Genomic DNA, 461373 nt, shown 5'->3' on the forward strand with positions numbered 1-461373 from the left:
AACATCGGGTCGCGTTGCGCCAGAACCCCGTAGTTAGCCGCACCGCCGGGGCCGCCTGCGCTACACGCGGGGTCGAAGCTGGGCCGGGCGGCTGGGCGCGTAGGCACGAAGGAATGCGCGCACCCCCTCGACGAGGATCTCTCGCCTGCGCGCGTCACTCGTGGCGATCGCCGGTCCGAACGCGTTGACGGCGAGCAAGAACGTCAGCGCGATGAAATGATCGGCCGCCAGCCGCGGGTTCGGCGCGTCGAGCAGCCCTGCACGCGCAAATTCCGCGAACCGCTCCGCGATCGCCTCCTCCGGAGCGTTCATCATCCAGTGGTCGCGATCGCGCAGCTGGGACAGCTGAACGGACTCCATCGTGACCAGTCGCATGAGGGCAAGGTAGTCCACCGAGCCGAGCATCTCGGTCACGATCCGCGCCGAGAAGGTGATCAAGGCGTGCTCCAGGTCCGTGACGTGCGTCAAGGTGTCGTCGATAGCCCGCCGGATCGCCGCCATGAGCAGGTCACCTGCGGACTCGACGACGGCCAGCAAGAGAGCCTGCTTGTCGCCGAAGTAGTCATACACCGTCCTCTTGGAGACGCCGGCGCGCGCGGCGACGGCATCGACGCTCGAGCGGTCGAACCCGTCGGCCAGGAACAACTCCCGGGCCGCCATGAGGATGGCGGATCGCTTTTGCGCGGACCCTTCACGAAGAGCCTTTTGTGCGCCAGTGGAGGACATGCACCTCCAGGTATAGCCCATTTCGGCCTCATTTTGCCCTGGCCTTTGTACACTACACGGTGTAGTGTAGTCGACGTCAGAGCTCCCCGGGCCGAGTGGACCGCGGTCGGCAGCTGCTAGCCCTGCCTCATGGCAGCGGGCGGGTCGCGCCGATCTCTCGAGGATGGGCCCTCCGCCGCTGCGAGCTCACACCGAAGGAAGGCGGACACATGGCGACTTCGCGGAACAAGAAGATCCTGATCTCCGGCGCGAGCATCGCCGGCCCCGTGCTCGCGTACTGGCTTCACAGGTACGGCTTCCAGGTCACGGTGGTGGAGAAGGCTGGCGCTGTGCGAAGCGGCGGCTACCCCATCGACATCCGGGGCACCGCGATCGACGTCGTGAAGCGCATGGGCGTGTTGTCGCGCATCGCAGCCGCGCACATCGACTCACGCAAAATCACGTTCGTCGATGGCGACGGCGCGCTTATCGGGTCGATCCGGCCCGAGGCGCTCACCGGCGGCAAGGAAGGCCGGGATCTGGAGCTGCCTCGCGGAGAGCTCACGACGGTGCTCTACGACGCCGTCCGAGATGACGTCGAGTTCCGCTTCGGTGACTCCATCGCCACCTTGAACGACCACGGCGGCGGCGTCGATGTGCACTTCCAGAGCGGCCTGCAACGCCCCTTCGACATGGTCATCGGCGCTGACGGATTGCATTCGAACACTCGCCGGCTCACCTTCGGGCCCGAGGCGCAGTACCACCGTTACCTCGGCTACTGCTTTGCAGGTTTCACCATCCCCAACACCCTCGGGCTCTCTCACGAGGCGTTCATCAGCAACACGCCCGGGAAGGCGGCCGTTCTGTTCGCGGCCGGCGACAGCGATCGCCTGCACGCCTTCCTGACCTTCGCCCGTCCCCAGCCTCCCTTCTCGGAGTTCGCCGACATCGAGGCGCAGCGGAGGTTGACCGCCAGCGTCTTCGCCGGCGCCCGCTGGGAAGTGCCGCGGATGCTCGCCGCTCTGCAGGAGGCCACCGATGTCTTCTTCGACGTCGTCAGCCAGATCCACATGCCTCGATGGTCGAAGGGAAGGGTCGCCCTGGCGGGAGACGCGGCCCACGCTCCGTCGTTCTTGTCGGGCCAAGGGACGAGCACCGCCATGGTCGGCGCGTATGTCCTGGCGGGGGAGCTGGCGACCCATTCCGACCCCGGCGCCGCCTTCGCCTCGTACGAGCGCGTCATGAGGCCGTTCGTCGAGGTGAACCAGTCGCTCGCCGGCGGCGGCGCGGCCAGCCTGATCCCCGCCACATCGCGAGCGCTGTGGATCCGGAATCAGGCGCTCCGGGTGACACCATGGCTGGCGCGCACGGGGCTCGCCGGTCGCAAGGGCCGGAGGGCCTCGACGGCGCTCGCCCTCCCCCTCTATGGCGTCCAGGCCAGCGGATAGCCCGCGAGTCGCCGGGCGGATCGCACGTGCTAAGAAATTAGCACGCGATGCTTGCTAAATTCTTAGCACCTGGCTACGGATGGACGTCATGCCGAAGCCGCCGCTCACGCGCCGAGAGCGCGAGATCATGGACATTTTGTACCGCCTGCGGCGCGCGACCGCGCACGAGGTGAAGGACAACCTCGAGGATCCGCCGAGCTACTCGGCGGTCCGCGCGCTGCTGCGCCTGCTGGAGGAGCGCGGGCACGTCAAGCACGTGGAGGAAGGGCAACGCTACGTCTACACGCCTGTCGCGGCCCCGAGCGAGGCGCGCAGGAGCGCGCTGGCGCAGGTCGTGCGGACGTTCTTTGGAGGCTCGGTCGAGCAAGCGGTCACCGCGCTTGTCGACACGTCGAAGTCCAAGCTATCGCGGGAAGAGCTGGATCGCATCGCCCAGGTGATCGAGCGCGCCAAGAAAGAAGGGGGTTGAGATGAGCCCGATCGAGATGAGCCCGCTGCCGTTCCTCGTCGATGCCGCGCGGGGCGCCGTGCTCCTCGGGCTCGCCCTCGCCGTGATGCCGCTGCTCCGCCGCGCGCCGGCCTCCACACGCCGGCTCGTGCTGGTGCTCGGGCTCGCGGCCGCGGCGCTGGTGCCGGTCGCCTCCCGGCTCGCTCCGGCGTGGCGCGTGCTGCCGGTCGCCGAGCTTGGCGTCGCGGACGCGGGTAGACCCTTCGCCGAGCCCATCGGGGATGCCATTGCCCCGCCCTCGGTCGGACCTGTTTCCCACGCCGTGGCGCAGGCTCCGTCCACGCCCGTCGCCCCGGCAAAGCAGTCCTTTCCGTGGGGCTCGGTGCTCCTTGCCGTGTGGGCGCTCGGGGCATTTGCGGTGCTCGCTCGCCTGTCCCATGGCCTCGCCAAGGCGCGTGGGATCGCCCGGCGCGCAACCCCGCTCTCGCTTCCCGGGATCACGGCGACCCTCGGCGAAGCGCGCATGAACGCCCGCGTGTGCGTCAGCTCCGAGATCGATGTACCGGCGGTGACCGGGGTCTTTTCGGCGGTGGTGCTGGTGCCGCGGGAGGCGCTCGAGTGGAGCCAGGCGCGCTGGCGGGCCGTGCTGTTGCACGAGCTGGCGCACGTCCGGCAGCGCGATTGTCTTGCCCAGATCGTTGGGCAGCTCGCCTGTGCAATGCACTGGTTCAACCCGCTGGTGTGGCTCGCGGCGCGCAGGCTTCGCATGGAGCGCGAGCTCTCGGCGGACGAGCGGGTCCTGGCGAGCGGGGCGCTGCCGACCGAATATGCCGAGCACCTGCTGGCCATTGCGACGAGCGCAACGCGGCTCCGTGAGGTGCCGGGCGGAGCGCTCGGGATGGCGGAGCCCTCGCAGCTCCTGGCGCGGGTCGAGGCCATCGTGCGACCGCGGGCGGGGTCTCTGCGCACGTCGGCGGCGCGGGGCGTTGCGATCACCGCGTCGGCGGCGGCGCTGCTCGGGGTGGTGGCGTGCGTCACCGCCGGCAAGGAAGGACCTGTCGCGGCTGTGGCGGCCAATCCGGCCAATCCGTCCGGGAAGTCGGAGCCGGTCGCTCCTGCACCGGCGGGATCGTCCGTTCCGACCTCCACCTCCGCCGTTGCTGGCTCCACGCCGGCCTCTCTGGCCCACCTGACCGCGGAGGTCGCCTCCGTGCTGGGCGCCCCGGCCGATCGCCTGGAGCTCACGATCGATGGCGACATCCAGGCGATCGTCGATGAAGAGATGAAGCGGATGGCGGACGAATGGCGCCCTGTCGCCGCCACGGCGATCGTGCTCGATCCAAGGACCGGCGAGGTGCTGGCCATCCATGATCCGAGCACCGCCGCGGCGCCGCGCATCAGCGGCTCGACCATCAAGTCGCTCACCGTCGCGGCCGCGCTCGACGAGGGGGCCATTGCGGTGACCGACCGGTTCTTCTGCGACAAGGGAGCGCGGAGCTATGGCAAGGAGATCCTGCGCGACGCGAGCCCGAACGAGTGGCTCGACGTGCCGCAGATCCTCGCGCGCTCGTCGAACATCGGGGCCTCGCGGATCTTCGACAAGCTGGGCGGCGAGGCGCTCGGGCGCTGGCTCCGGCGCTTTCATTTCGGCGAGGCGATGCGCATCCAGCTCCGCGGCGCGCCGGTCGGCGAGGTCCCTCCGGTCATCGCGGACGGCTCGCTCCGCGGCGTGGCCCTGGCATCGGGCCATGGCGGCGCGATGGCCAGCCCGCTTCAGATGGCCGCCGCTTATGCCGCGATCGCCAATGACGGCGTGTTCAATGCGCCGACGCTCGCCCGGCGCGCCCGGGGCGCGGACGGCAGCGTCCGCTTCGAGCACCACGTGGAGAACGAGCGCGTGCTCCGCCCGGAGACGGCGCGGGCGGTGATGGGCATGCTGGAGCGCGCCGTGAGCGACGAGCAGGCGACGGGCAAAGCGGCGCGTGTGCAAGGCGTGCGGGTCGCCGGGAAGACCGGCACCACGGACGAGCAATCGGCGGCGGGCGAGCCGCGTAATTACGCGAGCTTCATCGGGGTCGCGCCGGCCGAGCAGCCGCGTTTCGTCATCCTCGTCGGCGCGGTGGTCGCCGCGGAGGACGCGACGGGCGGCAAGGTGGCGGGGCCGGTGTTCGCGCGCATCACCGCGCGGGCGCTCGGGCGCTGATCCTGGCAGCTCGTCCTGTCGGCGGCCTCGACGGGGAGGTAGCGCCGAGGGCGGCCGGATACGAGCCTCATTTGCGTCGCGCGACGATCCCGATCACCCGGGGCGCCCCCTGCTCTTCCCAGAGCGCCTCGCAGCGCTCGACCGTGAAACCGGCCTCCGGGAGCAGCTGCTTGAGGGCGGCGATGGAGAAATAGACCCGCTGGGAGAGCCGCCGAAGCACGGGGATCCGCTGCCAGTCCGCGTAGAGCAGGGCCGCGCCGCCCAGGCGCTCGCGCATCAGGTGAATGCGACGAAGGGGATCGCTCAGCCTCCATTTGTGGCGCCAGTACCCCTCGCCCTCCACGCTGGCGATGAGCTGACCGCCGGGCTGGATGACGCGCGCGAGTTCCCGGAGCGACGCGCGCACCGGCAGGTAATTCAGGGTGGCGAAGGAGAGCCCGTGCGTGAACTCGCCATCGCCGAAGGGCAGGCGTACAGCGTCCGCGCACCACCACTCCGGCTCCCGCGCCAACAGCGGCCCGCGCCAGCGGAGCGCTGCGACGTGAAGCGCGAACAGATCATGGTCGACGCCGACCGCGCGGAACGGCCGCCGCGCCGCGAGGCTCCGCAGGATGTGCCCCATAGAGCAGCCCACGTCGAGCACGCGGCTGCTCGAGTCGATGGTGGCGTTCAGGTGGAGGAACCGCACCGTCTCGCTGGTCCTGTCCGCGCCGATCGTTCGGGTCAGCACCTCGAGCGCCTTGCGCCCATCCCAGGTCAGCCGCGGACGATCACTGGCCGTGATCCAGCCGTGCGCGCGCAGATCGTCATGGAAGCAGATCTCCGCGCTCCGCGTCTGCCCGGGGTGCTTCTTGAGCCAGCTGAGCGTGGCCTGGACCCCGACCGCGTCGCGCATCGCCCAGCCCGCGGCGGCGGCCACTGCGGCGTCATCGCCAACCACACCCCTCAGCTCGCGCGTGGCGTTCGGCTTGTGAACGTACCTGACAGGATGGACGTCCGCCTGCTCAACCCGTCTCGCGCAATTCTCATTGCCCATGATGTGCCCCCGGCGCGCCCTGTGCGGCCTGTATCGCGCTGCGACGCGCACCCCCGGCAGATTGCCCCTCTACCCGACAAGTCCGCGTCCGACGCTCCGGGGAGCCTCTGTCACACGCAATGGCCTGACGCAAATCACCCTCAAAAGGCTTGATATGGACGCCCGCGGCGGTCGGAAATTGTTACGATGTGGCCGTCGGTAACGCTCGGTAGCGCTCGGTAGCACGTCCCTCACGCATCTCGCGCGGTTTGAGGAGCGTCCCGTGTTCGACGGCGACGGCCGGTTGTCCTGCGGGGCGAGGGCGCGCCGCGCGGGCGCCCTCGGCGTTCCGGCGCCTCACGCGCTCGCAGGGCGCGGGCCGCACAGCGGGCGCAGCGCGTCGCGCTCGGCCTGGGACAGCACCGCTATCGGGTGCTTCGGATCACCGCTCGCGCGATCGAGCGGCGTCTTCAACGGCTCGCGTACCAGCGATAGCGGCCCTTCGGCGCGAGGCGCACGGCGGCGATTGGCTCGCTGCCGTGGTCGAGCGAGATCGACGAAGGAGCGACCCGCACGATGTGACGAGAGTTCCAGGACGCCGTGCTCCTCGTCGCTCTCTTGGCCCCTGAAACGCACGATCCGCACGTGATCGAGCGCGTCGAGGGCGCCCACGTCGAGGGGTACGCGCCGCCGCCCTCTCCCCGGCTACGCGATCCGCTCCTCCCAGTCGATCCGGTACGCGTGCGCGCGCTCCTGCGCGGCGGCGCCGATCCGCAAGAACAGCGGCAGCGCCCTGTCGCGGAGCCATCCGGCGACAGGCCCCGAGACCGCCTTACGGCTGCCGTTGCGGCGCGCCTGGCGCACGATCGCCTCGACCCGCGGCCGCCGCAGCCGCTCGAACACCGCGAACGCTCGCTCCGGCTCGGGCTCGTCCCGCAGGCACCTCGCGAGGAGCATCCCGTCCTCCATGGCCAGCGAGGCGCCCTGGCCGGCGTGCGGCGTCGCCGCGTGCGCCGCGTCCCCGATCAGGCAGACCCGGCCGGCGTGCCAGCGCGGCATCGTCACGATGTCGTGCAGCAGCCACGGACCGAGCACCTCGGGCGTCGCGCGCACCACGTCGGCGATCCAGCCTGGATCGCCCTCGTGGAGCGCGAGGATGCGCTCGCGGAGCGGCCCCTGCGCGGCGGCGCCCTCCGGCGCGGGCTCCCCGCTGTTGTGGAACCACCAGACCTCGCCTTCCGGCGCCGCGAACGCGCCGAAGAACGCGCGGCGGCCAAAGACCATCACGCTCCAGCCAGGCGGAAGCGGCGCACCGGGGCAGCGCGCGAATCCGCCGAAATCGATGAGGCCGGTGTATCCCGGCGACGGCGCGCCGGGCAGCGCCGCCGCTCGCGTGCGCGATCGGACGCCGTCGCACCCGATGAGCACGTCGCCGCGCGCCTCGCCGCCGCCCTCGAAGCGCGCCACGACCTCGCGCGGATCCGAGCAGTCCACCCCCTCGAGCCGCATGCCGTACCGGATCGCGACGCCCCGCCGGGCCGCCTCCTCCGCGAGCGCCGCGTGCAGCGCGCCGCGCCGGATCATCACGAGGCCCGCGCCGAACCGGCGCGCCGCGTCGCGCTGATCGATCACGCCGATGCGCCGCCCGCGGGCGTTCTCGAACCGGATCCCGTCGCACACAGCGCCCCGCGCCTGCACCGCGCGCGCGATGCCCAGATCCGCGAGCACGTTCATCCCGTTCGGCGCGACGCCCAGGAACGCGCCCTCCTGCTCCAGAGGGGCCGCGCGCGCCTCGAAGATCGTCGCCTCCACGCCGATCCGCTGAAGGAACATCCCGAGCACCGGGCCCGCGATGCCCCCGCCGACGACCACCACCCGCCGCACACCTCGCTGTGTCATCTCACCACCTCCAGCCTCGATTCCGGGCCAGCATGGGTGGGACTGACGCTCATTGCCAGTGATGATTCGTGATGGTAATCGTCACCGTTCGTGAACTTGTCGACGCTCGATCTCAACCTGCTGCTCGTCCTGCACGCGGTGCTCGAGGAGCGGAGCGCGGCGCGGGCGGCGCGGCGGCTCCGCGTCACGCCGTCGGCCGTGAGCAACTCGCTCGCGCGGCTGCGCGCGCAGCTCGGCGACCCGCTCGTCGTGCGCAGCGGGCGCGGCCTCGTCCCCACGCCCCGCGCGCAGCAGATCGCGCCGCGGCTCCGGGCCGCGTTCGGCGAGATCACCGGCGCGATCGAGGGGGATCGCGCGTTCGACCCGCGGGCGACCACGCGCGCGTTCACGCTCGCGCTCTCGGACCTCGACCAGATCTGCAGCCTGCCGGCGATCGCGCGCGCGGCCGCGGCCGAGATGCCGCGCGCGACCCTCCGCGTCGTGAGCGTCGACCACCTCGAGGCGACCGGGGGGCTCGGCGGCGGCGACGTCGACGCGACCATCGCGCCCGCGCACCCGCTCCCGCCGGGCCACCACGCCGCGGACCTCTTCGAGCAGGACAGCGTGTTCGTGGTCCGCCGCGGTCACCCGTGCGCCCGCCGCCGGCTCACGCGCGAGGCGTTCAACTCGCTGCGCCACATCGACATCCACATCGCGCTCGGGCGCGGCGGCATCGGCAACCGCGCCGCCGTGGAGCTGCTCGCGGCCCAGGGGCTGCGCCGCGAGATCGCCGCCGCCGTCCCGACCTTCTCCGCCGCGGCGGTCATCGCCGCGAACACCGACCTCGTCGCCGCCATGCCGCGCCGCATCGCCGAGGCGCTCGCGCGCCTCGCGCCGCTCACCCTCCTCGAACCGCCCGTGGCCGCGCTCGTCTTCCGCATGCAGCTCGTCTGGCACGAGCGGACCCACGAGGACGAGGGCGCCCGCTGCTTCCGGGAGCTCGTCATCGCCGCGCTCCGCGACGGCCCCCGCGCGCGCGCCCGCGCGGCGGGGGGCGCGAGGAAGAGGTCCAGTGGACCTCGGGATTCGAGGCCTACGTCCCGCTCACCGACGAGGCGATGATGCGGGCGCTCGGAAGGCCGCGGGTCACCGGCAGGGCCACCGGCCGCCGTCGAGGTCGAGCGGCATCTCCATGCTGTTGAAGCCCCAGGCGTTCGCCTGTTCGCAGAAGAGCGACCTGTCGGTCATGTGACCGGAGAACGGATCGTCGTACTCCACCTCGAACACGGCCTTGCCGTTCGCCAGGAAGGAATCGACGAGGATCTCGCACTCTTCATACTCGAAGCACTGCTCGTTCAGCGTCCAGTCGAAGTACGGCCACAGGTCCTCCGCCTGCTCGATGTCGCCCTTGAGCCCCACGGACATGCCCAGCGAGTGGGCGAGATCCGCGATGAACACGTTGTAGGCGAGCTGGTCTCCGTAGCTGAGGGGGAACCCGGAGTCGTTGGCATAACCGTCGACCTCGTCGGGCTCGATGGCGTCGAAGCCCTTGTCCTTGCAGACCTGGAACCGGGCCTGCATGATCGGCCTGAGGACATCGATCTGCCGGATGTCGAGCCAGAACGAGCCCTCCCAGTGGTAGTCCGGGTTGCCTTTGACCGACTCCGGGAAGTCGCCGGCGTCTGGCCGATAGTCCTCGAACGCGCCGACGTCGACGTAGCAGATGACCTTGGCGCCCATCGCGTGCAGCGCGGCCACCGTCTCGGCCGGCGTGAACTCCCAGTCGAGGTCGTAGACCGTGGGAGGCGGCGACTCGATGGGCGCTCCCGTGGGATCGACAAGGCCCATGTCCCTCGGGTCGTCCAGGTCCAGGGGGTGGTCGATCATCCAGTGCCACGACGTATCGAGCGCCGGGATCCAGACGCCGGGGCCCCCGCCGGCGGATGTCGATGAGGCGGACGCCGATGAGGTGGACGTCGACGCCGGCGTGCCCGAGCTCTGGGGCGACTCCGGGCGCGAGCCCCCTGCCCCGCCCGGATCCACGCCGGCGTCGCCGCACGCGGCGTGCGCTGCCGCGAGGACGAAGATCAACGACTTGACCACCGCGGGCCACGATCGATTCATGATGGCGCTCCTCCGTCGCTCCGGAGCTCGCGGCACCTCGCGCGCGCGCGCTGGTACTCCGGCCGCGCGGCGATCCGCTCCTGGTAGGTGACGAGCTCGTCGGGCAGCGTCTTGCCGAGCGCGCCGCGATAGATTCCGATCGCGGTGCTCACGGAGATGTCGGCGAGCGTGAGGCCCTCGCCGGCAAGAAAAGGCATGTTGCCGAGCATGTCGGCCGTGAAGCGCAAGGCCTTCTCGACGCTCGCCTCCTGCGCGCGGACCGACCAGTTGCGCTTGTCCGCCTCCGGCGCGCCGAAATGTGCTGTCAGCAGGGCATTGACGGCTGCCCCGATGGTCGCTTCGCCGAACACGGCCATTTGCAGCACGCGCGCGAGCGCCGGATCGCCCTTGCCGGGCAGGAGGGGCGTGGGCCCGTAGTGCTGCGCCACGTAGAGCATCATCGCGACGGACTCGTGGATCGCCACGCCGCCCTCATCCTCGAGGAACGGCACGGTGCCGAGCGGGTGCAGCGCGAGGTAGGCTTGGCTCGGCGGAAACGAGACCATCTCGACCTGGTAGGGCAAACCCATCTCTTCGCACTGCCACATCACGCGCAGGCCGCGGGCCCCGCGCGCGAAGTTGTAGACCTTGATCATCGGTGGTCTCCTTGCTCGTGATCCATGGTTCGAGAGGCGGGCTGGCCGCGGCCCGATCTGACCATGAAGACGGGGAGGCGGGAAGCCCATGTGAAGCTCATCGGTCGAGCGACGCCGGGCTCGCGAGCAGCGCGCGCGCGCGGCGGTCGCGCAGCCAGAGCCCCGCCCAGAGGAGCGCGGCGATGTAGATCGGAAAGAGCGTGTGGCTGAAGAGCGGGCTCCCGACCCGCACGTGGATCGCGATCGCGCCGCCCAGGTAACCGGTCCACAGAACCGCGCCGAGCACCGCGGTGCGCGGGACCAGGTACGTGACCAGACAAGCGATCTGAAGGTAGCCGAGGGTGGGGACGAGGCTGACCGGGAATCCGAGCTGGGCCGTGGCTGCATCCGCAGGGAACAGCTGCAGCACCTTCACCGCGGCATCGAACGTCAGGAACAGCACGCCCAGCCCGCTCAGGACGCGCCCCGCCCACAGCGCTCGCCTGGACGGCGCCGCGCCGGGCGCTGCGACGCTGGCCGGCGCCTCGGCCCGGGGCGCGGTGGTGAGAGCTTGGTCACGATGATGGATGCTGGTGACGATCACGGTCATGGGTGCCTCCGTGCTGGGATTCACCCCGTAGACCCCCGGCCCCGCCAGGAATCATCGGTCGCCGGAAAAAAATCGCCGCGCCGCCCCTGACCGTGCGCCCGGCCCGGCGGACGCCCTCCGGCGCGGGGCGATGCTGCGCGAACGCGGGCGCGCCGCTCGCCGCCGTCGGCACGAGCCGCGCCTTCGTCCGGTGTAGAGCCCGCGCGGTCCGGCGCTGGTCTGCTTGACAAGGTGGGGCAGCCGCCGGATACGCTAATTTTCCACGACGCGAGAGGGCGGCACGAGGGGGTGGAGTCCCCTCCACGGATACGTGGCGACTCGTTCACGGAGGGCTCCCAGGACAGCGAGGCAATCCATGAGCATGTATTATTCTCATCTGCTCGTCCCGCTCGATCCGAGCTTGGCCTTCAAGGCGGAGGCGATGACGGCGTTTCTCGAAGCCGCGATGAGTGCTGGGTTCGTCGGGAAGAACCCCGAGCGGTTTGTGCGGACGGACCCCGAGCCCGCTGGGTCCTTCGTGTTCACCATGTCGCGCGGGATGCCCAAGGTCGGCAAGGACCGCGGGCGCAATCCGGGATCGTGGCTGCGTCCCGACTCGGCGGAGGAGCTCTGCCATTCCCTGGAGAATGATGACAACGTTCAAGCCACGATCTGGAGCGAGCTCCGACCGAAGCGGCCGCCTCTGCTTGCGCTCGAAGCGCTCCAAGACGGGGCGCGGATCGACATGACGCAAGCGCAGTTCGACGACGTCTACTACGTCGCGATCACATGCCATCGCACCCAGGTGCCCGTGTCGATGTCCGAAGGCCGCGACTCCGAGGACGCGGCGCTCGAATTCGGAGCGCGCATGGATCTCGTGGACGTCCCGCCGTATGCTATCGCCAATTACCCCTACAAGGCCGGGCACATGGAGATCGCCGGAATCGCTGCCGCTCGTTCATGGGTGAGCATCACCTTCGGCAACTACGTTTTTCCGCCTGCCCGGCTCTTCGAAGACCTGTTCTCGCGCGAGGGAGGTCTTCCATTTTCTGTGCCCGACTTCACGGCGCTGGCCGAGCGATGCCTCGGCTGCGCTCTTCGCCAGACGTGCCATTTTTGCTGACGTGCCTCCCCGTGTCCAGAGATCCGGCTCCACGGCTGAGCCGCAGGTCGTTGGGCAGGCAGATGAGGCGACATCGGAGAACCCAATGAGCCCCGACGAGCTTGCCATGTGCAGCTGGCCCGACCTCCCGCCGAGGTATGCAACAGCGCTCCGCGCGGTCGTCGCGTTTGTATTCGAGACCTTCGAGCCGCGGGCGATCGTCGCCGCGGGATCGGTCGTCCGCGGCGCAGGTGATCGAAGCAGTGATCTCGACATCTTCGTCGTACAGGAGCGTCCGTACAAGCAGCGTCTACAGCGGTGGTTCGGCGACGTTCCGGTCGAGATCTTCGTCAACCCGGCACGCGCAATTCGAGCGTACTTCGCCAGCGAGCATGAGCGCGGTCGCCCCTCCGCGGCGCACATGATTGCCACCGGCTTCCCTGTGTTCGGCGGCCAGGCGATCGATGGCCTGCGGGACGAGGCCGCCGAGTGGCTGAAGAAGCGCGCCGCGCTCACTCCGGATGAGGACGCGTTCGCTCGTTATTCAGCGGCGACACTCCTGGAAGACGGCGAGGACATCGTGGAGCGCGATCCCGCCATGGCCAGCGCGTTGCTCGGTGAGGCGGTCATGGAGATGCTCCGGTACCACCTCCGCGCCGAGCGCGGGACGGTGCCAGGGAACAAGCACCTGCTACTTGAGGTCGAACGCAGCGACCGTGAAGTCGCCGAGGTGGCGCGTCGCTTCTTCGGGGTCTCCACGATCGAGGAGCGCCAGCTCGCAGCGCGAGCCCTGGCTGACCGCACCATCCGTGCACGGGGCTTCTTCGAGTGGGACTCCGAAAAGGTCCCCGTGCCGGACGACTGACACGGAGCGCCGCCCGACGAGGGCTTGCTGGCCGACGCGCGGGTGCGCTGCGCCCCTCCACACGCGGCAGAAGCCGCGTCCGCTCTCCAATGCGTCGCAGCATGGATTTCCATGGTACTCTTTCCTATCCCCTGAACGCAGCCTCCACCCTCCACAGGAGCATCGCAATGTCGAAGGTCGTCGCAATCATGTCCATGTCGCTCGACGGCTACGTCGCCGACCTCAACGATGGCGTGGCCGAGGTGTTCGACTGGTACGCCAATTCGGGGGACGTCGAGATCCACACCGGAGGGTCGGATCCCATGACGTTCAAGGTGTCCGGGCCGAGCGCCGAGCACCTTCGCGGTCTCACGTCTGAACTCGGTGCCATGCTCACCGGTCGGCGCACGTTCAACTTCGCCCAGGGCTGGGGCGGAAATCACGCTTGGGGACCAGCGTTCGTGCTCACCCACCACATCCCCGCCGGATGGCCGCGACCCAACTCGACCGTCCACTTCGTGACCGACGGCATCGAGAGCGCCGTGAACCAGGCCAAGGCCGCCGCCGCCGGGAAGTCCGTCGGGGTCCACGGCGCCGACACCATCCAGCAGTGCCTGAATTCTGGGCTCCTCGACGAAATCCACGTCGACATCGCGGCGGTTCTTCTTGGCTCCGGGGTTCGACTCTTTGACCACCTCGCCCGCACGCCAGCCGTCCTTGGCAACCCGACGGTGATCCCGGGCGTTGGCGTCACACACCTGCGCTACCCGGTACGCAAGGCGTAGTCCTGCTGGCGAGGGCTGTCGAATGGGCGACGGGAGACATCCCACGTGCGAAGCTGCGGCAGGCAGGGACAGTTCCATGACGACCTGGATCAGTGGAGTCTGCGAAACGAACGGCATCACCATCCACTACCTCCGGACGGGAGGCGCCAAGGTTCCCGTCGTCCTGCTCCATGGATTGATGGGGAGCGGCGCCTGCTGGACTCCCCTGGCGCGGGCGCTCGAAGGTGAGTTCGACGTCGTCATGCCCGACGCCCGAGGGCACGGCGGCTCGAGCGCGCCGCACCACGGATACCGGTACGACGATCACGCGAGCGACGTCGTGGGGCTCATCCGCGGCCTTTCGCTCTCTCGTCCGGTCCTGCTTGGCCACTCGATGGGCGGCATGACCGCCGCGGTGGTGGCGAGCCGAGGGGCGGGGATCCTCCGCGGCCTCATCCTTGTCGACCCGACGTTCTTGAGCCCCGAGCGCCAGCGCGAGGTGCACGCCAGCGACGTCGCCGATCAACACCGCCAGGCCCTCGCCTTGCAGAAGTCTGACCTCGTTGCGAAGGCCCGAGCCCGAGACCCGCGTCGCTCGCTCGAGATCATCGAGCTGCAAGCCGAGGCGAGGCTGAAGACCCGGATCGACGCGTTCGACGTTCTCACGCCGCCCAACCCCGCGTACCGCGACGTGGTGAGCGCGATTGACGTCCCGAGCCTGCTCGTCATCGGTGACGACAGCCCCGTCGTCACGCTCGAGATGGCAACGGAGCTGCGGAGCCTCAACCCACGCGTACGGATCGAACAGGTACAGGACGCCGGCCACGGCCTTCCGTTTCAACAACCCGAGCGCCTGGGAGAGGTGGTCCTGTCGTTCTTGCGTGAGATGGCGTAGCTGCTGCGGTCACTCGGGCTCGCCCTCGGCGAGCACGACGGGCTGAGCGTTCTCGGTCAGAACGCCGCGCCCGTGCCACACCATCAGCACCGCATAGAGCGCCGCGAGCACGCGAAAGCCGCTGAACAGGCCGAAGCGCTGGCCGAGCGAGCCGCCCGCCACCGCGCCGATCAGGCCCCCGGCCGGTCCCGAGAGGGAGAACAGGCCGCCCACCCGGCCGCGGCCGAGCTCGGCGGTGAGCGCCGCGAAGCGATTGACGCTCGTGAGGTGCTGCACGCCCAGCCCGAGCCCGAGCAAGACCGCCCCGATCCACAGCGACGCGACGCCGAGGGGGAAAGCGAGCAGCAGCTCGGTCGCGAGCAGCAGCGAGAAGGCGATCGCGTAGCGGGCAGCGTCGCGCAGCGGCGACAGGGCGCCCCCGGCGAGGAGCAAGGTCAGCACGAACACGGCGCCCTGGAGGGTCACGAGGCTCGCGGCCTGGGGCACCGAGAGGTGAAACTCGCGGATCCCGATCAACACCACGAACACGGCGAAGTAGGACATCGCCATCTGACCACACAGCTCGATGAGCATGCTCTGGCGCAGCTCGCGGCGAGACAGGATGATCCCGACCTGCCCGCGCAGGCGCTCGAGGAGCGGCGTGGCCGAGCGCCCGCGGCCGGGAGGAGCCCCGGAGAGCACGCGATCGCCGACGAAGACCGTCGCCAGCAGCCCGAGTCCGGTCACCACGAACACGCCGGTGTAGCCGAGCAGGCCGAGGAGCTGCGCGCCGAGCATCGGGCCCACGAAGAACATGCCGAGCGAGTGGGACGCGCGCTGCCAGCCTGCCTTGCGCGGGCCGAGGCGAGGAAGCAGGTGAAGAAACTCGGTCTGGGTCGCGACCATGCGAAACGGGTTGAGCAGCCCGAAGAGGACCACGCCCGCGATGAGCTGCCAGGGCCGATCCATGTGGGTGAAGCCGACCAGGTACAGCGCCGCGCCCGCGAGGCCGCCGAAGCGGAACAGCGGCCGGCTGCCGTGGCGGTCGATCAAGCCTCCGACCGGCATCGAGAGCAGCAGCATGCCGGTGAACTGCAGGCCGCCGACCAGGCCGATCTGCCAGGGGGAGGCGTGGAGCGAGGCGGCATACAGCGGCAGGACCACCTTGGCCACGCCGTTGCTCGAGCCCGCGAGCAGGCCGAGCACCATGAAGCCAAGGAGATAACGCTGGGGGAGAGGCGGCGAAGGTGTCATCACGCGGACCGAGGCGAGCGGCCGGTCGATCGGCGCGTTCGTCCGCCGTGCCGAGTCGGGTGGTGCTGCCGCGCGGGCGCCCTGCAAGCCACGCTCCCGCGCCGGAGCAGGCCCATAATGACCGCCTCGTCGCCGCGCCGCCCGCTGCCTGCTGCTCCAGCAGCACACGCGCAGCACGCGCCTGGTGCTGGCGCAGCAGGGGAGCATCCGGTATTCCGGATACACGTCGTCCGGAGCGGACGTTCGCGCAGCCTGGCGAGCAGCCAGCAGCTCATCCAGTCGGCCTGGGCGTTGGGGTGGCCGCCGCCGCGGCTGGCGCTCATGAAGCTCATGAGATAGCCGCCAGCGCGGCTGGGCGGCCAGGGCGAGACGTCAGCCCGGCCTGACGCGCTTGGCCGCAGGCCGGCTCGTGCAGCGGGCGATCCACGCGTTCACGTTCGCGAAAGGCGAGAGGTCCACGCCGAAGCGGGCCAGGAACGGCAGCGCCGTCACGAGCGACACGTCGGCGAGCGAGAACTGGTTGCCCACGAGGTACTCCTTGCCCTCGAGCGCGCGGTCGAGGATCCCGATCCCGTTCGCGAGGTCCAGCTTCGCGCCCTCGGCTACCTTGGGGTTGCGCTCGTCGGCGGGGAAGCGATCGAGGGTGTTGCGCAGGAGCCGCGTCGTCGCCTCGAACAGCGTGACGTTGCCCCAGGCCATCCACTTGAACGCCTCGGCGCGATCGGCGCTTTGCGGCGGGAAGAGGCCCCTGTCCACGCCGAAGCGCTCGCCGAGGTAGAGCAGGATCGCGAGCCCCTCGAAGATCGGCTTCCCCTCCGCGACCAGCAGCGGGACCTTGCCGTTCGGGTTGAGCGCGAGGTACTCGGGCTTGCGCTGATCTCCCGCCGCGAGGTCGAGCTTGACCTTCTCGTAGGGGACGCCGAGCTCCTCGAGCGCCCAGTGCACCCGGTCTGCGCTCGTCATGGGGGCGTAATAGAACTTGAGGTCGGACATGCGGCGAGCAGAACCCCGCCGCGCGCGAGCCGCAAGGGGGCTTCGTTCGTCGCGCATGAGCTCGATCTCGGTGGACGGCGCTCCACGACATCCGTCGAGATGCTCATGACGTCACGTGGCGTCGGCCGGCACGTGACCGAACAGCCGGCGCGCGCAGTCGTGCCCGTACAGCCTCACCGCAAGGCGGACGCGAAGCTCCTGGCCGTCCGCCCCTGGGTGGCGAGCACGGATGCTCGCGAGGGCGAGCTCACGGACCGCCTGGCTCAGCCGCATCGCAGCCTCGATCCGCTTTTCCGGAGGCATGCACCGGAGCCGATCGTGGTAGCGTGCGTCCGCTTGCGGCGAGGTGTCGACGATCGACATGCAATATAACGCTAGCAGAATCGCTCTCGCGGGAAGCGCTCGCCGCCGGTCCCTCGCGAGGCGGGGTGTCGTTCCGGCGGAGTGCCCTCCATCGCCCGACGCTCGCTCCTGGTTGCGTCGACGCTCCACGTGAAGTGCTCGCTCCAGCGATGGAGGCGCGGGTTGAAGACCGGCACGACGTCTCCCGTCAGCGGGTCGACCGACTCCGTGGCGCCTGCCTTGAACTCATTACAGGGGCGGCATGCGAGGCATACGTTCTCGAACGAGGTCGGCCCGCCCTTCGAGACCGGCGTGATGTGATCGCAGGTCAGGGGAATCCCGCTATTGGCCTCGCTCGTCAGGCAGGTTTGACATCGGCGCCGATCGGCCTCCTCGATACGAGAACGGAGCAGCTCGGAAACGTAGGTTGACACCGCAGTCCGTCTTCTATCTCGTGGAGGGCGCGCGCTACGGAGAAGCGACCGCGTGCCCGCGCCATCGCAGGAGCGCCGCAGCGTGCGCCTTGCGGAGCATGAACAGGTCGCTCTCGTGGCGAAGACGCTCGAGCTCGATGCGCTCCGCCGGCGTGAGGAGCCCCTGGGCGTTCCGGTCGAGCAGCTCGTCGTGGCGCGCGAGCTCTGCCTCGGACCTGTGGCTCTTTGCGATTTGCCAGAGCGCCAGGTCGTCCATCTGTCGAGGCAGGCGAGGTCGACCTGGAACTCCGGGGGCGCGTCGTCCCAGGCGGGAGGGCTGCCGAGGCTCAGCGCCCGCAGCATCACGGCTTCGAGCGGCTGTCGGGTCCGCGAGCGCGGTCCCCCTCAGCCGCTGGTAGAGCACCTCGGGGAGAGCGAGGCTGACGGTGGTGGCCGGCATCGCGCTGGGGTGGACGCGGGAGGCAAGCCCGCTTCGCCGTCGAGCCTAGCACGAGGAGCACCCCCGCTCCTCCCCTCCCCGGCCAACCGCGATGACGAAAGCGAACGCGCGGCGGGCTGCTGGCCGGGGCGGTGCGCTACTCCCCCCGTTCCCCAGCGAGCGACAGGATTCTCTGGCGGACCTCGCCAGACAGCCACATGCCCGCATCAGCGAGCTTGTCGACCCACGGCCCGAAGGGGTGAGGTATTGCTGATGGCCTCAACCAACTGCAGCCTCCAGCGCGCGGAGCTCGGCGTCGAGAGGGAAAACCTTGTAGCGACCCAGACTCAGCAGAAATTCGACCCGCGCCATGCCGGCTAGCTCCGCAGCGCGGCCGGACGAGAGCCGCCCCAGCTCGTACAGCTTGACCGCGGCGAGGGTGCGGAGCTCTCGCGCGAACTCAGCTTCGTCCATCTTCTCCGCAAGGAGCACCTTCTCGGGCACATCCACCACAATCTGTCGAGTTGCCATGTTCCGTCCTTGGTTGCTCGAAGAGGCGGGCAAGTCTGTTTTTAGCACGTTTTAGCACGAAAGGTGCCGGGCGAGCACACGGAGGAGCTCAGCGAGATTTGTCGGCGTGGACATGCGGTTCTCGCGCGCGCCTGCTCTCACGGGCGAGCGTGGCGAAGTCGATGTGGGCCTGTAGGCCTGGCGTGGGTGCGGCGGCCGAGCTCGAAGGCGGCAGCGAGCCGGGTCGCGTCGAACAGCGCGATCTGGGTGCGCTCGGCGAGCGCCGCGGGCGATAGGCGACCGAGCGAGGGGAGAGCGGCCGTGCCGAGGAGGCGCGGACCGACGTCGGGCAGGCCGAGCACCATCTCGAGGAGGGCGGCCTCGGTCGCGGTCGGCAGCTCGGCCGCCGTCTCGGCGGGGGCGTCGACGGGGGCGCGGCTCATCGGGCTCATCGGGCCACCTCCGCGAGCGGGCGAGGGCGCGGGCGAAGTGGAGTCTGCGAAACGAACGGCATCAACATCCACTACCTCCGAGCTGGAGGCGCCAAGGTTCCCCTCGTTCTGCTCCATGGATTGATGGGGAGGTCCGCGGATGCGGTCGCTCCGACTCGCCCTCGGCGAGCGCCACCGGGGCAGCCATCACGACCTCGAATCGACGGGAGAGGACGCGCCGCGCTTGGCTGCCCATCGAAGCAGCGTGTCCAGCGCCGGGCAGAGCGCTTGTCCCCACGCGGTGAGCCCGTACTCGACCCGGGGCGGCACCTCGGGGTGCGTGACGCGCCAGATCATCCCGTCGCGCTCCATCTGCCGGAGCTGCTGGATCAGCATCTTCTGCGAGATGCCAGGGATGGCGCGCTCGAGCTCCGAGAAGCGCTGCACCTTCCCTCCGAAGAGGCGGAAGAGGATCACCAGCTTCCAGCGCCCCTTGAGGAGCTCGAGGGCCTGCTCGACACGCTCGGCGGCGATCTCGGGAGTCGCCGGCTCGTCGTACTCACCTTCAGGTGCGTACCCCACCTTTTCGTGCGTTCTTGCCACCCGATGAGCCTAGCCCAACTTTGCGCGCGAGGGGGCCCACGCGCCGGGCCGCGAGTCATCGTCCCTCAGGAGGAATCACCGCCCATGCAAGTACCTGAACCGCTCGCAGGGGACGTCGCCGCGCAGAACGCGCGGAGCGTCGATGCCATGCTCGATCGAGCTCGGATCGCCCGCCCGGAGATCGACGGATGAACACGCCCCGAAGATTCTCGATCGATCCCGAGGAGTTCGCCGGCAAGCGCGTGCTCGTCACAGGCGGCACCAAGGGGGCGGGCGAGGCCATCGTCCGCCGCCTCGGCGCGGCGGGCGCCGTGACGGCGACCACGGCGCGCTCTGCGCTCCCGGCAGGCCAGTCGCCGAACGTCTTCGTACAGGCCGACCTCGCCACGGTGGCAGGGGTGGACGCCGTCGTCCGCGCGGTCCTGGGCGAGCTTGGCGGCATCGACATCCTGGTCCACACCGTCGGCGGCTCCTCTGCGCCGGGCGGCGGCTTCGCGTCGCTCACCGAGGACATCTGGCACGACGAGCTGTCGCTCAACCTCATGGCCGCCGTGCGCCTCGATCGCGCGCTCCTCCCGCACATGATCGCGCGAGGCGCGGGGGTCGTCCTCCACGTTTCGTCCATCCAGCGCCGGCTCCCTCTCCACGACGCGACGATCGCGTACGCGTCGGCGAAAGCCGCGTTGTCCACGTACAGCAAGGCGCTCTCGAAGGAGCTGGGACCGAAGGGCGTCCGCGTGAACTCGATCGCCCCGGGATGGATCCGCACGACGGCAGCCGACGCCCTGGTGAAGCGCCTTGCCGACGGCGCCGGTACGGACGAGGACACGGCCCGGCAGGGCATCATGAACGCGCTCGGTGGTATCCCCATCGGGCGTCCCGCGTGGCCCGAAGAGGTCGCGGAGCTCGTCGCATTCCTTGCCTCCGACAGGGCGGCGTCCATCCATGGGAGCGAGTACCTGATCGACGGGGGCACTGTGCCCACCGTTTGACGGCAAACACCGGACCCACTCGGCACAACGCCCGCCCGCCGAACAGCCGCTGAGCACCCGTTCGATATTGTCCGGCGTGCGAGCGTGTACGACGTCCAGATCAAACGTGTTGACGGGGCTCCCTGGATCACGGCGGCGACGCCACCGACGACAATGGAGTCGACTCGATAAATCTGCCGAGTGCTGAGCGAGGCAATCGGCCTGTACCGCGCCGCGGGCTACCGCGAGGTCGAGCCGTTCAACGGGGAGCCGTACGCGCACCACGAGCTGGCCACTGCGCGCACGTAACGATTTCCGCTCCCCTGCTGGGAAAGACGGTGTTGACGAGGAGCTCGTGCACCGCCGGGTCCGGGTCGGCGCACCCGTCGCGGAGCACCGTCAGCTCGTAGCCCCGGTCCGACGCATCGTACAGCGTGGCCGCGACCATGGCGCTCGTCGCGACACCAGTGAGCGCGAGCGAGTCCACGCCGCGGGCGCGGAGCACCAGATCGAGATCCGTTCCTGCGAACGCGCTCGTGCGCCGCTTGAGCACGACGACGTCGTCCGCGGTGACCTCCAGCGCGACCTCCGTACCCGGCGAACCCTCGTGGAACAGGTTGCCGGCCCGGTGGAAGGCCGCGAAGACCTCACCCGCCAAGTCCGCGCCGTTGGCCCGAAACGCGGTACGCACGAACACGACCAGCACCCCGGCAGCGCGGGCTCGCGGCAGCAGCTCGGTCACCGGCGGCACCACGGCCTTCGTGAACGGGTAGTTGTCGAGAATCCCGACCTGGAGGTCACCGACGATCAGCGCGCAGCTCATGGTGCGAGCTTCTCCATCCGGCGGCCCACCGTCAATAGAACACCGACGCCGAGACGGTCGTCGAGGTTCGCGGGGCAGTCTTCTGCCCTCCCTCGGCGATCATGCCTTGCCTCAGGCACGACGCTCGATGGCCCCTCGACCGGCACACGTACCAACTACATACTCGCCTGCGTCATCGATCGCGTCCAGCGGCGCGCCACGCGTGCGCCTCTCATCGGCATGCCCGTGCGCTCGACGCGCGGCGCGCGACCATCAATGGCCCGACGCGCGGCGCACGCGCCACGTGCTCGTCTGCGTTGTCGTCGGGAGCTCGGCCGCCGTCTCGACGGGGGCGCCGACGGGACGCGGCCCACCGGGCTCATCGGGGCCACCTCCGAGAGCGGGTGAGGGCGCGGGCCGCGCCGTTGCAGGGGCACTTCTTCGCTTCGGAGGGATGGGGCATCGAGGGCCCGCTCGCGCCTTCGTCCGGTGTAGATACCGCACGGTCCTGCGTTGGTCTGCTTGACAAGGTGGGGCAGCCGTCGGATACGCTGCCTTTGCACGATGCGTTGGGGCGGCACGTGGGAGTGGGTCGGAGTTCAAGGCGGACCGACCATTCAGGGAGCGATCGCCCGTCTGCGTCAGGCGATGCACCTGGACCGCCGGCGTCCGCGCTCGATCGCGGGCGGCTCGGCTCGAAGGAGTGACGAATGCAGATCGGAATCATCGGCGCCGGCTCGATCGGCGGGTCGCTGGCGAAGCTGTTGGGTAAGCTCGGTCACCAGGTCGTGATCGCGAACTCGCGCGGGCCGGACACGCTCCGCGAGCTTGCCGCCGAGACCGGGGCCACCCCCGTCACGGCCGCCGAGGCCGCGCGCGGCGGCGAGATCGTGGTCGTTACGATCCCCCAGCGCGCGGTCGTGGACCTGCCGAACGATCTCTTCGCCGGCGTGCCCGCCGATGTGGTCGTGATCGACACCAACAACTACTACCCGGTCCGCGACGGCAGCATCCCGGCCATCGAGGCGGGGCAGGTCGAGAGCGCGTGGGTCGCCGAGCAGATCGGGCGGCCAGTGGTCAAGGCGTTCAACAACATCTACTTCGAGAGCCTGCTCGCGAAGGGCAAGCCGAAGGGCACGCCGGGGCGCGTCGCGCTCCCGATCGCGGGGGATCCGCCGGAAGCGCGGGCGAAGGTCATGCGCCTCGTCGACGAGCTCGGCTTCGATGCGGTCGACGCGGGCGGCCTCGAGGACTCGTGGCGGCAGCAGCCGGGTACCCCCGGCTACATCCACGACCTCGACGCGCCTCGGCTGAAGGAGGCGCTCGCCGCGGCCGAGCGGAGCCGCATCCCCGAGTACCGCAAGGCCTCGGACGACTGGCTGCGATCGCTCATCGCGTCACAGAGCCCGAGCTGATCCGAGCGCAAGCGGAATCGTCGGCCGCAGCGGCGGCCTCGAGGACGCAGTATCCTCAGAAGGAGCGCGCCCCGGCGCGCGCGGGCGGCGTGGTAGCGGCGGCCGAGCTCGAAGGCGGCGGCGAGCCGGGTCGCGTCGAACAGCGCAATCTGGGTGCGCTCGGCCAGCGCCGCGGGCGAGAGGCGGCCGAGGGAGAGGAGAGCGGCCGTGCCGAGGATGCGCGGCGTGACGCCGGGGGTGACCCGACCCAGGTTGCGGTAGCCGGCTTGCGGTAGCCGGCGTCGCTTCGTTCTCGCAGGTCGACGTCGGTCAGTATCAGGGGGATCGGCGCGCACGGATCGCAGCGATCTCACCGAGATCGAGCAGATCTTTGGCACGACCGGCCGCGCGCTTGGCGCGTTCCAGGGCGTCCAGCCCCAGGATTCGAACCGTGGAGCCGTAGAGCTGGATTTCCTCCGACCCTTTCACAACGTCGTCGAAGCAACCCACTCCGGGCACCTCGCCCAGCAAGTCTATGGCGCCAATATCCGTGCTCAGCGTGAAGTTGAGCCCGCTCCATAACGTCTGGTCATCCCAGAAAAAGGGCAACTCGGGAGGAAACCCGCGAAGCGTAGGATGGAACGGAGCCAGGGCGCGTGCGAGGCGCCGCAAGTTCTCGCGATCGCGCGAGTAGCACATATCGATGTCGTTCGTCGTGCGGCTCGAGCCTTGAATTACCAGCGCGAGCCCGCCGATGATCACGAAATCGACACGCTCACCGACGAGCGCTTCAACGACGCGCCGAAAGTCGGTGACCATGGGCTGCCTTCGCCTCCTCGATGAACTCCAGTGCCTTCCGCATCCGCTCGACTCTCTCGGTGGGAGTCAAGCGCAGGTTCTCGGCGATGAGCGATGCATCAACGCCAGAGGGGACCCTTTCGAGTATCCGCTGATCCCAGCTCTTCTCGGCGTCGGAGGGTTCAGCCGCTGTTCGTTCGGCTTGGCGATCATGCATCGGCGTCGGGCTCCTGACCCACTGTACCACGGTGGTGATCCCCGACGATAGCGAGCGAGCATGGCTCCCGAGGCCGGCCGGCTGTCGTCTCCCTGAGCGCGTACGCCCGTCGCAGTCCTCCCGCCTTGGACGTCGCAGCGGTCAGGTGGGTCCCACCGCCCGACCTCGCGAGCGCCTTTCTCGCGCGCCATCCAGGTCGAGGTCGCGCCTCGGGCGCACGATCGTTCAGCTCGACCTCAGCCCGGTCGTGAACGATGACCGGGAGCGTCACCGGAGCCGCGCGCGGGCGTCACGAAAGACCTCCTCGGCCGGTCTCCCCCGGGACGGAGCCGTGTCAAGCTCTGCGTCCCGACGCGTCGCTTCCTCGGTCCAGAGGCGCCTGTGCTCCTCCTCGGAGAGCTCATCTAGGCTTTCCAGAAGCGTTTCTGCGAGACGTGCGCGCTCCGCGACGGGCAGCTTCAGGGCTTCGGCTTCCAGCTCGGGAAGGTTCACGGGGGGATTGTACCGCGCGGCTCGGAGGCTGCCCAGGCGCGCTTCCCCATCGGCGAGGAGATGCCGCGACGACGGCGATGGCCGACGTCGACTGGCGTGGCGCAGGCACGGAGCGACCTGACCGAGCTCGGGCTAGCCAAGCCACGGTCGGTTGCTCCACGGGCTCCAGCGCCTCTGCCGCTGCCCGGGCTCGCGGAGCTCCCGGCCGGGGCGGTGCGCGGGAGGCTTTCGGCTGGATGCGCAGGGGCACAGCGCGCCGGCGGCGGGGTGCTGCGCGTGGCGAGGGCCTACTCGTGGACGGCGGCGTAGCGGCCGCTGGGCGTGACGATGACGTGGGCCGTGAGCGGGACGAGCAACTCCGCGGAGAGGTGGCGCAGCTCCAGGGTCATCGCTTCGTCCTCGCGGGTCGGCGTCGGGTCGCCGCTCGGGTGGTTATGGGCCAGGACGAAGCTGTGGGCGGCCATGTCCAGCGCCGTGCGCAGGACGGTTGAGCGGCCGACGTGGAGGGCGTCGTCGGAGCCGCGGGCGAGCAGGCGCGTCTCGCGGACGCGGCCGTGGGTGTCGAGCGCCGCGATCCAGAGCTCCTCGTGGACCAGGGACGCCAGCCTCGGGCCGAAGTACCGCGCCACGCGGGCGGCGTCGGTGAGGAGCGCGCCCCGGCGTGCGCGGGCGGCGTGGTAGCGGCGGCCGAGCTCGAAGGCGGCGGCGAGCCGGGTCGCGTCGAACAGCGCGATCTGGATGCGCTCGGCGAGCGCCGCGGGTGAGAGGCGACCGAGGGAGGGAAGAGCGGCCGTGCCGAGGATGCGCGGGCCGACGCCGGGCAGGCCGAGCACCATCTCGAGGAAGGCGGCCTCGGTCGCGGCTGGCAGCTCGGCCGCCGTCTCGGCGGGGGCGTCGACGGGGCGCGGCTCATCTGGGCCACCGCCGAGAGCGGGTGAGCGCGCGGGCGAAGAGGAGATCAAGCGCGGCCGGCCGCGCAAGCGCCCCGCCGCCTAACCTCGCGCTGCAGGTCGCTGCTGAGCGCGTGGGGGTTGGGCTGGCGCGCACGTCACACTTCTGGTGATGAGCCTTGCCTGCGCGCACCTGTCCCCGGTAAGGTTCACGACCGGACTGGACGTGGCACAGGAGCTTGTAGATGGACGCTATGACGCTTGAGGCTCAGGAAGCGGCGCTGTTGCAGCAGGTGCCAGAGGACGGGACACCAGTTGGGAACATGGCGCTAATGCGTACTCTGCGGTGGACTCCGCTTGAGTACTGGCCGGTGCGCAACCGGTTGGTTGAGCGCGGCGTTCTCGAGCGTGGTCGTGGCAAAGGCGGCAGCGTCTATCGAGTGCTTGATGCGACCGCGGGAGCGCCAGCGGCGGCTGCAGGGGTTCCCGAGGTCAGCGTCACGCCTCCGCAAGAGGACTGGGAACGCGAGAAGAGCCTCTACGCACCAATGGCTAAGGTGATTGGCGAAAGCTGGGTTGCGGCTGCCGGCTTCGACAACCACGTCATTCAAGTTACGGCGCAGCAAGGTAGTAGATATACGGGCGGTAAGTGGTCGCGGCCCGACTTGGCCGTTGCGACGCTCTCGACCTACCCGTACATCCCGGGACGCCATTTTGATGTCATTACTTTTGAAATCAAGACCTCGGACGGTCTTGATGTCACGTCTGTGTATGAAGCTCTCGCACACCTCCGGTCTGCGACGCGTTCATACGTTCTCGCTCATGTTCCTGCTGAGCGCGCGAAGCAACTCGAGAGCCACTTGGACGAGATCTTTGCCGAAGCAAAAAAGCATGGCGTAGGCGTCATCATTGCTGGAAAGCCGGACGACTACGATACCTGGGAAGAGGTCGTTGACCCGGTTCGTGCAGACCCGGACCCGCGTCGCCTCAATGAGTTTCTGGCAAAGCAATTTACTAAAGACCAGCTCGAGCAGTTGGCAAAGTGGTTCAAATAGCATCTTCAACAATATAGACCGCTCAATTCTGTGCGACCTCGGGACACCTTGCCTGACGCCGAGGTGTTCAAGGAGGTGCCGCCGCCTCCCGCCGGCGCGCCCCGCTGACGGGGCGTCCCCGGGTGGTGGGGGGAGCTTGGGGTGCTCGACCGATCACCCCCATGGCCGCCGCTGCACCCGGGCCTGTGGACGCACCGGCTTCCACCGACGCGGTTCGCTGGGCGAGCTCCAACCCAGCTATTCAGGAAACCGCAGCGTTTCCACGGCGACGCCGTCCTCGCCCGAGATCATCTTGCCCTGGTCGTCCCAGCTGATGCCGCCCTTGCCCGGCGGCCCCAGCGTGAACGTGACGCCCTCGATCGTGAGCCGGTCCTCGTCGAGGTAGGCGATGCCGATCAAGTCGCCGCCGCGCCCCGGGCCGCCGTAGCCGCCCTCGCCGCCGTCGCCGCCGGGGCCCCCGTTGCAGGAATAGGCCGAGTGGTCCTCCAGCACGCCGCCCGGTGCGCCCCGGCCGCCTCGTCCGCCTCGCTGGGGCTCGCCGCCGTCGCCGCCCTGGCCGCCGTCGGACGTCTCGATCTCGCTGTCGCGCACGGTCACTCTGGCGTGCAGCGCGACGATGCCGATGCTCGGGTAGCCGTTCTCGCCCCCCTTGCCGCCTCGTCCACCCAGCCGCCGGCCCCGCCCGATCCTCCCCCGGCGCCCCCCTTGGACACCGCGCCGCACACGCCGAGCCCGCCCCTGCGGCCGCCGCCTCCGCCGCCGCCCTGGCCCGGCGTGCCCCAGCCGCCGTCGCCGGCCCAGTCCGCTTCCCAGCCGGCCTCGCCGATGCGCCCGATGCCCTGGCCAGGGACGCCGGCGGTGCCTCGCGCGCCGTAGATCCCGTAGTTCCCGTCCGTGCAGCCCACGTCGGCCACGTCCCCGCGTCCTCGCCGTCCGTAGTTGCTGAGGTGCCGCGTCGGGGTCGGCGACTTCAGGCGGTCGCCAGGCCTGCCCTCGACGACTTGCCCAGCAGATGCCGCCTTCGCGCTGCAGCCTGCAGGCGGGTCTAGACGCGGAAGGCTCCCACCTGTACGTCGCGTTCGGGAGGGGCGCATGAATTCGTAGATCCTGGGGCGGCGCTGGAACGATCGCGCTTGATGCCGCGCTGCCGACGCCGGTGCCGTCCGGCTGCTTCGCGCTTCGCGCGTGCGAGTCAGGAGCGATCCGGGAACGCCGAGGTGATCGGCCACCTCGGCGAGGAGACGACGACTGGCCGTGACGCCTCGGGAGAAGCTTGCGTCCGTTCTGAACTGGAGGAGGCCATGTCGAAGAAGCTCTTCTCGCACATCGCAGCACTGTCATTCGTTGGCACTCTCGGCGGGCTGGTGGTCCCCGCATGCACGATCCACATCGGACCAGGGAGCGGTGATGGGATCGACGATACGCAGGCCGATCCTGGTAGCGGTGAGGAGGTCGCTGGCGACCAGGACGACAACGGCGAAGACTCCGAAGTCCCGGCCGTGGAGGATGAAGAGGCGACCACCGCGCTGGAGGAGGCGCTGGCGATCGCCGATCCCTACGAGCTCGCTCTCGTGGATCTCAAGACGCAGTACTCCAGCTACGCGCTCGCCGCGATGATCGAGTCGCAAGGCAGCGATCCTGCAACAATCGCCCCGACGCTCTTGCAACAGATGATCGATGAGTACGCGCCCATCGTCTGGGAGCAAGCGCAGCAGTGGGTCGAGGGGCTCGATCCGTCGGCGGTCGAGCTGGCGAAGATCAACATCAAGGAAGAATGCGTCGACAAGTGGGACTTCGGCTGCAGGCGCAAGCAGTACTGTGACTTCGAGGACGGCAAGGGTTATGGGAGCTGCGCGGTCACGGGATGCGGCAAGGGAAGGTGCTCGCTGTGCCCGAGCTTTATTGATATATCAGCATTCATCAACAAGGGCTGGTGCACTTACACCTGTGTTCGCGACAAACAAATCGTGGGCATCAAGATGATCTGGTACGTTTTCATAGACAAGAAAATCGAAGAATGTATGCTGCTCGCGCATCCGGTCCCCTTCGAATGAGGGTTCCATGGCACACGATGACGACATCGTTGATACCGACATGATCCTCCAGATGGCATTCGAGCATGCCGCGAAGCGCAGGCCCGATGGAAGCTCTGCGCTCTCCGACTTCGAGCAAGCCGCTGCGGCCATCCTGTGGGTGCACGCCCTCGCCGTTCCGCGGCTTTTCCTCGGGATGAGCCGCATGCCTCCGCGCGAGCACCTGCTTCGGATAGTGGACTGGTACCTCGCGTACGTTCGTCGCGGTAAGCGCCACGTGTCCCCGGAATTCAGCCCCGTGCCCTACGAAGAGCGCGAGCCTCTGGCCATGCGGCTCCGTGCGCTCATCGAAGCGTGGTCGCCTCCTGGACTGCCGGCGGAGATCACGGAGGTCGCGCGCGCCCTCCTTCACGCCGAGGGAATGTTGGCGCCGCCGGGCGGGTGGGACAACTCGCCTGAGCCGGAGATGCCACCGGAGGAGTTCCTCTACTGGCCGGAAGGCGTACCTGCGCTGCTGAAATCCAAGAGGCAAGGCCCTGGAGACCGCGAGCGCGGGGACTCCTGACCCGGTGGACAAGAATCCTTTGGCGAGCCCGGCCGATCGAGGAACCCGGAGCGTCTCCACAGCGACGCCGTCCTCGCCCGAGATCATCTTGCCCTGGTCGTCCCAGCGGATGCCGCCCTTGCCCGGCAGCCCCTGCGTGTAAGGTGACGGGCAGCGGGCCACGGAGCTGGCGGAGGGGGCGCACGAGGGAGGAAGAATTGCGCAGCAACCACAAAAGGCGCGCGGGACGACGCCGAGGCTGCGCAGGAGACCCACCGGGCCTGCGCAGGAGCCGGACGATCGTGACGAAGGACACCAACGGGGGTGCACAGGAGGGGCGCGGAGGCCGCGCAGGACAGGGGCGAATGTTGCGCAGGACACCAACGGGGGTGCGCAGGAAGGCGCCCAGGCCGCGCAGGAGACCCCCCGGGCTGCGCAGGAGGGTCGACGGGGCCGCACAGGAGGGCGCCGGGTCTTGTGCAGGAAGGCCAATGGGCTGCGCAGGACGGCCGGCGGCGCTGCGCAGGAGGCCGCCGCGCTGCCGCTCCGCCTGGTCCCCCCGCTCCGCGATCACCTCACTGCCGTGCGCGCCCAGCACGCCGCCTCCGCCGCCGCCCTGGCCCGGCGTGCCCCAGCCGCCGTCGCCGGCCCAGTCCGCTTCCCAGCCGGCCTCGCTGATGCGCCCGATGCCCTGGCCGGGTGCGCCGACGGTGCCTCGCGCGCCGTAGATGCCATAGTCGCCGTCCGTGCAGCCCACGTCGGCCACGTCCCCGCGTCCTCGCCCGCCGTAGTTGCTGGGGTTCGGCGTCGGGGTTGGCTCGCCGTCGCGCCCGTCCACCGCGCCGCCGGGCAATCCGTCACCGCCCGTGCCGCCGACGCTCGGGAGCCCCGCCCTCGCACGGGTTCACCACGGCAGCCCCGCCGGCCAAGGTCTCCGCCGAGCACGTATTCCCGCCAACCATCCCATTGGCACCGTCGGGTGCACGGCTCGGCCCGGGCAAGTCCTCGCCTTGATGCCCCCCACCCGGCGGAGGGGCAAAGCCAGCCTCGGAGGATCTCGATCGCGGTGTTCGACTGGACGAGCATCGCGATCGGCTCCGATGAAGTTATGCCCATGTCGCCGATTCTCGATACCCTGTCTGGAGCACCGCGATCGGGTGCACGGCGTGCGCGCGGCGGATCGGCTGCTCGCCGACCTCCGACAGGCGGAGGAAGCGGCCCTCCTTGCGCACGAGGTCGTGCCATGGCGCCGCCGACCTCCTCGGTGGGCACGGCGGGGTCCGCGCGGTGCTGGTCGAGTAGATCGATGTGGCGGTGGCGAGGCAGGCGCACATTGTCTGTACGCGTCCGGTGACCTGCATGCTGTCTTGGAGCCTCTGCGCTGCGTAGAGATTCGCGCCGGAGGTGCGGATGGACGAGAGCACACCCTGACTACAAATGACGCCGTTGTTGCTGTCTTCCTCGGCTTCGCGGAGATCTTCCGACGGCTGCCGAACGGCGCCGGGTTCCCGCGCCAGGTGTAGCCCCGTCCTCAGACCACAAGCGGTGATCGACACCCGCGGTCCAGCCCCCTCTCGGAGCATGGTGCCCCGGGAGGGGGGTCAGCCGGGCGCCCCCTTCTTCTTCGCCTCCACGGCCTTCTCGATCTCATCCTCGATCACACGCTCCATCCTGTCCTCGAAAGCGCGGCCAAAGATGTACGGCACGGCCATGGGGAAACCCGTCTCTCCGGGCTCTCCGTCGCACCAGGTGACGGGAAGCCCAGCCTTCTTGAGGGACTGACGAGCCGTCTCGAACGCGAGCTGTAACGCCTGGACCGCGTCCACACCGTAGGCCGAGTCTCGGACGGGATCTGGAATTCCCTGAATATCTACCGGACAGGCCCAGTCACCGGACGCCTTCTGCACCGGCTTGCCGATGGTCACGGTCACCATCCGGCCGGGCTCGCCTACGACCGAGAGGCGGCGTTCTGCAATGGGTTCGAGCGGGGTGTCGTCCTGCATAGGACGCACCTTGCGGCCCCTTCCCGCAGGGTGTCAAGCGGACGCCCTCTTCACGTACCGTAGTGCCAGTAACACCAGCCGAGGCACGCGACCAATCCACCCTTCGCTGCCGCCCAGCAACCGGCCCTCAAGCGAGGATCCGGTGGTAGCTGGGAGCAAAATTGCTCCATCGCCTGCTGTCCGTTCCGACATGCCCGGTTGCACTCGTCCAGGGAGTCATGCAGTTCGACCTCGCCGCTGGCCGCTTCGGGTTCGTCCACCTCTGGCGATGCTCCACATCCCATCGTGGCCGCCAGACCTGTGGCTCCGAGAAGACCCAGCACGCACGGCAGCCGTCTCATGTGCTTCCCCCGAGGAGCACGTGGAGCCCGGCCCCTGACTACGTCAAGGACGACCTTGCCGGGTCGCTCCCTATACGATTTGCATTTGAATCGACAATTGGATAGGCTGTAATGCTTGTCAAGTGAACATCCGACGTCATATTTTCTGACGTTAGATGGCTTGTGTCATTTGCTTTCATCCGGCGAAGCGTCTCATCGAGGAGTGGATCCTCCGGGGGAATTCTCTTCGCCGGACGGCGAAGAAGTACGGCCTGCTCACCGCGACTGGCGAACTCAACTTTCACCGCACGGCAAGCCTATGTCCCTGGCCTGCTCGGCGTCAGGATGGGCTCTACCGAACGGATACACCCGGACCCGCGCCCGCCGCCGACCGCCGACCGCCGCGCGACTACAAGGGCTGGCACATCGACATCACCTTCGTCGCCAACCCGAACAGGTACTCCATCCTGCGCGGCGTGGAGATCCCGCCGTACGGCGGCGACACGCTCTGGAGCAACCTCGAGTGCGCCTACGACGGCCTGTCGCCCACGATCAAGGCGCTCGTCGACGGGCTCCAGGCCGTCCACCGCACGAGCAGCTACGATAGCGGAGAGCCCAGGCCGGGCCGCAAGGCCGTAGGCCCGTTCGCCGCGCTTCACCCGCTCGTTCGCGTGCACCCGCGGACCGGCCGCAAATCGCTGTTCGTCAACCCGGGGACGACGAGCCACATCGTGGGCCTGCGAGAGCGCGAGAGCCAGGCGCTGCTCGATATGCTCGCCGACGAGGTGACGCGGCCCGAGTACGCGGTGCGCTTCCGCTGGACGCCCAACGCGATCGCCGTATGGGACAACCAGGCCACCGCCCACGCCGGCCCCATCGACTACGCCCACTTCGACCTGCCGCGCGTCGTTCGCCGCATCACCGTCGCAGGCGAGCTGCCCCAGGGGCCCGACGGGTTCCGCTCGCGGCCGCTCGAAGGCGAGCTGTTCGGCGTGCTCGGTTGACGTCGCGCCCCCACGCCGTCTCCGCCACCGCCTCCGCCGCCGCCCTGGCCCGGCGTGCCCCAGCCGCCGTCCTCGGCCCGGTCCGCTTCCCAGCCGGCGTCGCTGGCCGCCCCCGTCCGCCATGGCGCCGCCACCCCTGAGCTGGAGCTCTGCTCGCATTTTCCCGGTGTTTCGTGCCGGCATGGGGTGTGCTCGAGGCCGGGCGTCATGCCGACGCTCGAGCACAACGCCCTCGTCGAGATGTTCCGCGAGCACCCGGAGCTCGCGCCCCGCTTGCTCGCGACGCTCTTCCACGTCGAGGTGCCGCCGCACGCCTCGGTCGCGGTGGTCGAGTCGTCGCTCGACCAGCTCATCCCGGTGGAGTTCCGCGCCGATCTGGTGCTCGAGCTTCGAGACGACAGCGACGCGCTCGTGCTGGCGATCGTCATCGAGGTGCAGCGCGACGTGGACCCGGACAAGAAGTTCTCGTGGCCGGCGTACGTCGCGGTCGTGCGCGCCAGGAAGCGCTGCGGCACGATCGTCCTCGTGGTCGCGCCGGACGCCGGCGTGGCCGCCTGGGCCGCGGAGAACATCGACCTCGGCCTGGGCCGCGGCAACGTGGAGCCGCTGGTGCTCGGTCCGGCGGTCGTCCCCGAGATCATCGACCCGGCCGACGCGGAGAAGGAGACGGAGCTCGCCGTGCTCTCGGCGGTGGCGCACGGCAACGGGCCGAGCGGGCTCACCGTGGTCCAGGCGGCGCTCGCGGGCCTCGGCCGGCTCGACCAGGCGCACGCGATGGTCTATTTTCAGCTCATCTGGAACGGGTTGCGTGAGCCCATGAGGCAGGCTCTGGAGGCAGTGGTCATGGAACGGCAGATCGAAGGCGAGGCGACGTTTCCCCCGTTCGTGCAGAAGCTCATCGATCGCGGCAAGCTCGAGGGCATCCGTGAGGGCGAGCTCAAGGGCATCCGTGAGGGCGAGCTCAAGGGCAAGAGGGACACGCTGCTGCGGCTGCTTGCGCGTGCAGGGATCGTGCTCACCGAGGACGAGAGCGCGCGCATCCAGGCATGCACGGAGGTCGCGACCCTCGACCGCTGGATCGATAACGTCCTCGGAGCGAAGACTGCCACCGAAGTGCTTTCCTGACGATGGACGGATGCGGCCCAACAAGGCGATGAGTCAGACGGGCTTTGCCGGCTGATTATCGGCGGGGCGTTGCTGCCGCGGCCTGTACGATCCACGAGCTTCAAAACCACCGACAAAACTCCGTCCTCGTCGCCGCGCGATTTCCCTTCCAAGTGGGGTCGGCAGAAGGAGGCCCGCCCGCGCGGCATGCGATCGTGTCGCTTCGTCCGTTGCTACCACCGCCCCCGCCGCCCCCTTGGCCGACGCCGCCCCTCTTGCCTTCCTCGCCCCGGACGCCGACCCAGCCCGCGGGCAGCGGGCCACGGAGCTGGCGGAGGGGGCGCACGAGGGAGGAAGAATTGCGCGGCAACCACAGAAGGCGCGCGAGACGACGCCGAGGCTGCGCAGGAGACCCACCGGGCTGCGCAGGAGTCGGACGATCGTGACGAAGGACACCAACGGGGGTGCACAGGAGAGGCGCGGAGGCCGCGCTGGACAGGAGCGAATGTTGCGCAGGACACCAACGGGGGCGCACAGGAAGGCGCCCAGGCCCGCAGGAGACCCCCCCGGAGCTGAGCAGGAGGGTCGACGGAGCCGCACAGGAGCGCGCCGGGTCCTGTGCAGGAAGGCCAATGGGCTGCGCAGGACGGCCGACCGCGCTGCGCAGGAGGCCGCCGCGCTGCCGCTCCGCCTGGTCCCCCCGCCCCGCGATCACCTCACTGCCGTGCGCGCCGCGCGCCGCCTCCGCCGCCGCCCTGGCCCGGCGTGCCCCAGCCGCCGTCGCCGGCCCAGTCGGATGGCGCATCACGCGCCTCGAACTGCGCCGCACGATCCTCGATGATACCAGCCCATAGAGTTTGCCGGACGAGTGGCCTCGAGGATCGCGACGCTCGCTCCATCACGAGAAATACGTGCTGTGGGAGACGTCCTTCCAGGCCTCGTACTCGGCGCGCTGCGCATTCAGCTTCGCCATGATGCCTGTCCAGCTGTCCGCGCCGAGGCTGAGGCGCTGGGGCATCTCTCCAGAATCCGCAAGTTGGACGAGGATGTCCGCCATCCGAACGGGATCACCTGGCGCAAGTGAACCGTCCTTGTCGTTCACCAGCAGGTCCATGACCGCATGGGCGGTGGCGCCATAGGCGTCGATCCTCGGGCTCCGGAGATTCCGTTCGACGATGCCCGTCCGGAAGCCGCCCGGTTCGACCGACATCACCTTGATGCCAAGCGGCGCGACCTCCTGCGACAGTGCCTCCGTGAGGCCTTCGAGCGCGAACTTGGAAGCGCTGTAGTACCCGAGAGCGGGCATGGCGACGACGCCGTTCATCGAAGAGATGTTGATGATCGTGCCGCGCCCCCGAGCGCGCATGCCGGCCAGAGCTGCCCGTAGGGTGCTCGCGACGCCGAAGAAATTCGTCTCGAAGACCGTCCGGATCTTCTGATCTTCTCCTTCTTCAACTGCGGCGAGATAGCCGAGCGCTGCGTTGTTCACGAGCACGTCGATGCCGCCGCGCCACGCCTCGGCGGCGGCCACCGCGGTCTCGATCTCGGATGGCTTGGTGAGATCCATCGAGAGTGGAAGCACAGCGTCGGGGTACGCCTCCACGAGCCCTCCGAGGCGGGCGCTGTCCCGCGCCGTGGCGGCAACGTGATGGCCGGCGCGAAGGGCAGCGTTTGCGATCGCGGCCCCGAGTCCGCTCGACGCTCCGGTGATGAACCAGGTCTGGGCACTCATCTTCTGTTCCTCCTGATGGCCGCATTGTGCGGCCTGCCATGCGGTCTGCAGCGCTGTTCCTCCGCGGCCAGGCTCGCGAGCCTGCGCCGAGGTCGTCCCGTGATGGATCGTTCGCCTAGGCTTGGACGCGCACGACGACCTTGCCGACGGCGCCCCCCTGGAGATGGGCGACGGCCGCCGGGAGATCGACCAGATCATAGGTCGCGGCCACGACGGGGCGGATCCCGAGACCGTCGATGGCCCGGATCATGTCCTCCAGCGCTCGCCGGGGTCCGACGCCGATCGCGTTGATCGTCGCGCGACGCAGGAGCAGCGGGCCAACCGGGGTCGAGATGCGGTCGCTGTCCAGAAGGCCGACGAGCAGGATCCTTCCGCCGTAGGCCAGGGCTTCGACGGAGGTAGCGAGGTTCTCGCCCGCGGCCATCTCGATCACGGCGTCCGCGCCGCGGCCGCTCGTGAACGCCATGACCTCGCGGTCCCAATGGGGACGGGTGCGATAGTTGATACCCGCGCGTGCGCCCAGGCCCAATCCGAACGCCAGCTTCTCATCGCTGCTGGAGGTCAAGATCACCTTCGCCCCGTGCGCCGCTGCGAACTGCAGCGCGAAGAGCGAAACGCCGCCCGTACCCTGCACGACCCAGGTCTGCCCCGCCCTGACCCGCCCGGTCTCCACGACAGCCATCCAGGCGGTCAGACCCGCAGTCGAGAGCGTGCTCGCCTCCTCGGGGCCGAGGGTCTGGGGCGCTGCGACCAGCATGTCTTCGCTGACCGCCGCGAACTCGGCCAGGCGGCCCGAGACCGCGATGGTATTCGTGTGAAGGCCCGGGGCCGCCCCGTCGATCCAGTCCTCGATGTCGACGCCGACCACCCGATCGCCGATGAAAAACCGCGTCGCGAGCGGTCCGAGCTCCACGACCTGCCCGGCGAAGTCGCTCCCGGGCACATAGGGGTGTGCCAGCTCGCCCATGCGGCCTTCCCACATCAGAAGATCGCGGTAGTTCAGCGAGACCGCCTGGATCCTCACCAGGACCTCACGAGGCCCAGGCTCGGGCCTTCGAGCATCGCGGAGCGTCAGGTTCCGGACGCCTGGGGCATCGAGCTCCCAGCGCCGCATGCGCGGCCTCTGCAGAGCTCGTCCGGCGTCGGAGCGCTTCGGTGTCGTGATACCTGAACTGATCATCTCGTGCCTCCCGTGCATCGACGGCGATTCGTCCTTGCGGAGACTTAGCCGTCGCACCGGCGGCGTTGCAGTGGATCAGATCGTGAGGCTCCCTCTCGGAAAACGAGAGGCTGCCGTCGCCTCGGCGGGCCGCTAGGCGCCTGGTCTCGGTTGCCCCGCCGGCGCCCCGACGCCTTCGGCCGCAAGCCGGGCCTGCAGCCGGGGCGCCATCCAGTCCAGGAAGGCGCGCACCTTCAGCGGTAGGCGGCCCTGACCGGAGAAGACGAGGTGGATCGGAAGAGCAGGCACCTCGAAGGCCTCGAGGAGCGGCGTGAGGGCTCCGCTTCGCAGCTCCGATGCGATCTGGTAGTCCAGGGCTCTCGTGATCCCCAGGCCTGCCTTGGCCGCCACCACCGCCGCAGCGGGCGAATTGACCGCGACCCGCGCGCGCGGCTCCGCGATCACGTGGGAGGCGTCCCGGACGTACCGCCAGGGCGAGGACACGAACCCACGATAGGTCACGCCGTCCCGTTCCGTCAGGTCCTCTGGCGCCCGAGGGCCGCCGAAGGCCCGCAGGTAGCCCGGGCTCGCACAGGTGATGGAGCGTGTCGACCCGACACGCCTGGCCATCAACGAGCTGTCCTCCAGCTCTCCGATCCGGACCGCCACGTGCACATGCTCCTCCACGACGTTCACCATCACGTCCGTCAGGAAGAGGCGCAGATCGATCTTCGGATGCGCGGCAAGGAACTCGCTGGCGATCGGAAGTACGTGCAGCTCGCCGAACAGAGTCGGCGCCGTGACGGTCAGCTCCCCCCGAGGCTCCTGATATTCGCCCGCGACGGCCTGCTCGGCTTCCTGCAGCTGCTCGAGGATGTGCCGCGCGGCAATCGCGTACTCCCGCGCCGCCTCGGTCAGTTCGACCCGGCGACTGGTGCGGATCAGAAGCTGCGTGCCGAGATGACGTTCGAGCTCCGCGACCTTGCGGCTGATGGTAGGCAGCGGCGCCTGCAGCCGCCGGCCCGCCGCGGACAGGCTGCCGGTGTCGACCACGGCCAGAAAAACGAGCATGGCGTCGAGCCGGTCCATCGGCCTCTCCTATCACGGAAGGGCGATGGCGAGCCTCGCGATGGCCTCCTCCAGGCAGATGCTGAACACGGCGCACGGCCCGCCAGGCCCGGTCGCGGTGGCTCGATCAAGAACTTCGGAACGACGCAGCTCATCCGCGGCGGCTCTGTGCCGCCCTCGACCCAATCGCGCTCATGAACGCACACGTACAGATCTCGGGTATACCTCCCCCATGAGCAACCTGTCCGCGATCGGCTTCGCTGCTGCCTCCGAGGACGACTTGCGGCGTACGGTCGGCGCCGCGCTCGAGCGCGCCGCTCCGCCGCCGGACCTCGGCGCGTCCGCGGCGCACTACCTCTGGTTCCGCGACGCGAGCGGCGCCGCGCTCGCTGCCCGGCTTGACGCCCGAAAGGCGATCGATTGCATCACCCCCTTCTTCGCCGCGCCCGACGGCGGCACGCGCTGGCGAGTGCACACGAGCGCGCCGCACCTCGATCGCGAGTGCCTGCATTGTAGCGGCGCGGACTGCGACGTGCTCGACCCTTCGTCCGGCGTGATGTGCACGCGGACCGCGCTGCAATTCCTGTTCTTCGAGCCCTATCAGGCCTGGCTCGCGGAGGAGCGGACGTTCGAGGTCGTGATCGTCGGCTTCGCCTCGTCCCTTTCACTCTGCACCACGCCCGACGACCTCGAGCGCGCGCAGGCGGCGCTCTTCGGCGATGCCGAGCCCGGCGTCCCGCGCGAGCCCGGCAAGCCCATGCGCCTCGCGGACCAGGCATTCCTGCCGCACGGCATGTTCGGCGCCGAGGGCGAGCTCGGCGCGCGCGCCCGCGCCCTCCTCACGGGGAACGTCGAGTCGGTCACCCTTGCACGCAACGAGATCACCGGGAGCAGGTTCGTACACACGCGCGTCCGTACCCTCGGCGGTCCCATCGACATCGTCGCGCCGGCGGACGCCGTGGAGGTCCCGGAGCGCGCGACGCTCGTGGTCGCCGACTGCTGGCTGGTCGGACGACCTGTCGAGGCGCCGCCCTCGAAGACCGGTTTCTTCCGCCGCATCCTCGGCCGGGCCTGAGAGCGGCGGGCGGAGATGAATGCATGACTACCCGATGGGACATCGAAGGCACTCTGGTGCGCTGGTTCGCCGTCGATGCGGACTCCCAACTTGGTGTCTTCACGGGACCGTACGCGGCGTGGCCTCGGTGGTTGAGCCTGTGCCCATCCCGGCGGATTTCTCGCGGCACAGTGCCGCCTGACCCGGCGGCTGCTGCCGGCGGTGCACCTGCGCCGGGCTTCGCGGCCCAGGTGCCCGACGGCAGAACCGCAGTCGTTCGGCGGGCCGGCATCATGCCAAGGCGGCCAGGCGGGAAGCGCGCCCCCCGAGCAGTCCGCGGGATGCAAGGATGCACCGAGCCCACGACGAGCAGAAGGCGTAGGATGCATCTCCATGGCGGCCGACCGCGTTTCGCGCACCAAGACGATCGACGGCATTGTCACGCCCGCGTTCATCCATAACGGGCCGACGTTCTTCTTCGTCGACCTTCCCGTCTTCGCGGACGGCCTCGTCGACTGCTGGGAGCTCCTTGACCTCGCGCTCTTTCGTGACCGGCTCCGCTCCGGCTGGGTCACGCCGCACACCTCGGACCCCGCCGAGGTGTCGGTACACGGCCTTGCGGCGTGGACCACCACGGGCGGCCGGTGGGAGATCGACGCCGATGGCCTGTTCGAGCGGGTTCTCGCGCTGGTGCGTCAGCTCAACCCGCGGATGGAGAACCTCCACGACTGCCACGGGCGCACGGTCGAGATGGTCGGCGGTGTGCGCGTTTCCATCCTCGGCACGTCGCAAGAGCGGCCCGTACGCGTCGTTGATCCCACGTGCGCGTTCTCCGAGCGCGTCCCGGGGGACCGGATCTCGGTCCTCGTTCACGACGGCGAGTACCACCTCGCGAGCCTCCGCGTCTTCGCCGATGGTGTCGTCGAGCTGGGGCGCCTTCCGTCTCCCGACGCGCTGGACGTCGCTGCCCTCCGCAGCATGGTCGAGGCCGGCAGGATCGTCGGCTCGGTGCCGGAGGGCGCCCGCGTCCACATCCATGGCCTCGGGTCGTTCGTCGTCCAGGCGGAGCATTACGGCACGGATCCCCGCGAGCAGCTCCGCGAGGTCTCGGACCTGCTCGACAAACTGAACGGCCGCCCAGGCTCCATCGCGCGCTGCCGCACCGCCTACGAAACGTACCTCGCCGATCCGACCGTCGCGCACCGTGAAGCGCTTCGCGCGGCGTACGAGGCTGTGCCCGAACACAACCGCCGCTACGTCGGCGACATGGACACGAGGGACGTCGGCGTACGCATGATCCTCTACGGGGAAAAGGAGATCGAAGGTTGGAGCCACCGTGTGGTCGCACGCGCGTCGGGCGAGAAGAACCTCCCGGAGATCCGAGTCCCGAAGCCGAAGGATGAGTAATGCTACAGCGGGGAGCAGGTTCGTGTGATACGGGGCTCAGCCGCTAGGCACGCGAGTGAGGCGTACGAAAGTACGCCGCAGGGAGCCGAACGACGCGGATGAGCCCGAAGCACACGAACCTGCTCCCCCCTGTAGGCCGGGCGAGCCGCGACGTCCCGGTCCCCTGAGCCGCACCCTGCGGCTCGCAGTCGCAGGAGCCGAGGTTGAAATCCTGGTCGCGGCCGATCTGCCGGACACAGCGGTTCGCGATCATCTGCTTGATATCGCCGACTTTCGAGGCTCCCCGAGCTTCCGCAGATCAGTCCGATACTCAACCGGTTCGTATCCCTGCTGAAATGACGACCGGAACCGGGCTCGGCGAACAAGCGGCTGGAGCCGACGAAGCCTGCGGCGTGGATGACCGAAGCCTTGCGACAGGCCGGACGGGCGTGGCACGATGGGACGTCGGCCTCGGCGGGCTTCGCGGCTCACCCGCAAGCCGTCAGGCAGCGCAGGGCAGGTGAAATAGGCCGCTTGAAGGGGGAGACAGTGGCCGGTGCGCGAAGGGCGTGTCACCTTCTGCCGGGCGGCCCGTCAGACGATTGAAGGCATCGAAGGAACCAGGTGTGATGAGAAAACCGGAGCTGGTGAGGTTCGAGATTGAAGGTGCCGAAATGGCGGTCCGCCTGGCGGGCGATCGGGAGAAGCCGGCCATTCTCCTGATCCACGGCTTTCCAAGCTCCTCGGAATCGTTCCGGAACGTAATCGACACCCTCGCGCGGGACTGCTTCGTGATCACCCCGGACCTTCCGGGGTTCGGCGGCTCCGAGCCGGTCGAGCGCCCCTCATTCTCGCGTTTCGCGGACATGATCGACGGACTGCTCGCGCGGCTCGGAGCCGGGTCCTTCCACCTCTACCTCCACGATTATGGAACGGCGGTAGGACTTCATCTCGCCACGCGCGCGCCGCGCAGGATAAGCAGCCTCATCGTCCAGAATGCCAATGCCCATGAGAGCGGGATGGGGCCGCAATGGTCGGCGACCAGGGCCTATTGGGACGATCCCACGCCGGAGCGGCAAGCCGAGGCGACCGCGCACCTGACCTTCGAGGGGACGCGCGACCAATATCTGGGCGGCGTGCCCCGGGACATCGCCGAGCGCATCGATCCCAGGCTGTGGGAGGAGGACTGGCGGATCATGTCGCTCCCCGGCCGGCTCGAGACGCAGCGTGCGCTGGTGCTCGACTATCGCAGCCATGTCGCGCGGTTCGGGGAGATCGCCGATTATCTCGCTCGCTGGCAACCCCCGGCGCTGATGCTGTGGGGGCGGCACGATATCTTCTTCGATCTCGAGGAGACCCTCTCCTGGATGAAGGCGCTCCCGCGCATGGAGGCGCACATCCTCGACGGCCCGCATTTCCTGCTGGAGACCCATCCGGCCGAATGCGCCGCGTTGATGAGCGCCTTCGTCAGGCGCGTGGAGGGGCTGCGTTAGGACGCGCACACCGTGAGCCCGACGGTCGGCAGCTGGATTCCGGGCGCGTGACGCGGACGCCGGCCCGTCGACGAGCCGGGAGCATCTTGCGTCGACGTACCCCGCTCTGGAGGAGCTTTGCCGGTCAGCAAGAGGCGCCTGACCGGCGCTCGCATCCCACGGCGCTCACGCGCCCCAGCTGAAGCACAACACGCTAGCCATCATCAGGTGCATTCGTGTCGAAAGTTGATCTCAAGAGGGAACTCAAACATCTCTACCAGGCATCCGCGAAGGAGGTGGTTCAGGTTGAAGTGCCGACATTTCGGTTCCTCATGATCGACGGCAAGGGCGATCCCAACACATCACGGGAGTATGCCGAGGCCGTGGAAACGCTATTCTCCGTTGCCTACACGACGAAATTCATGGTGAAGAAGGGGGCGCAAGGGATCGACTACGCGGTCATGCCTCTTGAAGGCCTCTGGTGGTCGGATGACATGTCCGCCTTCACCTCCAACGACAGGTCACGGTGGAAATGGACGATGATGATCATGCAGCCTCATTTCGTTGCGGAGGCGGTGATTCAGGCGGCCATGGTGGAAGTGAGGCGGAAGAAGGCGCTCCCCGCGCTGGACGCGCTCAGGCTGGAGAGCTTCACCGAAGGGTCATGCGCTCAGATACTTCACATTGGCCCCTTCACCGAAGAAGGGCCGACCATTCAGCGAGTCCATGATTTTATCGTTGCGCGCTCGGCGCTTGCAGGAAAGCACCACGAGGTGTATCTGAGCGACATACGTCGCGCCGATCCGGCCAAGTGGAAGACCATCATCCGCCAACCCATGGCGTGATGGTCAACAGATCGCTCGAGCCGACGCCGCTCCGCGGCACGGATCAACTCAGGCGTCAGGTCGCAGAAAACACGCTCTCCCTCACCACCACCCGTCCTCGGAGGTTCTATGAAGCGAGTCACTGGCATTGGCGGCATCTTCTTCAAAGCCAAAGACGCTCCGGCGCTACAGGCTTGGTACAAGCGGCACCTCGGGATCGATGTCCAGGAATGGGGCGACACGGCTTTTACCTGGACCGACGGCGAAGGGAAGCCGGTCGCCGGAACAACCGTCTGGTCCATTGCTTCTGCGCAAGGCGACCAGTTTGCGCCCAGCGCTGCGACGTTCATGGTCAACTACCGGGTCGAGGATCTCCACGCCCTCGTCAAGGTCTTACGCGAAGAAGGCTGCAACGTTCTCGAGAAGATCGACGATTCCGAGTACGGGAAGTTTGCCTGGGTCATCGATCCGGAAGGAAACAAGGTAGAGCTCTGGCAGCCGCCTGCCGGCCAATGACCAGCGCAAGCGGCCTCAGCACGAAGATGGTCGCTCGCTGCCGTGGTCTCCTCAGATCGCGACGAAGCCACCGTCGACGGTGAGCGTGTGGCCGGTCATGTACGGGTTGGTCATCAGGAACTCGATGGCGTGGGCGATGTCCTCGGGCTGGCCGAAGCGCCGGACGGGCAGGTCCTTCTCGGCCCAGGCCTTCATCTGCTCCCGCCGCCCGGCGTGAATGGCCGTGTCGACGACGCCCGCCATCAGCACATTGACGCGGATCGGCGCGAGCTCCAGCGCCAGCGCCTTTCCGAAGCTCAGGATCGACCCGCTCGCGGCGGCGAGGACCGAGAACCCCTCTCGCGGCGGCCTCTCCGCCGAGGCGCCGGCCACGAGCGTGACCGAGCCGCGCTCGCGGAGGAGCGGCGCGGCCGCGCGCAGGACGTTCACGAACCCGCGCAGCTTGTCGAAGCTGCGCTCGACCTGCTCGGCGGTCAGCGCCCTTATCGGCGCGCGACTGGCCAGCTCGTCCGCGACCGCGGTGAGCACCAGATGATCGATGCCCCCGATCGACGCGATCACCGCCATCGCGCGATCCACGGCGGCGGCGTCCAGCATGTCCATGGCGACCGCGCGTGTCGTCCCCCCGGTGACGCTCGCCGCGGCCTCGTCGAGCCTCGCCTGCGAGCGGCTGAGCAGGATCACGCGGGCGCCCCGCGCCGCCGCCGCACGCGCCGTGGCGAGCCCGATCCCCGAGCTCGCGCCGACGACGGCCACGGTCTGACTCGATAGCTCGCTCATCGCCCTTCCCTCCGGAGATCCAGCACCGCCTTGCCCGCCACCCGCCGATCGAGCAGCGCCTGGGCCGCCTCCGCCGCGCGCTCGAAGCCGCCGCGAAACCCGATCTGCGGGTCGAGCTCTCGCCGCTCGAGCAGCGAGGCCAGGTAGGTGATGTCCGGCCCGAAGCCGGCGCCCACGACGAAGACCTCGACGCGCCGGCTCCCCCCGCGCCGCCGCTCCTGCTCGAAGTCGATGGTGCTCGGCTCGCCCGACGCCATACCGATGCTCTGCACCGAGCCGCCGCGCTCCACGAGGCTCAGCGCCCGGGCGAGCTGCGCGCCGCCGACGTTGTCGAGCACGCCGAAGACAGGCTCCTTCACCGCGTCCAGGCCGACGACCACCTCGTCGGCGCCGACCTCGCGCAGCCCCTCGCCGCGCGCGGCGCTCCCGACAGCGGCCACGACGTGCGCGCCGGCGCGGCGCGCGAGCTGGACGGCGTAGCGGCCGACGCCGCCCGAGGCGCCCGTGACGAGGACACGGCGCCCCACCACCGGCCCGAGGGCGCGCAGCGCACGCAGCGCCGTCACGCCCGCCACCGGGATCGTGCTGGCCGCGCCGAGATCGACCGAGTCCGGCACGACGCCGAGGTCGGACGTGTCGACCGCGCGCAGCTCGGCCCACGCGCCGCCGTTCCAGGCGAACGACGCGACGCGCGCCCCCTCCTTCGGCCCGAACCCGTCGGCGGCCGCGCGGACCACGACGCCGGCGGCGTCCCACCCCGGCACCTCGCCGGGCTTGCGCAGGTCGGACAGGAACGCGACCTCGCCGAAGTTCAGCGAGACAGCGTGGACCTCGATGAGCGCCTGCGACGGCGCCGGGGCCGGGGGCGGCACCTCCGCAAAGCGAAGGCCTCGTGGCTGGCTGGGATCATAAACAAGCGCACGCATGGTGTTCTTCACGCCTCCTGCGCCGCAACGTGCGCCCGGCGCGGCGGACGTTCCATGCTAGTTTGTCTCCAATGCTTGCCCGTTCGTCCGACCCGGAGGCGCTCTCGCCCGACGCGCTGAGCGAGGTGCTCCAGGACCTCCGGCTCTCGGAGGGCTCCTATGGTCGCTGCGAGCTGACGCGCCCCTGGGGCATCGACCTCCCCCCGGTGCCGCAGGCGCGGTTCCATTTCGTCGTCTCGGGCGGCTGCTGGCTGCGCGCGCCGAAGCGCGGGTGGCTGGAGCTCCACGCGGGCGACGTCGCGCTCCTGCCGCGCGGGACGGGCCACGCGCTCGCGGACAGGGCACGCGGGCGCGTGAAGCCGCTCGAGGAGATGCCGCTCGAGGAGATCGGCGACCGGGTGTTCGACATGCGCGCCGGCGGCGCGGGCGCGCGGACGATCCTCGTTTGCTGCAGCGTGGGGTTCGCCCAGCCCGCCGTGAATCCGCTCCTCGAGCTGATGCCTCCGCTGCTCCTCGTGCGGGGCGGCGGCGCCGAGGACGCGGTGCTGCCGGCGCTCCTCGACGCCATGGCAGACGAGGTGCTCAGGCGCCGCGTCGGCGCCGCGACGGTGATGACACGCCTCGCGGACGTGGTGATCACGAGGGTAGTCCGCGCGTGGGTCGAGTCGCGCACGGAGGAGACGGAGGGCTGGCTCGCCGCCATACGAGACCCGCAGATCGGCCGCGCGCTCGCCGCGATCCACCGGCGCCCGGGCGAGCCGTGGTCGGTGGAGTCGCTCGCCGACGTGGCGGGGATGTCGCGCTCCATCTTCTCGGAGCGCTTCGCGGCGGTGGTCGGCGTGCCGCCGGCGCGCTATCTCGCGCGCTGGCGCATGCACGTCGCGAGCGGCTGGCTGCGCGACGACCGCGTGACCGTCGCCGAGGCGGCCGCGCGGCTCGGCTATGACTCCGAGGCGGCCTTCAGCCGTGCGTTCAAGCGATTCTCGGGCGTGCCGCCGAGCGCCTTGCGGCGGCAGGGTCGCGACGAGGGCTCCCGGGTCCCGCGCGCCACGGATCCCTGACGGGAATGGCACGGACGGAGAGAGAGGGATAGCACCTCGCGCGACGACCCAGGCGCCTCACCCCCTCTCCGCCTGGCGGCGGCAGCGATGGCGATCCGCTACTTTGCGAGCTTGCCGATCACCTTGAAGCCGATGTTCGCGCCGTACTTCGTCGTGCCGTAGCCCAGCTGGATGTTGAGAAAGCCCAGCGCTTCCAGGTAGCGGGCATTCGCCAGCGGGCCTGCATCGACGCTCTCGAAGCCGAGCGCCTTGCCGAGCTCGAGCACCTGCTTCTTGGCATCGTCGTGGTCACCCGCGACGAGCAGGCTCAAGGACTCGCCGTCGACCTTCCCGCTGGCCATGTTCTGCGCGAACACGGTGTTGAAGGCCTTGACGACGCGCGCACCCCGGGCCCACTCCTGGACCTGCTCGGCGCCGCTCTTGTTCAGGTCGCCCGCGTAGCTCCAGTCGGCATTCAGCAGGTTGGTCGGGTCGACGAGGGTCTTGCCCTCGACGTTGCCGAGCTTCTCGATCGCGTCGGCGCGCGCCGGGGCCGGGATGGCCAGGACGATGATGTCGCCCCAGCTGCCGGCGGCCCGGACCTCGCCGGGATCGGAGCCGGTGGTGCGAACCTCGTAGCCCGCCTTCGCGGCGCCGCTCTGGATGGCACTTCCGACGTTTCCCTTGCCGATGATGGCGATCTTGCGCGTACCCATGTTCCGCTCCTTGGTTGCGTGAGGTGTCGAGAGCCAGCCTAGTATCGTTCCGGAGTGGTCGGCAGGGTGCAGAAAGTGGTAGGAGCGTTCCATGCCTGGAACGCCGGATTGGAACCTCCTGCCCTTCTTCGTGGCGGTCGCCGAGAACGGCAGCATTTCTGCAGCCGCCCGCAAGCTGGGCGCTCCCAAGTCTTCCGTCAGCCGCTCGGTCACGGCCCTCGAGCAGGCGCTCGGCGTGCAGCTCTTCCATCGGACCGCACGCGATGTGCAGCTCACCACGGCCGGCATCGCCTTTTACGAGCAGGCGCGCCCCGTCCTGGCCGCCTTCCGGCAGCTCACGGGCAGCCTGCCGGAGCAGGAGCCCGAGCCGTCCGGAACGCTGCGCATCACCGCCCCCAGGGACATGGCGCTGACCTTTCTCGTGGCGACGTTCGCCCAGTTCCTGATCCGCTACCCGGGCGTGAATCTCGACGTGCGCCCCTCGAACCAGGTGACCGATCTCGCCGCGGAGGGCTTCGACGCCGCCCTGCGCCTCGCTCCCAAGCTCAAGGACTCGAGCCTGGTTGCGCGTCGACTCGGCGCCGTGGATCTGGGGATCTTTGCTGCGCCCAACTACGTCGCGCAATTCGGTGCGCCGCGCTCGCTGGCCGACTGCGCCAAGCACCGCTGGGTGTCCTTCTCCGACTTGCGCCGCCTTCCGAAGGAGCTGCAAGACCCGCCATCGCCGCGCGTCTCCACCGATGATCTGCTGCTTGCCCACGGCATGGTGCGGATGGCCGCGGGGCTCGCCGTGCTGCCCGGCTACCTGGCACACGAGGACGTGCTCGCAGGGCGGCTGGTACGGCTGGTTCCGAGCTGGAAGCAGACCGTCGGAACTCTCTTCTTCGTCTACCCGCCGGCCCAGCACGTGCCGCGCAAAGTGACGGCCCTGCGCGACTACCTGGTGGACGTCATCGCCCAGCGACCTCTCGCGCTCGCAGATGGATGAGCGCCGTCCATGCCGCTCAGGCGACCACGAGCCCGGCGCGCGCCGGCCGCTCGGTCAGGGCGGCGAGTCCGCCTTCGTACTCTCAGGACAGCACTCGGCCGTGGGACGAGGTCACCAGCACGTACCTCACGGAGTCCGAAACGCCTATCTGTTCAGGTTTGCCGACACGCTCTAACAGGATGGAGATGTCTTGCGGCTCGATCCCGTCCTTCGAGGCTCGAGCTCAAGGTGGGTTTCCCTGGCGTGGCGCCGATGCCAGCGCTCGAGCACGTTGACGAGGGCCGCGAGGATCCTGCCCAACGCTGCCCCGAGGCCAGGCGAAGGCTCGTCGCACAGCGTCGGTGCGACCGAGAGCCGCAGCCGGTCCTTGATGATCTCCTGGGCGCGGCGAATGGATCGTGGATCCTGGCGGTCGAACCAGATGGCTTCGCCAAACGACTCGCTGGCCTCGGGGCCTTCGTCCTCCGCGGGCCCGAGGTACAGGGTCACGGTGTGTCGTCCCAGTGCGGCTGGTGGATCGATCCGCATGTTCCTGGGAAACAGCGTGATCCGCGCTCGTGACAGATCGGTGGCGCAAGCGAAGACTCTCCGTTGCAGCGCGGCGCTCACCCCGCAGGCTGTGGAGTGAACGCGGCCCCGTCGATGCATCGATAAGTTACTGATACAGCGTCACTTTTCCCGGAGGAATGCGGATCGCTCGAGGTTCTCCATGCCAACCAGCGCGTGCAGCGTGGCTGTACGGTGGGACCGGTGATGCCGCGAGCCCTTCACCGCGGGCGACGCGGCGGCAGAGGGCGCCGCCGTTGGGCCATACCGGAGCCGCCCTGGGCGGCGAAACGGGCGGAACCATCAAAATTGCTGCTGTTTCCTGCGACCGCTCGTCATCGACCGGCTTTTCTGATAGTTCGGCGGGCGGGCGCTGTGCCAAAGAACCAGCAGCGCGCCGTCGAGGCCGACATGGTGGCGCCCGTCCTCGCGCGCATCGACGCGGCGGCGGCGTCGATGCGGGCGCTTCCTCGATCACTGGTTCGCGCCGGAGGCGCGGGCGCGCATCGGCAAGCTCAGCGACGCACTGGCTGCAAAGAGCAAGCCCGCGTCCTGAGCGCGGAGACAGCGCCGCGACGGCTATGGGCGCTTCTTCGATGACGACGTGCAGGGCCGCCGGGATGTCATCGTCTATCTGGTCGGTACCGTCGTTCTCGATCATCCACAGAAACATGATCTCGATCCGGTGGTGAACGACAACGTGGCCCCCTGATCCGCTACGGGTCGCGAGGGGTTTGCCATGGTTACCTGATCCAGTCCGGCCCCAACGCCATGGACGACACGGTTCATGTCCGCCATCCCGAGGCGAGCACGGACTGCGGAGGGAGGGACTGGACTGGGACCGTCGTCCCTTACGAGATCGATCTGGGTCAGGGGTTCGTCAAGCTGGCGAGCGTCGATGTCATCGAAGCAGATCTGAGCGCCGGCCTCCTGGAGATCTTGCGCCGACGTTCGGGCCGACCGCCTCGGCCCACGCGACCACCCGCTCCGGCGGCCACTTGCCCTAATCGCGATGAGCCCTGGGACGGTGCTCATCGGCAATCACCGCCGTCCCCTTCGGCCCGTAGCTGCGGGCGTGCGACGCGCGCGCACGCCGCCGTGCAACAGCTCCACGACCGATGCCGTCGCCCGGATCTCCACGCGGGCGCCCACCAGCGCGTACGATGCGCTGTAGAGGCGGTCGTCGTAGGCGACGCAGTAATCGATGTTGACCTTGGCGTGCTTCCAGTCGGCTAGCTCGTACCGCCGCGCCGGCGGCGGCCGCATCACGGGCTTGCCGATGCTCTCGAACGCCGTGCGCCGGCAGCCGTCCAGCTTCTGGTGTCGGTGATCATCGCGTCCCGCGTCGGGCCGGTGAAGATCGCGGCCACGCGATCGCCGGCGTTTACGGCTCACCCCGGCCCCCACGCCGATCAGGGCCGCGATCGCGTCGTCGAGCGAGCCGGGTCCGATGCAGCGTGACATGTCACGGCCAGAGCTGTGACATGTCACGTGACATGTCACGTGACATGTCACGGCCAGAGCTGTGACATGTCACGGCCAGCGCCGTGACGTGCTCCCCCTGCTCCTCGGTGTCCCGGGCAAGAGCACGTTCCGAGGCCCAGGGCTTGGCACGAACTCTGTAATACGCAAACCGCGGCGCGTGCATGGTCCCCGTAGAGGTCCATCGGCGCGACTGCAAAACCATCCGTTCGTCGAGGAACATACGAGAACATGAGAAAGCTTCTACTTGCCGTTACGGTCCTGTCTGCTAGCGCCATCGGTTGCGTCGAAGGTGGTTCGTACAATCCGGAGGCGCTCGGCGGTGATGGCGACGACGACCTTGGCACCGCTCAACAGGCACTCGGAGAGCCAGATTGCGGAACTGTCGCTATGTCGGGTCTATTCTGGCAATCTGCCGACGGGATCAGCCGCTCGACCCTTGGCACACAAACGAGCCCAGACTGGACTTACACCTCGGGTGCCTGCCCTTATCAGTACATCGTCGAATACACGAACCTCCCCGCAGGGGATGGCACGCGCAATCTCTACATCAACACAACGTTCCAGGGAGGAAACGTCTGGAGCGACATAACGAACGAAACGGACTGCGAACGCATGCACCTCCTTGTCGGAACCTACATCTGGAACAGCAACACCACCGATCCGTCTTCCACCGAGACTGCCGTGACTGATGGACTCTGGACTGGCACTTCTTGCGTAGGCGTCTGGAGTAACAGTTCAATTGGCGTTGGCGCCGACTACGGAAATCTAAGCTCAACGCCTCTCGATGGAAAGTACAAAGTTCGGGTCGCTGCACGAGCATACCAATGCGCGCATGCCGACAATTGCGACGACTGGCTGCGGACGAGTCTCCGGGTCGAGACCACTCCGATCTGGCTCAATGTCATCAACTGATCACGCCGCTTTCGCCACCTGATCGAATGCGCCGTGGGCGTGCCCAGGTAGAGCTCCACGGCGCGCAGGAAAGCGCCTGTTCACCGCACCGGAGCTCTATCTGAAGCACGAGCGGCTCAGCCAGCCGACGAAGCTCAAGCCCCCTGCCCTGAATGATCTGAGACGACATCGTCATGCATCTGGGCAACGACGACCACGACTGAGCCGGCACGGCCGGCGGGCTGCCGCAGCGAGATCTCCTGGTCTTCCTCCGGCGTGCCGCCCTCCTCTGCGCCGAACCGATCGGCTTCCTCCACGAGCAACCCGTCCACGAGCTCGCCCGGCGCATCCTCGGGCAGCGCCCGCGAGGCGAGCCAGCCGCCAGGTTCCGGCCCGCCCCGCGCCCGGTCGAGGCGGGCCTCCCGGCCATGGCCAGCGCCGTCTCCGGCGGCCTCGTTCCCGCCGGAACGGCGCTCCTGCGCCCTCCGCTGACCAAGGCCGAGTTTCAGGAGGCGGCAGCCTGCTACATTGGCCGCGGACCTGTCCGGCGTCTGGGGTTGTACCCGTGCTGCCGAGGCGCCGGCCAGGACGAGCAGCAACGCTGCGCCGGCGCCCGTGGACGAGGCCGAGCGTCTGAAGCGCGGGGTAGAGGTCGAGTCGCGGATGTTCCGCGCCGTGGACCGCGACGAGCGCATGAGCCTGTCGGCGCTCCTGTCGGAAAGATGCCAGTTCCCTAGGTGCCATCCCGTCCACCGTACGCGGCGCATGGTCTCGCGAGATCCTTGCCGCTCCGGGGAGGTCTTGACATCGGCCCCCCCGGTTCGCCTTTCTGTACCATGCGACATCCCCACGCTCGCCGCTTCGAGCCAGACGACCTGCTGTCGTTCAAGCTTGTTGCCGAGATGGTCCTCTCGCCCGACGGCCGCTGGATCGTTTATGTCCTCGAGGAGATCGACGCCGAGGCAGACACCTACGTCTCCAACCTGTGGCTGATCCCCGCGAGCGGAGGCGCTCCCCGGCAGATCACGTTCGGCTCGGACACGAACGAGAGCCCCCGCTTCTCTCCCGACTCCTCTCGGATCGCCTTCCTCTCGGATCGGGACGGCGGCCCGGCGCAGCTCTATGTGATCCGGATCGACGGCGGCGAGGCGAGGCGGCTGACCGACCTCAAGTCGGGCGCCGGTCTCCCGGCCTGGTCGCCTGACGGCGCTGTCCTGGTCCTCTCGGCGAAGGTCGCCTCCGATGCGCCGCCGGGGGCTCCGCGGGTGGTGACGAGGGCCTTGTACAAGAGCGATGGGGTGGGGTTCGTGCTGGACCGCCGGACGCACCTCTTCATCGTTCCTGCCGACGGGGGCGAGGCGCGGCAGATCACGCGCGGTGACGCGAACGAGAGCGACCCGGCGTGGTCGCCCGACGGGCGCCTCATCGCGTTCAGCCGGACGCGGGAGGGCCCCCGCGACGCCCACTGCAGCGACCTCTGGGTGATGACGCCCTCGGGCGAAGGGCTCCGGCAGGTGACGCGCAGCTGCCCGCTCGCCACGATGCCCTCCTGGTCGCCGGACGGGCGCACCCTCGCCTTCTACGGCCCGCGCGAGGACGGCGCCTCGCGGCTGCACGTCTGGGTCGTCGACGCGCGCGGCGAGGCCGAGCCGCGCATGGTCACCTCGGAGGACACGGAGGTCGCGAGCTTCCCGCTCGGCAAGCTGATGCCCCCGGCGTGGTCCGCGGACGGGCGCGAGATCGCGGTGGTGCTCGCGACCGAAAACACCTCGGAGGTCGCGCTGGTCTCGGTCGAGCAGCGCGCGCTCCGCAAGGCCATCTCGGATGATCGTCAGATCACGCAGATCAGCGCGGCGCCCAGCGCCGGAGCCATCGCGTTCCTGTGGAGCACCATGCGCCTCTGCGGCCTGCTCGGGAGCGCGCGCTGGGACGGCTCGGACGCGCGGCTCCTCATCGACGTCAACGAGGCATGGGGCGAGGATCGCGCGTGGCCCGACGTCTCGCTGCGGGAGTTCGCTGGCGCGTCGGGGATGAAGAACGTCGGCCTCCTGATGCTGCCGCCGGGAGGCGGAGGGGGCCCCTTACCGCTGCTCGTCCATGTGCACGGGGGCCCGCACGCCTCTGTCGAGTTCGGCTTCACGTACCGGCCGTACTGGTATGTGCTGGTGTCCCGCGGGTGGGCCGTCCTGTCCTTGAACCCGGTCGGCTCGGCCGGACAAGGAAAGGAGTTCGCCGATCGTCTGCGGGGGCGCTGGGGCGAGCGCGATTTACCGGAGCACCTCGCCACCATCGACGAGCTGGTCGCCGAGGGCACGGTCGACGGCGATCGCGTCGCCATCGCGGGCAAGTCGTACGGCGGCTTCATGGCCGCGTGGGCGATCGGCAAGACGAAGCGCTTCCGCGCCGCCGTCTCGGGCGCGCCGGTGGCGAACCTCGAGTCCCATTTCGGGACGTCCGACACCGGCTACTACGTCGATCCCCACGATATGCGAGGAGAGCCGTTCGACAAGCGAGAGCTCTACCGCAAGCTCTCGCCGGTGTCCTTGGCCGGCGAGGCCACGACGCCCACCCTGATCCTGTGCGGCGAGGAGGACCACCGCTGCCCCATCGGCCAGTCGGAGGAGCTCTTCGCGGCGCTCGCGCGTTCGGGCAAGGCGCCCGTCGAGTTCATCCGCTTTCCTGGCGGCGACCACCACCTCGCCGAGCACGGCAAGCCGAGCCACCGCGTGTTCTATAGCCGCCGCATCGCCGAGTGGATCGAGCGCTACTGCGCGAGAGACCGCGCTCCGGACGCGGCCTGACCGCGACGCGCGCGGCCGCCAAGCGGAGGCGCGCGGCCTCTGGACGCGGTATGGACACCTGGATACGCTCGTCGAATGAACGACTTGTTCGACAGTGACTCGAACGATCTGTTCCCGCCCGCCGACCGGGCGAAGATCGAGGCGCTCACGGAGGATCCGGACGCGAGGGTCGGCTACGAGCTGACCAAGGGGATGCTGACCTGGTCGGATGAAAAGCCGCGCGACATCGAGCTGTCCACGTTCACGAAGATCATGATGCTCCAGTCCTATCGATCCATGATGTACCGGCCGGAAGAGTTCCGAGATAGCCAGGACGAGTTCATTCGTGAATGGTTCGCGGCATGCCGCGCGACATGGGAGAGGGCGAGGGCCAGCGGCCTCCGGTGGATCGGCTTCACGCCGTCGCGCACCGATCCCGCGAACCTCGCGCTGCTCCTCGAGCTCGAGAAGATCGAGTTCTCGGACATGTAGCCTGCGGGAGATCCCGAGGGCCTCCCGCTCGACGACCTCGAGGACCAGATGGGGAGGAGACGACCAGCTGCTCGGATCGGGCATGGTGCTGGACGCCAGGGACGTGCTGTCCTCGAGCGACGGCGAGGTCATCGTGGTAAGGAACTGTGGACCGCTCGGCGAGCTCGTTTCAATGCTCGGCGGCCGCGATGATGACCCTCCGCGGCCGCCGTGCCGGCGATCGGTGGCGGCTTCAACGAGGGGCGGCGTCAAGCCGCATGTCTACGGGAGGACTTATGCAAGTGATCGTCGCGGGCGGTGGGATCGGCGGCCTGGCCGCGGCTCTGTCGCTGCACGGCTCGGGTCATGAGGTGACGGTGTTCGAGGCGGCGCCCACCATCCTGCCGCTCGGGGTCGGCATCAACCTCCTGCCCCACGCCGCCGAGGTGCTGGGCGAGCTGGGTCTTTTCGAGGCCCTGTTGGCCCAGAGCGTGGCGACCCGCGAGCTCATCTATTTCAACCGCTTCGGCCAGCGCATCTGGGGCGAGCCCCGCGGCCGCTTCGCGGGTCATGCCACGCCCCAGCTCTCCCTCCACCGCGGCGCCCTCCAAGGCGTGCTGTTCGACGCCGCCGTCGAGCGGCTGGGCACAGGCCGGGTGCTCTGCGATCGGCGCCTCGCGGGCCACGAGCAGGGCGGGGGCCGCGTCGAGGCGCTCTTCCTCGATCGCGCGGGCGCGGCGTGGAAGGTTTCCGCCGACCTCCTGATCTGCGCCGACGGCATCCACTCGGCGGCGCGCGCCGGCCTCTACCCGGACGAGGGGCCGCCGATCTACGGCGGTCACATCCTCTGGCGGGGGACCAGCCTGGCGATGCCCTTCCTCACCGGCGCCAGCATGATCATTGCCGGGCATCAGGACCAGAAGTTCGTCGTCTATCCGATTTCCCCACCGGGGCCGGACGGCCGCCAGAGGATCAACTGGGCCGCCGATCTCGCGTTCGCCAGGAGCCTGCGACGGGAGGACTGGAACCGGCGGGGCGACCCCGCCGACTTCCTGCCCAGGTTCGAGGACTGGCGCTTCGGCTGGCTGGATGTGCCCGACCTGATCCGGAGCGCCGAGGCGATCTACGAGTTCCCGCTGGTCGACCGCGATCCGCTGCCGCGCTGGAGCCATGGGCGCATGACGCTGCTGGGCGACGCCGCCCATCCCATGTATCCGAACGGCTCCAACGGGGCGAGCCAGGCCATCCTGGACGCCCGCGCCCTGGTCCGCGCGCTCGCCGCCCATGCCGATCCGGTGGAAGCGCTGGCCGCCTACGAGGCCGAGCGCCTGCCCCCTACCGCCGCCATCGTCGCGGCCAATCGCCGCAACGGTCCGGAGCAGTGCTTGCAGATCGCCTATGAGCGCGCGCCCGACGGCTTCGACCGCATCGAGGACGTCTTCGCCCCCGGCGAGCTGGAGGCCATCGCCGCCCGTTACAGGGTGCTGACCGGCCTGAAGCACGCCTCGGAGCCCGTCGTTCGCTGACGAGAGCCCCCGGCGCGCCCGAGATCCCCGAGAAGCCGGCATATCGTGCCACCCCCTTGTCAGCGGCAACTCATCTGCCCCAATGAAGGCGCACGCTCCCACCGAATCAACCTACCTCGACGCAACGCGGCTGCGGAGGTGGTAGCGGTAACGGAAGCGGGAACGGGCGCGGGAATGCTTGGGCCCTGAAGACATCGGGGCTCTGCGTGTGGCTGCGTCTTGCCTGCCGACCTTGCAAAACCAATTGACGCGCGGTGAGCTCGGGAGTATGGCAAGCACGCCATGCCGTCTGTCCACCTGACGCGCCACCTCTACACCTTCTTCCCGCACCTCGAAGGTCAACACCTCATCGTCGAGGCGTCGACAGCAGGTGAGGTCGTAGCGGCCCTGGAGAGGCTCGCGCCCGGCATCGGCTTCTACATCTGCGACGAGCGCGGCCGCTTGCGGACGCACGTCAACATTTTCGTCGGCAAGCAGATGATCCGCGACCGCAAGGGACTCACAGACGCAGTCGCTGCCGACGACGAGGTCCATATTCTGCAGGCGTTGAGCGGAGGGTGAAATGGCAAGCCGTATGCTGGTAGGCACGCGAAAAGGCACGTTTATCGTCGAGAAAAAGAACGGCTCGTGGAAGCCGCGCCTCGCGGGCCATGCCGGCGGCGGCGTCAACTATGTCGCGCGCGATCCCTACACGGGCAAGCTCTGGGCGCTGCTCGGCTTCGGCCATTGGGGGGCCAAGCTGTCCGTCTCGACGGATGAAGGCGAGACCTGGAACGACAACCCCGCCCAGATCAAATATCCCGAGGGCGCTCGCTACATCGGCCAGGACATGTACGAAGACGCCGGCAGCGACTTCGGCGTCGGCATCAAGATCGTCACGCGCCCGGCCACGGTGCAAAAGCTCTGGATCATCGGCTTCGGCCCGGGCGGCGCGGTCTACGTGGGCACCATTCCGGGTGGCTTGTTCGTCAGCCGCGACGGCGGCGGCTCCTTCGAGCTCAACCGGCCGCTCTGGAACCACGAGTCACGCGGCGGCGACCTGTTCACAGGCGAGGGCAAAGGCGAGACGAAATGGTTTGGTACGCCGGCCTCCGAGGGTGGTGAGTTCGCCCCGGGCATTCACTCCATCGTGGTGGACCCGCGTGACCCGAAGCGAATGCTCGTCGCCGTGTCCACGGCGGGAGTCATCGAAACAGCGGACGGTGGAGAGACCTGGCAACCGCGAAACAACGGCATGCGGCTCGATCACACGCCCGAACCAGACGCCGAGTGGGGCCACGACACGCATTACATCGAGCAATGCGAGGGCGATCCCGACCATGTCTGGCAGCAGAATCACGTTGGGATCTACTACAGCAGCGACGGCGCAAAGAGCTGGCGCAAGGTGAGCCGCCCAGAGCAAGGCGTGCATTTCGGCTTCCCCATCACAGCGGACGCGAGGGACGGACGCACGGCGTGGGTCGTCCCCGGTAAGTCGGACATGCAGCGAATCACCGTCGACGGCGCGCTCTTCGTGGCTCGCACGAAGGACGGCGGTGAGACCTGGGAGCAGCTCCGCAGGGGTTTGCCCCAGGAGCAAGCCTACGACGTCATCTACCGCCACGCGCTCGCCAACAAGGACGGCACCGTGGCCTTCGGCACCACCACGGGCAATCTCTACGTGAGCGATGACGGCGGAGAGGGCTGGACGACCGTGGCCAATAACCTGCCGCCGATCTATTCAGTACGCATGGCGTGATAGGTTGCATGGAGGTCACGGGGCGCAAGCGAGCGGCGCCCCGGCCCGCGCCCGCACCGGCCGATCGACGCGACCGGCGCCGCCGCCGCGAGGGGCGGGGCACCGCTCCAGGTGGGGCAAGAAAGTTGCACCTTGTGCATTCAACGGTCAGAAAATAAACTCGAGTTCAATCGGCGCACATGAGCTGATCGATGATCTCGAAGGTGTCGACGATCGTGGCGTAACTGGCCTCGATGTCGTTGGTCGACGTCGACAGCGACATCACGACGACGCGCGAGCCGTCGTCGCTCGCGGCGTTCCGGGTCGAGTACCCGAGCGTGTCGCCGGCGTGGCTCCAGTATCCTCCACCGCAGCTGGTCGGGATCCACAGGATCCCGAGACCATAGCCGGAGCCAGGCGCGATCGAGTCGAAGGCCGGCGCCGGGACCGTGTCGCGGAGCTCCGTCATCTGCTCCGGATCGAGCAGCGAGCCTTCGCTCAGCGCCCGCCAGAATTTCGCGAGATCCGCGGTGGTCGTGACGAGGGAGCCGGCGGCGTCGGCGAAGCTCTGGTTCGCGATCGTGACGTCGATGAGCGGCCCGCCGACCTCGTATTGCTGGTATGCCACGGCGTGCGGGGCAGGCAGATCCGTCTCGTCGCCGGGCTCGAACGTGCGGTCCAGGCCGAGCGGATCGAGGATGCGCGCCTCGACCTCCTCGCTCCAGTGATTTCCGGTGGCACGCTCGATGATCATGCCGGCGAGCACGTAGTTCGTGTTGGAGTAGGCCCACTGCGTCTCCGGATCGAAATTCGGCTTGTGTTCCATGGCGAGCGCAACGAGTTCTTCCGGTTCCATGTGGTCGAGCCGATGCTGCATGTACTCGTCGGCGGAGCGCAGCGCGGCCAGGCTCGGCTCGCCCTGACCGGTGTAGTTGTAGAGGCCGGTCGTGTGCCGGAGCAGCTGGCGGATCGTGATCAGCGAGCCGTCATTGCCGTTGCCCGACACGACGCCGGGGAGCCACTGCTCGACCGTGTCGTCCAGCGACAACGCTCCTTCTCCGGCGAGCTGCAGCGCCACGACGGCGACGAACGTCTTGGTGTTGCTCCCCATCCGGAAGTAGCTGTCGAAGTCGATCGGCTGCTCGCCGCCGAGCTGCGCCACGCCGCTGCGGGCGAGGATCCGTCGATCGCCGTCGAGCACCTCCGCATGCACGGCGACGATCCCGCCGGCGCGAATCTTGTCCACCCCTTGCTGGAGCAGCTCGTCGTAGGTGGTGTCGCCCTCCTCGGGAGCGCTGCTCGGGCAACCCAGGAGGAGCGACGCCATGCAGAAGAGCGGAATCGAGGGCTTGCTGAGTGTCATGCTCGTGCGTTCCCTCTCGAGGTATTTCCGTTCAATGGTTCTTGCGATTTCGTCGATGCCGCACGATCGCACAGATTTGCGGCCCGCTTCCTCCCGCTGCAGGTGCCTGTGGCGGTGTGCACTACGAGCCGGTCAATTTGCAGTCAATTTGCGGGGGACGCGGCGCACGCGTCCTCCGGCGAGAGGGCGCGCGCCCGCGCCGGCAGGGCAGCCTGCTTCACGGCTCTTCCCACGAGGGCTCGACGGCGGGCCGCTCCCGCTCGACGCGCCCGCTCCCCTCCTCCTGCCGGTCGCGGAACGGCGTCGATGCCGGCGGGAAGTCGCGGAGGCCGCGGCGGGCGGTGTAGTCGTAGCGGAGGAAGACCAACCCCGAGACGCGCGGCGAGGCGCGCGGCGAGGCCTCGGCCGGGCTCGGGACGTCGAACAGGAACGTCCCTTCCGCGCCGAGCGAGACGCGGTGCCCGCGCGCGAGCCAGCTCCAGAACGTGAGGCCCGCGGTGAACGCGTCGCGCAGGAAGGCCTCGTCGCGCGTCTCGTTCACCGGCCGGTAGCTCGCGAGCCAGCCGAGCTGGATCCACGGCCACAGCCCCCGGCCGGGGAGCAGGTCGAGGTCGAGCGTCGCGTCGATGCGGTCGAGCGCCGACGGCACCGGGCTCAGGCGCAGCGACGTGCCCGCCGTGACGAGCGCGTCGACGAACGGCCGGTACCGCAGGCGCGCCCCGAGCGAGGCCTGCGTGTCGTGCTCGGCGCCGTACGGCGTGTAGACGTCCTTGTCGGCGCCTACGAAGCCCCGCAGCGACTCGTCGACCGCGAGCCACGTGAAGCCCGCCCACGGCGAGAGCGTGAGCCCGCCGAGCGGGATGGACCAGAACGCGTTCGCGCTCGCCCTGGCGCCCATGGCGTCGCTGGCGTCCGGCTGGAACACGACGCGGCCGCTCAGCGAACCGCCGGGGACCCAGCCGCTCGAGCTCAGGTCGAAGCGCGCCTCCGCGCCGAAGCTCTCCGGCCCGTCGCGCAGGCGGCCGAACCCCGCGGCCGCGATCCAGGCGCGCCGCTCGATCAGCTCGCGGTGCACGTCGAGGCCGAGCTCGAGGAAGCGGACCGGAAGACGGGAGTCCTCCTCGGCGAGCTCGCTGTCGACGAGGCGCGCGTAGCCGCCGACGGAGAGCGGCCCCGGGTCCGGGTCCTCTCCCACCGGGGGCGCCGGACGAAGCAGCTCGTCCGCGGGCGTGATCGGCGCGGGCAGCGGCGGCGGCGCGGGCGGCGGCACGCGGGGGCGGGGCGCGCCGTTCGCGACGGCGAGCTCGACGCGGAGCAGCGCCCGGCCGCCGGGCGAGGCGACGCGCAGCACATGCGGGCCCTCGGGGAGGACGGCGACGCGGGACTCGACCTCACCGCCGAGCCAGAAGAACGGCTCGCGCGTGACGCCCAGGCGGCGCGCGGCGCGGTCCTCGGAGGCGTCGAGCGCGAGGGTCCCCTCCTCCACCGCGCCGCCGCCGGCCTCGCCGCCGACACCGTCGAGCGGCGCCACCGAGAAGCGCAGCTGGCCGGAACGCGCGGCCGCGGCGACCTCGGGATGGCAAGCCGGATCCCCGCCGTCCGCGGGCGCGGCGCGCGCGCGGGGCGACGCGCACTCGTAGGCGGCGCGGGCGCGGATGCGCACCACGGTCGGGCCGACGAACGCGAGCTCGAGGGGGCGCGCGGGGTCGATGTCGTTCCAGGTCGACAGGACGCGGCCCGAGAAGGGCTGCGCCGCGCCGGCCGCGGTCGCGCGGATCCAGCCGAGGACGCTCCGGTCCGCCGGAGGCCGCGCCTCGATGCGGTGGCTGCCCCGCGGCACCTGCACGACGCAGCGGTCGGCCATCGGCGCGGACGCCGCGGAGCACGCGACCGGCTCGCCGTCGAGCGCGATCGAGAACGCGCAGGGGGTCTCCTCGCGGTCGAGCGCCCGGCAGACGCCGTCGAGCACGATCGCGCCCGGCGCGGCGCGGTCGAGCCGGAACTCGGCGCGCGCGCCGTCGGTGATGAGGAGCGACGCCTCCGGCGCATCGACGAGCGCGCGCCGCACCCGCACGCGGAGCGGCAGATCGCGATCGGCCCTGGCCCGGATCTCGAGCGTGGCCGTGCCGGCCGTGGCGTCGGCGCGCGGCGGCACGGCCCAGCCGGTCACCGGGGCCAGCCGCGCGAGGGCGGCCGGCGGGAGCTGGACAGGCGGCGGCGCGACGCCGGCGGGAGGAGCCACGGCCGGGCCCTGCGCGGCGCTCCCCGAGGCCGCGGGCGCGGCGCCTTGCTGGCCGGCGGAGGCCTCGCGGGCGGCCTCCTGGACGGCGAACTCGGCGAGCACGAGGGCGCGCAGCGTGAGCCGTCGATCGGGCGCCGGGGCGGCGGAAGCCACGTCGGTGGCCAGGTTCGCGGCCCGGGCGAGCGCCGCGGCGGACCGGTGGGCGAGCCCGATCCGGGTGAAGGCGTCGGCGGCGAGCTGCACCTCGCTGGAGCGCTCGGCGAGGAGGCCGAGCAGCAGCGCGTCCGCGCCCGAGCTGTCGCCCGCGGGTCCCGCGAGCAGCGCGACGCCGCGCCGCGGGTCGCCGCTGGCGCGCGCGCCGCGCGCGGCCGCGAGGGGCGCGCGGTCGTCGGGCAGCGGGAGCGGCGGTACGCGCGCGGGCAGGCCGAGCGGGACCGCCACCGGGCTGCCCGGCGGCAGGGAGAAGACGGTGCTCGGCGGCGCGCCCGCGGTCGACGCGCCGGGCAGATGCGCCGCGTCCCAGGGATCCTCCTCGGCGGGGCGGTCGAGCGCGGCGAGCGCCGGGAAGCCGAGGGCTTCGAGCGCCGCGGCGCGCTGCGCGTGGAGCGCGCCGCGGGCAGGTGAGGGCGCGGCGCGGAGGGCGCGCGTGGCGCCCCGGATCTGCTCGAGCGTACCGTCGACGGGCGCGCCGTCCGGCGGGCGCACCGGCCTGACGGCGCGCGGGGCGCCGGGCGCGGCGGGGTGCAGGCGCACCGAGGCGCGGAGCAGCGTCGGCGCATCGGTCTCGACGCGCAGCTCGTGCGCGCCGGCGGGGACCGGGACCTCGATCGAGCCCGTGGCGCCGGCGCGCACCCAGGCCTCGTGGACGGCGGCGCCAGCGCGCACGCGGAGCACGCGCGCGGGGCCGTCCGCCGGGGGCGGGGCGCCTCGCGCTCCGGGCGCCAGCGCCGCTGCTCCGGGCGCCGGCGCAGCGGCGCCTTGCGCTCCGGACGCCGGCGCAGCGGCGCCCTGCGCTCCGGACGCCAGCGCCGCCTCGCCCGCCACGGCGGGCGGCGCGATGACGACGCGGGCCAGCGTGGCGCGCTCCGGGTCGGGGAGCGCGAAGGTCGCGGAGCCGTCGACCCAGGCCCACTGCACGATCTCGCGCAGCGACGCGCACGGCGCGCGCCCGCTGCGCGGGATGCGCGCGAGCACCGGCGGAGCGCCCGCCGGCCGCTGGAACGTGCGCGCCCCGGGCGCCACGGCGACGACCGACGTGAGCCCGGCGCCGCCGTGCACCGCGGCCGGCGCGCCGTCGATGAGCACCGGCGACTCGGGGACCACCTGGCTCGAGGCGCTCCGCAGGAGCACCCGCGCGTGGGCCCCCGGCGGCGCTTCGACGTCGATCTGCGCGCGCGCGGCGTCGAGGAGCGTCCAGCGGAGCCCGGACTCCGCGTCCACCTCGCAGAGGCCGTCCGCGGCGGCGCGCCCCGGTGTGCCGCCTCCCGCCGGCGGCAGCGCGTCGCGAGGCGTCGCGATCGCGCTCCACGCGGCCACGCCCTCGGGGATGTCGAGCGCGTCCCACGGGGCCTCGCGCGCCCAGGCGGTGCGCGCGAGCGGCGCCGCGCTCTCGACGTCGCCATGGCCGAGCGCGTAACGTTCCGCGAGCGGCGCCCCCGCTGGCCGGCGGCCATCGCGCGGCGGCGACATCGCCGCGCCCAGCGCGGACACGGCCGCGACGTCGTCCGGGTGCGCGCGGCCTCCGGCGGGCTCGCGCGGCGCCGCGGCCCCGGGCCGAGCGGGCCCGGACCAGGGCGCGTCCGCGGGGCCCGGCTCCGCGTGCGCGGCGGCGAGCCGCGCGAGGATGGCGCGCTGGAGCGACGTGGCGCCCGCCGCCGCGCGGCCCTGCGCCGCCGCATCACCTTGCGCCGCGACCGACGCCTGCGCCGCCGTGTAGGCTTGCGCCGCGCGCGCGAACGCCGCGCCGGAGGAGGGCGCCCACCGCACCGACTCGGCGAGGAGGAGCGCCCGGAGCGGCGGCGGCACGGCCGGCCGCGCGGCGAGGTCGAGCGCGGCCTTCGCGGCGTCCGGCGCGGCGGCCCGGTCTGCGGCGGCGAGGAGCCGCGGCGCCTCGGCGTGGACCGGCGCGCGATCGCCGTCGCCGGCCTGATCGCGCCGCGCCGCGCGATCGAGCAGGGCGGCGCGGTCTCGCTGCGGCGCGAGGAGCTCGGCGACGCCGGCGCGTTGCTGGTAGCCGCCGGCGGCGACGGCGAGCTCCCCCTCGACGACGTCGACGGTCACCGCGCGCGCATCGACCGGCAGCGGCACCCGGATCCACCGCGGCTCGCTCCAGCGCGCGGCGTCCGCGAGGCGCGACCCGGTGCGAACGACGAGCTCCCGGACGACGGCGCCGCCAGCGCGCACCACGACGCGCGTGGTCCCGTAGGTGCGCGCCCGGAGGGCGATGCGCAGCACGTCCGCGCCGGGCGCGCGGAGCTCGAGCCGCGCCCCGGCGCCGAGCGAGCGCCATGGCGTGGCGCGCTCGGCGGCCGGGAGATCGGGGCTTTCGCGGCCTCCGCGCAGCTCGACGCCGCGCGCCACGAAGTACGGCTCGACGAGCGGCCGGAGGAGCAGCGACTCCTCGAGATAGCGCGCGGTGAGCCATGCGGCCGCGGCCGGGGCGAGGCGCGCGGCCGCCGGGTCGAGGCGCGCGGAGTGCGCGCCCGCCGCGGCCGGGGCGGAGAGCGCCGCGCGCGCGGCGTCGACCCAGCGGAGCAGCGCGCCCGCCTCGCCTGGCGCGGTGGCCGGCGCGGGCGCGCGGCCGCCGAGCCATGCGGCGACGTCCTCGTCGAGGCGGTACCAGGCCAGCGGCGCGCGCTCCCGTGCGGCGACCCGCACGGCGACCGGCGTGCCCCCGGCGCCGCGCGTGGCGGCCGCGCGCACAACGACGAAGCGCGCGCTCGACCACGTCGGCGCCGCGAAATCGCGCGCGCCGGCCCTGGCGGGAGGCAGCGGCATCCAGGTGATCACGTCGGGCACGCTCCCGACGCCGGAGCCGAGGCCGATCCCCGCGACGTCGCCGCGCACTTCCAGCCGGTCGCCTGGCTCCACGGGCACGAGGAGCAGCTGCCCCGCGGCGAGCGCGACGGGCCCGGCGGGGTCGGCTGCGACGGGCGCGGCGCGCGCCGCGTCCGGAGCGGGAGCGCCCTGCTGCGGGCCGTTGCTCCATGGCACGACGCGGACGCTCTCGGGCGCCACCCAGGCGAGCGGCTCAGCGGCGGCTTCGCGTGCCCCCGGGACGCCGTGGACGACGCCGAAGGCGAGCACGAGCGCCGCGGCGAGCAGCGCGCGGCGGGCGGCGGCCCCGGGGAAGGCGTCGAGATCCACGGCGATTACCCTTGCACCATGCCCACTTACGCCCCGCGCCGTGACCTACCGGGCTACCCGATTTCCGGGTTCGAGCGCAAGCACGCGATCGGCGAGGGGGCCTGCGTTCCCGGGCACCCGTCCGGCCGCCCGCAGGACCCCGGAAACGCTCCCGGCCGACCGGTCCTACCGCTCCGGCGCACCGGAAACGGTTCCTGAAAGCCATCGAGTCGACGGCACCACAGGCCTCGACGCCACCGTCGTGTCGCCGCCCCTACTCGTCCCGCGCGCAGCGGAACCCGTAGAAAGACAGCGTCCTCTCGGGCAGCTCGCCGATACGGTACGTCGGACTGAGCGTCTCTTCGGTGTGGGAGAACGCCCCTCCGCGGGAGCCCCTTCCGAAGCCTCCGTCGGTCAGTGTCGCGCAGTTGGTGCACGTCCTCGTCAGGTCGGCGTGGTAATCGAGGACCCACTCGAACAAGCTCCCCGCCAGGTCGGCTTGTCCCCATCTCCCGTCGCCCGCCGGGGATTTCGACCCGACGGACGGGATCGGGCACACCGTCGTCGTGGAGTCACAGCCGAACACCGCCAGATCCTGGCTCGGGGCCTCGTCTCCCCACGGATAGGCGCGGTGCTCGTTCCCCCCGACCGCGGCGTAGTTCCACTCCGCCTCCGTGGGCAGCCGGCCCTCGTCCCATGCACAGAACGCGAACGCGAGATACCAGCTCACGCAGTTGATCGGCGCCGCCTCATTGCCGGCGGGCTCATCGGTCCACGTCCGGAAGTTGGCGTCGCATTGCAGCGAGGCCCGCAGCTCGTCCTGCCCCGCGGGCAAGCTCGCATCCCACGCCGCGTCCCAGCCGCTGCCCTCGATGAGCGGATGGGCGCCCGCTCCCGCCTTCGGCCTGGTCGCCGGGTAGCCCGCGACGAACTGCCGGAACCGGCCCACCGTCGCCTCGAAGCGATCGAGCTGGAAGTCGGCCACGGTGGCCGGATAACGCGCGTCGTTCAGGCGGTTGAACTGGCCGCCGACCACCACGCCCGCCGTGGGCTCCACGTCAGGGATGCACGCGCCCGCCGCGACCAGCGGGATCGCCATCGCTGAGAGAGCCCTGAAGAACACCACGCGTCTTGTCCCGCCCGTTCGCATCAGAAGCTCCCGGAGATGCTGGCGCCAGCGCCGGACGGCGCGATCCACGGGAGCGCGACGGCCGCCGGCGCCTCTTCGCCGCCCGACCGGACGATCCCATAAACCGCCGCCCCCACCGCGACGAGGCCCGTGGCGCCGAGGCCGACGAAGAGGCCGAAATCGCGGTTCTTGCGCGCATTGTCGGCCGCGAAATCATAGCCGGGGTCGCAGTACGTCCCGCCGGCGACATCGCGGCAGTTCTCGCGCAATGCGCTGATCGCGGAGAGGTCGTCGATCAGGAACCCGACCGACGCGCCGGCCAGGGCGATCCCGGCGGCTCCGGAGATCCAGGCCCAGGTCGGGGTGCCCCCGCCTCGCGCTTCGTTCGCCTTGGTGGGCGGCGTCGCGGCGCTGGCCGCGGCCGCGGGTCGCAGCGTGAGCTCGACCGTCGTCGTCTCGCCCTCCACGAGCGTGATCGAGCGGGTCTCTGCCTGGTGCCCGGGGGCGCTCGCGCGGATCTCGTGCGGGCCAGGATCGACCGGCAGGGGCTCTCCGAGCGCGGCCGCCGGGAGCGCCGTGCCGTCGCGCAGCACCTCCATGCCGGCGGGCGCGCCCTTGACCACGATCACGAGCTTCGGCACGCGCGGCTCGAGGGCCGCGATCCCCTTGTTCGCGACCTCCTCCAGGCTTCGTCGCCGCTGCTCCCCGGCCGTCTCGCGGTTCAGGACGAGGGCCCGGTGGTAATCGTGCCAGGCCGTCGCGAGCTTGCCCTCGCGCTCGCGGCAACGCGCGATGTTGATCTGGGTGCTCGCCGAGGGGTTGAGCGCGAGGCTCGCCTCGAACTTCGGGCACCCCGCCGCGTCGTCCCCCTTGTCGACGAGCGCGCGCGCGGCCTTGAAGAGCGCCTCCGCGGCCACCGGGTCGCGCGCCGGCTCCTGCGCGTGCGCCGCCGCGCCGCCGAGCGCGACCGCGACAGCCGACGCGAGGCAGACGAAGGCGCGCGCGCCTCGCGCGCGGCTGGCACCACGACGGGTGTCGGGGAGGCGAAGGATAGGCACCGCAACAAGGCATTTCCCGAGCGGGCTCGTCGTCGTTTCCGCCATGTGTGCTCGTTCCGCTGCAGCGAGCCGCGGGGGCGCGCGGGGGGACCCTACAACAAAAAGGGCGACTCGACCAACTCGTCAATGAGTCGACACCGGCACGGGCCGCTGGCGCCGCCCGCTCCTCATCGCCGGCTCAACCCCGAGAACCGCTGGCCCGCGGGACTCATGTGCTGTAGGCTCTGCCACAAGGGCGCCGGAAATGATCACCCGCATCGAGATAGATGGGTTCAAGTCCTTTCAGGGCTTCGCCCTCGATCTCGAGCCGTTCTCTGTTCTGATCGGCCCGAACGGAGCAGGAAAGTCGAACCTGCTCGACGCGCTCTCGCTGCTTGCGCGGCTCGCCGGTAGCCCGCTCGCCGCAGCCGTCGGAGAGGGGAGAGGGCGCATCCGCGAGCAGTTCCGTCGCCGGGACGAAGAGCCGGCTACGACGGTCGAGCGCGGCTTCGGTGCCCTCGCCAGCATGGCGCTCGCGATCGAGGTGATCCTGCCGCATTCCACGGTGAGGGTCGGCCTGCGCGACGTTCCGCTCCAGATGACGCGGCTCCGTTATGAGGTGAACATCGAGCTTCAGCAGCTCAGCTCCATGAGAGAGCGGCTGACGGTCGTCCGCGAGGTGCTGCGGTCGATGACGTCGGACGAGGACACATGGCTGAAGCGCCATCCGACCTTTGTGTCGCGCATACGCCATGGCGACGGCAGCGCGCTCATGGAATACGAGCGAACTCTGACCGTGGCGGATCCGAGCGCGTCCCAGTTCTCGATGGCAGCGACCGTGCAGTACGTTCCTGAGGTAACGTTTCTCTCGGAGCCGGAGATGCAGGCTCGCTCGCCGCACCTGCGCGCCGTCGCCGAGGAGCTCAGCGGCCTGCGCGTCCTGCACCTGGAAGCCCAGCGGATCCGTGAGCCGAGCGAGCCAGGCGCACCACCGGGGCTCTCGGCAGACGGCGCCAACCTGGCGGCTACGCTGGCGGCGCAGAGCCCCGGCGCGATCGCCGAGATCCGGGCGGACGTTGCGAGCCTCGTACCTGGAGTCCGCACCTTCGAGGTCGTCGTCGAGGGCGACACGCTCGTCGTGCAGATGGAAACGTCCGATGGCCAGCGCCTCCCCTCGCGTGTCCTCTCCGACGGGACGCTGCGCGTCCTGGCGCTCTCGACGGCGCTCCGCGCAGATGCCTCGAGCGCGTTGATCGCGATCGAAGAGCCGGAGAACGGGCTCCACCCTGCGCGCGTACGGACGCTCATCGAGCGGATCCTGGAGGCGACGCAGCGCCCCGTCGCCAGCGACACCGAATCGGCTGCCGCTGGCGCTGCGCAGGTGCTGATCACCAGCCACTCTCCAGTCGTCCTCGCAGCCCTGATGGATCACCCGGAGTGCATCATGGCGCTCGACCTGGTACGGCTGGGCAGCGGGCTCCGGCATACACGGGTACGCGGGGTTGCGCCTGCCGGTGTCATCGATCGCGAAAGGTACATCTCCACAGCAGAGCTCCGGCGCATCCTGGAGACGGCCAGCCCCGCGGAGCTCGCGGAGGCATGACGTATCTGTGTGCAGGGCTCTTCGCCGAGGGGAAAACGGACTATGCGTTGCTGCTGCCGCTCCTCGATCAGCTGATTCCCGCGCTTGCCGCCAAGGTGCTTCCCGAGGTGCCCATGATCGGCCCGAGCGTGGGCATCGACGCCCCGGCGCGCACGTCACGGCGGCGCGACGTCCGGATCGCAGCCGCTATCCGGGCGTATTGGGAGCAATGTACGCTCTTCGTCATCCACGCGGATGGATCGGGCGATTCCGAGCGGACACAGCGCGAGCAGATCGAGCCGGGGCTGGAGCTGGCCCGGGCAGAGTTTGCCGATCTGGCGGCCGCAGCGTGCGTTCCTGTGCGCGAGATCGAGGCGTGGCTCCTCGTCGACGCGCTGCCGTTCCAGAAGCTTCTGCCGCCGGTGTCGCCGCTTCTGTTGCCGGCCGATCCAGAGGGCGTGCTCGATCCAAAACGTGCGCTCGACGAGGTCCTCACGGCGAGCGGCGGCGGTCGCCTCTGCGGCGCCGATCTCTACGATTTCTTCGGCGCCAACATCGACCCTCGGACGCTCCGCCGACTGCCTGCGTTCCGCCGGTCCGAGGAGCAGCTCGCCGAAGCGATTCTCGCGGCAGCGCGGCCCCGAGCCACGCACGCCTGATCGAGCCACGAGCGGCACGACAGCGCCACGGCCAAGGTCCCTGGAAGACTCACTCTTCCAGGTCGCCTTGAACGTGACGCCCAGTGCGCGACGCCTCACGGGTGCGGCAGCCAAGCGCTACGGCGCGCCCCGCTCCTCCTCACGGATCATCCTCCACCCACAGCCTCGGCCCGTCGTCCCGCCCCGGCGCCTTCTGCCCGACCAGCACCGCCCCGACCCAGACCGCCTTCGCCGGCTCCCCCGTATCGCCCGGCTGCGCCCCCAGCAGCGACAGCCGCACCACGCGCTCCCCCGGCGCCAGGTCGTCGCCCAGCCGGATCACCGCGCGCCCCACCCCGTCCGTGCCGCGCTTCTCCGTCGCCGCTTCCCACAGCGTCGCGCGCGTCAGGTCGCCGCCGCGGCCCGCCAGCACGCCGTCCGGGATCGTCACCCGCCGGAAGAACGCCGCCTCCCGCGACGCCGGCTTCGCGCCCTCGAGCCGGTACCGGATCCGGTAGTCCGCGTTCTCCCCGGGCGTCACCACGAACAGCACCAGGTGCAGCGTCTCGCCCGCCTCCTGCTCGAACTCGTACGTCATCGGCCGGCCGCGCGTCAGCTCGAACACGTCGCGCCGGCGCACGATCGCCCCGCCGTTCGCCGGCGGCGCGTCCGTGTACGCCACCCCCGTCTCGCCCAGCCCCTCGACCTCGACCCGCCGCGCGCCCGCCGGCGCCGCCACCCGCAGCGACCCCGACAGCGCCACGATCGGCTCCTTCAGCGCCACCTCGCCGTCCACGCGCACCGCCACCTCCTTGCCCAGCGACGCGCGCGCGGCCCGGTAGATCACCGACAGCCGCCCGGCCCGCGCCCCCGCCCCGTCCACCCGCACGTCCTTCGCCACGAGCAGCGGCGTCCACGCGTCGCCCGGCGACGGCTCCCCCGCCGACTGCCACGCCGGCATCAGCAGCCGCCGGCGCACCGGCGCGTGCTCCGGGACGAGCACCCGCTCCGGCCGATCCGCGTTCGACCTCGCGCCCTCCCCCGCCCGCTCGATCCGCACCTGCTCGCGCAGATCCGAGAAGCGCTCCTTCCGCTCCAGATCGTCGAGGTTGAACGCCCGGACGTCCGTCCACGTGCTCACGTCGAACGGCGCGTAGCGCCACGTCTCGTCCTCGGCCAGCGTGACCCGGTACGGCAGCCGGTACAGCGTCTCGTTCACGCCCGGCTCGATCGCGCGCAGCCGCAGGCGCGTCCTCGCGTCGCCCGTGATCTCGATCCGCTCCACCCCCACAGGCGGCCGGAGGATCGCGAGCCGCGGCTCGGACGCGTCGAACCCCTCGTTCCACCACTCGAACCGCGATCGCGGGAGCGTCACCTTGAGCTCGGCCCGCTCGGACGGCCCAGGACCCCACCGCGCCACCACCGTCGCGTCGCCCTGGTTCGCGCCTCCGATCGCGTCGATCTCGGTCCGGATCAGCAGCCCGAGGAGCTCTTGCCCGGGCGCCATCCGCGCGATCACCGGGTCGCTCGGATCCAGCGCCAGGTAGCGCACGATCCGCACGTCCGGCGGCGTCTGCAGCCGCGCCGGAGCCGCCTCCGCTCGCGCCACGGACGGCTCCGCGGCGGCCCCCGGCGCGAGCGCCCCCGGCGCGGCGCCGGGGCCGCCCGCGCCCGCGGGCGACGGCATCGCCGGGTGGACGATCTCGCCGATCTGCTGCATCGCCTGCGCCTCCGGCGCGCCGAACCGCACGCCGAAATCCGGGCCGACGCCGTCGATCACCACCGTCCGGATGTCCTCCCGCAGGAGCCGCACCGTGGCCCTCCCGAGCGGGCCGAGCTCGACGCTCGCGGACCCGCTCGCGCCGTCGGCGACCCGCACCGTGCGGCCCGGCGGGCCCTCGATGTCGAGCGACAGCGGGCCGCGGAAGTTCAGCGCGGCCGCGCGGCGCTCGCCGATCACGAACTCGGACGCGCCGCGCCCCTCGGCGCGCGGGTACGGCATCCGGAACCGCCGCAAGAGCAGGCGCGACATCTCGTAGTCGATCCCCTCGCGGCCCCCCGCCTCGAGCCGCCGCGCCCAGCCCCGGAGCAGCTCCTTCCGCGCCGGCTCCGGCAGGTCGGCGAAGCCGAGCGCCGACGCCCGGAGCCCGAGCTGCCGCCGCTCCTCCGCGTCGAGGCTCTGCTCGTAGACGGCGCGCGACGCCTCGCTGCGCTGGTAGCGCCCCTCCAGCCGGGACAGGATCGTCAGCTCGCTCGGCACGCGCGCGCCGTCGCCGCCGTCGCTCCCCACCGCGGGCTTCGCCCGGAGCCGCACCTGCCCGCCCTGCGGGAGCACGTCGTGCGTGATGAGCAGCGTCGAGCGCGGGTCCGTCACCGCGCCCCCGCCGCTCGCGAGCCGCGCCGCGTACTCGCCCTCGCCGAGCGGACGATCCGGATCGCAGCTGACCCGGCTCTCCAGATCGATCGCGTGCCGCGCGACCTCCTCCCCGCGCTCGTTCACGAACGCCGCGACGAACCCGTACGGGTAGCGCCGCGCCGAGTCGCAGGCGTCGACCCTCACGCTCCCCCAGGTCGTCACCTCCACCGCGTCGATCTCGGCCGGGACCTTGATCACGAGGTCCCGCTCCGGCTCGATGTGGTAGGCGAGGATCTCGTCCTCGGCCGGCAGCGCGCTGCCCAGCGGCGGCGCGCTCGACAGCTGCGAGAGCGCGAACGCCGTCACCCCGAGCAGCGCCATCGCGATCAGCCACCGCGGGTTCAGCGCCCTGCGCGGCGCGCCGTCGCGGGCGCGGAACCCCGCCGTCGCCAGGCGCGCCCGCGACGGCGGCCGCGCCGCGTGGGAGCGCGGCGGCGCGGGCGCCGCGCGACCCGCCGGCTCGCGGCGCTTCGCCGGGGCGGTCACGGGGCCCCCCGCTGCGGCGCCGCCCCGGGCCCGGCCGCATCGACCCGGAGCGCGCTCGTGCCGACGGTGACCGCGCGCCGCAGCCGCGAACCGCCGGGCACGGCCGCGCCCGGCACCGCGACGAGCGCGCCGTCGATCGGCAGCAGCTGCGCCTCCCCCGGCCGCGCCGCGATGACCCACGGGCGCCCCGTGATCACGTCGCGCCCGATCTCCACATGGCACTGCGCCTCGCGCCGCGGCGCGGCCGGCGCGCTCCCACGCAGCGCGGCCGCCGCCGCGGCGCGCGCCGCGGCCGCCAGCCCTGCCCGAGGCACGACCGCCACCGCTGCCCGCGACGCGTCCGACCCGGCACGCGTCGCGTCCGCCACCGCTGCCCGCGGCGCGTCCGCCTTCGCCGGCCCGGCCGTCGGCGTCGCCTGCGTCGCGAAGTGCGCCCTCAGGTAATACGGGTTCCGCTCGGTCGTGTAGCGCCGGAAGGGCTCTATCGCAGCGGAGAGATCGCACGCTGCGGTCACACCCCGGGTCGGGCAGAGCTCGTCCCCGCTCGCTCCTGCGCCGGCGCTCCCCGCGCAGGACGCGAGCGCCTGAGCCCGCGCGGCCACGTCGATCGGCTCGGGCGTCACGCCGAGCCGCGCGAGCCGCGCCTCGAGGCGCGTCTCCCCCTGCCCCGGCTCGACGAAGCGCCGGAGCTCGAAGAAGCGCCGGATCGCGCTGCCCAGGTACACGATCGCGAACCGCCCCTCGGCGAACCGCTTCGCGTAGGCCATCGCCATGTCCGTCGCGCCGCTGAACGGCACCTGCTCGCGCGTGCCGTCGAAGATCCCCACGCGCAGCTCGAGATCGCGCAGCGTCTCCAGCAGCGGCCCCGCGAACATCGGCACGTGCCCCGGCCGCACGACCTCGTACCCGAACGAGATCACCGCGTCCCGCTCGTAGGTCCGATCCGCCTCGATCGCCTGCACCGACAGCGCGTTGCCGCCGTCCCCGACCCAGACCTCGTGCGCCCGCTGGAAGTAGCTGCGCAGCCCCTCGGCGCGCCGCACGTCGGCGGCCCCGCTCGGCTCCGCCGTGGGCACCGCCCCGGCGAGCAGCAGCGACTGCGCCGAGAGCGCATCGGCGAGCGCGAGCCCCGCGCCGAACGCCCCGATCTGCCACCGCGGCGCGGGCACCTCGACGAGCATCGCGCCCGTCAGCGGCGACCTGACCGCCTCCGTCGAGGGCGCCGCGGGCAAGATGACGCTCGTCGACGCCGCTTGCGGCAACGCCGACGCATGAGCCAGCACGAGCCACGCCGGGTTCCCGCGCCGCTCCGGGCCGCCCTCGGCCGGCCCCGGCTCCGCGATGCCCCACGCCGCCGGCGCCGCGTCGGTGCCGCCGATGCGCACCTCCCGGAAGCCGAGGCGCCCGAGGATCGCCCGCTCCCACGCGGTCGGCGGCGCCGCGCCGGACGCGCCGCCGGGGCGCGTCGCCGCCGCGATCAGCCGCGGCGCCACCACGGCGTCGAACAGCCTGAGCTCCTCGAGCGACGGCGGGCGGAAGCGGCCCGGCTGGACCTCCGTCAACGACACCATCCGCTTCGCGAGCTCCTCCTCCAGCGTCCCGGTCCAGCGCACGGCCTCCGGCGCGCCGAGAGAGCGCGCGCCGACCGCCTCGGCGACCTCGCGCGGCACGTGCAAGCGCGGCGCGTCGCCGAGGGGCGTGGACGGCTCCGCCGCCGGGCGGAACGTCATCGCCGTCTCGGCGCCGAGCCCCAGGCCGATCGACACCACGGGCAGCCCCGCCGGCGAGCCGACCACGCTGAGCTCCGGCCCGTCGCCGCCGCCCGGCTCGACGAGGAGCACCTGGGGGTTCTCCATGGCGTCGATCATCGCGGCCACGAACGCCTCGTCGTGGCGCCGGAGCGCCCCGTGGCGCGACAGGAGCACGACCCCCGCCGCGTCGAGCAGCTCCGCGACCCGGAGCGCCACCGCCGGCAGCGCCGAGCCGAGCTCGGTGGGCGCCGCCAGCACCAGCCACTCGGGCGCGGACGTCGGGCTCCGGCCGACGCGCTTGCGGATCGCCGCCCGCGGCGCGCTCGGCGTGTCGTCCGGATCGTCGAACCGCGGGCTCAGCACGTACCACGGCCGCTCGCCGTCGCCCTCCCGCGCCACCGACACCCGCGCGCGCTCCGCCGCGCCGAGCAGCTCGTCCGCCGGCCGCCCGTCGCGCAGCACGCTGCGCGCGAGCCGGTGGGCGATCCGCCGCGACTCGATGTCGGCGGCGATCGCGGCCGCCCTCGGGCGCGGGCCGGGCCGCGGCGCCGTGTCCGCCAGCACGAGCGACAGCGCGGCGCTCTCGATGCGCGGCAGCGGCCTCGCCGCGGCCGCGGGCGGCGGCGGCGCGCCGCCCCAGCCGAGCGCCACGAGCGCGTAGCCGACGCCGTTGCCGACGAGGAACGCGGTGAGCGACACCTGGATCGTCGGCATGATCACGATGCCGACGTGCTCCTTGTTCCACATCTTCACGGCGAGCAGACTCGGGAGCAGGTAACCGAAGCCGAAGTAGTCGACCATCTGCAGCCCCGGCGCGTACCGCACCATGGCGAAACCGATCGCCATCTTCACGAAGAAGCCGAGCACGTACACGAAGATCATCCGCCGCGGCCCCACGAGCAGCATCCGCGAGAACGGGCGGACCGAGGTGATCCAGCGCGAGAGGTAGAAGACGACCAGCGCCTCGATCGTCGTCGTGAGCAGCTTCGTCGGCTCGTACCACGCCACGGCGAGCAGGCCGGGCACGAGGATGCCGTTGTAGTCCCACCCGTAGCGGACGTTGTTGCGCGCGCCGAGCAGCGCGCCGATGACCAGGATGATGTGGGCCTTCGGCAGCTCGAGGAACTCGAGCGACAGGCTCTCGTTGAGCACCTGGAAGCGCGAGACCGAGAGGTTCGTCGTCCGGAGCAGCACGCCGAGCACGAGCGCCGTCAGCGCCGTGACGAGCGCGAGCCGCGGCGCCGCGCGCAGGAGGCCGCTGTTCCAGAAGGCGTTCGCGATGAGCGGCACCAGCACGAGCCCGATGCTGTAGAGCTCCCGCGAGTGCACGAAGTCGTAGCGCGCCGAGACCTCGGGCACGACGAAGCCCTCGACGAAGAGCCGCACGATCACCGCGCCGACGATGAACAGGTAGAACCGCTCGCGCCCGAACGCCGTGGACCACGCGCCCGTCCGGGTGATCCAGCGGCCGATCAGCGCGACGAACAGGTACGTCACGATCGACTCCGCGACGATGAACACCGCGGTGACCGGGGCCGCGAAGAACACCGTCGCGAGGTAGCCGGGCACGACGAGCCCCGCGTACGTCCAGCCGAGCGTCTCGGTGAAGAACGTCCCGAAGACGAGGCCGATCAGGACCGCGGTGTGGAGGCTCCGATCGAGCCCGTTCGGTGGAAAGAGCGGCAGGTTCTCGAGCATGCGGCGGGACGGCGGCGGCGGGGCGGGTCGGCGCGCGCCGCCGCCCGGCGCGGTTGCCGGCGGGGGCGCGCTACGGCAGCGTGGTGGCCAGGCCGATCGCGCTCGGAGCGCCCCAGCCCGTCGGGTAGTCCCACCCGGGCCCCGCGGCAAAGAACTCCGTCTCGCCGCGCACGACGTCGCGGAACGTCGCCTGCACCGCGGGGGTCGTGTAGAGGATCGAGTTGAGGAACCCGGCGCGCGGCAGGCCCTGCGCGGCGCGGTAGCTGTTCACCACGGCGATGAGCCCCGCGAACGCGGGCGCCGAGAACGACGTCCCCCCGTACGTCCGCCACTCGCCGAGGTAGTAGACCCAGTACGGCCTCGGCGAGGTCGCGGCGTGCATGGCGACGTCCGCGACCGCCCGCTTGCCGCCGGATCCCTCGACGACCCCGACCTGCCAGGAGGGGATCGGGAACGAAAGCGTCGGGCCGGAGCCGGAGCCGGACCAGGCGCGCTCGTCCTCGACCTCGCCGTCCTCGTCGAGCGAGAGCGACGTCCCGCCGACCCCGGTCACGTACGGGCTCGCCGAGGGCGTGTCGGTCTGCGCCGAGTCGCCGGTCGCCGCGACCACGGTGATCCCGAGCGCCGCGGCCATCTGCGCCGAGCGGTGGTACTGGAGCCGCACGGCCGGCGGCTCGGAGTCCTCGCGGTGGGCGAACGAGTCCGTGATGACCGACACCTCGCCGCGGCCGATGGCCTCGTTGAACGTGTAGACCATCGACGTGTTGCGCGCGTCGGGGCCCTGGTACACCACGAGGTCCGCGCCCGGCGCGAGGCCGCCCGACCACGCCACGTCGAGCGTCGACTCCACATAGCGCGTCGAGACCGGCTCCATGGTCTGGACGACCAGCGGGTTCGCCCGCTCCACGCCGAGCGCCCGCCAGAACGACTGCAGGTCCTTGTACTTGAAGGTCGCGCCGATCGTGACCCCGAGCTTCACGCCCTCGCCGGTGAACCCGAGCTCGTAGAGATCGTCGACGTCGTACGCGCCCGCGATCTGCGCCGGGGTCAGCCCCCCCTCGACGCCGGCCGGCGGATCCGGCTCGATCTCCCCGGCCTCGCCCGGGAGCGGCCGGGTGCTCGCCGCGAGATCCGCGGTGATGATGCCGGTCGTGCGATCGGACACCCACGTCGGCACGGTGAGCTGGCCGAGGGCGCCGAAGACGTCGAAGGGCGGATTCCCCGCCTGAGGGTTCTCCCGCTCGAAGACCCGGAGCTCCGTGTCGAAGGTCTCGTTGAACTGGCTCACCGTGCCGGTGAACTGGATCAGCAGCCGGTTCGTGGCCGTGAAGTTCACCTGCATCCCCTGCTCCTCGAGCCAGAGCTTCACGAGGTGCACGTCGCGCTCCCGCGGCGCGTACGCCGCGATCCACTCGTCCCGGGTGAGGTACTGGCGGAACCGCGGGCCCGCCGGGTCGTAGATCTCGGCGATCCGCTGCTCGAGCAGCCCCGAGTTGCGGATGGGGAAGCCCATCAGCGCGCGGACCACCTCGTCGCCCCCGGCCACGCCCTTGTCGGTGTACACGCCCGGCAGCGGGCTCGGGATGCCGTCGGTGGCCTCGGTGGGCTCACGCTCCTCCTCGGTGAAGTCGGGCAGCTCGTCCGGCAGCTCCTCCCCACCGGCGCCGCCGGCCCCACCGCCGCCGCCCCCGGCCGCGCCGCCGCCGCCGCCCCCGGCCGCGCCGCCGCCGCCGCTCCCGGCCGCGCCGCTGCTGGCGCCGCCGCCTGCGCCCCCGCTGCCCGAAGAATCTGCGATCTGCACACCCGACTCGCAGCCACAGCCAGAGGCCGAGAAGGCCACGCTGCTGACCAAGCTGAGCAGACCAAGGACGGGCGCGGCACGAAGCACAGGTGAAGCACGGCGCATACGCACCAAGGATTCAAACCCCTTCCGACAGGCCGATCCAGCCGAATCGTCACAGCGCGCTGACGTCGCATCACACGTGCGCCGCCCGCAACACAACGCGCGTCGGCGGAGCGTTGGGAGCATCACGTCGCACCCTGTCGCGAACCGCTTCGCCGCGGCGCCGCGGCCCGGGATTCACCGCGGCGCCACGGCCAGGTCGGAGATCGCGGCGCACCGGAGGACGATAGAGGCGGGCGCAACGGCTGCGCCTGGGGCCCTAGGGAGCGACCTTCTCGTCGCACAGCCGATGTTTTTGGCGCGGCGGACCCGGGTGGACAATTGTATTGATTCGACCACGATGCGACGCTCAGGCTGCCCCGGGCGTCCCGCGCCCCCCTCGAGGGCCGCGGCCTTCAGCGATTATGGCGAAGACTTACCGTCCGCGGATCCCCAAGCCCTTTCGCATCCCGCGCCCGATGGCCGCGCAGGCGGAGGCGACGCGCTTCGGGTGGCTCACGCCTGACGTGCTCTCGATCGTCGCGGGGGCGCTGATCGCCGCCGTGGCGCCGCTCGATCGGCTCGACTACGTGGCGCGCGGCCTCACCGCGTCCGCGCTCGCCGACGCCGCGCCTTCCGCGCAGGTGCTGCTCGTCACGGCCTCGCCCGAGGCGCTGCGCGAAGGGCTCTGCGAGCGCTCGCTCCCCGGGCTGCTCGAGCGCGGGCGCGCGCGCGGCGCGCTGCTGATCCCCCCGGCCGACGCGTTCTGCGGCGGCGCCGCGAGCCGCGCGGGCGCCGCGAACGCCACGAGCGCCGCGGGCGCCGCGCCGGTCGTCCGGATGCCGCCCGAGCTGCTCCGCCTGAGCGCCGGCGATGTCGTCGGCTTCTTCCCGCTCGCGGCGGGGGAGCGCGCGCCGGAGCTCGGCGCGCTCGGCGTCTCGGCGGCGCCCTGGGTGCTCAAGAAGGCGCCGCAGAGCGTCCCGGCGGTCAGCCTGCGCGATCTGGCGGACGGCCAGGTCCCCGCGAGCGCGCTCGAGGGCCGCGTCGCCGTGGTCGCGGTGGGCGCCGGCGGCGTTGCGCCCCAGGCGGTCGCGACGTCGGCCCTGCCGCCGGCGAGGGGCGTCGCCGCGGTGCTCGGCGGGCTGCTCGACGGCGGCAGGCGCGCCTCGGCGCCGGCGTGGGTGCCGGCGCTGTTCGTGCTGCTCGCGGGCGGGCTCGTGTGGATCGCGCGCCGCCGCTACGGGAGCCTGGTCGCCACGGCCGCGCTGTTCCTCGGCGTGTTCGCGCTCGCGGCGGGGCAGGGCGTGCTCGCCGCGCGGGCCGAGGCGAGCCTCATCGCGCTGCCGAGCGCGCTGTTCGGCCTCGCGGTCGCGTTCGCGGGGGTCATGATCGTGCGCGGGCTCGTCGTCCAGCGCTCCGTCGATCGCGCGGCCGAGCTCATCCACCGCGCCGCGCTGTTCCGCATGCAGGGCGTCCACACGCTGCCGGACGAGGAGTTCTGGCCGCGCGTGGCGCGCCTCGCGGAGCAGGCGCACCCGGCCGATCTCGTGCTCGTCGCGGAGCTGCCCGCGGGGAGCTGGCACCTCCGGTTCTGGAACGATCGGCAGGGCGGCGGCGAGAGCCTCGTCGCCGAGCGCCGCAACGACGTCCGCCGCCCCCCGTACAGCAGCGAGCAGGGCGTGCCGGCGATCCGCCTCTCGCGCCGGTTCCTGACGAAGCAGGACATGCCGGCGGTCGTGGTCCCGCTCATCGCGTTCGGCGAGATCGAGGGGTACGTGTTCTTCTGCGGCCCGGTCGCCGAGCAGACGTTCTCGCGCGAGCCGGAGCGGGCCGAGCACGTCGGCCGCGAGCTCGCGCTGCTCCTGCGCAGGAAGCGCCTCGCGCGCACGGCGCAGGCCGGCGCGGGCGAGGCGCGCGGCGGCCGCTCGCCGGAGGACGACCTGGTCGAGGGCGCGCGCGTCGCGCTCGACGACCTCCAGCTCTTCGGGTCGCTGCTGCGCAGCGCGCCGGTCGGGCTGCTGTACGCCGACGCCTTCGGCGACGTCCGCTTCGTCGCGCCCGAGTTCGCGAAGTGGCTGCGGGCGCGCGACGTCACGGTGCCTGCGGAGAGCGCGAGCGCGGCGCTCCCGCCCGGCTCGCTCACGCTGGGCGACGTCCTCGGCGCCACGTCCGCGAGCGACGCTGCCGTGTCGCTCTCCAGCGTGATGGCGAGCGACGACGGCATCGAGCTGAGCGTCAGCGCGCCCGAGCCGGCCGTGCTCTCGGTGCGCCCGCTGCGGCGCGAGTCCGACGGCTCCTCGTGGATCGCGGGCTACGTCGCCGCGCTGATCCCCGTCCAGCAGGCGGCCCCGGTGTCCGACAACGTGCGGCCGCTCGCGGTGCGCGACGCCGCCGATCCGCTCTGCGCCTTCCAGCTCGGCGACGTCGTGGCCGATGCCGTCGCGAGCGCCGCCCGCGCGACGGGCCGGGCCGTGCGGCTCGAGCCCATCCGCAGCGCCACCCACGCCCTCGGCCACCGCGGCGAGCTCGGGCAGGTGCTCGAGGCGTTCCTCACCGACGTCGCGGGCCGCGGGCTCCCTGGCCACGGCCCCGTGGTGTCGGTGCGCGAGGCGCCCCAGGGCGTGCAGCTCTCGATCCTCGACGTCGGCTTCGGCCTGGGGCTGCCGGAGTCCGCGCTCCAGCGCGTGCTCACCGCCCCCGGCTCCGCGCCGGCCGGCCTCGAGCCGCTCGGCCGGCTGATCCTGGCGGTCGAGGACAGCCACGGTCACGCCGAGCTCAAGACCAACGACGGCTGGGGCATCACCCTCACCGTCACGCTCCTCAGGGCGCACCCGCGCGCGTTCGTTTCCGCGAACGAGGGCGGCAAGCCGGCCGCGCAGCAGAACGTCATCGCTATCGGAAGGGCGGGGCCGAAGTAGGCGCGGGCGCCGGGGCGTGGCGTGATCAGGTCGCGGGCACGACGGTGATCTCGCCGGTGGTGTAGAGCGCCGAGGTGTCCCAGGCGAGGCCTGGGGCGAGCGGCACGGCGATGTTCACGGCGGCGAACGTCCCCGCGAGGTCACCGCCCCAGCCCAGCAGGGCGATGGTGTCCCCGACCTGAAACGACACGGAGCTGTCGGCCGGCACGACCTCCAGCGCCCCATCGACGAGGAGGTCCCCGTCGACCTCGAGAAGCGGCGAGGGGCTCGATCCCCCGACGACGATCCTCAGGGTGGCCCCCGGCCCCTGGCTGTAGTTGCCGACGATGGCCGTCGCCGGGTGAGCCTCTCCGACCGAGAGCTCGCCCGACTGCGTGTTGGCGAGATCGCCCACGAAGCTGCCGGTCTCGAGGCGCCCGCCGGCGAAGTCGAGGTCGCCCTCCTCGACCTCCATGGCGCCCGCGACGAGGTCGCCGTCCTCGAGGCGCACGGAGGGCCCCAGGTAGGGATAGACGCCGACGACCTTCGGCGCGGTCCGGAGGAGGCCGCCGATGCTCACGAAGGCGTCCTTGCCGACCACGATCGACGGAGACCGATTGCCGCTGGCAAAGACGGTGACGTCGCCGCTGTTGAGCCATGACGCGTAGACGTCATTCACCTTGATGAAGGCCCCGCCGAGCTCGGAATGGATCTCGGTATCTTCCGTCACGAGGGTCCCGTACGCCCCGATGGCGAGCTCGCCATTTCCCTGCACCGTCCCCACGCGAAAGAGCCCCTGGTTGGTCCACGTACCACCCCAACCGCGCACGCTGGCCGCGGGGCTCATCAGAGCGTCTCGGTAGCCGATCCTGGCATTGATCGTGGAGACCTCGGCCCGGTCGATGTCCAGCGTGCCCAGGCTGTACATCCCCACGACGAACTCTCCTGTGCTCACCCACTTCGTCCCGGAGCCTGCCGCGGTCACGTGGCCGTTGCAGCTCGAGCAGCCCGACGCACCGCCGATGTAGACATTGTTCGAGAAGAAGCTCGCCCCTTGCTTGAGCTCGACGCTGCCCTGCGCCCTGAGGCCGACGTACGTATCCCCCAGGCTCGTCACGGTGGCGTCATACCCTTCGACGCGCAGGACCCCATGGTTCTGCGAGGATCGATCGCCCACCACGAGATCTTCGGTGAGCACCTCGGCGCCGCTCTGGACGATGAGCAGCCCATGACAATCATCGCCGCTGACGCAGATCTGGATGGATCCGCTGTTGGTCCACTTCGAGCCGTACCCGATGACCTGAACCGTGCCGTTGCGATCATTCCCCACCAATGCGCCCGCGCTGAACAGCTGCCCGCCGCTCGCGACGATCACCTCCCCGCTGGTGAAGGTGGGCTCCCAGGGGTTGCTCGCGCCGCCCACGCGGAGGGTGCCCGGCCCCAGATCCCACGGGTCGCTTGGGTTTTGGGGCGACACATCCCCCGTGATTGTCACGTATGCATGGGCTGTTCCCGCGGTGCCCAGCGACGCAGCCGCGAGCAGTGTCGATAGAGCATATCGAATATGCTTGTCCATAGATCGTACCCTCCGCCAATGGTCCAATGGTCATGAGAGCCCACCATCGCCCTGATGCCCCCGTGACCCGGGAGCGCCATGCGCGCGCAGTCCCCCACGATTAACTCTATAGGTGGGTCAGTCGACCATGGCAACACAATTTAGTAATTTAGTTGCATTTGGTCATTTGGTCATTTGGTCATTTGGTCATTTGGTCATTTGGTCATTTGGTCATTTGGTCATTTGTGCATTTGTGCATTTGTGCATTTTGATCCGGACGAGATGGTCCAGGCCGCAGAGAGCAGGCCGCGAGACTCCGCGGCTCCCACTGCCGGGAACCGCAGAATCAAGCACGGCTGGACTCCGAGCGACTGGCTCAATGGTCATGAGAGCCCGCCGTCGCCCTGACACCCCCGCGACGCGGGAGCGTCATGCACGCGCGGTCTCCCACGGTTGACTCTATAGATGGGCCAGTCGACTATGGCAACACAATTTAGTAAGCCGTCTCATCTTCACGCTTGGGGCGCTTGGGGCATTTGGGTCCGGACGGGACGGTCCAGGCCGCAGAGAGCAGGCCGGGGGCTCCCGCGGTTCCCCTGGCCGGGCACCGCGGGATCGCCGGAATGAGGGGACCGCCGAGGCGCCATAAGACGCCAAGATTCTTGTGTTTTTCTTGGCATTTTTGGCTCGCTTGGCGCGCTTGGCGGCTCCAAGGACCCCACCTTCGGCCAAAGTACCCCACCACCCATCGCCTCGCAGCCGGGGCGAAGCCCCCCGGACGTGTCCCACCGGGCGCCACGCGCGCCCCGCCCTGCTCCCGTCTAGCAACGGCGCTTCCAGCGCGAACCGGCTCGCCCGATCGATCTCACCCCCAGCGGAATCGGCTGCGGCTCATCCCGCTCTCCTCGAACGCAGGTGATGCCCGATGGTCCCCGCCGGTCACCGCGAACCCATACGGCGTGCGCCCCTCCGATGCCGCGCGCGGCCGAGACATTCACGCCGAGAATCGACGACGCGCCCTCCAGAGGAGGATCGCCGCGCGGCAGCGACCGACGCGGGACCCGTCAGCCGCTCCCTGCAGACGCGCTCTCTGCTCTGCGCGCGGGACGCGATGATGCCGAGACATGGAGCGCCGCATCACCAGAGGATGGCGGGCGATCCCTGCCCGGGGAGCCCTCCGGGCTTGCCGGACGGGTCACGCACCATTCGGCGATCTCCGGACGCAGGCCGCCCCGGTGTCCGACAACGTGCGGCCGCTCGCGGTGCGCGACGCCGCCGATCCGCTCTGCGCCTTCCAGCTCGGCGACGTCGTGGCCGACGCCGTCGCGAGCGCCGCCCGCGCGACGGGCCGGGCCGTGCGGCTCGAGCCCATCCGCGGCGCCACCCACGCCCTCGGCCACCGCGGCGAGCTCGGACAGGTGCTCGAGGCGTTCCTCACCGACGTCGCGGGCCGCGGGCTCCCTGGCCACGGCCCCGTGGTGTCGGTGCGCGAGGCGCCCCAGGGCGTGCAGCTCTCGATCCTCGACGTCGGCTTCGGCCTGGGGCTGCCGGAGTCCGCGCTCCAGCGCGTGCTCACCGCCCCTGGCTCCGCGCCGGCCGGCCTCGAGCCGCTCGGCCGGCTGATCCTGGCGGTCGAGGACAGCCACGGTCACGCCGAGCTCAAGACCAACGACGGCTGGGGCATCACCCGCGCGCGTTCGTTTCCGCGAACGAGGGCGGCAAGCCGGCCGCGCAGCAGAACGTCATCGCAATCGGCAAGGCGGGGCCGAAGTAGCGCCGACGAGCGGGGGACGAGCGCGCAGGTGATTGTTGTTGATGTCGTCCGCCGACCCGCACCTGGCTCTGGGGAGCTCGTTCCGCCGCTCGTACTCGTCATCGAACAGGATCTGGCTCCGCGCGTCGGGCTCGGAGCGGTTGGCCGGGTGCCGCCTCGCCTGCGGGGACTCCCGGTTGGTCACCCCGCTCGGCGGCTACACCTGAACCTGGTTCGCTATGATGTTGGCGGGCCGGGGGGCGTGGGCAGCGCCAACCCCCTGGCGGCACAGCTCGGTGCCACACCTCCCCCTCGCAGATATAACTGGTTGAATGCGCCACCTTTCACAGGCAGGCGAGCAAGGTTGCCGATGATCGTCGAAAGAGGGTATGCGCTCCTCGAGAAGATCGAGGAACACGCTGATTTCAGCTTGTTCCGCGCGTGCCGCGAGGGCGACGGTGTCCCGGTCTTGCTGAAAGTCCTGCGCGCGGAGAGAGCGACTCGCGCCGAGATCGCGCGCTTCAAGCACCAGTGCGAGCGCATCGCGCAGCTCGCCTCACCCCGCCTCGCCGCCCTGCGCGGCGTCGAGGAGCTCGCCGGCGCCCTGATTGTCGTTCTCGAGGACTTCCCGGGCCGCGATCTCGCGCGGGTCCTCGCCGCGCGCCCGTCGCGCAGAATGCCGCTCTGCGAGTCGCTCGATCTCACGGCCGCGCTCGCCGAAGGCCTCGCCGCCGTGCACGCGGCGGGGCTCATCCACCGCGATCTGCGCCCTCACAACGTGCTCGTCGGCGCATGCGGCGCGGTCAAGATGACGAGCTTCGGCGTCGACGCCGAGATCACCCGCGCGCACGAACGGCTCTACGCGTCGGCGGTGATCGCCGACGTGCTGCCCTACGTCTCCCCCGAGCAGACAGGCCGCATGAACCGCGGTGTCGACCACCGGACGGACCTCTACGCGCTCGGCGTCATCCTGTACCAGATGCTCACGGGCCAGCGCCCCTTCGAGGCCCTGGACCCGATGGAGCTCATCCACGCGCACCTCGCCCTCGCTCCCGCGCCGCCGTCCCGCGTCGACCCGACGATCCCCGAGGCCATCTCCGGCGTCGTGCTCAAGCTGCTCGCGAAGAACGCCGAGGACCGCTACCAGAGCGCCGAGGGCCTGCTCGCCGACCTCGATCGCTGCCGCGAGGCCCTGCCCCGCACGGGGACGATCGAGCCCTTCGCCGCGGGCCAGCGCGATCGCCAGGACCTGTTCCGGATCCACCAGAAGCTCTACGGCCGCGAGCACGATATCGAGGCGCTGACCGCCGCGTTCAAGCGCGCGCTCGAGGGCCGCCGCGAGAGCGTCCTCGTCTCCGGCTACTCCGGCATCGGCAAGTCCTCGCTCGTGCAGGAGATCTTGAAGCCGCTCGCGCGGCAGAAGGGCTATTTCACGAGCGGCAAGTACGACCAGTACAACCGTGACGCGCCCTACAGCGCGGTGATCCAGGCGTTCGACGGCCTGGTGCGGCAGCTCCTCACCGAGAGCGAGGCGCGCATCGAGCGCTGGCGGAGCGCGATCCTCGACGCGCTCGGGCCGAACGCGCAGGTCGTCTGCGACGTCATCCCCTCGCTCGGCCATGTGATCGGCGCGCAGCCGCCCGTGCCGGCGCTCGGCCCGCTCGAGGCGCAGAACCGCATGAGCCGGTGCTTCTTGCTGTTCGTCTCGGTGTTCGCGCGCAGCGCGCACCCGCTCGTCCTGTTCCTCGACGATCTCCAGTGGATCGACGCCGCGAGCCTCGGGCTGCTCCGCACGCTCGTCGCCGACGACTCGCTCGAGGCGCTCTTCTTCTGCGGCGCTTACCGCGACAACGAGGTGTCGCCCGGGCACCCGTTCGTCCGGGCCATCGAGGAGCTCAAGCACACAGGGATCGTCGTGCGCGACATCGTCCTCGCCCCGCTCGCGCGCTCGCACCTCCTCGAGATGCTCTCGGACAGCCTCAAGCGCGACGACTGCGGGCCGCTCGTCGATGCGGTGCAGAAGAAGACGGGCGGCAACCCGTTCTTCGTCAAGGAGTTCGTCCGGTCGCTGCACGTTCACGACGTGCTCACGTTCGCTGCCGGGTCAGGCTGGCGCTGGGATCTCGCCAGGATCGATGCGCTCGCGTACACGGACAATGTCGTCGACCTCATGGTGCGCGCCATCGCGCGCCTGCCGCCGGAGGCGGTGGAGGCGCTCAAGCTCGCCGCGGCGATCGGCAGCCGGTTCGAGCTCGACATGCTCGCCACGGTGAGCGAGTGCTCGCCGGAAGAGGTGTACGGCCGCCTCGATCCCGCCGTCGGCGAGGGGCTCGTGCTGGCCGTGCGCGACGGCTACCGCTTCGCCCATGACAAGGTCCAGGAGGGCGCCTACGCCATGATCCCGGAGGCGGACCGGCCCGCCTTCCACCTCCGGATCGGCCGGCTGCTCGCGGGCAAGCTGGACCTCTCCGAGAGCCAGAGCCTCTTCGACGTCGTCAGCCACCTGAACAGCGCAGGCGACCTCGTGTCGGACCCCGCGGAGCGCCTTTCCCTCGCCCGCATGAGCCTCGAGGCCGCCCGCCGCGCCGAGGACGCGTCCGCCTTCGGCGCGGCCCTGCGCTACCTGAAGCTCGGTTTTCTGCGCCTTCCGGAGGACGCCTGGACGTCGCAGTACCCGCTTCGCCTCGAGTACGGGATGAAGACGGGCCTCATGCTCTCGCTATCGGGCCAGCACGACGATGCCCTCGCGGTCCTCTCCGACTGCCTGGAGCGGGCCGCGAGCCGGCTCGATCGCACTGAGGTGTTGCGGCTCAAGATGAACGTGCAGGTGCTCAAGAATGATCTGCCCGCTGCGCTCGCGGAGGGACTCGCGGCCCTGCGCCCGTTCGGGCTCGACCTACCCCTGTTCCCCGACGAAGCCATGGTCGACGCCCAGATCCGGGCGACGATGGCGCTCGTCCGGGAAAAGACCCTGGAAGCGCTGCCAGACCTGCCGCCGCTCGCGGACCCGGAGATCCGCGCCATGCAGGATGTGCTCGAGGCGCTCTTCCTCCCCTGCGGGTTCTTGAGCCCCAACAACCGCGGCATCACGGTCGCGAAGCTCGTCGAGAACACGCTCCGCCACGGGCTATCGAAGCACGCGATGTTCGGCTGCATCAACTTCGGAACGTTCCTCTGCGGCCGCGGCGACATCGAGCTCGGCTACCACTTCGGCCGCGCCGCCATCAACCTTTCGGAGCGCTACCCGGACAAGAAGTCCGAAGCGATACTCCGCAACATGTGGGGCTCCTACGTGCAGCACTGGAGGGAGGGTTACCCCGCCTGCCAGAAGTCGCTGCTCGCGGGGATGCACGTCGGGCTCGAGACGGGCCAGTACATCTGGGCGTTCTACACCGCGGTCAACGCCGTGATGAACAGCCTCCTGCGCGGCCTCCCGCTCTCCGACCTCCTCGCCGAGGCGCAGAGCTACCAGCCGATATGCAAGCTCGACAGGGGCAACGCCATCTCCTGGATGGTCGATGCGGTCGTACAGATAGCGCACCAGCTCTCGGTCGAGACCGCGCACCCGGCCAAGCTCAAGGGCGCGTGGGTCGACATCGACGAGGTGCTCGAGGAGGCCCGCCGGATGGGCAACGTGGTCTCGCCTCCCTCCGCCCAGACGTACATCGTGATCCTCGGCGTCTTCCAGGGCGCGTTCGAGGAAGCGGCGCGCATTGCGCTCTCGATGGACGTCGAGATCCCGACCGTGGCGGGCTGGCTCGGCATCCCCGCGTGCCATTTCTACGCCGGCGTCGCGCTCACGCGGGCGGCGGACGTGGTCTCCCCGGACGAGCGCGCGCTCTTCCTCGCCCGCGCGGAGCTCTTTGCTGAAAAACTCTCGCGCTGGGCGGACCTCTGCCCGGAGAACATGGCGCACCGCAGCGCCCTGCTCGGCGCCGAGCTCGAGCGCGTCCGCGGCGACGCGCGCGCGGCGTGGGAGCGCTACGACGAGGCGATCGCCCTCGCGCAGCGCGGCGGCTATCTCCACGACGAGGCGCTCGCCAACGAGCTCGCCGGCCTTTCCTTCCGCGCGCTCGGCAAGACCACCATCGCCCGCGCCTACCTCACCGAGGCGCACAGGGCCTACGGCCGATGGGGCGCGACCGAGGCGATGCGGCGCCTCGAGCGCGCGTACCCCGACCTCGTCCCCGGCGAGATCCTCCGCGGCGCGACGCGTCCGGAGGCTGCCGCGGCCGCCACCACCGCGCTCGACCTCGGCTCGGTGCTCAAGGCCTCTCAGGCCATCTCGGGTGAGATCGTCCTCGACCGCCTGCTCGACGCGCTCATGCGCATCCTGGTAAAGAACGCCGGCGCGCAGCGGGGCTGCCTGCTCCTGGCCCGCGCCGAGACCCTGCTCCTGGCTGCCGAGGCGAGAGCGGAGGGGCCCCGGATCGAGGTGCGTATTCCCCACGAGCCCGAGGCCTCCCCTTCGGACCTGCCGGCACCCCTCCTCAACTACGTCCGGCGCAGTCGGGAGAAGGTGATCCTGGACGACGGGACGGCACGGAATCCCATCGTCGCCAGCAACCACCTCTATCGGTACCCCAAGTCCGCCCTCTGCCTGCCCATCCTGCGGCAGGCGGAGCTCGTGGGGCTGCTCTACATGGAAAACGACCTCATCGCAGGCGCGTTCACCCCGGAGCGGCTCTCGGTGCTGGAGCTGCTCTCCGCCCAGGCCGCCATCTCGATCGCCAATGCCACGCTCTACGCCGACCTGCTCCAGGAGAACAGCGAACGCCGGCGAGCGGAGCAGGCCGTGCGGGACAGCAAAGAGCTCCTCCAGTCGATCGTCGACAACTCGACAGCCGTCATCTACCTCAAGGATCTCGAGGGTCGCTACCTGATGATCAACCGGCGCTACGCCGAGCTGTTCCACGTCAGTGAACAAGCGATCGTCGGCCGGACCGACTACGATGTCTTTCCCAGGGAGAGGGCCGATGCCTACCGCGCCGTCGACCAGGAGGTGCTGGCCACCGGAACCGCGCTTCAGGCCGAGGAAGAGGCCCTCCAGGACGATGGGCTGCACACCTACATCTCGCTCAAGTATCCCCTGTGCAACGCGGCGGGGCAGCCTTATGCCATCTGCGGCATTTCCACCGACATCACCGAGCGCAAGCAGGCCGAGGCCGAGCGCCAGGCCCGCAAGACGGCCGAAGCCGCGAGCCGAGCGAAGACCGAGTTCCTGAGGAACATGAGCCACGAGCTGCGCACGCCGCTCAACGCCATCCTCGGCTACGCCCAGATCCTCAAGCACCCCCCGGATCTCGAAGACCGCCGGGCGGTGGGACTGAATACCATTCAGCAGAGCGGTCAGCACCTCTTGACCCTCATCAACGACCTTCTGGACCTGGCCAAGATCGAGGCGGGCAAGATCGAGCTCTACCCAGAGCCGATCCATCTCTTGACCTTCCTGACGGTCGTCGCCGACATCATCCGCGTCAGGGCGGAGCAGAAGAGCCTTTACTTCGTCTACGAGGTCACGCCCCACCTGCCGCAGGCGGTGCTGGCCGACAAGAAGCGCCTGCGCCAGGTGCTGCTCAACCTCCTGGGCAACGCGGTGAAATTCGCCGATCGGGGGCGGGTGCGCTTCGGGGTGCAGGTGCTGGCCCAGGACGAGACCGGGGCGCGCCTGCGCTTCGAGGTCGAGGATACCGGCGTCGGAATGACACCGGAGCAGCTGGCCAAGCTCTTCCAGCCTTTCGGGCGGGTAGGTGATGTGCGGCGCCGTCCGGGTACCGGCCTCGGGCTGATGATAAGCCGCCAGCTGGTGCACCTCATGGGCAGCGAGATCCACGTGGAAAGCCGGCCCGATGCAGGCAGCCGGTTCTGGTTTGACGCGGTCCTGCCGGTGGCCGAGATCGCAGCGCCCCTCCGGCCTTCCGAGCGGGTCGCCATCGGCTACGAGGGGCCGCGCCGGAAGGTGCTGGTCGCCGACGACGTGGTGGGCAATCGGGCGGTGCTCTCGGACCTGCTGAGCAGCCGGGGCTTCGAGGTCTACGAGGCGGCCAATGGCCAGGAGGCCATCGAGCAGGCGATGGCGGCGTCGCCGGATCTGGTGGTGATGGATCTGGCCATGCCGGTGATGGGCGGCCTGGAAGCCATCCATTGCATTCGTCGCGATCGCCAGGCTCGGGGGCTCGCGCGGCTGCCGTTCATCGTCGTCTCCGCGATCGCCAACGAGGAAGACCAGGCCGAGAGCGTCGCCGCCGGCGCCGACGCCTTCCTCAGCAAGCCGATCGACCAGGAAAGCCTGCTGCGGATCATCGGCGCCCAGCTCGGGCTCACCTGGGTCTATGCCAGACCGGCCGAGGATCAAGCCGGGGACGGGGGCGCCGCGGAGCTCGTGGCGCCTCCCCGGGAGGAGATGGAAGTCCTGCATGCCCTGGCCCTGGAGGGCAACATGCGCGACATCCGAAAGCGGGCGGCCTACCTGAGCACCCTGGGCGAGCGCTACCGCCCCTTCGCCGACCACCTGGATCGCCTCGCGCAGGACTACCAGTCCCAGGCGATCCTCCACCTGGTCGAGGAGCGCCTGCAGGGGGTCGAGCCGAAGCTGACGGTGGGGCTGGAGCTGCCGCGGCGCATGGAGGGCGGTCAGCGACCATGAGCAGCGCCACGGCACCCGGTCCGCGCACCCGCGTTATCCTGATCGTGGATGACGTGCCCGCCAATCTCGGCGTGCTGGTGGATAGTCTGGAATGCATAGGTCATCGCGTGCTCGTCGCTCAGGGCGGTGAAGAGGCTTTGAAGCGGGCCAGCCTCACGAGACCCGACCTGATCCTGCTGGACGTGGTGATGCCTGGCATCGACGGCTTCGAGACGTGCCGGCGCCTGAAAGAGGCGGAAAGAACTCGAGATATCCCGGTGCTCTTCATGACCTGTCTGACCGACGCGGCCGACAAGCTCGTGGGGTTCAGGGCGGGGGGCGTCGATTACATCACCAGGCCATTCGAGATCGGAGAGGTGATAGCACGGATCACGACCCACCTGAGCCTGCGCGAGGCGCAAAAGGAGCTCGAAGAGAAGAACGCGGAGCTGCAGCGTATCCATCAAGAGCTGGAGCAGCGGGTGCGAGAACGCACGGCCGAGCTGGCCAGCTCGAACGCCGCTCTCCGCGAGAGCCAGCATCTGCTCCAGGCCATCGTCGACAACACGGCCGCCGTCGTCTTCGCGAAGGACATCGAGGGCCGCTACATGCTCGTCAACCGCGGGTTCGAAGAGCTCTTCCAGATGCGCCGCGAGCAGGTCATCGGCAAGACCGACCACGACCTCTTCCCGCGCGAGCAGGCCGAGGAGTATCGCGCCAACGACTTGCTCGTCCTGCAGCAGGATCGGACCATGGAGCTCGACGAGGTGGCCCCCGAGCGCGACGGCGTACGCACGTACATATCTCTCAAGTTCCCACTCCGCGACCCCGCCGGCGAACCTGATGGCGTCTGCGGTATCTCGACCGAGATCACGAGCCGCAAGCACGCCGAGGACGTGCTGCGCCATTCCTACTCGCTCCTCGAGGCCACGCTCGAATCGACGGCGGACGGCATCCTGGTCGTCGACGGCGCGAGGCGCGTCGTGCGCCATAACCACAGGCTCGCGCAGATGTGGCGCATTCCCGCCGATGTCCTCGCCGGCGGATCGGCCGATGTGCTCCTCGCGTTCGTCGGCGGCCAGCTCCGCGAGCCCGAGCTGTTCCTGCAAAGCGTCCGTGACCTCTATGCCGATCCCGAGGCGAGCGCCTTCGATACGTTCCCGCTTCGGAACGAGCAGATCTTCGAGTGGTATACGCAGCCCCAGCGCCTCGGAGATCGCGTGGCCGGGCGGGTCTGGAGCTTCCGCGACATCACCGCGCGCGTACACGCCGAACAGCAGCGCGATCGGCTCCTCCTGGACGAGCGCCACGCGCGCACGGCGGCGGAGGAGGCCATCCGCCTGCGGGACGAGTTCCTCCTCATCGCCTCGCACGAGCTCCGCACGCCGGTCACCTCCCTGCAGCTCTCCATCCAATCGCTGGGGCAAAGGCTCGCGCGGGGCATGGACGCCGAGCGCGTGCGATCGGCGGTCGCCCTCTCCGGCCGCCAGATCAAACGCCTCTCCAACCTCGTCGACATGCTCCTCGATGTCTCCCGGATCCAGGCGGGGAGGCTCGAGCTGGACCGGGCGCCCGTCGATCTGCGCGAGCTGGTCGCCGAGATCGTCGCCCAGCTCGGCGACCAGCTCGCGCAGTCGGGCAGCGCGCTCGCCGTGCGCGCGGAGCAGCCGATCACCGGCTGGTGGGACCGGTACCGCCTGGAACAGGTCGTGACCAACCTCCTGACCAACGCCATCAAGTTCGGGGAACGCGCGCCGATCGAGATCACCATCACCGCGGAAGGCGGGGTCGCGCGGCTCTCGGTGGCCGACCACGGGCTCGGGATCCCGGCCGAGGTGCGGACGCAGCTCTTCGAGCGATTTCGCCGCGGCGTCTCGTCGCGGAATTATGGGGGGCTCGGGCTCGGCCTCTACATCACGCGCACCATCGTCGAGGCGCACGGCGGACGAATTCGCCTGTCGAGCGAGGTCGGCCAGGGCTCGACCTTCTGCGTCGAGCTGCCGCTCTCGACCGAGAGCGCAGCGAGCCACTCCACATAGCCGGAGCCGGTCACCGGTGGGGCCCTCCGCGCCGGCCTTGGGCTCTATTCGATCGACAGGGTGACGGCGTCTTCCGTGACGTCCGCCACCTCGATACTTCCGGTGAAGAGCTCCTCGAACGTGAAGTTGCGGAGGACGATCGAATAACTCCCCTCGTCGATCGCCGCCGCCGCGGTCGAGAACGAGTGCTCCAGGCCGTCGATATCGATGTCCCCTTCGAACTCACCCGACGTGATCCAGTAGGGAGTCCCCTCGACCCGCACGGGCACCAGGGCGCAATCGTCGTTCGTGGGCTCACCGTCGATGAAGTCGGTCTCCCCGACCCCCCAGGCCCCGTCCACGAACGTCGCGCAGCCCGCCGTGGCGGCTTCGTCGGAAGCGATCGCGAGCTCCGTCGTATCGAGGCTGCTGCCGCCCGCGCCGCCGCCGCCTTCCGCATTGCCGCCCGTGCCCGCGCCGCCGCCGCCTTCGGCGCTGCCGCCCGTGCCCGCGCCACCTCCGCCTTCGGCGCTGCCGCCCGTGCCTGCGCCGCCACCGCCTTCGGCGCTGCCGCCCGTGCCCGCGCCGCCGCCGCCTTCGGCGCTGCCGCCCGTGCCTGCGCCGCCGCCGCCTTCCTCATGGCCGCCCGTGCCCGCGCCGCCGCCACCTTCGGCAGTCCCGCCCGCGCCGCCGCTACCAAAGCTGATCTCATCATCCCCGCAGGCAACCAGCAAGCACCCAAGAAAGACGATCGAACTCCACTTCATGCGCACCTCGGCTCTCTGTGACGCGCGGTAGCGTAACATGAGCTACAGGTACGCCAAAAATATCGGCCCGCACGGCCGAACCCGCACTCTCGCGACGCGCCCGCGGCGGTCACTCCGAAATGCGGGAGGTCGCCCCCACCGCTCCGTCATGGAGCCTTCGTCACTGCCGAAGGAAGAATGCTCGCCGACGCGGAATGACGCTCGATGCCACGCCGGCGCCGCCGCGGCGCGTCCGGCGGGACAGCCGCGGCTCCCCGCCCTCCCGCCGCTCTTCTCAGCCCCTCAGGACCCGATCCGGATCCGCTTCTTCAGCGCGGCGAGCTCGTCGTCGACCGCCGACCCGCCCGGCTTGTCCGCGCTGCCGGCGCCGGCGCTGCCGCGGCCGTGCTCGAGCTGGGCGAACTTCGCCTCCAGCTCGGCCGCCGACAGCCCGCCGCCGGAGATCGCCTCCTCGATCTCGCGCGACGCCGCGACCTGCGCCACCTGCCCCTCGACCTGCTCCTCCATGCGCCGGAACTCGGAGAAGGCGCTCTGGCCGCCCCGCGCCCCGAGCCCCTCGGCGCCGCCGCCGGCGCGCTGCTGCTGGATCTGCGCCGCGAGCGTGCCCTTCCGCGCCTGGAACTCCTCCTGCTTGGCCTCCATGCGCTCGAGCTCGGTCTTCATCGAGAGCACCGCGGAGCGCTGCTCCGCGCGCATCGCCTCGGCGCGGTCGCGCTCGCCCACCACCCGCTTCTTCTGCACGAGCGCCTCGCGCGCGAGCTTCTCGTCGTTCGCCTTCAGCGCGAGCTCGGCGCGCTTCTCCCACTTCTCCGCCTCGGCGTCGAGCTCGTCGACCTTCTTGCGCAGCACCTTCTCGGCCGCCACCGCGTCGACCAGCTCCTTCCGCGCCGCGCGGACCTGGTCCTTCATCTCCTCGACGATGAGATCCAGCGACTTTTTCGGATCTTCCGCCTTGTCGAGGAGCGCGTTGACGTTGCTCGAGATGACCTTTCCCATCCGGTCGAAGATGCCCATGCCGCTAGCGTGCACCGCCCCGCCGCCCCTGTAAAGCGCCCGCGCGCGGGGCCGCGGGGCCCCCGCGGCCCCGGGGAGACCGGCGATCAGGGCGGCGGCGGGTACGCCGGACCGAAGCTCGACTCCACCGACGACCGCGTCGTCAGCAGCGGCGTCTTCAGCGTCTCGTCCTCGTACAGCGGCCTCACCACGCAGGTGTCCTCCCCGCACTCCCCCCCCTCGACGAACGCGACGTCGGCGACCAGCCAGTACCGGGTGCTCCCGTCGGCCGGCGCGAACGTGACGGGCGCCTCCGGGTCGTAGAACCCGGTCGGGCCGAGATCCGCCCCCAGGGAGCCATTGCAGAAGATCTTGATCCGCGGGTGAACCGCGTAGTTCCGGCCATGCGCCGAGTAGTAATGGACGCCGATCCGCGTCCACTGCCCGAACGGCGGAAAATCCACGTTGATGTTCTCGGGCGCGCAAAAATCATCGCTGTCCGGGTTCGTGACGTCGGGGTCGCACGTGATGTTGTCGATATCGAGCCGCGGGTTGTAGCAACCCTGGCCGAGATCGCGCCACGCCTGCCCGGCGCCGCGAGGGGCGTAATAACACGTGTTCTTGGCCTCCTCCGGGTCCGCATACCAGCTCACCGGCTCCGGCGGCGACGCGCCGTCGCTGAACCACCGGAGCTCCGGATCCGACCCCAGCGTGTCCACGGTGCAGTTGTTGTAACCGCAGTCGTCCGGCGAGCCGGCGACGGCCCACGGCCGCGTGTCGCCCGGCTTGTGCAGGTGCAGATCGAGATCCACCCCTTCGCCGCCGAGGTCGTGCTCCCACTCGAGCTCGACCCGTAGGCCGGGCGCGCCGACGTAAAGGGCATACTCGCACGAGTCGGTCGCGCCGTCGGCGAGGCGCTTCGTGTAGATGACCTTGTACTCCCCCGACTGGAGCGGCTTGTAATCATCCGCCGGGCTCGCCCCGGAGACCGCCGGACACGGGTCGATGCCCGCGGGGCAAACGACGCTCCAGGTCTCCGAGCCAGGCTCGGCGTCCACGCTGAACGTGCCTGTCCCCTCCTTCAGATCCACGTTCGCGAACGGAGGCACCCTCAGCGCGTGGCACCCCGCGGGGTTCTCGCTGAAGCACGCCTCGGTCGCGTGGCTGCCGCCGACGCAGGGCCCCCAGACGCCCACCTCGTTGCAAAGCTCGGTGCCCGGAAAACACCCCTCCGCCCCGCGGTACGACGGATCGCCCATGAAGCACGCGTGCGCCTGCCCCGCGACGCAGGAGCACGTCTCGTCGACCTGACCGTCGCAGTCGTCGTCGAGGCCGAGGTGGTTGAGATCGCAGAGCTCCTCGGGACCGCACTGGGTCCCGCACGGGTTCACGGCAGCATCGCCGGCGCCGGCGTCGTCGTCGCCAGGGGCAGCCCCGCCAAGGCCGTTATCCGGAACGAAATCACCGCTGCCGCTGCCGACCTCGGGCGCGCCGCCGCCGCCCGCGCCGCCTCCGCCGTCGCCGGGCGCGCCGCCGCTCGCGCCGATCTCGACGTGCGGACCCGAGGCGTGGCAGCCGACCGCGACGAACACACCCGATGTCGCGGCCCCGAGAAATGCGAGGAGCGCAGAGGAGACGCCGAGATGACGCATGAAACCTCCATGTCTCGCCAGCGCGCGGTGGAGCGGCTCGGGCAGGCAGGCGCGCCCGGCGAGACACCGGCGATGAACAGCGAGGTTCCTGGTTTAGCAGACTTGGCGCGATACCAAAGCTCGCACGAGCGTAATCAAAGCACGCTCGTGAGAACGGATGTCCCGACGCCCTGTCCGGGCATATGTCGCCGGAGGATGGGTGTCAGTCCGTCGCGCGCGGACCCCTCGCGGCCTCGGCCGCGAGCGCCGCCTGCGCCGCGGCGAGGCGGGCGATGGGGACGCGGAACGGGGAGCAAGACACGTAATCGAGCCCCGCCCGCTCGAAGAACGCAATCGAGCTCGGATCGCCGCCGTGCTCGCCGCAGACACCGAGCTTCAGCCCGGGCCGCGCCGCGCGCCCACGATCCCGGCCGATCTCCACGAGCTCTCCGACGCCCGGCACGTCCAGCGACTGGAACGGATCCTTCGCGAAGATGCCGGCCTCGACGTACGCGCCGAGGAACCGGCCCGCGTCGTCGCGCGAGATGCCCAGCGTCGTCTGCGTGAGATCGTTCGTGCCGAAGCTGAAGAACTCGGCCTCCTCGGCCAGCTCGCCGGCCCTGAGCGCGGCGCGCGGGAGCTCGATCATCGTCCCGAACCGGACGTCGACCCGCCGCCCCTTCTCGGCGAAGACCTTCTCGGCGACCCCCTCGACGAGCTCGCGCGTGAGGGCGAGCTCGCGCCGGGTCATGCTGAGCGGGATCATGATCTCCGGCTCCACCTCGATGCCCGCCGCCGCGACCTCGCACGCCGCCTCGAGGATGGCGCGCGCCTGCATCTCGTAGATCTCCGGCGACGTGATCGCCAGCCGGCAGCCGCGGTGGCCGAGCATGGGGTTGTACTCGGCGAGCTCCTCGCTCTTGCGCTGGAGATCCTCCGCGGAGACGCCCGTCGCCCTCGAGAGCTGCTGGAGCTGCGCCTCGTCCTGCGGCAAGAACTCGTGCAGCGGCGGATCGAGCAGCCGGATCGTCACCGGCAGGCCGGCCATCTCCCGGAAGACGCCCACGAAATCGCTGCGCTGGAACGGGAGCAGCTTCGCGAGCGCGCGCCGCCGCCCGAGCTCGCCGTCCGCGAGGATCATCTCGCGCACCGCCTGGATGCGCTCCTCGTCGAAGAACATGTGCTCGGTGCGGCAGAGCCCGATGCCCTCGGCGCCGAAGTTGCGCGCCGTCCTCGCGTCGTGCGGCGTGTCGGCGTTCGACCGCACCCGGAGGCGCCGGACCGCGTCGGCCCAGGCCATGAGCTCCTCGAACTCGCCGCTCAGCGCCGCCGGGATGGTCGGCACCGCCCCGAGGTAGACCGTGCCGGTGCCGCCGTCGAGCGTGATGAGATCGCCGTCCTTCACCGTGATCGTGCCGGTCGCGCGCCCGTGGTCGTCGTAGATCGTCACCGCCATCCGCCCCTGGCTCACGCTGATGGCCGAGCAGCCGGCGACGCAGCTCTTGCCCATCCCCCGCGCCACCACGGCCGCGTGGCTCGTCATGCCGCCGCGGGCCGTCAGGATGCCGCGCGCCGCCTTCATGCCGTGGATGTCCTCCGGCGACGTCTCGGACCGCACGAGGATGACCGCCCTGCCCTGGCCCGCGCGCCGCTCCGCCTCGTCCGCGCTGAACACCACCTGCCCCGTCGCCGCCCCGGGGCTCGCCGGCAGGCCGCGCGCGAGCAGCGACTTCGGCGCGCTCGGGTCGATGCTCGGGTGCAGCAGCTGATCGATCGAGCCCGGATCCACCCGCAGGATGGCCTCCCGCTGGCTGATCAGGCCCTCCTTGGCCATCTCGACCGCGATGCGCACGGCCGCGCGGCCCGTGCGCTTGGCGGTGCGGCACTGGAGCAGGAAGAGCTCGTTCTGCTGGATCGTGAACTCCAGGTCCTGCACGTCGCGGAAGTGCTGCTCGAGCTTGCCCTGCACCTCGACGAGCGCCGCGTACGCCGCGGGCATCCGCGCCTCGAGCGAGCTCTCGTCGTCCACGCCGCCGCCGCCGCCCTCGCCGGCGCCGATCCTCGACAGCGGGTGCGGCGTGCGCACCCCCGCGACGACGTCCTCGCCCTGCGCGTTGGGGAGCCACTCGCCATAGAAGCGCCGCTCTCCGGTCGACGGATCGCGCGTGAACGCGACCCCCGTGCCGGAGTCGTCGCCCAGGTTGCCGAACACCATCCCCTGGACGGTGCAAGCTGTCCCCCAGGCCTCCGGGATGTCGTGCATCTTCCGGTACACCTGGGCCCGGTGGTTCTTCCAGCTATCGAATACGGCGCCGATCGCCCCCCAGAGCTGCGCGTAGGGATCGTCGGGGAACGGGCGGCCCGTCGCCCCGAGGACGATATCCTTCTGGCGCTGGATCAAGGCCGCGAGCGACTCCGGATCGAGCTGGGAGTCGGGCACCTTGCGCTCGAGCTCGGCGGAGTTCAGGCGCGTCGCGTCGACGCCGAGCTTCGCGGCGGCCTGCCTGCGCGCGCGGCCGAGCGCCTCCTCGAAGCGGTCGCGGGGCACGCCGAGCACGATATCGGCATACGCCAGGATGAACCGCCGATAGGCGTCGAGCGCGAATCGCTCGCTGCCCGTGCGCCGCGCGAGCCCCCGCGCGATCTCGTCGTTCAGGCCGAGGTTCAGGATGGTATCCATCATTCCCGGCATGGACGCGCGCGCGCCCGAGCGGACCGACACGAGCAGCGGCGCCTCGGGGCTGCCGAACTCCGCGCCGCGCAGCGACTCCAGCCGGCCGATCGCCGCCTTGATCTCGTCCTCGACGCCGGCGGGGAGCGCCTTGCCCGAGGCGTAATAGGCGTTGCAGACCTCGGTGGTGACCGTGAAGCCCGGCGGCACCGGGATGCCGAGGCGGGTCATCTCGGCGAGCCCCGCGCCCTTTCCGCCGAGCAGATCCTTCTGCTGTGCGTCCCCGTCCGCCTGCCCTGCGCCGAAGAAATATATCGATCTCCCCATGGCGGGCGCACGCTAGACCGTCCTCGCAGTCAGGTCGAGAGCCCTCGAACGGCGGAATGGAGGTACGACGGACGGCCGACCGCCGACGTCCCCTATCGGATCCAGAGCCGTCGGAACCGCGGCGTGCACCTCACGCGTGCACCTCACAAAAATACCGGCTCTCGACGGCGGACGAGCTATGAAGCCGCGCATGAAGCGCTTCTCTCTCGTCCTCGTTGCGATGTTCGCCGTCCCCCTCACCGCGTGCGATCAGAAGCCCGCCTCACAGGCGATCGCCGACGCGCCGGTGAGCGCCTCGGTCAAGCCGGCCCCGCCGCCGGCGCCCACCCCCGAGCCCGCCGCCTCGCCGCAGCCGCCGCCCGAGCCCGCCGGCCTGCCCGCGCCGCCGGACGTCGCGGCGCCGCCCGCCGACGCGCAGAAGACGGCATCGGGCCTCGCGTCCAAGGTGCTGGCGCCGGGCAAGGACACGGCGCATCCCGGCCCGGACGACAAGGTGACGGTCCACTACACGGGGTGGACCACGGACGGGAAGATGTTCGACAGCTCCATCGTCCGCAACGAGCCGGCCACCTTCCCGGTGGGCGGCGTGATCAAGGGGTGGACGGAAGCGCTCCAGCTCATGAGCAAGGGCGAGAAGCGCCGCCTCTGGATCCCCGGGGCTCTCGCCTATGGCGACACGCCGGCCCAGCCGGGCGCCCCGGCCGGAATGCTGGTGTTCGACGTCGAGCTGCTCGACTTCGCCCCCGCGCCGAAGCCGCCGCCCGCGCCGAAGGACGTGAAGGCGGCGCCGAAGACCGCGAAGAAGACCGCCTCCGGGCTCGCCTACCAGGTCCTGCAGAAGGGCACGGGCACCGAGCACCCGAAGCCGACGAGCCGCGCCGTCGTCCACTACACGGGCTGGACGACCGACGGGAAGATGTTCGACAGCTCCATCGTCCGCGACGAGCCGGCCACCTTCCCGGTGGGTGGCGTGATCAAGGGGTGGACCGAGGGCTTACAGCTGATGGTGAAAGGCGAGAAGGCGCGATTCTGGATACCGGCCGACCTCGCCTACGGCGACAAGCCCACACGGCCCGGCGCGCCCGCCGGCATGCTGGTGTTCGACGTCGAGCTCATCGACTTTCGCTGAACCGTCGGCCGGCGCTTTACATCCGGCCGACTGCCTGGTCACATGATGGCTGCGAGCGGCCAGGCATGCTGACATCCATCCGACTCAGGAACTTCAAGAGCTTCGCCGATCAAACGGTGGAGCTGTCCCCCTTCACGCTGCTGCTCGGGGCCAACGGCTCCGGGAAGAGCAACTTCCTCGACGCCCTGCGCTTCCTGCAGGGCGTCGGGCTGGATCTACCCCTGTGCGACATCTTCCGCGGCCGCGTCGACGGCAGGCGCGAGGTGTGGCCGGGCCTGCGCGGCGGCACGCAAGGGGCCACGCACAGGGGCGCCAAATCGTTCACCATCGAGAGCCGATGGGCGATCGGGAAGGAGGAGCTCACACACAAGATCACGTGTCAGGTCGAGCCTGACGTGATCGTGGAGCACGAGTCGCTCGAGGCGAAGTCGGCCGGGGGCCCGCTCTTCGACACGCCGGCGTCGGCGCTGAAGGGGCTGGAGGGGTTCGCCTCGGGCGGAGCGATGAAGGCGGCGTCGAAGAAGGGCCGCTCGATGCGGATCGCATCCATGGATCGCAACCCCGCCCGGCGCAGCCTGCTCGGCCAGATAGAGCACCACCGCGGGCGCGGCGAGGACGTGAGCCTCGCGGACGTCATCGCGCTCTGCAACGCGCTCCAGGTCGCGATGCGGAGCACGCTGTCGCTCGACATCGATCCTTCGCGGATGAGGGGTTATGTGCCGCACGAGATAGAGAACCTCGGCGCCGGCGGGCAGAACCTCTCCGCCGTGCTCCGCTGGCTCTGCCAGGAGGCCGAGCACAAGGCCGATGTGCTCGGCTGGGTGCGCTCGATCTTCGCGCCCGAGATCGAAGATATCGAGTTCGCCGAGACGGGCCTCGGCGACGTCATGATGGTGCTCGTCGAGAAGGGCGGCGCCCGCGTGCCGGCGCCGAGCCTCCCGGACGGCGCGCTGCGCGCGCTCGGCAAGATCGCCGGCGTGCTCACCGCGCCGGAGGGGTCGCTCCTCCTCGTGGAGGACCCGGACGCCGGCTTGCACCCCGAGCGCGCCGCCGTGCTCGCGCAGCTCCTCGAGGGGGCGGCGCGGCCCTCCGTCTGCCAGATCGTGGCGGCGACGCACTCGCCCGCGCTGCTCAGGGGGGTGTCGAAGCAGGGCCTCAGCCGCGCGATCGCGTTCCAGCGCGACCCCGAGACCTCCGCCACGACGACGCGCCGCCTCGCCGACCTCCCGCGCTTCGAGGACCTGGCCGAGCGCGATCCCGGAGAGCTGCTCTCCTCGAAGGCGCTCTCCGCGTAGACGCGGCGAACCAACCCCTGTACAGCTCTATCATTGCATTGCAGTGTCGCGGGCTCGCGATAACGATAACCAATTTCATTTTCTTGAAATGCGTTGTGGCTGCGCACAATGCCATCTAGGGTCCTCCGCGAATCGACAGCGCGGCGCTCGCCGCGCGAACACAGCGTCAAAGAGGTCCTCACATGCTTTCTCAGAAAACTGCACTTCAACTGGTCCTCTGTCTGACCATCGGGTTCTCGGCGGCTGCCTGCTCTGACGACGGTGGCGAGACCGACACCAGCACCAGCACCAGCACCAGCAGCTCGACCAGCAGCAGCAGCAGCAGCAGCAGCGCGGGCCAGGGCGGCGGCACCGGCGGGACCGACGGCCAGGGCGGCGGCACCGGCGGCTCGGATGTCGGTACCGGCGGCCAAGGCGGCACCGGCGGCGCGGATGTCGGCACGGGCGGCCAGGGCGGCGGCACCGGCGGCGCTGGCACCGGCGGCGAAGGCGGCTCCGCTCCCAGCGACCCCCTCTGCGGCGCGGACACCGCGACCTTCGCTGATGTACGGCCGATCCTGACGACGAACTGCGCGGGGTGCCACGGCAACGCCGGCCCCGCGGCCGCCGGCCTCGATCTCCGCGCGAACGCGGCCCATGGCGAGCTCGTCGACGGGGATAGCACGGAATGCGCCGGCAAGATGCTCGTCGTGCCGGGCAAGCCGAGCGAGAGCTACATCATCAACAAGGTGCGCGGCACCGGCCTCTGCGGCGACGACACGCGCATGCCGCCCCCGGCCTCGGGCATGGCCCTTCCCGAGGCCAGCATCAAGAAGATCAACGACTGGATCTGCGCCGGCGCTCCCCAGTGAGCCCCTCGGCCCGGCTCAGCGCCTGTCCCTGCAGCGCAGGCGCTCAGTAGACCTTGCAGCGCGCGCCGCCCGCGGCGCGCGCATACGGGATCTTCGCGCTGCGCCCCTTCACGTAGATCGCCCCGCCCGGAGCGGGCCTCGGGATCACGGCGCCCGTCGCGAGCGGCCGTCCTGTGGGCAGCTCCTCGACCTCGATGACGATATCGTTCCCCTCCTGATCGACCGCCGAGATCGAGGGTCGCCGGCTCTCCTCGTCGGGAGCGCCGCCCGGGCAGGGCACCCCGCGCGCGCTCAGCGCGATGGCCAGCGTATTGGCCGAGGTCTCCGGCGCGCCGGCCGCCCACTGGAACCTGGGATCGCGCGCTTCCCCCACCTCCACGGCCAGGCAGCTGCAGCGCTCCTTGCGCGAGTCGGCGCGCGCGAGCGAGAGATCGTGCCGCACGCCCACCCACGACGAGGGCGCCCGCTCCTCGGGCGTCGACGGGGCGCCGCCGAAATCGTCGGACGCGCCGAAAGCCCTGCGCGGCGCCTTCTTCTTCGCGCCCGCCTGTTCCGCCGGCGCGGCGGGATCGACGGTGTCGCCCTCCCAGAACGCCGCGGCGCCAGCGTGCTGGTTGCCGCCGCAGGCGGCGAGGAAGACTCCGGAGAGGAGCGCAGCGAAGCGCGCAATCTGGACGCCCGAGAGGAGCATGCAGCGCGATCTTCGCACCGGCGCCGCCGGCGGCCAAGGTTTGTGCTGAGTCGGAGAGAAAAGAGAGAGAAACGCTGCTAGGCGAGAACACACACGCTGCGCGCCGGACGCCCGGCGCGCAGCGCAGGAGCCGTCACTTCGGCTTGATCTCGGTCAGGACGAGCAGGTAATCCGGCGAGTTGTTCGGCGACAGCTTCGCGTACGGGTTCTCCTTGCTGGGCCACCCGACGAAGCGCTTCGTGCTGTACTCGCCCCAGGACGGGTTCTTGAACAGCGGGATGACCGGCACCTGCGTGGCGTAGATCATCTGCAGCTCCTCGACGATGCTCTTCTGCTCCGCCGGATCCGTCGCGGCCGCGAACTTCTTGAACAGCGGCTCGGCCTCCTTGGCGGAGAAGCGGTGCCAGTTGCGGTTCGAGACCTCGCCGACGGCCTTCACGAACTCCGGGGCCATGAGATCGCGGTAGTAGTTGAACGGCGTGGGCTCGGTGTTGGTCCAGCCCATCGACATGTCGAACGTGCCCTTCTGGAGCGCCTCGAAGAACGCGCTGAAGTCGTACGTCTTCAGCGTGGCCTCGATGCCGACGGCCTTCAGGCTCTGCGTGGTGATCTGGACCGCGCGCACCCAGTCGGACCAGCCGGTCACGACGTTGATGTCGAACTTCAGCGGCTTGCCGTCCTTCGCGCGGATGCCGTCGGCGCCCTTGGCGTAGCCGGCCTCGTCGAGGAGGGCGTTCGCCTTGGCCACGTCGAAGGTCGTCCAGTCGCCGGCCGCGGCGGCCTTGTCGCTGCGCCAGCGCCCGTAGGCGTCGTCGAGCCCGGTCCCGTCCGCGCCGACCGTGTAGCCGTTGACCGCGACCTTCGCGATCTGGGCGCGGTCGATGGCCATGCTGATGGCCTTGCGCAGCTTGATGTCGTTGAACGGCTTCTTCGTGGCGTTCGGGTAGAGCGTCACGGTGCCGCCGACGAGCGGGAACCAGTAGTGGTTGTTCTCCGGGTCCTTGGCGACGTAGGTCTTGTCGATGTCGGGCACGAAGTTGCCGGCCCAGTCGACCTCGCCGTTGATGAGCGCCAGGTTCGCCTGGTCGTTGCCCGGGTACGCCGGGAAGCGGAGCCCCTCGACCGCCGGCTTGCCCTTCTGCCAGTAGTTCGGGTTCTTGCCGAGCTCGTAGATCTGGTTCTGGAAGGTCTTCACCTCGGTGAAGGGCCCCGTCGCGACCGGGTTCTCGTTCGTGAACGTGACCGGGTCGGCCACGTCCTTCCACTTGTGCTCCGGCACGATCGGCTGATGGCCGATGTAGGTGAGGCCGGGGACGAACGCCTCCTTGAAGATGAACTCGACCGTGCTGTCGCTCTTGGCCTCGACCGACTCGACGAGCTTCCACACGCCCGTGAGATCGAGCGCCGGGAACTTCTTGAGGAGCCCGAACGTGAACGCGACGTCCTTCGCCGAGAAGGGTTGTCCGTCAGACCACTTGACTTCGGGGCGGGTCGTGAAGGTGAGCTTCTTGTTCGCGTCGCTCCACTCGTACTTCGTGGCGAGCCACGGGACGTACTCGCCCTTCATCGTGTTGTACACGATCATGGGCTCGTAGATGCCTGCGACGGTGGGGAAGCGCGTGGCCCCCTCGCCGAGAAGGGGGTTGAAGTTGCGCACCCAGGACGCCTGCTGCTCCCTGGAGATGGTGACGAACTTCGCGCCGCCCTTCGCATCGCCCTTCGCAGCGGGACCGGCTGCAGCCCCGGCCGAGCCCGCGGGCGCCGTGCCACCGGACTCGGACCCCTTGTTGTCGCAGGCCGCCGTGGCGCCGACGGATAGGACGAGCGCCGAAAGGGCAAAAATGCGGCGCGACATGGATCGACTCTTCATAAGCTTGCTCCCTACGCGGCGACCTCGGTCGCCCACGACGATCCTCTCACTCGACCGACAGCTCGCAGCGCCGCAGCGCAGCGACAACAGCAGACCGTACGGCGGCGCCACGGATGAGCCGCGACTGCGGCGACCTGACGCCGGCGCACTCTACCGGCCGAGGTAGAGAAGTGTCAACCTGACGAATCGAGGGATTCCCCGGCCACCGCGCCGCCCGCGACCTGATCGGATGCGCACGCCGGGGCCGCGGCGCACCGCAGCAAGCCGCGCGCGCGCTCGCTTTCATCCCGCGCGTTCCCGCGCGCTCAGAACTCGGCCGGATCGCTGTAGGTCCCCAGGACGTCGCGCAGCACGTCGCAGATCTCCTGCTCGGTCGCGTACGCGCTGGCCGCCGCGATGAGGGGCGGCATCAGGTTGTCACGGCCGCGCGCGGCGCTCCTCACGTCGGCCAGGGCGCGCCGCACCCGGTCCTGATCGCGCTGGGCCTTGACCCGGGCCAGGTTCTCGCACTGAACGCGCTGCACCCCCTCGTCGATCCGGAGGAGGGGGATCGTCTTCTCGCCCACGGCGGCGTAGCGGTTGACGCCCACGGTGATCCGCTCGTTCGATTCCAGCTCTCGCTGAAACCTGTAGGCCGATGCGGCGATCTCGCGCTGCGGATACCCCTTCTCGATGGCGGCCACCATCCCGCCCATCTCGTCGATCCGCTGGATGTACTCGAGGGCCTCCTTCTCCAGGCGGTCCGTGAGCCACTCCACATAATAGCTCCCGCCGAGCGGATCGATGGTGTTCGCGACCCCGCTCTCGTGGGCGATGATCTGCTGGGTCCGGAGGGCGATGGTCACGCTCTCCTCGGTCGGGAGCGCGTACGTCTCGTCGAGCGAGTTCGTGTGGAGCGACTGGGTGCCGCCGAGCACGGCGGCGAGCGCCTGGAGCGAGACGCGGACCACGTTGTTGTACGGCTGCTGCGCCGTCAGCGACACGCCGGCCGTCTGCGCGTGCGTCCGGAGCTTCATGCTCTCGGCCTTCTTCGCCCCGTACCGCACCTTGAGGAACCGCGCCCACATGCGGCGCGCGGCGCGGAACTTCGCGATCTCCTCGAAGAAGTCGCTGTGGACGTCGAAGAAGAACGACAGGCGTGGCGCGAAGGCGTCGACGTCGAGGCCGCGCGCGACGCAGCTCTCGACGTAGGCGAGCCCGTCCGCGAGCGTGAACGCGAGCTCCTGCGCGGCGGTCGAGCCCGCCTCCCGGATGTGGTAGCCGCTGATCGACACCGAGTTCCACCGCGGCACCTCGCGCGCGCAGAACTCGATCATGTCGGTCACGACGCGCATCGCCGGGCGCGGCGGGACGAGCCAGGCGTGCTGGGCGATGAACTCCTTGAGGCAGTCGTTCTGCACGGTGCCGCCGATGCGGCTCCGCGGGATCCCGCGCTTGTCGGCGAGCGCGATATAGAACGCGAGCAGCACGGCGGCGGGGCCGTTGATGGTCATCGACGTCGTCACCTGGTCGAGCGGGATGCCGTCGAAGAGCACCTCCATGTCGCGGAGCGTGTCGACCGCGACACCGCACATCCCCACCTCGCCGAGCGACCGCGGAGAGTCGGAGTCGTAGCCCATGAGGGTCGGGAAATCGAAGGCGGTCGACAGGCCCGTCTGGCCCTCTGCGAGAAGGTATTTGAACCGCGCGTTCGTCTGCTCCGGCGTGCCGAAGCCCGCGAACATCCGCATGGTCCAGAGCCTGCCGCGGTACATCGTCGGCTGGACGCCCCGCGTGAACGGGTACTCCCCGGGCAGCCCGAGATCCGCCGCGTGGTCGACCGGCGCGTCGGCCGGGGTCGCGAGGTCGGGGACGTCGATGCCGCTCCACGTGGTGAAGCGCTCGCTCCGCGGCGGGAAGCGCGCCGACGCCTCGGCGACCGGGCCCGCGCGCCACGCGGCCACCGCGCGCCGGAGCGCCGCGAGCCCTGCCTCGTCGAGCGCGAGCCCCTCTCCGCCCCCGCCGTTCGTGGAACGGACCGCGTCGCCGCCGTTCGCGTCGGCGTTTTCCGGGGACCCGACCGCGCGGTCCGCTGCGGTCTCCGGAGGGGGGGTGATCTCTCGGGGCGCCATGGCCGGCATTTTAGCGCGGCGCGCGCGCGGCGACGCCAGGCAATGCCGGCGAACGCGCCGGGGCGGCGGGCGTGCGCCGCATCACGGGCAGTCCGCGTGGAACACCGCGGAAGCGACCGGCGTCGCCCCGTCTTCCAGCGAGTCCTCGATCGCACCCGTGATGCGGATCCCCTCCGCGGCGCAGAGCGCCGCCGCGGCGTCGGCCGGGAGCGTCCCGCCCTGAGCGCCGGTATCGACGGTGAACGCCACGGTGACGTCGCTGTCCGGAGCGACCTCGACCGGCAGCGCCGCCGTGGTCTCGACGGGGAGCGGCTCGACGATCGAGGTCTTCTGGTCGGCGCTCGAGATCGCGAAGGTGCGCACCGCGACGCGGCTGGGCCCGCTGGCCCGCGCGCCCAGGTGCAGTTCCAGCGCGAAGCTCGCGATCAGGCCGGTCCCGAGCGCATTCGACGAGACGGTCGCCTCGGGCGCCGCGATGGACGGCTCGACGAACACGGCCGCGTCGGTGTTGATGCAGCCGCTCGCCGCCACGGCGAGCACCGCAACGGCGAGCGTGGTGGCGGCGGAACGCCTGGCGCGGGCCTTCATGGGCTCACTCTCTCCCGGCCCGACCGGTCCTGTCCAGATCGGCGGCGCCGCAGTTCCGCTCAGGGCGGCGGCGGGTTGACGCCCTTGGAGCGGGCCAGGGCGCAGCCGAGCTCCACGTTGGTCGGCCCCTTGTCGGTCCGCACGACCTTGAACTCGACGCGCCGGTTCTTCTCCCAGGCGGCCGCGTTGTGGGCCGGATCGATCGGGCAGTACTCGCCGTAGCCCATCGAGCGAACGCTGTTCTTGTTGACCCCGCGCTGCGCGAGCGCCGCGGCGACCGCGTCCGCGCGGGCCTGGGTCAGCTTGAGGTTGTACGCGTCGGCCGAGCGCTCGTCGGCGTGCCCCTGCACCTCGATCATCGTGAACTCCGGGTGGTGCTTCAGCGTCTCGGCCACCGCCTGCACGATGCCGAACGACTCCGGGAGGATCTCGGCGCTGCCGGTCGCGAACTGGATCTTCTCGAGGATGACGATGTTGTTCTCCTCGATCACGACGCTGCCCTTGTCCGGGCACCCGTCCTCGTCCTCGAGGCCGTTGAACGTCTCCGGATCGTTCGGGCACTTGTCGGCCACGTCCGGGATGCCGTCCCTGTCGTTGTCGGGCTCCGGGCACCCGTCCTCGTCCTCGAAGTCGTCCTTGTCCTCGGGGTCATTCGGGCACTGATCGGACTTGTCGGGGATGCCGTCCTTGTCGTTGTCCGGATCCGGGCAGCCGTCCTTGTCCTGGAAGCCGTCGCGGTCCTCCGGGTCGTCCGGGCACTTGTCGCGCGAGTCGAGGATGCCGTCGCCGTCGCGATCGCCGTCGCTCCCCTCCGGGCAGCCGTCGTCGTCCTCGTCGCCGTCGCGGTCCTCCGGGTTGTTCGGGCAGCGATCGTCGACGTCGAGGATGCCGTCCTCGTCGTTGTCCGGATCCGGGCAGCCGTACTTCCCGGGGGGCGAGTCCGCCTTCGTGTCCTGGAAGCCGTCGTAGTCCTCGGGCTCGTCGGGGCAGTCGTCCTGATCGTCCTTGATGCCGTCGCCGTCCCGATCGCCGATGGACGGCTCGAAGACGAACCCGATGGTCCCGCGCTGCGCCGCGGCCTGGAACCCGGGCGTGTACCCGACCCCGAAGCCGAGCATGAGGAAGCTGTTCCGCTCGATGAAGAGCTTGATGCCCCCGATCGCCTCGGCCGACAGCTTCTGCTCGGCGCTGTCGCCGCCGCCGACCTGCTGGGTCAGGTAGGTCTCGACCACGAGGTCGAGCGGCGTGAGGACGCGGTAGCTCATGCCGGCCCCGGCGGTGATCAGGTCGGAGTACTCGAGGTCCCCGTGCTCGAGCTGGAAGGTCGCGCCGTCCTGGCGCAGGCCGAACACCGGGTTCTTCCCGGCGTGGCCGCGGTAGCCGACGTTCGCCGCGATCCGGAACGGGTTGGTCGTGCCGAGCCGCTTCTCAAGGACGAGCTGCGGCCAGAAGAAGAACCCCGGATCCGACGCGAAGTCCTGGCTCCCGCCGACGCCGATCCCGGCCTGGGCGATCACCGCGAGCCCGATCACGTCCTGATCGGGGCGGAGAATGCGCGCCTTCGCGTGGACGGCCAGGTTGCCGAGCGCCTGCGCGTCGAGCGAGTCGTCGTTGTAGTTGGCGCTGCCGCCCGGGCCGATGTCGTCGACCGGCTTGCCCCCGTTGAGCACCACCGGGACCGAGAGCCCGACGACCAGGAAGTTGGCGATGCCGTAATCGAACTGGAACGTCCCCTGGAACGCGTGATTGAGCATCACCTCCGTTCCCCGGTCGTTCTCGGTGAGCGGCAGGATGTTGTGCCCGTAATCGAGCACGAGCCCCAGGCTGATGTCGTTCGCGCCGAGGATGTCCGCCCCGTTGACGGAGAAGAGCCCCTTGGAGTCGACCGCCGGCCGGAACAGGTGCAGGTCCATGCCGTCGCCGTTGGCGCCGTCTCCCGTGCGCGTCTGGGCCGCGGCGTCGCCCGCGGTGGCGGCGGTCATCGCGGCGCCGAGGACGAAGGAGAGCAGCCCGGCGCCCAGGCGGGAGGCTCGGCCGGGGCGCGCCTGGGCCGGGAGCCGGGCGTCGTTCGCCCCAGGAGCGCCTGGGAGCGGTTCGGCGGGGAGCAACGGGGAACGAGGCGTCATGGGAGGGTCCTCGGGGTCGTGTGAGGTCGCTATCGGGCGAGCGCGTGGGGCGCCCGGCGCCACGTACCACCGCGCGAATTCCGGTGTCAAACAGACGACGCGGCCAGCTCGCGGCGCGAGCGATCGCGGCGCCCGTTTGGACGTGCCACGCGACCTGCCACGCGACCCGCCGCGCGCCCGGCGCCGGGCGCTCAGCCCGGGAGCGGCGCGCGCCCGGCGCTCCCGCGCGAGGGCCCGTGATCTGCCGGAATCATGAGTTGATGCGCGCTGATGCGCGCCGGCGGGCCGCGCGGCCGAACACCGGGACGTCCGGGTAGGGCGAAGTTGTCCGGACGATCGGAGCGGAGTATTCCGTGGAAGGTTGGGGCAACAGGTGCTCGACGCGCGCTCGAGGGTCGAGGGGAGGCCCCCGTCGCTCGCGGACCTCGCTCCTTGAGGAACACATGCTGTTGACGAGATGGACTGGGCGGCCGTGGTGATCGCGGCCACGGCGCTGCTCGCGTGCGAACGGGAAGGCGCGAGCGACGGCGACGGCGGTGGCGGCGGGTCCGGATCGAGCACGAGCGGGTCGAGCGCCGCGTCGACGATGTGCGGCGACCGCCTGGTGCGGGGCGCCGAGGCCTGCGACGACGGCAACGTCCGGAACGAGGACGGCTGCAACGCCGTCTGCGTGATCGAGGCGGGCTACGAGTGCAACGGCGAGCCCAGCGCCTGCGGCCCGCTCTGCGGCGACGGCCTGCTCATCGGCAACGAGGGCTGCGACGACGGCAACACCGTCGACGGCGACGGCTGCAGCCCCGATTGCGACGTCGATCACGGCTACCAGTGCACCGGCGAGCCCAGCGCCTGCGCCCCCATCTGCGGCGACAGCATCGAGGCGGGCCCGGAGGAGTGCGACGACGGCAACACCGCCGACGGCGACGGCTGCAGCAGCACCTGCCACGACGAGGGCGACCGACGCCCCGCCCCCCACCGCTGATCCACGCCCTGAGCGGGGGCGCCCCCGCTCAGGGTGTCCGGGTTTTTAGGCTGTCGATCGCGTGGACGGGCGCCTGGTCGCCGGCCATGAGGTGGGCGATCGCCCCGTAGACCAGCCGCTGGCTCTCCAGCATGCTCTTGCCGGCGAACACCGGCGAGGTCACGACCAGGTTGAAGTGGCCCCCGCCGCCGGTCACCTCGGCGGTGGAGCCTTCGATCTTCTCTTCGATGGCCCGCTTCAGGGCCTCGGGGATCGACCCCTGAAAGGTCGTCAAGTGGCTCGGCATGGGCGCTCTATAGGCCATCGCCCCGCCGCGGGAAAGCCGGAGCGCGAGGCTCGGGCCGCGGCGGGGCGCGATGTCGACGGGATCGACGCGACGGGACGGGAGAGGCGGGATCGGCGCGGTGGGGTCAGGCGCGCGCGGTCGCGCCGGCCAGCTCGATGAGCCCGGCCGCGCCCATGCCGCCGCCGATGCACATCGTCACGACGGCGTACCGGCCGCCGCGCCGGCGCAGCTCGTAGAGCGCGGTCGCGGTGAGCTTCGCGCCGGTGCACCCGAGCGGGTGGCCGAGCGCGATCGCGCCGCCGTTCACGTTGAGCTTCTCCTCGGGGATCTCGAGCGTCCGCTGCACGTAGACGGCCTGCGAGGCGAACGCCTCGTTGACCTCGAAGAGGTCGATGTCGGCCATCTTCAGCCCCGTCCTCGCGAGCAGCTTGCGCACCGCGGGCACCGGGCCGATGCCCATGATGGCGGGGTCGACGCCGACGGTCACGAACGCCCGGAAGTACCCGAGCGGCTTCACCCCGAGCGCGTCCGCCTTCGCCTTGCTCATCACGAGCGCCGCGGCGGCGCCGTCCGACAGCGGCGAGCTGTTGCCCGGCGTGACGCTCCCCTTCGCGGAGAACGCCGGCTTCAGCCCCGCGAGCGCCTCCGCCGTCGTCTCCTTGCGGATCAGCTCATCGGTGCGGAAGTCGAAGGTCGCGCGCTTGCCGTTCTCGAAGCGCACCCCCTTCACGGTGACGATCTCGTCCTCGAAGCGCCCGGCCGCGCGCGCCGCCGCCGCCTTCTGGTGGCTCTTCAGCGCGAACGCGTCCTGGTCGGCGCGGCTCACCTGGAAGCGGTTCGCCACGTTCTCCGCGGTGATGCCCATCGGCGTGTACACCGTCGGACACCGCTCCATCGCCTCCGGCGACGCGCTCAGCTTGTTGCCGGTCATCGGCACCATCGTCATCGACTCGACGCCGCCGGCGACGGCGATGTCGAGCGATCCCATCGCGATGCTGCCCGCCGCGCTCGCGATCGCCTGGAGCCCGCTCGAGCAGAAGCGGTTGATGGTGATCGCAGACCCTTCCTGCGCCATCCCGCCGAGGAGCGAGACGACGCGCGCGATGTTGAGCCCCTGCTCGCCTTCCGGCATGGCGCAGCCGAGGACGAGGTCCTCGACGTCCTCCGGCTTCACCTGGGGGACGCGCTGGAGCAGCGCGGCGACGACCTCGCCGGCGAGCTCGTCGGGGCGCTTCAGCGCGAGCGACCCTTTGTGGGCCCGGCCAACGGCCGAGCGGACGGCCTCTGCAATTACGACGTCGACCATGGCGTTCACCTAGTTCCGGAGGGGCTTGTTGTTCATCAGCATGTACTGCATTCGCTCGGCGCTCTTGGGCTCGCCGCACAGGCTGACGAACGCCTCGCGCTCGAGCTCGAGGATCTCGTCCTCGGTCACCTCGCGCGCCCCGCCGCCAGCGCCGCCGCAGAGCACCTCGGCGAGCTTGCGCGCGATCTTCGCGTCGTGCTCGCTGGCGTGGCCACCGGCGACGAGCGTGTCGATCATCATCTGCAGCGTCGCGATCCCGCTCTCGCCCGGCAGCTTGTAGGCGCGCGGCACGGGCGCGTGGTACCCGGCCTCGGCCAGCCCGATCGCGCGCGCCTTCGCCTCGTACAGCTGGCGGGCCCTGTCGAACGAGACGCCGTCCGTCTTGCGGAAGAAGCCGAGCGCCTTCGCCTCGTCCGCGCTGGTCGCCACCTTGGCGAGGGCGATGTTCTTGAAGACCTGCGTCACGATGTCGTACGTCGGCACCGTCACGCCCTCGGGGATCCCCTCCAGCGCGCGCCAGAGCATGTTGAGCGTCCCCGCGCCGCCCGGGATCAGGCCGACGCCGACCTCGACGAGCCCCGCGTACGTCTCGGCCGCGGCCTGCACCGCGTCGCAGGCGAAGCAGAGCTCGAGGCCGCCGCCGAGGGTCATCCCGTAGGGCGCGGCCACGACCGGCACGCTCGCGTACTTCAGCCGCTGGGTCGCGTCCTGGTACGCCCTCACCATCTTGCGGATCGCGTCCCAATCCTTGTTGCCCGCGGCCATGGCCACGAGGAACAGGTTGGCGCCGACGCAGAAGTGCTCGCCCTGGTTCACGACCACGAGCGCGCGGAAGTCCTGCTCGGCCTTCTCGGCGGCGAGCGAGAGCATCCCGATCGAGTCCGGATCGAGGCTGTTCGCCTTGGTCTTGAAGGTGACGCCGAGCACGCCGTCGCCGAGGTCCCAGGCCTCTGCGCCGTCATTGGCGAGCACGGCCTTCGCGCCCCTCGCGGTCGCGCGCGCGCCGGCCAGCGTCACGTTGCGCGGATCGACCTTCTGGGCGACGTACTCCCCCTTGAGCAGATCGAACACCGCCCCGTCGGCGCGGTAGAACGACGTCGCGCCGCTCTGCTTCATGCGGAGGATCGACTCGGGCAGCTTGATGCCGTCCTTCTGCATGCGCTCCACGGTCTCGGCGAACCCGAGCGCGTCCCAGGTCTGGAACGGCCCGAGCTCCCAGTTGTACCCCCAGCGCATGGCGTCATCGATCGCCACGATGCTGTCGGCGATCTCGCCGACGCGCCGCGCCGTGTACGCCAGCGAGCGGGAGAGAACCTTCCAGGCGAACTGCCCCGCCTTGCCGGGGTCGCTGGCGAGCTTCTTCACGCGCGCGGTGGGATCCTCGATCTTCTCGCACGACCTCGTGGCCTTCTTGATGGCCTCGTCGCCGCCGTGCGGGCGGTACTCGAGCTTCACCGGGTCGAACGTCTCCAGGCCTTCCTTGCCCTTGCGGTAGGAGCCGCCCTTGGTCTTGTCTCCGAGCAGCTTCGCCTCGATCATCTTCCTGACGTAGGCGGGCATCTTGAAGACCTCGCGGTCCTCGTCGCGCTCGAGCGCCGAGTAACAGTTGTCGGCGACGTGGGCGAAGGTGTCGAGCCCGACGATATCGCCGGTCCTGAAGCTCGCGCTCTTCGGGTGGGCCATGGCGACGCCGGTGATGGCGTCGACGTCCTCCGGCGCGAGGCCGTCCTCGATCATGAGGTGGATGGCGGTCAGCATCGCGTGGGTGCCGATGCGATTGCCGACGAAGTTCGGGGTGTCCTTGCCGAAGACGAGGCCCTTTCCGAGCACGTCCTCGCCGAGCCTCCGCACGCGCGCGACGACGGCGGGATCGGTGTCGGGCCCGAGGACGAGCTCGAGGAGCTTCATGTACCGGACCGGGTTGAAGAAGTGCATGACGAGGAATCGCTTGCGGAAGTCCGCGGAGCGCCCTTGCATCATCTCCTCGATGCGCAGCCCGGACGTATTCGACGCCACGATCGCGTCAGGCCGCAAGACCTCTTCGAGCCGCGCGAAGAGGGCGCGCTTCGGCTCCATCTTCTCGATGATGGCCTCGATAACGAGGTCGCATTGGGCGAGCTCGGCGAAGTGGTCTTCGGTGTTGCCGGTGCGCACGAGGCGGGCGTTCGACGGGTGGAAGAACGCGGCGGGCCTGGCCTTGAGGGCCTTCTCGAGCCCGCCTGCGGCGAACCTGCTGCGGGCGGCCGGGTCCTTCTTTTCGGCGTCGGTGAGGTTCGGGGGCACGATATCGAGGAGCAGGACCTCGATGCCGGCGTTCGCGAAGTGGGCGGCGATGCCGCTGCCCATGACGCCCGCGCCGATGACGCCCGCGCGGCGGATTGGTTTCGTCATGCAGATCCTCCGAGAGAGATGAATGGGGCGCAAACCATTGACGGAAAGGGCCCCGAGCGCAAGCGTATCCGGGGTGGACGGCCGCGCGGGAGAGCGAGCAAGGTTACGCGTCGCCGTCGAGGGCGCGCGCTGATCAGCGAGGCGTCGCGGGACGCCGGGCGGACCAGCGCGGGTGTGCGACACCGAGCGACAGCTGCAATGAGAGGCGGCGCACGTGGGACACCGCACGGGCCAGCGCGTGTGTGTGTGGTGTGAGCGGCAGCTGCGATGAGGGGCGGCGCACCGGAATGAGGGGTGGCGCATCCGGATGAGGGACGGCGCATCCGGAGCGGACGCGGCAGCGTCCTCTGGACTACCGACGACCCGTGCGTTCCAGCGATTGGCCGTCCTCGGTGCGTTTCCGTTTCCGGGAGAGCGGGGGAGATGGGGAGTTGGTTTCTGGGACGACCTGTCCAGGGCGCCCGCCTGCGATGCGGGCGTGCTCAGGCGAGGCCGTCCGGGCGTGCTCAGGTTGGGCCGCTCAGGCGTGCTCAGGTGAGGCCGCGCAGGCGCGTCGGCTGGTGTCGGTCGCTCAGTGCCATGCCTGAGCGGACTGAACTGGCTGTCCGGTGCGGTCGTGCTCGGCGAGGAGGCGCTTCGAGATCTCGACGCACTCGATGCAGGTGGCGAAGCGCGACTTGTGCAGGCACTGGATCCAGGTCGCCGACCCTTGCGCCAGGAACTCCTCCGGATCGAGGTGCTTGCCGCAGGCGACGCAGTGGATGTGCTTGTGCTCGTGGGGCTGCGCCGGGCGCGCGGGCGCGAGCGCCTTCCGCTCGCGCTTGGTCAGTCGCTTCTCTCGCTTCATGGTCTCCTCGATGACGGGTGGCCGCACGGCCTCGTGCGGGCGCGGGTGAAGCTACCACGCGCCGCTTGGCGGAGGTCCCGGCGGGCGGCGACGCGGCAGCGTGGGACGGACCTGCGCGACGCCGCCTGCGAACGGCGGCGCCGTGGGGGCGTGTGGGTTGACTTCCCTCAGGTGGTGTGCGTACCGAGCGAGGCGACCCCGCCTCCCCGGGCCCACGCTGCCGTCCGGCCAGCGCTGCGAGGAAGCGGCGTGAGTGCTGGGCAGGCGCTTGCGAGGCGCCGCGCGCATCGACGGCGCGAAGAACAGCGGTGAGCGCAGCATGGCTTGAGGAGGGAGTGCGACGCGGAGTGCCCAGGCCGAGCGTCAAGACCATGGGAGGTAGCGGTCGCAGCGATCACTTCCAGAACTCCCACCATCGCCTGGCGGCTGCCGCCATACGAGCGGCCTCCGCGAAGATGACGGAGGGGACACGCTCGACATCTGGGCCCTCCTCGAAGACCAGCTGTTCGTCGTCCAGACGGTACAGCTGAAATACGTTGTACGACTCCCCCGACACGAGCTCGACCACGACCTGAATCGCGTCGACGTCCTCCAGTGCGCCGCGGGGCCGCACGCGCACGTCACGGTAGACGGCGGCCGCTCGGAGGTGTTCTGCCACAACCTTTTGCCTCAGCCGGGTGATGAGCAGGTTCGATCCATCGGCGCCGCCCTGCGCCGCGACCCCGATGTCGTACATCCCGTTGGGCTGGACAGCGATGAAGCCGGGAAGAAACGAGCCATCTTGAAGGAGCGCGCGCCTCGCCAAATCGAGCGACCGCTCGACGAGCCGCTGGATCTCGAATCGCTTCGCGTGAGGATCTTTGCTCATTGATCCTGTCTCCGATGATGGGTCCACCTGCCTGCGGGTCCGATGGCGCCGCGAGTGAGACGGGCAGGTCGTTACATCATCATGGGATACTCAGCAAGAAGAGGACGCCGGCTCGGAGCGGCGAGAGCACACGGTGCGTCTAGATTGCCGACGCGTGTCCCCGCATGAGCCCCCAGAAAAACATCGACACAGGGAGAAAGATCGACGCGGCGAAGCAATGAAACCTAGCGCTGACCAGGGGAGCCTCAGGGCTCCTCGCGGAGCGCTTCCTGGCGGGCCTTGACCTGAGCAACCAGCGCGCCGACCCTCGCCAGGGTCGCCTTGTACGACTCGGCGTTCTTCTGTGTATCGCGCACGTACGACAGGACTTTGTCGGTATCCGCGAACCACGCCTTCAGCCGGGCGGGGCTCTTGACGAGCTCGTCGATCGTCACGCCGCTCGGCCACTTGGCCCACATCGCGATGGGCAGCTCGCCGCCGGCCGCTGCCCGGTTCCAAGCGTCGGCCGGGCTCCGGTCCGAGCTGACGCAGTGCTCCTCGCCATTGACCGGTGCCGCGCAAAAGCTGCCGAGCGAGTCCGCGTGGGCCGGGGGCACGAAGCGCTCTGGAGCGAACGCGCCGAGCAGCCCTGCGATGACAGCGATCGAGAGGATCTTGAGAGATTTCGTCATACGGCGTGGATTCTTGCCGAGCGCGTGCTCCGAACGGAAGCAAAAAGGAGCGCGCAGGATTGAGATTCCGGGGCAAGGAGGCCCTGGCACCACTCACGACATCGTGCCGAGCACAAAGAGCACATCCGTCCAGAGCGGCCAGAGGGTGCGGAAGGGGTGGGTGGCCAGCAGGAGGCCACCGTTCGGCAGGCGCCGCACGTGGTACGGCGAATGGCGCTCGATGAACCGGATATGCCTGCCCGTGGCGACCTTCACCTCGTTTGAGGGCTCGCCCTCCCTGGGCTCTTCGATGATCTCCTGGACGAGCTCACGCGCGCGAGGCTCGACGGAGCGCCATGTTTCGTCCGGCACTGCCGAGGCTTCGAGCGCACCGCAAGGCGGCGCCTCGCGTCTCCTGCTTCAAGGCGACTCTGCGAAGATGACCGAGGTGGCCTGCTCGATCTCCGGTTTGTCGTAGACGATCTGTCCCGTGTCGTTCCTGCGATAGAGCTGGAACGCCTGGACCGCTTCGCCCGAGGCGAGCTCCACGACGGCATGGATGGCGTCCACGTCCTCCGATGCGCCTCGTTCGCGGACCCGCACGTCTCGATAGAGCGCGACCGCTCGGAGCTCCTCGGCCGCCGCGCGCTGCCGGAACGCGGTCGTGAGGAGTGTCCAGCCGTCAACACCGCCGTGCGGTGCGACGCCGATGGCGTACTTCCCGCTGGCGTCGACCGCGATGGAACCGGGGAGAAATGTTCCCTGTTCCTCCAGAGCACTCCTTGCGACGTCGAGCGCCAGCTCAACGAGACGCGAGAGCTCGCCCATCCTTTCGCCATGTTCATTGTTCATAGACGATGTATCCCGATTCTGATGTTTTATGGAGGTCTCGGTGAATACAGCGAGCCGCGAGGCAGAGCGAACAGGTCCTCCTGTCATGACGTGATGCCGAGCAAGAAGAGAGCATCCGCCCAGAGCGGCCAGAGCGTGCGGTAGGGGTGGGTTGCCAGCACGACGCCGCCGCGTGGAAGGCGCCGCACGTGGTAGGGGGCGTGGCGCTCGATGAACTGGACGTGCTTGCGCGAGGTGACGTCCGCCTCGTAGGTGGGCGCGCCGGCTTTCGTGGCTGCGATGGTCTCAAGGACGGCCGATTCGACGGTGCGCCATTCCTCATCCGCCACCGCAGACGCTTCGAGTGCGTCGAGCAACGCAGTCGGTGACTCCGTGAGCGCCTTGAGGACCGCTTCACGCGACAGCTCAGCGCCGTCCTCAACAGCTACGCGCGCTCCGGGCGGCGCGGCGTCAACGCGCGCGTGCAACACGTCCGTTGCCATTCTCGCGGCATGTGGGACTTTGTCGCCATCCTTCAGATTTACCCACGTAAGAGCGAGATCGTGTGCAACCGACGCCGCGTTGGTGTGATAGGTCGCGCATGCCTTGATTGGCGGCCCCCAAGCCGCAAATTCCGTCCAGGCACCGGCCGTCACGCGCGCACGCGCATCCGGCGCGCAGAGGCGGACCATAAGATCTTCGAGATCCTGCTGGACCTGCATCGCCAGGATCGCCGCCTCGGCCTCGACAGAGCGCGCACCGCCGAGGGCGATGCGGAGGTTCCAGGGAAGTAGATCGCTGCGATCGCCGGGGCGTGCGCATAGCGGACCGGAGGGATACCTGCGCTCCCACTCTTCGCCGTTGCATTCGATAGCGATCTCGATTACGCCTCCGGAGCTCAGCGTCGCGCCGAAGGATGCGAAGACGTGCGTCCCTGCGGTGAATCCTGCGCGCACCGCCGCGACCGTCTCGCTGAGGGTGACCGTATCGCGCCATCGCCAGGTGCTATCGGGATGGTCGATGGACTCGATGTGGAAGCCGCACGTTCCCCCCGGGATGACGAGAGCAGACAGAGCCGCCGCGAGCGCGTCGACCCTGTCCGTCTCGTCACACCATGCATAGAGCCAGGGACCTGATACGCTCATAGCTGGATCACCATGACCAGGTTCCTAAAGCCTTCAAGCTTGATGCGCTTACTCGTGAGCGCGTCGACTAGATAGCCGTCTCTGACGATCTTGTTCTCATTCTTGAGCGGCGCACCCTTGGGGATGATGAACTCGATCCGCTCGACGTCGCTGGCAAGTCCGTTTTTGCTCAGTTTCTTCATCGCATTCTCCAGTTGCGTGAGTGCGTGGTCGATGTCGACCTTCCCCGTGGCACGGTCAATATCCTTCACCTCGGTCAGGGCCAGCTTGTTTCCCTTGGTCACGGTGAGGAAGTCGGGAGCCCTTCCCAAGGTCGTATTTGGCGGAGACTCCTTCGGTATGTCCAGCACCCGGCGCACTCCATCGTCGCCGACGCCGATCAGCGCCCGCCCGTCGTCCAGCATGAACTTGGCCGCCTTCTTCTCCATCGCGTCGAGCGGCTTGCTCGTGACTGCCCCGCGCAGCGTCTTGTACCAGGTGCGCCGCGGTGCGCGCAGGGCCGTGGCAAGCTCCTCGCCAAACTGCGCGATCTCCTCGGCAACCCGAATCGCATCCGGCGTCAGCCCGCCGGCGCGACTGACCGCGCGCCACATCGGCCCGACCGCCCCGAGCCCGAAGCCCATCCCCGAGAAGATCCGCTCCTCGGTGCTGAGCTCCTGCCCCGACGGCAAGCACCACGCCTTCCCCGTCACCGCCTCGCACAGGTCGAGCGCCGGCCCGACCACCGGCACGAACCCCACCCCGATGCGCGTCGTCGCGTGGACGAGCGTCTGCATCACCTCCGCGTACGCCCCGAACCCCTCGGCGACCGTCGACATCGCCCCCGCGAAAGCGCTGATCGTCTGGTAGAGCTGCGTCTGCTCCAGGTCGAGCCCGTCCCCCGTCCACTGGTTCAGGCTGTCCTTCATCTGGTCGGCGAGCGCGTCGAATCTCGGCTTGAGCACCGTGTCCACCTGCGCCCGCAGGTCCGCCGGCACCGGCGTGTCCACGAACCAGTCCGACGCATTCATGAACCGCCGCACGACCCCGGTGATCCGGTTCTGCGCCTTCAGGAACGCGTTCGTCTCCGCCAGCGACACCCCCATCCGGTCGCGCAGCGCGATCTCCAGCGCCGCGCTGTTCGCCCGCCACGCCCGCACGTTCGCCACGAAGTCCGCCCGCGCGACCACCACGTCGCCGCTCACGTCCTTCTCCAGCGCCGCGATCACGCCGTCCGCATACGCCGCGTACGGGTCCCTCCCCTCCTCGAACGCTCCCTCCACTTCGGCGATGTCCGGCACCTCGACCCATGGCACCTCGCTCTCCCCGAGCGCGTACGCCCAGGGATCGTCCGGGTTCCATCCCTCGGCGCGCGCATCCTGCGTCGCGAGGTCCGCCACCTCGTCCGCCTGCGCGCCGAACTCGTCGATCAGCCGCCCGAGCTCGTCCTCCAGGTCGCTGACGCTCTTCTTCAGGTCGTCGACGAGCTGCTCCATCGCCGCCCGCGTCGCCGGGTCGACCACGTCCTCGTACCGGTCGAGGATCGCGTCGAGGTCGGTCCGCGAGATCTCGTCCAGCGGCCGGCTCACCAGGTCGTGCAGCTCGGTGTCGAGCTGCCGCAGCAGATCCATCCGCGCCCGGAGGTCCGCCACCTTGGCGGCATTCCGGAGGATCGCCTCCATCAGCTTGCCGATCGCGATCTCCAGATCCGCGATGTCGCGCGCAAGCGCGGGGTTGATCTCCGCGAGGCTGAGGTTGGCGACGGTGCTGCCATTGAAGCCGGTGCTATCGCGGCGGATGTCGAAGAGCGGCTTGTTCAGCCCGAGCGGCTCCGAGACGAGGTGCACCACGTCGTGCGCGTGGGTACACCAGTTGCCCCCGTTGACGGTGTGGACCCCGAAGTCGAACTGGTTGGCCCCCGTGAGGAGCAGCACCGAGTCGAACCCCGCCTCGAGCGTGTTGCTCCGAGAGCCGTCGCCTTCGACCTGCAGCGCACCCGGGATCCCGAACGTGGGCAGGGGCGTCTGGTTCACCTCGAAGAGGGCGTCCCCCTCCGTCTCCAGCTCGCCGCTCGCGCACGAGTCGACGTCCTGGCGGTTGCTCCAGAGGATGGTGTACGGCGTGCCGGCCCACGCGAACGACGGCGCCAGCACCGCCAGCGCCGTGACAAGCGCGACGAGCTTCTGGATCACCACGGAGCTCCGGCCGCGCAGCGCGACGTCCTTCGAGCTTCTCATGTCCCCTCCGCACCGCGCACGGCGGCGTCATACGCCATCGCGGCGCCCTTCACGTCGCCCGCGTCGAGCCTCGCCTGCGCTGCGTCGAGCTCCGCTGCAGCCATCCCCTGCTCCCGCAGCGCCGCGAGGCCCGCCGCGATCTTCCGCGGCAAGCCCGTCCTGAGCTCGACCTCCGCGGCGTCGAACCGCTCTCGGAGCGCCGCGCACCCTGCCTCTCGCCACGAGGACGACGTCGCCTCGCAGAGCGGCCGCATCTGCACCAGCGCCAAGAGCTCCCCGCACCGCTCGGCCAGCAGCGGCAGCCCGAGCTTCTCGCTCATCGGCGGCGCCGCCGACAGCGCCGCCGCCCGCGCGCGCGCTCCCTCGCTGAACGCCTCCGAGGCCCGGCGGATCCGCGACCGCGCGCTCGCCTCGCGCGCTCGGTCGTCTGCCTCCAGCGCGACGAGCGCCTGCCGGCGCAGCGCGATGCCGCCGAGCAGCGCCGTCGCGGTCGCGTCGCTCCGGGCGACCCGCCGCTGCGCGTAGCCCAGCATCGCGCTCAGCGAGCGCAGCGCCCCCGACGTCATGTCCGGCACCGCCGCGCCGTGCGTCGCAAGGACGTCCTTGTGCAGCGCGATCGCCTCGTCGAACGACACCGCGAACGCCTGGAGCTCCGCCGACAGCGTCATCACCTCCGCGGCGAGCTCGTTCGGCGCCCGGCTCGCCTCGCGCGCCGCCGCGAGCACCGCCTGCTCCACGCCGTCGAGCTCGTCGATCGCCGAACGCGACGCCTGCGCCGAGAGCGCCGCGTACGCCGCCGTCTCCGCCGCCTCGGTTGCGCGGTAGGCGGCGAAGCGCGCCGCCGCGCCCGCGTACCTGGATTGCAGCGGCGCGACCTCGTCCCTGGCTCGATCGAGGATGGCCTGCACGGCGGCCATCGCCTGCTTGTCCGCCGCGATCGCGGCGACGAGGGGCTCCCTCTCGGCGCTCGCCTTGCCGGTGATCGCCTCGTTGAAGTTGTCGGCCGCATGGATCGGCTCTGCCTGGAGGGCCTCCTCCTGGCTATCCCTGATCAGCCGGAGCAGCTTACCGAGCTCGCCGTGGAGCGTCGCCCGGAGCGACTCGGCGTGCTTCTTCTCGTCGCGCACATAGGACACGACCCGATCGATGGTATCGAACCAGGCCGTGAGCTCCGTCTCGCTCGCGATGAGCTCGTCGGGCGTCACGCGACCCGACCACCTCGCCCACATGAATATCGGCAGCTCGCCGTCCGCCTCGGCCTTGCTCCACGCGCTGGCGGGGCCCTCGCTCGCGTCGACGCAGTGCTCGACAACGCCGGTATTCGGTATCGCGCAGATCCTCCCGCTCAGGGGCTCGTCGTCGCGATCCCACAAGCACCCGGACGCCATCGCGCCGAGCACCAAGGCGGCAAGGGCCACCGCAACGATCGTCGCCAATCGCACCGTTCTCATCGCATTGCCTCCACCCCGCGAATTTTCTCGCCCAAACACGCTCGCCCGCACGTGCTCCAAGCGCAAGCGCCCTCACGAAAGCGGTAGGACATTGCTCGGCCGAGGAGCACGCTGGCTGGCCACGCAGATCCATAGGAATCCACGGGAAATGGATGCGAGCTGGCCGCCGGCGAGGGTCCGCCCCTAAAGTCACCGACAAAGGTGTGACAAAAAGAAGAGGGCCTAGGTTGCAGCCTGAGCCCTCGGTCGACGCTTCGCTCCGATCAGGGCGCTCTTGGCTCAGGCCGGCGCGTCGTCGCCTTCGACCGGATCCTCCTCGTCCGGCGGCGCGCCGCCGGCGCTGCCGCTGCCAGCCGCGCCGCCTCCTCCGCCGGACGTCTCGGTCGCCTTCTTCCTGGTGCTCCGGCTGAAGAGCCGCCGCGTCGCGATGGGCACGAGGCGCGGGATGGTCGGATCCTGCTCGTTGGCGCGCTCGAACACCCGCACGATCTGCTCGAGGAGGATCAGGTTGATGCCGTCGGCCCGGTCGAGGTCGCCGCTCGTGACCTTCTGACCTGCGGGGCGCGCCGCCGCGGTCTTCGCCGCCTGGGTGAGCTCCTCGGCGGCCTCTTCGAGGCGCGCGACGTAGTCCTGGTCGAGGCGCATCAGCTTGGCGCGCACGGCAACAGGGCCCTTCTTCTGCGCGAGGTAGCGCTTGCCGAGCGCGGCGAGCTGGGTGAGCCCGCGCGCGAGCGCGCCCGGATCTTCCGCGGTACCGACGGCCTGCGCGAGCTCTTCGCGCGCCTCCTTGCCCGAACCGGCGACGCCGCGCAGGACCTCGTAGGCCTGGTCGCGCAGGAGCAGCGCGCGCGAGTGCCGCTCCCGCAGCGCCGCGTCCGTCGTGGCGCGCGCCGCGTCCTTCTTCTGCCCGGCGCTCTCGTGCGCCTCGAGCAGCCGCTCGAGCGCGAGCGCCTGCTCGACCGCGAGCGCGAGCAGCTCCGGCGAGAAGCCGCGCAGCTTCTCCCGCTTCTCCTTCGACACGCCCGACCAGCACGCGTGCGCCGTCGCGTAGAGGCGGCGCAGGTCGGTCAAGACACGCGAGGAGGCGATCTGCCGCCCTCGCTCGACGAGCTGGGATTCGGTCGTGCCGTCGAGCAATGCCTCGATGATGCCTGGCTCCGGCTTGCCGAGCCGCTCTGCCAGGGATTCGAGCGTAGGATCGCTGTCATAGGTCTCTTCGGAAGAAGAGATAGGTTTGGCCATCAGCGCAGGCTAAGGGGGTGCGCAGCGGCATGTCGACGGGGTGGCAAGTTTTGGCCATGGCGCCAGGCCAGCCAGCGCCGGGGAGCGTGCCCGTGGATGGCGACGCGCGACGCGCGACGCGCGAGCGCGCGGCGCGGGATCGCCGGCACCGCGGCGGAGGGCGTCGTCATTCCGGGAGGGGGCCATCGTCATCCGAGGTAGACGTCGTCGTCATCCGCCCGGGAGCCATCTGCACCCGACCCGGAGACATCGACATCGGGGCTGGTGCCCGCCGGCATGCGACCGGAGCCCATCAGCATCCGGCCGGAGCCCATCGGCATTGGGCGGCGAGCCATCGTCATCCGGCCCGGAGACGTCGTCATCGAGGCGGGTACCCGCCGTCATCCGACGGGGGGTTCATCGTCATCCGAGGTGGAACCTGTCGTCATCCGGCGCAGACCCGTCGGCATCCGCTCGCCGGACAGGCGCAGCTACCGTTTCCGCCCGTCGGCTGCCGTATCCCGAACGAGCCCGACGGGCGCGACGCCGGCCGGGCTCACGGCGTGAAGCGGTATGTCTCGACGGCGAAGCCGTCGTCGCCCTTGTCGCCGTCGGGCTTATCGGTTGGCCCGCCCCTGCCCGGCGGGCCGATCGTGAAGGTGACGTCCTCCAGGGCGAGCCGATCCTCGTCCATGTAGGCGATGCCGATCGATGGCCCCCCGTCCCACCGCCGGCGTATCCCCCGGGGCCGCCCTGGCCCCCTCCACTGCCGTCGCAGCCCCAGGAACTGCTCCCCGGCTGTCCCTCTCCGCCGATTCCACCACGCCCGCCGAGCCCGCCGTACTGTCCGCGACCACCCAGGCCGCCGTTGCCGCCGCCGAGGGTTTCGATCGCGACGTCGCGCAGCGCCACCTTGGCGCCAGCGAAGGCGATAATGCCGATGGTGCCGCCCCCATAGCCGCCCCCGCGGCCCCCCTTCCCGCCGCAACCGCCGGAGCCGCCGGACCCGCCGGACCCACGGCCGTTCAGCGACCCTCCGCACCCGCCTGAGCGATAGTTGGAGCCCCCGCCCCCGCCGCCCATTCCGTGCACGCCGTCCTTTCCGTCGGCGCCGCTCTCGCCCACCCAGCCCGCTCGGGTCAGCTGCCCCGGGCCGCGCCCGCTTCGACCGTCCGCGCCGGGCTGCCCATGCTGCCCCCATGCCCCGTGCCCGCACGCATGCCCCTCCGTCCCCGCGGCGCCTCCGAGGCCCGCTCCATCTGGGTTCGGGCTGGGAAGCGGCGTCCCGTCGCTCCCGGCGTCGCCGCGATCTGTGCGGCCATCGCCCCCTTTGCCGCCCGTGGACCCGGAGCCGTCCTCGCAGACGGTGGTGACCGGAGCGCCGCCAGGCACGATGTCGGCCGAGCAGGCATCGCCCCCCGGATTCCCGTCCACTCCGTCGCGCGCACGCTCCTCCGGGATCGTGCTGGGCGGGATCGTGCTATCCGGGCCTCCATCGAGCCCCGATCCGCCCTCCGTGACCATGAGGCTGCTCCGGATCAGCTCCACCGCGGCGTTGGACTCGACGAAGATCCCGAACGTCGTCTGGCTGGGCGCCGGGATGCCGAACAGCTGGAAGTCCACATCCGTGAACGTCGTGACGCCGTCGTCGAGTCCCTGGCGCTCGCCCTCGTCCGGCACGATGGCATGCGGGCCTTGTTTGTGCCTGGTGACGATCCTCGTCCGCTCCTCGTCCCCCTCGTACCGCCAGCGGTCATAGCAATTGAACCCACCGTGGATATCGATCCCTGAGGGAACGGTCAGGCTCTCTGACATGTCCGCTTGGTTGCACACGAACACGCGGCGCCGGCCCGCGCGCGCGAGTTCGATCGCGCGCACTAGCGATCTCACCGGGTTGGACCAGGTGCCATTCCCCCCCTCGACCGCTCCGGAGGCAGCGAAGACGCCGCAGCCGTCGACCGCCCTGTGCGCGGCGAGCGCCTCGATACAGTCGGCCTCCGTCGGCGCTGCCCCACCACACCACACCCCACCGTCGCAGCGGTCGGCGGTTCCACACGCCGCGGAGGCGAGCGCCAACAGCACCGCCGCCCCCGCCACTACCCTCTGTTGCATCGTTCTCCCTCGCGAATCGGCGATTCGGCATGGGCACGCCGCGGTTCACCGCGGTGCCTCGATCAGCTGCTCCAACGACCAGATCTCCTGGGCGAGGCCGTCCTCTCCTTGGCCGAGCCGTGGGTCGGAGCCGCCAGTCGCCCCTCCGTGGCCCACCTTGGCCAGCGCAACGACCGTGCTCTCCTTGAGATCGATGCCGCCGTGCACTCGGGCGACGCCGAGGGAGTATCCCCCGAGCCCGCCGCCGCCGCCGCCGCCGGGGCCGCCCCGCCCTCCGTGGCCGCCCTCGCAGGCGAACACGGGCTCTCCCTGGTTCATCGCGGCCAATCCGCCGACGCCGCCCGGCCAGCCGTACCCACCAGCCTGCCCGCGTCCGCCGCGCCCGCCGTCGCCCCCCATCCCCACGTCGATGCTCGAGTGCTCGACGACCACCTTCGCCCCCACGGTGAGGATGCCAATGCTCGATCCGCCCGCCTGCCCGGCGCCGCCCCCGCGACCACCGCAGCCGCCGCCCCCGCCCGAGCCGCCGGACGCGCCGCCCTGGGGCTCCGTGCTCGCGCAGACGCCGCTCCCTCGCGTTCCGCCGCCGCCGCCGCCGCCCCGGCCGATCGTGCCAGGCGTCCCCGCTTCGCCCCAGGCGCCGTGCCACCCTTCGGCGCTGGCGCGCGCGGCCATCTGCTCGCCGCCCTCGCGCGACGCGCCCGCTGCGCCGTCCTGTCCGGTCTCGCCCGCGTCACACGCGTCGGTCCCGGCTACCCCCTTTCCGCCGTGGCCGCCGACCAGCGGAGCCAGCGCGGGATCACGCTCTATCACCGCGCCGTTCTCGCCGTCGCCGCCGCGACCGCGATCGCCGAAGCCGCCGCGACCGCCGATCGACGTGCTGCCGTCGGGGCACAGCGTCACCGTGGGCAAGGCGCCATCGACGAGATCGTCCGAGCAGACCGCAGCGCCGTGATTCCCAGGCGCGCCGTCCTCCGCGACGTCGAGCGGCGCGTCCTCCCCGGGTGCGCCGGGCGCGCCGTTGCCCGCGAAGATTTCGCTCCACCTCACCTCCACCTCGGCGTCGTCCGTCACGACCAGCGCGATGGACGAGCCACCCGGCTCGATCGCATCCGCCGCCACGAGCCGCACGCCGAACAGGAGCGAGCGCGGGTCGCTGGAAAAGAGGTCCGAGAGGACGGCGCCATGGGCATGCACCCGGATCGGCACGCGGCCGGCGGGCGGCGCCACGACGGTCGGGTGGTCCGCGCCCAGGAAGGCCCAGTCCTCACGCTCGCAGGCGCGGCCTCCCCAGATCTCGACGCCCGACGGAAGGCGCACCGCCTCGTGGAAGTCCTCGGCGCACGCGTAGACGTGCGGCTTGCCCTCCAGCAGCGCCTTCTGGACAGCGTGCTGCAACGTCTTCACCGGCTCTTGCTTCGTCCCCGCGCGGGCGTCGTCTCCGTGGCCCGCGACGAAGACGCCGCACTCCTCTTTCGCCCGCGCCGTGGCGGGGTCGCCGGCACACGGCGGCGGGGAGGACGGCGGCGGCTCGCAGCTGAAGATCTCGGCGCAGTCGTCGGAATTAACCGACGGCGGCGCCGCACGAGATCATCGCCCAGCTCAGCGCGAGACCGGAGATCGTGGCTCCCGACGCGCCCGCGAAACGGCGTTTCATGGCGCCCGAGATTACGCGGCCGAAGTACGAGCCTGCAATGACGCTGGGGTTGGGGGCGACAGGGAGGCGGAGAGTGGGGAGAAGCCCTCAAGGCATGAGAAAACACGTCGAGAAGAGGCAATGGACACCTGGTGGCATCGCCTGGACGGACGGCACCACCATGGGCGACACCGCATCGCCGTTGACGACCACGACCACGACCACGACCACGACGGCGACTGCTGGGGGGCGAGCGCGGGGCCCTGAACGCACTTGGTTAAGGCCGAGGGCTCTCCCCTCAGCGCCCCGCCGCCGACTCGAACCTGGGCGCCGCGTCGAACGTCTCCGCCAGCGTCCTCCGGTACTCGTCGGCCATCTGCACGAGCCCATCGATGAGCAGCGCCACGTCGTGGTCCGCGCAGCCCTCCAGCGACGCCACGCACGACGCCGACACCTCGTCGCCCGTGAGCGACACGCGGAACTCCCCCGTCGTCTGGTCGTTCATCGTGAGCAGGAACCGGTAGAACGGCTCGTGGTTCGCCGCAGGCAGCCCCACGACCGGCGCGCGCAGCGTCAGCAGGCGCCCCGCCTCGTCGATCTCGATGTCCACCTGCGTCGCCGCCTCCGCCGTGGGGTACGGCCGCTGCGCGATGCGCCACGCCCTCGGACCGACACGCACCCGGTTGGCGATGAGCCCGAGCGCCGACAGGCCCTGCCGGATCACCCGCTCGACGCCCGCGCGCGCCGGGCACGGCGGGTACGCGTGCGGCAGCAGGCGGCCGCAGCCCAGGCACCGGTCGCACTCGACGTCGAACGGCTCCTCGCACGCCGGGCAGCGGTACACAGGCGCCCGATCCCTGAGCTCCGAGAGCGGCCGATCCCCCAGGGCGAGCAGCGGCTGGAACGCGCCCGCCGGGACCACCACGCAGTGACCCGCGAGCTCCCCGGCCGCGCCGGACAGCGCCGCGACCACGCCGATCACCCGCCCCTCGGGATCGAGCACCGGCGCGCCGAGGGGCGCCGCCACGTCGAGCTCGAACGCCGGGAGCTGCCCGTCGACCTTGCGCGCCACGTGGCAGACCCGCGCGACCGCGAGGCGCAGGCTCTGCCCCGGGAGGCAGCTCAGCACCGCGGCGCGCTCGCCGAGCCGCGGCTCGGCCGCCGCGCGGGCGGCGAGCGCCGCGACGCCGGGCGGATCGGCCGGCGCGACGAGCGCCACGTCGCGGCCCACGTCCGCAGCGATCACCCGCCCCGCCATGCCCCGCCCGTCCTCGAACGTCAGCGCGACCTCCGTCGGGTAGCCGAGCCCGCGCCGGCTCGCCACCACGACGCCGTTGCCGAGCGCCACCCAGCCGGTCGTCACGAGCGCGCCGGCGCGGATCGCCACCACCGAGCGGCGGGCGCGGGCGACGCGCTCGTGGAGCAGCGCGAGATCGCCGTCGCCGTGCGCCGCCAGCTGCGACGTCATTGCGCGACGATCCTCGAGAGCGCCGTCATCAGCAGCTCGATCGTGCCGGGTTTGGCGCCGTCCCGCTGCGCGTAGGCGACGATGTCGCGCAGCCGCTGCTCGGTCTTGGCGGGCAGCTTCGTGCGCACCAGCAGCTCGGACAGGGCCCCGATCGCGAGGAAGTGCCGGAGCATCGGGTCGGCCGGCGCGCGCTCGATCTCGCGCAGGTAGCGGCCGAGGTGCTCGCGCGCGAGCGCCGCCGTGGTGAGCGGATCGATGTGGAGCGGCTTCTCCTCGGGCACCTGGCCGCGCACCGCCACGAGCCGCTCCATCGCGAGGAGCGCCGGCTCCGCGACGCCCGCGGTGTTCCCGCGGCGCGCGCCGCCCTCGGCCTGGATGAGCTCGCGGGTCGCGGCCGCCGTGCAGCGGTAGAGGTGCGCCACCGCGTCGGGCATCGCCTCGCCGTGCTCGTAGATCGCGCGGAAGACCGTGCAGCGGATGAGGAGCACCATGACGCCCGGCCGCTCCTGGAAGCTGAGCGCCGCGCCGAGCACCTGCGCGTCCCGGAGCAGCTGGCAGAACCGATCGGCCGCCGCGTTCGCCGACTCCGGGCGGGACGGGATGCTCCGGCGCGACGGAGGCTCGATCTCCACCTCCGGCAGCGCGGGCGGGCGCACCGACAGCGGCGTCGCCGCCATGATGGAGGACGAGCGACGAAAGGGCACGGTGCGCGCGCTGCGGCGATCGCTGACCTGCGCCGGCGTCTCCGCGGCCGCCGCCTGCTCACCCGACAGCGGCGCTGCGGCCGCCGCGCTCCCCGGAGCCGGCTTCGCTGCGCCGCCCTCGGACCCCGGGCTCGCGACGCCGCCGATCGCCTTCGACGCCCCGCCGGCGTCGTGCGCCGGCGGGAGGATGCCGGCCTTGGGCGCGGGCGCGCCGCCGTTCTTCGACGACGCGGCGCTCGGCGCCGGCATCGGCGCCGGCGCCGACGCCAGGAACGGGGACAGGATGTCGGGGATCGCGTCCGCGTCGCGGATGGGGCGCGCGACCGACTCGGGCAGGCGCGGCAAGGGGGGCGCCGCCCACGCCGCCAGCTCCTCGAGCGGCGTCCGCGCCCCCGAGACCGGCGTCGCCGGCGCGCCGGCCCGCACCGACGGAGCGCTCTGCGGGCGGGCAGGCGAGGGCGGGAGCGTGAAGCTCTTGAGCGGCCGGGCGCGGCCGGCGGAGGCCCACGTGAGGCTCGCCCGCTGCTCCTCGGAGAACGGCGGCCGCGCGTCGAACCACGCGCCCATCGTCTCCCCGAGCCGCTGCGCCGCCTCGCCGCTCTCGCGCAGCGCCTGGCGCAGCGCCTCCGGCGTGAAGGCGGCGACGCGGCCGACGCGGCGGAGCAGCAGCAGATCCTCCCGCATGCACAGCCGGAACGGCTCGGGGCCGCTCGACAGCTCCAGCGCCGTCCTGAGCAGCGGCACCCGGTGCCGCTCCGCGACGCGCACGACGGGGACGTCGATCGACACCCGCTCGTTCGCCGCGTCGAGCGAGACGAAGAGCGTCATCGCCCCGAGCGGAACGATCCACCCCACGCCCTCCTGCAGCGTCGTCGCCTGGAGGCTCGCCCCGGCCTCCGCGGAGGCGCAGTGCGCGACGAAGCGCACCGGGTCGCGCGTGCGCCAGGCGTCGATCGAGCTCCCGTCCCAGTCCGCGTCCGCGGGCGGCTTGCGCGAGGCGGAGAGCACAGGCGACCGATCCACCCCGCACGCCTCACACCGCGGCCCACGCAGCGGGAACCCGCACGCGGAGCAGAAGTCGGAGGCCGGGCTCGAGGGGACCGCCACGCCGACAGCATACCTCAGCGCAAGGCCGAGGTGGCACCGCGGTTTGCGCTCAGAGGAACGGATTCAGGCGGAGCGCAACCTTGGCCTCCCGCAGGTTGTGCTGGACCCTGCGGATGAAGTGGATGAACAGGTACGCCCAGGCGGCGAAGGTGACGACGCTGATGACGAGCTGGACCGTCTTGCTGACGCCGATCACCATCCAGAGCGCCGTCAGAAGGAAGGCCGCGAACGACAGCGGGACGAACCACTTCCAGCAGAGGTTCATCATCTGGTCGATGCGGACGCGCGGCAGCGTCCAGCGGATCCAGATGACCACGAAGACGAGGGCCCAGCTCTTCAGCAGGAAGAGGAAGACGCCGACGAGCTGGAGCCCGAAGCTCGCCTCCTGCTGGGCCGGCGAGACGCCGGGGATCTGCCAGCCCCCGAGGAAGAGCGCGCTCGCGATGCCGCACATCACGAAGACGTTCGCCCACTCGGCGAAGAAGAAGAAGAGGTACCGCATGCCGGAGTACTCGGTCGAGTAGCCGGCCACGAGCTCGCTCTCCGCCTCGGGCAGGTCGAACGGCGCGCGGTTGCCCTCCGCGAGCGCCGTCGTGAAATAGAGGAAGAACAGCGCGAACGTGATCGGGTTGCGGAAGACGAACCAGTGCCAGGGCCAGCCGCCCACGTCGAGGAGCGAGGGCCCGGCGCCGCCCTGGGCGCCGATGATGTCCTGGAGCCGCAGCGAGCCCGTCATCATCACGATGCACACGATCGCGACCGCGCCGGGGATCTCGTAGCTGATGATCTGCGCCGCCGAGCGGATCCCGCCGAGGAGCGACCACTTGTTGTTCGACGCCCAGCCGCCGGTCATGAGGCCGATGGTGACCAGCGACGTCACGGCGATCACGAAGAGGATCCCGATGTCGAGGTCGGCCGCGATGAGGTACTGGCCGAACGGCATGACGACGAACGTGGCCGACACGCCGACGAACACGAGGTAGGGCGCGAGCCGGAAGAGCGCCTTGTCGCTCTCGGCCGGGATGATGTCCTCCTTCATGATCGACTTGATCCCGTCGGCGACCCACACGAGGAAGCCCTGCGGCCCGGCGCGGTTCGGCCCGATGCGGGACTGCATGCGCGCCGAGACGCGGCGCTCGACCCAGGTGATGATCCCCGCGGTCGGCGCCATGAAGAGCAGGATGATCGCGGCGGCCACGCCGAGGAGGATCCCGGCGCCGAGCAGATCGGCGGGCGCGCTCGCGTGGAACCCCTCGGTCGAGAGCTCGATCTCGGACGGGGTCGCGCCGCCCCGGCGGATCCCGACCGCCGACCGCCGCTCGTGGCCGCTCGGGATCACGTCGCCCTTCGAGAGGACCTTCACGCCCTCGAAGCGCGTGATGACGTCGCCGGGCTGGAGCCCTGCCTGACCCGCCGGGCTCCCGTCGCGCACGCCCGTCACGACGAGCCCGCCGGCGGGCGGCGACTCGGCCGCGACCTCGACGCCGAAGAACGCGAGCGCGCGCGCCCCCTCCTTCACGCGCGCCTCGATGACGGCGCGGCGCGGGGTCGGCGGGAGGAAGTCCATCGTGACGCCCCTCACCGTGCCGTTCACGGGGAGCGCCCCCTGCGCGGTCGCGGGGATCTCGACGACGACGTCGCCGTGGAAGGTCGTGTGCACCGCGTCGTCGCCGCGGCCGGCGAAGCGGGATTGCAGGCCCTCGGAGAAGACCAGCGAGATCTTCGTGCTGCTGACCTGCGCGCCCTCGATCTCGATGCTCTGGCCGGTGAGCGGCGCCTGGCCGGGGCGGCGGAGGGTGCCGCGGAACGTGACGACCGCCTCCTTCGCCTCGGCGGTGGGCAGGTTGGTCCCGAGGATCTCGATGCGGTCGCCGAGGTCGACCTCGCGCGGCACGACGTCGACGACGCTCAGGAGCTCGGGCGCCGTCCTGCGCTCGGCGCAGCCGGCCGCGCCGAGCAGCGCGAGGAGGGCCAGGAGGCACGGCAAGAAGCCTCGAGAGAGAGCTCTCCAGGGAGGAGATCCGCGCATGGTGCCGCTTATAAACCGCGCCGCTCGCGCGGTCGAGAATGCGGAGAAAAGCGCTCCTGCTCGCGCTGTCTACCTACTACTTACCGACTTACCTACCGGCCTCGGACGGGGAGGAAGTACCGGCTGCCGTCGAGCTCGTTCACGCCCACGTAGAGCTCTGCCTCGAACACGTCCTTGAGCCGGCGGTAGGTCATCACCTCCTCGACGGTGCCGTGGGCGACCAGCCGCCCGGCCTTGAGGAGCGCCACGCGGTCGGCGTACTGGGCGGCCGCGTTGAGATCGTGCAGCACCGCGACGCAGGCGAGGCGCCGCTCGGCCACCTCCCTGCGCACGACCTCGTGGACCTCGATCGAGTGGCGGATGTCGAGGTGCGCCCCGGGCTCGTCGAGGATCAGCACCTGCGCCTCCTGCGCGAGCGCGCGGGCGATGGCCACCCGCTTCTGCTCGCCGCCGGAGAGCTCGGCCACCGGCCTCGCCGCGAGCCCCACGAGATCGCAGGCGTCGAGGGCGCGGGCGACCGCCTCTTCGTCCCGGCCGGCGGCGAGCATCCACGCGCCCTGGTGGGGCGCGCGGCCCATCATGACGACCTCGCGCACCGTGAAGCCGGGCGCCGAGGCGATCCCCTGCGGCACGACCGCCACGCACCGCGCGATCGCCCGCCGGTCCATGCCGGCGAGCGGCCTCCCCAGCAGGGTCGCCTCGCCCCGCGCCGGCCGCAGGGCCCCGGAGAGGACCCGGACCAGCGTCGATTTTCCCGCGCCGTTCGGCCCCAGGACGGCGCAGAGCTCGCCCGCGCGCACATCCAGGCTGATCCCCTCCAGCGCCAGCCTCCCGGTGGGATAGCTCGCGGCCACGTCACGCAGATCGATCGCCGGCCCCTGCACGCGGTCTCTTTTGTCGAATGATTTGAGTGATATCGAGTGATCTTCCCTTGCGCGAGGTTTCTTGCGGTGGTCCAATCGACTCGAGGCGTAGAGGAGATGGAAACGGCGAAGGAGACTCTGGGAGGCGGCGAGGTACCGCGTCGCGTTATTAAGCGCTACTCCAATCGGAAGCTCTACGACACGAAGGACAGTCGTTACGTCACCCTGCAGCAGATAGGGGAGATGGTCCGGGCTGGCGAAGAGGTCCAGATCATCGACAACGCGACCAAGGAGGACAAGACCGAGGTCACGCTGGCGCTGATCATCTCGGAAGATCTCAAATCGCAGCCGCGCTCGGTCCCGCTCGGCACGCTGAGAGATCTGATCCAGGAGCGTGGCGAGCGGCTGCTCTCGCAGCTGCGCGAGGGCCCGATCGGCCGGCTCATCCCCGGCGCGGTCCCTGGCGAGGGCGGCGTGGCGGCGCCAGGAACGGCGCCCGCCCCGGGGACGGAGCAGGCGGCGCCCGCGTCGCCCTCGTCCCATCCGCCCCCGCCGCTCGACACGGACAGGTCGAGCCACGCGAAGGGGCGCCTGAGCGGGATCGTCGAGAGCTCGAAGCAGACGCTCGATCAGTGGCAGCAGGCCGTCGACGAGCGCATCCGGGCCATCCTCCCGGGCCTCGGGCTGGTCCGCGATCTCCAGTCCGATGTCAAGCGCCTGTCGCAGCGCATTGACGAGCTGGAGGCGAAGCTCCAGGGACGCGCGGGTGAACCCATCGAGGGCGCGGCTCCGCACCAGGAGAGCTCCGGCGCGGACGAACCCGCGGGCGAGGGTCCGGGGGGCGAGAGCAGGCTGGAATAGCCCTGGGCGCTCCTCTGTTCCCCCGGGCGAGCCCATGCCGTTCTTCTTCAGCAAGAAACCTGCGTCCGTAGCGCAGGACCTGTCGTTGGCCAGCACCGATGGTGGCCGAGCCGACGCCTTCGAGATCGAGCTGCTGGGTCATCTGGACACGCTTTACGGCGTGAGCTGCCGGATGACGAAGAGCTCGACGGAGGCGGAGGATCTGGTCCAGGACACCATCGTCAAGGCGATGCGAGCCCGGGATCAGTTCGAGCCGGGCACCAACCTCAAGGCCTGGCTGCTTCGGATCCTGACGAACACGTTCATCAACCGGTACCGTCGCGGGGGCCTCGAGCGAGGCATCTTCGACGGCCCCGACGCCGAGCCGCTCACCGATGCGTGGGTCGGCGCGACGACGATGCGCGCGATGCGCGATCCGGAGACCCAGGCGCTCACGCCGCTCGTGGAGGCGGAGGTGCAGCGCGCCCTCGACGCCCTGCCCGAGGAGTTCCGGCTGGCCGTGGTGCTCTCGGACATCGAGGAGCTCTCCTACAAGGAGATCGCCGAGGCGATGGGCTGCCCCATCGGCACGGTGATGTCGCGCCTGCACAGGGGCCGCAAGCTCCTCCAGAAGACGCTGCGCGAGCACGCGGTCCTGATGGGCATCGTCAGCGAAGACGCTGCGAAGGACGCGCCCGCCGACCTGGACGCGTACCGCAAGCGGAAGCGGGGTGCCGCATGAGCGCTGCGAAATCGATCGAGAGCTGTTCGCGGTTCGACCACGCGCTGTCCGCCTACGTCGACAGCGAGCTGGATCCGGACCACGCCATCGATCTCGAGTCCCACCTCGTCCAGTGCCCTCCGTGCTTCGAGCAGGTGAGGCTCTTGCGCTCGCTGCGGGCGAGCCTGAAGCGGGCGCGGCCGTCGGGGTGCCCGGACGCGCTGCGGGCGCGCGTCGCCGCGGCGGTGGCGCACGAGCAGGCGCGCGACGCGGCGCAGTCGGCCGAGGCGAGGCCGCGCCTCGTGCACAGGGGGTACGCGATCGCGCTCGCCGCGGCGGCGGGCGTCGTCTTCGTCGTGGGCGTGGCGCGGCGGCCGGACGCGCCGGCGGAGGCCGCGAAGGCGGACGCCGCGAGGGCGGCGGCCGATCTCACGCGCGCCGAGAGCGTCGAGGTCCTGCTCGACGATCTCGTCACCCAGCACGCGCAGCCGCTGCCGCCGGAGACGACCAACCCGGAGGACCTCCCGCGCTTCGATCCGTTCGTCGGCGTCCCGGTCCGCAGGCCGCAGTTCCAGTCGATACCGGCGAACTTCATGGGCGCCCGCGTGCACACGATGCGCGATCGGCGCGCCGCGCTGCTCCAGTTCGTGGTGCGGGGCAACCACCGCGTGACGGTCTACATGTTCAACTCGCGCGCGGTCCCGGTGCAGAAGGCGCAGCCGATCCTGCAGCCGCGCGTCGTGCGCGAGCGCCCCGTCTACGTGGGCAACATCAACGGCTACTCGGTCGCCGCCGCCGAGCGCAGCGGCGTCGGCTACGCGCTCGCCTCGGATCTCGGCGACGACGTCAGCACGCAGCTCGTCCTCGCTGCGATGCAGTGAGCGCACCGGCGCTCGCTCTACAGCGGGCGCCGTCCCCTCCCTCCCTCGATAACCCCGACCAACCCTACCGCGAGAGACCGCATGCGCTTCGTCTTCGTCATGGATCCGCTGAGCCGCGTGACGCACGACAAGGACACGTCGTTCGCCTTCATCCGAGCGGCGCAGGCGCGCGGCCACGAGAGCTACCACTGCTTGCCGCGCGACCTCTCGATCGAGGGCGGCGAGGCGCACGCCTCGGCCTCGCCGGTGCTCATCGGCGACGCGCCCCCGTTCATCTCGCTGGCGGGGGGCGCGCAGCGGCTCCGGCTCGCGGACGTGGACGCCATCTTCATCCGCAAGGACCCGCCGTTCGATCGCAGCTACCTGTACGCGACGCTGATCCTGGAGCGCGCGCGGCGCTGCCCGCTCATCGTGAACGACCCCCGCGGGCTGCGCGACGCCAACGAGAAGCTCTACGCGCTGAACTTCCCCGAGTGGACGCCGAGGACGCTGGTCACCGCGGACCGCGAGCAGATCCACGCGTTCGTGCGCGCCCTCGGCGGCACGGCGGTGATCAAGCCGCTCGACGGCGCGGGCGGCCTCGGCGTGCTGCAGATCAACGAGCGCGACAAGAACGCGCGCGCCATCGCGGACATGATGACGAACGAGGGGCACCGCCTCGCCATGGTCCAGGAGTACCTGCCCGCCGTCGTCCACGGCGACAAGCGCGTCCTCTTGCTCGACGGCGAGCTGCTCGGCGCCATCCTCCGGGTGCCCCGCGACGACGATCACCGCTCGAACATCCACGTCGGCGGGCGCGTGGTCTCGACGGAGCTCTCGCCGCGCGAGCTCGATCTCGTCCGCGCGGTCGCGCCTCGCCTCCGCGCCGACGGCCTCTTCTTCGTGGGCCTCGACGTCATCGGCGAGCGCCTGACCGAGGTGAACGTCACGAGCCCGACGGGCATCCAGGAGCTCGGGCGCTTCACCGGCGCGGATCCGGCGGCGAGGGTGATCGCCTGGGCCGAGGAGCGGGCGCGCGGCCAGGCCGCGCGCGCGTGAGCCACCCCGCTCCGGAAAGTTGGCCCGGAGCGCCCGCCTCTGCGAAGGCTCCCCCATGGGCGACTCATTCGAGCGGTGTGCCGTCTGCAGCGACGGCGAGCAGGGCGATCGGGACGGCGGCGCGCCCGGGGATCCTCGCGCGAGGACGCGGATGGCGCGCGTGGTCATCCAGGGGCGCTCGCTCAGCCTGTGCCGGACGCACGCGGCGACCGTGGCCGTCGCCATGCCGGAGACGTTCGAGGAGATGCGCGCGCTGTTCGTGGGGCTCCAGCGCAGCGCGCAGCCGGCGCAGCGCGATCCGTCCGTCGAGCGCCGCTCCCCCATCGCGCGCCGCAGCCCCGAGGATCGGCGCGTCTTCCCCCCGCGGCCGGAGGGCCGGCGGATCGGCGCAGGACGCCGCGCCAGCGATCCGGGGGAGTGATCGCGACCGTCACGCCGGCGCCCTCCTCGCGCCGATCTCCGGAGCGGCGCCCGCTCTCCGCGCGGAGCGCCGCGGGCCGCCGGATGCGCGCGGCCCGTGGTAGGTTCTCGCCATGAGATCCCGCCGGCATGTCGTCATCGGGCTCGGGTCGAGCCTGGGCGATCGCCTGACGACCCTCCGCGCCGCCATCGCGGCCCTCGGCGCTGATCCCGATCTCGACGTCATCCTCGAGTCGTCGCGCTACGAGTCCCCGCCCGCAGGCGGCCCTCCGCAGGGCGACTACGTGAACGCCGCGGTGCTCGTCGCCACGTCGCTGCCCGCGCGCCAGATCCTCGAGCGCACCCTCGCCGTGGAGCGCTCGCTCGGGCGGACGCGCCCCGATCCGGTGCGATGGGGGCCGCGCACGATCGATCTGGACCTGCTCTGGATCGAGGGCGAGGTCGTCGCGGAGCCGGATCTCGAGGTGCCTCACCCGCGGCTCTGCGACCGTGTGTTCGCGCTCAGGCCGCTGCTCGACGTCGCCCCCGACGCGCGCGACCCTCGCACGGCCGTCGCGTACGCCGCGCTCCCCGAGGCGAGCGCGCCCATTCGCAAGCTCGATCCGATCTGATCGACGCGGCGCGCAGGCGCGGCGCTCAGCGCGAGCGCGGCGGGCCGGATGCGGCGCGGGATCGGAGGCCGGCGCGGCCGCCGGCGTACGACGCCGCGCTGCCGATCATGACCACCACGATCAGCAGCAGCGCCCACCCCAGCGCGCCCGCCGGCGCGCCCTCGGCGAGGGCGAGCGCCCAGGCGAGCGCCGCGACTACGGCGCCGCTTGCGGCGGCCTCGCGCCGCCCGGCGCGCCCGCCGAACCGCCCCACGAGGTAGCCGCCGGCGACCCCGGCGAGCGCGAACGCGATCGCGTTGAGCCCCACCATCGCGAGCCGCACCGAGCCCTCTGCCCCGGCGTCCCCCGCCCGCTCGATCATCCGACGCAGCAGCGTGTTGACGAGGCCCGCGAGCGGCAGCCACGCGATGAAGATCGCCACCGTCCCGAGCGCGATCCAGTGCCACGGCGGCCGGTCCTCGACCTCGTCGTCGCCGCTGCTCTGCAGTACGGGGAGCTTGCGCTTCTCCGGCGCTGCCGCGCCGCCCCGAGGAGGCGCCGCGCCTGCCGCGCCGCCCCGAGGAGGCGCCGCGCCTGCCGCGCTGCTGCCGACGACCGGGAGGCGTCGCTTCGGCGCGTCCCCCATGACGTCAGCTGGGCTTCGAGGTCGGGGGCGGCGCCGCGGCGGGAGCCTTCCGCCAGAACTTCCGCGCTTCGTCCTGCAGACGGACCAGCCGCCGCTGCTCCTGAATCAGGCCGCCATAGGCGCGAGGCACACGCGGATCCTTCGCGAGCGCGTACAGGACCTGGAGCGCCGCCTCGGCGTCGTCCGTCGCGCGGTGCGCCTTCTCGAGCGAGATCCCGAGCCGAGCGGCCATGTCGCCGAGGGCGCGGCTCTCCTCGTTCTTGTAGAGCTCGCGGGCGAACGTGAGCGGATCGACCCAGTCGACCTCGCGCCGCATGGCGGGCGGCGGCTCGCGCGGGCGCATGCCCACGCGCTCGAGCTCGGCGAGCAGGAACGAGCGATCGAAGGTGGCGTTGTACGCCGCGGGGATCGCCCCCTTGAAGCAGCCGAGGATCTCCTCGGCGACCTCGGCGAACGACGGCTTGCCCTCGACGTCCGCGTCCTTGATCCCGTGGATGGCGGTGCTCTCCGCGGGGATGGGCCGCCCCGGGTGGATGAGCCAGTTGTAGCGCGTCAGGATCTCCCCGGAGCGGCCGATGACGATGCCGAGCTCGATGATCCGATCGCCCGCCGGATCGCGCCCCGTGGTCTCGACGTCGACGAAGGCGATGGGCTGGTCGATCCAGGCGCTGCCCGCGTCGATCTCCGACGCGACACCGACGGCGCGCACCTTGAGGAGGTGCGCGATCCCAGGGTAGTGCCGGCCCGTCGGGAAGCAGCCGCACGGGTCGGCGACCTTCACGGCGTCCTCGGCTTGGCGGGCTGGGCGGGTGCAGCCGAGGTCGCGGGGCGCGCCGCGCCGCCCGCCGGCGCGCTGGTCCCGGCGGCGGGGGTCGCGCTGGCCGCTGGGGTCGCGCTGCCTGCTGGGGTCGCGCTGGCCGCGGGGATCGCGCTGCCGGAGGGCGACGCGTCGCCTGGCTTCGGGGGCGCTGGCCGCGGCGTCTTGCCGAGGAGCTCCAGCTCGAGCTTGACCCACGCCTCGAGGTCCTCGCCGGGGCTCGAGAGGAGCTGGAGGTTGACCTCGCGGCCGTTGATGAAGACGAGGGGCGTCCCCTCGAGCCCGACCCCGTCGGCCTGCAGCTTGTCCTTGTCGATGCGCGCCTTGGTGTCGGTCGAGACGAGATCGGCGCGGAACTTCACCATATCGAGCTTGAGCCGCTGCGCGTAACGCTCGAGGTCGGCCTGCTCCAGCTTGTCCTGGTTCTCGAAGAGGAGGTGGTGCATCTCCCAGAACTTGCCCTGGTTGAGCGCGGCGGTCGCCGCGCGCGCGGCGGGCTCGCCGTGGACATGCGCCGAGAGCGGGTAGAACTTGAAGACGAGGCGCACCTGCCCGTCGAAGCGCTTCACGAGCCCCTCGAGCAGCGGCGCCATCAGCCTGCAGAACGGGCACTCGAAGTCGGCCCACTCGACGATCGTGATCGGCGCGTCGGGCGGCCCCATCTCCGGCGAGCCGTCGGTGGCGAGCGTCTTCACCTTGTTCGCGTCGAAGCGCATGTGGAACGCGTCGTCGCGCTCTTTCTTCGATCGGCCGTCCTTGACCAGATCGAGCAGGAGCTGCGCGGCGGGGAGGCACGCCTTGCACGGGCGCTGCTCCTTCACGCACTGCGCGATGCTCACGGGCGTGTCCGGGCAAGGGGAGAGCAGCTCGGAGACCTGTGCTCCCCACTCCCGGCGCTCGCGGGGGGTCAGCGAGGAGGTGTCCACGCCCGGCAGCGAGACCGCCACCTCCGGGCTCGCGGCCGGTTTGGGCTCGTTCGAGCTCGGGTTCCCAGGACAGCCCGTAGCGCCGATCGCGAGCAACGGCAACGCGAGGAGCGGCGGCATCCAGCGCAGGAATGACATCGCGGCGCGAGCTTAGTCGGACCCCTTGCGAGATGCTAGCGCGGGTGTAGCGTCAAGAGGTGCGGAGCGTCCTCTACCGCTTCCCGGATCTGCAGCAGTTCGAGCAAATCGTGTGCGATCCGGAGGAGCGTGACCTCGAGCTCGGACTGCCCGCGGGGGAGGTCGTGGCCGATGGCGAGTGGGTGCTCGCCATCTTCGAGCTGGGCGAAAACCGCCGCGCGACGTCGGCCGCGGCGTGCGCGTCGGTCTCACCGGAGGGGGCGCGGCTCACGTTCGAGCCGCGCGACTGGCATCGCCTCGCCCACTTCGCGCGGACGGAGGCGCCCCGCCCCGGATCCGTGCCCGACACCGACGCCGCGGCGCTCCTCCGCGCCGCGGACGGGGCCGGGCCCGCCGCGTCATCCGGCGTCCAGAGCGCCGGCCCGGCGGGCCGGGCGCTGCCGCCTCCTGCGCCGCCTCGGCTGAAGGGCAAAGGCTCACGGGTCCTCGTGGTCGACGACGACCCCCACATCCGCGAGCTCCTGTCGGCGATGCTCGAGGCGGTCGAGCTCGCCGTCGTCGCCGTCGCCAGCGCGGAAGAGGCGCTGGCGCGGGTCCGCGGCTCACCGTTTCACCTCGTGGTCCTCGACTGGAACCTCCCGAAGATGACCGGCATCGACCTGTGCCGGACGCTGCGGCAGGAGCCCGGGCTCCGCGATCTTCCGGTCCTCTTCCTGACGGCGCACGCCTCCTCGCAGGACATGGTCGAGGCCTTCGCCAGCGGCGCCGACGACTACATGGTGAAGCCCTTCCGCGCCCCCGAGCTGGGGGCTCGCATCTTCAGCCTGCTCCGCCGGACCCGGCGAGGCACCTCCTGAGGCGCCTCGCCGCGGCGCAGCGGCCCCGGCGCGGGCTCGCGCTCGGGCGCCGCGCTCAGGTTCCTCGCTCAGGTTCCTCGCTCAGAAGGCGACATCGACGTTGAGGTTGATCACGCCGATGCTCTGCGCGTAGTGCCCGCCGGAGTCGGGAGCCCTCGAGTTGGGGTGCAGGCCGGCGGTGATGCTGTCCCCCGTGGTGTCCCGGCTGACGTAGAACAGGTGGGTATACGACGCGGCGAGGTGGAGCTGCTTCGCGACATGGAAGCGCCCGCCGAGAGCGAACGAGACATCATGGAAATCGACGCCCGATGGATCGAGGGTCTCGTCCGGAACTGCGTTGGAGTCGTACCCGGCGCCGCCGAAGACCTCGATCGCAGGCCGCGGCCAGTGGCTCCAGCCCGCGCGAACGCCGAACGTGTCGTTCCAGCGGCGGGGGATGTTCTGCACCACGCGGGCGCCCTCTCCGGCGAAGCCGTCGCGGTCGATCGCGCACGCCGCGCCGACCTGGGTGAGGCACTGGTTTTCCATCGAGCTCCACCGCGTCCAGTCGCCGAAGAGCCGGATCTCGAAGCGCTCCGCCGGGACGAAGCGGGCGCCGAGCCGCACGATATCCGGCAGACCCTGGTGCAGCTCCACGTCGCTCGGGGAGTTCGACACGCCGCTGAAGCGGTTGGTGAGCGTGCCCTCGAGCGACTCTCCCCCCGTGACGTTCGGCCGCGACTGGTACGACGCGCCGATCCAGAGCTGCTTCGGCACCGCCTCGACCAGCGCGCCGACGCCGAAGCTCGCGTGGAAGCCGCTCACCTCGAGCAGCGAGCGCCCCTCGGTCGCAAGGAGGTTGTCGCCGGAGGCGTTGCGGGCGCGCACGGTGTTCACCTGGGTTCGAATCAGGTTGCCGGAGAGGCCGAGGCTGAGGCGGAGCGCCGGGATCTCGTAGGCGGCAGCGAGCGTGAAGAACATCGCCTGGAGCGAAGACTCGATGGAGTGCCAGCGCTGCACGCCGTCCACCGGCCCGGCGAGCTCGCGATTGCCCTCGAACGTCGCGTTCGTGTCCCAGGACGCGGCGCCGCCGAAGGGCACATAGACGCCTGCGCCCAGCGCCAGATCGCCGAGCCTGGCCGACGCGCCGAGCATCGGCGAGGCAGCCACGTTGAACAGGCTCGCCTCCCCCGTGTTCGCCCGCGGCACCGTCACGTCATCGGTCGCCGCCGCCGAGTGCGTGTAGGACGCGGCGCGCAGCGCGATATTTCCGTCCAGGAACAGATGAATCCCCTCGCTCTCGGCGAGGCCTGCGGGGTTGTAGTAGACCGCGGTCGGATTGCTCGTGATCGGGTTGCCGTGCTCGCCGCCAAACCGCGCGGTCGCGAACCCACCGGCGAGCGCGGATCCGGTCCAGGCGAGACCGCCGAGGAGGCCGACGGAGATCGCGAAACAGGGGCGGTTGATGGACATATCCGGTGTTCTCGGTTCTGAGGGCGGAGGAATGCGGCGCCTGCGGCGGACCCTGCATGGTAGGGTTGCAACACCTGCCACGTCGGAAGGTTCTACCCGATCAAGTCAAATGTCACCTTTCGCACGGTGTCAAATGCTTTTCTCCCGCACCATCCGGACAACGCTCGCCTCAGCTGCCCTCACCACCACGGCGCTCCTCATCGGCTGCGCCGACCCGGCAGGCAGATACGATGACTTCGAAGCTCGCGATACCACGATCCGCGAAGACCAGAGCAGCGGCGAGGGTGGTGGTGGCAGCGACGGAAATGGCGGCGCTGGAGGCGGCGGGGACAACTGCCTGCCGGAAGCGGGCGCCGTCGACGGCGATTTCCTCTTCAGCCTCTCGGCTTATCTCAACCCGCGGGCCCCTATCCTCTTCGTGGCCAGCCTGACCACCCAGGCCAGCGACGGCGGCCTGAGCTTCTCGCTCACCTTCCAGCCGCTCGTGGCCGCCGATCGCAAGACGCCCACGGGCGAGCCGTTCGACGTGGGTCCCTTCGAGCTGTCCGCCGATGGGACGTTCACCGCGCAGCTGCCCACGCTCGTCGTGCCGGGCGACGCCAACCCCATCTCCGGTAGCGAGCTCGAGGCCACCATCACGCTGACCGGCGGCTCCCTCTGCGCGCCCGCCGACTTCATCTGTGGCGTTGTCACTGGCACCACGGCGAGGCCGCTCCCCCTGAATCTCAAGGGCTCTACCTTCGCCATGGAGCGAATCGCCGATCCGAGCAGCTACCCGGCGCCGGTCATCAACTGCAAGAGAGACCCGGCGAACCCGCTTCCGTGAGCGCCCGGTCGGGTCACGCCACGGCCTCCGCCGCGGCGGCGCCTTCGAGCTCGATCAGCGAGATCTCGGACGGCGCGCCGACGCGCATCGGCGGCCCCCAGTAGCCCGTGCCGCGGCTCACGTAGATCTGGCTGTCGCCGTGCGAGGACAGCCCGGCCACGTAGGGCTGGTCGAGCCGCACGAAGAAGTTCCACGGGAAGATCTGGCCACCGTGGGTGTGGCCGCTGAGCTGCAGGCCCACGCCCCGCTCCGCGGCCTCCAGGATCTGCTTGGGCTGGTGCGCGAGCAGCACGAGCTCGCGAGAAGGGTCCCGCCCCGCGAGCGCGCGTGCGAGGTCGGGGCCATGGCCGCGGCCCATGCCGCGGGAGCTCCAGTCGTCCACGCCGGCCAGGTCGAAGCCGTGCTCGCCGTCGCCGATCGAGACACGCTCGTTGCGCAGCACCGTCACGCCGAGCCGGCGGAGCTCCGCGATCCACGCCTCGGCGCCGGAGTAGTACTCATGGTTGCCCGTCACGAAGAAGACCCCGTGCCTGGCGCGCAGATCGGCGAGCGGCGCGGTGTGCTCGCGGAGCTCTTCCACGGAGCCGTCGACGAGATCGCCCGTGATCGCGATGAGATCCGGCTCGAGCGCGTTCACGCGCGCGACGACGCGCTCGAGCCAGGCCCGGCCGATCGTCGGGCCGATGTGGAGGTCGGTCAGCTGAACCACGCGAAAGCCCGACATGGCCGCGGGGAGGCGGCGCAAGCGGACGCGCACCGGGCGGACGGCGACCTCGCCGAGGGCGCTCGCGGCGCCGGCGACGCCGAAGCCCATGGCGAGCGCTCCGGCCGCGCCCGCGAGGGCGCGCGAGAGGAAGGTGCGGCGCTCGCCGTCGAGCGGCTGGTGCAGCAGCGCGGTGACGCCGTGGGCGCCGAGGCGGACGAACTCGGAGGTGAGCAGGAGGAAGAAGAGCAGGACGGCGAGCCCGACCCACGTGTAGACGACGCCGGCGACGACGCCAGCGATGTGCCGGGGCAGCGCGCGGGTGAGCAAGAGGCCGAGGGGCACCAGCGACGCGAGCACCACCAGGGCCACGCTGCCGACGCGGTGCCAGAGCGGGCCGAGCTCGGGCGCGCGGATCAGGCGCTGCCAGAGGTAGTAGTGGACGCCTGCCACGATGGCGCTGAAGACAGCGATGAAGACGACGAAGGAGAGAAGAGGCCGCTGCACGCGTCCAGCATGACCACGGCGGCGCGCGCCCGCCGCTCCGATCCACGCCGGAGCCAGGCTCGACAACATTTCTTAACGGAGCGACGGGCGGACGGCGGCTACGACGTGCTCACGCACACGCCGAACCCGGCGGGGTAGATCGCGCTGCCGCCCTGGCACTTGGCGCCTGCGCCGCATTCCGGCGCCCTGCTGTCGATCCGGCAGAGCTGCTTGCACTGGTTCGTCAGCATCGAACACACGAAGCCGGGCGCGCACGGGCAACGCTCGTCGGCCCGCCCCTCGCCGGGCACCACGCAGCTCGTCGTCCCATCCTCGCGGACGATCGTGCAGGTGAGGCCCGTCGGGCACACGCTGTCGTTCAAGAGCTCGCAGTTCATCGCGGGAACACAGACGGGTATCGGGACCGGAGCGCTCGCCTCGACGGCCGACTCGGCCATCGGTCGCTCGTCGCAGTACGTCCCCGCCGCGCAGCTCTCGACGTGACCACAGCAGTACTGCCGGCACACGCCGCCCTCCCCGTCGGCTGCCACGCACCCCAGACCAGCCGCGCAATCGGCGCCGCTGTGACAAGGGCCGCCTGCGTCGAAGCGGCCCGCCGGCTGGCAGCTCGGGATCGCATCGCCGTCGTCGAGCACGAGCTGGCAGTGCAGCGTCTGCGCGGCAGGGAGCCCCGTCCCTGTGCCCGCGCCGCCGTCCGACGAGCACTCGGTCGGCTCGCCGCCTGGGGTGCAGCCATCGCCGCACAGGTAAGCGAAGCGGGTGTAGGGATCCTGCGCCTCCGGAGCCGCCGGGATGTTGACGTCCTCGTTCACGACGCCGCCGGCACCACCGTTGCCGCTGGCGCTGCCGCTCGCGGGCGGAGGGCTGCCACCCGATTGGGTCGACGCGCCCTCGCCTCCCCCACTCCCGAACGCCGCCCCGCCGTCTTCGTACCCACCCGCCGAGGCGTCATCCATCGAGCACGCGGAGAGCGCGAAAACCCAGGCCGCCACGAGGCCAGAAAGCAGACGGGCGTGGTGTGAGCTCATTCCAGGACCACCAGAAAAGCACAAGCGGAATGAGCGTATCATGTCGCCTCCTGCATTCACAGAATGTGCCGATTCGGTGTGTCGTCGCCTGGATGCCGACCGCAACCTGGGTCGGGACGCCGCCGTGCTGCGCGCCGCGGACACGGGCGCGCCTCGCCTGCGGGCGCCCCTGGCCCAAGCATGACGCCCATGTCGCGCTGAGCGCCGGGCCCCGCGGGACGGTGAGTGATGGCGCCTACCGCGCCTCGATGTCGCGGGTGACCACGTTGCCCGCGCTGTCATAGGCGCGCACCGCGAGCAGGTGCGCGCCCGGCGGCACGATCGCGCCGAGATCCGCCTCAAACGGCTCGGCGGCCTCGTCGAAGACGCCGTCGCTCGGGAAGATGGGCCGCCACTCCTCCAGGCCCGCGATCGAGACCTCGATGCGCGCGACCGGACCGAGGCCGTCCGCGACCTCGCCCGTGAGCCGGCGCCCCTGCAGCGCGAGCGCCCGGAACACCGGCGGCGTGTTGTCGACAAGGACGGTTCCCGACTCGAGGCTGTGGCGCAGCGTGCGCTCGGGCGGGTTCGCCAGCTCGTCGCTCGCCTCGACGAGGATGCGGTACTCGCCTTCGGGAAGCGCGGTCGTGTCCCATACGTGCTCGGCGCGCGTCACCCTCTCGCCCGGCTTCAGCAGGCTGCGCCAGGTCGACTGCCCCTCCATCCGGTAGGAGAGGCGGTAGCGGAGGTCGTCCTGGTCTGGATTGTCGACCTTCCATGTCAGCTGGAGCGCGCTCACGGGCTTCGGCGCCTCCCCGCCCGATGGCGGGAGGCTCGATCGAGAGGGCTTCGTCTGCCCCTTCGGCGCGGCCTCGATCGACGTGACCACGGCGCGCGCGTTGTCGGTGACGAACGAGAGCTTCACCTCGCGGAGCACCGCGCCCGGATCGCGGCGCCAGCGCGCGCGGATCTGCGCGAAGCGCGCCGGCGGGCTCTTCACGTCGCCCGGCGCGGCGAGCGCTGTGGACCACGGGCTCCAGGTGCCGTCCGGCGCGTCGGTGTTTCCGCTCCGGGTCTCGAGCTCCAGCGCGCCGTCGGAGCGCCACGAAAGGCGCCCGAACGTGGCCCGCAGCCCGGCGTCGAGCACCTTGCTCGTCCACACCGCCTCGGCGCCGCCGACGCCCTTCACCTCGTGGAAGACCGCGGGGTCGGTGGTCGCGACGAACCTGCGCCGCCCCGCCATCAGGAAGGCGCCGACCTGGCGCTCGTCGGTGTCGGCGACGAGCCGCGCGACGTGGTTGTCGCTCACGGTGTAGAGCTGGCCTTCCGCGCCGGTCCCGACGTACGGCGTCAGGTCGTCGCCGAGGCCGAGCGAGACGTAGTGGGTGTCGTCGTCGCTCATCATCTTCTCGGCGACGCCGCTCCGATCGAAGCGCATGAGCACGCCCTTGCCGGGCTTCTGCGCGCGCGCCGGCTGCGGCGACGGCGGCCCGCTCCGGTTGCGCTTCGGGGGGGCGAACGCCTCGGCGTACTTGTTGGCGATCGCGTAGATCGCGCCGCCCTTCGCGCCCGGCGCGACGGCGATGGCCTTCACGTCGTCGGCGTCGAAGTCGTAGAGCACGGTCGCGCGCCCGGGCGCCGTGAGCTTGTAGAGGAGCGCCTTGCCGTTCGAGCCGGCGTAGACGGCGCCGTCGTCCCCGACGGCGACGCACATGAGGTGCGGCTCGTCGCTGTCGAAGTACACCTGGGCCTTGCCCGCGGCGTCGACGCGGAACAGCTTCCCCTCCGAGCCGGTCGCCGCGTAGAGCGCCTTCGCCCTGGGATCGTACGCGAGGCCCCACACGTCCTCGGTGTCGGGGAGCTCGGCGAAGACCTTCGCCGGACCGCCGTTGCCCGCGCCGCGCGGCAGGCGGAAGAGCTTGCCCTCGGGGAAGGTCCCCGCGATGACGTCGCCATCGAACGCGAGCGCGAGCGCGCTGACCGCCATCTGCCCGGTCGTGGCCACGAGCGCGACCCGGCCGCCCGAGACGCTGTAGATCTTCCCCTCGTTGCCCGTGCCGAGCAGCACCGTCCCGTCCGGCAGCACCACGGAGCTCCAGATGGACGTCGCGTCGGGCAGCGGTGTTGCGCCGAGCGTCAGCCCGGCGCGCACGGCGCCGTTCGAGTCCACGCTGACGCCGGTGAGATCCCCGCCCTTCAGGTCCTCGAGCGATCGGAGCTCGAAGCTGCGCGTGCCCACCGCGTGGGCCGGCAGCGCCACGAGCCCCACGGCGGCGACGGCGGCGGCGAGGAGCCTGCGCGGAGAGGGGACGGCGTGAGGGTGAGGCGATCGGGAATGGGCAGAAGAGCGCTCTGTGCTCATGGGTCGCAAGATGGAGGGGGTCAGGGAAGAGAGGGAGGCGGGAGACCGGCGGGCTCAGCGGAGGATAGGCCGGACCGTGACGCTCACGGAGTCTTTCCCGACCAGGAAGCGCTTGAGGGACACCGGCACCTGCACCTGCGCGCCGAAGGTCTCGGGCGCGTCGGATGCGGAGCTCGGGCGCAGCGTGTCCATCGCGCCCGGGGGGAGCCGCGAGGCGACCTTGCCGCGGTACGCCGCGCCGTTCTCCCGGAGCCGGAACGTCGCGACGACGCTCTCCGCGTCGTGGGTCTGGCTCGGCAGCATCGCCACGAGCTCGGCGACGTTGTTCGGGGTCGCCATCGGGCGCTCCACCTCGTAGCCGGGCGCGAGATCGATGTCCACCTGGCTGCCGGCGAGCTCGCGCGGCACCGGCACCTCGATGACGCGCGACTCGATGGGGCCCTGATGAGGCTGGAGATCCAGGCGGATCCGCGCGGGCGCGCCCGCCTCGATCTCCGGCTCGAGCACCTTCGCGCCGCGCAGCAGCACGACCTCGCGATCGAAGGTGACCTTCACGCGGGTGTCGACGCGCTCGATCGAGACGTCCTCCCAGGGGTTGTTGAGCAGGGCCCCCATCGCCCGGACGAGCCGGCTGCGGACGAAATCGTCGCTGCTGAGCGGGGTGCCGTTGCCGGCGCCGAAGTCGACCAGCGAGATGGCGCCGTAGCGCCCGATCTTCACCTGGCTCACCGCCCGCCAGGTCATGTCCCGCCGCTCGGCCGTCGTCGCCTCGACGGCGTTGCCGACGGCCATCGAGACGAAGGCGGGCGCGAGGAACTGATCGTGCGCGACCTCGACGTTCCACGTCGGGTGCGGCGCGCCCTCCACGCCGTCGATCTGGACGCGCATCGGGAAGACCGGCGCCTTCGCCGAGCTGTCGACGACGATCGCGGCCTGCCGATCGTTCACCAGCGTGCCCAGAGGCCGCACCGCCTCGCCGATCTTGAAGCTCCGGTTCTGGCTCGCGAGGATCCAGTGGACCCGCGCGATCGCGGCGGGGAGGTTCGTGACGCCGCCGTTCATCATCGGGTGGCCGAACGCGACCAGCTTGTCGCCCGACACGCGCGTGACCGTGCCGATGCCCATCGCGGAGATGTCGCCGCGCACGAGCTCGACGCCGATCGCCCCCCCGTCGACGTACTTGGTCGGCGCGCCCGGCTCCGGGCTCGCGGACGAGCCGCCGCCGGCCTGCATCGGATCGAGCCCCATGGGGCCGAGCAGATCGCTCGCGATGCGCAGCGACGTCCCGCCGAGCCCGCCGAGCATCACCGGCGTCGAGGCGCGCGCGAGGCCCGTCGACTCGGGCGGGGAGAGCGACGGCGCGACGCGCGCGGCGATCTGGCTGGCGTGGCCGGCGAGGTCGTAGGCGTCGACGGCCCCCAGGAAGCCGCGGCTCCCGTGCAGGCGGGCCGGCGCGGCGGCGCGCGGCGGCGGCGCTCCGCCGGCGCGGCTCACCGGGGCGGGCAGCGGGCCGCCGACCTTCGGGGCGATCCCGCGCGGGAGCGGCCGCGCGAGCTCGTCGAGCATCGACTTGATCGGGGTGACGCCGGCGATCGCCTCCGCGCCGAAGAGCCAGCCGTACGCGTAGGCGCCGATCATCTTGCCGTTCAGGTAGATCGGGCTGCCGCTCATCCCCGCCACGGTGCGGGCGACCTCGAGGCGCGGGTGCTGCGTCTTGACGAGGACGAGGTCCTGGTTCGGCCGGAAATTGCGGAGCGTCGAGATGACCTCGACGTCGAACTTCTCGGGCGTGGTGCCGGAGAAGACGGTGAGGCCATACCCCTTCATGCCCGGCTTCACCTCGGAGAGCGGCAACGTATCGGGCGGAGCGGAGATCGCCTGGGCCGCGCCGACGCCGACGGCGACGCTGCACGCCGCGCCGGCGAGCAGGCTCAGGGGGATGAGGCGGCCGTCGCGGTCGACGAGGGCGCGGGCGGCGCCCGCGATCGCCCTCGCGCTGCGGGTCGCGAGCGGGGCGGCGCGCGCTGTGAGGAAGGAATCCGGACGAAACCACGGCATGTTGCGCAGAGGCACGGGCCAAGCTTAGCCCGGATTTGGTAGCGCGACAGAGCGGGGGCTCGGGCCGCGCCGGGAGGTCGCCGCGCTGCCCAGGGTCGCCGTTTTCCAGAGGCGGGGCGCGCCGGCGACGCTAGGCTTCGCCCCGTGAAGGATATCGCGGCGACCGCGACGCTCGTCCTTTCGTTCGCCGCCTGGGTGACCACCCACGTCGCGCTGGCCGCGCGGCTCGCGCTCCGGAGCCAGCCCCGCTGGCGCGGGCTCGTCGCGCTGGTGGTGCCGCCGCTCGCGCCGATGTACGGCTTCCGGCTGGGGTGGCGGCGGACGAGCACCCTGTGGCTTGTATGGCTGATCGTGTACGTGCTCGCGCTCCTCGTCGCGCGGGCGTGAGGAGCAGGGCGTGGCGCCTGACGTGAAGGCTGACGACGTGAGGGCGGAAATGACGGCGAAGCGGCGCCCGGGCGCGCCGCCCGCGATCCTCGTCGGCACGATGAACTTCGGCGGCCGCACGCCGCCCGAGGAGGCCGAGCGCATCACCCTGCGCGCGCTCGAGCGAGGGATCACCGCGTTCGACACGGCGAACCTCTACCAGGACGGCGCGTCCGAGCGGATCCTCGGCCGGGCGCTCCGGGGCCGCCGGGCCGAGGCGCAGATCGCCACCAAGGTCGGCCTGCGCCGCGTCCGGGGCAGGCCCGAGGGCCTCGGGCGCGAGCGCGTGATCCGCGCCGTCGAAGAGAGCCTCGCGCGCCTCGGCACCGACCGGGTCGACGTCTGCTATCTCCACGCGCCGGACCCGGAGACGCCCATCGAGGAGACGCTGTCGGCGATCGACGCCCTGCTCGAGCAGGGGAAGATCCTGCAGTACGGGATCAGCAACTTCGCGTCGTGGCAGATCCTGGAGATCATCGCGCGCCGCGACGCCGTCGGGAAGCCGCGCCCCGCCGTCTCTCAGGTGCTCTACAACGCGCTGATCCGCCAGCTCGACGTCGAGTACGCCGCCTTCGCGCGGCGGTACGCGCTGGCCACCGCGGTGTACAACCCGCTCGCCGGCGGGCTCTTGACGGGGCGGCACGCGGGGCCGGAGGCGACGCAGGCGGGCTCGCGCTTCGAGCGCAACGGCGTCTACCAGCGCCGGTACTGGAGCAGGCGCATGTTCGAGCTCGCGGCCGGCTACGCCGCGGTGGCGGCGGACGAAGGAATGAGCCTGCTCTCGCTGTCGTACGCCTGGCTCGCGGGGCGGGACGTCGTCGATTCCATCCTGGTCGGCCCGGTCCGGGCAGAGCACCTCGACGCGGCGGCCGACGCCGTCGGGCGCCCGCTCTCGGAGGAGGCGGCGCGACGCATGGACGCGCTCTACCGCGATCACCTGGGCACCGACGCGAGCTACGCGCGATGATCGAGCTCCTGCTGCCCGGGGCCAGGGACCTCGATCTCGCGGGCCCCCTGGCCGACTACGCCGCCCGCGGCCACGCCCGCCTCGGGCGCGTGATGACCGACGCGGGGCTCGCGGCGCTGCGCGCGCGCTCGGATGACCTGATGCTCGGGCGCGTCACGTACCCCGGGCTCTTCTTCCAGCACGACGCGGCGTCGGGCCGCTACGAGGATCTGCCGTACGGCAAGGGCTACCAGGGGCCGAGCACGTCGTACCGGAAGCTCGAGAAGCTCGAGAAGGACCCGCTGTTCCTCGCCTGGATCGAGAACCCGCTCTTCGAGAGGATCGCGCGCGCGCTCATCGACGGAGAGGTCTCCATCTACCGGGCCGTGCTCTTCAACAAGGCCGCGTCCGGAGGGACGCCGCTGCCCTGGCACCAGGACGGCGGCAGCTACTGGGGGCTCGATCGCGACCCCGAGCTGCAGATCTGGACCGCGCTCGACGACGCGCCCGCCGGCGGCGGCTGCGTGGAGGTGCTGGAAGGCAGCCACATCGACGGGCTCGCGACGCCGCTCGGCGGCGTCATTCCGAGCGACCGCGTGCACGCGGCCGACGCGGACGCCCGCAAGATCGCGCTGCCGGCGCGCGCGGGCGAGGCCCTGCTGATCCACAACTACCTCTGGCACTGCTCCGCCGTGAACCGGAGCGGCCAGCCGAGGCGAGCGTTCACCGTCTGCTACATCAGCAGGGCGACCCGCTGCCTCAGGAAAAAGAAGGCACCACGCACGTTCACGCCGGTGTTCTGAGCTCCCCGGGCAGGCGGCCTCGGCACGGTCGGCGGCCCCTCGCTCGTCCCCTGGCTTCCCCGGAACGTTCCTCGGCCGGCGTCGACGTTTCGAGAATTTTTCGATCCGGTGTCGCATCCAGTTCGCCACCGTGTCGTAAGGACGGACGCTTGCACCCGCGGCAACTTGCCGCGCCCCCGCGGCGACCTGCCGCGGCGTGGAGCCTCAATTACCCACAGCGGCAATCTGCCGCAGTCACGCGGCACTTTGCCGTCTTGTCGCACCCCGCCAGCAAGCCATAACTGCGCCCGCGCGTCCCTCCGACGCCCACCACAACCCTATGGCTCGGTTCCTGTTCCCACGATGGGCCAACAAAGTGGTTCCGCTGGGGCTGCTCTTCGGAGTCCTGCCCCTCGGCGCCGCTGTGATCGGCGGATTCTGGTACTACGGTACCAACAAACACCTCGAGGTCGGGTATCAGCCGGATCAACCGGTTGACTATTCCCACAAGCTGCACGCCGGCGACCTCGGCATCGACTGCCGCTACTGTCACAGCACAGTAGAGGTATCCAGCTTCGCCGCGGTTCCCCCCACCGAGACGTGCATGAACTGTCATGCCAAGGTGCGGCGGGACAGCGAAAAGCTCCTCCTCGTGCAGGAGAGCTGGGCGACGGATCAACCCATCCCCTGGGTGCGCGTCCACAACCTTCCCGACTACGCCTATTTCGACCACTCGGCCCACCTGGCCGCAGGGGTCGGCTGCGTGAGCTGCCACGGCCGCGTGGACCAGATGCACAAGGTCCGGCAGGTCCAGCCGCTCTCGATGGGATGGTGTCTGGACTGCCACCGCAATCCGGGGCCCAACCTCCGCAATCCCGCCGACGTCACCAAGATGGATATGGCACCCGCGACGGCCGCCATGGCGGGCGCCGGCATCCCCGCGAGCCACGAGCCTTACAACGATCGCGTGCCAGCGGTCACTTCCTCCGGGCGGCAGGTGCAGGCGCCGCTTCATTGCTCGGGGTGCCACCGATGAGTAAACGAACTCCACTCCCCCTCGCCCAGGACCTCTCTGGAAAGACCTACTGGCGCAGCTTGGACGAGCTCTCCGGCTCGCCCGACTTCGTCGACGCGCTCGGGCGCGAGTTCCCGCCGGCCGCGTTCGAGCCGCCGGAGGGCGTGGGGCGGCGCACGTTCCTGAGCCTCATGGGCGCGTCGCTCGCGCTCGGTGGCCTCGTGGGCTGCCGCCGGCCTGTCGAGCAGATCCTGCCGTACTCGCGGACCCCGGAGGAGGTCATCCCGGGCAAGCCGCTGTTCTTCGCGACGGCGCTCCCGATGATGGGCACGGCCTTCGGCGTCATCGTCGAGAGCCACGAGGGACGGCCCACCAAGATTGAGGGCAACCCGAAGCACCCCGAGAGCGTCGGCGGGACCACGCTCTACATCCAGGCCACGATCCTCGACCTCTACGATCCCGATCGCAGCAAGTCGCCGCGCGAGGGCGCGACCGAAAAGTCGTGGGACGACGCCGCGGCGTTCCTCCGCACCGAGGGCGACAAGCTCCGCGGCCGCGGCGGCAAGGGGCTCACGATCCTGACCGAGGCGCACCGGTCGCCGACGCTGGCCGCGCGCCTCGCCGATCTCCGCAAGACGCTGCCGGAGGCGCGCGTCGTCCGGTACGAGCCCTTCTCGCGCGACGCCGCGCGTGAGGGCGCGCGGCTCGCGTTCGGCAAGCCGCTCGAGACCACGCTCGACCTGACGAAGGCGCGCGTGATCGTCGCGATCGACGCCGACCTGTTCGCCTCCGACGGCAGCCCGCTCAAGCAGGGGCGCGCGTTCACGGCGGGCCGCGCGGTCGACAAGGACCCGAAGGCGATGAACCGCCTCTACTCCGTCGAGAGCACCTTCACGATCACCGGCGCGGCCGCGGATCACCGGCTCCGCATCCAGAGCCGCAAGATCCCCGCCTTCACCTTCGCCCTCGCGACCGAGCTCGGCAAGCGCGGGGTCGCGCTCGACCCGCAGCTGCTCAACGCGCTCGAGGGCAAATCGGAAGGGCTCGACGCCAAGGCGACCCGGCACGTCGCCGCCATCGCCGCCGACCTCGTCGCCAACCGGGGTCAGGGCGCGGTCGTGGCCGGGCGCTCGCTGCCGAAGGAGGTCCACGGGCTCGTGCACCTCATCAACCTCGCGCTCGACAACACGGGCAAGGCGGTCCGGCTCGTCGCGCCCTTCGACGACTCGCGCGAGGGCCCCGAGGCGCTCGTCGAGCTCGCGCGCTCCATCGAGAAGGGCGAGGTCGAGACGCTGATCATCCTGGGCGGCAACCCGGCCTTCGACGCGCCCGCGGACGCGCGCTTCGCCGACGCGCTCGCCAAGGTGCCCGTGAGCGTGCACGTCTCGACGCACGTCGACGAGACGAGCGAGCGCACCCGCTGGCACCTGAACCGCGCCCACCCGCTGGAGTCGTGGAGCGACGTGCGGGCGGAGGACGGGACGGCCAGCATCGCGCAGCCGCTCATCGCGCCGCTCTTCGGCGGCAGGACCGACGCCGAGGTCATCGAGCTCCTGCTCGGCGGCTCGCGGACGGCGTACGACCTGGTGCGGGCGACCTGGCTGACCGCCGAGGGCGCGAAGCGCACCGAGGACGACTTCCGCCGCGCGCTGCACGACGGCCTCGTCGCGGGGACCCAGCTCGCGGACGAGCAGGTGGCCGCCGCGGCGCAGAGCGCGATCGAGGCGCTGCGCGCGTTCGCGCCCGCCGTGGGCGAGGGCCTGGAGGTGACCTTCCGGCCCGACGTGCACGCGTGGGACGGCCGGTTCGCGAACAACGGGTGGCTCCAGGAGCTGCCCCACCCGATGACGAAGCTCACCTGGGGCAGCGCCGCGAACCTCTCGCCCTCGACGGCGGCGCGGCTCGGCCTGAAGGACGGCGACGTCGTGACGCTGACGGGCAGCGGCGCGTCGGTGCGGATCCCCGTCCTCGTCGCGCCGGGGCAGGCGGACGACTCGGTGGGCATCACCGTCGGCCAGGGGCGGCGCGCGAAGCTCCGGGTCGGCCATGGCGTCGGCGTCGACACGACCCCGCTGCGCAAGAGCGACGCCTTCGAGCTCGCCGGCGGCTTCTCGCTGGAGAAGACCGGCGAGGTCGTCGAGCTCGCGCGCACCCAGGAGCACTTCGTGATGGAGGGCCGCCCGCTCGCGCGCGAGGGGACGCTCGCCGAGTTCCAGAAGGACGCGGAGTTCGCCCAGAAGCAGGTCCACGTACCGCCGCTCCTCAGCCTGTTCAAGGAGCCGAACCGGCGGCAGGGGCACGCCTGGGGCATGACCATCGATCTCAACGCCTGCCTCGGCTGCAACGCGTGCGTCGTCGCCTGCCAGGCCGAGAACAACATCCCGGTCGTCGGCGCCGACGGCGTGCGGCAGACCCGCGAGATGCACTGGCTCCGGATCGACCGCTACTTCCAGGGCACGGACCCGAACGAGCCGGAGAGCATCTCGCAGCCGCTCCCCTGCCAGCACTGCGAGAACGCGCCGTGCGAGCAGGTCTGCCCGGTCGCCGCCACGACGCACAGCCCCGAGGGGCTGAACGACATGGCGTACAACCGGTGCGTCGGCACGAAGTACTGCGCCAACAACTGCCCTTACAAGGTCCGTCGCTTCAACTTCCTCGAGTACAACCAGCCGGACTCGGAGGAGCGGAAGATGCAGTTCAACCCCAACGTCACCGTCCGATCGCGGGGCGTCATGGAGAAGTGCACCTTCTGCGTGCAGCGGATCAACCACGCCAAGATCGACGCCAAGCGAGAGGGGCGGGAGCACATCAAGGACGGCGAGGTCGTGACCGCGTGCCAGGGCGCTTGCCCGACGCAGGCCATCGTCTTCGGCGACCTCGACGACCCCAAGAGCCAGGTGGCCGCGACGGCCGCTAGCCCGCGCGGTTACAGATTGCTGGACGAGATCAACACCAAGCCGCGGGTCACCTACCTCGCCAAGATCCGCAACAAGAACCCGGAGCTCGCCGACGCATGAGCGCCACAGCACCCCTCCAGGTCGACCACCCCCGGCTCTCGGACCGCGCCGCCCTCTTGGACGAGGCGCCCCTCGTGCAGGGGAAGGACGACTTCCGTTCCCTCACCGACAAGATCTCGGGCATCGTCCTCAGCAAGCGCCCCCCCGGGTGGCTCGTCCTGCTGTGCCTTGCCATCAGCATCCTCTTCATCCTCGCCGGCTCGCTCGTTCACCTCGTCGGTACCGGTATCGGTATCTGGGGGCTGAACACCACGGTCAACTGGGCGTGGGACATCACCGGCTTCGTGTTCTGGGTCGGTATCGGCCACGCCGGCACGCTGATCAGCGCCATCCTCTTCCTCTTCCGCCAGAAGTGGAGGACGAGCATCAACCGCGCCGCGGAGGCGATGACGATCTTCGCGGTCGCGTGCGCCGCCATCTACCCGGTGGCCCACCTGGGCCGGATCTGGTTCGCCCACTGGCTGTTCCCGATCCCGAACCAGATGAGCATCTGGCCGAACTTCAAGAGCCCGCTGCTCTGGGACGTGTTCGCCGTCTCGACGTACGCGACGGTCTCGACCCTCTTCTGGTTCGTCGGGCTCATCCCCGATCTCGCCACGATCCGCGACCGGGCCACGACCCGGACGAAGCAGATCGTCTTCGGGATCCTCTGCCTCGGCTGGCGCGGCTCGCACCGCCACTGGCTCCACTACGAGAAGGCCTACCTGATCTTCGCCGGGCTCTCGACGCCGCTCGTGCTCAGCGTGCACACGATCGTGTCGTTCGACTTCGCCGTCTCGATCGTCCCCGGATGGCACACGACGATCTTCCCGCCGTACTTCGTCGCGGGCGCCATCTTCAGCGGGTTCGCGATGGTCGTCACGCTGATGGTGTTCGCGCGCAAGGCGTTCGGTCTCGAGGGGCTCATCACGATGCGGCACCTCGAGAACATGAACAAGGTCATCGTCGCGACCGGCACCATGGTCGGGTACGCGTACGGGATGGAGCTCTTCATCGCCTGGTACAGCGGCAACGGCTACGAGCAGTTCGCCTTCCGGAACCGCATCCTGGGCCCGTACGCCTGGGCCTACTGGACCATGGTGAGCTGCAACGTGATCTTCCCGCAGCTCTTCTGGTTCAAGAAGGTGCGCACCAGCATCCCCGCGATGTTCATCATCTCGATCCTGGTCAACATCGGGATGTGGTTCGAGCGCTTCGTCATCATCGTGACGAGCCTCCACCGCGACTTCCTCCCCTCGAGCTGGACCTACTTCCGCCCGACCATCTGGGACATCTCGACGTTCTTCGGTTCGTTCGGCCTCTTCTTCACGCTCTTCCTGCTGTTCGTCCGCTACCTGCCGATGGTCGCGATCAGCGAGGTGAAGGGGGTCACGGCGGCGGCCGATCCTCACGGCTCGCACAGCAACGACGAGGCTCATCATGCAGCGTAACAGCGATGCTCGACGCCAGAAGCGCTCCGGGAAGCCCGCCTCGGCCGAGGAGGCACGAGCGCTCAAGGACTCCGCGCGCGATAGCCAGCCCGACATCAAGCCGCAGGGCCACGTGCCCGAGGACGACGCGGAGTACGACGAGCCCCGCGAGAGCGGGCCGCACGGTCAGGCCGCGCTCGCGATCGAGCGCAAGCTGGAGCGCAAGGCCGAGCAGGAGGCGGACGGGGAGTCGGCCCTGTTCGGGATGATGGGCTTCTTCACGACCCCGAAGGACATCTTCCACGCGTGCGAGGCGCTCCGGGACGCCGGGTACAGCCGCTTCGACGCGCACACGCCGTTCCCCGTGCACGGGCTGGAGAAGGCGATGGGGCTCAAGCCGTCTCCGCTGCCGTGGCTCGTGCTCGGCGGCGGGGCGGCGGGGCTCGCCAGCGCCATCGCGCTCGCCTGGTACACGCAGTACTACGACTATCCGCTCATCATCAGCGGCAAGCCGTCGTTCTCGTACCAGGCCTTCATCCCCATCTTCTTCGAGCTCACGGTCCTCTTCGCGGCGCTCACGTGCTTCTTCGGGCTCTTCGCGCTCGGGCGCCTGCCCACCTTGTTCCACCCCACCATGACGCACCCCTCGTTCCCGCGGGCGACCGACGACGCCTTCTTCATCAGCGTCGAGGCGAGCGACCCGAAGTTCGACTCCACGGAGACGCGCAACCTCCTCCAGCGCCTCGGCGCCCAGGGCATCCGGGAGGTCTCCTCGTGAAGCGCTGGTGCATTCCCCTCCTCGTCGTCCTGGCAGGCTGCCGCGGACAGGCGAGCAGCGATCCGCCGATCCACCTCTTCGGAGACATGGACTGGCAGCCCAAGTTCCAGCCCGAAGAGGGCACCCGTCTGTTCCCCGACGGGCGGGCGATGCGGCCGATCGTCGAAGGCACGGTGCCGCAGGGAGCGCTCGACGAGAGCGAGGCCTACCGCACCGGCAAGGACGGCGAGACGTTCCTGGCGTTCGCGCCCATCACCGTCGATGAGGCGGTGATCCGGCGCGGCCAGGATCGCTTCAACATCTACTGTGCGCCGTGCCACGACCAGAGCGGGAGCGGCCAGGGCATGGTGGTGAAGCGCGGGTACCCGCCCCCCATCGACCTCGCGTCTGACCGGGCCCTCGGCCTGCCCGACGGCGAGATCTTCAACGTCATCACGAACGGCGTGCGCAACATGCCGTCCTATCGGAAGCAGATCCCGGTCAAGGACCGGTGGGCGATCGTCACGTGGGTGCGCGCGCTGCAGCACAGCCAGCACGCGCGCGTCGACGACGTGCCCGAGGCCCAGCGGGGCAACATCGCGAAGGAGAGCGGAACTCCATGAAGTCCCACGGAAGTGCTCTGGCCGAGGACGCGAAGGTCCTCGATCCGGCGGTCGCGAAGCGTCTCGTCTCGGGGAGCATGGTGCTGGCGATCGTCGGCGTGGTGCTCTCGGCGGCGGCGGCGGTCTCCGACGCGAAGCGCTTTGCGTTCTCGTACCTCACCGGCTTCACGTGGCTCGTGACGATCGGGCTCGGCGCGCTGTTCTTCGTGATCATTCAGCACCTGACCCGCGCGCGCTGGTCGGCGGCCGCGCGCCGCCACATGGAGTGGATGAGCGGCATCCTGCCCGCCTGCATCGTGCTCTTCCTCCCGGTCGCGGTGCTCGCACACGACATCTATCATCACTGGATGGGGCCCGACGCGGCGAACGATCATGTGCTCCACCAGAAGGCGCCCTACCTGAACCCGACGTTCTTCTACATCCGCGCCGTGGTGTTCCTCGCGGCGTGGGCGGGCCTCGCGCTCTGGTTCATCAAGACCTCCCGCGCGCAGGACAAGAGCGCCGATTTCCGGCCCACCGCGAGGATGCGCGCCGGGGCCGCCCCGGCCGTCATCGTCTTCGCCCTGACCATCTCGTTCGCGGCGTTCGACTGGCTGATGAGCATCGACCCGCACTGGTACTCGACGATCTTCGGCGTCTATGTGTTCGCCGGCTCGGCCACGAGCTCCCTCTCGGCGCTCGCGCTGATCACGATCGCGCTCCACAAGGCGGGGCTCCTGCGCAAGGTGAGCAACGTCGAGCGCCAGCACGACATCGGCAAGCTGCTCTTCGGTTTCACGATCTTCTGGGCCTACATCGCGTTCTCGCAGTTCATCCTGATCTGGTACGCGAACATCCCGGAGGAGACGATCTTCTACCAGCACCGCTGGGAGGGTTCGTGGAAGGTCGTGAGCCTGGCCCTGCTGTTCGGGCACTTCGTCGTTCCGTTCCTCGTCCTCCTGTCGCGGCACGCGAAGCGGAGCCCGCTCGTGCTCGGCGCGGCGTCGGTGCTCCTCCTCGTGATGCACTACGTCGACCTCTACTGGCTCGTCATGCCGAACGTGGATCACCACGGCGCGCACCTGAGCTGGATCGACCTCGCCGGCTTGCTCGGCCCGCTGGGCGTGGGAGCCTGGATGCTCGCGCTCCAGGCGGCCAAGAGCCCGCTGTATCCCCTGAACGACCCTCACCTTGCCGAAGCGGCTCGGATCGACAACCCGTAAGGAGCCGGCCATGAGCGAAGCGACCGACAACACAGCGACCGATCACGCCGAGGCCCAGGCCGAGGTGGATCGACCGAACAACTCGCTCATCTTCGTGATCGTGATCGCCACGCTGTTCTCCATCGTGGTGGTCGTGCTCTTCGTCAACGAGATCTTCAAGGCGACGATGGAGCGCGAGATCTCGACCAAGGTGCTGGAGCCGCCGAGCAGCGGGGTCCGCGCCCTGCGGGCCCTGGAGAAGGAGCGGCTCAGCCGCTACCAGTGGGCTGACGAGAAGAAGGGCGTCGTCCGCATCCCGATCGATCAGGCCGTCGCGCTCACCCTGAAGGACTACCAGGAGAAGCGCGTGAGGACCGCGGCCGCTCCCGCCGCGACGACCGAGGGCGCGCAGCCGGCGGACGGCGCGGCGAAGCCCGCCGAGGGCGCCGCCGGCGAGCCGTCGAAGGGTGAAGACGCAGCGAAGCCGGGCGACAAGGACGCGGCGAAGCCCTCGGACGCCGCCAAGCCTGCCGAGACGGCCAAGCCCGCCGACGCCGTGAAGCCCGCCGAGACGGCCAAGCCCGCCGACGCCGTGAAGCCCGCCAAGCCCGCGGACGCCAAGCCCGCCGCGCCTGCAGGCGCGGCGCCCAAGCCCGCGGCCCCGGCGACCCCCGCTCCGGAGCAGTGATGTCCCGCCCGCTGTCTGCCCTGCTCGCCGTTCTCGCGCTCGTGGTGGCCACGGTCACCCCGGCGCGGAGCGCGCGAGCTGCGGACACGACCATTCCGACGGAGCTCGCCGGCATCGACATCGAGGAGCGGCCGGGAGCCCTGCTCCCGCAGAAGCTCCGGCTCCGCGACCAGTCGGGGCAAGAGGTCGAGCTCGCCAGATATGCGGCGGGCGACAAGCCCCTCGTCCTGGTGCTCGGTTATTTCGAGTGCCCGATGCTGTGCTCGCTGGTCCTGAACGGCGTGCTCCAGGCCATGAAGGAGAGCGCCTGGACCGCGGGCGAGGAGTACCGCGCCCTCGTCGTCAGCTTCGACCCCCGTGATACGCCCGAAGCCGCGCGCAAGAAGCGGGCGAACTACATCGAGGCGTACGGCAAGCCGGTCACCGGCGACGGCTTCGACTTCCTCGTCGGAGACGAGGCGTCGGTGCGCGCGCTCGCCGACGCGGTGGGCTTCCACTACCGGTGGGACGAGACGACCAAGCAGTACGCACACGCGGCGGGCGCGTTCGTCTTCACGCCCGACGGGCGCCTGTCGCGCACGCTGTACGGCATCTCCTTCCCACAGAAGAACTTCGGCCTCGCGCTGCGCGAAGCGGGCAGCGGGCAGGTCGGGAGCGCCTGGGATCGGGTGCTCTTGTTCTGTTTCCATTACGATCCCAACGCCCGAGGGTACGTCCTGGCGACGAGGCGGCTGATGATGGCGTCAGGCGTCGTCACCGTCGTGCTCATCGGGCTCTGGCTCATTCGCTTCTGGCGGACTGAACGCTCCCGCACGAGGGCGCGTGTAAACGAGGCTTCCTAGATACAAGGTGGCGGAGCCACAACTATGGTGATGAAAAACCCGATCGAACTCGGCTCCTTCTGGCTGCCCCGCCAGGGCTCGACGCTCGCTGAGCACATCGACGCCGGCTGGGACGCGGCCTACTGGGTCTCCGTCCTCTTCTTCATCCTGGTGGCGGGGGCGACGGTGCTCTTCGCCATCAAGTACAAGCGGCGGAGCGAGCGCGACAAGACGAGCCCCATCGACCACAGCACGACGGTCGAGGTCGTGTGGACGCTGATCCCGCTCGCCATCGTGATCGCGCTCTTCTTCGTGGGCATGCGCGGCTACGTGCACGCCTCCGTCGCGCCGGCCGAGTCCTACGAGATCAACGTCACGGGCGAGATGTACCTGTGGACGTTCACCTACCCCGACGGGACGACGACCGTGAACGAGCTCGCCGTGCCGCGGGGGCGCCCGGTGCGGCTCATCATGAGCTCGAAGGACATCCTCCACAGCTTCTACATCCCGGAGTTCCGCGTGAAGCAGGACGTGGTCCCGGGGTCGTACACGTCGCTGTGGTTCGAGGCGACGGAGACGCGAGAGACGGTGCTCCTGTGCACCGAGTACTGCGGCTCCGGTCACTCGGACATGCTCGCCACGGTCAAGGTGCTGGAGCAGTCGGACTTCGAGAAGTGGCTCGAGGGCAACAACAACAGCGACCTGCCGCCCGAGGAGCTCGGCAAGCTGCTCTTCGCCAAGCGGAGCTGCGCGACCTGCCACTCGCTCGACGGGACGCGCATCCAGGGCCCGTCGCTCAAGGGGCTCTTCGGCCGCGAGGAGGAGCTCGCGGACGGATCCAAGCTCATCGCGGACGAGAACTACTTCCGCGAGAGCGTGTTCAACCCCGGCGGCCAGGTCGTGCGCGGCTACCCGCCGGTGATGCCGTCGTTCAAGGGGCTCCTCAAGGACAAAGAAGTGGACGCGCTCATCGCTTATCTGAAGTCGGTGAAGTGAGCGCCGGGGAGAAGCAGTCATGTCGCAGACCGTAACAACCCTCGACGTCAATACGACACCCGACGCCGGCCACGGAACGGACTACATCCGGGCCCAGAGCGGGATCATGTCGTGGCTCACCACGGTCGATCACAAGCGGATCGGCCTCATGTACCTCATCAGCACGTTCATCGCGTTCGCGATGGGCGGGGTGTTCGCGCTCGTCCTCCGGCTCGAGCTGCTGACGCCGAAGGAGACGCTGATGAGCGCGAACACCTATAACCAGATGTTCACGCTCCACGGCGCGGTGATGACGTTCCTGTTCATCATCCCGAGCATCCCCGGCGCGCTCGGCAACTTCCTCCTGCCGATCATGATCGGCGCGAAGGACGTCGCCTTCCCCAAGCTGAACCTCCTCAGCCTGTACCTCTACTGGATCGGCGCGCTCTTCACGCTGTCGTCGCTCATCACGGGCGGCATCGACACCGGCTGGACGTTCTACGTGCCGTACTCGAGCACGGTGACCACGACGTCGGTCCTGAGCGTCACGTTCGGCGTGTTCATCCTGGGCTTCTCCAGCGTGCTCACGGGGCTGAACTTCATCGTCACGATGCACAAGCTCCGGGCCCCCGGGATGGGCTGGTACAAGATGCCGCTCATGCTCTGGGCGATCTACGCGACAAGCATCGTCCAGATCCTCGCCACGCCGGTCCTCGGCATCACGCTCCTCCTGCTCATCGCGGAGCGCGCGTTCCACATCGGCATCTTCGACCCGGCGCTCGGCGGCGACCCGGTGCTCTACCAGCACTTCTTCTGGTTCTACAGCCACCCGGCCGTATACATCATGATCCTGCCGGGCATGGGCATCATCAGCGAGCTCATCTCGGTCCACGCGCGGCGCAGGGTCTTCGGCTACAAGGCGATCGCGTTCTCCAGCGTCGCCATCGCCCTGGTCGGCTTCCTCGTGTGGGGCCACCACATGTTCACCTCCGGCCAGAGCGAGTTCGCGGCGATCATGTTCTCGTTCCTGACCTTCCTCGTCGCCATCCCCAGCGGCGTGAAGGTCTTCAACTGGATCGCGACGCTGTGGCGCGGATCCATCAGCTACAGCGCGCCGATGCTGTACGCGCTGTCGTTCCTCATCCTCTTCTCGATCGGCGGGCTCACCGGCGTCTTCCTCGGGATGCTCAGCGTCGATCTGCACCTGCACGACACGTACTTCGTGGTCGCGCACTTCCACTACGTGATGGTCGGCGGCACCGTCATCGCCTACATCGGCGGGCTCCACCACTGGTGGCCCAAGATCACGGGCAAGATGTACTCGGAGCGGCTCGCGTCGATCTCCTGCGTGCTGGTCTTCATCGGCTTCAACGTCACGTTCTTCTCGCAGTTCGTCCTCGGTAGCCGCGGGATGCCGCGCCGCTATTACAACTACCTGGACCAGTTCCAGCCGCTGCACGCCTTCTCGACCGTGGGCTCGTGGATCCTGGGCCTCGGCTTCCTCGTGATGATCATCTGCTTCATCAAATCGCTGCGCTCCGGCGCTCCGGCGCCGGCGAACCCCTGGGGTGGGCTCAGCCTCGAGTGGACCACCGCCTCCCCGCCCATCACCGAGAACTTCGTCCGCACCCCGGTCGTGACCAAGGGCGCCTACGACTTCGACACGGAGAACGCATGAGCGCGCACGCCGAGGCCGCCGACCGGCCGAACAAGGCAGGCACCGCCCTGTCTGCCGACTTCCACGTCGCCCATCATTTCGATTCCGCCGACACGCAGTTCGACGCCGGCAGGATGGGCATCTGGCTCTTCCTGGTCACGGAGATCCTGCTCTTCGGCGGGCTGTTCTGCGCGTTCGCCATCTTCCGGGGCTGGTTCTTCGACTCGTTCGTGGAAGCCCACCATCACCTCGACAAGGTGATGGGCGGCATCAACACGATCGTGCTCATCTGTTCCAGCCTGACGATGGCGCTCGCCGTCCGGTCTGCGCAGAGGAGCGATCAGAAGACCACCACCCGGCTGCTCGTGGTGACCCTGCTCTGCGCGGCCGTGTTCCTTGTGATCAAGTACTTCGAGTACCAGCACAAGTTCCACGACGGCCTCCTGCCCGGGAAGTACTTCACCGCCCAGGGCTTCACCACGGCCCACGCGGGGACGTTCTTCGCCATCTACTTCATGATGACGGGCATCCACGGGCTGCACGTCGTCATCGGGATGGGGCTCATCACCTGGATCCTCATCCGCAACCTGCGCGGTGAGTTCTCGAGCCGTTACTACTCGCCGGTCGAAGGGGTGGGGCTGTACTGGCACCTCGTCGACCTCATCTGGATCTATCTCTTCCCCCTGCTCTACTTGGTGGGCTGAGGCCTAGAGGACAGCATGTCGACACACGCAGAAGCAGCTGGCGCGCACGGGCACGGGCACGGCCATGGCCACGGCGCAGACCACGTGCCTCACGTCCTGCCGCTCAAGGTCTACATCGCCACGTGGCTCGCGCTGCTCGTGCTCACGGTCGTCACCGTGGGCGCGAGCTACGTCGACCTCGGCGCGGCCAACCTGGCGATCGCGGTCCTCATCGCGACGATGAAGGCGGGCGTCGTGGCGCTCATCTTCATGCACCTCAAGTGGGACCATAAGTTCCACACCCTGATCTTCGCGTCGTCGCTCATCTTCCTGGCGATCTTCATCGGCTTCACCATGTTCGACACGGCCAACCGCGGCCGGGCCGAGGGGATCGAGGCCGAGCGGCCGGCGGACATCAAGGCGCCGTTCGACGGCAAGCGCGCCGCCGACGACTGGAGGATGAAGAGGGCGCACAAGGCGCCGCCGCCGCCCGCGCACGGCGCGCACGGCAACGGAGCCGAAGAGGCCAAGTGACCGGCCCGGGGCCGAGCGCCCCACCGGCGCGAGGCAGAACGTAACCCAGCCAACAATTCCAAGTCACGGTATTCGCTGGGGTTTTTCCTGACACCCCCCGGATGTGGGCCGGGGCGCACCTCGCGCGTGCTCGCGGCTTTCGTGCGCGGTACAAGGGAGCGGATGCAAGGCAACGTCGGAAGGTTGCTCCGGGATGGACGCCGGACGCCTCGACCGCGCCCTGGAAAGCCCCCCTGTCCGCGCGCGGATGCACTCCTCCTTCCAGCCATGGTCGCTTGACGCAGGGCACGACCCCGCCAAGAGCGGCGCGCCCCCTGCGGCGCGCCGGCGGCTCGCGGTCCTGCTCTCCGGGCCGAAGCCCCCGTCCTGGGACACCGCCGACAGGTGGCTGATCCAGCTGCGGTGGGGGGCGATCGCGGGGATGATCGCGACCACGGTCGCGGGCAGGAAGCTCGTCCCCGACCTCGGGCTCGCTCCGCTGATCGTCGGCATCGCCGCGATCGCGGCGGCCAACGTCGCCTGGACCTTCCGGGTCCGGCGCGCGCGCCGGCCGGACGGGGGCGAACCCTCGGCGCGCGAGCCCGCGCAGGATCACGCGCGCGCCCAGCTCGTGGGCGACGTGATCGCGAACGCCTGGATGCTCTGGTTCTCGGGCGGGCTGGCGAACCCCTTCGCCGTCTTCCTCGCCTTCCACATCGCGCTCTCCGGCCTCCTCTGCCCGCGGCGCACGACCGTGCTCGTGGGCCTGTTGACGCTGGCCGCCATCGCCGTGCTCACGTACGCGACGCCGCTGCCGCTCGACGCGGCGCCGCTCGGCGGCGAGCGCATCCGGCGGCTCGGCGACCTCGTGTCGCTCACGTCGCTGACGCTGTTCCTCGGCTTCTTCGTCGTCGTCTACGCGCACAGGCTCGAGGAGCTCCGGCAGCAGAGCCAGCGGAACGAGCGGCTGGCGATGCTCGGGCGCATGGTCGGCGGGATGTCGCACGAGCTCAGCACGCCGCTCGCGACGATCCTCCTCGCGAGCAAGGACCTCGTCGACGTGGCCCGCGAGACGGGCTCCGAGGACGCCGCGCGCATGGCCGAGACCGTGGCCGGCGAGGCGCGGCGCGCGAGCGACATCATCGGGCTGATGCGCGGCCAGATCCGGCTCGATCAGCGGATGGAGCCGCTGGAGCTCACCCGCTTCGTCCGCGACCTGGCGAAGGTCGAGCTCGCGCGACTCGGCTACCGCGGCGAGCTCGCGTTCGACACGCCGCGGCCGGTGCAGGCGGACGTGCTGCGGCCGGCGCTCTGCCAGGTGCTCGTCAACCTGCTCGCCAACGCCGCCGAGGCGACGGCCGACTCGACCGAGCAGCGGATCGAGGTGAGCGTCGTCGAGCGCGGCGACCTCTGCGAGATCGGGGTCTCCGACAACGGGCCGGGGCTCAACCCCGACATCGCCGGGCGGCTCGGTGAGCCGTTCCAGACGACGAAGATGTCGCAGGGAGGGATGGGGCTCGGGCTCTACATCAGCTCGATGATGGCCTCCCGCATGAACGCGGTGCTGCGTATGGAGAGCGTCGAGACCGGCGGCGCGAAGGCGACCTTGCGCCTCCGCCTCGACGGGGGCACGGGCCCCATGGACGCGGATCTGCCCGGCGCGCTGAAGCGCTCCGGGGCCGCCTGAGGTGAAGATGACGCGACGGATCGAGACGGCGCTCCTCGTGGACGACGACGACGCGTTCCGCACCACCCTGCAGGGCGCGCTGCGCCGCCGCGGGGTCGTGGCGAGGACGGCGGCGACGATCGACGAGGGGCTCGTGGCGCTCGAGTACGAGCCGGTGGACCTCGTGGTCATCGACTACCGCATGCCGCGCGGCGACGGGCTCAGCGCGCTCGCCCAGTACCGCAAGCTGCAGCCCGAGGCGGCGATCGTGATGCTGACCGGGTTCGGGGACATCCCGCTCGCGGTGGCGGCGATGCGCGAGGGCGCCGACACGCTGCTCAGCAAGCCCGTCGACGCGGACAAGCTGCTGCGCGAGGCCGCGAGCCTCCGGGAGCGCCAGCGGCCCCCGCCCTCGGCCTCTGCGGCGCCGACGCCGCCGCCGGGGAGCCTGAAGCTCGACGATCTCGAGCGCGAGGCGATCCGCGCCGCGCTGAGGGAGTCGGGCGGCGTGGTGGCCACCGCGGCGAAGCTGCTCGGGATCGACCGGCGGACGCTGCAGCGGAAGCTGAAGAAGCTCGGGGGCTAGCTCCACCCGCCAGGGAGGGTCGGACTTCCGCGCCGCTTCGCGGCGGATTCGCGTGGGCGGCGCGCTCGCTCGCGGGGCTAGGCCTCGCCGAGCGCGTCGAGCGCGCCGAGGACGTCCCTCACGACGTCCTCGGTCTCCTCGATGCCGACCGACAGGCGAATCAGCGCGGGGGAGATGCCGATCGCCGCGAGCTGCTCGTCGCTGAGCTCGTGGAAGCTCATGATGCAGGGCTGCTCGATGAGCGTCTCCACGCCGCCGAAGCTCGGGGCGATCGCGGCGATGCGCGCGCCGTCCACGACGCGCGACGCCGCCTCTCGCCCGCCGCGCACGGTGAAGCTCACGACGCCGCCGAAGCCGCGCATCTGCTCCGCCGCGACCCTGTGATCCGGGTGCGACGGGAGCCCCGGGTAGAACACCCGCTCCACCGCGGGGTGCGCCTCGAGGGCGCGCGCCACGGCGAGCCCGGTCGCGTTCTGCCGCTCGATACGGAGCGCGAGCGTCTTCATCCCGCGCCCGATCAGCGCCGCGGCGTGGGGATCCATGATGCCCCCAAGGACGCTCCGCATGTCGCGGATCAGCGAGATCAGCGCGCTCGATCCGGAGACCGCGCCGCCCAGGACGTCGTTGTGGCCGGACAGGTACTTGCTGGCGCTGTGGACCACGAGGTCGATGCCGCGGCCGATCGGGTCGGAGTTGCAGGGGGTCGCGAACGTCGCGTCGACGACCGTCTTCACCCGCGCCTTCTTGCAGATCTCGGCGAAGCGGGACAGGTCGATACAGTGGAGGTAGGGGTTCGTCGGCGACTCGCTGAGCGCGAAGCGGGTGCGCGGCCGGATGGCCGCCTCGAGCTGATCGAACGCGCCCGGGTCGATCAGCGTGTGCTCGACGCCGAGCCGCGACAGCACGTTGATCACGAACTGCCGCGTGCGGCGGTACACGTCGCGGAACAGGATGACGTGATCGCCCGCCTTGAGGAGCGCGAACGCCGTGGTCGTCACCGCCGCCATCCCGCTCGCGAAGAGCAGCGCATCCTCCGCGCGGTCGAGCGCCGCGATGCGCTGCTCGACCTCGCGCACCGTGGGATTGCCGTAGCGGCCGTACTCCTGCCGCTCGGGATCCGCGTCGCCTCCGGCGAAATAGCGCTCGAGGTCCGCCGTGTTCGCAAAGGTGTACGTCGCCGTCTGCGCGATCGCAGGCGCGAGGGTGTGGGAGGGGCGCTGGCGGAGTACGCCCGCGTGCACGGCTTCGGTCGAGTTCGGCAGAGCGGTCTTCATGATGCTGGGGGCTGGATACCTCGTGGAACCGGCAGTGATAATTGTCGCACTTGACGCGTCGGAAATATAGGGAATACCATCGGATATGTCGCAACGAGTCGAGCGCCTTGCGGCGGCCATCGACGTACACGCCGAGAACGTCGCCAAATTCAAACGTGGTGAGCTGACCCCCGACCAGTTCCGTCCGCTGCGGCTGGCGATGGGTGTCTACGCGCAGCTCGCGCACGTGAAGCACATGCAGCGGATCAAGATTCCTGGAGGGCAGCTGACGGCAGCGCAGCTGGAAGCGCTCGCGGAAGTGACCGAGCGGTGGGGTCGCGGGCTAGCGCACGTCACAACACGCCAGGACATCCAGCTGCACTACCTGGAGATCGAGGAGACGATCGATCTGCAGCACGCGCTGGCGCGCGCTGGCGTGACGACGGTCGGCGCGTGCGCCGATACGCTCCGCAACGTGACCGCGTCGCACCTCGCGGGCGTGGTCGAAGACGAGGTGTTCGACGTGACGCCCTACGCGCACGCGGTCACCGAGCATTTCCTCTTCCACGAGCACAACCGGCGGCTGCCGCGGAAGTTCAAGGTGGGCCTGTCGGGCAGCGCGCGCGATCACGCGCAGATCATGATCAACGACGTCGGCCTCCTGGCCAAGGTCGGCGATCTCGGCCAGGGCTTCGCCGTCTACGTGGCGGGCGGGCTCGGCTCGACGCCCGAGGTCGCCCACCTCTGGCGGGAGTTCATCCCGATCGCCGATCTGCTTCCGGCGTGCGAGGCGGTGGTCAGCGTGTTCTTCCGGGACGGCGAGCGAAAGAACCGGAAGAAGGCGCGGCTCAAGTTCCTGCTCCGCAAGGTCGGCGAGGCCGAGTTCCTGCGCAGGCTGGACGAGGAGTTCGATCGCATCAAGGCGGAGCGGGGCGCCGCGCTCGCGGCCGACGTGGTGCGGTACGTGTCCGAGTACCGGGAGAGCGACCCGCCCCCGCTCGAGCCGTCGCGGGAGACGCTCGGCGACGGCGCCTTCGCGCGCTGGAAGCGGACCAACACGATCCCGCAGAAGCAGCCCGGCTACCGGGTGGCCACCGTCAAGCTGCCGCTCGGCGACATCACGGGCGAGCAGCTGAAGCGCCTGGCCGACATCTCCCGGCGCTTCGGCAACGGCGAGGTGCGGGCGACGAACACGCAGAACTTCGTGCTGCGCTGGGTGCCGGAGGCGAAGATCCTCGGCCTGCACCGCGAGCTCTCGCAGATCGGCCTCGCCGAGGCGGACGCGGGGCACATCACGGACGTGGTGACCTGCCCCGGCGGCGATTACTGCACGCTCGCGATCACGAAGAGCATGGAGGTCGGCACGCGCATCCGGGAGCACCTGGTGCCGAACGGCAGCCGCCAGGAGACCGAGGACTTCGTCAGCGCGCTCGGCGAGTTCGACATCAAGATCTCGGGGTGCCCGAACTCGTGCGGTCAGCACCACGTCGCGGACATCGGGATGACGGGCCTGATGGTGAAGGGCAAGGACGGCGTCGAGCGCCCGCACTACTCGCTCCGCGTGGGCGGCTGCTGCGGCCCGAGCGCGCGCATCGGCGAGCGCCTCGACGGCCGCATCCCCGAGGAGGAGACGCCCAAGGTCATCGCCGCGATCGCGCGCTTCTACATGGCCGGCCGCGCCGAGGGCGAGAGCTTCCGCGACTTCGTCACGCGCAAGGGCGTGCAGGAGATCACCCGCGCCGGCTTCGCCGCCGCCGAGGGCGCCGTCTGACCGAACCCCCGCCGTCCCGCGCCCCGCTCAGGTGCGGCGGCGCGGGATGAGGGGGGGATCTCCAGCGAACGGGTTCATCGACAGCGCGGCCAGCACGCCGGCCGCGCCTGCCTTCACCTTCTCCATCCCCGGAGCGACCGGCGCGAGCTCCTCGCGCTCCTCGAGGAGCTCGGGGGGGATCTCGAGCATGAACCGGCTCGGCGTCCTCGGCACCATCTTGCCGCGCGAGCCGCGGTGCTTCGCCCGCGTGAGGTAGAGCCGATCGCGGGCCCGCGTGACCGCGACGTAGAAGAGCCGCCGCTCCTCCTCGATGCTGTGGCCGCCCGTGTCGCCGCCCTCCGCGCCGCTCGGCGCGGCGTCCGTGGCGCGCTCGTCGAGGCTGCGCTGGTGGGGCATCAGCCCCTCCTCCAGGCCGATCACGAACACGTACGGGAACTCGAGCCCCTTCGCGCCGTGCATCGTGGTGAGCGTCACCCGGTCGGTGGCCTCCTCTTCCTCGGAGTCCTGCCGCAGGGCGAGCAGCCGCAGGAACTCGGCGAAGCTCGCGCGGTCCCCCTTCCCCTTCTCGTCGCGGCGCGCGAAGACGTTGAGCAGGCCCTCGATGTTGCCCCAGCGGCGCGCCGCGGCGTTGGCCGTGGACGAGCCGGCCATGATGTCTTCCTTGAAGCCGGCGTCGGCGAGGAGCGCGCGGGCGACCTCCGCGGAGGGCTCGCCGCGCTCGAACCGCGCGCGCGTGGCCTCGATGATCCGGAGCAGCTGGCGGCAGCCCTCGATCGCGGCGGCGGTCAGCTCGTGGACGGCGTGCGGCCGCGACACCGCCGTCCAGAGCGACGCGTCGTGCGCCGTCGCGTAGGCGCCGAGCTTGGCCACCGCGACGTCGCCGATGCCCCGCGCCGGGTAGTTCAGGATGCGCCGCAGGCACATCTCGTCGCCCGGGTTGAGCGCGACGCGGAGATAGGCGATGAGGTCCTTGACCTCCTTGCGCTCGAAGAACTGCTGGCCGCCGATCATCCGGATCGGGATCTGCCGCTCCTTGAGGGCCGACTCGATCGCGGCCGCCTGGAGGTTCGAGCGGTACAGCACGGCGATGTCCTTCGGCCGCGCGGCCTCCCGCTCCAGGAGGCGCTGCGCCTCCGTGGCCACGAAGCTCGCCTCGACGTCCGGGTCCACGCAGATGATGGACCGCACCTTGTCGCCCTCCACCCGGGTGGCGATGAGCGACTTCTTGTGCCGCCGGGCGCCGGACTTGGCGAGCACCGCGTTCGCGACGTCGAGGATCGGCTTGCGGGAGCGGTAGTTGTGCTCGAGCTTGACGACCTTCGCGCCGGAGAAGTGCTCCTCGAAATCGAGGATGTTGCGCACGTCGGCGCCGCGCCAGGCGTAGATCGACTGGTCGTCGTCGCCGACGACCACCACGTTGCGGTGCTCGCCGCAGAGCAGGCGCAGGAGCTCCAGCTGGGCGCGGTTCGTGTCCTGGTACTCGTCGACGATCACGAAGCGGTAGCGCATCCGCCAGCGCTCGAGGACGTCGGCGCGCGCCTGCCAGAGGCGGACCACCTCGCAGATGAGATCGTCGAAGTCGAACGCCTGGAACGAGCGCAGCGCCGCCATGTAGCGCGGGTACACGAGCATCGAGATCTCGTCGTACTCGTCGATTCCCTTGCCCTGCCGCTGCGCCTCGGCCCAGGTCTCGGCGTCGAGGAACGCGTTCTTGGCGTTCGAGATGCGCGAGAGGATCGCGCTGACGTCGTAGCTCTTGCCGGCGCGGAGCTCGCGGAGGATCTCGCGGATGACCCCCAGGGCGTCGGACTGGTCGAAGATGGCGAAGGAGCCGCCGCGCAGGCCGAGGGCGCGGGTCTCCGCGCCGAGGACGTCGAGCCCGAAGCGGTGGAAGGTGCAGACCTTGAGCTCGCGCGCGACCTTGGAGCCGACGAGCTTGCCGACGCGCTCGTGCATCTCGGCGGCGGCCTTGTTGGTGAAGGTCATCGCCAACATGGAGCGCGCCGGGATGCCGCGATCGAGAAGGCGGGCGATCCGCGTGGTCACCACACGCGTCTTGCCGGAACCTGCGCCGGCGAGCACCAGCATTGGCCCGAGCTCGTGCTCGACGGCCGCACGTTGAGACGGGTTCAATAAGTCCGACACCGTACCGTGGCCTAGCCCGGCGCGCGGCGGAGCGGGAGCTTGATTTTACCGGAGCGCGGCGCGGACGCGGGATGGGCGCTGAAAAGGCTCAGATACCGGGCGGCGTGGCGAACTGCCCAGGGAACGGGTTCGCCTCGCGGCGGCGCTGGACCTCGTCGAACGTCCAGGGCGTCGTCCCGCGCTCGTTGAAGAGGGCCACGCCGATCACGCCGACGTTCCTCGTGTCGCCGTGCTTCTGGTTCGCGTAGGAGCCGCGGACCGAGCCGAAGCGGAATGCGGCGACCGTGTCGACGGACTGGCGGAAGCCGTCGATCTCGAGCTCGCCGTGGGGATCGATCAGGTAACCGCGCTTGCTGAACGTGGCGGCCTGGCCGTCCATGACGTCGAGGCCGTCGACGGAGACGACGCACTCGATCCGGGTCGGCGTGAGGTTGCGCAGCACGATGCTGTAGCGCTGGCCGGCCTCGCCGATGACGTGGCTCTTCTCGCCGGCGACGAAGCCGCTCAGGAAGCCGCCGCCCTCGCCGCGGAGCCCGACCGCGACGGCGCCGCCCGCCAAGGTGAACGCCTGAGGCGACGTGCGGCGGAAGCCGGACGCGCTCGCCATGGCGCGGGCGCCCTCGGCGTCGTTGTAGAAAAGGCTCGCGACCACGAAGGGGCGGTTGACATCGGCCCGGACGAACGGCGCGGTCGAGATGCGCGACACGCGCGTCTCGCCCCACTCGGTGCCGAGGCCCGGGCGATCGATGGGCTCCGGCGCGACCTGGCTGCTCGGCGCCTTGCGCGCCGCTCCCTCGGCGCGCGAGGCGCCGCCCGTGGCGGAGGGCCGCTCGATCTCGGTCGAAGGCGCCGCAGGCGAGGCGTCGAGCGACGGCGGCGCGGCGGGCGCGCCCGGCTCGTCGAACGCGGCGCCGTCCTGGAACCCCTGTGCGCTGGAGGGCTCGGGAGCGCCCGTGATCGCGCGTCCCCCCTTTGCCGTGGAATCCGCCGGCCGGGCCGCTGTGCTGCCGCCGCAGCCGGCGGTGCCCGCGAGGAGCGATATCGCCAAACAAGCCAGCCCGATTCGTCGCATCCGGTTCATGGTCCCTCCACTCCGCATTTGCGGTGTCGACCAGAGAACGGGCGCGACGAGGCTACCTTACAGCCGAGCGCGCCTGCGCCCCGGCGTGCGCGGACGGCGGCGCGGGCGCGGGGGGTTCACTCGCCGCGATCCAGCGCTGAGCCAGCGCGAGCCCGAGCGCGGCCGACGCGACGGCGAGCGCGCAGACGGCGAGCGCGGAGGCGCGCGACGCTGCACGGGCGACGGGCCGCGCCGGAGGTGCGCGCCGCGTCGAGCGCGCCCTCGGGCGGCGCGAGAGGCGCGCGGCGCCGGCCGACGCGGCGAGCAGCGGTCGGCGCTGCGCCTCCGCGGATGCCTCGCCGCGCGCAGGCGTGCAGGCCGCGACGGCGTCGGCCGCGGTCGGGGTGAGCGCGGTCGCGCTGACCACCGGCCAGGCGCTCGAGGACGATCCGTCGTGGAACCGGACGTGCACTCGGCGCACAGCGGCTTCCATGTCGGCGGCCGTCTGGAAGCGATGCTCGGGCGCCTTCGCGATCGCGCGCAGGATCAGCCGCTCGAGCGCCGCCGGGATCGGCTGCGGCGCGAAGCGCGAGGGAGGAGGAGCCTCCTGCTCGCAGTGAGCGAAGCGGAGCGCGTCGCCCCGGCCGCGCAGCTCGTCGAAGGGGCCTCGCCCGGCGACGAGCTCGTAGAGGACGAGCCCCATCGCATAGATATCCGCGCGCGGATCGATCGGCTGGGCGGCGCACTGCTCGGGCGCCATCGTCCTGGGTGTGCCGATGACGGCGTCCGGGGCGGTCAGCGAGGCGCTGGCGTGGAGGAGCTTCGCGACGCCGAAGTCGAGGACCTTGAGCGTGCCGTCGTCACAGAGGAACAGGTTCTCGAGCTTGAGATCGCGGTGGACGATGCCCGCCGCGTGCGCGAGCGACAGCGCGGACAGGGCCTGCAGGACCAGGTCGAGCGCGGTCGGGACCGCGACCACGCCGAGGCGCGCGAGCTCGGTCCGGAGATCGCGCCCCTCGAGGAGCTCCATGGCGAAGTAGGGGCGGCCACCGTCGGTCACGCCGAGATCGAACACGTCGGGGAGACCCGGGTGGCGCAGGCGAGCGATCGAGCGCGCCTCGGCGCGCAGGCGCGCCGAGAGATCGCTGCGGCCGGCGTGGCTGCGGTGCAGCACCTTCACCGCGAACCGTCGACCGAGCGCCCGGTGCTCGACCTCGTACACCTCGCCCATGCCGCCCTGGCCGAGCAGGCGCAGCACGACATACGGCGTGCCGGGGAGCGGCTCCCCCTCACCCGGCGCGCGGAGCGGCCACGCGCCTTCGGACGGCTCGCCCTCGCCCGGCGCGCGGAGCGACCGCGCGAAAGGCGCCCTCGGCGCGAGCGACACCCCGCGCGCGTAGAGCAGCGTGCGCGCCCCGGAGCACTCGGCGGACGCGCCGCTCATCGCGCCTCTCCGGCCGCGAGGTGCGCCCGCGCGCTGCGCTCGCCGTCCGGCGGCGCGGCGCGCCCCGCTCCGCCGTGAGCCGGCGTCTCCCTGCCCCCGCCTTCGCCCAGCGCCTCCGCGAGCGCGGCGGCCATCGCGTCCGCCGTCTGCCAGCGGAGCCCCGGATCCTTCTCGAGCGCGCGCGCGACGGCATGATCGAGCGCCGGAGGCACCCAGAGGAGCGAACGGAGCCGCGGCGCCGGTGTGCTGAGGTGCGCCCGCATCACCGCCATCGAGTCGACCACCGGAAACGGACCGCGCCCGGTGATCGCCTCGAAGAGCAGGAGGCCCACCGCGTACACGTCCGTGCGAGCGTCGACCTCCTCGCCGCGGATCTGCTCGGGCGACAGGTAGCGCGGCGTGCCGAGGACGTTCGAGCCCGTCGACGGCTCCAGCCCCTCGCGGCTCACCTTCGCGATGCCGAAGTCGATGAGCACGGCGTGCTCGGCCTCGGGCACACCGGGCGCGCTCTCCAGATCGGCAACGCCTTGCTCGGCGCAGCTCGCTTGCGCGAGGAAGACGTTCGCCGGCTTGATGTCGCGGTGGACGATGCCAGCGCGGTGCGTCGCCGCGAGCCCGCCGAGCACCTGGATGGCGATGCGCACGGCGGCGGGCGTCGCGAGCGGCCCGCGCGCGTCGAGCCGCTCGCGCATCGTCTCGCCGAAGAGGCGCGGCATGACGAGGAAGGGCCGGCCGTCGCTCGTCACGCCGACCTCCTCGACCTTCACGATGTGGGGATGGCTCAGCGCCGAGAGAGCGCGCCCCTCCTGGACCAGGCGCGCTCCGATCTCGCTCGACCCCTCGTGCATGGCGCGGAGCAGCTTGAGCGCCCGCAGCTGGCCGCGGCGCCCGGTCACCTCGAAGACCTCCGAGCACGAGCCTGCCCCGATCCGACGGAGCACACGGTAGGAAGTCCCCGGCAGCGGCTGTCCGTCTTTCTTTTGCACCATGTCCGTCGACCTCCCTCGCGGGGGCGCGCGGCGGAGCGCCGGCGCCTTCGTTCGGGAAGGGAATCGTCGCTCTCGTGGCAGAAGTTGCGCGAACAAACCGCTCAGATCATCAAAAAACGCGCAATCAACGGATGTGCAGTGGGACGCGCTGCGAGCCGTTCAGGGCTGCACAAGGGGCGCGCGGCCTTCGCTCAGTGATAGAGGAACCACCGGACGCCCGGCTTGATCTCCATATGGTAATGGTCGACGTGCGCCGCATTGAAATTGGGCGTCAGCACGTATGTAAAAATCCCGAGGTCCGCCGCTTCGCACACGATGGACCGGAGCTCGCGCGCCTCGGGGAGCTCGGGCTGGGGCGCCCCCTCACCGCAGGTCTTGTCCCCGATGCGGCCGTGGAAGTGGCGCGCGACGCTGATCCAGGTGCCGTCGCGCTTCTTGAGGGCACCGACGTCGATGGCCAGGCCGGCGGGGTGCCGCGTGCCCGGCGGAGCCCACGTGCCGCGGGGCTTCTGCGCTGCATCGCTGCGCAGCGCGACGTCGCCACGGTGCTTGACCGGAGACGTTGTCGCCCGGGTCGGCCCCGCGGCTTTGCGCCGAGCAGCGCGGCGCGCTCCGACCTTGCCGGCGGCCTTCTTGGCCGGCCCGCTACGCGCAGCGATCGTCCGCGTCCGCTGGCCAGGAGCCTTGGAAGCGGCGCCTGGATCGGCTTCCAAGGCGCCCTTCTCCTTCGACGCGGCCTCCGCTGCGCCCTTCTCCTTCGGCGCGGCCCCCGCTGCGCCCTTCTCCTTCGGCGCAGCCCCCGCGGCGGCCCTCGCCTTCGGCCCGGTCTCTGCCGCACCCTTCTGCTTCGGCGCGGCCTCCGCTGCGCCCTTCTCCTTCGACGCGGCCTCCGCCGCCCCCTTCTCCTTCAGGCGTCGCGGCCGCTCCTCAGGTGCCTTGGACGTCCCATCGAGCGCGCCCTTCTTGCCGAGCTCCACCGGCAGCGCAGGCTCGACCGGCGAGGCCTGCCTCGCCGATTCCTCGCGGGCAGCGCCGTCCGCGGCCTCTGCCTGTTGCACCGCGCTGTCAGCGGCCTTGGCATGAGCGATCGGGTGCCCGTGCTCTCCGTCACCGTCCACGCCCTCGCGGCCGCGCATCGGCACGTTGGGTCGATACATCGTGTAATGGACGACCTCGTCGATATCGTGCCTCGAGAGCACGGCCGCGAAATCGTCGAGGGCGAGCGCGAGGCGCGCGTCCAGGATCTCGAACATGCTCGTCACGCGCTGCTCGGGCGGGAGCACCGAATGAAAGTTCACGCCGTTCAGCCGACCCGTGAGCCGGATCGGAGCGCGCACCCCAGGCGCGTGGTCGACCTTGAGGTGCAGGATCTTCCGGCGATCCAGCTCCGCCAGCGCCTCCTCGTTCGTCATGTTGGCGTAGCGGTACGCCGGAGACGCCTCGGCGACGCTCGCCTCCGGCGTCGTGAGGAACGGCGACGCGGCCGACGCGGGCGCCGGACCGAGCGTCGCGACGGACGCAAGCAGCGCGCAGGCCAACGGCTTCATCAGACAGCGAAGTCGGGAAAACGCCACAGCGGCCGCACTCTAACGTGGCCGGGCTGGAAGGCTAGAAAATGGGCGGTGGCTGGACCCGTGTGCAGCACCTGAATCGCGCCGCCCCGAGCGCTGACCATCGCGGAGGGACATCGTGGCGGCTAGGCTGAGCGCGCGCGGCCGCGACCCCTGGTCGCCGCGATCCCCGCGTAAGCCCCCGCACCGCGCGCCCCCCCCGCGACGAACACGCCTTGCAGCCGCCCACACCCATCGAACCGAGCCGAGACGCCCGCGCACCTGCGGGCGACGAGACACCTGGCGCGCCGGCAGACGCGAACGCCGCGCATGCGGGCGCCGACGAGCGCGAGCGCCCGCGGCCGCCCGAGCCGACCGCGGCGCGCGCGCTCCTCGCCGCTGGCATCACGACCGCCGCCGTGACGGCGGTGTCTTACGCCGCGCCGAAGAGCTACGCCGGCACGCTCGTCGGCCTCACGTTCTTCGCGGCGACGTCCTGGCTCGTGCTGAGGTACGACGAGTCGACGATCCGCGCCCACGGCCTGTCCCTCGGAGGGCTCCTGGAGCCCGTGCCGCTGTCGGCGAGGCGCCTCGCCCGCGCCGCGCTCCGCGCCGTCGGCTGGGCGACGCTGGTCGCCGCGATCGTCTTCCCGCTCTTCTGGCTGGGCTACCGGCTGTACTGGGGCGCGACCTCGCCGTTCGTGCTGCGCCCGCCGCCCTCGCTCGCCGACGAGATCGCCGCGCAGCTGCTCGTGGTCGCGCTGCCCGAGGAGGCGTTCTTCCGGGGCTACCTCCAGAGCGCCCTCGACCGCGTCTTCCCGCCGCGCTTCCGCGTCGCCGGCGCGACGCTCGGCCCGGCGTGGCTCCTCTCGTCGGCGATCTTCGCGATCGGCCACGTGCTCACGATCCAGCACCCGGCCCGGCTCGCCGTCTTCTTCCCCGCGCTCCTCTTCGGATGGCTGCGGGCGCGCACAGGCGGAATCGGGGCGCCGCTCGTGTTCCACGCGGCGTGCAACCTCCTCTCCCTCACCCTCGCCCGCGGCTACGGCCTGTCGCCGTGAGCGCCTCGCCCGAGGGCGCGGAGCGCGCCTTTCGCGGCGCTCCGGCGCGCCGCCGCGTCACGCCGGCGGTCGCGAGGCCGGCGGCGGTCGCGAGGCCGGCGGCGGTCGCGATGTCGGCGACGTCAGCGAGGGCGGCGGCTGCGACGTGTACGGGCCCAGCGGGAGGCCCGAACTGGAGATGCCCGCGCGCGTGTCGACCGCCCAGAGGACGATCGCGGCGACGACCGGGCCGATGAAGATCCCCGCCGCGCCGAACAGCTCGAGCCCGCCGAAGATGGCGAGGAGCGCGATGAGCGGGTGCATCCCGCCGTGCGAGCTCTGGACCCACGGCCGGATCACGTTGTCCGAGAGCCCGATGAGGACCGCCGCGGCGCACATGCCGATCCCCGCCCCGATGCGCCCGACGACGAACAGGTAGATGGCCGCACCCAGCGTGACCGGCGTGGTGCCGATCATGGGGACGAGCGAGAGCAGCGTGGCCAGCAGGCCGAGCAGGAACGCGCCCGGCACGTTGCACACAAACAGCGCGATCGTCGTCAGCGTCCCCTGGACGGCCGCCGTCGCGAGCAGGCCGAGGACGGCGCCGTGCACCGTGTCCTGGATCGACGCGAAGAGGACGTCCGTCTCCTCGTTCCTGAACGGCGACTGCGTGAGCAGCCAGCGCAGCAGCAGGCCCCCGTCGCGGAGCAGGTAGTAGAGCGCGACGACGAACAGGAACGCGTCGACGATCGTCTGCGGCACCGCGGCGACCATGCCGCCCGCGAAGCCGGCGATCGAGCTCCCCACCCGCTCGAACAGGTTGCTCACGTACGTGCGGACATCGTCCCCGGACAGACCAGCCCTGTTGAGGAGCGCCGTTATCCTCCCGTCGTTCAGGAGGCCTTGGACCCGCTCGATCGTGTTCGACCAATCGCGCGCGAAAAAGCGGCTTATCGAGGCGGAGGCCTCGATGATGATCACCGCGAGCGGGATGCACACGAGGATGATCACGCCCACCGTCGAGATCGCGGGCGCGAACTGGCGGAAGCGGCCGAGTCGAGGCGCGAGGCGGCGCTGGAGCGGGGAGACGAGGAGCGCGACCAGACCGCCGAGCAGGACGGGGACGAGCAGCCCCTTCACCATCCAGAAGAACAGAGCGATGAGCCCCGCCCGGAGGGCGAACGACAGCCATCGATCGGACTGAAAATCTTGCTGCATCGCCGGGTGCGCTCGCTCCTGCGCCGCGCTCAGCGGCCCATCGTGGGCCAAGGTAGGGTGAGCCTCCGGCAACCACCAGCGATTTCCGCGTTGCGCAAGCGCGGCGCCGCGGTTCCAGGATACAGTCAGGCTCGGCTGACGACCGCGGGGCGCACGGCCCGCCTCCACAGCCGCATCAGCTGGAGGGAACGAGGATGAGCACGAGCGGAGGCGGAGTTCCGCCCGGAGGCGAAGGCTGGGGCAACGCAGGCGGCGGCTGGGGGTCGAGCCCGCCCGGCGGCCAGGGCGTGGCGCCGGGCGGCGGCGGCTGGGGGTCGGGCCCGCTCGGCGGCCAGGGCGTGGCGCCGGGCGGCGGTGGCGGCGCGTCCTCGTCGGGCGGATACCCGCCGCCAGGCGGGTACCCACCGCCGGGCGGAGGATACCCGCCGCCTGGCGCGGGATGGGGTGCGCCCCCCGGCGGCTACGGCGCGCCGCCTGGAGGCGGCTGGGGCCCGCCGCCGGCTCACGGCGGCGGACCGCCTCACGGCGCCCCGGCGCAGGCCTATTCCGACAAGGACCAGGCGACAGCCTTCATGCTCGCCGTGTTTCTCGGGACCTTCGGCGTCGATCGCTTCTACCTGGGCCAGACGGGGCTCGGGCTCCTCAAGCTGTTCACGTGTGGTGGCCTCGGCTTCTGGAGCCTGATCGACACGATCCTGATCGGCACCGGATCGATGCGAGACGCCCAGGGGCTCGTGCTCAGGCGCGACGCGCCCGTCGGCCACCCGACCAAGAGCCAGTCCACGCTGTTCTTGCTCTCCTATTTCCTCGGCTACTTTGGCGCAGATCGCTTTTATCTGGGACAGACAGGGCTCGGCATAGCGAAGCTCTTGACGTGCGGCGGGCTCGGCATCTGGTCGCTGATCGACATCCTCATGATCGGCATGGGCCGCTTCCGCGACGCAGAGGGCAACTCGCTGCGGTTCGAGCGCTGATCGAGGGGCACACCGGGTCAGGAGGGGAGCGAGCGGAGATACCGAGCCTCGCTGGCCGTCGCCGCGCAGCGCGCGGCGACGGGGCTACTCCAGCGCGAGCATCCGCACGGAGCGAGGCACGAGCCGCACCTCGAGCGCCCCGCGCCGCGCCTCGAAGTGCGCGTCGTCCAGCACATCGCGCGCGCGCTGGGCGCTCACGGTGACGCGCGCCACCACGTCCGCGTCTCCGGGGTTCAGCAAGAAGAGCACCCGCGGCGTGCCCGACGCATCCTCGTGCAGCGTCGCAAAGACACTGTCGGGATCACACGCGAAGGCCGGCAGGCCGAGCGCGTCGATGGCGCGAGACACCGCGGCGTCGGCCGCGGCGGGGTCGTCCTGGAGGAGCGCCGGCAGGTTCTGTCCGGGGGCGAGGAGCCGCTTCAGATCGTAGGGCCGCGGCAGCTGGCGGAAGGCGCCATCGAAGGTGGGCTCGCGGGGGCCGAGCGTGATCAGCGTCCCCTGCCGGGACGTCGCCTCCAGCCACGCGAACAGCTCCGGGCTCAGGCCGCCCGAGGTGGCGCAGATGACCCAGCGCGCCCCGACGAGCGAGATGTCGCGATCCTCGCCGCCGACGTGGGCGTAGGGGACGCCGCGCGCGTCGAGCGCCTCCTCGAACGCACGCACGAACGTGTCGGACTCCACCGCGAGCGGGTAACCGAGCCCGAGGTCGTCCTCGAGGCAGCGATCGCGGGCGCCGAAGTTCATGATCGAGAAGAACGCCCCGGTGAGCGGGCCGAACGCATGCATCACGCGGGAGAGCCGGCGCTCCGTGCGCGGCGTGACGATGCGCACCGGCGCCGGGCGGCGGAGCTCGTGGAACCTCGTCGCCTCGAGGGCCGCGGAGAGCTTCCGCCAGAAGGCGGCGAAGGGGCGAGGGCGGCCGCGCGGATCGATCGGCGCGCCGATCCAGCGGTCGCGCTCGACCGCCATGTAGATGTTGTACCCGCGCAGCCCGTACGCGAGCGCGGCCATCATCACGAACACGCTGTCGCGCTCCTCGAGCGGCGGGAAGAACGGCGGGAAGCCGGCGCCCATCTCGCACGCGAAGGGCGGCAGCGAGAGCGCCTCGCAGCGCACGGCGAGCTCGCTCGTCCGGCGGGCGATGATCTGCCGGCTGCTCGGGCTCGCGATGCTGTAGTAGTCGAGGCCGACGAGGTCGACGACGCGCGAGATGCGCGCCGGGTTGAGCGGCGTCGCGTCCTGTCCCATCGGAAAATTGTGCATCGTGGGCAGGCCGTCGACGCCCGCCGCGGAGAGCGCCCTCGCGAAGCGCCCCATGGCGGTCTCGAGGAGGTGCTCGTGGAACTCGCTCCAGTCGAGGTGGCGCGCGAGATCGGCCGGCATCTCGGCGTCGAACGCGACCGGCGGCGTGATCGTGGCGAACCGCAGATCGCCCTCCTCGGCCTGCGCGCGCTCGCGGGCGATCGCGCGCACGAGCGCCGCGCCGACGTCCTCGGTCGCGTCGCCCTCCGGCGCGGGCTCCACCCTCCTCGTCGCATACGCGCGCTGGAGCGCCTCGATCGTCCGGTACTTCTCGCGCAAGAAGTCGCGGTACAGGGAGATCGCGTCCGGGTGGTAATCCTGGTCGTACGCCCCGTCGCGGAAGTAGAGCGCGCCCTCGTTGTCGATCTGCAAGAGCACGATGGGCCCGTCCGGGTAGAGGTGCGGCTTCAGGACCGGGGCGAGCGCGTTGAAATAGCGGGCGACCTCGTCGTGGAATGCGTTGCTCGCGTAGCTCGGGACCGGGAACCCGTACGGCAGCATCGGGAGCACGACCGGGTTGTTCCGCGCCGAGCGGGCCTGGCAGCTCGGGTCCCAGATGACGCGCTCGGGGATGCCGAAGCAGGTGAGCTCCGCGTTGATGTGCGGGCCCGGGCGGGCGATGACGTAAAAGCCGAGCTCGTGCGCGAGGCGGAGAAAGGCGCCGACGTCGCGGCGCGGATCGAGCCGGCCGAAATCGAACTGCCCCGGGCCGGTCTCGTGAACGGCCCACGGCACATAGATGTCGATCAGGTGAACGCCGAGCGAGCGCGTGGCCTCGAGGCAGGCGCGCCAGTGCTGCGGGTCGAGCCGCCAGTAGTGCACGCTGCCGGCGTACAGCGGGACCAGCTTGCCGCCGATGTCCAGGCCGCCCGGGACAAGGCGTACCCCCCGCGCGAAACGTTCCTCTGGAGAAATCGCGTCCTGGGTCGTGGCCACGCGCGCGCACACTAGCAAGGATCGCGGGGAGATCGATACCGCCGCGTTCGGCCCGGCGCGCGCCGGATGAGGCGACGTCGGCGCCGTGGCACAGCGCTCAGCGCAGGATCGCCACCGAGCGCGCCACGAAGTCGTAAACTGGCCCCCAGTAGACCCCGAGCAGCACGGTCGGAATCGCGAGCGCGCACGTCGTCGCGCCGAGCAGCGGCCGCACCGATGTGGGCTCGGTGCGATCGCTCTTGTCGAGATACATCGTGCGGAGCAGGCGCGCGTAATAGAAGAGCGAGATCACGCTGTTCAGCACGCCGACGATCGCGATAACCCAGCTCCACGCGCCCCCGGCGGCGAGCAGCGCCGAGAAGAGGTAGAATTTGCCGATGAAGCCCGCCATCGGGGGCAGGCCGGTGAGCGAGACGAGGAACACGGCCATCGCCGCGGCGACGAGCGGGGCGCGGCGCCCGAGCCCCCGGAAGGCGGCGAACGTCTCGTCTCCGCCGCTCTCCTCGGCCACGGCCATCACCACCATGAACGCGCCGAGGTTCATGAAGCAGTAGGTGACGATGTAGAAGGCGATCGCGGCGACGCCGGCGCCGCTGAACACCGAGAAGCCGAGCAGCATGTACCCCGCGTGCGCGATGCTCGAGTAGGCGAGCATGCGCTTCACGTTCTCCTGCTCGAGCGCCGACAGGTTGCCGACGGTCATGGTCGCCATCGCGAGGCACCCGAAGAGCACCGGCCACGGCGTCGCGACGCCGGGCGGCGCGCTCCCGGCGCCGAGCGCGTCCGAGAAGAAGCGGATCAGCACCGCGAAGCCGGCCGCCTTCGGCCCCACCGAGAGGAACGCGGTCACCGGGGTCGGCGCGCCCTCGTACACGTCGGGCGTCCACATGTGGAACGGGGCGGCGCTGATCTTGTAGCCGAAGCCCGCGAGCATGAAGGCCGTGCCGACGAACACGACCTCCGGCAGCTTGCCCTGCTGCGCCGTGAGCGCGGCGATCCGCGCCGCGCACTCGTCGAGCCGCATCGACGCGGTGATGCCGAAGATCCAGCTCATCCCGTAGAGCATGATCCCCGACGCGACGCCGCCGAAGATGACGTACTTCAGCGCCGCCTCACTCGATTTCGCGTCGTTGATCTTGAAACCCGCCAGCACGAAGCTGATGACGCTGACGAGCTCGAGCGACAGGTAAATGAGCAGCAGGTGGCGGCTCGCCGCCATCAGGTTCATGCCCAGCGAGAGCACGAGGATCAGCGTGAAGAACTCGCCCGAGTCGCGGCGGAGCTCGGGCTCGATCCCGGGGGCCCGCGGGGGCACCGAGAAGAGGACGATCGCCCCGGTCACGAGCGCGAAGATCACGCGGAAGAGGTTCGAGAAGCGATCGAACGCGAGCAGCCCGTGGAAGAGCGCGCGAGGGGCGGCGTCCGTCGCCAGGAAGTACGCGCCCAGCCCGCCCGAGCAGGCGAGCGCCGCGAGGCTGAGGATCACGAGGCCGGCGAGCTTGAGGCGCGCCGGGGACGCGAGGTCCCACACGACGAGCAGCAGGGCCGCCGCGATGAGGACGAGCTCCGGCGCGAAGTAGGCGAGGCTCGCCACGTTGTCGAGGGTGCGGGGTTCCACGGCTTACCTGGCGCTGGCGAGGGCGCCCTGGCCCGGCGAGGCGCCCTCCTCCGGGGCGCCCGCGCGGGCGTACGCGGCGCCGCCCACGCTGTCCGCGCTCGGCGCGCCGGCGATCTGGGACTGCCCGGGCCTGTCGACGAGGCGGTGCACGTCGAGGGCCCCGCGATCGATGAGGCTGAGCAGCGGGCGCGGCCAGAAGCCGAGGACGAGGACCAGCGCCGCGAGCGGCGCGATCGACGCGAGCTCTCGCCCGCTGATCTCCGGGAACTTCCCGCCGAACGGCTCGAGGTACTTGCTCTGCCGCCACGACGCGCGGAACGTGCCGAGGAACATCCGCTGGAGGGCCCAGAGGTGGTAGGCCGCGGTGATGATGACGCCGACGGCGGCGAGGATCGTGAGGGCGCGGTAGCGCGGGAAGGCGCCGATGAACGTCATCGCCTCCCCCCAGAAGCCGGACAGGCCGGGCAGGCCGAGCGACGCCATGAACGCGAAGCCGACGAGCGCGGTGTAGAGCGGCATCTCCGAGGCGAGGCCGCCGAACCTGTCGATGTCGCGCGTGTGCACGCGGTCGTAGACCACGCCGACCAGGGTGAAGAGCATCCCGGTGATCAGGCCGTGGTTGAACATCTGGACGAGGCAGGCCTGGATGCCCTGCGGCGTCATCGCGCCGAGCGCCAGCAGCGTGAAGCCCATGTGGCTGACGGAGGAGTAGGCCACCAGCTTCTTCAGGTCGCTCTGCGCCATGGCGCAGAAGGCGCCATAGAGGATGTTGACCACCCCGAACACCGCCATGGCCGGCGCGGCCCACTGCGTCGCCTCGGGCAGCAGGGTGAAGTTGATGCGGAGGATGCCGTAGGTGCCCATCTTGAGGAGCACCCCAGCGAGGATCACGCTGATCGCGGTCGGCGCCTCCACGTGGGCGTCCGGCAGCCAGGTGTGGAACGGGAACATCGGGATCTTGATGGCGAACCCGACGAAGAGCCAGATCCAGACCACCTTCACCGCGGCGACGCCGAGGATCGTGAGCCCCTGCGCCGCCCAGGCGACCCGCGAGAGCTCCGGGATCGAGAAGATGCGCTCGGTGGCCTGGCCGTCGACCAGGTAGGTATGGCCGGCGTTCAGGTAGAACCAGATGAACGCGAGCAGCATGAAGACGCTGCCGGCCAGCGTGTAGAGGAAGAACTTGATCGCCGCGTACTCGCGCCGCGGTCCGCCCCAGATGCCGATGAGGAAGTACATCGGCAGGAGCATCACCTCCCAGAAGACGAAGAAGAGGAACAGGTCGAGCGCGATGAAGACGCCGAACATCCCCGTGACGAGGAGGTTGTACATCGCGAAGTAGCCCTTGAGCTGGTCGTGGACGCTGTAGCTCGCGAGGGCGCCCACGAACGAGATCAGCGCCGTGAGCAGGACCATCGAGATCGACACGCCGTCGACGCCGACGAAGTACTCGACGTTCAGCGAGCGGATCCACACGCCGTGCTCGATGAACTGGTAGCCGTCGTTCCCGTCGGCCCTGGTGAAGCCCCGATCGAACTGCGCGTAGAGCCACGCCGCGAGCACGAGGTTCACGCCCATCAGCACGACGGTCATCAGACGGAGCTTCCTGTCGTCCTGGTAACGCAAGAGGTGCGCGAGGAAGACCGCGACCACGCCGAGCAGCGGCAGGAACGTCAGGATCGAGAGGATGTGGTCGCCGACGAAGCCAAGGCTGCTCCCGCGTTCCGCGTGGATGCCCATCGCGACGGTCCGCGCTACACCCAGCACGCCGGCCGCGCCGGCCGCCACCGCGTCGGACTCGACGACGACGTGCCCGTAGAGCTCCCGCGCGCGCACGCCCGCGGTCTTCCACCGGACCACGACCTTCCGGCTCGCGCCCGGCGGGAGGGTCGCCGCGGCGCCGCCGCCCTCGAGCTCCACGCTGACGCCCGGCGGGACGCGCGGGTCCTCGGGGGACGTCCGCACGATCACCCGCGTCACCTTCAAGGGGCCGTCGCCCTGGTTCTCGATCGTGAACGAGCCGACGTGATCCGGCCCGCTCGCGGCGAGCTCGACCGGCGCGCCGGGCGGCTCCGCGCGCAGCGCGATCTGGCCGCGCGGCCCGGGCGCCCTCGGCGCATCGAGCGCCAGCGCCGGCGGCGCGGCCCCGAGCACGACGGAGAGCGCGATCAGGAGGGGGATCAGGAGCTTCATCGAGGTGGACCTGGCCGATCTCGCGAGGGCGAATCCACGGCGCATGCTGACGAGGGAGAGGTTCGACATCGGCCGTTCACCGCAGGAAGTAATGAACGATGCTGAACAAGGCGACGCCGCCCAGGAGGAAATAGACGTAGCTCTGGATGCGCCCGGTCTGCAGAGAGCGGAGCTTCGCCCCGGCGCTCAGCGTGCCCTCGGCGACGAGGTTCACGACGCCGTCGACGAGGTACCGATCGATGGCGCCCGTGACCCAGGCGGCGGCCCGGGCCAGGACCGCGACCCCGTTGACGATGCCGTCGACGATCCAGCGGTCCATCTCGGCGAAGAAGAGGCGCAGCGAGAGGGCGGCGCGCACCACCGTCGCGTCGTAGATCTCGTCGACGTAGTACTTGTTCGAGAGGAGCTGGAAGCCCGGGAGCCGCCGCTCTTCCTCGGCCCAGCGCACGGAGCGACGCGCGCCGTAGCGGGCGCGCGCGAGCGAGAAGGCGACGACCGCGCCGCCGACGGAGAGCGCCATGAGCGCGAGCTCGAGCCCCAGCCCGTGGCGCCGGAACGAGACCTCCGTGTGAGCGAACACCGGATGGAGCCACGCCTCCAGCAGGGGCTCGCCGTGGCCGCCGACGAAGTGGCTGGAGAAGCCGAACACCGCGCCCGCGCACGCCGACAGGACCGCCAGGGCCGCGAGCACCCAGGTGATCGCCGGCGGCGACTCGTGGACCTGGGTCTCGATCTCCTTGCGGGCGTGGGGTCCCTCGAACGTCAGGAAGTAGCTCCGCCACATGTAGAACGACGTGCCGAGCGCCGCCGCGAGGCCCATCCCGTAGAGGAGCAGCCCCGGGATCGGGCCGGTGTTCTCGGTGCCGAACGCCTTCCAGAGGATCTCGTCCTTGGACCAGAAGCCTGCGAAGAACGGGATGGGCGCGGCGGTGATGGCGAGGCACGCCGCCTGGTACGTCCGCGCCGTGAGCGGCATGACGCGGCGGAGGCCGCCCATGTTGCGCATGTCCTGGGCCGCGGCCTCGTCGTGCTCCACCGCGTGCATCCCGTGGATCACCGAGCCGGAGCCGAGGAACAGGCACGCCTTGAAGAAGGCGTGCGTCATCAGGTGGAACACGGCGGCCCAGTACGCCCCGACGCCGACCCCGATGAACATGAAGCCGAGCTGGCTCACCGTGCTGTAGGCGAGCACCTTCTTGATGTCGTACTGGAAGAAGCCGATCGTCGCCGCGAGGAGCGCCGTCGAGGCCCCGATCAGCGCGATGACGCCGCCCGCGACCGGGCTCAGCGAGAACAGAAAGCTGAGGCGCGCGACCATGTAGACGCCGGCCGTGACCATGGTGGCGGCGTGGATCAGCGCGGAGACGGGGGTCGGGCCGGCCATCGCGTCCGGCAGCCAGACGTGGAGCGGGATCTGGGCGCTCTTGCCGGCGGCGCCGACGAAGAGGAAGAGGCAAGCCAGCGTGATCAGCGCGACGCCGCCCCACACCGTCTTCGACTCGAGGGCATCCTTGAGGAACGCCTTGCCGCTCGCGTCCTTGATGACGAGCTGATCGTGGATCTCGCGGAACGTGACCGTCGAGCCCACGGTCGCCACCACGATCTCCTTGCCCGGCTCGACGCGCATCCGCTCGATCGCGGCGATCTCGACGCCGTCGCCCCCGATCACGGCGCCGTCGCCGGGCACGATCACCACGGAGTGCGCCCCGGCGTCGATCTCCTTGCGGATGAAGGGGGACACGCCGAACGGCCGCGGGCTCGAGGCGAGCTGAGCGGCGTCGGCGATACCGAGGTACACGCGCGCGCCGGGATGACCGGTGAAGGTGAGGTATCCCTTCGCCCCGGCGAGCGGCTTCGCCCTGCGCTCGCCCGCCTTGCCCCCGGCGCCGTCCTGCGCCCTGGCGGAGGCGCCGTGATCGCCGCGCGCCTCCGCGGCCACCGCGATGAAGCGCGCGCGGTAATCGGAGAGGAACCGGCCGTCGTCGAGCCACCTGGCGCCGAGGCCCCAGAAGAGGAGCGCCAGGCCGCACACGAAGCCCCAGTCGCCGATCCGGTTCACGACGAAGGCCTTCATGCCGGCGGAGGCCTTCTTGTAGTCGCTGTACCAGAACCCGATGAGCAGATAGCTGCAGAGGCCGACGCCCTCCCAGCCGAAGAACATCACGATGAAGTTGTCCCCGAGGACGAGGAGCAACATCGAGAAGACGAAGAGGTTCAGGTAGGTAAAGAATCGCCAGTACGCCGGCTCTGCCTCCATGTACGAGGCGGCGTAAACATGGATGAGCGTGCCGACGCCGGTGATGATCAGCGTCATGAGGCAGCTCAGCGGATCCATCACGAACGCGAAGTTCGCGTCGAGCGATCCGATGCGGACCATCTGCCAGGCGAAGCTGTAGAGCGCGCGTTCCCCCGGAGGGAGCCCGACGAGCTGGACGAAGCTCGCGAGCCCGAGAGCGAAGGCGCCCAGCATGGCGCCCACGGCGACGAGCGTGACGCCGAAGCTCCCGATGTGGAGCCGCCTCGACACATCGCGACCGAACACGCTCCGCTGCAACGTGCGGCCGAACAGCGCGTTGATCACCGCGCCGAGCATCGGCAGGAGCGGAATCCACCAGAGCGGCGTCAGCGCCGTGTGGACGTGCGTGACCTGGCCGGAGTAGTCGGGCATCGTTGGGGCAGCCGGTGAGAACATGGGCCGGCACGCGCGTCGTTGCTCTGCAACGACCCCGCGACGTGTCAGTCGGCTCTGGTGACTCCCCCGCGGAACCGGAGGAGCCGCACGTTAATGGAGGGTCACAGGGCGGGTCAATACTTCCATCGGCCCTGTTCCGCGGCGAGACGCGCTGTTTCTGCGCGTATCTCGCACCTCTGCGAGGTCAGCCGTCGGTCGTCCGCTGGTCATCGTCCTCGCGCGCGGTGCCGCCGCTCGATGACGGCGCCGCGCCGCCGAGCTGCGTCACGCGCCGGATCGCGAGCCAGAGATCCCGCCTGCCCTCGCCGGTGATCGACGAGAAGCCGATCGCGCGGCGGAGAGCGCCGCCCGCCATGCGCGGGGCCTCCGCGGACAGCTGGTCCAGCGCGCGCCGGACCGACGAGCGCTGCACCTTGTCGACCTTCGTCGCGACGAGCAGCAGCTCCACCGGCCGTCGCGCGACGTCGCGGGACGCCTCGATGAAGCGGATGAGCTCGAGATCGTCCTCCTCGAGGCCCCGCCGCGCATCGACCAGGAGCAGCACCGCGGCGAGCGTGACGCGCCCGCGCAGGTACCCCTCGATCAGCGACGCCCACGCCGCTTTCTCGGACTTCGAGCGCCGGTTGAAGCCGTACCCCGGCAAATCCACGAGCTGGAACACCGCGCCGTCGCGGGCCCGCGCCTCGTAGAGGTTGATCTGCCGCGTCGAGCCGGGGTTCGAGCTCGTCCGGACGAGCCCTTTGCGCTCGACGAGCGTGTTGATGAGGCTCGACTTGCCGACGTTCGAGCGCCCGGCGAACGCCACCTCCGCGCTGACGGGCGGAGGGAGCGACGCGAGCGAGCCCGCGCCGGCGACGAAGGACGAGTCGACGATCTGGAACGGATCGAGCTGCCGCTCGGCGCGTGCCGTCGGAGCAGCTTGAGGCTTGGGGGCGCGGCGGGATGTGGTCACTTCGAGCGGGGCGGCTGGAACTGTGGCTTGCACTCGTCGCACTGGCAGAGCGAGCGCAGGTACCGGAAGGTGTAGATGCCCGAGTCGTGCCGATCGCCCCACGTGAACTGGAGCGCGTAGTTGCCGACCTGCTCGATCTCGCGGACGTTCAGGTCGCCGCCGGGCACGAAGTTGATCGTGCCGCCGTGCCCCTGGCAGTTCGCGCACGGGCAGTACCCGCGCAGGAGCTCGTGCGGAAGGACGCTGCGGTGGCCGTCGGCCCAGTGGATCTCCATCACCCGCGCGCCGTGCGGCGCCTTGACCTGAGTGGGAGTCAGCTTCGGATCCTGCGGCATCGTGCCCTTCCAGGCGACGGCAGTACCACGCCGATCCGGCGCTGCAAAGCGCCGCGGCGCGTCCACCGGGCGCCGCTCCGCTTTTCTCGGATCCCGCGGTGTCTCCGAGGTTTCCAGGGCTCCGTCAGGGCTCGACCGCCCCGGCGCTCTCCGCGCCCTCCCGGGCGCCTCGGGCTAGCCGGAGCGGGAGCGGACCGCGGCTGCGCACGTCACGCACGTCACCCTGCGGCGACCACCCGCGCATCGACGGGGGCGAGCGTCGCCTCGACGCGCTCGAGGATCCGCACGACCGCGGCGCCCTCGTCGAGCGGCGTCAGCGGCGGCGCGCGGTCCTCGACGCAGCGGAGGAAGTGCTCGATCTCCACGGAGAGCGGCTCGCGCCACGGCACCTCGAGCTCGCGCCCGGCCGGCGCGAGCTCGAGGTGCGCGGCGCGCTCGCTGGACGGCGCGCCCGCCGCGGCGCCGCGCGCGTCCAGGAACACGATGCGGTCGGGCGCGCGCACGTCGTCGAAGACCGCGACGCCCACGCTGCCGACGAGCCGCAGCCGCCGCTCCTTCGTCGGGCTCGACGAGCAGAGCTCGATCCGCGCCGCGAGGCCGCTCTCGAGGCGCGCCTCGAGCGTGACGAGCTCGCCGCACGGCGCGAGGTGGGCTCGCGCCTCGGCGAGCGGGCTCGAGTCGAGCGCCGAGAGCAACGAGAGATCGTGCGGCCCGAGCGTCCAGAGCGCCGACCGGGCCCCGCCGCCGGCGCCGGCGGCGCCGGCGCTCATCGACAGGCGCGCCGCGCTGAAGCTCACGAGATCGCCGAGGCGCCGCTCGCGCGCGAGCGCGACGAGGTGCACCACGGAGGGGTGGTAGCGGAGCAGGTGGCCGACCATGCCGATCCGGCCGAGCGCCGCAGCGCGGGAAGCGCAGCGATCGGCCTGCGCGGCGGAGAGGGCCAGCGGCTTCTCCACGAAGACGTCGGCGCCGGCCTCGAGGGCCCGCAGCGCGAGCTCGGCGTGGCTCGCCGCGGGGGTCGCGACGATCACGGCGTCCACGCGCGCGGCCAGCGCCTCGTCGATCGTGCGCACGAGCCGCGCGCGCGGGGCGAGCGCGCGCGCCCGCGAGAGGCGGCCGCGGTCGACGTCCGCCACGGCGACCACGCGCGCCCGCGCGTTCTCCGACAGCGCGCGGAGGAGCTTCTCCCCCCACCGCCCGCAGCCCACCAGCGCGACCCGGACGTTCGCGGCGCTCACGGCGCCCCCGGCGCCGCGGCGGACTCGGCCGGCCGGAGCGTGAGCTCGCCGAGGATCGCCTCGCCCTCGGCGTTGCCCGGGTGGATCGAGGGCCCGTTGATGTCGACGAGGAAGTCGTACCGCGCGCGCGCCTCGCCCTCGATCGTCGCGCGCACGCGGACGTGCTGGAAGCAGGCCGACTCGGTGGTGGCGCTCCAGGCGGGCGCCTTTCCCGGGTGCCGCGCGCCGATCGCCTCCGGCACGCTCCGGCCGCCCTCGGGGCGGTACTGCTGCACGATGCCGAGCGCCGCCCTGCGGTCCGAGGCGTTGAACCTCGATTGCGTCCAGAGGACCGCGCCGCCGGCGGCGGCGCTGGTGCCCACGAGCAGCAGCATCCGCGTCGCCTTGCCGTAGTCCATCCGCGAGCCGTATAGCCCCGGCGCTCGAGGAGAGCCAGCCGAGGCGGCGCGCCGCCTAACCCACGAACGACCCGAGCCCGCGGAACCTGCGGTACCGATCGTCGACGAGCTCCTCCGGCCCGAGCCCGTCCATCGACGTGAGCGTCGCCCAGAGCGCCTTGTCGAGCCGCACCGCGGCGTCGTCGTGATCCTGGTGCGCGCCGCCGGTCGGCTCCTCGACGATCGTGTCCACGACGCCGAGCTGCAGCAGATCCGGCGCGGTGATCTTGAGCCGGGCCGCGGCCTCATCGGCGCGGGAGCCGTCCTTCCAGAGGATGGCCGCGCAGCCTTCCGGCGAGATGACCGAGTAGCAGCTGAACTCGAGCACCAGCACCCGGTTGGCGACGCCGAGCGCCAGCGCGCCGCCCGAGCCCCCCTCGCCGATGACGGTCGCCACGATCGGCACCCCGACCCGCGCCATCGCGGCGAGCGCGGCGCCGATCGCCTCGCTCTGGCCGCGCTCCTCGGCGCCGATGCCCGGGTAGGCGCCCATCGTGTCGATGAACGTCAGGATCGGCAGCCCGAACCTGTCGGCCATCTCGTAGAGCCGGATGGCCTTCCGGTAGCCCTCCGGGTGCGGCATCCCGAAGTTGCGCTTCACGTTCTCCTTGGCGCCGCGCCCCTTCTGATGGCCCACCACCACCACGCTCCGCCCGTGGTACGTCGCGAGCCCGCCGACGATGGAGCAGTCGTCGGCGAAGCGCCGATCGCCCTTCAGCTCGACCCAGTCGGTGAACAGCCGCTTGATGTAATCGAGCGTGTACGGCCGGTTCGCGTGGCGCGAGAGCAGCACCTTCTGCATCGGCGTGAGGCCCGCGAAGATCTCGCGCGCCAGACGGCCCGTGTTGTCCTCGAGCTGGGCGAGCTCCGGCTCGAACCGCGGGTCCGCCGCGGCGAGCGCGCGCAGCTCCCGCACCTTCTCGATGAGCTCTGCGACAGGTTTCTCAAAGGGTAGGATCGAAGCAGCCACGGCCCGGACCCTAACGCTGCAGCGGGCGGACGGCTACGGCGCTGTGCTGCCGCGCTGCATCGTCCACGGGATGACGCGCGCGCACGCCCCGGCCGATCGGCCGAGGCGCCGCGTCGCCTCGGTCATTCGGGGAGGGCGTTGGTCGGCTCGGCGTGGATGAAGGCGTTCGCCGGGACCTGCGACATCGGCCGGCTCCGGATGACGTTGTAGATCGTGACCGGCTTGTCCTTGCCCTTCACCTTGGCGGGCTGGAGCTCCTCGGTCTCGAACCTTCCCCCGAGCTGCGCGTACGTGCTCTCGCTGATGACGATCTGTCCGGCCAGCGCGATGGAGCAGAGCCGCGCCGACGTGTTCGCCACGTCGCCGATCACCGTGTAGCTGAGCGCCTTCGAGCTCCCGATGTACCCGGCGACGAGCGGGCCGGTGTGGATCCCGATGCCGACCGCGAGCGGAAGCTCGCCCTTCTCGAGCCGCTCGCGGTTGAACTCGCCGAGCACCTCGCCCATCTTCAGGGCGCACTCCACGCTGCGGACCGCATCGTCCCGGTGGGCGACCGGCGCGCCCCAGAGCGCCATGATCCCGTCGCCCATGAACTTGTCGAGCGTGCCTTCGAACTGGAAGATCGTGTCGACCATCCGCTCGAAGTACAGGTTCAGCATCTCGACGAGCTCCTCGGGCCGCTTGCTCTCGGCCATGCGCGTGAAGCCGCGGATGTCGCTGTTGAAGACGGTGCACTCCTCGACGTGCTGGCCGCCCTGCTTCACGGCGAGCTGGCCGCTCAGCACGCGCTCGGCGATGTTCGGCGAGAGCAGCCGGCGCAGCTGCTCGCGCGTGACGATCTCGTTCTCGATCTTCTTCCCGAGGATGTTGATCTCGATGAACATCGCCGCCTGGTAGGCGATGGCCGTCACCAGCTCGAGGTCCTTGGGCTGGAACTGCGCGAGCGTCTCCGAGTCGAGCCAGAGCACGCCGAGCACCTCGCTGTTGTGCTGCAGCGGGGCGACGATCGCCGAGCTGATCCGGTTCAAGATCATGCTCTTGCCCTTCGACGCCGCGAAGTCCATCGCCGCGTCGTGGGTCAGCACCGCGGCCCGCTCGTGGACGACGTGGTTCAGGATCGTCGACGACACGCTGATCGGGGCCGTCGTCCCGTCGCGCCGCTGCATGGCCTGCGGGGTGAGCTCGCCGTTCTCGTTGCGCAGGAAGATCACCCCGCGGTCGGCGCGGATGAACTTGAACACGCTCGTGAGGATCTTCTCGAGCAGCTTCGTCGTGTCGCGCTCGGCGGCGATCTCGCGGGACAGCTCGTGCGACAGGCGCAGCCGCTCGTAGTCGGCGCGCAGCTGGTTCATGTCGTTGGCGATCCGATCGAACGCCAGGAACCCCTTGTCGACCGCGGCGATCTGCGTCCCGATCTGCCGGGCCTGATCGTTCACGTCGATGCGGGTGCCCTGCGCGACGAACGAGCCTCCGTGCGCCCCCGAGCGCCCCGGCAGCGGCGCGGTCCCGCCCGGCCCGGCGCCCAGCGGCGGCGGCGGCACGTACGGCTGCCGCGTCACCGGCGGCGCCACCGGCGTGCCCGGGAGCGGCGGCTGCGGCGGCTGGCGCTGGTACTGCGGCTGCTGCGGCGGATACCCGTGGCCCGGCGGCTGCGCCGGCGCCGCGCCCTGGTGGTTGACCACGGGCGGCCAGCCTGGGACGAGGGGCGGCGCGACCGGGGCGGCCGGATCGTCGAAGCGGCCACGCGTGGACCCCAGGGCGATCTCGTCCCCGTGCTTCAGCGGCGCTTCGCCCCGGACACGCTCGCTGTTGATGAACGTGCCGTTCAGGCTCCCCAGATCGCGCAGGACGAAGTGATCGCCCCGCTGCTCGATGATGCAGTGCTCCTTGGAGACGATCTTGTCGAGCAACTGGATGGAGTTGTTCGGGTGGCGCCCCAGCGAGTTCACGGGTCGCAGATCGATCGCCTGCTGGCCCTCGGCGGTCTGCAGGATGAGGCGGGCCATCGGTTCTGGCAGATTACCCAGCCGGGCACGGACCGACAATCTTTCCGGCCGAAGTCCAGCGCCGGCCGCGGGAGGCGACCGTGCCGGGCCGCGCAAAATGCGCCTTCGGCCCGCTGGAAACACCTGCGCCGAGCCCGACCGCCCGGGGCGGCTGTCGTCGGCTGTCGCATGGATACCTGACCGGATGATTAGCTTACCGGGCCCTGCATCTCAGGGAGGCGTCGCCTGGAACGGCTATGCGCCCACATGCCGCCGCGTTAGTCGGCCGCATGGATTCCGCGTACCTCCTCGCGATCGATCAGGGCACCACCGGAACGACCTCTCTCCTCATGGACACGTCGGGGGCGACGCTGGGCCGCGCGACGCGCGAATTTCGCCAGCACTTCCCGGAGCCGGGCCTCGTCGAGCACGACCCGGAGGAGATCTGGCAGAGCGTTCAGGATGCCGTGGGCGAGACGCTCAGGACGGCGGGCGTGGCCGGCAGCGCGATCAAGGCCATCGGCATCACGAACCAGCGCGAGACGACGCTCGTCTGGGAGCGCGCGACCGGGCGCCCGATCCACCGCGCGATCGTGTGGCAGGACCGCCGCACGGCGGCGCGCTGCGCCGAGCTCCGCGCCGCGGGCCACGAGCAGGCGGTCGAGGAGACCACCGGCCTCGTGCTCGATCCGTACTTCAGCGGCACGAAGCTCGCGTGGCTCCTGGACAACGTGCCCGGCGCGCGCGCGCGCGCCGAGCGCGGCGAGCTCTGCTTCGGCACCATCGACAGCTTCCTCGTCTGGAGGCTCTCGGGCGACGCGGCCGGCGGCTCGCCGGTGCACGCGACCGACGTCACCAACGCGTCGCGCACCCTGCTCATGGGCCTCGCGTCGCTGCGCTGGGACGACGCGATGCTCGCGATGCTCCAGATCCCGCGCTCGCTCTTGCCGCAGATCGTGGGCTCGGCGGGCCGCATCGCGGCGACTCGCGGCTTCCCGCACCTGCCCGACGGCATCCCGATCGCCGGCATCGCGGGCGACCAGCAGGCGGCCCTCTTCGGCCAGGCCTGCTTCGCGACGGGCGACGCGAAGTGCACCTATGGCACCGGCGCGTTCGTGCTGGCCAACATCGGCGATCGCCCGCTCAGGAGCCGCTTCGGCCTGCTCACCTCCGTCGGGTGGAAGATCGGCTCCGAGGTGGTCTTTGCGCTCGAGGGAAGCGCCTTTATCGCCGGTGCGGCGGTGCAGTGGCTCCGCGACGGCCTGGGCCTCATCAAGAGCGCGGCGGAGATCGAGGCGCTCGCCCGCAGCGTGCCCTCGAGCGAGGGCGTCACGTTCGTCCCGGCGCTCTCGGGCCTCGGCGCGCCCTACTGGGATCCGGACGCTCGCGGGATCATCTCCGGGGTGACGCGCGGCACGACCGCGGCGCACCTCGCCCGCGCGACGCTCGAGGGAATCGCGCTCTCCGTGACGGATCTCGTGCGGGCCATGGCCGACGACCTGGGCCACCCGCTGCGCCGGATGCGCGTGGACGGCGGCGCTGCCGCGAACGACCTGCTCATGCAGTTCCAGGCGGACGTGGCGAACGTCGCTATCGAGCGCCCCACCGACCTGGAGACGACGGCGCGAGGCGCGGCAATGCTCGCCGGGGTCGGCGCCGGCCTCTTCCTCACGAAGGAGGACGCGGCCCGCATGTCCCGTGTGGGGCAGAGCTTCCAGGTCGAGATGAGCGAGGCGGCTCGATCCGCCCACCTCCACCGCTGGGCCGACGCCGTCGCCCGCACGCGCTCGAAGCGCAGCTGAGCACTCGCCGATTCCCCTGAATTTCCACGCTGTTTTCCGCTTGAACCAGGTCTTCCGAAGCTCTCTCCCGAGCCGTCATCGCGCCGCGGCTCGGCGGCCGAACGGGCTTCCGGATCAAGGAATCAACCCTAGGTTGCGAGAGTTAGGCCCAGAAGCCCCCAACCAGCGTAGAGTGCTATGACGACGGCGCATTTCCGTTCAAACTTGGTGCACTTGAACCGAGGCGCGCGGCCAGCCCACCGCCGCCTCGCTGCTTTCGATGGAGACGAGGAGGACATGCCGACTACCGAGAATGCTTCAGCCGGCGGGACGGCCGTTCGCGACATCCCGATCGACTGGGAGGCGCTGGAGGACGCCTTCGAGAACAACGCCCCAGAGGTGCACTCGTACCTGCACCTCGGCACGGGCGACGTGCTGCGGGTGGTCGACGGCGTGGCGGATCCGCAGATGCACGCGCGCATCGCGGCAGACGCGAACTACCTCCGGATCGATCCCGTGAGCTCGCGCGAGCAGTACCGGTGGATGGAGCGCTACATCCCGATGGTGGAAGACATGGATCTCCAGGCGAAGCTCAGCCAGGCGATCGATGGCAAGGGCGCGTTCCGTCGCTTCAAGGATGTGTTGATGTCCTACGGTCCGGAGCGGGAGCGCTGGTTCGCGTTCCGTAGCGAGCGGCTGCGGATCTTCATGGAGGCGTGGTTGAGCGCCCACGCGCTGAACCCGGTCCCTCGCCCGCTCTGGGTGCCGGAGGTGCCGTCTCGTCCGGAGCCGGTCGTCCCGGCGGTCCCTGCGGTGGAGCCGCCGGCGCGCGAGCGCGAGGAGACGCGAGAGCCCCGCCGCGGCAAGAGCGTGGAGAGCCTGCGCAAGAACCTCCGCGAAATCGCCGAGGCGCTCGGTCCGCGGGATCTCGACACGCTGACGGCGTTCGCGGAGTTCCTGAAGGCGCGCCGCGCGGCGCGCTCGTTCGCGCACCACTACCACGAGGCCCAGGGGCCGGTAGACGACGACGCCGGGCCTGCTTCGCAGGAGATCGCGAGCGAGTCGCGCAGCGACACGGCGTGAGGGCGCGCCGCCGGCGCCGCGATCGCGGCGCCGGGGCGCTGGCCTGAGGGTGGGTGAGGGAACGGAAGGGAGCGGCGGCTTCGAGCGCCGAGCGGTCTAGAAGTACCAGTCGGTGCGGGCGCCGATGTACTGGCCGAGCTTCGAGCCGACGCCCGGACCGGCGCCCGTCCTCTGCAGGTAGCCGGACATCGCCTGATCCCTCGCCGCGTCGTTGTAGATCGCCAGCGAGTAGATGAGCTTGAAGTGCGGCCGCGCGCCGGCGCTCAGCTCGCCGGTCGGCACGAGGGTCGGGACGACCGACACCTTGACCGCGGTGCCCAGCTCGCCGTCGCCGTCCTTACGGCCCTGGAACGAGGCCTCGACGACGGGGTGGAAGTTCTTGTGCGCGAAGATCGTGGCGTTCGCCTGGACCGAGAAGTCCATCTGCTTCTCGAGGGCCGTGGGGGGCGCGGCGCCCTCGGCCTCGTACGCCGCCTTCGTGTAGTGGAAGGTGGCGAGACCTTCCAGGGCGGCGGCGTCGCCGAGCCGGAAGCCGAGGTGCTCGACCGCCTCGATGGCGAAGGAGCCCGCGAAGGTGCCCTCGTCGTTCGCGGTGCCCCAGGTCTGGTACGTCTTCGCGCCGCCGGCGGCGCCGTTGGCGATGCCGGTGCCGAAGCGCACCGCCGTGTCGCTGAAGTTGCCTTGGCCGAGGCCGAGGTGCAGCTTCGCGCCGATGACGCCGCCGAAGTCCGCCGGCGCGTTGTCGGGCACCGCGTAGCCCTCGCCCAGCTTCGCGGCCGGCAGGACATGGAACTCGCCGTGGACCTTGACGTGGTGCTTGGCCTCGCCGCCGAACTCCGCCTTGTAGTTGCCGGCGAAGATGGTGCGGAAGCGCTCGAGGCCCCCGCCCGGCGCGTCCCCGTTCACGTCGACGTTGTAGGGGGGGGTGGTGGCTCCAAAGCCCCGATACCCGAGGATCGCGAGCTGCAGGCCGCCGTACTTGATACCGCCGCCCTGGCCGCTGAGATCGTCGAGGTAGAAGTAGTCGCCGATGGGCGCGTACTGCTCGCGGAAGAACTTCGCGCCGCCCCAGACGCTGAGGCCCGGGACGAGGAAGTTGCCGGCCTCGATGTACGCCTGGTTGAACTGCACCGTGATCGACTGGCCACCGTTCGAGGACGGCTGCATGAACGGCCCGCCGTACTGGTTCCAGATGGCGAACGTCATCTCGGACTTGACGTAGAAGTCATCCGGCGTCGCGCCCTTCACCACGTGCGCGACGAACGACGGCTCGGAGTAATCGCCCTCTTCGTAGCGGCCGCCGATGCCGAACCCGAGCAGGTTCAGGGACGCGCCCTGGACGTTCTGCCCGTAGACCGGGGACCACGCCATGCCGAGGCGTGAGTACCAGTGCCACTCAAAATTCTCGCTCCCCACCGCGTGAGCCGACCGCGGCGCCGCCGTGAGGCAAAGGGCGGAGACGGAAAGCAGCCCGAGGGCTCGGACAGCGGCGCGCCGACCCGCGATTCGCTTGCTGGGGACCGACGACCTGTCTCTCATAAGTGATGTCATCGAACGACGCTCCTATCCATTCTCTGGGAGTGTGCTTGGGGTGATGGGAGGTGATTCGGCCAGATGGCCAAGCGCGGCAGAGGTAGTGGCCTGTCAAGAGAATCTAAGTTGACTCTGTGGGAAAGAGCCACCCGCTGCCACACATGCGGGGCCCGCGGGGGGCACAGTTAACAGGAACGTTCTGTTCATGTCAAAGGTCTCGGAACACCCTTCGGCAGTTTGTCATCTTCTGCGGCGCGTTATTATTAAGTAATCGAAATCACTTGGTTAAGCAGGACCCGCTCTCTTCCTCGGGCCAGGAACGGGGGCCTGGAATGACGCGTCGCACCAAAAACAGGATCGCGCTGGCTCTCGCGCTGCCTGAAGTGTTGCCAGAAGAATTCACGGGTGCCCCCTGGTGCGTTACCGGGTGCGCGCCGCGCACGTGACACGGACAAGAAGGCTGCATTGGCGAGCCCCGGCCAGCTGCGCTTTCGCAGCTTTCGCAGCGTGATGGCGCCGCCGCGCACGACGGTGTGCCGCGTGTTTCGGGACCACGAACCTGGCTTTTCATGTCGACACCCGGCCGGGGCGTCGCCGCGGTGCTCGTCTCTCTCCTGGGTTGAACCCAGGGCGAGCCGTCGGCCGCGCTGAGCGTCATTGACGCTCGCCGGCGCACCGAACGCGCCGCGCCAGCGAGCGGATCCTGCGCGCGCGCGCAGGACCATGCCGCGGAGCACAGGCCGCGCAGGCAGATCGCCCTTGGTCGACAGGATAACGCATCGCGTTGTAACGGCGCAACGACCGACGCAGATCCAGAGCGGGTCAGTCTCGATTGCAGTGCAGCGTGGGTGGACATGTTCTTGTCCAGGAAGGGCGTTGCGCTGTCGCCCCGAGACATCCCATCTGCTTCGGCGAGGCCGGCTGGTGCCTGGCGGGCCTCCGGGCGCGGTAGCGGCGCGCGCCGCGATGCCACCGGCTCGCCGCACCGAACGCCTGAGTTGTTGAAAGAGAGGCCTCCATCCTCTGCATGAGCAACGGCTCGTGAGCCCTCTTCACGATGTCTGGTGCTATCCTTCGCTATCGATAGGTGGAATCGACCCGCGAGATGGACTTCTGCTCTCCTGCCGCCCGGGCGTGCAGCTCGACGTGGCGAGCAGCTGGCCGGTCGCTCGGCGCGGCTCAACGAGCGGGCGTGATGCTCAAGGAGACCCGGGCCCGCGCGTTCTGGTAGTACGCGTCGAGCGCCTGGGCGAGCCGCTGCCCGACATACCAGCGCTTCAGCGCCGGGGCGACCTCCTCGTAGCGTTGATCCTTGAACGGCGTGGCGCCGGAGCGCAGGACGATCTTGAGCTCGAAATCGGTGGGCTCGAGCATCGGCGCGACCATGCGATCCAGGTACAAGCTCGCGCGCGCCTGGCGGCGCAGCAGCGCGTCGAGCTCGTCGGAGCTCATCCCCTCGGCGGCCGCCGCGGCGAGGAGGCGCGCGCGGCCGCGAGCGCGCTGCTCCAGCGCGATCCGGGCGGCCTCGGCCCGCTGCGCCACCTCCGCCGAGGTCGGCGCCGGCGAGATCGGCAGGCTGGCGAGCAGCGTCTCCGCGATGTGCCTGTCGAGCGCGGCGCGCACATGCCTGTCCCGGTACAGCCCGGGCTCCGCGTCAGGATCGGCGAGCGCCTCGAGGCGGGCCTCGAAGGCGAGCTCCCGCTCGAAGATGAACTGAGGCCGGCGCACGCCGCCCGTCTCCGGCGCATGCCAGCGCACGACGACGCGGTCGAGCGGCACCGGCGCCGCGGCCGACGGCGCGACCTGGCCGTGGGCGCTCGGCGTCAGCGACGCGAGCGTGAGCAACGCGAGCAGCGTCGTGAGGAGCCCGGAGCGGCGCACATCGGCAGGCTAGCGCAACCGCGCCGCGCATCCCATTCCGGGCAGCGCCGCGCTCGCGGAGCGCCCGGGGCGCGGGCAGCGGGTATAGACTGGAGCCACCATGTACAGGCAGTTCGCGCTCGAGGGCGAGGTCCACACCTTGCTCGACTGTGTGCCGCTCTCGGTGCGGCGGAAGCTGGACCTCGCCGAGATCAAGATCTCTCTCGCAGGGTGGCAGGCGCTGTCGCGCGCGGAGCGGCTCGCCCTGTGTCACCTGCCGGCCGACACGGACGAGGACGTCGCCGTCTACGCCGAGGTGCTCCGCGGCTTTGCGGAGCGCGCCGGGGTCGCGCTCGCCCCCCTGGCGGGCGCGCCGGTGCGCCGCGCGGCCTGGGATCGGGACAGCGTCAGCGCGCGGCTGCGCGAACGGCTCGGCCCGGACGGCGCGCTCGACGAGGGCGCGCTCGGCCGCCTGGCGGAGCTGACCGAGGAGGAGCGCTACGCCATCGTCAAGCTGGCCGATCCGAAGCGCGGGCCCGAGAAGCTGCGCGCGCTGCTCGGCGAGCTCGGGCTGTCCCGGGACGCCGGCGCTGCCCGCTCGCCGTGAGCCAGGCCGCGGCGAGGATCCCGGGCGCGACGAAGGCGCGGGTGAGCGCGCTGTCCGCGCGGCTCGCGCGGGGCGAGCTCGTGGTCCCCTCGCGCTAACGTCCGCGGCGGCGGAGCGTCAGCGCGCCGCGCTCACCACCTCACCATGACCTTCGACGGGTTGACCTCCGCGGTGACGCGCGGAACGTCGACGAGCACGTCGAGGAAGTCGCTGCCCGGCTGGCTCAGATCGAGGCTCGCCGCCTTGGGCTCCACGCGCGCCACGATCGCGTCGGCGTTGACGGCGCCCACGTCCTCCGGCGTCCCCGTGATCCTCACCTGCACCACGGCCGGCGCGACCGTCGCGCGCGGGATGCCGATCACCTCGACCTTGCGCTCGAACGTCCGCGTGGCGAGCTCGCGCCCGATCTCGAGCGTCGCCATCACGCTCTCGAAGCTGTACGTCACGAGCTTCGGCGGCCGATCGAGCGCCAGCTGCCGCTGGTAGGTGCCCTCCGTGAGCCCGCTGATGTCGAACGGCGCGGTGCGCGCGAGCTGCATCACGTCGACGACCGAGCGCGGGCCGCGGGCGTTGACCATCGGCGGCTCGACCGAGACCATCCCCTTCACGAGGAACCCCTGCGCGGCATCCCCGGTGCGGGGGACGTGCACCGGGATGGCCCGGGTGACGACGTCGTCCCAGCCGAGCTCGATCGTCGACGGGTACATCTGCTCGACCATCAGCCCGGCCGGCACGTGGAACATCGACGCGTCGAGGTCGATGTGCGTCACCGTGCCGTTGCGGAGATCGAGCCGCAGCGTCCCGAGGCTCTCGGCGCGCAGGTCGTCGAGCTGCGTCCGGGAGCCGCGCACCGTGACCGCCACCTCGTTCGGGATCTGGGTCATGAGCTGCCGGTTGCTCGACTCGGGCGGGAGGATCGAGACGACGCTGAGCATCAGCGTGCGCTGCGCGTTCTCCGCGCCGTGAATGAAGGCGTAGAGGCACAGCGCGAAGGTGATCGAGAGCAGCTTGAGGCTGAGGTTGTCGAGCAGCGCCGAGCGGAGCGCCTCGCGGATGCCGGCAAGCGTCATGGCTCATCTCGCGGGGGCATCCCCTCCGCGCTCCCCTTGGATGCGGCGGTCGCCGCGACCTGCCCGGTCGGGACGAAGGTGCGCTGTGACGGGACGGGGGAGTCGGTCGCGGCCGCCGCGGGGACGTCGACCATGGCCGGCCGGCCGCGCTCGGACGGGCGATCCGCGTCCTGCGGCGAGGCCGTCCCCCCGGCGCCGGCCCCGGCCGCGGCGCGCAGGTCGGCGCTGGATCCCGTCGCGGCGCGCGCCTCGGCGCCCGAGCGCATCGGCGTGGACGTCGACATCCGCGCCATCGGCCGTGCGTCGGGGTCCACGGCCGCCTTGATCATCGAGGACGTCTTCGAGACCGGCGCTGCAGGCTTGGCCTCGATCGGCGCGGGCTTCGCGGCGGCGGGCTTGGCGGGCTCGTGCGCCTGCCCGGCGCCTTGCGTCGCGCCCACGGCGGGGCCGCGCGCCGCCGGCGTGGGGAGGCTCGCGCGGCCGACCTGGGCGACCTTCTTGGCGAAGCGCCGCCTGCGCGACGAGCGGCCGAAGAGCCCGAGCAGCGCGTGCCGCAGCGACTGGCCGTCGAGGTTCGAGACGATGTTGCCGCTGAAGCAGAAGCTGATCGTGCCGCGCTCCTCGCTGACGACGACGACGACCGCGTCGGTCTCCTCGGTGATCCCGAGCGCGGCGCGGTGGCGGGAGCCGAGGCTGGCGTCGAGGATCTTGGTCTCCGGCATCGGGAAGAAGACGCCGGCGCGCGCGATCTTGAGATCGCGGATCAGCACCGCGCCGTCGTGCAGCTTGTTCACCGACTCGGGGACGAACAGCGAGACGAGCAGCTCTCGGGTGACGACCGAGTCGATGTGGATCCCCTCGCTCTTGACGAACTCCAGCACGTTGGCGTCCTGCTCGAAGGCGATGATCGCGCCCATGCGGTGGCGGGCGAGCTCGGTCGCGGCGGCCACCACCTCGTCGATGACGCGCGACTGCTGCTCGCGGCCGCTCGTGAACCAGTTGCTGCCGCCCACGCGGATGAGGGCGCGGCGGATGTCGTTCTGGAAGACGACGACCACGATGAGGATGATCGAGGAGAGGAGCCAGGAGAGGAGGTTGAGGAGCGTGGTCAGGCCGAAGATCTTCGCCCCGAGATAGATGAGGAAGACGATGCCGAGCCCGAGGCCCATCTGCATCGCGCGGGTGCCGCGCAGCACGAGGAGCGCGCGATAGACGACGTAGGCGACGATGAAGATGTCGAAGAAGTCCCGGATGACCTGCGTCGCCGGCCTCACCGAGAAGAGTCGGAGAAACCCTTCAACCATCGCCGCGCGCCCCCTGGGCGACGGGGCCGTCCGGGCGCCGACGGTCGCCGGCGCCCGCGCGCTCGATCGCGCGCATCACGTCGAGGGCCTGGCGCACGGGGCGGACGTCGTGGACACGGACGGCCGCGGCGCCGCGCGCGGCGCACGCGATCGCGGCGGCGACGGTGCCGCCGAGGCGGTCCGGGGGCGGCGCGAGCGGCGCTTCCCCGCCGTCGCCTCGCCCCGCGGCCTCCGAGGCCGCGGCGCGCGCCAGGAACGACTTGCGGCTCGGCCCGACGAGCACGGGAAAGCCGAGGGCGCACAGCTCGTGCAGCCTGGCGCACAGCTCGAGCGACTGCCGCGCGTTCTTCGCGAAGCCGAGGCCCGGATCGAGGACGAGCTCGCCCTCCGGCAAGCCTGCCTCGAGCGCCCGCGCGGCGGCGCTCGACCACTCGCGGGCCACGTCGGCCACGACGTCGTCGTAGGCGTCCTCGGGGTACGCGGAGAAGCCGGCCATCGCCGACATCGGGCCGCGGCTGTGCATGAGCACGAGCGACGCCCCGCGCCGAGCGCAGAGCGCGCCGAGCTCCGCCGCGCTGTCGAGCGAGATCGAGTTGACCACGGCCGCGCCATCGTCGAGCGCGCGCGCCGCGACGGCGGGAGAGGTCGTGTCGATGGAGACCACCGCTCCCCTCTTCACCGCGTCGCGCACGCTCCCGCCGATGCGCGCGATCTGCTCGTCATCCGGCACGGGCCGCGCGCCCGGCCGCGTCGACTCCGCGCCGATGTCGATCATGTCTGCCCCCTCGGAGAGCATCGCATCGATCTGCGCGAGAGCCGTATCTTCATCCGCAAAGCGACCGCCGTCGGAGAACGAGTCCGGCGTGCGGTTCAGGACCCCCATGATCACCACGCTCCTGCGGCGTTCGAGCAGCATGCGCAGCGGGGACATTTCCTGTGGGTAGCAACTTTTGCGCCGAACGGCAATTGTCTGCTCGAATCGATGTTTTCCAGGAGCAATTGGAACATCGCGAGGGGGTCCGGCGCGTCGCGCTCTGCCAACCGCCGGCTGGGCCGGCGGGCGCGCGCCGGCGTTGGACGGCGCACCGGCGTCCACATTCGCTTCGGGCGCCGGCTTCCCGGCGGCCGTCCCACGCTCGGGCGGGGACTCAGCGCGAACCATGGGGAAGAAACAGTACGGAGGGTACGGAGGGTACGCAGAGAGCGGAGGCAATCAGGCAAGGGGAAGCAAGGGGAAGCAGAGGGGCGCGGCGCCGGGTTCCCCCCCCACGCTCCGCGCGCCGCTGACTCGGCCTTGCTTCTTTGCTAGGGTCCCGCCTACACATTGACATCGGCGGCCCCTCGCGGTCGTCCGGTGCGGGCGGGGACACGCGCGAGCGTGCCCCGTCAACCGTTTCTCAGGCTGCACCAGCGGACGAGACCGAGCGGTTCCATGCTGCGCACGCGTATCCGGGCAGGTCCCCTCGCCGGCTTCGTCTTGAGCGCCCTCTTCGCGGCGTGCTTCGCCGTGCTCGGCGTGGGCGAGCTCTTCATCCCTGCGCTCAGCCCCGAGATGGGCATGCCTGCGCCCGTGACGCTGCGCGTCCCGTACGGTCCGCGGATCGTGCGCGACACGCACGACGGGAGCTTCACGCTTTCGTACGAGCACAGGCGCGTGATCGTGCCGCGCGGCACGGTCCTCTCGGAGCACAACGAGGATCACAACGCCGCGATGGCGTACGAGACGGTGCGGCGGATGCGGCGGCCCGGGCTCGGCGCGCGCCTCGCGAGCATGTACGCCATCTACCTCATCGTCTGCCTGATGCTGACGGTCTACCTGCGTCGCTTCGGGCAGAACCGGGTGCGGCTGCTCCGCACGCAGGTGGGCATGTTCGTCCTGATGACGGGCTCGCTCATCGTCGCGAAGCTCCTCCTGCTCTTCACGGCGCTGCCCGAGTTCTGGATGCCGGTCGCGGCGCTCCCGCTCTGGGTGGCGATCGCGTTCGATCGGCGGACCGCGTTCCTCGTCGAGGTCGGAGTCGCGTTCATCGCGTCGTCGCTGCTCCGGTTCGACGTCGTGCTCCTGTCGGTGCTGCTCGTGCGCGGCATCGCCGCGACGATGTTCTTCTTCAAGCGCAAGGGCTCGCGGCAGCTGTTCGTCGCGGGCAGCCTGGCGGGCATCGCCGGCGCGATCGGGTTCATCGCGCTGACCGTGCTGTTCGAGGGGAGCTTCGATCTCGGCGCCGATCTGAAGCGCTGGCTCGGCTCCAACGTGCTGGCCTGCATCGGCGGGGGGCTGCTCGTCGGCGTGCTCGGTCGGAGCCTGAGGGAGCCGGCCGAGCGGGCGATGGGGCACGTGCCCCGCGACAAGCTGCTCGACCTCACCGACCTGGAGCAGCCACTGCTCAAGAAGATGGCGGCGGAGGCGCCGGGCAGCTGGGAGCACGCGCGCGCGATGGCGAACCTCGCCGAGGCCTCGGCCGCGGCGATCGGCGCCGACGCGCTGCTGACGCGCGTGGGCGCCTACTACCACGACCTCGGCAAGACGGTGCAGCCCAAGTACTTCATCGAGAACCTCCCGCCCGGCGAGCGATCGCCGCACGAGGAGCTCGATCCGGAGGTGAGCGCCGACGCGATCATGGCGCACGTCGTGATGGGCACGAAGATCCTGCGTGAGGGCAACATCCCCGAGCCGGTGGTCGAGTTCGCGTACACCCACCACGGCACGCAGGTCGTCGAGTATTTCTGGCACAAGTGCGTCGAGCAAGGGAACCCGAAGGACCTGACGCAGGAGCACTTCCGCTACCCCGGCATGAAGCCGCAGACGAAGGAGACGGCCATCCTGATGCTCGTCGACTCCATCGAGGCGGCGTCGCGGACCATCTGGCCGCCCGAGCACAAGAAGTTCGAGGAGATGATCCAGCGGGTGATGTTCTCGAAGCTCGCGTCTGGCCAGCTCGATCAATCCGGGCTGACGATCGAGGACCTGCGCATCATGACGAGCCGGATGGCGTCGACGCTGGTCAACATGTACCACGGGCGCATCAAGTACCCGTGGCAGCGCGAGAGCGATCGCGCCGGGCACACGCCTGCGCCGCCGACGGTCACGCCGCACCCCACGCGCCCCGGCACGCCCACGCCCGTCCCCGCGTCCAGCGCGCCGGGTCGGGACGGGAGCGCCGCCCCGCCGCCGTCCTCGAGCGCGCGAGGCGCTGCCCCGCCGCCCCCCGCGAGCACTCGGGGCGCTGTGCCGCCGTCCTCCTCGAGCGCGCGGGGCGCGGTCGCGCCCGTCGTCGTGGACGAAGCCGGTGGGCCCGTGAAGGACGAGAGCCCAGCGGAGTCCGTGCGGACGCCGAGGAAGACGCACTGAGCAGGCCGGGCGCGCCGCGCGCTCCCGCGGAGGCCGAGCGGCCTGCTCCAGGAAAGGACGGTCCGATGCCTCCCACGATAGAGCAGAGCTTCATGAAGGCCCTCTTCCACGGCATCATCGCCGAGGACATCATCTTCCCGTATCCCGAGATGCCCGCCGAGGACCGGGAGACGACGTCGATGATGCTCGACAGCGTGCGGCGGTTCTTCGCGTCGAGCGTCGACAGCAGCCGGATCGACCGGGAGCACGCCATCGATCCGGGCGTCCTGGCCGAGATGAAGAGGCTCGGCCTGATGGGCCTGCAGATCCCTGCCGAGCACGGCGGCGTCAACCTCAGCAACATGGCGTATGCGCGCGTGATGCAGGAGATCGGCGGGCTCGACGCGTCGATCGCCGTCACCCTCGGCGCGCACCAGTCGATCGGCTTCAAGGCGATCCAGCTCTTCGGGACGGAGGAGCAGAAGCAGCGCTATCTCCCGAAGCTCGCGACCGGCGAGTGGATGGCGGCCTTCGCCCTGACGGAGCCGGGCGCCGGCTCCGACGCCGCGGCGATCAGGACGCGCGCCGAGATGTCGGCCGACGGCTCGTACTACACCCTGAACGGGTCGAAGATCTGGATCACGAACGGCGGCTTCGCCGACGTCTTCACGGTGTTCGCCCGGACCTCGGCGCTCGAGGAGGGCAAGAAGCCGAAGCTCACCGCCTTCATCGTGGAGCGGAGCATGGGCGTGAAGAGCGGGCCGAACGAGCAGAAGCTCGGGATCCGCGGCTCCTCGACGACGGAGCTCTTCTTCGACGACGTGAAGGTCCCGCGCGAGAACGTGCTGGGCGAGGTAGGCAAGGGCTTCAAGGTCGCCGTCGAGGTGCTCAACAACGGGCGCCTCGGGCTCTCGGCGGGGTGCGTGGGCGCGTGCAACACGCTGATCCGGATGGCGCTCGACCGGGTCCAGGAGCGGCGCGCGTTCGGCCGGAGCATCGGCGACTTCGGGCTCATCAAGGACAAGATCGCGACGATGCTGGCGCACACGTACGCGCTCGAGTCCATCACGTACCTGACGGCGAGCCTCGCCGACGCCAAGGTCCCCGACTTCTCTATCGAGAGCGCGATCTGCAAGGTCATGGGGAGCGAGACCCTGTGGTTCGTGGTCAACGAGACGCTCCAGATCGCCGCCGGCATCGGCTACATGGAGGAGTACCCCTACGAGCGGCACCTGCGCGACGCGCGGATCAACATGATCTTCGAGGGGACGAACGAGATCCTGCGCTGTTTCATGGCGCTCTCCGGGATGAGCGGCCCGGGCAAGTCGCTCGCGGACGTCGCGAAGGCGATGCGAGAGCCCATCAAGGGCTTCGGGCTGCTCAGCGATTTCGCGCTCCGCAAGGCGCGGTCGGTGCTCGGGCGCGAGCGGATGTCGAAGGCGCACCCGCTGCTCAGCCGGGAGGCGGTGATCTTCGAGGACTGCACCTCCGAGCTCGCCACCCACAGCGAGGACATGCTCCGGAAGCACGGGCGGGAGATCGCGGAGATGCAGTACGCGCAGCGCCGCATCGCGGAGATGGCCATCGACCTGTACTGCATGGCCGCGTGCATCTCGCGCACGACCCGGGCCATCGAGCGGCGCGGGGAGGACGGGGCGCGGCGGGAGATCGATCTCACGACCGTGTTCACCGGCATCGCGCAGAAGCGGCTGAGGCAGCACGTCGCTGACTTCCAGAAGAACGACGACGAGCTGCGCAAGGCCATCGCGGTGCGAGCTTATGCGGATCGCGCCTACCCCTTCGACATCCTGTAATCGCAGTCTGCCGCACCTCGACGGACATCGATTCACTTCAAGTCACATCGAGTCGCATAGAGTCACACACGCGCCACGTGCGCTTCGGCGCAGTATGCTCATTCATTGTGAGCTGCGCTCTGTTTCGGGACGTTTTCAGCTCACCGCCCGGACGGATTGCTCTATAGTTTGATCAGGCGTAGTATTGGGGGTGGGCCCTTCGACAGGAATCAGGTGATCACTTGTCCCAGGCTAGAGCATTGGGTGGCAGGTGCGGAGCCATGAAGGAGACTGCTGAAGGTCGTGCCGTCATGGACAAGTACCGTCTCGAGCGCAGGCTCGGAGGCGGTGGGATGGGTGATCTGTGGCTGGGCTTCGATATCAAGCTCAGGCGGCGGGTCGTCATCAAGTTCATCCGGAGCTTCGCGGCGACGGAGCCGGAGCTCATCGCCCGCTTCGAGCGCGAGGCCCGCGCGTCCGCGCGTGTCCGGAGCCCCTATGTCATCGAGACCTACGATTACGGCGTCGATCGCGGCTGCGCGTTCATCGTCATGGAGTACCTCGAGGGAGAGGACCTGAATCGCCGCCTCGAGCGCGAGGAGCGGATCCCGCTCGCGCAGGCGACGGCCTTGTTCACGCAGCTCGGCAAGGCGCTCGACGCGATCCACGCCGCGGGGGTGATCCACCGGGATCTGAAGCCGGGGAACATCTTCATCACCTCTTCGGCGGGCGACGATCTGGTCAAGGTCGTCGATTTCGGCGTCGCGAAGTCGTCCTGCTCGCGCGATCGGATCACGAAGACGGGCATGGTCCTCGGGACGCCCAGGTACATGAGCCCCGAGCAGACCATGGCGCCCAGGCAGGTCGATTACAGGAGCGATCTCTGGTCGATGGCGGTGATCCTCTACCGCGCGATCACCGGCCAGTGTCCCTTCGCGGGCGCCAACATCAATGAGCTGGTCAGGCACATCTGTCAGACGTCGTTCCCGAAGGCGTCCGAGCTCGCGCCGGAGCTCCCGCCCGGGGTCGACGCGTTCTTCGCCCGAACGTTCGAGTTCGATCCGGAGGCGCGGTTCCAGTCGGGCAAGGAGATGATGGAAGCGTTCTCCGCGATCGTGCAGGTGCCGGCCTCCCTGCCGTCGTCGGAGTCGCTGCGGGCGATCCCCGTCCCACCGCCGTCCGAGCGGAGCGCCATCGTGAAGCGGAGCGCGATAGGCGCGGTCGCGGCCCCGCTTCGCAGCGCGATGGATGATCAGACGACCATGGCCGCCATGCTGGCGGCGCCGGCGAACGATCTCGGCGGCCCCACGGCGACGGACGCCGCCGTCGAGCCCGCCTCCGCCTCGTGCGACCGGCACAGCGAGGTCGTTCTGGACAGCCGCGTCCTGCCGCCGCTCCGGGTCCCCTGGATGGTCGCCGTCGGCCTGCTCATCGCGGCCGCTTGCGTTGTTTTCCACAGCGTGGCTCAGGGCGCGCCGTGGTCGCTCGAGGCCGCGGAGAGCCCGGCGCCCGGAGGACCGTGATCTCGCGGGGCGCCGCGACGCCGCCCTGGCGCTCGTATCGCCGGCCATCGCCAGGGCGCGGCGGCGCCGTTACCGCGCGCTGGTCGTGGGCGCGTCGGTGATGCCGGACGTCCACTTGAGCTTCGGGGCGCCCTCGTCGATCCAGCGGTCGCGCACCCGGCGCGCGAGCTCGGGGTGCTGGGTCGACTTCACGGCCATCGCGGCCACGAGGCATGTCCCCGGCCACGACTCGTAGACGGCGATCGCGCCGACGTACTCGTCGCTCGCAAGCACCGAGTCGACGCTGCCCTGGAGGACCTTGAACACGAGCGGCCGCACCTCACCGTCGATCTCCTGCGTCGTGCGGATGATCTGCGCCTCCCCGAGCCGCACGCCATAACCGTCGGCGAGCGGCGCGTTCTTCGCCCAGAACTCGTCGAGGCAGCTGTCGGGGTCGCTCGGCCCCGTGGTGGTCGTGTAGACGACCGACAGGGCGGCGTAGTGCTCGTCGCCGTACCGGAAGGTCGCGCGCGTCGGGTAGGTCAAGATCCGCACCCTGCGCCAGCTCTTCCAGTCGACCAGGGGTACGTCGAGCGTGTTGAACCGGTCCTGCCGCCTCCCCCACGGCTCGGCCAGCAGCCGCTCTAGCGCGGCCCGCTCGGGGTCTGCCGCGTCGCCACCCGGGTTTTCGCGGGTGACCGACGTCGGCGTCGGAGGCAACCCTGGCGGCCTCGTCGGGGGGGTGCTGCTGCAGGCGACGAGCGCGAGGGACGCGAGGACCGGGACCACCGGCGCGGCCCTCCGGCGTGTGGACGAGCGCGCAGTCGACCTGGAGCAGGACATGAGCAACACGAGCCTCGGCGAGCGGCCTCATCGACGGCGGTCACGCGGGCGGATCCCGCGGCGCCGCTACAATCCGACCTCGCGCATCGCGATTTTATTCTTGTCGAAGACGCCCAGACCGAGCTCGCCCGCGATGCGAATGTACGAAGGTTCACGGCTCGCCTCTTTCAGCGTGGGCAACCCGTTCTCCTTGCGCCACGTCTCGACCACGCCCCAGCCGATCACGTCCATCGCGACCGGATCGGTCGTGGCGTAGACCGACTCGTGGAGGACGCGCCGCTTCGGGTTCTTGTCGAGCGGGCCCTGGTCGTAGATGAGCTTGAAGCCGTCCGTGATGTGCAGGCGGACACGGCTCTTCACGATGTCCTGCCCGTAGAGCTCCGCGATCTGCGGGCTCGCGGTGTGCTCGTGGAAGGAGTGCGGGTTGATGGTCGCGCCGTGGGTGATGTTCTTGAGGCAGCCGGTATAGCCGCAGATCGAGTGGTCCTTGATCAGCGAGACGTTGATCACCGCCGTCGCCTGGGTGAACGGGCGCACGAACTTGGTGGGGATGCCGCAGACCGAGATGCTCGGCATCACCGCGTCCTTGTTCTCGTGAACCGCGGCGCGGATCCCGGCCGGGAACTCGGCCGCGGGCTTGGCGCTGCGGTCGGCGCAGCGGGTGCCGGCGAGGAAGGACGGGTACTGCTCGAAGATCTCCACGTTCTCCGCGGGGACGCCCGCCGCGATCACCCCGCGCACGATCTCGAGCACGAGCTCCTTGTTGGTGGCCATGGTCGCCCCCTTCTGGCCGGCGATCCCGTTGGTCTTGATCGCCACACGGTCGTCCTTGTGGACGAACCGCGCGAAGGCGGCCCCGAGGTCGGCCTTCCCGGTGAGCTCGGCCATCGCCCGTTCGAGCATCACCTTCGCCGCGGACGCGTCGGGCCAGAGGCCGTTCGGCTGCATCGAGTTCGACTTCGTAACCTTCACGATCTTCCCCGGAATGGAGAGCGGCGTGAAGCCGGGGGGCGGCGCGGCCGCGAGGCTCAGGGGCGCCTCCGCGAACGCCGCGCGCGGGCCGAGGAGCGCGGCGCCCGCGGCGCCGGCGACGAGCCCGCCGAGGAAGCCTCGGCGCGAGCGCCCCGCGGGGCCGGGATCAACGAAGCGACGGGGATCGTGGGGCATAAGACCTCGTGGTGAGCGCCTCGCGGCGGTGGCGGATGCCGCCGGTCGCGGGGCGCCCGGGGCGCTGATGGTAGCCGAGCTTCTCGCTCGAGACACGGCGCTCGGCCGCCCGGCGGCGAGGTCGACCGCGCCGCGCGCCTCCGCCATGGCGGCGCCAGGCCCCGGAGCGCCTCCCACCCGGGATTTGCTCGGGTTTCCTGGCAAGCGCGCGCCGGCACGCCGCTCGCTTGGCGGTGGCGGCGACGCCGACGCGACGAACGCCGCTCACGGGTGCGCGGAGGGCGACGTCCTTGGCACGAGACGGGAAGACCGGAAGGAGACGCGGCACGATGCAAGCGACATCGAAGGAGACAGGCTCGCCCGCCGGGCCGGCCGATGCAGTGCAGGACAACGAGGTGATTCGCCCCTGGCGAGAGCGGGCGCTGGCAGCGCTGAGGGACTCGGCCTGGACCGCGCTGGGCGGCAAGGTCGCGGCCTATATTGCGGGGTTCTTCGCGCTGGCGCTCGTGGGCTCCGGGCACGCGCTGAGCCTGCTCCCGGCCCGCCCGGCAAACCCGGCCCGCCCGACAGACCCGGCCGCGGAGCTGGCGATGGTCGCCGGCGATCCAGCGCCGCTCGGCTCCACCGGAAGCCCGCCGCCCCAGGCCGGAAGCCCGCCGCCCCAGGCCACCTCCGAGCCCGGCGCCGACGCGGGAGCTGCAGCGGTAGAGCCGCCGCCCAGCGATGGCGGGGCCGGCGCTCCTGCGGGCGGCGGCGTGACCGCAGACGGAAAGGTCGTGCTGAACCTCGCGACCGAGGCGGACCTCCGGCGCCTTCCCGGCGTCGGCCCGGCGAAGGCGGCCGCGATCCTGGCGCTGCGAGCCAAGCTCAAGCGCTTCCGGAAGGTCGATGACCTGCTCCGGGTCAAGGGGCTGGGCCGGCGGTCGCTGAAGCGGCTGAGGCCGCTCGTGCTCGTCGATCCGCCTTGACGCTGGACGCGAGCCGCAGCGCAGCTCGCCGCCTCGGTCGAGCCGTCCAGACAGGGAGTCTGCCAGGACCGGTAAACGCGCGGAGCGCGAGATGTCGAGTCAAGGCGCGCTCGTTCTCTTCGGTATCCCCGCAACGAGATCGCGCGCGCGACTCCAGACGTCGCGGACGCGGCGCGCGGCGACTCCCTGGGACCGGCGCGGTCTGGCGAGCTCTCGCGCGGATGCCCCCTTGCCCCCCCGGGGCGCTCGGGCACACTGCGCCGCGATGCACGTCCACTTCGTCGCCGTCGCGGGCACCGGCATGGGTGCGCTGGCGGGGCTCTTCAAGGCCGCGGGGCACGACGTCTCGGGCTCCGACGCCTCGTTCTACCCGCCCATGGGGCCGGCCCTCGAGCGGTGGGGCATCCGCCTCCTGACCGGGTTCGATCCCGCGCACCTCGACCCCCGGCCCGATCTCGTCGTGATCGGCAACGTCTGCCGCCCGACGAACCCCGAGGCCCGCGCCGCGATCGACGGAGGCATGCGGGTGACCACGATGGCGCACGCGCTCGCGGATCACATGCTCACCGGCCGCTCCCCGCTCGTCGTGGCCGGCACGCACGGCAAGACGACGACGAGCTCGATGTGCGCGTGGATCCTTCACGAGGCGGGCAGGGACCCTGGCTTCCTCATCGGCGGCCTGCCGAAGAACTTCGAGGCGAGCTTCCGCCTGCCCCGGAGCGCCTCCTCGGCGAGCGACCGCCGCGGCCTGCCGCTCCTCGGCGAGGCGGGCGCTGGGCGCCGCAGGACGCCGTTCGTCGTCGAAGGCGACGAGTACGACACCGCCTTCTTCGAGAAGACGCCGAAGTTCTGGCACTACCAGCCCGAGGTGGGCGTCGTCACGTCGATGGAGCACGATCACATCGACATCTACCCCGACGCCGCGTCCTACGAGGCGGCGTTCCGCGGGTTCGTCGAGCGGATCCCGGAGACCGGGCTCCTCGTGGCGGCGGCGCACGATCCGCGGGTCGTCGAGCTGGTGTCGCGATCGGCGCGCGCAGAGGTGGCGTGGTTCGCGCTCGAGGGCGATGACACGCACGGGCAGCCGCCGCACTGGCTCGCCGCGCCCGCGGAGGCCGGCGAGAGCGGCCAGTCGTTCGATCTGTACGCCGGCGGCGTCCTGGCCGGGCGCTTCGCCCTGCAGATGCCGGGGCACCACAACGTGCGCAACGCCATCGCCGCGATCGCGGCGGCGGCGCAGGGCTTCGGCGTGCCGCTCTCGACCGCAACCACGGCGCTCGCCGGCTTCGCGGGCGTCCGGCGCCGGCAGGACCTCCTCTTCGAGGCGCGCGGGGTCCGCGTCTACGACGACTTCGCGCACCACCCGACCGCGGTGGACGAGACGCTGCGCGCGCTCCGGTCCAGGCACCCGGGAGGCGCGCTGTGGGCGGTGTTCGAGCCGCGCAGCGCGACCGCGTGCCGCGCCCTCCACCAGGAGCCTTACGCGCGCGCGTTCGACGCGGCCGACCGCGTCGTGCTTGCGCCGCTCGGGCGCCCGGACATCGCCGCCGGCGAGCGGCTCGATCTCGACAGGCTGGTGCGCGACATCGAGCGCGGGGGCAAGCGCGCGGAGGCGGCGGCCTCGGTGGACGCGATCGTCGCCGCGATCGCGCGCGACGCGCGGGAGGGCGACACGATCGCGCTCCTGTCCAACGGGGCGTTCGGCGGCATCTACGAGAAGCTCCGCGGCGCGCTGTCGGCGGGGGCGCGATGAGCGGGCACGGATCAGCCGAGCTGCTCGATTTCTCCGAGATCGCGCTGCGCGTCGCCGAGGAGGCGGGGGCGCTCGTCCAGGCCGGGTTCCGGGCAGGGCCGCGCGGCCTGCACGTGGAGGAGAAGGGGCCGCACGATCTGGTGACCGAGTTCGACCGTGCGAGCGAGGACCTGCTCGTCGCACGGCTCGACGCGCTCACGCCCGGCGTCGCCGTCGTCGGCGAGGAGCAGAGCGCCGCGCGCCGCGCGGAGCCGCGCGGCGGGCTCGTCTGGTACGTCGATCCGCTCGACGGCACGACGAACTTCGTCCACGGCCATCCGTTCTGGTGCGTGTCCGTCGGCCTGATGGATGACGACGTGCCCGTCGCCGGCGCCGTCGTCGCGCCCGCGCTCGGGCTCCGCTGGACGGGCTTCCGGCCGCGCGGCGCCGCTCGCGCGCCGGTGGGCACGGCGGCGATCGACGGAGAGGCGCGCCGCAACGGCGAGCGATGCGCGGTCAGCGCCACGGCGTCGCTGGAGCGCGCGATGGTGGCGACCGGCTTCCCGCCGATCCGCGACCGGGCGCCGGACAACAACTTCGACGCCTTCATGACCGTCAAGCGCAACGCGCAGGCCGTGCGTCGTTGCGGCAGCGCAGCCATCGATCTCTGCATGGTCGCGGACGGAACCTACGATGCGTACTGGGAGCGCCGGCTGCATGCATGGGACGTCGCCGCCGGAAGCGCGATCGTGCGCGGCGCGGGCGGCGTCATCACCGCCCTCGACGGCGGTCCGCCGAACTACTACACAGGCAACATCGTGGCGTCGAACGGCCTCGTCCATGCCCCCATCGTCGCGCTGTTCTCTCACCCGGGCTCGCCGACCTGCTAGGCGCCGGCCAGCTCGGGGCTACCCGTACGCCATCAGGCTCTCGCGCATCTCACGCATGACGCGTGCAGGACTCACGGGTGAATCGGGCGAGATCCTTGCGCGATTCATGCATGACCCGTGCGAGCGATGCGAACCGCGAACCGCGAACCGCGAACCGCGAACCGCGAACGATGACCATGACCGGCGAACGCGACCATCAAAACATGAGCACGTGCGGAAGAGCTGTTGACGGAGCCGCCCAGTGAACTATCCTATGGTTGTTCCCTCTGCCGACTTCGTGAGGCGCTGGACAATTGAATCCCGAGTAAGCAAGAACCAGGGAGCCAACAACGATACCGTGGTGAGCTAGGCCCGGAACCATTCACCGGGAAGCCTGAAGCGGTACTTAGGCTCCCACCTAGCAGCTATGCTAGGGGTTCAAGTCCTTCGGCCCACGTCCTCGGCGGTACGGAACATCTCTCCCCTGCGGGCCGTCCAAGCGGCCCGCAGTTTTTTGTTGCCCTCGACATGCGCCCGGCGACCGGCGCACCGCGGCATCACCTGACGGCGGGGGGTACCCCCGCCTTGTCCGGTGCCGCGGCGCTCGCGGCACCGGACAGGGCCAAGCACACCGCACAAGGAACGGGGAGCCCGGAGGGCGGCGCGGGCGGGGCGCGCGGCGCACGGCCCGGCTTTTGTTTCCGTTCTCATCCCCCTTCCGGTAGCTTCGGGCCTGCGATGGATACGAGATCCCCTCGATCTGCAGGTGCGCAGCACGACGAGCAGCGCCCGCTCGTCGGCGCAGCGCGGTTTGGGTCGTCAAGCCACCTCGCGCGCCGCCTCCCCGGCAGCTCGCGCTTCGTCCGGCGCCTGGCCTTGACGCTCGCGATCCTCACCGTGCCCGGGGCCGCCCTGGCGGCGGTGACGATCAAGGGCCGGGCCACGGGCATGCCCAAGCTCCTGAACCCGGTCTGGAACGAGGCCAAGGACCCGAAGGCGAACCGGTACACCTTCCGCGAGCCGTCCCCGACCGTCCGCGCCGATGTCCGCGCGCTCTTCGGCTACGCGCCGAAGGAGCTGTGCATCGCCGCGCTCGGCGAGAAGGGCGCGCCGCTCAAGACGCCGCGCTCGATCGTCATCGCGGGCGGCCGCACCTCCCCGGTGACGCTCGTCGTCGCCGAGGGCCAGCAGATCCAGTTCGAGAACCAGGACCCGTTCCCGCACAAGATCTACGACGTCGGCAACAAAGGGCTCCAGCCGGTCGAGATCGCCGCGGCCAAGACCCGCGCCTGGACACCGCCAGGCCCCGGCAAGTACGAGCTCCGCGACCAGCTCGCCCCGAGCGTCCGGTCGTGGATCGTCGTCGAGCCGAGGGCGGTGGCCGTCGCCTACCCGGATCGTCAGGGCAACTTCGCCATGGAGATCGAGGCCGGCACGTACACGCTGCAGGGCTACTTCAACGGCGAGCCGGTCGGGAAGGCCATCGAGGCGATCGTGAAGGCCGGGCCGGACGAGCAGTTCATCAAGGACCCGGTCGTCGTGGGTGAGGCCGGCGGACCGAGCGCGGAGGCTGGAAAGTAGACCATGCTGCTGTCGCGTTTCTGGTACGGGGTGCTCGCGCTCGCGCTCGGCGCCGCGGTCTTCATCCTCTTCGTCGCCGCGCAGCTCTACAACCGCTCGAGCCACCGTGCGATGAGCGAGGCGCTCAGCGCCGACTCCAGCGCGGTCGAGTGGTTCCTCAACGACGACGCCCGGAAGCGCTCGAGCGCGCTCATCCGGGTCGCGCTGAACCCGGCCCTGCGGACCGCGCTCGCCAAGTCGTCGGCCGAGGCCAAGCCCGGCGCCGAGCTGCGCGAGAAGGCCCGCACCGCGCTGCGCACCGCGACCGCGGAGGTGCCCCCGGAGCTCAAGTTCGATCACGTGTGGGCCGTCGACGCGGCGGGGCGGGTGATGGCGTCGGTGGACTTCGAGCACCGCGAGGACTGGGAGCTCGGCGGCTACCCGCTGGTCGCCGACGCCCTCCACGGCTGGATCCGCGATGACGCGTGGGTCTGGAAGGGCCGCATCCTCCGCGTCGTGGCGCGCCCCGTCGAGCAGGACGTCAACGGCGAGCCGGTCGGCGCCGTGATCGGCGCCAAGATCATCGACGACACCTTCGCCCGCGCCGTCACGAAGCGCACCGGCGCCGCCGTCGGCTTCTACGCCGAGGGGTCGCGCGTCGCCTCCGGCGCGCCCGAGGGGTTCGACAAGTCGAACCTCGACCAGATCACGCAGGATCTGAAGCTGCTCGACGACAACAAGGACTACATCGAGAAGGGGCGCTCGGAGGTCCGCGTCATCGGCCAGCACCTCGGCGTGGTCTACGCGCGGCTGCCCGGCGAGGCGTGGGAGCTCGGCGCCGGCTACGCGGTCGGCCGCCTCGCGGCGTCGGTCGACTCGCCGCTCAACTTCCTCGACAAGGCGAACAACGACGACAAGAGCGAGGTGCCCACGGTGCTGATCCTGGTCGGCGTCCTCGCCATGGCCGCGATCGGGCTGGTGCTCTCGTTCCTGGAGCACACGCGGCCGCTCCATGTCTTCCGCGGCGAGGCGGCGCGCTTCTCCAAGGGCGAGGTCGACGTGCTGGCGCCGAGCCGCTTCCGCGGCGCTTACCGGAAGATCGCGGCCGACATCAACGACGGCGTCGAGAAGGTGGCCGCGAAGGGCGGCGCGCCCCGGAAGGCCGCCGACCTCGAGCAGGTGCTCGGCCCGATCCCGACGCAGCCGGCGATGAGCGCGTTCTCGGTGCCGCTCGGCCCCGGCGAGCCGCGCCCAGACTCGCGCCCCTCGTACCCGAAGCCCATGGTGAGCCCGCGCGGCCCCACGCGGCGGCCCGGCTCGCACCCGCTCAGCGGCCCGCCGCCCGCCCGCGACTCCGTGGAGCCGGTCGAGGCGATCGAGGAGGTCTCGGACGCCGGGATGGCGATCTCCGCCCTCGAGCCCGCGGGCGCTCCCGGGCGCCCGCCGCCGCGGCGCCCGCCGCCGCCGCCGCCGCCCAGGGCGCCGGGGGCGCCCGCCGTGCCGAACCCGCTCCCCGAGCCGATGAGCGCTCCGGAAGCGCCGGCCGCGCGGCAGGACGGCGCCGGAGATCCGGACGAGCTCACCGAATGGAACGCCGTCTACGAGGAGTTCCTGTCGGTCAAGCAGCAGTGCGGGGAGCCCACGAACGCGCTCACCTTCGAGAAGTTCAAGGGGACCCTGCAGCGCAACAAGGACGCGCTCGTGGCTCGCCACAACTGCTCGCGTGTTCGCTTCACGGTCTACGTGAAGGACGGCAAGGCGGCGCTCAAGGCGTCTCCGGTGAAGTGAGGCCGAGCGGCGGGGATCGCCGCGCGGCGGGGACGGGGGGTCATGAGACGAGGATCTGCCGGCGCCGCGGGCGCCGCGTTCGCTGCGATGGTGGCCGCCGGCGCCGCGCGCGCGTCGTCGGGGCTCGACTCGCCCGACATCGGGGTGCTCCAGCTCGGCCGCGGCGGGGCGTGGGTCGCGCGGGCGGACGATCCGCTCGCCGCCTACTTCAACCCGGCGGGGCTCGCCGCGCAGCGGAGCGGCGCCCACGGCGGCGTCCACTTCATCCAGCTGGCCCAGTGCTTCACGAGGCTCGGCCCCGGCGGCCGCCCCGTCCCGCCGAGCGCCACGACGGCGATCCCGGCGCCCGGCAGCGACGGGGGCCCCGACCCCGAGGTGTGCGCCGAGGGCGGCCTGTTTCCGAACCCGCAGCTCGCGGCGACCCTGCGCTTGAGCGACGCGCTCGCCCTCGGCGTCGCGGTGCTCGGCCCGCACGGCGTCGGCGAGCGGGCATGGCCCGAGTCGCTCCGGTACACGCACCCGAGCTTCGGCGACATGACGCAGCCGTCGCCCCAGCGGTACCTGCTCACGTCGCTCGACGCCCTGATGTTGATGCCGACGCTCTCGGTCGGCTTCACCCCCGCGGAGGGGGTCTCGCTCGGCGCCGGCTTCATCTGGGGCACGGCGGCGATCGATTTCGTCAACTTCAGCGAGGCGCTCTCGGGCGGAGGGGGCGACGACTTCAAGGCGCACGGCGATCTGCGCACGCGCGCGGAGGCGACCGACCTCTTCATCCCTGGCTTCGTCCTCGGCGCGCGCTGGGCGGCGGCGGCTCACCTCGACCTGGGCGCATGGTTCAAGTGGCAGGACGCCGTGCGCGCGAAGACCGATCTCACCATCGAGTCTCGCTACTGGACGCCGGCAGGGGCGAAGGACGAGGACCCCTGCAAGGGCGAGGCGCCGGAGTGCAACGTCACCGAGGAGCAGGGCGCCGGCGATCTCAGGATGCGGATCCCCATGGAGGCGAAGCTCGGCCTCCGGTACCACATGCCCCGCGCCGGCGCGCGGCGCGCGGTGAACGCACGCCGCGCCTCCGCCGCCGAGCCCCGCGTCCGCGACCCGATGGCGGATGACCTCTTCGATGTGGAGCTCGACTTCACCTGGGCCAACAACAGCGCGGTCGACGCGATCGAGGTCCGGTTCCGCGAGGGCATCCCCGTGCGCGGCACGAGCGTGGGCACGGTGCCGCCCAACGCCGACGTCCCGCACCGCTGGCGTGACGTCCTGGGAGTCCGGCTCGGCGGCGATTTCGTCGTGCTCCCGAGCCTCCTCGCGCTGCGCGCCGGCGGCTTCTTCGAGAACAAGGGGCAGGACGACGCCGATCTGAACCTCGACTTCCACCTCGGCTACCGGATCGGCGTCGGGGCCGGCGTGACCGCGCGAGTCGGCCCGGTCGACATTTCAGCCGCGTTTCAGCACACGTCCTTCGGTGCGCTGGACAACGGCGGGAACGGGCGCCTCAAGGCCGTATCCGGCGCTGCGCTGAGCGGCTACCGCAGCATCCAGAGCGTCAACGGCGGCCGCTTCGAGAGCAGCCTGGACGAGTTCGGTCTGAGCGGAACCATGCGCTTCTGAGCGGGCGGCTGCTCGGGCGTGGCTCCGGCGTGGCTCCGGCATGCCTCCGGCGTGCCTCCGGCGTGGTGGAGCGGAGCGCAGGACGCGCGGAGCCGCGGCGCAGCGGAGCCGCGCCGGACCGCCGGGGCGGTCGACGCGGAAGGCGGTCGCGCCTATAAGATGCCTCCACCATGAGTGAATCGAACGTCCGCAACCTGGTCATCATCGGCTCCGGCCCCGCCGGGCTCACCGCCGCCATCTACGCGGCGCGCGCCAACCTGAAGCCGCTCCTCATCGAGGGCTTCAGCGCCGGCGGCCTGATCCCGGGGGGCCAGCTCATGTTCACCACCGACGTCGAGAACTACCCCGGCTTCCCCGAGAAGATCACCGGCCAGGAGCTGATGCAGCGCTTTCGCGATCAGGCCGCTCATCAGGGCACGGAGATCGTGACGGCGGACGTGACCAAGGTCGAGCTGACGGGCCACCCCTTCAAGGTGTGGGTGGAGGACACGCTCTACCTGACGAAGGCGGTCGTGATCGCGACGGGCGCGCGCGCCAACTACCTCGGCCTCGAGAGCGAGGACAAGCTCAAGAACAAGGGCGTCAGCGCCTGCGCGGTCTGCGACGGCGCGCTCTTCCGCGGCCAGGACGTCGTGGTCGTCGGCGGCGGCGACACGGCGATGGAGGAGGCCTCCTACCTGTCCGGCCTCTGCAGCAGCGTCACGCTGGTGCACCGCCGCGACGAGTTCCGGGCGTCGAAGGCGATGATCCAGCGCGTGGTCGAGAACCCGAAGATCAAGATCCTCTACAGCCACGTGGTGGAGGAGGTGCTCGACGTGAAGGCCGATATGGTGACGGGCGTCCGCGTGAAGAGCACGAAGACGGGCGACAGCCACCTCGTGCCGGCGGCGGCGATGTTCGTCGCGATCGGCCACACGCCGATGACCGATCTCTTCGTCGGGCAGCTCGACACGCACCCGAACGGCTACCTGAAGACGGTGCCGGGCTCGACGCGCACCAACATCCCGGGCGTCTTCGCCGCGGGCGACGTGCAGGACTGGAACTACCGCCAGGCCGTCACGGCCGCTGGCACGGGCTGCATGGCGGCCCTCGACGCGGAGCGCTGGCTCGCGCAGCAGGGCGGCCACTGAGAGGACGGCCATGGTCGAAGCGCTGCGCGAAGAGCTCGCCGATCTGACCGCCTCGGTCCGGGCGTTCCTGGAATGGCACGCAACGACCGGCGCGGACGGAATACCGGGCCACCCTGCAGCGCTCCACGAGGCGCTGGGCGCGGCTTCTCCGGACGGCGCTACGCCGGCGCCTCGGCGGCCAGAGCGCGGCGTCTCCGGGCAGGATGCGCCCTCGCCGCCGGTGGCGCGAGGGGGCAGCGGCGCGGCGTTCTCGCCGCCGCCGCCGCTCGGTGCCGCCGCGGGCGCCCCTCTGCCGCATCCGGAGCAGCGCGGAGCCGCCGCGAGCGCCTCCCTGCCGCATCCGGAGCAGCGCGGTGGCGCTCCGCAGCCGGAGCAGCGCGGCGGCTTCGAGTCGCAGGGGGCGTGGTCGCCGACGCAGGCGCAGCGAGGTCCCGAGCCGTCGCCCCGGCCTGCCGTGAGCGCCGCACCGGCACCTCGCGCGGATACGGCTGCACGCGCGAGCGCAACGCTGCCGGACACGAAGGAGGAGCGCGCGGCGCGGCTCTCGCTCATCGCGGAGGAGGTCCGCACCTGCCAGAAGTGTCCGCTCCACGAGGGCCGCACCCACACGGTGTTCTCGCGCGGCGACCCGAGCTCCGCGGTCGTGTTCGTCGGCGAGGGGCCAGGGGCGGAAGAGGACCAGCAGGGGCAGCCGTTCGTCGGCGCGGCGGGGCAGCTGCTCGACAAGATGATCGCGGCGATGGGGTACCACCGCGACGAGGTCTACATCTGCAACATCGTGAAGTGCCGGCCGCCGAAGAACCGGAAGCCGGAGCCGGCCGAGATGGCGGCCTGCAGCCCGTACCTCACGGCTCAGCTCGCGCTGATCAAGCCGAAGGTGATCGTGGCGCTCGGCGCCACCGCGGTGCAGGGGCTGATCGGCACGAGCGAGGGGATCACGAAGCTCCGCGGCACGTGGAAGCTCTACAAGGGATCGATCCCGATCATGCCCACGTTCCACCCGGCCTACCTGCTGCGCCAGCCGAGCGCGAAGCGAGAGGTCTGGAGCGACCTGAAAGAGGTGATGCGCCACCTCGGCAAGAGCGCGCCCGACAGGGGCTGAGGTGGCCGCGTGCGCTTCCGGGCGCGGGCAGCCAGCGGCTCAGGTACCCGCCGTCCGCGCAGGCGCGGAGCCGAACGCGCTCGCCGCTGTCGGCGCAGGCGCCGAGCCGCACGCGCCCAGCGAATCGAGCCCGGCCGAGCGGCCCTCGCTGCTGTCGATCGTGCGCTGCGCGCTGGTCCTCCTCGGCGCCCTGCCCTGGAGCCTCCCCGTCGCGCGGAGCCGCGCGCCGCTCGGAGAGCTCGGCGCAGCGCTCGATCGTGTCTTCGCGCCGATGTGCCACCGGATGCCCGAGCGATCCCTCGCGCTCGACGGCGTCGTCATGCCGCTCTGCAGTCGCTGCGCTGGCATCTTCGCCGGGCTCGCGGCGGGCGCCGCGATCGCGCGCCCTCGCCTGGCGATGACGGCGTGGCGCCCGATCCTCATCGCCCTCGCCGCGCTGATGGCGGTCGACGTGGCGACCCAGGACCTCGGGCTGCGCCCCGTCTGGCATGCGAGCCGCCTCGCCACGGGCGTGGCCTTCGGTTATGCCGCGGCCGCGGCGTTCCTCGCGCAGATCGCACGCCGCCCGCTCTGAGCGCTACTTGCGGCCGCCCATGGCCCTGCACTCGTGGACGGGGCCCTTCGTGGCGTTGCGAACGCAATCGCTGTACGCGGCGATGCCGTCCTTCCACTTGCCCGTGTCCTGGAGCGCCGAGCCCAGGTAGAGATAGGGGAGCGCGTCGCTCGGATCGGCCGCGATGGCCGCGCGAGATGCCTCGATCGCGTCCTTGTACCTGCCGCGGTTGAGGAAGCTCAGCGCCTCCTTCTTCAGCTTGCCCGCGTCCTCAGCGCTGGCCGCCGGCGCCGCGGCCTTCTCCGCCTCAGCCTTCTCCGCCGCGGCCTTCTCTGCCGCGGCCTTCTCTGCCGCAGCCTTCTCTGCCGCAGCCTTCTCCGCCTCAGCCTTCTCTGCCGCGGCCTTCTCTGCCGCAGCCTTCTCTGCCTCGGCCTTCTCCGCGTCGGCCTCCGCCTTCACCGGATCGGGAACGGCGCCGGCCCCTTTTGCAGAGGACTCCGTCAGCGCCGATTCGGTTTGCGCAGGCGTCTTCGCCCGTGCCGGAGAGGGAGCGCCCGCCGCGGCCAGGAGCTTCGTCTCGACGAGCGCTGGCTTCGGAGCTGGCGCGGCCATCGCGACCGGCGCAGGTGAAGACGGCTTGCTCGAGAACACCGCCTTGGCGACGACCGCCACGGAGATCACCCCGGCGAGCCCCGCGACCGCCGCGACGATCCGACGAAGGCGCGCCCGCCGGGCGAGGGTCTCGGGCGACAGCTGATGAACCACGACGAGGCGCTCGTCAGCGTGATCGTCGGGGCCGCTGGCCACCTCGGCGAGCGGCGGGAACGACTCTTCCTCCTCGCGCCGAAAGAACGCCGCCGTGGGCGAGGAAGGGTCGATCAGATCGAGCGCATCCTCGTCGGACGCCAGCTCATCGGGCGGGGACGCAAGGGTACCCGGCTGGCTCAGGGCGCCGGCGTGTGGAGCCATGATCAATGGGTCGCGCTCCAGCGCCTTGTCAGGGTCCGCGTCGTCCGTGTCGCCTGGAACGGCGCGCTGCGCGGCGAGCGCCTCGGACGCCGGCGCGAGCACGGCGACCGGCGCAGCCACGGCGACCGGCGCAGCCGCAACGACCGGTGCAGCCGCGGCCACCGGTGCAGCCGCAACGACCGGTGCAGCCGCGGCCACCTCCGCGACGATCGGCGCGGCGGGCGCCTCGAGAGCCGGCGACACAGCGGGAGCGTCGTCCGCGGCGCTGGATGACAGCGCAGGAGCCGCGGAGCACTCAGCTACCTCGGCGACGACGTCCGAGCCGCTCGTGACCGGCCTCGCGGAGTCCCTGGTCGCGACGGCCGGCCCCTCAGGCGCCGCCGACACCCGCGGCTGGGAGGCCCGGGGACGGAGACTTCGGCCCCTGTTCGCGCGGGCCGATCCAAGAAGTCGCTTCGACATGTCCGAACCATCCTCCCGTGATTGTCACGCCCCCGATGGCGCAGGGGACCGGCGACTCGCCCTATTCATGATCCAGGCCGACCCCAACGGCGAGCGCTCGCCCGCGCATTTCCGTGCCTTCGCAGCACCATCGCCTGTGCCGGATCGTGCCGCGGTCACCCCAGCCACCCCTACCCGCGCTCGAACGAGCACACACGCGATCTCACCCCACCGCGTTCGACAGCCGCTCCGCAAAAATGCGCACCGAGCGCACCCGCTGCCCCCTGCGGCCGGTGCGCCCCGAAGGCACGGCGATCCACGCGATGGAGCCCCCCGGCGCCGCGCATGTCAGCCTCCACCGAGCTGCACAGGCCGCCCCGCGACCGGGGCAGCGCGGAGCAGGACGAGCGTGTCGAGCTTCTTCTTGGCGTCGGAAGCCATGACCGTGCCGGCCAGGTTGTGCGCCATCTCCCAGGGCACCTCGTCGTCCGCCGAGAAGAAGGCCACCGTCGCGCTGCACGCGGCGATGTCCTTCGTGAGCTGCTCGCCGGTGTTCGACAGATCCGGGCCGGCGAGCCCCTTGCGCTGCTTCTTGCCCATGCCGCCGCCGAACGGCCAGATCGCCGTCGCGAGGTCCTTCAGCACCATCGTGCTGACGGCGCAGGAGGGCGGCTTCGACGCGCGCCCCTCGGGGACCACCGTGATCTCCTTCGGGAGGTCGTCTCGCCCGTCGGTCTTGATGACGACCTTCGGCGCGCCGGCCGCGCCGAGCTCGGTCACGACGGCGGCGACGGCGCTCGGCTTCGCCCTCTTGTCGGCCAGCAGCGTCACGGGCTTGCCCTCGATCGGCAGCTCGCGGATCACCTTCGTCAGCTTCTCGGGCCCCTCCTTCTGCGCCAGATCCACGCGCTGGCCGCCGATGTAGGGGCCCATGGAGTCGACGAGCAGCTCGGGCATGCCCTTCGGCTTCGGCGGCGCGACGGGCGCCTCGACGCTCGGGGCTACCGTGGCGACCGCGCCAGGCTCGGCGGGCTTCGGCGCGCTCTCGCACGCCGCCGCGGCCAGGATCAGGCCCGCGGCGACCGCGAGGCGCGGCGAGGCGCTGACAAGGAGGCAGGAAGCTCTCATGGCGCGGCAGTGTAACCAACCGGCCTGGCTCCGCGCACCTCCGCTGTGCGAGAGTCCGCGCGATGGCTTCCCCGCTCGTCGAACGGCTCGCGCAGCTCGGCTCGTCCGCCCGAACCGCCGTCGAGGACGAGCGGGGGCAGACCACCTTCGCGGCGCTCCTGGAGCGAGCCCTCCGCGTCCGCGGCGCGCTGCTCGCCGGCGGCTCGCGGCGCGGCGCGGGTGAGGCCGAGAGCCCGGGCTCCCTCGAGGGCGAGCGCATCCTGCTCCTCATGTCGCCCGGCGCGGCGTGGGTCTCGGCCTTCCTCGGCGCCCTCCTCGCCGGGGGGATCGTGCTGCCGCTGTCGGCGCTCTATCCGCCGGCAGAGCTCGAGTGGCTCGCGAGCGACGCGGGCGTGCGGCGGATCATCACCGACGGCGAGCTCGCCGCCGTGGCCGCCCCGATCGCGCAGGGCCGCGCCGTGCTCCGCGTGGAGGATCTCGAGCGCGCCGCACCCGGGAGAGACGCGGCGATCTCCGACATCGCCGCGGACGATCCGGCGCTCCTGCTCTACACGAGCGGCACGACCGGCAAGCCGAAGGGGGCGCTGCTCACGCACCGCAACCTGGCCGTGCAGGCGGAGCTCCTGCGCGCGGCCTGGGGCTTCTCGGATCAGGACCTGTTGCTGCACGCGCTGCCGCTGCACCACCTCCACGGCGTCGTCATCGCGCTCATGACGTCGCTGCTCGCGGGCAGCGCGACAAGGATGCTGCCGCGCTTCGACGCCCAGCGCGTCGCCGCCGAGATCGCGCGCCGCTCGGTGACGTCGTTCATGGCGGTGCCGACCATGTACCAGCGGCTGTTCGAGCACGTCGACCGGGGCGGCGCGCCCGGCTTCGCCGCGGGGGCGAAGGCTCTGCGGCTCGCGACGAGCGGCTCCGCGGCGCTGCCGGTGACGCTCGCCGAGCGCTGGCGCGACCTCACCGGCACGATCCCGCTCGAGCGCTTCGGGATGACCGAGATCGGCGTCGGCATGAGCAATTCGCTCGATCCAGGCGCGCGGCGGGCAGGCTGGGTCGGCTTCCCGCTGCCGACCGTCGAGGCCCGCATCACGGACGACGCGGGCAACGCGTGGGCGCCGGGTGAACGACCGCCGGGGGAACGGCCGCCGGGCGACCCGCCAGCGCCGCGCGACGCCGCGGTCGCGCGAGGCGAGCTCTGGATCCGCGGGCCGAGCGTCTTCAAGGGATACCTCGGGCGCGAGGACGCCACCGCCGCGGCCTTCCAGGACGGCTGGTTCCGCACCGGCGACGTCGCCGAGCGCTCCAGCGACGGGTGCTTCCGGCTCCTCGGGCGGACCTCGGTCGATATCCTCAAGAGCGGCGGATACAAGCTGTCCGCCCTCGAGATCGAAGAGGCGCTGCGGGAGCACGGCGCGATCGCCGAGGTCGCGGTGATCGGCGTCCCTGACGAGGCGTGGGGGGAGCGCGTCGTCGCGGTCGTCGTCGCCGCGCCCGGGCGAGAGGCGGAGTGCGCCACCGGACCGCTCCGCGCCTGGGCGAAGGAGCGCCTCGCGCCCTACAAGGTCCCACGCGAGTCGATCGTCGTGCGGGCCCTGCCGCGCAACGCGATGGGCAAGGTCGTCAAACCAGAGCTGGTGAAGGCCATCGCAGCGGGCATTGCCGTGGAGGAGCGCGGCCCTCTCGCGCGGTAGACGCGCGAGACGCGCGGTCTTCGCTGAGACGCGCGGTCGTCGCTGCTTGACCGACGCGCTCGGCTCCGGCCTACTCGACGCCGATGCAGCCTGCCAGCCCCATGGTCCAAGCCCAAGCCGCGTACGGCGGCCTCGCGGTTCAACCGTTCTCGCACCCCACCTACACGATCAAGCGGCCTTTCTGGTCGCTGCTCGGCCGCAAGTTCCACGTCTATGCGCCCGACGGCTCTCTCGTCTGCTTCGTCAAGCACCCGCTGCTCAAGCTGCGTGAGGAGTTCACCCTCTTCGCGGACGAGTCGGAGTCGCAGCCGCTGCTCACGATCCGCTCGCGGCAGGTCATCGCCCTCAACCGGTGCCTCGACGTCCTCGACGCGCGCACCGGCGAGCGCGTCGGCACCATCCGCTCGCGCGGGCTCAAATCGATCGTCCGCGACACCTGGGACATCCTCGACCCCGCGGATCAGCCGGTCGGGCTGATGCAGGAGGACGGCGCCGCGCTGCTCCGCCGCATGTTCCCGCTCCTCATCGGGAAGTGGCACATCGAGCTCCATCAGCAGGAGGTCGCGAAGGTGAAGCAGGTGTTCCGGTGGTTCGTGAAGGAGTTCACGCTCGACCTGTCGATGAACCAGGGGCGAATCGACGCCCGGTTCGCCATCGCCTGCTCCCTGCTCGCCCTCATGGCCGAGACAGCGCGCGAGTCCCGCTAGGCCCCACCCGAGACCCGCCGCGGCCTCGCGAGAGGCCCGCGGACGCCGCGGCCGGCGCGGCCTTCGGTCGCGCGCTCGGCGGTCGCGCGCTCGCTCGCCGAAACTTGGCCCATTTCCGCGAGCTCTGCGAGGGTCCCGCGCGATGCGCCTCGATCCTGTCTCCCGCCTCGACTCCGCCTCCGAGGAGGGCCGACCGACGTCCCCCCCTGCGCCCCCGTGCGGCACGGCCCGCTTCGCCCCGAGCGGGCAGGGCGCCGACTCCGAGCGCGAGCTCAGGTCGCAGCGCTTCCTCTGGGCGAGCGCCCCGGCGGCGCCCGACGGGCAGCTCCGCGCGACGATCGAGGAGGCCGTCGAGCTCGCGCTGGCCCTGCGCGGCGCGCTGCCGCCGCGGGTCCAGGAAGGCGCGCCGGTCGAGGTGGTGATCGCTGACCAGATCTTCCGGGCCAGGGCGCTCGGCGCCGCGGGCCTCGCCGTCGCCCTTCCGCGCCTCGCGGGCGGGCGCTCAGCCTCGCCGCGCGCGCTCCACCCGGACGACAGCGCGACGCTCCTCGCCTGGCTCGGCGCGGCGCGCGAGGCGCCCGTCGCCCTCGTCTTCGACGCGGATGACAGGTCCGCGCAGGTGCTCGCGCCGGTGCCCCTCGCGGATCTCGTCGAGAGGAGCACGCGCGACGGGTACGGCGGCGTCTCCTCCATGTCCCCGCGCGGGCAGGCGCGGAGCCTCGCGGCGCGCGGGGAGGAGCGCCCCGTCGGGCCGGCGCAGCCGAGCGCCGGAGCGAGAGCCCCGGTCGAGGCGCTCCCGGCGAGGCCGACAGCCGTGGACGAGGCGCACGAGGCCGGACCGACAGCCCCGGACGAGGCGCACGAGGCCAAGCCGACGGTCCCCGAAGCGCACGGAGCGCCGGCGTCGCCCGCCTCCGCCGAAGGGCGGACGGACGGGCGGCTGCGCGGCGTGCTGCCCCCCCGCTCCTCGAGGATCCGCCGCGCGGACGCGCCGGCGGCCGTCGCCGGGAGAAGCGCCGTCCCGGCGCGGGCGCCGGGCGCGAGCACGCCGCCGGCCACGGACGAGACGGCCGCGATGGCGCCCGCCAGCGGCGCGCCGGGCGCGCCGGCCGCCGAGCCGGGGGCGCCGTACGAGGAGCGCGGCGCAGCGATGACGCTCAGGCCGCCGCGAGGGACGCACGAGGCCGCGCCGAGCGCGCCGAACACGCCAAACATCGACGGAGCCCAGGCGGACGCCGACGCGCTCCCGCAGGCGCGGCGGGAGCGGAAGGCGCCGCGCGACCGGATCCTCAGCGCGGCGGAGTGGCGCGCGCTCGCCGTCGAGCTCGACAACGCCCGCGGCCCGAAGCCGGTCCGGGTCATCGAGCAGCTGTTCGCGACCCACTACACGCCGCTGCTCGGCGCGACGCTCGCCGGCGAGACGGACGCTGCCGTGCGCGGCGTGGTCGACAGCTGGAGGACCAGCTTCGAGCACAGCTACCGGGAGGCGTTCTCGGCGCTGCGCGTGACCGGCAAGCGGCCGCCCATGGTGTTCGACGCCCCGGACATCGCCGCCCGCATCGCCCGGCTCAACGGGGCGCGCGGGGTGAAGCTCCTGCTCGTGGACGCGATGCGCTTCGATCTCGGCGAGCGGGTCGCCGCGCACCTGAAGGAGATCCTGGTGGATCGGGCCATCCTGGTCGAGCGATCGCTCCTCTGGGCGGCGCTGCCGCCGACGACGACGGCGCAGATCTCGCTGCTCGCCCGAGGGCCGGACGGCCTCCGCGAGACGATGCCCCCGAGCGAGGCGGAGCCCGCCATCGCCCGCGGGCGCGCGGTCGCGACGCTGCGGCGCGAGCGGGTCGGGTCGCGCGAGCTGATGAAGCTCGACCTCGTGGAGGCGCGCCTGCGCGCCGCCGGGCCGCCGTTCGCCGAGCGGATCGAGGCCATCGCGGAGGAGGTCGCCGACGTGATCGCGCGGTTCATGGCCAGCCTGCCGCCGCGGACGCTGCTGCTCGTGTTCGGCGACCACGGGTTCCGCATGACGCCGATGGCAGACGGCAGCGCGACCGGCCCGGCGTCGCAGGGCGGAGGCTCGCCCGAAGAGGTGCTCGTCCCGGCGCAGGCGTGGCTCGTCGGCGGCGTACACTGAGCGGCCCTGGACTCGACAGGGGCGCGCTGGCGTTCCTGGACGGCGTTTCGCGGTTCCTGGACGGCGCGCCCTGGTTCCTGGACGGCGATTCCCAGTTCCTGGACGGCGCGCCCTGGTTCCTGGACGCCGTTTCCCGGTTCCTGGACACCACCGGCCCTTCCTGGAGGGCACGGCCGTGTCATGGCGCCCAGAAGGGCTACGCGGAGGGCGCTGCTCCGGCCGAGAGAAACGCGGTGAGCGCCGGGAGGACGAGCGCCGGATCCTCCAGGTGGGGCGCGTGCCCGAGCGGCACCATGTGCAGCGTGGCGCGCGGGATCGCCGCGGCCGCGGCGATGCCGATCGGCGCCGGGAACACGTCGTCGCGCTCGCCCCAGAGCACCAGCGTCTCCACGTCGATCTCGCCGAGCCGCGGGAAGCGATGGGGAACGGCGCCGAGGGCGGGGAACAGCGCGTTGAACGCGGCGACGGGCGCGACCCGGCCGTCGGGCACGGCGTAAAACTCGCCGTGCAAGGCGGCCAGACGCTCGCCGAGCGGGGTCGGCCGCGGCGGACGGAGGCGGCGGAAGAGCGCGGGGCCGAGCACCCGCACCAGGCGCTCCGGCGGGGCGCGGAAATAGGCGCGGCTCCACGCGGTCATGACGGGACCGACCCCCATCGCGCCGATGAGCACGAGCTTCCGCGGGCGCGCGCGCTTGCGGAGCGCGATCTCCGCCGCGACCAGCGCGCCCAGGGAGTGGCCGACGAGGGCGGCGCCGCCGAGATCCAGCTCTAGGAGGAGCTCCTCCACGGGATCGGCGAAGAAGCGGAGGCCTTCCTCGAACCCCCCGCCCTCGAAGGGCGGAGACGACGCGTGACCGAAGCCGGGAAGATCCACCGCGACGACGCGGTGGCGCCGCGCGAGCTCGGGGAGCAGCGGGAACCACGTCGTCGCGGCGTTCCCGCGGCCGTGCAGGAGGACCACCGGCGAGCCGCCGCCGCCCTCCAGGTAGCGGAGCGTCGAGCTCAGCGCGGCGCGGCGGTGCACGGCGAACGGCGGCGCGCCCGCGGTGAGCTCCGCAAGGATCGCGCTCTCGACCGGGCCCAGGCGGGAGACGACGGCGTGGACGTTCGTCACAGGCGCATGCCGTAGCGCGATCGAAACGGCGCGGGAATGCCGCAGCCCAGAAGCAGCCTAGAACCAGAAGAACGAGCGGGAGAGGGCCGCCGCCGCGCCCCCTCCTTCAGTCCCTGCCGTGCCCGGGGCCGAGGATGAGCTGCATCTTGGACACGGGCTCGAAGCCCTCCACGTGCGGCGGGTGGTGACACTGCGTGACGCAGCTCTGGGGCGGAGGCGAGAGCACGATGAGCCCCTTCTTCTCGGGATCCTTCGCGTGAAGCGAGCCGGGGCCGTGACACTCCTCGCACTGCACGTTCTGCAGCGAGGCGTTGTGCGTCACCGTGGAGCCGCCCGGCTTGCCGTACCCGGTCACGTGACAGCTCACGCAGTCCAGGTTGAACTCCTTGAAATCCTGCTGCAGCGTGGCGTAGGCCCGCGCGTGCGCGGTGCCGTCGAAGAACTTGCGCTCCTCGTCGTGGCAGTTCGTGCAGGCGTCGATGCCGATGTAGCTGGCCTCGCCCTTCGCCGGCTTCTCGGGGACGCGATCCGCGAAGGCCTGCTTGTTGTGGTCGTTGACCCGCTTGTAATAGGCGAGGAGCTGCCCGGCGACGTCCTTGTCGGCCCCGAGCTTCTCGCGCACCTCGACCGAGCTGTAGCGGAAGAAGCTGCCGGTCACCTTCGTCTCCGCCGCCTCGAGCTGCGCCTTCTCGGCCCGGAGCTTCTCGAGATCCGCCTTCCGCGCCTCGACGTCCTTCGCCGCCACCCGCTTGTCGCCCTCCCAGCCGTTGAGGCGGATCTCGAGCTCCCGGATGCGCTCCGACAGGCTGATGAGCTCCCCGGCCTTCGCGACGCCGCCCGCGTCGGCGAACACGAGCGGGCCGCTGCCGCCGCCTCGAACGAAGAGATCCACGACCGCCACCGACTGGAGGTGGTTCGGCGTCTCCACGACCAGCGTCGACCCGATGATCTCCGGCGGCTTCGGGCCGTCGTTGCCGTCGCCGCGCTCGCTCGGCTTGCCGAGCACCAGCACGTGCAGCTCCGGCACGTTGTCCGCGAGCCGCAGCGCCTCGCCCCTGGGCAGCGCCGCGAGCCCCACGAAGACGCTCGCGCCCTGCTTCTTCGCCTCCTCGACGCCCGCCTTCATCGCGTCGATCGCCGGGCCGGCCTTGACGCCCTCGGGGTAGGCGCCGGCGCGGCCCTTCGGGTCGCTCACGCCGATGAGGCCCACCTTCACGCCGGAGACGTCGCGCACGACGACGCCCTGGACGCCCTGCGCGCCCTCGAGGTTCTTGCCGAGCAGCGCCGCCCCGGACTGCGCCTGGTACTTGCCGAGCGCCTCCGCGCCGAGCGCCCAGTCGTTCTCGCCAGGCGCCCACGCCGTCAGCCCGATCTCCTTCGCCGCCAGCGCCATCGCCTCGGCCTTCCACGCGTCCTGCGAGGAGCGCTCCGGCTTCACCTCGGGGTCCGTGAAGAGCATCGGCCCCGCGCCGACCACGAGCCGATCCGGGGCCTCGCCGCGCTGGGCCTCGATCAAGGCGGCGAGGTGGTCGATGCCTCCCAGCTGATCCTTCGTGCAGCCGCACGGCTCCAGCGCGCCAGCGACGGTGCTGAGCACGTAGAGCCGCACCGTCGGCTTGTTCGCGTTCACGTTCGCGTCCACGTCCGCGTCCGCGCTCACGGCGGCCGTCGCAGGGAGCTTGCACCCCTGACAGGCCGAAGCGAAGGCCGCCGCGGAGATCGCGACGAAGGGGATCAAGAGCGCGTATCCGCGACGCACTCCGCGAAGAAGCGAGCGCTTCATGCTCGCGCTATAGCACAGGGGCCCGGGCGCACCGCCGGGGGCGCGCCGAGAGGGCGGGGGCGCGATCAGAAGCCCGACGGAGCGAAGGGCAGGACCGTCTTCAGGTCCGCGTCGTTGAACCGGAGCTGCAGGCCGATGAAGTAATCCCGGCGATCGGCGTTCAGGATGTCGTCCATCCCGCCGAGCAGCCACAGCTTCCGGATGAACTCGTACGCGAGCGCGACGCGCCAGCGCGGCGACAGCTCCTCGCCGAAGCCGAACAGGTCCTGGCGGAGCTCGAACCGATCGTCGAGCAGATGGAGATCGAGGCCGAGGCCGCCCGTCGACTCCTTGATGCCGAACCGGCCCGTGAAGGGGCCGAGCCGCTTCGCGAACTGGAACGAGAACCGGAAGGCGTTCGTCGTGATCGTGCGGACCTCGCGGTAGTGCGCGGGCTCGTTCGGGTTGGTCGTGTCGACGTCGATCTGCTGGAAGTCCGTCTTGCCGCGCGGGTCGTTCACCAGCTCGACGACGTAGTACTTGTCCTCCGTCGGCTGGAGCCTGAGCTCGACGTAGCTCTTGATGGTGTTCGCCAGGAAGTTGTAGTCGGTCCGCAGCCCGACCACCGTCTGGAACCGGCTGAGCCCGCCGACGAGCTCGCCGACGTTCTCGACGACCGTCTCGACCTCGTTGATCAGCGTCTCGTCCCGGGTGATGCGGCCGAGCGTCCCCTCCCCGCGGTCGACGCGCGCGGCGACGCTGTCGACGTGCTTCAGCGCCGACTCGAGGCTCTCGGTCGCGCGGCCCACGCGCTCCGCGGCGCTCCGGAGCTCCCCGGGCTGCCCGTTCCGGCCGGGCACCTCGGCCGCGGCCGTCATCGTGCGGATGTCGCGGGTCACCTGCTCGACGTTGCGCAGGATCTCCTTCAGGCGCGGGCCCGAGTCGCCCGTGATCTGGTTGATGTTGTTGATGGTCTCCGTGACGCCCGCGCGGTTCTCGCGCACGGTCGCGTTCATCTGCTCGGTGACCTCGGCGAGGTTGTCGAGGATCTGCGCGAGCCGCTCCTGCCCGCCCTCGGACCCGACGGTGTTCCTCAGCGTCTCGGTGACGGTCTTGACGTCCTTCAGGATCTCGGAGACCTGCCCCTGCATCGACTGGATCGTCGGCTCGTCGATGTAATAGAGGACCCTCCCCTCGTCGGGGATGCGCGGCTTGCCCTCGGTGCCGGGCGAGAGCACGACGAACGACTCGCCGATGAGGCTCGTCGCGCGCTTGCCGATGGCCGCGTCCTCGTAGAGCGGGACGTCGGGGCTCATCTTGATGTCGATGCGCGCCTGCCCGTTGTAGAGCGAGATCTTGTCGACGACGCCGACCTGGATGCCCGAGATCATCACCCGCGACTGCGGCGACACGCCGATCGCGTCGGGCAGCGTGGCCCAGACGCGGTAGCCGTTCCCGCCGCCGATGTCGCGCGAGACGAAGCGGTACCCGCCGTAGGCCGCGCCCGCGAGCACGATCGTCATCACGCCGACCTTCGCGGCCTTGGAGACCTCAGCCATGCTGCGCGACGGCCACGGTAGCACGAGCCGCCCGCGGGACCGCGCGGCTTTCGCGGCGACGCAGGTGAACGAGCGCCGGGGCGGGAAAGCTGCTAGCCGAGTCGAATGCGGTCATGGTGGGCCAGCGGGGTGTTCGGCGCGGCGCTCGCCTCCGCGGGCGCGGCGGCAGCGGAGCCGCCGGCGCTCACGTGGGAGGCGACGACGCGCTCGCCACAGCCCCCCAAGGCGATCTCGCCGGAGATCGCCGCGCTCGCGGCGCACTGCGGCAGCGCGGACACGGCGCTCGCCGCGGTCGCCCAGCGCAACGTCGAGCGGCAGCTCCAGGGCGGGGAGATCATGCCGCCCGACGAGCTGGCGTTCACGCTGCGCGCCGCCGGCGCGCCGCACGCCTGGCCGAGGGGATGGTCGATCTCCGGCCGAGGGCTCGGGCCGGCGGAGATCGGGGCGCGGATCGACGGGTGGCTCTCGGGGTGGACCTCCCTCGGGGTGCGGCGATGTGGGGTGGCCCAGGCGAGGAAGCCGGACGGGACGGTGATCGTGTCCGCGATCGGAGTGGACGCGCTCGCGGATCTGTCGCCGCTGCCGACGACCGCGCGGGTAGGGCAATGGGTGACCCTCGAAGGGACGATGCGGGTCCCGGCGACCGCGGCGAAGGTGGTGCTGCTGGGACCGCGGGGCGCGCCCAAGACGGTGCTGAGCTCCCTGTCGGGCGCGCGGCTCCGCTCGAGCTTCGCGGTCGACCAGCCGGGGAGCTGGCTCGTGCAGGTGCTGGCCACGGTGTCAACCGGGCCAAGGCCCGTGCTGGAGGCGATGATCTTCGCGGGGAGCGCTCCGCCGGGCCGGTTCGTCCGCGCGGCGGCGCCGGGCGAGGAGGCCGCGAAGGGGGCGCAGGGCGGCGAGGACGCGATGCTGCGGATGATGAACGCCGCGCGGGCGTCGGAGCGCCTGCCCGCGCTCGCGCGCGACGCGGCGCTCGCCGCGCTGGCGCGGGCGCACTCCGAGGAGATGATCAAGGCGAAGATGGTGGGCCACGACGTGGGCTCGGGCGATCCGGCGGCGCGCCTCAGGGCGGCCGGGTACGAGGCGACGATCGCGGGGGAGAACGTGGCCAGCTCGGGCACGACCGAGGGAGCGCACCGCGCGATCTGGGCGAGCCCGTCGCACCGGGGCAACCTGCTCGACCGGCGCTACCGGAGGACCGGCGTGGCGGTCGTGCGCGACCCGACCGGCCGGGTCTGGGTGACACAGCTGTTCGCAGGGTGACCGCGGACGCCGCGGCGCTGCGCTGACGTACGCTGTTCCCGTACCCCGAGGGCGGACGCGCCTTGCGGCGAGCGGGCGGGCGCCCGCGGCGCGCCAGCCGCGCGCCAGCGGCTTCGCCGGGCGTGTTCCATGCCTCGCCGGGCGGCCGCCGTGCCGCGCGTGTATCCTTGCGAGCGATGGCTGCACGCCCGCTTTACGTCGGCATCGACCTCGGCACCACGAACTCGACCGCGGCCGCCTTCGACGGCGAGAAGGTCACCCTCGTCCGGAACTCCCAGGGCGCGACGCTCACCCCGAGCGTGGTGCGGATCGACGCGCGCGGGACGATCACGGTCGGCGCGCGCGCGCGCCGGTTCCTCGAGAGCGATCCGCAGAACACCCGCGCGGAGTTCAAGCGGCTGATGGGGACGGCCCAGCCGATCGAGTTCGCGGCGGCGAAGGTCGCGAAGAAGCCCGAGGAGCTCGCCGCCGAGGTGCTGCGCTCCCTGCGCGCCGACGTCGCGGAGCACCTCGGGGTCCTGCCGGCCTCGGCGGTGATCTCCGTGCCCGCGCTCTTCGAGCTTCCCCAGAGCGCGGCGACGTCGGAGGCGGCGCGGCTCGCGGGGTTCGAGCGCGTCGAGCTGATCCAGGAGCCGGTGGCCTCGGCGCTGGCCGCCGGCTGGACGGTCGAGGAGTCGACGGGCAGCTGGCTCGTCTACGACCTCGGCGGCGGGACGTTCGACGTCTCCCTGCTCGAGACGCGCGACGGGCTGCTGCGCGTCGTCGGGCACGACGGCGACAACTTCCTCGGCGGGCGCGATTTCGACTGGGCGATCGTCGACTGGGCGCTCGCCGAGATCGCGCGCACCCAGGGCGTCACCGTGAGCCGCGCCGACCCGCGGCACGCCGCCGCGCTCCGCAAGCTCAAGCTCGCGGTCGAGGAGATCAAGATCGAGCTCACCCGCGCCGACGAGGCGGCGCTCGCGGTGCCCGCGGCGTTCGAGGTGGACGGCGCGCCGGTCGACGTCGACTTGGTCCTGCAGCGGTCCACGCTCGACGCGCTCTGCGCGCCGATCATCGACCGCTCGGTCGAGGTCTGCCGGCGGCTGCTCGCGGCGCACGGGCTCGACGCGTCGCAGCTCGGGCGCGTCGTGCTCGTGGGCGGGCCGACGGTGATGCCGGCGCTGCGCGAGCGCGTCCGGGACGCGCTCGGCGCGCCCTTCGGCGAGGGGCTCGATCCGATGACGCTCGTCGCGCAGGGGGCCGCGATCTACGCGGCGACGGCGGGGCTCGACGCGCGGGCCTCCTCCTCGGGCGCGCGGCCCAAGGAGGAGGGTCGCCGGCTGTGGCTCCAGTACCCGGCCATGTCGAGCGATCTCACGCCCCACGTGGTCGGCCGCGTCATGGAGGGGCCGGGGGCCGCGCCCGAGCGGATCCGGCTCGCGCGCGAGGGCGACGGGTGGACGAGCGCCGAGGCGCCGCTCGACGCCGAGGGGGCGTTCGTGGTGACCGTCGACCTGCTGCCGCGCCGGCCGAACGTGTTCAACATCGAGGCGAGCGCGGCCGGCGGCGCGCGGGTGCCGGTGCACCCGCAGGCGATCACGATCGTCCAGGGGCTCACGATCGGCGATCCGCCGCTGTCGCGCACGATCGGGGTCGCGCTCGCGGACAACTCGGTGCGCGTCTACTTCGAGCGGGGCGCGCCGCTGCCGGCCCGGCGGACGTTCGTGCACCATAGCGTGGAGAGCGTCCCGAAGGGCTCCAGCGCGTGCGTGCTGAAGATCCCCGTCGTGCAGGGCGAGCTCGACGTCGCGCACCTCTGCCGCGTGGTCGGGACGCTCGAGATCGACGGGAGCGGGCTCACCGCGACCCTGCCCGCGGGCTCGGCGATCGAGCTGACGCTCGAGCTCGATCGGGGCGGGCACCTCTCGGCGCGCGCGCTGATCCCGTCGCAGGGGCTCGTGTTCGAGCGCGTCGCGCACCTCCTCGTCCCCGAGGCGGCGCCGGAGGTGCTCGACGCCTCGATCGCCGCCATGCGCGAGCGGCTCGCCGCGGTGCGCGAGGCCGCCCTGCGCAGGGACGCGCCGCACGCGCTCGGCAAGGTCACCTACGTGGAGTGCGCGCTCGCCGAGGTGGAGCGCGACGCCGCCGCGGCGCGCGGCGGCGACGCCGACGCCGGGCAGAAGGCGCGGCGCGCGCTGCTCGATCTCGACGTCCTGCTCGAGCAGGCCGAGGCCGACAAGCGCTGGCCGGAGCTCGACGCCGAGGCCCAGGCCGCCGTCGCGAGCGCGTCGACGTGGATCTCGCAGCTCGGATCGAGCACCGAGAAGGCGCTCCTCGAGGAGGCCGCGCAGGGCGTTGCGCGGGCGCGCGCCGAGAAGAACCAGGTCGAGCTGCAGCGGCAGCTCCGGCTGGTCCGCAACCTGAGCAGCGCGGCGTTCCAGCGCCACCCGAAGGCGTGGGTGTGGATGTTCGAGGACGCCGCCTCCGAGGCGCACCAGGCCTCGGATCTGGTCCGCGCGCAGCGGCTCGTGCGCGACGGGCGCGGCGCGGCGGAGCGCGGCGACACGGCGGCGCTCAGGACGATCACCGAGGAGCTCTGGCGCCTCTTGCCGGTCGACGCGCAGAAGCGCAGGCTCGGCCACGAGTCGGGGGTGCGGTGATGGACGACGCGCTCGGCCGCATCCGCGACAACCCGTTCTACGTGCTCGGGCTGCGCCCGAGCGCGAGCCGCGCGGAGATCGAGCGCGAGGGGCAGAAGCTGCTCGGGATGCTCGAGCTCAAGCTGGCGAGCGCCGCGGCGTACCCGACGCCGGTCGGCCCCGGCGCGCGGACGGCCGACAAGGTGCGGCAGGCGATGGCGGCGCTGCGGGACCCGGAGCGCCGCCTGGCGCACGAGGTCTGGGCGCGGCTCGACCCGAGGCCGCCGCCGAAGGACGATCTCGACGACGACCTCGGCGAGCTGCCGCCGCCGGAGCCGCCCGGGGAGGATCCGCGCGCGCCGTGGCCCGAGGCGCTGTCCGCGCTCGGCTGGAGGGCACCATGAGCTGGGGCGGCCTCCTGGTGCTCGCCATCCTCGTGCGGGTGATCAGCGAGGCGGCCGCGCGGAGGGCCTCGCCCGGGGCGGCGCCGCGCCCCCAGATGCTCGGCGTGGGCCTCTGGAACGTCGTCGTGCTGTTCGTCTTCGCGCCGATCGCGATCCTCCTCGCGCTCGCGCTCGCCGGGGGTCAGCTCTGGTGCGCGGTGCCGCTCGCGCCGCTCGCGCTGCTCATGGCGCCCTGGTCCTTCGCTCGCCACGCGCTCATCCCGCTCGGGCTGCCGCGCGCCGCGTACTTCGTCGCGTCGCTGTCGGACGGGGCCTTTCGCGCCGACCGGCGCGGCGGCGCGGCGCTCGCGGCCGCGTGGGCGCTCTGCCGCGCGCGGAAGCCGGACGCCGCGGTGGAGGCCTGGGTCAGCGAGCGGATCGAGCGCACCGGCGCGGGGCCCGCGGCCTCCTCGGCGAGCGCCGCTCCGCTGCGCGGCGCGGGGATCGCCGCGGGCGCGATGCTCGCGGCGCACCGCGGCGACGTGGAGGGCGCGCGGGCGCTCTTCGACAGCGTCGCCGGCCTGGACGAGCGCGCCTGCCCCGACGAGGCCCGCCGCATCGCCGCGGGCTGGCTCGCAGCCGAGGCGGCCTCCCGCGGCGACTGGGGGGCCGTGAGCGGATACGCGTGTGTGAGCGGCGGCCGGGCGCTGTCGCTGCTCGGCGCCGTCGCGGCGCGGCTGCTCGGCGAGGCGCCCGCGCCGGGGGCGCTCGGGCTCTGGCTGCGATGGCTCATCGCGCCCCGCCGCCGCGCCACGCTCCCGCTCGTGCGCCGGGCCCTGGCAGCGGGCGCGGGCGCGCCGCGCCCGGAGCCGGAGGCGCCCGAGCCCTGCGCCGCGAAGGTCGCCGAGGGCGATCTGTGGAGCCGGGCGGTGCTGCTCCACGCCGCGCTGCTGCTCCGGCCCCGGGGCCAGGTCTCGGGCGACGACCTGAGGCGGCTCGGCGGCGCGTGGGACGCGGCGCTCGACGACGAGCGCGCGCAGGCCGAGCTCCGCGAGCGGGCGGCGTCGCTCGGCGCCTCGGGGGCGCAGGCGGCGCTCGGCCCGCTGGCGCGCGCGGTCGAGGAGGACCTCGCGGCGACGCTGCGCGCGGCGCGCGTGCCGCGCGCGGCGTGGGACGACCTCGGCGCGACCATCGGCCGCACGCGCCGGCGCCTCCGCGACGAGCTCCTGTCCGAGGTGGAGATCGCGTGCGACGCCCTGCGCCGCCGCGTCGACGAGCGGCGCGAGCTCCCGGCGCTCTCGGAGTGGCGCGAGTGGACGTCGCTGCGCGCTCAGTACGAGGCCGCGGCGGTGCTCGTCGGCGTGGAGTTCCGCCGCCTCGCGTTCCCCAAGCTGCACGCCGACGTGTGCCACGCGGCCGTCTGGCTGTTCAACACGCGCAAGGAGCGGGTGATCGCGAACGCGATGTTCCGGTGGCTCCTCGCCGAGGCCGAGGCGCTCGGCGACTCGCGCCTCACGGCGCTCCAGCGCGGCAACGTCGAGTGCGGGGTCTGACGCGGGCGAAGGGCCTGTCCCGGCAGGGCCCTACGCGCCGCTCAGGCCGCCCGCGGGCCCGTCCCCGCCCGGCGCCCCGCCGCCCGGCCGCCTGAGCGTCACCAGGAGCTCTTCCTGGAGCGGCTCCGGCTGGATCGTGCAGTGGGTGAGCGCGTGCTTCTCGCGCAGCCGCCGGGCCACCGCGGCGGCCACGTTCGTGCCGTGGTGCCCCTTGGCGAGGACCACGTGCACGGTGAGCACGTTGAAGCCGTCGGAGATCGACCAGACGTGCAGATCGTGGAAGTCGACGACGCCGGGCACGCTCCGGATGGTGTCCTCGACGTGGGCGAGATCGATCTCGATCGGGCTGCCCTCCATGAGCACGCGGGACGTGTCCCGCACGAGCCTCCAGCCGCCCCAGAGCACGAGGGCGCCGATGGCCGCGCTGATCACCGGATCGGCCCGCGTCCAGCCGAAGGCGAGGATGAGCACGCCCGCAGCGATGGCGCCGACCGAGCCGAGCGCGTCCGACAGCACGTGCGCCAGCGCGGCCCGCGTGTTGATGTTGTGCCCGTGCTCGCCGGTCGAGAGCAGCAGCGCCGCGACCACGTTCACGAGCAGCCCCAGCGCCGCGGTGATCGCCAGCGCCTCGGCGTGCACCGCCTGGGGCGCGCGCCAGCGGTGGGCCGCCTCGATGAAGATCCAGATCGCCGTCAGCGCCAGCGCGACGCCGTTGGCGAAGGCCGCGAGCACCTCCGCGCGCCGGAAGCCGTACGTCCGCTCGCGCGTCCGCGCCTGCGCCGCGATGCGCTGGGCGATGATGGCGATGCCGAGCGCCGCGGCGTCCGCGAGCATGTGGCCCGCGTCGGCCAGCAGGGCGAGGCTCTTCGACCACCACCCGACCGCCGCCTCGACGACCAGGAACGACGCCGTGAGGGCGAACGCCGCGATCAGCCGGCGGAGCGGCGCGTGCCGGAGATCGTGGCTGTGGTCGTGGTGCTGCGGGTCGCCGTGGTCGTGATCGTGGTCGTGACCCGGGGCATGGTGATGCCCGTGATCGTGCCCCTCGCCGCGCCGAGCGCCGCGCCCGGTCTGGTGCTCGTCCGAGGCGCTCCCGTGATCGTCGCGCACCCCCATCGCCGCGCCGGAGCGGCTCACACCCGCTCGAGGATGGTCGCCACGCCCATCCCTCCGCCGATGCACAGCGTGATCAGCGCGGTCGCCTTGCCGGCGCGCTCGAGCTCGTCGAGCGCCGTCCCGATCAGGCAGGCCCCGGTCGCGCCGAGCGGGTGCCCGAGCGCGATCGCGCCGCCGTTCACGTTGACGCGGTCGAGGTCGATGTCGAGCTTGCGCGCCGTCTGCAGCGGCACCGCCGCGAACGCCTCGTTGATCTCCCAGAGATCGACGTCGCGCGCCTGCATGCCCGCCTTCTTGAGGGCTCGCTCCGACGCGGGCGCAGGGGCCGTCAGCATGATCACCGGCTCGGCGCCGGCCGTCGCCGTGGCGCGGATCCTCGCCCGCGGGGCGAGCCCGTGCGCCTTCACGTAGTCGCCGGACGCGAGCAGCACGACGGCCGCCCCGTCCACGATGCCGCTCGAGTTGCCCGCCGTGTGGACGTGCCGGATCGACGCAACATGCGGATAGCGCGCCAGCGCCAGCGCATCCACGGTCTCGCCGGCGGGGCCCATCGGCGTCGACCCGAGGCTCCCGAACGCCGGCTCGAGCTTCGCGAGGGCCTCCATCGTCGCCCCGGCCCGCGGGTGCTCGTCCCTGTCGAGCAGCGGCTTGCCGTCGAGATCGACGACCGTGAAGAGGCTCTTCGCGAAGCGCCCCTCGCCCGCGGCCCGCTCGGCCTTGCGCTGGCTCTCCAGCGCGAAGCGGTCGACGTCCTCGCGCGAGAAGCCCTCGATCGTGGCGATGAGGTCCGCCGAGATGCCCTGCGGGACCATCGCGAGCTTCTTGCGGAGGGCGAGGTTGTTCCCGTCGAGGGGCGCGCCGTCCGAGCCCATCGGCACGCGCGACATGCTCTCGACGCCGCCGCCGACGGCGACCTCCTGCTGGCCGGACATGACCCCCATCGCCGCGAAGTTCACCGCCTGCGCGCCCGAGCCGCAGAAGCGGTTGACGGTCACGCCGGTCACGGCGTCCGGCCAGCCGGCCGCGAGGATGGCGGTGCGCGCGATGCACGCGCCCTGCTCGCCCGCCTGGGTCACGCACCCGACGACCACATCCTCGACGTCCTGCTTGCGGATCCCGGTCTTCTCGGCGAGGCGATTGAGCGTTTGCGCGAGGAGCTCTTGAGGGTGCACGCCCGAGAGCGCTCCCTTGCCCGCCTTGCCGCGCCCGCGCGGCGTGCGAACGGCATCCACGATGAAGACGTCTCGCATGACAGGCCTCCGAGCCCGATGTCCGGCCCGTGCTTAGCACAGCGCCCGCTCCCGGGGCAGCCTGGTCGCGTCGGGTCTCGGTGGACCTGAGCCGGCGCGGATCGGCTATGCTCGCCGCCGATGACGGACCGGTCGCAGCGCATGGTGTGGGTCGATCTCGAGATGACGGGGCTCGACGAGAGCTCGTGTGCGATCGTGGAAATCGCGACCATCGTCACGGAGCCCGACCTGACCGTGGTCGCCGAGGGGCCGTGCCTCGTCATCCATCAGCCGGAGAGCGTCCTCGCGGGAATGAGCGACTTCGTCCGCGATCTCCACGAGCGCTCGGGGCTCCTCGAGCGCATCCGCGCGTCCACGCTCTCGGTCGGCGACGCGGAGTCCGAGACGCGCGCGTTCCTCGAGGCGCACTGTGACAAGGGGACGGCCGTGCTGTGCGGCAACTCCGTGTGGAAGGACCGCGCCTTCCTGCAGCGCTACATGCCGGAGCTCCTCTCCTTCCTGCACTACCGCATCGTGGATGTCTCGACGCTCAAGGAGCTCGTGCGCCGCTGGTATCCGCTGCGCGCCGCGCCCAAGAAGCGCGAGATCCACCGCGCGCTCGACGACATCCGCGAGTCGATCGAGGAGCTCAGGTGGTACCGGGCAAACGTGTTCCAGCCGCTCCCGGGGAACGAGCTCCGCTGAGCGATCGCGGTGAGCCGAGGGGAGCCTGAGGGCCGACCGCGTCCTCGGGCTTGCGGTTCAGCATCCTCGCTCGCCGGGATCCCCAACCTCGGCATCCCCAACCTCGGTCGGTTCACCCGTCGGTCGGCGCCCCGCCCTCAACCTCGGTCGGCGCCCCGCCCTCAACCTCGGTCGGTTCACCCGCCCTCAACCTCGGTCGGTTCACCCGCCCGGCAACTCACCCCGCCCCGCCCTCAACCTCGGTCGGTTCACCCCGCCCGGCACCTCGCCCCCGCCCGCCCTCTCCAAATCCGGCCGGAATGGCGGCTCTGCTGGCAATCGAAGAAAAATTGTCCCCGAAGCGAGAAAATACGATCGATCGAGGCAATGCTTTGAGTAGGCTAGCCATGCGTCCAGGCCTCCGGCACGAGGTCTGCGGCGTAGACACCCCGGCGGCCCCAATCCGCCGGGGTGTCGTTTGCTACCGGACCTGTGGGATTGCCTCAGAACAGCTGGTCGCCGTACCACGGTTGCCCGGGGCTACCCTTGGCTTCCACGGCGGGAGTCGCGACCAGCGGGGCGGGCTCAGCACGGCGCGTCACCCCGGACTTCGTCGCCGGTGCCTCCACGGCAGAAGCCGCCGCCTCGGAGGCGCCGGGATCGCACTGCACCGGGGAAGCTGTCGGCTCATTGTGATGTGAGTCACTCACGTGAGCCGGCGGACCGGCGGGTGGGGGCGGCATCCCATGTCGGGCGATGTACGAGCTCAACGGCACCGCGACGGCGGCGCTCGTCAGCGCGACGAGCAGCAGCGCTCCGCCGGCCAGAAGGACGTTGCTGCGAGAGCGCGGCGCGGCGATCTCGACGACGGGGTGCCGCATGGCCTCCGGAGGGAGGGTCCCGGTGGGCAGCGTGTTGCGGGACGCCGGAGCGGGCACGCTCCGCTCCGTATCCGGCGCCGACTCCTGCAGCGACGGGGCGGCCGCAGCTTGCGGGCGCGGCCCCCTCGGCGGCGGAGCGCCCCCCGCGAGCGGCGCCGCGCCCACGAGCAGCGGCCGCACGGCGGCCATGAGCTCGTGGACCGTCTGGAACCGCGCGTCAGGATCCTTCGCGAGCGCCCGGGTCAGCGCCTCGTTCACCTGGGCCGACACCCCCTCGAGCGGCGGCGGCACCTCGTCGAGCGCGCACACATCCAGATCGTCGCGGCCGTCGAACGGGCGCTGCCCCCCGAGGAGGCAATACAGCAGCATCCCGAGCCCGTAGACGTCGGTTCGTTCATCGATCGCGCGAGCATGCGGATCGTTGAAGAGCTCCGGCGCCCGGTACCGCGCCGCATCCGCCATGGCGTCCTCGGGCGCCCCGAACGGCAGGTGCAGCCCGAACGCCCTCAGGACAGCGGCGCCCTGACCGGTGATCACCACCGTGTGCGGGCCGAGATCCCCGTGCGAGAGCCCCAGCGCGTGCGCGGCGCCCAGCGTCCGCGCGACGTCGACGACGAGCTCGTACGCGACGGAGCGAAGCCGGGGCAGCAGATCTTCCACCGAGGGATCGTCGCTCTGCCGGGCAGCGATCCACCCCGCATCTCCCTCCATCCCGCCCGCGATCACAGGCACGATGCCGTGCACCCGCGCAGACAGCGAGAGGAGCCTCTCCAGCGCGCCGCGGAACGCATCGGCGTCGATGCCCATGCCCTCCTGGACATAGAGCGTCACCTCGCGGCCATCGGCGTCGAGCGCGCGATACGCCTCCGCCGGAGCGGGAGAGTCGAGGCTCGCGACGATGGTGTACCCCGCGAACTCCTGCCCGAGGATCACCATGGCCCCTCCGCCTCGATCCGCGCGACGGGCACGGAGGATTCAGGCCTCGCGCGCTGGAAGGAGAGGACGGCGCGGCGCGCGTTCTTCGATGTTGGCTGCGGTGTTGGATCAGCCCAAAAGATTCTGCTCATTGCGTCGGACCTCCGGCACGAGGTTCGAGTCCATGACACCCCCGGACACGGCGCGGGGAACATCGGTTGGCGGAGACAGTAACAGAGGTCTCAGGCGCGCGGAAGCCGTCGCCAGCGCGGACCGGCGCCACGGAGCGCGCGAGGCGGGTCTATCACTTTCCGGAACGACGGCTCGACGGCGGAGTAATACGCCCTGAAAAAGCGCGCTCCGGGCGGGGCGACTTGGGCGGAGCTGCCGGGCGTGCGCGCTCCGGATCTTCGCTGGCGAGGGCGAGCATTGCTTGCTTTCTCGGTGAGTCGTCAGGCTCCATGAGCAGAAAGAGGATCGCGCTCTGGAGCGCCTCCTCGGCCTGGTCAAAGCGCTCTGCCACGATGGACGCGACAGGGCTGCGCCCGTCGCCGGGGAGCAGGAGGCGCGGCTCGCACTGGAGCCCCTGGGCGATCAGGCCGAGGGCGCCGAGCCCGAGATCCCGCTCGCCGCGCTCGACCTGCCGCAGGTACGTGGCCGAGAGCTGCGCCCGCTCCGCGAACTCCTGCATGCTGAGCCCGCGGAGCAACCGGAGGATGTGGACCGCCTGGCCGACCTCCTTGGGGAGCGTGTCGCGCATGAGCGCGAGCCTAGCAGGCAGAGCTCGCCCGAGCCCCCGAGAAGGCAGGCCGCCCCGCGTGAGGAGCGCGCCCGCTCGCCGGCGCACCGAACGCGCCGCGCCGGCGGCGCTACAGGTACCCTTCGGCCTGCAGCGCGAACATGCGGGCATAGCGCTGGCCACGGGCGACGAGCTCGTCGTGGGTGCCCTCCTCGACGATGCGCCCGCCGTCGAGCACGACGATGCGGTCGGCCATGCGCACGGTCGGGAAGCGGTGAGAGATGACGATGGTCGTCCGCCCCTTGGACAAGGACCTGAACCGCTGGAAGACCGCGTGCTCGGCCTCGGCGTCGAGCGCCGCGGTCGGCTCGTCGAGCACGAGGATGTCGGCCTGCTCGCGCATGAAGGCGCGCGCGAGCGCCACCTTCTGCCACTGCCCGCCGCTCAGCTCGACGCCGCCCTTGAACCAGCGCCCGAGCTGCGCGTCGAGGCCCCCGGGCACGACCGTCACGACCTCGTCGGCGCCGCCCTCGGCGACCGCGCGCGCGACGCGCGGCTCGTCCGCGAGGTGCTCGACGCTGCCCAGCCCGACGTTCTCGCGCAGCGTGAGCTGGTATTGGTTGAAGTCCTGAAAGACGACACCGATCCTCCGGCGGAGCGCGTCGGGCTCCCAGGCGCGGAGATCCTTGCCGTCGAGCAGGATTCGCCCCTCGGTGGGCTCGTACAAGCGCGCGAGCAGCTTGATGAACGTGGTCTTTCCGGCGCCGTTGTGCCCGACGAGCGCCAGGCTCTGACCGCTCGGGATGTGGAGATCGATGCCCCGGAGCGCCCAGCGCGACTGGCCAGGATACCGGTAGCCGACCCCCTCGAACCGCACGCCCCGGTCGCGCGCGCCGTCGGCCGAAAGGGGCGCAGGCGCGTCTCCGCGGCCGGCCGGCGACGCGGGCGGCTCGCCGGTCGGGATGGACAAATACTGAAAGAGATTCGACATGTAGAGGTTGTGCTCGTACATGCCGCCGACGCCGGCGAGCACGGCCTGGAACGCCTGCTGGCCTTGCCGGAAGGCGGCGACGTAAAGGACCATCTCGCCGAGCGAGAGGCGCCCCGCCGCGGCGCCGGCCGCCATGGCGCCATAGCAGCCGTAGAACGCGGCGGTGCCGAGGAGCGACAGGCCATAGGACCACCCGGCGCGGCGGACCGCGAGGGCGCTGTCCTCCCGGTAGAACGACGCCGCGAGCGCCTTGTACCGCTCGAGGAACGTCGGCCCGAGCCCGAAGAGCTTCACCTCCTTGGCGTGGCCGTCGTTGGCGAGCACGTACTCCAGGTAGTTGAGCCGGCGGGCCTCGGGAGAGCGCCAGTTCCGGAGGCGGAACGCCGCGCCGGAGAAGCGCGCCTCGGCGACCGTGGCGGGGACGGCCGCGAGCACGAGCGCGAGCACCGCGAGGGCGCTGAACCCGAGGAGCAGCGCGGCGTACCCCGCGAGCGTGATCAGGTTCTGCACGAGGGAGAAGCTCTCGGTCACGACGGCGGCGGGGCGAGACGACGCCTCGCGGCGCGCGCGGGTGAGCTGGTCGTAGAACTCGGGGTCCTCGAAATGGACCAGCGAGAGCGAGAGCGCCTTCTCGAGGATCATCCCGTGGATGTCGATCGAGAGCCGCGCGCCGAGCAGCTGCCGCGTCAGCGAGAGCCCGCGCTGCGCGAGCGCGAGCGCGGCCACGAGGCCGAGCTCGACCGAGACCCACACGAGCGCCGCGCGCTCGTCGCGGGCGACCACCGCGTCCGTGATCGCCTTTCCCACGTAGGCCACCCCGAGCGGCAGCGCCGCCGCGGCGAGCGTGAGCGCGCCGAGGGCGACGCTCGCCGCCTTCGACGAGCGCCAGACGAGCTGGAGCGTCCGTGGTGTGTAGGCAAAGCTGTCCCGCAGGCGGGAGAGGCCGAGCATGGACGGCGGATTCTAACCACGCCGCGGCGCTCCGCCCGCGAAGACCCGCGAGGGCGCGAGGGCTGAGGGACGCGAGCGCGACCACGGGCGGCCGCGGTCGCGGGCGGGCGGGCGGGCGGGCGGGCGGGCGGGCGGGCGGATGCTGTGGCGGACGCGCGCCCGGCGCGGTATCCCGGGCCTCCGAAAGAAAAGGAGGCTCTTCATGTCGAGCATGTCCACGTTGACCATGGGCTACGGAGCGCTGCTCACAGCGCTCGGCGTCGGCGGATTCGCTGCGACGAGCGCGCCGACGGCGCTCATCCCGGCCGGCTTCGGGGTCGTCGCGATCGGGCTCGGCCTGCTCGCGCGGCAGGAGAGGTACCGCATGCACGCCATGCACGCGTCGGCCATGGTCGGCGTCCTCGGCTTCCTCGGCTCCGCCCGCGGCCTGACCCAGCTGCCGACGCTGCTCTCCGGCGGCGACGTGGCGCGCCCCCCGGCCGTCATCGCCCAGTCCGTGATGGCCGTCCTCTCGGCGGGCTACGTCGCCCTCTGCGTGCGCTCCTTCATCACGGCGCGCCGCGCCGCCGCCCGCACCTGAGCGCGACGCGCGCCGCCTCGCGCTCGGAGCGCGCCGCCCCGCCGCGCGGCGCGCGCCGCCTCGCGTGAGGAGCGCGCCGCCCCGTCAAGGAGCCCAGGCGCCTTCACTGCCCCTTCTTCCCATCGCCGTCCAGCCGGCGCGCTCGGTGCGGTCCTGTCGGGCGCGAGAGCCATCGAACGGCGCGCTCCTGCCGATCCGTAGAGAACGGCCGCTGCGGCCCGTCTCGCGCGGCGCGTGGTGGATGAGCCCCCCTCCCCTCTCCTCACGCGCCTTACTCTGCACGTCCCATCTCTGCGTGTCCGATCTCCGCGCGTCGGATCAGGGCGCTCGCACGCCGAGGACCTCTTCATGTCGATTATTTGACAATCCGGACCACCAGTCCGGAATGCTATAAATCCGCGCGCAAAAAGCCAGATCGGTGCCCTCGATGCCCGTGCATGATGTACTGTCATCGTCACCAGACCATCAACTACGAGAAGAGCGAGCACCATGCTTCGACGCGTCATTGCATTGGGGCTGACGGCGCCTTTTTTCCTTTCCTGCGAGGGGAGTGGTGGTGTCATCCAGATCTGGAATTGCGAGGAGTGCCTCAAGGGCTGGACCTGCACGGCGGACGCCTGCATCCCCCCGCACTGCAACAATGACGTCACCGATGGAGACGAAGGAGAGACCGACCGCGACTGCGGCGGCTCGTGCAAGCCTTGCGGCTTCGGCGCCTCGTGCGAGACGGGCATCGACTGCAAGGAGGGCGTGTGTCGCCTGGGAGTTTGCCAGGCTCCGACCTGCGTCGACGGCGTTGCGAACGGCTTCGAGACCGGCGTCGACTGCGGCACGCGCTCGTGCCCGCTCTGCCCCGCGGGCGAGGCGTGCCTCACCGGCGAGAACTGCGGGTCCGGCGTGTGCAGGGAGCGTGTCTGCCAGGCGCCCTCGTGCGACGACGGGGTCCTGAATGGAAGCGAGCTCGCCGTGGATTGCGGGGGGGACTGCCGGACGTGCCGGTAGCCCGAAGCGCCTAGCGAGGCGACCAGACCTCGCTACCGCACGCCGACGAGGCGTCGGCGCGGGGAGGAGCGCCCCTCGCCTCAGAGGAACTGGACCACGGGCACCGTCTCCAGGCTGACCGTGCCGCCGGTCGCGATCCAGCGGAAGCCATCGATGAGCGCGGTCGAGTCGAAGCGATCGTCGCCGGTGTCGAACAGGATGAACCGGAGCGAGATCTCCTCGCCGCCATGCACCGGCGCGCGGGTCTTGAGCCACCGGGTGCCGCCGTCGCGGCGCGGGCTGAACCCCGTCCCCACGAGCTCACCCGAGCCGAGCGGACATCCGTCGCAGACATCGAAGAACGCGATATTAACGCTGACCGGCCTTCCCTCCCCGTCGAACGAGAGATTGCCGTTGTACGATCCGGGAGGCGCGGGCGTCGCCAGCGCGACGAATTGATCGTTGAAGTCCTCGCAGACCCACTCCGGGTATTCGAACGTATAGAACTTGAAGAGGAACTCGTAGCCGGTCGCGTTCGTCGGCGCGCGGAGGACGACCTCGAGGCCGACGTCGTCGTTGATGAAGCTGGACGGAGGACAGGAAGGGTTGTCCTGAGGGAACCCGGGCGGCGCGGTGCCGGGACCGTAGCTCGAGCAGCTCCCGGACCAGCAGGCGTCGGGGTGGCCGGGAAGGCGTGCGCTCCCCGTCGAGAGCGCGAGGAGGCGCGCGCCGCCCTGCACGTGCACGTTGGGGCCGAACCCATCGAAGAGGCCAACCGCGGGCGACCGCTCTGCAGGCGAGCCGTCCCCGCGGACATACCTCGCGGAGAGCACACCCCACCGCCTGTCCTCGCGGGACGCCACGGCGCAAAGGTCGATCGCCTTGGCCCCGTTCGCCGGATCGAAGTCCTCCAGCGAGAGGCCCTCGTCGCACGGTGGCGGCACGTCGTCGATCACCCCGTCGCAATCCTCGTCCGCCGGCGCGGGGATCTGGCCGTTCGCGTCAGGCTCAGTGACCTCGACCTCGATCGCGCCTGGATTCACATTTCCATCAACATCGTTGCAGTCGCCCTCCGCGGGCGTGAACCCGTCCCCGTCGCCGTCCACGTTGGGATCGGTGATGGGGATTGCGTCACCGGAGCCCAGCCCTGGCTCGCCCGGCTCATCGAGCCCGCCGGGGCCGTCCTCGCCGATGGTCCCCGAGGGCTCCTCGCGCCCGTCTCCCCCACCCCCCGGCGCGGACGCGCCGCCCACCGCGGAGCACCCGAATGCGACGGCGAGCACCGCCATCACGGCCATGCCGGCGCAGGGGAGAGCCAACCGTTGTTCGATCATGCCGCACTTTGCCAGAGAGAACGGACCGACGTCGCGCGCAACCTCGAGCGGGCGAGCGCAACCTCGGTTCGAATGCGCGGACAGGCACGCGCAGCTCAGGCAGATGCGCATCCTCAGGCGGATGCGCGATCGCCGGACGCAGGCAGGGTCGGGCGCCGCTGCCGGACGCTCTACATCCGCTCCGGCGCCTCGATCCCGAGCAGGCCGAGGCCCTTCGCCAGCACCTCCGCCGTCAGATCGCAGAGCGCGAGGCGCGAGCGGCGCACGTCGTCGCTCTCGGCCCGGAGCACCGGGCAGCGCTCGTAGAAGCTCGTGAACGACCCGGCCAGCTCGAACAGGTAACCGCACAGGCGGTGCGGCTCGAGCGTGGCCGCCACGTCCTCCAGCACGGCGCCGAACCGGAGCAGCTCCAGCACGAGCGCCCGCTCCGCCGGCTCGCCCAGCACGATCCCGGCCTCGCGCGGCGACTCGACGCCGGCCTTCCGGAAGATCGAGCGGACGCGGGCGTGCGCGTACATCAGGTAGGGCGCCGTGTTCCCCTCGAACGCCAGCATGCGATCCCAGTCGAACACGTAGTCCTTGATCCGGTCGCTCGAGAGATCGGCGTACTTCACCGCGCCCACGCCGACCGCCCGCGCCACGGCGCCTCCGGCCTCGGCGTCGAGCTCGGGGTTCTTCTCCCGCACCACCTTCGCCGCGCGCTCCAGGGCCTCGTCGAGCAGGTCCGAGAGCTTCACGGTCTCGCTGCGCCTCGTCTTGAACATCTTCTTGTCGGCCCCGAGCACCGAGCCGAACGCCACGTGCTCGGCCCGGGCCGGCGGGGTGAGCCAGCCCGCCTCGCGCGCGGTCGCGAAGACCATCGCGAAGTGCTGGCTCTGCGGCGCGCCGACGACATAGACGATCCGGCGCGCGCCGACCGTCGTGAGGCGGTGGCGGATCGCCGCGAGATCCGTCGTGGCGTAGCCGTAGCCGCCGTCCTGCTTGCGCACGATGAGCGGCAGCGGCTCGCCGCCCTTGCCGGTGAAGCCGGCCGGGAAGACGCAGAGGGCGCCCTCGCTCTCGCGCGCCAGCCCCTTGCGACCGAGCTCCTCGACGACGTCGGGCAGCATCGGGTTGTAGAAGCTCTCGCCGGCAAAATCCGCGTCGGTCAAGGTCACGCCGAGGCGGCGGTAGACCGAGTCGAAGTAGCGCGTCGACTCGCGCACGAGCTGCCGCCAGAGCGCGAGGGTCTGCTCGTCGCCGCCCTGGAGCCGCACGACCCGCCGGCGCGAGCGCTCGGCGAACGCCGCGTCGCCGTCGAACTTGGCGCGCGCCTGCCGGTAGAACTCGTTGAGATCGCCGACCGAGAGCTCCTGCGAGGCCGCGGCCTCGCCGAGGTCGAGCATGTGCTCGATCAGCATGCCGAACGGCGTGCCCCAGTCGCCGAGGTGGTTCTGGCGGATCACGCGGTGGCCGAGCGCCTCGAGCACGCGCGCGAGGGCGTCGCCGATGATCGTGCTGCGGAGGTGGCCGACGTGCATCTCCTTCGCGGCGTTCGGGCCCGAGTAGTCGACGATCACCGTCTCGGGCTCGGCCGCGGGCGCGATCCCGAGCCGCCCGCCGCCCGCCGTCTCGGCGAGCTCGCGCGTGAGGTACGCGTCCTCGAGCGTCAGGTTCACGAACCCGGGGCCCGCGATCTCGACCTTCCGGCAGATCCCGTCGAGCTCCAGCGCCGCCACGATCGCCGCCGCGACCTCGCGCGGCGGCCTGCCGAGGCGCTTGCCGAGCGCCATGGCGGCGTTCGCCTGGTAGTCGGCGTGGGTGGAGCGGCGCAGGGAAGGATCAACCGCGGCGTGCTCGGCGCCGAACGCGGCGGTGATCGCCGCCTTGAATGCGCGGGCGAGGGCGTGGACGGGATCGGCCATGGCGTATCCTTTGGCCCGGGCGCCCGGCCAATTCAATAGACAAGCCGGAGCGGGACCGCCACATCAGCGCACCTTTGACAAAAATCGGGGTAGGCCGGACAGTTCACGCCTCACGTGAGCGCTTCCCCGCCCCCTGCCCCCGGCGATCCGCCGCCCGTCGCGAGCAACGCGCTCGCGGAGAGCGCGGCGGCCCAGCTGGTCGGGACGGTCCTCTCGGACCGGTACCGGATCGTGGAGCTCGTCGCGACGGGCGGGATGGGCGCGGTGTACAAGGCCGAGCACCTGCTCCTGCGCAAGTGGCTGGCCGTGAAGCTCCTCCTGCCCGCGGCGAAGGGCTCCCCGGAGCTCACGGCGCGCTTCGAGCGCGAGGCGATCGCGGGCGCGCACATCCAGCACCCGAACATCGCCTCGGCGACCGACTTCGGCACCCTCCCCGACGGCTCCCGGTTCCTCGTGCTGGAGCACGTCCGCGGCACGACGCTCGATCGCATCATCAAGAGGGGCCCCTTGCCCGCCCCGCGCGCCGCGGAGATCGCGCGGCAGATCGCGGCGGCGCTCGCCGCGGCCCACGAGCGCGGCGTCATCCACCGCGATCTGAAGCCGCGCAACGTCATGGTCGAGGACGGCACCGACGCCGTGAAGCTCATCGATTTCGGCCTGGCGAAGGTGCCGATCGAGCGCCTCTCCACGACGGACGCGCACAGCAGCGAGGCGCGGCCCGACGCCGGCCGGATCACGCTGAGCGGCATGGTCTTCGGCACGCTCGCGTACATGGCGCCCGAGGCGGCACAGGGCATGGATCACGTCGACGAGCGCTCCGATCTCTACGCGCTCGGGCTCATCCTCTACGAGATGCTCGCCGGGAAGCACCCGTTCGACGCGATCCTGCCCGTCGAGATCTTCCGCGAGCAGCTCCACACGGCGCCGCCGCCGCTCCGGCTGCGCGCCCCGGGCACGGCGGCGCCGCGCGAGCTCGAGGCGCTCGTGATGCGCATCCTGCGCAAGGACCCGGCGGAGCGCCCCGCGAACGCCCGCGCGCTGCTCGCGGCGCTCGACGCGGCCGTGCCGAGGTCCGAGGCGCTCGGCCTCCTCCCCTGGAAGGAGCCGCTGTCGAGCGGGACGTGGCGGCTCAGCGACCCGCTGCGCGCGATCCCGCACGCCATGCCGCCCGAGCTGCCGGCAGGGCAAGACCGCGCGGGCGCGGCCGGCGGCGCTGCGGCCAGGGGCGGCGCGGCTGGCGGGGCGGCGACCGGCAGCGCCGAGGCCGACGCGTTCGGCCTGCAGCTCGGGGCCGCCGGGGCTGACGGCGAGGCGCCCGGGAAGGCAGCGCGCGGGGCGGCAGGGGGCCGGCCGCGAGCGCGAGGGCGCGCGTGGGGCTGGATGCTCGGGGTGGCCGCCGTGGCCGTGATGGGCGCGGCGGGCGCGCTGCTCCTCGGCCGGCTGCCCGCGGGCGCAGGCTGGCTGCGCGCGGGCGCCCCGGCGGCCGCCGGCCCGGAGCTCCAGGCGGCGCCCGCAGCGGCGCAGACGGCCCCCGCCGGGGCGCCGGCCGCCCAGGCGCAGGATGCCCTCGGCCCCCCTCTGCAAGCCCCCTCCGCGGCGCCCGTCGCGAGCGCCTCGGCCCCCGGGTCGGCCGACGTCGCGGCGGCGCTGGACGCGGGCGCGGCGGCGCCGGACGCGGACGCGCCGGATGCGGGCGCGGCGCTCGCCGGCCCGGAGCCGCTCGAGGGCGCGGGCCTCCCGGCCGAGCGCGAGCGCCTCGTGGCGGCGGTCCGGGCGAAGCGGTGGGGCGACGCGGAGAGCGCGCTGCTCACGCTGCTCGAGAAGGATCGCGCCGCCTTCGAGCAACGCGACGTGATGACGGCCGCGGCCGCCGTCGCCGTGAAGAGCTCGTACCGGACCGACGGCCGCGCGGACGCGATCTTCGACGCGCTGGAGAGCCGCCTGGGCCCGGAGGGCCTCGACATCGCCTACGAGATCTCGAGCGGCTACGGGGGCACGCAGGGCGGAAAGCGCGCGGCGGCGCTGCTCCGCCGCCCCGAGGTGCTGAAGCGCGCGAGCGTCCCGCTGCGCATCGCCGTGGCGCTGCGCGAGGCCCCCTGCCGGCGCAAGGAGGCGCTCTTCGAGCGCGCGGCGCTCGAGGGGGACGCGCGCGCGCTCGTGTTCCTGGAGATGCTCCGCTCGTCGCAGTGCCAGCCGCGCATCGGGCAGTGCTGCTTCCACCACCACGAGGGGCTCGAGCGCGCGGTGCGCGCCCTGCGGGACCGGCTGCGCTACTGAGCCGACCGCGCCCGCGTGGCGCGGGCTCCCGGCGCGACGCGGCCCCGAGGGCCGCCGAGATGGGCTAGGCTCGCGCCCCCGGGTTCCACGGCGCCCAGGAGGCCAGAGCACGGCGACGGGGCGACGGGCGGCGCGGACGACAAGGACGAAGGATCAGGAATGAGCGACAAGACGAATGAGGAGATCTACAGGGCGTATCTGCTGGCTTACGCGTGCAGCGGCGACGCCTCGAAGGTCGCGGTGCTCCAGGACGCGCGCCCGCTGACGGCGGTGGTCGCCGCCGCGCTCGCCCTCGCCGAACGCGACCGCCACGCGAGCGAGCCGCCGGACACGTGGGATTCCCTGAGCGAGCGCCTGCAGGCGATGTTCGATGAGTTCGATCCGCACGGGTACGACCTGGCGGGCGGAGGCGACGAGTCGCTCGAAGACGACGAAGAAGACGACGAGGACGAAGACGGCGACGAGCCGATCGCCTCCTGAGCCGCCCGAGGCGCTTTATCGAGGAGCGGGCCGCGCAGCGCGCGCCGGCGACACGGCCATTCGCCCGGCGATCACGGGCGAATGGCCTTTTCTAACGCCACCTTCGCTCTCGGGTCGGCGGAGATCACGACCATCCCATCATCCCGTCGGCGTTAACCAACGCTTAGCGTCGCGTTCTCCTAAATCCGAACGTTTACGTTTACGTTCACGTCGGTGACCGGTGGAGGGGGCGGGCTTCGAGCCCTGAGCGTGACCGAGCCTGGTTAACGCCGCAGATCATCGGGTCGCTGCGCGTGACGCGGCCCCGCTCACCCCCCGAGGGTCGCGCCGTTCGAGGCGATGACCTCACGATACCAGTGCGCCGAGTCCTTGAGGACGCGCCTGCCCGTCGGGTAGTCGACGAAGACGAGGCCGAAGCGGTGTTTGTAGCCGTGGGCCCACTCGAAGTTGTCCATGATCGACCAGTGGAAGTAGCCGTTCACGGCCGCGCCATCGGCGATCGCCCGGCGGAGCTCGATCAGGTGGCGCGCCATGAAATCGATGCGCTGGGGGTCGTGCACCTTCCCGTCGAGCGAGATCCAGTCCCGGGTCGACAGGCCGTTCTCGGTGATCACGATGGGCCGCTTGTACCGCTCGTAGAAGAACCTGGGCCCCCAGTAGAGGCACTCGGGGGTGACCGACCACTCGAACGCGGTGATCGGGTGTCCCACCGGGTGGGGCACCACCTCGGCTGCGCCGTTCGCCCCGGCGCGCACCGGGACTCCCCAGTAGACGTTCACGCCGCAGAAATCGACCGGCTGCGCGATGATCTCCATGTCGCCGCTCCGGACCTCGGGCAGCTCGTTCGCGAACAGGCGGAGCCCGTCCTCGGGGTACCTGCCGAAGAACACGGGATCCATCCACCACGTGTTGGTCCACGTGGTCCGCGCGTTCACCGACCACGTGGCCGCGCGCGCCGCCTCCAGATCCTCCGGCGACGAGGTCGCGGGGTATTTCACCTGCGCGACGGGCGCATAATAGACGTTGCACCTCCCGGGGCTCGCCGCGCGGATGGCCTGCACCGACTTGCCGTGCGCGAGCAAGACGTGGTGGCAGACCCGGAGCACCTCGGCGAAGCGCAGCCGGTCGCCGGGGGCGTGGCGCCCCTCGTAGTGGCCGGCGCCGGCGAACACCTGAGGCTCGTTGAGCGTCATCCAGTCCTTCACCCGATCGCCGAGCTTCCTGACCACGACGCTCGTGTACTCGGCGAACCAGTCGGCGCTGTCGCGGTTCAGCCACCCGCCCTTGTGGTAGAGCGCGAGAGGAAAGTCCCAGTGGAACAGCGTGATGTGGGGCTCGACGCCCGCCTCGAGCAGCGCGTCCACGAGGCGATCGTAGAACGCGAGCCCGCGCTCGTTGACGGCGCCCGTGCCCTCCGGGAGGACACGCGGCCACGAGGTGCTGAGTCGATAGGCGCGGAGGCCGATGTCGCGCATGAGGGCGACATCCTCCTGGTACCGGTGGTAGTGGTCGCACGCGACGTCGCCCGTCTGGCCGTTCCACACAGCGTCCGGCTTCTTGCAGAACATGTCCCACACCGACGGCCCCTTGCCGTCCTCGTGCGCGGCGCCCTCGATCTGGTACGACGCCGCGGCGGCGCCCCACAGGAACCCTTCCGGAAAGCCTTCTTCGCTCTGCTGTCGCGTCATGGTGGCCGCCACCATACCAAAGGCGGCCGCGTTTCGGCGCCGCGGCGCACCGCGGCGTCAGCCAGCGTCGCGCGCCTCGTAGCCGGCCTCGCGCACGGCCGCGAGGAGCGCCTCCGCCGCCGCGCTCCCCTCGATGACCGCCTCTCCGCGCTCGAGGCTCACCTCGCTCACCCGCGTCACGCCAGGGACCTTCGCGAGCGCCTTCGAGACCGCCTGGACGCAGTGGCCGCAGGTCATCCCTTCGATAGCGATTCTGCGCATCTCCCCCCTATGCCCGCTCGAGGCAGCAGCGTCAACGAGGGCGCGCCTGGGCGGATCGCCGTCGTTCCGTCGCGCGTCGACGCAAGAGTCCCCCGGAACCGCCCAGGAAATGGCCTCTCCGGCGCGCTCCGCTGCCGAATGCTTGCGCCGGTTGCGCCGGTTGCGGCGCCCGCGTCCGCGTGATGTGCTCTCGAGCGTGACGGCTCTCGAGCACACGGCGCTTGTCGGCCACGGCGGCGTGCACATCATCGAGGGCGCCGGGGGGACGCGCCGCCATGCGCTCCACCTGGTCAAGCTGGTGGTGCCGGTCGAGGGTCCTCTCGAGATCGAGGCCGAGGTCGGGCGGCCGTTCGAGGTGCGCGCGCCCGTGCTCACCGGCGCCGGAGTCGCCCATTCCATCGGCTCTCCCGGCGCGACGGTGACGACCTTTCTTGCGCCCGAGGGGCTCGGCGCCGGCGCGCAGGCGGCCGCCCGCGGGCGGGTGCTCGTCCTCGAAGGCGCGCAGGCCGAGCGGGCGCGCTCGGCGGCGCGCGACGCGCTCCGCGGCCGGCTCGATCACGCGGCGACGCACGAGCTCATGAGGGCGTGCGCCGGTGCGTTCGCGCCGGGCGGCCCGCCGGTCGATCGCCGCGTGCTCCGCGCCATGCGCCGCCTGGCGGAGCAGGCGCCGGGCCGCCCCGCGCTGGGCCCGCTCGCCGCCGCGGAGGGCCTCTCTCGCTCGCGGCTCTCCCACCTGTTTCACGGCGCCTTCGGCCACCCGCTGCGCGATTACGTGACCTTCCTGCGCGTGCGGACGGCCATCCGGGCGCTCATGGACGGCGCCCCGCTGGCGCAGGCGGCGCTCGCCGGCGGCTTCCACGACCAGGCCCACCTGGCCCGCGCGATCGTCGCCACGCTGGGTCGCACGCCGGGCTCGGTCGCTCGCAGCCGCTTCGTACAAGCCGAGGCCACGGCCGGGGCCATGGTGATCCCCTGAACCCAAGGAGGATCCATGCCCCCCCGCGCTGTCGGCGCAGCCCGCGTCGCCCTCGGCCTCATCGTCCTGCTCGGCGGCATCAACGGATTCGTGCGCATCGTGCCGGTCCCCGAGCCGCTCCACCCGTTCATCCAGCTGCTTGTCGACAGCGGCTACATCCACGCCGTCAAGGTCGTCGAGATCGCCGCCGCGGTCCTGCTCCTCCTCGACCGCCGCCGCCCCCTCGCGCTCGCGCTGTTATGGCCGGTCGTGGTGAACATCGCCCTGTTCCACCTTCTGCTGGACCCCCGCGCCGGCATCAACGCCGTCGTCCTCCTCGGCCTGCTCGGCGCCCTCACCTGGCATGATCGCCACGCGTTCGCGCCGCTCCTCGCCGAGGGGCGGTCCGGGTCGCCCGACCCGAAGGGCGACCCGGCGCGCGGAGAGCGCGCCTCGCTCGCCTAGAACCCGATCCCCTACGGCGCGCTGTCCTGGAGCACGCCGTCGGGCACGAGGCGGAGCGAGCGAACCGCGCCCTCGCGCGCGAGCAGGAGGGCGCCGAGCACGCCGGCCTCGTCGCCCAGCGGAGAGGCGACGACCGGCACGTCCGCGCCGCGGACGGCGTGGCGCGGCAGCTCCTCGCGCACGCCGGCAAGGAGGATGTCGGGCGCCGCCAGCAGCTCGCCGCCCAGCACGATGAGCTGGGGGTTGAGCAGGTTCAGCAGGACCGCGATGCCGCGCGCGAGCTGCGTGCCCGCCTCGTGGAAGATCGCGCGGGCGCTCTCGTCGCCGGCGAGCGCCGCGCTCGCGACGGCGCTGACCGCGTGCGGGCGAGCGAGCGCGGCGAGCTGCGGTGAGCGCGCCGACGCCGCCTCGGCGGCGCGCCGGAGCGCCATGACCGAGGCGAACGTCTCCAGACATCCGCGGCGCCCGCAGCCGCAAGGAGGGCCGTCGTCCGCAACGCGGCAGTGGCCGATCTCCCCGCTGTACCCCTGCATCCCGAAGAACAGGCGTCCATCGGCGACGAGGCCCGCGCCGACGCCTAGCCCGACGTAGATCCACACATACGACGCGTGCCCCCGCGCCGCGCCGAGCTCCCCTTCCGCCACCGCCGCTGCCTGAGGCAGGTTGTACACAGGCACCTGCATGCGAAGCGCGCGGCTGAGCTCCGCGCGCACAGGGAACCGCTCCCAGCCCAGGTTGGGCGCAAGCACGCAGACGCCGCTCGGCCGCTCGATGAGCCCAGGCAAGACCGCGCAGGCGCCGCGCAGCCGCTTCCGCGGCACCCCACTCAGCTGCAGCACCTTCGGCAAGAGCTCGACGATATCGCGGACCGTCCGGTGCGGATCGCGCAGGACGGTGGGCTGCTCCAGCCGCGCCCGCAGCCGCCCGCGGGCGTCGGCCACGGCCACGGCCGTCTTCTCGACACCGATCTCGATGCCGAGGAAGGCCGCGCTGTCGTCGTTGAACTCGAGGAGCCGCGCCGGGCGCCCGCCGCGCGATTCGGTCCCGACATCGCGGACGCTGCCGCTGTCGAGGAGCTCCTCGATGATGGCCGAGACCGTCGGCTTGGTCAGCCCGCTCAACCGCGCGAGGTTCGTGCGGGAGATCGGACCGTGCTCTTGCACGAGGTCGAGGACGAGGGAGCGGTTCAGCTCCCGAGGGGTACGGTTGTTCGCCGTCTTGTCGTTGGCACGGACCATTCGAGCAAAACCAGACTTAGCCGTCCTCGTGCAGCAAAAGCAAGGGGCGTCGCAGCCGAGCTGTCACGAAAGCGCGCGCGGCGAGCCTGGTCCCCCGCGCTCTCCCGAGCTCTCCCGCGCTTCTCCGCGCGTCGCTGCCTCGACGCCCCCACCCCGCGGCGCGTCAGCTGCTTATGTCAGCATCACAATCGTCGCTGCCCGGACGGCCACCGGCGCAGCGCCCCTCCCGCCCTCCACGTAGCAAACTGCCCCGCTTCGGGGGATGGGCTCCTACAGCCCGCACCCCCGTGTGGCGGAACGCCGCATCGCCGCATGTGAGGTGGAAACAGGGAGCGCGCGGCCCTCTCGGCGTCCGACCCGCCCTGACCTGGCGATCGCCCCGCTCCCCGCTCCGGCGACGCCGCGAAGCTCCGCGGCGGGCGGGCTCATCTCTTCTCCAAGGGAACACCGATTGCAGACGGCAACGAACGAGAAGCGGTGGATGACAGATGGCAGGCGCTCATCGGCAATCGACGCTCAATGAACGACAAACGGCAAACGCGGGAAGCGAGCAAACACCGGATCGATGAGCGCAGACGCCGCGGGGCGTGAAGGGGAGCGATCGTCAAGGCGCTGGAGTCCTGACATGCCGACGCACTGTCACCCCAGGTCGAGCCAGGGCTCGACGGGTTGGAGGACACGGCGACATCGCACAGCGACGCGTTGCCCAGCTCGCGCGCGATGCGCATGGCCGAGGAGACGCCCGGAGCGCCGGGGCGCTTCCTCACGAGGAGTTTTCACGATCATGAAGATGACACATGTTCTGGGTGCATTGTTCGCTGTAACGCTCGCCGCCTGCACGGCGACATCCGATGATGCCGAGGTCGCGGATGCGGAGGAGACCGGGGCCGCCGAGGGCGCGCTCGCGGTGAGCGACGTGGCGGCAGCACCGGCGTATTTCGAGCACGAGAGCCGCTTCACCCTCGCGCGGCCCGGCGGCATGTGCGGGGGCATCGCCGGCATACGCTGCGCGGCGGGCCTATATTGCGACTTCGCCCCCGAGGCGAACTGCGGCGCGTACGACCGGAGCGGCACGTGCGAGCTCATGCCCGACGCGTGCCCGCAGAACTACGATCCGGTGTGCGGCTGCGATGGCCGCACCTACAGCAACGGCTGCGTCGCGGCCACGGCCGGCGTCTCGGTGAGGAGCGCGGGGGAGTGCGGCCCCACGATCGTGGGGATCGGCGAGAGCTGTGGCGGCTTCACCCTCGGCGGGCCGCGCGTGTGCGGCGAGGGGCTCTACTGCAAGTACGCGCCGTCCGCGATCTGCGGGCGCGCGGACGCTTCCGGCACCTGCGCGGAGAAGCCCGATGTTTGCACGAAGGAGCTCGCTCCCGTGTGCGGCTGTGATGGCCAGACGTACGCCAACGCTTGCACGGCGGCAGCGAGCGGCACCTCCGTCGACGCGCGGGGCGCGTGCGCGGACGCGCCGATCGAGTGAGCGAGATCGCCGCCCCGCTCCGCGGCTGCTCGAGCGCGAGGAGCGCGGGCGGCGCGCGTTCACGGCTGCTTCTCGACGGATTGCACGTCGAGCTGGATGAATTGACCGACGTACGGCTCGGGCGCCGGGGGGACGCCTTCCACGACCAGATGCTTGAAGTTGGCGATGCTGGTGTGATTCGGATCCTCGCCCTTGAAGGACACCGTGGATCCGCCCCGGATCGGGATGGTCTTCGTGTGGTCGATGATGAACGTGTCGTGCCCGACGGTCGGGCTATCGTTGAGCCAGTAGACCTCGGCCGGGTCGGAGACAGAGATGCTGTAGCGGTTGTACGTCGCGTTGTCGGGTGTACCGCCCACGCGGAAGTGCATGCCGTCGGGCGTGCCGCCCTTGTAGGTCTCCGGCTCGACGACGCCGCGGAGCCGGACGGTCACCAGATAGACCGTGTCGGGCGAGCCGCCGAACGTCTTCTTCTCGTCGACCAGCGCCGAACACGGACACTCGTCGCTGTTGCCCGGGTCCCTGTCGCACGGCATCTCCCAGCGGAAGCCGTCGATGCTGTCGGCCGCGGCGAGCAGGTTTTCTTCTTGGCCGCCGCTGCCGCCGGCCCCGCCGCTACCGCCGGCCCCGCCGCTGCCGCCGGCCCCGCCGCTGCTGCTGGAGCTCGCGCTGCTGGAGGCGCTCGTGCTGGCGGCCGTCGAGGCTCCCCCGCCCGAACCCGCAGCGCTCGTCGTGCTGGAGCTGGCCTGATCGTCCGCAGGCGGGTCGGAATCGGAGCCGCAGGCGAGAAGGACCATCATCGCAGGGACCACGATCAAAGAGATTCTCATTTTACACCAGTCCGGCGAGGGCGCCGGCAGTAGAGGCTGGGGACGCGAAACGTCGTTGCCTTGATATCACGGCTCGTTCGCGTGACCATGTCAGGTTCGTGAGCGGCCCGGTGCACTACCGGACGAAGCCAAAGGAGGACGTGCGGCCGATAATGTGAACGTTCACATGGCGGGCGTCAATGCGAATCGACCGACCGGCGGGGTTCCTCGAGCGTGCGGGGGGCGGGGCCGAGGACATGGGAACTGGGCCTGCGGTCGCGGTAGGATGCCATGGCGCCCGGGGCGCCGGGCTCCGTCGCGCCGCATTCACGCTTTGCAGCGAGGTTGAACGTGAGATCCTGGATCTCTGCCCGTCGAATCCTGTGCGTCCTCCTGCTCGCGCCGCTCGCCCTCGGGATGGGCATCAGCGAGCAGGAGTTCCTGTGCGAAAATGCGGCTGCGCATCTCGAGGAGTGCTGTCCGTCGTTCGCCGCGACTCCCGCGCTCTGCCAGCAGAACGTCGGCTGTAACGGGAACGAGGAGCTGTGGCTCACGGCCGACGAGAGCCGGTGCATCCAGGACAGGGAGTGCGGCGACCTCGTCGCGAGCAACGTCTGCGAGCAGGCGGCCGCGCGCATGAAGCTCGCCGAGGGGGGGAGCGCAGGCGTCGCGCGCCCGGTGGTGTGTCGATGAGGCGGCGTATCCGCTCGTCGAGGCGGCGATGGGGCGGCGCGGCCGTGCTCTCCGGGCTCCTCGCCCCCGCCCTCGCCAGCGCGCAGGAGCCGCAGCCTCCTCCGGGGCCGCCCGCTCTGGCGCCCCTCCCCTCGCCGCCGCCCGCGACGCCCGCGACGCCCACGACCGCAGAGGCGCCGTCGACCGCGCCGCCTGGGGCGCCCGCACCCGAGGGCCCGGAGGGGTGGAAGCGCGGCTTCGGCGCCAAGCTCCACGCCGGGGGCTCGTGGCAAAGCTTCTATTCCCTCGCCATCTATGGAGCGAGCTTCGGCGCCGCCGCCGGGGGCACGCTCGAGCACGTCGCGCTCTGGGGAGGGTTCGAGGGCTTCGTCGGCGTCACCGAGTTCGGCCTCCCCGCGCGCATGTTCCGCCCGAGCTTCGCGGTGGAGGCCCACCTCGGCGATTTCCGGCTCGGCGGAGGCGCGGGCCTGCTCCTGCTCGCGGTGACCCGCGCGACGTCAACGTCGTCCATGACCTCCACGGCGTTCGGGTTCAGCGGGCACCTGAGCTACGACCTCGTCACCCTCGATCAGCACGCGATCTACCTCGAGGCTCGGATGAACGTCGATCTCGCCTCGGCGATCCTCTGGGGGCCCTCGGGAGCCCTGGGCTTTCGCTACTAATTCTACTCACCAGGAGTCCGGCCAGGGATCCAGGGAGAGATTTCAACGCAAAGACGCAAAGGCGCGAAGACGGATCTCTGACCTGCGCAAGCAGAGACGGCCTTGGGCGCTGCAGCGCTACGGCTCTCCGCCGCCAACGCTCCCCTCGCCGTGCCGGTGCCCCCGCGCCCGCCGCTCGCGGTTCCTCGCCACCTTCGCCGCGCGGCTCGCCATGAGCTCCGGCGTCGGCTTGCGCCCCAGGTGCGGCTCCTGCTCCGCGTGGTGCTCGTCGAACGACCCCGGTTCGCTGCCGAGCTCGAAGATCGCGACCTCCCGCTGGCCCCGCTCGCCGAGGCGCAACGGCATCACCGCCGCGCCGATCCCCGCCCCGACGTAGACCGCCCCCTGGCCAGGCTCCCCCCGCTTGCGCGTGCCGTAGAGCCCGTGAATGTACCGGTGCCCCGCGATCTTGCCGATCGAGAGCTCGTTCAGGCGCGCGACCGTCACCTGGCCCGCGTGCGTGTGGCCCGACAGCACCAGCGGGATGCCATGGCGCCAGAGCCCGTCCGCCTCCTCGGCGATGTGCGAGAGGCCCAGCGTCGGCAGGTCGCGCCGCATCCCCTTCACCGCCTTCTCGAGCGACGCGTGGCCCGTATACGCGTCGTCGAGCCCCACCACTTGGAGCCGCTCATGGCCCAGCGTGATCACCGTGCTCGCGTTGCAGAGCACCGCGGCGCCGCCCCGCTCGAGCGCGCGCTTCACCGCGTCGGCGCCCGACCAGTGATCGTGATTCCCCAGCACGGCGATCACCGGCGCCTCGAAGCAGCGCACCACCTCTTCCAGCTGATCGAGGTAGAGCTGGCTGTGACACACGAAATCGCCCGTGAGCACGACGAGGTCGGGCCGCTGCAGGTTCGTCAGCGCGACGGCCGCGCGCTGCACCCGCACCGACGTCACGCGACCGACATGCTGATCGGTCAGGTGGGCAATCCGGAGCGACGACATCTGATCGAGGTAGGCCGCCGGCCCCGCAAAACGCCGGAGCCGAATCCCCATGGCCGGGTCCGCTCCCTCAGGCGCGGGCTCCCCCCCGGAGGCGCCAGCGCCTCGCGTGAAGAGCCTCCGCCACCGCTCCCTCGCAGGTACTGCGCTGCTCACGATGGCCGAGTGTACGGGTGAGGCTGAATGGCCGCCACCTTTTCTTTCGTCGAAGACGCCTTGACACCTCGATTCAGCGGAGCGCAGCAATCTGTCGACATGGGCGACGTGACCGACGTGAGCGTCGCGATCGTCGCGGTCCGCCGCCTGGCCGCACGCGGGACAGCGCCGATCTTGGAAAACTCCGCGCTCGTGCGACTCAGGCATCCATCATCGCGCCTGAGCTCGTCGGATCAGGTCGCGATCGATGGATGCCAGGGTAGGACAGCCGGCGAGCGCCATGGCGATCGAGAGCTCATCGCGCAACCCCGCGAGCACGCGCGCGACGCCCTCGCCGCCGAGCGCGGCGAGCCCCCACAGGACTGGGCGTCCGACCAGCACCGCGCGGGCGCCGAGCGCGATCGCCTTCAGCACGTCGGTACCCCACCGGATACCGCCGTCCATCAGCACCAGGCACCTCCCGGCGACCGCGTCGGCGATCGCCGGGAGGGCCTCGATCGTCGCGGGGGCGCCGTCGAGCTGCCGCGCGCCGTGGTTGGAGACGACGACGCCGGCGGCGCCCGCGTCGAGCGCGCGGACCGCGTCGTCCGGCCTGACGATGCCCTTGAGCAGGAGTGGGAGCTTCGTGAGCGAGGCGAGCCACCCGACGTCGCGCCACGTCAGCGAGGCGTCATGTCGGGAGGCGACGTAGGACGCGAGCAGAGAGCCTCGCTCCTCGGCCGGCGCGGCCGCCGCGACGTCGACGAGGTTCGCCATCACGAGCCCCTCGGGCAGCGCGAAGCCGTTGCGCACGTCCGCTATCCGGCGGCCGAGGACCGGTGTGTCGACGGTCAGCATCAGCGCCCGGTAGCCGGAGGACTCGGCCCGCTCGACGAGGGCGCGCGTGAGGCCGCGATCCTTGTGGACGTAGAGCTGGAACCACTTCGGCCCTGGAGACGCGCCCGCCACCGCCTCGAGGCTCGTTGTCGAGAGGGTGGAGAGCGTGAAGATGGTGCCGAGCTCGGAGGCCGCCCGCGAGGAGGCGATCTCACCGTCGGGGTGCGCGAGGCGCTGATAGGCCGTCGGCGCCACGAGGATGGGGAACGGCACCCTCGTGCCGAGCACCGTCGTGCTCATGTCCCGCTCGGCCACGTCGACGAGGACGCGGTAGTGGATCTCGAGGCGGCGGAAGGCGCGCCGGTTCTCGCGGAGCGTGCGGCCCTCGTCGGCGCCTGATCGGTAGTAGTCATAGGCCATCTTCGACAGCCGGGCGCGCGCTGCGCGCTCGAAGTCGTCGACGGTGAGCAGCGACGGAGCGGGGCGAGGGTCTTGCACGGTGTTCTCCTGGAGATCCCGGCGGCGCGTCCCGACCGCAGGGGGCGCCCATCCTACCAGCTGGCCCCGCGACCAGCCGGCTGGCGAGCGCGCTTCCCCGCAGCCCAGCGCGGCCGCGGCGCCCGTGGGAGCTCGACCGCGGCGCGCGAGGGGCACGTCCACCACCGGGCCTCCGGGCGGCCGCCCTCGAGCAGGGGGCGTAGGCTTCGGTCTCAGTTGCAGGCGGCGAACTGCCCGCTCGCGGGCTGGTTTCCGGCCTTGAGGTCGAGCATCGCTTCCACGGTGGAGCCGTTGATGTCGGTCGCGCGGACGTGATAGGGCGCATTCCCCATGTTCCCGTCGCCGACGACGAAATAGTTGTACGACTGCCGCGTGGCCGTCTGCCACGTGCCGTTGATCTCCACCTCCAGCTTCTCGATCGGGTGCGCATGCCCCTCGACGAGGATCTCGTTCCAGTACTTGTTGCTCGCGTCCTTGAGGCGGAAGGAGACGGCGCCCGTCGTCGGACAGGGGATGTACCGCCAGGAGATCTTCCCCGCCGCGCCGCCGTGGGTGGTCCCCAGATACCCCTCGCGCTCTTCGCCGATCTTGAGAAAGGCGTTCTTGCTGAGATCGATGTGGCCCGCCGTGCACTTCGGGTTCGTGGCGATCGGGCACTGGTCCACGACCATGGCCTGCACCTTGCGCCCGTCGTCCCGGGAGACCTCGACGCACGCGCCGCACATCGCCGCCGCGTCGTAGTCGGTGGTGTTCATGGCGGCGAAGTACTGGCCTCCGCCGAACGGGACGTGCCCGACGACGTCCGGGTTGCGCCCGACGATCGGGTAGCTGCAGTTCACCTCGGTCGAGCCCATGTCGAGCGTGTAGAAGGTGATGGATCCGTTCGCGTACTCCGCGGGATAGTCGCAGCTCACCGGCTCGCTGCCCGTTCCCGTCGAGGTGGTCGCGCCGGTGCTCGTGGCGCTGGGCTCGCCGCCGCCGCTCGTCGAGGAGGTGGAGCCGGTCGTCGTGGAGCTGCCCGGACCAGCGCCCGCGCCCGTCGTGACGCCGTCCCCGCCCCCTGCGCCTGTGCCGGCGCTGGCGCTGGCGCCGACCGCGCCCGCGCCCCCCGGCCCGCCGGCGGCGGACGAGGCGCTCTCCGCGCTGCCGGCGTCACCGCCGCCGCCATCGCTGCAGCCAGCGACGCCGAGCGCGATCAGCGACACGAGCGGCCATAGAATGCCCTTGGGCATAGAACCTAGCTTCATCTCGACTCCTTAAGATTTACGATAGGGATGGATTCGCGAATCCACGCGATTGGCTTATCACGGCCCCGCGGCGCGCTGCTCGATGAAGGTGCCGGCCGCCGTCGTGTACGCGATCCACAGCGAACCGCCGCGATCCGCCTCGATCGCCACGTGCTTGAACGACTTGCCCTCCACCGCGACGCAGCGCGCGTGAAACCGCCCTTCGCCGTCGAGCTGCCCGAGCTCGAGCGCGTGGCGCGCCCCGGGCTCGCGCGAGACCGGCCGGACCCGGGCCACGTGGATCGGCGAGACGCCCTGCGTGGCCGCGATCGGCGCGGGGCTGAGCCCGTTCGGGTAGAGCGACCAGACCGCGGGCATGTCGTCGCGCGGCGCCTCGTCGACGCGGATCGCCGCCATGCCGAACGCCGAGATGTCCTTCGCCGCCGGCAGGAGCACGTACGCAGGCCCTGCGGCGCCGATGGCGAGCGCGCCGCCCATCCGCGATTCCCCCGCGTCGCCGACGAAGACGACCGCGTCAGGGCCGAGCTCGAGCTTGCCTTCCGCCGTGAGCCCCAGCGTGCGTGCGTGCACCGGCGTCAGCGCCGACCGCGCGTCGATGTACATCGCGAGCGCGCCTCCCTTCCAGGGCGACAGCGCGACGAAGGTGGCGCCGCTGCCCTCCTCGGAGAGCGGCACGGCGGCCCCGTCGTCGAGCACAGCGAAGGCCTGCGTCACGGCGCCCTCGCTCGTCTTCCGATCCGAGAGAAAGGCGAGCAACGTGTGCCCTCCGGGCAGCGCGACGGCGGAGATCCCCGTGCCGCGGCGCCCGGCGCCGATGGGCGGCCCCTCGCCGCCGCCGAGCGGGGTCCTCCGGATCGTGCCGCCGTGATCCATGCAGTACACGAACCGGGAGGCCACCGCGCACGCCGGCCACGAGGCGCGCGCAGGATCGCCGCTGCCATCCCCGGCGTCGGGCGCGGCCTCCGCGGGCGGAGAGCCTGGCGCGGTGAGCCCGCCGAACGACGGCGCGACGTGCTGCGCCACGCCGTCGCGGTTGAAGATCACCCGGAAGTCGGCGCGCTCCGCCTCGTCGGGAGACCAGAGCAGCGCCGGCCCACGGAGCGAGAGCGAGAGCGGCCCTCGGCGCAGCGTACAGCCTGCGCCCAGCGCGGCGGCGTCTGGAGCTGCCGCGTCTGGCGCGGCGGCGTCCGGAGCTGCCGCGTCCACCGCTGCCGCATCTGCCGCTGCCGCATCTGCCGCTGCTGCGTCCGCCACCCCCGCGTCCAGCGACAACGCGCTCGCGGCGCTGGCCGCGCTCGCGGTGGGCGCAACGGAGGGCCCCTGCGCCGCAACACCCGCGTCGGGCGCCGGCCCGGCGCCCGGCGTACCCGAGCCGTCACGGCAGGCGGCGAGCGCCGCCAACACGAGCACGCGCGCGCCCAGGGGGGGATACCTCACCACCGCGGCCCGACTCCGAGCAGGGCCTGGATGTTCCCCGAACGCATGCGAAAGCTATCGGGCGAACGGCGTGTAGCGTCAACCCGGGAAGCATCGCCGGACGCCGTGACGGCCCGTGGAACGAAGGGGGAGTCCATCCGAAGAGCGAAGTCTGGTGCTCTCACCACCGCTGGCGAGTCGGTCGCGCGAAGAAGAGGAGCGCTAGGACGAATTGAACGATCCAAAACCATCACTGCCTGCGCTGCCTCCCGGGGAGGCGCACGATCCTATCGAATCGTTCGAGAAGACCGGCGCGCGCGGCGACACCGGCGGTCCGGCGCCGGGGAGCTCGACGGTGAACGTGGCGCCGGCGCCGGGCGCGCTCTCGACACGGATCGAGCCGCCGTGCGCCTGCGCGATCTGGCGGCTGATGTACAGGCCGAGCCCCAGCCCGCCGTAGTGCCGGTCGGACACGGCGCGCTCGAAGCGATCGAAGATCCGCTCCTGGCGCGCCGGGTCGACGCCGATCCCGTGATCCTTCACCGAGAGCCGCGTCGTCCCGGCCTCCTCGCCGAGGACGATCTCGATGGGCTTGCCCGGGCCGAACTTGATCGCGTTGGCGACGAGGTTCGTGACGATCTGGTCGACGCGGGAGCGATCCCAGGAGCCCACGTTGCGGCCGCTGATCCTCAGCGAGACCGAGCAGCCGGCGCGCGCCAGATCCAGCTCGAACCGCGCGATCACGTCGCGCACGACCCCGCCGAGGTCGACCTCCGCCAGGTCGAGCGAGGCCCGATCCGTGTCGATCCTCGAGACCTCGAGGAGCTCGCGGTTCAGGCGGGCGAGGCGCATCGCCTGCCGCAGCGCGCGCTCGACCTGCCTGCCCATCGCCGGCGGATCGCAGAGCCGACCCGAGCGAAGGCTCCTTTCCATGGCCTCGAGCGAGAGCGTGAGCGACGTCATCGGTGTATTGAGCTCGTGCGTCGCCACGGTGAGGAACTCGTCCCGCATGCGGATGGCCTCCTGGGTAGCGCGGTACAGCCGCGCATTGTCGATCGCGAGCGCGGCCCTGTGCGCCACGTGCTGGACGATCTCCAGGTCGGCCTCCACGTAGCAGCGCCCCGGCGCGGACGAGACGACGCTCAGCGCTCCGATCGGCCGCCCCCGCGCCATGAGCGGCACCACGATGAGGCTCTGCGCCCCGAGCTCGCGGATGAGCCTCGCATGCTCGTCGTCCTCGCAGTAGTGCCGGAGCTCTTCCTCGGAGCACCCGGAGACCAGCAACGGCTCACCACACCGCAGCGCCCTGGCCGCTGGATGGGGCGAATCCAGGGCAGGAGAATACCGACGCCGCAGCTGCTCGAGCAGCGACTCCTTGGCGGAATCCCTGTGCGCCCAGATGCTTCGCCGGATCTGCTCGCCTTCGACGACATCGGTGATGCACCAGTCGCAGAGCGATTGCACCGCGAGCCGCGCGACGCGCGCCAGCGTCTCCTCGTAATCGAGCGACCCGGAGAGGATCTCCCCGGCCTCGGCCAGGAAGGCCGCGCGCCGCTCCGCCGCCTCGGCCCCGGTCCTCGCGGCCTGCTCCTTGGAGAGGAGCCGCGCGTTCTCCAGGGAGATCGCGGCCTGCGCGGCGAGCAGCGACAGGGCGGTGAGCCGCTCCGGCGGGAACGCGCCGGCGAGGAGGTCGTTCTCCAGATAGAGCAGGCCCGCCACCTCCGCCTGCCTCAGGATGGGCATGCAGAGGACCGACCTGGGCTTGCGCCGCGCGAAGTACGCGTCGCCGGAGAACTTGCCGGCGAGAGCCTCGGTAGGGCTCAGGATGACGCGCTCCTTCGTCCGTTGCACGTAGCGGACGAGCGTCATGGGGACGCGCTGTGAAGCGCCCTCCCCGGAGCGCGGGAAAACGGTCCTCACCTCCCCGCTCTCCTCCAGGATGGCCTCGGCTCCGATGGAGAGTCGCTCGTCCTGGTGCAGGACGAGACAGGCTCGCTGCGCGCCGCCCTGCTCGAGGACGACCGTGAGCAGCGTCCGCAGGAGCTTGTCGAGGACGATCTCGCTCGAGATGGTCTGCGACGCCTTGACCACCGAGAGCTGGTCGAGCTGCTCGAGCCGCGCCGCGAAGGAGGCGGTCGGGGCGAGCGGCCTCGCGTCCCAGAGACGCGGATTCCGCTGATCGATGTGCCGGACCTTGCCGTCCGCCCCCCAGCGGACATAGCAGGCGCGGGCCTCGCGGAGGTAGGTGTCGGCGATCAGCTCGAACCCTCGCTCCCGGTAGAACCCCGACGCGATCTCGTAGGCCAGCGCCTCGTTGTGCACGAAGCCGCTCGCGCGCGCCGAGCGAATCGCCTGCTCGTAGAGCTGGGCAGCGTCGTCCCATGCGCCGCGGAGACGCGCGATCTCGGCGCCGATCAGCGCCGCCCGGTCGCCGAAGTTCTCGGGGCAGCTCTCCGCCCAGGTGTCGATCTGCCGCTGGTGGGCGGCGAGCGCCTCGAGGTGCCGGCGCCGCTCGGCGGCGTCCGCCGCGCGGCAGCGCGCCGCCCGCACGAGCGCTCCATAGAAATGGTACTCGGCCACCTCGAAGAACGAGCCCGACGTCCAGAGGAGCGGCCGCGCCTTCTCCGCGGCCTCGAGCGAGCCGTCGAGATCGCCCGCGAGGAAGCGCGCTTGCAGCTTGCGTATCCAGTACCAGCAGGTCGCGATCGCGAGGCGCGGATCACCCTCCAGGCGCTGCTCGAACCGGCGCTCGTCGAAGTCGGCGTCGCTGAAGGAGGAGAGATCGGGCAAGAGGCCCCGGAGGGCCCGGATGAGCCTGAGCTGCGCGGTGACGATGTCGACCTCGAGGCCGAACCGCGCCCGCCGCACGAAGTCGAGCGCGCGCTCGGCCTCGCGCTGCACCTCGCCGAGGGGCTCTCCCGCGGCGAGGAGGATCGTGATCAGGCAGTTCTTGTTGTACGAAGCATACGTGATGTCCCCGGTCTCCTGCCCCGCCTCGAAGCCCCGTCGCAGGAGCTCGACGCCGGCGCGCATGTGCCTCACCCACGGGTTGACCCGGTGCCCGAAGCCCAGGTAGACGCGGGATTTGAGGCGCAGGGCCCCGCGGCGCTCCAGGAGCTCGAGGCCGAGCCTGGCGAACCGGTAGGCCATGCGGTAATCGCCGAAGCGCGGCCCGAGGAGCATGCCGAACCAGGTGTAGGCGAGGCACGATGCATCGCAGTTGCCGCGCTCGAGGCTGAGGGTCGTCATGCGCGTCACGACGAGGCAATTCAGGTTCGCGTCGGTGAACAGCGCCGGCGACTGCGCGTGGGTCAGGACCTCGAGGGTCGCGCGGCACTCCGGGTCCGTCATCCGGGGTGAGTCGATGAGGTCCTCGACCGAACGGCTCCCGAGCAGCTCCCAGACGCGCTCGTATTCCTTCCGTACCTCCTCGTCCGTTGGGTGCGGCGACCACGTGACGCCGACGCGGCGGAGGTAGTCGAGGCCCACGTCGACGCCGCGATCGCTGCGGTCCATGGTCGTGTAGAGGCCGAGGCGCACGCACGTGACGGCGGCCAGATCGACGAGGCTCGCGGCGCGGCGCGAGAGCGCCGAGAGCCGCTCCTCGGCCGCCGAGAGATCGCCGGTGAGGTACTCGCACTCGGCCCGATGGAGCTCGAGCTCGAAGGTGAGCTCGTACCGTCGCTCCCAGCGATCCTCCGGGAGCAGCGCCCTGCCGGCGGCCAGATACCTCAGCGCCAGGACGCAGGCGTTCGACCCCCTGGCGCGCTTGCCCGCGATGAGGTTGAGCTCAGCCACCCGCTCGCGCTCCGCCCATGATGTGATCAGCGGAGCGCCTCGGTCGAGCTGATTGACGATCTCGAAGATCTTCTCCTCGAGCGCCTCCGGCGCCGCGCGCGACGCGAGCAGCCGGCCGATCCCGAGGTGCATCGCCGGCCGCTCGCCTTCGGGGATGAGCGAATAGGCGGCCTCCTGGACCCGGTCATGGACGAACCTGTACGAGGCGTCCCTGCGCAGGACCAGCCCCACGCGGACGGCATCCCAGAGGTCCGCGTGCGTCTCCTCCACCGAGCTGCCGCGGACCATCGCGAGGCGGTCGACGCCGGCGGTGCTCCCGAGACAGGCGAGGTGCTTCAGCGCCTCCTGGGTGCCCGGAGGGAGCCGCACGAGCTTGCCGACCATCAGGTCGATCACGTTGTCCGTGAAGCCCTTTTCGCGGATCTTCGCGACGTCCCACCGGAAGCTCTCGGCGCGCTCGTCGAGCTCGATGAGCCGCTCCTCGTGCAGCGCGGTGAGGAACTGGATCGCGAAGAAGGGATTGCCGGCCGTCTTCTCGTGGACGAGGGCCGAGAGCTGCGCGGCGTCCTCGCCGCGGCAGCGGAGCGCGTCGCCGACGAGCGCGCCGAGGTGCTCCCGGGAGAGCGGGCCGAGCACGATGTCCGAGACGCGCGCGCCGTCCTTTCGCACCTTGTCGAGCGCCGCCATGAGCGGGTGCGAGGGCGTCACCTCGTTGTCGCGGTACGCGCCGACGACGAGGAGGTGGCGCGTCTCCGGGTGGGTCATCAGATCATGAAGGAGCCCGAGGCTCGCGGGGTTGGTCCACTGGAGATCGTCGAGGAAGAGCACGAGCGGGTGCTCCTTCCGGGCAAACGCCCCGATGAACCTCCGGAACACGACGCGGAACCGGTGCTGCGCCTCGGCCAGCGGGAGCTCAGGGACCTGCGGTTGCCGGCCGATGACGAGCTCGACCTGCGGGATGACGTCCACGATGAGCTGTCCATTGGGCCCGAGCGCGTCGAGCAGCCGCTGCCGGAGGGCCGCGATCCGGTCCTCGGGCTCGGCGAGGATCTCGCACACGACATTCCGGAAGGCCTGGACGAGCGTGAAGTGAGGGACGCCGCGGTTGGATCGTTCGAACTTCCCCGAAAGAAACAGGGCTCGTTCCCGGACGATCGGTCTGTAGAGCTCGTGAACGAGGGCCGACTTTCCGCTGCCGGAATAGCCAGAGACCAGGACGAGCTCGGGGACCCCCGTGTCCACGACGCGCTCGAACGTGCGCCGCAAGGCGCTCACCTCGCGCTCGCGGCCATAGAGCCTCTGCGGGAGCTGGACGCGGCCGGAGATGTCGCGCTCGCCCAGGGAGAACGGCTCGATCCTGCCGCACGCCCGGTGCTGCGAGAGGCACCGCTCGAGGTCGTGCCTGAGGCCGCGGGCGGTCTGGTAGCGATCCTCCGCCATCTTGGCGAGGAGCTTCAGGACGATCGCCGAGAGGACCTCGGGCATCCCGGGGACGATCGCGGAGGGCGGCGGCGGGGCGAGGGCGACGTGGCAGTGCACCCACTCGAGCGGATCCCGCGCCACGAAGGGCAGGCGCCCCGTGAGCATCTGGTAGAAGGTGACGCCGACCGCATAGAGATCTGCGCGGCTGTCGATCGCCCGATTCATTCGCCCCGTCTGCTCCGGAGACAGGTACGGCAAGGAGCCTTCGATGAGCCGGGGAGTCCCGACCGGGGGCTGCTCGCGGGGGAGGCGGGAGGCAAGGCCGAAGTCGGCGAGCTTCACCTCGCCCGTGGTCGCGTTGACGAGGATGTTCTGGGGCTTGAGATCCTTGTGGAGGATGTCCCGCTGGTGGAGCTCCGCCACGCAGGTGACGAGACGTACCGCGAGATCGAGGAACCGCCCGGCGCTCATGGGCGCGTCGATGAGGATGAGGTGATCGAGCGACTCGCCGCCGAAATCCTCCATGACGAGCGCCGGCAGCCCCTCGAACGTCTCGAGGGCGAGCGGTTCGACGAAGGCCTCGTGGCGGAGACCCTTGCCCATCGTGTACTCGCGCCGGAGGCGCTCGATGTCCTGCGAGCAGCCGCTCCTCGGGTCGATGACCTTCAAGATCACCGGGCGGCCATCGGCGCTCCGGACCGCGCGAAGCAGGCGGGTTCTTCCGCCCTCGTGGAGGGTCCCGGTGATCGTGTACGGGGAGGGAGCGCGCATCTCCTTGGGCAGACTCACGAGGACGACATGCCGCAAAGCGCTGGCGCCGGTCGGCCAGGCGGAACATCGGGATCGTCGGCGACCCCGGAGCGGCCGAGCCCGTGTGCCGCCCCGAGGGGGCTCAGCCACCCAACCGGCGCGCACACACGGATCCCGCCGGACACCGCGCCGCCCGCCCCATGCTCCCGCGATCGTGACATCGTCAGACCCCTCCTGTATCGATACACTATCGATACCACGAGGACCCCGCTGCGCCCGCCCCTGGACGGACGGCGACCCCAGGAGGGGATTCACGAAGCGATCGCTCGGCTGCTCGGGCCGCCGGTCGCGCCGGACGGGCGAGCCAGCCTGGAACGATGGTCGGCTCAGGATCGGGAATCTAGAAGGCGAATGGCACGTCGATCTGCAGGATCTTGTGCTCTGACGCCGTCATCGGATCATCGAGCCCCATCGCGAACGCGACCCCGGGGCGCAACCACATCTTCTCTCCCAGCTTGAAGTGGCCGCGCGGCCCCACGGCCACCGTCGTCGTCTCGCGCGTCGCGCGGGAGGCGTCCTTCTGCACGGAGACCGGCGTCGAGAGCCAGCGCTGGTGCCGGAGCTCGGCGCCGATCGACAGCATCGGGACGACGAAGTAGCCGAGGTGCACGCCGGCGGTGAAGTTCGTCTTCGACGAGTCCGGCTGCACGTCCTCCCCGCGGACGCGCATGAGCTGGAGCACCGTGGCCTCGATCTGCGCGGTGAAGCCGTGCGCTACATAGGCGAACCCGACGCCCGGGAAGACCGTGAAGTCGTTGACGGCGAACATCGCGTTATCCATCGCCGAGCGGGCGTAGATCCCCGCCGTCCTCGCGGGGCCCATCTCCGGGCTCGGCGTGTTGCCGCCGCCGGAGCCCACGGGCACCGTGAGGCCAAGGAACAGGGCGAGTCGCAGCTCCGGCGTGAGCTTCAGCGCGTAGGTGGCGCCGACGACAGGGTTCAGGAACCCGAAGCCCGAGTCGCCCGCAGGCGGGGAGTTCGAGACGACGCCGAGCCGCACGAGCGGGGCCAGATCGTCGGTCACCTTGTAGCTGAAGAGCAGCGTGGACGCGACGGTCGAGCCGGAGGAGCTCGCGGAAGGAGCGCTGTAGAAGGCGATCGCGGTGTCGGAGCGCACGACGGACACGGCGACCACCGGACGGAGCTGAAACGGCAACGAATACGGAGGCGGCTTGGGCTTGTCCGCCGGCGGCTCCGCGGCGGCAGGCTCCGTCGCGGGCTGAGCCGACGCCTGAAACGCAGGCAGACAAAGGAGGCTCGCGCCGAAGAACACACGGAACAACGGACGACATGGATGCTTGTTGGTCATGGGCAGAGCAGGGGGTTGGGCTGGAGGACAACCGCTGTGGCCTCGTCGCCAGCGCAACGAGACGGCCTTCGGAACTGCCGTCGGCTCTGCTGAGCCTGCTCCCACTCTCCGCGCAGAGAGGTTTCGCAAAGATGACAGGGACGAAATGATGGCGCGTGTTCGACACCTCTGTTCGCCGGAGATGTCGTTACCTGCGCGCCGCGGAACCTCGGAGAAACCTGCCGGCCATCGAGACGAGCCGCGGGCGAGCGATGCGCGGAGCGCCGATCCGCCGCCGCGGCCGGGCCTTACCGCTCGAGCACCGTGATCGAGCGGTCCCAGTACGACGCGACCACCGCCCGCGCGCCGTCCTTCGAGACCGCCACGGCGCACGCGCCCTTGCCCGTGGGCAGCGACGCGACGACCCTCGGCGGGTCGCCCGCGATGACCGCGACGCCGCTGCCGACAGGCGGCCACTGGGTCCCGCCGAGCGCCACGAAGAGCGTCTTCCGGTCGGGCGACGTCACGCCCGTCAGCGGCACCCCGCGGAGCGGGAGCGTGCTCTTCACTTCCATCGTCGACAGGTCGATGACGCTCGCGGTCCGCGCCTCGGCGTTGAGCGTGATGCCGTACCGGTCCTCATCGAGCAAGAAGCCCGCGGTCGGGCCGACGCCGACGGGCGTCTTCCTCGTCTCGGTCACCCCGGCGACGCTCAGCAGGATCGCCGTGTTGGACAGCCGATCCGGGAAGAACACGGCGCCGCCATCCCGCGTGATGTCGCCCTCGCGCGGCTCGCGCCCGACCGCGATGCTCCGCCGGGTCGCGCCGAACGGCGACTCGCTCGGGTCGAACAGGTCGATCCACGCGCCCCCCGGCCGGCCCGCGTGCGTCAGCGCGCCGAGCGCCGCGATGTAGGGGCGCCCCTCGGCCTGCACGAGGAACAGCTGCCCCGTGGCGTGCGGGAGCGTGATGTTCGCGAGCCGCACCCCCGTCGGCAGCTCGAACTTCGTCACGCGCTTCGTGTCCGTCGTCGCCGCGACCACCGTCCTGCCGTCCGGCAGCGCCACGATGTCGCCCGGCGTCCGGCCGACGTCGAGCAGGACCGGATCGCGATCCCACGCGGTCGTGTCCATCACCGGGATCCGCGCGGCGTCCTCGTGCCGCAGCACCGCGACGTAGCGGTCGAACAGGAGCCGGATGTGGTCGCCCTGCGCCGGCATCGACGCCTTGTGGATGAGCTCGCCGCTCTGGAGCTTGTACTCGCGCAGCGAGGCGTCGTCGGCGCTGACGTAGATCGACGTGCCGCTCGGGTTGAAGACCACGTCGAGCGGGTGCACGTCCCCGATCCGGAACTCGCGGGCGCGCCAGCGGCCCTTCGGCTCCGCCGGGGGCGGCGCGGGCTCGGCGGCGTCGGGGCCGAACGCCGCGGGGTCCGGCGCGTCGTCCGGCGCGGCGCGCGAGGCGGCGCCCTCCGGCGCGAGCGCGGTCAGCGGCGGCGCCTCGCCGACGGGCGACTTCAGGCTGGTCAGGGTGGCGATGATCACGGCCGCGACGCCGCTCGCCACGGTCACCGCGGCCCGCGCCAGGCGCGGCTCGCGGCCGGAGAGCGACCCCACGGAGCCGCGGTGGCGCTCGCCGAGCCACCCCTTGCAGGCGCGGCACTTGCGCGCCCCCTCGACGATCCGCGCGCCGCAGCTCGGGCACGGGACGCGACGCTCGCTCATTGCAGCACCCATGCGACCTTGGCGCGATCGCCGAGCGCGAGCGCCGAGCCGCCGTCCGGGGCGAGCCGCACCCGCGTCGGCTCGCCGCCGAGCGGGTGGACCTTCGCCGCGTAGCTCTTCAGATCGACCAGGGCCACCGAGCCCGCCCCGTCGCCGCTCAGCGCGACGACCGCCTGCGCCCCGTCCGGAGCGACGGCCATGTCGAGCGCGCGGCCGGGGAACGTGACGGCGCGGAGCAGCTCGCGCTTCGACAGATCGAAGACCTGGATCGCCCGCCCCTCGTTGCACCGCACGATCGCGCGCCGGTCGCTCCGGACGAGCGCGATCTGCTCCGGCTCCCGGCACGTCGTGATGCGCGCCTCCTGCCGGACCGCGCCCGACGGGAGCCAGGTGAGCGGCACCAGGGTGTTCTCGGCCCGGAGGGCCACGAAGCCCGCCGAGCCGTCGGGGATCATGAGCGCGCTGGCCGGGTTGCCCACCATCGAGGTGCGCACGCGATCCTGCTCCGAGCCGAGCCGGCTCGGGTCGAACGGATAGGCGACGCCGCCCGACGGCTCGCCCTTGCCGGGCAGCGGGAGCTGGCCCGTCGTCGTGATCGCGCGGGTGCCGCTGTCGTCCACGGTCACCGGGCCCACGGCGTCGTCGCCGAACTGGATGCGCTCGATCTCGGCGTGGTACTCGGTCGCGAGGATCGCCACCGCGTGCGCCGCCGGCAGCGAGGCGAGCGCGCGCCGGCCCGAGGCGCCTACCTGGATGTCGCCCACGGCCTCGCCGAGCTCGATCGTCTTGAGCAGCCGCGTCGTGGCGGCGTCGATCACGTAGATGCGCGAGGGCGCGGTCGCGTAGACGACGTCGCCCACGCGGTGCAGGCGCCGGACGTGGGGCGCCTCGGAGACGAGGCTCAGCGCCTGGCCGGTCCGGGAGCTGCGCACCTCCAGGCCGGCGGACAGCGCGACCACGAAGCGGTCACGGTCGAGCGGGAGCGCGTCGAGCGCGTCCTTGGGGAGCGAGAAGGGGCCGGCGATCGAGGGCGCGTGCGTGTCGGCCAGGTGGCCGACGTCGTTCGGGCGCTGCCAGACGCAGCGGCCGAGCTGGCATGACTCGCCGCTCCAGCACGGCGCCCCGCACACCGGGGCCGGGGGCGCGACCGGCGACGCGGCCCGGGACGGCGCGAACCGGTGGGGCGCCAGGTAACGGAGCGCGCCGCCGGTGCTGATGAGCCCCAGGATCGCGCCGATCGTGACGAGCGGGCGCCAGTGGAGGGAGAGCCAGCTCGCGTCCTTGGGGGCATCGGGGATCGAAGGCGCCGTCGCCGTCCGCCTGGGCGCGTCGGCCGGCTCCCCGCACTCGGGGCAGAGGGCGACCCCGGCGGCGATGCGCTCGAGGCAGACAGGACAGGTCGCCTCGCCGGCGCCGGTCGATCGCCGGGGCGGCGGCTCCGTCCACGGGACAGGCACCGGGCTCGCCTCGGCGGCGTGGAGAGCCTCCCGCGCCTCAGCGGCGCTGGAGCCGGGCTCGGTATCGCTCCGCGTCTCGTGGTCCACTGCGCACCTGCGTCTCTTCCGTGTCCGTGACGAGCGGACCTCGCGTAACCCGAGCGTGCCCGGAAGTCGAGCCTTTCGTGCCGGCGCAGCGGCCCCGGCGACGTGGCCCAAGCCACGAGCGGCCCGCGCCGTGGACGAAACGACGTGGCAGGAGATCGCACCGCCACGAAAGATGCCTCGCGCGGCGGGGCGAGGGCCGCCGGCGCAGCAGAGGGGAACATGGTTGTGGCCGTCAGCTCGGCAGTCGGCCGCTGGGCGTCAGCTCGGGAGTCGGCCGGCGGCCGCCGGGTGGCCGAAGCGTCGATATCACCGAATTGACGTGCTCCCTGCGCCCGGCGCGCTTGCGGCCATGACTCGCCGAGCGAACACCATCAGAAGAAAATCCCAGCCCCATCAAAAGAATAGGCACATTTGCCGGGTGCAATTCCACAAGATAACGCGCCACGTCAGCACGCCGGGAGGACACCATCATGCTAATTTACCGGCGGGGTCTTGGGACGGCATCTTAACACGAGGTTGGCGATGAAAAAGACGGCTGGGTGCGTGGCGGCGCTTGCGCTTGTGGGTGTGCTGGGCGGTTGTAGCGCGGAGAATCAGGGGAACAGCAGCAGCGGAGGAGACGCGTCATCGCAGGGGCAGGGCGCAGGCGGGCCCGGCGGGACCACCGCTGGGCCCAGCGGGACGGGCGGCTACGATGACAGCTTCGGCTCGGTCGATCCCACCGTCAGCAGCAGCGGTGTCGGCGGGAACCCCGGGGAGGACCAGGAGACCGGCAAGTCGTGCGACGGCAAGTTCACCGGCCGGGTGCGCGACTTCCAGGAGGCGCACCCCGACATGGAGCCGCAGGACGAGGGCAAGTGCATCAACTGCGACGATCACATGATCGTCACGGACACCCTCGGAGAGGACCTGAAGCCCGTCTATGCCGGCGGGGCCGAGGGCACCACGACCACGACCGGCAAGGAGAACTTCGACGTGTGGTTCCGCGACACCGAGGGCGTGAACATGCCGATGAACCTCACGCTGCAGTTCGAGGACCCCGAAGGCGACGGCGTGTGGACGTACAACAACCGGGAGTTCTTCCCGGTCGATGAGGCGCTGTTCGGCAACGAGGGGCGGCCGCACAACTACCATTTCACCTTCGAGATGCACATGGGCTTCCAGTACAAGGGCGGCGAACAGTTCACGTTCGCCGGCGACGACGACGTCTTCACGTACATCAACGGGAAGAAGGTGGTCGACCTCGGGGGCATCCACGCCGAGCAGCTCGAGGTCGTCGACCTCGACGAGCTCGGGCTCGAGATCGGGCAGACGTATCAGCTCGACTTCTTCTTCGCCGAGCGCCACGTGACCGACTCTCACTTCCGGATCGACACCTCGATCGAGTTCCTGAACTGCGGCATCCAGGTCAACTGACGCCGGCGGCGGGCGAGGCCGCGCGCCTGGCCCTCCCGTAGCGCCTCGTCGGGGTGCCCCCTCCCTGCGACGCTCGCGCGCGCGGCGATCAGTCAGAGCAGGCGAACTGCGGCGGAGCGCTCTCGAGCACGGCGCAGCGCGAACCGCACTCCTGGAAACAGTCCATGCAGTCGGCGTACGAGGCGGCCCGCTCGGGCGAGGTGACCTCGCCGACGTGCTCGGCGCACACCTCCCTCGCCTTCTCCGCGTCGTAGCCGCCGCAGCCGGACACGGCGCCCGCGACCGCGACGAGGGCGGCGACGAACAGCGAGCTCTTCCTGTCCTTGCTCATGCAGCTCCCTCTCATTCTGCGCAGGTGAACGTCTGCGGGCACGCCCCCGACGGCTCGCAGGCGTCGCCGCACTCCTCGTAGCAGCTCACGCACGCCTCGTGGCTCTCGTCGGTGGAGCAGGACGGCACCGCGTCGCGCAGCTGGGCACAGCGCTGCTGCGCCTCCTCCGTCGAGAGCCCCCCGCAGCCACCCGCGAGCGCGACCAGCGAGAGCAGCGCCGCGCCAATCCCCAGCCTTCGAGCCATCCAAGCCTCCCTTCGAGCCATCCAAGCCTATCCGAAGCGCCACGACAGGGCGCGGCTTTCCGCCGCGCGCGCTCAGCTGTCCGCCGGCCTCGGCACCGTGACGAGCCCGTAGGTCCCCGCGCCGCTCACCTGGATCCACGCGCGCAGCACCTGGATCGGCCGCCCCGCCCGCGCCACGGCGGCCACCGCGTCGCCGAGGTCGCGCGCGCACGCGGCGTGCAGGTCGTCGGTCGTCTCGTGGTCCTCGGCGGAGCGGCGGATCCAGACCGCGGTCGACGGCATCGCCGCGCCATCGTGCCTGTCCTGCCAGCGCCTGCCGACGAGGTGCGCCCGCAGGAGCTTCCTCGCTTCCGGGGGCGTGTCCGGGTGGAGCTCATACACCATCGTCGCGATGAACGACCTCATGCGCCCGAGCCTGCCGGAGCAGCGCGGGCCCGTCCAGCGCCGCGCGCCAGGAGTCCGGCGCCCCTTCCCGCGGTCGCTCGGCGCCGCTCCTGGCGCCGCCAGGCCGCCATTCGGCCTGCTCCTGCGCCTCCGTGTCGTCCCGCCGCTGCTCCAGCAGCCCCATGATCCGGAACATCGGCCCCGGCGAGGACACAGCCGTTGAACCCGCGTTCCTGTACAATACGCGAACGAGCATGACATCTTCCACCATCGTTGCCGTCGTTGGCGACGTGCATGGCGCCATGCACTCCATGGTCGAGCTGCTCGACGCCTGGGAGCACCGCCATCGCCGTCACATCGATTTCGTGTTGCAGGTCGGTGACTTCGAGCCACACCGCCACGAGGACGATCTGGCCACGGCCTCGCTCCCGCAGAAGTACCGGGATCTCGGTGATTTCTGGGCCTTCGACCAGGGCATGGCGAGCTTCGAGTGGCCGATCTACTTCATCGGCGGCAACCACGAGCCCTACGGGTTCCTCGATCAGTTCCCCAAAGGCGGCGAGCTCGCGCCGAACTGCTACTACCTCGGCCGCGTCGGTCGCGTCGAGGTCGCGGGCCTCAGGGTGGTGGGCCTGAGCGGCATCTACTCGGAAGGCGCGCTCGCATGGCGGCCGCCGCTGCGCGAGATCAAAAGTCAGAAGAAGAAGCTCTTCGCTTACTACACCGAAGACGAGGTGATGAAGGCCGCGAGCTACGGCAGCTGCGACATCCTCGTGTTGCACGAGTGGCCGCGCGGAGCGATCGAACCCGAGCAGGAAGCGGAGCTCGCGGGCATGCGCCGCGCGCACCGCCCCGAGCAGGTCGGCAGTGAGCTCGCGCGGCTGGTCGTCGATTCGCTGCGGCCCAAGCTCGTGGTCGCGGGCCACATGCACTGGCGGCACCGCTCGCGGATCGGCCCGAGCGCCTTCGCCGCGATGGGCCACATCGACACCGGCGAGGACGCGCTCGGGGTGTTCGAGGCACGCGCCGACGGCTCGATCGTGGAGCTCGTGTGAAGCTCGCTTTGCTCACGAGCAGAGCCCGGCGCTCCGCCCCGACATGTGCGCGCACCATGTCAACGGAGCGTCACTTCTCCAGGACGAAGGCATATCGCGTAAAAAGCTTTGTCTATCCCCTCTGGACCGAAGGCTCCAGCGTGCCAGTCGGACGAGCGAGCGGGCTCGCGCGGAGTTCATGCGAGCCCGGGCGGCGAAACGGTGGAATAGTGCCCCGCCCATGCCTCCAAGCGACCTCGACCCCCGGCGCATCCTGCCGATCGCGGACCGGCTCCACGCGGACCCCGGCTACGCCGGCCGCGGCGTCACCATCGCCTTCCTCGACGCCGGCTTTTACGCCCACCCGGACCTCACCACACCCCGGAACCGCGTCCTCGCCTACCACGACCTCTTCGCGCCCGAGGCGGGCCCCTCGGCGCTCGAGCACGGGGACGCCTCGTCGTGGCACGGCATGATGACCTCGGTGGTCGCCGCCGGGAACGGCGCGCTCTCCGACGGGCGCTTCCGCGGCCTCGCCTGGGAGGCGAACCTCGTGCTGGTCAAGGTCGGCTTCGCCCACCGCATCGTCCACGACGACATCCGGCGGGGCATCGAATGGGTGATCGCGCACCGCGAGCAGCACGGGATCCGTGTGCTCAACATCTCCTGCGGAGGCGATTACGAGGAGTCGTACCTGACCGGGAGCCTGTCGCGCGCCGCCGACGACGCGACCCGGCACGGCATCGTGGTCGTGGCCGCCGCGGGCAACGCAGGGCACGACCCGGGGCACCGCGTCCTGCCGCCGGCCAGCGCGCCGAGCGTCATCGCCGTCGGGGGGCTCGACGACGGCGGCGCAGGAGAGCAGACGTGGAACTACCACTCTTCGCACGGCCTCACCCTCGACGGGCTGCAGAAGCCGGAGATCATCGCGCCGGCGATCTGGCTGGCGGCGCCCATCCTGCCCGGGACGCCGACCGCGGCGCAGGCGCAGCTCCTCTCGCTGCTCGACCGCGCCCGGGACGAGGAGCTGCCCGGGCTGCTCGTCGAGCACGCGTGCGTCGATCCGGACCTCGACGCCATCGCCGGCCGCGAGCCGTACCTCGTCCGCCAGCTCGCGGCGGCCAAGCTGCGCGACCAGAAGGTGATCTCCGGCCATTACAAACACGTGGACGGGACGAGCTTCGCCGCGCCGATCGTGAGCAGCGTCGTGGCGCAGATGCTCGAGGCGAACCCGCGCCTCTCCCCGCAGCAATGCCGGCGCATCCTGATGAAGACCGCGCGCGGGCTGCCCGGCATCGCGCCGGAGCGCCAGGGCTTCGGCGTCGTGCAGCCCCGCGCCGCGGTGGCCGCCGCGCGCGCCGCCTGAGCGGGAGGCCCGGCGAGCGCGAGCGCCTGACCCGCCTCGCTCACTGCGGCACGGGGAGCGCCTTCTCGGCCCATTGCGGGATGTGGTTGCCCGTCGGATGGGCCATGTCGTCGTTCTGCCGGGGCATCCACACCGGCGCGAAGCTCGGGTCGCCGCCCTGCGCCCCGCCCGGCGCGAGCGTCACGGCCGCGAACCAGAGCTGCGGCGTGGTCGTCCCGTCGCTCGACCCGGCGAGGCGCAGGCCGTAGGGGCGCCGCGACGAGAACGCGATCCAGTACAGGTTCTTGCCACGGTAGGTGTCGTGGCTCGGCCCGAAGCGCGGCCACGAGTTCGCCCAGGTGTCATCGCCGTTCGCGCGCGCGAGATCGACGGGCGCGCCCCCCTCGACCGGGATGATCTGGAGTCGCGCGGAGTTGTCGTCATAGGTGTCGCACGGGTCGTTGCCGTAAGGCCCGTTGCCGGGCGGCCCGTCGCAGCGCGACGTGTTGAACACCACGAAGGCGCCGTCGTCCGAGATGGCAGGATAGTAATGGCTCCTGTCCTGCGCGCGCGGCACGAGGGCCCGCGGCGCCTCGAACGCGCCCGCCCCGTCCGAGCCCGCGATCAGGATCTGCGCGCCCCGGACCGTATCGCCGTAGAGCTCGTCGCCCGCGCCGTTCTCCCCCGGCTGCCACGCGACGAAGGCGAGGTGCTTGCCGTCCGGCGACCAGAACGGCTGCGTCAGCCGCTCGCCCTCGTCGGTCGTCGGCGCGAACAGATCGCCGAGCGCCTCGAGCGTCTCGTCGGCGCGGCGGAGCGTGAGCGCGCCGCGAAAGGCGTTGACCATGAGCTCGCCGTCCGGCGAGAACGTGGTCATCGTGGCGAATCCGGCGGCGTCGGTGTTGCGGAGGGCGATGATGTCCGCGGTCGCGACGTCCACCAGCGCGAACGAGGAGGGGCCGCTGCCGCCGAAGGTGAGCGCCATCTTGTCGCCGGCCTGCGCGAGGGAGTGGCAGCCCATGCAGGGCATCTCCTGCCCGTTCGCCAGCGGCGGCGACTGCTCGTTCTCCCAGAACAGCTCGGGCGGGCTCGCCGCGTCGTCGAGATCGTAGCGGTAGATGGCGGCCGACTGGAGCGTGGTCCCGTCGGTGCGCCAGTAGTACAGGCCGCCGGAGAGCGCCGCGCTCGCCCACCGGACGTCGATGGCCGCGCTCTCCCCGAGCTCGGCCCCGTCCTCGGCGGCGAGGCGGACGCGCGTCTCCATCACCTCGCCCTCGCTCGTGCGCACGAGCATCGGGACCAGCTCCGCGGGGAGCGCCATCGCGCACCCGCCTTCGTCCGGCAGCGGCTCGCAGGCGAAAACCAGCCTCAGATCGATGAAATCACCAGCGATTTCGATCTGGCCGACGCGCTGCCCGGCGCTGCCCTTGCGCACGTGGAGCTCGACCTCGCCGATGTTCGACGGGAAGAGCGCGCCGTCGAGGGGATAGGCGATCGCAGGAGCGCTCGCCGCCTCGGGCGCGCCGTCGAACGCGGCGCTCGCCGCCTCGGGCGCGCCGGGCAGCGCGAGCGTGCCGGCGAGCTTCACGGTGACGTCGGCGCTCGCCGTGAGGGGCCCGTCGGCGGCGATCACCCGGACGCGGCCGGGCGAGGCGGTCGTGAGCTCGCCGGCGTCCACGCGGGCGAAGAGGTCGCTGGTCCCCCAGCTGACCTGCGCCGTGACGTCGCGCTCGGAGCCGTCCTGGAAGCGGCCGATCGCCGCGAGCTGCACGGCGGCGGACTCGCCGTAGGCGAGCGCGACCGAGGCGGCGCCCGGCTCGACGCGCAGCGAGACGAGCCCCTCCACCGCGCCGCTGCCCGAGGAGCCGCCGCCGCCCTGCGCCCCGCCCGAGGGCGCGCCGGCGCCGTCGCCCGAGGAGCACGCCGCCGCGGAGGCCGCGATCGCCGTCGCCAGGGCGAGGAGGAGCGCCCCTCGATTCACCGTGCGCGGGCCCGCCCCCGCCGAGAACACGCGTGGCCTCATGATCTGACCTCCAGGTCGAGCTCCGGACAGGCAAGGTACCACGCCGGTCCGGCGGCCGGCTCGCCGGGCCTTCGAGCGCGAACGGTTGGAAGAGGGCCCGGAGCCCTGTTCGTCCACATCGCACGGAGCATCGCGGCGCGAGGCGCGCGCTGCATCCGAGGTGGGTGCGCGCCGTCGCCCGCCGGCCGACGCGACCGCGGTCATCAACAGGCAGACGCGGCCAGCCTGGGGGAATACCTTGCGTACCCCGCCGCCGGCCGGTAGCTTCCGGAGCGCCTCAAGGCTCGTTCGTCCTCGACCTCTGATCCGGCCGCCTGCTGCAACGTGGTTGCCTCGTCCGAACGTGGGGTGACGGCCGGTCGTCGGGGAGCGTTTTCGCGTGCGGCCCGCGGCACGATCCGGGCCGTTCGCGAGGGAAGCGGGGATCGTGCAACGGGATTGGCGGCAGACATGAGCAAGCGGCTTTATGTGGGGAACCTGGCGTTCCATTCGACGGAAGACAGCCTGCGCACCGCGTTCGAAGGGGCCGGCGTCGAGGTACTCTCGATTCAGTTGATGACAGACAGGATGACCGGGCAGTCGCGCGGGTTCGGGTTCGTCGAGGTGAGCGATGCCCAGGCGCAGGCGGCCATCAACGCGCTGCACGGCAAGGACCTCGACGGCCGTACCCTGACGGTCAACGAGGCGCGCGAGCGCACCGGCGGCCCCGGCGGCGGCGGCGGCGGCGGTGGCGGCTTCCGCGGGGGTGGCGGCGGCGGCGGCCGTGGAGGTGGCGGCGGCGGGCGCGGCGGTGGCCGCGGCGGCGGCGGGCGCGACCGCTGGTAGCGCTGCAAGATCGACCCCGACGGCGCGGTCAGCGCCGCGCGGGGCTTCTCGCCGCCTCGACCACGGGCGCCGGGGCGCGGAGCGCAGGGGGATCCCCCAGGAAATAAAGCAAGAAACGCCAGCGCGAAGGCGCGGCGACCCGCGCAGGAGCCCGGCCAGCGATGGCCGGACTCCTGGCCGGGTAGAACAGAGTTAGCTGGAGCGCTTCGCCCCGGGGCGGCGGAACGGCGCGCGGCCGGCGAAGACCTGGCCGTCGCCGAGCGCGTAGGAGATCCGGAGCAGCTGGTTGTACTTCGCGACGCGATCCGAGCGGGACGCGGAGCCGGTCTTGATCTGGCCCGCGTTCGTCGCGACCGCGAGGTCGGCGATGAACGTGTCCTCGGTCTCGCCCGAGCGGTGCGAGATGATCGACCGGTAGCCGCCCTCGGCCGCCTGGCGGATGCACTCGAGCGTCTCGGTGACCGTGCCGATCTGGTTCAGCTTGATGAGGATGGCGTTGGCGAGGCCGTCCTCGATGCCCTTCGCGAGGCGCGCGGGGTTCGTCACGAAGAGATCGTCGCCGACGAGCTGGACCTTCTTGCCGAGCCGCTCCGTGAGCAGGCGCCAGCCCTTCTCGTCGTTCTCGGCGACGCCATCCTCGATGGACACGATCGGGAACGCCTTGGCGAGCTCGTCGTAGATGGCGACGATCTCCTCGCGGGTCTTCTGCTGCTTGTCGAAGGTGTACCGCTCGGTCTTCGCGTCGTAGAACTCGCTGAGCGCCGAGTCGAGCGCGACGCCGACGTCCTCGCCCGGGCGGTGGCCGGCGGCCTCGATGGCGCGCACGACGTACTCGAGCGCCGCCCGGTTCGACGGGAGGCGCGGGGCGAAGCCGCCCTCGTCGCCGACGGCCGTGACCATGCCGTCCTTCTTGAGCAGGCCCCTCAGGGTGTGGAAGATCTCGGTGCCCGTGCGCAGCGCCTCGGCGAACGACTCGGCGCCGTAGGGGACGATCATGAACTCCTGGATCTCGAGGCCGTTGTCGGCGTGCACGCCGCCGTTCAGGATGTTCATGAGCGGCGTCGGAAGGACGCGCGCCGCGGCGCCGCCGAGGTAGCGCCAGAGCGGCAGGTCGACCGTGTCCGCGGCGGCGCGGGCGGCGGCCATCGAGACGGCGAGGATGGCGTTGGCGCCGAGCTTCGACTTGTTGGGGGAGCCGTCGGCCTGGATGAGCACCTTGTCGAGCTCGGCCTGGTCGAGCGCATCCATCCCGAGGACGGCCGGACCGAGGACGGTCTCGATGTTCTTCACCGCGGTGAGCACGCCCTTGCCGAGGAAGCGCTTCTTGTCGCCGTCCCTGAGTTCGACGGCCTCGTGCTCGCCGGTCGACGCGCCGCTCGGCACGGCCGCGCGGCCCGTGCCGCTCAGCGTGGTGACCTCGGCTTCGACGGTGGGGTTGCCGCGCGAATCGATGACTTCGCGCGCGATGACGCTCTGGATCTCCGACATGACCTCTCCTCAAGGGGATCGCCTTCGCGCGACCCCGGCTGCTCTCGAAGGGGGCTCGAGAAGCGGCCGGAGCATAGGCACGGCCCCCCCCGGATGTCGACGCTCCGGTGCACCCGCGGCGCGCGGCGCGGGATCCGGCGCGGACCGACGCGGACCGACGCGGACCGCCCGTCGACCTACGCGCGGCGCGCAAGGTGGACGCGCGCCCGGGTCGACGGTCGGTGCGCGCCTGGCGTAAGCTCGCGCCCGCGTGGAAACGTCCATCGGCGTCTTCGGTGAGGAGATGCTCCTCTGGCTCTGCATGCTCCGCCAGTCCCCGCGGCGGCCGCCGGCCGATCACGTGCTGCGGCAGGCGAACCTGCTGCTCGAGGAGCTGAAGGGGTCCAGGCTCGCGCAGGGGATGCCGATCGCGTCGGTCGACGACGGGATGTTCGCGATCGCCGCGTGCGCGGACGAGTTCGCGATGTCGCTGCCGGACCTGCGGCCGGTCTGGGCGCAGCGCCCGCTCCAGGCGTCGCGGTGGACGACCAACAACGCGGGCGTCGAGTTCTTCGAGCGGCTGGAGCGCGTCCGGAAGGGCCCGCTCCCGGTCATGGCGACGTACGCGTGCGTGCTCGGGCTCGGCTTCCGCGGGCGCTACGGGCTGCCGGGGCAGAACACCGACGAGCTGCTGCGGATCCGCCGCGAGCTGTCGCTCAAGCTCGGCGTGGATCCGGATCGGGACTGGAAGGGCGGGGTGCTCAAGCCGGTGCAGGTCGAGGGCGTCGCGGTGCAGCACCTCCCCACCCAGTCGTTCTGGCGGTCCGTCCTCGTCGGGCGGGCGCTGGCGTCGCTCGTCGCGATCGCCGGCGCGCTCGCGCTCGCGTGGACGATCGCCCAAAGGGTCCGATGAGCGGCTCCTTCGTTTACGAGCTGGCGAGCGTCCACACGCTGGTCGAGCAGGCGAACCTGGGCAACGACCAGGGGATCTACGCGGTCCCCTGCTACCTGGTGCTCGGCGAGCCCGGATCGGGCCGCTCCACGGTGATCCGCTCGATGAACCTGACGTGGCCCGTGAGCGGCGGGCAGCTCCCGATCGGCGTGCCCGGGGCGCGGTGCTCTTACTGGCTGGCGAAGGAGGCGCTCTTCATCGAGCCGGAGGCGTCGGTGCTCGGACCGCGGCGGGAGCCGGCCGAGCTCTCGCGGCTCTGCGACGAGCTGCGCCGCTCGCGGGAGCGCGAGCCGATCGACGGCATCCTGCTCGTCCTGAGCATCGCGGAGTTCGTCGAGCTCGACGAGCAGGGGCTCGACGCGTACGCGAACCGCATCCGCGCGTACCTCGTCGAGGTCGGCCGGGCGCTGCGCGCCGACGTGCCGACGTACGTGGTGCTGTCGCGCTACGACACGCTCTGGGGCTTCGCCGAGGTGTTCCAGTGGACCGCCGAGCGCGGGCGCGAGGAGCCGTGGGGCTTCACGCTCCCGCTCGAGACGAGCCCGGACCACGCCGGGCCGCGGATCCTCCAGGAGCTCGAGGGGCTGAACGCGCGGCTGGAGTCGACTTGCCTTGCGCGGGTGAGCTCGGAGGACGCGCCCGAGGCGCGGACGCGGGCGTTCCAGCACCTGGCCGAGGTGCGGGCGCTGATGCCGCGGCTGCAGCAGCTGTTCGGGGTGATCGCGATGGCGAACGCGTTCGAGCGGGCGCCGTGGCTCCGCGCGGTGGCGATCGGCAGCGCGATGCCCGGCATGGGGGACCGGCTCCGCGCGGGGGTGACGCGGTTCATGAACATGGGGCTGGCGCAGCCGCCGAACGTGGCGGTCGCGATGCGGCCGGGGGGGCTGCCGATCCACGCGACCCTGAGGGCCGTCGTGCTGCCGGAGCGGGACATCGTGCCGCTCCGGCAGCGGTGGCGGGACGACCGGTTCACGCTGCTCTGCTTCGTGGGCGGGCTCTTGCTGCTGCTCGCGGCGGGGCTCACCGAGATCATCCTGCGCTACGCGATGTGAGCGGGCGCCGAGGGCGGCCCCGCCGGCCCCGGCCGTCCAGTTGACATGGCAACTCGTGGGCTCAAACGCCCCCGAGATGCAGGGCTCGTCGGAGGCATGGAATCGACCTGCTGCCCAGGAGGCTCGCTCCGTCGAGCCTGGGCGCGCGCGCTCGGTGCGTCCAGGCGCAGCCCAGCTCAGGGGGTATCACGTCACCGCGAAGACCGGCGAGGGCCCGGGCTCCACCACGTATCGAGCCCATCGGGACGCCGACGGCATCGACGTGGCGATCAGGGTGCTGCACACCGATTACGCCCGCGCCGGCGATATCATGCGCTTCAGGCACGCCTACCGCGCGATACGGCAGGTCGACTCGGCGAGGGTCGTCAAGGTGTACGCCGTCGAGGAGCACGAGGACGGCCTGGCGCTCGTCACCGAGTATTTTCCGGGCGCCCCGCTGTCCGCGAGGACGGCCTGCAAGCTGGGCGTCCGCGCGTCGCTGGACGTCTTGATCCCCGTGGCCGAGGCCCTGGCCGACATCCATCGCCATGGCCTCATCCATGGCGACGTGAGGCCTCCGAACATCCTGCTCGGAGAGGACGGTCAGGTGAAGCTCACGGGCTTCGGCGTGGAGTCCATCGTGACGCGCGAGAAGGAGGAGATCTATTGCCGCCGCGTCCTCTCGAAGGTGCTCCCCTATACATCGCCGGAGCAGACCGGCCGCATGAACCGGAGCGTGGATTACCGCACCGACATGTACTCGTTCGGCGTCGTCCTCTACGAGATGCTCGCGGGGCGAAGGCCGTTCGAGGCGCTCGACCCCCTCGAGCTGATGCACGCCCACATCGCCGTGACGCCCGTCGCCCCCTCGGAGCTCGACCCGGAGGTGCCCGACGCGCTCTCCGCCGTCACGATGAAGCTCCTCAGCAAGAACGCCGAGGACCGCTACCAGTGCGCCGAGGGGCTGAGGGCCGATCTGGAGGAGATCCGAGCGCGATGGCAGCGCGGCGGCCAGATAGGAGCGTTCAGCCCTGGCCGCCACGACAGGAGAGACCTCTTCCGGCTCCCCCAGAAGCTCTACGGCCGCGAAGGAGACATCCGGAAGCTCGTCGACGCGTTCGACGACGTGCTGCGGGGCAAGCGCACGATCGTCCTCGTCTCGGGCTATTCGGGCATCGGCAAGTCGTCGCTGGTCCAGGAGATCTTGAAGCCGCTGGTGCGCGAGAAGGGCTACTACATCAGCGGGAAGTACGATCAGGTCAACCGCGACACGCCCTACAGCGCCATCGTCCACGCGTTCGACACGCTCGTCAGGCAGCTCCTCTCCGAGAGCGAGGAGCGGATCACGCGGTGGCGGGACGCCATCCTGGGCGCCCTCGGGACCAATGGACAGGTGATCTGCGACGTCCTCCCGTCGCTCAAGCACCTCATCGGCGAGCAGCCGCCCGTCCCCGCGCTCGGCCCGGTCGAGGCCCAGAACCGCTTCATCCTCTACTTCCACAACTTCGTGTCCGTCTTCGCCCGGCACGCCCACCCGCTGGCCATCTTCCTCGACGATCTACAGTGGGTGGACTCGGCCAGCCTGAGCCTGCTCACGAGCGTCCTCGCGAGAGAGGACGTGGAGTCGCTCTTCTTCTGCGGCGCTTACCGCGACAACGAGGTGAGCCCGACCCACCCCTTCCTCGTCGCCCTGGAGCAGCTCACGAAGGGCGGCCTCGAGGCGCGCGACATCGTCCTCGCGCCCCTCGGCCTCGCGCACCTGATCGAGCTCATCAACGACAGCCTGCAGACAGGCGGCGGAGAGGCGCTCGCGGGCGCGATCCTGAAGAAGACCGGGGGCAACCCGTTCTTCGTGAAGCAGTTCATGCGGCACCTCTACGACACGAAGGCGCTGGTCTTCGATCCACCGGCGGGCTGGCGCTGGGACCTGCGCCAGATCGAGCGGCTGGAGTGCACCGATAACGTCCTGAGCCTCATGGCGGAGACCATCCGGCGCCTGCCGCAGGCGACGCAGCGGGTGCTCCGGCTGGCGTCGGCGATCGGCAACACGTTCGAGATGGATGTCCTGAACACCGTCAGCGAGCGGCCCCCCGACGAGACGTACGCGAGCCTCGACCACGCCCTCGCCGAGGGCCTGATCGTGAGCGCGGACGAGCAGGTTCGATTCGCGCACGACAAGATCCAGGAGGCCGCGTACTCGCTGATCCCGGAGGGAGACAGGCCGGCGTTTCACTACCGGATCGGGAAGCTCCTGCTCGGCAAGCCGCGCTCCGACGAGGGGCGCGATCTGTTCGACGTCGTCAATCACCTGAACAGCGCCGGCGGTCTGATCCGCGCGCCGGAAGAGCGCATGGAATCGGCCAGGCTCAACCTCCAGGCGGCCGGGCGCGCCCAGGAGTCGTCGGCCTTCACCGCGGCCCTCGGGTACCTGGAACATGGCATATCCATGCTGCCCGGAGACGCGTGGACCTCCAGGTACGAGCTGACCTTCACCTACCACACGAAGAAGGGGCTCCTGGAGTCGCTCTGCGGACGCCACGACGACGCGCTCTCCACCCTCTCGGGGACCTTCGAAAGAGCGGTGGGGCGCCTCCACAAGACGGAGGTGCGCCGCCTGAAGATGAACGTGGAGATCCTGAAGAACGACCTGCCCGCCGCCATGGAAGAGGGGCTCGCCGCGCTCGGGGCGTACGACATCCACCTGCCGCCTTATCCGGACGACGACGCGCTCATGGCCGAGATGGAGCGGACGATCGCGATGATCGGCGACCGCCCGATCGCGTCGCTCGTCGATCTGCCCGCGCTCGACGATCCCGAGATCGCCGCCCTGCAGGACGTGCTCCAGGAGATGTTCTCGCCGACCTACCAGCTCGGCACGAACAACTTCGGCATCACGGTGATGAAGGCGCTCCAGAACTCGCTGACCCATGGCATCTCGAGGAACTCGATCTACGCCTACGTGAACTTCGGGACGCTCCTGTGCGCCGGGCTCGACATCGAGAAGGGGTACGAGTTCGGCCGGGCGGCGGTCCGCCTGAACGAGCGCCACCCGGACGCGAAGTCCGAGTCCATGCTGTGCAACATGTGGGGAGCGTGGGTCCAGCACTGGATGGATACCTACGAGAGCTCGAAGGCGTCCCTGCGCAAGGGCGTCCACGCCGGCATGGAGACGGGGCAGTACATCTGGGCCTTCTACAATGCGTGCAACGCGAGCATGAACGGCCTCCTCCGGGGGGAGCACCTCCACGACGTCATCGAGGAGGCGACGCTGTATCTGCCGCTCTGCAAGCTCGACAAGTTCAACGCGATCACGTGGATCGTCGGGGCCGTCGGGCAGCTCTGCGAATACCTGAGCACGCCGGACGAGGGCGACTGGAAGCGCGGGGCGTGGGTCGACATCGACGCGGTCACCGAGGCCGCCCGCAGCATCGACAACCGGGCGTCGCTCTACTTCGTGAACGTCTTCAAGGTCCACGCCGGCGTGTTCCAGGGCGCGTACGAGGAGGTGGCCGAGATCTGGGGCTCGACCGATCCGGCCAGCCTCGGCATGCTCGCCGCGTGGCACGCGAGCCCTTGTTATCATTTCTACGGCGGGCTTTCGTTCTCACGGGCCGCGTGCGCCGCCGCCCCCGCGCTCAGGGCGGCGTACCTCGCGAGGCTCGGGGACTGCGCGCGCAAGGTGGAGTCGTGGGCGGCGCTCGGCCCGGAGAGCCACCGCCACCGCAGCTTGATCCTGAAGGCCGAGGTCGCCCGGAGCGAGCGGCGAGAGGGCGCGGGCGCCCTCTACGACCAGGGGATCGCGGCCGCGCGGGAGGGCCATTTCCTGCACGACGAGGCGCTGGCCAACGAGCTCTGCGCTCGACACTACCTCGACCTGGGCAGGGCGTTCGTCGCGCGCGCCTACATGACCGAGGCGCACAGGCTCTATGCGCGCTGGGGCGCCGTGCGGCCGATGCTGCGCCTCGAGAGGGACTTTCCTCACGCGCTCGGGCCGGAGGCGCTGCGCAGGCGGACCGACCTCGCGCGGGACGGAGGCGCCGACGTCCGCGGCGCCGCCGTGGGTCGCGGCGCTCGCCCGGGGCTCGACTTCATGACCATGCTCAGGGCCTCGCAGGCGGTGTCTGGCGAGCTGAACCTCGACCGGGTGATCGAGGCCCTGCTGACGATCGCGGTCGAGCACGCGGGCGCCGAGCGGGGGCTGCTGATCCGCGCGTCCAGCGCCTCGCACGCCGCGCACGACGTCGAGGCCGAGGTCGTCACCCGGCGCGGCCGGGTCGAGGTCACCCTTCGCCAGACGCCCGTCACCTCGAGCGATCTCCCCACCGCCATCCTCCAGTACGTCATCCGCACGCGAGAGAGCGTGATCCTGGACGACGCCGCCGTGCCTAACCTGTACTCGGAAGACGCCTACGTGCGCGGGCGGCGCCCCCGCTCCGTGCTCTGCCTCCCCCTGGTGAAGCAGGGCACGCTGGTCGGCGTGCTCTACCTGGAGAACAACCTGACCCCGCGCGCCTTCACCGCGGATCGGATCGAGGTGCTGGAGCTCCTGGCCTCCCAGTCCGCCATCTCGCTGGAGAACGCGCGCCTCTACACCCAGCTCCAGCAAGAGAACGGCGAGCGCAGGCGGGCGGAGCTGGCGCTGCGGGAGAGAGAGGCGCGCATCCGGCGCCTGGTGGACTCCAACATCATCGGGATCGCCGTCTGGGACCTCGACGGCAGGGTCATCGACGCGAACGACGCGCTCCTGTGCATGCTCGGCTACAGCCGTGAAGATCTGACCTCGGGGAACATCCGCTGGGCAGATCTCACGCCGCCGGAGTTCAAGGAGACGACCCAGCGGACGCTCGAACATGTCCGCATGACAGGTGAATTCAGGCCGCTGGAGAAGGAGTATTTCCGAAAGGACGGCGGCCGCGTCCCGGTGGTGATCGGCGGCGCGCGGTTCGAGGGGTCGGAGAGCCAGGGGGTGGCGTTCGTCCTCGACGTGACCGAGCGCAAGCAGGCGGAGGAGCGCCAGAAGCTCCTGATGAACGAGCTGAACCATCGGGTGAAGAACACGCTGGCGATCGTCCAGGCGATCGCCGTGCAGACGCTCCGCATGGCGGACTCGCCCAAGGCCTTCACGAGCGCCTTCCTGGCCCGGTTGCTCGCCCTGTCCCAGACCCACAACCTCCTGAACCAGACCGCGTGGCAGGGCGCCGACCTCCACGACGTCGTCCGCTCCGAGCTGGCGCCGCACGCCAGCGGCGACGCCGAGCGCGTCCGCATGGTCGGCCAGGACGTGCGCCTCCGCCCGGAGGCGGCGGTGACGCTCGGCATGGTCTTTCACGAGCTGGCGAGCAACGCGGCCAAGTACGGAGCGTTATCGCAGCCGTCCGGCCACGTCGCGGTCACATGGGACGTGATCACCCAGGCGCACGAGCGCCTGCTCCACCTGGAATGGCAGGAGACGGACGGGCCGCCTGTCCGGCCGCCGCGCCGCAAGGGCTTCGGCTCACGCCTGATCGAGCGCGATCTCGGGCGCCAGCTCGCCACGGAGGTGCGCCTCGACTACCTGCCTGGCGGCGTACGTTGCGTGATGGACCTGCCCCTCGAGCGCGTGGGCGTAGGATGAACCCGGTCCCAGGAGGCGAACGTGGGCTGGAGGGGCTGCGTGTCCTCATCGTCGAGGACGAGCCCATGATCGCCTCGTCCCTCGAGGACGCCCTGACCGACCTCGGCTGTGTGGTGATCGGCCCGGCGCTGAACATGAAGGACGCGACGCGCCTGGCCCGCGCCGCCGAGATCGACGGGGCGAGCCTGGACGTCAACATCGCCGGCGAGAAGGTCTATCCGGTGGCCGACATCCTGAGCGAGCGAGGCATCCCGTTCGTCTTCCTGACCGGATATGGCAAAGCTGGGTTGCGCGAGTCCGATCTCAGCCGTCCGGTGCTGCAGAAGCCGTGCAGTCTGGAGCGCTTCGAGGAGATCCTGGCGGGGTGGCGGTGAGCGATTCCACCGGGCTCCCGGGCGCAGCGGTGCCTGCGCGAGCTCGGCCCGGCGCGCGCTGCCGAGGACGGCGCGCCCGTGTGGCGCTCCGCGCCGGCCTGCGCGGCGCGCCATGGCGGACACGGCCAGCGGGCGCGGCGTCGACAGGCCACGTCATCTACGTTGGTTCACGCTCGCGACACGGCACCACACTTGCAAGTCCGGCGTTGGCAACGTTCGCAAGAAAGGAGGTTCTCATGGCGGAACAGCAGCGTCAGCCGACAGGCCAGGACGTGTCCGTGAGCAAGTCGCAGCAAGGCAAGCCCGGCAGCCAGGCGACAGGTCAGACCCCTTCCCAGGGGGCCGGCGGTCAGTCCACCGGGCTGCAGCGTCAGCAGGGCGGCGGCCAGATGGGGCGGTACGGCGCGGCAGGCGGCGTCTTCAACCCGTTCGCGATGATGAGCCGGATGATGGAGGACATGGATCGCATGTTCGACGACTTCGGCTTCGGAGGGTTGCTCTCGCCGTTCAGGCAGGGCCGCGCGATGGGTGAGCCTGGTGGCGGCCGGGGTCTCTCGTCCCTCGCGGGCGGCCTCTGGTCGCCGCGCATCGAGCTGGGCGAGCGCAACGGTCAGCTCGTGGTCAAGGCCGATCTCCCCGGCGTCACCAAGGACGACATCCGGGTGGAGCTCCGCGACGACACCCTGATCATCGAGGGCGAGCGCCGGCAGGAGCAGCAGGAGCAGCGCGAGGGGGTGAGCTACACCGAGCGCAGCTACGGGTCGTTCACGCGCGCCATCCCGCTGCCCGAGGGCGTGCAGGCCGACGACGTGGACGCGAGGTTCGAGAACGGCGTCCTCGAGGTCTGTCTGAAGCTGCCGCAGCAGCAGCAGCGCGGCCGCTCGGTCGAGATCAAGAGCGGCGGGCCCTCGCAGGGGACGAGCGCTGGCGGCGGCCAGATGTCCGAGAAGAGCCGGCCCAGCTAGCCGATCGCGATCTGGGGCCCACCGGGGCGGCGGCGCGCCGTCGCCCCGGTGTCGCCCGGCGGAGGAGGTCAATCGTCGACCGAGCGCGACCCGCAGGCGCGCGCCCCGGCCACGCCGCGCGGCGGCCCTACTTTGCGTCGCGCGGCGCGCCGCCCCCGGGCGCCGCCTCGCGCCCTCCGAGGATCGCGAGCTCGGTCTCGATCCACCGGTCGAGCTCGCCCTGCAGGCTGAACAGCGCCAGATCGAACTCCCGCCCGTTGATGACGATGAACGGCGTCCCCGAGAGCCCGGCGCGGTCGGCCTCGGCCTTGTCGCGCGCGACCACCCGGGCGGCGGGCTCGCCCGCCATGTCGGCGCGGAACCGGGCCATGTCGAGGCCGACCTTCTGCGCGTAGCCGAGCAGGTCTTTCTCCTCGAGCCGCTGCTGGTTCTCGAACAGGAGGCGCTCCATCGGCCAGTAGCGGCCCTGGCGGTGCGCCGCGATGGCCGCGCGCGCCGCGGCGTCGGCGTGCGGGTGCGATCGCAGCGGATACACCTTGTGGATCAGCCTGACGTACGGCGCGTGGCGCTCGACCACCTCGTCGATGTGCGGGACCGCGCGCCCGCAGGAAGGGCACTCGAAGTCCGACCACACGACGATCTGGATCGACGCGCGCTCCGGCCCGCGAGAGGGCGAGTCGGCGAGGTCGATCTGCTTCACGTTCGGACCGAACCTCACGCCGTACGCGGCCTGGGCCTCCGCGCCGCTCGCGCCGCCGCGGATCTTGTCGGCGAGGAGCTGCGCGGCGGGCGCGCAGGCCGCGCAGGCGCGCGACTCGCGGACGCACTGCGCGAGCGACACCGCCTGATCGGGGCACGGCGCGTAGAGCTGCGAGACGAGCTGCCACCAGGTATCGCGCTCGCGGCGGACGAGCTCGGCCGTGTCCACGCCGGGCAGCTGCTCCGGCGCGCCGCCGGGCGCGTCGAGCAGCGGCGCGCCCGAGGAGCTGCCCGGGGGCCCGGGGAGCGGGACCGCGGGGGAATCGGCGAACTGGGGTTCCTGCCGCTCCGCGCCGCCGCAACCCGGGAGCGCGGCGAGCGCGAGGAGCGCGGCGAGCGCGAGCCGTCGTGCACCTGATCTCGGAATGAACACGCGCGGATGCTACACCCCCGCCGCAGCCGGGCCAGGCCGAAGCGCCGCCCGAGGCGCGCGCCCGGCGCCGCCCCCTCAGAAGGCGCCACGGAGGCCGAAGGTGGTGCCGCCCGGCGCGAGGGCGACGTGCGGCGCCAGCCGGAGCCGCGGCGGGCGGAGGCGGATGTACTCGTAGGTCTCGGCCGCCGTGGGCTGCTCCTCGTACTCGAGGAGCGCGACGTCGAGGATGTTGGCCGTGATCAGCCCGAGGCCGCTGCCGATGTACATGCCCCCGAGCGCGCCCCAGTCGCGGGCGTCCGAGGCGAGGCCGATGGCCACGCCGATCAGGCCGCCGCCGAGCGTGCAACCGGCGTTGAGGCCGAGGCTGACGAAGCCCATGCCGAGGTGGCCGTTGGCCCAGTGGGTGACCGGGCCGCCGAGCGTGACGGAGCCGGCGGCCATCCAGCCGAACACCTCGTTCTCCGTGGTGGCAGCGAGGGGCCCGAGCACGACGGTCCCGCTGAGCACGAGGAGGTGCTGCCAGCCGTACCAGGTGCGCTTCGGCTCGGCTCGCTCGCGACCAGGAGCGCTCCCGGGCTGCCAGGGACCCGGGCTCGTCGTCCACCGCGCGGGCGCCTGGGGAGCTCCGGTCGACGCAACCCCGGCTGGTGGCGCGCCTTCGTCGCCTGGCGCCGTCGGCGGCTGAAGGGGCGCTGCCGCGGCGCCGCCCGGAGCCGGCGCAGGCGGCGCCGCAGCCGGACCGCTCGGCGGCGCAGCGGGCGCAGGTGAGACCCCGGACGCAGGCTGCATGGCGCTCGCCGGTGCCACCGTGAGCACCACGGCCGTTGCGCAGACGATCCGCAGCCCATCGCGAAGCATGCCTGTCATCCGGCGATACTCGCCTCGTTCTTTCTGCGCTCGCAACCTCTTTTGCTTCCTTCTATTCGGCCGCTGCGCTCGAATCCTGCGCCGCATTCCTGCGATCGGCGATGGATGGTTGCTCGGCGGCGCGCGCCGTCAGACCCAGCGCCGCGTCGACCGGGCGTAGGTCTCGTAGGCAGCGCCGAACCGGGCGCGCAGCCGCCGCTCCTCGAACGCGATGTACCAGCGGTCGACGATCATGACGAAGACCGCCGCGAGCAGGAACGACGTCGCCGCGCCGCTCAACGCCGCCATGCCCGCGGCCGCGAGGCCCATCCCGAGGTACATCGGATTCCTGGACCACCGGAACAGCCCGCCGGTCACGAGCCGCGTGGGCTCGGCAAAGGTGTTGATCTCCGTCGCGGCCCGCGCGAACTGCGCCCGAGCCGCGACCGCCATGACGACGCCGATCGCCAGCGGCAAGGCGCCGAGCCAGCGAGTCGACGCCGGGAGCACCGGCGGGAACGGCAGCACGGCGTGAGTCAGCCACATGACCGCCACCACGAGGAGGAGCAGGACCGGCGGGAGCAGATTGCGCGAGGGTGCGTTCGAGGTGATCATGCCCCACCAGTCTAGCGACAGGGCAAAACGCGGAGACTCGCGTTCGGGAGAGACGATGAAGCGCCCAGAAAAGCCGCGCAAAGAGCCTCGCCAGGAGCGCTCGCGCTTCCTCGTGGAGACCATCGTCGAGGCCGCGGCTCGCGTTTTCGACGCGCACGGCTACGACGGGGCGAACACGAACCAGGTCGCCAAGGTCGCAGGGGTGAGCGTCGGGTCGGTGTACCAGTACTTCCCGAACAAGGACGCCCTCGTCACCGCGCTGCACGAGCGCCACGTGCGCCACATGCTGCGGCTCGTCGAGCAGGTGGACGCGGCGGCCGACGGCGTCTCGCTGCGCGGAGCGACGGAGGCGCTCGTCGAGAGGAGCCTCGAGCTCCACCGGTCGGAGCCGCGGCTGCAACGGCTCCTCCACGCCGATCTCCCGACGCTGGAGCAACAGCGCACGCTGAGCGCGGCCAGCCGGGCGGTCGTCGATTGCACCCGGCGGCTGCTGTCGCGCCACGGTTCGGAGATCGTCCAGCCGGATCTCGATCTCGCCACCTACGTTGTCCTGCGCATGTTCGAGGAGCTCGTCCACGCAGCGGCCCTCGATCCGCCCGCGGGCGTCGACGACGGCGCGCTCCGGCGGGCGATCACCGACGCGCTCATGGGCTATCTCACCGTCGGCGCAACCTCAACGCGGGCGGCGAGCCCCGCGGACCGACCATAGACGCGATGCCCCTTCCTCGCGGCGCGGACGCGGGAGCCACGCGGGACGCCAGCCTGTACAGCGACGATCCGTCCGGTGGACGACCGGCCCGCGACAACTTGCCGCATATTCCGCGCACGGCAGCCGTGCCACAGGTCGTGCGCCGGGCAGCCAGCAAGGGGGCCCTGCGCGTTCCTTCGGAGGCACGACGACCACCATGACCCAATCGCCGAGATCCACCTTGCTTGCGCTGGCGCTCGCCAGCTTCACCGCCTTTGCTCCAGGCTGCGGCGACGACGACGCTGTGACGCCGGCTGGGTCCGGCGGCGGCGGCGGCGAGTCTCCCGCCGGGACCGGCGGCTCCGGCGGCGAGGAGCCCGCCGTGACCGGCTCTGGCGCCGGCGGCGGCGGCGAGCCCGTGGATGACGAGGACAGCGACCACGACAGGGACGGCTTCACCCCGCGCGAGGGCGACTGCGACGACTTCAACAACACCGTCCACCCCGACGCCGAGGAGCGCAATCTCGATAACGTCGACTCGAACTGCGACAAGTCCGACGCGCCGGTCAAGACGCTCGTATGGAACGCTGGCCCGGAGCCCGACCTGGTGGACGCGATCGACCTCATGGACGAGGACGGCGACGGCCAGATCTCGCTCGCCGAGTTCGCCGCGGCGTGCGCCAGGTCCGCGTCGCTGACGGGCCCCGCGCGCCCCGGCGTGGTCCAGATCAATTCATCCTGCAGCCACTCGAACAGCTGCCGCGGCATGGTCTACCAGTCCTGGAACGAGCTTTACGAGCATACCTGCCGCGCCATGAACGGATGCTCGGGCTGGAGCTGCGTGGAGACCGCCGAGGATCAGGATCGAGACGGCCCCGCGGCGTTCAAGGCGGCGACGTGCGACCACTGCCACTCCGGCTCGGCGGGCTCGTTCGGCGTGAAGGTGCGGCCCACCGAGGACATGGCCACCTACGTCGCCGAGTTCTGGGAGCGCCGCTCGGATCTTTACCTGCAGTCCATCATCGCGTTCGGGATCGACGGCGTCCACCCCGAAGGCTACGCCTACTCGAACATGCCCGGCTCCTACCACCTGCTCTCGCTCGCTGAGATCGATCGGCTGATCGCCTACCTGCGCACCCTGACGCCCGAGGGCAAAAGCTTCGACCCGATGGCGCCAGCCGACCCCATCGAGCCGAGCAACTGAGCCGCCGATGAGCGCGCCGCGAGGCCCGGCCGGCAGCCAGGCGCCCATGGCGCGTGCGCTCCCGCGAGGCGCGCTCGGCCTCGGGCTGCGCCCGCCGCACTACGACGCGATCGAGCGGCTCCGGCCCCCGCTGGGCTTCTTCGAGATCATCGCGGAGAACTACCTCGGCGCGTCGCCGCTGCCCCGGGAGCGGCTCCGGCGCATCGCCGAGCGCACTCCGATCGTCGCCCACGGCGTCTCGCTGAACCTGCTCGGCGAAGCCCCCCTCGACCGGGATCACCTGTCCCGGCTCAAGGATCTGATCCAGGAGCTCCGGATCCCCTATTTCACGGATCACCTCTGCTGGACGGCGTTCGAGGGCGTGACGCACCACGACCTCCTGCCGGCGCCGTACGATCCGGAGCTGATCCCGTACGCCGCCGGCCGGGCGTTCGAGGTCCAGGAGGCCCTCGGCGTCCCGTTCGGCATCGAGAACCTGTCTTCCTACGTCGGGTGGGAGCGCGACACGATGCCTGAGTGGGAGTTCTATCGCCGCGTGATCGAGGAGTCCGGCTGCTGGTGCATGCTGGACATCAACAACGTCTTTGTCTCCAGCGAGAACCACGGGTTCAATCCGCGCGAGTACCTCGACGGCGTGCCCTGGCACCGGGTCTTGCAGGTCCACCTGGCCGGCCACCAGGTCTTGCCCTCGGGCCTGCGGCACGACACCCACGATCGTCCGGTGTGCGACGAGGTATGGTCTCTCTACGAGGAGGCGTGGCGCCGGGGCGGCCCTTTCCCGACGCTCCTCGAGTGGGACGCGGAGATCCCACCCTTGCACATCGCGCTCGCGGAGCTCGACAAAGCGCGGCAGGTGCGATCGCCATGAGCCCGAAAGGTGGAGATCCTCCGGGCTGGCTGCGGGAGCTCCAGCGCGACTTCACCGCCGTCCTCCGAGCGCCGCTCGACTCGAGCGCGGGCCGGTTCCGGGAGCGGCAGGAGCGGTATCCCGTGGGGCTCGTGGCGCAGGTGAAGGGCGGCCACGGGGGCCTCGCGCCGGCGGAGCGGCTCGCGATCTATCACCGCCAGTACTGGATGCGCCTGTTCACCGGCCTGCAGACGAGCTTCCCCCGCGTGTCGCGGGCGATCGGCTGCTGGCACTTCAATCACCTGGCCGCGCTGCACCTCGAGGCGTGCCCGCCCCGTCACATCGATATCGACAAGAGCGCGTGCGGGTTCGCCGAGCGGCTCCGCAGCGCGCTGCGCGGCCCTGACGGCGCGCGCCGCGGTCGCCAACCGGAGCGCCCGGCGCGCGGGCACGAGGACGCGTGGCGCCGGCGGATCGAGCTCTCCAGGGCGCCGCTCGCGATGGTCCGCCAGGCGCTGCGCATGGACGAGGCGGAGCGGCTCGCCTGCGAGTCGCCGTTCGAGGGCCTCTGGCGGCCGACGCCGGAGGAGCTCGCCACGCTGGCCGAGGCGCGGCTGCGCTTCGCGGTCTCCTTCACGCTGACCCGCGAGGACTGGGACCTCGCGCGCTTCTCGCGGCTCGCGGGCGGCGATCTGGACGAGGGCCCCCTGGACGCGAGGCGTCGCCACGCGTCAACCCGCGCGTGGGTCTTCGCCCGGAGCGCCGCCGGCACGACCACGACCTCGGTGGATCCGCTGTTCGCTCGCCTGCTCGAGCGCTGCCGGGAGCTGCCGTTCGGGCAGGCCCTTGCCGCCGTCGAGCAGGGCTGTACGGCGGCGGAAGCAGCGCAGCTGCGGGCCAATCTGCAGGGCTGGATCGCGCTCGCCCTCTCGAGCGGCTGGTGGACGGGCCTCGCCGGCGTCGGGACCGCTAGCCGCGGTCCGTCTTCTTCAGCTCGCCCTTGAACCGCCACTCCACCGCCGCCTTCACGCCCAGCGTGATCACCGACACGCCGGCGAGGAGGCTGGCGACGGCGAACGCGGGCACGACGCGGACCATGTTGGCGTAGTAGACGCGCTCCACGTGGAGCGGCAGCGTCACCTGATCGGACGAGCCCGACGAGACCACGTACACGGCGCCGAACTCGCCCATCGCCCTGGCGGTGCACAGGATGACGCCATACAGGAGGCCCCAGCGGATGTTGGGCAGCGTGACGCGCCAGAAGATCTGCCATCCGTTCGCGCCGAGGACGCGGGCGACCTGCTCCTCCTCGGTCCCCTGGGCCTGCATCAGCGGGATGAGCTCTCGCGCGACGAACGGGAACGTGATGAACACCGTGGCGAGCACGATGCCAGGAAGGGCGAAGATGACCCGGGTGGATACCTCGAGGCTCGTGAACCCGAGGCTCACCTCATAGGTCCTGTTCACGAACGCGCCGAAGAACCCGTTCGCCCCGAAGAGCAGGACGAAGCACAGGCCGGCGACCACCGGTGAGGTCGAGAACGGCAGATCGATCAGCGTGACGAGCAGGCTCTTGCCCCGGAACTCGAACTTGGCGACGGCCCACGCCGCCGCGACGCCGAAGAGCGTGTTGAGCGGCACCGCGATGGCCGTGGTGAAGAGCGTGAGCTTCACCGCGTGGAACGTCGCGCGGTCGAAGACCGCCTGTCCGTAGGCGCTCAGCCCCTCGCTGAAGGCGTGCCAGAACACCACCCCCAGCGGGAGGACGAGGAACACGCCGACGAGCGCCACGCACAGGCCGATCAGCAGCCGGCGCGCGCCGCCGCCCTCGGCGGAGACCGCCTTGCCTGCCCGGGAGCGCCACCTCTGCTACGTGCAGAGCAGAGCGGCGGTCATACATGCAGAGCAGAGCGGCGGTCACCCGCACAGGAGACGGGCCCAGATCGGCGTTTTCGGCGCGCAAGCGCACTCCGGTGCGCTGAGCACCGAAAACGCCGAGGTGGGCCCGTATCCGAAGCGGGTGACCGTCGCTCTAGGCGGCCGCGCTCCCGCGGCCGGATGCGCCGTTTCCCCCGTCGTTGAGCTTCGCTTCGTGCTTTGCGACCCACTTGCGGAGCCGCTGCGACAGAGGTGACCGTCCGTTTTCGTAGTTGGCGACCGAGCTGCGCGCGAGGCCGAGCTTTTCGCCGAGCTCGGCCTGCGAGAGCCCGAGCTTCTCGCGAAGCACCTTCAGCGTCGTCGAGCCCGCCGCCGCTTGCGCGCGCGCCGGCGCGCTCGGACGGGTGGGCGGCACGGCCTCGACCGCGCGCCCGGCCCGCTGCGTGCGCTCGACCGCCACCGGCTGCGACTCCGTGCGGGCGCCTTCCGGCGCGGTGCGCCGCGCGACGGGCGCTCGGACGCTGCTCGTGCTCCCCGCGAGCTTCTCGCCGCAAAACGGGCAGAAGTCGAACGCGAGGACCTTGCCCGCGTCGGTGCGGAACTCGACTCCCTGGATCGACGCGGGGATCCCTTGCGCGCGGCGCTCTTCGCTCGCCCACCCGTACACGAGCGTGAGCCCGCGCTCCTCTTGATTCACCGGTAGCCCGGTCTGACTCATCCGAAGGCAGACCGTCCTGCCGTCGCGCGTGCACTGTCGTCCGATCATGGGCATCGTCATCTCCTCTTTTCCGTGCGGGCGCAGGCGTACCCGGTCGAACTTTTGCGCAGTACTGCTCACCTGTCAAGGTGGACACACGCCAGGTCGAACTTTTGCGCGATACTGTTCATTTGTCAAGGCAGAACAACGGGAAGCCTGGGCGAGGAAGAGGCGATGATGTAGGGATCGTCCACGAGCTCGTCCTCGTCCTTTTGACTTGTTCACTTGTGTTCACTTGTCAGCTCCAGCGTGGAACCCGCGCGCGGAGTGTCCACGTGCCCTCGCGTTCCTGGGGGAGCTTGCAGCCGATGAGCCCCGTCAACGTTTACCACTGCCAGCGATGCATCGCGCCGCTGGAGGTCCCGCCGGGCAGCCGCACGATCGTGTGCCGTTACTGCGGAACACACAACGAGCTGCAGCGCCCAATCCCGTCCGTGGCCGCGCCTCGCCCCGCTGCGGCGCCGAGCCGTCGCCCCGCTGCGGCGCCGAGACGCACGTTGGCGGCGATCCTCCTCGGGGTCGCCATCGCGATCGCCATGATCGTGAGCATCGCCGTGCTGGCCCCGCGGGGCGCGCGGGTCCCCGAACCGTTCCGCGGCCCGCTCGAGCTGGAGTGGTCGAACGAGCGCAAATTCGTCGTCAAGTCCGACGAAGCGCTCCACGGCGACGTCGCCATCTTCGAGGGCACTTACCAGATCACCTTCCACGGCTTCCCGGAAGGCACCAGGTGGAAGGTCGGGGAGAAGAGCGGGCGCATCGAGAGCACTATCTATGACATCATCAAGCTCGACAATGTCGAGGGTCAGCTCGGAAGAGTCCCAGTCGCCAGGTACCGCGATACCCTGCTAGGACCCAAGGCGAAGCTCGAGATCGAGCTCCCCTCCGGACAGGCAGCTTCCATCGAGCTGCGCCAGGTCGACGCCGCCATGTCCGTCCTGTCGGTGCTCGATCGCGTCAAGAATGGGCCGGTCGTCTTCGAAGGCGAGCCGAAGCAGGAGAGCGATCTGAGCAGCGTGCTCCTCCTCGAGACGGCTTCCATGAAGCTCTTCGGCCAGGCGGTCCTTCTGCAAGACGTCGATCTGGTGGCCATCACGCGCCGGCTCCCGGAGATCAAGGGCCGAAAGACGTGCACCGGGTACAAGGACCGCGCGGGCGAGCCGCTCGCCGACCTGACGATCCGGTTCAAGGAGACCGAGGCCACCGTGCTCGATAGGCGGACCGGGGCCGTCGTGCAGAAGAAGGTCTTTCCGCCGGATGAAGAGTGCCCGATGTTCAGGTTGTCGATCGACGGCGATCGCGAGCGAGAGCAAGACAGCTACCCGCCGACGCGAGACATCGAGTCATGGCTGAGCTCCTTGGTCCAGCGTTAGCCGGCCGAGACGACGGGCCATGTACCGCGCCGGCGACGCGCCGAGCGCCTTGCGGAACATGGTGACGAAGCTGCTCGCGCTCTCGTAGCCGAGGTCGCTCGCGACGCTCTGCACGCTCGCTCCGCGCGAGAGCCGCTGGAGGGCCAGGACGATGTGGAGCTGCTGGCGCCAGCGACCGAAGCTGAGGCCGGTCTCCCGGACGAGCAGCCGGTTGAGGGTCCGTTCGCCGACGCCGATCCGGCGGGCCCACGTGCCCATCGTCGCGCCGTCGGCGGGGTTCTCCGCCATCGCATCGACCAGCTTTCGGAGGCGCTGGTCGGCCGGCATCGGCAGGCGATGTTTCTCGATCGTCGCCGCCGCCAGCTCGTCGAACAGGACGGCCACGAGCCGCGCATCCGGCCCGTCGAGGTCGTACAGCGCGGGGCGCGCCGCGAGACGGACGAGCAGCTCGCGAAAGAGCGGCGTGACCGAGACGGCGCAGCACTCGGCCGGCAGGCTCGGAGCCACGTCCGGCTCCATGAAGACGCCGTAGCCCTCGAGCGGCGCGCGCCCTCGTATCTTGTGGAGCACTCCGGCGGGGATCCACAGCGCCGAGCGCGGTGGGACGATCCACAGGGCGTTCGACCCCTCGCACGTGACCTCGCCGCGCTCGAGGAAGAACAGCTGTGACTCGCGGTGGCTGTGGAACTCGCTCTCCAGCCCGCCGGTGACCATGCTCAGGCCGACGGCGTTGGCGGGCCGGGCGAGCGTGCTTCGCCACTGGCCACGATCCTCGCGCGCGAAGCGACGCGAGAGCGACTCCATCGCCTCGGCCGCCGACGCGCGTGGCTCGTTCGCGATCTGGACGTCGCCGTGAAAGGTCCACCCGGGGGAGCCGATCGACGACGACGCGGGCGGGGCCGACGAGCCTTTCGTGGTGGAGCCGGCGGAGGGCGAGGCCGATCCCGACGCCGGCGATGCCGTTGATGACACGGGCGACGCGGGGCGCTTCCTTCGCTTCGAACCCATGGCCGGATTGCAAAATAAAATGTCCTCATTTCGGAATGCGGTCAAGTTCGCCGGCTGCGATGGTTCCTCTGCGCGCTCCGGCGGCCGTGCCGGAGCCCGGGAAACCGCTCTTCGGCGGGCAGGAAAGCAGAGGCTCTTCGATGCGGAAGGTGATGACCGCGCAGCAGATCGAGGCGATCGTCGGCGCCCCGATCCCGGCCGTGCGCATGAAGCAGATCGGCGCCCTGGACGAGGGATGTCGGCGTGTCCTCGCCAATGCTCCGGTCGCCGGCTTCGGTTTTCGTGACGAACAGGGAGGCTGGCGCAGCACCTTCGTCGGAGGCGCCCGCGGCTTTGCGCACGTGGAATCGCCGAAGCGCGTTCGGCTCGAGCTACCGGCGAGACACCCGACGCCGAAGTCCGGCAGCGGCGCCTCGTTCGTCTTCCTGGTGCCGGGGATCGGCGAGACCCTTCGGCTCAACGGCTCCGTGGCCGAGCGACGCGGCGGCCGGATCGTCGTCACCGTCGAAGAGGCCTTCGTGCACTGCGCGAGGAGCATCCTCCGATCCCGCCTCTGGGAGGGGCCGCGCGCTCGCGCCACGGCCGCTGTCGAGCCGCCATTGCCGCGTGATGGCGCGCGCCACGAAAGGGAAGGCGGACCCCTCGGCGATCCGAGCGTTGCTCGCTTCCTCGCATCGAGCCCCTTTGCCGTCCTCTCGTCGTGGGACGCTGCGGGCTCGGGCGATACGAGCCCGCGAGGAGATTTCCCGGGCTTCTTGCGGATCCTCGACCACGAGACGCTCGTCATCCCCGATCGCCGGGGAAACCGGCGGACCGATACGTTCCACAACGTCGTGACGTGCGACCAGGTCTCCCTCGCGGCCGTGGTTCCAGGGCGCGACGACGTTCTGCACGTCAGCGGCACGGCGTGCGTCACCGACGAGCCGGCGCTCCTGTCGACCATGGCGCTCGCGGGAAAGCCACCGCAGGCCGCGCTCGTCATCCGCGTGGAGCGCGCGGAGCTCCTGGCGAACGAGGCCCTGCAGCGGTCGAAGATCTGGCAACGCTCCGCCGACGTCGACGCGGGCGCCGTCCCCGATCTGATGGCGCTGGCGACTCAGCACCTTGCGCTCAACAAGGGCGGCGGCGCGAAGGCGACGATGATTCGCCTCCTCGGCAGCGGCGCCGGCGCTTTCCCGAGGCTCCTGCGCTGGCTCATCGATCTCGGTTACCGCAAGGGGCTGACGGACGAGGGCTACGACCGCGGCGCGACGAGGGCGGACGACCCGGACAACCAGCGCGAAGGTCGCCTGCGATGACGATCGGCTCGGACAGCGAAGCGACTCGGTTCAATCCACGCGGACCACGGCGACCTGCGCAATCTTGGCGGGGGGCTCGACGTCGACCGTGACGAAATGGCGCCCGATGCCGTCGAGCCGCTCGGGGATCGCGCCGCCGCCGCCCGAGATGTACGCGGGGATCCCCGCGTTCTCGAACGCATAGAACGAGTGGATGTGGCCGTAGAACGTGAGATCCACGCGCCCGTCCGCGAGCATCGTGAGGAGCTTGTTCGCCTCGGCGCGGCTCGCGAATGCGCCGTTGCGGGAGCCCACCGGGTCGAGGGGCGCGAGGTGCATCGTGACCACGTGCAGGAGATCCTGCCCCTCGGTGAGCCAGCCGTCGAGCCACCCGTAGGCGAGCGGATCGATCGTCGCGCTCGCCGAGTCGAGCATCGTGAACTGCACACCCCGGAACGCGAAGCGGTAATTCCCGCGGCCAAACCACTCGTGGTAGAGGTCGTCCCGCGTGCCGAGCTCGTGGTTGCCGAGCGTCGCATAGCAGGGAAAACGGAGCGTCTTCATCTCGCGCTGGAATCGCTCGAGCTGCTCGGGCGAGCCCCGCGACGTGAGATCGCCGCTGATGAGCGCGAAGCGGACGCCCTCCGCCTCGTTCATCCTCGCGTAGATGTCCTGAACGCGGTCGATGTCCTCCTGGACGTCGGCGAAGACCGCGAACCGCCACGGCTCGCGCCGCGCCTCGTCCGGCGGGCGCAGCGAGAGGGTCGCCTCGGCGCCGGGCGGCAGAGAGAGGCGGAAGGTGCGCTGGGTCGGAAACGGCGCCTCGACGAGCGCCACGGGCACGCGCTCGTCCCCGACGCGCGCCGAGAGCTCGGCGTCGGCGAGCATGTTCTCGATCGTGATCTTCCACGGTCCGCCCGCCTCGTCGGTGAGGCGGATCGAGAGCGCGGGCGCGCTCGCCCAGAGCGCGAGCTCGCCCGCGTCGAGGCGGCGGATCGCCGCGAGCCCCTCGTCCACGGCGACGCGCGCCTTTCCCCGCGAGGCCTTTCCCACCTCCAGGTCGCGGCGCGCGCGGCCCTCGGCCACGTCCAGGCAGGAGAGGGCGAGCGGCGCGGTGAGGGCGATGAGCGCGAGGAGAGCGTCTCTCAGGATCATGGCGAGTCTCCAGGGCGGAAGAGCAGCGCGAGGCGCCCGACGTACGCGGAGCCCGCCTTCACGTCGGCGAGCAGGCCCCACCGGGGTGAGGCATGGAGCCGGCCCTCCAGGCCGAAATGGCCCGGGACGCCGCTGCCGAGGCCAGGGAGCTTCGCGCCGCCGACAACCCCGTCGTGCCGGTGGTCGTAAACCACCTTGGCCTCGCCGCGCGGATACCCCGCGTGCCCGAGGTACGCGCCGAAGGCGAAGTGGGGAATCAAGAGCTCGTTCCCCTCGAGCGGGCGGCGGCCGTGGCGGTAGCCCTCGACCGCGATCCCCCAGCCCATCTCCGCGAACGAGCCCCGCAGCGTGCGCCCGAGGTGGGCGAGATCGAGCCGGCCCTTTAGGCTGACCTCGCCGGTGGTGATCGAGAAGTCGTCGGAGGTGTAGCGGTGATGGGTGAGCGCGCCCTCGATCTCGAGGAACGAGCCGTCCGCCGCGCGCGGGCCGTCCGCCGTGCCGGGGCCGATGAAGCGATGCGCGGCCTCGACGCGGAGGCGCGCATTGTCGTCGTTTAAGGCAAACCAGCCGGAGCCCGAGAGGCGGAGGGAGCTCAGGCGCAGATCCATGCCTGGCACGAGAAACGTGCGGTACGCGAACGTGGGGTCGTGGACGTAGGCGAATCCGAGCTGCGTCTCGACCCAGGGCAACGACGAAGGAGGGCTCCCGGTGCCGCCCTCCGGGGCGAGCACGCCATAGAGGTCCGCGAGAAGGGAGATCCCGAACAGGCCCACACCCGTCACGGTGGTGAGCACGATCGGCGCGACGACGCGCCGCGAGGCCCCTGAGGCCGCCGCGCCCGCGAGCCCGCCCACGGCGAGGCCGGCGCCCGCACCCTCGAGCGCCAGGAGGGTCCAGCCCGTGCCCGGCTCACCCAGGATCAGGTGCCCGGTGCCGTGTGCGATGACCCCGGGGAACACCGCGCCGGCCGCGGCGACGGCGCGGCGCCCGGCGGAGACATCCTTCGTCGGCGGCGCCGCGGTCGCTGGCGCGGCCATGGCCGGGGGGATTGGCGCGCCATCACCCGCCTCGACCTGGGCCGGCGCGACCACGAGGAAGAGCGCCAGGGTGAGGACGTGGCCTGTGGTGCGCGGGGGCCTCAGCATCGAGCTCTGCGTGGCGGGCGCCTACCGTGGCACGACCGTGCCGGCTTTGCACGCGTCGAGAGCATCCGACCCCGCCGCCCTCGACCATCGGTCCTGAAGAGCTCGCGGCGACCGAGGGCCCGCCGATCACGTCGAGATGACCTTCGTTCACGTCGCGCCGGAGTCGACGTGGCCGACCGGGCAGCTCCTCCAGCACACGGGGCCCGTGACGCTGTAGCCGGCGCCGCAGGTCGGATAGTGTTGTTCGGCAACCAAGGAGAAACCGCGAAGATGATCCGATCCTCACGCGCCGCGACGGCGGCCATGACAAGCCTGTTCCTGCTCCCGCTCGGAGCGTGCGTCACGGTGTCGGGGGCTCGGCCCCCCGCAGCGGCCACCGCCCCATCACCCGGCCCGGAGCCCGCGGACCCTGCGACGAGCCCCGCTCCATCCGCGACCGCGCCGGCGACAGCCGCGCCCGGCCCGGCGGCCCCCGCGGTGGTGGATCTCGATGCGCTCTACAGCGAGGCGATCTTCAAGTCCGCCGTCGTCACGCCCTCTGCCGCGCGCAAGCTCGTGCCGCTCAAGCCCGACGCGAACGGCACCTACACCGTGACCACCTGGGCCGGCTGCCGGGGCGACGGCGGACCGAACAAGTGCGGCGCCTACGTGGCGCAGCAGCCCGTGAACGTGAAGTGGGACGTGTGGGTCACGAGCAACGGCGAGCTCCAGAACAAGTGCAAGACGTGGACAGGGGATGTGGTGCTCCAGATCCACCAGGTCCTCGGCATGTCAGCCCCGCAGCCGCCGCTCCCCGCGGACACGACGGAGCGGCAGTTCGTCACGTTCTCGGGGGTGCCGGCCGCGAGCATCTTCCGCCCGTGCACGGACGCCCGCGTCGACACCGACTCCTGCAATGGGACGAAGCTGCCTGAAAAGCAGTCTGCGTCGGCTCCGGCCGATTACTACAGGTGGTTCACGAACCATGCGATGTCGTCGTGGCAAGTGCCGGAGAAGGGTCAGACGCCCACGGGCTTTCCCTGGACCAGGCTGGGCTATTCGTACAACTGGGCGCCGGGCGCGGACATCTACGGGGCGTCCGAGTACGTCGTCTCCGGCGGCGCGAAGGCGGTGAAGCTCACCGTCGCCGCCGTCCAGACGGCCAAAGATTTCTGCAAGCCCTGAGCAGCGGGCTATGCTTGCGGCCCCGGAGCCTCCTCGCTCTTCTTGTCGGGCACGAGATAGATGCCAGGCAAGCTTATCAGGGTCATGGCGAATTTCGTCGCCAGATTGATGGCGAAGATCTGCCGGATCACGTCGAACGGCAGCACAAAGGCAAAGGCACCGAAGCAAAACAGCAGGTTGTCGACCGGAACGCTGACCGCGTTGCTCGCGAGGACCGCGAGCCACTGGCGCCTGGGGCCCGCTTTTCTCAGATAGGCCTCGCGGACCCGATGGAAAACCTCGGTGTCCAGCAGTTCGCTCACGACCTCCGCGACGATGCTCGCGAACACGATTCGCCACACCGGGCTCAGGATCGCCGAGAACTGATCGCCGAGCCCCCAGGACGGGTCAGACGGCACCTGTGCGGCCCAAAGAAGGTAGAGGGCCATCAGGAGATTGGCCCCGCCGGCGCAAAGGATCAACGTCTGGGCGCCGCGCTTGCCGATGGTCTTGTGGACCATGTCCCGCAAGGTGAAGGTGAGGGGATAGATAAAGGTCCCCATATCCACGGCCAACGAGAAGACGACGCCGATCTTGAGGCTTGCGATCTGACTGATGAGCTGCGCCGCGATATAGAACGAGATGACGACGATGGCCGCCGGCCTGACGGCGCTCGTCAGATCTTGGCTCGCGCTCCTGGGCGACGATTCGGACATGAGGATCGCCTCATTTTCAAGGCAGTTTCGGGGACCGCCGCGGTCTTGAGCCCGGGAGGGTCGATCGCACGGCTCCGCGAGCCTAGATGGCCGCCGGCGGCGAGGACAAAGAATCAACGACGACCCCGCGAGGCTCGCTGCGTGGCGCACCCCTTTCCGGGCTCTCGCGGCCACGGTCGGCAGGCGCGGGGGCCAGCAGGATCGACCTTGCAGACGCGACGAATTCCTGCGCGTTCGTCGCCGATCCTGGTATGCTCGCGAGCGTGGCCGATCTGGCGATCGATATCTTCATCTCCTATGCGCACGCGGACGAGGCGCTGAGGTGTCGCCTCGATAGCCATCTAGGCCCGCTCGTCCGACAGGGGCTCATCCGTCCCTGGCACAGAGGACTGACCGGGGCCGACGAGGAACGGAGCGCTGCGGCCGCCACCCGGCTCGCGCAGGCCCGTATCATCTTGCTGCTGGTAAGCGCCGATTTCCTGGCCGACGACGAGTGCGGCGCCGACGTCGAGCAGGCGCGTCGGCGGCTGCTGACCAGCGACGGCGCGCGGGTGATTCCGATCATCTTGCGCCCGTGCGACTGGAGCGCTGCGGCGTTCGCGTTCCTGACGCCCCTCCCCGCGGGCGGCGAGCCGCTGGCAAGCTCTCCTAACCCCGAGATCGCCTGGGCCGACGTTGCAGCGCGCATCGAGCAAGCCGTCGTCGCGGCGCGCCTCACGCAGCCGAGCGTCACCCCGGAACAGCCGCGCCGCGCGAGCGCCGCAGGACAAGTTCGGGTAAGCGGTGTTGTCCTGCGGAGCATGGATCGGACGCTCATCGACGAGCGCGGCAGGAGCGCACGCGACCTGGTCGTGGCGCAGATGCCCGAACACTGCCGCGACGACCTCCGCCATGAGTCGCTCGATTTGCTCGCGAGATACGATCTCGAGACGCTCACGACCTACATGGATCTCGCCACGTCGCTGGTCCTGGGGGATCCCAAGCGCTGGCGTGACTTCGGTCGACTGGCGGTCAGCGGCGACCTGCACCAGTTCGTGCGCCCAGTTTACGCGGTGCCGACGGTGAGCGTCGTGCCCGTCCTGCACCATACGACCAGCATCTTGTCGTGCCTCTTTACGTCCGGATCTTGGCGTGTTGACACCGGATTTGCCTGGAAGGTGGTGCTGACCATCGGAGATCTCGGGCCCCCTTCGGTGCTGCTTCGTTTGTGGATTGTAGGGGTCATGGAGGAGATCGTGCGACGCGCTATGTCGAGCGACGTCAACTGGGCTATTACGCACGGCGAGTCGAGCGATACCCCCGAGCTTACCTGTGAAATCAGCTTGTGAGGGGATGAGGGACTCAAGGATGAATGCTTGTCGCAACGCGCGCGTCGTTTCGCGAGGCTGTCGCCGGCCCCCTCTCCTCTCCCCTACCCCAGCAGCGACGCCGCCACCCTCGGCGCCTCCCGCGCGGAGCACCCCATCCAGCCCGAGAGCCGCTCCGCCGGCTCGCCGCTCGCGAGCGCCCGGAGCACCCGCTCCGCCACGTCCGCGCGGAGCGCCCGCGTCCCGAACACCGGGTAGCCGATCGCCGCGTAGGCCTTAGGATCCACGCCCCGCGCGACCGCCATCGACACCGCGCCGGGCGCCGGGCACGCGGGCACCCGGCCGCGGTCGAACCAGGCGGCGCACAGCGCGAGGCGGCGCTCGAGCGCGCCGCGCCGGAGCAGCGGCTGCACGTAGAGCACGCGCTCGCCGACCTCGATGCCTCGCGCCGCGAGCAGCGCCCGGTCCTCCGGCGCGAGCTCCGCGACCTGCTCCTCCGCGTCGCGCGCCGCCGCCGTCCCGAGCCCCTGCTCCAGCTGGTAGACGATCCCCCGCGCCGCGCCCGGGAGCGCCCGCACCTCGGGCGAGCGCAGCGGCGCGAGCAGCGCCTCGACGAGATCGCGCGCGAACGCCACGAGCCGCCGGAGCACGCGCGACCGCGCCCCCGCGCCGAGGTCCTCGAGCGCGGCGAGCCGCACGTCCGGCAGGAGCAGCGTCGGGCCGCGCGCGAGCTGCCCGAGCAGCCGCTCGCCGTCGAAGATCCGCCCGCCCACGTCGACCGAGAACCGCTCGTGCGGCGCCCCGACGAGCGCCTCGACCCAGCGCGCCCAGTCGTCCTCGGGCGCGGGCGCCGCGGGCCCCGGCGCGAGCCGGGCCCGGAGCGCCGCGATCGGCGCGAACGGGTGCCCCTCCGGCACCACCGGCGGCTCGGCCTCCGCGCGCCGCTGCGTCGAGGGCGCGCCCGGCGACGACCGCGCGCCCGACGCCGCCCGCGCGCCCGACGCCGCCCGCGCGCCCGACGCCGCCCGCAAGCGGCGCGCCGCGCCGCCGCCCCGCTCGACGAAGCGCTGCACAAGCCGCTCGTGGAGCGCGTCGCTCAGGCGATCCTCGATCGCCCGCGTGCGCTCCTGCCACGCCGCCGCGTCGCGGACCCAGCGCGGGTGGTTCGAGATGTACGTCCACGTCCTGATCGACGCGATCCGCGTGATCAGCGTGTCGATGTCGCCGGCCACCTCGTCGATCTCGGCCACCCGGGCGGCCATCCAGCCAGCGTCGAGCGCCGCGCTCGGGCCCGAGAGCTGCCCGTAGATCTCGGCGAGGAGCGCGACGTGCGACTCGAACAGGAGCTTGCGGAAGTCGGGGATGCGGCAGACCTCCCAGAGGAGCCCCACCGCCTCTTCACCCCGCGCGCGCGCTCGCACCTCCGGGTCCCCGGCGAGCCTCGCCAGCGCGGCCGTGTCCTCCGCGTCGTCGACGAGCCTCAGCGAGCGGGCGCGCGGCCGCGCCCGGAGCGACGCGAGGAGCGCGTCGATCGAGCTCATGTCGAGCTCGCTGCTCCGCCAGAGCAGCCGCCGCACCGGGGGGAACCGGTGCGCCTCGATCGCGGCGGCCACGCCGTCGGGGAGCGAGAGCGGCGCGACGGTGCCGAAGGTCCCGTCCGCGAGGTGCCGGCCCGCGCGGCCGGCGATCTGCGCGAGCTCGGCGGGGTCGAGGTCGCGCACGGCGCGCCCGTCGAACTTGCGGAGCGCCGCGAACGCGACGTGGCGCACGTCGAGGTTGAGGCCCATGCCGATCGCGTCGGTGGCGACGAGGTAGTCGACCTCGCCCGACTGGAAGAGGGCGACCTGCGCGTTGCGGGTGCGCGGCGAGAGCGCGCCGAGCACCACGGCCGCGCCGCCCCGCTGCGCGCGCAGCCGCTCGGCGATCTCGTAGACCTGCGGGGTCGAGAACGCGACGACGGCGCTGCGCGGCGGCAGGCGCGAGAGCTTGCCGGCGCCGGCGCTCGCGAGCCGCGAGAGGCGCGGGTGCTGGACGATGCTGGCGGTCGGCACGAGCTCGGCCACGAGCGGCCGCATCGTGTCGGCGCCGAGGAACCAGGTCTCGCGCCGGCCGCGCGAGAGGAGCAGGCGCTCGGTGAACACGTGGCCGCGCTGGTCGTGCGCGGCGAGCTGGATCTCGTCGATGGCCAGGAAGTCGACCTCCAGATCGACCGGCATCGCCTCGACGGTGCACACCCAGTAGTCCGGCCGCCTGGGGACGCGCTTCTCCTCGCCGGTCACGAGCGCGACGCGGGCCTCGCCGACCCGGGTGCTCACCCGATCGTAGACCTCGCGCGCGAGCAGGCGCAGCGGCAGGCCGATCATGCCCGAGTCGTGCGAGAGCATGCGCTCGATGGCGCGGTGGGTCTTGCCGGTGTTGGTCGGGCCCAGGACGGCGGTGATGGGGGAAGCGTCGACCATGGCGCACGCAGCTTAGTACCGGACGCCGCAGCTACGCCCCCGCGCGACGCGCCGAGGGCGTGCGCCTCGGGTCCTTGCGGCCAGGCGGGCTCGTCCTCGGGCTCGCCGAGCCTGATGGCGCGGGCTATCGTGTCAGCGCGCCGTCGGGTCCGCGAGCCAGGCGGCGAGCGCCTCGGGCGGGAGTGCCAGCTTGGCATCGTCGAGGCGATCGGCACCGATGCGCTCGAACCGCTCAGCCAACACGGAGTGCTCCACCTCGGTCAGCGGTCGGCCCAGCTTCTTCTCGAACTGCATCGCCAGCACCCGAAGCTGTCCCTCCTTGATGCCCTCCTTGATGCCCTCCTTGATGCCCTCCTTGATGCCCTCCTTGATGCCCTCCTTGCGCCCCTCTTGGAGGGCCTCCTTCCGCGCCTCGTCGCGGAGCGACTGCTTGAGCTGCTCGAACCACTGCTGAACTTCTGTCACGATCTCCTCCTCTTCCGCGTCTTCCGTCGTGCGCGCCGAGGGCTCGGCCGGGACCTCGAAGCGCAATCGTACCAGCCAAGGCAAGGCAATGCTCCTCTCCCAGGCGTCGTCGGGCAGGGCGATGAGCTCACGGATGGCATCGCGGAGCACGGCGCGTGCGCCGAGCAGGCGCAGGAGCAGGGTGTCTCGGACGCGCGGCAGCTCGGCGATGGCAACGAGGTCGATCTGCCATCCCGGCGCGGCCCGGTAGAGGCCGGGGCGCCCGGGCACCGGGTCGAAGCCGAACGCGTCGAGCACGGTGGCGGGCCGGCCGCTGCTGAGGACGCACAGCCGCGGGAAGGGCACGGCGCCGCCAGCGCGGCGCTCGAGCTCGTGGTGCCAGTGGAGCTGCTTGCGGACGCAGCCGCGCAGCTCGGCCGGACCGGGGGTGTCGTGGAAGAGCTCGAACTGGCAGGGCTCCGCCGCGAGCTCGCCGAGCAGGCCGAGCTCTGCGCGCAACGCGGCGCGGGCGGGATCGGGCACGTACCAGATGTCCATGGTCTGGGAAGTTGAGATGACCTCGACCTGAGTGTCGGCGCCGCCGGTGAGAGCGAGGGTCTCGCGTAAGACGTTCTTGCCGAACGCGTCGTATCTGATGCGCATCGGTGCGGTGACGAGAATGGGATTTACCGAACGTGCCAGCAAGCCAATTTTCGCGCAGGGCATGCTGTTTTTGCGAAGCGATGGAGAGCGTCATCGCGTATGGGGAGGAGGAGAATCGGGTTGTTACATGCGCCGCGTCGATGTCATTCAGAAATCGCGTCTTCAGCGCTGTACCGCCACGGCACTGGGGGGGCACGAATCGATGGACACGAGAGTGGTAGTTCGTCGGGCGGAGGTTCGGGGCGCGCGTGCGCGTACCGGGGGAGAGCGCGAAGGACGCGGCGGCCGAAGGCGTGGGCCTCAACGCTGGGGATCGAGCTCCTGCGCACGCAGCGCGCTGGCCCGTGTCACGGACGAGCGCGGCAGCTCGCCCTTATCTCTGGACTGCATCGGCGTCGGCGATCGGCGGGTGCCGAACGCCTGAACAGTCGGAAAATTTCACCATCATTGCATGCACGGAGCGAAGCCTGGGTCACCTGGGCGAGAGCAGCTCCTCCCTCTTCAGCGACATCGACCCCTCGCCTCGAGGTCGCGGAGCGCCCATGGGGTCGGGCGAAAAGCCTGCCGATGCGGGGGAGGAGAAGATGCGACAGCAGCCCGCTCGCGCTCGGCCTTCGTCGCGTCGCCGCGCCCGTGGCATGATGGGGCGAGATGCCGGCCGCTGTAAGGAGCACGACATGGGGCCCGGCCTCTGCTAGACCGCGGAGGCCCGAACGGAACGACGCTGGGACGCGGAAGGCTCGATCGCATGCTGTCGCTTGAGGCGGGGAGCGTCGTCGGTGGGAAGTATCGCCTGGAGCGGCCGCTGGCGGGCGGCGCCATGGGCTTTCTCTGGGTGGCCCGGCACCTCCAGCTCGACGTCGAGGTCGCGCTCAAGTTCATGATGCCGCAGCACGCCGACTCCCCCGTCGCGCGCGCGCGGTTCGAGCGGGAGGCGAAGGCCTCGGCCCAGCTCCGGACCCCCCACGTGGTCCACGTCTACGACTACGGCCTCGAGGGCGACACGCCCTACCTCGCGATGGAGCTGCTCGAGGGAGAGGACCTCGCGGCGTACCTCGCGCGCCACGGGCGCCTCGAGCCGGAGGAGCTGCTCGGCATCGTGAGCCAGGTGTCCAAGGCGCTCCGCCGCGCGCACGAGGTGGGGCTCATCCACCGCGACCTCAAGCCGGCGAACATCTTCCTCGCGCGGCAGGGCGAGGAGATCGTCAAGATCCTCGACTTCGGGGTCGCCAAGGCGATCGGCACCGGGCTGGCCGCCGACGCGACGAAGACCGGCACGCTCATCGGCTCGCCGCACTACATGAGCCCCGAGCAGGTGCGCCGGAGCAAGACGATCGACTTCCGCAGCGATCTCTGGTCGCTCGGCGTGATCATCTTCCAGTGCCTCACGGGCCAGCTGCCCTTCCCCGGCGAAGAGCTCGGCGACGTGCTCGTGGAGATCTGCACGGGCGACATTCCGGTCGCCTCGCAGCTCGCGCCTGCGCTGTGGCCCGAGCTGGATCGTTTCCTGGAGCGCGCGCTCAAGCGCGAGCCCGCGGAGCGGTTCCAGAGCGCGAGCGAGCTCGCCCGCGCGTTCGCCGCGGCGGTGCAGCGCACGGCGGTGCCGGACTCGCGCGACTCGCTGGACTCGACCGAGGCGCTGGCTCACGGCGGCGCGCCGGCTCTCGGCGCCGCGCCGGCTCTCGGCATCGCGCAGGCTCTCGGCATCCCGCCGGCTCACGGCGTCGCGCCGGTCCTCGGGGGTGGCACCGTGGCCCTGGACGACGCGGTGACCGCCGGCGGCACGCTGGCGGCGGGCGGGACGGTCGTGGCGGACCCCACGCAGGTCGCGGGAGGCATGGGGGGCCCGGGAGACACGCTGGCCGCGGGCGGCACGCTGACCGCCAGCGGCACGCTGGAGGCCGTGGGAGGCGCGCTGTCCCCGCCCGTGGATGGTCGCGCCCCGTCGCGGGCGAAGCTCGCCGTGGCTGCCGGCGTGCTCGTGGTCGGCCTGGGGATCGCCGCCGTCGTCCTGCTTCGCTCGCCTGCTCCCGAGGTCACCGCGGCCCCTGCGGCGACGTCATCGCCCCACGCTCCAAAGTCCGCCGCACCGCCGACACGGGTGGAGGAGGTGCCTTCCCCGCCTCCGCCGGACGCGAGCGCCGTCCCCGCCACGCCGGCATCGTCGGCCTCGACCAGCGCTGCCTCCGCCTCGGCGCCCCCCCCATCGGCCGCCCCCCAACCCGGCGCCGCAAAGGCCACGGCAAGGCCTGCGCGCCCGCAGGCGCCTCCCCCGGCCAGGCGGCCCTCTCAGGGGGCGCCCTCCAGCAAGGGCGCTTCCGAGAAGGATCCGACCTTCGGCTTCTAGTGTCCCGTCCCTGAAGAGCGCGAACTAGAACCGTCGATGAACTTGACCGTCTCGTCGAGCGGCGCCCGGCCCGTACGGGTGTAACCGACCGTGGGGTCCTCGTAGCCGATCGACATGCCGCAGAAGAGGATGAGCCCGTCCGGGGGTGACAGGACCTGCGCGACGGTCTTGCGAACCTGCGACCACGCCATCTGCGGGCAACTGTGCAGCGCTTCGGCGCGCAGCAGCAGCATGACGGTCTGCAGATACATCCCGGTGTCGGCCCATTGGGCCGGGCCCACGTCACGGTCGATGTAGCAGAACAGGGCGGCGGGCGCGCCGAAACAGTCCCAGTTGGCGATCGCGGCCCTCTGCCGCGCCTCCCAGTCCTCGCGAGCAATGCCGAGCGAGGCGTAGCGCTCCCTGCCGAAGGCGGATCGGCGCTCTCTGTACGGGGACTTCAGTCCCGGCGGGTACATTTCGTACTCCCGCTCGTCCCAGGGGTCGCCTGCAGCCACGCGCGCCACGGCGAGCCTCTTGAGCTCAGCCAGCGGCGCGCCGGTCACCACGTAGATGTTCCACGGCTGGAGGTTCGATCCGGATGGCGACCAAGCCGCTGCGGATAACACGCGCTCCAGCACCTCCCTCGAGACGGGCTGGTCGGTGAATCCGCGCACCGCCCGTCGGCTTCTGACTGCCTCATAGACGTCCATGATCGCCTGCCTCTCCCGATCTGCTCATTGAAATTACAATCCTATTCGACGATTTGGCCAGGATCGAATCGCCGCGCGGCGGAGCGGAACCGACTCGGACGGAGAGTGAAAGCAAATGGGTTCCGGAAGGCAAGGGGCATCTCATCTCACATCGCAGTGGGCAGAACATGCCATCCACCATCCCGGGCAAGTCGTCGAACAGGTTCGTGATTCATTGACATGGCGCACCACTGGACATCGTGCACCGCCAGCGGGTCCTCACGCTCGAATGGCACCAGGGTGAGCCGAAGCAACTGGCGCGCGGCCGGGCCGCGGACCCGCGGTTTGGCCGCACCCGCCGAGAGGCGCCCGCCGTGTCGACATCACCCGCCCTGGCGGGCGTGTCCGCCCAGACCTCGGCGGTGCGGCGACTCCCCCCTCCCGCTGGCCGATCACCTGGAGGACATCCACGTGCCGCTCTTCTACCTCGGCGCCGCCGGCCGCTTCGGCGATCACGGCCTTTACACCACCACGCTCATCGCCTCCACGAACGTCACCGCTCATGTCGTCAGGCGCCTCACGCCCGCGCGCGAGGACGAGGACTTCGGGCACGGCGACCGGCTCTACGCCGCGGACGCCGTCGACCAGGTCTGGGCGCCGCTCGCCCGGTGGCTCCTCCACCACTGAAGCCCCGCGGGGAGCGCGCCGGGTCCTCCGAACCGGTGCGCTCCGGGCTGCACGACGAGCGAGTTACCCCGGGCTCGACACGTCCGGCGATGGTTGGGGGCGGCGCTTCCAGCCCCTCGAAACTCCAGTTCCCTGGTTTCTTGGCGCCCTTGGCGTCATGGCCGTTCGCTTCCCCCTCCGACTTCCCTCAGCAGTGCTAATGCCCGGACGACATGGCCGGCGCGTGCTCGACCAGGCACCCCGGCATATCGGACATCGGCCCGCGCCTGGGCCGCGAGGCGCCCCGGCATATCGGACATCGGCCCGCGCCTGGGCGGCGAGGCGCCCCGGCATATCGGACATCGGCCCGCGCCTGGGCGGCGGGTAGTGGTCGCGTTTGCCTGAAACGCGACCACCCCGCTCCAACTGCGACCACCTCGTCGTAAGCGCTTCGCTCCCCCTCCGCCGGCAGTGCGTACATCAAGCCCCAGGCGCGTAGGTGGCCACCTCACCCGCACCGACGGCGATGGCACTCGCCCGCGCCGACTGTTCCTTCGACTTGCGCTTCGCGCGGTACTGCACCTCGTCCGCGCGCTCGAGGAGCGCCTTGGCTTCCTCGGCCGGGTTCGCCGTGCTCACGCTCCCGCACGAGGCAGTGAGCGTCACATCGGCCCCTGCCCCGAGCCGCAGTACCTCCTTGCCGAGTTGCCGCACGAACCCGCCGAGGAGCTTGCTAGCTCGCTCATCGGTGGTGCTCGGCAAGGTGACCACGACCTCGTCGCCTCCGTTGCGGTACGCTTCGCCGTGCTGCCCAAGCGTTGACATCGCGGCCTGAAAGAACGCCCGGATCGCCTCATCGCCCGCGGCGTGCCCGTGCGTGTCGTTGATCGCCTTCAGCCCGTTCATGTCGAGGAACGCGACCGACAGTGGTGCCTCGTTGCTCGCTGACAGGAGCGCGATGGCGAGGTCTGTCTCAAGGTGACGCTTTGCCCAAAGCAGGCCAGTTTCGTCGCGATCGCGCCCGGTCCGGAGCTGCTGCTCAAGCTCGGACAGGCGCACGCGCCCCTTGTGGCTGATGGTCAGCGAAACAGGCCTCCCAGCGAGAAGCTCGCCAAAAAGAATTGTGATATGAGCGCGCTTTGCGCCTTCTGCTATCGAAAAATAGTCGGACGCGGCGCGCGATGCCTGCTCAAGCCCGTCGTTCAGATAGCCGCCCTCAAACAGCGATACGATCATCTGCTGTTCGGGCGTCCCCGCATATCGCTCCTTATATATTAGCGACCCCTCGCGATCCAGCCGCGCGAGGAACTGCATCTCTCGAAGACGTGCGTCGACCCGACCCATGGGGACGATGTTAGCACGAACTGAGGCGTGCTACGTCGGGCCTGCATTTCGCCGGTGCCCGCCAAGGCTCCCAGCCGCCCCGAGAACGGGCTGCGTCACGCTGCGCGTCGCTCCACTTGACCGACTCGAAAGCCCTACGTTTGCCGCTGGATCCAGCACTGCGGCTATGACAGCGCATGTCCTAGCCTCGCAGAAAAGCCGGGAAACATAGGCTTGCGATGCTATTCTAGGCTCTGAGCTAGGCGCCTCCCTCCGGCTGGTACCCGGAAGGAGGCTGCGGAACGCCGAGCGGTAGGGCCGCCCTGCGCACGTCGCACGCGCATGATGGGCCCCCGTTCGGGGAGAGGCAAGGGGCCCGTGCCGAACGTGCTGCCGATGGAGACCCGCGTGCGCATCGCGTCCGCGCTGGTCGAAGGGACGAGCGTGCGCGCTGTCGAGCGCCAGACCGGCGTCGCGAAGAGCACGATCCTGCGCTTCGCCGTGGAGCTCGGCGAGGGCTGCGCGCGCCTGCACAACCGGCTTGTGCAGGGCCTGTGCGAGCCCGACATCGAGCTCGACGAGCAGTGGTCCTTCATCGCGAAGAAGGACAAGCGCGTGACGGCCGAGGACCCGGCGGAGTACGGCGACGTCTTCACCTTCACCGCGTTCGCGAGGCGATCGAAGCTGGTGATCTCCTACGCCGTTGGGAAGCGCGACCAGGCGACGACCAACGCGTTTCTGGCCGATCTGCGCGCCCGCCTGCTGGTCGTCCCGCAGATCACCAGCGACGGCCTCGCCGTGTACATCTCCGCCGTCGACGCGTCGTTCCGCGGCTGTGCGGACTACGCCATGGTGATCAAGGAGTACGGCTACAACAAGAGCCCGGACCACAAGTACGAGCCCGCGCGCGATGCCAGCTTCATCCGCAAGACGGCCGTGTTCGGCGCGCCCGATCCGAAGCGGATGAGCACGTCGGGCGTCGAGCGGTACCACCTCACCGCGCGGCACATCAACGGGCGCAAGCGCCGGCTCGCGCTGTCGTTCAGCAAGACACAGAGGAGCCATCGCGCCGCCGTCTCGCTCTCGGTCTGCGCGTACAACCTGACGAGGATCCACGCCTCGCTACGTGTGTCGCCCGCGATGGCCGCTGGCGTCGCCGCGGAGCTCTGGTCGGTCGAGGACCTGGTCCGGGCCGCGCTGGCGGAGCCAGCCGCCGCGCCGCCGGTCCCGCAGGCGCTCACCCTGCCGGCGCAGACCGGGCCGGTCCGGCAGTTACCCGGTGGGAAGGGCTGGCTCCGCCTCGTCACGGGCGGGCCCGCGACGTCAGCGCCGACCGCTCCGCAGTCGCCGCCCGTGGTGCCAGTAGCGGCGTCGCCGGAGCCGGAACCCCCGCCGTCACAGCCGCCGCCTGAGCGCCGCAGGATGATGCAGTTGAGCTTGTTCGGTGAGCCAGAGTCGCCGATCGGAGGCGATGATGGCGGGATTCAATGAATCCCGCCCCGCCCCGCTGATGAGCTTGCCACTGGTGGGCCATGGCCAGTGCCGACCCGCGCACCGGGGAGCGAAGGCTTAGCACCTTCGCTCCCCGGGCGGTCGCTCGCTACTCGTTCTGCCGCCGGATCCTGCGCGGCGCAGGCGGCGGCTTCGGGCGGAACTGCTTCCGGTTGGGCTCCCTGCGCATCAGCGGCGCGGGCGGGAGCGGGTCGACGTTCTGCGAGTCAGGAGCATCATCCTGACCCGCGGCCCACACGAATGTCCGGAGAATCGGGCTACGCACGGCGTACGCCTCCATGAAGACCCCACCGGCACCTGTCCGGCGAGGTCGTTACGCGCTTGCGTGCTGCGCGGCGAGGGCGTATCTTTCCGTGTGGAAAGGGTGCACCTGTGCCCTCCAGCGTGATGCCTGCAAGCTTGGGCATCACGCCGCGCCTCGGAGTCTCTGACCTCTCCGAGGCGTTCCGCTTTCTTGGGCCCTAGTGCGGCGTGATCACCTCCCATTTCTCGTCCTCCTCGCGACGCCGCACGAGCCCCTTCTTGTCGCGGAGGTAATACAGGATGTTGCGGACGGTCTTCCTCGCCTCCCCGTGGGCTGAGCCGAGGATCTCCGTCGCGAGTTCGTCGAGCCCGCTCGGACCGGCCGCGAGACGCTTCAGTAGCTGCGCAACGATCGGCTCTGAGTACGAGTCACCGGTGGGAGCGCCCTTCCTCTCTGGCGCCTTCTCGACGTTCATGTCGGTGACCTTCGTCGTGCCGCGGTTCTTCAGTGCGTAGCGGAAGCTGCCTCGCTCTCCACGCCGGACGAGATCCCCATCCTCCTTGAGGTACTCCCGCGTGAGCCACTGGATGACGTTGCGCCGGTCGGTCTTCGGGCTAACGCGCAGAACCCCCTCCGCGATCTCCGGTGCGCTCATGGCCCTGCCTGCAGCCGCCAGCACGCCACGCGCGAGATCGCCGACATTCTCGCTCCCTTCCGTTTCATCGGCGGGCTCTTCCGTGTGCGTCTCCCAGGGGTCGTGCAGCACCGGCGCCGGCCCCTTCGCAACCGTGTGCCGTCTGCCGGTCGGAGCCGCTGCTGTAGCGGGAGTGGGCGCTACATCCGCTTGCTGCGCAGTCGCCGCGGGCGCAGTTGGCTCCTTGGGAAGCGCATCGATCGGCGTCAGGGCCGGGATCATGTTGTCGTCGAGGTCGGCCAGCATCTCGATCAGCACCGCTCGGATGTCCTCGGGCTGAAGATGCACGAGATGCCGCCAGGCACTGAGCCGCGCCGAGCGGCGCGCCCGCGTCCGTTCGGCATCTCTGTTGTAATCGACCGCCATGTACATACCGTACTGCGACGTCGCCAACGGCGCAAGTCGAACGAGTTTCGCGAGACTTGCCGCGGCTCTACATCTGCATATAACTAAGCGTAATCACTTGATATTTGTCGCCAATTCTCGGGGAGACTGAGGAACTCTACCCCCCAGACAACTCTCCCGGGGGCGCGTGCGGCCGGGCCTGAATGCACATCGCGAGCTGTATGTCAACGTCGTTTGTTGCGGCCTGGTCCGGCGTGAGACAGGCGCCTGCCACATCCAGTATGGGCGCCGTTGGCGCCGCTGATGGGCTCGTCCGTCGTCTACTCGCCCTCGGCCATCTGCGCGAGCGCGGCGACCCCGCACAGCAACTCGCCGGGCGTGCGCCTCCGGTACGCCTACCCGTCGCGGCGCGCGAAGTGCCGCTCGATGGCCTCGAGGCTCTGCAAGGCGCCGCGCGCCTCGGTGACAGCCTCGCGGTCGCCTACCGCCGCCACCTCTTGAGCCGCAGCGCCAGCGCTTCGCGGGCGATGCGGAGCCTGGACGCAGCGGTGCTCGGGCTCATCCGGCGCCGCTTGGCGTACGCGACGAGGCTCTCCGGATCGTCCACGGAGAGGAGCGCCTCCAGCTGCCAGGGTGGGAGCTCCGTCATGGCGTCCAGCACCTCGCGTGCTGCGATCTGCGCCTCCAGGCTCGGCCCGACGGGCTCGTGCAGCAGCCCGAGCGGGCTCGGATGGATCACGGCGCGGCGCACGTACGCGCTGTGGACGTAGTGCGAGGCGAGGCGCCAGGCGATGCCGTGGAGCCACTTCCTCAGCGCGTCGCGGGGCTTGTCCCGAGGGTCGGGCCGGTACATGCCGCGGCGCACCGAGTTCCAGGCGTTCACGAGCACTTGCTACTCCACGTCGGCGCGATCCCGCTTCGGGATGCCGGCGAGCGTCGCCAGGACGATCCCGCGCTCGGCGAGGATCGCCTCGATGGTCGGCTTCTTCTTCGGGTGTCGCGCGGCAGGCTGGCTCTTCGCCCCCTTCCGCGGGCGCTTCACCCGGTTCTCCCGCAGGTTGGGCAGCGATGGACCGGAGCGAGGCCACCGAGCAGCTGCTCGACGGTGACGCCCGCTGCCTTGGCGGCGCGGAGCGCGGTCGCGGGCGAGCCGTTGGCTCGTCCGTTCGCGATGCTCTCGACCGCGATGACGGACATGTCCATCACCTCGGCCAAGCAGGCCCACGTGCCGTAGGCCGATCGAAGGCTGCGCAGCGCGGCACGGAGCCGCTTGCGCTGGGTCGGGGTAAGGGAGAGGCAGGCGGAAACGCGGCGTCGGCGCGCAGGCGCACGTTCGCCTTCTTGCTCGCCCGAAGGCGAACGGACTACGGTCAGCATGTCGGACTCCGGTTGTGCGGGGTTCGGCCACGCTGCCCGGGGTGTTACCAGCACCCGCGGGCAGCACTACTTCGGCCGGAGCCTACGGCCCGGAATCCAACTGCGACCACCTCAATCACTCAGAGGCGGGAAACGCGACCACTACCGGGCGGCGAGGCGCCCCGGCATATCGGACATCGGCCCGCGCCTGGGCGGCGAGGCGGCCGGCCATGTCGGACATGCAACCCTGATTCATTCACTCTCCTGGGAAAGCGACGGTAGTTCAACAATCGATCGATGCCGTCGGCGGCGCTCTCTCTTGTGGGGCTAGAAAATCCACACGCTCGGGCACGTGCGGCGGCTGGCGCGCGCGGGGCGCCGGCGGAGGAGCAGGGTGCCGGCGCGGCGACGCCCGTTGCGAGGCTTGCCCCCTTGTGTTGGGAGCCCCCGCAGGGCTCCCGCTCAGAGGGTGGCGGTCGTCAGCCAGTGGGGGTTCTTCGTCGTGCCGTCGAAGCGCTCCGTGGTCTTGAAATGCTCGTGTTCCCCTCTGGCCCCGAGCTCGGCGGTGCGCGCGAGGATCGCCGAGACGCGCTCGCTGCCGAGCGGCTGAAACGTGTAAGCCGCCTTGAGCGCCTGCTTGAGGACACCCAGGCTGTCGCAGCCGGTGATGACGACCGACGTCGGCAAGCTCATGGGATAGTGCAGGCAGGTCATCGGCGAGACCACGCCCGCCTTCGCGATCTCCCCGCCGGCGAACGGCTTCATCCCCAGCACCCCGATGCCCTGCTGCGTCAGCACCGGGAGCACCGCCTTCTCGAAGCTCCGGTAATGGGGATCCAGGACGTTGAGAGGCATCTGCACGGTGTCGAGCGGGACACCCTGCCGCTCGGCCATCTTCAGCATGGCGAGGTGGATGTCCGGGTCCTTGTGCCCCGTGAAGCCGATGAACCGGATCTTGCCGGCCTTCTTCGCGGCCACGAGCGCCTCCATCGCGCCGCCGGGCCCGTAGATCTGCTCGGGATCGCTCATCCGGATGATCTCGTGCATCTGCACGAGATCGATGACGTCGGTGCGCAGCCGCCGGAGCGACTGCTCGAGCTGCGCCTCGGCGGTCGCCCGGGTGCGGCCGTCGAGCTTGGTCATCAGGAAGACCTTGCTGCGGTATCCGTCCTGGAGCGCCTTGCCCATGCGCTCCTCGCTCTTGCCGTCGTGGTAATCCCAGCAGTTGTCGAGGAAGGTGACCCCATGATCGATCGCGAAGCGAACGAGACGGATGCTCTCCTGCTCGTCCTTGGGGACCGCCATGTGGTAGCCGCCGAGGCCGAGGAGGCTGACCTTCACGCCGGTCCGCCCGAGCGTCCTCGTCGGCATCACGCCGCCCGCCGGCAGCGCGACGTCCTCTTCCTCTGGCGCTCGCCCCTCGGGAGGCTCCGGAGCGCCCGCGCCCGGAGATGTAGCGTTTTGCCGCAGCTGCGCGCTCCCCGCACACGCGCCGAGCGCAAGGCTGGCGCCCGCGGCGTGGAGGAAGATCCGCCGAGAAGGTCGCTTCGTCATGACAGGCAACGCTCCTTTTCAGGGCGAAGCCCGATTGCAGGGGACATGCCATGCGAACACAGGCACGAGCCCACGTTCACGACCAAGGTAGTGACCGCTTGGGGGTGAAGGAGCTCATGGCCGTCCGAGACGCGGCTGGGCGTGAGCTGCCCGGGCGGAGGACCGGATGGCGGTCAGCGCGGCCTGGTAGACGGTCTGGAAGCGAGCCTGCTCGGGCGCGAGCCCTGCGGCGCGTTTCAGCGGCTCGAGCGCCTGATCCTGGTGGCCTTGCCGGACCAGGGCGAGGCCCAGCGAGTGGAGCAGCTCGGCCTGCTCGGGAAGGCGGGTGATCCCGCGCCGGAGCAGCGCGACGCCGTCCGCGTCGCGGCCGAGCTCGCGATAGAGGTCGGCGAGGTTCACGTAGGTGGGGACGTAACCGGGCTCGATGCGAAGCGCGGCGAGGTAGGCGTGCTCGGCCTCGCGCGGCTTGCCCGTGCGGGTGAAGATCACGCCCAGGTTGTTCTGGGCCTCGGCCCGATCGGCGTGGAGGGTCTGCGTGGCGATGTACTCGCGCAACGCCCCGTCCAGCTCCTGCGCGGCGCGCTCGGGCAAGGCGCGACGATCGACGCCCGCGAGCACGCGCGCGGCTTCGACGCGCACGCCGCGTACGGGATCGGCGAGGAGCGGCGCGGCGATGGCCGCGGCGCGGCGATGGCCGCGGCGCGACGATGGCCGCGGCGCGACGAGGATCGTAGCCCTCCAGCGCGCTGAGCGCAGCGCGCCGTAGCAACGGGTCGAGATCGGCGAGCGCCGCGCGGAGAACGGCGAGCGACGCGGCCGTCGGGGCGGCGCGCAGCGAGGCGAGCGCGGTGGCGCGCGCGATGCCGGGGAGGGCGCCGTCGGTCGCGAGCCGCTGGAGCCCAGCGGCGACGGCCGGGTCGCCGGGCGCGGCGCGCGCGAGAGCGAAGACCTCGGTATAGGTCTGGTAGCCGTGCGCGGGGCGGCCGAGCCAGGCTCGCACGGCGTCGGCGGCCCAGCTCGCCGGCTTCCGCGCGTGGCAGTCGGTGCATGGGTTCGGGATCCCGAGGCGGACCGAGAGATCCGGCCGAGGTACCCGGAAGCCATGATCGTGACGGACGTCGACACCCATGTACGTGCGCGCCGGCATGTGGCAATCGACGCAGCGCGGAGCGGCGGGCGTGACGCTGGCGTTCGCGGCGGCGGCGGCGTTCGCGGCGTGGTGGTGATGCGCGGGGACATCGAAGCGCGCCGGTTCGTGGCAGGACGCGCACACGCCGCTGCCCTCGGCGCGCAGACGGCCCGAGTGCGGCTCGTGGCAGTCGCTGCACGTCACGCCGGCATGCGCCATCTTGCTCTGCTGGAACGAGCCGTAGGTGAAGACCTCGTCGCTCATCACGCCGTCGGGCGTGTAGAAGGGCGCGGTCAGCAGCTCGAGCGCCACGCTGTCGAGCAGCGGAGCGCCGTGCCGGAACGGCTGCGAGAGCGTCTCGCGGCGGCTGTGGCAGAACGCGCACGTGGCGCTCTCGGTGCCGCTCGAGGCGCGCTTGCCGCGCTGCGCCGTGCCGCTGGGCAGCCGCGTCCACGTGGCGTCCTTGCGCTCGTCGAAGCGCACGTCGAGGCCCTTCGAGGGGTCCGGCGTCCTCGTGCGTCGAGTGGCACTCGGCGCACATGTGGTTCCAGTTCTGGCTGGCGGCGGTCCAGTGCAGCACGTCGCCGGCGCGCACGCTCTCGCGCTCGTGCAGGTGGTACCAGCGCTGCCCACCGCGTGTTTGAGGGCGCGCGTCCCACGCAAACGGCAGCGCCTGCAGGCGTCCTCCCGGGCCGGCGACGAGGTACTGCTGGAGCGGTTCGACGCCGAAGGTGTACAGCACCTCGTAGCGGTGCAGCTGGCCGTCGGGGCCGTCCGTGGTGACCCAGTATTTCCCGCCCTGGCCGGCCCAGCGGGGTCCGACGCCGATGTACGAGCCCGGTCGACCCAGGTTCTCGAGCGAGTTCTCCACCGCCCCGGAGCGGCTCGGGTCGGTGGCGGCGAAGCCCTCGCGATTGCCACCTTCCGCGCCGTTGTCGGACTGGAAGAAGATGAAGGTGTTCTCGTACTCGCCGACCCGCTTGAGGTACTGGATCAACCTGCCGATGTTGGCGTCGAGGTTCTCGACCATGGCGGCGTAGATCTCCATGCGCCGCGCCTCGTAGATCCGCTCCTCCGGCGTCAGCTCTTCCCAGGTCTTCGGGTTGCTGCCGCCGCTCGGCAAGCGGGGATTCGGCGTGAACGACTGGGGGATGACGCCGCGGCTCTTTGGACGCGGGGGCGCTGCTTCGCTGTTCTCCTCGCCGCAGCCCGCGCCGCGGCGCATGCGGCTAACTACAGCAAGAACGACAAGTGCTCGTTCGATAGCACGCCCCCGAGCGAGCACCGAACGTCCGCATGGTTACGAGGCAAGAATACATTCATCCGTTACAACGGATGAAATGACGTTATACAAGACATTTCTCTCGCCGCGGAGCGACGGTCCGAGTCCTGCCAGAAAAGCCGGTCGATAACGAGCCGTCGCCGCAAACAGCGTCGCGCGGGCGCCCGCTACCCGACCAAGGTCGGGTGTCGGTCGGCGCCGGGCATCCGTGGTGGTCGGGTAGACTCGGGCCGTCCCGCGGGACGATCGACCTTCCACGATCGACGACCATGGCAGTACTGACGCACGAGAATTCCGGTGGAGAGGGCTCCGGCGAGCCGATGCCGGTCGACGTGGTTCATTTGGAGCCGCTCTGGGGGGACGGCGAGGTCGTCCTGTCGCGAGGGCTCCGTCGCAGCGACGGCGCGCCGATCCTCACCGCGATCGGTCCGATCGCCCGCCTCGAGCACGAGCTCGCGCTCCGCCACGCGATCGAGCCCTCGTGGGGCGCACAGCCGCTGGGGCTCGCGCGCGCGGTGGGACGGCTCGCGCTCGTCCTCCGCGACCCGGGCGGCGAGATCCTGGCGCGCCTCGTCGGTCGCGCGTGGGAGACGACGGCCTTCTTGCGCGTCGCGATCGGCCTCGGCATCGCCCTCGACCGCGTCCACGACCGCGGCATCACCCATAAGGACCTCAAGCCGGCCAATATCCTCGTCGACGTCCGGGCCGGCGCCGTATGGCTCACCGGCTTCGGCAGCGCGTCGCTGTCGCTACGCGAGCAGCAGAACGTCGGCGCGCTGGTGCCCGCGGGGACGCTGGCGTACGTGGCGCCGGAGCAGACCGGGCGCATGAACCGCTCGGTCGACGCGCGCAGCGACCTCTATTCGTTCGGCGTCACGCTCTACCAGCTGCTCACCGGCGTGCTCCCGTTCAGCACCACCGAGCCGGCGGAGCTGCTGCACGGGCACCTGGCGCGGGAGCCCAGGCCGCCGCACGAGCTCGTGCCGGCGATCCCGCTGCCGATCTCGGCGATCGTGACGAAGCTGCTGGCAAAGACCCCGGAGGATCGCTACCAGTCGGCGCGCGGGGTGCTCACCGATCTGCGGCGCTGCCTCGCCGAATGGGAGTCGTTCGGGCGCGTCGAACCATTCCGGCTCGGCGCGCAGGACGTCTCGCGGCGGCTTCGCGTGCCCGAGAAGCTCTACGGTCGCGAGCGCGAGATCCACGAATTGCTGGCGACCTTCGGCCGCGTCGCGTCCGCCGGCGCCAAGGAGCTCGTGCTCGTCACCGGATATCCCGGGGCCGGCAAGTCGTCGCTCGTGAACGAGCTCCGGCGCGTGCTGTCGCCGGCGCGGGCGCTGTTCGCCTGCGGGAAGGCCGACGCGTCGACGCGCGATGTCCCGTACGCGTCGGTCGCTCAGGGCCTCCGCACGGCGGTGCGCGCGATCCTGACGCAGAGCGAGGGCGAGGTCGTGCGCTTTCGCGAGTCCCTGCAGCGCGCGCTGGGACCGAACGGCAAGCTGATCGTCGACCTGGTGCCCGAGCTGGCCCTCGTCATCGGTGAACAGGCCCCCGTCGCCGAGCTGCCGCCGGAGGAGGCGAACAACCGCTTCTACGCGGTGTTCCGCCGCTTCCTCGGGCTCTTCGCGACCGCCGAGCACCCGCTCGTGCTGTTCCTCGACGACCTGCAGTGGGCCGACGAGGCGACCCTCGCCCTGCTCGAGCACGTGATCCGTCAGGATGACGTGAAGCATCTGTTGGTCGTCGGCGCCTATCGCGACCAGGACGTCGGCGCCGGGCACCCGCTGACGCGGGCGCTCGAGCGGATGACCGCGGCCGGCGCGACGCTGCGCGAGATCGCGGTGCCGCCGCTGCCGGTGCAGGACATCGAGAAGATCTTCGGCGGGGCGCTGGGCTGCAGCCGCGAGCACGTGCGCCCGCTTGCGCGGCTCGTCTACGAGAAGACCAGCGGCAATCCGTTCTTCGCCATCCAGTTCGTCTCCGCGCTCTACGATGACGCGCTGATCGGCGTCGACCCGGTGAGCGGCAGCTGGACCTGGGACGTGGCGCGGATCCAGGCCCAGAACTTCACCGACAACGTCATCGAGCTGATGATGACGCGCTTCGGCGGCCTGCCCACGGCCACGTGCGAGGCGCTGAAGGACCTCGCCTGCCTCGGACGCACGGCCTCGGCGCGGACGCTCGAGGACGTCCACGGCGAGCACATCCACGCGGCGCTGGCGGAGGCGATCCGGTCGGGCCTTGTGTACCAGCTCGACGGCGCCTACTCGTTCCTCCACGACCGCGTGCGCGAGGCCTCGTACGCGCTGCTCGGCGAGGCCGAGCGCCCGGTGGCCCACCGGCGGATCGCGCGGCGGCTGCTGGCCAGCACGCCGAGCGAGCGACGCGAGGAGGCGGTGTTCGACATCGTCAACCAGTACAACGGCGGCTCGTCGCTGGTCGCGGAGGACGATGAGCGGCTGCTGCTGGCGGAGCTCAACCTGCTCGCGGGCGGGCGAGCCAAGGCCGCGAGCGCGTACGCGCAGGCGCTCAAGTACCTGACGCAGGCTCGCGCGCTGCTGCCGGCCGACAGCTGGCAGCGCTGTCCGGCGCTGGCGTTCCCGATCGAGCTGGCCCTCGCCGAGTGCGAGTGGCTGAGCGGCGCCCACGACTCGGCCGAGGCGCGGCTGTCGCGGCTTTCGTCGCGCGTGACCGACCCGGTCGACCTCGCGGCGATCGTGTGCGTGCAGATCCACCTGTACACGACCACCGATCGGTTCGACCGCGTGGTGCCGATCGGCCGCGATTACCTGCGCGGCGTCGGCATCGTGCTGCCGGCCGCGCCGACCGACGACGAGGTGCGCGCGCAGTACCAGGACATGCGTGCGCGGATGGGTGAGCGCTCGATCGAGTCGCTGCTCGACCTGCCGCGGATGACCGACCCGCGGCGCCGGGCCGTGATCGACGTGCTGTCGCTGCTCGCGACGCCCGTGTACTTCGTCGACAAGAACCTCTACGCGCTGCTCATCCTCCACATCGTCCTGCTCAGCCTCGAGCACGGCAACACCGACGGCTCGGCGCTGGCCTTCTCGCTGCTCCCCAGCGTGATCGGGCCGCGCTTCGCCGCGTACCGCGACGGCTACCGGTTCGGCCAGCTGAGCGCCGACCTTGTCGAGAAGCGCGGGTTCGACCGCTACGCGGCGCGCGTGCTGATGGTGTTCGCGACCCACGTGATCTCGTGGACCAGCCATTTGCGGGCCAGTCATTCGATCACCAAGCGGGCCTGCGAGAAGGCGCTCGAGAGCGGCGACCCCTACGGGGCGTACTGCGCCGGGTTCGCGATCACCTACCTCCTGGCCGCGGGCGCGCCGCTGGCCGAGGTCCTGAGCGAGGCCGAGAGCGCGCTGGGCGTGGCCCGCCAGGCCGGCTCCGCGTTCGCCATGGAGCTCATCGGCGCCCAGCTCGACCTGATCCGGACCCTCCGCGCGCCGCTCGGCGGCGACGGAGCCCCGGCGGCCGACGACGAGCGGATCTTCAGCGACCCGTACGATTCGGGCGCCCTGCTCGCCGTGTTTCGCTGGGTCCGCGAGCTCCAGGGCTGCTTCCACCGCGAGCGCTACGACGAGGCCGTGGCCCTGGCCGAGCGGGCGCGCGAGCGCATGGACGTCGCGGCGCGGTTCTACGAGGAGGCCGAGTTTCACCTGTACTCCGCGCTGGCCCACGCAGCGGTCAGCGACGGGAGCGCAAGCGGCGGTCACGTCGAGCGGGTGGCGGCGCACCACGCCCAGCTGGTCGCGTGGGCCGAGGATTCGCCGCAGACCTTCGGCTGTCAGGCGGCGATGGTCGAGGCGGAGCTGGCCCGCCTGGAGGGCCGCGAGCTGGCGGCGGAGCGCGCCTACGAGCAGGCGATCCGGCTCGCGCGCGAGGATGGCTTCGTGCAACTCGAGGCGGTCGCCAACGAGCTGGCGGCGCGCTTCCACGAGCGCCGCGGGTTCGCCACGATCGCGGCGGCGTACACCCGCGAGGCGCAGGACCTCTACGACCGCTGGGGTGCGCGCGGCAAGGTCGAGCTGCTGGCGCGGCGGCTGCGGGCCGGTCGCTCGGTGGTGTCGTCCGGCGAGACGCTGCTCGAGCGGCTCGACGTCGCGGCGGTGCTCCGCGCGTCGCAGGCGCTGTCGAGCGAGATCGTCCCCGAGCGGTTGATCGAGGCGTTGATGCGCACGACCGTCGAGAGCGCCGGGGCGACGCGCGGGGTGCTGGTGACGCTGGCGCGCGGCGAGGTCGAGGTCGCCGCGGTGGCGACGACGTGCAAGGAGGGCGTGGCGGTGCAGCTGCGTGACGCCGGAACGCCGGCGGAGGAGCTGCCGGAGACCGTCCTTCAGTACGTCGTGCGCACCCGCGACAGCGTGCTCCTCGACGACGCCCTGCAGGCGCACCCGTTCGCGGGCGACCCGTACATCGCCACGCGCCGCTGCCGCTCGCTGCTGTGCCTGCCGCTCGCCAAGCAGTCGCAGCTGATCGGGGTCCTCCAGCTCGAGAACACGCTCACGCCGCACGCCTTCACGTCGGAGCGGATCGCCGTGCTGACCTTGCTCGCGTCGCAGGCGGCGATCTCGCTCGAGAACGCGCGCCTCTACGCCGAGGTGGGCCGCTCCGAGGGCCGGCTGACGCGGATCATCGACACCATCCCGACGCTCGCCTGGTCGGCCCGGCCCGACGGCTCGGCGACGTTCTTCAACCGCCAATGGCTCGATTACACCGGCCTCTCGCTGGCGGAGGCGCAGGCGCAGCGCCACCCGAGCGCGACCCACCCCGACGACACGGAGGCGGCGCGTTCGCACTGGCAGCGGCTTGTGCGGTCGGGCGAGCCAGGCTCGTTCGAGGCCCGCCTGCGCCGCGTGGATGGGGTCTATCGCTGGTTCTTGACGCGGGTGCAGCCGCTCTACGACGAGCAGGGGATCGTCGAGTGGTACGGCACCAGCACCGACATCGAGGATCGCAAGCAGGTCGAGGAGGAGCTCGACGCGCGGGTCCGCTTCTGGAAGCTGCGCTCGTCGATCTCGAGCCGGCTTTCGGCCTCGCCGACCGACCGCCTCGACGCGGAGATCGACAAGGCGCTGGCCGAGGTCGGCGGCTTCTTCGAGGTCGACAGCATCTTCATCTTCTGGTTCTCGCACTCGGGCGCCGACGCCGTCAGCACGCACACGTGGGCCAAGTCGGGCGTGGCGCTGCCGCCGAGCACGGTCACGATGTTCCGCGAGAGCGTGGACGAGCTGCGCCGCGGCGAGGACGTGCCGGTCCACGACGTGAGGCGGATGCCGGAGCACAAGCGCGACGAGGGGCTCGCGCTCGAGGCGATGGGGATCAAGTCGATCATCGCGCTGCCGCTGGTCGTCGGCGGGGTGACGAGCGCGTCGCTCAACCTGGCGTGCACCTCGCGGTACGTGCTGTGGACCGACCAGATCCGCCAGCGCCTCCGGATCCTCGGCGAGGTGTTCGCCAACGCGCTCGTGCATCGCCGGGCCGAGCTCGACCTCGAGCGCTCCGAGTCGGCCCTCCACCGCGCGCAGACCGACCTCGCCCACGTCACCCGCATCACCATGCTCGGCGAGCTGGCGGCGTCGATCGCCCACGAGATCAACCAACCGCTGACGGCGATGATGGCCGAGGCGGCGGCGTGCACCAACTGGTTGGCGGCGCCGCAGCCGAAGCTCGAAGACGTCCGCGACTCGCTGGCGGCGATCGCCAGCGAGGGCAGTCGCGCCGGCGAGATCTTGCGGCGGATCCGGGCGCTGCTGTCGCGCTCGTCGATCGAGACCAATTCCTGCGACCTCACCGCCGTCGTCCACGCGGTGCTGCCGGTCGTGCGACGACAGCTGCTGCAGTCCGAGGTGGTTCTCGAGACGGCGCTACGGCCGAGCTTGCCGGCGGTCGTCGGCGACCCGGTCCAGCTTCAGCAGGTGGTCCTGAACCTGATCCTCAACGCGAACGACGCGTCGCGCGACGTCGAGCCGAGCCGCCGCCGCATCACGGTTCGTACGTTCGTCGAGCGGGGCGACGCCGAGGGGTCGGTCGTGGTCGAGGTCGAGGACTGCGGCATGGGCATCGGCGGGACCGACCCGGCGAACCTGTTCGAGCCGTTCTTCACCACCAAGACCAACGGCCTGGGGATGGGGCTGGCGATCAGCCGCTCGATCATCGAGCGCCACGGCGGCCGGCTCTGGGCCCAGCCCAACGCGTCCGGCATCGGTGCTACCTTCGGCTTCTCGCTCACGGCGATCTCGCGCGACTTGCAGCGGAGCTCCGGATGAACGCGACCTCGACCACCTCCTCCCCGGCCCCGAAGGTCTTCGTCGTCGACGACGACGCGTCGGTGCGCGCCAGCTTGAGTCGGCTCCTCGCGTCCGTCGACCTCACGGTCGAGACCTTCCCGTGCGCCGAGAGCTTCCTGTCCGCCGATCACTCCGACGCGCGCGGCTGCGCGGTGCTCGACGTCAAGCTGCCGCAGCTCGACGGCCTCGAGCTGCAGCGTCGGCTTTCGGACGCCCGGGTCAACCTGCCGATCATCTTCCTCACCGGGCAGGGCGACATCCCGATGTCGGTGCGGGCGATGAAGGCGGGGGCGGTCGAGTTCATGACGAAGCCGTTCCGGCCGGCGGACCTGATCGCGGCCGTCCGCGAGGCGATCGAGCGCGACCGCGTGGCCCGGATCGAGCGCGACGACCTGGCCGAGGTGACCAGCCGCTACGAGTCCTTGACCGCCCGCGAGCGCGAGGTGATGCGCGGGGTGGTCGCCGGCCAGCTCAACAAGCAGATCGCGGCGGAGTTCGGCACGCGCGAGGCGACGGTGAAGGAGCAGCGGGCCAAGGTGATGGAAAAGATGCGGGCCGGCTCCGTCGCCGAGCTGGTGCGCTTCGCCCTGCGCCTCGGCCACCTCGATGGGGCCGACGGAGGGCGAGGGCGATGAACGACGAACGGCTGATCGCGATCGTCGACGATGACGCGTCGCTGCGCCGCTCGCTCGGCAACCTGCTCAAGTCGACGGGCTTCAACGTCGAGACGTTCGCCTCCGCGGAGGCGTTCCTCGCCGCCGGCAAGATCGAGGCGATGGACGTCCTGGTCCTCGACGTCCGCATGCCGGGGATGAGCGGCGTCGACTTGCTCGTCGAGCTGACCCGCCGCGCGTCGCGGCTGCCGGTCGTCGTCCTCACCGCCCACGGCGACGAAGATGTGCGCAAGCAGTGTTTCCGCGCCGGCGCCGTGGCCTTCCTGACCAAGCCGTTCCAGCCCAAGGACCTGCTCGACGCGATCCATCGGATCACGCGCGGCGACTGAGCCGCTCACGCGCAGCCGGTCGGACGAGCCCTTGCACCAGGACGACCAGCGACGGCTCGCTGCGGGGACGAGACCCTGCCGAGCGTCAGGCTCCTTCGACGGCCGGCAGCTCGAAGCGAAACGTCGCGCCAAATACAGGATTTGGCTCGGCCCAGAGTCGGCCGCCGTGGCGCTCGAGGATCGAGCGCGAAATCGACAATCCCATGCCCAGCCCTCCGGGCTTCGTCGTGTAGAACGCCTCGAACAACCGCGCGCCGTCCACGTGCGAAAGGCCGACACCCGCGTCGGAGACGGCGCCCACGACCCAGACGCGGCCGGCGCCCTCCGAGAGCGCCGTCTCCAAGCGCACGCGTCGGCGCGCTTCCGGCAGATCGCGCGAAGCCTCGGCCGCATTGAGCAAAAGGTTGAGGATGACCTGCTGCAGCTCGACCGGATCGGCGAAGACCTGCGCCCCGCCCGATCGGAGCCCCAGATCGAGCGCGATGCGACGTCGCGCCAGCTCGGCTTCTGCCACCGGCAGCGCCGCGCTGATCACGGCGTCCAGGTGGCAACGCTCGCGGTGCGCGGCCGAACGCGTCAAGAGGCGGCGAATACGCGCGAGCACGTCGCCGGCGCGATGGCCGTCGTTCACGATCGCGACCAGCGACTCACGCACGGCGACCAGATCAGGCTCCGCGCGATCGAGCCAGTTGACGCCCGCGCTCGCGTCCGCGGCGATGGCCGCGAGGGGCTGATTGACCTCGTGCGCGATCGACGCGGCGAGCTCGCCCAGCGTGGTGGTACGCGCGACGTGGGCCAGCTGCGCGCGCGCCTCCTCTAGGTCCTCCGCCGCGCGTCGCGATGCGGTCACGTCCATCACCGCGCCCACGATCTCGGCGCTACCGTCCGAGCTGGTGCGGGCGCGTCCGCGGACGCGCAGGTGCTTGACGCGCCCGCCAGCGCAGAGCAGCCGGTGCTCCAGCATCATCTGCCCCTCGCTCTTGGCGCGCTCGAACGCCTGCTGCACGCTCGCGCGTTCATCCTTGGGTACGCGTTCCAAGAGCGGCGGGAGCGAAGGCTTGGTGCTCGGCTCGACCTCGTAGATGCGATACGTCTCTTCCGACCAGAACAGGTCTCCGGTCGCAAACTTCCAGCCGAAGCTGCCCGTGTCCGTCAAGCTCTCGGCCTCGGCCAGGTAGGCCTTGGTGCGACGCAGCAGCTCCTCCACCTTGCGGCGCTCGGTGTTCTCGCGCTGCAGGTCGTCGAAGAGCCGCGCATTCTCCAGCGAAATGGCCATCTGCGAGGCCAGCAGCTCGAGCAGCGTGAGGTGCGAGGGCGTGAAGGCGTGCGACGCGAGGTTGTTCTCCAGATAGAGCACGCCGGACAGCCGCGCCTGCTTGGCGAGCGGCACGCAAAAGATCGAGCGCGGGCGCGCGCGCCGTACGTGCTCATCGGTGGCAAAACGCCCGTCCAGCGCGGCATCTCCGAGGAGGAGCGGCTGCCGTGTGCGCACCGCGTAGCGCAGGATCGACGCGGGCGCATCGCTTGCTGGTGTGGGCTCACGAACGAGCCGCACCTCGATGTGGTCGGCTGCGGTCACCGCCTCCGCCTCGACCCACAGCTCCTCGCCCCGCGGTGTGATCAAGAGCGCCCGCTCCGCGCCGGCTCCCTCGAGCGCGATGGTCATCAAGGTGCGGATCAAGCGCTCGAGCTGGATCTCTCCCGATAGCGCCTGAGAAGCCTTGAGGAAGGGCACCAGGTCGAGCTGCTCCACGCGCGCCGCCCCGCTGCTGGAGCGCGTGAGCGAAGGCTCCTCGCGCAGGCGCGGCTCGAGCAGCTCGAGCTGCGTGACCTTTCCCGTCGCCTGCCAGTGCGCGTAGCCGTCACGCGCCGACCTGAGATAGGCCAGGGCCACGCCGCTCAACCCGCGCATTGCATAGAAGCGGGCGGCCATCTCGCTCGCCACGGCTTCGTTCTGGGTGAAGCCGTGCTTTCGCGCGGAGTCGATGGCCTCTTCGTAGAGCCGCTCCGCGGCGAGCTCGCGCCGCTCGATGCGCGCCACCTCCGCCGCCACCAGCTTGGCTCGGTTCTCGAAATTGTCCGGGCAGTGACGCGCCCACAAGGCGAGGATGCGCTCGTGCTCGTACAGCGCTTCGGCGTGGCGCGTGCGCTCCTCGCGCGAGCTCGCATCGTAGAGCGCGGCGCGCACCAGGGCCGTGTAGAAGTGGAACTCGGCCACCTCGAAATGACCGGGCGAGGTCCACAAGAGCGCCTCGGCCTGCCGGGCCGCGGCGAGCGCTGCCGCGTAGTCGCGCGCGAAGAATCGCCCCTGCAGCTTGCGAATCCAGTACCAGCAGGTGGCGAAGGCGAGCTGCTGGTTCTCGGCGAAGTGCTGCTCGAAGCTGGCTTCGTCGAAGTCGTCGTCGTCGAACGAGCCGAAGCTGGGCGTGTGGCCGCGGAGCAGCCGGATCAGCTGCAGCTGCGACGTGATGATGTCCTCGACCAGCCCGAAGCCGGTACGACGAGCGAGCGTGAGCCCGCGCTCCGCCTCGCGCGCCACCTCCGACAGCGGCGCGCCGCTCCCGAGCAGCAGCGTCACCAGCGTCTCGCTGCTGAAGCCGGCGAAGGTCAGGTCGAGCGCCTCGAGCGCGGCCGCGTGCGCCCGTCTCACCAGCACCAAGCTGGTGTCGATGTGCTGGGCCCACGTGTTCACGTGTGCGCCGTAGGACATGTACGCGCGCGCCTTGAAGCGCTCGAAGCCGCGCGCCGCGACGAGATCGAAGCCCAGCTTGCCGAAGCGGTTGCCGGCAGGATAGTCGCGGAAGGTGGAGCCGAGCACTACGCCCAGCACCGCGTAGGCGTAGCAGGAGCCATCGCTGTTGCCGTGAGCGAGGCTGAGGCGCGCCATGCGCGCGACCAGACGATCGTGCAGGCCGCTGTCGGTGAAGAGCGCGGGCGGCTGCGCCGCCGTGAGCACGTCGAGCGCGGCGCGCCAGCTGTGGTTGCTGACCGGCAGCTCGATCAGCGACTCGATGCTGCGATCACCCAGCTCGTCCCACAGACTCTGGAACTCTCTCTCCACTTCGTCGCGCGTGGGCCGCGGCGTCCAGTCGATGCCCATCGTACCCAGGAAGTCCAGGCAGACCTGCACGGCCATGCCGTTTTGACCCGCCGTCGTGTAGAGCACGATGCGAAGCCGCGCGACCGCGGCGCAGTCGACCAGGTTGGCGGCCTTCGGCGCGAGCTGCTTCAAGCACGCCTCGGCAGCCGTGAGCTCGCCGGCGAGCAGCTCGCACTCCGCGCGGTCCAAGCCGAGCGCGAAGGCAAGCGCGTAGTCGCTCTCCCAGCGGTCTTCGTCGAGCAGCGCATCGGCCACCCCCAGGTACACGAGCGCCGAGGTGTACGCCGATGCGGCCTTGGCGCGGCGCCCCGCCGCGTGGTTCAGCTCCGCCACGTGCATGCGCTCTCGACGCGTGCGTAGGAGGTCGAGGCCGCGGTTGAGCTGGTTCACGATGTCGAAGCTGCCCTCTCCGCGCGCGCGCTCGGCCGACTCCGCGGAGAGCCGCATGCCGATGGCGAGGTGCAGGGCGGGCCTCTCGCGCGGGTCGATCAGCGCGTACGAAGCCTCCTGCACGCGGTCGTGCAAGAAGCGATACTCACGCTCCACGCGCACCACGAGCCCGCTCCGCAGCGCGTCGTCCAGCGCGTCGGTCAGCTCACGCTCGCCGGTACCGAGCGCGAGCGCCAGGGCCTCGATCGGCGCGCAAATACCGAGGCAGGCGAGGTGCATCAGCGCGCGACGCGTGGGCTCCGGCAGGCGCGTCAGCTTCTCGATCATCAGCTCGGCCACGTTGTCGGTGAAGCCGCGCGCTCGGATGCGCTCGAGGTCCCAGCGCCAGCGTGATCTCGCTGGGTCGAAATGGAGCAGCTCCACTTCGTTGAGCGCGTTGATGAACTGAATCGCGAAGAACGGGTTGCCGTGGGTCTTCTCGTGCACCAGCTCCGAGAGCGGCGCGAGCTCGGCGGCGCCCGCCTGCAGGACGTCCACGAGCAGGTCGGCCACGTCGGATGGGGCCAGCGCTGCGAGCGAGATTTCCTCCACGCGTCCGGCCGCCGCGCGCAGCCGCGCGACCAGGCGGTGCAGCGCGTGTTCGGCGTCGACCTCGTTGCTACGGAACGCCCCCACGATCAGGAGGTTCGCCAGCTCGGGGTGCAAGGCCAGATGTTCGATCAAGTCGAGGGTGGCTGCGTCGAGCCACTGCAGGTCGTCCAAGAACAGCACCAGCGGCTGCTCGGGCTTGGCGAACACCGCGATCAGGCGCCGAAAGATCAGCTGGAAGCGCTGTTTGGCGTCGTGCGGGGGCAGCTCGGGCGCCGGCGGCTGCGGTCCCACGATGAACTCGACGTCGGGCACGAGGTTCGTCACCAGGCCACCGTGCGTGCCGAGCGCGTGCCGCAGCGCCTCTCGCCACGCCGAAAGCTCTTCTGCGGGCCGGCCCAGCACCTGCCGCACCAGGCTCTCGAGCGCCTGGGCGAAGGTGGCATACGGGATGTCGCGCTTGAACTGGTCGAACTTCCCCGACGCGAACGCCGCGCGCCGGCCGATGGCCCGCCTCAGCTCGTCGACGAGGGCCGACTTGCCGATCCCCGAGTAGCCCGACACGAGCACGAGCTCGGGAGCGCCGCTCGTGCGCGCCCGTTCGAAGGCTGAAAGCAGCGCGTTGCGCTCGCGGTCGCGACCGTACAAGCGCTCGGGCATGCTGCGGTGGCGCGCGTCCCCGCTCGCGAGCGAAAAGGGCTCGATGCGGCCGTGTGCGCTCCAATCGAGCAGGCAGCGCTCCAGATCGCGCGCCAGGCCGGCCGCAGTCTGGTAGCGCTCCTCCGCCGGCTTGGACAGCAGCTTCATGACGATGGCGGCGAGCGGCGCCGGCAGCTCGGCCACGCGATCGCGCGGGTCGGCTGGCTGCTTGGCCACGTGGCAGTGGATCCACTCCATCGGCTCCGACGCGGCGAACGGCAAGCCGCCCGTCAACAGCTCGTAGAACGAGACGCCCAGCGCGTACATGTCGCTGCGCGTATCGACCGCTCGGCTCATGCGCCCCGTCTGCTCCGGCGCCATGTACGGCAGGCTGCCGACCAGGGTCGGCGGCCGCGCGCGCTGCTCGTCCGCCGCGCGCGCGGCGGCGCCGAAGCCGGTCAACCACACCGCGCCGCTGTCCACATCGACCAGGGCATTCGCGGGCTTGATGTCCTTGTGCACGATGCCGCGCGCGTGCAGCTGGTCGAGCGCGCGCGTCCAGCCGAGCGCCACGCGCAGGAAGTCGCCTATCGGCCAGGCGCGTCCGACCCGATGGGCGAGCAGCTCACCGCCGGGATCCTCCAGCCAGAGCCTCGTGCGGCCCGGCCTGGAGTCGAGCTCACGTGGGCACACCGCCCACGCCGAATCCAGCTCCTCGCGGAGCGCGAACTCATTCTCCAGCTTCTGCAACAGGTCCGCCGCAGGCGCATGGACCGGCCGCAAGATCAACGCTGGTTGTCCCTCACTGCTGCGGTAGAGCGCGAGCTCGCCGTCGTCGCGCAAGCAGACGGCTGAGGGGTCGTGCGAGGTCGTCATGGGGCGCACCGCGGGTGGGCCGGTGCTGGCGGCAACGGAGCTGAGCGGGGGGCGTTCCGTACGGACACATCCTACCTCGGCGCATCGCTCCGCCTCGCGTACCGCGACCGAAGCAAATGAGCAAATAGTCGCCGTCTACCGCCCCAGTCAAGCTTTGGTCCGGCAAGTCGAAGCCGACGATCGCGTGATGCGGCGCACAGTCCGCGTGGGGCTAGGTATCATAGGCATCAAGGGGTCATGACAATCGGTCCGCGGCGGCGTCGAGGCGTCTCCGACGCTCCGCTCGAGGGAGCGAGGGGGCAATCCGACCTTGGTCGGGTTTTCCCGGCCGAAGATCCCGTCCATACCGGCCCAGGTTCTCGACGCCGGAGCTGGCGCCGACGCCGCTCACGGCCCCCGTGGTCGTGCTCGGGCTCGTCGAACCGCCCACACCTCGTGCGCGGGACCGGCCATCAACCAACCCGAGGAGCCCAGCATGAACGATCGTCTCACCGTCCAGACCGACGATGGCAGCTTCGATTGCTACGTCGCGCGTCCCACGGCCGCCATCGCACCGGTGATCGTCGTGATCCAGGAGATCTTCGGCGTCAACGCCGGGATCCGCAGCATCGCCGACGCCTACGCCGCCAAGGGTTACATCGCCGTTTGTCCCGACCTGTTCTGGCGCACCCAGCCGGGCGTGGACATGTCCGAGAGCAACGAAAACGACGTGGCCAAGGGCTTCGCTCTGTATGGCGCCTACGACTTCGACAGAGGGCCGCGCGACATCGCGGCCACGGTCGCGGCCGCCCGCACCATGCCCGGCGCCTCCGGCAAGGTCGGCGTGACCGGCTACTGCCTCGGCGGACTGCTCACGTTCCTGACCGCGGCGCGCGCCGATGCCGATGTCTTCGTCGCCTACTACGGCGGAGGCACCGAAAAATACGTGACCGAGGGCGTCAACATCAAGCGCCCGCTGCTGATGCACCTCGCCGGCGACGACGAATACATCGGCAAGGATGCCCAGGCGACGATCCACGCCGCGCTGCGGGACAACCAGCACGTCGAGATCCACACCTACCCGGGCCGCAACCATGCGTTTGCCCGTCCGGGCGGCGACCACTACGACGCTGCCGACGCCACGCTGGCCAATCGGCGGACCGACGCGCTCCTCAAGCAGCACCTCACCTGAACAGGACGCCACGAGGGGGGCCGCGTTCACTCCACAGCCTGCAGGGCTCCCGTCCATGAATTTTCATGACCCACCTTGAGCGCCAGCGTATTCCTTTCAGCGGCGCTCGCAGACAGCGATGAAGGGCCGCGGACCCTCGTGTCCGCGGCCCTCGCTCTCACGATTGGATGAACTCGAGCAGATCCGGATTGACGACGTCCGGGTTGATGGTGCACAGGCCATGCCCCAGGCCCTTGTAGACCTTGAGCGTGCCCTTCTTGAGCAGCTTGATCGACAGCAGCGCGGAATCCGCGATCGGCACGATCTGGTCGTCGTCGCCGTGCATCACGAGCGTGGGCACGTCTATCTTCTCGAGGTCGTCGGTGAAATCGGTCTCCGAGAACGCCTTGATGCAGTCGTAGTGCGGCTTGATGCCGCCCATCATGCCCTGCCGCCACCAGTTGTCGACGACCCCCGGCAGCGTCCTGGCCCCTGGACGATTGAATCCATAGAACGGCCCTTCGGGCACGGCGCGGTAGAACTCCGCGCGGTTCGCGACGAGCGCGGCGCGGAATCCATCGAACACCTCGATGGGAAGGCCGCCGGGATTCTTGTCGCTCTTGACCATGATCGGCGGCACGGCGCCGATGAGCACGGCCTTGGCCACGCGGCCGTCCTGCCCGTACTTCGCGACATAACGCGCCACCTCACCACCGCCCGTGGAGTGGCCGATGTGCACGGCGCCCTTGAGACCGAGGTGAGCGGTGAGCTGCGACACGTCGCTGGCGTACGTGTCCATCTCGTTGCCGTCGAAGGTCTGCGACGAGCGCCCGTGACCGCGGCGATCGTGGGCGATGACGCGAAAGCCCTTCGCGAGGAAGAACATGAGCTGCGCATCCCAGTCGTCTGCCGACAGCGGCCAGCCATGATGGAACACCAGAGGCTGGCCGCTGCCCCAGTCCTTGTAGAAAAGTTCGACGCCTTCTTTGGTCTTGAAAATCGGCATGTGGCACTCCCTCTATCTATCGAATGGCGTGACGCAAGAACGAGGCCACCTGTTCGGCGGCGAGCTGCGGGTACTGATGCTGCGGGCCATGACCCGACTCAGGATACACGGCCAGATGTGCGTTGGGGATCTTGCGGTTCAGCGCGAACCAGTTGTCCACGGCGGTGCTGATGTCGTTGTCGCCGCTGATGATGAGCAGCGGCGTGCGCGTGGCCATCAGCTTCTGCAGCCGCCCGGCCTCATCGACGTGATATTCCTCGGCCGCGGCGAGGTAGGCCTTGATCGCCTCGGGGGTCGACGGAATTTTCTCATCGACCCCGGGGCGCACGCGGATGCGGTCCCGCGACGCCTTCGCCATCTTCCGGCTGAACTCCGACCTCGGCTCGAAGAACAGCACGATCTCATCGTCCAGATCATTCACCGGCTTGAACGCGCGATCGATGAACGCCTGTTGAATTTCCACCGCGCGTTTGCCGGGCGGCGCCGTGCCCACGAGGATCGCGTGCGTGACGCGGCCGGGATGTTCGACCACCACGGTCTGCGCCACCGTGCCGCCCCATGACCAGCCCAGGAGGATGAATTTTTCGAGCTTCATGGCATCCGCGAACGCTATCACGAAGGCCGCGGCCTGGCCGATACCCGGCGGCAGCTTGCCGTCCGAGTAACCCACGCCCGGATAGTCCACCGTGATGATGCGGTTGTTCTTCGCCAGCTCATCGAGGAACAGCGGATCCCAGGTGTCGAGCGTGCCGCGCATGCGCGTGATGAGAACCATGGGTTCGCCCGTGCCGATGCTGCGGTAGGCAATCTTATCGCTTCCGACCTGTACGTACTGCGTGGGTGCGCTGGCCGCCATATCGCCTCCTATCTGTGCGTGGTGCGTGGGTGCGCTTGCTGCCTTGTCCGCAGGCAGCCCGGAGCAGCCCACCACGGCGAGTGCAAGCAATAGAACGAAAGGACGCTTCTTCATGACAGAAACCTCAGGCGATGCGCGCGTTGATCCAGCCCACCACGTCGGCCATCACCCGCTCTTTACCGAGGTCGTTGAGCAGATCGTGGAAGTGCCCTTCGTAGAGCTTCAGCGTCTTGTCGCTCGAACCGGCCTTGTCATGGAAGAGCTGGCTGCCCGCGGGCACGGTGGCCTTGTCTTCGGTACCGTGCATGATGAGCAAGGGCAGCGTGAGGGTTCCGAACTCCGCGCGCATGCGGTCGGTGGCCTTGAGCAGCGCCGCCACCGTGCCCGCCGGCTGGACTTCGCCATGGGTCAGCGGATCCGAATTCAGCTTCTGCAGGGCTTGCGGGTCGCGCGTGAAGTCCTTCTCATGCAGCTTCAGCACCGGCAGCTTTGGCGCCACGCGCCCGAGGAAACGCACGAGCGACAGCACGGGCTTCGGCGCCCACACCTCGAACGCAAAGCTCTCGCAGATGAAGCCGGCGATCTCTCTCTGATGATCCAGCGCCCAGGTGCAGGAGATCACCCCGCCCATGCTGTGACCCAGCAGAAACACGTTGAGGCCGGGCTCGCGGTTTTTCACCAGGGCGACCAACGTTCCCAGATCGTCCGTGTACTCGGAAACGTCATTGACGAACAGGCGCGGCCCCTCCGATTTGCCACGCCCGCGATGGTCGTAGGCGTACACGGCAAAACCCGCCGCCGACAGCTGCTCCCCCGACCACTGGTATTGCCCGCTGTGCGCAAGAACGCCGTGGCAGAGCACCACGGCCGCGCGCGGCGTCCCCGCCGGCCGCCAGGAACGCATGTGGAGGCGCGTGCCGCCGCGGCCGGTGAATGTTTCTTCTTTCATGAGAGGTCCTCGTTAGAGATGGCGTTTGAAAAAAACTCGAGCGTGCGTGGGTGGCTCAGCGGGCGGCGTCGTCGCGATGGTCGGACTCGGGCGCGGGCACGCCGGTGATCTTGGGCGCGCACTCGCGGGAGAACCACGCCGCGCTGAGCGGCTCCCCGGCGAGGAGCCGCCGCGCGGCCGGGCCGACCTGCTCGCCGAGGAGCATGCCGCACAGCCCGATCAACGCGACGATCGGCGGCGCGGGTGCGCGCACGTTCAGCACGCTGTAGAGGGTGCCGACCAGCACGCCGACGCCCAGCGAGACCAGGTAGAGCTTCATGCGCTCCTAGTGGCCGCCCTCGGAGGCGTTGAACATGGACTTGGCGTAGATGATGCCGAGGCCGTAGGCGCCCCCGAGCTCGGCGGCGATCCCGGTGGTCGCGCCGTACGTCTCGCCGCGGGCCCAGTCGCGCTGGAGCTCGAGCAAGTACTGCAGGGCGGTCAGCGGGCGCGCGCCGGCCTGGACCATGCGCGTGACGGCGCGCTCGTGGGCCTCGTCGGACACGTCGCCGCAGGCGTCGGTGATCACGTAGACCTCGAAGCCCTGCTCGATCGCCGACAGCACGGGGCCGACGATGCACACGGAGGTCCACAGGCCGGCGATGACGAGGCGCGACTTGCCGAGCTTGTTGACGCGGGCGATGATGTTGGCGTCCTCCCAGCAGTTCATGGTGGTGCGATCGATGAGGTCGAGCTCCGGCTGGGCGGCGCGGATCTCGGCGAAGATCGGGCCCGAGAAGGTCTTCTCGGCCACGGTGGTGAGGATCGTGGCGACGCCGAAGACGCGGGCCGCGCGGGCCGTCAGGGCGGCGTTGTTGCGCAGCAGAACGCCGTCGATGGAGCGGGTGGCGAACGCCATCTGCGACTGGTGGTCAATGAGGATCAGGGTGTGATCGCCGGGGGTGAGCAGCGACTTGGCGGGAGCGGCGGTGGCGGTGGGCATGGTCTGTGAGTCCTTTCTTGGCGAAGATGAAACGAATGAACGAACAATGACTGTCAGAGCTCGAGGGGCAGCCAGGAGGCGACGAAGGCGACGTCGCGGGTGCGGCCGGCGAGGGCCGCGGAAGAAGCGGCTAGAACACGGCGCAGGGGCAGGCGAGGCCGTGGGGGTGGTGACGGTGGCGGGCGCGCCGGCTCAGCGCGCGGGCGACCACGCCGGGGTCGTAGCCGCCGTATTGCGCGGGCGGGGCCCAGCCGGGGCTGAACGGCAGCGGCGGGGGAGCGAGGCCGCCGAAATCGCCGCTGGCGTGGACGACGTCGCCGCCGACCACCGTGAGCACCGAGGTGATGTCGCGGATCTCCGCCTCTGGCACCACGAAGTAGTCGTCGGACAGCACCGCGAGGTCGCCGAGGCGGCCCTCGGCGACGAGGCCCCGCTGGCCGTCCTCGCCGGAGAACCACCCGTTGCCGGCGGTGTAGAGGCGCAGCGCTTGCTCGCGCGACAGGCGGGCGCCAGGGCCGAGCAGCTCGGTGCCGCCGACGCTGCGACCGGAGACCAGCCAGCCGAGGCCGACCCACGGGTTGTAGCTGGCGACGCGCGTGGCGTCGGTGCCCCCGCCGACGGGGATCCCCGCGGCGAGCATGCGCCGCACCGGCGGGGCGTCGCTCGTCATCTCCGGGCCGTAGCGGTGGAGGAAGTGCTCGCCCTGGTAGGCCATGCGGTGCTGGACGGCGATGCCGCCGCCGAGCGCGGCGATCCGGTCGATGTTGCGCGCCGACACGGTCTCGGCGTGGTCGAAGAACCACCGCAGGCCGGCGAACGGGACCTTGCGATTCACGGCCTCGAACACGTCGAGCATGCGCGTGATCGACTCGTCGTAGGTGGCGTGCAGGCGAAACGGCCAGCGACACGCGACCAGGTGCTCGACCACGGCGCCGAGCTGCGCCTCCATGTGCGGCGGCAGGTCGGGCCGCGGCTCGAGGAAGTCCTCGAAGTCGGCGGCCGAGTAGACGAGCATCTCGCCGGCGCCGTTGAGCCGATAGTAGTCGTCGCCGCGGCCAGGGCTGACGGCCTTGGCCCACTGGCTGAAGTCCTCGAGCTCCTGCCCGGGGCGCTGGGTGAACAGGTTGTAGGCCAGCCGCACGGTCAGCTGCTTTGCGGCCGCGAGCTCCTCGATGATCTGGTAGTGCTCGGGGTACTGCTGGAAGCCGCCGCCGGCGTCGATCGCCCCGGTGATGCCGAGGCGGTTGAGCTCGCGCATGAAATGACGGGTGCTGTTGCGCTGCTCGTCAGGGCCGAGCCAGGGGCCCTTGGCCAGCGTGGCGTAGAGGATCCACGCGTTCGGCTTGGCGACCAGGAGGCCTGTCGGCTCGCCGTGACGGTCGCGCTGGATCACCCCGCCCGGCGGGTCGGGCGTGTCGCGCGTGGTGCCGACGGCCCGCAGCGCGGCGCGGTTGAGCAGCGCCTGCGCGTAGAGGTGGAGCACGAACACCGGGGTGTCCGGCGCGGCGGCGTTGAGCTCGTCGAGGGTCGGCATGCGCCGCTCGGCGAACTGGAACTCCGACCAACCACCGACGACGCGGACCCACTGCGGCGGCGGGGTGATCTGGGCCTGCGCGCGCAGCCGCCTCAGGGCCTCAGCCAGCGAGGCGACGCCGTCCCACCGCAACTCGCTGTTGTACGTGAGGCCGCCGCGGATGAGGTGGAGGTGTGAATCGATGAGGCCGGGGATCGCCCGCCGGCCGCGGAGATCGATCTTGCGGATGCCGGCGCCGGCGCTGCGCAGGACGTCGGCGTCGTCGCCGACGGCGACGAATCGCCCGCCGCGGATCGCCGCCGCCGAGGCCGCGGGCGCCCGCGGATCCATGGTGGTGATTCGCCCGTTGAAGAGGATGAGCTCGGGGTCTGCGCTGGTTGTCATAGGCAGGGTCCGCGCGGAAGATGGCAGAGGAATGGTGGAGGGGAAACCCGACCTTAGGGGGGTGAGGGCTCTCCGGCGTCTCGTAGCGCTCCTCCGTCTCGAACCACGATCGCGGCGCGAATCACGGCCTGACGTCGCGAGCCGTCCCCATCGGCCCACCCATCGATGACCGACGCGCGATCGTCGGGAGCGAGACACCCGACCTTGGTCGGGTCGTCCTCGCCGAAGATCCCGCCTATGGCCGCCTGGAGCATGACGCCCGGGCCGATGTCGACGCCCGCACCACCCGCGCTCGGCCACAGGCAGATATCGTCGCATGGATCTCGAAGCGGATCCGCTGAACCACCCACCCGAGAGAGGCCCTCAAATGACCCAATCTTCGATCCCCGGCTACACCTTCGGCACGCCGCACGTCTCCGCGTCACCCGTCACGGACGCCGACTTCGCGCTGCTCAAGCAGACGGTCCTGCTCGGCGACGACGACCTCCGCTACCTGCGCATGGCGGGAGAGGTGCTCGGCGACCAGATCGAGGCCGTGCTCGACGTCTGGTACGGCTTCGTCGGCGCGAACCCCCACCTCCTGCAGTACTTCAGCGGCGCTGACGGTCAGCCCAACCCACGCTACCTGAGCGGCGTGCGCCAGCGCTTCGGCCAGTGGATCCGCGATACGTGCGCGGCCCGCTACGACCGCGCGTGGCTCGATTACCAGCACGAGATCGGCCTGCGCCACACCAGCGCGAAGAAGAGCCGGACCGACGGCGTGACGTCGGCCGCGCCGCACATTCACCTCCGTTACCTGATCGCCTTCATCGTCCCGATCACGGCCACGATCAAGCCGTTCCTGGCCAGGAAGGGCCACCCGGCCGCCGACGTGGAAGGGATGCACGCCGCGTGGTTCAAGGCGGTGACGCTGCAGGTCACGCTGTGGAGCGTGCCCTACGTGGCGCCGTCGGTGTTCTGACGGCGCCGCGGCCATCGTTCCAGAGTGACGCGATCTCCGAATGTGGCCAGACATCGACACCCGACCTTGGTCGGGTTTTCCGCGCCGGCCTGATCGCGTTACATCGCAGACTCCAATGTCCAAACCCAAATTGACCCACGCCACGGGTGCGCCCGTGGTCGACAATGTAAACATCCAGACCGCCGGTCCGCGCGGCCCCGCGCTGCTGCAGGACATCTGGCTGATCGAGAAGCTCGCGCACTTCGACCGCGAGGTGATCCCCGAGCGGCGCATGCACGCCAAGGGCTCGGGCGCATACGGGACGTTCACCGTGACGCACGACGTCACGCGGTACACCCGGGCCAAGCTCCTCGCCGAGATCGGCAAGCGGACGCCGGTGTTCGTGCGATTCTCGACGGTCGCCGGCGAGCGCGGCGCCGCCGATGCCGAGCGTGATATCCGCGGCTTCGCGGTGAAGTTTTACACCGAAGAGGGGAACTGGGACATCGTCGGCAACAACACGCCTGTGTTCTTCTTCCGCGACCCGCTGCGCTTCCCCGACCTCAACCACGCGGTCAAGCGCGACCCTCGCACCGGGATGCGCAGCGCGGACAACAACTGGGACTTCTGGACGTCGCTGCCCGAGGCGCTCCACCAGGTGACGATCGTGATGAGCGACCGCGGGATTCCGCGCAGCTATCGCACGATGCACGGCTTCGGCAGCCACACCTTCAGCATGATCAACGACGCGAACGAGCGCGTGTGGGTCAAGTTCCACTTCATCAGCCAGCAGGGGATCGACAACCTCACCGACGCCGAGGCCGAGGCGGTGGTGGGGCGAGACCGCGAGAGCCACCAGCGCGACCTGTTCGAGAGCCTGGAGGCGGGGCGGTTTCCGCGCTGGAAGTTCTGCATTCAGGTCATGACCGAGGCGCAGGCGCGGACGCACCGGCATAACCCGTTCGACCTCACCAAGATCTGGCCGAAGGCCGACTATCCGCTCATCGAGGTCGGCGTCCTCGAGCTCGACCGCAACCCCGACAACGTGTTCGCCGAGGTCGAGCAGGCCGCGTTCTCACCGGCCAACATCGTCCCCGGCATCGGCTTGTCGCCCGACAAGATGCTGCAGGCGCGGCTCTTCTCGTACGGCGACGCGCAGCGCTACCGGCTCGGCGTCAACTTCAACCAGATCCCCGTCAACGCGCCGAAGTGCCCGTTTCACAGCTTCCACCGCGACGGCGCGATGCGCGTCGACGGCAACCTCGGCGCCATGACCAGCTACTTCCCGAACCGACACGGCGAATGGAACGACGACGCCGGCGCCGGTGAGCCGCCGCTGCCCGTCGCGGGCGATGCCGCCCACTGGGATCATCGCGCCGACGAGGACCACTGGGAGCAGCCAGGTCGCTTGTTCCGCCTGATGTCGCCGGCGCAGCGGCAGGCGCTGTTCGATAACACCGCTCGCTCCCTCGGCGGCGCGTCGGTCGACATCCAGCGCCGGCACGTCGCCAACTGCATCAAGGCCGACCCCGCCTACGGGGCCGGCGTGGCCCGCGCGCTCGGCCTCGACCGGGGCTAGCGCCGCGCTCGCGCGATCGTAAGCTGCGCGATGGAGCTGACATACCTCGGGACGGCGACGCTCGTCCTCCGCATCGGCGAGACACGGTTCTTGACAGATCCGGTGTTCGACGAGGTCGGGGCGGCCTACGACTTCGGGCCGTGGTTCGTGCCGCGGTCATGGTTCGCGACGGAGAAGCGCTATGTGACGCCAGAGAGCCCGGCGTCGCTCGGCTCCTTCGACGCCGTCCTTCTGAGCCACGATCATCACGCCGACAACCTCGACCTGGCCGGGCGTGCGCTCGTCGCCGACGAGGCGCGCGTCGGCCGGGTGGTGACGACGGTTCCGAGCGCGAGGCGACTCGCTCGCCCCGCGGCGACCAAGGATGCGCCGGGCTGCGGCCTCGGGCTCGGCGGACGCGCCGTCGGGCTCGCGCCTGGAGCGAAGACACGCGTTGGACCGGTCACCGTCACGACGATCGTCGCCCGCCATGGTCCGGGCTACGCGCCGCAGGCCCACGAGGTGACCGGCTTCCTCGTCGATGTGGACGATGGCCCGCGCGTCTGGATCTCGGGCGACACCGTGCTCTTTCCAGCGCTCGAGGCCACGCTCGCGGAGATCCGAAGCCAGCGCCCCGTCGACCTGGCCGTCGTCCACTGCGGCGCGGTCGGCTTCCCGCGCGCGCCCGGGTTCCGTCGCGCGCGCTTCACGTTCGACGCGGCGGAGGCGATCGCCGCGTGCCGCATGCTGGACGCGAAGATCATCCTGCCGATCCATCGCTCTGGGTGGGCGCACTTCCAGCAGTCCGAGGACGACCTCCGCGGCGCGTTCGTCGCCGCCGGTCTCGAGGAGCGGACGCGCTTCCTCGACCTCGGCGGCACGCTCGAGCTCTGACGCACCTTTCGCTCTCGAGGGGTGCTTGCGCGTGGAGCGGATAACACCCCGCACCAGGGGGCACGCTCGCGACGGAACGCACCCGCGACGCGGCGACGCGGCCAGCGCTCGGTGCTCCTCGGGCACCGCCGCGCTTGACTCCGGCAGCCGGGGCCTCTATGACATTCGCGCATCGAGATACATGAATACATGAGTCTTTCCGAATACATCGAGACGCTGAACCTCCTCGGGGACGAGAGCCGGATACGGCTCTGCGTGCTCCTCCGCGAGCGCGAGCTGCGGGTGACGGATCTGGTTCGCGTGACGGGCATCGCGCAGTCGCGCGTCTCGACGCACCTCGGGCGGCTCCGCGAGGCTGGGTTCGTGCGGGATCGGCGCCAGGGGCCGCAGTCGTTCTATGCGCTCGCGGTCGATACCCTGCCCGGGACCGCGAAGGCCCTCCTCGATGAGGCAACGAAATCGCCCGACCCGACCCTGGAAGGCGACCAGCGGCGCCTCCTGGAGCTCGACGCCGAGCGGCGCGGCGGCCTCCCCGAGTCCTTCGCCGGCGAGATGGAGAGGCACTACTCCCCGGGCCGCACATGGCAGTCGCTCGCGGTCGGCATCGCCGCCTTGCTCCGCCTCGGCGACGTCCTCGACGTCGGATCGGGCGACGGCGCGGCGGCCAGCGCGCTCGCGCCTTACTGCCGCTCGCTCACCTGCATCGACTCGAGCAGCCGGATGATCGAGGCCGCAAGAGAGCGGTTCTCGACCCAGCCCCACGTCCGCGTCCAGGTCGCCGATGTCCAGGCGCTGCCGTTCGGAGACGCCTCCTTCGACTCGGTCCTCGTGTTTCACACGCTGACCTACGCCGAGGACCCGCCGCGGGCGCTGGAAGAGTGCGCCCGCGTGCTCCGCCCGGGCGGTCGGGTGGTCATCCTGTCGCTCGACGCGCACCAGCAGCGGGAGATCACCGTGCCCTACGGCGAGCGCCACCCCGGCTTCTCGCCCTCCGACATCCGCGCCATGCTCACCCGCGTGAAGCTCGATGTCGCCGCGTCCGAAGTCGCCTGCCGCGAGACAAAAAAACCCCATTTCCAGGTCGTGCTCGCCATCGCCGACAAGCCGACCCCCGGTCCCTCCCAGAGCGCCAAGCGAGGCTGATCATGCCGTCCAACAACACCACGCCTCCCCTTCATCCACTCCAGAAGCTCCTCCAGAGCCGCATCGTCATCATCGACGGGGCGATGGGGACGACCATCCGCACCTACGGGATGAAGGAAGCCGACATCCGGGGCGAGCGATTCGCGGATTCGAAGAAAGACCTGCTGAACAACGGCGATCTGTTCTCGCTCACGCAGCCGGAGATGATCTGCGATATCCACCGGCGGTTCCTCGAGGCCGGCGCCGACATCATCGAGACGAACACCTTCGGCGCGACCAGCATCACCCAGAGCGAGTTCTTCGTGGACGACCCGCGGGAGCACGGCGGGCGGAAGGATCCAGCCTTCTATCAAGGGATCATCGACGACCCGTTCCTCAACGACCTCGCCTGGGAGATCAACGAGCAGTCCGCGCGGCAGTGCCGCGAATGGGCCGATCGCGTGGCGAACGCCGACGGGCGGCAGCGGTTCGTCGCGGGCGCCATCGGCCCGCTCACCGTCTCCCTGTCCAACTCCCCGGACGCCGACGATCCCGGCTTCCGCGTCGTGACGTTCGATCAGGTGAAGCAGGCGTACGTCCACCAGATCCGCGCCTTGATCGCCGGCGGCTCCGACGTGCTGCTGGTCGAGACCATCTTCGACTCGCTCAACGCGAAGGCCGCGCTCGTCGCCATTCGAGAGGTGTTCGACAAGGACGGCAAGACCCTGCCGGTGATGATCTCGGCGGCGGTCGGGCGCGGCGGAGAGACGATGATCTCCGCGCAGACGGTCGAGGCGTTCTGGAACGCGGTGAAGCACGTGAACCCGCTCGCCATCGGGCTGAACTGCTCGCTCGGCCCGGACCTGATGTATCCGTTCCTGTCCGACCTCTCGGAGAAGTCCAGCGCCGCGATCTCCTGCTACCCGAACGCCGGCCTGCCCAACCCGCTCTCCCCCACGGGCTTCGATCTGGAGCCGCCGGACATGGCGCGCCACATCGGCGGCTTCGCGGACGCAGGCCTCCTCAACATCGCCGGCGGCTGCTGCGGCAACACGCCCGAGCACATCGCGGCCATCGCCAAGGCGCTCGCCGGCAAGCCCCCGCGCGCCCTCGACCCGAGGCCCCCGGCGGAGGCCCCGCCCGGCGGCGCGGCCTCTTCCGGCGCGCCGATCCCCCTGCGCCTGTCCGGCTCGCAGCCGTTCACGCAGCAGCCCGGCGTCTACATGATCCTGGGCGAGCGCACCAACGTCGCCGGATCGCCGAAGTTCGCGAAGCTCATCAAGGAAGGGAAGTTCGAGGAAGCGGTGAGCGTCGCGCGCCAGCAGGTCGAGAACGGCGCCAACGTCATCGATATCTGCATGGACGAGGGCATGATCGACGGCGTCTCCGCGATGACGCGCTTCCTGCTGCTCCTGGCCAGCGAGCCCGAGGTGGCGAAGGTCCCGTTCATGGTGGACTCGTCGAAATGGGAGGTCATCGAGGCGGGCCTCAGGTGCATGCAGGGCAAGGGCATCGTGAACTCCATCTCGCTCAAGGAGGGCGAGGCGAAGTTCCGCGAGAGCGCGAAGACCGTCCTCAAGTACGGCGCCGCCGTCGTGGTCATGGCCTTCGACGAGCAAGGGCAGGCCGCCACCTACGAGGACAAGATCCGGATCTGCAAGCGCGCGTACGGCATCCTCGTCGACGAGGTGGGGTTTCCTCCCGAGGACATCATCTTCGATCCGAACATCCTCACGGTCGCCACCGGCATGGAGGAGCACAACAATTACGCCGTCGACTTCATCGAGGCCACCCGCTGGATCAAGGCGAACTTGCCGCACGCCAAGGTCAGCGGCGGCGTGTCGAACATCTCCTTCAGCTTCCGCGGCAACAACCGGGTGCGCGAGGCCATGCACTCGGCGTTCCTCTACCATGCCATCCGGGCCGGCATGGACATGGGCATCGTCAACGCGGGCATGCTCGAGGTGTACGAGGAGATCGAGCCGGAGCTCCGCGAGCTCGTCGAGGACGTCCTGCTCAACCGGCGTCCGGACGCCACGGAGCGGCTCGTCGACTTCGGCGAAGCGCTGAAGGCCAGGAGCGCCGGCGCCGCCGCGGCCGAGAAGAAAGAAGAGGAGTGGCGCAAAGGCACCGTCGAGGAGCGGCTGTCGCACGCGCTGGTCAAGGGCATCGACACGTACATCGATATCGACACCGAGGACGCGCGCGCCAAGCTCGGCCGTCCGCTCTCCGTGATCGAGGGCCCGCTGATGGATGGAATGAGCGTCGTCGGAGATCTCTTCGGCGCGGGCAAGATGTTCCTGCCGCAGGTGGTGAAATCAGCGCGCGTGATGAAGAAGGCCGTCGCGTACCTCACGCCGTTCATGGAGGAGGAGAAGGCCGCGATGGCCGCCGCTGGACAGGAGGTGAAGACGCAGGGGAAGATCGTCCTTGCCACGGTGAAGGGCGATGTCCACGACATCGGCAAGAACATCGTGGGCGTCGTGCTCGCCTGCAACAATTACGAGGTGATCGACATGGGCGTCATGGTCCCGTGCGAGAAGATCCTCGAGCGCGCCAGGCAGGAGAAGGCGGATCTGATCGGCCTGAGCGGGCTGATCACGCCGTCGCTCGACGAGATGATCCACGTCGCCCGCGAGATGGAGCGGCAGAACTTCAAGCTGCCGCTCCTGATCGGCGGGGCGACGACCAGCAAGGCGCACACGGCCGTGAAGGTGGCCCCGCATTACAGCGAGCCGGTCGTGCATGTGGTCGACGCGAGCCGCGCCGTGCCCGTCACGACGAGCCTCCTGAGCGAGGAGGGCAAGGCGGCGTTCGTCGCCCAGCACCGCGCCGAGTACGAGAAGCTCCGCCGGCTCCACGCGGCGCCGAAGCACAAGCTCGTCTCCCTCGAGGCCGCGCGCGCGAACCGGACGCGGATCGAATGGCGCGCCGAGGATCTGCCGGTGCCCGAGTTCACCGGCGCGCGCGTGCTCGAGGACTTCCCGCTCGCCGCCTTGCGCGAGTACATCGACTGGACGCCGTTCTTCCACACGTGGGAGCTGAAGGGCGTCTATCCGCGGATCCTGGAGCACGAGAAGTACGGCGAGCAAGCGCGCCAGCTCTTCTCCGAGGCGAACGCGCTGCTCGACACGATCATCGAGAAGAAGCTGCTGACGGCGCGCGGCGTGTATGGCTTCTTCGCCGCGAACGCCGTGGGCGACGACGTGGAGGTGTACACGGACGGGACGCGCACGAAGGTGCTCGAGCGGTTTCACTTCCTGCGCCAGCAGACGGCGAAGGAGAGCGGCGAGCCGAACCGGTCGCTCGTGGATTTCATCGCGCCCAGGGAGACCGGCCTCCGGGACCACATCGCCGGCTTCGCGGTGACCGCCGGGATCGGCCTGAAGGAGCTGTGCGAGCGGTTCAGGGCGGGGCACGACGACTACAACGCCATCATGGCCGAGGCGATCGCCGATCGCCTGGCCGAGGCGTTCGCCGAGTGCCTGCACAAGCGGGTGCGCGACGAGTGGGGCTATGGCCGGCAGGAGGACCTGACCAAGGCCGAGCTCATCGAGGAGAAATACCGCGGCATCCGGCCCGCGGCGGGCTACCCCGCGTGCCCGGATCACACAGAGAAAGGCACGCTCTGGCGGCTGCTCGACGTCGAGAAGAGCACCGGCATCCAGATCACCGAGTCGTTCGCGATGTGGCCCGGTTCGAGCGTGAGCGGCCTGTACTTCGCGCACCCGGAGGCCCGGTATTTCAGCCTGGGAAAGATCGATCGCGACCAGGTGATCGACTACCACGCGCGCAAGGGCATGACCGTCGCGGAGGTCGAGCGCTGGCTCGGCCCGAACCTCAACTACGACGCTTCAAACTAGCGGAAATCCCGCCGGGGATCGGCCTCGCGAAGGAAGAGAGATTTCAACGCAAAGACGCAAAGGCGCAAAGACGCAAACCTGAAAAAAAATCTGTTTTTTGCGACTCTGCGTTGAAATCTCTATCTGTTCTTTTTTGCGTCTTTGCGTCTTTGCGTTGAAATCTCTCGCCGGATCAGGCCTTGAGCTCGTCGAGCTCGCCGGGCTGGCCGAAGGAGCCGAAGTTCGCGATCGGCCCCCCGCCCTCCTCGGTGCAGCCGACCGCGTTCGCGAGCGTCGTGAGCAGCTTGTTGTGGGGCGCGTCCTTGTCCTGCACCGTGCTCGACTGCCGCGTCACCTTGATGTACTGCCCCGTCTTGAAGTAGCCGCCGCAGCTCCCCGCGATGATGTACGGCAGGTCGCGGAAATCGTGGCGCAGGCCGTCGGAGAGCTCGTTCATGAACACGACGGCGCTGTTGTCGAGCACCGTCGCCCCGCCCTCCTCGTAGCCCGCGAGCCGGTCGAGCAGATAGACATACTCGCCCATGAACCAGCGATCGATGTTGAAGAGCATCTCCTCGTAGCCGTCGACGGCGCTCCCGGTGTCGTCGTCCCTCGTGTTCCCGTGCGAGAGCTTGTGGTGGTTGTACTCGTGGGCCATCCCATCCCACTTGAAGATGGGACCTGCCGCGCCCGAGCCCCATTGCAGCGTCGCCGACCGCGTCGCGCCGGTCGCGATCGCCAGCGCGAGGATGTCCATCTGCATCCGCCCGACCTTCTTGAACTCCGCGTCGAACCCCACCGTGTCCGGGTCGATCCCCTCGATCTCCGCCGCTCGCTCCGGCGAGAGCTCGCGCGGGATGATCCCCGAGCCGCCCATGCCCACCTCGAGGTCGCGCACCGTCTGGAAGTGCATCTCGAGCTTGTCGCGATCGGCCTTGCTGAGCTTCTTCTTGAGCAGGGCCTCGTACTCGACCGAGACCAGGTCGAGCACGCTCTCGCGGCGCTTCGTGAGCCGCACGATCGCCTCCTCTTCGAGGTCCGTCCCGCCGACCAGGTCCCGGTACGCGAGCCACGGGTTGTTCTCGCCGCTGACGGGCTGCTCGCTTCCGGTGTACGAGATGTGCCCGCGCACGTTCGGCGTCTTCGCCCCGACCATCAGCGTGAGCGCGGGCGTGCCCGGCGGGTTGATCTTGTTCGCGATGAACTGGTCGAGCGAGATCCCCGCCGCGTACTGGCTACCCTGGACGAGCGGCTGCGCCGTGAGCTTGCAGCCCATCCCCTTCGCGTGATCGTCGCCCGCGCTCGGGTCGAACCCGTAGCCGCGCGGCACCATGTGGATGCCCCGCGGGATCAGGAGCTTGTCCCGGTACGCGGCGAGCGGCGCTATCGCCCGCTGCGCCCCGAACGACGCGGCCGTCAGCGCGCCGTACTGCGTACTCGGGAAGAACTTGGCCATGTTCACGCCATTGCACATGAAGAAGGCGATGAACCGGCGCGGCGCGCTCGCGTCGGCCTTGGCGTCGCGCGGGCGCAGCGACTCGAGGAGCGGGAGGCCGAGCATCACCCCGCACGCGCCCCGCAGGAACGTTCTGCGATTCATTGGTCCACCTCTTCCACGGCCCGGTACCTGAACGTCTTCGTCTGCGTGAGCGCGACCAGCAGCTCCTTGATGTTGTACCCGGACGCGCCGAGCTTCGCGTCGAGATCGGCGATCGTGCACGCGTCCTCCCGCGAGAGCTGGCGGGCATTGCCGTAACGGTACCAGTTCGTCAGATAACACCGCTGCGCGACGGGGCTCTCCGCGAGCTGCGTCGCGAAATCCACGGCGCCGTCGAAGCTGATCTCACCGTCCCCGACGGCGATCGTGCCTGTCGCGTCGATCGCCTCGCCGTCCTCGTCGGCGCGGTAGCGCCCGACCGCGTCGAAGTGCTCCAGCGCGAAGCCCGGCGGGTTGATCACGCCATGGCACTTGTTGCACGCGTCCGGCGACGTGTGCACCTCCACCTGGTCGCGCGTCGTCCTGATCTCGCCCTGAATGGGCGGCAGCGTCGTGTTGATGTCCGCCGGCGGGTCCGGGAGGTCGGTGCACAGGATCTGGCGCTGGATGAACACGCCGCGATGGATCGGCGAGCTCTTGTTGAAGAACGCGTGCGAGCTCAGGAAGCCGGCCTGCGTGAGGAGCCCCGCCCGCTCCGCCGGGTCGAGCGGCGTCTCCACGAGCTCGCTCGTGAACGACCCCTCCACGCCGTAGATCGGGGCGAGCCTGTCGTTCACGAAGCCGACGGGCGCCGTCATCAGCGTCCTGAAGTCGCCCTCCATCTCGAGGACGACGTGCCGGATGAACTGCCTCGTCTCGGCCGCCATGGCCGAGGAAACGCTGGCGTCGAAGTCCTCGTAGAGCGCCGGATCCTTCGAGAGATCCGCGTAACGGCTCATGTGGAGCCACTGGGCGTGGAAGTCGTCCAGGGCGCTCGTGGCCCTGGGGTCGGCGAGCATGCGCCGCGCCTCGGCCTCGATGCCCTCGGGCGTGCCCAGCGCGCCGCCCTCCGCCGCTTCGAGGAGCGCGTCGTCGGGCAGGCTGTTCCAGAGCAGGTACGAGAGCCGCGTCGCGACCTCGTAGGCGTCGAGCGGGATGATCCCCCCGCCGTCGAGCTCCTCGCTGAGCTCGATGCGGTAGAGGAAGTGCGGCGACTGGAGCATCGCCTCGATGACGTGGCGCACGCCCTGCTCGAACGGCGTGCCCGCGTCGAAGAGGCCGTTGCCGCGGGCGTACGCGGCGGCGTACGCCTCCTCCTGCTCCGCCGAGAGCGGCCTCCTGTAGACGCGCTTGCCGAGCTCCCGGATGAGCTGCCGGGCGCAGGCCGCGCCGTCGCCCTCCGGCGCGCACGGCACGATCTTGCCGAGCACGGCCTGGTCGACGACGGCGTCGGCCGCGATGGTCTCCGCGGCGCGGCGGTAATCGCGGGCGAGGCGGTCGGAGACGAGGAGCCCCTTGGCGTTGTTGTTGAACCCCTCGAACGCCGGGTCCGCGAGGAACGCCGCCGAGGCCTTCATGTCCTTGCCGAAGAGGTCACGGATGGTGTTGTCGTACTGCGCGTGCGTCAGCCGCGTCAGGCGCGGGGTGGGGCCTGGCGCGGTGACGCCGGGCTCGCACTGCGCGCTGGGGCCGGGACCTGGGCCAGGGCCAGGGCCGGGGCCGGGACCGTCGCCCGGATTCGATCCGCCGTCTCCAGACGTTCCCGAGCACGCGGCCGCGCTGGAGAGCGCGATGGCCGCGAGCAGCATCCTCGGGGTGCTTCGATTCACGGGCAGCTCCTTCGTGAATGAGGTCGAAGAAAGAAGAATCTACGAGCGCTCCATGGAACAGGCTATCGGGGCCAGGCGCTCAGCGTCAATGCGAGGTGGCGGTGGAGCGGTCGGTTTCCGTCGGTGCCGTCCTTCCCGTCCAATGCGCCAGAGCTGTTCACCGGAATCGGCGCAGCGCGGCCATTGACGCGCCGAGCCGCGAAAGGCGCCCAGGTGGGCGCAGGAAAGTGCCTTATCCACGATTCACGAGACAGCGCCTGACCACGCACGCCGGGAGCGCTGGTCGTTCCTGGTCGTTCAAGGTGTCGGGGGCATCTGCGGCTGACACCTGCCCGACGAGCAGACCGCCGTCATGCCGTCCGGGAACACGGGCGCGCACGGAGGGCACGCGCCCATGCCGGCGGGACAGACCAGGGCATCGAGCTCCGCGCTCTGGTTGAGGGCGACGATGCCTGCCCCGTCGCACCCCTCGCAGCAGCCGAGGCCGTCGCGCAGGGCGCAGTCCGAGTCGACAGTGCACTCCGTCAGCGGCGACTCGCGCACGTCGAGGACGACGCAGCGCCCCGCCTCGCACGTGGCGGCGAAGTACTGGGTCGTGCCCTCCGCCTCGGTGACCTCCGGGCATGCGCCGCACGCGACGCCCCCGCACCCCTGGATGATCTCGTTGAGCTTCGTCCCGGCGCGGTTGATGGCCCTGAAGTTCTCGGCATTGGCCGTGTCACAGGCGCCGCAGCAGCCCCGCGACACAAGGATGCAATCGCTCGGCGCGTTGCAGACGCCTATGTCGGGCAGCTCGCCCCGACAGGCCTCCTCGCACGCGGCGAGGGAATCGAAGCGGTTCTCGTTGCCCTCGCAGCCGCCGTAGGTGAACTCCCTGCACGCGCCGGCGGCGGGGTCGTACCAGTATTTCGGGAACGCCGCGTCACACCGGCCAGGATCCGCCGGCAGCAGGCACCGGACGGGCACTTCCCCGCCGCCGCCACCGCCGCCGGTCTCCGCAGACGAACCGCCTCCGCCCGGGTCCCCGCCGCCCGAGCCTGCGGGGTCCACCTTCCCGGAGCAGCCTGCGGCGAGCAGAAGGGAGCTAAGCAAGCCAAGACCCAGGGATAAGCGCCGAGGCATGCCGGGCGAGTTGCAACCGGCATGCCCTGGGCGTCCGGTCGGTGCGCCCGCCGATCTCGGCCCGGATCGCGCGGGCGCTGGGCCTCGGTGTGCCAGGCGGCGCGGCACACCATGACGGCGTCGTCGAGGGGACCGGTCCCTGAGCGGCTCGCCGTCAGGGGTCGCGCGTCAGCCGGACATTGTAAGTGGTGCTCTCGAACGCGATGCTGCCGTCCGCCCTCTGCTGGTCGACGAGAAGATCGAAGGCGGGCACGTCGCGCGCAGCGGCGCATCCGGGCTCACGACAACCGCAAACGCCGCTTTCACACAGCGCGAGGTATCCGCAGTCGACAGGCTGCCCGCCCGCGAAACAGCCCTCGGACGTTTCTTCCCACGCCCCCCCGTTGCGCACGCATTCGTAGGAGCCTGAGCCTGGGGACGACGCCTGAAGCTCGCACCAGCCCTTCCAGAGCTCCCGGGGGTCGATGGCGAAACGCAGCCGGCGGTCGGTGAGCTGCGCGCCGAGCATCGTGAAATCGAACCCTTCGTAAGGCAGGCCGATATTGTAGTCGCCGAACAGCCCGAGGTTTTCGGGATAGGGCACGTCCGGATCCACGGCCGGGGGCAGGGAGGCTCCCGTGCCGAAGCGCACCTTCCCCTGGATCGATGTGCCCTCCACGGTGTCGATGTCGATCTGGATCACGTCCGATCCCGAGCGGAACTTGAAGTTCTCGACGTATCCCTCCCAGTGAGCGATGAGCAGGGAAGCCGTGTCGGATTTCTCGCCGCCGGAGCTGGCCTCACTGCCGCCCGAGCTGGCCTCATCGCCGCCGATGGGCAGGTCCTGCGGCTGACAGCCGGTGTTCCCGAGCGAGGCAGCAGCGAAGAGCAACGCGAGCGCGACGCGAGTCGAATGATTCATGGTTCCTCCTGTCTCTTGCGGTCCATCGCTACATGGCCGGCTCGAGGAACATCCGTCTCTGTCAGTCGAGATTTTCTCGGAACGCGCAGGAGGCGCGGACGCGGCCCGCGTGCACCGAGCCCGGCGCCTCGCCGAGGAGCCGCTCGGCCTCGGCGCGCGCCTCCGGCGCCCGCCCTGCGGCGCAGAGGGCGAGCACCCGCGCGGCCATGCGCTCCTCGCGGAGCTGGCCCTCTGGAAACCGGGCGCCGAGGTCGTCGAGGCGATCGAGCGCGGCCGACGGATCGCCGTCCCGCACGGCGTCCTGCGCCTCGCGCAGCAAGGCCATCTCCGCGGCGAGCGTGCTCGGCCTCGCCGGCTGTCCGCCGCGCGGGCGCGCCGGCTCGCGTTCGCCGCCCCCTGTCGAGGGCGCTCGCGCGGCGCCCTCCGCGCCGGGGTCCAGCGGCCGCGACGGTGCCGGCGCGACCGCGCGGGCGGCGCGCGAGGGCGGGGGCGCCGTTGTCGGCGCCGGCGCGGCGACCGGAGCCGCCGCGGGCGGCGTCATCGCGGGCGGAGGCGCCGCGGGCGCGCTCGCCGGCGGCGCTGCGCTGGCCGGCGGAGGGACGTCGACGGACGCCCTGCCGGTGAAGAACCCGCCGGCGAAGGCGACGGCGCCGATCAGCGCGCCCGCCGCGATCACCTTGCCCGAGAGCACGCCGCCGGCCGCCTTGCCCGCGAGGACGCCGCCGCCTGCACCGCTGCCCGCGGGCGGCGGCGGGGGCGAGGTGGGCGCCTCCCCGGACGGCTCCTGCGGCGCGCCGACCGCCAGCTTGCCCGCGAGCGCCGCGCGGAGCCGCGCCTTGTCGGACGGCGCGAGCCCGTCCGCTCGGGCCGCCCTCAGGAGCGCGCGCGCCTTGTCGCCCGGATCGCTCATGGCCATCCGCCCCCGCGCCTCGCCAGCGCCAGCTCGAACTCGCGGCGCGCGGCGCGCAGCCGCGAGTAGACGGTGTTCAGCTTCAGGTCGAGCGCCGCGGCGATCTCCGGCGCGCTCAGCTCCTCGATCTCCGCCATCACGAGCACCGCGCGCTTGTCGTCGTCGAGCTCCGCGAGGAGCGCGTCGACGAGCTTCAGCGCCTCGACCTGCTCGAGCCGCTCCGCCGGCCCCGGCGCGCGGTCCGCCACGCCGCCCGGCAGCTCCTCGAGTCCGCCCTTGCGCCGGACGAGGCGCCGGTGATCGCGCGCCACCCGGCAGAGGATCGCGAACAGCCACGCCTTCACGCTCGACCGCGGCTCGAACTCGCCGAGCCGCCGGTGGACCACGACGAAGACGTCCTGGAAGGCGTCGTCCAGGCTCGCCTCGCCGACGCCGAGCCGGCGCAGGTTTCGCCAGACGAAGTCGGCGTGCTCGTCGTAGACCGCGTCGAAGTCGAGGGAGACGGGCGCGTCGTGGGCGCCGAAGTGCGGATCGAACACGGACCCCGCGAAGGGAAGCGCCGACGCGGGGGACGTCCTCGTCACGCGAAGTACATGGCCGGCGCCGTCTGGATCCGTCACGGAAATCGCACCTCGACCCCCAGCGAGGCGCGGAGCGTGGCGGCGGCGCTCCGGTGGACCGCGCCGATGCCGACGAGCACGAACCGATCGCGCGTCACCGGGAACGGAACGTCGATCGTGAGCGGGACACGGAGCCGGTCCGAAAGGGTGAAGGTCGCGAGCGCTCCGGGGTGCGGCGCGACCCAGAGCGCCCGGTTCGAGCCGGGCGACGCCGCGCCGAAGCTGTCCGCGCTCATGACGCCGACCTCGATGCCGGCGCAGGGCCCGAGCTCGATCGAGCGATAACGCATTGCGTAACAAACGCGCAATCCGCCGGTGGTCAGCTGGACGTCGCCGCCCATCGCCGTCCGCTCGACGAATGCTTGCTGCGCGCCGAAGTAGGTGCCGGACAGCTCGACGCGGACGGCTCCGATCAACATGCCCGCGGCGATGCCGGCACCCGGGGCGACCGCCGGGAGCGAGGCGGTGTCGAGGACGCCGGAGGCCCTGAGCGTGCCGCGCAGCTCGAGGGGGCGCGACGGGCCCTGCGCCGGGGCCACGCTGGCCCCTGGCGGGGGCGAGGCCGCAGGCGGCGCCTCGGCGGCGGTGGGCGCGTCCGGAGATGCGTCCACCGCCGCCGAGGCGCCGGCGCCCGGATCCGCGCCGGCGCCTGGATCCGCGCCAGAGATGTCGCCTGGCCCCGCGCCGGTGTCCGGCTCCGCCGTCGGGGTGCCGCGGCTCGCTGCGTCGGGATCGATCGCGAGCGCGATGATCAGCGCCGCAGCGCCCGCGAGCTCGGCGCAGGTCTCGCCGTGGAGCTCGCGCGACCGTGTCGTCTCGCCGAGCGTCGTGGTGAGGCGGAGGTCCCACGACCCGCGCTCGTTCCGGGACACCACCGCGCGCGCCTTCAGCGGCGGCTCGCCGTTCGCCTCGGACGACCGCCCGAGGCGCTGCTCGATCTCGGCCAGCACGCGCGCTCGATCCGCGCATTCCCCGGGCGCGATCCAGTCGAGCTCGGCGCCGCCCGCGCTCGCCGCGGTGTCGGCGCGGGCATCACCCGCCACCGCGACGAGCGCCACGAGCGCGAGCGCGCCGAGCGCTGGCGAGGAGAAGACGAGGGAATCGGCGGCAGCGAGGAGGTCCCGCCGGCAGGGATCGAGCAGGCCCATCGTGTCCTACGGATGGAGCGGCGGCAGCTGCTCGCGGAAGAACGCGTTGTACTTGGGATCGTTGTACCGCTCGTACTCGATCACGAACGGGGTCAGCTGGCTGACGCCGCCCTTGTACCGGATGGTGAGGGCCATCGGCGTGACCTCGCGGTAGTTGCTGGCCTTCGGCAGGTCGTCGTTGGTCTTCCCGCCCGCGGAGAACAGGGTCAGCAGCACCCCGTCGGGGTCGTCGTGCACGACGCGGAAGCCCTCGGGGACGCGCTCGTGGCCGCGGATCAGCGTGGTACAGCCGAGCTTCTGCATGAAGCTCTTGAACTGCCGCTTGCCGAAGGGGAAGCGCGCCGTGGACTTCTGGAGCTCCGCGGGGATCGCGTCGACCTCGCTGGGGTCGCTCCAGAGCATCTGGAACCGGATCTCCGGGTCGTTGAGCGAGGACACCGACGTCCACCGGGCGGCGATGGTCTCGTCGCGGGGGATCCCCGCGTGGACGAAGAGGATCCTGTCGAAGACCAGCATGTTGGGGAGCGCCTCGAAGAGGCGCATGTAGGCGGCGAACACCTCGTTCGGCGCGATGGCCGCGAGCGAGCTCATCGCCTCGGAGGGCCGCACCGGCGCGAGGACGCGGCCGTTCAGCTCGACGTAGTACTCGTGGTTGCCGCGCAGCACGAAGACGTTGTCGGGCGCGGCGAGGAAGAGCTGCATCACCGTGCGCAGGACGCCGTTGTAGCTGAACCTGCCGCGATCGATGTAGTCGCCCAGGAACACCAGCATCATCCGCGGGTTGTGCGCGGGGTCGTCGCGGTGGGCCTGCACCTTGGCGAAGAAATCGGCCTGCATCAGCGCCCCCTTGAGGCACGAGTAGCAGCCGTGCAGATCGCCGATGACAAGGAGCTCGACGTCCTCGGCGGGGTCGGGCGAGGCGACGTAGACGTGGCCGTCGAGGAAGGGCGCCTGCCCGGCGAAGCCCGCGAAATCCGCCGCGCCGTCGAGCCGGCCCGCGCCGCGCGCGCGCTGCTCCTCGAGCTTCGCCTCGAACCTGCGCATCAGGTCCATGTCGACCTTGGCCTGCTCCGCGAACGTGGCCGGATCGCTCGCGTAGTCCCACTCGAACGCCTTGAAGAACGGGTGATCGACCTCGCGCGCCTGCTTGCGCGTGGCCGGATCGATCACCACCGCGCCCTGCTCGATCGTCTCGATGTCCACGTCGTCGATCTCGATCGGGGACGCCGACAGGAGCGACGAGAGCTCGTCGCGGAACCGCTGCTCGTTCGGGTGGACGACGCCGTCGGCGAGCATGAGCTCGTCGACGGTCGCGAGCAGCGCCTTCCGGTTGTCGTCGTCGAAGCCGTCGAGGAGCTCGAAGCAGCGGAGCTTGATCTTGGAGAGGACGAAGTCCTTCGGGTCCTCTCCCTCGGCGACGCTCTCGGTGAAATGGCTCTGGATCTGGTGGTCGATCTCGGAGAAGACCTCGTGGAAGTGGCTGGTCCACCGGCCGACGACGTCCTGGTTCTCCTGGGCCTCGCCGGCGAGGGCGTCGCGCGCGCGCTGCCGGACGAGGTCGTGGATGTAGCCGCGGATGAAGGACTTCTCGGTCGGATCGAGCTCGCCGTCGATGTACCCGAACCCCGTGAGGTAGTAGATGATGGCGTGCATCTGCTGCTCTGCGACGCGCGGATCCGGGCTGAACGACATCATCAGGCAGCTCTCCTCTTCGCGATGGTGCCCCAGGGTAGCGCAAGACGGGCGCGCGGCGGCGGCGAGCGCGCCTCACGGCCGCGCGGGCGAGCGCGCGTCGCGGCCACGGCGGCGAGCCCACATCACGGCCGCGCGGGCGGCCCTGCGCGCCCGACGAAGGCGCGGATCCGCGCGCGGTCGGCCTCGGAGAGCGCGTATCCCGGGGGCGGCATATTCCGCTCGTCCACGACCCGGCGCGCGATGGCCTCGCGGAGCGAAGCCCACGCCGCGGGCGTGGAGAGGTCGACGCCGCCCTCGCCGCGCGGGAGGTGGCAGCGCGCGCACGCGCGGGCGAACACGGGCGCGATCTCGCCCCAGGCGGGCCCGTCGCCGTCCTCTGCGGCGAAGCGCCGGAGGGCGCCCGACGCGAGCAGCCACACGTCGCCGCTCGGCGAGCCGACGAGCCTGCCGCCCTGCGGGAGGCGCGCGCCGCGGGTCTCGCGCGCGCCGGCCTGCTCGAGCACGCCGAGCTCGTCGCCGTCGGCGAACCACGCGCGGTCGCCGGAGACGGCGAGCCCGTGGAGCGCGGCGCGCGCCCGGAACCGGAGGCGCAGGACGCCGGCGCCGTCCTCCGCGTAGAGCGCCGCGGGCGTCGCCGCGAGCAGCGCGCCCGCGCCGGTCAGGGCGAGGAGCGGCGCGGCGCCGTCCGCCGTGAGCGGGTACGATCGCAGCGCCCTCGTGGCGACGTCGAGGGCGCCGAGCCCATCGCCCCCGGCCGCGAAGGCCACGCGCCCGGCCCCCGCCGCGAACGTCGCGAGCGGGCCGGTCGCGTAGCGCGTGACGGTCTCGCCGTCCGCCACCGCGATCTCGCTGTCCAGCGCGAAGGTGGCGCCGCCCTCGCCCAGGCCGATCGCGGACCGCACCGCGGCGCGCTCGAGGCCGTAGCGGTCGGAGACGGCCTCGAAGGCCCCCTGGCCCGGGAGCCGCAGCAGCCGGCCCTCGGCGTCGACGCCGACGATCCACGTGCCGTGGCCGTCGGGCGCGGGCAGGGCCGCCGCGCTCACCCAGCGGTGGGGCGCGCGCTCCACCCTCGCGAGCGCGCCGTTCACGAAGACGGCCGCGGCGCCGTCGTGGAACACCACGACGCGGCGCCCGTCGTCGGCGACCGCGCGCACCGGGCCGAGCTCCCCGGGAGACGGCCACGCGACCTCGCGCACGACGAGCGGCGGGAGGGGCGCCGCGGCCTGCGCCGCGCATCCGGCGAGCGAGAGCGCCAGCGTCGAGGACGAGAGCGCTAACGTGGACGACGAGAGCGCCAGCGCGGCGGCGGACGCCGCTCGGCGGAGGAGCGTCACGGCGACCGGAGCAGCTCCGGCACCACCTCGCCGTCGCGCAGGTGCTCGCGCGGGGAGATGCCGAAGGCGAACAGGAAGGTGGCGAGCAGATCCGGCGGGGCGATCGGCCGCGGCCCGCCTTGAAACGTCTTCGCCGGGGCTGGCAGGAGCTGCTCCGGGTCGGTCTTGCCGAACGCGAAGCTCCCGCGGAAGCGCGGGGAGATCACCATGGCGGAGTTGTTGGGGTAGTGGTCGCGGCCCATCGCCGTGTTGAGCTGAGGCGTGCGGCAGAAGTCGCTCGTCACGAGGATGTGGGTGTGATCCGAGAGCTTCTTGCCGGCCCGGGTCGGGTGCGGGGTCTTGTCGAGCGAGCCGAGCAGGGCGGCGATCAGGTCGAAGAGCTCCTGCTGGGTGGCCGCGTGCTGGCGGTAGGTGCTCGTGTGCGTGTCGAACCCGCTGCTCGAGAAGCTCACGCAGCGGACCACGTTCCGCCGCATGGCCTCGATCGCGAACGCGGCGTTGACGGCCGCTTGCCTGGCGAAGCGGGCCGCGTGGTTGAACTCCGGGTGCGCCTGGATGAGCTTGCCCCTGGAGAACACCTCCTGGAGGCCTGCGCTCAGCATCTTGCCCAGCCCTTCCGCCTGGATGGCGAAGCCGCGCAGGGCGTCGGTGTGGCTGGATCGCGCGGCGAGGGACCTGGCCTCCTCGGAGAGGAGCGCGGTCACCGCGGCGCGGTCCTCGTCGGTGTCGTAGTGGCGCGCGCGGGAGAGCGAGCGGCTGAGGGTGCCGATCTCCCCGACCATGAGCGGGACGGCGCGCCGATCGAGGCGCTCGCCGACGAACGCCGAGGGGAACTGGACCGAGACGACGGGGAAGGTCTGGCTCGCGCCGAGCTCGCTCCCGCAGATCGCGTCGACGCTGGAGGCCACGGTGCGGCCGCCGCTGAGGTGCCGTCCCGTGGTCGAGAACGCCGTGCCGTCGGGGTGGCTCACGGTGTTCATGGCCAGGCCGTTGATGATGCACAGCCGGTCATGCATGTCCGCGAGGGCGCCGATGCCCGGGCCGAACACGAGGCTCGAGCCCTTGGGCGTGACCGGCGCGAAGGTCTTGGCGCCGCCGGCCGCGGGCGCGTCGACCCAGAGGCGGAGCCCCGCGGTGTCCGTGTTGTCGGTCGTCGGGGGGCTCACGAGGCCCCTGGCCTCGTTGCGAGGATCGGCCCAGAGCGTCACGTCCCAGCCGCCGGACGCGTGGAGGAAGAGGAAGAACTCGTCCTCCGCCGCCTTGCCCTGCGCGGCGAGCGCGCGCGCCGGCAGGCCGAGGACGCCGGCGAGCGCCGCGCCCGCGGCGGCCTCGAGCAGCGCGCGGCGCGGGACGGCAAGGCGGCGGGGGCGGGGGGCGTGGCGAGGCATCGGGCGTGCTTCTCAGGATACCCTCCGCGGCCGCGCGCGCCCGCACGACCTTGCCGTCGAACGCGGCCGCCATCGCGTGCATCGGCGTTATACGAACGAGCTCATCGGGGATCTGGTCGTGATACCGCCTCGAGGTAGCGAGGCCGAGGTGCGCTCTGATGCCGCCTTGAGACGGCGAGGCCGAGGTGCGCTCAATACCAGCTCGGAACGAAGCCGAGGTGCGCGAGCCGCTCGAGCACGAGCGCCTTGGTGACGCCAGCCGCGGCGACCTCGACGAAGTTCGAGCCCGAGTGCGTGACGCTCGCGAGCGCGCCCGCGTGGGCGCGCGTGATTTCCAGCAGGTCTTCGAGCGGCCAGCAGGCGTGCTGGACGATCAGCTTGGTGACGCCTTCCCTGCGCAGCGCGACCGCATCGTCCCGCCGCATCCGCGGGTCGTCGCGATCGTTCGGATGTTCGCCGGGGATCACATAGCCGCGCTCTCACCCGTAGACGAGGTGCGCGCGGCGGCGGGGGTCAGCCGATGATCCTGACAGCGATCCTGCTGCTCAGCTGCCGGAAACGATCGTCGTTCGTCCAGATCTGATCGCAGCCGTGGTGGACGGCGCACGCCGCATGAAGAGCATCGGGGGCCTTCAGCCCGTGTAGCGCTCGAAGCGTGGTCGCGAGGTCGAAGACCTCCGGGGAGAGCGGCAAGAGTTCGAAGGCGGAGAGCATGCCCTCATACATCGCTCGCAGGCCGCTATCATTCAACCGAACGGGTTTCACGAGGCATTCCAGTCGAACAAGAGGCGATATGTACGCATCGCTCGATCCGAGCGAAAGCAGCGCGCGATCCGATGCACCCCTGTAGGGCTCCGCCCCCTCGACCCGATAGATGAGAACGCAAGAGTCCAGATAGATTCGACTCACGGCTGTCCCCAGCTGTCGCGCTCCGCGCTCAGCGCGGCATCAACCTGCTCCTTCGACAAGAGTCGCTCCGGGTTCTCTTCGCGCCACGCGTCGACGGCACGGCAAGCGGCCAAGAGCCTTTCATGGCGTCCACCCTCCATGGGTTGGGCGTCTCGCTGTTCGTGAATCAGCACGATGACCTCGGCTTCTCCCTCCGGCACATCCTCTGGAAGGTCGATCTCGACGTGTCGCGACTTGGGAACGTGGACAATGAGCTTGTGTGCTTGCATGGCCCTTCGTGGAGCATACGTCGACGATCCATCCGGCGCCATCCGCGGCGTCAACCTCCAGCGGCGCCCCGAGCGTGCGGACAGGACAGCCTCCCGCGTGCCTGCTGAGGGTGCAAAGCCAACGCGAGCTCGGGAGGGCACGCTCCTCGGCGCTGCTGGGCAACTTTCCGGCGCTGCTGAGTACGCCCCGGCGGTGCTGGACGCGTTCCCGAGGCTGCTGGCGGATCCCTAGCCGCTCGAACGCCGCCAGCATGAGCGCGTTGGTCTACGTGGCGCGCGGGAGATCCAGGCCGTGATCGCGGAGCCCGAGCGCCGCGAGGTAGTCGCCCCAGCTGTCGAACAGCGCCGCCTTGCACACCAGCACATCCGCGGACAGCGGAGCGCCCGCCAGTGGAGGTGTTCGTCAACCCAGCGGTAGCGCGCTGCGACCGCCTTCGTACCGTCCCGTCCAAGGGCCATCCTCCGCGCGGGTGCGATCCCGGAAGGATGAGACGGCCATCGATGCGGGTGAGATGAGAAATTTCGTCGCCGAAATGCAATGCAACGCCAGATGCCTCTCGGCATCGCTCGCGCGCCGGGAACGCTGGCCAGGCACACACGGAGGATGGTAGAGAGCGAGCGTGACGCTGGCGCGCGGTCACGTGCGTTGGCGCGCCCGAGGTGGAGCGTGCGAGGTCCTCGATCAGCATCCTGGCTTCCGTCGTGGGCAGCGTTGCTCCTCGTGCTGCTCGCGACTGCTTCCGCGCGTGCGGAGGCGCCTCCGAAGCGCTCGCGAGCCGTCAAGGAGCTCATTCGCGAGGCGGGGGCGGCGCTGGATCGGCTCGACGTCGCGCGAGCCCGGGAGCTGTGGGGCGAGGTGTACGATATCGAGCGGTCGAACGTCGCGATGTGCAACATGGGGCAGCTCGACCTGCGGATGGGCCGCTGGGAGGAGGCCGTGGTGGAGCTCTCGCAGTGCGTCGAGCACATGCCGGCCCCGCGCACGGAGGTGGAGCGGCGCCTGTATGACCACCGGCACGCCGACCTCGCTCGGGCCCGGCGGCGCGTGGGTGAGGTGGTCCTCATGCCGCCGCCCGGCGTCGTGGGCATGTTCGTGAACGGCCGGGGGGTGAAGGATGGCAGCCGCGTCTACGTGAGGCCTGGCCAGCACGAGGTGATGGCCGTCGGGCAGGAGGGGCAGGTCGCGCGCGCGGGTGTGAAGGTGGAGGCGGGCGAGTCGAAGGAGGTGCCGCTCACGTTCGACAAGCCGGCACAAGCGCCGGAGAACCACGCGCAGCCGCCGAAGGACCGCGCTCAGCCGCCGAAAGGGGCTTCCGGGCCGGGTGCGCCCGGGCCTGCGGCGCCAAAAGGGCTGCCGCAGGGCGCAGGCCGGCCCGGGCCGGACTTCCGGATCGTCACGACGGGCGCGGTGGCCTCGGTCGGGTTCTTGGTGACGGGCGCCGTGTGCCTGCAGAGCGCGCAGGGGTACGAGCAGGAGGTGAAGGCGGCTTGGTATCACGCCCAGGTGATGAGCAAGCTCGATCCCACATTTCAACCCGACTACAACGAGATGGTTGATCCTGCCGCCAGCGGGAAGCTGATGCGTCTCCTGGGTACCAGCGCGTTGATCGCTGGGGCGGCAGCAGGCGCGGCCACCCTCGTGTACGTCTGGTTGCCGAACGACACGCAGATTCGAGTGGCGGCGCACGGCGCGGAGGTTCGCGTTCGATGGTGAGCGTCGGCGATGTCGCTGTGAGCCGTCAGCGCGCGAGCATGGTGAAGCTGGCACGGAGGCCTTCCTGATGCGACGTCCGATGTTGCTGTTCGTCTCCGCGACGGCGCTGATCGGTTGCGAAGACGAGTGGTTTGTGCCGCTGATCGCGCCGCCGGCCGATTCGGGTCCAGTGCTGTGGATGTGGGTAGGCCCGGAGGACGATGCGCCTCCCTGTATCGACGGCCAGCCGCCGAAGTGGGAAGGCTGGATGGCTGACGCGCCTAAGGGGCTGCCAGACACGTGCGATGCGTGCGAATGCGGCCCGGCGGCGTGCGAGCTGCCCTCCATGGTCGTGGCGAACGCGATGAGCTGCCCAGGCGGAGAAACGTCGATCGCGCTCGACGCCGGAGCGGGATGGGATGGGACGTGCGCCGCGCTCCCATCGCCCGTCCAGCCGGACGATTTCGCGGCCGTCGTCTACGAGCCGCCGACACTCTCGCCCTGCACCCCCTCGGCGACCCCCGAGCCGCCGCCCGTTCCCGCAAAGTTCGTCCGGGTGTGCGCCGGCAACACGGCGCAGGAACCGCCGGGGTTCATCCCCTGCATGCAGGCCAGCAGCGAGGGAACCTGCAGGCGTGGCCTGACACGACACGAGTTCTTCGAAGAGCTGATCGACAACCGCGCCTGCGCTCCGTGCGAGTGTGGTCCCCCAGCAGGGGGCAGGTGCGTCGCCGACGTCGGCTTGTATGGGGACAGCGCATGCAGCGACCGCATGGACGCCGGGCTCGTCGTCGGCCTCGGGGAGATGCCCTGCGCGGACGTCACCTCGCCCCTCCCGCTCAGCGCGATGCGCGCCACGCTCGTGGAGGAAGAGCCAGGCGCCTGCTCCCCGAGCGCCGCTGCCGTGCTTGGCACCCTGGAGCGACGCGAGCCGCACATCGTATGTTCCTTTAACGAGATCTGGTGGGACACCCCGTGAGGCGGATGACGATGTCCATGTCGAGCGCGCGGCTCACGCTCCTGGCCGTGATGTCGCTGCCAGCGATGGCGTGCGTCAACCATCCGGACATCGCGGGGAAGGCGGTCGTCACGCTCGACGGTGAAACGCTGAGTTACGATACTGGCGATGATGGGCGGAGGTTCGTGAAAACAGGGGAGAGGTGGACGACGGGGTGCTACCTGAACGACTCCTTGCCGGAGATGGCCCTGGACCGCTGGCGCGGCGACAACCCGTCGATCAGCGGAATTTCATTGGACGTCGAGCGCGAGGATGACGGCGGCGAGCCTCTACCGAATGTCACGTTCGACATAGGAGAGGATTTCTACGATGGCTTTTGCCACGTCGTGGCGACGGTCGGCAGCGACCCGCACGAGGTGGAGTTCTCGGCGGGCGACTGCGAGCTGCAGCGGACCCTCGACGGCCATCCCGCACGGCTCGTCTCCGCTCTGTTTCACGTCAAGGAGTGCGACGAGTAGGTCACGGCCGGCGCGGCCGGCGCCACGCGCGACGCCGGCCGCGCCCTGAGCCCGCTGATGCCAGCTTGGCCGATGCGCTACGCCTTTTTCAGGCCATTCACTGCTCGGCGCGCTAGGCGCGTTCCCGGGGCTGCTGGGCATGTTCACCGGCGCTCCCCGGGCGGCTGGTGATCGGCGACAATAAGAGATCGGACGGATCGGGGAGCCGACACGTCCGTGCCTCCCCAGCCTCGTGCCGCTCGAGAGGCTCCTCAGGACTCCTCGCTCCCCGTGGGGTAGGCCAAGCGCCCTAGACGAGAGATGAGATCCTGGAGAAAGGCACGCAGCTCCGGCACCGGGATGTCACCCGGGACGGCGGCATCATCGCCGATCTCGATCTCCGAGAGGATCCATGCCAGGGAGCCGGGCGTCACAGCACCATCCTTTCGCTTGGCACGCGGCAGCGCGTCCTCCACGCTGTGGCCTGCCCGCTCCAACGCGAAGACGTCGACCAGATCGCGGATCTCCGAACGGGACAGCAGCGCGCAGAGCTTGTTGGCCAAGATCTCCTCCGGCGGGTCCACCCGGATGTCGCCGAAGAGCTGCTTCTCCGGGTAGACTTGGAAGGTGCGATCGACGACCAGATCGACCATCACCCGATCCTTCCCCCGCTTCACCAGGCGGCGGCGAAACGTGGGCGCTGTCTCCTTGTTCTCGATCGCACCGCCGAGCTCCTCCGCGACCGCTCGCAAGGCATCATCCGCGTGGTCGAGATCCATCGAGGTCGTGAAGAGATCCAGATCCGCAGTTCGCCGATGATGGAGGTGAAAGCCAGCGAGCGCCGCCCCCCCCGTCACGAAGAACCGCCGTTCGCGACGAAAGAAGGCCGCGAGCACCTCCTCCTGCAACGGGCTAAGCAGGCTCTTGCTCAAGTAGACCCTCCTTGTGCCATAGCTTCAGCAGAAACTCCCAGAAGCGCCTGCGTCGTCCGAGATGCCGTGCCAGCTGGCTGAACCGCGCTGCGACCTCTTCGGGTGTGGTGAACCGCCAGACGTCGGGGTCCTGGGCTTCGCGCAGGATCTTGCCCAGCAGACGGTCGCGCTCGGGCGGCGAGGCGCTCTTCAGCCGGCGCCGGACCTCGCTGACAGGAATGGGATCGTCCCAGAGGAAATACGGGATGGCCTGATCGTCATCGAGATCGCTGGAGAGCGGAGTGGCCAGATCCGGGTTGCCGGGGCCGATCGGATCCTCGGAAGGGCTGCATGGCTCCGGAGCTGCTCGGCTTGAAGATTCAGACTCGTCGGCCCCGAGGACGCTACCTGAACCGGGCAAGGGCACAACGTCGATCCTCAGGTTGCCGACGCTCGATCCGCTCATGACCGCGAGCCAGAGCCAATATCGAAGTGCAGATGGCGCGTCCTTCGAGAAATGGTCGATGATCCCGGGGGCGGGTTCACGGAACAGCCTGACGCTCCAGACGAGGCGTTGACTCCGGGCGACCAGCACTCGCTCAAGGGCGCGGCGCCTGACCACCAGCGCCTTCTGCCACGTGATTTGTTCCGTGGAATGATGAGAATAGACGGCCTGTGCGCGCCCGTCGCGATCCATGAAGCACCAGTTCGCGCCTCCTCCCACAGGCCTCGCGTCGACGACACCGAGGAGACTGCGGAGCCATCCGGCCGGCAACCTGCAGGACCTCCCGATGCCGCGAGGCCCATGGTAGCCGACCTCAACGGAGGCGCTCATCAGCTCGGTCGTTCGACCGCTCACCGGGATATGGTACGTTTCGATGCGTTCTTCCGCCCAGGGAGCCCACATGGCCTCCACAGGATCGACACGATGACATCCCGACCCGTCATCCTGGCACAGGCGAACGAGACTCGACGCGTCAACGGTGGGCGCATGAGCCGCGAGCAACCCGGTGTCGCGCTCCGCCGCCACGGCGGATCCAATCCATAGGGTTGAGTCGGCCTGACTTTCCCTCTCACGTGCGCGAACTTCTCCCCAGAGGGTGATCCACTCATCCTCTTCTTCCCGTCCGAAGCGCGGGGCTGCGCGTCTCGGAATACGAAGCCACGGCTCGATCTCGGGCGGTGGAGCTGTCATCACCCACTCGATGGCTCGATCCACTTGGTCCTGGGAGCCTAGGTGGCGCGCGGAGTTCAGACCGTCATCCGCCCAGAACACCCAAGGATCGTCGTCTCTGGAGAATTCCAGGGCGGCGTCGCTCGACGGATTGGGCTCGAACAGGTCGATGAGCACTGGATCCACGGGCGGCTCGATCAACCCGTTGGCCCCACCGCGCACGTCCGCAGGCGCGCGCGCCGCGAGATAAGCTTTCAGCTGACGGCAGCCAGTCCTGATGTACTTCTCGGCCACCGTACACACCGGGCTCACCTCCCCGCGTGCGCTGGCCTCGCCGTAGTACCGTGCGATCGCCACATCCATCCCGACGGTCGCGGTCGGTTCCTCGGCATGCGAATCGCCGTAGAACTCCGCCTCGTTCCAACCCACCGCGCGCAGGTGTGCCACGAGCGCGCCGAACGCGAAGCGAAGCGGAGAGAGCACGGAGTTCTGCGCCTGCTCCGCATGCGCGCGCAGGATTCGGGCAGCGCGCGGGTCGAGCCTCTCTGCTTGCTTCGGCGACCACATGTGCAGATCCATCGCGCCCGCGTATCGGAAGAACGGCTCGATCGCCGGAGGCACGACGTACCAGGCGAACCTCGTCGAGACGGGCTCCACCCCGTGATGGTCGCTCGCCGCTCGTGCGGCCTCTGCGTCGATGGGGAGCGTTTCCCCGGTCGGCGCATAGAACCGATGCGCGCGCTCGAGGACGGCAGGATCCACGACGACGCCCACGGCGCGCGCACGCTCGACGATGCCGCGCGCTGCATGGAGCACCACAACGTCCTCCCGGCGATGTGCGGCGTCCGGGGCGAGTAAGTGCTGGTCGACCCACCCGATAAGCCGCTCCAGGCTCGGATCTGCGCCAGTCAGGCAGGCGGCCCCGAACGCCACCATCGAGATGTCCTCGGTCATTTGAGGATCGTTGGTGCGAATCACCAGATCCAGCCACCGAATGAGATCGTCGATATCTCTTGAGGCCCACCGCACCAGCTCGACACGAAGGCGCCTGCGCCATTCCGTCCTCACAGACGTGAGGGCCCAGGCCAGGAGCAATGGCGGACCGTCCGCCGGATCGCCTTCCGCGATCGTGAGCTCCTCCAAAGCCCGATCGCCGCTCCCTTCCCATGGGTGCCCGTTGTCTCCGGGCAGGTGCTGCGGACCTGACCAGAACTGATCACGCCTCGCCGGCAAGAGGGGCAGCAGTGCCTCATGGACGAAGCGAGGGCCGAAAGGATGCCTCACATCCCGAGCCACCGGAACGCAGAGCTCGGCCAACACCCGCCTGCACGAGGGCATGCTGGCCCGCAACCGCTCCAGCACCCATCCGTGACAGGCACGGGCAGCATCGTCATCCAGCGCGGCGATAGCCCGCAGCTCCAGGCGCTCAATCTCCTCGCGCGGCAGCTGCTCGCGCCAGAGACCCGAGCGAACCACGCTGATGTCCTGCTGCGCGAGCAAGATCGCCGTCTGCGTCAAGGCGTCGCGCCGATCCCGCAGCACGTCGGGTAGCGGCGGCGCCTCGCCTCGTGTCAGCGCGTCCTGCGCCGCGCCGCATGCTCGGCGGGCGATCAGGTAATCCACGAGGGGCTCGAACGCCAGCTCGACATGATGGATCGGTGGACGGAGATCACCCGACTCGGTCACCCACTCGGTCACGAGTCCGTGCTCCTTGGCCTGTTCGAGCAACCAGTTGGCGTCATCGTTCGAAAGCGCCTGCGCCGACGGTACCGCTGCGCGGACTACGTCGATAGCATCGTCCCGGCTCATGCCCCCGCGCTCCATGCGGGCTCCGGCGAGCGCCGTAAGCGCCTCTAGAAGGGGGACGCGCCGGCTCCGCCCGAACTTATCTTGCAGCTCTTTCTCGACGCGCCGGAGCTTCTCGCTGAGCAATGCCGTGAGGGACACGTCCTGAGGCCGAGAGCCCCAGGCTGCCGGGTGCGCTGGCATCTGGCCGCGGAGCTCGCAGTAGAGCCGCACGCTCAGGGGTTCCCGGATCGCCCAGCGGATGCGCCTGTCCGGGAGCTCGATGCCCTTGGCGCTACAGGTTTTCCGCAGCAGCGTGTCGACCTCGCCGCCCGTGGGGAGCACGATTTCGTCGAAGAGATCGACGCGTACACGACCCAGGATCGCCTCGCGGCTGGCCGTTCGCAGGGTCACCGCGGCCCGCACGCGGGGGTGGCGCTCGAGGTGCGCGGAGAGCTCGCCGAGCAGCTCGGCCCAGCGGCGGTGGTTCCCCGACTCCTCCAGACCGTCAATCGCAAGCAGAAAGCAGGCCGGCTCGGGCTCCACCCTGTTATCGTGGTGCGACGCCGAGCCGGACGGCTGGCCAGAGCCCGGGACGTCAGCGGCGCCTTGTGGGGTTTGCACCGACCTCCACGCCCGTCGCACATGCGCTCGGGTCGCCGTTGCTTCCATGGCGTTCAGGATCTCGGAGAGCCGGGAGCGAGGCTGATCCAGCGCCTTACGAAGGATCTCCTCCCACCCTTCTTCGAGGGGGCAATCCCTGGCGCGGAGGACGACGGCCGGCATCCCGCGGCTCAGCTGCTGCTCGACGGCATGCGCGAGCCCATGGGTCTTCCCGACGCCCGGCGCACCGACGTAGGCGCCGAGGAGCCGCGATCCGCGCCAGCGCGCCCATGCACCGCGAAGCAACGAGAATGGATGCCCCAGCTCCTCGACACAGCGATCCAGGTGCTCGCGGATGGCGCGCGTGGGGATGTGGATTCGGTCGCGTTCGAGATCGAGGAGCACCCCGGCGAGCCGCCGGAGGTGCTCCTCGTCGTGCTCTCTCGGCTCCAGGTGCTCCGGGAGGGGCGTGGCGTGACAGAGCGCGTAGGCCAGGGCTTTGCCCGCGCCGACCATGCGGTCCAAGGCGTCTAGGGCTGCCCCGCGGAGTTGCTCCGCGTCAGGGACGTCGCGCCCGAAAATCGATATCCGCGCCAGGCGATCCACGTCCTCGCGAAGCGCCTCCAGCTTGGCGGTTGCCTCCTTCACAGGGCCGAGGATCTTCGCGCGCGCTCCGGGCTCACCCAAACGAAGCGCGAGATCTTCCTCGAGCCGACCGGTTGCGTGCAGGTCCGGAACATAGCGCGCGTTGAGCCAGCTACGGCGGGCAGTATCGAAGCGCTGGGCCAGGTCGGTCAGCGTGAAGACGCCATCGGTGAACCAGTAGGCGTGCAGGCCCTCGTTTTCGCTCTCGTGGAGCAGATCCTCGAGCTTCGCCTGGTCCCAGAGATTGACTTCAACGTTCGGCGCAATCTTGGCTGCCCTGGCGATCCAGTCGTCCCACCGCGCCCGCTCCGTCTTCTCCTTGCGTCCGCGGTCGTCGGTCAGGGCACAGGGCAGCGCGACGCAGTAGCGCACGAGGTTCGGGCGTACCCGGATCGCTGTCTGAAAGGAGTCGCGGATCTGATCGATTTGGGCTTGCCCGAAGCGATCTGGAAACCACTTCACCTGCAGGCCGACGATCTTCCCGGATGCCAGCACGGCGTACGCGTCCAGACCGCCATCGCCCCCCAGCCCGTGGGGGCTCGGGACGTCCCGGAGCTCACCCCCGTACTCCCGCCGGCACCAGCGCTCGAAGAGCTGGCGGGCGAAGGCCTCGAAGGCCTTGGCCTTGTCCTCCCCGTGCGCATCGAACCGGCTCCAGTCCATGCCTCTCGCGAGCAACATGCCCCTCGATGCCCCCGGTGCGCAAGCTGGCGCGAGCCACTTCGACCCCGCGCGCTGTCCAGACGCCGGGTGCGAGCGGCTCGGTGCACGAGATCGTCGCTCGCGGGGAGCATCCAGCTCGTCGTGGTCCCGCCCCTGGTCGTGCTCACGCCCCTGGCGGAGCGCGCCAGAGCGCTGTACTGATCCAGCGGAGTTTCAGCATCAGCCAGGCCAAGGTGAGCGGGCGCGCTGTTGAGCGTCGAGGACGGCAGAGATCTCGCGGCGCACCCTCGCGCTAGCCGGCGTCAATACAGATGAAACTCCGGGTGCCGCACGAGCCCGTAACAGACGGCCGCCCACCCCGCTTCCTCCGGCGAGAACCGCGACTTCGCCGCGCCCTTGGCGCGGTGCCGCGCGACCGTCCCCTCGTACAGCGCGAAGAACTTCCCCTGCCGATCCGGCGGCGCCAGCCGCGCCGGGTAGCTCAGGAACGTCCGGTGCAGCACGTCGAAGCGCGGGGCGAACGCCGCCTCGTCCGGGTCCTGCGCGGGCAGATCGAACGCGAAGATCAGCCGCCGCTCGATCGGGACGCGCTCCTTCGCCTTGAGATCGTGCTCCAGGGCGCGGTCGCAGAGCGCGATCCCGAGCCGCTCGAACGCCGCCAGCATGAGCGCGTTGGTCTGCGTGGCGCGCGGGAGATCCAGGCCGTGATCGGGGAGCCCGAGCGCCGCGAGGTAGTCGCCCCAGGTGTCGAACAGCGCCGCCTTGTCGTCCCCCCGCGCGCGGCGCTCGACCTCGGCGGGCGCGAGGCCGCCGAAGAGCCGGAGATAGGTCCTCAGGTACGCCTCGGCCGGGATGAGCCGCAGATCCTCCTTCGGCGCCCGGCTCTGCGCGACGCGCCCCGTCTCCCGGAGCGGCGCGGCAGGCCGCGGCGCGATCGCCTCCGGCGGGCCGCACGCGCCGGCCAGCGCGGCCACCGCGGCCACGCCAGCGAGGGCGAAGGCCCCCATCCTGCCGGGCGCCCTCCCCCGGCCCTGCATCACCGCGCTCCCTCGCCGCGCGCCGCCCCGCCGCGCGCCGCCCCGCCCTTCGCCGCCCCGCCCCGCTCCAGCGCAGGCCGCACGTTGCTCGCGCGCGCATACGCCGGCGAGCGGACGATCGCCTCGACCAGCGGCCGCATCCGGTAGCCGCGCGCCACGAACCGCTCGCGCAGCGCGCCGAGCAGCGCCTCGTCCTCCTCGCGCAGCGGCCGCCCCAGGAACGACTCGGTGACGCGCTCGACGGCGCACGACGCGAACTCCGGCATGCGCGTGAGATCCGCCGCGGCGCCGGCCGGGCCGCGCTCGGCGTGATCCGCCGAGGCATAGGCGCCCCGCAGCACGCCGCGCTCCCGGCTCGAGAACACGGGGTCGTAGAAGCGCTGGCACGATTGCCCCGTCTTCCCCTCCGCGTTCAGCTTGCACACCGGGTTCTCGATCGGGAACCTCTCGGCGGGCAGATAGGTCCACGTCGTCTCCTCGACCCGCGTGAAATACGCCGCGAGCGGCTCCAGCGTCGCATGACAGCTCGCGCAGCCCGGCCGGACCATGAGGTCGGGCTCCTCCGACGGCGGGAGCTCCGCGTGCTCGGCCGTGAAGCTCTTGCACAGGAACGCGCTGTAGAGCGCCGCCGCCCGCGCGCGCCGCGAGGAATACTTCGTGAGGAACACCGGCGTCGTGAGGATCCCCGCCGCGCGCGGCCCGCGATCGGGGATGAACGTCCAGGCCGAGACGTCGTGCGGCGCGACGACCGGCGGCACCGCGCCCGGCAAGAACAGGGGCGCCTCGTCCTCGCGCATCCCGTACGACGGGTGCAGCGAGCAGCACGCCGCGGGCGCGCTCGACCGGTAAAACTGCGCGAGCGGGCCGTTGATGAACGTATAACGACCGGTGAGGATCTCCCGGAAATCACGATCCGCCGCGAAGACGTGATTCATGAGATGAATCGCCTCCTGCGACCACCAGAACTTGTTCCAGCCGGTGATCGTGTGCGGCGCGGAGCCGATGGGATCCTCGATGCCGAGCGGGGTATTCGCCGGCAGCACGAAGGCGCGCGGATCCCTGCCCGCGCTGTCGGCGGGCAAGCAATGCTCGAGGCCGATGCCGCAGCCGCAATCGACGCTCATCACGGGCGCGAGCGCGCTCCGGCACGAGATCGGCTCGCCCCGGTGCGCCTTCGCATAACGATCCTCGCGCACCGGCGGGCGCGCGCGGCCCGGCGGCGGCGGAGCCCCCTTCGGCGGCGGAGGGATGTCGCTCGCGTAGATGTGGCCGACCTCGGCGGTCTGCGCCTCTTCCTTGCAGACCCGGACCTCGACGGTCGGCGTCTTGCCGTCCGGCTCGACCAGGAGCTGCGGCAGCGGGACATAGGCGCTGTCCGGGTCCTTCCACCCGTCGCCATAACGCTGCGTCGGGACGACGGAGAGGTAATCCCGGTAAAGCCAGTAGGGGCGCACGAGCGTCGTCCGCTCGTCGAGCAGCCGCTGGGAGATGCGGGCGGGCGTCCCCTTGATGGGCGCGTAGGCCGCCACCCCGAGCCCGCTCTCGGCGTCGGAGAAGCAGAACTCGCCGTCGATCACCGGGTTCAGGCGGCGCTGGTTGACGCGGTAATAGACATAGAGCGGCTTGCCCTCCGGGCCGAGCACCTCCACCCGGCGGAGCGTCGTCGCAGACGGAGTGAACAGCCCCGCCGGGCCGAGCTCGAGCCGCAGGACATCCATGTAGATGCGCGTGAGCCGCTCGGCATACCCCGGGCCGTCGAGGTGGCGCTCTATCCAGGCGTCCAGATCGAAGCCCGGCGACTCGAGCTCGGCGAGCTCCTCGCGCGTCGGGAGCCGCCCCTTCAGATCGAGGGAGAGCGCCCGGAAATACCGGTACTGCTCCAGCGTCGGGGCGGCGGCGGACGGCGGCGCGAACGAGGCCGCGGTCGCCGCCGCGAGCGGCGCCGCCACGGCCAGCGCGCGCAGCGCGCGCCCCCTCATGCGTCGACCTCCTCCGCGGCGGGCGGCGGGGCCTCCTCGCCGGGGAGCACCCCGGCCATCAGCATCCCGAGCTCCGTCCGCGATACCGCGCCCGCGTCCCGCGTCGCCACGATCTCGCCCCGGTACATGACCGCGATCCTGTCCGACAGCGCCAGGATCTCGTCGAGCTCCGCCGACACGAGCAGCACCGCCGCCCCCGCGTCGCGCGCCGCCACGATCTCGCGGTGGATGTGCTCGATCGACCCGACGTCCACGCCCCGGGTCGGCTGGCTGGCCACGAGCAGCTCGACGGGGCGGCTCATCTCCCGGGCGAGGATCACCTTCTGCTGGTTGCCGCCCGACAGCGCGGACACGGGCGTCTCCGGGCCGGGCGCGCGGATGTCAAAGGTCTTTATCAACCGCCTCGCGTTCTCCTCGCGGGCGTCATCGCGGAGCACGCCGCGCACGGCGAACGGAGCCTTGTAGTAAGTGCACAGCACGAGGTTGTCCGCGATCGCGTACGAGAGCACGAGCCCGTGGCGCTGGCGGTCCTCGGGCACGTGCGAGACGCCGCGCTCGATCAGGGCGCGGGGCAGCGCGCCTGTGACGTCGCGGCCCCGGAGGAGCACGCGCCCGGCGCGGGGCGGCGAGAGGCCGGTGATGGCCTCGCAGAGCTCGGTCTGGCCGTTGCCCTGCACGCCGGCGATCCCCAGGATCTCGCCCGCGCGCACCGAGAAGCTCACCTCGCGCACCACGTCGGCGCCGGATCCGCGGCGGCCCGCGACGCCGAGGCGCTGCACGTCGAGCACGATATCCTTGGGGCTCGCCGGGGCCTTGCTCACCTGGAGCACCACCTCGCGGCCCACCATCATCGCCGCCAGGCCGCGCTCGTCCGTCTCCGCCGGGATCGCGGCGCCCACCACGCGCCCGGCGCGCATGACCGTCACCCGGTCCGCGACCGCGAGCACCTCCCTGAGCTTGTGCGTGATGAACAGGACCGAGACCCCCCGCGCCGTCAGCCCCCGCAGCACGCGGAACAGCTCGTCCGCCTCCTGGGGCGTGAGCACGGCCGTGGGCTCGTCGAGGATCAGGATCTCCGCCTTCCGGTAAAGAGCCTTGAGGATCTCCACCCGCTGCTGCACGCCGACCGGGAGGTCCTCCACCCGGGCGTCGGGATCGACGTCCAGCCCGTGGCGCGCCGAGAGCTCGCGGACCTCGGCGCTCGCGCGCCGGCGGTCGAGCAGGGCGCCGCGCACGGGCTCCGCGCCGAGCACGACGTTCTCGGCGACCGTGAACACCGGGATCAGCATGAAGTGCTGGTGCACCATGCCGATCCCGAGCGCGATCGCGTCGCTCGGCGAGCGCAGCGCGACCGGGCGCCCGCTCCGGACGAGCGACCCCTCGTCCGGGCGCAAGAGCCCGTAAAGGATGTTCATCAGGGTCGATTTGCCGGCGCCGTTCTCCCCGAGCAGGGCGTGGATCTCGCCCTTTCGGAGGTCGAGATCGACCTTGTCGTTCGCCAGGACGCCGGAGAACCGCCTGGTGATCCCCCGGGCCTCGAGGACGGCCGTCACCGCCGCCCCTCCCGCTCGTACGGCAGGCCGTCGGCGGCCGGCGGCGTGGTCTTGCCGATGACGCCGGTCAGGAGCAGCAGCGTCAGGAGATAGGGCACCAGCCCGACGACCGACGATTGCTGCAGGAACGACCACGACGGCGGGATCTGGTCGCGGAAGAGCTGCAGGTTGATCTGGAACGCCTGCGCCGCGCCGAAGACGAGCGCCGCGGCCCACGAGCCGAACGGCGTCCAGTCGCCGAAGATCATCGCCGCGAGGGAGATGAAGCCGCGCCCGTTCGTCATCAGCGGCTCGAAGGACGGCACCGACTCCAGCGTGAAATACGCCCCGCCGAGCCCGGCGATCGCGCCGCCGATCACGACGTTCACGTAGCGCACGCGGGCCACGTCGATCCCGACCGTCGCGGCCGCGCGGGGGTGCTCGCCCACGGCCCGCGCGCGCAGGCCCCACCGCGTGCGGAAGAGCACGAGGTGCGTCAGCCCGACCAGCGCGACGGCGGCGACGGCGATCGGCTGCTGCTCGAACACGGGGCCCACGACCGGGATGTCCGCGAGCAGCGGGACGCCGAGGCGCGGAAGGACGCCCGGCGCGTGAGGCACCTGCCCGCCGAACACGCTGCCCGACCCGAAGAAGAGCTGGCGGTTGAAGAAGCCGGTGAGCCCCACGGCGAGCAAGTTGATCACCGTCCCCGCGAGGATCTGGTCCACCGAGAAGGTCACCGCAAGCGCGGCCAGCAAGAGCCCCAGCGCGGCGCCGGTGGCGACCGCGATCACGACGCCGAGCAGCAGGCTCGGCAGCGGCGGGAAGCCCAGGATCGAGCTCGCGTAGATCGACCCGAACCAGCCCGAGAACGCCGCCGCGAGCATCATGCCCTCGATGCCGAGGTTGACGACCCCGGAGCGCTCGCAGAAGACGCCCGAGAGGGCGCCCAGGGTGAGCGGGGTGGCGACGGCGAGCGTCGTGGCCGCCATGCTGGCCACGATCGTCAGCGGCGGCACCTGCGACGCGCCGACCAGCGTCACGACGAGGACCAGCACGCCCACGACCACCGCGATGAATGCGTAGCGTCGATAGCCCATCTTCGTCCTTCCCTGCTCCCGTTCCCCGCTCCGGTCCCGGCTCCTCGCCCGAGCCGGCGCGCTAACCGCCCCACCCGCGCGTGAGCACGAGCCGCTCGTGCTCGCCCCGGACGCGGTAGATGCGCCGGACAAGGGCGTCCGCCGCGACGAAGAGCAGGATCAGCGCCTGGATGACGGAGATCACGTCGATCGGCACCTGCGTCAGGTACTGCATCCGGGTCGCGCCGCTGCGCATCACGCTGAACAAGAGGGCCGCGAGCACCGTCCCGCCGGGGTGCGCCTTGCCGAGCAGGGCGATGGCGATCGCGTCGAAGCCATAGCCCTGCGAGAACCCGAGCTCGTGCCGGTGGTGCAGCGCGCTCACCTCGATGGCGCCTGCCAGCCCGGCGAAGGCGCCCGAGAGCGCCATGGTCGCGATCACGGTGCGGCTCACCCGCACGCCGGCGTAGCGCGCGGCGTCCGGGCTCTGCCCGGCCGTGCGGACCTCGAAGCCGAACGTCGTCCGCCGGAGCGCCCACCCGACGAGCGCCGCCGCGAGCAGGGCGAGCGGGAAGCCCCAGTGAAGCCGGAAGCCCTCCACGAGCGCGGGGAGGCGCGCGCTCTCGTCGATGAGCGGCGTGCGGGAGAGCACGTTGGACGCGCCCGGATCCTTCATCGGGCCGTTCAAGAGGAAGCTGACCGCGTTGAGGGCGACGTAGTTGAGCATGATCGTGCTGATCACCTCGTGTCCCCCGGCGCGCGCCTTGATCCAGCCGGGCACCGCGGCCCACAGCCCGCCCGCGAGCGCGCCGAGGAGCAGCGTCAAGGGGACGTGCAGCGCCGCGGGCAGGCCGCCGCCCACGAGCTGCGGCAGCCAGTGGCCCGCCCAGGCCGCGGACAGCGCCCCGAGCGCGAGCTGCCCCTCCGCGCCGATGTTGAAGAGGCCGCCCTTCAGCGCCAGCGAGACCGACAGGCCGGCCAGGATGTACGGCGTCGCCCACACGAGCGTCTCGCTCACCGCCCGCGGCGACCCGAGCGCGCCCTCGAGCATGCCGGCGTAGGCCTCGAGCGGGTTGCCCCCGGCCACGGCGATGAGGACGCCGCCCAGGACCATCGCGGTGAACACCGAGAGGGCCGGCAGGAGCAGCGGCCGGAGGCGCCGGATCAGCCCCTCGAAACGCCGGATCAGCTTCTCTCGCATCCTCGGGAGCCCAGGGCGATCACGGCCCCTTGGCCGGCGGCACCGCCGTCTTGAGCGTCCCGTCGAGGAGCCCTTTCCGGAGCTCCTCCATCTTCGCCTTCACCTCGGCGGGGACCTTGGCGTCGAGATCGTGATACGGCGCATACCCCGACTTGCCCTGGAAGTTCCCCGACGGCAGCTTCCCCTCCTTGGCCGACTTGATGAGGTCGAAGGTGCCGTCGGAGATGAGCTTGACGGCGCTGGAGAGGAGGACCTTCTGGGCCTCGGGCACCGTGAAGTACTGGTCGGTGTCGACGCCGATGGCGTAAACGCCCTTCGTGGCCGCGCCGAGCAGCGCGCCGTTGCCCGTCTTGCCGCCGCCGCCGAAGACGATATCGACCCCCTTGTCGATCATCGAGACGGCGGTCGTCTTCCCCCACTCGGGATCGGTAAACGTCTTATCGAAGCCGACGTCGTTGTGGTAGACGACGCTGAGCTCGATGTCGGGCTTCACGTGGCGCGCCCCCGCGCGGAAGCCCTCACCGAAGCGCCACACGGGCGGGACGGCGTCGGTGGCGAGCACGGCGCCGATCTTCCCCGTCTTGGTCATCATCGCGGCCAGCGCGCCGACGAGGAAGCCGCCGTGGTCCTCGGGGAAGACCAGGCCCACGACGTTCGGCTTGTTCGCGATCTGGAACTGGTCGATGCCGATGAACTTGACGCCGCTGAACTGATCCGCCGCGGCGCGCGTCGCCTCCGTGAGCCCGAAGCCCGACGTGACCACCACGTCGTAGCGCTCCTCGGCGAACGTCGCGATGTTCTTGGGGTAGTCCTTCGGATCCGTCGTCTCGATGTACTGCGTCGTGGCGCCGAGCTCCTTCTGCGCCCGCTGGATCGCCTCCCAGGCCGACTGGTTGAACGACTTGTCGTCGATCTTGCCCATGTCGGTGACGAGGCCCACGCAGAACACCTCGGGGCTCGCGCAGTCGGCCTTCTTGCTGCTGCTGTTACACCCCGCGAGCGCGCTGGCGAGGGCCAGCAGGACCGCGATCGCGACGCGCCGCTTCTTCAACATGGCGGATCTCCTTGGAAGGCCCGCATTGGACACCGGGCCGCGCACCAAGGCAACCACCGTATCGCAGTGGCACACCTTTGCTCACACGAGCGCTCTCATCTGCTGCGCGGGAGCACGGCCGGCTGCGCGGGAGCGCCGCGCGCCTCCCCTCGAGATCGCGATCGGGGGAGCAACATTTTTTCCTCGAGCGTTGTCACAGTCGATCGGCAGCGCCCGATGAGCGACGGGGCGCGCCGGCGCAGCCTTCCCGAGGAGGTCCTTCCATGAATGGTCCCGCCGTTCGATTCACGCTTTTTTGTGCTCTCATCGCGTCCGCCCTCGTCCCTTCGGCGGACGCGTCGGCCTGCGGTGGAGTCGAGATCATGCCCGCGATCGACCACCGCGTGATGGGCATCGCCCAGGCCGAGCAAGCGCTTCACGACGGCCGGTTCACCGCGGCGGCGGGGAGCGTGATCCGGATGTTCCCCGAGATCCGGCGGATCTCCTATGACAAGGACCCGCTGATCAACCGGGCCTTCCGCGTGCTCGCGGTGGCCACCGCGCGCGCGGACGGGGCGCTCCAGGTCGGACCGCAGCTGCCGCGCGAGCTGCTCGAGACGTGGGGCGGGGCGTCGGCCGAGGAGCGCAAGGGGAACATCGACTGGTCGATCCGCGCGCTGCGCCGGCTGAACGAGCAGCGGAAGAACGATCCGGCGCTCCAGACCGACCTGGGCGAGGCGCTCGCCAGGGCGCCAGAGCACCGCGGCGAGGCGCTCAAGCTGCTCGGCGATCTGGCGGAGAAGGACCTCCTGACGAGCCCCGAGGCGTACGCGACGCTGGCGCGGCTGCGCGCGCTCTCGGGGGACAACGCGGGGCACGACGCCGCGGCCACCCGGTGCGAGACGATGGCGCAGAACAAGGCGCTCTGCCGGGCGACGGGCGCGGTCGGCGCGGTCGGCCCACAGAGCTGACGTCGATGCGCGCCCGTCCGCTGCTCGCCCTGCTCGCGGCGCTCGCCTCGGGCGCCGCGGGGTGTACCTCCGAGGACGCGCGGGGGTCTGCGCCTCCCGCGGCGCCGCGCGCGAGCGACCAGGGCGCCGGGGCGGCCGCTCCGGCCGCCGTGGCCGCGGCGCCGGCCGGCGATCCGGCGCGCGGGGAGCGGCTCGTCGCGGAGCTCCAGTGCAACCGCTGCCACGACGGGACCGGGCAGGCGCCCGCGGCGCGTGACGCCCACTGCGTCCAGTGCCACCAGGACATCGCGGCGGGGCGGTTCCAGGCGCCGGCCGCGGCGATGAAGCGGTGGAACGAGAACCTCGTGCAGCTGCGCGACGTGCCGTCGCTCGCCGCCGCCGGCGACAGGCTACGCCGCGACTGGATCCGCGCCTTCTTGCTGTCGCCGCACGACGTGCGCCCGCGCCTGCACGCGACGATGCCGCGGCTCGCGATCGGGCCCGAGCAGGCGAGCGATATCGCGGCGTACCTCACGCGCGATCGCCGCGATCGCCGCGAGGGGCGCGAACGTCCGAGTGCGCCGCTGGAAGGCGCGAGCGCGGCCCGGGGGCGTGAGCTCTACGAGGCCAAGGGGTGCGGGACGTGCCACGCCTTCTCCGGGGCGGCCGGGGTGACGGCGGTCGCGCCCGTGAAGGGGATGGAGAAGGAGACGCGCGCCGCGATCGCCCTGGCGCCGGATCTGAGGCACGCGCGCGACCGGATGGAGCCTGCCGATCTCGTCGCGTGGGTGCTCGACCCCGCGGCGATCAAGCCGGGCACGCCGATGCCCCAGGTGCCGATGTCGCCCGCCGAGGCGCGGGACATCGCGGCCTTCGTCGTGACGGCGGAGCTGTCGCCGCGGGCGCCGGCGAGCGCGCCCGAGCGGCTGCCGCTGCTGTCGCGGCGGGTGACCTACGCCGAGGTGGATCGCCGGGTGTTCCGCGTCACGTGCAGGCACTGCCACTCCGAGCCGGATTACGCGCTCGGCGACGGCGGGCCCGGGAACACGGGCGGCTTCGGGTTCAAGCCGCGCGGGCTGAACCTCGCCACGTACGAGGGGATCGCCGCGGGCTACGTCGACGATCAGGGCGAGCGGCGGAGCGTGTTCTCGCGCGGGCCCGACGGCGCCCCTCGCCTCGTCGCCGCGCTGCTGGCGCGGCAGGCGGAGGAGGCGGGCCGCGCGGCTCCGGCGGTGCGCGGGATGCCGCTCGGGCTGCCCGCGGTAGGGCCGGAGGAGATCCAGCTCGTCGAGAGCTGGATCGCGCAGGGCCGCCCGCAGTAGCGAACGAGCGGGAGGGGGCGATCGCCAGGGTCGCTCCGGCCTTGTCGTGGTGCCCCCCTTGCTTCCACGGTGACACCGAGGAGGTGGCCGATGCCTCGGTGGTCTCAACGTGCTCAGCACGCGGGCTCGCCTCCGAGCGGCGGGGGCAACGGGCCGCCGGGGAGGATATCCATAGGAAGGCGTCTTTCCTTGCTCGTCTTGAGTCAGCTGATCCTGGCCGCCCTGGGCATCACGATGTCCATCGTCGCGCTCAGGCGGCTGGCCACCGAGACAGCCTACCTGCGTCACTACGTCTTCCAGCCGTTCGTCGTCATCAGCAGCGGCATCGAGTCATCGAACGCTCTCTATGCCCTGCTCGCTCGCCCGCCGTCGGACGTCTCGATAGAAGTCCGCGAGCCCATGATGCGGCTCCGCTCCTTCATCGATCGGTACCAGCGCGATTGGTTGACGGCGACCTCGACCCTGCCGGACGCCATCCACCTCCGCGCTGCGCTCGCTCGGACCGGGGAGCTCGTGCTCCTGGAGGAAGAGCGCGAGGCGGCGGACACCGTCGCCGCTGTCGTGATGCACCTCGAGCGCACGACCGGGCTCGTGGGTCCGACGCCCGCCGCGCCGCACTTGCGGCGCGCCGACGTGGAGCACCTCAGCGACGCCCTCATCAAGCTGCACAGGATCAACCTGCGCTACCTGGAGGTCGCTTACGACGCGTTCGACCGCGTCCGGCGGCGCATCCTCCTCGTCTTCATGGCCGTCGGCCTCGGGGGCGTCACGGCGGCGTCGCTCTTCGGCCTCGCGGTGCGCCGCGCGATCGCGCCGCGCATCCACCGGATGGTGACCGCCGTCCGACGCTTCCGCGAGCGCGGCGTCTACGAGCCGCTCGGGGACCGGGGGGACGACGAGCTCGCCGTGCTCGCCCACACGCTGAACACGAGCTTCAAGGCCATCGCCGAGCGCGACAAGGATCGCGACCGGTTCCTCGCCGTCGCCGCGCACGAGCTGAAGACGCCGCTCACCACCATGAAGGGGTTCTCACAGGTCGCGCTCACCCACCGGAACGACACGGCCATCCGCGAGCGCGCCCTCACGATCATCGATCGCCAGGCGACGCGCCTCGGCCGCCTGGTCCAGGATCTCCTGTGGTCGGCGCGCATCTCCGGAGGCGAGCTCCCCTTCAAGCCCGAAGCGATCGACGTCGAGGAGCTCGCCCGCCGCGTGATCGGAGAGCTCGAGCTCGTGGCCAGAGATCACAGCATTCGCCTGGTGCCCCGGGGAGACGCGCACCTCCTGGGCGATCCAGAGCTCGTCGAGCAGGCGCTCTGGAGCCTGCTCGTTCAGGCCGTGTCCGTCGCGCTGGAGCGCGATCCGGTGCTCATCACGATCGACGCCGGCTCCGCCGCGCGCGTGCTCATCACGATCGAGGTCCGGGGCGGGAAGGATCTCCCGGAGGACCTCGAGAAGCTGCTGGAGCCCTTCGCCGTCGTCGCGTTCGAGGGGCGGCGTGACGAGCTGCGCAGCACGGGCATCGGCCTCCACCTCGTCCAGGGGATCGCCCGGCTCCACGGCGCGAGGTTCTGGATCGAGCGGAGGGCCGGTGACCTCATGGTCTTTTCTCTGGAACTGAGGCGCTAGCGAGCAGAGGGAACATGCTGCGAAACCGCGTGCTGGTCATCGACGATGACCCCGATTTCCGGGAGCTCGTCGCCCTCAGCCTGGACGGATGGGGGCTCCAGTGCCTCCAGGTCGCCGACTGCGCCGAGGCGCTCCCGCTGCTCGAGCGCGAGCGCGACGTGCTGCGGGCGGTGCTGTGCGACTACTTCATGCCCGGGCTCTCTCCCAGCGTTTGCGCGAAGGCGATCCTCGCGCGGGTCGATCCGGCGGTGCGCGTGGTGCTCGTGAGCGCCGCGGTGGACGTCTCGGAGCTGGCCGCGGAGCTCGGGCTCGCGCGGTTCCTCGCCAAGCCGTTCGATCTCGACCAGCTCCACGACGCGGTGCTCGGCCCGCGCGCGCCCTCGGCGTGAGCGGGGCGCACCCGAACGCGGCGCGCTCCGTGGTAGCCTCCCGACCCTCGCCCGCGCGCGGGCGGACCGCACGCCGCGCGGCGCTCGGAGGTCTGCGTCATGACAGGACAGCTTCTGGAAGAGGGCTTTACCAACCCTGGAATCGACCCGCGGCTCACGTGGCGCAACCCGCCGGCGCGCTGGGCGGTGGAGCCGGAGCGGCGCGTGCTCGTCGTCGAGCCCGCCGCGAAGACGGACTACTGGCAGCGGACGCACTACGGCTTTCGCAACGACAACGGGCCTTTCCTCTTCACCCGCGCCGGCGGCGACTTCGTGATGACCTGCCATGTGCGGTTCCGGCCGGCGCACCAGTACGACCAGGCAGGGCTCATGGTGCGGATCGCGGAGTCGTGCTGGCTGAAGGCGTCGGTCGAGTTCGAGCCGGACGGCCCGAGCCGGCTCGGCGCGGTGGTGACGAACGCGGGCTACAGCGACTGGTCGACCCAGCCATTTCCCTCGGATCGCCGCGAGATCTGGCTGCGCGTCCGGCGGGAGGGGCCGGATTACCTCGTCGACAGCTCGGACGACGGCGCGGCGTGGACCCAGATCCGCATGGCCCACCTGCACGAGGACGACGGGGCGCGCGAGGTGGAGTGCGGCCTTTATGCTTGCAGCCCGCTCGGCGAGGGCTTCGTGGCGGAGTTCGATCTGCTGCGGATCGCGCCGGGGCGCGCGGCGTGAGCCCTCGAGGGGTCGAGCGGGAGGGCTCGCCGGCCGGGAGCGCGTGGCTCAGCGGTCGAGCGCCTCGAGGTGCGGAGAGAGGACCTCGGTGATCCAGCTCATCACCGCGCGCACGCGGCGCGGCACGCTCCTGCCGTGCGTGTGGAGGAGCGAGACGGGCATCGGCGCGCCGGTGAGGGAGGGTAACACTTCGACGAGCTCGCCCGCGATGATGCTGGCGAACTTGCCTACCCGCGGCGCCTGGATGATGCCCAGGCCCGCCACACACGCCGCGAGATAGGCGTCAGCGCTGTTGACCGTCACCGCGCTGCGCATCGGCCACTCGCGGTAGCCGCCGTCGTGGGGGTACTCGAACGACGGCGCTTCGGCGCCGAGCGTCGACGAGTAATGCACGAGGAGGTGCCGTTCGAGATCCTCGAGGCGACGAGGCGTACCATACTCGCGCAGATAGGACGGGCTCGCGAGGTTCACCATCCGCAGGACGCCGAGCCTGCGGCCGACGAGCCCGTCGCCCCCCGGGGCGCCGACGCGCAGGACGCAGTCGAAGCCCTCGCGGAGCGGCTCGACGCGCCGATCGGTCGTGCTGAGGAGCACCTCGAGCTCGGGGTGGCGCGCGAGCAGCTCGGGCAGGCGCGGGATGATGACGTCGCGCGCGAAGTTCACCGGCAGATCGATCCGCACCCGCCCGCGCAGGCCCCGCGCGGCCTGGAACATCGCTCCCAGCTCGTCGGCCTCGAGCGCGAGGCGCCGCGCCCGCGGAAGGAGCTCCTCTCCGTCCGGCGTGAGGCGCACGACGCGCGTCGACCGCTGGAGGAGCCGGGTGCCGAGCTCGGCCTCCAGGGCCTTCAGCCGCAGCGAGACGCGCGCCTTGGGCATGCCGAGGTGCTCGCCGGCGCGCGTGAAGCTGCCGAGCTCCGCCACCTTCACGAAGATCTTCAGCGATCCGACGTCGACGGTCATTGTTTCGATTGGCGAAACAGTGTGTCGGAGCCTCGGGCCTTCCGCAACCGGGATCGGATCGCTATTCACAGTCGCAGACAGCGGCGAGCAGCCGCCACGGACAGCGGCGGGCAGCCGCGTCGCCATCGAAAGGACCCGACCATGAGCACATCCAAGCGTAGCCCCGTCGCCCTCGTCACCGGCGGAAGCCGCGGGCTGGGAAAGAGCATGGCGCTCCACCTCGCGGATCGCGGCGTGGACGTCATCATCACCTACCGCGGCGCCGCGGCGGAGGCGGCAGATGTGGTGAAGCAGATCGAGGCCAAGGGGAGGACGGCGGCGGCCATCGCGCTCGATCTGGGGAGCACCCGCGGATTCGACGCGTTCGCCGCCGCGGTGAAGGCGGAGCTCGCCGGTCGCTTCGGGCGCGATCGCTTCGATTACCTGGTGAACAACGCCGGCATGGGCGGCCACGCGAGCTTCGCCGAGACGACCGAAGAGCAGTTCGACGCGCTCATGAACGTCCACTTCAAGGGGACGTTCTTCCTCACGCAGAAGCTCCTCCCGCTCATCGCGGACGGCGGGCGGATCCTCAACGTCTCGTCGGGGCTCACGCGGTTCAGCTTCCCCGGGTACGCCGCCTACGCCTCGATGAAGGGCGGCGTGGAGGTGCTCACCCGCTACCTGGCGAAGGAGCTCGGGCCGCGGAAGATCGCGGTGAACGTGCTCGCGCCGGGCGCGATCGAGACCGACTTCGGGGGCGGCGTCGTGCGCGACAACGCCGAGCTGAACAAGATGATCGCCGCCCAGACCGCCCTCGGCCGGGTCGGCCTCCCCGATGACATCGGCGGCGCGGTCGCCGTGCTGCTCTCGCCCGAGGGCCAGTGGATCACCGGCCAGCGCATCGAGGCGTCGGGTGGCATGAATCTCTGAGGCGCTCCGAGCTCGCGGCAGGCGCGTGGTCGTCGGGCCCGCGCCTGCAACGAGCAGCGAACACACGAACATTCCGACACAGAACGGCACAGGTCATCGAGCGTAACCGGGGCTTTTGCGAGGGAGCTCGACTGGCACATTTGGTGCTGAGTGGCAGCGCATCGCAAGGAGGCGAGCGCTCATGAGCCGGGAATTGCCTAACCATATCCTTCGAATCCTCGGGATCGGCATGCTCGCCGGCCTGTCGGTGACGCTCGGGTGCCAGGGAGATACCACCGTGCCAGCTGGCACAGGAGGGGCCGGCGGCGCCGGGGGTGAAGGCGGCGCGGGCGGTCAAGGCGGCGCAGGCGGTCAGGGCGGCGCGGGCGGTCAGGGCGGCACGGGCGGCGGCCCGGAGACGTGCGATTCGCAGCGGGGCGACCACGGCGACGCCTGTTCCGCGGACGCGCCTTGCGCGATCACGCTCGACGTGGAGGTGACGTGCACCGGGTACGACTTCGCAGCGGGCGGGGTGCGGGCCGTTCCGGCGGCGGGCGCGACGTACCTCGTGACGAGCAGCAACGCCCCGACGCGGCTGTTCGAGCTCGACGACGACGGGGCGACGCAACGCGACTTCGACGTGGAGAGCAATAGCGTGAGCGTGGCGCTCTCGCCGGACGGAAGGGCCTACGCCGCGGTGGATGAGACGGAGGGCAGCGCTGACGGCTATCCCGGCGGCGTCGTGTTCCTGCCGCTCGCCGGCAGCGCGGCCGAGAAACAGATGGTGTTCGATCGCGACGACAAATACGTGCCGGTCCTCGATGTCGCGGTGGACTCCCAGGGCGAGCCGCACATCTGGATCCTCACGGATGCGCCGGAGATCATCGCGCACGCGACGCGCACGTCCGGCGGCGCCTGGGACGTCGCGCCGGCGAGCCGGCTGGTCGACAGCGGTTGGCCCCGCTTCGCCCTCGCGCCCGACGACGCGCCGCTTTCGTTCGGCATGGTCCAAGCGGGCTCCGACAGCTGGCAGCTCGAGGTGCTCGACGGCGCCACGGAGCGGAGCCTTGGCGCTCCGGTCCCCGCGAGCTCGCCGCTCCGTTACGAGCCCGTCCCGCCGCCGAAGCCCGCCGGTCAAGCGACGATTCCGCGCTTCGCGGCGGTCGTGCAGCACCCCGACGGGCTGCGGCTGGAGAGCGCCGGCGAGGGCGACGGCGTCGACGAGGTAGCGATCCCCGGCACCGCGACGCCGGCGTACAGCTGCCAGCGCGGCTTCGGCGACTCCCCGTCGCCGGGCTGCCCGGCCGACTGCCACGAGGTGACCTCCGGGCTCGAATGGTCGGCCTTCTCGGCCGCGCGCACGAGCGACGGCGACGTGTGGATCGCATTCCTGATCAGCCACATCGACTGGACGATCGCCTACGAGGTGCAGAACGCCGATCTGCCGACGTGCGTCGGCAACATCGCGGCGGACGCGAGCCGCGGCGAGCTGCGCCTCGTGCGCGTGCCTGCCGCCGGAGGGGCGCCCGAGGTCGCTGTGACGCTGCCGCTCCCCGCGATCGCAGGCGAGAGCCATTTCAGCGATGTGTACCAGCGCCACCCGCTCGTCGATGTCTCCGCGTTCGGCACGGAGCTCACCGTGGCCATGCGCACGCAGGCGTCACGCGTGGGGCCCTTCACGGCCCGCGTGCTGCGCGTCGACACCTCGCTCCTCGGGCCTGCGGCGCCAGGCGACTGAGACGCGCGCTGCACATCGACGCCTCGGTCCTCGACTCCACGAGCGTAGCCGCCGGATCGGACTCGGGCGCGCCACGGCTGGCGGAGCCGGCGCGAGGACAGGAGATCGAGCCCTCCAGATCACGATGGATCTCCGGCAGCTCGACAGGTAACCACGGCTGCGCCTCGGGCCGAATGCGCATTTTGACACAGAACGACACAAGCCATCGCGTGTGACGCCGCCTTTTGCGCAGAAGATCGACTGGCACGTTTGATGTTAAGTGCCAGCGCATCGCAGGGAGGCGATCACTCATGCGCCAGAAATTGCAAATACACATCCTTCGAATGCTTGGGACCGGCATGCTCGCCGGCCTGTCGGTGACGCTCGGGTGCCAGGTCGATACCACCGTGTCGGCTGACACAGGAGGGGCCAGTGGCGCCGGGGATCAAGGCGGCGCGGGCGGTCAGGGCGGCGCTGGCGACGCCCCGGCGACGTGTGAATCGCGGCGAGGCGACCACAACGACGCCTGTCCCGCGGACGCGCCTTGCGCGATCACGCTCGACGTGGAGGTGACGTGCACCGATCCCACGTTTGCAGCGGGCGGGGTGCGGGCCGCGCCGGCGGCGGGCGCGACATACCTCGTGACGAGCAGCAACGACCCGACGCGGCTGTTCGAGCTCGACGACGATGGGGCGACGCAACGAGACTTCGACGTGCGGTCCACTACCGTGAGCGTGGCGCTGTCGCCGGACGGAAGGGCGTATGCCGCGGTGGATGAGACGAAAGGCAGCGGTGACGGCTATCCTGGCGGTGTCGTGTTCTTGCCGCTGGCCGGCAGCGCGGCGGAGAAGCAGAGGGTGTTCGATCGCGACGACAACTACGTGCCTGTCCTCGATGTCGCGGTGGACTCCCGGGGCGAGCCCCACATCTGGATCGACACGGACGCGCCCGACAGCGTCGCGCACGCGACGCGCACGTCCAGCGGCGCCTGGGACGTCGCGCCGGCGAGCCGGCCGAGCGGCAGCGATTACACCCGCTTCGCCCTCGCGCCCGACGACGCGCCGCTGGCGTTCGGGCTCGTCGAAGCGCTCCCGGGGGTCCGGCAGCTCACGGTGCTCGACGGCACCACGGAGCGGAGCCTTGGCGCCCCGGAATCGGCGAGCTTCCTGCTCGACTACGAGCCCGTCCCGCCGCCGCAGCCCGCCGGACAAGCGACGTTTCCGCGCTTCGCGGCGGTCGTGCAGCACACCGACGGGCTGCGGCTGGCGAGCGCCAACGAGGACGGCGGCTTCGACGAGGTCGCCATCCCCGGCACCGAGACGCCCACGTACCGCTGCCAGGACGGCGTCGACATCCCGCCTCCGGGCTCTGCGAGCTGCCCGGCCGAATGCCACATGGTGGCCTCCGGGCTCGCATGGTCGGCCTTCGCGGCCGCGCGCACGAGCGATGGCGACGCGTGGATCGCGCTCCTGATCAGCCACATCGACGAGACGCTCACGTACGAGTTGCAGGACACCGGTCTGGACCGGGTGTGCGTCGGCCACACCGTGGCGGACGAGAGCCGCGGCGAGCTACGCCTCGTGCGCGTACCTGCCGCCGGAGGCGCGCCCGAGGTCGCGGTGACGCTGCCGCTCCCCGCGATCGCAGGAGGGAGCTACTTCAACGATCTGAACGAGCAGCACCCGCTCGTCGATGTCTCCGCGTTCGGCACGGAGCTCACCGTGGCCATGCGCACGCAGGCGTCACGCGAGGGGCCCTTCACGGCCCGCGTGCTGCGCGTCGACACCTCGCTCCTCGCGCCCGCCGCGCCAGGCGACTGAGACGCGCGCCGCACCTCGACGCGTCGGTCCTCGACCCGGCCGCGCAGCCGCCGGGTCGGACCCGGGCGGGCTACGGCTGGCGGAGCCGGCGCGAGGACAGGAGCTCGAGCCCTCCCGTGCGCTCCGCGATGCGCTGGAGCGACGCGAGCAGCGCGCCGGCCTGCTCCTCGCCGAGCAGCGCGCGGAGCCGCCTGTTCACCGCGGCGCGCGCGGCGCGCCCCGCCTCGACCGCCGCCCACCCGCGGTCGGTGAGCTCCACGAGCCGGTTGCGCTGGTCGTCCTCGGCGACGCGCCGGCGCACGTAGCCGAGCTCCTCCAGCTCCGCCACCGCCTTCGAGGCGCCCTGCGCCGTGATGCCGAGCCGCTCCGCGAGCTCCCTCACCTTCACCGGCCCCGGGACGAGGTGCTGGAACACGTATCCATGGCTCGGCCGGAGATCCCCGTGGCCGGCCCGCTCCACGCGGCGCATCACCTCGTCGCTGTTCGCGGCCGCGATGGCGGCGAAGAGCAGCACGAGGTCCTCGTCCGGGCGCGAAGGCTTCACGGCCGGAGCGTGTAACCCGCAACCGAGGTTGCGCAAATGACGTTGACGGCCGCGGGCGGCGGCCCTATTCATCAACCAAGGTTGCGCAACATGGGTTGCGTATCATCGGGGTCGGGCTCGAAGGGCCGGGCGGCTCGCCCGCGCGCGCCCGGGCCCGTGCTGCCCCGAGGAAGGGACGAAGGGACGAGCGATGCACCTCGCGATCCATGGCTCCTGCGACCCGGCGTTCGCGCCCGTGCGCGCGGCGTTCGCCTCGAATTTCGAGCGGTTTCCCGAGCTCGGGGCCGCCGTGTGCGCCGCCGTGCGCGGCCGCGTGGTCGTCGACCTCTGGGCCGGCTTCCGGGACGCGGCGAGGACGGCGCCGTGGCGCTTTGACACGATCGTGAACGTCTTCTCGGCGACGAAGGGCGCTGTGGCGCTGTGCGCCCACGCGCTCGCGGAGCGGCGCGCGCTCGACGTGGACGCGCCGGTCGCCGCCGCCTGGCCGGAGTTCGGCGCGGCCGGCAAGGGGCGCGTCCTCGTGGCCCAGCTGCTCGACCACAGCGCCGGCCTGCCGGCGCTCCGCGCCGAGCCGGAGGAGGGCGCGCTCTACGACTGGCAGGCCATGACCGCCGCCCTCGCCGCGCAGGAGCCGTTCTGGGAGCCGGGCGCCCGGCACGGCTACCACGCCGTGACGTTCGGCTTCCTCGTGGGCGAGGTGATCCGGCGCGCAAGCGGCCAGCGGGTCGGCGCGTTCCTCCGGGAGGCCGTCGCGGGGCCGCTCGGCCTGGATTTCCACATCGGCACCGGCGCCGAGCACGACGGGCGGATCGCCGAGGTGCCCCCGACCATCGCGAGCCCGAGCGGCCTGGGCGGCGCGTTCGGCGCGAGCTTCCGCGACCCGGCGTCGCTCACCTCGATGGCCTTCACCAGGCCGCGCGACCTCCTGTCGCCGGGCCTCGTCAACACCGCCCGCGCCCGGCGCGCGGAGATCCCCGCGCTGAACGGCCACGCGAACGCGCGCGCGCTCGCGCGGATGTACGGCGCGCTCGCGAACGGCGGGGCCCTCGCCGGCGCCGCGCGCGTGCTGTCGCCGGAGGCGGTCGAGGCCGCGCTGGTGGAACGATCGGCCGGGCTCGACGCCGTCCTCCTCGCGGAGAGCCGGTTCTCGCTCGGGTTCATGCTGCCGAGCGCCCTGCGCCCCTTCGGGCGCGGCCCGCGGACCTTCGGCCACCCCGGCGCCGGCGGCGCGCTCGGCTTCGCCGACCCCGACGCGGGGCTCGGGTTCGGCTACACGCCGAACCAGACCATCGCGAGCGGCGAGGGCGGCGACCCGCGGTGGCCGGCGCTGATCGAGGCCGTGTACTCGTGTCTATGAGCGCTGGTTCCGCGCGGCCGGGGCGCGTGACTGGGTTCGTGAGAGCAGGGGCCGCGTGGTGCTCTGTTGAACGTGCTCCGGTTGACCACGCCCCGGGAGCGCCTCGTCGTCCTCTTGATCTCCTGGTGCTCAGAGCTCCTCTGCCTTGGCAATTTTGATGACGGGATCGAGGCGATAGCCGCTCTGCTCCTGCGTCAGGGATCTGGCCTGGTCGAAGTCGAGCGTGAGGTGCAGTGTGCCACCGGGGCTCACCTCGACCGCGCCTTCCGTCACGATCTTGAGCCCCGACTCCGAGCACGAGGGACAGGAGACCGCGCTTGTGGTGGATCCCTCCACAAGCTCGGCGTCGGTGAGCACGAGCCGAACTTGCGTGACCTTGCCCGCGGGGACCTCGCTCGAGCCGAGGAGCTTTTCGGTCGAGCTCGCGTCCAGGAGATCCAGCTTGACCTCGCCGCTGAAGATCGTGCTCCAGCCCCTCTCGCTCGCGCTCTCTTCGTGGCTCGACCCGTCGTCATCGCCGGGCGACGCCTGGCCGGCTTCATCCTGCTCCGCGTCCTCCGCGACATGGACGCTCACCTCGGTGAGCATGACCACGAGGTGTCTCTGCACGGCCTCTTCCGTGCCTCCCTCAGACGGAGCGGACGCCTGAAGCGGTTGGGCCGTGACCCCCACCTCCACGGTGGCATCACCGCCGCCACAGCCAGCGATGACGAGCGCGAAAAAGCCGAAGCGGACCAGGTGCGATGAGAAAGCGTGCATATCAATCTCCTTCGTTCAGGCTGAAGGCGGCGCCCATGCATCGCGCCCCCTTGGCAGAGAAGCCCATTGCCTGGGCCTCCGTCACCTGTTTCGTACAGTGCTCGAGCGCTCTTCCGACGGCTCACATAAAAAGCGCATCGCAGCGACGCTCACTGCTGGAACTTCGGTGCAGCACCGCTCAAAGCGTCTTTCGTGACGCGCGAGCACCAACTTCACCCGAGCCAACCGCTCGCCGCAGATGGATCAGTTGATTTCGGATTCGATCGCGTCGAGCTCCGTCTTGTAATTCGCGACCGTGATCGAGCTCGCGGCCTCTTCCTCGAAGTCCGCCGGAACGGCGAGATCCGTGTCTGCAATCGTCGGCTGCGCGCTGGGCGCCGGATCCTGCTGCTCGGTCGTCGAGTCCTGCTTGCAGCCAACCGTCAGCAGCATCGATGCCGCTATCCCAACGGCGCTCAGAGCGTGCCTCATTTTGCACCTGCCTTCGCGTCAAAATTCGCCATCCACGTCTCGTGACGCGCGTTCTCCTTATCGATCAGCTTGGACACGCGTTCGGACGAAGCTTGATCCTTTTCATCCCTGGCGAGCTGGTTGACGCGCTCGAGGCGCGCAATCCGCCGGGCATGACGGCGGAGCTCCTGCTTCATCGCTTCCGTCATCGGCTGGTTCTCGAGTGCGGCGACAACTTTCGTGCGCGCCGCCTCACGCTGGCTCTTCTTGCGGATCTCTCGCGCCTTTTCTTTTTCCGTGGCCGCAGCGCTGCCCTCCACCTCCGCGTTGCCGGCTGCCTTGTCCGCTTGGCCGGGCGCCAGATCGGCCTTGCCAGCGGCATGCTCGCTCTTGCCAGGTGCCAGATCGGCCTTGCCGGCGGCATGCTCGCTCTTGCCAGGTGCCAGATCGGCCTTGCCGGCGGCATGCTCGCTCTTGCCAGGTGCCAGATCGGCGTTGCCGGCGCCATGCTCGCTCTTGCTGGCCAGCCCTCGCGCTTCAGCTTTCGCCACGTTGCCAGCCTTTCCCTCTGGCTTCTTCGCGTCGGCCGCCTTGGCGGGCGCCGCTGCTTGGGGAGACTGGGCCAGAGCGGCCCCACTCAAGAGCATCGCCGCTGCTGCCGTCACGAGCACACATAGAGTTCGTCTCATAGCGGTCGTCTCCTTGGAGTGCCCATCGTGCATCAATCGCCCGATGGCCTCAAGCGATTTTCGAACGGTTCGACGATGAATTACAGTTGTTCAGACAGGCACGATTGACTAAACATTTCGACAACTTGCATCTGGCACACGCCTTGAACACAGGCATCGTCGATGCTGGGCACGTGGATTGCCTGGGACCACGGATGAAGAACGGAAATGAGCCGATTCGTGGTCGCGTGTCGGACCCATGCGAATCGTCAGACACGGGAACATTGAAAGATTCACAACAACAGGCGTCGTGTCGACCGACTCCTTCAAAGCCTTCTGCGCCGCCAAGGTCAACGGCACCACGGTCGATCCGTCGGAGATGGTCTGTGCGGGACAGGCGGCCAGCAAGCAAACCGATCGCTACGTGTGCGAAATGAACGCCGACTGCCTCGACGGCGGCTCCAAGACCCGTGAAATACACAGCTGCACAACCTGGGATAGCAGCTGCGACGATCGCTGACGGTGGCGCAAGGCTCCGGGCCCCACGCAGGCCTTTTGCGCACTGCTCGCGGAGGACAGGCGCCGGCACACCGATGTGCCGCCAGGCACGACAGTCGAAACAACCCCCCCCCGGTGTCAGCTTCAGCGGTTCGTCAGGCGCGACACCGTCGCGGACGGCCATCAGGAGATGCGCGTTGCGCCGCGCCTCACGCCGCCAGGGCGGAGGCCTCCTGTCGTCAGCTCGTGAAGGGCGCCCGCCAGCGACGAGTACGTGGCCAGACTGCCTAGCTCCACGTCCACGAGGCTCCTGGCAAGCTCGGGGCGCACGCCGACCAGGAAGACGCGCGCGCCGAGCAGGGCCACCGCGCGGCTGGTCTGGCCCAGCGCGTGGGCGACCTGGGCGTCCACCGCCGGCACGCCGGTGATATCGAGCAGCACGAAGCGCGCCTCATGCCGGCCCACCCCCTCGACCACGGCCGTGAGCACCTGGAGGGCGCGGTCCCGGTCGATCGCGCCGATGAGCGGCACGAGCAGCACGCCGGGCAGGAGCGGGATGAGCGGGCAGCCGAGCTCACGCACCGTCTCCGAGAGCGTCCGCTCGCTCGCATAGGCCATCTGCAGCTCCGCGTTCTTCGTCGAGAGCGACTGGACGAGCTCGCCGCGCTCGAGGGCCGCGGCGAGCAGCGACGCCCAGACCCCGACGGTGCCCTCGTCGCCGGCCAGCTCGCGGAGGGTCGGCCCCATGAGCGCCACGACCCCCCAGTCGCGCCGCTCGGTGCGGATCGGCAGCAGCATCATCATGAGCGCGCCGCTCGCGGCCGCGGGCGGCAGCAGATGCTCCGGCGGAAACGCCTCCAGCCGATGGCGGCTGCCGATCGGGGGCGTCGCGCTGCCGTCACGGCTGTAGGCGCCGGCGACGACGAGCGTCTTCGCGTCCTCCCGGAGCGCAAGGCAGGCCCAGATCGCGCTGGTCTTCGCGAGCCATGAGAGCGACATGGATTCCTCCTGGGAGCCGCTGACCAGCGCGAGGCCCACGTCGTGGTTGGACCGCACGAGCATCCCGAGCTGCGCCACGAACTCGGCCTCGACGCTGAGCCGAGCCCGAGCGATCGACAGGTGCGCGCCGTCCAGGAACGCCTCGACCCGCTGCGCGGACGCCGCGTCCCCGCCCAGCCGCTCGCGGCGCCGCTCGTGGGACCGGCGGAGCAGGCGCACGATCGCCATCAAGGTGCCCATATCGGAGGAGATGTCGACGGCCTGTTTGTAGGCGCGCTCCAGCGCCTTCGCCGGAGGGGGCGCGGCGCCCTCGATCGCCGCCTCATACGCCTCGAGCACCAGGGCGACCCCAGGCCATACCGCGGCAGGCGACGTATCGGGCGGAAGGGGCCGGGGCGCGAGGAGCAGCTCGACCATCCGTCGATCCAGGTCGCCGCCGCCGCGCTCCCGCGGCGCCGCGTCCTCGTCGAGGAAGCTCTGGACCACGTCGCATCCGCACGAGATCCGCTGGATCAACGTGTTCGGCGTGAGCACGATCTCTGGCAGGGCCGTCTCGCCGGCGAGCATCGAGACGACGAGATCACACGCGGCGCTCCCCAGCATCTCGAACTGCTGGCGCACGGTGGTCAGCGGCGGGTCGGCGGTTTGCGCCTCCGGCACATCGTCGAATCCGACGATCGCCAGCTCCTCGGGGATGCGGACGCCCGCCGCCTTCAGCGACGGCATCATCCCGATCGCGTTCTTGTCCGTCCCGAAGACCGCCGCCGTACACGCATTCCGCAGCGCGATGAGCCGCGGGGCGGCGTTCTCGCCGCCTGTATACCAGTTGTCGTCGGTCCGGACGACCAGATCCGGGTCGAGCGGTATCCCCGCCTCGGCGAGCGTCTCTCGGTAGGCGTCGAAGCGCTCGCGCACATCGGATTCGTGGAAGCAGCCGACGAACGCGATGCGCCGGTGCCCGTGTCCGATCAGATGGCGCACCGCGCCCCGGATCCCGCTGTGGTTGTCCGGGATCACGGACGGGCAGTTGCCCTTGTGGACATGGGTGCCGACGACGACGAGCGGGACCCGCTCGGCGGCGAGCTGCTCGATGCCGTCCACCCCGATCACGACGATCCAGCCATCCACCTGTTCTCTGGCGAGCGAAGGGGCCTGGAGCGAGGCGGCCGTGCCGCGCATCACCAGCATCCGACAGCCGTGCTGCCGCGCCGCCTCGTGGATACCCATCAGGACCGGGTTCCAGAACGAGCCGTCCAGATAGGGGGTGATGACGCCCACGGTCATCACACGTGACATCCCATGAACGCCTGTACCGCGGCGGGGCGGCTCCGCAAGGCGATTCACATCACGCGTCGGGCGGCCGGCATCTCCTCCTGTGGCCGGCTGCCCGTCCGCGCCATCTCCCTGGACCGAGCCGTCAGATGGGCCGCCCCGCTGCTCCGGCAACTCGACTTCACTGCCCCGGCTACCCTGAACCATCGCCCCGGTCTCCCTGCTCCCCCGTCCCACGGCTGCGCTCGCGTGCCCACCTATATACCACGGTCCGGACGTAACCCTCTGCGACGGGGCGATGTCGAATTGCTCCCTCGCAAACCACTTCGGTCCATTCGTGCTGAACGCTAACGCTTACCAATCTTCCCATCGACACCCATGCGCTGGTCGCCATGCTCGTGCCACGCGGCCTGCTCGTCCTCGACAACCCGCACCAACATCGGTTGAGCGCGCCAGCCGGCCACACAACCGTCCTGGCAATCGTCCTCGGCGACTCAACACCGCGTCGACCCACGAGCTCTCCACGGGACGACGCGGGAGCCCTACGGACGGCGCGGGGCGTCGGGCCCAGGCCATGCCCGCATCGCGGCCTCCACGGCCGCGCGGAGGCTCTCCCGTGACGCGCCGTCCCGCGCCTGGACCGACATCCCCAGCAAGACGGTCACGTAGAACGTGGCCAGCGCGGCGGCGTCCGTGTCGGACGCGAGCTCGCCGTCCTCGGTGCTCCGCTGGATCCGCGCCTGGAGCGAGGCATGCCAGGCCTCGCGGCACCCTCGCATCAGGTCCTGTACGGGCCGCGCGCCGGGGGAGCACTGGGTCCCGGCCAGCGCGATCATGCAGCCGGACGGCCGATCGGGCCGGGTGAACTCGTCGGCCGCCGTCTCGAGCAGCCGCTGCACCGCGCCGCGGGCCGTCGGCACCTCGGCAAAGATGCAGCCCATGCGCTCGCCCCCCCTGGCGAGATACCGATCCACCGCCGTCCGAAAGAGCTGCTCCTTGCCCCCGAAGGTCGCGTAGAGGCTCGACGGGCTGATGCCCATCGCCGCGCTCAGCTCGTCGAGCGACGTCGCCTCATAGCCCCGGTCCCAGAACAGGAGCATGGCCCGCTCCAGCGCCACCTCCTGATCGAAGGCGCGCGGCCTCCCTCGCCCTCGCTGGACCCGCCCCGCCGAATTTTTCATAACGATCGTTCCATAAATCGCTTGACGGACAGCATCAGCCTACGTAGCTTCTTTATAAGGAACGATCGTTCCAAAAAAAAGGAGGACGTCTCGATGGGTACGTTGAAGGGCAAGGTTGCGCTGGTCACCGGGGGTTCGCGGGGTATCGGGGCGGCGATCGCGAGGCGGCTGGCGCACGAGGGCGCCACCGTGGCCATCACCTATGCCGCGTCGCCCACGAGGGCAGCCGAGGTGCTGCACGCCATCGAGGCGGCAGGCGGCAGGGCGATCGCCGTCCGGGCGGACAGCGCCGACGCAGAGGCGGTGCGGAGCGCCGTTGCCCAGACGGTGAAGACCTTCGGCCGGCTCGACGTGCTGGTGAACAACGCCGGCGTCGCCGCCATCGCCCCCCTCGATCAGTCCTCGCTGGAGGAGTTCGATCGCCTCATGGCGGTGAACGTCAGGGGCCTCTTCGCCGCCACGCACGAGGCCGTCCGCCACATGGGCGAGGGCGGGCGCATCATCAACATCGGGAGCATCAGCAGCGACGGAGCGCTCATCCCCGGGATGGCCGTCTATGCCGCGACCAAGGGAGCGGTCGCCGGCCTGACCCGCGGCTGGGCCCGGGATCTCGGTCCGCGCGGCATCACGGTCAACAACGTCCAGCCGGGCCCGGTGGACACCGACATGAACCCGGCCGACGGCCCGCTCGCCTCCGGGTTCAAAGGCCAGATCGCCGTGCAGCGCTACGGACAAGGCGACGAGGTCGCCGGCATGGTGGCCTACCTGGCCGGCCCCGAGGGCGCCTTCGTCACGGGCGCCAACCTCAAGATCGACGGCGGCTTCACCGCCTGATCTTCCCGAGCCGCGACCGGAGACCGCGTCAGCCGCCGTCCTCGCCCGGCTCGCCGCCGGTCCCCGGCGAGCGGCACTTCATCACCATGCGGATCTCGTTGCCCTTCTCGTTGTGCCGCACCTCGTCCATGAACGTGCGGATCAGCATCAGGCCGCGGCCGCTCGGCTTGTCCAGGTTGGCGAGGTCGGTCGGATCCGGCAGGTTGCGCGGGTCGAAGCCGGGCCCCTCGTCGCGCACCACGTACGTCGCCTCGGTGCGCGTCTCGCGCGCCACGACGATCACGCGCCGATCCCGGTACGGGCTCTCCGCCCGGCGGCGCTCGACGAGCGCGGAGAAGGCGCTCGGCTGCTCGTCGAGCAGCGTCGAGCTGACCTCGAGGTTGCCGTGCACGATGGCGTTCACGAGCGCCTCGCGCAGCGCCACCGCGACCTGGATCCGGCCCGTCTCGTCGCACAGCCGCATCCGTCCCAGGCTCTGCTCGACGTGGCCCACCAGCGCGGGGACCTTCGCCACGTCGTTGTCGAGCTCGAAATGGGACTCGGTCGCCGTCAGGCACGAGAGGAGCAGCTGCTCCCGCCGATCGAGCCGCGCCACCGCGAGGACGTTCTCGACCGTGTTCACGAGCTCCGCCGCGAGGTTCCGCTTCGCGACGTAGCTCGCGGCGCCGCGCCGCAGCGCCTGCACCGCGATCTCCTCGCTGCCGTGCGCCGTCATCAGGATCACCGGGAGGTACGGGTGCTCGCGGCGGATCGCCTCGACCAGCTCCAGGCCGTCCATCTCCGGCATCTGGAGATCGGTCAGCACGATCTCGGGCATCGACCTGGCGATCGTCTCGAGCGCCTCGACGCCGTTCTCGGCGTACACGGGCTCCATCCCGGCGCGCTTCTTGAGCAAGCTCCCGGAGAGGCGCCGATCCATCGGGGAGTCGTCCACCACGAGCACCCTCACCATCGCGTCACCTCGCTATCAGAGCGCCGCTCGCCCTGCACCGGCGGCGCCGGGTCCGCCGGCGCGCCCTCGCGCACGAACGCGGCGAGCTCGGGGAGCAGGCGCTCGATCTGCGCCCGCAGCGCGAACTGCGCCTCGGCCATGCTGCCGAGCTCGTTCGCGCGCGCCATCCTCTCCAGCGCGAAGGAGGCCTCGAACGCGCCCCGCGCGCCGAAGCTGTCGACCCCGCCCTTCAGGCTGTGCGCGGCCCGCTGGAGCTTGCGGGCGTCGCCGGCGGCCACCGCGTCGTCGATGTCGCCCATCCAGCGCGGGCACTCCTCCAGGAAGACCTCGGCGAGCTCGCGCAGGAGGTCGGCGTCGCCGCCCGTCCGCTCCAGCGCCTTGGTGCGATCGAACATCGGCCGGGCCGTGATCGAGGAGGGCGAGGGCTGCAGCCGCTCCTCCGATCGGGTGCTCGGCGGCCCGCTGTCGGACGTCGACGAGGGCGCCGACGCGTACGAGCTCGGCGCGCCGAGCGACATGCGCGCCGGGTCCTCGATCTCCAGGGCGGAGGGCCCGGCGGCCAGCCGGTCGATCATGTCGTGGAGCTCGTCGACCTGCACCGGCTTCGACAGGTAGCCGTCGAAGCCGGCCCGGAGGCAGCGCTCGCGGTCGCCCTTCATCGCGTACGCGGTCACGACGATGAGCGGCATGTGCCCGCCCTCGCGCCGCTCGCGGGCGCGGACGGCCCGCGCGACCTGGAGGCCGTCCATCTCGGGCATCTCCACGTCGAGCAGGGCCACGTCGTACTGCCCGCCCGCGATCTTCTCGACGGCGAGGCGGCCGTTCTCGACGATGTGCACGTGGTGGCCCTGCCGCTCCAGCCAGCGGCGCATCAGCTTCTGGTTGATCGCGTTGTCCTCGGCGACGAGCACGCGCAGGCCGCGCGCGCGCGTCCCGGGCGCGGCGCGGCGCGGGTCGGCCGACCGGAGCGAGGTCCGCGTCGGGACGCCGAAGGCGTGGAACACGGCCTCCTGGAGGTGGGACGTCTTCACGGGCTTCGTGACCATGGCGAAGACGCCGAGATCGCGGCAGCGCGCGACGTCCGCCTGCGCGGACGTCGAGCTGAGCAGCATGAGGACGCGCCCCTTCAAGATCTCGCGCTTCCGGCAATGCTCGACCACGGCGAAGCCGTCGACCTTCGGCATGCGGGCGTCGACGATGGCGAGGCCGAACGAGCTGCTCGGCCCGACCGCGTTGCCCCCCGGCTTGCCCCAGGGCAGCGCCCACACGCCCGAGTCCTCCGAGAGCGCCGCGATCGCCGCCGCCCCCGAGTCGACGGGGACCGCCTTCATCCCCCAACCCTCGATGGTGTCCGCGAGGATGCGCCGCGCGGTCGCGTTGTCGTCGGCGATGAGGACCTTCGTGCCGAGGAGGTCCTTCGGGATCTCCAGGCGGCGCGACCGGGCGGCGCCCTCGAGCGCCCGGAGCTGGAGGGTGAAGTGGAACGTGCTGCCCTTGCCCACCTCGCTCTCGATCCAGATCTTGCCGCCCATCATCTCGACGAGGCGGGCGCAGATCGTGAGGCCGAGCCCCGTGCCTCCGTACTTGCGGGTGGTCGAGCCGTCCGCCTGGGCGAACGCGTCGAAGACGACCTGCTGCTTCTCCGGGGCGATCCCGATGCCCGTGTCGATCACGCTCACGCGGAGCACCACGGCGTCGCCGAGCGCCTCGCCCGCGTAGAGGCTCGGCGTGCCCTGGCTGTCCGCGCTGGCCTCCTCCTCGGCGGTGAGGGGGGCGCGCGCGTCGACCTCGGCGCGGACGACGACCTCGCCGGCGTCGGTGAACTTCACCGCGTTGCTCACGAGGTTGACGAGGACCTGGCGCAGGCGCAGCGGATCGCCGACCAGGGCCTCGGGCACGTCGGGGCCGACGTCGTAGGCGAGCTCGAGCCGCTTCTCGTGGGCGCGGAGCGCGAGCGTCTTCACGGCGTCGCCGATGATCTCGCTCGGGTCGAAGACGACGGGCTCGATCTCGAGCTTGCCGGCCTCGATCTTCGAGAAGTCGAGGACGTCGTTGATGATGGAGAGCAGCGCGTCGGCCGAGATCTTGACCATCTCGAGGTACTCGCGCTGCTCCTGGGTGAGCTCGGTCTGGAGCGCGAGCGACGTCATGCCGATGATGCCGTTCATCGGGGTGCGGATCTCGTGGCTCACGCTGGCGAGGAACTCGCTCTTCGCGCGGCTCGCCGCCTCGGCGGCCTCCTTGGCCTGCTGGAGCTCCTCCTCGACCGCCTGGCGCTGCATGAGCAGGGCGCGCAGGCTCGCGGAGTGCTCGCGCTCGTTCTCGAGCGAGGCCTCGCCCATGGCGTCCGCGCGGCGCTTGGCGATGCTCGCCATCACCGCCATGGCGGGGGTGGTGACGGCGTAGACGATGACCCGGAGGAGGTTGTCCTCCTCGTACGATAAAAGGACGCCATCCTTCGAGAAGTAGAGCGCGAAGAAGACGCACGAGATGAGCGCCGTGACGATGCCGCCCCAGAGGCCGCCGCTGAACGCCGCGAAGACGATGATCATCGAGAGGATCGCGGGCGGGTTCGGGATGGTCCAGTCGAGCGCGGCCTCCAGCGTGGTGACCGCGCCGATGACGAGCAGCGCGAGCACGGGGCCGAGCAGCGGGAGCACGAACTTCTCCCACGAGGGCCGGCCGAGGCGCCGCTGCAGCGCGGAGGGGAGCGGCAGGAACGTGCCGCGGCCGTCGGCGTCGCCGCCCAGCGACGGGCGGGGCTCGCCGCCCAGCGACGGGCGGGGCTCGCCGCCCAGCGACGGGCGGGGCTCGCCGCCCACGCCCATGGATGCGCGAGGCTCACCGCTCACCGACGGGCGGGGGTCCGCGTGAGCGGTCCCCGGCGCGGCGGCGGGCGGGGGATCCTCGGCCTTGGGCATGGCCTCATGGAGATAGCGGGGTCGCGATCGGGCGTCCACGGCCGCGAGGGCCGGGTCCCATGGACGGGCGGCGCCGGGGCACAGCGGGCAAGTAGGAGGGACGCCCCTCGGCCCCGAGCAGCACGAGGCCGGGAAGCGCGGGTCGCGCCGACGGCGGACGCGGCGCTGGCGGCCCGCGCCGCCGGCGCCCCGGCCGCCGCGCGCCGGGGCGCCCGCGGCCACGCTCACCGCGGCGCGCTCACCCCTTCACGCCGCCCGTCGTCAGCCCCGCGATCAGGTGGCGCTGCACCACATAGAACGCCGCCATGACCGGCAGCGACACGAGGAGCGCCCCCGCCGCGAACCGCTCCCACTGCGCGTCGTACTCGCCGATGTACCGCTGCAGCACCACCGGCAGCGTGAACATCTCCTCCTTGCCGAGCAGCGTCGCCGCGAGGATGAACTCGTTGTACGCCGTCATGATCGCGAACAGCGCCGTCACGGCGATCGCCGGCCGCGCCGCCGGGAGCACGACCCGGAGGAAAGCCTGGAAGCGCGTCGCCCCGTCGACCATCGCCGCCTCCTCCAGGTCGACCGGGATCGCCTCGAACGCCGCCCGGAGCTGGAAGATCGAGAACGGCACCGCCGTCGACGCGTAGCAGAGCACGAGCCCGGTCCGCGAGTTGAGCAGGCCGAGCGCGTCGAGCAGGAGGTACAGCGGGATCGCGCTCGCCACCGTGGGGAACATCTGCGTCGCGAGCAGCGCGCGCAGGCCGCGGTCCTTGCCGAGGAACCGGAAGCGCGCGAGCGCGTACGCCGCCGGGACCGCGACGGAGACGCCGGCGGCCGCCGTCGCGAGCGCGACGACGATCGAGTTGGCGAGCTGGCGGGGGAAGAGCCAGATCGGCTCGCCGCCGACCTTCTTCGACGTCGTGACCACCGCCACGATGTGCTCGAGCGTCGGCTGGTTCGGGATGGGCAGCACCTCCGGCACCGGCGGGCGCGCCCCGGAGAAGGCGATCGAGGCGACCCAGAGCACCGGGTACAGCGCGAACGCGACCGCCGCGACCAGCGCGGCGTGCACCGCGATCGACTCGACCGGAGAGGGCCTCCGCGTCACGCGACCTCCGTCGCCGCCGCCGGCACGGGCGCCGATCCAGCCTCGGCCCCGCCCTGCGGGATGGCGGAGACGGGCGTCCGCCGCCGCCGGAAGCGAGAGGCCCGCGTCGCGAGCGTCAAGAGCAGGAAGATGAGCACCGAGTACGCCGCCGCGTAGCCGTACTGGGCCTCGCGGGTGAACGCCCACCGGTACGCCTCGGAGACGAGGATGTCCGTGGTGCCGTCCGGGTCGCCGCCGGACACGAGGAACACGACGTTGAACATGTTGAACGTCCAGATCGCGCCCAGCGTCACCGCGGGCGCGAGCACCGGCTTGATCAGAGGCAACGTAATTTTCCGTAGACGCTGCCACCGCGTGGCGCCGTCGACCTCGGCCGCCTCGAGCACGTCCTCCGGCACGGCGGTGAGCGCGCCCAGCGTGACCACCATCATGAACGGGAACCCGAGCCAGACGTTGGTCGCCACGTTGGCCGTGAACGCCGTCGTGAAGCTCGAGAACCAGGAGATGGGCTCGATGCTCGTCCCGAGCGCGGAGTTCACCGCCTCGATGAGGCCGGTGACGGCCCCGAACTGCCGGTGGAACATGCCCTTCCAGGACAGCGCGGTCACGTAGCTCGGCACGGCCCAGGGCACGATGAGGAGCACCCGGTAGAGCGCCCGGAGGCGCAGCGTCGGGCGGTGCAGGAGCAGCGCCAGCGAGACGCCGAGGAGGACGTGGAGGCAGAGGTTCACCGCGGTCCAGAGCACGGTCACCGCGAGCACGAGGTAGAACGAGCCGCTCGCGAAGAGCGGCCCGCCGCGGGCCGTGAGGATGCTGATGAAGTTGGCGAGGCCGACGTACCGGAGGCCCTCGCCCCTGCCGGCGAAGAGCGACGTCGCCGCGCCGATGACGAGCGGGATCACCACGAGCACGCCGATCGCGACGACCGCGTGCGCGACGTACTTGTAGGCAGGAATCGATCGCCCGATCGAGCGTCCGAGCGACCGCCGGAACGAGCGCCAGTGCGCGGTGCCGGGCGCCGCGCCCCTCGCGGCGCGGACCCACCGGAGAGCGAGCGCCAGCGCGAGCGCGCCGAGCGCGACGAGGAGCGGCGCCGGCGAGGCGGGGGGCGGGAGCGGCCGGCGGACGTCGTCGAAGCGGCGCTTGGCCTCGGAGAGCGCGACGTCGGGGGGCGCGTCGCCCCGGAGCACCTTGCGGATCGCGCGCGTGGACGGCTCCCAGGTCGAGCGCATCGCCGGCGAGGTCGGCATCGGGATGGCCGCCTTGGCCTGCTCGGTGAACGCCGCGATGAAGGCGTCGCCGGCCGGGACCGCCACGTCGCTCCGCACCGGCGGCGTGCGCGCGAGCTCGATCCGCGTGGCCGCGGCCGCGGCGCCCGCGAGGTGGCGCGCGAGCGCCCGCGCCCCGGCGCGCCGCGCGCCCTGGGGCGAGAGCATCACCGCCTCGACGGTCAGGAACGGCCGCATCGGGAGGCCGGTCTCGCGCACCTTCGGGAGCGGGACGACGCGGGCGCGCCGCCGCGCCTCTTCCCCGAGGCCGCCCGCGAACCACGGTCCGCTGATCACGAACGCGGCGCGGCCCGCGTTGAACAGGTCGGTCACCAGCGCGCCGTTCGCGTCCTCCGGGACGACCCGCCGCTCGATCAGCGAACGGACGAGCTCGAGCGAGCGCTCGGGCCCCGGGCCGACGAAGCCGAACTGGTCGTCCTCGCCCAGCATCACGCCGCCGAACGCCGCGAGGATCGGCATGTGCGCGTAGGCGTTCGACGCCTCGTACGCGAGCGGGTACACGCCCTCGGGGAGCGAGCCGGCCAGCGCCGCGATGTCCTCGAGGGCCGCCGGGGCCTCCTTCACGAGCGCGGTGTTCATGTAGAGCGCCACGCACTTCTGGCTGATCGGCAGGCCGAGGATCTCGCCCCCCTGCCGGACCGCGGCGAGCGCCGGCCCCTGGAACACGGCCTCGCCGCCCGGCTCGAGCGCGTCGCCCACGGGCGCGACGAGGTCGCGCGCGCGGAAGTCGCCGAGCCGCTCGTGGGCGTCGATGAACAGGTCGGGCCCCTCCCCCATCGGGATCGCGGCCTGGAGCTTCGAGGCGTAGGCGTCGAACGGGACGGCGAGGACCTCGACCTCCTCGCCCTCGAAGGCGGCGACGATGGCGTCGAGCGCCCTGGCCTCGTCGTCGCGGTAGGCGTGCCACAGCCGGATCGGCGCCGCGGCCGCGAGCGCGGGCAAGAGGAGGATCAGCGCGGGCGCAGCGAACGCAGCGAGCGTGAGCGCGAGACGACAGCGACGGCTCGGCACGGTCGCCTCACGCTCCTCGCAGGCTCAGCCCGGAGTCCGCGTCGAACAGGTGCACCTGGCGGAGCGCGACGTGCACGGTGTCCCCCTTCGCGACGCGCGCCGCCGGGTCGAGGCGCGCCACGAACGGCGCCCCCGCGACGGTGCCGTGCGCGTACGACTCGACCCCGAGGGCCTCGACGATCGCCACCTCGAACGGGGCGCCGCCGTCGCCCGGGGCGAGGTCGACCTCGTGCGGGCGCACGCCGACCGTCACCTGCCGCCCGGACGAGAGCGCGCCCGGGAAGTCGGCCGCGTCGATGTCGATGGCGAGGTCGCCCTGGGCCGCGACCCACCGGCCGCCCCGGCTCTCCAGGCGCGCCTCGACGAAGTTCATGGCCGGGCTGCCGAGGAAGCTCGCCACGAACCGGGTGCGAGGCCGGGCGAAGACCTCGAGGGGCGGCCCCGACTGCTCGACGACGCCCTTGTTGAGCACGAAGATCTCGTCGGCGAGCGTCATGGCCTCGACCTGATCGTGGGTGACGTAGACGCTGGTCGCGCCGAGCCGATCGTGCAGCTTGCGGATGTCGACCCGCACCTGCGCGCGCAGGGCGGCGTCGAGGTTCGAGAGCGGCTCGTCGAACAGGAAGAGCTGCGCCCGCCGCACGATGGCCCTGCCCATGGCCACGCGCTGCCGCTGGCCGCCGGAGAGCGCCCGGGGGTGCCGGTCGAGGAGCGGGCCGAGCCCGAGCATCTCCGACGCCTCCTTCACGCGCGCCTCGATCTCGGCCGGCGGCGTCTTCCGGAGCTTCAGGCCGAAGGCGAGGTTCTCGCGCACCGTGAGGTGCGGGTAGAGGGCGTACGACTGGAACACCATCGCGATGTCGCGATCGCGCGGCTCGAGCCGCGTGACGTCGCGGTCGCCGAGCGCGATCGTGCCGTCGTCTGCCTCCTCGAGCCCGGCGAGCAGCCTGAGCAGCGTCGACTTGCCACAGCCGCTCGGTCCCACGAGGACGGCGAACGAGCCGTCGGGCACGTCGACCGAGACGCCGCGCAGCACGTGGGTCTGGCCGAATCGCTTGTTGAGTCCGCGCACTTTGACAGACGCCATGTTGGAGACTCTCTTGGAAGGGAGGAGTGCCAGGCAGGATCAGAGACCATGGATGATCTGGTCTTCCGGGATGAGCAGCGCCCCGCTCACCGGAGGCAGCTTGACGGTGACAGCCCCGTTCGCGCCCGCCCTATATGTCTTTTTTTCGGGCGAGAGCACGTCGATGAGCACGGTCCCCCGCGTCAGCCCCGTGGTCATCGCCGCCCCGTTGAAGCTCGTGGCGCTCTGCTTCCGGGGGTGCGTGTTGAGCACCACGAGCGCATAGTCGCCGTCCGGCTCCCCCCGCTCGAACGCGAAGATCCCCGCGTCCTCGTCCCCTTCGCCCGTCCGCTCCGTCGACCAGCGCACCCGCTGCTCGCCGACGGTGAGCGCCGGGTAGCCCCTGCGCAGCGCCGTGAGCCGCTGGACCCACCGGAAGAGCGGGCGCTCCGTGTCATAGCCGCTCTCCCAGAGATCTTCGCGGTTCGCCGGATCGTCGCCGCCGCTGAAGCCCTGCTCCGTGCCGTAGTACAGGCAAGGGATGCCGTCCTCCGTGAAGAGGAACAGGAGCGCATTCTTGAGCGCCGCCTCGGGATCGGCCTTGAAGGGCGAGGCGCCCGGGCCGACATGGAGGAAGCGCGGGACGTCGTGGTTGTCGATGAAGTTGACCAGCGCCTTCAGCGGCGGAACGCCAATGCCGTTCGCGTTCGGCTCAGCGCCGTAGTTGAGCGCCCGCGCGTCCCAGAGCGCCTCGATCCGCCGCGTGGCCTGGGCGTCCCGGAAGACGTCGCGGAAGACCCGATAAAGCTGGGGGAAATACAGCACGGAGTCGACCGAGTCCCCCGTGATCGGCGCGGCGCCCGGACAGCCGCCCTCCGCCTCGTCGCCGTTCTCGCGCTCGAGATCGCCGCCGAGCGCTTCGTCGTGCGGGTGGGCCGGGACCTCGTGCTTCGTGAAGCTGCCGACGAGGTCGTCCTTGCCGTCGAAGGCCTCTCCGAACATGAAGAAATCGGCCTTGCCCATCGCCGCCAGCTGCAGCCGGACGTTCTGCGTGAAATAGCGCCAGAACTCGTGCTCGACGTGCTTCAGCGTGTCGATGCGGAACCCGTCGACGTCGGTGAGCTCGACCCAGCGCACGAACACGTCGACCATCGCCCGCTTCACGTCGCAGCGGGAGGTGTCGATGTCCTTGAGGCCGCCCGGGAGATCGCCGTGCACGAGCTGGTCGACGTCCTCGAAATCGAGGATGCGCCCCTTGCGGTTGTAGACCTCGGGGTTTTGGAAGAGCACGGGCTGCGGCGGGAGGTGGTTGGTCGCGGGGTCGTGGCGGAAGACGATCGGCGCCGGACCCGACTTGCCGGGCGACGTCCGCGCCTGGACGCCGCGGGGGTCGAACTCCGGATCGTACTCGTTCACTGCCTCGACCTGGAGGCGCCCGTCCTCGCCGCTGCCGTGGACGTCCTCGTCGGGCTGCCCATTCTCGTTGATATCATAATAGAACAGCTGGCCGACGTGGTTCGTCACGATATCGAGGATGACCTTCATACCGCGGCCGTGGGCCGACGCGACGAGCCGGCGCAGCGACGCGAGGTCGCCGAAATGGGGGTTCAGCTCGGTGAAATCCTGCGTCCAGTAACCGTGGTATCCGTCGACGCCGGCGTCGGTGTCGACGTTCTTGACGATCGGCGAGATCCAGAGCGCGGTGACGCCGAGCGCCTCGAGGTAGGGCAGGCCCTCCTCGAGCCCCTTCCAGTCGCCGCCGTGCCACCTGCCCGGCGCCGAGGACACCCGGTGGTTGTTCCCCGCGTCGCCGTCGGCGAAGCGGTCTATCAGCACCTGATAGATGATCTCCTCCCGCCAGTCGCTCGCGTGGGCCCCGAGCGAGGCCGACCGCGCGGGCTCCTCGTCGAGCTCGGCGCACGCCGCCGCGAGGAGCGCGAGCGAGGCGGCCCCGGCCGCCCGCGCGAGGGCGGCCGCGCGCGCCGTCCGCCAGAGGGAGAGTCTCGATCGCCGCCGGTCCATCGCGATCACCTTAGCTCGGCGTGTCGAGCCATCACGCATCCACGCGAGCCGACACACGCGCCGGACGAGAGCCCATCTCGACGGATGAGCCCGATGGGCAGCGGCGCGGCCGGCGCGACCGCGCCAGGCCGCCCGCGCGCTCCGGCAGGAGCTTCTGGAGTGTCAGGCAAAGCCGTAGTGTCCGCAGGAGCCTTCCGAGCCGCGAAGCGCAATGCGCAGACGAGCAGCGGCACGGCGGCCGGCGCGGCCACGACGCGATTCTGCCCCGCCCTCAACGCCCCTCGCACGGCGCGAACGCTACACCGGCAGCGGTGGCCCGGTCCACGATTTCTGGACGTAAAAAGCGGGTTTTCGCGGCGCGAGACGATCGACGCACACGCAATCGCGCGGCGCGCGACACAGGCGCGCAGCCGAGTCCGGGGCGCGCGTCGCCGGCGAATCCCGATCGTGTGAGCGCCAGCCCATCCGGTCGACGCGACATTCGCGTGACATTCACCGCGCCGCCGCGAGCCCTGTTGTTTCACCGCGGACGCCAGCGACACGGGCTGTCGTTCCGTTGACGGTCCTGGCGTCGCATGGCACCGTCAGATTCGTGACCTTCTCGGCGCCTCCCGACCTCGATCAGGCGAAGGCCAGTGCCGGAGATCACAGGCGCCGGTTCCAGGCGGGCGGGACCGTGGGCGAGGGCGTGATCTATATCGAGCGCCCCGCCGACAGAGAGCTCTTCGAGGCGCTCCTGCGCGGAGAGCTCTGCTATGTGCTGTCGACCCGGCACATCGGGAAATCCAGCCTTCGACTCCAGGTCTCGACGCGGCTCCGCGCCGAGCAGGTGGAGTGCGCGAGCGTCGATCTCGGGGCGCTCGGCACCGACACCACCTCGCCGGTGAGCTGGTACCTCGGGATCGCGTCGGAGTTCGCCGAGCAGCTCGGGCTGGATCCGCCGGACGAGTTCTGGGATGCCCACTGGCACCTCGGGCCGGTGCACTGCTGGTTACGCTGGCTCGAGGACGTCGTGCTCGTGGACATCTCCTCCGCGATCGTCCTGTTCATCGACGAGGTCGACGCCACGCTGGCCCTCCCGTTCTCGCGGGACGATTTCTTCGCCGTCCTCCGGGCCGTCGTGAACCGGCGCGCGGAGCGCCCCGCCAACGCCCGGCTGACGTTCTGCCTGCTCGGGGCGGCGGCGCCCTCGGAGCTCGTCGCGGATCCGGCGCGCGCGCCGTTCAACATCGGCCGCCCGATCCGGCTCGGCGACTTCACCCGCGCCGAGGCGCGCGGCTTCCGCGCGGGCCTGGAGGGGCTCGTGGCAGACCCCGACGCGCTGCTCGACGCGGTCTTCGCGTGGACCTCGGGGCACCCCTACATGACGCAGCGGCTCTGCGCCGATCTCGCCGGAGAGCGGCGCGATCTCGACGTCGACGAGGCCGTGGCGCGGCGGTTCCTGGACCAGGGCCGGACCGAGGACCCGAACCTGCGCCACGCGGAGCGGTGCCTGGAGGCGCAGTGGCCCCGCTGCGGGCGGGCGCCGGCGCTCCTCCGGCTGTACAAGCAGCTGCTCGACGGCCACCGGGTGGGCGTCGACGCCGGGGACCCGGTCCAGCGGACGCTGCTGCTCTCGGGGCTCTCCGTGGAGCGGACGGAGGCCTCGGGCGCGCCGTACCTCGACGTGCGCAATCGCGTCGTCCGCCAGGTCTTCGACCGGGCGTGGGTGCTGTCGCGGGAGGCGGACCGAGCCACCAGGGAGCCGCTCGCGCGCTGGCTGTCGCACGGGCGGAGGGACGACTACGTCGTGGGCGGCGCGGCGCTCGCGGAGCTCACGTCGTGGTGCGATGGGCGGGCGGACCTCTCGGCGGAGGAGAGGGCGTTCCTCTCCGCCTGCGCGCGGGCGGAGGGCCAGAAGCGGTCGGCGCGGCGGCTCGTCACCGTGCTCGCGGTCGCCGTCACGCTGCTCGGCGGCCTGACCCTCGTGCTCCTCTGGCAGATGGGGAAGGAGGAGCGGGCGCTCCTCCGCGCGCAGCAGGAGTCGCGCGAGAACGGCGCCCGGCGGCTCGCGGCCCAGTCGGCGAAGGAACGCGCCGAGGGCCTGCTGCCCCGCGCGCGCCTGCTCGCCGTGGAGGCGGCCCTCGCCGCCAGGGCGAGCGGCCGCCCCGCGGGCCCCGCCGTGGTGCAGGCGCTCGGCGACGCGGTCTGGGGCCCCGCCGTCGACCAGGAGGTGCTCGTCGGGCACGGCGGCGCGGTCCACCACGCGGCCTTCAGCCCCGACGGCCGCCTCGTCGCCACCGCCTCGGCCGACGGGGCCGCGAGGATCTTCCGCCTCGGCGGGCGCGGCGAGCCGCTCGTGCTGCGCGCCCCCACCTCCGCCGGCGTCGTCGCCGTCGCCTTCAGCCACGACGGGAGCCTCCTGGCGACCGCGTCGACCGACGGCGCGGTGCGCCTGTGGCGCCCCGACGGCCACGAGGTTCGCGCGCTCGGGACGAGGGACGCCGCGCCGACCAGCGTGGCGTTCAGCCCGGATGGCAGCCGCGTCGTCGCGGGGACGACGGGCGGCGCGATCTACGTGTGGCGCCCCGGCATGGAGGGCGAGCCGCCGCTCGTCGTGCCCCTGGGCGAGCGGCTCATCCGGCGCGCGGTGTTCAGCCACGACGGGGCCCGGATCCTCGCCACGGCCATCAGCGGGACGGTCTACGTCGTCCGCGCCGACGGGCAGGGCGCCCCCGCGGCGCTCAAGGGGCACGGGCCGGGCGTCGAGAGCGCGGACACGAGCCCGGTGGACGACCGCATCGTCCTCGCGACGGGCGACGGGACGGCGCGCATCCCCGGCGCGGACCGGCGTGAGCCCGTCGTCCTCCGCGGGCACGAGGGCGCGGTGCGCAGCGCCGCCTTCAGCGCCGACGGCGGCGCGGTGGTCACGGCCTCCGCGGACGGGACCGCGCGCGTCTTCCGCGCGGACGGCAAGGGCGCGCCGATGGTCCTCGAGGGCCACGAGGGGGTCGTGAACAGCGCCGCCTTCAGCCGCGACGGCGCGAGCGTCGTCACCGCGTCGGAGGACGGGACCGCGCGGGTGTGGCGGCTCGGCGGGCCGGGCGAGCCGCTGCTCCTGCGCGGCCATGAGGGGCCGCTGACCGGCATCGCCGTCAGCCACGACGGCAGCAGGATCGCCACCGCCGGGACCGACAAGACCGCGCGCGTCTTCCGGGCCGACGGCTCGGGTGAGCCCGTCGTCCTCCGCGGGCATGCGGAGCACCTGCTCAGCGTCGACCTCAGCCCCGATGGGAGCCGCCTCGTCACCGGCTCGGCCGACAAGACGGCGCGGATCTGGCGCGCCGATGGGCGGGGCCAGCCGATCGTGCTCGGGGTCCACGACGACCGGGTGGTCGGCGTCGCCTTCAGCCCGGAGGGCACCCGGATCGTCACCACCTCGTGGAACGGCATCCTGCGCGTGTTCGAGGACGGCGTCCCGGGCGAGCCCGTCGTGCTGCGCGACGAGCGCGCGGGGCTGCTCCGGGCGGCGTTCAGCCCGGATGGCCAGCACATCGTGGCGACGTCGGGGCCCAACGTGAAGGTCTGGCCCGCGGACGGCCGCGGCGCCCCGCGCGTCCTGTCGTCGGGGTACGAGGACCGGGCGATCGCCGCCATCGCGGTGAGCCCGGACGGGAGCCACGTCGCGATCGCCGCGCTCGACGGCGGCGTGCGGCTGCTCCGCGTCGACGGCCAGGGCCAGCCCCTCCTCCTGAGCGGCCTCGGCGCGGCGGTCCGGACCGTCGCGTTCAGCAGCGACAGCGCGCGCCTCGTCGCGGTGTCGAGCGACGGCATCGCGCGGGTGCTCCCCGTCGACGGGCAGGGCGAGGCGATCACCCTCCGCGCCGAGGGCGTCACGCTGACGGACGCCGTGTTCAGCCCGGACGCCACCCGCGTCGTGACCGCCGCGAACGACGGCGCGGCGCGCGTCTTCTCGATCGCGGCCGAGTCCCTGATGGCGCGCGCGTGCGCCTACGCCGGGCGCAACTTCACGCGCGAGGAATGGGCGCAGCTCATGCCCGGCATCGACTACCGCGCCACGTGCCCCGAGTGGCCAGGCGCCCCCGAGCAGGACGCCGGCGCAGCGCCGCGGCTGGACGTGCGCTGAAGCGGGGAATCGTCGGTGAGTGTCCGGGCGTGTCGGCGCGCTCCGCGGCGGGCCGTGATCTTCTCTATCGGTTGCACGCGAAAGCTGAACTCACGCGAAGCCACGTGAACCCACGTGAACCACGCGCTGCGCGCTGCGAGGCGCCTGGCAGCAGCCCCACAGGATGCCTCTCCCACCTTTATTCCGTGGGGGCGGACCTTCTTGTCATGGTTCGCGCTTCAGCGGGAACCATGTATGCTCGGCCAGGCTTGCTCGCCCTCTGCCGCGCACTGCGCGGCCCCTGATCGCTGCCCGGTCTATGGCCCCGCTCGACCCGCACGCCGAGGAGCCGAACCTCGTGGACACCGCCGCTTCGCGGATCGGGACAGCCCTGAACGCCAAGTGGCGGCTCGACGATCTGCTCGGCGTCGGCGGCATGGGCGCGGTGTTCGCGGCGACCCACCGCAGGGGGACGCGGGCGGCGGTCAAGGTCCTCCACATCGAGTTCGCGCGCAACGCCGAGCTGCGGGACCGCTTCCTGCGCGAGGGCAAGATCGCGAACCGGGTCGATCACCCGGCGCGCGTCGCCGTGGTCGAGGACGACCTCAGCGACCGCGGCGAGCCGTTCCTCGTCATGGAGCTGCTCTCCGGCACCACGCTCCAGCGGCTCGCGAGCAGCGCCGGCGGCACCCTCCCCCTCGCCCAGGTGCTGCCCGTCTTCGACGTCGTGCTCGATCTGCTCGAGAAGTGCCACTCGATCGGCATCGTCCACCGCGACATCAAGCCGGCCAACATCTTCGTCACGAGCGCCGGCCACGTGAAGGTCCTCGACTTCGGCATCGCCCGGATGCGCGACCCCGAGCGGCAGGCCACGCGCGCGGGGCTCACGTTCGGCACGCCGGCCTTCATGTCGCCCGAGCAGGCGATGGGCGTGTCCGGCATCGACGGCCGGTCCGACCTCTGGTCGGTCGGCGCGAGCCTGTTCACCCTCCTGTCGGGCAAGCGGCTCAACCGCGGCCGGAGCGAGTCCGAGTCGTATTTCCTCGCCGCGACGCAGACAGCGCCGTCGATCGCGACCGAGGTCCCCGACCTGCCGGTCGAGATCGTGGCGTTCGTCGACAAGGCGCTCGCCTTCGAGCGCGGGGGCCGCTTCCAGAGCGCCGCCGCGATGCGCGGCGAGCTCCGCCGGCTGACGGCCGCGCACGCCGCCGGCCAGCTGACGCCCTCGCGCGAGAAGAAGGCGCCGCGCGTGCTCGTCCGCGGCAACGACACCATCGACGAGGACCAGGATCCGCCGTCGATCGTCGAGCAGACCTGCCAGCGGCTCGTCGGCGTCTGGAGGCAGCTCGCGCTCGTGCTCAGCAACATCCGCCAGTACGGGTGGAACCACCCCCACGTGAACAAGGGCATCCACTTCGCGTTCGACGAGATCACGCGGACGCTCTCGCAGAACCCCCTCGGCGTCCGCTGGGAGGTCACCCCGAGCGCGTTCACCTCGGGCGGCCAGCCGATCTGGCAGCCCGACAGGCCCCCGTTCGATCGCATCCCCTACCAGCTCTTCGCCGACGGCGTCCGGAAGATCCAGATCAAGGCCGGCATCACCGAGGCCGAGCTCCGCGATTTCGCCGCCATCCTGCTCCGCGACCAGAGCTTCGGCATGGGCGAGGACGACGACGCCGTGACCGCGCTCTGGGACCGGCGCTTCGAGCACATCGCGTACATGGCGATCGACCAGTTCGCCGAGGGCGACGCGGACCTGGAGGATTTCGAGGAGCAGTGCCGGGAGGTCGCGGTGGGGGCGCGCGCCCTCGCGCAGATCGAGAGCCTGTGGGACGAGAGCTCGCTCGCGGGCAGGGCGCTGCAGCGGAACGTCGAGGCCGCGCTCGCGGAGACGGGCGCGGCCGCCTCGGCGCTCGCCATCGACCCGCTGACCCGGAGCACCCTCGGCGCCCAGATCGCGCTGCCGTCGGAGCAGTGGAACGAGCGCTACATGGACGCGTTCGTCGACGGCTACGTGGACGCCGTCCGGCACGGCGACGAGGACCGCATGACGGGGGCGCTCACCGCGTGGACCGCCGACCAGATCGTCCTGCACAGCTACGAGCTCGCGTTCGAGGTGCAGACGATGCTCCGGCGCGCGTTCTTCGCGCGGCTCGACGGCATGCAGCGCGGCGCGGCAGGTGCGGCAGGTGCGGCAAGTGCGGCAAGTCGATCGAGCGCCGCGCTGCCGCAGCTCTCGCCGCGCGCCGTCGACCGGGCGCTCGCGCAGGCGATGTTCCCGGTCGAGGCGCTCAGGGCGATCCTCAACGATCTCGCGACGGCTCACCCGGAGGAGCCGGCGGCCACCGGCGCGGCGGCCACGGGAGCGTCGGCCACCGGCGCGGTGGGCCACGGCGTGGCGGCCGCTGGCGCTGCCCTCGGCGGCGCGGCGGCCGCAGGCGTGGCGGCGCAGGCCGGCGTGGGCCGGAGCGCGGCGCACGCCGGCGCAAGCCGGAGCGCGACGCAGGTCGACGCAGGCCGGCGCACGGCGCACGCCGATCCAGGGCGCAGCGCGGCGCAGGCCGGCGCAAGCCGGAACACGTTGCAGGCCGGCGCAAGCCGGAGCGCGGCGCAGGCTGGCGCGAGCCGGAGCGTGGCGCCGCTCGACCCGGCGATCGTCGAGGGGCTGGCCCACGCGCTCGACGTGCTCGAGGACGGCTCGCTCTTCAGCGCCGCATGCCAGTGCCACGGCGCGGTGCAGTCCGAGCGCCTGCGCGAGGTCCTGTTCGCCTACATGCGGCGGTGGGCGCCGGGCCGGGAGGCCGAGCTCGGGGACCTGCTCTCTCGCGCCCCGGCCCCCCTCGCCCTGACGCTCCTCCAGCTGCTCGCGCAGCTCAAGACGCCCGGCGCCCTCGCCGCGCTGGAGGCCGGCTTCGCGAGCCCGCACGTCGAGGTGCGCATCAACGCGCTCGCCGAGCTCCCCGACGCCGCCGCGGGCGAGGGCGGCTCCGCGAGCTCCGCCGCCGAGCGCGTCCGGGAGGAGCTCCAGAAGCTCCTCGACGACCCCGCGCCGCCGGTGCGCTGCGAGGCCCTGCGCCTCATCGGCAAGCTCGGCGTGCTCGCCGCGGGCCCGACGCTCGTGCGGCGGATCGTCGCGCCGTCGTTCCACGACCTCTCGGGGGCAGAGCGGCGGCAGTGGCTCGAGACCGTCGCGCACCTGAACCCCGCGCGCGCCGAGAAGCTCGCGATCGAGCTGCTCGAGAAGCGCCAGCTCATCCCGTCCGAGGCGATCGAGCAGACCCGCGAGCTGGCCGCGCACTTCCTCTGCCAGGCGCGGAGCTACGAGGCGCTCCGCGCGGTCAAGGAGGCGACCAAGCCGCGCTGGTGGAACACCCCGCCGGTGCGCGACGCCGCCGCGCGCGCCGCGGTCGCGATCGCCGCGCGCCTCGTCGCGCCGACCCGCCCGAGCGAGCGCCCGCCGGCGCAGGCGCACCCGGACGCGAGCGCGCCGCCCTCGCGCGCAAAGCGCTCGTACTCGCCCGTCTCGGTCCGGCGCGTGAGCCCGGGCGGGCCGCTCAGCCTGCCGGACCAGCTCGAGCCGTGGAGCACCCCGCGCCCCGGATCCATGGCCCCGAACGGCGACGGCGGCCGATCCGCCTACAGGCCGCCGTTCGTGTCGCCGGTGCCCGCCTCGACGAGCGCCGCCTCGGCGCCTCCCACCTCCGTGCCGTTCAGCCGGCGTGGGCCGCCGCCTTCCTCCACGTCGTCGTCCACCCCGACGGCCGCGCCGCCGCCGATGCCGCCGTCGATGCCGCGCCCGGCCGCGCCGCCGAGGTCCCCCGCCCCGCCCTCGAGCGCCAGCGCCGCGCCGTACAGCGTGCGGCAGGGCCCCGCCTCGTTGCCCTTCGGCGCGCCGTCCCGCACGGCCATCGAGCCTGCGCCCGGCAGCGCGGTGCCCTCGACGAAGCCGGCGCCGTCTCCGTCGCCCCGCGGCGGGAGGAAGCCGTGAGCGAGGAGAAAGCCAACCTCCACGAGAGCACCGGCGACACGGCGATCTCGGGCGTGAAGGCCGACGGGCGGCGCCGCGCGGCGCTCGGCCTGGTGCAGATGATCTACCGGCTCGCGAAGGCGTGCCTCCTGCACAGCGACTCGAACCAGGCGGTGCTGTCGCTCGTTCCTTCCGCGATCGACAGCATCGTCCAGTTCTGCGAGCTGTCGGGGAGCGAGGCCGCGACGATCGTGTTCGCGGGCAACACCCTCTTCATCAACGGCCAGATGCTCCGCGCCTCGCGCGAGACGTACGAGGTCGCCCTGGAGCTCGGCAGCTTCTTCGAGGCCTGCGACGTCTCCGAGCTCGTGCTCGACAAGGCGGTCCGTCGCGCCGAGCTCGCCGCCTTCGCCCGCCTCCTCGCCGACGCCCAGCGCGACCGCAGCATCGCCGCGCGGCTCCTCCAGTCGAGCCTGCGGGGCGTCCGGGTCCGCAAGCTCACGAACCCGTTCCCTGGCGGGGCCATCGACGGCGACGGCACCCGCATCGGCCGGATCAGCCGCACCTACGCGGCGGCGATCCTCGTGATGCGATCGTTCTACGCGGCCCTGCGCTCGTCCCCGGCGATCCTGCCGCAGCGGGTGAAGCGCGTCGCGCAGAAGCTCGTCGCCGCGGCCGAGGAGGACGCGCGCCTCCTGCTCTCGGTCGCCGCGGGCAAGATCGCCGACCCGGACGAGGGGGGCATCAGCGTGTCCACGGCGATCGTCGCGCTGGGCATCGCCCGGCAGCTCACGACCGACAGGAGGATGCTCGGGAGCCTCGTCACCGCGGCGCTGCTCTACGACGTGAGCCGGCTGCGGCTCACGGGGGTGCTCGCCGACTCGGCCGACGGCGAGGAGCCAGTCGCGCGCTCTCTCCTCGAGCGCGGCCTGAGCGACGACGAGAAGGAGCGGCTGCCCGCGAGCGCGGCCGTCATGTTGACGGCGCTCGGCAAGCTGCACGCGCCCTCGATCACGCGCACGGTGATCGCCTACGAGGCGCTCGCGCTCCGGCAAGGCGGCCGGCAGGGCCCGCTCTACGGCGGCCGGCGCAGCCCCACGGTGCTCGCGCGGATCCTGGCGGCCGCCCGCCAGTTCACGGAGCTCCGGACGGCGCCGTTCCCGACGATCGAGACCGCGTCGGGCGGCGCCTCGTCGCTCGACGCCGTGCTCCAGCGCATGATCTCGGGCGCCGAGAGCGCGACCGACCGGGCGATCGGCAAGCTGCTCGTCGGCGCGCTCGGCATCATCCCGACGGGGACGTTCGTGCAGCTGAGCACCGGCGAGCTCGGGGTCGTCCTCTCGACGCCGCTGTCGCCCGCGCACTTCGCGCAGCCGCCGGTGCGCGTCCTGTTCGACGAGCAGGGCCACCTCCTCGGCGCGCCGTTCGACGTCGACCTCTCGCAGCGGGCGCCGGGCGCGGAGCCGTGCTTCATCGTCCGGCCCGTCGAGGTCGAGCCTCACCACGAGCGGGCGATCCGCGCCGCGTTCGGCTTCCGTTCCGGGAGGGGCGCCGCGGGGGTGGAGTCGCGCGTGACGGCCGCCGCGCCGGTGCTCTTCGGCGACGAGGTCCCGCCGACGGAGCCGGGCGACACGCTCGCGCCGCGCGCGGTCCGCTCGGAGGAAGGCGCGCGCTCCGCCCAGGCGCGCAAGGAGGCCGCGTGGCTCGGCAGGCCGCTCGCGGGCTCCGCGCAGGCCGGGCCGTCGCCGACCAGCGTGCAACCCCGGCAGCCCGCGCCGGCGGATCGCCCGGCGCCGGCCGAGCGGGGTCGCGACGAGAACCTCATCTCGACGCAGCCGCCTCCCTCGACGGCGGCGGCGCGCGCGGCGATGGCCGTCCCTCCTCCGCCGCGGTTGCCGCGGGACTCGCGGCCCTTCGGGCAGGTCGCGTCGACGAGGTACTCCGTGCCGGCGCCCGAGCCGACGCGCCCGTCGCGGCAGTTCGAGCGCCGGGACGACGCGCCGGCGCGGGACCCGGGCGTGGGCCAGCTGCCGACGATCGGCCCTCCGGCGGGGTTCCCGGCGTCGCGGAGGTCGGGTGATCTCCGGCTCGGCGCGTCGGCGCGCCGGTCGGATTCCCGAGTTGATCCGGAGGATTGGGACTGGGACGACGAGCTCCCGACCATCGATCCGCCGCCGCCGGGGCCGCCGCCGACCTCGCGGAGCCCTTCCTTCGCGTCCGAGCCTCCGCCCGCCAGCGCGCTCGATCACGCGCCCACGTACACCCCGCCCCGTCCTTCGAGCCACGCGTCGGACCGCGCCCCTGCCCCTCGCCATCCATCGCCCCGTCCTTCGAGCCACGCGTCGGACCGCGCCCCTGCCCCTCGCCATCCATCGCCCCGTCCTTCCAGCCACGCGTCCGACCGCGCCCCGGGCTATCCGCCGCCCCATCCTTCCAGCCACGCGTCGGACCGCGCCCCTGCCCCTCGCTATCCATCGCCCCGTCCTTCCAGCCACGCGTCCGACCGTGCCCCTGCCCCTCGCCATCCATCGCCCCGTCCTTCCAGCCACGCGTCGGACCGCGCCCCTGGCTACGCGCCGCCCCGTCCTTCCAGCCACGCGTCGGACCGCGCCCCTGGCTACGCGCCGCCCCGTCCTTCCAGCCACGCGTCGGACCGTGCTCCTGGCTATCCGCCGCCCCGCATCCCCAGCCCGACGCCGGCCCGTGCTTCCAGCCACGCGCCGCCCCGCATCCCCAGCCCGGCGCCGGCCCGTGCCTCCAGCCATGCGCCGGGCGGTGCCCCAAGCTACGCCCCGGAGCCTGTCCCGACGGAGCGGAACGCGCCGCGCGCGTTCTCCAGCGCCGGGTCCGGCGGGAGCCTGGACGACGCGGACCTGACGTGGACCGACGAGCTGCCGACGCTCGATCCTCCCCCGCCGCCGAGCACGGAAGAGCTCGAGCGCGATCGGCTGCTCGCGGCGTACCTGGCCGAGCGCACGCCCTTCCCGCAGGCTGGTCTTCATGAATGGAGCTCGGCGCCCAGCGAGGCGCCGGGGCGCGCCGAGGCGGACGTCGACGGCAGGTGGCGCGGCGACGCGCTGTCCCAGCGGCCGGCGCCCGACTCGCGGGCGATGGCGCCGATCACCATCGCGCCGACCAGCTCCAGCTCCTTCGGCGCCACGAGGCGCCCGCGCGCGCCCATCCCGCGGGAGGAGCCCGAGGACGACGGGGGTGATCCTCCGGCGCCGGAGGGACGGGACCGCTGATGGCCTGGCCCGCTGCGGCGAGCCGTGGGCTCGCTGCGCTGCTGCTCGCCGCGCCGGCGTGCGCCGACGACGGCGGGGAGCCCCCGCCGGTCGAGCGCGCCTGCAAGCTCGGGTACCTGGGCGAGGAGAGCGCCGACATCCGCATGGAGGTCATCGCGCTCGACTCGAGCGACGCGGCGCGCCCGGTGAGCGACGGCGACGGGATCGACATCATCATGCCGCCGCAGGGCGGGCGGGTGCTCTTCCTGGGCGTCCGCGCGACGAACCTGAGCGCCTGCGGCGTCCAGCTGTCCGGCTCGCTCCGCGATCCCGTGTCCGGGCGTGTGATGTCCGAGTCGAGGACGGTCAACCTCAGGCCGACCGGCGACGGCTGGGGAGCGAGCGTCGACGCCGACATCTCGACCTTCGCGAACGTGGGAGTCTGCCCGAACAACTGGTCGGGCAGCGACATCTTCGATCACGACTACGAGATCGAGGTGCAGGTGAAGGACAGGGAGGGCCGGACGGCGAGGCAGGTGCGGCAGGTCCGGCCGGCGTGCAACGAGCCCGAGTTCGAGGTCGAGTGCCGCTGCATCTGCAAGCACGGGTACGTCCTCGGCGAGGCGTGCGAGTAGGCCGAAGCGCTGCGAGTCCAGCAGCGGAGTTGGTGATCCGAAGCGATGTCGCTCGCGCCGGCGCGGCCGCGCGCCCTACACGTCGAGGTCCTTCCACCGCCTCGAGCGCCGGGAGAAGATCAGCATCCCCACGAGCGAAGCGACCCCGATCGCCGCGAACGAATACCAGATCTCGTAAGGCCGGTACGTGTCCCAGAGCAGGCGCGTCGCCTCGGCGGCGTCGATGTGCAGCGTCTCCTGCAGCGTCCTGAAGGCCTGCTGGCGCGACACCCCGAGGAGCTCCGAGAGCGACGCCACATCGCCGTCCCAGGCCTTCCCCTTGGCGAGATCGGTCTTCTCGGCGAGGTAGCGCAGGGCCAGCGTGGCCTTCTCGCCCCGGGTCCCATAAAGGATCCCGGCCATCTGCGCGCCGATCGCGGGGCCGATCGCCGCCGGGATGTTGACGTAACCGAGATAAAGCGCCTTCTTTCCCTTCGGCGCGATGAGCGCGAAATACTCGCTCTTCTTCGGGCCGGTCAGCATCTCGCCGATGGAGAAGAGCAGGATGCCCACGAAGAGGACGTAGAGCGACGTCGTGGTCCCTGCGACGAGGATGCCGAAAATGGCGACGAGGATGCCCAGCGTCATCGCCGAGAGCACCTTCATCCTCGCCACCAGGTACGAGAAGGGCACGAGGAGCAGGACGATGCTCACCGAGTTCAGGTTGATCACGTTCTCCTGCTTGAGCTGGACCCCGCGCGGATCCTTGATATCGAGCCACGACGCCGGGAGCCAGGGGTTGTTCTGCACGAAGGAGGTGCTGCTGATCCAGTCCGTGTAGAAGTTCGGCATCAGGTCCCAGAGCTGGTACATCATCAGCCAGAACCCCGAGAGCAGCAGGATCACGGTGATGAGCCGCGCGTCCCAGATGTTCTTGATCGTGTCCTTGAAGACCTTCCACGCCCCGGAGGTCTTGTCAGCGCCGGAGTCGACCTCCTTGTACGTGAACAGCATCAGGAAGTTCAGGGAGATGATGGCGGCGCAGCCGTAGAAGACCCACGACCAGCTCTTGCCGTGGAGGTAGCCGGCGAGCGGCGGGCCGATCGCCGCGCCCACGTTCACGAGCCAGTAGAAGAGGCCCCACCCGACCGACGAGTTCGACTTGTCCATCGACTGGGCCAGGGTGCCCTGGATCCCGGGCTTGAAGAGGGCCGTTCCCGTCGCGAGGATGACCACGCCGAGCAGGAAGCCGGTGAAGCTCCGCTGCGTCGCCATCAGCAGATAACCGATGATCTTCAGCCACACCGTGATGAAGATCGTGCGCTTGTAGCCGTACCGGTCGGCGTAACCGCCGCTTATCATCGGGAGCAGCGACTGGATGAGGGCCCAGACCATGTAAATGGTGCCCTTGTCCTGCTGGCTGAAATGGAGCCCTCCAGGCTCGTCGGCCTGGGCGATGTAGATGGGCATGACGACGCGCACGCCGTAGTAAGCCAGCCGTTCCCACATTTCCATGGTGCAGCCCATCCAGAAGGAGCGCGGCAGGCTTTTCAGGGTCTGAGCAAAGGAAAGCTTCGGCGGCGCCTCGACGGCCGGCTCGCTCACGGCGGCGTTGGTCATTTCATGCTCCTCGTGCGCCCGGGCCCCGGGCAAGCCCTCGTACCACACCGAGAGCAGCGTACACACCTGGATCACAAGCGTGTCCCGCCGCGGTCCGTCAGGGGCAACTACGATTGAGCAGCTCCTTCGCAGCGAGCGAGCGGGCGCCGGTCTCACGCGCGTCGAAACAGCCGATCTCCACCGCCTCGCTCTGCAGTCCGATTCACGCCTCGACAGCGCGGATCATGGATCATCCTGGACAGCAGAGCCGGGAGCGAGCGGAGCTCGCGCCATGTCGCCCACCGGGCGGGTGGTTCGCTCGTGATCCGTGAGGGGCGTTTCTTGTCAGGGCATGGCGCGACGCGCCCTGCGACCGCCACCTGCCTGCCGCGGCACCTGGCGACCGCGGTCCCGTCCGGCCAGCGCCCGCCTCCCCTGCCGCGCCGCGCACCGGCGCCGGCCGAGCGGCGCTGCAGCTCGGCCGCCGGCGAGTCTTTGCCTGCGGCGCCGTCCTGGTGGTAGGGCAAACCCCGTGATGCACGCGCGGCGGAGCGGCGATCGATCCGGCGGGACCACGCTGGAGCAGGCGATCGCGCGTTTCCTGACCTACCTTACGGCCGAGCGGCGGGCCTCGCGCCACACCGTGGCTGCGTACCGGCGCGACCTCGAGCAGCTCGCGCGCTTTGCCCGCGAGAAGGCGGCCGCGAACGCCGATCACCGCCCTGCGCGAGCGCGCAGCAAGGCCCCGGCCCCCGGCAAGGCCTCGGCCACCGGCAAGGCCCTGGCCACCGGCGAGGCCCCCTCTCCGGACGAGGCCCCGGCCGTGGATGGCCTCGACGTGCTCCTCCTGCGCAGCTGGCTGGGCTCGCTCGCGCGCACCCACGCGCCCGCCTCGATCGCGCGCAAGGTGGGCGCCGCCCGCGCCCTGCTCCGCTACCTGGAGCGGCGCGGCGAGGTCGACAAGAACGCGGCGGCCCAGCTCGCCCTGCCCAAGGTCCGGCGCCCGCTGCCCACCTTCCTGGACGTCGACGCCGCCGCCGAGGTCATGGAGATCCCCGGCGCCGAGACGGCCGAGGGGCTCCGCGACCGCGCCATGCTGGAGACCCTCTACGGCGCGGGCCTGCGCGTCTCCGAGCTCTGCGGGCTCGACCTCACCCACGTCGACCGGCGCCCGGCCGACAGGGCCGCGGTGCGCGTCGTCGGCAAGGGCGACAAGGAGCGGATCGTCCCGCTCGGCTCCCACGCCCTCGCCGCCATCGAGCGCTACCTCGAGCGGCGCGACGAGCTCGCCGACCCGACGACCGGCGCCCGCGACCCCCGCGCCCTCTTCCTGTCCCGCCGCGGCGCGCGCATCGGCGTGCGCCGCGTCCAGGCGCTGGTGCAGCGCTACGGCGCGCTCGGCGCCGGCCGGGCCGACCTGCACCCTCACGCGCTCCGGCACACCTGCGCGACCCACCTGCTCGACGGCGGCGCCGACCTCCGGGCCATCCAGAAGCTGCTCGGTCACGCCTCGCTCGCCACAACGCAGCGGTACACGCACGTCTCGATCGACCACCTGCTCAAGGTCTACGACGCCGCTCACCCCATGGCGCGGAAGCGGAGCCCCGCGTGAAGCGAGCCTCGAGCTCGCCGGGCCCCGCGGTCCCGACGCTGGCCCGCGCGTGGGCGGGGCGGCTCGCCAGGAGCGCGCTCGGCGCCAGCGTCTTCGGCGTCGTGGCCGCGTCGCTCGACGCCGGGTGGGCCACGGCGGGCGCCGGCGACGACGCCGCCTTCCAGCTCACCACCTACCTCGCCGACATCGGGGTGTTCGCGCCCGTCGCGCTCGTCGTCGGCCTGCTCGCGGGCGCCTCCGCGATCGTGGTCGACCCGTCGAGCCCGCCGTCGCCGGCCACGCTCGTGGGCGCGCTGCGGGTGCGGGCGATCGGCCGGCCCGCCGACATCGCGGCGTTCGTGCCGCTCGCGGTGCTCGCGGCCTTCCTCTGGATGACCCTCTGCGCCCACCTCGCCCGCGCCCTGCTCGGCCTCGAGGCCGCGCCCCTCCTGGTCGGCACCGCCGTCGCCGCGGGCGCGCTCGGCCTCGGCCTCATCGCGGGCCTCGCCGTCCTCGCCCTCACGCCGCCGCTCCGGCGCGCGCTCGCCAAGGCCAGCGACGGGCGCCCCGCCTGCGTCGATCCGGCGGTCACGGGCGGCGTCGCGCTCGCGATCGCCGCGGCCCTGTTCGCGTTCGGGGTCGCCACGGGCGGCGTCTCGGGCGAGGGCGGCTTCCTCGGCATCTACGGCATCTTCAAGCGCCCCGAGCTCGACCTGCGCGCCCCGGCGCTCCTCCTGGTCGTCGCGCTCGCCGCCTCCCTCGCGCCGGTCGCGGTCCGGACGGCGCGCGCGCCCGTCGCGCTCCTCGCCGCGCTCCTGCCGCTCGCGCTCACCGCGCGCGCCGCCTCGGCGCTCAACGCGGAGCCCGCGGTGGCGCAGGCGATCGAGCGCGGCGCGCCCGTCGGAGGCAAGAGCCTCGCGGTCCTGCGCCGCCTCGCCGATCGCGACGGCGACCGCGCGGCCGCCCTCTTCGGCGGCGGGGACTGCGACGACCGCGACGCGCGCGTCCACCCGCTGGCCGAGGAGATCCTCGACAACGGCGTCGACGACGACTGCTCCGGCGGCGATCTGACGGCCGCGGCGCTCGCCGCGCTCGCCCCCGCCCCGAAGGCCGACTCGCGCGGGACGCCCGCCGCGCGCCTGCCGGCGGACCTGAACGTCGTCCTCGTCACCGTCGACACGCTCCGCTGGGACCTCGGCTACGCGGGCAACCCCCGGCCCGTGTCGCCGAACCTCGACGGCCTCGCGGCCCGCTCCACGGTGTTCGAGCGCGCGTACTCGCTCGCGTCCTACACGGGCAAGAGCGTCGGCCCGATGCTCATCGGCAAGTACGGGAGCGAGACCCACAGGAACTGGGGGCATTTCAACAAGTTCAGCGAGGAGGACACGTTCGTCGCCGAGCGCCTGAAGCGCGCCGGGGTGCGCACGATGAGCGTGCACGGGCACCGCTACTTCGGCAGCTTCGGCGGGCTCGATCGCGGCTTCGACGTGGTGGACATGTCCGCGGCGCCGCCGGAGGGCGCGCCCTGGGACGTCGACAACAAGGCGACGAGCGCCGCGCTGACCGACGCCGCGCTGCGGCTGCTCGGGTCGACCGACAACACGGGCGGGCGCTTCTTCCTGTGGATCCACTACCTCGACCCGCACGCCGACTACCTCCGGCACGACGACGCGGCGGGCTTCGGCGCGGCCTCGCAGCGGGATCTCTACGACGGCGAGGTGGCCTTCACGGACCGGCACATCGGCCGGCTGCTCGACGCGATCGCGGCGGCGCCCTTCGGCGGGCGCACCGCGATCGTCGTGACGAGCGATCACGGCGAGGCGTTCGGCGAGCACAAGATGTTCCGCCACGGCTTCGAGCTCTGGGAGGAGCTCGTGCGGGTGCCGCTGGTCGTCCACGTGCCGGGCGCGGCGCCGTCGCGGGTCTCGGCGCGGCGGAGCCTGATCGACCTCGCGCCGACGCTGCTCGATCTGATGCGGGTGCCCGGGCCTGCCGAGGGCGCGGCCGCGAGCGACTTCCTGTCGGGCGCGTCGCTCTTGCCCGACGTGTTCCTCGCCCCGGGCGAGCAGGCCCAGGCGCGCGACGTGCTGATCGACATGCCGGCAGGGCCGTACAACGACGCGCGGCGGTCGTTCCTCCGCGGCGACATGAAGCTGACGATCTCGGGCGGCGCCCGGTTCGAGCTCTACGACCTGGCGAGCGACCCGGAGGAGCGGAAGAACCTCTGGGGCACCCCGGCGGCGAAGGAGATCGAGCCGTACTACGCGGCGGCGCGGGCGCGCCTCCGCGAGGTCCACGTGACCGGCGCGCGGAAGTAACCGCCGTCCAGATGTCACCGGCTCGCGGAACGTCTCGTGACGTCGCGGGTGCAGCTCGCTCACTCCGCGGACGGCGGGTTCCTCGCGCACCGGACCCCCATCCCGGAGTCATAGCGACCCGGGATACGGTAAACGCCGCTGCTCGTCGCGCGCAGAGACGCCTCGTCGTCGAGGGCGCTCCCGCCGCGGACGACCACGTAGTTGCCCATCGACGACGGCTCCAGACGAGCACAGTCGACGCACGGGACCTGGAGCGGGTCCGAGGAGTCCCGGACGAACTCGCTCACGCCTCCGGCGAGATCCTGGTGGCCCCATCGCCCTGCTCCCATCGGCGTCGACCCGACAGGGGAGAAGTCGCTCAGCGAGCACCCCGACGCGGAGTCCGCATCCCCGAGGCAACCGTAGCTCGCGCGGCTCAGGTCGATCCCCTGGCCCCACGGGTATTCCCGCTGCTCGTCCCCGCCGGCTGCGGCGTAGATCAGCTCCGCGTCCGTCGGGAGGCGCCCTCCGTCCCACACGCAGAACGCGAAGGCCTCGGGCCACGTGATGCAGTTCATGGGCAGGTTCTCGTTCGGCCCGGCGTCATCGGTCCAGGTCGAGCGCGGCGGGTCGCAGTGCAGGGCAGCCTTGAGCGCCGCCGTGTCCTCCTCGAGCCAGCCTTTCCAGGCAGCAGACCAGCCGCTCCCCGGGATCTTCGAGTGCTCCCCTGCGCCGGCCTCGGGTGCGCTCGCCCGCGTGCCTCCTCCTGCGTCGACGAACGCGCGAAACCGCCCCACCGTCACCTCGAACGTATCCAGGAGAAAGCCGCTCACCGTCGCGGGATAGGCATCGTCGCCCGCGCGCACACCGTCGAAGTTCCGGTTGAACGTGCCTCCCGGAACCAGCTCGCTGTCACAGCAGCTGATCTCCTCGGGTCCGCACAGCAGCTCCGTCCCCAGCTCTCGTGAGCCGCAGCTCCGAGGCGCAGCCGGCGCCCCGGCGCCCGCGCCGCCGGCCCCGCCGCCGCCCGTCGCATCCCCGCCGGCCCCGCCGCCTCCGCCTCCACCCTCGCCGGGGGCGTCCCGTTCGGGATCGGCCCCGCGGAATTCCACGCAACCACCGGCGAGGACGACCGCCGCGATGATCCAGATCCACGTGCCTCGACCACGGCTCTTGCTCTTCGCCATCGCCTGCCTCCGCTCCGTTCCACGCGCCTCGATTGCGGCCCTTCCGGTGGAGCCCGCGCGAGAAGGGTAGGGTCTTCTGGGAGAAGAAGCGGCGTCAAGCCACGCTCAGGAAAAGCAGGTTATCGTCACCGGTACCGGCTTATCGTCACCGGTGCCGGCCGGGCGTCCGCCGGCGGGCTCATGGCGATCGTTGGCGACGAGCAACCACGGCGGCCGGCGCGCGAAAGTGACCTGACGCGGCGGACCTGCCGGCGCTCCGGGGCGGACGGATCAAACTGGGCGCTCGCGCGACGCATACTTGCACATTCGCAACTAATGCGTTATAACAAATACTGTGAGAGCGCGAATTATTCTGGGGTCGCCCGTCGAGCGGTTCACGCGGATGATGTTCTCGCGCATCATCGCGGGGCTCGCGCGCACGCTGCACGAGGAGGACTTCAGCGTGGCGCAGGTGGCCGCGCTGCACCTCGTCGATCACGGCGGCCCGATGCGCGTCACCGTCCTCGCCACGTCGCTCGGGCTCTCGGCCTCGGCTGGGAGCCGGCTCGCGGAGGGCCTCGTGCAGCGGGGGCTCCTCGCGCGGCAGGAGGATCCCGAGGACCGCCGCGCGAAGACGCTCGCGCTCACGCCCCTCGGCCGTCGGTTCGTCGATCGGGCGAGCGTGGAGCGGGTGCGGGTGATCATGGAAACGGCCGAGTCGCTGCCCAGGGAGATCTCGGCGGCGATCCTGTCGGCGATCGACGCGTACCAGCGCGGCTGAGCCCTTCGATGGAACGTCTCGCGTGAAACCCCTTGTGTGAAGAGGAGGTCGGTATGGATATCGTGGTTTTCAGCTGTGATGAGCTCCCGGCGGCGCTCGGCGCGCTCCGCGATGTGGCCCTGGCCGACGGCGCGCTCGCGCGCTTCGACCCGGAGCAGCGCGCCGTCCTGGAGGAGCTCGCGGCGCTGCACGGGGCCCGCGCCGACGTCGGCGGGCTGCCGCGCGTCGCGCCCGAGGCGGCGGCCCGCGCGATCCCGGATCCGCACCGGCGCAAGCGGCTGGTGCAGCTCGCGCTCGTGACCGCGATGGCGGACGGCGAGGTGACGGCGGCCGAGGTGGACGCGGTCGAGGCGCTCGCCCGGGCGCTCGGCGTGCGCGAGCAGGGCGTGGGCGTGCTCCGCCTCGTGGCGCGCGGCCACAGGGGGCTCGCCAAGGCCGCCGTGCGGCGCCGGCTCGTCGGCGCGTTCGCCGGCGAGGTCCTGAGGAAAGAGGGCCTGGCCGGCGTGCGCAGGCTCCTCGGGCCCTTCTTCCGCGCGGGCGCCGAGGATCGCTCGCGGGCCTTCCGCTACAAGCAGCTCGGGCTCCTGCCCGAGGGCACGTTCGGCCGGGTGTTCTGGGAGCACTGCACCGCGCGCGGCTTCCTGTTCCCCGGCGAGAGCCGGGACGCGATCCCGGAGCGCATGGTGTTCCACGATCTCGGCCATGTGCTCGCGGAGTACGACACCGATCCCGCGGGCGAGATCCAGGCCGGCTCCTTCCAGGCGGGGTTCATCCGGCGCGACGGGTTCGCCTTCCTGCTCTTCGTGATGCTGCAGTTCCACCTCGGGATCCAGATCACGCCCGTCGCCGCGCCGCAGATCGGGCTCTTCGAGGCGCGCAAGGTGCTGCGCGCGGTGGCGCGCGGCGCGGCCTGCAAGGTCGATCTGAGCGATCGCTGGGACTTCTGGGACGTCGTCCACCTGCCGCTCGGCGAGGTGCGCGAGCGGTTCGGGATACCGCCGCTCGCCGCGATGGCGGCGCGGCAACAGGCAGCCTGAAGGCGCGCCTGCGCGGCGTCCGAGGCCTCCGCGCGACAGCAGGGGGCCTCCCGGCGCGCGTCGAGCTCGACCGCGACGAACGTGGCCTCGTCGGCGAGGCGCCCCCGGGGCGTTTGCCGCCCGGCCACGGTTGGCTCGACGCCCCAACTGCGGTAGCCACATCGCCGATGCGTCGGCCCGCGAGACTCGAGGCAGTCGCCCAGCCGCCGCTCCTCGACCGCGTCAACCTCCGCCGCATCGAAGCCGCGCGAGCGCTGGACCCTCTCACGCGGTCCGCGCTGGGTCAGTTCCTCACGCCGCCGCCGGTGGCGTCCTTCATGGCGTCGCTGTTCGAGCGGTCCTGCGAGGAAATTCGCGTTCTGGACGCCGGCGCCGGTGTGGGCAGCCTCCTCGCGGCATTCACGGCCGAGGCCTGTGCCCGCAGGGTACGCCCGAGCGCGATCCGCGCGACGGGCTTCGAGATCGACCCGCGACTCGCAGCGTACCTGCGTCGGACTGCGCGCGAGTGTCGCGACGAGTGCGCCGGCGCCGGGATCGACTTCACTGCCCGCATCGTCGAGGCCGACTTCATCCGGTCGGCCGTCGAGCGGCTCGACGGCGGCCGGTCTCGCCCGAGCATGCCGCGCTCGTTCACGCACGCGATCCTGAATCCGCCGTACAAGAAGCTCAGCTCGGACTCCGAGGCCAGGTCAGCGCTGCGGCGCGTGGGCATCGAGACCAGCAACCTGTACACGGCCTTTCTTGGTCTTGCGCTCCTTCTTCTGGAGCCGGGCGGGGAGCTCGTCGCGATCACCCCCCGGAGCTTCTGCAACGGCCCCTACTTTCGGCCGTTCCGAGAGCTGTTCTTCCGAGAGATGTCGCTGCGAAGGGTGCACGTCTTCGCGTCGCGCAAAGCGGCGTTCGCGGAGGACGAGGTCCTTCAAGAGAACATCGTTGTACATGCCGTCAAGAACGGCCGGTGCACGTCCGTCACCATCTCGTCGTCGCGCGGTCCCGAGGACAGACTGCTGTCCGTCCGTTCCGTCCCCTTCGAAGACGTCGTCCGGCCTGGAGATCCCGAGCTGTTCGTCCATGTGGTGCCGGACGATGCCGGGGAGAGGATCGCTGCCACGTTCGCCCGCATGCCATCACGCGTGACGGACTTGAGTGTGGACGTCTCGACGGGCAAGGTCGTCGACTTCCGAGCGCGCGAGTTCTTGCGGCAGGAGCCCGACAGGGGCACCGGTCCGCTGATCTACCCGACGCACTTTGCGTCGGGCGTCGTTCGCTGGCCCAAACGCTGCAAGAAGCCGAACGCCCTCGTAGACGCGCCTGAGACGGCCGCTCTCTGGATGCCCAGCGGGAACTACGTGCTCGTCAAGCGCTTCTCGTCGAAGGAGGAGCGGCGGCGGGTCGTCGCCGCCCTCTTCACGCCTGAGAGCGCTCCGGGAGCCAGGATCGGGTTCGAGAACCATCTCAACGTGATCCACCGCAATGGCAAAGGGCTGCCGGCCCTGCTGGCGCGTGGCCTGGCTGCCTTCTTGAACTCGACCCTCGTGGATACGCACTTTCGGCAGTTCAACGGCCACACCCAGGTAAACGCGACCGACTTGAGGAACCTCGGGTATCCGACAGTCGAGCAGATCGAACAGCTCGGGCGACGGGTGCTTGATCCCTGCCTTCCACAGGATGAACTTGATCACATTGTCGAGGATGTACTCGACCTATCCTCATAGAGGCGGTCACGAGCCACGGGCCCGTGAACCAAAGAGAAAAGGTGAACTAACGGAGCGCGTTTTCCGGCCCCACCTCCGCGCCGCGCGCGCGCTGCTTGCCGCGGGTCACGTGCTGCGTCGGTACGTCCTCGTAGATGCAATCGTCCGAGAGGAGGGACAGGAGCTCGTCCGGGGATCCCGAGCTCCACGCGTTCGCCCACCTCTCCACCAACGTGTGAATGCCCTTCATGCTGCCGCTCCTCGGGTTGTACCTGGAGCCCGCGCCGAGGCGCGGCCAGCCTCAGGGCTTGATTTTCGTCTCGAACGCGCGGGTGACCGCCGGCCTCGCCTTGATCGCCTGTTCCCAGCGCGCGAGGTGGGGGTTGGGCTCCAGCGACACCCCCATGCGCGCTGCCATCGAGACTCACGGGAAGGTGGCGATGTCCGCTATCGAGTAATCGCTGGCGAGGTGCTCGGACCCGGCGAGCTGCCCGTCGAGCACCTTGTAGAGGCGGTCCTGCTCCTTGCTCGTAGCGGCTGCGGTGTCCAGGGCCACGAGGAATTCGGGCGAGCGCGGCGGCTCCAGGGCGTCCCCATGGCGAAAGTAGGGCTAGGCCGGCGCGGCGCCGCGCTCCCCCGCCTCCGGCGGGTTCAGCGGGAGCTCCACCACGAACATCGCGCCCGCGCCCGGCTTGCTCTCCACCCGGATGGAGCCGCCGTGCGACGCCACGATCGAGCGTGCGATGTAGAGCCCGAGCCCGAGGCCGCCGAAGTTGCGCACCGACACCGCGCGCTCGAAGCGCTCGAAGATCCTGCCCTGATCGGCCTCCGCGATCCCGATTCCCTGATCCCGGACGACCAGCAGCGCGCGATCGGCCTGCCGCCGCAAGCCGACGAGGATGGGGCTGCCTGCGCCGTACTTCATCGCGTTCGACAGCAGGTTGATGACGACCTGCTCCAGGCGAGCCGGATCCCACTGCCCGACCACGGGCTCGTCCAGCTCGAGCTGCGTCCGGCAGCAGGATGCCGCGAGCTGCGGGCGCATCCGCTCGACGACCTCGCTCGCCAGCGCCGCCAGATCGACCTCCGCGCGCGCGAGCGCCAGCTGCCCGGCGTTCAGCCGCGTGACGTCGAGCAGCTCGTCGACCAGGCGCCCGAGCCGCGACGTCTGGCGGCCGAGGATCTGGAGCATCGCCTCGATCCGCTCCGCGGGGAGCTCCGCGAGCGAGCGGCGGCGCAGCAGGCGCTCGACCGCCTGCACCTGCATCTGCAGCGACGTCAGCGGGGTTCTGAGCTCGTGAGACGCGACGACGAGGAACTCGTCCCGCCGCTGGATCGCCTCCTGGGCCTCGGTATACAGTCGGGCGTTGTCGAGCACGAGCGCCGCGCGGCACCCCAGCTCCTCGGCCAGCCGCAGCTCGGCGGGGCCATAACGGCGCTCGGAAGCGGTCGCCAGCAGGGTCATGACGCCGAGGTACCGGTCGCGCGCGGCAAGCGGAACCCGCAGGAACGCATGAACGCCGAGCCGCTCCCAGAGAGGCCTGACCCGCGGGTCGAGCGAACCCACCTGCTGGAGCAGCGGCGTGACGCGGCCCTCTTCGCCCTCGGAGCCGGCCGGCGGCGCCTCCGCCAGAACGCGCAGCGCGTCCTTCAGCGCGTCGAGCTGCTCGCTGGGCACCCCTGCCGCGACCGTCCAGCCCGGCGTCCTGCCCTCGCAGAGCACCTCGATGACGCACTGGTCCGAGAGCTCCGGCACCGGGAGGTGCGCCACGCTCTCGAACGTCGCGCCGTAACCCAGCGTCACCAGCTTGCAGCTCGCCTCGGCCAGGAAGCGCACGGCCTGCTCGGTCCGCTTGCGCTCGGTGATGTCGGTGGAGATGCCGCCGATCGCGCGGGGCGCTGGCCCCTCGCCGAGAGGGAATTTGACCGACAGGAACGTGTGCGGCCCGTCCTCCAGCGGCACCGTCTCCTCCCACTCCATCGGCGCGCCCGCCTCGATCACCTTCCGGTCGTGGTCTTGGATGGCCTCGGCCATCGGAGCAGGGAAGAAAGCGGCGACAGTCCTTCCGAGGATCTTCTCGCTCGGCACGCCCAGGAGGGCGCCCACCTGCCGGTTGGCGAGCAGATGTCGGCCGTCGCGATCCTTGACGTAGATGGCCGCCGCCGAGTTGTCGACGACGGCCTGGAGCATCTCCTGGTTGGCCTTGAGCGCCTGTTCCGCGCGCCGCCGCTCGGCGTTCTCCTGCTCCACCTCGGCATAGAGCAGGGCGTTCTCCAGCGAGATGGCCGACTGCGAGGCGAGCAGCTCGATGACGCTGAGCCGGCCGGGGGTGAAGGCGCCGGTGACGAGGTTGTTCTCCAGGTAGAGCAGGCCGATGAGCCGGGCCTCGCGCAGGATCGGCAGGCACAGCACCGATTTCGGGCGCTTGCGCCGGAAATACTCGTCCTCCAGGAAGGGGTGCCGGGCGGCGGCGTCGTCGAGCAGCACGCGCTCGTGGCTCCGGCGAACGTAGTTGAGGACGGCCTCTGGCAGCGCGGCCGACTGCGCCTCGCCCGCATCGAGCTGCCGCACCGCGCCCCCTGGCGCCTCGATCGCCGCGGCCCACAGGCGATCTTCCCGGACCAGCACGACGCATCCCTCCTCGGCGCCCGCGTGCTCGACCACGACGCGAAGCAGCATCTCGAGCAGCCGCGAGAGCTTGAGCTCGCCGGAGATGCTCTGCGAGGCCTTGACCACCGGCAGGACGTCGAACTGCTCGGCCCGTACGGCGAAGGTGACGGTGGGGGCCATCGGCTTGCGCGGGGCGAGGTGGGAATAGCGCTGGTCGAGCTGCTCCACCTTGGCGTGGGCGCCCCACGTGAAGTAGCCGGCGCGTGCCTTCTGCAGGTGGGCGCCTTCGGACGTGGAGAGGCCGCGCGCGCGGTAGAACGCCGCGGCGAGCTCGCAGGCAATGGCCTCGTGCTGGACGAAGCCGCCCTCGCGCGCCGCCGCGATGGCCTGCTCGTAGAGCCCGATGGCCTCCAGGTCCTGCCCGCGGAGCCGGGCGATCTCGGCGCGGACCAGGGCGTGCTTGTGGAGGAAGTTGTCGGGGCCGCTCCTGGCCCACTCGCCGAGCTGCCGCTCGCACTCGAGGAGCCGCTCGGGGAGCTCCCGCTGCGGGGAGGGCCCCGCCTCGTGCGCCTCGTGCGGCGCGTTGAAGAGGGCCGCGAGCGCGAGCGCGAGATAATAGAGGTTCTCGGCGCTGAGGGCGTGCGGCTCGCTCTTAAAGGAGTGCTCGGTGATCGCGCGGGTCGCCGCCGCGAACGCGTCTCGGGGAGAGCCGAGCACGAAGAGCGCCTGGGCCTTCAAGCCGTAATAGAAAGCGTGAACGCGCTGCAGATCCCCCTCCTCCAGCTGCGCCTCGAAGGCCGGCGGATCCAGCTCGGATCCATCCAGCATCGAGAAGCGGACCGGCCTCCCGCGCAGCGTCTGGATCATGGCGTGGCCGCCGAGGAGGACACCGTGCGCGAACGCGTAACCGGCGCTGCGCATGAAGCCGAGGCGCTCTTCGACCTCGTGAAGCACGTCCTCCAGCGGCTCGCCAGAGAGCAGCGGGAACAGCGCGTCCCACATGCAGTTGAAGCATGCTCTGTTCAGATCCCCGGACTCGACGCCGGCGCTGAAGCCGGCGCGCGTGTACCAAGACGCCTCTCTGTAGTGGCGTGTCCAGAAGACGACGGTCTGTCCGAGGTAGCTGAACACCGCCGATTTCGTGGTGAGGAGCCCGCTCCTGTCCGCCAGGTCGCAGCCGAGCTTGCCGAACAGATACCCCTCCTTGTAGCGCCCGAACCTCGGGCCGATCAGCCTCGCGAAGGCGGCGTACGCGAGCGCGGAGGGCTCGGCGTTGCCGTGGCGCAGGCTGAGCTGGACCATGCGCAGGACGATGAGATAGAGCAGGTCCGCGTCCACGAAGAACGCAGGAGCGTCCATGGCCTGCAGCACGCCCATCGTGAGCTTGATCTCCGGGTCCGTCATGGGGGGCAGATGGATCAGGTCCTCGATGGCCCGATCGCCCAGGGCCTGCCAGACCCTCTCGGTCTCCTCGTCAATCTGTGCGCCTGAGGGATGCAGCGGCAGATCGATGTCGCAGGCGCGGAGCCACGCGAGCCCGATCTCCACCGCGCGCTTGCCTTGCCCGCGGGTCAGGTAGAAGGCGACGGCGAGCTCGACGGCGGCGGCCGTCTCGCGCCGGGTCCTCGCGCGCTCCATGAGCTCTTCCAGGAGCCGCTCGGCCTCGTCGAAGCCGCCGGTGATGTACGCGACGTGCGCGCGCTCGAAGGTCAGGGCGTAGGTCAGCTCGCGCCGCGCTTCCCAAGAGTCCGACGCGAGCAGGGCGAGGCCCGCGGCGAAGAGCGCGGCGGCGGTCTGGAAGGCCGCTCCGGCCTTGGCCTTCCTGCCGGCGCGCAGGTTCAGCGCCGCGACCTCGTCCCGCTCCGCCCGGGAACGCAGGAGCGCGGCGCCGCGGTTGAGGTGGCCGACGACGTCGAAGAGCGCCTCGTCGCGCTCGTCCGCGCGCTGCGCCCTGAGGAGCAGCCGCCCGATCCCGAGGTGCATCTCGGCGAGCTGTCCCGCCGGGATGAGCGAGTAAGCGGCTTGCTGTACCCGGTCATGGAGGAATCGATAGGCGCCGCTCTGGCGGAGGAGCAGCCCCTCCCGCACGGCCTCCTCGAGCGCGTCGCGGAGCTCCGCCGCCGGACGGCCCGCGACCACCGCGAGCGTGTCGAGGTCCAGGCTGCTGCCGAGGCACGCAGCGAGCTTGAGCGCGTCCCGCGCCGGGACCGAGAGCCGCTTGAGCTTGCCCGCCATCAGCTCGCCGACGTTGTCGGTGAACCCCTTGTCGCGGATCGCGGCGATGTCCCACCGCCACCTGGCCTCCTCCGCGTCGAAGGCGATGAGCCCCTCCTGGTGCAGCGCGATCAGGAACTGCAGCACGAAGAACGGATTACCGCCGGTCTTCTCGTAGACCAGCTGCGAGAGCGGCTCGACCTGCTCCGCGGGCGTGTGCGGCGCGTGGACCGTCTCGGCGACGAGCGCCCCGACGTGGGCGGCCGAGAGCGGCTCGAGGACGAGCTCGGAGACGGCGGCGCCGCGCTTGCGCGCCTCGGTCAGCGTGAGCCGCAGCGGGTGCGCGGGGCCAACCTCGTTGTCGCGGTACGCGCCGATCAGCAAGAGATGCTCGGACCCGGCGTAGGTGGCGAGCTGCTCGAGCAAGAGGAGGCTTCCCGCGTCGGCCCACTGCAGATCGTCGAGGAAGAGCGCCACGGGGTGCTCCTTCCGGGCGCACGCCGAAACGAAGCGCTGGAGCGTCGCGAGCAGCCGGCTCTGGGCCTCGGTGGGCGGAAGCTCGGGCACGGGCGGCTGGGGGCCGAGGAGCAGCCCGAGCTCGGGGAGCACGTCGGCGAGCAGCCTGCCGTTCGGGCCGAGGGCCTCCCGGAAACGCTGTCTCCAGCGCTCGACCTGCTCCTCGCTCGCGCCGAGGATCTCCTGCACCAGCGTCCGGAACGCCTGATGGAAAGCGCTGTAGGGGACGTCCCTCGCGGTTTGATCGAACTTGCCGGAGAGGAAGAACCCCCGCTCCCTCACGATCGGCCGGTACAGCTCGGCGACGAGCGACGACTTGCCGATGCCCGCATAGCCCGACACGAGCACCAGCTCTGGCCGGCCCTGCGCCACGACCCGCTCGAACACGGCGAGCAGCGCCTCGACCTCGCGCTCGCGCCCGTACAGCCGCTGCGGGACCCGGAATCGGTCGGAGAGGTCGCGCTGGCCGAGCGGAAAGAGCTGAATGGCGCCGGTCGCCCCGAGCTGCGCGGAGCACTGGTCGAGGTCATGCCGCAGGCCGAGCGCGCTCTGGTAACGTTCCTCGGCGGCCTTGGCGAGCAGCTTGAGCACGATCGCGGACAGGGCCGGGGGAATCGACGGGACGAGCGCGTGCGCCGGCGGCGGCTTCTGGGCGATGTGACAATGGACCCACTCGACAGGATCGCTCGCCCGGAACGGCAAGGTGCCCGTCAGCATCTCGTGGAAGGTGACACCGAGGGAGTACAGATCGGTCCGCTCGTCGATCCAGCGGTTCATCCGGCCCGTCTGCTCGGGCGCCATGTACGCCAGCGTCCCCTCGATGAGTCCGACGTGCTCGAGGTGCTGGAGCTCGCGGGGTATCCGGGACGCAATCCCGAGATCGGTGATCTTCACCTCGCCAGTGGCGGGGTTGAGGAGCACATTCTGAGGCTTGATGTCCTTGTGGACGACGCCCTGTCGATGCAGCCCGGCGAGCGCCTCGACCAAGCGGACGGCGACGGGAAAGAAGCGCTCGAGCGGCATCGGCCCGTCCTGGAGCCGATCGAGCGACACGCCGCCGAAATCCTCCAGGACCAGCGCCGGCTGATCGCCGAGCGTCTCGAGCGCATAGGGCTTGATGATGGCCGTGGTCTCGAGCGCCCGGGCGATCTCGTACTCGTGATGCAGCCGCTCGAGGGCGCGAGGGCTCGCGTGATCGCGCCGGAGGACCTTGAGCACCACGGGAAGGCCGTCGTCTTCGCGCACACCCCGGTAAAGAAGGGTGTCAGAGCCCTCGCAGAGGACCTCGATGATGGCGTAACGGGACGACGCCCCGTGATCGGACCAGACGGGATTGGTGCCCACAGGACCCCCACGACGGGTAATGCGAAGCATGCTGCCACGACCGGCGCGCATCGCCATCGCTTTGAGCGGACGAGGCGCCGGAACATCATCCGTCCTCCGCGAACCCCCAGCGCGCGCTACGCCCCACGCCGGCGCCACCCTGTCGAGGACATCGTGGCAGGACCTGCGCCACACGCTGGCTCGCGAACGCCGTCGCCGTCCGCCGCTCGACCGATCTCTCGTGCAGCAGCGCGCAGAAGCGCTCGATCGTCGTCTTCGTGGACGGTGCCCACTTCATCGCCCGGAGGATCGACGACAAGGTCGAAAACGCGGGCAGCGGCCCCCTCAATCCACCCATTCGGAACACGAAGTGGGGACCTTGATGATGCATAAGTGCCCAAGTCGAGACCAGAGTCCCCGCCCTCCCAGCCGTCGCCTCTCCACCCAGCCCCCGAGGGCACGCGACGTCCCGGCGGTCGCCTCCTCACTCAGCCCCTGAGAGCTCCCGGCTTCCCCGCCGTTGCCTCCCCGCCCCGCGCCGCAGGTTCCAGGCGTCTTTGCGACCGCCGCTCCACCCACCGCCGAGAGTCTCCATCGTGCTGCCCGTTGCCTCCTCACCCGGCGGCGGAGACCCCATCCCCTCCCCGATCGGCCTCGACAGTCGACAGCCAGCCGACGCAGAAACATCGTGTCTTCATCTCCGGCCCTCCCGCCGATCTCCCGCCGCCCGAGGCGCCTGCCGCGCCTCGGGCAAGAAACCGACCCAGCGCGCGCTGGCGCCTCGCCAATACCACGTGCGATGTTGCCAGAATGCCCTCGACTCGAAGAGAACCCAACCAGAAGCCGGAGACTCAGGCGAAGAAGCCCGGTACCAGCGTCAGGCAACCCTTCCTGACCGAGGACGCCGAGGTCGCGTTCCACCACTTCCGATCCATCGTGGCGCAAACCCCGGAGGACGATCTCGACCCCTGGACCGGCGATGCGCTGATCGTCGTCTACAAGGCAGGCGTCGAGATCTGGGGCCGCCGGAAGGTCGACGCGCACATCCCGGCGCTGATGTCGCGCGCGGCAGCGACCCCCCCAGGGGAGCCACAGGTGCCGCGAGCGGCGAGGCAGAGCCCGCTGCCCCGCCGCCGGGCGCGCCGCCGCCCGCGCCCGCGCCGACCGCGCAGCCGATCGACCCCTGACGTCCCCCCGGCGACGCCCCGCCCCGTTCTGCGGTAGCCTCTCCCGGCCCTATATATGAGCGACCTCCGCCAGCCCGCCGAGACCAAGTACGAACACGAGCTCGCGGCCCTCGCCGCCAACGACACGGCGCCGAGGCCGCCCGGGTGGCGCCTCTCGCCGAGGGCCGTCGAGACCTACATCCTCGGCAGCGACAAACCCGTCGGCGGCGTCGCGATCACCCCCAAGTACATCGGCGATCGCGCCCTCGTGCAGGTCGCCCTCGCGACCCTCGCCTCCGACCGCGCCCTCATGCTCGTCGGCGAGCCGGGCACCGCCAAGAGCTGGCTCTCCGAGCACCTCTCCGCCGCCATCAGCGGCACGAGCGCCCTCGTCGTCCAGGGCACCGCGGGCACCAGCGAGGAGCACGTCAAATACGGCTGGAACTACGCCCTGCTCCTCGCCGAAGGGCCCTCGCAGAAGGCGCTCGTGCCCTCGCCCATCCTCCGCGCCATGCGCGACGGGCGCTTCGCGCGCTTCGAGGAGATCACCCGCACCTCGTCGGAGATCCAGGACGCGCTCATCTCCATCCTGTCCGAGAAGCAGATCGCCGTCCCCGAGCTCGACCAGGTCGTCCCCGCGCAGCGCGGCTTCAACCTCATCGCCACCGCCAACACCCGCGACCGCGGCGTCAACGAGATGAGCGCCGCGCTCAAGCGCCGCTTCAACTTCATCACCGTCCCCGTCGTCGACGACCTCGAGCAGGAGATCCGCATCGTGCAGAAGCGCGAGGCCGAGCTCCGCGGCGACTACCAGGTCGGCGTCGAGCCGCCCGCCGAGCTCGCCAAGCTGCTCGTCACGCTCTTCCAGGAGCTCCGCGCCGGCGTCACCAAGGACGGCAAGACCAAGGTGAAGACCCCGGGCTCCGTCCTGTCGACCGCGGAGGCCATCAGCGTGCTCTTCAACAGCGGCATCCTCGCGCAGCACTTCGGCACCGGGAAGGTCACCGCCGACGACCTCTCCCGCTCGCTGCTCGGCGCGGTGAGCAAGGAGGGCGGCGACGACCTCAAGGCCGTCCGCGAGTACTGCGAGACCGTGGCCAAGGGCCGCGCAGGGCTCTGGAAGGAGTTCTACGCCTCCGCCAAGAAGCGCCTCGCGATCTGAAGGGACCCGATGGACCTCGACCGGCTCGCCGCCGTGCACCTCTTCCCGGTGCGCCACCACTCGCCGCGCTCCAGCGCGACGCTGCGCGCCTACCTCGACGAGGTGCGCCCGAAGGCGATCTTCGTCGAGGGCCCGAGCGACGCCACCCCGCTCCTCGAGGCGCTCGTCGACCCGAAGACCGTCCCGCCCGTGGCGATCCTCGGCTACCGCACCGACGGGGAGCCCGCGTCGTCCCTGTGGCCGTTCGCCGCCTACTCGCCCGAGTACGTCGCGGTGAAATGGGCCTTCGAGCACGGCGTGCGCGTCGAGCTCATCGACATCCCCGTCGGCACGACGCTCGCGCCGTTCGACGGCGCCCTGGTCGGCCACGACGACGCCGACGATCCGGGCGGCCACGAGCGCGAGATCGACGAGGACCGCGGCGAGCACGGTGAACACGGCGGACACGGCGAGCCCGGCGAGCACGCGGACGACGGCGGCGCAGGGGACGGCGGCGACGGCGAGCCCGCCAGCGCGGAGGGGGACCAGGAGAGCATCTATGCGGCGTGCGCGCGCGCCCGGGGCTTCCGCTCGTTCGAGGAGTTCTGGGAGGCCTCGTTCGAGGCGCCCCGCTACGATCCCGGGCCGTTCCGCGAGGCCCTGCTCGCGTACGCGGACCTCGTGCGCAGCGACGGGGACCGGCTGATCCACCGGGCGCGCGACGCCTACATGGCGCGGAGCATCCTCGAGCGCATGGGGCCGGACCTCGCCCCGAGCGAGGTCGCGGCCGTGCTCGGCGCGGCGCACGCGGCGGCGTTCGCGGCGCGCGACGTCGATCCGGCGCTGGAGGCGCGGCTGCCGGCGCCGATCCCGTGCGCCGTGACGCTCATCCCGTTCAGCTTTCCGCGGCTCTCCGAGCAGCTCGGGTACGGCGCGGGCAACCGGGCGCCGCAGTATTACCAGCGCGCGCACGACGCGGGCGGCGACTTCCGGCGCGCCACCCTCGAGGTGCTGATCGACTTCACCGAGCACCTCCGCCTCCGCGGCTTCATGGCCTCGCTCGCCGACACCATCGAGGCCTTCCGCCTCGCGGTCTCGCTCGCCGAGCTCCGCGGCAAGGCGGAGCCCGGCCTCGACGAGGTGCGCGAGGCGACGATCGCCACGATGTGCCGCGGCGACGCCACGCACGTCGACGGCTTCCTCTGGCCGGCCGTCATCGGGCGCAACGTGGGCCGCGTCGGGGGCGGCATCGGGAAGAACTCGCTCCAGGAGGAGTTCTGGCGCGAGGTGCGCGAGCGCAGGCTCCCCGCCACCGACGCGCCCGAGTCGTTCCGGCTGTCGCTCACGAACGAGGTCGAGGTCGGGACGAGCGTGCTCCTGCACCGGCTCCGCATCGCGAAGATCCCTTACGCGGCGTACGCCGGCACCCGGGCGGCCGGGCAGGGCGGCGCGGGCGCGCGCGGGCAGCGGCGCGGACAGGCGGCGAGCGAGGTGCCGCCGGACGAGCTGCTCCGGCAGCTGAGCGAGACGTGGGAGGCGCAGTGGACGCCGGCGACCGACGTGGCGCTCGTCGAGAAGATCGTCCTCGGCGACACGCTGGAGCAGGTGGCGACGCGGCTGCTCGAAGAGGACCTCGCGGCGTGCCACACGACCGGCGAGGCCGCCGACGTGCTGCTGAACGCCGTGCTCGCGTCGAGCGCCCGCGCGGCGGCCTCGGCGCTCGACGCGTGCGACCGGTTCGCCGCGGGCGACAGCGATCTGCCGTCGCTCGCCCGGGCGTGCCGCGCCTTCGCGGGGCTCGCGTCGTTCGGGTCGTCGCGCTCGCTGTCGTCGCTCGGCGACGGGGTGATCGCGACGATGCTGGAGAAGACGTTCGCGCGCGCTGTCCTGCGCGTCCACGGCGGCTGCACGGGCAGCGACGAGGCGGTCGCCCCGGCCAAGGAGGCGCTGCGCACGCTGCACGACGTGGCGCTGTCGCAGCCGATCGTCGACCGCGCCGCGTGGTTCGAGGCGGCGCGGGCGCTCGTGGACAGCGACGCGGTGAACCCCACGGCGTCAGGCCTCGCGTGCGGGCTGCTCTACCTGGCGCAGGTCATCGACGACGCCGACGTCGCGAGGATCGTCGGGCTGCGGCTCGGGAGCGCGGCCCTGCCCGAGGCGGCGGCGTCGTTCCTGGCCGGCTTCCTCGAGGTGAACGCGCTCGTGCTCGTGAAGAGCCGCCCCGTGGTCGAGGCGCTCGACGCGTTCCTCGGGGGCATCCTTCCCGAGCGCTTCAAGGACACGCTCCCGGTCCTGCGGCGCGCGTTCGCGGCGCTCGGCGCGACCGAGCGGCGGTACCTGCTCGAGAACGTGCTCGCCTCGCGGAAGCTCGGGGACAAGGCCAGCGCGGCGCAGGCGGTGCTGCTCGAGAAAGACCGCGAGAAGCTGAAGGAGATGAGCGAGGACCTGTCGCAGGCGATGGACGACCTCGACGACCTGCTCTGACGCCGGGCCGTGACCGCGGCGCGCCGCGCGCCGCCCTTGTTGCGCGGCCGGCCGCCGCCGGCTCATGATGCAAGCGGATATGGCAATCCAGGAAGTGACCGCCCAGCCGTCCCATCCGCTCGCGACACTCGAGAGCGACTACAGCCACGCGGTCGTTCACCTCGCGTGGGACCTGCATAAACGAACGAAGGAACGGGTGCTGCTCTTCGGGTTGGTCGAGCTCCTCCCTGCGGAAGTGCCGCCGCCCACCGACGACGGCGAGCATGTCCGTGAGCTCCGAAAGAGCGAACGCCGCGTGTTCGTGCGCCACACCGTGATGCCCGCCGGACGAGCCCTGGAGTGGTACCTTCGCTGCCGACGCGGGGACGCGGTGCTGCCGACGGACGATGGAACGCTTCCGGCCCCAGGCGACGAGCAAGCACGACGACTGCGGCTGCTCGATCTCGGGGAAGAACCCCCGTGGCCGAGCCTTGCGCTTGCAGTGGAGCAACAACAGGAAGTGCCTTTCGTCCCCGCGTGGCACGGGCAGCCACGTATGCACCACATGATTCCCTTGATCGACTTGGACTTGAAGACGCTCTGGCCACGTGAAAACGAGTGCCGTAACGCGGTCGACTTCCTGTCGGAGACGCTCCACTTCGATTTGGACGACTACCCGGAATTCTGGGGCTCGGTGCACCTCCTAGCACCCAACCCACTCTTCAGAAAGATGGAGGGAAGACGGCTGCCCACGAGCACGGAGCACATCGGCCAGATGCTCTACCGCTTGCACCCACGGGCGGGAAAGGACCTTACCGGCCTGGAGCTCGCCATCGACGAGCAGCGGGCCTCGGGGGAGTGCTCCACGACGAGGGTCGCCCTCGAGGGTCCTCTCATCCGCGTAACATTCAGACATAAAATCGGACGATTTCGAGAGGGAACTCGCGATCCGCTTCGCGGCCTACTTCACACGCGGCACACCGTCGTCCTGGCTGGCCTAACGGGAAGACTCTCTATCGGCGAAAACCGCAAGCGTGTTGTCCCGGTTCCCGCGACGCCCCGACGAGCCGCCGAGGAGTATGAGGTTGCTACACGCAGGACCGAAGGCCAAACCATCAAGATCGGCTCGACACGGGGGCCGCATGTCCCCGGAGCCGAATCGCGCATTTGGGCTGCACAGCGCGCCCGCAAGGCGCAGGATGCAGTCCGGAGCCTGAGCGAGCGATTGTTCGACGATGACGTCCAGGAGGCGACTGACATCCTCCGGAGCCTCCTCAATGAGGCGAGGCGAGAGGTCCTCATCATCGACCCCTACTTCGCCCGCCCAGAGTTGGTCCGATTTGCCCTGGCCGTAGGACAGATTGACGCACCGATCTCGATCCTCACATCCGCCGAGGTGCTCAAAGCTATGGACCCTTCCTCGAACAACATGGAGAAGGGGGACGTACTCCACGCAGAAATCCAGAACTTGGCGACGCAAAAGGATATTAACACGTTCAAGATCCGCGTCATGCCAGGCGAACGCCCGATCATCCACGATCGCTTTCTAGTGGTAGACGACCGCATTTGGCTCCTGGGTTCATCCTTCAACGAGTTCGCATCACGCGGCACCATGATCATCTCGCTCTCGCACCCGGAGCTCGTGCGCGACAAGCTCCGCCAAGCCTGGAACGATGCAGAGGAACTCGCTTCGTGGCTCCACGAGCGGCACGCATCTCGAATCGTAAAATCACCGATCTGCTCGACGCCGCAGGAGAAGTGTTCATGAGCGCTCCGCGGCTCGACAAGTCGACAGAAAAGCAACGAGCGCCAACCGAACGCGACGAACGCACTGCTGTGCTCAGGCGCGCCGCCATGGATCTCTCGTCAGGCCCCGTCGACGTCGCGGCGTTGATGCACGTGTACCATGGCAGCAAAGGCTTACCCCGTAATGCGCTCATGGGGTTCGAAGATGCGTTCGTCGATAGCGTACTGGCCCAGCCGGCTCTTCACCGCGCATGGATTGAAGCCCTGCGATCCGCCATCACGACGTGTACTGCCACCGCGCACACGCTCGCAGATGGACGCCTGGATTCACGCGACCGAGAGGCGCTCGAAGCTGAGGCTCGGCACTGGCAGCATTTGCGTGATCCGTTCTTCGTGTGGGAAGCTCGAAGGAACGACGGCCCGCTCAAGGATGCAGGGGGGTTCGAGTTCGATATCCTCTTGCGGCTCGATCGAAGGGCGTGGCTCGAGGCGCTCGACGCGCTGCCATGGCCCAGCTTGATGTGGAACACCGTGTGGCTGTCGGACATCGCCTCCAATAGGGAGCTCCTCATAGAGCTCATCCGAGCCGCTCCGCCCGTGTTCGACGAGGAGGGCCGATGGACCCGCAGTGTTTCCCTGCTGCTCGTGGCGGAGCTCCTCCGAATGCACGCCGATCGCCTCGACGATAAGGGCACGCGAACCCAATGGTTGCGCGAGGCGTATGGCCTGCTCCTCACCCGCCCAGATGGCGCGACGATCGCGTGCGCGCTGCTCGCCGATTTGTCGGCGCAGCATCTGAGCGACGTCACGAGACAACCCGGAGGCGATGGGGCCACCTCGAGCCTCGCGTTGGAGACGCTGGTGGAAAGCTTACTACACAGCGGCATCCGGGTGGCTTTCCTTCATCGCTTCTGGAAAGAACGCGAGGCGCTGACGCAGCGCGAGGTCGGTGATGGCTCGGCCCGACGTTCCGTGCGTGCCCGCTCCTTCCAGAAGCCTGCGTACATCGGCGAGGGCCGTCGGCAGCTCAGCTACAATGCCTTTCCCCTGCTCTACGGGTCTGCCCGCGTGCTCGACGCAGCCGATGCTCCCCACGAGGAGCTGGAAGGATACTGGGCGTGGCTCGTCGAGATCCTCGACGGTCGCGCCCCTGGCCTCTCGACCGCGGCGATCTGGTCGCATTGGGACGAGGCCGTGCAACCGCTTGCTCGGCTCCTCGCGCGCCTCCCCGCCCCGTCTACTGCGTGGCGCGCGGCCTACGCGCGCCTCGAACCACAACGACGTCGGAGCCAGTTCCTCGTCCGTTACGAGGATCATGACAGCGACGAGCCGAGTCTCATCCTCGTGCGCATCGGTCTGTTCGCCTGTGCGTTCCTCGGGGCCGCGGAGGACGCCGCACAACCAGGAGCAGGCCTTAACGCGTTCTTCTGGACTGTCTACGATGCAGTTCGACGCCTGTGGCTGACTGCGGCCGTCGATCCTTCCGACTCAAGAAAAGCTCTCGTGGCGACGTGCTTCGCATTCATGCCCACCGTCTTCGGTGACGCATTGAAGGATGCGTTGAAACGCGCCGCTCCCCCGATCGCCACCGAGCCGTGGCTCGTCTGCTTGGCAGCGCACCACCTCACGCAGAATGGCGTTGAGCCACGCCGGGTCGCCGAGTTCTTCGCTGCTGCGGGAGCCGATTTGGCGTACAGCCTCCAGGACGTCTTCACGTGGGCCTCCCTTACCGGGGTGAAGGACGATTTCCTCCCGGCATTCAAGACGCTCGCGGGCGCTATCGATCTGACACCGCCCGGCGAGGTGTCCGAGACCGCCGAGCAACGGCACGCGCGCCACGAATCACTGTTCGTCCAGCGAGTCCCTTGGGGCAAGGACATGCTCAACCGCCTGCAGAGAGACGGCTGCACACCGGTCAGGATTGAGCCTTTGAACGAGCTCAGCACCACATGGCTCATCCAGGCACGCGCGTCGGCACAGCTCCGCGAGACGTTCGCGCTAGCGCCCGAGCTACGGATCCTGGCAGCCACCGGGAGCTTCGACGGTCGAGATATCCTCCGGGCGGCCGAGTATCCTGCAGGTGCCGGCGAGATCGATCCCGATCTGCTGCTCATCGCAACCGAGCGCAGGGACCTCACCGAGCGCCTCCCGTTTCTGCCCGGTCCTTGGGGCCAGCGGATCCCCTGGGTTCCCGTGGAGAATGTGCTTCCACCACTCATCGAGTCGATCCGCCTCCATGCGCGCGACTTCGACCTTTTTAGCCGCGTCGATCCCGTCCACGGACGCGCCTTGATGGGGCGTGAGGATGAGATCTCGCGCCTCTCATCGCACCTCCTCCGCGGTGACGCCGTGGGCCTCTTCGGGCTGAGCAAGGTCGGTAAGTCCTCGCTCCTTCAGGCCGTGGCGGAGCGCTTCGATCCCGTCGGTGCCCCGCAGGCGCTCATTCACTTCACGCCCGCGCCCGAGGAGGGTGCGCTGGTTCAGGCGCTGGTGGTCGCGCTGGACGTGCAGAACATCGCCGATGTGCAGCATCCCGCAGGACAAGGGCTTGACAAGCTGCTCTTCGTCATGGTCGAGCAGTTGCGCGATCGGCTCCTCCGGGCAGCCCCCCACGCTGTATTGCCCGAGCGTCAGGCCGAGTTGCTGGACGACTTCGAGCGCCTGCTCGAACTCGCGCTCGCCATCCAGCCTCTGCCTATCTGCTTCATTCTTGATGAGTGCGATCTTCTCTTCGAGGACCACCTCGGCGAGCACGGCATATGGCGCATTGAAAAGCTCTTCGAGCGGCTACGTCGAATCGCACAGCACACCCAACGCGTCTCACTTGCCTTGGTCGGGCGAGACCCAGCACCGCTCCTGCGCTCTGAACGCGGAACGGCAGACAACCCCTTGCGATCCTACTGCGAGATCTCCTGGCTGGGCCCGCTCCGACGCGACGAGAGCGACGATCTCCTCACGCGCCTCTGCCTTCGAGTAGGTCTCACCGTCGGGTCGATGACGAAGGAAGCCGCTTGGGCGTCAACCGGCGGATTCCCGGTGCTCCTGCGGCAGTACGGCTCGGCCCTGCTCGAAGTGGTGAAGCGCGATCAGCCTGATAGCCAGCACGTTGTACACACGGATGTTTTCTGCGCCGAAGCCGCGATGTTGGTCCGGCAGCGCGCTCTGGTGCTCGAGGCCGGACGCGAGGTTCGCGCCTTGCTGGCGAGATCTTCGCCGCCGGCGCTGGAGCTCTTTCAGGCGCTCACCGCGCCGAGCACCAAGGACCTGGGCAAGGTCGTTGCGGCACACGACGGCTGGGAGGGAAGCGCGGCGAAGCATCTCCAGCGCTATGGCCTGCTGACCGGCAGCGCAGAGATGCCGCGGATCCCGGAAGCGCTCCGACCGCGTGGCGCACACGCGCCCCCAGTGCGCACGCGTGCGGTGCAACGGCGGAGGGCGCGCCATGGCGCATGAACACAACCCCTATCGCTTGGGTGAGGACATCGAAGTCGTCGTGCCGCGCACCGACCTGCTGCGCGAGGTACAGCAGGAGCTGATGTCGGGAGGAGGGCTTGGATACCTGCTCGGCAGCTGGGGCGTGGGTAAGAGCGTCTTCCTCGCCCAGCTGCACAAGCAGCTCCAAGGTATCCCGGGCGTCCAGTCGCTCTTTTTCCGCGAGCCACCGATGTTCAGGACCATCGATGCGCTCTGCCGGAAGCTGGTTGATGAGCTCCTTGTGGATGTCCCCGTCGAACAAGGTAGGCTCGAGCCTTTGCGCCAAGATCTCTATCGGCTCGCCGAGCCTCTCAAGGTTATCGAGAGATACCAGAATGACGTGAAGTCCGATCCCCATGTGCTCGTCCTGCTCTACGATGAGCTGAACGACTACGTTGATCCGTCAGGCTTCGGGCGAGAGTGGTTCAAGCGGATCGAGAGCGCCAGAAAGGCGCGATCCGCCCGCCTCAAGGTCTTCGCAACGGGAGGCCTAGGGGTCTTCGACATAGGGGAATCTCTGGCCTCTCCCTTCCTCTCACGCGCGCGCCGGTTCATCATGCCGGCGTTCACGCAGGACGAGTTACGGGCGCTATCTTCACCTATCTGGGAGAGAATGGGTGTCAGGGTCGACGACGAGATCATCGATCATCTCCTGCTGCACTCGGGAGGGAACGCCTACCTCGCACAGTACGGTCTCCACGAGCTGTGGGAGCGAAACTCCGTTCGCGTCGAGGACGTCGTCGAGATCTATGGCTCCTTCAGAGCGAGGCGGCCGGATTTCGTACGCCGCTTCCGGCGAGCGATCGCGGACGTGAGGCTGTCGCGCCTGCCCATGAGGTTCTGGGACGTCATCTTGCGAGGCGGCGGCAAGCTCCGCCGACGAAAGGTGGACGAAATATTTGCAACTGAGGAGAACCCGCTTCAGTTCGAGATCCTGGACATCCTCCATCTGCTCCAGTCCGCAGGCCTAATCCAAGTCCTGTCGGCCGCCGATGCCGATCCCATCCTCGTCACAACGATCCCCAGCATCCTCAACTTTGAGCCCCGGCGCGCCCGCAAGAGCAAGCCGACGCTCCGGAAACAGCTCATCGCCGACCTGCTCGACATCCTCGTCGTGGTGCGCTCCATGGGGCTCGACATGTTCAGGCAAGGCGGCGAGCTCGTGCAGGAGAAGCTGTTCTCTGCGCTCATCACATCGAACCTGATTTCCCGGGGGTGGAAGGCCGTACGCGAGGACAGGCGCAGTACAGGATTCGCCGACGTCAGAGCGACGCACGACGATTTCCCATCCGAGCATGCCATCATCGAAGTCAAGCGCTGGGCTCGTGATTTCAGGATTCACCAACAAGTATTGGACTACAAAGATGACTCTACGACCGCGCTGGCGGCAGTGATGATCAGCAAAGCGCAAAACGGCAACTGGCGAGAACAGTACAAGCAGCGATGTCTCACGAAAGAATGCCAGGTGAGAGACAGCGAGTGGATCGAGTGCAAAGGCCCGCTCCGTGGCTACTATCGCGCTAGATCGATCGAAGGCCCCGAGGTCGACCACTTCCTGCTCCAGCTGCCGCGGCGTCGTTGAGCTCTCCTGCTTACATGGCCACCTGTGTACAAGTACATTGCTACGGGCGCGCGCCGGGGCCGTCCGGCCGAGCCAGCGGGGCTCGCTCGCCTCACTCCTCCCGGCCGGCCCGCGACCAGCCGCCGACGTTGAGGTCCGGGTGCTCCGCCAGGAAGCTCTGCAGGCCGGGCGGCGGGGACGCCCACGCTGCGAGGCGCGCCGGCGCCTTCTTGGCGGGCACCACCGCCGAGCGCGTGTAGGAGCTCCACGCGCCGTCGCCGCAGGCATAACACGCAGCGCGCGCGAGCTTCGCGGTCACCCGGAGCGCCCCCCGCGCGTCGTAGGCCGGCGCGATCTGCACGAGCTCCGGCGCATTCTCCTCTTGCCGGGCGGCCTCGGGGTCGGCCTCGTCCTCGTCGAGGAGCGCCTCGGCCTCGCCCTGCAGCGCCGGCACGCCGGACACCTCGGCGAGCAGGTCGACGATCGCCCCCTTGTCGGCGTCCCACACCGTGAACCCCACGCCCACGAAGCCGTGTGCGCCGCACGCGTAGCTGTACGTCCGCTCCTCGATGAACAGGTACGGCCCGACGCTCCCGATCGCCTCCGCCTCGTGCTGGATCACGTTGCTCCCATCCGCGTCCGACGGCGCGATCACCTGCTGGCGCGCGCCCGTCCCGCGCAGCACGAGCTCCGCGCGGTTCGCGGTGCCCTCGCCCGGCTCGCGCGTCTCCTCGGGCCCGAACTCGCAGGCCGAGGTCTCCACCTTCACCTCGCGCACCTCCCAGCGCCACTCCCCTCGACCGGTCGCCACGACGATCCCGGGCTCCTCGCGGATCACCGCGCCTTCCTCGGTGAGGTGCCATGTCCGAGGCGGCCCATCGCCCGTGCGGCCCCAGACGAGGAGCTCCCCGCCGAGCGCGGCGCCCTCAGCGCCCTTGGCCTCGGACGAACGCGGGGCAGGCGGGTGCGGGACGTCGAGGGAAACGGGAAGAGCCGACTGCGGGCGGGCGGCGCAGCCGGAGATCAGCGCAAGCAAAGCGATCGACGTGGCGAGTCGGGGGCGCGGCATGCCGGCCCGAAACAGCACGACGCGTGCCGCAGGGCGCTGTCAGGAAAGGCCGCGCCGCGCAGGAGGCGGGTGTCTCCGCAGGCCCACACCGCGTGGCAGCCAGGAACCATCATGGCCCTTCAGAGGGCGGGATGGGTCGGCCACGTCGCCACGAACGCGCTCTCACCCGGTCAATGGCTCGCTGGGCGAGGACGATCCGCGCCCCAAAGCGAGAGCGATCGTGCTCGAGCAGTTCATCGAGCAGGGGCGCAAGCAGGGGATGGCGCAGGGGACGATCGAGCTGTACGAAGCGCGGTTCGGCCCCATGCCGCCCGCGCTGCAGTCCGCCGTGGAAGCCATGCGCGACCTGCCGACGCTCCGGAG

At 71.0% G+C, this 461373-nt stretch carries 352 protein-coding genes, 1 other RNA gene and 5 pseudogenes (2 of these 358 only partly in view); 160 read left to right on the top strand and 198 right to left on the bottom strand.

The window, feature by feature from the left end:
* Positions 1-33, top strand: the 3' portion of a protein-coding gene (locus tag WME82_RS40190) for a formylglycine-generating enzyme family protein (protein ID WP_438039629.1). 981 nt of this gene lie to the left of the window's left edge; 33 of the gene's 1014 nt are visible here — the last part of the coding sequence; the start codon falls outside the window, past its left edge; the stop codon is at positions 31-33.
* A 27-nt stretch (positions 34-60) separates the two neighbouring features.
* Here WME82_RS40190 and WME82_RS40195 read toward each other — a convergent pair whose 3' ends face one another.
* Positions 61-747: a TetR/AcrR family transcriptional regulator gene (locus tag WME82_RS40195; RefSeq protein WP_438039630.1), complete on the bottom strand. Its 687-nt coding sequence runs from the start codon at positions 745-747 to the stop codon at positions 61-63.
* A 188-nt stretch (positions 748-935) separates the two neighbouring features.
* Here WME82_RS40195 and WME82_RS40200 point away from each other — a divergent pair, with 188 nt between their 5' ends.
* The 3 genes from WME82_RS40200 (at position 936) to WME82_RS40210 (ending at position 4804) form a co-directional block, all read left to right on the top strand.
* Positions 936-2153: an FAD-dependent monooxygenase gene (locus WME82_RS40200; protein ID WP_438039631.1), complete on the top strand. Its 1218-nt coding sequence runs from the start codon at positions 936-938 to the stop codon at positions 2151-2153.
* Between the two features lie 88 nt (positions 2154-2241).
* The gene (locus tag WME82_RS40205; RefSeq protein WP_044969989.1) at positions 2242-2622 is read left to right on the top strand and encodes a BlaI/MecI/CopY family transcriptional regulator; all 381 of its coding nucleotides are present in this window, start codon (positions 2242-2244) and stop codon (positions 2620-2622) included.
* 1 nt (position 2623) lies between these two features.
* Positions 2624-4804, top strand: a complete 2181-nt coding sequence (locus WME82_RS40210; protein WP_438039632.1) for a penicillin-binding transpeptidase domain-containing protein — start codon at positions 2624-2626, stop codon at positions 4802-4804.
* 67 nt (positions 4805-4871) lie between these two features.
* Here the strand turns inward: WME82_RS40210 and WME82_RS40215 are convergent, their stop codons facing one another.
* Positions 4872-5723, bottom strand: coding sequence for a class I SAM-dependent methyltransferase (locus WME82_RS40215; RefSeq protein WP_438039633.1), 852 nt, complete (start codon positions 5721-5723; stop codon positions 4872-4874).
* An 801-nt stretch (positions 5724-6524) separates the two neighbouring features.
* The gene (locus WME82_RS40220; RefSeq protein ID WP_438039634.1) at positions 6525-7718 is read right to left on the bottom strand and encodes an FAD-dependent oxidoreductase; all 1194 of its coding nucleotides are present in this window, start codon (positions 7716-7718) and stop codon (positions 6525-6527) included.
* Positions 7719-7808: 90 nt separating this feature from the next.
* Here WME82_RS40220 and WME82_RS40225 point away from each other — a divergent pair, with 90 nt between their 5' ends.
* Positions 7809-8819: a LysR family transcriptional regulator gene (locus tag WME82_RS40225; RefSeq protein WP_438039635.1), complete on the top strand. Its 1011-nt coding sequence runs from the start codon at positions 7809-7811 to the stop codon at positions 8817-8819.
* Between the two features lie 24 nt (positions 8820-8843).
* On the opposite strand, the gene WME82_RS40230 is transcribed toward WME82_RS40225, so the two are convergent.
* The 3 genes from WME82_RS40230 to WME82_RS40240 all read right to left on the bottom strand — a co-directional run bounded on the left by WME82_RS40230 (position 8844) and on the right by WME82_RS40240 (position 11045).
* Positions 8844-9821: an endo alpha-1,4 polygalactosaminidase gene (locus WME82_RS40230; protein WP_438039636.1), complete on the bottom strand. Its 978-nt coding sequence runs from the start codon at positions 9819-9821 to the stop codon at positions 8844-8846.
* Positions 9818-10456 carry a glutathione S-transferase family protein gene (locus WME82_RS40235; RefSeq protein WP_438039637.1) on the bottom strand — a complete coding sequence of 213 codons (639 nt, stop codon included), beginning with the start codon at positions 10454-10456 and terminating at the stop codon, positions 9818-9820. Before WME82_RS40235 ends, WME82_RS40230 begins: the two co-directional genes overlap by 4 nt.
* 97 nt (positions 10457-10553) lie before the next feature.
* Positions 10554-11045 carry a DoxX family protein gene (locus tag WME82_RS40240; RefSeq protein WP_438039638.1) on the bottom strand — a complete coding sequence of 164 codons (492 nt, stop codon included), beginning with the start codon at positions 11043-11045 and terminating at the stop codon, positions 10554-10556.
* 355 nt (positions 11046-11400) lie between these two features.
* Here WME82_RS40240 and WME82_RS40245 point away from each other — a divergent pair, with 355 nt between their 5' ends.
* The 4 genes from WME82_RS40245 (at position 11401) to WME82_RS40260 (ending at position 14629) form a co-directional block, all read left to right on the top strand.
* Positions 11401-12147, top strand: coding sequence for a hypothetical protein (locus WME82_RS40245; protein ID WP_438039639.1), 747 nt, complete (start codon positions 11401-11403; stop codon positions 12145-12147).
* An 85-nt stretch (positions 12148-12232) separates the two neighbouring features.
* Positions 12233-12991 (top strand): nucleotidyltransferase domain-containing protein, encoded by a 759-nt coding sequence (locus WME82_RS40250; RefSeq protein ID WP_438039640.1) that lies wholly within the window; start codon positions 12233-12235, stop codon positions 12989-12991.
* Positions 12992-13158: 167 nt separating this feature from the next.
* A complete protein-coding gene (locus tag WME82_RS40255; RefSeq protein ID WP_438039641.1) occupies positions 13159-13755 on the top strand; it encodes a dihydrofolate reductase family protein in 597 nt (198 codons plus the stop codon).
* A 76-nt stretch (positions 13756-13831) separates the two neighbouring features.
* Positions 13832-14629, top strand: a complete 798-nt coding sequence (locus tag WME82_RS40260; RefSeq protein WP_438039642.1) for an alpha/beta fold hydrolase — start codon at positions 13832-13834, stop codon at positions 14627-14629.
* A gap of 9 nt (positions 14630-14638) precedes the next feature.
* On the opposite strand, the gene WME82_RS40265 is transcribed toward WME82_RS40260, so the two are convergent.
* The 8 genes and pseudogenes from WME82_RS40265 to WME82_RS40300 all read right to left on the bottom strand — a co-directional run bounded on the left by WME82_RS40265 (position 14639) and on the right by WME82_RS40300 (position 19593).
* Complete coding sequence (locus tag WME82_RS40265) at positions 14639-15862, bottom strand: MFS transporter (RefSeq protein ID WP_438039643.1); 1224 nt, start codon at positions 15860-15862, stop codon at positions 14639-14641.
* A gap of 372 nt (positions 15863-16234) precedes the next feature.
* The gene (locus WME82_RS40270; protein WP_438039644.1) at positions 16235-16855 is read right to left on the bottom strand and encodes a glutathione S-transferase family protein; all 621 of its coding nucleotides are present in this window, start codon (positions 16853-16855) and stop codon (positions 16235-16237) included.
* A gap of 111 nt (positions 16856-16966) precedes the next feature.
* Positions 16967-17218, bottom strand: coding sequence for a hypothetical protein (locus tag WME82_RS40275; protein ID WP_438039645.1), 252 nt, complete (start codon positions 17216-17218; stop codon positions 16967-16969).
* 11 nt (positions 17219-17229) lie between these two features.
* Positions 17230-17631 carry an HNH endonuclease gene (locus WME82_RS40280; RefSeq protein WP_438039646.1) on the bottom strand — a complete coding sequence of 134 codons (402 nt, stop codon included), beginning with the start codon at positions 17629-17631 and terminating at the stop codon, positions 17230-17232.
* A gap of 34 nt (positions 17632-17665) precedes the next feature.
* Entirely contained in the window at positions 17666-17887 is a 222-nt protein-coding gene (locus WME82_RS40285) for a hypothetical protein (RefSeq protein WP_438039647.1), read from the bottom strand.
* A 441-nt stretch (positions 17888-18328) separates the two neighbouring features.
* Entirely contained in the window at positions 18329-18580 is a 252-nt protein-coding gene (locus tag WME82_RS40290; RefSeq protein ID WP_129572626.1) for a UPF0175 family protein, read from the bottom strand.
* A 179-nt stretch (positions 18581-18759) separates the two neighbouring features.
* Positions 18760-19002, bottom strand: a pseudogene (locus WME82_RS40295) (JAB domain-containing protein); the annotation flags it as partial.
* A gap of 195 nt (positions 19003-19197) precedes the next feature.
* Positions 19198-19593 (bottom strand): winged helix-turn-helix transcriptional regulator, encoded by a 396-nt coding sequence (locus tag WME82_RS40300; RefSeq protein ID WP_437853447.1) that lies wholly within the window; start codon positions 19591-19593, stop codon positions 19198-19200.
* Between the two features lie 188 nt (positions 19594-19781).
* Between WME82_RS40300 and WME82_RS40305 the strand changes: the two genes are divergently transcribed.
* On the top strand, positions 19782-20585 hold the full coding sequence (locus WME82_RS40305; RefSeq protein WP_437853449.1) for an SDR family oxidoreductase: 804 nt from the start codon (positions 19782-19784) through the stop codon (positions 20583-20585).
* Positions 20586-20823: 238 nt separating this feature from the next.
* Here WME82_RS40305 and WME82_RS40310 read toward each other — a convergent pair whose 3' ends face one another.
* Positions 20824-21387: a cysteine hydrolase family protein gene (locus tag WME82_RS40310; protein ID WP_437741852.1), complete on the bottom strand. Its 564-nt coding sequence runs from the start codon at positions 21385-21387 to the stop codon at positions 20824-20826.
* 689 nt (positions 21388-22076) lie between these two features.
* Between WME82_RS40310 and WME82_RS40315 the strand changes: the two genes are divergently transcribed.
* A complete protein-coding gene (locus WME82_RS40315) occupies positions 22077-22781 on the top strand; it encodes an NADPH-dependent F420 reductase (protein WP_437853451.1) in 705 nt (234 codons plus the stop codon).
* A 59-nt stretch (positions 22782-22840) separates the two neighbouring features.
* Here the strand turns inward: WME82_RS40315 and WME82_RS40320 are convergent.
* The 4 genes and pseudogenes from WME82_RS40320 to WME82_RS40335 form a co-directional block, all read right to left on the bottom strand.
* A pseudogene (locus WME82_RS40320) lies at positions 22841-23017 on the bottom strand (JAB domain-containing protein); the annotation flags it as partial.
* A gap of 79 nt (positions 23018-23096) precedes the next feature.
* The gene (locus tag WME82_RS40325; RefSeq protein WP_438039648.1) at positions 23097-23579 is read right to left on the bottom strand and encodes a DUF6036 family nucleotidyltransferase; all 483 of its coding nucleotides are present in this window, start codon (positions 23577-23579) and stop codon (positions 23097-23099) included.
* Between the two features lie 463 nt (positions 23580-24042).
* On the bottom strand, positions 24043-24267 hold the full coding sequence (locus WME82_RS40330; protein ID WP_438039649.1) for an addiction module protein: 225 nt from the start codon (positions 24265-24267) through the stop codon (positions 24043-24045).
* A 287-nt stretch (positions 24268-24554) separates the two neighbouring features.
* On the bottom strand, positions 24555-25229 hold the full coding sequence (locus WME82_RS40335; RefSeq protein ID WP_438039650.1) for a JAB domain-containing protein: 675 nt from the start codon (positions 25227-25229) through the stop codon (positions 24555-24557).
* 173 nt (positions 25230-25402) lie between these two features.
* Between WME82_RS40335 and WME82_RS40340 the strand changes: the two genes are divergently transcribed.
* The gene (locus WME82_RS40340; RefSeq protein ID WP_438039651.1) at positions 25403-26212 is read left to right on the top strand and encodes a hypothetical protein; all 810 of its coding nucleotides are present in this window, start codon (positions 25403-25405) and stop codon (positions 26210-26212) included.
* Between the two features lie 237 nt (positions 26213-26449).
* Here WME82_RS40340 and WME82_RS40345 read toward each other — a convergent pair whose 3' ends face one another.
* Together WME82_RS40345 and WME82_RS40350 are read right to left on the bottom strand one after the other, a co-directional pair.
* Positions 26450-26809 carry a hypothetical protein gene (locus WME82_RS40345; RefSeq protein ID WP_438039652.1) on the bottom strand — a complete coding sequence of 120 codons (360 nt, stop codon included), beginning with the start codon at positions 26807-26809 and terminating at the stop codon, positions 26450-26452.
* Positions 26806-27126, bottom strand: a complete 321-nt coding sequence (locus WME82_RS40350) for a hypothetical protein (protein ID WP_438039653.1) — start codon at positions 27124-27126, stop codon at positions 26806-26808. Before WME82_RS40350 ends, WME82_RS40345 begins: the two co-directional genes overlap by 4 nt.
* Before the next feature lie 387 nt (positions 27127-27513).
* Here WME82_RS40350 and WME82_RS40355 point away from each other — a divergent pair, with 387 nt between their 5' ends.
* Complete coding sequence (locus WME82_RS40355; protein WP_438039654.1) at positions 27514-28266, top strand: transposase; 753 nt, start codon at positions 27514-27516, stop codon at positions 28264-28266.
* A 7-nt stretch (positions 28267-28273) separates the two neighbouring features.
* The gene (locus tag WME82_RS40360; protein WP_438039655.1) at positions 28274-28810 is read left to right on the top strand and encodes a hypothetical protein; all 537 of its coding nucleotides are present in this window, start codon (positions 28274-28276) and stop codon (positions 28808-28810) included.
* 1085 nt (positions 28811-29895) lie between these two features.
* Here the strand turns inward: WME82_RS40360 and WME82_RS40365 are convergent.
* Both WME82_RS40365 and WME82_RS40370 read right to left on the bottom strand, forming a co-directional pair.
* Positions 29896-30345 (bottom strand): hypothetical protein, encoded by a 450-nt coding sequence (locus tag WME82_RS40365; protein WP_438039656.1) that lies wholly within the window; start codon positions 30343-30345, stop codon positions 29896-29898.
* Positions 30346-30390: 45 nt separating this feature from the next.
* On the bottom strand, positions 30391-30792 hold the full coding sequence (locus WME82_RS40370) for a DUF6968 family protein (protein WP_437853465.1): 402 nt from the start codon (positions 30790-30792) through the stop codon (positions 30391-30393).
* A 496-nt stretch (positions 30793-31288) separates the two neighbouring features.
* Between WME82_RS40370 and WME82_RS40375 the strand changes: the two genes are divergently transcribed.
* Both WME82_RS40375 and WME82_RS40380 read left to right on the top strand, forming a co-directional pair.
* Positions 31289-32116: a TauD/TfdA dioxygenase family protein gene (locus WME82_RS40375; RefSeq protein ID WP_438039657.1), complete on the top strand. Its 828-nt coding sequence runs from the start codon at positions 31289-31291 to the stop codon at positions 32114-32116.
* 207 nt (positions 32117-32323) lie between these two features.
* A complete protein-coding gene (locus WME82_RS40380; protein WP_438039658.1) occupies positions 32324-33241 on the top strand; it encodes a hypothetical protein in 918 nt (305 codons plus the stop codon).
* 877 nt (positions 33242-34118) lie between these two features.
* Here WME82_RS40380 and WME82_RS40385 read toward each other — a convergent pair.
* The 3 genes from WME82_RS40385 to WME82_RS40395 form a co-directional block, all read right to left on the bottom strand.
* Positions 34119-34952: an SDR family NAD(P)-dependent oxidoreductase gene (locus WME82_RS40385; protein WP_438039659.1), complete on the bottom strand. Its 834-nt coding sequence runs from the start codon at positions 34950-34952 to the stop codon at positions 34119-34121.
* A 115-nt stretch (positions 34953-35067) separates the two neighbouring features.
* Positions 35068-36150, bottom strand: a complete 1083-nt coding sequence (locus tag WME82_RS40390; protein WP_438039660.1) for a zinc-dependent alcohol dehydrogenase family protein — start codon at positions 36148-36150, stop codon at positions 35068-35070.
* Between the two features lie 114 nt (positions 36151-36264).
* Positions 36265-37200, bottom strand: coding sequence for a LysR family transcriptional regulator (locus WME82_RS40395; RefSeq protein ID WP_438039661.1), 936 nt, complete (start codon positions 37198-37200; stop codon positions 36265-36267).
* Between the two features lie 211 nt (positions 37201-37411).
* Here WME82_RS40395 and WME82_RS40400 point away from each other — a divergent pair, with 211 nt between their 5' ends.
* From WME82_RS40400 to WME82_RS40420, 5 genes are all read left to right on the top strand, one after another.
* Entirely contained in the window at positions 37412-38254 is an 843-nt protein-coding gene (locus WME82_RS40400) for a hypothetical protein (protein WP_438039662.1), read from the top strand.
* Positions 38255-38626: 372 nt separating this feature from the next.
* The gene (locus WME82_RS40405; protein ID WP_438039663.1) at positions 38627-39640 is read left to right on the top strand and encodes a DUF7638 domain-containing protein; all 1014 of its coding nucleotides are present in this window, start codon (positions 38627-38629) and stop codon (positions 39638-39640) included.
* A 608-nt stretch (positions 39641-40248) separates the two neighbouring features.
* Positions 40249-41112 (top strand): alpha/beta fold hydrolase, encoded by an 864-nt coding sequence (locus WME82_RS40410; RefSeq protein ID WP_438039664.1) that lies wholly within the window; start codon positions 40249-40251, stop codon positions 41110-41112.
* 215 nt (positions 41113-41327) lie between these two features.
* A complete protein-coding gene (locus tag WME82_RS40415) occupies positions 41328-41936 on the top strand; it encodes a GyrI-like domain-containing protein (protein WP_438039665.1) in 609 nt (202 codons plus the stop codon).
* A 108-nt stretch (positions 41937-42044) separates the two neighbouring features.
* Entirely contained in the window at positions 42045-42431 is a 387-nt protein-coding gene (locus WME82_RS40420) for a VOC family protein (protein WP_438039666.1), read from the top strand.
* 51 nt (positions 42432-42482) lie between these two features.
* Here the strand turns inward: WME82_RS40420 and WME82_RS40425 are convergent, their stop codons facing one another.
* On the bottom strand, positions 42483-43211 hold the full coding sequence (locus WME82_RS40425) for an SDR family oxidoreductase (protein ID WP_438039667.1): 729 nt from the start codon (positions 43209-43211) through the stop codon (positions 42483-42485).
* Positions 43208-44137 carry a zinc-binding dehydrogenase gene (locus WME82_RS40430; protein ID WP_438039668.1) on the bottom strand — a complete coding sequence of 310 codons (930 nt, stop codon included), beginning with the start codon at positions 44135-44137 and terminating at the stop codon, positions 43208-43210. Before WME82_RS40430 ends, WME82_RS40425 begins: the two co-directional genes overlap by 4 nt.
* A gap of 71 nt (positions 44138-44208) precedes the next feature.
* Here WME82_RS40430 and WME82_RS40435 point away from each other — a divergent pair, with 71 nt between their 5' ends.
* On the top strand, positions 44209-45198 hold the full coding sequence (locus WME82_RS40435) for an AraC family transcriptional regulator (RefSeq protein ID WP_438039669.1): 990 nt from the start codon (positions 44209-44211) through the stop codon (positions 45196-45198).
* Between the two features lie 98 nt (positions 45199-45296).
* Here the strand turns inward: WME82_RS40435 and WME82_RS40440 are convergent, their stop codons facing one another.
* Positions 45297-45986: an NADPH-dependent F420 reductase gene (locus tag WME82_RS40440; RefSeq protein ID WP_438039670.1), complete on the bottom strand. Its 690-nt coding sequence runs from the start codon at positions 45984-45986 to the stop codon at positions 45297-45299.
* Between WME82_RS40440 and WME82_RS40445 the strand changes: the two genes are divergently transcribed.
* On the top strand, positions 45985-46881 hold the full coding sequence (locus tag WME82_RS40445) for a LysR family transcriptional regulator (RefSeq protein WP_438039671.1): 897 nt from the start codon (positions 45985-45987) through the stop codon (positions 46879-46881). The genes WME82_RS40440 and WME82_RS40445 overlap by 2 nt on opposite strands.
* A 171-nt stretch (positions 46882-47052) precedes the next feature.
* On the opposite strand, the gene WME82_RS40450 is transcribed toward WME82_RS40445, so the two are convergent.
* Together WME82_RS40450 and WME82_RS40455 are read right to left on the bottom strand one after the other, a co-directional pair.
* On the bottom strand, positions 47053-47490 hold the full coding sequence (locus WME82_RS40450) for a hypothetical protein (protein WP_438039672.1): 438 nt from the start codon (positions 47488-47490) through the stop codon (positions 47053-47055).
* A 978-nt stretch (positions 47491-48468) separates the two neighbouring features.
* Complete coding sequence (locus WME82_RS40455; RefSeq protein WP_438039673.1) at positions 48469-48891, bottom strand: Mu transposase domain-containing protein; 423 nt, start codon at positions 48889-48891, stop codon at positions 48469-48471.
* 249 nt (positions 48892-49140) lie between these two features.
* On the opposite strand from WME82_RS40455, the gene WME82_RS40460 reads away from it, so the two are divergent.
* Positions 49141-49824, top strand: a complete 684-nt coding sequence (locus WME82_RS40460; RefSeq protein WP_438039674.1) for a hypothetical protein — start codon at positions 49141-49143, stop codon at positions 49822-49824.
* A gap of 134 nt (positions 49825-49958) precedes the next feature.
* Here the strand turns inward: WME82_RS40460 and WME82_RS40465 are convergent, their stop codons facing one another.
* Entirely contained in the window at positions 49959-50402 is a 444-nt protein-coding gene (locus WME82_RS40465) for a hypothetical protein (RefSeq protein WP_438039675.1), read from the bottom strand.
* A 237-nt stretch (positions 50403-50639) separates the two neighbouring features.
* Between WME82_RS40465 and WME82_RS40470 the strand changes: the two genes are divergently transcribed.
* The 5 genes from WME82_RS40470 to WME82_RS40490 all read left to right on the top strand — a co-directional run bounded on the left by WME82_RS40470 (position 50640) and on the right by WME82_RS40490 (position 56318).
* Positions 50640-52604, top strand: a complete 1965-nt coding sequence (locus WME82_RS40470; protein ID WP_438039676.1) for a S9 family peptidase — start codon at positions 50640-50642, stop codon at positions 52602-52604.
* A 75-nt stretch (positions 52605-52679) separates the two neighbouring features.
* Positions 52680-53075: a hypothetical protein gene (locus WME82_RS40475; protein WP_438039677.1), complete on the top strand. Its 396-nt coding sequence runs from the start codon at positions 52680-52682 to the stop codon at positions 53073-53075.
* Between the two features lie 275 nt (positions 53076-53350).
* Positions 53351-54580, top strand: coding sequence for a flavin-dependent oxidoreductase (locus WME82_RS40480; protein ID WP_438039678.1), 1230 nt, complete (start codon positions 53351-53353; stop codon positions 54578-54580).
* Positions 54581-54862: 282 nt separating this feature from the next.
* Positions 54863-55141 carry a MoaD/ThiS family protein gene (locus tag WME82_RS40485; protein WP_437768089.1) on the top strand — a complete coding sequence of 93 codons (279 nt, stop codon included), beginning with the start codon at positions 54863-54865 and terminating at the stop codon, positions 55139-55141.
* Position 55142: 1 nt separating this feature from the next.
* Positions 55143-56318: a WD40/YVTN/BNR-like repeat-containing protein gene (locus tag WME82_RS40490; RefSeq protein WP_438039679.1), complete on the top strand. Its 1176-nt coding sequence runs from the start codon at positions 55143-55145 to the stop codon at positions 56316-56318.
* Positions 56319-56484: 166 nt separating this feature from the next.
* On the opposite strand, the gene WME82_RS40495 is transcribed toward WME82_RS40490, so the two are convergent.
* From WME82_RS40495 to WME82_RS40510, 4 genes are all read right to left on the bottom strand, one after another.
* Positions 56485-57660, bottom strand: a complete 1176-nt coding sequence (locus tag WME82_RS40495; protein WP_438039680.1) for a serine hydrolase domain-containing protein — start codon at positions 57658-57660, stop codon at positions 56485-56487.
* Between the two features lie 217 nt (positions 57661-57877).
* Positions 57878-63268 carry a hypothetical protein gene (locus WME82_RS40500; RefSeq protein WP_438039681.1) on the bottom strand — a complete coding sequence of 1797 codons (5391 nt, stop codon included), beginning with the start codon at positions 63266-63268 and terminating at the stop codon, positions 57878-57880.
* A gap of 253 nt (positions 63269-63521) precedes the next feature.
* Positions 63522-64346: a formylglycine-generating enzyme family protein gene (locus WME82_RS40505; protein WP_438039682.1), complete on the bottom strand. Its 825-nt coding sequence runs from the start codon at positions 64344-64346 to the stop codon at positions 63522-63524.
* A gap of 50 nt (positions 64347-64396) precedes the next feature.
* The gene (locus tag WME82_RS40510; protein WP_438039683.1) at positions 64397-65479 is read right to left on the bottom strand and encodes a PEGA domain-containing protein; all 1083 of its coding nucleotides are present in this window, start codon (positions 65477-65479) and stop codon (positions 64397-64399) included.
* Positions 65480-65678: 199 nt separating this feature from the next.
* On the opposite strand from WME82_RS40510, the gene WME82_RS40515 reads away from it, so the two are divergent.
* Positions 65679-67016, top strand: coding sequence for an AAA family ATPase (locus WME82_RS40515; protein WP_438039684.1), 1338 nt, complete (start codon positions 65679-65681; stop codon positions 67014-67016).
* Between the two features lie 47 nt (positions 67017-67063).
* Positions 67064-67654: a hypothetical protein gene (locus WME82_RS40520; RefSeq protein WP_438039685.1), complete on the top strand. Its 591-nt coding sequence runs from the start codon at positions 67064-67066 to the stop codon at positions 67652-67654.
* A 139-nt stretch (positions 67655-67793) separates the two neighbouring features.
* Here the strand turns inward: WME82_RS40520 and WME82_RS40525 are convergent, their stop codons facing one another.
* From WME82_RS40525 to WME82_RS40535, 3 genes are all read right to left on the bottom strand, one after another.
* Positions 67794-70535 carry a hypothetical protein gene (locus WME82_RS40525; RefSeq protein WP_438039686.1) on the bottom strand — a complete coding sequence of 914 codons (2742 nt, stop codon included), beginning with the start codon at positions 70533-70535 and terminating at the stop codon, positions 67794-67796.
* Positions 70532-73984: a poly-gamma-glutamate biosynthesis protein PgsC/CapC gene (locus WME82_RS40530; RefSeq protein WP_438039687.1), complete on the bottom strand. Its 3453-nt coding sequence runs from the start codon at positions 73982-73984 to the stop codon at positions 70532-70534. The genes WME82_RS40525 and WME82_RS40530 overlap by 4 nt, the downstream gene beginning before the upstream one ends.
* A gap of 70 nt (positions 73985-74054) precedes the next feature.
* Positions 74055-75785 (bottom strand): S53 family peptidase, encoded by a 1731-nt coding sequence (locus WME82_RS40535; RefSeq protein ID WP_438039688.1) that lies wholly within the window; start codon positions 75783-75785, stop codon positions 74055-74057.
* A 560-nt stretch (positions 75786-76345) separates the two neighbouring features.
* Between WME82_RS40535 and WME82_RS40540 the strand changes: the two genes are divergently transcribed.
* Positions 76346-78784 carry a hypothetical protein gene (locus tag WME82_RS40540; protein WP_438039689.1) on the top strand — a complete coding sequence of 813 codons (2439 nt, stop codon included), beginning with the start codon at positions 76346-76348 and terminating at the stop codon, positions 78782-78784.
* A 25-nt stretch (positions 78785-78809) separates the two neighbouring features.
* On the opposite strand, the gene WME82_RS40545 is transcribed toward WME82_RS40540, so the two are convergent.
* Together WME82_RS40545 and WME82_RS40550 are read right to left on the bottom strand one after the other, a co-directional pair.
* A complete protein-coding gene (locus WME82_RS40545; RefSeq protein ID WP_438039690.1) occupies positions 78810-80240 on the bottom strand; it encodes a hypothetical protein in 1431 nt (476 codons plus the stop codon).
* Positions 80241-81382: 1142 nt separating this feature from the next.
* A complete protein-coding gene (locus WME82_RS40550) occupies positions 81383-81970 on the bottom strand; it encodes a hypothetical protein (RefSeq protein WP_438039691.1) in 588 nt (195 codons plus the stop codon).
* A gap of 471 nt (positions 81971-82441) precedes the next feature.
* On the opposite strand from WME82_RS40550, the gene WME82_RS40555 reads away from it, so the two are divergent.
* Positions 82442-88717 carry an AAA family ATPase gene (locus WME82_RS40555; protein ID WP_438039692.1) on the top strand — a complete coding sequence of 2092 codons (6276 nt, stop codon included), beginning with the start codon at positions 82442-82444 and terminating at the stop codon, positions 88715-88717.
* On the top strand, positions 88714-90735 hold the full coding sequence (locus tag WME82_RS40560; protein WP_438039693.1) for an ATP-binding protein: 2022 nt from the start codon (positions 88714-88716) through the stop codon (positions 90733-90735). The genes WME82_RS40555 and WME82_RS40560 overlap by 4 nt, the downstream gene beginning before the upstream one ends.
* Before the next feature lie 44 nt (positions 90736-90779).
* Here WME82_RS40560 and WME82_RS40565 read toward each other — a convergent pair whose 3' ends face one another.
* The 4 genes from WME82_RS40565 to ppdK all read right to left on the bottom strand — a co-directional run bounded on the left by WME82_RS40565 (position 90780) and on the right by ppdK (position 97103).
* On the bottom strand, positions 90780-91481 hold the full coding sequence (locus WME82_RS40565; RefSeq protein WP_438039694.1) for a hypothetical protein: 702 nt from the start codon (positions 91479-91481) through the stop codon (positions 90780-90782).
* A gap of 282 nt (positions 91482-91763) precedes the next feature.
* Complete coding sequence (locus tag WME82_RS40570; protein ID WP_437526597.1) at positions 91764-92495, bottom strand: PspA/IM30 family protein; 732 nt, start codon at positions 92493-92495, stop codon at positions 91764-91766.
* Between the two features lie 86 nt (positions 92496-92581).
* Positions 92582-94126, bottom strand: coding sequence for a hypothetical protein (locus tag WME82_RS40575; protein WP_438039695.1), 1545 nt, complete (start codon positions 94124-94126; stop codon positions 92582-92584).
* 202 nt (positions 94127-94328) lie between these two features.
* Complete coding sequence (gene ppdK, locus WME82_RS40580) at positions 94329-97103, bottom strand: pyruvate, phosphate dikinase (RefSeq protein WP_438039696.1); 2775 nt, start codon at positions 97101-97103, stop codon at positions 94329-94331.
* Between the two features lie 190 nt (positions 97104-97293).
* Between ppdK and WME82_RS40585 the strand changes: the two genes are divergently transcribed.
* From WME82_RS40585 to WME82_RS40595, 3 genes are all read left to right on the top strand, one after another.
* Entirely contained in the window at positions 97294-98232 is a 939-nt protein-coding gene (locus WME82_RS40585; RefSeq protein WP_437741911.1) for an FKBP-type peptidyl-prolyl cis-trans isomerase, read from the top strand.
* A 65-nt stretch (positions 98233-98297) separates the two neighbouring features.
* The gene (locus WME82_RS40590) at positions 98298-99527 is read left to right on the top strand and encodes an AAA family ATPase (protein ID WP_438039697.1); all 1230 of its coding nucleotides are present in this window, start codon (positions 98298-98300) and stop codon (positions 99525-99527) included.
* A 182-nt stretch (positions 99528-99709) separates the two neighbouring features.
* Positions 99710-100378 carry a c-type cytochrome domain-containing protein gene (locus WME82_RS40595; protein ID WP_438039698.1) on the top strand — a complete coding sequence of 223 codons (669 nt, stop codon included), beginning with the start codon at positions 99710-99712 and terminating at the stop codon, positions 100376-100378.
* Positions 100379-100421: 43 nt separating this feature from the next.
* Here WME82_RS40595 and WME82_RS40600 read toward each other — a convergent pair whose 3' ends face one another.
* The 5 genes from WME82_RS40600 to WME82_RS40620 form a co-directional block, all read right to left on the bottom strand.
* Positions 100422-101069: a hypothetical protein gene (locus WME82_RS40600; RefSeq protein ID WP_438039699.1), complete on the bottom strand. Its 648-nt coding sequence runs from the start codon at positions 101067-101069 to the stop codon at positions 100422-100424.
* A 133-nt stretch (positions 101070-101202) separates the two neighbouring features.
* On the bottom strand, positions 101203-102924 hold the full coding sequence (locus WME82_RS40605) for an ABC transporter substrate-binding protein (RefSeq protein WP_438039700.1): 1722 nt from the start codon (positions 102922-102924) through the stop codon (positions 101203-101205).
* A 320-nt stretch (positions 102925-103244) separates the two neighbouring features.
* Positions 103245-105050 carry an acyl-CoA mutase large subunit family protein gene (locus tag WME82_RS40610; RefSeq protein ID WP_438039701.1) on the bottom strand — a complete coding sequence of 602 codons (1806 nt, stop codon included), beginning with the start codon at positions 105048-105050 and terminating at the stop codon, positions 103245-103247.
* An 81-nt stretch (positions 105051-105131) separates the two neighbouring features.
* Entirely contained in the window at positions 105132-105638 is a 507-nt protein-coding gene (locus tag WME82_RS40615) for a hypothetical protein (protein ID WP_438039702.1), read from the bottom strand.
* A 59-nt stretch (positions 105639-105697) separates the two neighbouring features.
* On the bottom strand, positions 105698-107764 hold the full coding sequence (locus tag WME82_RS40620; protein ID WP_438039703.1) for an OmpA family protein: 2067 nt from the start codon (positions 107762-107764) through the stop codon (positions 105698-105700).
* A gap of 457 nt (positions 107765-108221) precedes the next feature.
* On the opposite strand from WME82_RS40620, the gene WME82_RS40625 reads away from it, so the two are divergent.
* The gene (locus WME82_RS40625) at positions 108222-108743 is read left to right on the top strand and encodes a DUF4215 domain-containing protein (protein ID WP_438039704.1); all 522 of its coding nucleotides are present in this window, start codon (positions 108222-108224) and stop codon (positions 108741-108743) included.
* Between the two features lie 28 nt (positions 108744-108771).
* On the opposite strand, the gene WME82_RS40630 is transcribed toward WME82_RS40625, so the two are convergent.
* The 18 genes from WME82_RS40630 to WME82_RS40715 form a co-directional block, all read right to left on the bottom strand.
* On the bottom strand, positions 108772-109029 hold the full coding sequence (locus tag WME82_RS40630; protein WP_437277255.1) for a BolA/IbaG family iron-sulfur metabolism protein: 258 nt from the start codon (positions 109027-109029) through the stop codon (positions 108772-108774).
* Positions 109030-109153: 124 nt separating this feature from the next.
* Positions 109154-110335 (bottom strand): thiolase family protein, encoded by a 1182-nt coding sequence (locus WME82_RS40635; RefSeq protein WP_437295392.1) that lies wholly within the window; start codon positions 110333-110335, stop codon positions 109154-109156.
* A 9-nt stretch (positions 110336-110344) separates the two neighbouring features.
* Positions 110345-112726: a 3-hydroxyacyl-CoA dehydrogenase/enoyl-CoA hydratase family protein gene (locus tag WME82_RS40640; protein WP_438039705.1), complete on the bottom strand. Its 2382-nt coding sequence runs from the start codon at positions 112724-112726 to the stop codon at positions 110345-110347.
* A gap of 571 nt (positions 112727-113297) precedes the next feature.
* Positions 113298-113573 (bottom strand): hypothetical protein, encoded by a 276-nt coding sequence (locus tag WME82_RS40645; RefSeq protein ID WP_437325399.1) that lies wholly within the window; start codon positions 113571-113573, stop codon positions 113298-113300.
* A gap of 394 nt (positions 113574-113967) precedes the next feature.
* Complete coding sequence (locus WME82_RS40650; protein WP_438039706.1) at positions 113968-114468, bottom strand: hypothetical protein; 501 nt, start codon at positions 114466-114468, stop codon at positions 113968-113970.
* Between the two features lie 218 nt (positions 114469-114686).
* Positions 114687-115112 carry a hypothetical protein gene (locus WME82_RS40655; RefSeq protein WP_438039707.1) on the bottom strand — a complete coding sequence of 142 codons (426 nt, stop codon included), beginning with the start codon at positions 115110-115112 and terminating at the stop codon, positions 114687-114689.
* A 93-nt stretch (positions 115113-115205) separates the two neighbouring features.
* Entirely contained in the window at positions 115206-115463 is a 258-nt protein-coding gene (locus WME82_RS40660; RefSeq protein WP_438039708.1) for a hypothetical protein, read from the bottom strand.
* 48 nt (positions 115464-115511) lie between these two features.
* Positions 115512-115919: a hypothetical protein gene (locus WME82_RS40665; protein ID WP_438039709.1), complete on the bottom strand. Its 408-nt coding sequence runs from the start codon at positions 115917-115919 to the stop codon at positions 115512-115514.
* Between the two features lie 107 nt (positions 115920-116026).
* The gene (locus WME82_RS40670) at positions 116027-117067 is read right to left on the bottom strand and encodes a hypothetical protein (protein WP_438039710.1); all 1041 of its coding nucleotides are present in this window, start codon (positions 117065-117067) and stop codon (positions 116027-116029) included.
* Entirely contained in the window at positions 117064-119283 is a 2220-nt protein-coding gene (locus WME82_RS40675; protein ID WP_438039711.1) for a hypothetical protein, read from the bottom strand. The genes WME82_RS40670 and WME82_RS40675 overlap by 4 nt, the downstream gene beginning before the upstream one ends.
* Positions 119280-120725, bottom strand: a complete 1446-nt coding sequence (locus WME82_RS40680) for a hypothetical protein (protein WP_438044976.1) — start codon at positions 120723-120725, stop codon at positions 119280-119282. The genes WME82_RS40675 and WME82_RS40680 overlap by 4 nt, the downstream gene beginning before the upstream one ends.
* A gap of 288 nt (positions 120726-121013) precedes the next feature.
* A complete protein-coding gene (locus WME82_RS40685; RefSeq protein WP_438039712.1) occupies positions 121014-121976 on the bottom strand; it encodes a hypothetical protein in 963 nt (320 codons plus the stop codon).
* Positions 121977-122511: 535 nt separating this feature from the next.
* Positions 122512-122649 (bottom strand): hypothetical protein, encoded by a 138-nt coding sequence (locus WME82_RS40690; protein ID WP_438039713.1) that lies wholly within the window; start codon positions 122647-122649, stop codon positions 122512-122514.
* A gap of 1463 nt (positions 122650-124112) precedes the next feature.
* The gene (locus WME82_RS40695) at positions 124113-125474 is read right to left on the bottom strand and encodes a hypothetical protein (protein WP_438039714.1); all 1362 of its coding nucleotides are present in this window, start codon (positions 125472-125474) and stop codon (positions 124113-124115) included.
* Between the two features lie 527 nt (positions 125475-126001).
* Positions 126002-127171 carry a trypsin-like peptidase domain-containing protein gene (locus tag WME82_RS40700; protein WP_438039715.1) on the bottom strand — a complete coding sequence of 390 codons (1170 nt, stop codon included), beginning with the start codon at positions 127169-127171 and terminating at the stop codon, positions 126002-126004.
* On the bottom strand, positions 127168-128898 hold the full coding sequence (locus WME82_RS40705) for a hypothetical protein (protein WP_438039716.1): 1731 nt from the start codon (positions 128896-128898) through the stop codon (positions 127168-127170). The genes WME82_RS40700 and WME82_RS40705 overlap by 4 nt, the downstream gene beginning before the upstream one ends.
* Positions 128899-129031: 133 nt before the next feature.
* A complete protein-coding gene (gene nuoH / locus WME82_RS40710) occupies positions 129032-130969 on the bottom strand; it encodes an NADH-quinone oxidoreductase subunit NuoH (RefSeq protein WP_438039717.1) in 1938 nt (645 codons plus the stop codon).
* A 134-nt stretch (positions 130970-131103) separates the two neighbouring features.
* Positions 131104-131895 (bottom strand): ABC transporter ATP-binding protein, encoded by a 792-nt coding sequence (locus tag WME82_RS40715; RefSeq protein ID WP_438039718.1) that lies wholly within the window; start codon positions 131893-131895, stop codon positions 131104-131106.
* A 96-nt stretch (positions 131896-131991) separates the two neighbouring features.
* Between WME82_RS40715 and WME82_RS40720 the strand changes: the two genes are divergently transcribed.
* The 6 genes from WME82_RS40720 to folK all read left to right on the top strand — a co-directional run bounded on the left by WME82_RS40720 (position 131992) and on the right by folK (position 136385).
* Positions 131992-132735, top strand: coding sequence for a polyhydroxyalkanoate synthesis regulator DNA-binding domain-containing protein (locus tag WME82_RS40720; protein ID WP_438039719.1), 744 nt, complete (start codon positions 131992-131994; stop codon positions 132733-132735).
* Between the two features lie 85 nt (positions 132736-132820).
* Positions 132821-133456 carry a sigma-70 family RNA polymerase sigma factor gene (locus tag WME82_RS40725; protein ID WP_437545797.1) on the top strand — a complete coding sequence of 212 codons (636 nt, stop codon included), beginning with the start codon at positions 132821-132823 and terminating at the stop codon, positions 133454-133456.
* The gene (locus WME82_RS40730; protein WP_437741929.1) at positions 133453-134316 is read left to right on the top strand and encodes an anti-sigma factor family protein; all 864 of its coding nucleotides are present in this window, start codon (positions 133453-133455) and stop codon (positions 134314-134316) included. The genes WME82_RS40725 and WME82_RS40730 overlap by 4 nt, the downstream gene beginning before the upstream one ends.
* 81 nt (positions 134317-134397) lie before the next feature.
* A complete protein-coding gene (gene gshB / locus WME82_RS40735) occupies positions 134398-135354 on the top strand; it encodes a glutathione synthase (protein WP_437741930.1) in 957 nt (318 codons plus the stop codon).
* 55 nt (positions 135355-135409) lie between these two features.
* The gene (locus WME82_RS40740; RefSeq protein ID WP_437741931.1) at positions 135410-135775 is read left to right on the top strand and encodes a hypothetical protein; all 366 of its coding nucleotides are present in this window, start codon (positions 135410-135412) and stop codon (positions 135773-135775) included.
* Between the two features lie 112 nt (positions 135776-135887).
* Complete coding sequence (folK, locus tag WME82_RS40745; RefSeq protein ID WP_437853581.1) at positions 135888-136385, top strand: 2-amino-4-hydroxy-6-hydroxymethyldihydropteridine diphosphokinase; 498 nt, start codon at positions 135888-135890, stop codon at positions 136383-136385.
* Between the two features lie 25 nt (positions 136386-136410).
* Here folK and WME82_RS40750 read toward each other — a convergent pair whose 3' ends face one another.
* Genes WME82_RS40750 through WME82_RS40760 form a run of 3 tightly spaced genes read right to left on the bottom strand, consistent with a single transcriptional unit; the run spans position 136411 to position 138891 of the window.
* Positions 136411-137010, bottom strand: coding sequence for a hypothetical protein (locus WME82_RS40750; RefSeq protein ID WP_438039720.1), 600 nt, complete (start codon positions 137008-137010; stop codon positions 136411-136413).
* Between the two features lie 4 nt (positions 137011-137014).
* A complete protein-coding gene (locus WME82_RS40755) occupies positions 137015-137791 on the bottom strand; it encodes a 3'-5' exonuclease (protein ID WP_437741934.1) in 777 nt (258 codons plus the stop codon).
* On the bottom strand, positions 137788-138891 hold the full coding sequence (locus WME82_RS40760; RefSeq protein WP_438039721.1) for a DsbA family protein: 1104 nt from the start codon (positions 138889-138891) through the stop codon (positions 137788-137790). Before WME82_RS40760 ends, WME82_RS40755 begins: the two co-directional genes overlap by 4 nt.
* A 59-nt stretch (positions 138892-138950) precedes the next feature.
* On the opposite strand from WME82_RS40760, the gene WME82_RS40765 reads away from it, so the two are divergent.
* Positions 138951-139748 carry a response regulator transcription factor gene (locus WME82_RS40765; RefSeq protein WP_438039722.1) on the top strand — a complete coding sequence of 266 codons (798 nt, stop codon included), beginning with the start codon at positions 138951-138953 and terminating at the stop codon, positions 139746-139748.
* An 81-nt stretch (positions 139749-139829) separates the two neighbouring features.
* Here the strand turns inward: WME82_RS40765 and WME82_RS40770 are convergent, their stop codons facing one another.
* Entirely contained in the window at positions 139830-141200 is a 1371-nt protein-coding gene (locus tag WME82_RS40770; protein WP_438039723.1) for an OmpP1/FadL family transporter, read from the bottom strand.
* Positions 141201-141333: 133 nt separating this feature from the next.
* Here WME82_RS40770 and WME82_RS40775 point away from each other — a divergent pair, with 133 nt between their 5' ends.
* Positions 141334-142026, top strand: coding sequence for a hypothetical protein (locus tag WME82_RS40775; RefSeq protein ID WP_437853587.1), 693 nt, complete (start codon positions 141334-141336; stop codon positions 142024-142026).
* 13 nt (positions 142027-142039) lie between these two features.
* Here WME82_RS40775 and WME82_RS40780 read toward each other — a convergent pair whose 3' ends face one another.
* The 4 genes from WME82_RS40780 to WME82_RS40795 all read right to left on the bottom strand — a co-directional run bounded on the left by WME82_RS40780 (position 142040) and on the right by WME82_RS40795 (position 148678).
* Complete coding sequence (locus WME82_RS40780) at positions 142040-143236, bottom strand: metallophosphoesterase (protein ID WP_438039724.1); 1197 nt, start codon at positions 143234-143236, stop codon at positions 142040-142042.
* Positions 143237-143334: 98 nt separating this feature from the next.
* Positions 143335-144192, bottom strand: coding sequence for a hypothetical protein (locus WME82_RS40785; RefSeq protein WP_438039725.1), 858 nt, complete (start codon positions 144190-144192; stop codon positions 143335-143337).
* Positions 144193-144499: 307 nt separating this feature from the next.
* Positions 144500-146605 (bottom strand): hypothetical protein, encoded by a 2106-nt coding sequence (locus WME82_RS40790; RefSeq protein ID WP_438039726.1) that lies wholly within the window; start codon positions 146603-146605, stop codon positions 144500-144502.
* Positions 146606-146659: 54 nt separating this feature from the next.
* Positions 146660-148678: a SpoIVB peptidase S55 domain-containing protein gene (locus WME82_RS40795; RefSeq protein ID WP_438039727.1), complete on the bottom strand. Its 2019-nt coding sequence runs from the start codon at positions 148676-148678 to the stop codon at positions 146660-146662.
* 129 nt (positions 148679-148807) lie between these two features.
* Between WME82_RS40795 and WME82_RS40800 the strand changes: the two genes are divergently transcribed.
* The 17 genes from WME82_RS40800 (at position 148808) to WME82_RS40880 (ending at position 166408) form a co-directional block, all read left to right on the top strand.
* On the top strand, positions 148808-149050 hold the full coding sequence (locus WME82_RS40800) for a hypothetical protein (RefSeq protein ID WP_012240189.1): 243 nt from the start codon (positions 148808-148810) through the stop codon (positions 149048-149050).
* A 10-nt stretch (positions 149051-149060) separates the two neighbouring features.
* A complete protein-coding gene (locus WME82_RS40805) occupies positions 149061-150056 on the top strand; it encodes an aldo/keto reductase (RefSeq protein WP_438039728.1) in 996 nt (331 codons plus the stop codon).
* Complete coding sequence (locus WME82_RS40810; protein ID WP_437741944.1) at positions 150053-150838, top strand: phytanoyl-CoA dioxygenase family protein; 786 nt, start codon at positions 150053-150055, stop codon at positions 150836-150838. The genes WME82_RS40805 and WME82_RS40810 overlap by 4 nt, the downstream gene beginning before the upstream one ends.
* A 319-nt stretch (positions 150839-151157) precedes the next feature.
* Positions 151158-151853: a cytochrome c3 family protein gene (locus WME82_RS40815; protein ID WP_437711930.1), complete on the top strand. Its 696-nt coding sequence runs from the start codon at positions 151158-151160 to the stop codon at positions 151851-151853.
* Positions 151850-154849 (top strand): TAT-variant-translocated molybdopterin oxidoreductase, encoded by a 3000-nt coding sequence (locus tag WME82_RS40820; RefSeq protein ID WP_438039729.1) that lies wholly within the window; start codon positions 151850-151852, stop codon positions 154847-154849. Before WME82_RS40815 ends, WME82_RS40820 begins: the two co-directional genes overlap by 4 nt.
* Positions 154846-156279 carry an NrfD/PsrC family molybdoenzyme membrane anchor subunit gene (gene nrfD / locus WME82_RS40825; protein ID WP_437526711.1) on the top strand — a complete coding sequence of 478 codons (1434 nt, stop codon included), beginning with the start codon at positions 154846-154848 and terminating at the stop codon, positions 156277-156279. Before WME82_RS40820 ends, nrfD begins: the two co-directional genes overlap by 4 nt.
* Positions 156269-157036: a DUF3341 domain-containing protein gene (locus tag WME82_RS40830; RefSeq protein ID WP_438039730.1), complete on the top strand. Its 768-nt coding sequence runs from the start codon at positions 156269-156271 to the stop codon at positions 157034-157036. Before nrfD ends, WME82_RS40830 begins: the two co-directional genes overlap by 11 nt.
* Positions 157033-157638 carry a c-type cytochrome gene (locus WME82_RS40835; protein ID WP_438039731.1) on the top strand — a complete coding sequence of 202 codons (606 nt, stop codon included), beginning with the start codon at positions 157033-157035 and terminating at the stop codon, positions 157636-157638. Before WME82_RS40830 ends, WME82_RS40835 begins: the two co-directional genes overlap by 4 nt.
* On the top strand, positions 157635-158840 hold the full coding sequence (locus WME82_RS40840; RefSeq protein ID WP_012240197.1) for a hypothetical protein: 1206 nt from the start codon (positions 157635-157637) through the stop codon (positions 158838-158840). Before WME82_RS40835 ends, WME82_RS40840 begins: the two co-directional genes overlap by 4 nt.
* 10 nt (positions 158841-158850) lie before the next feature.
* Positions 158851-159507, top strand: a complete 657-nt coding sequence (locus WME82_RS40845; protein ID WP_438039732.1) for a hypothetical protein — start codon at positions 158851-158853, stop codon at positions 159505-159507.
* Positions 159507-160349 (top strand): SCO family protein, encoded by an 843-nt coding sequence (locus WME82_RS40850; protein WP_438039733.1) that lies wholly within the window; start codon positions 159507-159509, stop codon positions 160347-160349. The genes WME82_RS40845 and WME82_RS40850 overlap by 1 nt, the downstream gene beginning before the upstream one ends.
* Before the next feature lie 30 nt (positions 160350-160379).
* Positions 160380-161324, top strand: a complete 945-nt coding sequence (gene coxB, locus WME82_RS40855; RefSeq protein WP_437741951.1) for a cytochrome c oxidase subunit II — start codon at positions 160380-160382, stop codon at positions 161322-161324.
* Between the two features lie 19 nt (positions 161325-161343).
* Positions 161344-162981, top strand: a complete 1638-nt coding sequence (ctaD, locus tag WME82_RS40860; RefSeq protein WP_438039734.1) for a cytochrome c oxidase subunit I — start codon at positions 161344-161346, stop codon at positions 162979-162981.
* The gene (locus tag WME82_RS40865) at positions 162978-163664 is read left to right on the top strand and encodes a cytochrome c oxidase subunit 3 family protein (protein WP_437711948.1); all 687 of its coding nucleotides are present in this window, start codon (positions 162978-162980) and stop codon (positions 163662-163664) included. The genes ctaD and WME82_RS40865 overlap by 4 nt, the downstream gene beginning before the upstream one ends.
* A gap of 15 nt (positions 163665-163679) precedes the next feature.
* On the top strand, positions 163680-164177 hold the full coding sequence (locus WME82_RS40870; RefSeq protein ID WP_438039735.1) for a cytochrome C oxidase subunit IV family protein: 498 nt from the start codon (positions 163680-163682) through the stop codon (positions 164175-164177).
* Positions 164178-164370: 193 nt separating this feature from the next.
* Positions 164371-165843, top strand: a complete 1473-nt coding sequence (locus WME82_RS40875) for a sensor histidine kinase (RefSeq protein WP_437741955.1) — start codon at positions 164371-164373, stop codon at positions 165841-165843.
* A gap of 7 nt (positions 165844-165850) precedes the next feature.
* On the top strand, positions 165851-166408 hold the full coding sequence (locus tag WME82_RS40880) for a response regulator transcription factor (RefSeq protein WP_438039736.1): 558 nt from the start codon (positions 165851-165853) through the stop codon (positions 166406-166408).
* A 77-nt stretch (positions 166409-166485) separates the two neighbouring features.
* Here WME82_RS40880 and WME82_RS40885 read toward each other — a convergent pair whose 3' ends face one another.
* Positions 166486-167682, bottom strand: a complete 1197-nt coding sequence (locus WME82_RS40885; RefSeq protein WP_438039737.1) for a trans-sulfuration enzyme family protein — start codon at positions 167680-167682, stop codon at positions 166486-166488.
* Positions 167683-167767: 85 nt separating this feature from the next.
* Here WME82_RS40885 and WME82_RS40890 point away from each other — a divergent pair, with 85 nt between their 5' ends.
* Complete coding sequence (locus tag WME82_RS40890) at positions 167768-169432, top strand: nitrite/sulfite reductase (RefSeq protein ID WP_438039738.1); 1665 nt, start codon at positions 167768-167770, stop codon at positions 169430-169432.
* A gap of 27 nt (positions 169433-169459) precedes the next feature.
* Here WME82_RS40890 and WME82_RS40895 read toward each other — a convergent pair whose 3' ends face one another.
* The 5 genes from WME82_RS40895 to WME82_RS40915 all read right to left on the bottom strand — a co-directional run bounded on the left by WME82_RS40895 (position 169460) and on the right by WME82_RS40915 (position 176617).
* Complete coding sequence (locus WME82_RS40895) at positions 169460-171577, bottom strand: ATP-dependent helicase (RefSeq protein ID WP_437741959.1); 2118 nt, start codon at positions 171575-171577, stop codon at positions 169460-169462.
* Between the two features lie 88 nt (positions 171578-171665).
* Positions 171666-172649, bottom strand: a complete 984-nt coding sequence (locus WME82_RS40900; RefSeq protein ID WP_438039739.1) for a hypothetical protein — start codon at positions 172647-172649, stop codon at positions 171666-171668.
* A 61-nt stretch (positions 172650-172710) separates the two neighbouring features.
* Positions 172711-174081 (bottom strand): serine/threonine-protein kinase, encoded by a 1371-nt coding sequence (locus tag WME82_RS40905; protein ID WP_438039740.1) that lies wholly within the window; start codon positions 174079-174081, stop codon positions 172711-172713.
* Positions 174078-175070 (bottom strand): serine/threonine-protein kinase, encoded by a 993-nt coding sequence (locus WME82_RS40910; protein ID WP_438039741.1) that lies wholly within the window; start codon positions 175068-175070, stop codon positions 174078-174080. The genes WME82_RS40905 and WME82_RS40910 overlap by 4 nt, the downstream gene beginning before the upstream one ends.
* Positions 175071-175261: 191 nt before the next feature.
* Positions 175262-176617: an extensin family protein gene (locus WME82_RS40915; RefSeq protein WP_438039742.1), complete on the bottom strand. Its 1356-nt coding sequence runs from the start codon at positions 176615-176617 to the stop codon at positions 175262-175264.
* Positions 176618-176856: 239 nt separating this feature from the next.
* On the opposite strand from WME82_RS40915, the gene mrtC reads away from it, so the two are divergent.
* On the top strand, positions 176857-177681 hold the full coding sequence (gene mrtC, locus WME82_RS40920; RefSeq protein WP_438039743.1) for a myxosortase MrtC: 825 nt from the start codon (positions 176857-176859) through the stop codon (positions 177679-177681).
* 57 nt (positions 177682-177738) lie between these two features.
* Here mrtC and WME82_RS40925 read toward each other — a convergent pair whose 3' ends face one another.
* Positions 177739-178929, bottom strand: coding sequence for an AI-2E family transporter (locus WME82_RS40925; RefSeq protein WP_438039744.1), 1191 nt, complete (start codon positions 178927-178929; stop codon positions 177739-177741).
* A gap of 143 nt (positions 178930-179072) precedes the next feature.
* Between WME82_RS40925 and WME82_RS40930 the strand changes: the two genes are divergently transcribed.
* Positions 179073-179852 (top strand): TM2 domain-containing protein, encoded by a 780-nt coding sequence (locus WME82_RS40930; RefSeq protein WP_438039745.1) that lies wholly within the window; start codon positions 179073-179075, stop codon positions 179850-179852.
* Between the two features lie 84 nt (positions 179853-179936).
* On the opposite strand, the gene WME82_RS40935 is transcribed toward WME82_RS40930, so the two are convergent.
* The 10 genes from WME82_RS40935 to WME82_RS40980 all read right to left on the bottom strand — a co-directional run bounded on the left by WME82_RS40935 (position 179937) and on the right by WME82_RS40980 (position 194531).
* The gene (locus tag WME82_RS40935) at positions 179937-182090 is read right to left on the bottom strand and encodes a beta-galactosidase (protein ID WP_438039746.1); all 2154 of its coding nucleotides are present in this window, start codon (positions 182088-182090) and stop codon (positions 179937-179939) included.
* A gap of 97 nt (positions 182091-182187) precedes the next feature.
* Complete coding sequence (locus WME82_RS40940) at positions 182188-183708, bottom strand: NADH-quinone oxidoreductase subunit N (RefSeq protein ID WP_438039747.1); 1521 nt, start codon at positions 183706-183708, stop codon at positions 182188-182190.
* A gap of 3 nt (positions 183709-183711) precedes the next feature.
* The gene (locus WME82_RS40945; protein ID WP_438039748.1) at positions 183712-185970 is read right to left on the bottom strand and encodes a complex I subunit 4 family protein; all 2259 of its coding nucleotides are present in this window, start codon (positions 185968-185970) and stop codon (positions 183712-183714) included.
* A gap of 7 nt (positions 185971-185977) precedes the next feature.
* Positions 185978-188569: an NADH-quinone oxidoreductase subunit L gene (locus WME82_RS40950; protein ID WP_438039749.1), complete on the bottom strand. Its 2592-nt coding sequence runs from the start codon at positions 188567-188569 to the stop codon at positions 185978-185980.
* A gap of 208 nt (positions 188570-188777) precedes the next feature.
* Complete coding sequence (gene yihA, locus WME82_RS40955) at positions 188778-189545, bottom strand: ribosome biogenesis GTP-binding protein YihA/YsxC (RefSeq protein ID WP_438039750.1); 768 nt, start codon at positions 189543-189545, stop codon at positions 188778-188780.
* Positions 189542-189880 carry a gamma-butyrobetaine hydroxylase-like domain-containing protein gene (locus WME82_RS40960; RefSeq protein WP_437741972.1) on the bottom strand — a complete coding sequence of 113 codons (339 nt, stop codon included), beginning with the start codon at positions 189878-189880 and terminating at the stop codon, positions 189542-189544. The genes yihA and WME82_RS40960 overlap by 4 nt, the downstream gene beginning before the upstream one ends.
* Before the next feature lie 218 nt (positions 189881-190098).
* Positions 190099-191118 carry a Gfo/Idh/MocA family protein gene (locus tag WME82_RS40965; protein ID WP_438039751.1) on the bottom strand — a complete coding sequence of 340 codons (1020 nt, stop codon included), beginning with the start codon at positions 191116-191118 and terminating at the stop codon, positions 190099-190101.
* Positions 191115-191516: a hypothetical protein gene (locus WME82_RS40970; RefSeq protein WP_438039752.1), complete on the bottom strand. Its 402-nt coding sequence runs from the start codon at positions 191514-191516 to the stop codon at positions 191115-191117. The genes WME82_RS40965 and WME82_RS40970 overlap by 4 nt, the downstream gene beginning before the upstream one ends.
* A gap of 55 nt (positions 191517-191571) precedes the next feature.
* The gene (locus WME82_RS40975; protein ID WP_437325460.1) at positions 191572-192525 is read right to left on the bottom strand and encodes an acetyl-CoA carboxylase carboxyltransferase subunit alpha; all 954 of its coding nucleotides are present in this window, start codon (positions 192523-192525) and stop codon (positions 191572-191574) included.
* Between the two features lie 122 nt (positions 192526-192647).
* The gene (locus WME82_RS40980) at positions 192648-194531 is read right to left on the bottom strand and encodes an adenylate/guanylate cyclase domain-containing protein (protein WP_437295481.1); all 1884 of its coding nucleotides are present in this window, start codon (positions 194529-194531) and stop codon (positions 192648-192650) included.
* 269 nt (positions 194532-194800) lie between these two features.
* Here WME82_RS40980 and glpK point away from each other — a divergent pair, with 269 nt between their 5' ends.
* Together glpK and WME82_RS40990 are read left to right on the top strand one after the other, a co-directional pair.
* The gene (glpK, locus tag WME82_RS40985; protein WP_437741976.1) at positions 194801-196312 is read left to right on the top strand and encodes a glycerol kinase GlpK; all 1512 of its coding nucleotides are present in this window, start codon (positions 194801-194803) and stop codon (positions 196310-196312) included.
* A 276-nt stretch (positions 196313-196588) separates the two neighbouring features.
* Positions 196589-197374, top strand: coding sequence for a UPF0158 family protein (locus WME82_RS40990; RefSeq protein ID WP_438039753.1), 786 nt, complete (start codon positions 196589-196591; stop codon positions 197372-197374).
* A gap of 96 nt (positions 197375-197470) precedes the next feature.
* On the opposite strand, the gene WME82_RS40995 is transcribed toward WME82_RS40990, so the two are convergent.
* Both WME82_RS40995 and WME82_RS41000 read right to left on the bottom strand, forming a co-directional pair.
* Positions 197471-198790, bottom strand: coding sequence for a carbohydrate porin (locus WME82_RS40995; protein ID WP_438039754.1), 1320 nt, complete (start codon positions 198788-198790; stop codon positions 197471-197473).
* A 1296-nt stretch (positions 198791-200086) separates the two neighbouring features.
* Positions 200087-200788: a hypothetical protein gene (locus tag WME82_RS41000; RefSeq protein WP_437741979.1), complete on the bottom strand. Its 702-nt coding sequence runs from the start codon at positions 200786-200788 to the stop codon at positions 200087-200089.
* Between the two features lie 100 nt (positions 200789-200888).
* Here WME82_RS41000 and WME82_RS41005 point away from each other — a divergent pair, with 100 nt between their 5' ends.
* Positions 200889-201374 (top strand): nitrate reductase associated protein, encoded by a 486-nt coding sequence (locus tag WME82_RS41005; protein ID WP_437741980.1) that lies wholly within the window; start codon positions 200889-200891, stop codon positions 201372-201374.
* Positions 201375-201505: 131 nt separating this feature from the next.
* Here WME82_RS41005 and WME82_RS41010 read toward each other — a convergent pair whose 3' ends face one another.
* From WME82_RS41010 to folP, 3 genes are read right to left on the bottom strand one after another with little or no spacing between them, the layout of a single operon-like run.
* Positions 201506-202444, bottom strand: a complete 939-nt coding sequence (locus WME82_RS41010) for a CdaR family protein (RefSeq protein ID WP_438039755.1) — start codon at positions 202442-202444, stop codon at positions 201506-201508.
* On the bottom strand, positions 202441-203748 hold the full coding sequence (gene cdaA / locus WME82_RS41015; RefSeq protein WP_437853664.1) for a diadenylate cyclase CdaA: 1308 nt from the start codon (positions 203746-203748) through the stop codon (positions 202441-202443). Before cdaA ends, WME82_RS41010 begins: the two co-directional genes overlap by 4 nt.
* Complete coding sequence (gene folP, locus WME82_RS41020) at positions 203741-204664, bottom strand: dihydropteroate synthase (RefSeq protein WP_438039756.1); 924 nt, start codon at positions 204662-204664, stop codon at positions 203741-203743. Before folP ends, cdaA begins: the two co-directional genes overlap by 8 nt.
* Positions 204665-205180: 516 nt before the next feature.
* On the opposite strand from folP, the gene WME82_RS41025 reads away from it, so the two are divergent.
* From WME82_RS41025 to WME82_RS41035, 3 genes are all read left to right on the top strand, one after another.
* Complete coding sequence (locus tag WME82_RS41025; protein WP_438039757.1) at positions 205181-207097, top strand: HDIG domain-containing metalloprotein; 1917 nt, start codon at positions 205181-205183, stop codon at positions 207095-207097.
* 65 nt (positions 207098-207162) lie between these two features.
* On the top strand, positions 207163-208890 hold the full coding sequence (locus WME82_RS41030) for an acyl-CoA dehydrogenase family protein (RefSeq protein ID WP_437913319.1): 1728 nt from the start codon (positions 207163-207165) through the stop codon (positions 208888-208890).
* A gap of 260 nt (positions 208891-209150) precedes the next feature.
* The gene (locus tag WME82_RS41035) at positions 209151-210392 is read left to right on the top strand and encodes a serine/threonine-protein kinase (protein ID WP_438039758.1); all 1242 of its coding nucleotides are present in this window, start codon (positions 209151-209153) and stop codon (positions 210390-210392) included.
* 69 nt (positions 210393-210461) lie between these two features.
* On the opposite strand, the gene WME82_RS41040 is transcribed toward WME82_RS41035, so the two are convergent.
* A complete protein-coding gene (locus WME82_RS41040; protein WP_438039759.1) occupies positions 210462-211160 on the bottom strand; it encodes a hypothetical protein in 699 nt (232 codons plus the stop codon).
* Positions 211161-211280: 120 nt separating this feature from the next.
* The gene (locus WME82_RS41045) at positions 211281-212381 is read right to left on the bottom strand and encodes a DUF362 domain-containing protein (protein WP_437741988.1); all 1101 of its coding nucleotides are present in this window, start codon (positions 212379-212381) and stop codon (positions 211281-211283) included.
* Between the two features lie 329 nt (positions 212382-212710).
* Here WME82_RS41045 and WME82_RS41050 point away from each other — a divergent pair, with 329 nt between their 5' ends.
* The 10 genes from WME82_RS41050 to WME82_RS41095 all read left to right on the top strand — a co-directional run bounded on the left by WME82_RS41050 (position 212711) and on the right by WME82_RS41095 (position 223718).
* Positions 212711-213349: a ComEA family DNA-binding protein gene (locus WME82_RS41050; RefSeq protein WP_438039760.1), complete on the top strand. Its 639-nt coding sequence runs from the start codon at positions 212711-212713 to the stop codon at positions 213347-213349.
* Between the two features lie 265 nt (positions 213350-213614).
* Positions 213615-215102, top strand: coding sequence for a UDP-N-acetylmuramate--L-alanine ligase (locus WME82_RS41055; RefSeq protein WP_438039761.1), 1488 nt, complete (start codon positions 213615-213617; stop codon positions 215100-215102).
* Positions 215099-215971: an inositol monophosphatase family protein gene (locus tag WME82_RS41060; RefSeq protein WP_438039762.1), complete on the top strand. Its 873-nt coding sequence runs from the start codon at positions 215099-215101 to the stop codon at positions 215969-215971. Before WME82_RS41055 ends, WME82_RS41060 begins: the two co-directional genes overlap by 4 nt.
* A gap of 260 nt (positions 215972-216231) precedes the next feature.
* A non-coding RNA gene (gene ssrS / locus WME82_RS41065) (6S RNA) lies at positions 216232-216424 on the top strand.
* 264 nt (positions 216425-216688) lie between these two features.
* Positions 216689-217531: a hypothetical protein gene (locus tag WME82_RS41070; protein ID WP_438039763.1), complete on the top strand. Its 843-nt coding sequence runs from the start codon at positions 216689-216691 to the stop codon at positions 217529-217531.
* A 3-nt stretch (positions 217532-217534) separates the two neighbouring features.
* A complete protein-coding gene (locus WME82_RS41075) occupies positions 217535-219298 on the top strand; it encodes an MXAN_5187 family protein (RefSeq protein ID WP_438039764.1) in 1764 nt (587 codons plus the stop codon).
* 42 nt (positions 219299-219340) lie between these two features.
* Positions 219341-220912 (top strand): OmpP1/FadL family transporter, encoded by a 1572-nt coding sequence (locus WME82_RS41080; protein WP_438039765.1) that lies wholly within the window; start codon positions 219341-219343, stop codon positions 220910-220912.
* Positions 220913-221082: 170 nt separating this feature from the next.
* Positions 221083-222042, top strand: coding sequence for a thioredoxin-disulfide reductase (trxB, locus tag WME82_RS41085; RefSeq protein ID WP_438039766.1), 960 nt, complete (start codon positions 221083-221085; stop codon positions 222040-222042).
* Between the two features lie 10 nt (positions 222043-222052).
* Positions 222053-223144 (top strand): uracil-DNA glycosylase family protein, encoded by a 1092-nt coding sequence (locus WME82_RS41090; protein ID WP_438039767.1) that lies wholly within the window; start codon positions 222053-222055, stop codon positions 223142-223144.
* Between the two features lies 1 nt (position 223145).
* Entirely contained in the window at positions 223146-223718 is a 573-nt protein-coding gene (locus WME82_RS41095) for a DUF2085 domain-containing protein (RefSeq protein WP_438039768.1), read from the top strand.
* 3 nt (positions 223719-223721) lie between these two features.
* Here WME82_RS41095 and WME82_RS41100 read toward each other — a convergent pair whose 3' ends face one another.
* Complete coding sequence (locus tag WME82_RS41100; protein ID WP_438039769.1) at positions 223722-224909, bottom strand: hypothetical protein; 1188 nt, start codon at positions 224907-224909, stop codon at positions 223722-223724.
* Between the two features lie 546 nt (positions 224910-225455).
* Complete coding sequence (locus WME82_RS41105) at positions 225456-226235, bottom strand: ExbD/TolR family protein (protein WP_438039770.1); 780 nt, start codon at positions 226233-226235, stop codon at positions 225456-225458.
* A gap of 62 nt (positions 226236-226297) precedes the next feature.
* Between WME82_RS41105 and WME82_RS41110 the strand changes: the two genes are divergently transcribed.
* The 3 genes from WME82_RS41110 to WME82_RS41120 all read left to right on the top strand — a co-directional run bounded on the left by WME82_RS41110 (position 226298) and on the right by WME82_RS41120 (position 230764).
* Positions 226298-227926, top strand: coding sequence for an AMP-binding protein (locus WME82_RS41110; protein WP_438039771.1), 1629 nt, complete (start codon positions 226298-226300; stop codon positions 227924-227926).
* Positions 227927-228027: 101 nt separating this feature from the next.
* Complete coding sequence (locus tag WME82_RS41115) at positions 228028-228633, top strand: hypothetical protein (protein WP_437295507.1); 606 nt, start codon at positions 228028-228030, stop codon at positions 228631-228633.
* Positions 228634-228775: 142 nt separating this feature from the next.
* The gene (locus WME82_RS41120; RefSeq protein ID WP_438039772.1) at positions 228776-230764 is read left to right on the top strand and encodes a hypothetical protein; all 1989 of its coding nucleotides are present in this window, start codon (positions 228776-228778) and stop codon (positions 230762-230764) included.
* Between the two features lie 196 nt (positions 230765-230960).
* Here WME82_RS41120 and WME82_RS41125 read toward each other — a convergent pair whose 3' ends face one another.
* The 3 genes from WME82_RS41125 to WME82_RS41135 all read right to left on the bottom strand — a co-directional run bounded on the left by WME82_RS41125 (position 230961) and on the right by WME82_RS41135 (position 235199).
* Positions 230961-231878, bottom strand: coding sequence for an alpha/beta fold hydrolase (locus WME82_RS41125; protein WP_438039773.1), 918 nt, complete (start codon positions 231876-231878; stop codon positions 230961-230963).
* Positions 231879-231984: 106 nt separating this feature from the next.
* On the bottom strand, positions 231985-233616 hold the full coding sequence (locus WME82_RS41130; RefSeq protein WP_438039774.1) for a multiheme c-type cytochrome: 1632 nt from the start codon (positions 233614-233616) through the stop codon (positions 231985-231987).
* A 110-nt stretch (positions 233617-233726) separates the two neighbouring features.
* On the bottom strand, positions 233727-235199 hold the full coding sequence (locus WME82_RS41135) for an MlaD family protein (RefSeq protein ID WP_437742004.1): 1473 nt from the start codon (positions 235197-235199) through the stop codon (positions 233727-233729).
* A gap of 105 nt (positions 235200-235304) precedes the next feature.
* Here WME82_RS41135 and WME82_RS41140 point away from each other — a divergent pair, with 105 nt between their 5' ends.
* From WME82_RS41140 to WME82_RS41155, 4 genes are all read left to right on the top strand, one after another.
* A complete protein-coding gene (locus WME82_RS41140) occupies positions 235305-236462 on the top strand; it encodes a CAP domain-containing protein (RefSeq protein WP_438039775.1) in 1158 nt (385 codons plus the stop codon).
* A gap of 176 nt (positions 236463-236638) precedes the next feature.
* Positions 236639-239104 carry an Hsp70 family protein gene (locus WME82_RS41145; protein WP_438039776.1) on the top strand — a complete coding sequence of 822 codons (2466 nt, stop codon included), beginning with the start codon at positions 236639-236641 and terminating at the stop codon, positions 239102-239104.
* Positions 239104-239487 (top strand): hypothetical protein, encoded by a 384-nt coding sequence (locus tag WME82_RS41150; protein ID WP_438039777.1) that lies wholly within the window; start codon positions 239104-239106, stop codon positions 239485-239487. The genes WME82_RS41145 and WME82_RS41150 overlap by 1 nt, the downstream gene beginning before the upstream one ends.
* The gene (locus tag WME82_RS41155) at positions 239484-241019 is read left to right on the top strand and encodes a hypothetical protein (protein WP_438039778.1); all 1536 of its coding nucleotides are present in this window, start codon (positions 239484-239486) and stop codon (positions 241017-241019) included. Before WME82_RS41150 ends, WME82_RS41155 begins: the two co-directional genes overlap by 4 nt.
* 30 nt (positions 241020-241049) lie before the next feature.
* On the opposite strand, the gene WME82_RS41160 is transcribed toward WME82_RS41155, so the two are convergent.
* Together WME82_RS41160 and WME82_RS41165 are read right to left on the bottom strand one after the other, a co-directional pair.
* Positions 241050-242156 carry a cation diffusion facilitator family transporter gene (locus tag WME82_RS41160; protein WP_438039779.1) on the bottom strand — a complete coding sequence of 369 codons (1107 nt, stop codon included), beginning with the start codon at positions 242154-242156 and terminating at the stop codon, positions 241050-241052.
* Positions 242153-243385 (bottom strand): acetyl-CoA C-acetyltransferase, encoded by a 1233-nt coding sequence (locus tag WME82_RS41165; RefSeq protein WP_438039780.1) that lies wholly within the window; start codon positions 243383-243385, stop codon positions 242153-242155. The genes WME82_RS41160 and WME82_RS41165 overlap by 4 nt, the downstream gene beginning before the upstream one ends.
* Before the next feature lie 120 nt (positions 243386-243505).
* Between WME82_RS41165 and orn the strand changes: the two genes are divergently transcribed.
* Positions 243506-244069 (top strand): oligoribonuclease, encoded by a 564-nt coding sequence (orn, locus tag WME82_RS41170; protein WP_012240261.1) that lies wholly within the window; start codon positions 243506-243508, stop codon positions 244067-244069.
* Between the two features lie 482 nt (positions 244070-244551).
* Here the strand turns inward: orn and WME82_RS41175 are convergent, their stop codons facing one another.
* From WME82_RS41175 to WME82_RS41185, 3 genes are all read right to left on the bottom strand, one after another.
* A complete protein-coding gene (locus tag WME82_RS41175; RefSeq protein ID WP_438039781.1) occupies positions 244552-245865 on the bottom strand; it encodes a serine/threonine protein kinase in 1314 nt (437 codons plus the stop codon).
* A 283-nt stretch (positions 245866-246148) separates the two neighbouring features.
* Positions 246149-246604 (bottom strand): helix-turn-helix domain-containing protein, encoded by a 456-nt coding sequence (locus WME82_RS41180; RefSeq protein ID WP_437742012.1) that lies wholly within the window; start codon positions 246602-246604, stop codon positions 246149-246151.
* 109 nt (positions 246605-246713) lie between these two features.
* The gene (locus WME82_RS41185; protein WP_438039782.1) at positions 246714-248525 is read right to left on the bottom strand and encodes an ABC transporter ATP-binding protein; all 1812 of its coding nucleotides are present in this window, start codon (positions 248523-248525) and stop codon (positions 246714-246716) included.
* Between the two features lie 202 nt (positions 248526-248727).
* Between WME82_RS41185 and WME82_RS41190 the strand changes: the two genes are divergently transcribed.
* Positions 248728-249105 (top strand): hypothetical protein, encoded by a 378-nt coding sequence (locus WME82_RS41190; RefSeq protein WP_437853713.1) that lies wholly within the window; start codon positions 248728-248730, stop codon positions 249103-249105.
* A 489-nt stretch (positions 249106-249594) separates the two neighbouring features.
* The gene (locus tag WME82_RS41195; protein WP_437742015.1) at positions 249595-250107 is read left to right on the top strand and encodes a hypothetical protein; all 513 of its coding nucleotides are present in this window, start codon (positions 249595-249597) and stop codon (positions 250105-250107) included.
* Positions 250108-250187: 80 nt separating this feature from the next.
* Here the strand turns inward: WME82_RS41195 and WME82_RS41200 are convergent, their stop codons facing one another.
* Both WME82_RS41200 and argS read right to left on the bottom strand, forming a co-directional pair.
* The gene (locus tag WME82_RS41200) at positions 250188-251420 is read right to left on the bottom strand and encodes a choice-of-anchor L domain-containing protein (RefSeq protein WP_438039783.1); all 1233 of its coding nucleotides are present in this window, start codon (positions 251418-251420) and stop codon (positions 250188-250190) included.
* 170 nt (positions 251421-251590) lie between these two features.
* On the bottom strand, positions 251591-253324 hold the full coding sequence (gene argS, locus WME82_RS41205) for an arginine--tRNA ligase (protein ID WP_438039784.1): 1734 nt from the start codon (positions 253322-253324) through the stop codon (positions 251591-251593).
* A 114-nt stretch (positions 253325-253438) separates the two neighbouring features.
* Here argS and WME82_RS41210 point away from each other — a divergent pair, with 114 nt between their 5' ends.
* Positions 253439-255601 (top strand): protein kinase domain-containing protein, encoded by a 2163-nt coding sequence (locus WME82_RS41210; protein ID WP_438039785.1) that lies wholly within the window; start codon positions 253439-253441, stop codon positions 255599-255601.
* Positions 255602-255760: 159 nt separating this feature from the next.
* The gene (locus WME82_RS41215) at positions 255761-256081 is read left to right on the top strand and encodes a hypothetical protein (protein ID WP_437712070.1); all 321 of its coding nucleotides are present in this window, start codon (positions 255761-255763) and stop codon (positions 256079-256081) included.
* Between the two features lie 308 nt (positions 256082-256389).
* Here WME82_RS41215 and WME82_RS41220 read toward each other — a convergent pair whose 3' ends face one another.
* The gene (locus tag WME82_RS41220) at positions 256390-257769 is read right to left on the bottom strand and encodes a GH1 family beta-glucosidase (protein WP_438039786.1); all 1380 of its coding nucleotides are present in this window, start codon (positions 257767-257769) and stop codon (positions 256390-256392) included.
* Positions 257770-257826: 57 nt separating this feature from the next.
* Entirely contained in the window at positions 257827-258030 is a 204-nt protein-coding gene (locus tag WME82_RS41225) for a CopZ family metallochaperone (protein ID WP_438039787.1), read from the bottom strand.
* A gap of 196 nt (positions 258031-258226) precedes the next feature.
* Here WME82_RS41225 and WME82_RS41230 point away from each other — a divergent pair, with 196 nt between their 5' ends.
* Together WME82_RS41230 and WME82_RS41235 are read left to right on the top strand one after the other, a co-directional pair.
* Positions 258227-259006, top strand: a complete 780-nt coding sequence (locus tag WME82_RS41230; protein WP_437742021.1) for a helix-turn-helix domain-containing protein — start codon at positions 258227-258229, stop codon at positions 259004-259006.
* Between the two features lie 15 nt (positions 259007-259021).
* Positions 259022-259450, top strand: a complete 429-nt coding sequence (locus tag WME82_RS41235; protein WP_437742022.1) for a membrane spanning transport protein — start codon at positions 259022-259024, stop codon at positions 259448-259450.
* An 11-nt stretch (positions 259451-259461) separates the two neighbouring features.
* Here the strand turns inward: WME82_RS41235 and WME82_RS41240 are convergent, their stop codons facing one another.
* Positions 259462-260688, bottom strand: a complete 1227-nt coding sequence (locus tag WME82_RS41240) for an ROK family protein (protein WP_437853727.1) — start codon at positions 260686-260688, stop codon at positions 259462-259464.
* A gap of 784 nt (positions 260689-261472) precedes the next feature.
* Between WME82_RS41240 and WME82_RS41245 the strand changes: the two genes are divergently transcribed.
* Positions 261473-262168: a Kazal-type serine protease inhibitor domain-containing protein gene (locus WME82_RS41245; protein ID WP_438039788.1), complete on the top strand. Its 696-nt coding sequence runs from the start codon at positions 261473-261475 to the stop codon at positions 262166-262168.
* A 59-nt stretch (positions 262169-262227) separates the two neighbouring features.
* Here WME82_RS41245 and WME82_RS41250 read toward each other — a convergent pair whose 3' ends face one another.
* Positions 262228-262980 (bottom strand): hypothetical protein, encoded by a 753-nt coding sequence (locus WME82_RS41250; RefSeq protein ID WP_438044977.1) that lies wholly within the window; start codon positions 262978-262980, stop codon positions 262228-262230.
* A 348-nt stretch (positions 262981-263328) separates the two neighbouring features.
* Here WME82_RS41250 and WME82_RS41255 point away from each other — a divergent pair, with 348 nt between their 5' ends.
* Both WME82_RS41255 and WME82_RS41260 read left to right on the top strand, forming a co-directional pair.
* On the top strand, positions 263329-263670 hold the full coding sequence (locus WME82_RS41255) for a hypothetical protein (protein WP_437853732.1): 342 nt from the start codon (positions 263329-263331) through the stop codon (positions 263668-263670).
* A complete protein-coding gene (locus WME82_RS41260; RefSeq protein WP_438039789.1) occupies positions 263667-264332 on the top strand; it encodes a hypothetical protein in 666 nt (221 codons plus the stop codon). The genes WME82_RS41255 and WME82_RS41260 overlap by 4 nt, the downstream gene beginning before the upstream one ends.
* A gap of 117 nt (positions 264333-264449) precedes the next feature.
* Here the strand turns inward: WME82_RS41260 and WME82_RS41265 are convergent, their stop codons facing one another.
* The 8 genes from WME82_RS41265 to WME82_RS41300 all read right to left on the bottom strand — a co-directional run bounded on the left by WME82_RS41265 (position 264450) and on the right by WME82_RS41300 (position 280032).
* Positions 264450-265367, bottom strand: a complete 918-nt coding sequence (locus WME82_RS41265; RefSeq protein ID WP_438039790.1) for a metallophosphoesterase — start codon at positions 265365-265367, stop codon at positions 264450-264452.
* 312 nt (positions 265368-265679) lie between these two features.
* Positions 265680-266783 (bottom strand): alpha-hydroxy acid oxidase, encoded by a 1104-nt coding sequence (locus WME82_RS41270; protein WP_437853736.1) that lies wholly within the window; start codon positions 266781-266783, stop codon positions 265680-265682.
* A 212-nt stretch (positions 266784-266995) separates the two neighbouring features.
* A complete protein-coding gene (locus WME82_RS41275) occupies positions 266996-268030 on the bottom strand; it encodes an expansin EXLX1 family cellulose-binding protein (RefSeq protein ID WP_438039791.1) in 1035 nt (344 codons plus the stop codon).
* Positions 268031-268087: 57 nt separating this feature from the next.
* Positions 268088-269467 (bottom strand): hypothetical protein, encoded by a 1380-nt coding sequence (locus tag WME82_RS41280; protein WP_438039792.1) that lies wholly within the window; start codon positions 269465-269467, stop codon positions 268088-268090.
* Positions 269468-269668: 201 nt separating this feature from the next.
* Positions 269669-275455, bottom strand: a complete 5787-nt coding sequence (locus tag WME82_RS41285) for a sensor histidine kinase (protein WP_438039793.1) — start codon at positions 275453-275455, stop codon at positions 269669-269671.
* Between the two features lie 361 nt (positions 275456-275816).
* Positions 275817-276758, bottom strand: coding sequence for a hypothetical protein (locus tag WME82_RS41290; protein ID WP_438039794.1), 942 nt, complete (start codon positions 276756-276758; stop codon positions 275817-275819).
* Between the two features lie 314 nt (positions 276759-277072).
* Complete coding sequence (locus WME82_RS41295) at positions 277073-278488, bottom strand: hypothetical protein (protein WP_438039795.1); 1416 nt, start codon at positions 278486-278488, stop codon at positions 277073-277075.
* Complete coding sequence (locus WME82_RS41300; protein WP_438039796.1) at positions 278485-280032, bottom strand: YncE family protein; 1548 nt, start codon at positions 280030-280032, stop codon at positions 278485-278487. Before WME82_RS41300 ends, WME82_RS41295 begins: the two co-directional genes overlap by 4 nt.
* Positions 280033-280554: 522 nt before the next feature.
* On the opposite strand from WME82_RS41300, the gene WME82_RS41305 reads away from it, so the two are divergent.
* Positions 280555-281448, top strand: coding sequence for a fibro-slime domain-containing protein (locus WME82_RS41305; RefSeq protein WP_438039797.1), 894 nt, complete (start codon positions 280555-280557; stop codon positions 281446-281448).
* Between the two features lie 88 nt (positions 281449-281536).
* Here the strand turns inward: WME82_RS41305 and WME82_RS41310 are convergent, their stop codons facing one another.
* The 3 genes from WME82_RS41310 to WME82_RS41320 all read right to left on the bottom strand — a co-directional run bounded on the left by WME82_RS41310 (position 281537) and on the right by WME82_RS41320 (position 282429).
* Positions 281537-281779, bottom strand: coding sequence for a hypothetical protein (locus WME82_RS41310; protein ID WP_437853752.1), 243 nt, complete (start codon positions 281777-281779; stop codon positions 281537-281539).
* 11 nt (positions 281780-281790) lie between these two features.
* Entirely contained in the window at positions 281791-282024 is a 234-nt protein-coding gene (locus tag WME82_RS41315) for a hypothetical protein (RefSeq protein WP_437742039.1), read from the bottom strand.
* A 72-nt stretch (positions 282025-282096) separates the two neighbouring features.
* Entirely contained in the window at positions 282097-282429 is a 333-nt protein-coding gene (locus WME82_RS41320) for a hypothetical protein (protein ID WP_438039798.1), read from the bottom strand.
* 161 nt (positions 282430-282590) lie between these two features.
* Here WME82_RS41320 and WME82_RS41325 point away from each other — a divergent pair, with 161 nt between their 5' ends.
* Positions 282591-283463: a metallophosphoesterase gene (locus tag WME82_RS41325; protein WP_438039799.1), complete on the top strand. Its 873-nt coding sequence runs from the start codon at positions 282591-282593 to the stop codon at positions 283461-283463.
* A gap of 220 nt (positions 283464-283683) precedes the next feature.
* On the top strand, positions 283684-284808 hold the full coding sequence (locus WME82_RS41330) for a S8 family serine peptidase (RefSeq protein ID WP_438039800.1): 1125 nt from the start codon (positions 283684-283686) through the stop codon (positions 284806-284808).
* 40 nt (positions 284809-284848) lie between these two features.
* On the opposite strand, the gene WME82_RS41335 is transcribed toward WME82_RS41330, so the two are convergent.
* Complete coding sequence (locus WME82_RS41335) at positions 284849-286810, bottom strand: hypothetical protein (RefSeq protein WP_438039801.1); 1962 nt, start codon at positions 286808-286810, stop codon at positions 284849-284851.
* A gap of 450 nt (positions 286811-287260) precedes the next feature.
* Between WME82_RS41335 and WME82_RS41340 the strand changes: the two genes are divergently transcribed.
* The gene (locus WME82_RS41340) at positions 287261-287635 is read left to right on the top strand and encodes an RNA recognition motif domain-containing protein (RefSeq protein WP_437325517.1); all 375 of its coding nucleotides are present in this window, start codon (positions 287261-287263) and stop codon (positions 287633-287635) included.
* Positions 287636-287827: 192 nt separating this feature from the next.
* Here the strand turns inward: WME82_RS41340 and eno are convergent, their stop codons facing one another.
* On the bottom strand, positions 287828-289123 hold the full coding sequence (gene eno, locus WME82_RS41345) for a phosphopyruvate hydratase (RefSeq protein WP_437295560.1): 1296 nt from the start codon (positions 289121-289123) through the stop codon (positions 287828-287830).
* Between the two features lie 250 nt (positions 289124-289373).
* Here eno and WME82_RS41350 point away from each other — a divergent pair, with 250 nt between their 5' ends.
* The 5 genes from WME82_RS41350 to WME82_RS41370 all read left to right on the top strand — a co-directional run bounded on the left by WME82_RS41350 (position 289374) and on the right by WME82_RS41370 (position 298038).
* Positions 289374-290015: a DotU family type IV/VI secretion system protein gene (locus WME82_RS41350; RefSeq protein WP_437742043.1), complete on the top strand. Its 642-nt coding sequence runs from the start codon at positions 289374-289376 to the stop codon at positions 290013-290015.
* Positions 290012-291106: a type VI secretion system protein gene (locus WME82_RS41355; protein ID WP_437742044.1), complete on the top strand. Its 1095-nt coding sequence runs from the start codon at positions 290012-290014 to the stop codon at positions 291104-291106. The genes WME82_RS41350 and WME82_RS41355 overlap by 4 nt, the downstream gene beginning before the upstream one ends.
* Positions 291107-291260: 154 nt before the next feature.
* Positions 291261-296699, top strand: coding sequence for an AAA family ATPase (locus WME82_RS41360; protein ID WP_438039802.1), 5439 nt, complete (start codon positions 291261-291263; stop codon positions 296697-296699).
* 65 nt (positions 296700-296764) lie between these two features.
* Positions 296765-297073: a response regulator gene (locus WME82_RS41365; RefSeq protein ID WP_437742046.1), complete on the top strand. Its 309-nt coding sequence runs from the start codon at positions 296765-296767 to the stop codon at positions 297071-297073.
* Between the two features lie 236 nt (positions 297074-297309).
* The gene (locus tag WME82_RS41370) at positions 297310-298038 is read left to right on the top strand and encodes an Hsp20/alpha crystallin family protein (protein ID WP_438039803.1); all 729 of its coding nucleotides are present in this window, start codon (positions 297310-297312) and stop codon (positions 298036-298038) included.
* 127 nt (positions 298039-298165) lie between these two features.
* Here WME82_RS41370 and WME82_RS41375 read toward each other — a convergent pair whose 3' ends face one another.
* The 3 genes from WME82_RS41375 to WME82_RS41385 form a co-directional block, all read right to left on the bottom strand.
* Positions 298166-299170, bottom strand: a complete 1005-nt coding sequence (locus tag WME82_RS41375; RefSeq protein ID WP_438039804.1) for a DsbA family protein — start codon at positions 299168-299170, stop codon at positions 298166-298168.
* A 75-nt stretch (positions 299171-299245) separates the two neighbouring features.
* Positions 299246-300037 carry a hypothetical protein gene (locus WME82_RS41380; RefSeq protein ID WP_438039805.1) on the bottom strand — a complete coding sequence of 264 codons (792 nt, stop codon included), beginning with the start codon at positions 300035-300037 and terminating at the stop codon, positions 299246-299248.
* Between the two features lie 129 nt (positions 300038-300166).
* Positions 300167-300631, bottom strand: a complete 465-nt coding sequence (locus WME82_RS41385; RefSeq protein WP_438039806.1) for a methyltransferase family protein — start codon at positions 300629-300631, stop codon at positions 300167-300169.
* 55 nt (positions 300632-300686) lie between these two features.
* On the opposite strand from WME82_RS41385, the gene WME82_RS41390 reads away from it, so the two are divergent.
* From WME82_RS41390 to WME82_RS41405, 4 genes are all read left to right on the top strand, one after another.
* Complete coding sequence (locus WME82_RS41390) at positions 300687-301340, top strand: TetR/AcrR family transcriptional regulator (protein WP_437853780.1); 654 nt, start codon at positions 300687-300689, stop codon at positions 301338-301340.
* Positions 301341-301536: 196 nt separating this feature from the next.
* Positions 301537-302523 (top strand): c-type cytochrome, encoded by a 987-nt coding sequence (locus WME82_RS41395; protein ID WP_437742052.1) that lies wholly within the window; start codon positions 301537-301539, stop codon positions 302521-302523.
* Positions 302524-302530: 7 nt separating this feature from the next.
* The gene (locus tag WME82_RS41400; RefSeq protein ID WP_437853784.1) at positions 302531-303391 is read left to right on the top strand and encodes a DUF692 domain-containing protein; all 861 of its coding nucleotides are present in this window, start codon (positions 302531-302533) and stop codon (positions 303389-303391) included.
* Positions 303388-304374 (top strand): HvfC/BufC N-terminal domain-containing protein, encoded by a 987-nt coding sequence (locus WME82_RS41405; protein WP_438039807.1) that lies wholly within the window; start codon positions 303388-303390, stop codon positions 304372-304374. The genes WME82_RS41400 and WME82_RS41405 overlap by 4 nt, the downstream gene beginning before the upstream one ends.
* Here the strand turns inward: WME82_RS41405 and cysW are convergent.
* A complete protein-coding gene (cysW, locus tag WME82_RS41410; RefSeq protein ID WP_438044978.1) occupies positions 304340-305179 on the bottom strand; it encodes a sulfate ABC transporter permease subunit CysW in 840 nt (279 codons plus the stop codon). The genes WME82_RS41405 and cysW overlap by 35 nt on opposite strands.
* 223 nt (positions 305180-305402) lie before the next feature.
* Positions 305403-306014, bottom strand: coding sequence for a helix-turn-helix domain-containing protein (locus tag WME82_RS41415; protein ID WP_438039808.1), 612 nt, complete (start codon positions 306012-306014; stop codon positions 305403-305405).
* 299 nt (positions 306015-306313) lie between these two features.
* On the opposite strand from WME82_RS41415, the gene WME82_RS41420 reads away from it, so the two are divergent.
* Positions 306314-307375, top strand: coding sequence for a hypothetical protein (locus tag WME82_RS41420; protein WP_438039809.1), 1062 nt, complete (start codon positions 306314-306316; stop codon positions 307373-307375).
* Here the strand turns inward: WME82_RS41420 and WME82_RS41425 are convergent.
* Positions 307346-308179, bottom strand: coding sequence for an AraC family transcriptional regulator (locus WME82_RS41425; protein WP_438044979.1), 834 nt, complete (start codon positions 308177-308179; stop codon positions 307346-307348). The genes WME82_RS41420 and WME82_RS41425 overlap by 30 nt on opposite strands.
* A 344-nt stretch (positions 308180-308523) precedes the next feature.
* Between WME82_RS41425 and WME82_RS41430 the strand changes: the two genes are divergently transcribed.
* Positions 308524-309681: a pyridoxamine 5'-phosphate oxidase family protein gene (locus WME82_RS41430; RefSeq protein ID WP_438039810.1), complete on the top strand. Its 1158-nt coding sequence runs from the start codon at positions 308524-308526 to the stop codon at positions 309679-309681.
* Between the two features lie 30 nt (positions 309682-309711).
* Here WME82_RS41430 and WME82_RS41435 read toward each other — a convergent pair whose 3' ends face one another.
* Both WME82_RS41435 and WME82_RS41440 read right to left on the bottom strand, forming a co-directional pair.
* On the bottom strand, positions 309712-310815 hold the full coding sequence (locus WME82_RS41435; protein WP_438039811.1) for a metallophosphoesterase family protein: 1104 nt from the start codon (positions 310813-310815) through the stop codon (positions 309712-309714).
* A complete protein-coding gene (locus WME82_RS41440) occupies positions 310812-311960 on the bottom strand; it encodes a hypothetical protein (protein ID WP_438039812.1) in 1149 nt (382 codons plus the stop codon). The genes WME82_RS41435 and WME82_RS41440 overlap by 4 nt, the downstream gene beginning before the upstream one ends.
* A 270-nt stretch (positions 311961-312230) precedes the next feature.
* Between WME82_RS41440 and WME82_RS41445 the strand changes: the two genes are divergently transcribed.
* Positions 312231-313124, top strand: a complete 894-nt coding sequence (locus WME82_RS41445; RefSeq protein WP_438039813.1) for a hypothetical protein — start codon at positions 312231-312233, stop codon at positions 313122-313124.
* Positions 313125-313132: 8 nt separating this feature from the next.
* On the opposite strand, the gene WME82_RS41450 is transcribed toward WME82_RS41445, so the two are convergent.
* Positions 313133-313819, bottom strand: coding sequence for a queuosine precursor transporter (locus WME82_RS41450; RefSeq protein ID WP_438039814.1), 687 nt, complete (start codon positions 313817-313819; stop codon positions 313133-313135).
* 251 nt (positions 313820-314070) lie between these two features.
* Between WME82_RS41450 and WME82_RS41455 the strand changes: the two genes are divergently transcribed.
* Positions 314071-315147 carry a TIR domain-containing protein gene (locus WME82_RS41455; RefSeq protein WP_438039815.1) on the top strand — a complete coding sequence of 359 codons (1077 nt, stop codon included), beginning with the start codon at positions 314071-314073 and terminating at the stop codon, positions 315145-315147.
* Positions 315148-315230: 83 nt separating this feature from the next.
* On the opposite strand, the gene WME82_RS41460 is transcribed toward WME82_RS41455, so the two are convergent.
* Positions 315231-317585, bottom strand: coding sequence for a helicase-related protein (locus WME82_RS41460; RefSeq protein WP_438039816.1), 2355 nt, complete (start codon positions 317583-317585; stop codon positions 315231-315233).
* 132 nt (positions 317586-317717) lie between these two features.
* Complete coding sequence (locus WME82_RS41465) at positions 317718-318692, bottom strand: hypothetical protein (RefSeq protein WP_438039817.1); 975 nt, start codon at positions 318690-318692, stop codon at positions 317718-317720.
* A gap of 748 nt (positions 318693-319440) precedes the next feature.
* On the opposite strand from WME82_RS41465, the gene WME82_RS41470 reads away from it, so the two are divergent.
* The gene (locus WME82_RS41470) at positions 319441-321039 is read left to right on the top strand and encodes a protein kinase domain-containing protein (protein ID WP_438039818.1); all 1599 of its coding nucleotides are present in this window, start codon (positions 319441-319443) and stop codon (positions 321037-321039) included.
* Here WME82_RS41470 and WME82_RS41475 read toward each other — a convergent pair.
* Positions 321036-321731 carry a nitroreductase family protein gene (locus tag WME82_RS41475; protein ID WP_438039819.1) on the bottom strand — a complete coding sequence of 232 codons (696 nt, stop codon included), beginning with the start codon at positions 321729-321731 and terminating at the stop codon, positions 321036-321038. The genes WME82_RS41470 and WME82_RS41475 overlap by 4 nt on opposite strands.
* 450 nt (positions 321732-322181) lie before the next feature.
* Between WME82_RS41475 and WME82_RS41480 the strand changes: the two genes are divergently transcribed.
* Positions 322182-322397: a hypothetical protein gene (locus tag WME82_RS41480; protein WP_438039820.1), complete on the top strand. Its 216-nt coding sequence runs from the start codon at positions 322182-322184 to the stop codon at positions 322395-322397.
* 459 nt (positions 322398-322856) lie between these two features.
* Here WME82_RS41480 and WME82_RS41485 read toward each other — a convergent pair whose 3' ends face one another.
* A complete protein-coding gene (locus WME82_RS41485) occupies positions 322857-323720 on the bottom strand; it encodes a GGDEF domain-containing protein (protein ID WP_438039821.1) in 864 nt (287 codons plus the stop codon).
* Positions 323721-324095: 375 nt separating this feature from the next.
* Between WME82_RS41485 and WME82_RS41490 the strand changes: the two genes are divergently transcribed.
* Complete coding sequence (locus WME82_RS41490) at positions 324096-325190, top strand: IS1 family transposase (protein WP_438044980.1); 1095 nt, start codon at positions 324096-324098, stop codon at positions 325188-325190.
* Positions 325191-325299: 109 nt separating this feature from the next.
* On the opposite strand, the gene WME82_RS41495 is transcribed toward WME82_RS41490, so the two are convergent.
* The 8 genes and pseudogenes from WME82_RS41495 to WME82_RS41530 all read right to left on the bottom strand — a co-directional run.
* Positions 325300-325476: a hypothetical protein gene (locus tag WME82_RS41495; protein ID WP_437794241.1), complete on the bottom strand. Its 177-nt coding sequence runs from the start codon at positions 325474-325476 to the stop codon at positions 325300-325302.
* Positions 325477-325672: 196 nt separating this feature from the next.
* Entirely contained in the window at positions 325673-326515 is an 843-nt protein-coding gene (locus WME82_RS41500; RefSeq protein ID WP_438039822.1) for a hypothetical protein, read from the bottom strand.
* Positions 326516-326975: 460 nt separating this feature from the next.
* Positions 326976-327377 (bottom strand): RNA polymerase sigma factor, encoded by a 402-nt coding sequence (locus WME82_RS41505; protein ID WP_438039823.1) that lies wholly within the window; start codon positions 327375-327377, stop codon positions 326976-326978.
* Between the two features lie 9 nt (positions 327378-327386).
* Complete coding sequence (locus tag WME82_RS41510) at positions 327387-327536, bottom strand: hypothetical protein (RefSeq protein ID WP_438039824.1); 150 nt, start codon at positions 327534-327536, stop codon at positions 327387-327389.
* Complete coding sequence (locus tag WME82_RS41515) at positions 327533-327691, bottom strand: hypothetical protein (RefSeq protein ID WP_438039825.1); 159 nt, start codon at positions 327689-327691, stop codon at positions 327533-327535. The genes WME82_RS41510 and WME82_RS41515 overlap by 4 nt, the downstream gene beginning before the upstream one ends.
* 621 nt (positions 327692-328312) lie before the next feature.
* Positions 328313-329404 (bottom strand): aldo/keto reductase, encoded by a 1092-nt coding sequence (locus WME82_RS41520; RefSeq protein ID WP_438039826.1) that lies wholly within the window; start codon positions 329402-329404, stop codon positions 328313-328315.
* A 114-nt stretch (positions 329405-329518) separates the two neighbouring features.
* The gene (locus WME82_RS41525) at positions 329519-330043 is read right to left on the bottom strand and encodes a tetratricopeptide repeat protein (RefSeq protein WP_438039827.1); all 525 of its coding nucleotides are present in this window, start codon (positions 330041-330043) and stop codon (positions 329519-329521) included.
* 616 nt (positions 330044-330659) lie between these two features.
* Positions 330660-330797, bottom strand: a pseudogene (locus WME82_RS41530) (hypothetical protein); the annotation flags it as partial.
* Between the two features lie 512 nt (positions 330798-331309).
* Here WME82_RS41530 and WME82_RS41535 point away from each other — a divergent pair.
* Positions 331310-331573, top strand: a complete 264-nt coding sequence (locus WME82_RS41535) for a hypothetical protein (RefSeq protein ID WP_438045027.1) — start codon at positions 331310-331312, stop codon at positions 331571-331573.
* Here WME82_RS41535 and WME82_RS41540 read toward each other — a convergent pair.
* Positions 331507-331758, bottom strand: a pseudogene (locus tag WME82_RS41540) (hypothetical protein); the annotation flags it as partial. The gene WME82_RS41535 and the pseudogene WME82_RS41540 overlap by 67 nt on opposite strands.
* A gap of 326 nt (positions 331759-332084) precedes the next feature.
* Between WME82_RS41540 and WME82_RS41545 the strand changes: the two are divergent.
* From WME82_RS41545 to WME82_RS41555, 3 genes are read left to right on the top strand one after another with little or no spacing between them, the layout of a single operon-like run.
* Entirely contained in the window at positions 332085-338105 is a 6021-nt protein-coding gene (locus WME82_RS41545) for an AAA family ATPase (RefSeq protein ID WP_438039828.1), read from the top strand.
* Positions 338102-338761, top strand: a complete 660-nt coding sequence (locus WME82_RS41550) for a response regulator transcription factor (RefSeq protein ID WP_438039829.1) — start codon at positions 338102-338104, stop codon at positions 338759-338761. Before WME82_RS41545 ends, WME82_RS41550 begins: the two co-directional genes overlap by 4 nt.
* On the top strand, positions 338758-339129 hold the full coding sequence (locus WME82_RS41555; protein ID WP_437546122.1) for a response regulator: 372 nt from the start codon (positions 338758-338760) through the stop codon (positions 339127-339129). The genes WME82_RS41550 and WME82_RS41555 overlap by 4 nt, the downstream gene beginning before the upstream one ends.
* An 85-nt stretch (positions 339130-339214) precedes the next feature.
* On the opposite strand, the gene WME82_RS41560 is transcribed toward WME82_RS41555, so the two are convergent.
* Entirely contained in the window at positions 339215-344722 is a 5508-nt protein-coding gene (locus tag WME82_RS41560) for a trifunctional serine/threonine-protein kinase/ATP-binding protein/sensor histidine kinase (protein WP_438039830.1), read from the bottom strand.
* A gap of 475 nt (positions 344723-345197) precedes the next feature.
* Here WME82_RS41560 and WME82_RS41565 point away from each other — a divergent pair, with 475 nt between their 5' ends.
* Positions 345198-345893 carry a dienelactone hydrolase family protein gene (locus WME82_RS41565; protein ID WP_438039831.1) on the top strand — a complete coding sequence of 232 codons (696 nt, stop codon included), beginning with the start codon at positions 345198-345200 and terminating at the stop codon, positions 345891-345893.
* A 157-nt stretch (positions 345894-346050) separates the two neighbouring features.
* On the opposite strand, the gene WME82_RS41570 is transcribed toward WME82_RS41565, so the two are convergent.
* From WME82_RS41570 to WME82_RS41595, 6 genes are all read right to left on the bottom strand, one after another.
* On the bottom strand, positions 346051-346878 hold the full coding sequence (locus WME82_RS41570) for an alpha/beta fold hydrolase (protein ID WP_438039832.1): 828 nt from the start codon (positions 346876-346878) through the stop codon (positions 346051-346053).
* Between the two features lie 16 nt (positions 346879-346894).
* Positions 346895-347848: an alpha/beta fold hydrolase gene (locus WME82_RS41575; RefSeq protein WP_438039833.1), complete on the bottom strand. Its 954-nt coding sequence runs from the start codon at positions 347846-347848 to the stop codon at positions 346895-346897.
* A gap of 10 nt (positions 347849-347858) precedes the next feature.
* Complete coding sequence (locus WME82_RS41580; protein ID WP_438039834.1) at positions 347859-348683, bottom strand: lysophospholipase; 825 nt, start codon at positions 348681-348683, stop codon at positions 347859-347861.
* A gap of 55 nt (positions 348684-348738) precedes the next feature.
* On the bottom strand, positions 348739-349002 hold the full coding sequence (locus WME82_RS41585; RefSeq protein WP_438039835.1) for a XapX domain-containing protein: 264 nt from the start codon (positions 349000-349002) through the stop codon (positions 348739-348741).
* 6 nt (positions 349003-349008) lie between these two features.
* A complete protein-coding gene (locus WME82_RS41590) occupies positions 349009-349665 on the bottom strand; it encodes a hydrolase (RefSeq protein ID WP_438039836.1) in 657 nt (218 codons plus the stop codon).
* A 130-nt stretch (positions 349666-349795) separates the two neighbouring features.
* The gene (locus WME82_RS41595) at positions 349796-351583 is read right to left on the bottom strand and encodes an amidohydrolase (RefSeq protein ID WP_438039837.1); all 1788 of its coding nucleotides are present in this window, start codon (positions 351581-351583) and stop codon (positions 349796-349798) included.
* A 367-nt stretch (positions 351584-351950) separates the two neighbouring features.
* Here WME82_RS41595 and WME82_RS41600 point away from each other — a divergent pair, with 367 nt between their 5' ends.
* The 5 genes from WME82_RS41600 (at position 351951) to metH (ending at position 359960) form a co-directional block, all read left to right on the top strand.
* A complete protein-coding gene (locus WME82_RS41600) occupies positions 351951-352544 on the top strand; it encodes a protoglobin domain-containing protein (protein WP_438039838.1) in 594 nt (197 codons plus the stop codon).
* A gap of 115 nt (positions 352545-352659) precedes the next feature.
* Positions 352660-354102, top strand: coding sequence for a catalase (locus WME82_RS41605; protein ID WP_438039839.1), 1443 nt, complete (start codon positions 352660-352662; stop codon positions 354100-354102).
* Positions 354103-354132: 30 nt separating this feature from the next.
* Positions 354133-354975 (top strand): MBL fold metallo-hydrolase, encoded by an 843-nt coding sequence (locus WME82_RS41610; RefSeq protein ID WP_438039840.1) that lies wholly within the window; start codon positions 354133-354135, stop codon positions 354973-354975.
* A 189-nt stretch (positions 354976-355164) separates the two neighbouring features.
* Entirely contained in the window at positions 355165-356118 is a 954-nt protein-coding gene (locus tag WME82_RS41615) for an ArsR/SmtB family transcription factor (protein ID WP_438039841.1), read from the top strand.
* 2 nt (positions 356119-356120) lie between these two features.
* Positions 356121-359960 carry a methionine synthase gene (gene metH / locus WME82_RS41620; protein WP_438039842.1) on the top strand — a complete coding sequence of 1280 codons (3840 nt, stop codon included), beginning with the start codon at positions 356121-356123 and terminating at the stop codon, positions 359958-359960.
* A 172-nt stretch (positions 359961-360132) separates the two neighbouring features.
* On the opposite strand, the gene WME82_RS41625 is transcribed toward metH, so the two are convergent.
* From WME82_RS41625 to WME82_RS41685, 13 genes are all read right to left on the bottom strand, one after another.
* Complete coding sequence (locus tag WME82_RS41625; RefSeq protein ID WP_438039843.1) at positions 360133-361539, bottom strand: DUF1552 domain-containing protein; 1407 nt, start codon at positions 361537-361539, stop codon at positions 360133-360135.
* Entirely contained in the window at positions 361536-363245 is a 1710-nt protein-coding gene (locus WME82_RS41630) for a DUF1592 domain-containing protein (protein WP_438039844.1), read from the bottom strand. The genes WME82_RS41625 and WME82_RS41630 overlap by 4 nt, the downstream gene beginning before the upstream one ends.
* 297 nt (positions 363246-363542) lie before the next feature.
* The gene (locus tag WME82_RS41635) at positions 363543-364337 is read right to left on the bottom strand and encodes a BPTI/Kunitz domain-containing protein (RefSeq protein ID WP_438039845.1); all 795 of its coding nucleotides are present in this window, start codon (positions 364335-364337) and stop codon (positions 363543-363545) included.
* Positions 364338-364521: 184 nt separating this feature from the next.
* Complete coding sequence (locus WME82_RS41640; protein WP_438039846.1) at positions 364522-365268, bottom strand: hypothetical protein; 747 nt, start codon at positions 365266-365268, stop codon at positions 364522-364524.
* A gap of 61 nt (positions 365269-365329) precedes the next feature.
* Positions 365330-366178: a hypothetical protein gene (locus WME82_RS41645; protein ID WP_438039847.1), complete on the bottom strand. Its 849-nt coding sequence runs from the start codon at positions 366176-366178 to the stop codon at positions 365330-365332.
* Positions 366175-366762, bottom strand: coding sequence for an RNA polymerase sigma factor (locus tag WME82_RS41650; RefSeq protein WP_438039848.1), 588 nt, complete (start codon positions 366760-366762; stop codon positions 366175-366177). Before WME82_RS41650 ends, WME82_RS41645 begins: the two co-directional genes overlap by 4 nt.
* 32 nt (positions 366763-366794) lie before the next feature.
* Positions 366795-367946, bottom strand: coding sequence for a hypothetical protein (locus WME82_RS41655; protein ID WP_438039849.1), 1152 nt, complete (start codon positions 367944-367946; stop codon positions 366795-366797).
* Between the two features lie 6 nt (positions 367947-367952).
* Complete coding sequence (locus WME82_RS41660) at positions 367953-369641, bottom strand: metallophosphoesterase family protein (protein ID WP_438039850.1); 1689 nt, start codon at positions 369639-369641, stop codon at positions 367953-367955.
* A 122-nt stretch (positions 369642-369763) separates the two neighbouring features.
* Positions 369764-370975: a c-type cytochrome gene (locus WME82_RS41665; RefSeq protein WP_438039851.1), complete on the bottom strand. Its 1212-nt coding sequence runs from the start codon at positions 370973-370975 to the stop codon at positions 369764-369766.
* Positions 370972-372363, bottom strand: coding sequence for a DUF1501 domain-containing protein (locus WME82_RS41670; protein ID WP_438039852.1), 1392 nt, complete (start codon positions 372361-372363; stop codon positions 370972-370974). Before WME82_RS41670 ends, WME82_RS41665 begins: the two co-directional genes overlap by 4 nt.
* A gap of 191 nt (positions 372364-372554) precedes the next feature.
* Positions 372555-372788 carry a hypothetical protein gene (locus tag WME82_RS41675; RefSeq protein ID WP_438039853.1) on the bottom strand — a complete coding sequence of 78 codons (234 nt, stop codon included), beginning with the start codon at positions 372786-372788 and terminating at the stop codon, positions 372555-372557.
* A gap of 88 nt (positions 372789-372876) precedes the next feature.
* A complete protein-coding gene (locus WME82_RS41680) occupies positions 372877-373272 on the bottom strand; it encodes a type II toxin-antitoxin system VapC family toxin (RefSeq protein WP_438039854.1) in 396 nt (131 codons plus the stop codon).
* On the bottom strand, positions 373269-373541 hold the full coding sequence (locus WME82_RS41685) for a hypothetical protein (RefSeq protein WP_438039855.1): 273 nt from the start codon (positions 373539-373541) through the stop codon (positions 373269-373271). Before WME82_RS41685 ends, WME82_RS41680 begins: the two co-directional genes overlap by 4 nt.
* A gap of 721 nt (positions 373542-374262) precedes the next feature.
* Here WME82_RS41685 and WME82_RS41690 point away from each other — a divergent pair.
* The 3 genes from WME82_RS41690 (at position 374263) to WME82_RS41700 (ending at position 376710) form a co-directional block, all read left to right on the top strand.
* Positions 374263-375255 carry a tetratricopeptide repeat protein gene (locus tag WME82_RS41690; RefSeq protein ID WP_438039856.1) on the top strand — a complete coding sequence of 331 codons (993 nt, stop codon included), beginning with the start codon at positions 374263-374265 and terminating at the stop codon, positions 375253-375255.
* Positions 375256-375502: 247 nt separating this feature from the next.
* Positions 375503-376213 (top strand): hypothetical protein, encoded by a 711-nt coding sequence (locus tag WME82_RS41695; RefSeq protein WP_438039857.1) that lies wholly within the window; start codon positions 375503-375505, stop codon positions 376211-376213.
* An 11-nt stretch (positions 376214-376224) separates the two neighbouring features.
* A complete protein-coding gene (locus WME82_RS41700; protein ID WP_438039858.1) occupies positions 376225-376710 on the top strand; it encodes a hypothetical protein in 486 nt (161 codons plus the stop codon).
* Between the two features lie 251 nt (positions 376711-376961).
* Here the strand turns inward: WME82_RS41700 and WME82_RS41705 are convergent, their stop codons facing one another.
* From WME82_RS41705 to WME82_RS41740, 8 genes are all read right to left on the bottom strand, one after another.
* A complete protein-coding gene (locus tag WME82_RS41705) occupies positions 376962-377621 on the bottom strand; it encodes a nucleotidyl transferase AbiEii/AbiGii toxin family protein (protein ID WP_438039859.1) in 660 nt (219 codons plus the stop codon).
* Complete coding sequence (locus tag WME82_RS41710) at positions 377602-382488, bottom strand: hypothetical protein (RefSeq protein WP_438039860.1); 4887 nt, start codon at positions 382486-382488, stop codon at positions 377602-377604. The genes WME82_RS41705 and WME82_RS41710 overlap by 20 nt, the downstream gene beginning before the upstream one ends.
* Positions 382489-382772: 284 nt before the next feature.
* The gene (locus tag WME82_RS41715; protein ID WP_438039861.1) at positions 382773-383507 is read right to left on the bottom strand and encodes a hypothetical protein; all 735 of its coding nucleotides are present in this window, start codon (positions 383505-383507) and stop codon (positions 382773-382775) included.
* On the bottom strand, positions 383507-385486 hold the full coding sequence (locus WME82_RS41720) for a DUF1585 domain-containing protein (RefSeq protein ID WP_438039862.1): 1980 nt from the start codon (positions 385484-385486) through the stop codon (positions 383507-383509). The genes WME82_RS41715 and WME82_RS41720 overlap by 1 nt, the downstream gene beginning before the upstream one ends.
* On the bottom strand, positions 385483-387039 hold the full coding sequence (locus WME82_RS41725) for an ABC transporter ATP-binding protein (RefSeq protein WP_437742089.1): 1557 nt from the start codon (positions 387037-387039) through the stop codon (positions 385483-385485). The genes WME82_RS41720 and WME82_RS41725 overlap by 4 nt, the downstream gene beginning before the upstream one ends.
* Positions 387036-388118: an ABC transporter permease gene (locus WME82_RS41730; protein WP_438039863.1), complete on the bottom strand. Its 1083-nt coding sequence runs from the start codon at positions 388116-388118 to the stop codon at positions 387036-387038. The genes WME82_RS41725 and WME82_RS41730 overlap by 4 nt, the downstream gene beginning before the upstream one ends.
* A 61-nt stretch (positions 388119-388179) precedes the next feature.
* Positions 388180-389298, bottom strand: coding sequence for an ABC transporter permease (locus WME82_RS41735; RefSeq protein ID WP_437742091.1), 1119 nt, complete (start codon positions 389296-389298; stop codon positions 388180-388182).
* 19 nt (positions 389299-389317) lie between these two features.
* Positions 389318-390352: a BMP family lipoprotein gene (locus WME82_RS41740; RefSeq protein WP_437853866.1), complete on the bottom strand. Its 1035-nt coding sequence runs from the start codon at positions 390350-390352 to the stop codon at positions 389318-389320.
* Positions 390353-390714: 362 nt separating this feature from the next.
* On the opposite strand from WME82_RS41740, the gene WME82_RS41745 reads away from it, so the two are divergent.
* The 5 genes from WME82_RS41745 to WME82_RS41765 all read left to right on the top strand — a co-directional run bounded on the left by WME82_RS41745 (position 390715) and on the right by WME82_RS41765 (position 395341).
* Positions 390715-391302, top strand: a complete 588-nt coding sequence (locus WME82_RS41745) for a hypothetical protein (protein ID WP_438039864.1) — start codon at positions 390715-390717, stop codon at positions 391300-391302.
* A 5-nt stretch (positions 391303-391307) separates the two neighbouring features.
* A complete protein-coding gene (locus WME82_RS41750) occupies positions 391308-392603 on the top strand; it encodes a c-type cytochrome (protein WP_438039865.1) in 1296 nt (431 codons plus the stop codon).
* 189 nt (positions 392604-392792) lie between these two features.
* Entirely contained in the window at positions 392793-394232 is a 1440-nt protein-coding gene (locus tag WME82_RS41755) for a sensor histidine kinase (protein WP_438039866.1), read from the top strand.
* A 14-nt stretch (positions 394233-394246) separates the two neighbouring features.
* Complete coding sequence (locus WME82_RS41760; RefSeq protein ID WP_438039867.1) at positions 394247-394621, top strand: response regulator; 375 nt, start codon at positions 394247-394249, stop codon at positions 394619-394621.
* 99 nt (positions 394622-394720) lie between these two features.
* Positions 394721-395341: a DUF1349 domain-containing protein gene (locus WME82_RS41765; RefSeq protein WP_437853877.1), complete on the top strand. Its 621-nt coding sequence runs from the start codon at positions 394721-394723 to the stop codon at positions 395339-395341.
* Between the two features lie 48 nt (positions 395342-395389).
* Here the strand turns inward: WME82_RS41765 and WME82_RS41770 are convergent, their stop codons facing one another.
* On the bottom strand, positions 395390-396301 hold the full coding sequence (locus WME82_RS41770; protein ID WP_438039868.1) for a LysR family transcriptional regulator: 912 nt from the start codon (positions 396299-396301) through the stop codon (positions 395390-395392).
* A 141-nt stretch (positions 396302-396442) separates the two neighbouring features.
* Between WME82_RS41770 and WME82_RS41775 the strand changes: the two genes are divergently transcribed.
* The 3 genes from WME82_RS41775 (at position 396443) to WME82_RS41785 (ending at position 400729) form a co-directional block, all read left to right on the top strand.
* Positions 396443-397213, top strand: a complete 771-nt coding sequence (locus WME82_RS41775; protein ID WP_437742098.1) for an SDR family NAD(P)-dependent oxidoreductase — start codon at positions 396443-396445, stop codon at positions 397211-397213.
* Positions 397214-397394: 181 nt separating this feature from the next.
* Complete coding sequence (locus tag WME82_RS41780; RefSeq protein WP_438039869.1) at positions 397395-398930, top strand: hypothetical protein; 1536 nt, start codon at positions 397395-397397, stop codon at positions 398928-398930.
* Positions 398931-399220: 290 nt separating this feature from the next.
* Complete coding sequence (locus WME82_RS41785) at positions 399221-400729, top strand: hypothetical protein (protein WP_438039870.1); 1509 nt, start codon at positions 399221-399223, stop codon at positions 400727-400729.
* A 70-nt stretch (positions 400730-400799) separates the two neighbouring features.
* Here the strand turns inward: WME82_RS41785 and WME82_RS41790 are convergent, their stop codons facing one another.
* On the bottom strand, positions 400800-401273 hold the full coding sequence (locus tag WME82_RS41790) for a MarR family winged helix-turn-helix transcriptional regulator (protein ID WP_438039871.1): 474 nt from the start codon (positions 401271-401273) through the stop codon (positions 400800-400802).
* Between the two features lie 190 nt (positions 401274-401463).
* Between WME82_RS41790 and WME82_RS41795 the strand changes: the two genes are divergently transcribed.
* The gene (locus WME82_RS41795; RefSeq protein WP_438039872.1) at positions 401464-402630 is read left to right on the top strand and encodes a serine hydrolase domain-containing protein; all 1167 of its coding nucleotides are present in this window, start codon (positions 401464-401466) and stop codon (positions 402628-402630) included.
* Between the two features lie 129 nt (positions 402631-402759).
* On the opposite strand, the gene WME82_RS41800 is transcribed toward WME82_RS41795, so the two are convergent.
* From WME82_RS41800 to WME82_RS41810, 3 genes are all read right to left on the bottom strand, one after another.
* Positions 402760-403239, bottom strand: a complete 480-nt coding sequence (locus WME82_RS41800) for a DUF4382 domain-containing protein (RefSeq protein WP_437853891.1) — start codon at positions 403237-403239, stop codon at positions 402760-402762.
* 393 nt (positions 403240-403632) lie between these two features.
* Positions 403633-403821: a hypothetical protein gene (locus WME82_RS41805; RefSeq protein WP_437742104.1), complete on the bottom strand. Its 189-nt coding sequence runs from the start codon at positions 403819-403821 to the stop codon at positions 403633-403635.
* Between the two features lie 35 nt (positions 403822-403856).
* Entirely contained in the window at positions 403857-404528 is a 672-nt protein-coding gene (locus WME82_RS41810) for a hypothetical protein (RefSeq protein WP_438039873.1), read from the bottom strand.
* 289 nt (positions 404529-404817) lie between these two features.
* Between WME82_RS41810 and WME82_RS41815 the strand changes: the two genes are divergently transcribed.
* Entirely contained in the window at positions 404818-405027 is a 210-nt protein-coding gene (locus tag WME82_RS41815; RefSeq protein WP_437853894.1) for a hypothetical protein, read from the top strand.
* 161 nt (positions 405028-405188) lie between these two features.
* Here the strand turns inward: WME82_RS41815 and WME82_RS41820 are convergent, their stop codons facing one another.
* Positions 405189-407300 carry a substrate-binding domain-containing protein gene (locus tag WME82_RS41820; RefSeq protein ID WP_438039874.1) on the bottom strand — a complete coding sequence of 704 codons (2112 nt, stop codon included), beginning with the start codon at positions 407298-407300 and terminating at the stop codon, positions 405189-405191.
* A 341-nt stretch (positions 407301-407641) separates the two neighbouring features.
* Between WME82_RS41820 and WME82_RS41825 the strand changes: the two are divergent.
* Positions 407642-407896: pseudogene (locus WME82_RS41825) on the top strand (hypothetical protein); the annotation flags it as partial.
* On the opposite strand, the gene WME82_RS41830 reads toward WME82_RS41825, so the two are convergent.
* Entirely contained in the window at positions 407819-408457 is a 639-nt protein-coding gene (locus WME82_RS41830) for a TetR/AcrR family transcriptional regulator (protein WP_437913392.1), read from the bottom strand. The pseudogene WME82_RS41825 and the gene WME82_RS41830 sit on opposite strands and share 78 nt — an antisense overlap.
* Before the next feature lie 93 nt (positions 408458-408550).
* Between WME82_RS41830 and WME82_RS41835 the strand changes: the two genes are divergently transcribed.
* Positions 408551-409291 (top strand): 3-oxoacyl-ACP reductase family protein, encoded by a 741-nt coding sequence (locus tag WME82_RS41835; protein ID WP_438039875.1) that lies wholly within the window; start codon positions 408551-408553, stop codon positions 409289-409291.
* Between the two features lie 28 nt (positions 409292-409319).
* Here the strand turns inward: WME82_RS41835 and WME82_RS41840 are convergent, their stop codons facing one another.
* From WME82_RS41840 to WME82_RS41865, 6 genes are all read right to left on the bottom strand, one after another.
* Positions 409320-410243, bottom strand: a complete 924-nt coding sequence (locus WME82_RS41840) for a response regulator (RefSeq protein WP_437742109.1) — start codon at positions 410241-410243, stop codon at positions 409320-409322.
* A complete protein-coding gene (locus WME82_RS41845) occupies positions 410237-413164 on the bottom strand; it encodes a response regulator (protein WP_438039876.1) in 2928 nt (975 codons plus the stop codon). Before WME82_RS41845 ends, WME82_RS41840 begins: the two co-directional genes overlap by 7 nt.
* A gap of 238 nt (positions 413165-413402) precedes the next feature.
* Positions 413403-414263 carry a sugar ABC transporter permease gene (locus tag WME82_RS41850; protein WP_437712264.1) on the bottom strand — a complete coding sequence of 287 codons (861 nt, stop codon included), beginning with the start codon at positions 414261-414263 and terminating at the stop codon, positions 413403-413405.
* Positions 414260-416563, bottom strand: a complete 2304-nt coding sequence (locus tag WME82_RS41855; RefSeq protein WP_438039877.1) for an extracellular solute-binding protein — start codon at positions 416561-416563, stop codon at positions 414260-414262. Before WME82_RS41855 ends, WME82_RS41850 begins: the two co-directional genes overlap by 4 nt.
* A gap of 7 nt (positions 416564-416570) precedes the next feature.
* On the bottom strand, positions 416571-417650 hold the full coding sequence (locus WME82_RS41860; protein WP_438039878.1) for an ABC transporter ATP-binding protein: 1080 nt from the start codon (positions 417648-417650) through the stop codon (positions 416571-416573).
* Between the two features lie 39 nt (positions 417651-417689).
* Entirely contained in the window at positions 417690-419651 is a 1962-nt protein-coding gene (locus tag WME82_RS41865; protein ID WP_438039879.1) for an alpha-amylase family glycosyl hydrolase, read from the bottom strand.
* Between the two features lie 592 nt (positions 419652-420243).
* Here WME82_RS41865 and WME82_RS41870 point away from each other — a divergent pair.
* The 4 genes from WME82_RS41870 to WME82_RS41885 all read left to right on the top strand — a co-directional run bounded on the left by WME82_RS41870 (position 420244) and on the right by WME82_RS41885 (position 431582).
* Complete coding sequence (locus WME82_RS41870) at positions 420244-423777, top strand: AAA-like domain-containing protein (RefSeq protein WP_438039880.1); 3534 nt, start codon at positions 420244-420246, stop codon at positions 423775-423777.
* Positions 423778-424075: 298 nt separating this feature from the next.
* On the top strand, positions 424076-427744 hold the full coding sequence (locus WME82_RS41875; protein ID WP_438039881.1) for a protein kinase domain-containing protein: 3669 nt from the start codon (positions 424076-424078) through the stop codon (positions 427742-427744).
* Positions 427741-430968, top strand: coding sequence for a hypothetical protein (locus tag WME82_RS41880; RefSeq protein WP_438039882.1), 3228 nt, complete (start codon positions 427741-427743; stop codon positions 430966-430968). Before WME82_RS41875 ends, WME82_RS41880 begins: the two co-directional genes overlap by 4 nt.
* Complete coding sequence (locus WME82_RS41885) at positions 430968-431582, top strand: hypothetical protein (protein WP_438039883.1); 615 nt, start codon at positions 430968-430970, stop codon at positions 431580-431582. The genes WME82_RS41880 and WME82_RS41885 overlap by 1 nt, the downstream gene beginning before the upstream one ends.
* Before the next feature lie 75 nt (positions 431583-431657).
* On the opposite strand, the gene WME82_RS41890 is transcribed toward WME82_RS41885, so the two are convergent.
* The gene (locus WME82_RS41890) at positions 431658-433181 is read right to left on the bottom strand and encodes an MFS transporter (RefSeq protein ID WP_438039884.1); all 1524 of its coding nucleotides are present in this window, start codon (positions 433179-433181) and stop codon (positions 431658-431660) included.
* Positions 433182-433695: 514 nt separating this feature from the next.
* On the opposite strand from WME82_RS41890, the gene WME82_RS41895 reads away from it, so the two are divergent.
* Both WME82_RS41895 and WME82_RS41900 read left to right on the top strand, forming a co-directional pair.
* Positions 433696-434772: a tyrosine recombinase XerC gene (locus tag WME82_RS41895; protein ID WP_438044981.1), complete on the top strand. Its 1077-nt coding sequence runs from the start codon at positions 433696-433698 to the stop codon at positions 434770-434772.
* The gene (locus WME82_RS41900; RefSeq protein ID WP_438039885.1) at positions 434769-437069 is read left to right on the top strand and encodes a sulfatase-like hydrolase/transferase; all 2301 of its coding nucleotides are present in this window, start codon (positions 434769-434771) and stop codon (positions 437067-437069) included. The genes WME82_RS41895 and WME82_RS41900 overlap by 4 nt, the downstream gene beginning before the upstream one ends.
* Before the next feature lie 59 nt (positions 437070-437128).
* Here WME82_RS41900 and WME82_RS41905 read toward each other — a convergent pair whose 3' ends face one another.
* Positions 437129-438235: a formylglycine-generating enzyme family protein gene (locus WME82_RS41905; protein WP_438039886.1), complete on the bottom strand. Its 1107-nt coding sequence runs from the start codon at positions 438233-438235 to the stop codon at positions 437129-437131.
* A 382-nt stretch (positions 438236-438617) separates the two neighbouring features.
* On the opposite strand from WME82_RS41905, the gene WME82_RS41910 reads away from it, so the two are divergent.
* From WME82_RS41910 to WME82_RS41920, 3 genes are all read left to right on the top strand, one after another.
* Positions 438618-438995, top strand: a complete 378-nt coding sequence (locus WME82_RS41910; RefSeq protein WP_438039887.1) for a MarR family winged helix-turn-helix transcriptional regulator — start codon at positions 438618-438620, stop codon at positions 438993-438995.
* 53 nt (positions 438996-439048) lie between these two features.
* Positions 439049-440032 carry a hypothetical protein gene (locus WME82_RS41915; protein ID WP_438039888.1) on the top strand — a complete coding sequence of 328 codons (984 nt, stop codon included), beginning with the start codon at positions 439049-439051 and terminating at the stop codon, positions 440030-440032.
* Between the two features lie 167 nt (positions 440033-440199).
* Positions 440200-441747, top strand: coding sequence for an Eco57I restriction-modification methylase domain-containing protein (locus tag WME82_RS41920; protein ID WP_438039889.1), 1548 nt, complete (start codon positions 440200-440202; stop codon positions 441745-441747).
* A gap of 46 nt (positions 441748-441793) precedes the next feature.
* On the opposite strand, the gene WME82_RS41925 is transcribed toward WME82_RS41920, so the two are convergent.
* The 3 genes from WME82_RS41925 to WME82_RS41935 form a co-directional block, all read right to left on the bottom strand.
* The gene (locus WME82_RS41925) at positions 441794-441976 is read right to left on the bottom strand and encodes a hypothetical protein (protein WP_438039890.1); all 183 of its coding nucleotides are present in this window, start codon (positions 441974-441976) and stop codon (positions 441794-441796) included.
* Positions 441977-442150: 174 nt separating this feature from the next.
* Positions 442151-442282: a hypothetical protein gene (locus WME82_RS41930; protein WP_437742125.1), complete on the bottom strand. Its 132-nt coding sequence runs from the start codon at positions 442280-442282 to the stop codon at positions 442151-442153.
* Between the two features lie 54 nt (positions 442283-442336).
* Entirely contained in the window at positions 442337-448411 is a 6075-nt protein-coding gene (locus tag WME82_RS41935; protein WP_438039891.1) for an AAA family ATPase, read from the bottom strand.
* A 789-nt stretch (positions 448412-449200) separates the two neighbouring features.
* Here WME82_RS41935 and WME82_RS41940 point away from each other — a divergent pair.
* From WME82_RS41940 to WME82_RS41965, 6 genes are all read left to right on the top strand, one after another.
* Positions 449201-449614 carry a hypothetical protein gene (locus tag WME82_RS41940; protein WP_438039892.1) on the top strand — a complete coding sequence of 138 codons (414 nt, stop codon included), beginning with the start codon at positions 449201-449203 and terminating at the stop codon, positions 449612-449614.
* An 18-nt stretch (positions 449615-449632) separates the two neighbouring features.
* Complete coding sequence (locus WME82_RS41945) at positions 449633-450718, top strand: ATP-binding protein (RefSeq protein ID WP_437742128.1); 1086 nt, start codon at positions 449633-449635, stop codon at positions 450716-450718.
* A 9-nt stretch (positions 450719-450727) separates the two neighbouring features.
* A complete protein-coding gene (locus WME82_RS41950; RefSeq protein WP_438039893.1) occupies positions 450728-453181 on the top strand; it encodes a DUF5682 family protein in 2454 nt (817 codons plus the stop codon).
* Positions 453182-453260: 79 nt separating this feature from the next.
* Positions 453261-454928: a VPA1262 family N-terminal domain-containing protein gene (locus WME82_RS41955; protein WP_438039894.1), complete on the top strand. Its 1668-nt coding sequence runs from the start codon at positions 453261-453263 to the stop codon at positions 454926-454928.
* Positions 454853-458359: a hypothetical protein gene (locus tag WME82_RS41960; RefSeq protein WP_438039895.1), complete on the top strand. Its 3507-nt coding sequence runs from the start codon at positions 454853-454855 to the stop codon at positions 458357-458359. Before WME82_RS41955 ends, WME82_RS41960 begins: the two co-directional genes overlap by 76 nt.
* Positions 458349-459962 carry a hypothetical protein gene (locus WME82_RS41965; RefSeq protein WP_438039896.1) on the top strand — a complete coding sequence of 538 codons (1614 nt, stop codon included), beginning with the start codon at positions 458349-458351 and terminating at the stop codon, positions 459960-459962. Before WME82_RS41960 ends, WME82_RS41965 begins: the two co-directional genes overlap by 11 nt.
* A gap of 91 nt (positions 459963-460053) precedes the next feature.
* On the opposite strand, the gene WME82_RS41970 is transcribed toward WME82_RS41965, so the two are convergent.
* Positions 460054-461010, bottom strand: a complete 957-nt coding sequence (locus WME82_RS41970; RefSeq protein ID WP_438039897.1) for a hypothetical protein — start codon at positions 461008-461010, stop codon at positions 460054-460056.
* A gap of 220 nt (positions 461011-461230) precedes the next feature.
* On the opposite strand from WME82_RS41970, the gene WME82_RS41975 reads away from it, so the two are divergent.
* On the top strand, positions 461231-461373 hold the 5' portion of the coding sequence (locus WME82_RS41975; RefSeq protein ID WP_438039898.1) for a hypothetical protein. It continues 82 nt past the right edge of the window; 143 of the gene's 225 nt are visible here — the first part of the coding sequence; it begins with the start codon at positions 461231-461233; the stop codon falls past the right edge of the window.

It is taken from the genome of Sorangium sp. So ce128 (genome assembly GCF_051525245.1).
Classification (GTDB): Bacteria; Myxococcota_A; Polyangia; order Polyangiales; family Polyangiaceae; genus Sorangium; species Sorangium cellulosum_B.

What these genes read in the sequence shown, in the direction of transcription:
- WME82_RS40195 (WP_438039630.1), bottom strand. Translation starts at nt 747, where the DNA reads ATGGGCTATACCTGGAGGTGCATGTCCTCCACTGGCGCACAAAAGGCT.
- WME82_RS40200 (WP_438039631.1), top strand. Translation starts at nt 936, where the DNA reads ATGGCGACTTCGCGGAACAAGAAGATCCTGATCTCCGGCGCGAGCATC.
- WME82_RS40205 (WP_044969989.1), top strand. Translation starts at nt 2,242, where the DNA reads ATGCCGAAGCCGCCGCTCACGCGCCGAGAGCGCGAGATCATGGACATT.
- WME82_RS40210 (WP_438039632.1), top strand. Translation starts at nt 2,624, where the DNA reads ATGAGCCCGATCGAGATGAGCCCGCTGCCGTTCCTCGTCGATGCCGCG.
- WME82_RS40220 (WP_438039634.1), bottom strand. Translation starts at nt 7,718, where the DNA reads ATGACACAGCGAGGTGTGCGGCGGGTGGTGGTCGTCGGCGGGGGCATC.
- WME82_RS40230 (WP_438039636.1), bottom strand. Translation starts at nt 9,821, where the DNA reads ATGAATCGATCGTGGCCCGCGGTGGTCAAGTCGTTGATCTTCGTCCTC.
- WME82_RS40235 (WP_438039637.1), bottom strand. Translation starts at nt 10,456, where the DNA reads ATGATCAAGGTCTACAACTTCGCGCGCGGGGCCCGCGGCCTGCGCGTG.
- WME82_RS40240 (WP_438039638.1), bottom strand. Translation starts at nt 11,045, where the DNA reads ATGACCGTGATCGTCACCAGCATCCATCATCGTGACCAAGCTCTCACC.
- WME82_RS40245 (WP_438039639.1), top strand. Translation starts at nt 11,401, where the DNA reads ATGAGCATGTATTATTCTCATCTGCTCGTCCCGCTCGATCCGAGCTTG.
- WME82_RS40250 (WP_438039640.1), top strand. Translation starts at nt 12,233, where the DNA reads ATGAGCCCCGACGAGCTTGCCATGTGCAGCTGGCCCGACCTCCCGCCG.
- WME82_RS40255 (WP_438039641.1), top strand. Translation starts at nt 13,159, where the DNA reads ATGTCGAAGGTCGTCGCAATCATGTCCATGTCGCTCGACGGCTACGTC.
- WME82_RS40260 (WP_438039642.1), top strand. Translation starts at nt 13,832, where the DNA reads ATGACGACCTGGATCAGTGGAGTCTGCGAAACGAACGGCATCACCATC.
- WME82_RS40265 (WP_438039643.1), bottom strand. Translation starts at nt 15,862, where the DNA reads ATGACACCTTCGCCGCCTCTCCCCCAGCGTTATCTCCTTGGCTTCATG.
- WME82_RS40270 (WP_438039644.1), bottom strand. Translation starts at nt 16,855, where the DNA reads ATGTCCGACCTCAAGTTCTATTACGCCCCCATGACGAGCGCAGACCGG.
- WME82_RS40275 (WP_438039645.1), bottom strand. Translation starts at nt 17,218, where the DNA reads ATGTCGATCGTCGACACCTCGCCGCAAGCGGACGCACGCTACCACGAT.
- WME82_RS40285 (WP_438039647.1), bottom strand. Translation starts at nt 17,887, where the DNA reads ATGGACGACCTGGCGCTCTGGCAAATCGCAAAGAGCCACAGGTCCGAG.
- WME82_RS40290 (WP_129572626.1), bottom strand. Translation starts at nt 18,580, where the DNA reads ATGGCAACTCGACAGATTGTGGTGGATGTGCCCGAGAAGGTGCTCCTT.
- WME82_RS40305 (WP_437853449.1), top strand. Translation starts at nt 19,782, where the DNA reads ATGAACACGCCCCGAAGATTCTCGATCGATCCCGAGGAGTTCGCCGGC.
- WME82_RS40310 (WP_437741852.1), bottom strand. Translation starts at nt 21,387, where the DNA reads ATGAGCTGCGCGCTGATCGTCGGTGACCTCCAGGTCGGGATTCTCGAC.
- WME82_RS40315 (WP_437853451.1), top strand. Translation starts at nt 22,077, where the DNA reads ATGCAGATCGGAATCATCGGCGCCGGCTCGATCGGCGGGTCGCTGGCG.
- WME82_RS40325 (WP_438039648.1), bottom strand. Translation starts at nt 23,579, where the DNA reads ATGGTCACCGACTTTCGGCGCGTCGTTGAAGCGCTCGTCGGTGAGCGT.
- WME82_RS40340 (WP_438039651.1), top strand. Translation starts at nt 25,403, where the DNA reads ATGGACGCTATGACGCTTGAGGCTCAGGAAGCGGCGCTGTTGCAGCAG.
- WME82_RS40355 (WP_438039654.1), top strand. Translation starts at nt 27,514, where the DNA reads ATGTCGAAGAAGCTCTTCTCGCACATCGCAGCACTGTCATTCGTTGGC.
- WME82_RS40360 (WP_438039655.1), top strand. Translation starts at nt 28,274, where the DNA reads ATGGCACACGATGACGACATCGTTGATACCGACATGATCCTCCAGATG.
- WME82_RS40370 (WP_437853465.1), bottom strand. Translation starts at nt 30,792, where the DNA reads ATGCAGGACGACACCCCGCTCGAACCCATTGCAGAACGCCGCCTCTCG.
- WME82_RS40375 (WP_438039657.1), top strand. Translation starts at nt 31,289, where the DNA reads ATGGCTTGTGTCATTTGCTTTCATCCGGCGAAGCGTCTCATCGAGGAG.
- WME82_RS40380 (WP_438039658.1), top strand. Translation starts at nt 32,324, where the DNA reads ATGCCGACGCTCGAGCACAACGCCCTCGTCGAGATGTTCCGCGAGCAC.
- WME82_RS40385 (WP_438039659.1), bottom strand. Translation starts at nt 34,952, where the DNA reads ATGAGTGCCCAGACCTGGTTCATCACCGGAGCGTCGAGCGGACTCGGG.
- WME82_RS40390 (WP_438039660.1), bottom strand. Translation starts at nt 36,150, where the DNA reads ATGCACGGGAGGCACGAGATGATCAGTTCAGGTATCACGACACCGAAG.
- WME82_RS40395 (WP_438039661.1), bottom strand. Translation starts at nt 37,200, where the DNA reads ATGGACCGGCTCGACGCCATGCTCGTTTTTCTGGCCGTGGTCGACACC.
- WME82_RS40400 (WP_438039662.1), top strand. Translation starts at nt 37,412, where the DNA reads ATGAGCAACCTGTCCGCGATCGGCTTCGCTGCTGCCTCCGAGGACGAC.
- WME82_RS40405 (WP_438039663.1), top strand. Translation starts at nt 38,627, where the DNA reads ATGGCGGCCGACCGCGTTTCGCGCACCAAGACGATCGACGGCATTGTC.
- WME82_RS40410 (WP_438039664.1), top strand. Translation starts at nt 40,249, where the DNA reads ATGAGAAAACCGGAGCTGGTGAGGTTCGAGATTGAAGGTGCCGAAATG.
- WME82_RS40420 (WP_438039666.1), top strand. Translation starts at nt 42,045, where the DNA reads ATGAAGCGAGTCACTGGCATTGGCGGCATCTTCTTCAAAGCCAAAGAC.
- WME82_RS40425 (WP_438039667.1), bottom strand. Translation starts at nt 43,211, where the DNA reads ATGAGCGAGCTATCGAGTCAGACCGTGGCCGTCGTCGGCGCGAGCTCG.
- WME82_RS40430 (WP_438039668.1), bottom strand. Translation starts at nt 44,137, where the DNA reads ATGCGTGCGCTTGTTTATGATCCCAGCCAGCCACGAGGCCTTCGCTTT.
- WME82_RS40435 (WP_438039669.1), top strand. Translation starts at nt 44,209, where the DNA reads ATGCTTGCCCGTTCGTCCGACCCGGAGGCGCTCTCGCCCGACGCGCTG.
- WME82_RS40445 (WP_438039671.1), top strand. Translation starts at nt 45,985, where the DNA reads ATGCCTGGAACGCCGGATTGGAACCTCCTGCCCTTCTTCGTGGCGGTC.
- WME82_RS40440 (WP_438039670.1), bottom strand. Translation starts at nt 45,986, where the DNA reads ATGGAACGCTCCTACCACTTTCTGCACCCTGCCGACCACTCCGGAACG.
- WME82_RS40455 (WP_438039673.1), bottom strand. Translation starts at nt 48,891, where the DNA reads ATGTCACGCTGCATCGGACCCGGCTCGCTCGACGACGCGATCGCGGCC.
- WME82_RS40460 (WP_438039674.1), top strand. Translation starts at nt 49,141, where the DNA reads ATGAGAAAGCTTCTACTTGCCGTTACGGTCCTGTCTGCTAGCGCCATC.
- WME82_RS40470 (WP_438039676.1), top strand. Translation starts at nt 50,640, where the DNA reads ATGCGACATCCCCACGCTCGCCGCTTCGAGCCAGACGACCTGCTGTCG.
- WME82_RS40475 (WP_438039677.1), top strand. Translation starts at nt 52,680, where the DNA reads ATGAACGACTTGTTCGACAGTGACTCGAACGATCTGTTCCCGCCCGCC.
- WME82_RS40480 (WP_438039678.1), top strand. Translation starts at nt 53,351, where the DNA reads ATGCAAGTGATCGTCGCGGGCGGTGGGATCGGCGGCCTGGCCGCGGCT.
- WME82_RS40485 (WP_437768089.1), top strand. Translation starts at nt 54,863, where the DNA reads ATGCCGTCTGTCCACCTGACGCGCCACCTCTACACCTTCTTCCCGCAC.
- WME82_RS40490 (WP_438039679.1), top strand. Translation starts at nt 55,143, where the DNA reads ATGGCAAGCCGTATGCTGGTAGGCACGCGAAAAGGCACGTTTATCGTC.
- WME82_RS40495 (WP_438039680.1), bottom strand. Translation starts at nt 57,660, where the DNA reads ATGACACTCAGCAAGCCCTCGATTCCGCTCTTCTGCATGGCGTCGCTC.
- WME82_RS40505 (WP_438039682.1), bottom strand. Translation starts at nt 64,346, where the DNA reads ATGGCGATCCCGCTGGTCGCGGCGGGCGCGTGCATCCCTGACGTGGAG.
- WME82_RS40510 (WP_438039683.1), bottom strand. Translation starts at nt 65,479, where the DNA reads ATGGCGGAAACGACGACGAGCCCGCTCGGGAAATGCCTTGTTGCGGTG.
- WME82_RS40515 (WP_438039684.1), top strand. Translation starts at nt 65,679, where the DNA reads ATGATCACCCGCATCGAGATAGATGGGTTCAAGTCCTTTCAGGGCTTC.
- WME82_RS40530 (WP_438039687.1), bottom strand. Translation starts at nt 73,984, where the DNA reads ATGCTCGAGAACCTGCCGCTCTTTCCACCGAACGGGCTCGATCGGAGC.
- WME82_RS40540 (WP_438039689.1), top strand. Translation starts at nt 76,346, where the DNA reads ATGGCCGCGCAGGCGGAGGCGACGCGCTTCGGGTGGCTCACGCCTGAC.
- WME82_RS40555 (WP_438039692.1), top strand. Translation starts at nt 82,442, where the DNA reads ATGATCGTCGAAAGAGGGTATGCGCTCCTCGAGAAGATCGAGGAACAC.
- WME82_RS40560 (WP_438039693.1), top strand. Translation starts at nt 88,714, where the DNA reads ATGAGCAGCGCCACGGCACCCGGTCCGCGCACCCGCGTTATCCTGATC.
- WME82_RS40565 (WP_438039694.1), bottom strand. Translation starts at nt 91,481, where the DNA reads ATGAAGTGGAGTTCGATCGTCTTTCTTGGGTGCTTGCTGGTTGCCTGC.
- WME82_RS40570 (WP_437526597.1), bottom strand. Translation starts at nt 92,495, where the DNA reads ATGGGCATCTTCGACCGGATGGGAAAGGTCATCTCGAGCAACGTCAAC.
- WME82_RS40575 (WP_438039695.1), bottom strand. Translation starts at nt 94,126, where the DNA reads ATGCGTCATCTCGGCGTCTCCTCTGCGCTCCTCGCATTTCTCGGGGCC.
- ppdK (WP_438039696.1), bottom strand. Translation starts at nt 97,103, where the DNA reads ATGGGGAGATCGATATATTTCTTCGGCGCAGGGCAGGCGGACGGGGAC.
- WME82_RS40585 (WP_437741911.1), top strand. Translation starts at nt 97,294, where the DNA reads ATGAAGCGCTTCTCTCTCGTCCTCGTTGCGATGTTCGCCGTCCCCCTC.
- WME82_RS40590 (WP_438039697.1), top strand. Translation starts at nt 98,298, where the DNA reads ATGCTGACATCCATCCGACTCAGGAACTTCAAGAGCTTCGCCGATCAA.
- WME82_RS40595 (WP_438039698.1), top strand. Translation starts at nt 99,710, where the DNA reads ATGCTTTCTCAGAAAACTGCACTTCAACTGGTCCTCTGTCTGACCATC.
- WME82_RS40600 (WP_438039699.1), bottom strand. Translation starts at nt 101,069, where the DNA reads ATGCTCCTCTCGGGCGTCCAGATTGCGCGCTTCGCTGCGCTCCTCTCC.
- WME82_RS40605 (WP_438039700.1), bottom strand. Translation starts at nt 102,924, where the DNA reads ATGTCGCGCCGCATTTTTGCCCTTTCGGCGCTCGTCCTATCCGTCGGC.
- WME82_RS40610 (WP_438039701.1), bottom strand. Translation starts at nt 105,050, where the DNA reads ATGGCGCCCCGAGAGATCACCCCCCCTCCGGAGACCGCAGCGGACCGC.
- WME82_RS40615 (WP_438039702.1), bottom strand. Translation starts at nt 105,638, where the DNA reads ATGAAGGCCCGCGCCAGGCGTTCCGCCGCCACCACGCTCGCCGTTGCG.
- WME82_RS40620 (WP_438039703.1), bottom strand. Translation starts at nt 107,764, where the DNA reads ATGACGCCTCGTTCCCCGTTGCTCCCCGCCGAACCGCTCCCAGGCGCT.
- WME82_RS40625 (WP_438039704.1), top strand. Translation starts at nt 108,222, where the DNA reads ATGGACTGGGCGGCCGTGGTGATCGCGGCCACGGCGCTGCTCGCGTGC.
- WME82_RS40630 (WP_437277255.1), bottom strand. Translation starts at nt 109,029, where the DNA reads ATGCCGAGCCACTTGACGACCTTTCAGGGGTCGATCCCCGAGGCCCTG.
- WME82_RS40635 (WP_437295392.1), bottom strand. Translation starts at nt 110,335, where the DNA reads ATGGTCGACGTCGTAATTGCAGAGGCCGTCCGCTCGGCCGTTGGCCGG.
- WME82_RS40640 (WP_438039705.1), bottom strand. Translation starts at nt 112,726, where the DNA reads ATGACGAAACCAATCCGCCGCGCGGGCGTCATCGGCGCGGGCGTCATG.
- WME82_RS40645 (WP_437325399.1), bottom strand. Translation starts at nt 113,573, where the DNA reads ATGAAGCGAGAGAAGCGACTGACCAAGCGCGAGCGGAAGGCGCTCGCG.
- WME82_RS40655 (WP_438039707.1), bottom strand. Translation starts at nt 115,112, where the DNA reads ATGACGAAATCTCTCAAGATCCTCTCGATCGCTGTCATCGCAGGGCTG.
- WME82_RS40665 (WP_438039709.1), bottom strand. Translation starts at nt 115,919, where the DNA reads ATGGGCGAGCTCTCGCGTCTCGTTGAGCTGGCGCTCGACGTCGCAAGG.
- WME82_RS40670 (WP_438039710.1), bottom strand. Translation starts at nt 117,067, where the DNA reads ATGAGCGTATCAGGTCCCTGGCTCTATGCATGGTGTGACGAGACGGAC.
- WME82_RS40675 (WP_438039711.1), bottom strand. Translation starts at nt 119,283, where the DNA reads ATGAGAAGCTCGAAGGACGTCGCGCTGCGCGGCCGGAGCTCCGTGGTG.
- WME82_RS40685 (WP_438039712.1), bottom strand. Translation starts at nt 121,976, where the DNA reads ATGGCCAAACCTATCTCTTCTTCCGAAGAGACCTATGACAGCGATCCT.
- WME82_RS40690 (WP_438039713.1), bottom strand. Translation starts at nt 122,649, where the DNA reads ATGGACGAGGATCGGCTCGCCCTGGAGGACGTCACCTTCACGATCGGC.
- WME82_RS40700 (WP_438039715.1), bottom strand. Translation starts at nt 127,171, where the DNA reads ATGACGTCGCAGCTGGCGGCGCACGGCGACGGCGATCTCGCGCTGCTC.
- WME82_RS40720 (WP_438039719.1), top strand. Translation starts at nt 131,992, where the DNA reads ATGGAAACGGCGAAGGAGACTCTGGGAGGCGGCGAGGTACCGCGTCGC.
- WME82_RS40730 (WP_437741929.1), top strand. Translation starts at nt 133,453, where the DNA reads ATGAGCGCTGCGAAATCGATCGAGAGCTGTTCGCGGTTCGACCACGCG.
- gshB (WP_437741930.1), top strand. Translation starts at nt 134,398, where the DNA reads ATGCGCTTCGTCTTCGTCATGGATCCGCTGAGCCGCGTGACGCACGAC.
- WME82_RS40740 (WP_437741931.1), top strand. Translation starts at nt 135,410, where the DNA reads ATGGGCGACTCATTCGAGCGGTGTGCCGTCTGCAGCGACGGCGAGCAG.
- folK (WP_437853581.1), top strand. Translation starts at nt 135,888, where the DNA reads ATGAGATCCCGCCGGCATGTCGTCATCGGGCTCGGGTCGAGCCTGGGC.
- WME82_RS40750 (WP_438039720.1), bottom strand. Translation starts at nt 137,010, where the DNA reads ATGGGGGACGCGCCGAAGCGACGCCTCCCGGTCGTCGGCAGCAGCGCG.
- WME82_RS40760 (WP_438039721.1), bottom strand. Translation starts at nt 138,891, where the DNA reads ATGTCATTCCTGCGCTGGATGCCGCCGCTCCTCGCGTTGCCGTTGCTC.
- WME82_RS40770 (WP_438039723.1), bottom strand. Translation starts at nt 141,200, where the DNA reads ATGTCCATCAACCGCCCCTGTTTCGCGATCTCCGTCGGCCTCCTCGGC.
- WME82_RS40775 (WP_437853587.1), top strand. Translation starts at nt 141,334, where the DNA reads ATGCTTTTCTCCCGCACCATCCGGACAACGCTCGCCTCAGCTGCCCTC.
- WME82_RS40785 (WP_438039725.1), bottom strand. Translation starts at nt 144,192, where the DNA reads ATGGATGACGCCTCGGCGGGTGGGTACGAAGACGGCGGGGCGGCGTTC.
- WME82_RS40790 (WP_438039726.1), bottom strand. Translation starts at nt 146,605, where the DNA reads ATGAGCACAGAGCGCTCTTCTGCCCATTCCCGATCGCCTCACCCTCAC.
- WME82_RS40810 (WP_437741944.1), top strand. Translation starts at nt 150,053, where the DNA reads ATGATCGAGCTCCTGCTGCCCGGGGCCAGGGACCTCGATCTCGCGGGC.
- WME82_RS40815 (WP_437711930.1), top strand. Translation starts at nt 151,158, where the DNA reads ATGGCTCGGTTCCTGTTCCCACGATGGGCCAACAAAGTGGTTCCGCTG.
- WME82_RS40820 (WP_438039729.1), top strand. Translation starts at nt 151,850, where the DNA reads ATGAGTAAACGAACTCCACTCCCCCTCGCCCAGGACCTCTCTGGAAAG.
- nrfD (WP_437526711.1), top strand. Translation starts at nt 154,846, where the DNA reads ATGAGCGCCACAGCACCCCTCCAGGTCGACCACCCCCGGCTCTCGGAC.
- WME82_RS40830 (WP_438039730.1), top strand. Translation starts at nt 156,269, where the DNA reads ATGCAGCGTAACAGCGATGCTCGACGCCAGAAGCGCTCCGGGAAGCCC.
- WME82_RS40840 (WP_012240197.1), top strand. Translation starts at nt 157,635, where the DNA reads ATGAAGTCCCACGGAAGTGCTCTGGCCGAGGACGCGAAGGTCCTCGAT.
- WME82_RS40845 (WP_438039732.1), top strand. Translation starts at nt 158,851, where the DNA reads ATGAGCGAAGCGACCGACAACACAGCGACCGATCACGCCGAGGCCCAG.
- WME82_RS40850 (WP_438039733.1), top strand. Translation starts at nt 159,507, where the DNA reads ATGTCCCGCCCGCTGTCTGCCCTGCTCGCCGTTCTCGCGCTCGTGGTG.
- coxB (WP_437741951.1), top strand. Translation starts at nt 160,380, where the DNA reads ATGAAAAACCCGATCGAACTCGGCTCCTTCTGGCTGCCCCGCCAGGGC.
- ctaD (WP_438039734.1), top strand. Translation starts at nt 161,344, where the DNA reads ATGTCGCAGACCGTAACAACCCTCGACGTCAATACGACACCCGACGCC.
- WME82_RS40865 (WP_437711948.1), top strand. Translation starts at nt 162,978, where the DNA reads ATGAGCGCGCACGCCGAGGCCGCCGACCGGCCGAACAAGGCAGGCACC.
- WME82_RS40870 (WP_438039735.1), top strand. Translation starts at nt 163,680, where the DNA reads ATGTCGACACACGCAGAAGCAGCTGGCGCGCACGGGCACGGGCACGGC.
- WME82_RS40875 (WP_437741955.1), top strand. Translation starts at nt 164,371, where the DNA reads ATGGACGCCGGACGCCTCGACCGCGCCCTGGAAAGCCCCCCTGTCCGC.
- WME82_RS40880 (WP_438039736.1), top strand. Translation starts at nt 165,851, where the DNA reads ATGACGCGACGGATCGAGACGGCGCTCCTCGTGGACGACGACGACGCG.
- WME82_RS40885 (WP_438039737.1), bottom strand. Translation starts at nt 167,682, where the DNA reads ATGAAGACCGCTCTGCCGAACTCGACCGAAGCCGTGCACGCGGGCGTA.
- WME82_RS40890 (WP_438039738.1), top strand. Translation starts at nt 167,768, where the DNA reads ATGTCGCAACGAGTCGAGCGCCTTGCGGCGGCCATCGACGTACACGCC.
- WME82_RS40900 (WP_438039739.1), bottom strand. Translation starts at nt 172,649, where the DNA reads ATGCGACGAATCGGGCTGGCTTGTTTGGCGATATCGCTCCTCGCGGGC.
- WME82_RS40905 (WP_438039740.1), bottom strand. Translation starts at nt 174,081, where the DNA reads ATGAGCGGCGCGTCCGCCGAGTGCTCCGGGGCGCGCACGCTGCTCTAC.
- WME82_RS40910 (WP_438039741.1), bottom strand. Translation starts at nt 175,070, where the DNA reads ATGGTGCAAAAGAAAGACGGACAGCCGCTGCCGGGGACTTCCTACCGT.
- WME82_RS40915 (WP_438039742.1), bottom strand. Translation starts at nt 176,617, where the DNA reads ATGAAGCCGTTGGCCTGCGCGCTGCTTGCGTCCGTCGCGACGCTCGGT.
- WME82_RS40930 (WP_438039745.1), top strand. Translation starts at nt 179,073, where the DNA reads ATGAGCACGAGCGGAGGCGGAGTTCCGCCCGGAGGCGAAGGCTGGGGC.
- WME82_RS40945 (WP_438039748.1), bottom strand. Translation starts at nt 185,970, where the DNA reads ATGTCGAACCTCTCCCTCGTCAGCATGCGCCGTGGATTCGCCCTCGCG.
- WME82_RS40950 (WP_438039749.1), bottom strand. Translation starts at nt 188,569, where the DNA reads ATGCCCGACTACTCCGGCCAGGTCACGCACGTCCACACGGCGCTGACG.
- WME82_RS40960 (WP_437741972.1), bottom strand. Translation starts at nt 189,880, where the DNA reads ATGCCGCAGGATCCGAAGCTGACTCCCACTCAGGTCAAGGCGCCGCAC.
- WME82_RS40970 (WP_438039752.1), bottom strand. Translation starts at nt 191,516, where the DNA reads ATGGACTACGGCAAGGCGACGCGGATGCTGCTGCTCGTGGGCACCAGC.
- WME82_RS40980 (WP_437295481.1), bottom strand. Translation starts at nt 194,531, where the DNA reads ATGGCCCGCCTCATCCTGCAGACCGCCGAGGGCCAGCAGGCGATCGAT.
- glpK (WP_437741976.1), top strand. Translation starts at nt 194,801, where the DNA reads ATGGATTCCGCGTACCTCCTCGCGATCGATCAGGGCACCACCGGAACG.
- WME82_RS40990 (WP_438039753.1), top strand. Translation starts at nt 196,589, where the DNA reads ATGCCGACTACCGAGAATGCTTCAGCCGGCGGGACGGCCGTTCGCGAC.
- WME82_RS41005 (WP_437741980.1), top strand. Translation starts at nt 200,889, where the DNA reads ATGTACAGGCAGTTCGCGCTCGAGGGCGAGGTCCACACCTTGCTCGAC.
- WME82_RS41010 (WP_438039755.1), bottom strand. Translation starts at nt 202,444, where the DNA reads ATGACGCTTGCCGGCATCCGCGAGGCGCTCCGCTCGGCGCTGCTCGAC.
- cdaA (WP_437853664.1), bottom strand. Translation starts at nt 203,748, where the DNA reads ATGGTTGAAGGGTTTCTCCGACTCTTCTCGGTGAGGCCGGCGACGCAG.
- folP (WP_438039756.1), bottom strand. Translation starts at nt 204,664, where the DNA reads ATGCTGCTCGAACGCCGCAGGAGCGTGGTGATCATGGGGGTCCTGAAC.
- WME82_RS41025 (WP_438039757.1), top strand. Translation starts at nt 205,181, where the DNA reads ATGCTGCGCACGCGTATCCGGGCAGGTCCCCTCGCCGGCTTCGTCTTG.
- WME82_RS41030 (WP_437913319.1), top strand. Translation starts at nt 207,163, where the DNA reads ATGCCTCCCACGATAGAGCAGAGCTTCATGAAGGCCCTCTTCCACGGC.
- WME82_RS41035 (WP_438039758.1), top strand. Translation starts at nt 209,151, where the DNA reads ATGAAGGAGACTGCTGAAGGTCGTGCCGTCATGGACAAGTACCGTCTC.
- WME82_RS41045 (WP_437741988.1), bottom strand. Translation starts at nt 212,381, where the DNA reads ATGCCCCACGATCCCCGTCGCTTCGTTGATCCCGGCCCCGCGGGGCGC.
- WME82_RS41050 (WP_438039760.1), top strand. Translation starts at nt 212,711, where the DNA reads ATGCAAGCGACATCGAAGGAGACAGGCTCGCCCGCCGGGCCGGCCGAT.
- WME82_RS41055 (WP_438039761.1), top strand. Translation starts at nt 213,615, where the DNA reads ATGCACGTCCACTTCGTCGCCGTCGCGGGCACCGGCATGGGTGCGCTG.
- WME82_RS41060 (WP_438039762.1), top strand. Translation starts at nt 215,099, where the DNA reads ATGAGCGGGCACGGATCAGCCGAGCTGCTCGATTTCTCCGAGATCGCG.
- WME82_RS41070 (WP_438039763.1), top strand. Translation starts at nt 216,689, where the DNA reads ATGGATACGAGATCCCCTCGATCTGCAGGTGCGCAGCACGACGAGCAG.
- WME82_RS41075 (WP_438039764.1), top strand. Translation starts at nt 217,535, where the DNA reads ATGCTGCTGTCGCGTTTCTGGTACGGGGTGCTCGCGCTCGCGCTCGGC.
- WME82_RS41080 (WP_438039765.1), top strand. Translation starts at nt 219,341, where the DNA reads ATGAGACGAGGATCTGCCGGCGCCGCGGGCGCCGCGTTCGCTGCGATG.
- trxB (WP_438039766.1), top strand. Translation starts at nt 221,083, where the DNA reads ATGAGTGAATCGAACGTCCGCAACCTGGTCATCATCGGCTCCGGCCCC.
- WME82_RS41090 (WP_438039767.1), top strand. Translation starts at nt 222,053, where the DNA reads ATGGTCGAAGCGCTGCGCGAAGAGCTCGCCGATCTGACCGCCTCGGTC.
- WME82_RS41105 (WP_438039770.1), bottom strand. Translation starts at nt 226,235, where the DNA reads ATGAGAGCTTCCTGCCTCCTTGTCAGCGCCTCGCCGCGCCTCGCGGTC.
- WME82_RS41110 (WP_438039771.1), top strand. Translation starts at nt 226,298, where the DNA reads ATGGCTTCCCCGCTCGTCGAACGGCTCGCGCAGCTCGGCTCGTCCGCC.
- WME82_RS41115 (WP_437295507.1), top strand. Translation starts at nt 228,028, where the DNA reads ATGGTCCAAGCCCAAGCCGCGTACGGCGGCCTCGCGGTTCAACCGTTC.
- WME82_RS41120 (WP_438039772.1), top strand. Translation starts at nt 228,776, where the DNA reads ATGCGCCTCGATCCTGTCTCCCGCCTCGACTCCGCCTCCGAGGAGGGC.
- WME82_RS41135 (WP_437742004.1), bottom strand. Translation starts at nt 235,199, where the DNA reads ATGGCTGAGGTCTCCAAGGCCGCGAAGGTCGGCGTGATGACGATCGTG.
- WME82_RS41140 (WP_438039775.1), top strand. Translation starts at nt 235,305, where the DNA reads ATGCGGTCATGGTGGGCCAGCGGGGTGTTCGGCGCGGCGCTCGCCTCC.
- WME82_RS41145 (WP_438039776.1), top strand. Translation starts at nt 236,639, where the DNA reads ATGGCTGCACGCCCGCTTTACGTCGGCATCGACCTCGGCACCACGAAC.
- WME82_RS41150 (WP_438039777.1), top strand. Translation starts at nt 239,104, where the DNA reads ATGGACGACGCGCTCGGCCGCATCCGCGACAACCCGTTCTACGTGCTC.
- WME82_RS41155 (WP_438039778.1), top strand. Translation starts at nt 239,484, where the DNA reads ATGAGCTGGGGCGGCCTCCTGGTGCTCGCCATCCTCGTGCGGGTGATC.
- WME82_RS41165 (WP_438039780.1), bottom strand. Translation starts at nt 243,385, where the DNA reads ATGCGAGACGTCTTCATCGTGGATGCCGTTCGCACGCCGCGCGGGCGC.
- orn (WP_012240261.1), top strand. Translation starts at nt 243,506, where the DNA reads ATGACGGACCGGTCGCAGCGCATGGTGTGGGTCGATCTCGAGATGACG.
- WME82_RS41175 (WP_438039781.1), bottom strand. Translation starts at nt 245,865, where the DNA reads ATGGTGATCCTCGGGCAGGAGTTCGCGGGGTACACCATCGTCGCGAGC.
- WME82_RS41180 (WP_437742012.1), bottom strand. Translation starts at nt 246,604, where the DNA reads ATGCGCGACACGCTCCCCAAGGAGGTCGGCCAGGCGGTCCACATCCTC.
- WME82_RS41185 (WP_438039782.1), bottom strand. Translation starts at nt 248,525, where the DNA reads ATGCTCGGCCTCTCCCGCCTGCGGGACAGCTTTGCCTACACACCACGG.
- WME82_RS41190 (WP_437853713.1), top strand. Translation starts at nt 248,728, where the DNA reads ATGTCGAGCATGTCCACGTTGACCATGGGCTACGGAGCGCTGCTCACA.
- WME82_RS41195 (WP_437742015.1), top strand. Translation starts at nt 249,595, where the DNA reads ATGCTTCGACGCGTCATTGCATTGGGGCTGACGGCGCCTTTTTTCCTT.
- WME82_RS41200 (WP_438039783.1), bottom strand. Translation starts at nt 251,420, where the DNA reads ATGATCGAACAACGGTTGGCTCTCCCCTGCGCCGGCATGGCCGTGATG.
- argS (WP_438039784.1), bottom strand. Translation starts at nt 253,324, where the DNA reads ATGGCCGATCCCGTCCACGCCCTCGCCCGCGCATTCAAGGCGGCGATC.
- WME82_RS41215 (WP_437712070.1), top strand. Translation starts at nt 255,761, where the DNA reads ATGAGCGACAAGACGAATGAGGAGATCTACAGGGCGTATCTGCTGGCT.
- WME82_RS41220 (WP_438039786.1), bottom strand. Translation starts at nt 257,769, where the DNA reads ATGACGCGACAGCAGAGCGAAGAAGGCTTTCCGGAAGGGTTCCTGTGG.
- WME82_RS41225 (WP_438039787.1), bottom strand. Translation starts at nt 258,030, where the DNA reads ATGCGCAGAATCGCTATCGAAGGGATGACCTGCGGCCACTGCGTCCAG.
- WME82_RS41235 (WP_437742022.1), top strand. Translation starts at nt 259,022, where the DNA reads ATGCCCCCCCGCGCTGTCGGCGCAGCCCGCGTCGCCCTCGGCCTCATC.
- WME82_RS41240 (WP_437853727.1), bottom strand. Translation starts at nt 260,688, where the DNA reads ATGGTCCGTGCCAACGACAAGACGGCGAACAACCGTACCCCTCGGGAG.
- WME82_RS41245 (WP_438039788.1), top strand. Translation starts at nt 261,473, where the DNA reads ATGAAGATGACACATGTTCTGGGTGCATTGTTCGCTGTAACGCTCGCC.
- WME82_RS41260 (WP_438039789.1), top strand. Translation starts at nt 263,667, where the DNA reads ATGAGGCGGCGTATCCGCTCGTCGAGGCGGCGATGGGGCGGCGCGGCC.
- WME82_RS41265 (WP_438039790.1), bottom strand. Translation starts at nt 265,367, where the DNA reads ATGGGGATTCGGCTCCGGCGTTTTGCGGGGCCGGCGGCCTACCTCGAT.
- WME82_RS41275 (WP_438039791.1), bottom strand. Translation starts at nt 268,030, where the DNA reads ATGAAGCTAGGTTCTATGCCCAAGGGCATTCTATGGCCGCTCGTGTCG.
- WME82_RS41295 (WP_438039795.1), bottom strand. Translation starts at nt 278,488, where the DNA reads ATGAGCGAGCGTCGCGTCCCGTGCCCGAGCTGCGGCGCGCGGATCGTC.
- WME82_RS41305 (WP_438039797.1), top strand. Translation starts at nt 280,555, where the DNA reads ATGAAAAAGACGGCTGGGTGCGTGGCGGCGCTTGCGCTTGTGGGTGTG.
- WME82_RS41310 (WP_437853752.1), bottom strand. Translation starts at nt 281,779, where the DNA reads ATGAGCAAGGACAGGAAGAGCTCGCTGTTCGTCGCCGCCCTCGTCGCG.
- WME82_RS41315 (WP_437742039.1), bottom strand. Translation starts at nt 282,024, where the DNA reads ATGGCTCGAAGGCTGGGGATTGGCGCGGCGCTGCTCTCGCTGGTCGCG.
- WME82_RS41320 (WP_438039798.1), bottom strand. Translation starts at nt 282,429, where the DNA reads ATGAGGTCGTTCATCGCGACGATGGTGTATGAGCTCCACCCGGACACG.
- WME82_RS41325 (WP_438039799.1), top strand. Translation starts at nt 282,591, where the DNA reads ATGATCCGGAACATCGGCCCCGGCGAGGACACAGCCGTTGAACCCGCG.
- WME82_RS41330 (WP_438039800.1), top strand. Translation starts at nt 283,684, where the DNA reads ATGCCTCCAAGCGACCTCGACCCCCGGCGCATCCTGCCGATCGCGGAC.
- WME82_RS41335 (WP_438039801.1), bottom strand. Translation starts at nt 286,810, where the DNA reads ATGAGGCCACGCGTGTTCTCGGCGGGGGCGGGCCCGCGCACGGTGAAT.
- WME82_RS41340 (WP_437325517.1), top strand. Translation starts at nt 287,261, where the DNA reads ATGAGCAAGCGGCTTTATGTGGGGAACCTGGCGTTCCATTCGACGGAA.
- eno (WP_437295560.1), bottom strand. Translation starts at nt 289,123, where the DNA reads ATGTCGGAGATCCAGAGCGTCATCGCGCGCGAAGTCATCGATTCGCGC.
- WME82_RS41355 (WP_437742044.1), top strand. Translation starts at nt 290,012, where the DNA reads ATGAGCGGCTCCTTCGTTTACGAGCTGGCGAGCGTCCACACGCTGGTC.
- WME82_RS41365 (WP_437742046.1), top strand. Translation starts at nt 296,765, where the DNA reads ATGATCGCCTCGTCCCTCGAGGACGCCCTGACCGACCTCGGCTGTGTG.
- WME82_RS41370 (WP_438039803.1), top strand. Translation starts at nt 297,310, where the DNA reads ATGGCGGAACAGCAGCGTCAGCCGACAGGCCAGGACGTGTCCGTGAGC.
- WME82_RS41380 (WP_438039805.1), bottom strand. Translation starts at nt 300,037, where the DNA reads ATGACAGGCATGCTTCGCGATGGGCTGCGGATCGTCTGCGCAACGGCC.
- WME82_RS41385 (WP_438039806.1), bottom strand. Translation starts at nt 300,631, where the DNA reads ATGATCACCTCGAACGCACCCTCGCGCAATCTGCTCCCGCCGGTCCTG.
- WME82_RS41390 (WP_437853780.1), top strand. Translation starts at nt 300,687, where the DNA reads ATGAAGCGCCCAGAAAAGCCGCGCAAAGAGCCTCGCCAGGAGCGCTCG.
- WME82_RS41395 (WP_437742052.1), top strand. Translation starts at nt 301,537, where the DNA reads ATGACCCAATCGCCGAGATCCACCTTGCTTGCGCTGGCGCTCGCCAGC.
- WME82_RS41400 (WP_437853784.1), top strand. Translation starts at nt 302,531, where the DNA reads ATGAGCGCGCCGCGAGGCCCGGCCGGCAGCCAGGCGCCCATGGCGCGT.
- WME82_RS41405 (WP_438039807.1), top strand. Translation starts at nt 303,388, where the DNA reads ATGAGCCCGAAAGGTGGAGATCCTCCGGGCTGGCTGCGGGAGCTCCAG.
- WME82_RS41415 (WP_438039808.1), bottom strand. Translation starts at nt 306,014, where the DNA reads ATGATCGGACGACAGTGCACGCGCGACGGCAGGACGGTCTGCCTTCGG.
- WME82_RS41420 (WP_438039809.1), top strand. Translation starts at nt 306,314, where the DNA reads ATGAGCCCCGTCAACGTTTACCACTGCCAGCGATGCATCGCGCCGCTG.
- WME82_RS41425 (WP_438044979.1), bottom strand. Translation starts at nt 308,179, where the DNA reads ATGGAGTCGCTCTCGCGTCGCTTCGCGCGCGAGGATCGTGGCCAGTGG.
- WME82_RS41430 (WP_438039810.1), top strand. Translation starts at nt 308,524, where the DNA reads ATGCGGAAGGTGATGACCGCGCAGCAGATCGAGGCGATCGTCGGCGCC.
- WME82_RS41435 (WP_438039811.1), bottom strand. Translation starts at nt 310,815, where the DNA reads ATGATCCTGAGAGACGCTCTCCTCGCGCTCATCGCCCTCACCGCGCCG.
- WME82_RS41440 (WP_438039812.1), bottom strand. Translation starts at nt 311,960, where the DNA reads ATGCTGAGGCCCCCGCGCACCACAGGCCACGTCCTCACCCTGGCGCTC.
- WME82_RS41445 (WP_438039813.1), top strand. Translation starts at nt 312,231, where the DNA reads ATGATCCGATCCTCACGCGCCGCGACGGCGGCCATGACAAGCCTGTTC.
- WME82_RS41450 (WP_438039814.1), bottom strand. Translation starts at nt 313,819, where the DNA reads ATGTCCGAATCGTCGCCCAGGAGCGCGAGCCAAGATCTGACGAGCGCC.
- WME82_RS41455 (WP_438039815.1), top strand. Translation starts at nt 314,071, where the DNA reads ATGCTCGCGAGCGTGGCCGATCTGGCGATCGATATCTTCATCTCCTAT.
- WME82_RS41460 (WP_438039816.1), bottom strand. Translation starts at nt 317,585, where the DNA reads ATGGTCGACGCTTCCCCCATCACCGCCGTCCTGGGCCCGACCAACACC.
- WME82_RS41465 (WP_438039817.1), bottom strand. Translation starts at nt 318,692, where the DNA reads ATGCGCATCAGATACGACGCGTTCGGCAAGAACGTCTTACGCGAGACC.
- WME82_RS41470 (WP_438039818.1), top strand. Translation starts at nt 319,441, where the DNA reads ATGCTGTCGCTTGAGGCGGGGAGCGTCGTCGGTGGGAAGTATCGCCTG.
- WME82_RS41475 (WP_438039819.1), bottom strand. Translation starts at nt 321,731, where the DNA reads ATGGACGTCTATGAGGCAGTCAGAAGCCGACGGGCGGTGCGCGGATTC.
- WME82_RS41485 (WP_438039821.1), bottom strand. Translation starts at nt 323,720, where the DNA reads ATGGGTCGGGTCGACGCACGTCTTCGAGAGATGCAGTTCCTCGCGCGG.
- WME82_RS41490 (WP_438044980.1), top strand. Translation starts at nt 324,096, where the DNA reads ATGGAGACCCGCGTGCGCATCGCGTCCGCGCTGGTCGAAGGGACGAGC.
- WME82_RS41500 (WP_438039822.1), bottom strand. Translation starts at nt 326,515, where the DNA reads ATGGCGGTCGATTACAACAGAGATGCCGAACGGACGCGGGCGCGCCGC.
- WME82_RS41515 (WP_438039825.1), bottom strand. Translation starts at nt 327,691, where the DNA reads ATGTCCGTCATCGCGGTCGAGAGCATCGCGAACGGACGAGCCAACGGC.
- WME82_RS41520 (WP_438039826.1), bottom strand. Translation starts at nt 329,404, where the DNA reads ATGACGAAGCGACCTTCTCGGCGGATCTTCCTCCACGCCGCGGGCGCC.
- WME82_RS41545 (WP_438039828.1), top strand. Translation starts at nt 332,085, where the DNA reads ATGGCAGTACTGACGCACGAGAATTCCGGTGGAGAGGGCTCCGGCGAG.
- WME82_RS41550 (WP_438039829.1), top strand. Translation starts at nt 338,102, where the DNA reads ATGAACGCGACCTCGACCACCTCCTCCCCGGCCCCGAAGGTCTTCGTC.
- WME82_RS41555 (WP_437546122.1), top strand. Translation starts at nt 338,758, where the DNA reads ATGAACGACGAACGGCTGATCGCGATCGTCGACGATGACGCGTCGCTG.
- WME82_RS41560 (WP_438039830.1), bottom strand. Translation starts at nt 344,722, where the DNA reads ATGACGACCTCGCACGACCCCTCAGCCGTCTGCTTGCGCGACGACGGC.
- WME82_RS41565 (WP_438039831.1), top strand. Translation starts at nt 345,198, where the DNA reads ATGAACGATCGTCTCACCGTCCAGACCGACGATGGCAGCTTCGATTGC.
- WME82_RS41570 (WP_438039832.1), bottom strand. Translation starts at nt 346,878, where the DNA reads ATGCCGATTTTCAAGACCAAAGAAGGCGTCGAACTTTTCTACAAGGAC.
- WME82_RS41575 (WP_438039833.1), bottom strand. Translation starts at nt 347,848, where the DNA reads ATGAAGAAGCGTCCTTTCGTTCTATTGCTTGCACTCGCCGTGGTGGGC.
- WME82_RS41580 (WP_438039834.1), bottom strand. Translation starts at nt 348,683, where the DNA reads ATGAAAGAAGAAACATTCACCGGCCGCGGCGGCACGCGCCTCCACATG.
- WME82_RS41585 (WP_438039835.1), bottom strand. Translation starts at nt 349,002, where the DNA reads ATGAAGCTCTACCTGGTCTCGCTGGGCGTCGGCGTGCTGGTCGGCACC.
- WME82_RS41590 (WP_438039836.1), bottom strand. Translation starts at nt 349,665, where the DNA reads ATGCCCACCGCCACCGCCGCTCCCGCCAAGTCGCTGCTCACCCCCGGC.
- WME82_RS41595 (WP_438039837.1), bottom strand. Translation starts at nt 351,583, where the DNA reads ATGACAACCAGCGCAGACCCCGAGCTCATCCTCTTCAACGGGCGAATC.
- WME82_RS41600 (WP_438039838.1), top strand. Translation starts at nt 351,951, where the DNA reads ATGACCCAATCTTCGATCCCCGGCTACACCTTCGGCACGCCGCACGTC.
- WME82_RS41605 (WP_438039839.1), top strand. Translation starts at nt 352,660, where the DNA reads ATGTCCAAACCCAAATTGACCCACGCCACGGGTGCGCCCGTGGTCGAC.
- WME82_RS41610 (WP_438039840.1), top strand. Translation starts at nt 354,133, where the DNA reads ATGGAGCTGACATACCTCGGGACGGCGACGCTCGTCCTCCGCATCGGC.
- WME82_RS41615 (WP_438039841.1), top strand. Translation starts at nt 355,165, where the DNA reads ATGAGTCTTTCCGAATACATCGAGACGCTGAACCTCCTCGGGGACGAG.
- metH (WP_438039842.1), top strand. Translation starts at nt 356,121, where the DNA reads ATGCCGTCCAACAACACCACGCCTCCCCTTCATCCACTCCAGAAGCTC.
- WME82_RS41625 (WP_438039843.1), bottom strand. Translation starts at nt 361,539, where the DNA reads ATGAATCGCAGAACGTTCCTGCGGGGCGCGTGCGGGGTGATGCTCGGC.
- WME82_RS41640 (WP_438039846.1), bottom strand. Translation starts at nt 365,268, where the DNA reads ATGAATCATTCGACTCGCGTCGCGCTCGCGTTGCTCTTCGCTGCTGCC.
- WME82_RS41645 (WP_438039847.1), bottom strand. Translation starts at nt 366,178, where the DNA reads ATGAGCGATCCGGGCGACAAGGCGCGCGCGCTCCTGAGGGCGGCCCGA.
- WME82_RS41655 (WP_438039849.1), bottom strand. Translation starts at nt 367,946, where the DNA reads ATGGGCCTGCTCGATCCCTGCCGGCGGGACCTCCTCGCTGCCGCCGAT.
- WME82_RS41660 (WP_438039850.1), bottom strand. Translation starts at nt 369,641, where the DNA reads ATGATGTCGTTCAGCCCGGATCCGCGCGTCGCAGAGCAGCAGATGCAC.
- WME82_RS41670 (WP_438039852.1), bottom strand. Translation starts at nt 372,363, where the DNA reads ATGCCTCGCCACGCCCCCCGCCCCCGCCGCCTTGCCGTCCCGCGCCGC.
- WME82_RS41675 (WP_438039853.1), bottom strand. Translation starts at nt 372,788, where the DNA reads ATGCGGCGGGACGATGCGGTCGCGCTGCGCAGGGAAGGCGTCACCAAG.
- WME82_RS41685 (WP_438039855.1), bottom strand. Translation starts at nt 373,541, where the DNA reads ATGCAAGCACACAAGCTCATTGTCCACGTTCCCAAGTCGCGACACGTC.
- WME82_RS41695 (WP_438039857.1), top strand. Translation starts at nt 375,503, where the DNA reads ATGGCTGACGCGCCTAAGGGGCTGCCAGACACGTGCGATGCGTGCGAA.
- WME82_RS41700 (WP_438039858.1), top strand. Translation starts at nt 376,225, where the DNA reads ATGTCCATGTCGAGCGCGCGGCTCACGCTCCTGGCCGTGATGTCGCTG.
- WME82_RS41710 (WP_438039860.1), bottom strand. Translation starts at nt 382,488, where the DNA reads ATGTTGCTCGCGAGAGGCATGGACTGGAGCCGGTTCGATGCGCACGGG.
- WME82_RS41715 (WP_438039861.1), bottom strand. Translation starts at nt 383,507, where the DNA reads ATGCAGGGCCGGGGGAGGGCGCCCGGCAGGATGGGGGCCTTCGCCCTC.
- WME82_RS41720 (WP_438039862.1), bottom strand. Translation starts at nt 385,486, where the DNA reads ATGAGGGGGCGCGCGCTGCGCGCGCTGGCCGTGGCGGCGCCGCTCGCG.
- WME82_RS41730 (WP_438039863.1), bottom strand. Translation starts at nt 388,118, where the DNA reads ATGGGCTATCGACGCTACGCATTCATCGCGGTGGTCGTGGGCGTGCTG.
- WME82_RS41735 (WP_437742091.1), bottom strand. Translation starts at nt 389,298, where the DNA reads ATGCGAGAGAAGCTGATCCGGCGTTTCGAGGGGCTGATCCGGCGCCTC.
- WME82_RS41740 (WP_437853866.1), bottom strand. Translation starts at nt 390,352, where the DNA reads ATGTTGAAGAAGCGGCGCGTCGCGATCGCGGTCCTGCTGGCCCTCGCC.
- WME82_RS41745 (WP_438039864.1), top strand. Translation starts at nt 390,715, where the DNA reads ATGCCCGCGATCGACCACCGCGTGATGGGCATCGCCCAGGCCGAGCAA.
- WME82_RS41750 (WP_438039865.1), top strand. Translation starts at nt 391,308, where the DNA reads ATGCGCGCCCGTCCGCTGCTCGCCCTGCTCGCGGCGCTCGCCTCGGGC.
- WME82_RS41760 (WP_438039867.1), top strand. Translation starts at nt 394,247, where the DNA reads ATGCTGCGAAACCGCGTGCTGGTCATCGACGATGACCCCGATTTCCGG.
- WME82_RS41765 (WP_437853877.1), top strand. Translation starts at nt 394,721, where the DNA reads ATGACAGGACAGCTTCTGGAAGAGGGCTTTACCAACCCTGGAATCGAC.
- WME82_RS41770 (WP_438039868.1), bottom strand. Translation starts at nt 396,301, where the DNA reads ATGACCGTCGACGTCGGATCGCTGAAGATCTTCGTGAAGGTGGCGGAG.
- WME82_RS41775 (WP_437742098.1), top strand. Translation starts at nt 396,443, where the DNA reads ATGAGCACATCCAAGCGTAGCCCCGTCGCCCTCGTCACCGGCGGAAGC.
- WME82_RS41780 (WP_438039869.1), top strand. Translation starts at nt 397,395, where the DNA reads ATGAGCCGGGAATTGCCTAACCATATCCTTCGAATCCTCGGGATCGGC.
- WME82_RS41785 (WP_438039870.1), top strand. Translation starts at nt 399,221, where the DNA reads ATGCGCCAGAAATTGCAAATACACATCCTTCGAATGCTTGGGACCGGC.
- WME82_RS41795 (WP_438039872.1), top strand. Translation starts at nt 401,464, where the DNA reads ATGCACCTCGCGATCCATGGCTCCTGCGACCCGGCGTTCGCGCCCGTG.
- WME82_RS41805 (WP_437742104.1), bottom strand. Translation starts at nt 403,821, where the DNA reads ATGCTGCTGACGGTTGGCTGCAAGCAGGACTCGACGACCGAGCAGCAG.
- WME82_RS41810 (WP_438039873.1), bottom strand. Translation starts at nt 404,528, where the DNA reads ATGAGACGAACTCTATGTGTGCTCGTGACGGCAGCAGCGGCGATGCTC.
- WME82_RS41820 (WP_438039874.1), bottom strand. Translation starts at nt 407,300, where the DNA reads ATGTCACGTGTGATGACCGTGGGCGTCATCACCCCCTATCTGGACGGC.
- WME82_RS41830 (WP_437913392.1), bottom strand. Translation starts at nt 408,457, where the DNA reads ATGAAAAATTCGGCGGGGCGGGTCCAGCGAGGGCGAGGGAGGCCGCGC.
- WME82_RS41835 (WP_438039875.1), top strand. Translation starts at nt 408,551, where the DNA reads ATGGGTACGTTGAAGGGCAAGGTTGCGCTGGTCACCGGGGGTTCGCGG.
- WME82_RS41840 (WP_437742109.1), bottom strand. Translation starts at nt 410,243, where the DNA reads ATGGTGAGGGTGCTCGTGGTGGACGACTCCCCGATGGATCGGCGCCTC.
- WME82_RS41845 (WP_438039876.1), bottom strand. Translation starts at nt 413,164, where the DNA reads ATGCCCAAGGCCGAGGATCCCCCGCCCGCCGCCGCGCCGGGGACCGCT.
- WME82_RS41860 (WP_438039878.1), bottom strand. Translation starts at nt 417,650, where the DNA reads ATGGCGTCTGTCAAAGTGCGCGGACTCAACAAGCGATTCGGCCAGACC.
- WME82_RS41865 (WP_438039879.1), bottom strand. Translation starts at nt 419,651, where the DNA reads ATGGACCGGCGGCGATCGAGACTCTCCCTCTGGCGGACGGCGCGCGCG.
- WME82_RS41875 (WP_438039881.1), top strand. Translation starts at nt 424,076, where the DNA reads ATGGCCCCGCTCGACCCGCACGCCGAGGAGCCGAACCTCGTGGACACC.
- WME82_RS41885 (WP_438039883.1), top strand. Translation starts at nt 430,968, where the DNA reads ATGGCCTGGCCCGCTGCGGCGAGCCGTGGGCTCGCTGCGCTGCTGCTC.
- WME82_RS41890 (WP_438039884.1), bottom strand. Translation starts at nt 433,181, where the DNA reads ATGACCAACGCCGCCGTGAGCGAGCCGGCCGTCGAGGCGCCGCCGAAG.
- WME82_RS41895 (WP_438044981.1), top strand. Translation starts at nt 433,696, where the DNA reads ATGCACGCGCGGCGGAGCGGCGATCGATCCGGCGGGACCACGCTGGAG.
- WME82_RS41905 (WP_438039886.1), bottom strand. Translation starts at nt 438,235, where the DNA reads ATGGCGAAGAGCAAGAGCCGTGGTCGAGGCACGTGGATCTGGATCATC.
- WME82_RS41910 (WP_438039887.1), top strand. Translation starts at nt 438,618, where the DNA reads ATGATGTTCTCGCGCATCATCGCGGGGCTCGCGCGCACGCTGCACGAG.
- WME82_RS41915 (WP_438039888.1), top strand. Translation starts at nt 439,049, where the DNA reads ATGGATATCGTGGTTTTCAGCTGTGATGAGCTCCCGGCGGCGCTCGGC.
- WME82_RS41920 (WP_438039889.1), top strand. Translation starts at nt 440,200, where the DNA reads ATGCGTCGGCCCGCGAGACTCGAGGCAGTCGCCCAGCCGCCGCTCCTC.
- WME82_RS41925 (WP_438039890.1), bottom strand. Translation starts at nt 441,976, where the DNA reads ATGAAGGGCATTCACACGTTGGTGGAGAGGTGGGCGAACGCGTGGAGC.
- WME82_RS41940 (WP_438039892.1), top strand. Translation starts at nt 449,201, where the DNA reads ATGCCCTCGACTCGAAGAGAACCCAACCAGAAGCCGGAGACTCAGGCG.
- WME82_RS41945 (WP_437742128.1), top strand. Translation starts at nt 449,633, where the DNA reads ATGAGCGACCTCCGCCAGCCCGCCGAGACCAAGTACGAACACGAGCTC.
- WME82_RS41950 (WP_438039893.1), top strand. Translation starts at nt 450,728, where the DNA reads ATGGACCTCGACCGGCTCGCCGCCGTGCACCTCTTCCCGGTGCGCCAC.
- WME82_RS41955 (WP_438039894.1), top strand. Translation starts at nt 453,261, where the DNA reads ATGGCAATCCAGGAAGTGACCGCCCAGCCGTCCCATCCGCTCGCGACA.
- WME82_RS41965 (WP_438039896.1), top strand. Translation starts at nt 458,349, where the DNA reads ATGGCGCATGAACACAACCCCTATCGCTTGGGTGAGGACATCGAAGTC.
- WME82_RS41970 (WP_438039897.1), bottom strand. Translation starts at nt 461,010, where the DNA reads ATGCCGCGCCCCCGACTCGCCACGTCGATCGCTTTGCTTGCGCTGATC.